422 protein-coding genes, 1 tRNA gene and 4 pseudogenes (1 of these 427 only partly in view) are annotated in these 461,373 nt (G+C 61.9%); 239 read left to right on the top strand and 188 right to left on the bottom strand.

All coding sequences use genetic code 11. The features are described from left to right. The 7 genes in view from NCR98_RS29060 to NCR98_RS29030 are tightly spaced (at most 59 nt apart) and all read right to left on the bottom strand, a layout consistent with a single transcriptional unit that may run on beyond the window. Positions 1-270: the beginning of a GntR family transcriptional regulator gene (locus NCR98_RS29060; RefSeq protein WP_244831019.1), read on the bottom strand. The gene continues 429 nt to the left of window position 1, outside the view; the window shows 270 of its 699 coding nt (coding positions 1-270); it begins with the start codon at positions 268-270; its stop codon lies off the left edge, out of view. A 59-nt stretch (positions 271-329) separates the two neighbouring features. Continuing rightward, complete coding sequence (locus NCR98_RS29055; RefSeq protein ID WP_250528087.1) at positions 330-1,565, bottom strand: metal-dependent hydrolase family protein; 1,236 nt, start codon at positions 1,563-1,565, stop codon at positions 330-332. A gap of 16 nt (positions 1,566-1,581) precedes the next feature. Continuing rightward, positions 1,582-2,580, bottom strand: coding sequence for a 4-hydroxyproline epimerase (locus tag NCR98_RS29050; protein ID WP_250469111.1), 999 nt, complete (start codon positions 2,578-2,580; stop codon positions 1,582-1,584). A 13-nt stretch (positions 2,581-2,593) separates the two neighbouring features. Further along, the gene (locus tag NCR98_RS29045; RefSeq protein ID WP_250469109.1) at positions 2,594-3,496 is read right to left on the bottom strand and encodes a dihydrodipicolinate synthase family protein; all 903 of its coding nucleotides are present in this window, start codon (positions 3,494-3,496) and stop codon (positions 2,594-2,596) included. A 21-nt stretch (positions 3,497-3,517) separates the two neighbouring features. Continuing rightward, positions 3,518-4,771 carry an NAD(P)/FAD-dependent oxidoreductase gene (locus NCR98_RS29040; RefSeq protein WP_244829785.1) on the bottom strand — a complete coding sequence of 418 codons (1,254 nt, stop codon included), beginning with the start codon at positions 4,769-4,771 and terminating at the stop codon, positions 3,518-3,520. Then, positions 4,768-5,835, bottom strand: a complete 1,068-nt coding sequence (locus NCR98_RS29035; protein ID WP_250528086.1) for a proline racemase family protein — start codon at positions 5,833-5,835, stop codon at positions 4,768-4,770. The genes NCR98_RS29040 and NCR98_RS29035 overlap by 4 nt, the downstream gene beginning before the upstream one ends. 10 nt (positions 5,836-5,845) lie before the next feature. Beyond that, the gene (locus tag NCR98_RS29030; protein WP_244829790.1) at positions 5,846-7,159 is read right to left on the bottom strand and encodes an MFS transporter; all 1,314 of its coding nucleotides are present in this window, start codon (positions 7,157-7,159) and stop codon (positions 5,846-5,848) included. 278 nt (positions 7,160-7,437) lie between these two features. Between NCR98_RS29030 and NCR98_RS29025 the strand changes: the two genes are divergently transcribed. The 7 genes from NCR98_RS29025 (at position 7,438) to NCR98_RS28995 (ending at position 13,182) form a co-directional block, all read left to right on the top strand. Further along, positions 7,438-8,529 carry a toxic anion resistance protein gene (locus tag NCR98_RS29025; RefSeq protein ID WP_250528085.1) on the top strand — a complete coding sequence of 364 codons (1,092 nt, stop codon included), beginning with the start codon at positions 7,438-7,440 and terminating at the stop codon, positions 8,527-8,529. A 14-nt stretch (positions 8,530-8,543) separates the two neighbouring features. Continuing rightward, positions 8,544-9,305: a VWA domain-containing protein gene (locus NCR98_RS29020; protein WP_250528084.1), complete on the top strand. Its 762-nt coding sequence runs from the start codon at positions 8,544-8,546 to the stop codon at positions 9,303-9,305. 37 nt (positions 9,306-9,342) lie between these two features. Beyond that, positions 9,343-10,368 carry a DUF475 domain-containing protein gene (locus tag NCR98_RS29015; RefSeq protein ID WP_250528083.1) on the top strand — a complete coding sequence of 342 codons (1,026 nt, stop codon included), beginning with the start codon at positions 9,343-9,345 and terminating at the stop codon, positions 10,366-10,368. A gap of 68 nt (positions 10,369-10,436) precedes the next feature. Further along, on the top strand, positions 10,437-11,102 hold the full coding sequence (locus NCR98_RS29010; RefSeq protein ID WP_244831020.1) for a TerD family protein: 666 nt from the start codon (positions 10,437-10,439) through the stop codon (positions 11,100-11,102). A 45-nt stretch (positions 11,103-11,147) separates the two neighbouring features. Next, positions 11,148-12,017, top strand: coding sequence for a hypothetical protein (locus NCR98_RS29005; protein WP_250528082.1), 870 nt, complete (start codon positions 11,148-11,150; stop codon positions 12,015-12,017). Between the two features lie 28 nt (positions 12,018-12,045). Then, entirely contained in the window at positions 12,046-12,690 is a 645-nt protein-coding gene (locus NCR98_RS29000; RefSeq protein ID WP_250528081.1) for an HAD-IB family hydrolase, read from the top strand. 150 nt (positions 12,691-12,840) lie between these two features. Continuing rightward, positions 12,841-13,182 carry a zinc ribbon domain-containing protein YjdM gene (locus tag NCR98_RS28995; protein ID WP_250528080.1) on the top strand — a complete coding sequence of 114 codons (342 nt, stop codon included), beginning with the start codon at positions 12,841-12,843 and terminating at the stop codon, positions 13,180-13,182. A 27-nt stretch (positions 13,183-13,209) separates the two neighbouring features. Here NCR98_RS28995 and NCR98_RS28990 read toward each other — a convergent pair whose 3' ends face one another. Continuing rightward, entirely contained in the window at positions 13,210-13,992 is a 783-nt protein-coding gene (locus NCR98_RS28990; RefSeq protein WP_244829804.1) for a phosphatase PAP2 family protein, read from the bottom strand. Between the two features lie 221 nt (positions 13,993-14,213). Between NCR98_RS28990 and fae the strand changes: the two genes are divergently transcribed. From fae to NCR98_RS28970, 4 genes are all read left to right on the top strand, one after another. After that, positions 14,214-14,726: a formaldehyde-activating enzyme gene (gene fae / locus NCR98_RS28985; protein ID WP_244829806.1), complete on the top strand. Its 513-nt coding sequence runs from the start codon at positions 14,214-14,216 to the stop codon at positions 14,724-14,726. Between the two features lie 10 nt (positions 14,727-14,736). Next, positions 14,737-15,774, top strand: a complete 1,038-nt coding sequence (locus NCR98_RS28980) for an aldo/keto reductase (RefSeq protein ID WP_250528079.1) — start codon at positions 14,737-14,739, stop codon at positions 15,772-15,774. Further along, positions 15,771-17,210 (top strand): NAD-dependent succinate-semialdehyde dehydrogenase, encoded by a 1,440-nt coding sequence (locus NCR98_RS28975; RefSeq protein ID WP_250528078.1) that lies wholly within the window; start codon positions 15,771-15,773, stop codon positions 17,208-17,210. Before NCR98_RS28980 ends, NCR98_RS28975 begins: the two co-directional genes overlap by 4 nt. A gap of 99 nt (positions 17,211-17,309) precedes the next feature. Next, positions 17,310-18,668, top strand: a complete 1,359-nt coding sequence (locus NCR98_RS28970; RefSeq protein WP_250528116.1) for an MFS transporter — start codon at positions 17,310-17,312, stop codon at positions 18,666-18,668. A gap of 6 nt (positions 18,669-18,674) precedes the next feature. On the opposite strand, the gene NCR98_RS28965 is transcribed toward NCR98_RS28970, so the two are convergent. The 6 genes from NCR98_RS28965 to aldA all read right to left on the bottom strand — a co-directional run bounded on the left by NCR98_RS28965 (position 18,675) and on the right by aldA (position 26,687). Continuing rightward, positions 18,675-19,565 carry a LysR substrate-binding domain-containing protein gene (locus NCR98_RS28965; RefSeq protein WP_250528077.1) on the bottom strand — a complete coding sequence of 297 codons (891 nt, stop codon included), beginning with the start codon at positions 19,563-19,565 and terminating at the stop codon, positions 18,675-18,677. A 310-nt stretch (positions 19,566-19,875) separates the two neighbouring features. Next, positions 19,876-20,793 carry a LysR substrate-binding domain-containing protein gene (locus tag NCR98_RS28960; protein WP_244829810.1) on the bottom strand — a complete coding sequence of 306 codons (918 nt, stop codon included), beginning with the start codon at positions 20,791-20,793 and terminating at the stop codon, positions 19,876-19,878. A 156-nt stretch (positions 20,794-20,949) separates the two neighbouring features. Further along, positions 20,950-22,608: a GMC family oxidoreductase gene (locus tag NCR98_RS28955; RefSeq protein WP_250528076.1), complete on the bottom strand. Its 1,659-nt coding sequence runs from the start codon at positions 22,606-22,608 to the stop codon at positions 20,950-20,952. 21 nt (positions 22,609-22,629) lie between these two features. Next, positions 22,630-23,847, bottom strand: a complete 1,218-nt coding sequence (locus NCR98_RS28950; RefSeq protein ID WP_244829812.1) for a mandelate racemase/muconate lactonizing enzyme family protein — start codon at positions 23,845-23,847, stop codon at positions 22,630-22,632. Next, positions 23,844-25,154 carry an MFS transporter gene (locus NCR98_RS28945; RefSeq protein ID WP_250469082.1) on the bottom strand — a complete coding sequence of 437 codons (1,311 nt, stop codon included), beginning with the start codon at positions 25,152-25,154 and terminating at the stop codon, positions 23,844-23,846. Before NCR98_RS28945 ends, NCR98_RS28950 begins: the two co-directional genes overlap by 4 nt. Before the next feature lie 108 nt (positions 25,155-25,262). Next, the gene (gene aldA / locus NCR98_RS28940) at positions 25,263-26,687 is read right to left on the bottom strand and encodes an aldehyde dehydrogenase (protein WP_250528075.1); all 1,425 of its coding nucleotides are present in this window, start codon (positions 26,685-26,687) and stop codon (positions 25,263-25,265) included. Positions 26,688-26,695: 8 nt separating this feature from the next. Between aldA and NCR98_RS28935 the strand changes: the two genes are divergently transcribed. Continuing rightward, positions 26,696-26,920 (top strand): hypothetical protein, encoded by a 225-nt coding sequence (locus NCR98_RS28935; protein ID WP_250469080.1) that lies wholly within the window; start codon positions 26,696-26,698, stop codon positions 26,918-26,920. Positions 26,921-26,988: 68 nt separating this feature from the next. Further along, the gene (locus tag NCR98_RS28930; RefSeq protein ID WP_250528074.1) at positions 26,989-28,134 is read left to right on the top strand and encodes a porin; all 1,146 of its coding nucleotides are present in this window, start codon (positions 26,989-26,991) and stop codon (positions 28,132-28,134) included. Positions 28,135-28,203: 69 nt separating this feature from the next. Here NCR98_RS28930 and NCR98_RS28925 read toward each other — a convergent pair whose 3' ends face one another. Continuing rightward, the gene (locus tag NCR98_RS28925; RefSeq protein WP_250528073.1) at positions 28,204-30,006 is read right to left on the bottom strand and encodes a ShlB/FhaC/HecB family hemolysin secretion/activation protein; all 1,803 of its coding nucleotides are present in this window, start codon (positions 30,004-30,006) and stop codon (positions 28,204-28,206) included. A 279-nt stretch (positions 30,007-30,285) separates the two neighbouring features. On the opposite strand from NCR98_RS28925, the gene NCR98_RS28920 reads away from it, so the two are divergent. Further along, positions 30,286-31,644: an MFS transporter gene (locus NCR98_RS28920; RefSeq protein WP_244829817.1), complete on the top strand. Its 1,359-nt coding sequence runs from the start codon at positions 30,286-30,288 to the stop codon at positions 31,642-31,644. 9 nt (positions 31,645-31,653) lie between these two features. Here the strand turns inward: NCR98_RS28920 and NCR98_RS28915 are convergent, their stop codons facing one another. Continuing rightward, positions 31,654-32,400, bottom strand: a complete 747-nt coding sequence (locus NCR98_RS28915) for an Lnb N-terminal periplasmic domain-containing protein (RefSeq protein WP_250494416.1) — start codon at positions 32,398-32,400, stop codon at positions 31,654-31,656. A gap of 398 nt (positions 32,401-32,798) precedes the next feature. Here NCR98_RS28915 and NCR98_RS28910 point away from each other — a divergent pair, with 398 nt between their 5' ends. Further along, complete coding sequence (locus NCR98_RS28910) at positions 32,799-35,189, top strand: ATP-binding protein (RefSeq protein ID WP_250528072.1); 2,391 nt, start codon at positions 32,799-32,801, stop codon at positions 35,187-35,189. Between the two features lie 92 nt (positions 35,190-35,281). On the opposite strand, the gene NCR98_RS28905 is transcribed toward NCR98_RS28910, so the two are convergent. The 3 genes from NCR98_RS28905 to NCR98_RS28895 all read right to left on the bottom strand — a co-directional run bounded on the left by NCR98_RS28905 (position 35,282) and on the right by NCR98_RS28895 (position 39,056). Continuing rightward, entirely contained in the window at positions 35,282-36,436 is a 1,155-nt protein-coding gene (locus NCR98_RS28905; protein ID WP_250469075.1) for a porin, read from the bottom strand. Between the two features lie 515 nt (positions 36,437-36,951). After that, positions 36,952-38,748 (bottom strand): RecQ family ATP-dependent DNA helicase, encoded by a 1,797-nt coding sequence (locus NCR98_RS28900; RefSeq protein WP_250528071.1) that lies wholly within the window; start codon positions 38,746-38,748, stop codon positions 36,952-36,954. 20 nt (positions 38,749-38,768) lie between these two features. Beyond that, positions 38,769-39,056, bottom strand: coding sequence for a hypothetical protein (locus NCR98_RS28895; protein WP_244829822.1), 288 nt, complete (start codon positions 39,054-39,056; stop codon positions 38,769-38,771). A gap of 349 nt (positions 39,057-39,405) precedes the next feature. Here NCR98_RS28895 and NCR98_RS28890 point away from each other — a divergent pair, with 349 nt between their 5' ends. Next, a complete protein-coding gene (locus tag NCR98_RS28890; protein WP_244829823.1) occupies positions 39,406-39,720 on the top strand; it encodes a hypothetical protein in 315 nt (104 codons plus the stop codon). 25 nt (positions 39,721-39,745) lie between these two features. Here NCR98_RS28890 and NCR98_RS28885 read toward each other — a convergent pair whose 3' ends face one another. Next, on the bottom strand, positions 39,746-40,135 hold the full coding sequence (locus tag NCR98_RS28885) for a hypothetical protein (protein ID WP_250528070.1): 390 nt from the start codon (positions 40,133-40,135) through the stop codon (positions 39,746-39,748). A 295-nt stretch (positions 40,136-40,430) separates the two neighbouring features. On the opposite strand from NCR98_RS28885, the gene NCR98_RS28880 reads away from it, so the two are divergent. Continuing rightward, complete coding sequence (locus NCR98_RS28880; protein WP_250528069.1) at positions 40,431-41,447, top strand: alpha/beta hydrolase; 1,017 nt, start codon at positions 40,431-40,433, stop codon at positions 41,445-41,447. Positions 41,448-41,459: 12 nt separating this feature from the next. On the opposite strand, the gene NCR98_RS28875 is transcribed toward NCR98_RS28880, so the two are convergent. Further along, positions 41,460-41,750 (bottom strand): hypothetical protein, encoded by a 291-nt coding sequence (locus NCR98_RS28875; protein WP_250528068.1) that lies wholly within the window; start codon positions 41,748-41,750, stop codon positions 41,460-41,462. A 397-nt stretch (positions 41,751-42,147) separates the two neighbouring features. Here NCR98_RS28875 and NCR98_RS28870 point away from each other — a divergent pair, with 397 nt between their 5' ends. Beyond that, positions 42,148-42,591: an SET domain-containing protein gene (locus NCR98_RS28870; RefSeq protein ID WP_250469065.1), complete on the top strand. Its 444-nt coding sequence runs from the start codon at positions 42,148-42,150 to the stop codon at positions 42,589-42,591. A gap of 23 nt (positions 42,592-42,614) precedes the next feature. Here NCR98_RS28870 and NCR98_RS28865 read toward each other — a convergent pair whose 3' ends face one another. After that, positions 42,615-43,376 (bottom strand): SDR family NAD(P)-dependent oxidoreductase, encoded by a 762-nt coding sequence (locus NCR98_RS28865; protein ID WP_244829828.1) that lies wholly within the window; start codon positions 43,374-43,376, stop codon positions 42,615-42,617. 125 nt (positions 43,377-43,501) lie between these two features. On the opposite strand from NCR98_RS28865, the gene NCR98_RS28860 reads away from it, so the two are divergent. The 10 genes from NCR98_RS28860 (at position 43,502) to NCR98_RS28815 (ending at position 53,275) form a co-directional block, all read left to right on the top strand. Further along, a complete protein-coding gene (locus NCR98_RS28860) occupies positions 43,502-44,410 on the top strand; it encodes a LysR family transcriptional regulator (RefSeq protein ID WP_250528067.1) in 909 nt (302 codons plus the stop codon). 188 nt (positions 44,411-44,598) lie between these two features. Beyond that, the gene (locus tag NCR98_RS28855) at positions 44,599-45,213 is read left to right on the top strand and encodes a sigma-70 family RNA polymerase sigma factor (RefSeq protein ID WP_244829830.1); all 615 of its coding nucleotides are present in this window, start codon (positions 44,599-44,601) and stop codon (positions 45,211-45,213) included. Beyond that, positions 45,210-45,938, top strand: coding sequence for an anti-sigma factor (locus NCR98_RS28850; RefSeq protein WP_244829831.1), 729 nt, complete (start codon positions 45,210-45,212; stop codon positions 45,936-45,938). Before NCR98_RS28855 ends, NCR98_RS28850 begins: the two co-directional genes overlap by 4 nt. 234 nt (positions 45,939-46,172) lie before the next feature. Then, a complete protein-coding gene (locus tag NCR98_RS28845) occupies positions 46,173-46,961 on the top strand; it encodes a DUF1295 domain-containing protein (protein WP_250528066.1) in 789 nt (262 codons plus the stop codon). A 16-nt stretch (positions 46,962-46,977) separates the two neighbouring features. Next, positions 46,978-48,120 (top strand): SAM-dependent methyltransferase, encoded by a 1,143-nt coding sequence (locus NCR98_RS28840; RefSeq protein WP_250528065.1) that lies wholly within the window; start codon positions 46,978-46,980, stop codon positions 48,118-48,120. Continuing rightward, a complete protein-coding gene (locus tag NCR98_RS28835) occupies positions 48,117-48,716 on the top strand; it encodes a lipocalin family protein (RefSeq protein WP_244829834.1) in 600 nt (199 codons plus the stop codon). The genes NCR98_RS28840 and NCR98_RS28835 overlap by 4 nt, the downstream gene beginning before the upstream one ends. A 112-nt stretch (positions 48,717-48,828) precedes the next feature. Further along, complete coding sequence (locus NCR98_RS28830) at positions 48,829-50,130, top strand: NAD(P)/FAD-dependent oxidoreductase (RefSeq protein WP_250528064.1); 1,302 nt, start codon at positions 48,829-48,831, stop codon at positions 50,128-50,130. Continuing rightward, positions 50,115-50,924, top strand: coding sequence for a DUF1365 domain-containing protein (locus NCR98_RS28825; RefSeq protein ID WP_250528063.1), 810 nt, complete (start codon positions 50,115-50,117; stop codon positions 50,922-50,924). The genes NCR98_RS28830 and NCR98_RS28825 overlap by 16 nt, the downstream gene beginning before the upstream one ends. Positions 50,925-50,942: 18 nt before the next feature. Further along, the gene (locus tag NCR98_RS28820; RefSeq protein WP_250528062.1) at positions 50,943-52,145 is read left to right on the top strand and encodes an SAM-dependent methyltransferase; all 1,203 of its coding nucleotides are present in this window, start codon (positions 50,943-50,945) and stop codon (positions 52,143-52,145) included. 86 nt (positions 52,146-52,231) lie between these two features. Further along, on the top strand, positions 52,232-53,275 hold the full coding sequence (locus tag NCR98_RS28815) for a sensor domain-containing diguanylate cyclase (RefSeq protein WP_250528061.1): 1,044 nt from the start codon (positions 52,232-52,234) through the stop codon (positions 53,273-53,275). Between the two features lie 64 nt (positions 53,276-53,339). Here NCR98_RS28815 and NCR98_RS28810 read toward each other — a convergent pair whose 3' ends face one another. The 8 genes and pseudogenes from NCR98_RS28810 to NCR98_RS28775 all read right to left on the bottom strand — a co-directional run bounded on the left by NCR98_RS28810 (position 53,340) and on the right by NCR98_RS28775 (position 63,477). Next, positions 53,340-54,941: a tetratricopeptide repeat-containing glycosyltransferase family protein gene (locus tag NCR98_RS28810; RefSeq protein ID WP_250528060.1), complete on the bottom strand. Its 1,602-nt coding sequence runs from the start codon at positions 54,939-54,941 to the stop codon at positions 53,340-53,342. A 156-nt stretch (positions 54,942-55,097) separates the two neighbouring features. Beyond that, positions 55,098-55,886, bottom strand: coding sequence for an SDR family oxidoreductase (locus NCR98_RS28805; protein WP_250528059.1), 789 nt, complete (start codon positions 55,884-55,886; stop codon positions 55,098-55,100). Between the two features lie 48 nt (positions 55,887-55,934). Continuing rightward, positions 55,935-56,729: an amidohydrolase family protein gene (locus NCR98_RS28800; protein WP_250528058.1), complete on the bottom strand. Its 795-nt coding sequence runs from the start codon at positions 56,727-56,729 to the stop codon at positions 55,935-55,937. Beyond that, entirely contained in the window at positions 56,726-57,751 is a 1,026-nt protein-coding gene (locus NCR98_RS28795) for a hydroxyacid dehydrogenase (protein WP_250528057.1), read from the bottom strand. Before NCR98_RS28795 ends, NCR98_RS28800 begins: the two co-directional genes overlap by 4 nt. Positions 57,752-57,771: 20 nt before the next feature. Continuing rightward, on the bottom strand, positions 57,772-58,824 hold the full coding sequence (locus NCR98_RS28790; protein WP_244829842.1) for a LacI family DNA-binding transcriptional regulator: 1,053 nt from the start codon (positions 58,822-58,824) through the stop codon (positions 57,772-57,774). A gap of 32 nt (positions 58,825-58,856) precedes the next feature. Then, a complete protein-coding gene (locus NCR98_RS28785; protein WP_250528056.1) occupies positions 58,857-60,755 on the bottom strand; it encodes a TRAP transporter large permease in 1,899 nt (632 codons plus the stop codon). Positions 60,756-60,760: 5 nt separating this feature from the next. After that, positions 60,761-61,792, bottom strand: a complete 1,032-nt coding sequence (locus NCR98_RS28780) for a TRAP transporter substrate-binding protein (RefSeq protein WP_250469012.1) — start codon at positions 61,790-61,792, stop codon at positions 60,761-60,763. Between the two features lie 138 nt (positions 61,793-61,930). Further along, positions 61,931-63,477, bottom strand: a pseudogene (locus NCR98_RS28775) (MFS transporter). A gap of 113 nt (positions 63,478-63,590) precedes the next feature. Between NCR98_RS28775 and NCR98_RS28770 the strand changes: the two are divergent. From NCR98_RS28770 to NCR98_RS28740, 7 genes are all read left to right on the top strand, one after another. Beyond that, entirely contained in the window at positions 63,591-64,463 is an 873-nt protein-coding gene (locus tag NCR98_RS28770) for a LysR substrate-binding domain-containing protein (protein ID WP_250528055.1), read from the top strand. Between the two features lie 234 nt (positions 64,464-64,697). Next, positions 64,698-64,934: a type II toxin-antitoxin system VapB family antitoxin gene (vapB, locus tag NCR98_RS28765; protein WP_244829847.1), complete on the top strand. Its 237-nt coding sequence runs from the start codon at positions 64,698-64,700 to the stop codon at positions 64,932-64,934. Next, complete coding sequence (locus NCR98_RS28760) at positions 64,934-65,341, top strand: type II toxin-antitoxin system VapC family toxin (RefSeq protein WP_244829848.1); 408 nt, start codon at positions 64,934-64,936, stop codon at positions 65,339-65,341. The genes vapB and NCR98_RS28760 overlap by 1 nt, the downstream gene beginning before the upstream one ends. Before the next feature lie 95 nt (positions 65,342-65,436). Next, positions 65,437-65,607 carry a hypothetical protein gene (locus tag NCR98_RS28755; RefSeq protein WP_244829849.1) on the top strand — a complete coding sequence of 57 codons (171 nt, stop codon included), beginning with the start codon at positions 65,437-65,439 and terminating at the stop codon, positions 65,605-65,607. 221 nt (positions 65,608-65,828) lie between these two features. Next, on the top strand, positions 65,829-66,623 hold the full coding sequence (locus tag NCR98_RS28750; RefSeq protein WP_250528054.1) for a hypothetical protein: 795 nt from the start codon (positions 65,829-65,831) through the stop codon (positions 66,621-66,623). 209 nt (positions 66,624-66,832) lie between these two features. Beyond that, a complete protein-coding gene (locus tag NCR98_RS28745; protein ID WP_244829851.1) occupies positions 66,833-68,098 on the top strand; it encodes a PQQ-dependent sugar dehydrogenase in 1,266 nt (421 codons plus the stop codon). Between the two features lie 35 nt (positions 68,099-68,133). Continuing rightward, positions 68,134-68,412 (top strand): c-type cytochrome, encoded by a 279-nt coding sequence (locus NCR98_RS28740; protein WP_350029324.1) that lies wholly within the window; start codon positions 68,134-68,136, stop codon positions 68,410-68,412. A gap of 510 nt (positions 68,413-68,922) precedes the next feature. On the opposite strand, the gene NCR98_RS28735 is transcribed toward NCR98_RS28740, so the two are convergent. The 3 genes from NCR98_RS28735 to NCR98_RS28725 form a co-directional block, all read right to left on the bottom strand. Beyond that, positions 68,923-69,108: a hypothetical protein gene (locus NCR98_RS28735; protein WP_250510881.1), complete on the bottom strand. Its 186-nt coding sequence runs from the start codon at positions 69,106-69,108 to the stop codon at positions 68,923-68,925. Between the two features lie 153 nt (positions 69,109-69,261). Beyond that, positions 69,262-69,942, bottom strand: a complete 681-nt coding sequence (locus NCR98_RS28730) for a glutathione S-transferase family protein (protein ID WP_250494395.1) — start codon at positions 69,940-69,942, stop codon at positions 69,262-69,264. A 4-nt stretch (positions 69,943-69,946) separates the two neighbouring features. Beyond that, entirely contained in the window at positions 69,947-70,732 is a 786-nt protein-coding gene (locus tag NCR98_RS28725) for an enoyl-CoA hydratase/isomerase family protein (protein ID WP_502799820.1), read from the bottom strand. A 304-nt stretch (positions 70,733-71,036) separates the two neighbouring features. On the opposite strand from NCR98_RS28725, the gene modA reads away from it, so the two are divergent. From modA to modC, 3 genes are read left to right on the top strand one after another with little or no spacing between them, the layout of a single operon-like run. Next, entirely contained in the window at positions 71,037-71,792 is a 756-nt protein-coding gene (modA, locus tag NCR98_RS28720) for a molybdate ABC transporter substrate-binding protein (RefSeq protein ID WP_250510878.1), read from the top strand. 9 nt (positions 71,793-71,801) lie between these two features. After that, positions 71,802-72,482 carry a molybdate ABC transporter permease subunit gene (modB, locus tag NCR98_RS28715; RefSeq protein WP_250510877.1) on the top strand — a complete coding sequence of 227 codons (681 nt, stop codon included), beginning with the start codon at positions 71,802-71,804 and terminating at the stop codon, positions 72,480-72,482. Further along, complete coding sequence (gene modC, locus NCR98_RS28710) at positions 72,475-73,587, top strand: molybdenum ABC transporter ATP-binding protein (RefSeq protein ID WP_250528052.1); 1,113 nt, start codon at positions 72,475-72,477, stop codon at positions 73,585-73,587. Before modB ends, modC begins: the two co-directional genes overlap by 8 nt. On the opposite strand, the gene NCR98_RS28705 is transcribed toward modC, so the two are convergent. Then, on the bottom strand, positions 73,509-74,171 hold the full coding sequence (locus NCR98_RS28705) for an NUDIX domain-containing protein (protein ID WP_244829859.1): 663 nt from the start codon (positions 74,169-74,171) through the stop codon (positions 73,509-73,511). The genes modC and NCR98_RS28705 overlap by 79 nt on opposite strands. An 80-nt stretch (positions 74,172-74,251) precedes the next feature. Between NCR98_RS28705 and NCR98_RS28700 the strand changes: the two genes are divergently transcribed. From NCR98_RS28700 to NCR98_RS28690, 3 genes are all read left to right on the top strand, one after another. Beyond that, positions 74,252-75,007, top strand: coding sequence for a DeoR/GlpR family DNA-binding transcription regulator (locus tag NCR98_RS28700; RefSeq protein WP_244829860.1), 756 nt, complete (start codon positions 74,252-74,254; stop codon positions 75,005-75,007). A gap of 172 nt (positions 75,008-75,179) precedes the next feature. After that, positions 75,180-75,530, top strand: coding sequence for a hypothetical protein (locus NCR98_RS28695; RefSeq protein ID WP_244829861.1), 351 nt, complete (start codon positions 75,180-75,182; stop codon positions 75,528-75,530). A 16-nt stretch (positions 75,531-75,546) separates the two neighbouring features. Beyond that, entirely contained in the window at positions 75,547-76,071 is a 525-nt protein-coding gene (locus tag NCR98_RS28690) for a YMGG-like glycine zipper-containing protein (RefSeq protein WP_244829862.1), read from the top strand. A 60-nt stretch (positions 76,072-76,131) separates the two neighbouring features. Here the strand turns inward: NCR98_RS28690 and NCR98_RS28685 are convergent, their stop codons facing one another. The 7 genes from NCR98_RS28685 to NCR98_RS28655 form a co-directional block, all read right to left on the bottom strand. Continuing rightward, entirely contained in the window at positions 76,132-76,962 is an 831-nt protein-coding gene (locus NCR98_RS28685) for a hypothetical protein (protein WP_244829863.1), read from the bottom strand. Between the two features lie 29 nt (positions 76,963-76,991). Continuing rightward, positions 76,992-77,741: a lipoyl protein ligase domain-containing protein gene (locus NCR98_RS28680; protein WP_250528051.1), complete on the bottom strand. Its 750-nt coding sequence runs from the start codon at positions 77,739-77,741 to the stop codon at positions 76,992-76,994. 114 nt (positions 77,742-77,855) lie between these two features. Further along, positions 77,856-78,983: an acetoin dehydrogenase dihydrolipoyllysine-residue acetyltransferase subunit gene (locus NCR98_RS28675; RefSeq protein ID WP_250528050.1), complete on the bottom strand. Its 1,128-nt coding sequence runs from the start codon at positions 78,981-78,983 to the stop codon at positions 77,856-77,858. After that, a complete protein-coding gene (locus tag NCR98_RS28670; protein ID WP_250528049.1) occupies positions 78,983-79,999 on the bottom strand; it encodes an alpha-ketoacid dehydrogenase subunit beta in 1,017 nt (338 codons plus the stop codon). The genes NCR98_RS28675 and NCR98_RS28670 overlap by 1 nt, the downstream gene beginning before the upstream one ends. A 35-nt stretch (positions 80,000-80,034) precedes the next feature. Next, a complete protein-coding gene (locus NCR98_RS28665) occupies positions 80,035-81,039 on the bottom strand; it encodes a thiamine pyrophosphate-dependent dehydrogenase E1 component subunit alpha (RefSeq protein WP_244829867.1) in 1,005 nt (334 codons plus the stop codon). 20 nt (positions 81,040-81,059) lie between these two features. After that, the gene (locus tag NCR98_RS28660; protein WP_250510872.1) at positions 81,060-82,124 is read right to left on the bottom strand and encodes an ATP-NAD kinase family protein; all 1,065 of its coding nucleotides are present in this window, start codon (positions 82,122-82,124) and stop codon (positions 81,060-81,062) included. 226 nt (positions 82,125-82,350) lie between these two features. Next, positions 82,351-84,354, bottom strand: a complete 2,004-nt coding sequence (locus NCR98_RS28655; protein WP_250528048.1) for a sigma-54-dependent Fis family transcriptional regulator — start codon at positions 84,352-84,354, stop codon at positions 82,351-82,353. 198 nt (positions 84,355-84,552) lie between these two features. Between NCR98_RS28655 and NCR98_RS28650 the strand changes: the two genes are divergently transcribed. Then, positions 84,553-84,783 (top strand): hypothetical protein, encoded by a 231-nt coding sequence (locus tag NCR98_RS28650; protein ID WP_244829870.1) that lies wholly within the window; start codon positions 84,553-84,555, stop codon positions 84,781-84,783. An 18-nt stretch (positions 84,784-84,801) separates the two neighbouring features. Here the strand turns inward: NCR98_RS28650 and NCR98_RS28645 are convergent, their stop codons facing one another. After that, entirely contained in the window at positions 84,802-85,569 is a 768-nt protein-coding gene (locus tag NCR98_RS28645; protein ID WP_244829871.1) for an SDR family oxidoreductase, read from the bottom strand. A gap of 122 nt (positions 85,570-85,691) precedes the next feature. Continuing rightward, complete coding sequence (locus NCR98_RS28640; RefSeq protein WP_250494383.1) at positions 85,692-86,189, bottom strand: hypothetical protein; 498 nt, start codon at positions 86,187-86,189, stop codon at positions 85,692-85,694. Positions 86,190-86,590: 401 nt separating this feature from the next. On the opposite strand from NCR98_RS28640, the gene NCR98_RS28635 reads away from it, so the two are divergent. Both NCR98_RS28635 and NCR98_RS28630 read left to right on the top strand, forming a co-directional pair. Then, positions 86,591-87,295 (top strand): glutathione S-transferase N-terminal domain-containing protein, encoded by a 705-nt coding sequence (locus tag NCR98_RS28635; protein WP_250528047.1) that lies wholly within the window; start codon positions 86,591-86,593, stop codon positions 87,293-87,295. A 292-nt stretch (positions 87,296-87,587) separates the two neighbouring features. Next, entirely contained in the window at positions 87,588-87,941 is a 354-nt protein-coding gene (locus NCR98_RS28630; RefSeq protein WP_250528046.1) for a hypothetical protein, read from the top strand. Between the two features lie 75 nt (positions 87,942-88,016). Here the strand turns inward: NCR98_RS28630 and rpoD are convergent, their stop codons facing one another. From rpoD to NCR98_RS28605, 5 genes are all read right to left on the bottom strand, one after another. Beyond that, positions 88,017-90,020, bottom strand: coding sequence for an RNA polymerase sigma factor RpoD (rpoD, locus tag NCR98_RS28625; RefSeq protein WP_250528045.1), 2,004 nt, complete (start codon positions 90,018-90,020; stop codon positions 88,017-88,019). A gap of 229 nt (positions 90,021-90,249) precedes the next feature. After that, entirely contained in the window at positions 90,250-91,596 is a 1,347-nt protein-coding gene (locus tag NCR98_RS28620) for a replication protein O (RefSeq protein WP_250528044.1), read from the bottom strand. A gap of 316 nt (positions 91,597-91,912) precedes the next feature. After that, entirely contained in the window at positions 91,913-92,884 is a 972-nt protein-coding gene (locus NCR98_RS28615) for a ParB/RepB/Spo0J family partition protein (RefSeq protein WP_250528043.1), read from the bottom strand. Continuing rightward, the gene (locus NCR98_RS28610; RefSeq protein ID WP_309848244.1) at positions 92,885-94,063 is read right to left on the bottom strand and encodes a ParA family protein; all 1,179 of its coding nucleotides are present in this window, start codon (positions 94,061-94,063) and stop codon (positions 92,885-92,887) included. It abuts the gene before it with no gap. Positions 94,064-94,237: 174 nt separating this feature from the next. Further along, positions 94,238-96,196, bottom strand: a complete 1,959-nt coding sequence (locus tag NCR98_RS28605; protein ID WP_250528042.1) for a site-specific integrase — start codon at positions 96,194-96,196, stop codon at positions 94,238-94,240. 211 nt (positions 96,197-96,407) lie between these two features. On the opposite strand from NCR98_RS28605, the gene NCR98_RS28600 reads away from it, so the two are divergent. The 6 genes from NCR98_RS28600 (at position 96,408) to NCR98_RS28575 (ending at position 106,361) form a co-directional block, all read left to right on the top strand. After that, positions 96,408-97,751 (top strand): Nramp family divalent metal transporter, encoded by a 1,344-nt coding sequence (locus tag NCR98_RS28600; RefSeq protein ID WP_250528041.1) that lies wholly within the window; start codon positions 96,408-96,410, stop codon positions 97,749-97,751. Between the two features lie 273 nt (positions 97,752-98,024). After that, a complete protein-coding gene (locus NCR98_RS28595; RefSeq protein ID WP_250528040.1) occupies positions 98,025-101,657 on the top strand; it encodes an autotransporter outer membrane beta-barrel domain-containing protein in 3,633 nt (1,210 codons plus the stop codon). An 80-nt stretch (positions 101,658-101,737) separates the two neighbouring features. Next, entirely contained in the window at positions 101,738-104,053 is a 2,316-nt protein-coding gene (locus NCR98_RS28590) for a cytochrome P450/oxidoreductase (protein ID WP_250528039.1), read from the top strand. An 846-nt stretch (positions 104,054-104,899) separates the two neighbouring features. Continuing rightward, entirely contained in the window at positions 104,900-105,643 is a 744-nt protein-coding gene (gene phbB, locus NCR98_RS28585; protein WP_250528038.1) for an acetoacetyl-CoA reductase, read from the top strand. Positions 105,644-105,722: 79 nt separating this feature from the next. Further along, positions 105,723-105,941, top strand: coding sequence for a hypothetical protein (locus tag NCR98_RS28580; RefSeq protein WP_244829883.1), 219 nt, complete (start codon positions 105,723-105,725; stop codon positions 105,939-105,941). Between the two features lie 93 nt (positions 105,942-106,034). Next, on the top strand, positions 106,035-106,361 hold the full coding sequence (locus tag NCR98_RS28575; RefSeq protein ID WP_244829884.1) for a hypothetical protein: 327 nt from the start codon (positions 106,035-106,037) through the stop codon (positions 106,359-106,361). Positions 106,362-106,398: 37 nt separating this feature from the next. On the opposite strand, the gene NCR98_RS28570 is transcribed toward NCR98_RS28575, so the two are convergent. Then, entirely contained in the window at positions 106,399-106,698 is a 300-nt protein-coding gene (locus NCR98_RS28570) for a DUF4148 domain-containing protein (RefSeq protein ID WP_244829885.1), read from the bottom strand. Between the two features lie 438 nt (positions 106,699-107,136). On the opposite strand from NCR98_RS28570, the gene NCR98_RS28565 reads away from it, so the two are divergent. After that, positions 107,137-110,622, top strand: a complete 3,486-nt coding sequence (locus tag NCR98_RS28565) for a response regulator (RefSeq protein WP_250528037.1) — start codon at positions 107,137-107,139, stop codon at positions 110,620-110,622. Positions 110,623-110,628: 6 nt separating this feature from the next. On the opposite strand, the gene lpdA is transcribed toward NCR98_RS28565, so the two are convergent. Both lpdA and NCR98_RS28555 read right to left on the bottom strand, forming a co-directional pair. Then, positions 110,629-112,038 (bottom strand): dihydrolipoyl dehydrogenase, encoded by a 1,410-nt coding sequence (gene lpdA / locus NCR98_RS28560; RefSeq protein WP_250494676.1) that lies wholly within the window; start codon positions 112,036-112,038, stop codon positions 110,629-110,631. Between the two features lie 183 nt (positions 112,039-112,221). Beyond that, positions 112,222-112,440: pseudogene (locus tag NCR98_RS28555) on the bottom strand (biotin/lipoyl-containing protein); the annotation flags it as partial. 248 nt (positions 112,441-112,688) lie between these two features. Here NCR98_RS28555 and NCR98_RS28550 point away from each other — a divergent pair. Then, on the top strand, positions 112,689-114,020 hold the full coding sequence (locus NCR98_RS28550; protein ID WP_250528036.1) for a DUF2325 domain-containing protein: 1,332 nt from the start codon (positions 112,689-112,691) through the stop codon (positions 114,018-114,020). Here NCR98_RS28550 and NCR98_RS28545 read toward each other — a convergent pair. The 3 genes from NCR98_RS28545 to NCR98_RS28535 are packed head-to-tail and all read right to left on the bottom strand — an operon-like array spanning position 114,017 to position 115,472. Beyond that, a complete protein-coding gene (locus NCR98_RS28545) occupies positions 114,017-114,406 on the bottom strand; it encodes a winged helix-turn-helix domain-containing protein (protein WP_244829888.1) in 390 nt (129 codons plus the stop codon). The two genes, NCR98_RS28550 and NCR98_RS28545, sit on opposite strands and share 4 nt — an antisense overlap. 35 nt (positions 114,407-114,441) lie before the next feature. Continuing rightward, positions 114,442-114,990: a nitrogen fixation protein NifQ gene (locus NCR98_RS28540; protein ID WP_250510841.1), complete on the bottom strand. Its 549-nt coding sequence runs from the start codon at positions 114,988-114,990 to the stop codon at positions 114,442-114,444. Continuing rightward, positions 114,987-115,472, bottom strand: coding sequence for a molybdopterin-dependent oxidoreductase (locus tag NCR98_RS28535; RefSeq protein WP_250468894.1), 486 nt, complete (start codon positions 115,470-115,472; stop codon positions 114,987-114,989). The genes NCR98_RS28540 and NCR98_RS28535 overlap by 4 nt, the downstream gene beginning before the upstream one ends. Before the next feature lie 136 nt (positions 115,473-115,608). On the opposite strand from NCR98_RS28535, the gene NCR98_RS28530 reads away from it, so the two are divergent. Further along, positions 115,609-116,526, top strand: a complete 918-nt coding sequence (locus NCR98_RS28530) for an NHL repeat-containing protein (RefSeq protein WP_250528035.1) — start codon at positions 115,609-115,611, stop codon at positions 116,524-116,526. Between the two features lie 75 nt (positions 116,527-116,601). Here NCR98_RS28530 and NCR98_RS28525 read toward each other — a convergent pair whose 3' ends face one another. The 4 genes from NCR98_RS28525 to NCR98_RS28510 all read right to left on the bottom strand — a co-directional run bounded on the left by NCR98_RS28525 (position 116,602) and on the right by NCR98_RS28510 (position 121,459). Beyond that, entirely contained in the window at positions 116,602-117,552 is a 951-nt protein-coding gene (locus tag NCR98_RS28525) for an ABC transporter substrate-binding protein (protein WP_244829892.1), read from the bottom strand. A gap of 80 nt (positions 117,553-117,632) precedes the next feature. Then, on the bottom strand, positions 117,633-118,649 hold the full coding sequence (locus NCR98_RS28520; RefSeq protein ID WP_244829893.1) for an ABC transporter permease subunit: 1,017 nt from the start codon (positions 118,647-118,649) through the stop codon (positions 117,633-117,635). A gap of 19 nt (positions 118,650-118,668) precedes the next feature. Then, positions 118,669-120,228 (bottom strand): sugar ABC transporter ATP-binding protein, encoded by a 1,560-nt coding sequence (locus NCR98_RS28515; protein ID WP_250528034.1) that lies wholly within the window; start codon positions 120,226-120,228, stop codon positions 118,669-118,671. Beyond that, positions 120,218-121,459: an ROK family transcriptional regulator gene (locus NCR98_RS28510; protein WP_250494370.1), complete on the bottom strand. Its 1,242-nt coding sequence runs from the start codon at positions 121,457-121,459 to the stop codon at positions 120,218-120,220. Before NCR98_RS28510 ends, NCR98_RS28515 begins: the two co-directional genes overlap by 11 nt. A gap of 328 nt (positions 121,460-121,787) precedes the next feature. On the opposite strand from NCR98_RS28510, the gene msrC reads away from it, so the two are divergent. Together msrC and NCR98_RS28500 are read left to right on the top strand one after the other, a co-directional pair. Continuing rightward, positions 121,788-122,294 (top strand): free L-methionine (R)-S-oxide reductase MsrC, encoded by a 507-nt coding sequence (msrC, locus tag NCR98_RS28505; protein WP_250510838.1) that lies wholly within the window; start codon positions 121,788-121,790, stop codon positions 122,292-122,294. A 310-nt stretch (positions 122,295-122,604) separates the two neighbouring features. Next, positions 122,605-123,582, top strand: coding sequence for a substrate-binding domain-containing protein (locus NCR98_RS28500; protein ID WP_250528033.1), 978 nt, complete (start codon positions 122,605-122,607; stop codon positions 123,580-123,582). Between the two features lie 85 nt (positions 123,583-123,667). Here NCR98_RS28500 and NCR98_RS28495 read toward each other — a convergent pair whose 3' ends face one another. Then, the gene (locus NCR98_RS28495) at positions 123,668-124,855 is read right to left on the bottom strand and encodes a fumarylacetoacetate hydrolase family protein (RefSeq protein WP_250468881.1); all 1,188 of its coding nucleotides are present in this window, start codon (positions 124,853-124,855) and stop codon (positions 123,668-123,670) included. Between the two features lie 147 nt (positions 124,856-125,002). Between NCR98_RS28495 and NCR98_RS28490 the strand changes: the two genes are divergently transcribed. After that, on the top strand, positions 125,003-125,749 hold the full coding sequence (locus tag NCR98_RS28490; RefSeq protein WP_250528032.1) for an IclR family transcriptional regulator: 747 nt from the start codon (positions 125,003-125,005) through the stop codon (positions 125,747-125,749). Here the strand turns inward: NCR98_RS28490 and NCR98_RS28485 are convergent. Continuing rightward, positions 125,716-126,249, bottom strand: coding sequence for a universal stress protein (locus tag NCR98_RS28485; RefSeq protein ID WP_250528031.1), 534 nt, complete (start codon positions 126,247-126,249; stop codon positions 125,716-125,718). The genes NCR98_RS28490 and NCR98_RS28485 overlap by 34 nt on opposite strands. A 339-nt stretch (positions 126,250-126,588) precedes the next feature. Between NCR98_RS28485 and NCR98_RS28480 the strand changes: the two genes are divergently transcribed. From NCR98_RS28480 to NCR98_RS28470, 3 genes are read left to right on the top strand one after another with little or no spacing between them, the layout of a single operon-like run. Continuing rightward, entirely contained in the window at positions 126,589-127,767 is a 1,179-nt protein-coding gene (locus tag NCR98_RS28480; RefSeq protein WP_250528030.1) for an HlyD family secretion protein, read from the top strand. 10 nt (positions 127,768-127,777) lie between these two features. After that, on the top strand, positions 127,778-129,361 hold the full coding sequence (locus NCR98_RS28475; protein WP_250528029.1) for a DHA2 family efflux MFS transporter permease subunit: 1,584 nt from the start codon (positions 127,778-127,780) through the stop codon (positions 129,359-129,361). Beyond that, complete coding sequence (locus NCR98_RS28470) at positions 129,345-130,919, top strand: efflux transporter outer membrane subunit (RefSeq protein WP_250528028.1); 1,575 nt, start codon at positions 129,345-129,347, stop codon at positions 130,917-130,919. The genes NCR98_RS28475 and NCR98_RS28470 overlap by 17 nt, the downstream gene beginning before the upstream one ends. Before the next feature lie 10 nt (positions 130,920-130,929). Here the strand turns inward: NCR98_RS28470 and NCR98_RS28465 are convergent, their stop codons facing one another. Then, positions 130,930-131,172 carry a hypothetical protein gene (locus tag NCR98_RS28465; RefSeq protein ID WP_250528027.1) on the bottom strand — a complete coding sequence of 81 codons (243 nt, stop codon included), beginning with the start codon at positions 131,170-131,172 and terminating at the stop codon, positions 130,930-130,932. Between the two features lie 228 nt (positions 131,173-131,400). Here NCR98_RS28465 and NCR98_RS28460 point away from each other — a divergent pair, with 228 nt between their 5' ends. Then, positions 131,401-131,838: a response regulator gene (locus NCR98_RS28460; RefSeq protein WP_250510830.1), complete on the top strand. Its 438-nt coding sequence runs from the start codon at positions 131,401-131,403 to the stop codon at positions 131,836-131,838. A 6-nt stretch (positions 131,839-131,844) separates the two neighbouring features. Here NCR98_RS28460 and NCR98_RS28455 read toward each other — a convergent pair whose 3' ends face one another. The 3 genes from NCR98_RS28455 to NCR98_RS28445 form a co-directional block, all read right to left on the bottom strand. Continuing rightward, complete coding sequence (locus tag NCR98_RS28455; protein ID WP_244829906.1) at positions 131,845-132,255, bottom strand: hypothetical protein; 411 nt, start codon at positions 132,253-132,255, stop codon at positions 131,845-131,847. Positions 132,256-132,433: 178 nt separating this feature from the next. Further along, positions 132,434-132,844 carry a hypothetical protein gene (locus NCR98_RS28450; RefSeq protein WP_250468861.1) on the bottom strand — a complete coding sequence of 137 codons (411 nt, stop codon included), beginning with the start codon at positions 132,842-132,844 and terminating at the stop codon, positions 132,434-132,436. Positions 132,845-133,385: 541 nt separating this feature from the next. Continuing rightward, on the bottom strand, positions 133,386-133,778 hold the full coding sequence (locus tag NCR98_RS28445; RefSeq protein WP_244829908.1) for a hypothetical protein: 393 nt from the start codon (positions 133,776-133,778) through the stop codon (positions 133,386-133,388). Positions 133,779-134,280: 502 nt separating this feature from the next. Between NCR98_RS28445 and NCR98_RS28440 the strand changes: the two genes are divergently transcribed. Both NCR98_RS28440 and NCR98_RS28435 read left to right on the top strand, forming a co-directional pair. Next, positions 134,281-135,618, top strand: a complete 1,338-nt coding sequence (locus NCR98_RS28440) for an AarF/UbiB family protein (RefSeq protein WP_250494359.1) — start codon at positions 134,281-134,283, stop codon at positions 135,616-135,618. A gap of 417 nt (positions 135,619-136,035) precedes the next feature. Continuing rightward, complete coding sequence (locus NCR98_RS28435; RefSeq protein ID WP_250528026.1) at positions 136,036-141,063, top strand: autotransporter outer membrane beta-barrel domain-containing protein; 5,028 nt, start codon at positions 136,036-136,038, stop codon at positions 141,061-141,063. An 11-nt stretch (positions 141,064-141,074) separates the two neighbouring features. Here the strand turns inward: NCR98_RS28435 and NCR98_RS28430 are convergent, their stop codons facing one another. The 8 genes from NCR98_RS28430 to cyoA form a co-directional block, all read right to left on the bottom strand. Next, positions 141,075-141,884 (bottom strand): IclR family transcriptional regulator, encoded by an 810-nt coding sequence (locus NCR98_RS28430; protein ID WP_250528025.1) that lies wholly within the window; start codon positions 141,882-141,884, stop codon positions 141,075-141,077. Positions 141,885-141,951: 67 nt separating this feature from the next. After that, entirely contained in the window at positions 141,952-142,680 is a 729-nt protein-coding gene (locus NCR98_RS28425) for an SDR family NAD(P)-dependent oxidoreductase (protein ID WP_250528024.1), read from the bottom strand. A gap of 15 nt (positions 142,681-142,695) precedes the next feature. Next, a complete protein-coding gene (locus NCR98_RS28420) occupies positions 142,696-143,997 on the bottom strand; it encodes an MFS transporter (RefSeq protein ID WP_250528023.1) in 1,302 nt (433 codons plus the stop codon). A 109-nt stretch (positions 143,998-144,106) separates the two neighbouring features. Beyond that, on the bottom strand, positions 144,107-144,634 hold the full coding sequence (locus NCR98_RS28415; RefSeq protein WP_244829914.1) for a 2,4'-dihydroxyacetophenone dioxygenase family protein: 528 nt from the start codon (positions 144,632-144,634) through the stop codon (positions 144,107-144,109). Between the two features lie 189 nt (positions 144,635-144,823). After that, positions 144,824-145,156, bottom strand: a complete 333-nt coding sequence (gene cyoD / locus NCR98_RS28410; RefSeq protein WP_250468828.1) for a cytochrome o ubiquinol oxidase subunit IV — start codon at positions 145,154-145,156, stop codon at positions 144,824-144,826. Beyond that, positions 145,156-145,764, bottom strand: coding sequence for a cytochrome o ubiquinol oxidase subunit III (gene cyoC / locus NCR98_RS28405; protein WP_244829916.1), 609 nt, complete (start codon positions 145,762-145,764; stop codon positions 145,156-145,158). Before cyoC ends, cyoD begins: the two co-directional genes overlap by 1 nt. Further along, a complete protein-coding gene (gene cyoB / locus NCR98_RS28400; RefSeq protein WP_250528022.1) occupies positions 145,765-147,780 on the bottom strand; it encodes a cytochrome o ubiquinol oxidase subunit I in 2,016 nt (671 codons plus the stop codon). Between the two features lie 3 nt (positions 147,781-147,783). Continuing rightward, on the bottom strand, positions 147,784-148,668 hold the full coding sequence (cyoA, locus tag NCR98_RS28395; protein ID WP_244829918.1) for a ubiquinol oxidase subunit II: 885 nt from the start codon (positions 148,666-148,668) through the stop codon (positions 147,784-147,786). 556 nt (positions 148,669-149,224) lie between these two features. On the opposite strand from cyoA, the gene NCR98_RS28390 reads away from it, so the two are divergent. The 3 genes from NCR98_RS28390 (at position 149,225) to NCR98_RS28380 (ending at position 151,308) form a co-directional block, all read left to right on the top strand. Next, complete coding sequence (locus NCR98_RS28390) at positions 149,225-150,430, top strand: NAD(P)H-dependent flavin oxidoreductase (protein WP_250528021.1); 1,206 nt, start codon at positions 149,225-149,227, stop codon at positions 150,428-150,430. 116 nt (positions 150,431-150,546) lie between these two features. Further along, positions 150,547-150,759, top strand: coding sequence for a DUF3079 domain-containing protein (locus NCR98_RS28385; RefSeq protein ID WP_244829920.1), 213 nt, complete (start codon positions 150,547-150,549; stop codon positions 150,757-150,759). Between the two features lie 117 nt (positions 150,760-150,876). Next, positions 150,877-151,308: a hypothetical protein gene (locus NCR98_RS28380; protein ID WP_244829921.1), complete on the top strand. Its 432-nt coding sequence runs from the start codon at positions 150,877-150,879 to the stop codon at positions 151,306-151,308. Between the two features lie 30 nt (positions 151,309-151,338). On the opposite strand, the gene NCR98_RS28375 is transcribed toward NCR98_RS28380, so the two are convergent. Beyond that, positions 151,339-151,641, bottom strand: a complete 303-nt coding sequence (locus NCR98_RS28375) for a hypothetical protein (protein WP_244829922.1) — start codon at positions 151,639-151,641, stop codon at positions 151,339-151,341. Positions 151,642-151,781: 140 nt separating this feature from the next. Here NCR98_RS28375 and NCR98_RS28370 point away from each other — a divergent pair, with 140 nt between their 5' ends. Further along, positions 151,782-152,102 (top strand): HNH endonuclease, encoded by a 321-nt coding sequence (locus NCR98_RS28370; protein ID WP_244829923.1) that lies wholly within the window; start codon positions 151,782-151,784, stop codon positions 152,100-152,102. Positions 152,103-152,119: 17 nt separating this feature from the next. On the opposite strand, the gene NCR98_RS28365 is transcribed toward NCR98_RS28370, so the two are convergent. Continuing rightward, entirely contained in the window at positions 152,120-152,398 is a 279-nt protein-coding gene (locus tag NCR98_RS28365; RefSeq protein WP_244829924.1) for a hypothetical protein, read from the bottom strand. Between the two features lie 412 nt (positions 152,399-152,810). Here NCR98_RS28365 and NCR98_RS28360 point away from each other — a divergent pair, with 412 nt between their 5' ends. Beyond that, on the top strand, positions 152,811-153,869 hold the full coding sequence (locus NCR98_RS28360; RefSeq protein ID WP_244829925.1) for an NAD(P)-dependent alcohol dehydrogenase: 1,059 nt from the start codon (positions 152,811-152,813) through the stop codon (positions 153,867-153,869). 57 nt (positions 153,870-153,926) lie between these two features. On the opposite strand, the gene tssE is transcribed toward NCR98_RS28360, so the two are convergent. From tssE to tssK, 6 genes are all read right to left on the bottom strand, one after another. Continuing rightward, positions 153,927-154,352 (bottom strand): type VI secretion system baseplate subunit TssE, encoded by a 426-nt coding sequence (tssE, locus tag NCR98_RS28355; protein WP_250469499.1) that lies wholly within the window; start codon positions 154,350-154,352, stop codon positions 153,927-153,929. A gap of 10 nt (positions 154,353-154,362) precedes the next feature. Then, a complete protein-coding gene (gene tssH / locus NCR98_RS28350; protein WP_250528020.1) occupies positions 154,363-157,038 on the bottom strand; it encodes a type VI secretion system ATPase TssH in 2,676 nt (891 codons plus the stop codon). Positions 157,039-157,157: 119 nt separating this feature from the next. Beyond that, on the bottom strand, positions 157,158-157,643 hold the full coding sequence (locus NCR98_RS28345) for an Hcp family type VI secretion system effector (RefSeq protein WP_244829927.1): 486 nt from the start codon (positions 157,641-157,643) through the stop codon (positions 157,158-157,160). Positions 157,644-157,736: 93 nt separating this feature from the next. Continuing rightward, positions 157,737-159,410 carry an OmpA family protein gene (locus tag NCR98_RS28340; RefSeq protein ID WP_250528115.1) on the bottom strand — a complete coding sequence of 558 codons (1,674 nt, stop codon included), beginning with the start codon at positions 159,408-159,410 and terminating at the stop codon, positions 157,737-157,739. Between the two features lie 5 nt (positions 159,411-159,415). Beyond that, positions 159,416-160,144, bottom strand: coding sequence for a DotU family type IV/VI secretion system protein (locus tag NCR98_RS28335; RefSeq protein ID WP_250494349.1), 729 nt, complete (start codon positions 160,142-160,144; stop codon positions 159,416-159,418). Next, on the bottom strand, positions 160,141-161,493 hold the full coding sequence (gene tssK, locus NCR98_RS28330; RefSeq protein ID WP_250528019.1) for a type VI secretion system baseplate subunit TssK: 1,353 nt from the start codon (positions 161,491-161,493) through the stop codon (positions 160,141-160,143). The genes NCR98_RS28335 and tssK overlap by 4 nt, the downstream gene beginning before the upstream one ends. A 528-nt stretch (positions 161,494-162,021) precedes the next feature. Between tssK and tssB the strand changes: the two genes are divergently transcribed. From tssB to NCR98_RS28225, 21 genes are all read left to right on the top strand, one after another. Further along, entirely contained in the window at positions 162,022-162,534 is a 513-nt protein-coding gene (gene tssB, locus NCR98_RS28325; RefSeq protein ID WP_244829930.1) for a type VI secretion system contractile sheath small subunit, read from the top strand. A gap of 46 nt (positions 162,535-162,580) precedes the next feature. Beyond that, entirely contained in the window at positions 162,581-164,134 is a 1,554-nt protein-coding gene (gene tssC, locus NCR98_RS28320; RefSeq protein WP_250528018.1) for a type VI secretion system contractile sheath large subunit, read from the top strand. Positions 164,135-164,243: 109 nt separating this feature from the next. Then, the gene (locus NCR98_RS28315; RefSeq protein ID WP_250528017.1) at positions 164,244-166,586 is read left to right on the top strand and encodes a type VI secretion system Vgr family protein; all 2,343 of its coding nucleotides are present in this window, start codon (positions 164,244-164,246) and stop codon (positions 166,584-166,586) included. A 257-nt stretch (positions 166,587-166,843) separates the two neighbouring features. Next, the gene (locus NCR98_RS28310; protein WP_250528016.1) at positions 166,844-168,991 is read left to right on the top strand and encodes a hypothetical protein; all 2,148 of its coding nucleotides are present in this window, start codon (positions 166,844-166,846) and stop codon (positions 168,989-168,991) included. Positions 168,992-169,463: 472 nt separating this feature from the next. After that, positions 169,464-170,426, top strand: coding sequence for a hypothetical protein (locus tag NCR98_RS28305; protein WP_250528015.1), 963 nt, complete (start codon positions 169,464-169,466; stop codon positions 170,424-170,426). Between the two features lie 255 nt (positions 170,427-170,681). Beyond that, positions 170,682-171,038, top strand: coding sequence for a hypothetical protein (locus tag NCR98_RS28300; RefSeq protein WP_250528014.1), 357 nt, complete (start codon positions 170,682-170,684; stop codon positions 171,036-171,038). Next, complete coding sequence (locus NCR98_RS28295; protein ID WP_250528013.1) at positions 171,032-172,048, top strand: hypothetical protein; 1,017 nt, start codon at positions 171,032-171,034, stop codon at positions 172,046-172,048. Before NCR98_RS28300 ends, NCR98_RS28295 begins: the two co-directional genes overlap by 7 nt. A 184-nt stretch (positions 172,049-172,232) precedes the next feature. After that, on the top strand, positions 172,233-172,712 hold the full coding sequence (locus tag NCR98_RS28290; protein WP_250528012.1) for a hypothetical protein: 480 nt from the start codon (positions 172,233-172,235) through the stop codon (positions 172,710-172,712). Between the two features lie 428 nt (positions 172,713-173,140). Continuing rightward, positions 173,141-173,905, top strand: a complete 765-nt coding sequence (locus tag NCR98_RS28285; protein WP_250528011.1) for a tetratricopeptide repeat protein — start codon at positions 173,141-173,143, stop codon at positions 173,903-173,905. A 458-nt stretch (positions 173,906-174,363) separates the two neighbouring features. Beyond that, the gene (locus NCR98_RS28280; protein WP_250528010.1) at positions 174,364-174,621 is read left to right on the top strand and encodes a PAAR domain-containing protein; all 258 of its coding nucleotides are present in this window, start codon (positions 174,364-174,366) and stop codon (positions 174,619-174,621) included. Between the two features lie 3 nt (positions 174,622-174,624). Beyond that, a complete protein-coding gene (locus NCR98_RS28275; RefSeq protein ID WP_250528009.1) occupies positions 174,625-175,860 on the top strand; it encodes a KPHS_23130 family T6SS system protein in 1,236 nt (411 codons plus the stop codon). Positions 175,861-177,040: 1,180 nt separating this feature from the next. After that, positions 177,041-179,377 (top strand): ImcF-related family protein, encoded by a 2,337-nt coding sequence (locus NCR98_RS28270; RefSeq protein ID WP_284503974.1) that lies wholly within the window; start codon positions 177,041-177,043, stop codon positions 179,375-179,377. Next, positions 179,377-180,957, top strand: coding sequence for a type VI secretion system protein TssA (tssA, locus tag NCR98_RS28265; RefSeq protein WP_250528007.1), 1,581 nt, complete (start codon positions 179,377-179,379; stop codon positions 180,955-180,957). Before NCR98_RS28270 ends, tssA begins: the two co-directional genes overlap by 1 nt. An 8-nt stretch (positions 180,958-180,965) precedes the next feature. Beyond that, positions 180,966-182,813: a type VI secretion system baseplate subunit TssF gene (gene tssF, locus NCR98_RS28260; RefSeq protein WP_250528006.1), complete on the top strand. Its 1,848-nt coding sequence runs from the start codon at positions 180,966-180,968 to the stop codon at positions 182,811-182,813. Continuing rightward, on the top strand, positions 182,777-183,919 hold the full coding sequence (gene tssG / locus NCR98_RS28255) for a type VI secretion system baseplate subunit TssG (RefSeq protein ID WP_250528005.1): 1,143 nt from the start codon (positions 182,777-182,779) through the stop codon (positions 183,917-183,919). The genes tssF and tssG overlap by 37 nt, the downstream gene beginning before the upstream one ends. A 21-nt stretch (positions 183,920-183,940) precedes the next feature. Then, on the top strand, positions 183,941-184,471 hold the full coding sequence (gene tssJ, locus NCR98_RS28250; protein ID WP_250528004.1) for a type VI secretion system lipoprotein TssJ: 531 nt from the start codon (positions 183,941-183,943) through the stop codon (positions 184,469-184,471). A gap of 466 nt (positions 184,472-184,937) precedes the next feature. Further along, positions 184,938-186,137, top strand: a complete 1,200-nt coding sequence (wecB, locus tag NCR98_RS28245; protein ID WP_244829942.1) for a non-hydrolyzing UDP-N-acetylglucosamine 2-epimerase — start codon at positions 184,938-184,940, stop codon at positions 186,135-186,137. A 192-nt stretch (positions 186,138-186,329) separates the two neighbouring features. Then, positions 186,330-188,555: a cellulose biosynthesis cyclic di-GMP-binding regulatory protein BcsB gene (locus NCR98_RS28240; protein WP_250528003.1), complete on the top strand. Its 2,226-nt coding sequence runs from the start codon at positions 186,330-186,332 to the stop codon at positions 188,553-188,555. Next, entirely contained in the window at positions 188,552-190,732 is a 2,181-nt protein-coding gene (locus tag NCR98_RS28235; RefSeq protein WP_244829944.1) for a glycosyl transferase family protein, read from the top strand. The genes NCR98_RS28240 and NCR98_RS28235 overlap by 4 nt, the downstream gene beginning before the upstream one ends. Positions 190,733-190,863: 131 nt before the next feature. Beyond that, positions 190,864-193,797, top strand: a complete 2,934-nt coding sequence (locus NCR98_RS28230) for an NfrA family protein (protein WP_250528002.1) — start codon at positions 190,864-190,866, stop codon at positions 193,795-193,797. A 44-nt stretch (positions 193,798-193,841) separates the two neighbouring features. Further along, positions 193,842-194,894 (top strand): alpha-amylase family protein, encoded by a 1,053-nt coding sequence (locus NCR98_RS28225; protein WP_350029531.1) that lies wholly within the window; start codon positions 193,842-193,844, stop codon positions 194,892-194,894. Between the two features lie 3 nt (positions 194,895-194,897). On the opposite strand, the gene NCR98_RS28220 is transcribed toward NCR98_RS28225, so the two are convergent. After that, the gene (locus NCR98_RS28220; RefSeq protein ID WP_250528001.1) at positions 194,898-196,289 is read right to left on the bottom strand and encodes an aminotransferase-like domain-containing protein; all 1,392 of its coding nucleotides are present in this window, start codon (positions 196,287-196,289) and stop codon (positions 194,898-194,900) included. A gap of 18 nt (positions 196,290-196,307) precedes the next feature. Between NCR98_RS28220 and NCR98_RS28215 the strand changes: the two genes are divergently transcribed. The 9 genes from NCR98_RS28215 (at position 196,308) to NCR98_RS28175 (ending at position 203,496) form a co-directional block, all read left to right on the top strand. Beyond that, entirely contained in the window at positions 196,308-196,505 is a 198-nt protein-coding gene (locus NCR98_RS28215; RefSeq protein WP_250528000.1) for a hypothetical protein, read from the top strand. Between the two features lie 154 nt (positions 196,506-196,659). Continuing rightward, positions 196,660-197,142, top strand: a complete 483-nt coding sequence (locus tag NCR98_RS28210; protein ID WP_244829948.1) for an MSMEG_0572/Sll0783 family nitrogen starvation response protein — start codon at positions 196,660-196,662, stop codon at positions 197,140-197,142. A gap of 5 nt (positions 197,143-197,147) precedes the next feature. Continuing rightward, positions 197,148-198,152, top strand: a complete 1,005-nt coding sequence (locus NCR98_RS28205) for a Nit6803 family nitrilase (RefSeq protein ID WP_244829949.1) — start codon at positions 197,148-197,150, stop codon at positions 198,150-198,152. Next, positions 198,145-199,215: an MSMEG_0568 family radical SAM protein gene (locus NCR98_RS28200; RefSeq protein WP_370652265.1), complete on the top strand. Its 1,071-nt coding sequence runs from the start codon at positions 198,145-198,147 to the stop codon at positions 199,213-199,215. Before NCR98_RS28205 ends, NCR98_RS28200 begins: the two co-directional genes overlap by 8 nt. A 2-nt stretch (positions 199,216-199,217) precedes the next feature. After that, positions 199,218-199,769, top strand: coding sequence for an MSMEG_0567/Sll0786 family nitrogen starvation N-acetyltransferase (locus tag NCR98_RS28195; protein ID WP_244829951.1), 552 nt, complete (start codon positions 199,218-199,220; stop codon positions 199,767-199,769). Beyond that, the gene (locus NCR98_RS28190; RefSeq protein ID WP_250527999.1) at positions 199,766-200,737 is read left to right on the top strand and encodes a sll0787 family AIR synthase-like protein; all 972 of its coding nucleotides are present in this window, start codon (positions 199,766-199,768) and stop codon (positions 200,735-200,737) included. The genes NCR98_RS28195 and NCR98_RS28190 overlap by 4 nt, the downstream gene beginning before the upstream one ends. Beyond that, positions 200,734-201,891 (top strand): MSMEG_0565 family glycosyltransferase, encoded by a 1,158-nt coding sequence (locus tag NCR98_RS28185; RefSeq protein WP_250527998.1) that lies wholly within the window; start codon positions 200,734-200,736, stop codon positions 201,889-201,891. Before NCR98_RS28190 ends, NCR98_RS28185 begins: the two co-directional genes overlap by 4 nt. 12 nt (positions 201,892-201,903) lie before the next feature. Continuing rightward, positions 201,904-202,188: an MSMEG_0570 family nitrogen starvation response protein gene (locus NCR98_RS28180; RefSeq protein WP_244829954.1), complete on the top strand. Its 285-nt coding sequence runs from the start codon at positions 201,904-201,906 to the stop codon at positions 202,186-202,188. Positions 202,189-202,215: 27 nt separating this feature from the next. After that, positions 202,216-203,496: an MSMEG_0569 family flavin-dependent oxidoreductase gene (locus tag NCR98_RS28175; protein WP_250468701.1), complete on the top strand. Its 1,281-nt coding sequence runs from the start codon at positions 202,216-202,218 to the stop codon at positions 203,494-203,496. 63 nt (positions 203,497-203,559) lie between these two features. On the opposite strand, the gene NCR98_RS28170 is transcribed toward NCR98_RS28175, so the two are convergent. Beyond that, positions 203,560-203,841 (bottom strand): hypothetical protein, encoded by a 282-nt coding sequence (locus tag NCR98_RS28170; RefSeq protein WP_250510803.1) that lies wholly within the window; start codon positions 203,839-203,841, stop codon positions 203,560-203,562. A 159-nt stretch (positions 203,842-204,000) separates the two neighbouring features. Between NCR98_RS28170 and NCR98_RS28165 the strand changes: the two genes are divergently transcribed. Beyond that, positions 204,001-204,639: a TetR/AcrR family transcriptional regulator gene (locus tag NCR98_RS28165; RefSeq protein WP_250527997.1), complete on the top strand. Its 639-nt coding sequence runs from the start codon at positions 204,001-204,003 to the stop codon at positions 204,637-204,639. After that, on the top strand, positions 204,636-205,454 hold the full coding sequence (locus tag NCR98_RS28160; RefSeq protein ID WP_244829958.1) for a helix-turn-helix transcriptional regulator: 819 nt from the start codon (positions 204,636-204,638) through the stop codon (positions 205,452-205,454). Before NCR98_RS28165 ends, NCR98_RS28160 begins: the two co-directional genes overlap by 4 nt. Positions 205,455-205,466: 12 nt before the next feature. On the opposite strand, the gene NCR98_RS28155 is transcribed toward NCR98_RS28160, so the two are convergent. Further along, positions 205,467-205,910, bottom strand: a complete 444-nt coding sequence (locus NCR98_RS28155; protein ID WP_250527996.1) for a DUF2000 domain-containing protein — start codon at positions 205,908-205,910, stop codon at positions 205,467-205,469. A 277-nt stretch (positions 205,911-206,187) separates the two neighbouring features. Between NCR98_RS28155 and NCR98_RS28150 the strand changes: the two genes are divergently transcribed. The 6 genes from NCR98_RS28150 (at position 206,188) to NCR98_RS28125 (ending at position 211,190) form a co-directional block, all read left to right on the top strand. Then, entirely contained in the window at positions 206,188-206,958 is a 771-nt protein-coding gene (locus NCR98_RS28150; protein ID WP_250468695.1) for a flagellar brake protein, read from the top strand. Positions 206,959-207,034: 76 nt separating this feature from the next. Beyond that, entirely contained in the window at positions 207,035-207,376 is a 342-nt protein-coding gene (locus NCR98_RS28145) for a hypothetical protein (RefSeq protein ID WP_244829961.1), read from the top strand. A 54-nt stretch (positions 207,377-207,430) separates the two neighbouring features. Beyond that, positions 207,431-207,904, top strand: a complete 474-nt coding sequence (locus tag NCR98_RS28140; RefSeq protein WP_250494231.1) for a hypothetical protein — start codon at positions 207,431-207,433, stop codon at positions 207,902-207,904. 6 nt (positions 207,905-207,910) lie between these two features. Next, positions 207,911-208,576 carry a MarC family protein gene (locus tag NCR98_RS28135; RefSeq protein ID WP_244829963.1) on the top strand — a complete coding sequence of 222 codons (666 nt, stop codon included), beginning with the start codon at positions 207,911-207,913 and terminating at the stop codon, positions 208,574-208,576. Between the two features lie 120 nt (positions 208,577-208,696). Further along, positions 208,697-210,451, top strand: a complete 1,755-nt coding sequence (gene araD, locus NCR98_RS28130; RefSeq protein WP_250527995.1) for an L-arabinonate dehydratase — start codon at positions 208,697-208,699, stop codon at positions 210,449-210,451. A 4-nt stretch (positions 210,452-210,455) separates the two neighbouring features. Then, entirely contained in the window at positions 210,456-211,190 is a 735-nt protein-coding gene (locus tag NCR98_RS28125; protein WP_250527994.1) for a ribonuclease activity regulator RraA, read from the top strand. 3 nt (positions 211,191-211,193) lie between these two features. Here NCR98_RS28125 and nudC read toward each other — a convergent pair whose 3' ends face one another. Further along, entirely contained in the window at positions 211,194-212,120 is a 927-nt protein-coding gene (gene nudC, locus NCR98_RS28120; RefSeq protein ID WP_250510798.1) for an NAD(+) diphosphatase, read from the bottom strand. 215 nt (positions 212,121-212,335) lie between these two features. On the opposite strand from nudC, the gene NCR98_RS28115 reads away from it, so the two are divergent. Further along, the gene (locus tag NCR98_RS28115) at positions 212,336-212,668 is read left to right on the top strand and encodes a hypothetical protein (protein WP_244829967.1); all 333 of its coding nucleotides are present in this window, start codon (positions 212,336-212,338) and stop codon (positions 212,666-212,668) included. A gap of 27 nt (positions 212,669-212,695) precedes the next feature. On the opposite strand, the gene NCR98_RS28110 is transcribed toward NCR98_RS28115, so the two are convergent. Beyond that, positions 212,696-213,193, bottom strand: coding sequence for a response regulator (locus tag NCR98_RS28110; protein ID WP_250468672.1), 498 nt, complete (start codon positions 213,191-213,193; stop codon positions 212,696-212,698). A gap of 201 nt (positions 213,194-213,394) precedes the next feature. Between NCR98_RS28110 and NCR98_RS28105 the strand changes: the two genes are divergently transcribed. Beyond that, a complete protein-coding gene (locus NCR98_RS28105) occupies positions 213,395-214,054 on the top strand; it encodes a glutathione S-transferase family protein (RefSeq protein ID WP_250527993.1) in 660 nt (219 codons plus the stop codon). Between the two features lie 23 nt (positions 214,055-214,077). Then, positions 214,078-214,788, top strand: coding sequence for a DUF899 family protein (locus NCR98_RS28100; RefSeq protein WP_250494226.1), 711 nt, complete (start codon positions 214,078-214,080; stop codon positions 214,786-214,788). A 79-nt stretch (positions 214,789-214,867) separates the two neighbouring features. Here NCR98_RS28100 and NCR98_RS28095 read toward each other — a convergent pair whose 3' ends face one another. Further along, complete coding sequence (locus tag NCR98_RS28095) at positions 214,868-216,007, bottom strand: acyltransferase family protein (RefSeq protein ID WP_250527992.1); 1,140 nt, start codon at positions 216,005-216,007, stop codon at positions 214,868-214,870. Positions 216,008-216,069: 62 nt separating this feature from the next. Here NCR98_RS28095 and NCR98_RS28090 point away from each other — a divergent pair, with 62 nt between their 5' ends. Both NCR98_RS28090 and NCR98_RS28085 read left to right on the top strand, forming a co-directional pair. Further along, on the top strand, positions 216,070-217,386 hold the full coding sequence (locus NCR98_RS28090) for an acyltransferase family protein (protein WP_250527991.1): 1,317 nt from the start codon (positions 216,070-216,072) through the stop codon (positions 217,384-217,386). A 415-nt stretch (positions 217,387-217,801) separates the two neighbouring features. Beyond that, a complete protein-coding gene (locus NCR98_RS28085) occupies positions 217,802-218,659 on the top strand; it encodes a DUF6566 family protein (RefSeq protein ID WP_250527990.1) in 858 nt (285 codons plus the stop codon). 57 nt (positions 218,660-218,716) lie between these two features. Here the strand turns inward: NCR98_RS28085 and NCR98_RS28080 are convergent, their stop codons facing one another. Beyond that, positions 218,717-220,222, bottom strand: a complete 1,506-nt coding sequence (locus NCR98_RS28080) for a mannose-1-phosphate guanylyltransferase/mannose-6-phosphate isomerase (protein WP_244829974.1) — start codon at positions 220,220-220,222, stop codon at positions 218,717-218,719. A 384-nt stretch (positions 220,223-220,606) separates the two neighbouring features. On the opposite strand from NCR98_RS28080, the gene NCR98_RS28075 reads away from it, so the two are divergent. From NCR98_RS28075 to NCR98_RS28030, 10 genes are read left to right on the top strand one after another with little or no spacing between them, the layout of a single operon-like run. Next, on the top strand, positions 220,607-221,998 hold the full coding sequence (locus NCR98_RS28075; RefSeq protein ID WP_244829975.1) for an undecaprenyl-phosphate glucose phosphotransferase: 1,392 nt from the start codon (positions 220,607-220,609) through the stop codon (positions 221,996-221,998). Between the two features lie 56 nt (positions 221,999-222,054). Then, positions 222,055-223,452, top strand: a complete 1,398-nt coding sequence (locus tag NCR98_RS28070) for a UDP-glucose dehydrogenase family protein (protein WP_250527989.1) — start codon at positions 222,055-222,057, stop codon at positions 223,450-223,452. Between the two features lie 9 nt (positions 223,453-223,461). Continuing rightward, complete coding sequence (locus NCR98_RS28065) at positions 223,462-223,905, top strand: low molecular weight protein-tyrosine-phosphatase (RefSeq protein WP_250468652.1); 444 nt, start codon at positions 223,462-223,464, stop codon at positions 223,903-223,905. Further along, positions 223,884-225,080, top strand: a complete 1,197-nt coding sequence (locus NCR98_RS28060; protein WP_502799817.1) for a polysaccharide biosynthesis/export family protein — start codon at positions 223,884-223,886, stop codon at positions 225,078-225,080. Before NCR98_RS28065 ends, NCR98_RS28060 begins: the two co-directional genes overlap by 22 nt. A 32-nt stretch (positions 225,081-225,112) precedes the next feature. Continuing rightward, the gene (locus tag NCR98_RS28055) at positions 225,113-227,344 is read left to right on the top strand and encodes a polysaccharide biosynthesis tyrosine autokinase (protein WP_502799819.1); all 2,232 of its coding nucleotides are present in this window, start codon (positions 225,113-225,115) and stop codon (positions 227,342-227,344) included. Positions 227,345-227,373: 29 nt separating this feature from the next. Further along, positions 227,374-228,345, top strand: coding sequence for a glycosyltransferase family 2 protein (locus NCR98_RS28050; protein WP_250528112.1), 972 nt, complete (start codon positions 227,374-227,376; stop codon positions 228,343-228,345). Beyond that, positions 228,342-229,469 (top strand): glycosyltransferase, encoded by a 1,128-nt coding sequence (locus NCR98_RS28045; RefSeq protein ID WP_250527988.1) that lies wholly within the window; start codon positions 228,342-228,344, stop codon positions 229,467-229,469. Before NCR98_RS28050 ends, NCR98_RS28045 begins: the two co-directional genes overlap by 4 nt. A 4-nt stretch (positions 229,470-229,473) precedes the next feature. Beyond that, positions 229,474-230,988: a glucose-6-phosphate isomerase gene (locus tag NCR98_RS28040; RefSeq protein WP_250510790.1), complete on the top strand. Its 1,515-nt coding sequence runs from the start codon at positions 229,474-229,476 to the stop codon at positions 230,986-230,988. Continuing rightward, a complete protein-coding gene (locus NCR98_RS28035; RefSeq protein WP_250527987.1) occupies positions 230,985-232,163 on the top strand; it encodes a glycosyltransferase family 4 protein in 1,179 nt (392 codons plus the stop codon). Before NCR98_RS28040 ends, NCR98_RS28035 begins: the two co-directional genes overlap by 4 nt. Before the next feature lie 60 nt (positions 232,164-232,223). Continuing rightward, on the top strand, positions 232,224-233,390 hold the full coding sequence (locus tag NCR98_RS28030; RefSeq protein WP_250527986.1) for a glycosyltransferase family 4 protein: 1,167 nt from the start codon (positions 232,224-232,226) through the stop codon (positions 233,388-233,390). A gap of 63 nt (positions 233,391-233,453) precedes the next feature. Here NCR98_RS28030 and NCR98_RS28025 read toward each other — a convergent pair whose 3' ends face one another. After that, a complete protein-coding gene (locus NCR98_RS28025; RefSeq protein WP_250527985.1) occupies positions 233,454-234,371 on the bottom strand; it encodes a GDP-mannose 4,6-dehydratase in 918 nt (305 codons plus the stop codon). A gap of 6 nt (positions 234,372-234,377) precedes the next feature. After that, positions 234,378-235,421 (bottom strand): GDP-mannose 4,6-dehydratase, encoded by a 1,044-nt coding sequence (gmd, locus tag NCR98_RS28020; RefSeq protein ID WP_244829983.1) that lies wholly within the window; start codon positions 235,419-235,421, stop codon positions 234,378-234,380. Between the two features lie 281 nt (positions 235,422-235,702). On the opposite strand from gmd, the gene NCR98_RS28015 reads away from it, so the two are divergent. Genes NCR98_RS28015 through NCR98_RS28005 form a run of 3 tightly spaced genes read left to right on the top strand, consistent with a single transcriptional unit; the run spans position 235,703 to position 241,887 of the window. Further along, on the top strand, positions 235,703-237,898 hold the full coding sequence (locus NCR98_RS28015) for an NHL repeat-containing protein (RefSeq protein ID WP_502799816.1): 2,196 nt from the start codon (positions 235,703-235,705) through the stop codon (positions 237,896-237,898). 15 nt (positions 237,899-237,913) lie between these two features. Next, a complete protein-coding gene (locus tag NCR98_RS28010) occupies positions 237,914-239,425 on the top strand; it encodes an oligosaccharide flippase family protein (RefSeq protein WP_250527984.1) in 1,512 nt (503 codons plus the stop codon). A 23-nt stretch (positions 239,426-239,448) separates the two neighbouring features. Next, on the top strand, positions 239,449-241,887 hold the full coding sequence (locus NCR98_RS28005) for a glycosyltransferase family 4 protein (RefSeq protein WP_502799818.1): 2,439 nt from the start codon (positions 239,449-239,451) through the stop codon (positions 241,885-241,887). 57 nt (positions 241,888-241,944) lie between these two features. On the opposite strand, the gene NCR98_RS28000 is transcribed toward NCR98_RS28005, so the two are convergent. Beyond that, positions 241,945-243,081: an acyltransferase family protein gene (locus NCR98_RS28000; protein ID WP_250528110.1), complete on the bottom strand. Its 1,137-nt coding sequence runs from the start codon at positions 243,079-243,081 to the stop codon at positions 241,945-241,947. Between the two features lie 217 nt (positions 243,082-243,298). On the opposite strand from NCR98_RS28000, the gene NCR98_RS27995 reads away from it, so the two are divergent. The 4 genes from NCR98_RS27995 (at position 243,299) to NCR98_RS27980 (ending at position 246,282) form a co-directional block, all read left to right on the top strand. Then, positions 243,299-243,451, top strand: coding sequence for a hypothetical protein (locus tag NCR98_RS27995; RefSeq protein ID WP_244829986.1), 153 nt, complete (start codon positions 243,299-243,301; stop codon positions 243,449-243,451). Between the two features lie 100 nt (positions 243,452-243,551). Then, the gene (galU, locus tag NCR98_RS27990) at positions 243,552-244,484 is read left to right on the top strand and encodes a UTP--glucose-1-phosphate uridylyltransferase GalU (RefSeq protein WP_244829987.1); all 933 of its coding nucleotides are present in this window, start codon (positions 243,552-243,554) and stop codon (positions 244,482-244,484) included. Positions 244,485-244,640: 156 nt separating this feature from the next. Further along, positions 244,641-245,171, top strand: a complete 531-nt coding sequence (locus NCR98_RS27985; protein ID WP_250527982.1) for a septal ring lytic transglycosylase RlpA family protein — start codon at positions 244,641-244,643, stop codon at positions 245,169-245,171. Between the two features lie 49 nt (positions 245,172-245,220). After that, entirely contained in the window at positions 245,221-246,282 is a 1,062-nt protein-coding gene (locus NCR98_RS27980) for a phytoene/squalene synthase family protein (RefSeq protein WP_250527981.1), read from the top strand. Here NCR98_RS27980 and NCR98_RS27975 read toward each other — a convergent pair. After that, on the bottom strand, positions 246,260-247,111 hold the full coding sequence (locus NCR98_RS27975) for a LysR substrate-binding domain-containing protein (RefSeq protein WP_250527980.1): 852 nt from the start codon (positions 247,109-247,111) through the stop codon (positions 246,260-246,262). The genes NCR98_RS27980 and NCR98_RS27975 overlap by 23 nt on opposite strands. A gap of 106 nt (positions 247,112-247,217) precedes the next feature. Between NCR98_RS27975 and NCR98_RS27970 the strand changes: the two genes are divergently transcribed. The 3 genes from NCR98_RS27970 to NCR98_RS27960 all read left to right on the top strand — a co-directional run bounded on the left by NCR98_RS27970 (position 247,218) and on the right by NCR98_RS27960 (position 249,788). Continuing rightward, positions 247,218-248,087 carry an alpha/beta fold hydrolase gene (locus NCR98_RS27970; RefSeq protein ID WP_250527979.1) on the top strand — a complete coding sequence of 290 codons (870 nt, stop codon included), beginning with the start codon at positions 247,218-247,220 and terminating at the stop codon, positions 248,085-248,087. A gap of 198 nt (positions 248,088-248,285) precedes the next feature. Continuing rightward, complete coding sequence (locus NCR98_RS27965) at positions 248,286-248,702, top strand: hypothetical protein (RefSeq protein ID WP_250468617.1); 417 nt, start codon at positions 248,286-248,288, stop codon at positions 248,700-248,702. Positions 248,703-248,891: 189 nt separating this feature from the next. Further along, positions 248,892-249,788, top strand: a complete 897-nt coding sequence (locus NCR98_RS27960) for a fructose bisphosphate aldolase (RefSeq protein ID WP_244829993.1) — start codon at positions 248,892-248,894, stop codon at positions 249,786-249,788. Positions 249,789-249,833: 45 nt separating this feature from the next. On the opposite strand, the gene NCR98_RS27955 is transcribed toward NCR98_RS27960, so the two are convergent. After that, positions 249,834-251,072 carry an NAD(P)/FAD-dependent oxidoreductase gene (locus tag NCR98_RS27955; protein ID WP_250468615.1) on the bottom strand — a complete coding sequence of 413 codons (1,239 nt, stop codon included), beginning with the start codon at positions 251,070-251,072 and terminating at the stop codon, positions 249,834-249,836. Positions 251,073-251,352: 280 nt separating this feature from the next. Here NCR98_RS27955 and NCR98_RS27950 point away from each other — a divergent pair, with 280 nt between their 5' ends. Continuing rightward, entirely contained in the window at positions 251,353-251,652 is a 300-nt protein-coding gene (locus NCR98_RS27950) for a DUF4148 domain-containing protein (protein ID WP_244829995.1), read from the top strand. An 82-nt stretch (positions 251,653-251,734) separates the two neighbouring features. Here NCR98_RS27950 and NCR98_RS27945 read toward each other — a convergent pair whose 3' ends face one another. Further along, on the bottom strand, positions 251,735-252,676 hold the full coding sequence (locus NCR98_RS27945) for a LysR family transcriptional regulator (protein ID WP_250527978.1): 942 nt from the start codon (positions 252,674-252,676) through the stop codon (positions 251,735-251,737). Positions 252,677-252,784: 108 nt separating this feature from the next. On the opposite strand from NCR98_RS27945, the gene NCR98_RS27940 reads away from it, so the two are divergent. The 9 genes from NCR98_RS27940 to NCR98_RS27900 all read left to right on the top strand — a co-directional run bounded on the left by NCR98_RS27940 (position 252,785) and on the right by NCR98_RS27900 (position 264,100). Continuing rightward, positions 252,785-254,296: a CoA-acylating methylmalonate-semialdehyde dehydrogenase gene (locus tag NCR98_RS27940; RefSeq protein ID WP_250527977.1), complete on the top strand. Its 1,512-nt coding sequence runs from the start codon at positions 252,785-252,787 to the stop codon at positions 254,294-254,296. 137 nt (positions 254,297-254,433) lie between these two features. Continuing rightward, positions 254,434-255,525, top strand: coding sequence for an NAD(P)H-dependent flavin oxidoreductase (locus NCR98_RS27935; protein ID WP_250527976.1), 1,092 nt, complete (start codon positions 254,434-254,436; stop codon positions 255,523-255,525). A gap of 148 nt (positions 255,526-255,673) precedes the next feature. After that, on the top strand, positions 255,674-256,609 hold the full coding sequence (locus NCR98_RS27930) for a TauD/TfdA dioxygenase family protein (protein WP_250510778.1): 936 nt from the start codon (positions 255,674-255,676) through the stop codon (positions 256,607-256,609). A 64-nt stretch (positions 256,610-256,673) separates the two neighbouring features. Beyond that, positions 256,674-257,735: an ABC transporter substrate-binding protein gene (locus NCR98_RS27925; protein ID WP_244830000.1), complete on the top strand. Its 1,062-nt coding sequence runs from the start codon at positions 256,674-256,676 to the stop codon at positions 257,733-257,735. A gap of 29 nt (positions 257,736-257,764) precedes the next feature. After that, positions 257,765-258,595 carry an ABC transporter permease gene (locus NCR98_RS27920; RefSeq protein ID WP_250468606.1) on the top strand — a complete coding sequence of 277 codons (831 nt, stop codon included), beginning with the start codon at positions 257,765-257,767 and terminating at the stop codon, positions 258,593-258,595. Positions 258,596-258,604: 9 nt separating this feature from the next. After that, positions 258,605-259,396: an ABC transporter permease gene (locus NCR98_RS27915; RefSeq protein ID WP_250527975.1), complete on the top strand. Its 792-nt coding sequence runs from the start codon at positions 258,605-258,607 to the stop codon at positions 259,394-259,396. Between the two features lie 20 nt (positions 259,397-259,416). After that, positions 259,417-260,184 carry an ABC transporter ATP-binding protein gene (locus NCR98_RS27910; RefSeq protein ID WP_250469491.1) on the top strand — a complete coding sequence of 256 codons (768 nt, stop codon included), beginning with the start codon at positions 259,417-259,419 and terminating at the stop codon, positions 260,182-260,184. A 386-nt stretch (positions 260,185-260,570) separates the two neighbouring features. Continuing rightward, a complete protein-coding gene (locus NCR98_RS27905) occupies positions 260,571-263,711 on the top strand; it encodes a CheR family methyltransferase (protein WP_250527974.1) in 3,141 nt (1,046 codons plus the stop codon). 11 nt (positions 263,712-263,722) lie between these two features. Continuing rightward, on the top strand, positions 263,723-264,100 hold the full coding sequence (locus NCR98_RS27900) for a response regulator (RefSeq protein ID WP_250468600.1): 378 nt from the start codon (positions 263,723-263,725) through the stop codon (positions 264,098-264,100). Between the two features lie 10 nt (positions 264,101-264,110). On the opposite strand, the gene NCR98_RS27895 is transcribed toward NCR98_RS27900, so the two are convergent. From NCR98_RS27895 to NCR98_RS27885, 3 genes are all read right to left on the bottom strand, one after another. Next, positions 264,111-264,875, bottom strand: a complete 765-nt coding sequence (locus tag NCR98_RS27895; protein ID WP_250468598.1) for an enoyl-CoA hydratase — start codon at positions 264,873-264,875, stop codon at positions 264,111-264,113. Further along, positions 264,872-266,047 (bottom strand): CaiB/BaiF CoA transferase family protein, encoded by a 1,176-nt coding sequence (locus tag NCR98_RS27890; protein ID WP_250527973.1) that lies wholly within the window; start codon positions 266,045-266,047, stop codon positions 264,872-264,874. Before NCR98_RS27890 ends, NCR98_RS27895 begins: the two co-directional genes overlap by 4 nt. Before the next feature lie 146 nt (positions 266,048-266,193). After that, positions 266,194-267,084: a LysR family transcriptional regulator gene (locus NCR98_RS27885; protein WP_250527972.1), complete on the bottom strand. Its 891-nt coding sequence runs from the start codon at positions 267,082-267,084 to the stop codon at positions 266,194-266,196. A gap of 238 nt (positions 267,085-267,322) precedes the next feature. Between NCR98_RS27885 and kdgT the strand changes: the two genes are divergently transcribed. Further along, positions 267,323-268,339 (top strand): 2-keto-3-deoxygluconate transporter, encoded by a 1,017-nt coding sequence (gene kdgT / locus NCR98_RS27880; protein ID WP_244830008.1) that lies wholly within the window; start codon positions 267,323-267,325, stop codon positions 268,337-268,339. 21 nt (positions 268,340-268,360) lie between these two features. Here kdgT and NCR98_RS27875 read toward each other — a convergent pair whose 3' ends face one another. The 4 genes from NCR98_RS27875 to NCR98_RS27860 all read right to left on the bottom strand — a co-directional run bounded on the left by NCR98_RS27875 (position 268,361) and on the right by NCR98_RS27860 (position 270,714). Next, positions 268,361-268,594: a hypothetical protein gene (locus NCR98_RS27875; protein WP_244830009.1), complete on the bottom strand. Its 234-nt coding sequence runs from the start codon at positions 268,592-268,594 to the stop codon at positions 268,361-268,363. A gap of 122 nt (positions 268,595-268,716) precedes the next feature. Continuing rightward, positions 268,717-268,935 (bottom strand): hypothetical protein, encoded by a 219-nt coding sequence (locus NCR98_RS27870; RefSeq protein WP_244830010.1) that lies wholly within the window; start codon positions 268,933-268,935, stop codon positions 268,717-268,719. A 358-nt stretch (positions 268,936-269,293) separates the two neighbouring features. After that, entirely contained in the window at positions 269,294-269,980 is a 687-nt protein-coding gene (locus NCR98_RS27865; protein ID WP_250527971.1) for a type 1 glutamine amidotransferase domain-containing protein, read from the bottom strand. A 128-nt stretch (positions 269,981-270,108) separates the two neighbouring features. Further along, positions 270,109-270,714: a TetR/AcrR family transcriptional regulator gene (locus tag NCR98_RS27860; protein WP_250510771.1), complete on the bottom strand. Its 606-nt coding sequence runs from the start codon at positions 270,712-270,714 to the stop codon at positions 270,109-270,111. Positions 270,715-270,965: 251 nt separating this feature from the next. Between NCR98_RS27860 and flgM the strand changes: the two genes are divergently transcribed. Beyond that, complete coding sequence (flgM, locus tag NCR98_RS27855; RefSeq protein ID WP_244830013.1) at positions 270,966-271,271, top strand: flagellar biosynthesis anti-sigma factor FlgM; 306 nt, start codon at positions 270,966-270,968, stop codon at positions 271,269-271,271. 351 nt (positions 271,272-271,622) lie between these two features. On the opposite strand, the gene NCR98_RS27850 is transcribed toward flgM, so the two are convergent. Together NCR98_RS27850 and gcvA are read right to left on the bottom strand one after the other, a co-directional pair. After that, positions 271,623-272,399 carry an EAL domain-containing protein gene (locus tag NCR98_RS27850; RefSeq protein ID WP_250527970.1) on the bottom strand — a complete coding sequence of 259 codons (777 nt, stop codon included), beginning with the start codon at positions 272,397-272,399 and terminating at the stop codon, positions 271,623-271,625. 89 nt (positions 272,400-272,488) lie between these two features. Then, complete coding sequence (gene gcvA / locus NCR98_RS27845) at positions 272,489-273,421, bottom strand: transcriptional regulator GcvA (RefSeq protein ID WP_250527969.1); 933 nt, start codon at positions 273,419-273,421, stop codon at positions 272,489-272,491. A gap of 108 nt (positions 273,422-273,529) precedes the next feature. Here gcvA and NCR98_RS27840 point away from each other — a divergent pair, with 108 nt between their 5' ends. The 7 genes from NCR98_RS27840 to NCR98_RS27810 all read left to right on the top strand — a co-directional run bounded on the left by NCR98_RS27840 (position 273,530) and on the right by NCR98_RS27810 (position 280,530). After that, positions 273,530-274,735 (top strand): MFS transporter, encoded by a 1,206-nt coding sequence (locus NCR98_RS27840; protein WP_250527968.1) that lies wholly within the window; start codon positions 273,530-273,532, stop codon positions 274,733-274,735. Positions 274,736-275,039: 304 nt separating this feature from the next. Beyond that, positions 275,040-276,341: a gallate dioxygenase gene (locus tag NCR98_RS27835; protein WP_250510767.1), complete on the top strand. Its 1,302-nt coding sequence runs from the start codon at positions 275,040-275,042 to the stop codon at positions 276,339-276,341. A gap of 30 nt (positions 276,342-276,371) precedes the next feature. Further along, complete coding sequence (locus NCR98_RS27830; protein WP_250468578.1) at positions 276,372-277,724, top strand: MFS transporter; 1,353 nt, start codon at positions 276,372-276,374, stop codon at positions 277,722-277,724. Positions 277,725-277,738: 14 nt separating this feature from the next. Further along, positions 277,739-278,764: an amidohydrolase family protein gene (locus tag NCR98_RS27825; protein WP_244830019.1), complete on the top strand. Its 1,026-nt coding sequence runs from the start codon at positions 277,739-277,741 to the stop codon at positions 278,762-278,764. Positions 278,765-278,766: 2 nt separating this feature from the next. Next, the gene (gene ligK / locus NCR98_RS27820) at positions 278,767-279,450 is read left to right on the top strand and encodes a 4-carboxy-4-hydroxy-2-oxoadipate aldolase/oxaloacetate decarboxylase (protein ID WP_244830020.1); all 684 of its coding nucleotides are present in this window, start codon (positions 278,767-278,769) and stop codon (positions 279,448-279,450) included. A gap of 1 nt (position 279,451) precedes the next feature. After that, positions 279,452-280,144 (top strand): substrate-binding domain-containing protein, encoded by a 693-nt coding sequence (locus NCR98_RS27815; RefSeq protein ID WP_250527967.1) that lies wholly within the window; start codon positions 279,452-279,454, stop codon positions 280,142-280,144. Next, entirely contained in the window at positions 280,141-280,530 is a 390-nt protein-coding gene (locus tag NCR98_RS27810) for a hypothetical protein (RefSeq protein ID WP_250527966.1), read from the top strand. Before NCR98_RS27815 ends, NCR98_RS27810 begins: the two co-directional genes overlap by 4 nt. A gap of 28 nt (positions 280,531-280,558) precedes the next feature. Here the strand turns inward: NCR98_RS27810 and NCR98_RS27805 are convergent, their stop codons facing one another. From NCR98_RS27805 to NCR98_RS27785, 5 genes are read right to left on the bottom strand one after another with little or no spacing between them, the layout of a single operon-like run. After that, positions 280,559-281,479, bottom strand: coding sequence for a dihydrodipicolinate synthase family protein (locus NCR98_RS27805; protein WP_250527965.1), 921 nt, complete (start codon positions 281,477-281,479; stop codon positions 280,559-280,561). A gap of 19 nt (positions 281,480-281,498) precedes the next feature. Beyond that, the gene (locus NCR98_RS27800) at positions 281,499-282,455 is read right to left on the bottom strand and encodes an amidohydrolase family protein (protein WP_250527964.1); all 957 of its coding nucleotides are present in this window, start codon (positions 282,453-282,455) and stop codon (positions 281,499-281,501) included. A gap of 6 nt (positions 282,456-282,461) precedes the next feature. Next, positions 282,462-283,463, bottom strand: a complete 1,002-nt coding sequence (locus tag NCR98_RS27795; protein WP_244830026.1) for a 4-hydroxythreonine-4-phosphate dehydrogenase PdxA — start codon at positions 283,461-283,463, stop codon at positions 282,462-282,464. Positions 283,464-283,485: 22 nt separating this feature from the next. Then, positions 283,486-284,772 (bottom strand): MFS transporter, encoded by a 1,287-nt coding sequence (locus NCR98_RS27790; protein WP_244830027.1) that lies wholly within the window; start codon positions 284,770-284,772, stop codon positions 283,486-283,488. Between the two features lie 53 nt (positions 284,773-284,825). Next, positions 284,826-286,001: an L-rhamnonate dehydratase gene (locus tag NCR98_RS27785; protein ID WP_244830028.1), complete on the bottom strand. Its 1,176-nt coding sequence runs from the start codon at positions 285,999-286,001 to the stop codon at positions 284,826-284,828. A 169-nt stretch (positions 286,002-286,170) separates the two neighbouring features. Between NCR98_RS27785 and NCR98_RS27780 the strand changes: the two genes are divergently transcribed. Further along, on the top strand, positions 286,171-287,094 hold the full coding sequence (locus tag NCR98_RS27780; protein ID WP_250527963.1) for a LysR family transcriptional regulator: 924 nt from the start codon (positions 286,171-286,173) through the stop codon (positions 287,092-287,094). Positions 287,095-287,152: 58 nt separating this feature from the next. Here the strand turns inward: NCR98_RS27780 and NCR98_RS27775 are convergent, their stop codons facing one another. From NCR98_RS27775 to NCR98_RS27760, 4 genes are all read right to left on the bottom strand, one after another. Further along, on the bottom strand, positions 287,153-288,469 hold the full coding sequence (locus NCR98_RS27775; protein ID WP_250527962.1) for an MFS transporter: 1,317 nt from the start codon (positions 288,467-288,469) through the stop codon (positions 287,153-287,155). Positions 288,470-288,694: 225 nt separating this feature from the next. Then, a complete protein-coding gene (locus tag NCR98_RS27770; protein ID WP_284503442.1) occupies positions 288,695-290,251 on the bottom strand; it encodes a methyl-accepting chemotaxis protein in 1,557 nt (518 codons plus the stop codon). 190 nt (positions 290,252-290,441) lie between these two features. After that, positions 290,442-291,416 carry a glycosyltransferase family 2 protein gene (locus NCR98_RS27765; protein WP_250527961.1) on the bottom strand — a complete coding sequence of 325 codons (975 nt, stop codon included), beginning with the start codon at positions 291,414-291,416 and terminating at the stop codon, positions 290,442-290,444. 229 nt (positions 291,417-291,645) lie between these two features. Continuing rightward, entirely contained in the window at positions 291,646-292,407 is a 762-nt protein-coding gene (locus NCR98_RS27760; protein ID WP_250527960.1) for a DUF899 domain-containing protein, read from the bottom strand. 101 nt (positions 292,408-292,508) lie between these two features. On the opposite strand from NCR98_RS27760, the gene NCR98_RS27755 reads away from it, so the two are divergent. The 5 genes from NCR98_RS27755 to NCR98_RS27735 all read left to right on the top strand — a co-directional run bounded on the left by NCR98_RS27755 (position 292,509) and on the right by NCR98_RS27735 (position 299,372). Then, positions 292,509-293,729: a helix-turn-helix domain-containing protein gene (locus NCR98_RS27755; protein WP_250527959.1), complete on the top strand. Its 1,221-nt coding sequence runs from the start codon at positions 292,509-292,511 to the stop codon at positions 293,727-293,729. A gap of 41 nt (positions 293,730-293,770) precedes the next feature. Next, complete coding sequence (locus tag NCR98_RS27750; RefSeq protein WP_250527958.1) at positions 293,771-294,409, top strand: Vgb family protein; 639 nt, start codon at positions 293,771-293,773, stop codon at positions 294,407-294,409. A gap of 161 nt (positions 294,410-294,570) precedes the next feature. Then, entirely contained in the window at positions 294,571-296,688 is a 2,118-nt protein-coding gene (locus tag NCR98_RS27745; protein ID WP_250527957.1) for a hybrid sensor histidine kinase/response regulator, read from the top strand. Positions 296,689-296,829: 141 nt separating this feature from the next. Then, positions 296,830-299,064, top strand: a complete 2,235-nt coding sequence (locus NCR98_RS27740; protein WP_250527956.1) for a putative bifunctional diguanylate cyclase/phosphodiesterase — start codon at positions 296,830-296,832, stop codon at positions 299,062-299,064. Positions 299,065-299,153: 89 nt separating this feature from the next. Beyond that, positions 299,154-299,372, top strand: coding sequence for a hypothetical protein (locus NCR98_RS27735; RefSeq protein WP_250527955.1), 219 nt, complete (start codon positions 299,154-299,156; stop codon positions 299,370-299,372). Positions 299,373-299,448: 76 nt separating this feature from the next. On the opposite strand, the gene NCR98_RS27730 is transcribed toward NCR98_RS27735, so the two are convergent. Continuing rightward, positions 299,449-299,525, bottom strand: a tRNA-Val gene (locus tag NCR98_RS27730). A gap of 180 nt (positions 299,526-299,705) precedes the next feature. Here NCR98_RS27730 and NCR98_RS27725 point away from each other — a divergent pair. From NCR98_RS27725 to NCR98_RS27710, 4 genes are all read left to right on the top strand, one after another. Further along, positions 299,706-300,104: a VOC family protein gene (locus NCR98_RS27725; protein ID WP_244830045.1), complete on the top strand. Its 399-nt coding sequence runs from the start codon at positions 299,706-299,708 to the stop codon at positions 300,102-300,104. 62 nt (positions 300,105-300,166) lie between these two features. Then, the gene (locus NCR98_RS27720) at positions 300,167-300,814 is read left to right on the top strand and encodes a twin-arginine translocation signal domain-containing protein (RefSeq protein WP_244830046.1); all 648 of its coding nucleotides are present in this window, start codon (positions 300,167-300,169) and stop codon (positions 300,812-300,814) included. A gap of 81 nt (positions 300,815-300,895) precedes the next feature. After that, positions 300,896-302,479: a GMC family oxidoreductase gene (locus NCR98_RS27715; RefSeq protein WP_250510757.1), complete on the top strand. Its 1,584-nt coding sequence runs from the start codon at positions 300,896-300,898 to the stop codon at positions 302,477-302,479. A 99-nt stretch (positions 302,480-302,578) separates the two neighbouring features. Continuing rightward, on the top strand, positions 302,579-302,926 hold the full coding sequence (locus tag NCR98_RS27710; RefSeq protein ID WP_250468531.1) for a ribbon-helix-helix domain-containing protein: 348 nt from the start codon (positions 302,579-302,581) through the stop codon (positions 302,924-302,926). 39 nt (positions 302,927-302,965) lie between these two features. Here NCR98_RS27710 and NCR98_RS27705 read toward each other — a convergent pair whose 3' ends face one another. After that, entirely contained in the window at positions 302,966-303,166 is a 201-nt protein-coding gene (locus tag NCR98_RS27705; RefSeq protein WP_244830052.1) for a hypothetical protein, read from the bottom strand. A 352-nt stretch (positions 303,167-303,518) separates the two neighbouring features. On the opposite strand from NCR98_RS27705, the gene NCR98_RS27700 reads away from it, so the two are divergent. From NCR98_RS27700 to NCR98_RS27680, 5 genes are all read left to right on the top strand, one after another. Then, a complete protein-coding gene (locus NCR98_RS27700; RefSeq protein ID WP_250527954.1) occupies positions 303,519-304,136 on the top strand; it encodes a CsgE family curli-type amyloid fiber assembly protein in 618 nt (205 codons plus the stop codon). A gap of 33 nt (positions 304,137-304,169) precedes the next feature. Continuing rightward, positions 304,170-304,610, top strand: coding sequence for a curli assembly protein CsgF (locus NCR98_RS27695; protein ID WP_250468527.1), 441 nt, complete (start codon positions 304,170-304,172; stop codon positions 304,608-304,610). Between the two features lie 14 nt (positions 304,611-304,624). Next, positions 304,625-305,563, top strand: a complete 939-nt coding sequence (locus NCR98_RS27690; RefSeq protein ID WP_244830057.1) for a CsgG/HfaB family protein — start codon at positions 304,625-304,627, stop codon at positions 305,561-305,563. Between the two features lie 24 nt (positions 305,564-305,587). Then, positions 305,588-306,118, top strand: coding sequence for a hypothetical protein (locus tag NCR98_RS27685; RefSeq protein ID WP_250527953.1), 531 nt, complete (start codon positions 305,588-305,590; stop codon positions 306,116-306,118). Between the two features lie 166 nt (positions 306,119-306,284). Further along, positions 306,285-307,556: a hypothetical protein gene (locus NCR98_RS27680; RefSeq protein WP_250527952.1), complete on the top strand. Its 1,272-nt coding sequence runs from the start codon at positions 306,285-306,287 to the stop codon at positions 307,554-307,556. Between the two features lie 76 nt (positions 307,557-307,632). Here the strand turns inward: NCR98_RS27680 and NCR98_RS27675 are convergent, their stop codons facing one another. Both NCR98_RS27675 and NCR98_RS27670 read right to left on the bottom strand, forming a co-directional pair. Next, positions 307,633-309,690 (bottom strand): glycoside hydrolase family 28 protein, encoded by a 2,058-nt coding sequence (locus NCR98_RS27675; RefSeq protein ID WP_250527951.1) that lies wholly within the window; start codon positions 309,688-309,690, stop codon positions 307,633-307,635. A gap of 268 nt (positions 309,691-309,958) precedes the next feature. Beyond that, complete coding sequence (locus NCR98_RS27670; protein ID WP_244830063.1) at positions 309,959-310,594, bottom strand: TetR/AcrR family transcriptional regulator; 636 nt, start codon at positions 310,592-310,594, stop codon at positions 309,959-309,961. 151 nt (positions 310,595-310,745) lie between these two features. Between NCR98_RS27670 and NCR98_RS27665 the strand changes: the two genes are divergently transcribed. Further along, a complete protein-coding gene (locus NCR98_RS27665; protein WP_255784700.1) occupies positions 310,746-311,864 on the top strand; it encodes a porin in 1,119 nt (372 codons plus the stop codon). A gap of 1 nt (position 311,865) precedes the next feature. Here NCR98_RS27665 and NCR98_RS27660 read toward each other — a convergent pair whose 3' ends face one another. Next, positions 311,866-312,612, bottom strand: a complete 747-nt coding sequence (locus NCR98_RS27660; protein WP_250527950.1) for an SDR family oxidoreductase — start codon at positions 312,610-312,612, stop codon at positions 311,866-311,868. Positions 312,613-312,717: 105 nt separating this feature from the next. Here NCR98_RS27660 and pdxR point away from each other — a divergent pair, with 105 nt between their 5' ends. Next, positions 312,718-314,166: a MocR-like pyridoxine biosynthesis transcription factor PdxR gene (pdxR, locus tag NCR98_RS27655; RefSeq protein WP_250527949.1), complete on the top strand. Its 1,449-nt coding sequence runs from the start codon at positions 312,718-312,720 to the stop codon at positions 314,164-314,166. A gap of 18 nt (positions 314,167-314,184) precedes the next feature. On the opposite strand, the gene NCR98_RS27650 is transcribed toward pdxR, so the two are convergent. The 6 genes from NCR98_RS27650 to NCR98_RS27625 all read right to left on the bottom strand — a co-directional run bounded on the left by NCR98_RS27650 (position 314,185) and on the right by NCR98_RS27625 (position 318,950). After that, entirely contained in the window at positions 314,185-314,802 is a 618-nt protein-coding gene (locus NCR98_RS27650; RefSeq protein ID WP_250527948.1) for an FMN-dependent NADH-azoreductase, read from the bottom strand. After that, positions 314,799-315,257 carry a GNAT family N-acetyltransferase gene (locus tag NCR98_RS27645; RefSeq protein ID WP_250527947.1) on the bottom strand — a complete coding sequence of 153 codons (459 nt, stop codon included), beginning with the start codon at positions 315,255-315,257 and terminating at the stop codon, positions 314,799-314,801. The genes NCR98_RS27650 and NCR98_RS27645 overlap by 4 nt, the downstream gene beginning before the upstream one ends. Positions 315,258-315,349: 92 nt before the next feature. Then, on the bottom strand, positions 315,350-316,201 hold the full coding sequence (locus tag NCR98_RS27640) for a sugar phosphate isomerase/epimerase family protein (protein WP_250527946.1): 852 nt from the start codon (positions 316,199-316,201) through the stop codon (positions 315,350-315,352). A gap of 4 nt (positions 316,202-316,205) precedes the next feature. After that, entirely contained in the window at positions 316,206-317,369 is a 1,164-nt protein-coding gene (locus tag NCR98_RS27635; RefSeq protein WP_250527945.1) for a dihydrodipicolinate synthase family protein, read from the bottom strand. Between the two features lie 8 nt (positions 317,370-317,377). Next, positions 317,378-318,157, bottom strand: coding sequence for a 3-ketoacyl-ACP reductase (locus NCR98_RS27630; RefSeq protein WP_250527944.1), 780 nt, complete (start codon positions 318,155-318,157; stop codon positions 317,378-317,380). Positions 318,158-318,284: 127 nt separating this feature from the next. Then, positions 318,285-318,950, bottom strand: a complete 666-nt coding sequence (locus NCR98_RS27625) for a TetR/AcrR family transcriptional regulator (RefSeq protein ID WP_244830074.1) — start codon at positions 318,948-318,950, stop codon at positions 318,285-318,287. Positions 318,951-319,146: 196 nt separating this feature from the next. Between NCR98_RS27625 and NCR98_RS27620 the strand changes: the two genes are divergently transcribed. The 5 genes from NCR98_RS27620 (at position 319,147) to NCR98_RS27600 (ending at position 323,755) form a co-directional block, all read left to right on the top strand. Continuing rightward, positions 319,147-320,667, top strand: coding sequence for an acyl CoA:acetate/3-ketoacid CoA transferase (locus NCR98_RS27620; protein WP_250527943.1), 1,521 nt, complete (start codon positions 319,147-319,149; stop codon positions 320,665-320,667). A 26-nt stretch (positions 320,668-320,693) separates the two neighbouring features. Continuing rightward, entirely contained in the window at positions 320,694-321,464 is a 771-nt protein-coding gene (locus NCR98_RS27615; protein ID WP_250527942.1) for an enoyl-CoA hydratase/isomerase family protein, read from the top strand. 71 nt (positions 321,465-321,535) lie between these two features. Next, a complete protein-coding gene (locus NCR98_RS27610) occupies positions 321,536-322,834 on the top strand; it encodes an MFS transporter (RefSeq protein WP_250527941.1) in 1,299 nt (432 codons plus the stop codon). Positions 322,835-322,882: 48 nt separating this feature from the next. Continuing rightward, on the top strand, positions 322,883-323,377 hold the full coding sequence (locus NCR98_RS27605; RefSeq protein ID WP_250527940.1) for an MOSC domain-containing protein: 495 nt from the start codon (positions 322,883-322,885) through the stop codon (positions 323,375-323,377). 45 nt (positions 323,378-323,422) lie between these two features. Further along, entirely contained in the window at positions 323,423-323,755 is a 333-nt protein-coding gene (locus NCR98_RS27600) for a DUF2322 family protein (RefSeq protein WP_250527939.1), read from the top strand. A 59-nt stretch (positions 323,756-323,814) separates the two neighbouring features. Here the strand turns inward: NCR98_RS27600 and NCR98_RS27595 are convergent, their stop codons facing one another. Together NCR98_RS27595 and kdgD are read right to left on the bottom strand one after the other, a co-directional pair. Continuing rightward, positions 323,815-325,167 carry an MFS transporter gene (locus NCR98_RS27595; protein ID WP_250527938.1) on the bottom strand — a complete coding sequence of 451 codons (1,353 nt, stop codon included), beginning with the start codon at positions 325,165-325,167 and terminating at the stop codon, positions 323,815-323,817. A gap of 90 nt (positions 325,168-325,257) precedes the next feature. Next, a complete protein-coding gene (gene kdgD, locus NCR98_RS27590) occupies positions 325,258-326,175 on the bottom strand; it encodes a 5-dehydro-4-deoxyglucarate dehydratase (protein WP_244830083.1) in 918 nt (305 codons plus the stop codon). 194 nt (positions 326,176-326,369) lie between these two features. Here kdgD and garD point away from each other — a divergent pair, with 194 nt between their 5' ends. The 4 genes from garD (at position 326,370) to NCR98_RS27570 (ending at position 332,598) form a co-directional block, all read left to right on the top strand. After that, the gene (garD, locus tag NCR98_RS27585; protein ID WP_244830086.1) at positions 326,370-327,962 is read left to right on the top strand and encodes a galactarate dehydratase; all 1,593 of its coding nucleotides are present in this window, start codon (positions 326,370-326,372) and stop codon (positions 327,960-327,962) included. Between the two features lie 174 nt (positions 327,963-328,136). Then, positions 328,137-328,838 carry an ABC transporter ATP-binding protein gene (locus NCR98_RS27580; protein ID WP_244830087.1) on the top strand — a complete coding sequence of 234 codons (702 nt, stop codon included), beginning with the start codon at positions 328,137-328,139 and terminating at the stop codon, positions 328,836-328,838. After that, a complete protein-coding gene (locus NCR98_RS27575) occupies positions 328,835-331,426 on the top strand; it encodes an FtsX-like permease family protein (protein ID WP_250527937.1) in 2,592 nt (863 codons plus the stop codon). The genes NCR98_RS27580 and NCR98_RS27575 overlap by 4 nt, the downstream gene beginning before the upstream one ends. Continuing rightward, positions 331,426-332,598: a lipocalin-like domain-containing protein gene (locus tag NCR98_RS27570; RefSeq protein ID WP_250527936.1), complete on the top strand. Its 1,173-nt coding sequence runs from the start codon at positions 331,426-331,428 to the stop codon at positions 332,596-332,598. Before NCR98_RS27575 ends, NCR98_RS27570 begins: the two co-directional genes overlap by 1 nt. A gap of 6 nt (positions 332,599-332,604) precedes the next feature. Here the strand turns inward: NCR98_RS27570 and NCR98_RS27565 are convergent, their stop codons facing one another. Both NCR98_RS27565 and bluB read right to left on the bottom strand, forming a co-directional pair. Beyond that, positions 332,605-333,309: a DUF4148 domain-containing protein gene (locus NCR98_RS27565; RefSeq protein ID WP_250527935.1), complete on the bottom strand. Its 705-nt coding sequence runs from the start codon at positions 333,307-333,309 to the stop codon at positions 332,605-332,607. Positions 333,310-333,507: 198 nt separating this feature from the next. Beyond that, positions 333,508-334,164 carry a 5,6-dimethylbenzimidazole synthase gene (bluB, locus tag NCR98_RS27560; RefSeq protein ID WP_250527934.1) on the bottom strand — a complete coding sequence of 219 codons (657 nt, stop codon included), beginning with the start codon at positions 334,162-334,164 and terminating at the stop codon, positions 333,508-333,510. Between the two features lie 248 nt (positions 334,165-334,412). Between bluB and NCR98_RS27555 the strand changes: the two genes are divergently transcribed. From NCR98_RS27555 to NCR98_RS27545, 3 genes are all read left to right on the top strand, one after another. Continuing rightward, the gene (locus tag NCR98_RS27555) at positions 334,413-335,636 is read left to right on the top strand and encodes a PepSY-associated TM helix domain-containing protein (protein ID WP_250527933.1); all 1,224 of its coding nucleotides are present in this window, start codon (positions 334,413-334,415) and stop codon (positions 335,634-335,636) included. Between the two features lie 172 nt (positions 335,637-335,808). Then, entirely contained in the window at positions 335,809-336,222 is a 414-nt protein-coding gene (locus NCR98_RS27550) for a DUF1801 domain-containing protein (protein WP_250527932.1), read from the top strand. Between the two features lie 113 nt (positions 336,223-336,335). Further along, a complete protein-coding gene (locus NCR98_RS27545; RefSeq protein ID WP_250468455.1) occupies positions 336,336-337,199 on the top strand; it encodes an NmrA family NAD(P)-binding protein in 864 nt (287 codons plus the stop codon). Between the two features lie 4 nt (positions 337,200-337,203). On the opposite strand, the gene NCR98_RS27540 is transcribed toward NCR98_RS27545, so the two are convergent. The 3 genes from NCR98_RS27540 to NCR98_RS27530 form a co-directional block, all read right to left on the bottom strand. Then, positions 337,204-337,581, bottom strand: a complete 378-nt coding sequence (locus NCR98_RS27540; protein WP_250468453.1) for a DUF1090 domain-containing protein — start codon at positions 337,579-337,581, stop codon at positions 337,204-337,206. A gap of 183 nt (positions 337,582-337,764) precedes the next feature. Beyond that, positions 337,765-338,406 carry a DUF1109 domain-containing protein gene (locus tag NCR98_RS27535; protein WP_250527931.1) on the bottom strand — a complete coding sequence of 214 codons (642 nt, stop codon included), beginning with the start codon at positions 338,404-338,406 and terminating at the stop codon, positions 337,765-337,767. Next, a complete protein-coding gene (locus NCR98_RS27530; RefSeq protein WP_250469490.1) occupies positions 338,403-338,948 on the bottom strand; it encodes a sigma-70 family RNA polymerase sigma factor in 546 nt (181 codons plus the stop codon). The genes NCR98_RS27535 and NCR98_RS27530 overlap by 4 nt, the downstream gene beginning before the upstream one ends. 322 nt (positions 338,949-339,270) lie before the next feature. Here NCR98_RS27530 and NCR98_RS27525 point away from each other — a divergent pair, with 322 nt between their 5' ends. The 3 genes from NCR98_RS27525 (at position 339,271) to NCR98_RS27515 (ending at position 340,985) form a co-directional block, all read left to right on the top strand. Beyond that, positions 339,271-339,885, top strand: coding sequence for a cytochrome b/b6 domain-containing protein (locus NCR98_RS27525; protein WP_250527930.1), 615 nt, complete (start codon positions 339,271-339,273; stop codon positions 339,883-339,885). Positions 339,886-339,904: 19 nt separating this feature from the next. Then, a complete protein-coding gene (locus NCR98_RS27520; RefSeq protein WP_250527929.1) occupies positions 339,905-340,681 on the top strand; it encodes a molybdopterin-dependent oxidoreductase in 777 nt (258 codons plus the stop codon). A 70-nt stretch (positions 340,682-340,751) separates the two neighbouring features. After that, positions 340,752-340,985 carry a pentapeptide MXKDX repeat protein gene (locus NCR98_RS27515; protein ID WP_250527928.1) on the top strand — a complete coding sequence of 78 codons (234 nt, stop codon included), beginning with the start codon at positions 340,752-340,754 and terminating at the stop codon, positions 340,983-340,985. Between the two features lie 94 nt (positions 340,986-341,079). Here the strand turns inward: NCR98_RS27515 and NCR98_RS27510 are convergent, their stop codons facing one another. Beyond that, complete coding sequence (locus tag NCR98_RS27510; protein ID WP_250527927.1) at positions 341,080-342,192, bottom strand: MBL fold metallo-hydrolase; 1,113 nt, start codon at positions 342,190-342,192, stop codon at positions 341,080-341,082. A 95-nt stretch (positions 342,193-342,287) separates the two neighbouring features. Here NCR98_RS27510 and NCR98_RS27505 point away from each other — a divergent pair, with 95 nt between their 5' ends. Next, positions 342,288-342,926 (top strand): TetR/AcrR family transcriptional regulator, encoded by a 639-nt coding sequence (locus tag NCR98_RS27505; RefSeq protein ID WP_250468447.1) that lies wholly within the window; start codon positions 342,288-342,290, stop codon positions 342,924-342,926. A gap of 34 nt (positions 342,927-342,960) precedes the next feature. Then, on the top strand, positions 342,961-343,701 hold the full coding sequence (locus NCR98_RS27500; protein WP_250527926.1) for a beta-ketoacyl-ACP reductase: 741 nt from the start codon (positions 342,961-342,963) through the stop codon (positions 343,699-343,701). Positions 343,702-343,711: 10 nt separating this feature from the next. Here NCR98_RS27500 and NCR98_RS27495 read toward each other — a convergent pair whose 3' ends face one another. Together NCR98_RS27495 and NCR98_RS27490 are read right to left on the bottom strand one after the other, a co-directional pair. After that, positions 343,712-345,121, bottom strand: coding sequence for an HdeD family acid-resistance protein (locus tag NCR98_RS27495; RefSeq protein ID WP_244830110.1), 1,410 nt, complete (start codon positions 345,119-345,121; stop codon positions 343,712-343,714). Between the two features lie 113 nt (positions 345,122-345,234). After that, the gene (locus NCR98_RS27490; protein ID WP_250527925.1) at positions 345,235-346,107 is read right to left on the bottom strand and encodes a GNAT family N-acetyltransferase; all 873 of its coding nucleotides are present in this window, start codon (positions 346,105-346,107) and stop codon (positions 345,235-345,237) included. A gap of 237 nt (positions 346,108-346,344) precedes the next feature. On the opposite strand from NCR98_RS27490, the gene NCR98_RS27485 reads away from it, so the two are divergent. The 12 genes from NCR98_RS27485 to NCR98_RS27435 all read left to right on the top strand — a co-directional run bounded on the left by NCR98_RS27485 (position 346,345) and on the right by NCR98_RS27435 (position 358,842). After that, positions 346,345-347,823, top strand: a complete 1,479-nt coding sequence (locus NCR98_RS27485) for an aldehyde dehydrogenase family protein (protein ID WP_250527924.1) — start codon at positions 346,345-346,347, stop codon at positions 347,821-347,823. Between the two features lie 70 nt (positions 347,824-347,893). Further along, complete coding sequence (locus NCR98_RS33405) at positions 347,894-348,025, top strand: hypothetical protein (RefSeq protein ID WP_255784709.1); 132 nt, start codon at positions 347,894-347,896, stop codon at positions 348,023-348,025. Then, positions 348,022-348,690: a haloacid dehalogenase type II gene (locus NCR98_RS27480; protein WP_250468443.1), complete on the top strand. Its 669-nt coding sequence runs from the start codon at positions 348,022-348,024 to the stop codon at positions 348,688-348,690. The genes NCR98_RS33405 and NCR98_RS27480 overlap by 4 nt, the downstream gene beginning before the upstream one ends. A gap of 22 nt (positions 348,691-348,712) precedes the next feature. Beyond that, positions 348,713-349,987, top strand: coding sequence for an NAD(P)/FAD-dependent oxidoreductase (locus NCR98_RS27475; RefSeq protein ID WP_250527923.1), 1,275 nt, complete (start codon positions 348,713-348,715; stop codon positions 349,985-349,987). Between the two features lie 86 nt (positions 349,988-350,073). After that, a complete protein-coding gene (locus tag NCR98_RS27470; RefSeq protein WP_244830115.1) occupies positions 350,074-351,690 on the top strand; it encodes an ABC transporter substrate-binding protein in 1,617 nt (538 codons plus the stop codon). A gap of 75 nt (positions 351,691-351,765) precedes the next feature. Next, complete coding sequence (locus tag NCR98_RS27465; RefSeq protein ID WP_250527922.1) at positions 351,766-352,722, top strand: ABC transporter permease; 957 nt, start codon at positions 351,766-351,768, stop codon at positions 352,720-352,722. Further along, positions 352,719-353,663 (top strand): ABC transporter permease, encoded by a 945-nt coding sequence (locus NCR98_RS27460; RefSeq protein ID WP_250527921.1) that lies wholly within the window; start codon positions 352,719-352,721, stop codon positions 353,661-353,663. The genes NCR98_RS27465 and NCR98_RS27460 overlap by 4 nt, the downstream gene beginning before the upstream one ends. Then, positions 353,660-355,507, top strand: a complete 1,848-nt coding sequence (locus tag NCR98_RS27455; RefSeq protein ID WP_250527920.1) for an ABC transporter ATP-binding protein — start codon at positions 353,660-353,662, stop codon at positions 355,505-355,507. Before NCR98_RS27460 ends, NCR98_RS27455 begins: the two co-directional genes overlap by 4 nt. Next, a complete protein-coding gene (locus NCR98_RS27450) occupies positions 355,504-355,824 on the top strand; it encodes a (2Fe-2S)-binding protein (RefSeq protein ID WP_244830119.1) in 321 nt (106 codons plus the stop codon). Before NCR98_RS27455 ends, NCR98_RS27450 begins: the two co-directional genes overlap by 4 nt. After that, on the top strand, positions 355,803-357,221 hold the full coding sequence (locus tag NCR98_RS27445) for an NAD(P)/FAD-dependent oxidoreductase (protein ID WP_250527919.1): 1,419 nt from the start codon (positions 355,803-355,805) through the stop codon (positions 357,219-357,221). The genes NCR98_RS27450 and NCR98_RS27445 overlap by 22 nt, the downstream gene beginning before the upstream one ends. Then, positions 357,218-358,387, top strand: coding sequence for an NAD(P)/FAD-dependent oxidoreductase (locus NCR98_RS27440; protein WP_244830121.1), 1,170 nt, complete (start codon positions 357,218-357,220; stop codon positions 358,385-358,387). Before NCR98_RS27445 ends, NCR98_RS27440 begins: the two co-directional genes overlap by 4 nt. Then, positions 358,384-358,842, top strand: coding sequence for a helix-turn-helix domain-containing protein (locus NCR98_RS27435; protein WP_250527918.1), 459 nt, complete (start codon positions 358,384-358,386; stop codon positions 358,840-358,842). Before NCR98_RS27440 ends, NCR98_RS27435 begins: the two co-directional genes overlap by 4 nt. Here NCR98_RS27435 and NCR98_RS27430 read toward each other — a convergent pair. Beyond that, positions 358,756-359,727, bottom strand: coding sequence for a LysR family transcriptional regulator (locus tag NCR98_RS27430; protein WP_250494137.1), 972 nt, complete (start codon positions 359,725-359,727; stop codon positions 358,756-358,758). The genes NCR98_RS27435 and NCR98_RS27430 overlap by 87 nt on opposite strands. A gap of 103 nt (positions 359,728-359,830) precedes the next feature. Here NCR98_RS27430 and NCR98_RS27425 point away from each other — a divergent pair, with 103 nt between their 5' ends. The 6 genes from NCR98_RS27425 to NCR98_RS27400 all read left to right on the top strand — a co-directional run bounded on the left by NCR98_RS27425 (position 359,831) and on the right by NCR98_RS27400 (position 366,165). Next, complete coding sequence (locus NCR98_RS27425; RefSeq protein ID WP_250468435.1) at positions 359,831-360,907, top strand: ABC transporter ATP-binding protein; 1,077 nt, start codon at positions 359,831-359,833, stop codon at positions 360,905-360,907. A gap of 81 nt (positions 360,908-360,988) precedes the next feature. Continuing rightward, entirely contained in the window at positions 360,989-361,702 is a 714-nt protein-coding gene (locus tag NCR98_RS27420) for an HAD-IA family hydrolase (RefSeq protein WP_250468434.1), read from the top strand. Positions 361,703-361,704: 2 nt separating this feature from the next. After that, on the top strand, positions 361,705-363,015 hold the full coding sequence (locus tag NCR98_RS27415) for an NAD(P)/FAD-dependent oxidoreductase (protein ID WP_250527917.1): 1,311 nt from the start codon (positions 361,705-361,707) through the stop codon (positions 363,013-363,015). Between the two features lie 38 nt (positions 363,016-363,053). Further along, positions 363,054-363,923, top strand: coding sequence for an ABC transporter permease (locus NCR98_RS27410; RefSeq protein WP_370652234.1), 870 nt, complete (start codon positions 363,054-363,056; stop codon positions 363,921-363,923). Further along, entirely contained in the window at positions 363,920-364,714 is a 795-nt protein-coding gene (locus tag NCR98_RS27405) for an ABC transporter permease (RefSeq protein ID WP_250468432.1), read from the top strand. The genes NCR98_RS27410 and NCR98_RS27405 overlap by 4 nt, the downstream gene beginning before the upstream one ends. Before the next feature lie 23 nt (positions 364,715-364,737). Continuing rightward, a complete protein-coding gene (locus NCR98_RS27400; protein WP_250527916.1) occupies positions 364,738-366,165 on the top strand; it encodes an aldehyde dehydrogenase family protein in 1,428 nt (475 codons plus the stop codon). A gap of 56 nt (positions 366,166-366,221) precedes the next feature. Here NCR98_RS27400 and NCR98_RS27395 read toward each other — a convergent pair whose 3' ends face one another. The 10 genes from NCR98_RS27395 to NCR98_RS27350 form a co-directional block, all read right to left on the bottom strand. Next, on the bottom strand, positions 366,222-367,964 hold the full coding sequence (locus NCR98_RS27395) for a GMC family oxidoreductase (protein WP_250528109.1): 1,743 nt from the start codon (positions 367,962-367,964) through the stop codon (positions 366,222-366,224). 23 nt (positions 367,965-367,987) lie between these two features. Continuing rightward, positions 367,988-369,004, bottom strand: coding sequence for an ABC transporter substrate-binding protein (locus NCR98_RS27390; RefSeq protein WP_244830130.1), 1,017 nt, complete (start codon positions 369,002-369,004; stop codon positions 367,988-367,990). Between the two features lie 243 nt (positions 369,005-369,247). Next, the gene (locus NCR98_RS27385; RefSeq protein ID WP_250510718.1) at positions 369,248-369,595 is read right to left on the bottom strand and encodes a cupin domain-containing protein; all 348 of its coding nucleotides are present in this window, start codon (positions 369,593-369,595) and stop codon (positions 369,248-369,250) included. Positions 369,596-369,620: 25 nt separating this feature from the next. Continuing rightward, on the bottom strand, positions 369,621-370,598 hold the full coding sequence (locus tag NCR98_RS27380; RefSeq protein ID WP_250527915.1) for a M14 family metallopeptidase: 978 nt from the start codon (positions 370,596-370,598) through the stop codon (positions 369,621-369,623). Beyond that, the gene (locus NCR98_RS27375; RefSeq protein ID WP_250527914.1) at positions 370,595-372,061 is read right to left on the bottom strand and encodes an NAD-dependent succinate-semialdehyde dehydrogenase; all 1,467 of its coding nucleotides are present in this window, start codon (positions 372,059-372,061) and stop codon (positions 370,595-370,597) included. Before NCR98_RS27375 ends, NCR98_RS27380 begins: the two co-directional genes overlap by 4 nt. Positions 372,062-372,071: 10 nt before the next feature. Further along, positions 372,072-373,151 (bottom strand): tartrate dehydrogenase, encoded by a 1,080-nt coding sequence (locus tag NCR98_RS27370; RefSeq protein WP_244830134.1) that lies wholly within the window; start codon positions 373,149-373,151, stop codon positions 372,072-372,074. 133 nt (positions 373,152-373,284) lie between these two features. Beyond that, positions 373,285-373,782, bottom strand: coding sequence for an Lrp/AsnC family transcriptional regulator (locus tag NCR98_RS27365; RefSeq protein ID WP_244830135.1), 498 nt, complete (start codon positions 373,780-373,782; stop codon positions 373,285-373,287). Between the two features lie 45 nt (positions 373,783-373,827). Next, a complete protein-coding gene (locus NCR98_RS27360; RefSeq protein WP_250468427.1) occupies positions 373,828-375,258 on the bottom strand; it encodes an aspartate aminotransferase family protein in 1,431 nt (476 codons plus the stop codon). Between the two features lie 139 nt (positions 375,259-375,397). Then, positions 375,398-376,324 (bottom strand): 2-hydroxyacid dehydrogenase, encoded by a 927-nt coding sequence (locus NCR98_RS27355; protein WP_250494130.1) that lies wholly within the window; start codon positions 376,322-376,324, stop codon positions 375,398-375,400. A gap of 5 nt (positions 376,325-376,329) precedes the next feature. Beyond that, a complete protein-coding gene (locus NCR98_RS27350; protein WP_250527913.1) occupies positions 376,330-377,205 on the bottom strand; it encodes a GNAT family N-acetyltransferase in 876 nt (291 codons plus the stop codon). Positions 377,206-377,405: 200 nt separating this feature from the next. Between NCR98_RS27350 and NCR98_RS27345 the strand changes: the two genes are divergently transcribed. Together NCR98_RS27345 and NCR98_RS27340 are read left to right on the top strand one after the other, a co-directional pair. Continuing rightward, a complete protein-coding gene (locus tag NCR98_RS27345; protein WP_244830139.1) occupies positions 377,406-379,220 on the top strand; it encodes a DNA-binding protein in 1,815 nt (604 codons plus the stop codon). A gap of 169 nt (positions 379,221-379,389) precedes the next feature. Continuing rightward, positions 379,390-380,412 (top strand): polysaccharide deacetylase family protein, encoded by a 1,023-nt coding sequence (locus NCR98_RS27340; RefSeq protein ID WP_250527912.1) that lies wholly within the window; start codon positions 379,390-379,392, stop codon positions 380,410-380,412. On the opposite strand, the gene NCR98_RS27335 is transcribed toward NCR98_RS27340, so the two are convergent. Continuing rightward, a complete protein-coding gene (locus NCR98_RS27335) occupies positions 380,413-381,537 on the bottom strand; it encodes an MraY family glycosyltransferase (protein WP_250494127.1) in 1,125 nt (374 codons plus the stop codon). A 643-nt stretch (positions 381,538-382,180) separates the two neighbouring features. Here NCR98_RS27335 and NCR98_RS27330 point away from each other — a divergent pair. Both NCR98_RS27330 and NCR98_RS27325 read left to right on the top strand, forming a co-directional pair. Next, positions 382,181-383,251 carry a glycoside hydrolase family protein gene (locus NCR98_RS27330; protein WP_250527911.1) on the top strand — a complete coding sequence of 357 codons (1,071 nt, stop codon included), beginning with the start codon at positions 382,181-382,183 and terminating at the stop codon, positions 383,249-383,251. Positions 383,252-383,356: 105 nt separating this feature from the next. Further along, the gene (locus NCR98_RS27325; RefSeq protein ID WP_250527910.1) at positions 383,357-384,439 is read left to right on the top strand and encodes an EpsG family protein; all 1,083 of its coding nucleotides are present in this window, start codon (positions 383,357-383,359) and stop codon (positions 384,437-384,439) included. 42 nt (positions 384,440-384,481) lie between these two features. Here NCR98_RS27325 and NCR98_RS27320 read toward each other — a convergent pair whose 3' ends face one another. Beyond that, on the bottom strand, positions 384,482-385,444 hold the full coding sequence (locus NCR98_RS27320; protein ID WP_244830144.1) for a GNAT family N-acetyltransferase: 963 nt from the start codon (positions 385,442-385,444) through the stop codon (positions 384,482-384,484). A 966-nt stretch (positions 385,445-386,410) separates the two neighbouring features. Here NCR98_RS27320 and NCR98_RS27315 point away from each other — a divergent pair. From NCR98_RS27315 to NCR98_RS27305, 3 genes are all read left to right on the top strand, one after another. Beyond that, positions 386,411-387,115, top strand: coding sequence for a GNAT family N-acetyltransferase (locus NCR98_RS27315; RefSeq protein WP_250527909.1), 705 nt, complete (start codon positions 386,411-386,413; stop codon positions 387,113-387,115). Positions 387,116-387,730: 615 nt separating this feature from the next. Beyond that, positions 387,731-388,882, top strand: a complete 1,152-nt coding sequence (locus tag NCR98_RS27310) for a glycoside hydrolase family protein (RefSeq protein ID WP_250468417.1) — start codon at positions 387,731-387,733, stop codon at positions 388,880-388,882. Between the two features lie 215 nt (positions 388,883-389,097). Then, complete coding sequence (locus NCR98_RS27305; protein WP_250494122.1) at positions 389,098-389,307, top strand: hypothetical protein; 210 nt, start codon at positions 389,098-389,100, stop codon at positions 389,305-389,307. Between the two features lie 31 nt (positions 389,308-389,338). Here the strand turns inward: NCR98_RS27305 and NCR98_RS27300 are convergent, their stop codons facing one another. From NCR98_RS27300 to NCR98_RS27245, 12 genes are all read right to left on the bottom strand, one after another. Further along, positions 389,339-390,559 carry a glycosyltransferase gene (locus NCR98_RS27300; protein ID WP_250527908.1) on the bottom strand — a complete coding sequence of 407 codons (1,221 nt, stop codon included), beginning with the start codon at positions 390,557-390,559 and terminating at the stop codon, positions 389,339-389,341. Then, complete coding sequence (locus tag NCR98_RS27295) at positions 390,556-391,737, bottom strand: glycosyltransferase family 4 protein (protein WP_250527907.1); 1,182 nt, start codon at positions 391,735-391,737, stop codon at positions 390,556-390,558. The genes NCR98_RS27300 and NCR98_RS27295 overlap by 4 nt, the downstream gene beginning before the upstream one ends. A gap of 17 nt (positions 391,738-391,754) precedes the next feature. Further along, on the bottom strand, positions 391,755-392,933 hold the full coding sequence (locus tag NCR98_RS27290) for a glycosyltransferase family 4 protein (protein ID WP_250527906.1): 1,179 nt from the start codon (positions 392,931-392,933) through the stop codon (positions 391,755-391,757). Then, entirely contained in the window at positions 392,930-394,267 is a 1,338-nt protein-coding gene (gene murJ / locus NCR98_RS27285) for a murein biosynthesis integral membrane protein MurJ (protein WP_250527905.1), read from the bottom strand. Before murJ ends, NCR98_RS27290 begins: the two co-directional genes overlap by 4 nt. Positions 394,268-394,310: 43 nt before the next feature. Beyond that, a complete protein-coding gene (locus NCR98_RS27280; RefSeq protein WP_250527904.1) occupies positions 394,311-395,396 on the bottom strand; it encodes an SDR family oxidoreductase in 1,086 nt (361 codons plus the stop codon). 18 nt (positions 395,397-395,414) lie between these two features. Further along, the gene (gene tviB / locus NCR98_RS27275) at positions 395,415-396,692 is read right to left on the bottom strand and encodes a Vi polysaccharide biosynthesis UDP-N-acetylglucosamine C-6 dehydrogenase TviB (RefSeq protein ID WP_250527903.1); all 1,278 of its coding nucleotides are present in this window, start codon (positions 396,690-396,692) and stop codon (positions 395,415-395,417) included. Positions 396,693-396,772: 80 nt separating this feature from the next. Then, positions 396,773-399,019, bottom strand: a complete 2,247-nt coding sequence (locus NCR98_RS27270; protein ID WP_250468410.1) for a polysaccharide biosynthesis tyrosine autokinase — start codon at positions 399,017-399,019, stop codon at positions 396,773-396,775. 506 nt (positions 399,020-399,525) lie between these two features. Further along, positions 399,526-401,004 carry an efflux transporter outer membrane subunit gene (locus tag NCR98_RS27265; RefSeq protein WP_284503970.1) on the bottom strand — a complete coding sequence of 493 codons (1,479 nt, stop codon included), beginning with the start codon at positions 401,002-401,004 and terminating at the stop codon, positions 399,526-399,528. Positions 401,005-401,021: 17 nt separating this feature from the next. Continuing rightward, a complete protein-coding gene (locus NCR98_RS27260) occupies positions 401,022-402,008 on the bottom strand; it encodes an efflux RND transporter periplasmic adaptor subunit (RefSeq protein ID WP_250494116.1) in 987 nt (328 codons plus the stop codon). Continuing rightward, complete coding sequence (locus NCR98_RS27255) at positions 402,005-402,214, bottom strand: DUF1656 domain-containing protein (RefSeq protein WP_244830156.1); 210 nt, start codon at positions 402,212-402,214, stop codon at positions 402,005-402,007. The genes NCR98_RS27260 and NCR98_RS27255 overlap by 4 nt, the downstream gene beginning before the upstream one ends. Positions 402,215-402,248: 34 nt before the next feature. Continuing rightward, positions 402,249-404,351, bottom strand: a complete 2,103-nt coding sequence (locus tag NCR98_RS27250; protein WP_250527902.1) for an FUSC family protein — start codon at positions 404,349-404,351, stop codon at positions 402,249-402,251. After that, positions 404,348-404,827 (bottom strand): MarR family winged helix-turn-helix transcriptional regulator, encoded by a 480-nt coding sequence (locus NCR98_RS27245; RefSeq protein ID WP_244830158.1) that lies wholly within the window; start codon positions 404,825-404,827, stop codon positions 404,348-404,350. Before NCR98_RS27245 ends, NCR98_RS27250 begins: the two co-directional genes overlap by 4 nt. A gap of 106 nt (positions 404,828-404,933) precedes the next feature. Here NCR98_RS27245 and NCR98_RS27240 point away from each other — a divergent pair, with 106 nt between their 5' ends. From NCR98_RS27240 to NCR98_RS27210, 7 genes are all read left to right on the top strand, one after another. Then, complete coding sequence (locus tag NCR98_RS27240) at positions 404,934-405,695, top strand: YoaK family protein (RefSeq protein WP_250468407.1); 762 nt, start codon at positions 404,934-404,936, stop codon at positions 405,693-405,695. 23 nt (positions 405,696-405,718) lie between these two features. Further along, positions 405,719-406,894 (top strand): class C beta-lactamase, encoded by a 1,176-nt coding sequence (gene ampC / locus NCR98_RS27235; RefSeq protein ID WP_284503438.1) that lies wholly within the window; start codon positions 405,719-405,721, stop codon positions 406,892-406,894. Positions 406,895-407,370: 476 nt separating this feature from the next. Continuing rightward, on the top strand, positions 407,371-408,456 hold the full coding sequence (locus tag NCR98_RS27230; protein WP_250494111.1) for a linear amide C-N hydrolase: 1,086 nt from the start codon (positions 407,371-407,373) through the stop codon (positions 408,454-408,456). An 82-nt stretch (positions 408,457-408,538) separates the two neighbouring features. Continuing rightward, the gene (locus NCR98_RS27225; RefSeq protein ID WP_250528107.1) at positions 408,539-409,243 is read left to right on the top strand and encodes a DUF3348 domain-containing protein; all 705 of its coding nucleotides are present in this window, start codon (positions 408,539-408,541) and stop codon (positions 409,241-409,243) included. Positions 409,244-409,252: 9 nt separating this feature from the next. Beyond that, positions 409,253-411,532, top strand: a complete 2,280-nt coding sequence (locus NCR98_RS27220; RefSeq protein ID WP_250527901.1) for a DUF802 domain-containing protein — start codon at positions 409,253-409,255, stop codon at positions 411,530-411,532. Further along, on the top strand, positions 411,529-412,170 hold the full coding sequence (locus NCR98_RS27215) for an OmpA family protein (protein ID WP_244830162.1): 642 nt from the start codon (positions 411,529-411,531) through the stop codon (positions 412,168-412,170). The genes NCR98_RS27220 and NCR98_RS27215 overlap by 4 nt, the downstream gene beginning before the upstream one ends. After that, positions 412,167-412,724, top strand: coding sequence for a DUF2894 domain-containing protein (locus NCR98_RS27210; protein WP_250527900.1), 558 nt, complete (start codon positions 412,167-412,169; stop codon positions 412,722-412,724). Before NCR98_RS27215 ends, NCR98_RS27210 begins: the two co-directional genes overlap by 4 nt. Before the next feature lie 25 nt (positions 412,725-412,749). On the opposite strand, the gene NCR98_RS27205 is transcribed toward NCR98_RS27210, so the two are convergent. From NCR98_RS27205 to NCR98_RS27160, 10 genes are all read right to left on the bottom strand, one after another. Next, positions 412,750-413,751 (bottom strand): transketolase family protein, encoded by a 1,002-nt coding sequence (locus tag NCR98_RS27205; protein ID WP_250527899.1) that lies wholly within the window; start codon positions 413,749-413,751, stop codon positions 412,750-412,752. Next, entirely contained in the window at positions 413,748-414,590 is an 843-nt protein-coding gene (locus NCR98_RS27200) for a transketolase (RefSeq protein WP_244830165.1), read from the bottom strand. Before NCR98_RS27200 ends, NCR98_RS27205 begins: the two co-directional genes overlap by 4 nt. A gap of 24 nt (positions 414,591-414,614) precedes the next feature. After that, positions 414,615-415,943: an MFS transporter gene (locus NCR98_RS27195; protein WP_250494103.1), complete on the bottom strand. Its 1,329-nt coding sequence runs from the start codon at positions 415,941-415,943 to the stop codon at positions 414,615-414,617. 88 nt (positions 415,944-416,031) lie between these two features. Continuing rightward, positions 416,032-416,781, bottom strand: coding sequence for an SDR family NAD(P)-dependent oxidoreductase (locus NCR98_RS27190; protein ID WP_244830167.1), 750 nt, complete (start codon positions 416,779-416,781; stop codon positions 416,032-416,034). 135 nt (positions 416,782-416,916) lie between these two features. Beyond that, positions 416,917-417,813, bottom strand: coding sequence for a LysR substrate-binding domain-containing protein (locus tag NCR98_RS27185; protein WP_250527898.1), 897 nt, complete (start codon positions 417,811-417,813; stop codon positions 416,917-416,919). Positions 417,814-417,962: 149 nt separating this feature from the next. Further along, positions 417,963-418,550 carry a peroxidase-related enzyme gene (locus NCR98_RS27180; RefSeq protein WP_250527897.1) on the bottom strand — a complete coding sequence of 196 codons (588 nt, stop codon included), beginning with the start codon at positions 418,548-418,550 and terminating at the stop codon, positions 417,963-417,965. 19 nt (positions 418,551-418,569) lie between these two features. Further along, positions 418,570-421,179 carry a PAS domain-containing hybrid sensor histidine kinase/response regulator gene (locus NCR98_RS27175; RefSeq protein ID WP_250468400.1) on the bottom strand — a complete coding sequence of 870 codons (2,610 nt, stop codon included), beginning with the start codon at positions 421,177-421,179 and terminating at the stop codon, positions 418,570-418,572. Between the two features lie 221 nt (positions 421,180-421,400). Continuing rightward, entirely contained in the window at positions 421,401-421,577 is a 177-nt protein-coding gene (locus NCR98_RS27170) for a hypothetical protein (RefSeq protein WP_244830173.1), read from the bottom strand. 62 nt (positions 421,578-421,639) lie between these two features. Next, the gene (locus NCR98_RS27165) at positions 421,640-422,470 is read right to left on the bottom strand and encodes a siderophore-interacting protein (RefSeq protein ID WP_250527896.1); all 831 of its coding nucleotides are present in this window, start codon (positions 422,468-422,470) and stop codon (positions 421,640-421,642) included. Between the two features lie 14 nt (positions 422,471-422,484). Then, positions 422,485-423,246, bottom strand: coding sequence for a PadR family transcriptional regulator (locus NCR98_RS27160; protein WP_250527895.1), 762 nt, complete (start codon positions 423,244-423,246; stop codon positions 422,485-422,487). 150 nt (positions 423,247-423,396) lie between these two features. Between NCR98_RS27160 and NCR98_RS27155 the strand changes: the two genes are divergently transcribed. Beyond that, positions 423,397-423,978 carry a flavin reductase family protein gene (locus NCR98_RS27155; RefSeq protein WP_250527894.1) on the top strand — a complete coding sequence of 194 codons (582 nt, stop codon included), beginning with the start codon at positions 423,397-423,399 and terminating at the stop codon, positions 423,976-423,978. A 312-nt stretch (positions 423,979-424,290) separates the two neighbouring features. Then, entirely contained in the window at positions 424,291-425,043 is a 753-nt protein-coding gene (locus NCR98_RS27150; RefSeq protein ID WP_250527893.1) for a hypothetical protein, read from the top strand. Positions 425,044-425,137: 94 nt separating this feature from the next. Here NCR98_RS27150 and NCR98_RS27145 read toward each other — a convergent pair whose 3' ends face one another. Genes NCR98_RS27145 through NCR98_RS27135 form a run of 3 tightly spaced genes read right to left on the bottom strand, consistent with a single transcriptional unit; the run spans position 425,138 to position 427,582 of the window. Further along, positions 425,138-426,481 carry an ATP-binding protein gene (locus NCR98_RS27145; RefSeq protein WP_250527892.1) on the bottom strand — a complete coding sequence of 448 codons (1,344 nt, stop codon included), beginning with the start codon at positions 426,479-426,481 and terminating at the stop codon, positions 425,138-425,140. Beyond that, entirely contained in the window at positions 426,478-427,218 is a 741-nt protein-coding gene (locus NCR98_RS27140) for a response regulator (protein WP_250468395.1), read from the bottom strand. Before NCR98_RS27140 ends, NCR98_RS27145 begins: the two co-directional genes overlap by 4 nt. Before the next feature lie 7 nt (positions 427,219-427,225). After that, complete coding sequence (locus NCR98_RS27135; RefSeq protein WP_250527891.1) at positions 427,226-427,582, bottom strand: hypothetical protein; 357 nt, start codon at positions 427,580-427,582, stop codon at positions 427,226-427,228. A gap of 36 nt (positions 427,583-427,618) precedes the next feature. Between NCR98_RS27135 and NCR98_RS27130 the strand changes: the two genes are divergently transcribed. The 3 genes from NCR98_RS27130 to NCR98_RS27120 are packed head-to-tail and all read left to right on the top strand — an operon-like array spanning position 427,619 to position 428,572. Then, entirely contained in the window at positions 427,619-427,807 is a 189-nt protein-coding gene (locus NCR98_RS27130; protein WP_250527890.1) for a DUF4148 domain-containing protein, read from the top strand. Positions 427,808-427,846: 39 nt separating this feature from the next. Then, positions 427,847-428,119: a hypothetical protein gene (locus NCR98_RS27125; RefSeq protein ID WP_250527889.1), complete on the top strand. Its 273-nt coding sequence runs from the start codon at positions 427,847-427,849 to the stop codon at positions 428,117-428,119. 36 nt (positions 428,120-428,155) lie between these two features. Beyond that, entirely contained in the window at positions 428,156-428,572 is a 417-nt protein-coding gene (locus NCR98_RS27120; protein ID WP_250494097.1) for an organic hydroperoxide resistance protein, read from the top strand. Positions 428,573-428,671: 99 nt separating this feature from the next. On the opposite strand, the gene NCR98_RS27115 is transcribed toward NCR98_RS27120, so the two are convergent. The 3 genes from NCR98_RS27115 to NCR98_RS27105 all read right to left on the bottom strand — a co-directional run bounded on the left by NCR98_RS27115 (position 428,672) and on the right by NCR98_RS27105 (position 430,801). Further along, entirely contained in the window at positions 428,672-429,295 is a 624-nt protein-coding gene (locus NCR98_RS27115) for a superoxide dismutase (protein WP_250468391.1), read from the bottom strand. A gap of 30 nt (positions 429,296-429,325) precedes the next feature. Beyond that, the gene (locus NCR98_RS27110; RefSeq protein ID WP_250527888.1) at positions 429,326-429,817 is read right to left on the bottom strand and encodes a DUF2753 family protein; all 492 of its coding nucleotides are present in this window, start codon (positions 429,815-429,817) and stop codon (positions 429,326-429,328) included. A 255-nt stretch (positions 429,818-430,072) separates the two neighbouring features. After that, complete coding sequence (locus tag NCR98_RS27105) at positions 430,073-430,801, bottom strand: haloacid dehalogenase type II (protein WP_250527887.1); 729 nt, start codon at positions 430,799-430,801, stop codon at positions 430,073-430,075. A gap of 93 nt (positions 430,802-430,894) precedes the next feature. On the opposite strand from NCR98_RS27105, the pseudogene NCR98_RS27100 reads away from it, so the two are divergent. The 3 genes and pseudogenes from NCR98_RS27100 to NCR98_RS27090 form a co-directional block, all read left to right on the top strand. Further along, a pseudogene (locus NCR98_RS27100) lies at positions 430,895-431,080 on the top strand (helix-turn-helix domain-containing protein); the annotation flags it as partial. A gap of 372 nt (positions 431,081-431,452) precedes the next feature. After that, entirely contained in the window at positions 431,453-432,085 is a 633-nt protein-coding gene (locus tag NCR98_RS27095; RefSeq protein ID WP_404989408.1) for a TetR/AcrR family transcriptional regulator, read from the top strand. 188 nt (positions 432,086-432,273) lie between these two features. Further along, on the top strand, positions 432,274-432,681 hold the full coding sequence (locus NCR98_RS27090; protein WP_244830187.1) for a VOC family protein: 408 nt from the start codon (positions 432,274-432,276) through the stop codon (positions 432,679-432,681). Positions 432,682-432,770: 89 nt separating this feature from the next. Here the strand turns inward: NCR98_RS27090 and NCR98_RS27085 are convergent, their stop codons facing one another. Next, positions 432,771-433,193: an RcnB family protein gene (locus NCR98_RS27085; protein ID WP_250527886.1), complete on the bottom strand. Its 423-nt coding sequence runs from the start codon at positions 433,191-433,193 to the stop codon at positions 432,771-432,773. Positions 433,194-433,468: 275 nt separating this feature from the next. Between NCR98_RS27085 and NCR98_RS27080 the strand changes: the two genes are divergently transcribed. From NCR98_RS27080 to NCR98_RS27070, 3 genes are all read left to right on the top strand, one after another. Beyond that, a complete protein-coding gene (locus tag NCR98_RS27080) occupies positions 433,469-434,983 on the top strand; it encodes a xylulokinase (RefSeq protein ID WP_250527885.1) in 1,515 nt (504 codons plus the stop codon). Beyond that, on the top strand, positions 434,980-435,645 hold the full coding sequence (locus NCR98_RS27075) for an HAD family hydrolase (RefSeq protein ID WP_250527884.1): 666 nt from the start codon (positions 434,980-434,982) through the stop codon (positions 435,643-435,645). Before NCR98_RS27080 ends, NCR98_RS27075 begins: the two co-directional genes overlap by 4 nt. Before the next feature lie 201 nt (positions 435,646-435,846). Next, entirely contained in the window at positions 435,847-436,104 is a 258-nt protein-coding gene (locus NCR98_RS27070; RefSeq protein WP_250494088.1) for a hypothetical protein, read from the top strand. Between the two features lie 19 nt (positions 436,105-436,123). Here NCR98_RS27070 and NCR98_RS27065 read toward each other — a convergent pair whose 3' ends face one another. After that, positions 436,124-437,293, bottom strand: a complete 1,170-nt coding sequence (locus NCR98_RS27065) for a zinc-dependent alcohol dehydrogenase (protein ID WP_250468385.1) — start codon at positions 437,291-437,293, stop codon at positions 436,124-436,126. Positions 437,294-437,335: 42 nt separating this feature from the next. Further along, on the bottom strand, positions 437,336-437,539 hold the full coding sequence (locus NCR98_RS27060; protein WP_250510684.1) for a CsbD family protein: 204 nt from the start codon (positions 437,537-437,539) through the stop codon (positions 437,336-437,338). A 266-nt stretch (positions 437,540-437,805) separates the two neighbouring features. On the opposite strand from NCR98_RS27060, the gene NCR98_RS27055 reads away from it, so the two are divergent. Next, positions 437,806-437,994, top strand: a complete 189-nt coding sequence (locus tag NCR98_RS27055; RefSeq protein ID WP_250468384.1) for a hypothetical protein — start codon at positions 437,806-437,808, stop codon at positions 437,992-437,994. Positions 437,995-438,052: 58 nt separating this feature from the next. Here NCR98_RS27055 and NCR98_RS27050 read toward each other — a convergent pair whose 3' ends face one another. From NCR98_RS27050 to NCR98_RS27025, 6 genes are all read right to left on the bottom strand, one after another. Continuing rightward, complete coding sequence (locus tag NCR98_RS27050; protein ID WP_250527883.1) at positions 438,053-438,880, bottom strand: ABC transporter permease; 828 nt, start codon at positions 438,878-438,880, stop codon at positions 438,053-438,055. A gap of 19 nt (positions 438,881-438,899) precedes the next feature. Then, complete coding sequence (locus NCR98_RS27045; RefSeq protein ID WP_250527882.1) at positions 438,900-440,153, bottom strand: ABC transporter permease; 1,254 nt, start codon at positions 440,151-440,153, stop codon at positions 438,900-438,902. Between the two features lie 77 nt (positions 440,154-440,230). Then, positions 440,231-441,277 carry an ABC transporter substrate-binding protein gene (locus tag NCR98_RS27040; protein ID WP_244830197.1) on the bottom strand — a complete coding sequence of 349 codons (1,047 nt, stop codon included), beginning with the start codon at positions 441,275-441,277 and terminating at the stop codon, positions 440,231-440,233. A 1-nt stretch (position 441,278) separates the two neighbouring features. Next, the gene (locus tag NCR98_RS27035; protein WP_244830198.1) at positions 441,279-442,460 is read right to left on the bottom strand and encodes an ABC transporter ATP-binding protein; all 1,182 of its coding nucleotides are present in this window, start codon (positions 442,458-442,460) and stop codon (positions 441,279-441,281) included. A 29-nt stretch (positions 442,461-442,489) separates the two neighbouring features. Beyond that, positions 442,490-443,638, bottom strand: coding sequence for an SRPBCC family protein (locus NCR98_RS27030; protein WP_250527881.1), 1,149 nt, complete (start codon positions 443,636-443,638; stop codon positions 442,490-442,492). A gap of 166 nt (positions 443,639-443,804) precedes the next feature. Beyond that, positions 443,805-444,731, bottom strand: coding sequence for a LysR family transcriptional regulator (locus NCR98_RS27025; RefSeq protein WP_250527880.1), 927 nt, complete (start codon positions 444,729-444,731; stop codon positions 443,805-443,807). A 234-nt stretch (positions 444,732-444,965) separates the two neighbouring features. On the opposite strand from NCR98_RS27025, the gene NCR98_RS27020 reads away from it, so the two are divergent. From NCR98_RS27020 to NCR98_RS27000, 5 genes are all read left to right on the top strand, one after another. After that, positions 444,966-446,297, top strand: a complete 1,332-nt coding sequence (locus NCR98_RS27020) for a flavin-containing monooxygenase (protein ID WP_250527879.1) — start codon at positions 444,966-444,968, stop codon at positions 446,295-446,297. A 57-nt stretch (positions 446,298-446,354) separates the two neighbouring features. Continuing rightward, positions 446,355-446,786 carry a RidA family protein gene (locus tag NCR98_RS27015; protein ID WP_244830202.1) on the top strand — a complete coding sequence of 144 codons (432 nt, stop codon included), beginning with the start codon at positions 446,355-446,357 and terminating at the stop codon, positions 446,784-446,786. 15 nt (positions 446,787-446,801) lie between these two features. Next, positions 446,802-447,479, top strand: coding sequence for a DUF1028 domain-containing protein (locus tag NCR98_RS27010; protein WP_250527878.1), 678 nt, complete (start codon positions 446,802-446,804; stop codon positions 447,477-447,479). Further along, the gene (argE, locus tag NCR98_RS27005; protein ID WP_250527877.1) at positions 447,472-448,635 is read left to right on the top strand and encodes an acetylornithine deacetylase; all 1,164 of its coding nucleotides are present in this window, start codon (positions 447,472-447,474) and stop codon (positions 448,633-448,635) included. The genes NCR98_RS27010 and argE overlap by 8 nt, the downstream gene beginning before the upstream one ends. Positions 448,636-448,743: 108 nt before the next feature. Continuing rightward, complete coding sequence (locus NCR98_RS27000; RefSeq protein WP_250468377.1) at positions 448,744-450,180, top strand: purine-cytosine permease family protein; 1,437 nt, start codon at positions 448,744-448,746, stop codon at positions 450,178-450,180. A gap of 56 nt (positions 450,181-450,236) precedes the next feature. Here NCR98_RS27000 and hpxZ read toward each other — a convergent pair whose 3' ends face one another. From hpxZ to NCR98_RS26975, 5 genes are read right to left on the bottom strand one after another with little or no spacing between them, the layout of a single operon-like run. Then, the gene (gene hpxZ, locus NCR98_RS26995) at positions 450,237-450,614 is read right to left on the bottom strand and encodes an oxalurate catabolism protein HpxZ (RefSeq protein ID WP_250527876.1); all 378 of its coding nucleotides are present in this window, start codon (positions 450,612-450,614) and stop codon (positions 450,237-450,239) included. Further along, positions 450,611-452,014 carry an AtzE family amidohydrolase gene (locus tag NCR98_RS26990; protein ID WP_250527875.1) on the bottom strand — a complete coding sequence of 468 codons (1,404 nt, stop codon included), beginning with the start codon at positions 452,012-452,014 and terminating at the stop codon, positions 450,611-450,613. Before NCR98_RS26990 ends, hpxZ begins: the two co-directional genes overlap by 4 nt. Next, positions 452,011-452,208: an AtzG-like protein gene (locus tag NCR98_RS26985; protein ID WP_250468374.1), complete on the bottom strand. Its 198-nt coding sequence runs from the start codon at positions 452,206-452,208 to the stop codon at positions 452,011-452,013. Before NCR98_RS26985 ends, NCR98_RS26990 begins: the two co-directional genes overlap by 4 nt. A 50-nt stretch (positions 452,209-452,258) precedes the next feature. After that, positions 452,259-453,392 (bottom strand): amidase, encoded by a 1,134-nt coding sequence (locus NCR98_RS26980; RefSeq protein ID WP_250527874.1) that lies wholly within the window; start codon positions 453,390-453,392, stop codon positions 452,259-452,261. Next, positions 453,389-454,192 carry a cysteine hydrolase family protein gene (locus tag NCR98_RS26975; protein ID WP_250528106.1) on the bottom strand — a complete coding sequence of 268 codons (804 nt, stop codon included), beginning with the start codon at positions 454,190-454,192 and terminating at the stop codon, positions 453,389-453,391. The genes NCR98_RS26980 and NCR98_RS26975 overlap by 4 nt, the downstream gene beginning before the upstream one ends. A 175-nt stretch (positions 454,193-454,367) precedes the next feature. Between NCR98_RS26975 and NCR98_RS26970 the strand changes: the two genes are divergently transcribed. The 6 genes from NCR98_RS26970 (at position 454,368) to NCR98_RS26945 (ending at position 460,156) form a co-directional block, all read left to right on the top strand. Further along, positions 454,368-455,375 carry a BMP family protein gene (locus NCR98_RS26970; protein WP_404989399.1) on the top strand — a complete coding sequence of 336 codons (1,008 nt, stop codon included), beginning with the start codon at positions 454,368-454,370 and terminating at the stop codon, positions 455,373-455,375. Beyond that, positions 455,372-456,943 carry an ABC transporter ATP-binding protein gene (locus NCR98_RS26965; protein WP_250527873.1) on the top strand — a complete coding sequence of 524 codons (1,572 nt, stop codon included), beginning with the start codon at positions 455,372-455,374 and terminating at the stop codon, positions 456,941-456,943. The genes NCR98_RS26970 and NCR98_RS26965 overlap by 4 nt, the downstream gene beginning before the upstream one ends. Continuing rightward, positions 456,940-458,046 (top strand): ABC transporter permease, encoded by a 1,107-nt coding sequence (locus tag NCR98_RS26960; protein WP_502799812.1) that lies wholly within the window; start codon positions 456,940-456,942, stop codon positions 458,044-458,046. The genes NCR98_RS26965 and NCR98_RS26960 overlap by 4 nt, the downstream gene beginning before the upstream one ends. Further along, on the top strand, positions 458,043-458,960 hold the full coding sequence (locus tag NCR98_RS26955; RefSeq protein WP_250527872.1) for an ABC transporter permease: 918 nt from the start codon (positions 458,043-458,045) through the stop codon (positions 458,958-458,960). Before NCR98_RS26960 ends, NCR98_RS26955 begins: the two co-directional genes overlap by 4 nt. Before the next feature lie 41 nt (positions 458,961-459,001). Then, positions 459,002-459,706, top strand: coding sequence for a TetR family transcriptional regulator (locus NCR98_RS26950; protein ID WP_250527871.1), 705 nt, complete (start codon positions 459,002-459,004; stop codon positions 459,704-459,706). Between the two features lie 174 nt (positions 459,707-459,880). Then, entirely contained in the window at positions 459,881-460,156 is a 276-nt protein-coding gene (locus NCR98_RS26945; protein ID WP_244831042.1) for a YlcI/YnfO family protein, read from the top strand. 29 nt (positions 460,157-460,185) lie between these two features. Here the strand turns inward: NCR98_RS26945 and NCR98_RS26940 are convergent, their stop codons facing one another. After that, a complete protein-coding gene (locus tag NCR98_RS26940) occupies positions 460,186-461,076 on the bottom strand; it encodes a LysR family transcriptional regulator (RefSeq protein ID WP_250527870.1) in 891 nt (296 codons plus the stop codon). A gap of 219 nt (positions 461,077-461,295) precedes the next feature. On the opposite strand from NCR98_RS26940, the pseudogene NCR98_RS26935 reads away from it, so the two are divergent. Beyond that, positions 461,296-461,373: pseudogene (locus NCR98_RS26935) on the top strand (succinate dehydrogenase, cytochrome b556 subunit); the annotation flags it as partial.

Raw genomic sequence — 461,373 nt, 5'->3', positions numbered from 1 at the left:
CAACTCCGCCACGTACGCGCCTTTGTGCGGCACGTTGGTCAAAAGGCCCTCACCCGTCAGACGCGTGATCGCTTCACGAATCGGCACGCGGCTCACGCCGAGCTCATCCGCGAGCGCTTCCTGCCGCAGCGCTTCTCCGGGCGCGAGATCGCCGCTCAGAATACGCTGCCGGATAGCGGTCGTGACGAGTTCGACCGTGGTCGTGCGCACGATCTTGCGGGTGGCGTCGCTCGCGGCGGCGGGTCTTGATTTCGGCGCGGCCAATGGCATGGCGTGGGTCTTCTTGGTTTCTGCTGCGGACATTCGGCGCGGGAATCGTAGCACGCGGCCTAGAGCAGGTTCTCGCGCACCCACGCGCCGTTTTTCATCACGCCGGAGACGCGCTCCCCTTGCCCCGTCAAGACGCGAATGTCCTTGAGCGGATCGCCGTCGACGACGAGCAAATCCGCATACGCGCCCGCCGCGATCACGCCGAGCTTGCCCTGCATGTTGAGGATGTCCGCGCCCACGGCAGTGGCCTGGCGAATGGCTTCGAACGAGCCGACGATATCCGCGCGTATCGACAGTTCGTCGCTCTGATACTCGTGCATCTCGCCCAACAGATCCGTGCCGAGGCCCATTTTCACGCCGCGCTCGTGCAGCAGTTCGAGCGCCTTCAACCCTTGCACGCGCACCGCTTCGTTCTTTTTGAGCGACAAGGCCGAAATGCCGATCTGCGCGCCGACGCGGTTCATCGCGTCATAGACGACGAGCGTCGGCACCGCGAACGCGCCGTGTTCGGCCATGACATCGGCGGCTTCTTCATCGATGAGATTGCCGTGCTCGATGGTCCGCACTCCGAGCTTCACCACGCGCGCGATGGCTTTCGGCGTGTACGCATGCGCCATCACGTAGGTCTGATGCGACGCGGCTTCCTCGACGGCGGCCTTCACTTCATCGACGGAGAATTGCAGATTGCCGATAGGGTCCGTCGGCGACGCCACGCCACCCGACGCCATGATCTTGATGTGATGCGCCCCGGCGCGCATCTCTTCGCGCACGGCCTTGCGCATGGCATCGACGCCATCGACCACGCGGCCGATCGCGCCCATGTTGCGGCTGCAGCCGCACGGGTCCGGGTCGGAGTTGTCGAAGCGCTCGCGGAAGTCTCCATGACCGCCGGTTTGCGACAGCGCCTTGCCCGCGACGAACAAGCGCGGTCCCGCGATCACGTCTTCCTCGATTGCACGCGACAACGCGTAATCCGCGCCGCCCGCGTCGCGCACGGAGGTGAAGCCGCGATTCAACATGCCCGCGAGAATGGGCACGGCGCGCAGCACGGCGAACGTGTTCGGCAAACGGCTGTTGTTGCCGAGATGCGCGACCGATGCAATGACATGCACATGGCAATCGATCAGGCCGGGCATCACCGTCTTGCCGCCGACATCGATCACTTGCGCGCCGCTCGCCTCTACCGGCTCGCGCGTGACTTCGCGGATGGTGTGGCCATCGATCACGACGGAATAGCGGCCGTCGTCGCGTTCGTGCTCGGCGTCCAGCACGCGTGCGTTCTTAAGAATCAGCATGACGTTATGCTCCTTTTCACTTCAGCAGGAATCCGTGGGCCAGGGGATCGCGGTCATCGACGAAGAGAGTGTTGTGGCCCGTGATGCGCGCCCAGCCTTCGATGGTCGGCACGATCGCGTCGTACTCGCCGACTCGCGCGGCCGATACCGGCACGCCTTCGAACAGCGTCCCGATGATGCTTTCATGCACGAAACGCTCGCCTATCTTCAAGCGCCCTTTCGCGACGAGTTGCGCCATGCGCGCCGAGGTTCCGGTGCCGCACGGCGAACGGTCGATGGCCTTGTCGCCATAGAACACCGCGTTGCGCGCGCTCGCGCCTTCGACTGTCGGCGCACCGGTCCACATGACGTGGCTGAGGCCGCGAATCTGCTCGCTTTCCGGGTGCACGAAGCTGTACTTCTCGTTGGCCTTCTGCCGCAGCAGCGGGCTCAGGCGCTGAATGTCCGATGGCTTGAGCGCGTGCAGACCTTCGAAATTGCGCTGCGGCTCGACGATCGCATAAAAATTGCCGCCATAAGCGACATCGAAACGAATCTCGCCTAAGCCTTCCACTTCGACGGAGAGGTCCTGCGAATGCAGATACGAAGGCACGTTGACGAGTTGCACCGAATCCACGTGTTCGCCGTTGACGCGATAACGCGCGATGACTACGCCCGCTGGCGTATCGAGCCGCAAGACGCCCGGCTCGCGCGGCCGCACGAGACCGTTTTCGATCGCCGTCGTCACCGTGCCGATGGTGCCGTGTCCGCACATCGGCAGACAGCCGCTGACTTCGATGAAGAGAATGGCGAGATCGCAGTCGTCGCGCGTCGGCGGATAGAGAATGCTGCCCGACATGACTTCGTGGCCGCGCGGCTCGAACATGAGCGCGGTGCGAATCCAGTCGAACTCGCGCAGAAAATGCGCGCGCCGCTCGATCATGTTCGCGCCGGCAAGCGGCGGCGCGCCGCCCGCGACGACGCGCACGGGGTTGCCGCACGTATGACCGTCGATACAGAAGAACGTGGACTTCACATTAGTGCTCCGTTCATTGAGCGAGCGCACGCACGTTGGCGAGCGCCTTCTCGACGATCGCGATCGTGCGCTGCCGCTCCTCGCCTTCGAGCACGAGACGCGGCGCCTTCACGTATTCCGGATAACCCGCCGTGATGTTTTCGGCGAGCTTGATGTATTGCACGAGTTTCACGTGCGTGTCCAGATGGAACAGGTCGATCAATGCCCGATACAGCGCACGCGCCTTGTCGTATTCGCCATTCACGGCGAGCTTGAGCAGTTCGACGGATTCGCGCGGCACCGCGTTGGCCATGCCCGATACCCAGCCCTTGACGCCGAGCGCGACCGATTCCAGCACGAGATCGTCCACGCCGCAGAACACGGTGAAGCGGTCGCCGAAGCGCGCATAGAGATCGGTGACGCGTGTCGTATCGTAGGTTTCTTCCTTGATCGCGACGACGTTGGCTTCGTCCTTCAGTTGTTCGAGCAAGTCGGGCCGCATGTCCACGCCATAACCGCGCGGATTGTTGTAGATCATGAGGCCGAGCTTCGTCGAGCGCGCAATCGACCGATAGTATTCGACGGTTTCTCTATCGTCCGAGCGATAAGTGAGGCCGGGAAACACCATCAGGCCCTGCACGCCGATGGCTTCCGCATCCTTTGCGAACTGCATGGCGTTGGCCGTGTTCAGTTCGGCGAGACCGGAGATCACGGGCACGCGGCCGTTCACCGTTTCGACCGCGAGCTTGAGCACCGTGCGCTTTTCCTCGGGCGTGAGTTGCGCGTTCTCGCCGACCATGCCCATCATCACGACGCCGCCTACGCCGTTGTCGAGCAGACGATTCAGCCCGCTCACGATGGCGTCCTGATCGAGCGCGCCGGTAGCGGTGAGTTTGGTCGTGACCGCGGGGAAAACGCCTTGCCAGTTGACTTGCATCTCTTCTCTCCTGTCGTTTGGTCAGTGCTGAAAACGTGCGATGGAATAAGGTTCGAGGGGCACGCGCGGCATGCGCTCGCCGAGCACATCGGCGACGAGCGCGGCCGTGGTCGCCGATTGCGTCAGACCGAGATGGCCGTGTCCGAACGCATAGACCACGGACGGCGCGCGTGGCGAGACGCCGATTACCGGCAGCGAATCCGGCGTGGACGGGCGATGCCCCATCCAGTTGACCGCATCCGTTTCGTCGATGTCGGGCAGAAAGCGCCGGCCGAGCGCGAGCAACGCCTCGCTGCGCCGATAGTTCGGCGGCGCGGCGAGCCCCGCGAATTCCGCCGCCCCGCCGATGCGCAAACCGATATCCAGCGGCGTCGCGACGAACTTGCGTTCCGCGAAGATCACTTCGCGCGACAACGCAATGCCGTGCCTGGGCAGCGTCGCGTTATAGCCGCGTTCGCTGTCGAGCAACACGCGGTCGCCGACAGACTTCGCAAGCGTCGCCGACCACGCGCCCGCCGCCACGACGATGCGGCGGCCGAAGACGCGGGCGCCGTCGTCGAGCAGAACGCCGTCGGCGGGTTCGAGCGCACGCGCGACGCCGGTCACGAAGCGCGCCCCCAACGCCATCACGCGTTCGCGCAGCAAGGTCACGAGCCGGCGCGGATCGCCGATATGCGACCAGTCGTCGAGAAACACGCCATGCCGGAACACCGGCGCAAGCGCTGGCTCGGCGGCGCGTACTTCGTCCTGATTCAGCGTATGCCAGCGCACGCCAAGTTCGCGCTTGAGCGCCCATTCGGGCTGATCGGCGGCGAAGGCCGCATCGGTCTCATAGACGGTAAGCGCGCCGCGTCGATACAGCATCGCGGTGGCGCCGATATCGTCGAACATCGGCAAGATGTCTTCGTATACGCGATTGTTGAGCCGCGAAAGCGCACGCGAGATGGCGTCGAACCGCGCGGGTTCCGCCGCGCGCCGAAACGCCATGAACCACGGCAGCGCGCTTGGCACGTGTTTCCAGTCGAGCGCGAGGGGCCCGAGCGGGTCCATTAGCCACTTGGCCGCTTGCGTGAACATGCCGTGCACGGCAATCGGCGTGTTCTCCGACACGGCGATACCGCCCGCGTTGCCGTGCGACGTGCGGTCGCCTTCGAAGTCGCGATCGATCAACGTCACGCTCGCGCCTTCGCAGAGCAGCGCCCACGCGCACGACAAACCAACGACGCCCGCGCCGACCACGATTACATCCGCTATTTCCTGCCGCGGCTGGCTCATGGCTTCGCGCGCGATTTGATGAGCTTGTCGTCGACGGCTTCGAGCCACGTGTCCGACAACGTGAAGCCCGTCTGATAGCGGTCGGTCGGATCGACGCCCACTTGCGAGATCGCGCTGATCCACGCCTGTCCCGCGACCACGGGCACGACTGCGGGCACATCGCCGAGTTGCGTCAGCGAATCGATACGGCTTTCGAAGCGCGAGCCGATGATCGATTCATGCACGAAGCGCTCGCCCGCTTCGATCAGCCCTTTCGCGTGCATCACCGCGAGCCGCGCCGATGTGCCGGTGCCGCATGGCGAGCGGTCGCAGCGTCCGGGAGAGACGATCACGGTATTGCGCGAGGTCAGGACGCCGTTTTCGCGCCGCAAGGGCATGACGAATTCGGTCTGCGTGATGCCCTTGATGTTCGGGTTCAGCGGATGCGGCGACGGCAATTGCTCGGCCGCGTCGGCCTTGATCGTTTGCCCGAGCTCGCATAGTTGGCGCGCTTCGTCGGGCGTGATGGCAAAGCCGAGCTTTTGCGCATCGACGATGACATAGGTCATGCCGCCGTAGCCGACATCGACTGTCAGCGTGCCGACGCCTTCGACCTCGATCGTCTTGTCCAGATGGTTCGCGAAGGCCGGTTGATTGGTGAACTCGACTTGCGTCACCTTGCCGTTTTCGCAGCGGCAGCGCACGTGAATGAGACCGGCGGGCGCTTCGAGCACGAGTTCGGTGACGGGCTCGGTCATCGGCAGGATGCCGGTTTCGAGCAGCACGGTGGCCACGCAGATCGTGTTGGAACCGGACATCGCCGGATATTCGGTCGATTCCGCGATCACGTAGCCCATCTGCGCGCGCGGATCGGTCGGCGGCAATAGAAAGTTCACGCTCTGGTTGGCCGAACCGCGCGGCTCGAAGATGCAGATGCGGCGCAGGTCGTCGCGCACTTCTTCGAGATGCATCATCTTGTCGAACATGGTGGCGCCGGGCACGTCGAAGACGCCGCCCGTCACCACGTTGCCCACTTCGCCTTCGGCGTGGCAATTGACTACCGTGAGAGTTCTGCTCCAGCGCATGCGAAAGTCCTCATTGCAACGGTTGATGCGCCGTTTCCCGGATCGTCGCGACCGTGATCGTCGAGAGCAGCGCCGCGAGCATGACGAAGTACGCAGGCGAGACGGGCGAACCGGTGGCCTTGATGAGCGAGATCGAAATGACCGGCGCGAAGCCGCCGAACACCGCATTGGCGATGCCGTAGCCGATCGACATCCATGTCGTGCGGATCTTCGTCGGAAAGAGTTCGGAGAGCACGGCGGGGCCGACGCCCGAGAAGATGCCGATCAACACGCCGCCCAGCACCTGCACGAGACCGACGACCAGCGCGGACTTGTATTCGAGCATCAAGTGAAAAATCGGATAAGGCAGGATCAGGAACGCGACGCAGCCGATAGCGTAGATCGGTTTGCGTCCGACGCGGTCCGACAACGCGCCCCAAAACGGAATGGATGCCGTCATCACGAAGAGCCCCGCCGTATTGAGCCAGAGCGCCGCCGACGAACTCATGCCCGCGTACTTCTGCGTGAACGACGGCAAATAGTTGAGCAACGTGTAGAGCGAGACCGTCCAAACGATCACGAGCCCGCAAGCTTGCAAGCCGAGCAGCGCGGGCGCGCGATGCGGCGGCGGCGCGACATCGCTTGCCTGCGCGAAAGCGGGCGTCTCTTCGCTGCGTTTGCGGATGATCCAGCCGATCGGCCCGATCACCACCGCGCCGATGATGAACGGCACGCGCCAGCCCCAGTCGAGCATGGCTTGCGAGGACAGCGTCGAGGTCATCAACGCGGCCGCGCCGGAGCCGAGCAGCGTGCCGCCTAGCGTGCTGCATTGCTGGAAGCTGCCGTAGAAGCCGCGGCGGTTTTGCGGCGCCCATTCGACCAGAAACGCGACCGCGTTACCAAGCTCGCCGCCGACCGAAAGGCCTTGCAGCATGCGCGCGGCGATGAGCAGGATCGGCGCGTAGATGCCGATCGACGCATACGAAGGGATCAGCGCCATGAAGAGCGTGGCGGCGGCCATGAGCGGCATGACGAAGGTGAGCGTCCACTTACGGCCTTTTTTGTCGCCGAGCCATCCGAAGATGATCGCGCCGAGCGGACGCGCCGCGAAGCCGAGACCAAACGCGCCGAACGTGCCGAGCATGGCGGCGAACTCGTCGCCGGCCGGAAACATGACCTTGGCGATGACGGTGGCGAGAAACGCGTACGTCCCGAAGTCGAACCATTCGAGCACGTTGCCGACGACAGCGGCGGTGACGGCGCGACTGGTTTGCGTTCTGGATGGTGCTCGGGCGGTGTCGCTTGTGGCGTATGCGCCAGCGACGGTCTGCGCTTGGTCGGTCATGGTGGCTCCCGGGGCGGTCGGTTCGAAGGCGAAACGGGATGCGGCTGAGGGGCATTCTGAACCAGAAAGTTTTATGAATCAAGGATTTTGGATCCAATATAAAAGAACGATCGATCCTTTAACGCCAGCGCGCTCGCCCATTCCGCAGGCATATCTGATTCAAAGTGTTGCTGCGGCTTGCGGAACCTTTACTTCGCGCGTCCAATGCCCGGGGTTGCCGGGGGCGTTCATCGACAAACCATAGCTTGGCATTACTTAGAATAACGAGATAGAGAAAAATGAAACCCATTTTTGGGGATGGCAACGCGAAGCCTTTTCACCTCGCGACAGACGACACGCGCGGCGATGCATCGCCGTCATCGACGCCGGTCCTGCGTGACGCGGCCAAAACGGTTCGCGAAGCCTCGGCCGAACTACTCACGGACGATCAGATCGACCAGCTTGGCGCCACGGCCGGCGAGCGCGTCGCCAGCCTTTCGCAGCGTCTTCTGTCCGAGGCGCGTGCCTCCGACGCCGATCACTTTGGCGAGTTGCTCAACAACCTGATCGTGACCGCCAAGGGCCTCGACCCTGCTTCCATCCAAAAACGCGGCCTGGCCGGGAAACTAGTGTCGATGTTCAGATCGACCCGGGAACAGTTGCTCGCCCAGTTCGATTCAGTGGAGAAGCGCATCGGTACGCTCGTCGTCGAACTGGAGGCCACGGCGAGCCGGCAGAACCGCGATATCGCGGAACTGGATCAGATGTACGCGGACAACTACGAAACGTTCCGCCAGTTCGAAGCGGCCAAGGCGCATGGCGAGGCTTCGCTCGAGTCGTACCGCGTGGCGCTTGCGCAAGAGCCTCAAGCCGGCGACGCGTTCGCCGCGCAACGCATGATGGACACGCGTCGCCGCACAAACGCACTGGCGCAAAAAATCGACGACTTGAGCCGCGCCATGCTGATGGCCGAACAACTCGCGCCGCAGATCCGCATGGAGCAGGATCACAAGCGAACGCTCATCTCCAAGTTCGGCACGGCGAAAACCGTGTTGATTCCCGCGTGGACCAACGCGTTCTCGCTCTACATCAAGCAACTGAGTTCGAAGAAGGCGGCCGACCTCGCGAACGCCACGTTCGATGCCGCCGACATGGCGCTACGCGCGCAGGCCGACCAACTGCATGCCAACGCCGGCGCGGTGACGAGACTGGCGGAGCGTCCCGTCATCGCGACCGAAACCTTCGAATACACGCAGCAGAAGTTGTTCGCCGCGCTCGACGAAATGGCAAAGATCATCGACGAAGGCCAACGCAAACGCAAAGCCGACGAACCGCGGCTGCGCAAGCTCGAGCAGGATCTCATCGCCCGGTTCAACGACCGTAACCACTAAAAGAAAAAACTCGCATGTCCATCATCAACCTCAATAAGCCGGCCCTCGCTGCGCGCGCCGACAGCGTTTCGATCATCCTGAGCAAGCGTAGCCTGCCGCGTCCGCCCATCGTGCGAGTAGCGGCGGCGCTGGACATCTCGGGTTCAGCGAAGGGTCTGTACGAATCCGGGATCATCCAGGAAACGCATGACCGCATGCTTGGCATCGCCATGAAGTTCGATGACAACGGCGAAATCGATACTTGGACCTTCACTGACACCTTCGACCGCCTGCCAACGGCGACGCCCGAAAACTATGGCGCCTATATCACCGAAGAGGTGATGAAGAATGCGTCGGTGCGCAAGTGGGGCGCGACGGAATACGCGCCTGTGATGACGGATATCGTCAATTTCTTCTTCGCGGCGGCAGCGCCCGATGCGAACGACAAGCCTGGCTTTTTCCGCCGGCTATTCGGCGCGCCGCAGAACGACGTCACCGTCGCGAATGCCGCACCCGCCAACAACATGCCCGTGTGGGTCCTGTTCGTGACGGATGGACAGAACCCTGCTTTCGACCGCGCGCGCGTCTGGAAGCTGCTGCGCGAGACGCAGAAGTTCCCGATCTACTGGTCGCTCATCGGCGTGGGTAACCCCGACGAATTCGCCTTCCTCGAAGAAGTCGCCGAGCAATTGCCGAATGCAGGCTTCCTGCATCTCGAATCGCTCGACATCTCCGATCAGGCGATCTACGAGCAACTCATTACCGAGGAATTCTGTGACTGGGTGCGCGGCAAGTAAGCGATTCATCCCGGCCATTTTTTCTCTTGAGCAATACATGATCAAGCAATTCAAAATCCCGTTCGCGTTGACGTTCATCGCGCTCGTGCTCGCATTCCTGATCGGCGGCGTGAAGGACATGATCCTCGTGGCCGTGCTGTGCGTGCTCGAAATCTCCCTCTCACTCGATAACGCCGTGGCCAACGCGGCCGTCCTGCGCAACTGGTCGGACAAGTGGCGCGACCGTTTCATGACGTTCGGCCTGCCGGTCGCCGTGATCGGCATGCGGCTGCTGTTTCCGCTGCTGATCGTCGCGGTGGCGGGCGGCATTGGCTTGTGGCAGGCCGCCAGGCTCGCGCTCGAAGCGCCGGATCAGTACGCCGCCATTCTGACTTCGGCGCATCACGAAGTCTCGGCATTCGGCGGCGCGTTTCTCTTGATGGTGTTCTTCGGCTTCATGTTCAACGCCGACAAGGAAGAACATTGGATCGAGGTCATCGAGAAGCCCTTCGCGCGACTGGGCCGCCTCTCTGCGATTGAAGTGGCGCTGACGCTCGGCATCATCGCGCTCGTTTCCACCCAGTTGCCGGACGGCGAGCGCGCATCGTTTCTGCTGGCGGGCGGCGGCGGCGTCATCGCCTTCATCGTCGCGCATGGCGTCGGCGATCTGGTCGGCGGCGACGCGACCGGCGAACGGATCGTGCGCGAAGGCGTCGCGGGTTTCATGTACCTCGAAGTACTCGATTCGTCGTTCAGCTTCGACGGCGTGATCGGCGCATTCGCCCTGACCAACAACATCTTCCTGATTGCGCTCGGACTCGGCGTGGGCGCGGCTTATATCCGTCAGATGACGCTGATCCTGCTCAAGAAAGGAACGCTTGCGCAATATCGCTTTCTGGAACACGGCGCGTTCTGGGCGATCGGCGCGCTTGCGGCAATCATGCTGTGCGTCAACGTCGACGTTCCGGAAGTAGTCACGGGGCTAATCGGCGCATGCACGATCGGCGTTGCGGTCGTCAGTTCGATCATCGTGCAACGTCGCGAAGTCACGCGCGACGCGACTTCCGACAACCCTGCTTCCTGATCCGGACGCGCCGCCCGGAATCGCGGCGCGATCCAAAACCTTCAAACGAGAGCAAGTAATCCATGTCAATGATCAATCTGTCCAAAGGCGGCCGGATCAATCTGTCGAAAGAAGCGCCGCACGCAAGCAAGTTCCGCATCGGCCTGGGGTGGGACGCCAATGCCACCGATACCGGCGACAACTTCGACCTCGACGTCTCCGTGTTCCTGTGCAAATACGACGAACAGAGCAATCCGAAGCTCTTGTCGCAGAAGCACTTCATCTTCTACAACACGGAAATTCGCACGCTCGACCGCGAAACCACGTTTTTCCAGCCCGGCGACGAATGGCCACGAAAGGGCATGTCGTCGTCCGAGTGTCTCGGCGTCGTGCACAGCGGCGACAATCAAACCGGTAGCGGCGGTGGCGACGACGAAGTCATCTTCATCGACAGCAAAAAACTCGACGCTGCGGTAGACGAAATTTCGGTCGTCGTGACGATCGATCGCGCAGCGGAGCGCAAGCAGAACTTCGGACAGGTTCGCAACAGCTACATCGAAATCTCCGAGGAAGATACCGGCAAGGTGCTCGCCCGTTATCCGCTCGAAGAAGATTTCTCGCTGGAAACCGCCGTGCAGGTGGGAAGCTTCTATCGTCGCGACGGACAGTTCATGTTCAAGGCGGTCGGCATGGGCTACAACCGTGGGCTCGCGGATTTCGTCGCCGCTTATGGCGGCCGCGTCGACCGCGCCTGAAACGGAGATCTGTCATGGCGTGGCGTTACCGGCAAGAGTATGCGAATGTCTAGTGAACCCGGACCGCTGAGCTTCCCGGACACACCGGGCAGGTTGCAAGTCGACGATTCCCGAGCCGACCGCAGTCCCGATGCGCGCAGCAACGTCGTCCGTGAGCCATCCGTGCGCCCGCTTTTTGTGTCGCGCGAGGAGCGCGCCGCGAGCGCACCGCAAAGCTTGAGCGAGCCGGGAAAGACGCTCTTCGGAGACGCTGGCCATCCGTTGCTAAACCAGTGTTTCGAGTGCGCGCGCCAACAGTTTCCCGCCCTGTATCCTCGACAGCAGGCACGCATCGAACGCGCGATTCGCCGGCTCGTACCGCCACGGCTCGAACACATCGTCGTCATGGCCGAAGCGCCGTTGCATGCATGCGGCGAGGCTGTCGAAACGTTCACCCGCATGATGCGCGACTTCGCTGAACTGGATGGCTCCGGCCTGATGCGCGACCTGCTCGAGCGTGCTGCACATAGACCCGGTCTGATCGACCGCCTGACAGGCCGATACCTGGGCACGGAAACGCCGGAACTGGATTTTCGCGGCCTCCTGACCACGCTCAAGACTTCGTTGCACTCGTTTCCGGCGCGCGTGAAGTCGTCGCGGCAACACATCGCGGAAGCACGCGACGGTCTGGCTATCGGTCTTGCCGCCTTGAGCGCCGTCGCCGATTTGCCGGAGCCCTGGGACACCGCGAGCGCCGCGCGCGCATTGCTCGATCGCCGCGCGATGGTGCGTCAGGCGTTTCAGCAACTCGAACTGTTGTCCCTGCAAGTCGATGCGTTCGAAACCGATATTGTCGATCTGCTTGCGCGCGCCGATCAACTGATGAACGTGACCCTCCCCGCCGCGCTGGCTGCGCGGTCGCAGCCCAAGCGCTGAGAAACGAGCGTTTTACATGGAGCCTTCGATGTTCAAGCAACACCGCACCGTCGCCGCATTCGATTTCGACGGCACCATTACCACCGGCGACAGCCTCAAGGCTTTCGTGCTGCACACCGTCGGGCCGATTCGTTTCGCCACATCGGCCATATGGGCGGCGCCGGCGCTGGCAGGCATGGCAATAGGCCGATGCGACCGCGGAACCGCGAAGGCCGAATATTTGAAGTACGCTCTGAAACACGTTTCGCGCGATGCGCTACAACTCGCTGCCCAAAGCTTCTGTGCCACGCGCCTGCCGGCCATGATCCGGCCGGAGATGATCGACCGCGTGCGGCAACATCAGGCGCTTGGGCACGAGGTGGTGATCGTGAGCGCGTCGCCTTCTCTGTATCTTCGTCTCTGGGCGCAGACCATTGGAATCGGCACGGTGCTGTCGACCGAACTGGAATTGACGGAATCGGGATACGCGGGCCGGTTCATCGGCGCCAATTGCTGGGGGCCGGAGAAAGTCGAGCGTCTGAAGGCATGGTGGGGCGCATATCGCCCAATGACCTTGTATGCCTATGGCGACAGCGCGGGCGACAAGGAGATGGCCGAAGCCGCCGACGTTCCATGGATTCGCGGATGCGGCGCCTTGCCGACCTTGCCAGCCCTGAGCGATACTCATTATTAAGACAGCGCGGGAATCGGCAGGCGATCTTCGACCGCTATACTTCGTCCCGCTTATTCGTTCCGCTTTTTCGTCCCGCTTTTTCGTCTCGCTTTTTCGTTCCGCTTATTCGTTCCGCTTTCCGCACCACCTATTCGCATCGAAGGACCCCGCATGACCGCCCTGCCCCCGTGCCCCCAATGCCATTCCGAATTCACCTACGAAGACGGCAAGCTCTTCATTTGCCCCGAATGCGCGCATGAATGGTCGGCCGATGAATCTCCCGCCGCCGAAGCCGAAACGAAGGTTTATTGCGATTCGGCGGGCAACATTTTGCAAGACGGCGACACCGTCACCATCATCAAGGATCTCAAGCTGAAGGGCTCGTCCGGCGTACTCAAGATGGGTACGAAGGTCAAGAACATCCGCCTTGTCGATAACGATCACGATATCGATTGCAAGATCGACGGCTTCGGCGCCATGAGTCTCAAGTCCGAATTCGTCAAGAAGATCTGAGCGCGCACGTCGTGGACGAGGTGCGCCTTACCTCGTCCGCATGCCGCTAGCCGGCACGCGGCGCGCCAACTCCGCCAGGCCGATACAAAACGCGAGCCACGCGCCGCCCGAGGCGAATCCGCCCGCGACATCCGTCAGAAAATGCACGCCGATCACCACGCGGCTCGTGCCGATCAGCAGCACTAGAAGACAGGTCGAAGCGACGATGAGGGCATCGCCGCCGCGCGAGGCGACGCGCATCAGCACATAGGCGCACATGCCGTAGCAGACCATCGATCCGAACGAATGGCCGCTCGGAAACGAATAGCTCTCGGGCAACGGCACGAGCGCGCCGATGGGCCGCTCGCGATGCATCGACAGCTTGAGCACGCGATTGAGCAGACCGCCCAGGCTCGTCGTCGCGATCAGAAAGAGCGCCAGTCCGAAGTGCCGCTTCCACGCCAGCGCCACGCAGACGAGCGCGCACAACAACGCCAGGAACAGCGGATCGCCAAGATGCGTCAAGCGCGCGAAGCTCTGCGCGGCCAGCGGCGGCACGCCTTTGCGAATGCTATCGAGCAGAAGCTGATCGGCGCTCGAAAACGCCTCGCCGCGCTCGACGCGCGTCGCGATTGCCGCGAACACCATTACGCCGCATGCAAGCGGAACCAGCGCCGCGAACACGACGAGCGTCCTCTGCGTGGGCGGTTCGCGCGTGTCGAGCAAGCGCACGAACGCGCTCCAGGCGAGCGCCGCGCCAAGCGGCGCCGCCACGAGCACGAACGCGATGACCCACAACGCGTGAGCTTCTGCTAAGCCTGCATAGTCCATCGATCGACAACCTCCGTTTGATTCGACTTGGCTAGACGTTTCTACCATGCCTGCCGCCGATGGAAATTAGGACGGACTAAGTCGAGCTTCGGATTCGCCCTACGGGTACTCCCGGAGTTGATTGAATCTCACACCCACGCTGACAAATCGTCGATTCCTCATCGCGCGACGCCCGCCGCAAAATCGCTTCATCCTCAACGTAACGCAAAGGATTGGAGTCCATGCGAAAGAATCTGTATATCGGCGAAGGCTTCGAGGGACCGGGCGTGAATCTCGCCCATATCAACGTGCTGGTCGGTCCGCGCGACGGTCCCGCCGGTCAGGCCTTCGCCACCGCGCTCGCGACGCCATCGGCCGGGCACGCGCCCTTCGTCGTGATCGCACGGCCCGGCGTGCCGACCAAGCCGCTCACGCTCTACGTGAACAAGGCGCCGATCGACGGCGACTTCCACGGCAACGCGACCTGGGGCGCATCGCAGGCCGGCATAGCGAAAGCCGTGGCCGAAGCGCTCGAACAAGGCACGCTGCCGCCCGAGGCGGAGAACGAGTGGGTGGTCGTATCGGCGAACTGGGTGAATCCCAAGACCGACGATCTCGACGCCGTCTTCGAGAACAACTATCGCGCGTGCAGGAACGCAATCGTCGCGGCCATGGAAGGCCTGCCGTATCGACATGCCGTGTTCGAGGCGGCGCGCGATGTCTCGAACCCGTTCTACACGCCGAAGAAGCGCTGAGGAGACGACCATGGAATACGTACGTCTCGGCCAGTCCGGACTCAAGGTTTCGCGCTTGTGTCTCGGCACCATGAACATGGGCACGCCGCAATGGAAGCCCTGGATTTTCGATGAAGCGCAAAGCGAGCCGATCGTGCGCCATGCGCTCGATGCGGGCGTGAACTTCATCGATCTCGCCGATTTTTATTCGACCGGCGTCGGCGAGGAAGTGGTCGGCCGCATCCTGAAGCGGCTCGTGCGGCGCGAGGATATCGTCGTCACCACGAAGGTGGGCTACGACATGGCGAGCACGCCGAACGCGGGCGGCCATTCGCGCAAGCACGTGATGGACGGCATCGACGCGTCGCTCAAGCGTCTCGACATGGACTACGTCGACATTTACATGCTGCATTTTTTCGACGTGAACACGCCCGTCGAAGAAACCCTGGCCGCGCTCGACGATATCGTGCGCGCGGGCAAGGCGCGCTATATCGGCGTTTCGACGATGTACACCTGGCAGTTCGCCAAGATCGTGCAGGCGTGCGAACGCCACGGCTGGCACAAGCCGATCAACATGCAATTGCAGTTGAACGCCGCGTATCGCGAGGAAGAGCGCGAGATGATTCCGTATTGCATCGATCAGGGCGTCGGCGTGTCGGTGTTCAGTCCGCTCGCGCGCGGCCTGCTGACGAACGACGCCGGCTCGAATCGCAATCAGACCGACTTCTTCACCGCGCAAATGTATGGCGATGCCGCTTCGCGCAGCGTCGCGGCATCCGTGGCGCGAGTGGCGACGCGACGCGGCGTGACATCCGCGCAGATTGCGCAGGCATGGGTGCTGAACCGTCCGGGTGTGTCGAGCATGCTGGTTGGGGCGGATTCGGCCGCGCAGTTCGACAGCGCGCTCGCCGCGCTCGACACGCGTCTCAGCGACGACGAAATGCACGAACTCGACCGCAACTACACACCGTGCGATCTCATCAACGATTACACGGCGGGACGGCGTATCGCCCGCGAAGCGCGTGAGGCGCGCGGCGCATTCGACGAACTCATGGAGCGCGCGGCATGAGCGACCTTTTACGATCCGGCCATTACATCGACGGCGCGTGGCGCGTAAGCGCAAGCACGTATGCCGTGCGCAACCCAGCGACGGGCGAAGTCATCGCGAACGTGGCGCGCGGCGGCAGCGCGGAGACATCGCTTGCAATCGATGCCGCGAGCAACGCGCTGCCCGCGTGGCGCGCGCTTACGGCAAAGGAACGCGCCGCCCGCGTCAAGCGTTGGGGCGAACTCATGCTCGCCAACCGCGACGCGCTCGCCGCCCTGCTCACGCGCGAGCAAGGCAAACCGCTTGCCGAAGCGCTCGGCGAAGTGGCCTACGCCGCGAGCTTCCTCGAATGGTTCGCGGAAGAAGCGAAGCGCAGCTACGGCGACGTGATCCCGAGCCCGAAGCCGCATTCGCAGATCATCGTCACGCGCGAGCCAGTCGGCGTGGTCGCGGCCATCACGCCGTGGAACTTCCCGCTCGCGATGATCACGCGCAAAGCCGGCCCCGCGATTGCGGTCGGTTGCACGATGGTGCTGAAGCCATCGGAGGAGACGCCGTTATCGGCCTTCGCGCTGGCGGTGCTGGCGGAAGAGGCGGGCATTCCGGCCGGCGTGTTCAACATCGTATCGGGCGATGCGGTGGCTATCGGCGAGACGCTCACGGCGTCGCCGCACGTGCGCAAGCTCTCGTTCACCGGCTCGACGCGCGTCGGCAAACTGCTCGCGAAGCAATCCGCGGATACGCTCAAGAAGCTTTCGCTGGAACTCGGCGGCAACGCGCCCTTCATCGTGTTCGACGACGCCGATATCGACGCCGCCGTGCAAGGCGCGATGGCATCGAAGTTCCGCAACACGGGGCAGACGTGCGTGTGCGTGAATCGCTTCTACGTGCAGGACGGCGTCTACGATGCCTTCACGCAAGCCCTGACGCGCGCCGTGCACGCCTTGCGAGCGGGCAACGGTCTCGAAGGCGCGTTCGATCAAGGTCCGCTCATCAACGAGGCGGCGCTCGAGAAAGTGAAGACCCATGTCGCGGATGCCGTGCAAAAAGGCGCCAAGGTGCTGACAGGCGGCAAAGCGCATGCATTGGGCGGCACGTTTTACGAGCCGACCGTGCTCGCCGATGCCATACCTTCGATGCTGATCGCCGAGGAGGAAACCTTCGGCCCGGTCGCGGCGTGTTTCCGCTTCGCGACCGAGGAAGAAGTCGTCGCGCTTGCGAACGACACGCCCTACGGCCTGTCGGCCTATTTCTACACGCGCGATCTGGGCCGCGCGTGGCGTGTCACTCAGGCGCTGGAAAGCGGCATGGTCGGCATCAACGAGGGAATCATCTCGACGGAAGTCGCGCCGTTCGGCGGCGTGAAGCAGTCGGGGCTCGGCCGTGAAGGTTCGAAGTACGGGCTCGATGAATACGTCGAACTCAAATACATGATGATGGCGGGGCTTGGCCGCTGAATCAGCTTCTGTCGGCGCCGCGCGCACCCATAACCACAAGCACGCACCAGCACGCGCGCGGCAATTCATGCAGTGGAGGAGACACCCTTGGATACTCGAATCGTCACTCCCGATGCGCTCGATGCGCATCTCGCCTCGTCGCCTGGCGCCGGCCGCGTCACGCTCGACGACGTTCCGCTCAACCGCTTTCATATCAAGATCGCGGGGCTGACGTTCGGCGCGCATTTCACGGAAGGTTATGCGCTTGGCACCATCGGTTACGCGCTGGCGTCGATGAACCGGCAGGTTCCGCTCGATGCGTTCTGGATGGGCATGCTCGGCTCGTCCGCGCTGATCGGCATCTTCTTCGGCAGCCTCGTATTCGGCTGGCTGTCCGACCGGCTCGGGCGGCAGAAGATTTTTCTGCTGAGCTTCATCATCATCACGGCGGCGGCGTTCGCGCAGTTTTATGCGACCACGCCCGCGATGCTCGTTGCGTTGCGCGTGTTGATCGGCTTCGGCATGGGCGGCGACTTCGCGGTCGGTCACGCGATTCTCGCGGAGTTTTCGCCGCGCAAGCATCGCGGCACCCTGCTCGGCTCGTTCAGCGTGATCTGGACCATCGGCTACGTGATTGCGAACGTGCTCGGCATGCATTACGCCAATGCCTCGCCGGACGCCTGGCGCTGGCTGCTCGCCTCGGCTGGCATTCCGGCGTTTCTCGTACTCGTGTTGCGTATCGGCACGCCAGAGTCGCCACGCTGGCTGCTCGGCCGCGGTCGTGGCGATGAAGCGCGGCGTATCGTGCGCAAGCACTTCGGCCCGAACGTGACGCTCGACGCCGACGCCGGCGAACACTTCGCTCCGCCCGGCGGCTTCGCGCGGCTCTTCAAGCCGGATCTGATCCGCCGCACCATCTTCAATTGCGCGTTCTTCGTGTGCCTCGTGATCCCGTATTTCGCGATCTACACATTCCTGCCGAGCATCCTCAAGGCGATCGATCTGAACGAGGGCTCGGGCGCGGATCTGCTGCTCAACGGCGTGCTCGTGATAGGCGCGTTGCTCGGCATCTGGCTGACGATCAAGCTCTCGCGGCGCGCGTTCCTGATCGGCTCGTTCGCGGTGACGTGCGTGTCGCTGCTGGCGCTTGCGGTGCTGCCATCGTCGGCGTCGCTCTGGATGATCGCGGCGTTCGCGCTTTTCACACTGACCATGTCCGCGTTTTCAAACCTGGTCGGCGTGTTTCCGCCCGAGTGCTTTCCGACCGAGGCGCGCGCGTGCGGCGTCGGACTGGCGATTGCATGCAGCCGCCTTGGCTCGGCTATCGGCACGTTTCTGTTGCCACTGGGCATTGCGGGCGTCGGCGTCAAGGTAACGATGCTCGCGCTCGCCGCGGTGCTGTTCATCGGGATGCTGGTTTCGATTGCATGGGCGCCGGAAACGAAGCATCTGACGTTGAACGAGGCGAGTGGCAACTGAACTGCTTCAAGGCTGCGCTGCGTTCGCGTTTGTCACCCCTTCGCCACGCAGCCACTCCGCGAACGCCTGCACATGATCCTGCGCGGCAGCCGACGGCCCGATGTCCAGCCAGTATCCATAAGGCCCCGTGGATTCCACCGGCGACAGTTGCGCAAGCGTGCCGTCGTGCAACTCGTCCGCGATCATGTTGCGGTCCACCACCGCGAGGCCGGTTCCGGCTAGCGCGGCGCGAATCGCCTGATCGAGTGTCGAGAACTCGACGCCGTTTTCCGCGAAACCGCGCGACAGGCTCGCGGCATCGAGCCAGTTCGGCCAAAGCGTGAGGCGCGCGTCGTTGTGCAGAACGTGCAGCGCGGGCAGGCGTTCCAGCAGCGCCACGACGTCCTGGCCCGCATACTTCGACGCGCCGACGAGCACATGCCGCTCGATGAACAGCAACGCCGACCGATGATCCGCCCGCGCCTCGTGCCCGAAGCGGATCGTGCATTGAAACTCGCCCGTGGCGTCGGTGCGCACCGAGAGGTCGATGTCGGGCACCGCGTCCATCAGCGAACCGAGACGTGGCGACAGCCAGCGCGATGCGAACGTCGGCGGCGCGCTCACCGTGAGCCGCTTGCGTTCGCTCTTCGGAGAAATCGAGAGCTTGCGGGTCGTGCGTTCAATGGAATCGAACGCCTCGGAGACGCACGCGAGCAACTCCGTCCCTTGCGCGGTCAGGCGTATGCCTTTGTGATCGCGGTCGAAAAGCCGCGCGCCGAGCGCGTCTTCGAGCAGACGAATCTGGCGGCTGACCGCGCCTGGCGTCACGCACAACGCGGCGGCGGATTTGTTGAAGCTCATGTGGCGCGCGCTTTCTTCGAAGAAGCGTAGCGCGGTGAGTGAGGGCAGGCGGCGCATGGTGTCTCGCTAGATTGGTTTTTTCCCTATGGTAACGAGTCGACAGGCGGTTGCGTCCGGCCTTCGCGGCTCAAACCTCAAGGTCGCCGCAGCCTGAGCGCTACAAAAATCTGCATGAGCCTGTTTTGTAGCCTTCAGGCCGCGAATCGTGCGCAACGCCGACCGCCACTCGAAGAACATCGCGCTGTTCTAGTTCACACTCGGCGATGCGGCAATCACGCCCGCCTACAACATCTGACGATGCAGGCTTACAACCCGCCGGGGTTATCCGTGGACGGACGCAAGAGCTCGGCGCCCGGCGACTCGTGACTCATCTTGCCGCCCGCATCCGCGCAAAGCATCGCTGCTGCTCGTCGACCTGTCCGCGCAGCCACTCGCGAAACATCGCGACATGCGGAGCATCGTCCTGTCCAGCGCGCGTCACGAGCCAGTACGACTGATGCCCGTCCACTTCGACATCCAGTAGCGGCACGAGCGCGCCGCGCGCAAGCTCCGGCGCGATCATGTGACGATCCGCGATGGTGACGCCAATGCCATCCACCGCCGCATGGATCGAATGATCGAGCAGGTCGAATTCGTAGCCGTCGTGGGTATCGACATCGTCGATGCCCGCCGCGTTCAGCCAGTGTTGCCAAGTGAGATAGCGCTGATCGTTGCTTGCGAGCACATGCAGCAAGGTGAACGCATTCAGGTCCACCGAGGTCGTCGCGCGCTCGCCCAGCAATTCGGGCGAGCACACGGCGATATGCCGCTCGTTCATCAGCAATTGATTGTCGAGCCCGGCCCATTCGCCGTTGCCGAAGCGAATGGCGCAATCGAGCGCGCCGGATTCGACGAGCTCGTCGGTGCGGCGCGTGGTCAGGGTGACTTCGACTTCAGGCGCGGCAGCACGAAGGGATGGCAGGCGCGGCATGAGCCAGCGGCTCGCGAAGGTCGGCGGCACGTTGATGCGCAAGCGCTTGAGATGCGTCTTCTCCTGAATGCTGCGCACCGTCAGCTCGATGCGATCGAACGACATCTTGAGCGCCTGCAGCAGCAGGCGCCCCGTGGCCGACAACTCCAGATGATGATGACGGCGCAGCAGCAAGGCTTCGCCGAGTTGCGTTTCGAGTTGGCGGACCTGACGGCTCACCGCGCTTTGCGTGACATGCAGCACTTCCGCCGCACGCGTGAAACTGCCGGTGTGGCCAGCCACTTCGAAAGCCCTGAGCGCGTTCAGGGCGGGCATCTTCCGCTTCAAAACTGTCTCCTGTCTCGTCTGACGTGCGCGCATTTAACACGCGCTTCACGCCAGTCGTGCCGCTCTTTGACAGCATTTTACGAATCGAGTCAATTTATGCCGGTTATCCGACCGGCGGCGGCGCGCAACCTAGACCCGCTTCGTTCATGCGGCGACGGGAAGTTCGAGCGGCTTCAACGCCTCGACCACCCCACGACGCGAATCTTCGAGAATCATGTCCGCGCCCTTCTCGGCGACCATCATCGTCGGCGCGTTGAGGTTGCCGGAGGTGATGTTCGGGAACACCGATGCATCGACGATGCGCAAACCATCGATGCCATGCACGCGCAGACGCTCGTCGACCACGGAGGTGCGCGCGTCCGGACCCATCGCGCAGGAACCGCACAGGTGATAGATCGAGCCGGACTGGTCGCGAAAATACGCGAGCATGTCTTCGTCGCTCTTCACGCCCGGTCCCGGCGAGATTTCCTCGGCCGTGACCTGGCGCAGCGCCTTCGTGCCCATGATGCGGCGAATGAGCTTGCTGCCCTGAATGACTTCGCGGATATCCTTCGCCGTCGTCAGCGCGTTGATGCGGATCTTCGCCGCATCCTCGACCTTCGCCGACGCAATTTCCACCGAACCGCGGCTCGTCGGGCGACACGGATTGAAGCACAGCAAAAAGCCCGAGTACGGTTCCGGTTCGAGTTGCGCCTTGCTGCTCTTCGGAATGCGGTACGACAGCGGGTTGAAGTAGAGCTGCAGGTTTGGCTCCAGCTCGTCGTCGGCGCCCTTGAAGAAGCCGCCCGCCTGGTTCACGCTCATGGCGAGCGGTCCCTTGCGCGTCATCAGATATTGCAGCGCCACCTTCGCCTTGCCGATGAGCGAACCCAACTGGTCGTTCAGCGTCTTTACCGTCGCGCGATAGTAAAAGCTCACGCACAGATGGTCCTGCAGATTCTTGCCGACCGCCGGCAGCTCATGCACGAGCGTCACGCCATGCTTCGCGAGTAACTCCGCTTCGCCGATACCGGAGAGTTGCATGAGCTTCGGTGTATCGACGGCACCCGCCGAGAGAATCACTTCGCGCTTCGCCCGGAGCTGCAAGTCCTGGCCATTACGCGAGGCGAGCACGCCCATGGCGCGCGCGCCGTCGAACAACACGCGGCGCACCGTCACGTTGCGCTCGATCTTCAGATTGCCGCGCTCCATCACCGGATGCAGATACTCGAAGCTGCTCGACGAACGCTGACCGTCGCGCGTGTTGACATCGTAGATGCCCGCGCCTTCGTACTTCGGGCCGTTGAAGTCGTCGGTGCGCGGAAAGCCCGCTTCTTCCGCAGCTTGCAGAAAGTCCTGGCAGATCGGATGCGCGTCGTCCTTCATCGGCGAAACGCGGATCTTGCCGTTCGCGCCGTGATACTCCGTGTTGCCAAGCGGATGCGATTCCACGCGACGGAAATACGGCAGCACGTCCTTGAAGCTCCAGCCGCGATTGCCCGCTTTCGCCCAGTCGTCGAAATCGTGCGGCTGGCCGCGCACGTAGATCATCGCGTTGATGGAGCCGGAGCCGCCCTGCACCTTGCCGCGCGGGCAATACAGCTTGCGGTCGTTCAGCTGCGCTTCCGGCTCGCTGTAGTACATCCAGTTGTATTCGGGGTTGTAGTAGGTCTTGGTGAAGCCGACCGGGACCTTGAACCAGAACGACGCGTCCTCGCCGCCCGCTTCGAGCAGCAGGACCGAATACTGTCCCGACTCCGTCAGACGGTTGGCGAGAATGCAGCCCGCCGAACCCGCGCCCACGATGATGTAATCGAATTCCATGCTTGAGTATTCCGGTGAGTGTCAGCCTTTGGCAGGCGCGAGGTCTTTCACGTCGAAAGGCCGGGGTGTCATCTGCAGATGCAGACGGTCGCCGGTATAAGGCGTATGCGCGCGCACCACGTCCATGTTCAGTTCGACGCCAAGACCCGGCTCGTTCGACGGAATGATGTAGCCGTCTTCCCAGCGAATCGGCGTCTTCAGCACTTCGGCGTGAAAACCGTCCCACGTGCCGATGCTTTCCTGAATCAGGAAGTTCGGCGAGCACGCCGCGATCTGCACGCTGGCCGCCGCGCCGACAGGCCCGTTGTACAGATGCGGCGCGATCTGCGCGTAATGCACTTCGGCGAGACTCGCGATCTTCTTCGCTTCGAGTAGCCCGCCCACGCGTCCGACGTTGAATTGCAGAATCGATGCGGCGCGCGCTTCGAGCAGCTTGAAGAACTCGTACTTCGTGGTCAGACGCTCGCCCGCCGCAATCGGAATGCTCGTCTTCGCGGCGACTTGCGCCATCGCGTCTTCCTGTCCCGGCGGAACGGGCTCCTCGAACCACAGCGGATCGAACTTTTCGAGGCGTTGCGCGAGGCGGATCGCCGACGATGGCACCATCTGTCCGTGCGTGCCGAACAGCAGATCGGCCTTGCTGCCAACCGCTTCACGCACCTTGCGGCAGAAGGTTTCGCAGCGGTCCATGACTTCGAGCGAAATCTGGTGGCCGGAATACGCCGTGTACGGGCCTGCCGGATCGAACTTCACCGCCGTGAAACCGAGTTCGACGTTGTGCGCGGCACATTCCGCCGCGAGGTCCGGGTCGTCGTAGTCGTATTCGCCACGACTGTTCTTCGGATAAAGATACGTGTAGGAACGCAGACGCTCGTGCACGCGGCCGCCGAGCAGTTCGTACACGGGCTTGCCCGCCGCCTTGCCGATGATGTCCCAGCACGCCATTTCAAGGCCGCTTACGACGCCCATCATGGTGAGGTCGGGGCGTTGCGTGAAGCCGCTCGAAAAGGCTTCGCGATAGAAGCGCTCGACATGATGCGGATCGTGGCCGAGCAGATAGCGTTCGAATACATCTTCGATGATCGGCGTCATCGCCTTCGGATGAAACGTGGCCGAGTAAATCTCGCCGACGCCCTCGATGCCGCAATCCGTGCGCAGTTTCACGAAGATCCAGTACATGCCACCGACATGCGGCGGCGGCACGGCGACGATATGAGTTTCCAGTGCGGCGATTTTCATTGCTGCGATTCCTTGCGTTCCATGCGTTTGAGCCGATGCTTGAAGACGAGCGCGGCGACACCGCCGAGCGCGGCCATCACGGCGACATAGCCGAAGTACATTTGATAGCCGAGCACGCCGGGATAGTTCTGCGTCAGATGCCCGTTGACGAGCGGCAGGAATGCGTCCGGCGAGTAGCCAATCACCGAGATGAGGCCGATGGCGAGACCGCTCGTCTCGGCCGGCACCTTGCAGTCGTCGAGCAGGGACCAGTAGAGACCGCGAATGGCATAGGTCATCACGCCGATGAACAGCACGACCACGGCGATCAGCACGTGACTCGAAATGCCCGGCGCGACGATCAGCACGACAAGCGATAGCGCGGCTGCGAAGAGGGCGAACACGAGCACGGAAGACTTCGAGAAGCGGTCGCCGAGAAAGCCGCCGCCGATGCCGCCGATAGGACGCATCCACAGCTTGAGCGTGGTGATGAAACCCGCCGCGACCACGGAAAGGCCAATCTCCTTCTCATGCAGATACGCCGAGAAGCTGTACGTCGCCCAGAACACCTGATAGCCGCAGAACACGATGGCCGCGAGCAGCCACAATTGCGGATTCTTCAGCAGCAGGGCGAGGTCGCGCAGCACGTTGCTCTTGCGCTTCGCCACGGCGGTGGCGCCCGCGTCGGGATCGCGAACCAGCCCGAGCACCACGCCAAGCAGGATGCACAGAAACGCGTACATATAGACCACGAGCTTGAAACCCGCCGCGGTGGAGTCGCCGCGCGTGTGCGTCACATAGGCGAAGACCGAAATCGCGATGGTCGCGAGCAGCGCTTCGATCAAGCCGCGACCGCCATCGAGAAAGCCGAAGAAGCGGCCTTGCTCGTCGGCGGCGGCGATCATCTGCACGCGCTTGATGATGGCGGCCCAGAACGTGAGGCCGGTCGTCAAACCCCAGCAGCCGAAGATCACGATCAGCGAGGCGAACGAAGGCGCCGTCGAATACCACAGCCCGAGCGCGCCGGTCGCGATCAACGAAAAACAGATGAGCACGCGCGGCGCGACGCGGTCCGCAAGCCAGCCGCTTGGCAAATAGCAGATCAGGAAGATCGTGCCGAGCGCGGAGTAGAGATAGCCGAGTTGCTCTTCGGTGATGCGGAAGACTTCGAGCATCGTCGGCTGATAGACCTGCCGCAAATACAGAATTGGATAGATCGCGCCGGCGGCGACCACGAGCAGCGCGAGTTGCAGATAGCGGTCGGCGCGCGCGCTTTTGAGCGGCAGCGCAGCCGCGCCCTGGCTGGTTTGAGCGGGATTCGATGACACGGGAGGCTCCTCGATGAACCGCGGGCGCAAAGCCCGCAGCCTTCATATATTTTTGTGTGAGTTGGAAAAGGAAAACGGCGGCGTCCTCGCGAGAAGACACAGCCGGGGTCAGTACTTCATGACGACGAGACGCGTCTGCGTGAATTCGAGCATGCCGTGCTTGCCGTCGTCACCGCCGATGCCGGAGCGTTTCCAGCCCGCGTGGAAGCCTTGATACGGATCGGCCGGCGTGCGGTTGATATAAAGCTCGCCCGCTTCGATGGAGTTGGCGACCTTCATCGCCGTGCGATAGTTTTCGGTGTAAAGCACGGACGAAAGACCGAATTGATGATCGTTCGCCATCGCGATGGCTTCATCGAGCGTGCCGTAGCGCACGACGGCGAGCACCGGCCCGAAGGTTTCTTCCTGCACGATCTCCATGTCCTGACGGCAGTTGGACAAGAGCGTCGGCGGATAGAAAAAGCCCTTGCGCTTCGGCACTTCGCCGCCGGTTTCGAGCACAGCGCCTGCCTCGACCGCGCGCATCACCATGGCGTGAATGCCTTTGCGCGATGCCTCGTTGACGAGCGGCCCCATGAAGCTCGCGTCTTCGAAACGGTCGCCGATCTGCTTGGCCAGCATCTGCTCCTTGAGCAGGCGAACGAATTCATCATGGATGCTCGCGTGCGCATAAACGCGCTCGATGGCCGTGCAAATCTGACCGCCATGCGTGAGCTTCGAGGCGACGAGTTCGCGCGCGGCCTTCTGCAAGTCGGCATCCGGCTCGATGATCGCGGGCGTCTTGCCGCCCAGTTCCAGCGAAGGCTTCGCAATATTTGCCTTGCAGTAATCGAGCACCTTGCGGCCCGCGGAAACGCTGCCCGTCAGCGTGATCATGCCGACGGCCGGATGCGTGCAGACGGCTTCGGCGGTGGCGTGATCCATCGCCAGGATATTGACGACGCCCGGCGGCAATGCAGCGCGTTCGACGGCGCGCGCCAATTCGAACGCGGACAGCGGCGTGTTGTTGCTCGGGCGCACGACCACCGTATTGCCCGCGATCAACGCCGGCGCAACCTTGCGCAGCAGCGTGTAGATGGGGAAATTGAAGGGAATCAGGCAGGCGACGACGCCTATCGGCTCGCGATGCAGCACGAGGTTTTCGTCGGGCGTATCGCTCGGAATGACTTCGCCTTCGATGCGCCGCGCCCATTCGCTGTGATAGCGCGTGATCTGAGCGGCGTAGATGGCTTCGTTGGTGGCGTCCGTCAGGCTCTTGCCCGACTCGGAGGCGAGCGCCGCGCCGATATCGGCGGAGGCTTCGACGATGGCGTCCGCGAGACGCTGCATGTGCACCGCGCGCTCGGCGGCGGGCATCACGCGCCAGCGCTTTTGCGCGGTGGCGGCGAATTCAACGGCTTGCAGCGCCTCTTCGCGCGTTGCGTTGTGCACGTGGCCGAGCACTTCTTCGGTAGCCGGATTGACGACGGCGGTGCGTTGATCGCTTGCGGGCGCGATGAAACATCCGTTCACGAAATTGCGTTCTGACTTCATGTTTCTCGATGATTCCTGGTTCGATGACGGGCGACGGCGGCCGCAGCGGAAAAACCAGCGCCGCTGATGTCGCGGCTGCCTCTTACGACTTTCGGCCCATTTTTCCGCGCTTCGCGCTGCAGCGACAAGCGAAGAATTTGCTGGCAGAACATTCAAAAAACTCACGTTCGATGTTCGGCGAAATCCCTTTGCAAGCGCGCGTCGATCACGCACAATCCGTCGCTCATCGTTAGCCATCCTTGGCGTTTTCGCGTGAGCGATGCCGACGTCATCGGATAAAACAAGAAAACTTGAGACTTTCATGAGAATTAAAGCCATTCTGTTCGCAGCGGTCTGCTGCCTGTCTTCCTCCGTCTTTGCAGCGAGCAGCGTCACGCTGTATGGCGTGCTCGACGAAGGCCTCGACTACACGAGCAACGTCGGCGGAAATCACGCCTACGAATTGACGAGCGGTTATGCGTCGGGCAGCCGCTGGGGCTTGCGCGGGGTCGAAGATCTCGGCGGCGCGACTCAGGCCGTGTATCAACTGGAAAGCGGTTTGAACCTGAGCAACGGCGCGGCGGGTCAGGGTGGCCGCATGTTCGGCCGTCAGGCTTTCGTGGGCGTGCAGAACGAACGCTTCGGTTCGGTGACGCTTGGGCGTCAGTACGATTCCGTCGTCGATTACCTTGCGCCGACCACCGCCAACGGCAACTTCGCGGGCTATCTGTTCGCGCATCCGTTCGACAACGACAACACGGACAACTCGTTTCGCGTGAACAACGCGGTGAAGTATGCGAGTCCGTCTTTCGGCGGCTTCAAGTTCGGCGGCTTGTATGGCTTAAGCAACAGCACGGGTTTCGCGGACAACCGCTTGTATAGCGTCGGCGCTTCGTATGCGAATGGCGGCTTGCTGGCCGGCGCGGCATATATGCGCGCGGACGGCGTCGGCGCGGGTGGCATTGGCGCCATCGCGGCCAACGATGCGAGCTTCGTCGCGAGACGCATGCAGGTCTACGGCGCGGGCGTAAACTACTCGTTCGGCCCCGCAACGGCAGGCTTCGCCTATACGAATTCGAGTTATCGCGATCCGTCGACCAATGGCTATATAGGCGGCACGCTCGTGGCAGCAGGCAACACGCTCAACGCCGTCAAGTATCAGAACTTCGAAGTGAACGGCAAGTACCAGTTCACGCCGGCGTTCTTCATCGGCGCGCAGTATGTGTATTCCATCGAGACGTACGACGCGGCTTCAGGCACGGTCAAGCCGAAGATTCATTCGTTCGGCTTGATGGCGGATTACTTCCTGTCCAAGCGCACGGACGTCTATGTGCAAGGCGCCTATCAGAAAATCCACGGGCCTTCGACGGATTCGGTGCTGGACAACGCGTATATTCCGGGCGCGCAGCAAGTGTCGTCGAATTCGAATCAGTTCGTCGCGCGAGTGGCTTTGCGGCACGCGTTCTGATCTAGCTGACATTGAGTTCGTGGTGCGGAAGGCCGGACGCTCGTTCGGCCTTTTTCTTGGGCGTGAAGCTCAACTCCCGATCACCACCGAAATCTCCCCCAACGGCGCCTTCGAGGCATTCGGCACGACTGCCCTGAGCGGGAACCCGAGCGTTCCCCTGAACGTGACGAAGCGGCTCATCTGAAAACGCACACCGCCGCCGATGCTCGCAAGCGATGCATTGTTGACCTCGCCCGCTTCGGGGATGCGGTTCCACACGTGCCCTGCATCGAAAAACACAAACGGCTGCATCGCCGCGAAGCCGAACGTGATGGCCGGCGAGCGCAACTCCGTCTGCACGTTCCAGCCGCGATCGCCTTGCGCCGCGTACGGGTCGTAGCCGCGCACGGTCGAGTCGCCGCCAATCCCGAGTTCCTCGCTCGGCAAAAGCGTGTTGTTGGTCCACTGCACGAGCCCGCGCGCAGATACCGAAAAGCCCGTCGCACCCAGCGGCGTATCGCGTTGCGCGGACAGTTGAAGATACTGATAGCGCGGCTTCGCGCCGAGACGCGCGGTATCGAAGGCGTCGCTGTTGTTGCTGCCGTCGAGATAGCCGGGGCTCGCGTAGAGCGATGCATTCAGATGCGTGTCGCCGGATGCGTCGCTCTTCGTCAGATCGTAGGCAAGCACGAACTGATGGACGTGCGTATTGGCATTGAACACCTGAAAGCCGCCGAATTCGAGGTCGTTGTTCGAGCGCTTGAAGTCGTAGCCGAGTTGCAGTTGCTGCTGCCACGCACCCGCCTTGTCGAGCGGCGGAAGACGCCAGTCGTAGCGAAAACTGAGCTGCGCGCTCGTGCCCGTCTGTCCGTAACTGTCCGGCAAGCGTGGCGTACTTTGCGCATACACCCCGAACAGTTCGATACGGTCGAGCCACGGCAGCGGCGCAATCAGGTTGAACGAATGCGCGACGAAGCGCGCCCGGTTGGGCCGCCCTTCGATATCCGGATTACCCGAAATGAGGTCGTTGCTCGCCGTCGCCTGATAGCCGATGCGCGCATCCGTGCCGAACAGATTGCCATAGTCGAAACCCGCAAGCAGGCGGTCGCGGCCCAGGTCCGGCACGCCGTCGTTGTTGTAGCCGCCGTAGACGCGCAACGGCAGCCGGTCTTCGGTCTGCAGGACGACATCGGTGGTATTCGCGGCGGCGCCCGGCGCATAGATCACGTCGACACGGCGATACGGGTTCGAATTCAGGAGCGCGAGGCCCGCGGCGACATCGGCTTCGCGGATCGGCTCGCCAGCGGGCAGCGGCATCTCGCGGGCGAGGAGCGCATCGGAGAAATAGCGATTGCCTTGAGGGAGCACGCGCCCCGCGCGAAACTCGGCAATCGCAATGCGCACCACGCCGTCGCTCACGTCCTGCTCGGGCACGTAGACATCGACGAGCGGCAGGCCCGCCTCGCGATAACGCTGCACGACGGCGCGGCGAATTTCGGCCAGACGCGCGAAGGTGAGCGGATGGGCGAGATCGGCCGCGAAGGTATCGAGGAAAGCGGAATCGAGCAGCGGCGCGCCACTGGCCGTGATCGCAGCGCTCTGCGTGCCTTGCGTGCCTTGCGTGCTGGCGGAACCGGCCGCGCCGTCCGAGCGCACGAAAGCGATGCCGCGTAAATCCGCGATCGCTACGGCCTGCGACGCATCGCCGGATTCGGCGGGCGGCTGCGGTGCACGCGGACGCTCGGCGGCGGGCGGGGCAATCGGCGCGACGTCTTTATACGACTGCGCGTGCGCTGCATCGGTATAAGCGGCGGCATAAACAGCGGCATGAGCGGCGGCAATGCAGCACGCGAGCCGCGTGAACCGCACGCTCCCCTTCGATGCCCGCGTCATGCGCTACCGGCGCGCCGATGCGCGGGCCAACCACGGCGAATATCGAACGTCTGTCGCAAAGGCGCTCCTCGTCTCAATGTCCGCATCGTCACGCGGCGGCCTGACATCGTACTCGCTAATGGCGTGACCGTGAGCGCGCGAGGCGAAGCTCGAAAGCGCCACGATGTCGGTGTCGATCACGAATTGGTCGCACACGTGCTCAGGCGCCGTTCCGGTTTCAGGTAGCATCGGGTGCGAACGCGCCTCGACCAAGGGCCGTTCCGAACGCAAACGAGTGTCATGACAAAAATAGCAGACGAAACGCCGCAGTTTTCCGATCAGACACAGAGCGAGACAACGCCGGAGTCCTCATCCATCGCACGGACCGGACCGCTCACCGAAGCCAAGCTCTTCGGCCGTCAGACACCGCCTTCGGGCGGCGACCCGCTTCCGCCGCCACCGCCCGGCGGCGCGGGCAGCAGTTATCGCGCGCTCGCGGGCCTGTTGTGCGGCTATGCGCTGCTCGTCGCGGGAAACGGACTCTTCCAGACGCTGATACCGCTGCGCATCCTGCAGGCGGGTTATCCGACGCTCGTGATCGGCCTCATTCAGTCGTGTTATTACCTGGGCTTCATTCTCGGCGCGGTGGTGAACCGGCGGCTCATCGACCGGATCGGGCAGCATCGGACATTCGTGGCTTTTTCAGCGGCCGCGTCGATTCTCGCGCTGGCGTTCGGCGCGAGCGAGTCGCCGTGGCTCCTCGCGCTCGTGCGTATTCTCACGGGCGTCGCGTTCATGGGGCTTTATACGTCCATCGAGAGCTGGCTCAACGGCACGGTGGAGAACGAGCGGCGCGGCCAGGTCTTCGGCTCGTATGCAGCCATCAACTATCTCGCGGTCGGCACCGGGCAGTTCTTGCTGAATGTCGGCGCGGGCACGGGTGCGCAGCAATTCTCCATCGCCGCCGCGCTGTTCGCCGCCGCCGTGCTGCCCGTGACCTTGCTGGAAGGCTGGCCCGTCAAGGTCGCCGATGAAAACCTCGACCGCGTGCCCGCCCGAACCTGGCGCGAGAGCCTGCGCGAGATGATGGCCGCGACGCCGCTCGCGGTTCCGGGCTGCATTCTCGCGGGCTTTCTCTACAGCGCGTTCTATTCGATGACGCCGGTCTATCTTCAACGCTCCGGCTTTTCGACGAGCGAACTCGCGACCTTCATGGGCGTGGCGCTGATCGGCGCACTCCTGCCGCAATGGCCGATGGGCCGTCTCTCCGACAAGGTGGACAGGCGGCGTCTCGTGTTCTACACGGCATCGATTTCGGCGACCTTGAGCTTCGTGCTGCTGTGCTTCGATTTTCGCGCGGTGGTGTGGTGCGGCACGCTGGCGTATGTCGCGGTGACGTTCACGCAATACGGGCTCATCGTTTCGCACGTGCATGATAGAACGGAGGCGCATTTGCGCGTCGCCATCTCGGCGACCTTGCTCGTGCTGTTCTCGCTCGGCGGCATGACCGGTCCGGCGCTGGCTTCGCTATTGATGACCGTCTTCGGTCCGCGCGGACTCTTTCTCTTCAACGGGCTGTCGTGCGTGTTGCTCGCGCTTTGCGCACGCCGGGCGCTTCATGCCGGTTCCGGCAGCGTCGCCGCGAGAACGGCCGGCTGACCCAAGCACTCAATGAGCGCGCCGGATCGCCGCCGAAAAGTCTTCGTCGATCAGCGCGCCTTCCGGCCGCACAATGAGACTGCGCCGCTTGAGTTCATCGAACGTCGAGGTGTTGTCGAGCAGGCCCATGCGATAGGTGTAGTCGTCGGCGTGGCCGCTTAGCAGCACCTTCCAGCTATAACGAAGATGCGGCGCGACCGTTCGCGCGTGATGCAGGATATTGCTCGTGCAGTTGTTGAAGAGCGTGTGATAGAACTCGGCGCGTTCGTTCAGGTCGTTCACGCGCTGCATGTAGTCTTTGAACAGCGCGCGCACGGTGGCGGCCGTGACCTGCGCGCGATACAGCGACACGCGTTCGCGCCGTATATCGGTACGCACGCCGATCAGATCGCGCTCGTCGGCCACGACATAGATCAGATCGTAATGCTTGAAGAAGCCGCGCCACGTCGAATAATGCTGCCCTTGCCGACGGCGCGTTTCGATGGAGATGGAGAGATAACGGCCATCGTCGAAACCGAAGCTTACGAACACATGTGCAATGGATTCATGCGTCCAGCGCGACACCACGAGATCGACCGTCTGTAGTCGCGAGATCTCATAGATGGCGTCGAAATAGGCGGGCGTGGCTTCGTCCCGCGTTCGGTAGACAAAGTTGCGGACATTGCGAATACGCACTTGGTCGCCGCACCACATGGCGGACGCGGTCCGTGCATATTCCTCCACCCAAGGCGCGCTCTTTTCCGTGCCGGATTTCACGGTCGGACTCCATGAAAGGCTCGTGACCAACTGCCACTGTACCGCGAGACTTCGTGCGACTCGAAGCGCGGAACGATTCATGCGAAAGCGCCGGTATGCCCGAATATCCGCATGAATGCGCCGGTCTGAAAACAAGGATTGCGATGCCCGCTTACAATTGCTTCATCAGCCAGGATGCGCCGCCCGGAGTAGAAATGACCGGCCGTGCCGCATCGACATGCAGAAAAAAATCCGGCTCGAGGACCGGCGTGCGAACCGTAAATCGTCTTCGACCATCGTGTTAGGGCCGCACGAAGCCCGCGACCCGATCGTCGTCTTAATGCGTCTGCTGCCTGGAAGCTTGCGGCCATTGGACAAACCGGCGTGCCTTTGCGCCGCCGAAACGCCTTATCGAGACAATGACGGACAACTCCTCCACCGCACACAGCAGTGAATTCAATGCGCCCGATGCATCGGCGTATGCCGAATGCGCGCGCGAGCCCATTCACGTTCCCGGCGGCATCCAGCCGCACGGTCTTCTCTTGAGCATCGACGCACAAGGCACGATCTTGCAAGTGAGTGGCAATGTCGCGCAACTCACGTCGATCGCGCCCGAGCGTTGCCTCGGCGAACCGCTGTCGTTCGTCATCGGCGATGAAGCCAGCCGCCGCGCCGTCGCCGAATTGGGAAGGCTTACGCGCGATGGCGCGACGATCCACACGGGCAATGTCGTCATCGATCATTGGAGCCAAAGCGGCCCGTTCGCGCTCGTCGTGCATCGGCATGAAGGCTTGCTCTTCGTTGAACTGGAACCCGCGCAACATACCGCCGAAGTGTTTTCGAGCATGTATCCGCTCGTGCGCTCCTTCGTCACCGAAGTGCAGTCCATGCGCACGGTCGAGCAGCTTTGCCAGTTCGCGGCGACGGAGATTGCGCGCATTACCGGTTTCGGGCGCACGCTCGTCTATCAATTCGACGAAGCCGGCAACGGCCACGTGCTCGCCGAAGCCATCGAGCCGGGCTATCAGTCATACCTGAACCAGTATTTCCCCGCGTCCGATATTCCCGCCCAGGCGCGCGAACTCTACAAGCGCAATCGCATCCGCCTGATTTCGAACGCCGATTACGAAGCCGCGCCGCTCGTGCCCGCGCTGCATCCGCAGACTGGCCGGCCGACCGATCTCACCTACGCGTCCTTGCGCAGCGTCTCGCCCGTCCATCTGCAATATATGCGCAACATGGGCACGCTTGCCTCGATGTCGATGTCCATCGTCGTCGACGACACGCTCTGGGGATTGATCTCCTGTCATCACGCGACGCCGCGCCTGCCGCCCTTCGAAGTACGCACGGCTTGCGAGCATGTCGCGCAGATCGTCTCGCTGCAGATCGAGGCGCGTGAAACACAAAACGAAGCCCATTACCGGCTCGAACTGCGCCGCATGCTTTCGAAGCTGCTTTCGTCGATGGCCAATACCGACAGCTTCGTCGAAGCCCTGGTCAACGACTCGAACGACCTGCTCGGCTTGACGCGGGCATCGGGCGCGGCGGTGATCTTCGAGGGGCGCACGTCGCTCATCGGCGTGACGCCGAGCGAGCACGACGTGACAGCGCTTGTCGACTGGCTCGATCAGCAAAGCGAGGACGTGGTGCTGTCGGATCGCGCATCGGCGGATTGTCCCGTGCTGCCAGATTCGCCGAATGTCGCGGGTTTTCTCGCGGTATCGATCTCGAAGATCTATCGCAATTACGTGATCTGGTTTCGCCGCGAGGTGGTGCAGACCATCGAATGGGCAGGCGATCCGCGCGCGAAGCTAACGGGGCTTTCTTCTTCGCTCTCGCCGCGCGTGAGCTTCGAAACGTGGACCGACGAGGTGCGCAATCGCTCCTTGCCGTGGCGCACCGCCGAGCGCGAGATTGCGCTGGAGTTCCGCGCGGCCGTGCTCGGCATCGTGCTGCGGCGTGCGGAAGAGATCGCGCAACTGGCGACCGAACTCGGCCGCGCAAATCACGAACTGGAAGGCTTTTCGTACACGGTGTCGCACGATCTGCGAGCGCCGTTGCGGCATATCGTGGGCTTTGCGGATCTGCTCAAGCAGATGGACGGCCAGAAACTGTCGGAGCGTGGGCGCGGCTATCTGGAGCGTATCGTGACATCGGCGCGCTTCGGCGGGCGTCTCGTCGACGACCTGCTTTCCTTCGCGCAACTCGGCCGCGCGGCGTTGCGGCCGCATAAGGTCGATATGCATGCGCTCGTGCATACGGTCATCCAGACCGACATCGACGAGGAAACGTCAGCGCGTGTGCACTGGAAGGTGGATGCGCTGCCGCCCACCGAAGCGGATCACGTCTTTTTGCATGTGGCGTTGAACAACATCATCGCCAATGCGGTCAAGTTCAGCGGCGCGCGCGAGCAACCGGTCATCGAAATCGGCTCGCGGGAAGGCACGGGCGAACTCGCGGGCTACACGGTGTACTTCGTGCGCGACAACGGCGTGGGCTTCGACATGCGCTACGTGGACAAGCTCTTCGGCGTGTTCCAGCGGCTGCACGTCGATGAAAAATTCGATGGCACGGGAATCGGACTTGCGAACGTGCGGCGGATCATCGAGCGTCATGGGGGCAAGGTCTGGGGCGAAGGCCAGCCGGATCATGGCGCGACGTTCTTCATTGCGTTGCCTAAGCAGTATCGGCCGGAAAGCGGCGTGCGGCGCGATACGGCGGCTTCGGCGCTGGCGCGGCTGGCAGCGGGAACGGGCGGCGCGGCGCAGGATTTCGAACAGCTCGTCAAGCGCTCGGAAGAGAAGAAATAAGCGCTTCGTTGTTTAAGCAAAAGGGGCTGCGATCATGAGATCGCAGCCCCTTTTTATCGCGTGATGCTAGGGCAACAACGAAGCACGCACGCTTAGAAGCGGTGACGCAAGCCGACCGCCGCCGCCACCTGATTCTGCGTCGTCGAAGGCGACAGCGTGTTGATCATCGCGACATTGGCGCCTGCATTGCCAAGCTCGCCCGAAGCATGCTGATACACGCCTTCGACGTACACATCCGTGCGACGCGAGAGCGAGTAATCCGCCTTGAGCGACACCGTATGCCACTTCGGATCGCCCGAGCCGTTTGCGCCGTTGATCTTGCCGTCGGTGTACGCGTAGGACGCGTCGAGATCGAGCGCAGGCGTCAACGCATAGCGGCCGTTCAGTTCGAAGTTGTTCATATGCAGGTTCGTGCCGCCCGGCAACGCGAACGTGGAGCCGCCTTGCGACGCCGCGATCAGGTTGTCGTAATGCGTATTCGTCCACACGAAGCCGACGGTCGCCGGGCCATAAGCGTAATTCAAGCCTGCGCCGAAGGTGCGTTGCTGATCGGCGGTCAGATTGTTGTTGCTGCCTTGACCCGCCGCTACCGCGCCGCCCGTATTGCCCGTGCGCGAGTTATTGATTTGCAGGTAAGACGCCGCAAAGTTCAACGGACCCGTGCTGTACGAAGCACCCGCACTCCATGCGCGATTGTTCGAGAACTGGCCGGCGTCATTGCTAAAGCCATACAAGCCGCCGAACTTGAAGCCGCCGTAGTTGGCGCTTTGATACTTCACTGCATTCTTGATCGAAAACGAGTTGTCGAGGTTGTCGTTATCGAACGGATGCGCCGTCAGGTTATTGCCATAGCCGCCGCCCGGCTCCGACAAGGGCGCGAGGTAATCGACCATGGAGTCGTATTGGCGACCGAGCGTGATCGTGCCGTACTGGTCATGTTGCAAGCCGACATACGCCTGACGACTGAACATGGAGTTGCTTTCGCTATAGCTGCCGTTGTTGAGGTTAAAGCCGCTTTCCAACTTGAAAAGCGCGTGCATTCCGCCGCCCAGATCTTCAGACCCGCGCAAACCGAAATACGTGTCCGATACCGAACCACTGCCTTGCTGCCAGTTACTGTGTCCCGCGGAGTTGTTGGTGTAGACGAGGCCCGCGTCGAGCGTGCCGTACAAGGTGACGCTGCTTTGCGCCTGAGCCGTGGCGGCGAATGTGCCAAGAACGCCTGCGATGAGAAGAGTTTTTTTCATGGTTCTCTAAGTGCCCTGCTAAGTGTTCATGTTCAAGACCAGGCTTCTTCAAGATCAGGCTACCGCGCAAGCAGAAGCTCGCTCCTCAAGAAACTTGAGGGACACTATATGTGAGCACTTCGTTTATTCCGCTGCGGTCGCCAGGAAACAATATTTTGCTAAAACCGCACTAAGCTAAGTGGACGCTTCATATCCCTTTAAGCTCAGACGTTTAGGTCTCTTGGCGAGTAATACAGACGAGGTTTCGTGTTGTGCATGAACGACGGCATTCCACCGATCCACGCAAGAGCCATTTGCGAGACATGCGGTTTGTTGTTGGCGATCGGGTTGTTACGCTTCGTCATGTCCTGAGGAACTCCGAATTGCAGTCCAGGGACAGGGGCGGCTTTGCGAGAGGAAGCCGCCCTTTTACGCTTTGATTGCGCTTGATTGTCAAGCGTCGCTAAACGCGCTTTCATGACTTAAAGCGCTTAAGCCGCACGCTTGGGAAATGCTAAGAAAACGCTAAAAAAAACTTAAGAAGCGCGCTTGACGAATTGCGCGACGAACGTGCGCGTCGAGTCATCGGCGAAGCGGACGGCAACGCTTTCACCGCTCATCATTTCCACCGTGCCCACGCCATAGCGACGCACGCGAACACGATCGCCCGCTTCGAAAGTCTTTAGTTTGCCCAGCGGCTTCGACGCTTCATCGACGCGTGCGTGCTCACGTTCTTCACGCGCGCTTACGCTGATCTCCGGCGGATGCAGGCAATTATCGCAAGCACCGCATGTCTTGCCGCCGAGCTCGTCCTCCGGCGATCGATAATTCATCTCCGCCTGACGCAGAAGCTCATGCGACTTTGCATCGTCGATATCGGCAGCGAAATAGTCGAGCACGATGCGCCAGCGGCATTGCGCGCTCTGCACGTACGTGATCATTCGTTCCAGCACCGCGCGGTCACGCTCCGCTCTCGCGGTGTACGCGCCCGCTGCTTGATCGAGATGCGCGAAGGCCGCGCCATCGTCGATGAGTTTCATGCCGCCGCGCTGCGTGCGCCGCGTCATGCCGAGTTCGTTCAACAATGTTGCCGCCACGCGCAATTTGTTCGCACCGATATTCGGCATCGCTTCCTGCAAGCGTTCAAGCGGCTTCTGCAGCGTGTGGCCAGCGTCTTCCTTGGCGAGCTTGCATACGGTTTCGGCCACGAGTCGAATAGTCTCCGCACTCGGATAGCGGCCACCGAGAAAGAACTGCTGAACCTGCTTGTCCTTCATCTCGAAGAGCAGAATGCAATCCGCAGGCTCGCCATCACGGCCCGCGCGGCCTGCTTCCTGATAGTACGCATCGAGGCTGCCGGGCATCTGCGCATGCAGCACGAAGCGAATGTCCGGCTTGTCGATCCCCATGCCGAATGCATTGGTCGCCACCATCACGCGCACGCGATCTTCCATGAAAGCGTCCTGCGCTTCCGAACGTACACTCGCCGCAAGCTTGCCGTGATAACGCTCGGCCTCGACGCCGGCATCGACGAGCGCGGCATGCAGCGCCTCGCACTCGGCCACCGTCGAGCAATACACAATGCCGCTGCCTTGCATTGCGCTCACGCGTTCGATTGCACGCGCGCGTTTCTCCTCGGGATTCGTCAACTGCTCGACGGAGAAATGCAGGTTCTCGCGATACACGCCCGTATGGATCACGTTTGCGTGGCGCATCTGCAATTCACGCACGATGTCCGTGACGACCGCGGGCGTCGCGGTTGCCGTCAGCGCGAGCACCGGCGGTCGGCCCAGCGTCTTGACCGCATGAATGAGTTCGACGTACGCGGGACGGAAGTCGTGTCCCCACTGCGAAATGCAATGCGCTTCGTCGATCACCACGAGCGGAACTTCAGGCATGCCGTCAGCAAGAAGTGTTGCGTTGAACTCGGCATCGACGAGACGCTCGGGCGTGACGAACAGTATGCGAACCGCATGATCGGCGATAGCCTGCATTGCTTCGCGCGCTTCACTTGCCTTGAGCGTGCTATTCAGAACCCTCGTCGCCACGCCCGCTTCCGCGAGCTTGGCAGCCTGATCGCGCATCAACGATATGAGCGGCGATACGACGATCGTCATGCCCTCGAATTGCAGCGCCGGCAGTTGATAGCAAAGCGATTTGCCGGCGCCTGTTGGCATGACGGCGAGCGTATCGGCGCCGTCGAGCACGCTTCGAATGACCTCTTCCTGACCCGGCCGCAGGTGCGGAAATCCGAATACCTTGAGTAGTGCCTTTTCCAGTTCGGCGTCGAGCGGTCGCGACGAACGGCTCTTGCGTGTGCGGCTATCGTTCATAAGTCGGAGATGGCGAGGGCTTAGTCTTTCCAGTCTTTTCTTTTCGAATCGGCCTTGCCCGAGCCACTGCTCTTGGCGTTCTTCTGTTTCACGCGTTCCTCTTCGGTACGCGCGAGCGTCGTGGGATCGGTGCCCGCCTTGCCTGCGGCGCCCGCGCCGCCTGCCGTGCCAGCCGACTTGCCGGATGCGCCAGTGCCCGATTGCGTGTTGCCCGGCACGGTGCTTTCTTCAGCGTGCGCCGCGATGGAGCCGATGAGTCCGGTCAACGCAACGGCGCAGCACAGGATGGAAGACGCTGTCTTTTTCATTGTCGATACCTCGATGGAGGCTTGCGCTTATGCAGGAGTTGCCGCGCTGCCTTCGAACAGCATCAAAGCAATCAGCAGACCCAGCACCGCTTGCTTGAAGAAAGCGCCAAGGCAATGAAGAAATGTCCCGTTGATTCTTCCGTGCTTTGCATGCGTTCCATGCCTCGAACGGTCGTTCGGAGAAAAATCAGGGAAAACCCGCTCGATGCCAAAAGGTGCGGAAACGAGACCAGATAAGCCTCACCGCAAGCTGGTTTTCAATTGGAAACAATTTCGAAGAAGGTAAAGCGAACCATCGGAACGTCAATTGCTCAGATGTTTACTTTACGATTCGAGCAGGAAAAGGACTATGAAGAAGGGCATCGATGCCGCCATCCCCGAGTTTCGACAGCGCCGAACCGCGCAACTCGCGGAAAGCGAACTCAGGCATCTGGAATTGATTCTCGCAAGCTATGCCGGGCCGCCCGACGTGGCGCCGGGACGCTTTCCGACCGGATATTGGGACAAACGCATCGCCCAGCTCGATGCCGACTACGATCTCGTCCCGTCGCAGTGCCATCGCGTCGCCTCGCTGCAACGCAAGCTTGCTCTTTTGGATAACGCGCTCGACTCCGCGTACCCCGAGTCGCATGAGGACGCTCAGAACCGGCGTGCAGCCGCCTGAGTTTGGTCCGTTCCAGGCCCAAAGACTACTTCGCTCGCCGGATGGCCATACGCGCCACATCCGCCGCGAGATCCGCGCAAAGCTCGGCCCACTTGCCGAGCAGCGATGAATCGTTAGTCAGGAAATACGGCGAGCCGGCCCAGACCGGGCCGTTTTCATCGTCGTAAGCCACTTCGAAGATTCGCAGGTCTTCGTCATCGCCTTTGCCCATTGCGACGAGTTCGGCAAACGAGTGAACGTGTTTGAGCGCGACATCGTACACGCCGATGCCGCGCAAGACCGCCATCACCGTCTTGCCGATTCGCCATGCCGCTTCGCGGCTGTCCGCCATGACGAAGGCCACGCCTTCCACGGGCGTTTCGAGTGTGATCCGGAAAAGCCGGGTCCTGCATTCGTTGCTGAGTTGGGTATTCATGGTCCGCAAGCTGGCGCGCCGCTTTGGCTCTACTCCAATCGAAGAAAGAGCCGCCGCGAGGCACGCGTGTGTCGTGGAGGCGATCGGCGCCTGAGGCACTGTCGCGTGTTTGTCGACCCCTTAGAGCCACACGATAAGCCGTTGTTCCCGAGTGAAAGCCATTCGTCTGCGCGTAGTGTGCACCACGCGCCGGGGGACCGCGTGAAGCGGTTTGTAATTGCGCCGGTGCGCGACGTGGAAGCATCTAGAATGAGGAACGATCCATCCCGCGTGCCCACCGAAAAAGGCGCCATCCATGACCGATCATCCCCACGCAGCCGACACACAGCGCCAGTTGCAAACCTGCATCTCGGTACGCGACATCGGCAGCTTCTTCGTCGGCGGCGAGATGCTTACGCTAAGCGGCATGCCGCATCGCGACCGCGTCAGCACGAACCAGGGCGCGGTGCATCCTGTCGATCAGAATGGCGAGATCATCGCGGGACAGATGTACGTGCAATACATCAGGCTCGAACGTCCCACCGGACGATGGCCGCTCTTGCTCTGGCATGGCGGCGGCATGAGCGGCGTCAACTGGGAGACCACGCCCGACGGCCGTCCCGGCTGGCAGATGTTCTTCCTGCGCTCGGGTCTGGATGTGTATGTCTCCGATGCGGTCGAACGCGGACGCGCGTCGTGGGCGCCGTATCCCGAGGTATTCGCCGAAGCGCCCTACTTTCGCACGGCGCGCGAGGCGTGGGAAGAAACCTTCCGCTTCGGCCTGGCGGGCTCGTGGCATCCGGATGAAGCGGCAAGACGCTCGCACGAAGGCATGCGCTTTCCTGTCGGGCGGATGGAAACCTTCATGCATCAGTTCGTGCCGCGCTGGGCGACCAACAATGCCCGCACGCAACATGCTTACGACGCGCTCATCGCGAGCCTCGACACCAGCATCATCCTCACGCATAGTCAGGGGGGCAACTTCGGGCTGACGGCCGCGCTCAATGCGCCGGAACGCGTGAAGGCGGTGATCTCGCTGGAGCCATCCGGCGCGCCGTCCCCTGACGATCACGACGCCGCTCTTCTGCGCGATGTGCCGCATCTCTTCCTTTGGGGCGACTATCTCGATCAGCATTCGTTTTGGGTCGATTCGGTGCCGAACGTCCGGCGCTGGCATGACGCGCTGGCCGCGGCGGGCACGGATGTCGAATGGATCGATCTGCCCGCGCGCGGCATTACCGGCAACTCTCACGCGCTCATGGCCGACGACAACAGCGACGCCATCGCTGCGATCGTGCTCGAATGGCTGCGCAAGCACAGCCTCGCGGCCTGAGCATATGCGTCCTTACGATCCCGTTATGCCGTTCGCCGGGTTCGCATGTCCCATGATCGCCGCGATATTGCCGATGGCCGGTTGCACATAAACGGGCGGCGGTGCATCGAGCGGCAGCGGCGCGGGGCCGGAGTACATTGCGTGCGGGTAGACCGGCAGCGGCGGCGCGCTCTGCGCATTGGAAGCCACGGGAAACACGGGCCCGCCCACGATACCCACGCCAATGAACGGATGTGCCTCTGCCGCCGTCATGCAAGCGGCGCTCAAGGCCAGTGCCAGCGTGATGTTTTTGATCGTCTTCATGTTCGTCTCCTGTTGTTTCCGGTTCGTCGATGAAGCCATTCTGCGAGCCGAAAATGAGAGAAGAATGAGGACGTAGTGCAAGTCAGAAGAGTTCGGTATCCATCGGCAGCAGGTTGATCCACTTGACGGCGGTGCGCCGCTCGACGCCATCGTCGTGAATGGAGCGAATCATGACGCGTTCGCCGCGAGCCTCTCCCAACACTTCGACGATACGGTTACGATAGCGCGCGAGCGTGCCTCTGAGTGGCTTGCGTCTCTTGCGCCTGCGGGTTAAAACAGCGTGCATGGGCGTGACAGCGATTTATGACGGCATCATCATAACCATCGCCGCGCACAGGCTCAAACAAATCTCCCGTCTTCGAGCGAATTCAAGCAAACCCAAGCGAGCCGCCACACCATGCGACGAATCACAGTACGAACTTCTCCCGTCCATGGCCGGGGCGTTTTCGCCCTCGCCGATCTACCCACCGGCGCGCTGCTGCTCGAATACAAGGGGCAGCGGCTGACGTGGAAGCAGGCGCAACGCAGCCATGAACGCTCGACCGCCGAGGACGGTCACACCTTCTTCTTCGGTCTCGACGATGGCAGCGTGATCGACGGCGCACGCGGCGGCAACTCCGCACGCTGGCTCAATCACAGTTGCGCGCCGAACTGCGAAGCCGAGCAGGACGGCGAGCGCGTCTTCATCTTCGCCATCCAGCCCATTCGAAAGGGCGATGAGCTCTTCATCGATTACCGCCTGACGGTGGAAGGACGGCGCACGGCGGCAATGAAGCGGCTTTATGCATGCCGATGTCAGGCATCGGGCTGTCGGGGAACGATGTTGTCGGCGGGAAGGTAGTGCCTCGCCGACAACGTCGACGCTTAGATTTGCGCCATCCCTCCATCGACGAACAACTCGGCCCCGTTCACGAAGCTTGCGTCAGCGGATGCAAGAAACACCACCGCGCGTCCGATCTCACGCGGCTCGCCCAGTCGCGCGAGCGGCACCGACGAAGCCAGATGCGCATACAACCCTTCCTGCTGACCTTCGGGCACGATGCCCGCAAGCCCCGGCGTGCGCACCGGGCCCGGGCTCACCACGTTCACGCGAATGCCGCGATCCTTCAAATCCAGAATCCATGAGCGCGCGAAGTTACGCACCGCCGCCTTGCTCGCGCTGTAGACGCTGAAATTTTCCGTGCCTTGAATTCCAGTGGTCGAGGCCATCAGGACGACCGAGCCGCCATCCACGAGCAAGGGCAAGCTCTTCTGCACCGTGAACACGAGCCCCTTCACGTTGGTTCCGAAAATGCGGTCGAAGTGCTCCTCGTCGATCTGCGAAAGCGGCACCATGTCGCCACCGCCTGCATTCGCCACGACGATATCGAGCCGCCCCGCACGCTCGCGAATCTCGCTGAAGACGCGGTCGAGATCGTCGAGCTTCGATACATCCGCGCGAATGCCCGTCGCGCCCGCCCCAATGGCCGCGACCGCCGCATCCAGTTCCGCCTGACGACGGCCTGTGATGAACACCGTCGCACCTTCCGCCGCCAGTTCCTGCGCCGACGCGAGACCAATGCCGCTCGATCCGCCCGTCACCAGTGCAATCTTGTTTGCCAGCTTGCCTTGCGTTTCTTGAGTCATGATGTTCTCCGATTCGATCAGTTAAGCCGGCGTCGTCGCCAGCGCATGAACGTCACTGTACAAACAATGGATTGTTGAATAAAGTCGTCGAACGCGATTACTTTATCCACCTGCGTAGATAATCAATGGACCAGATTCTTGCCATCCGGGTGTTCGCGCGCGTCGTCGAAACCGGATCGTTCACGCGCGCCGCCGGCTCGCTCGACATGCCGCTTGCAACCGTGAGCAAGCTCGTCGGTTCGCTCGAAAAGCATCTCGGCATGAAGCTGCTGCAGCGTACGACGCGTCAAGTCTCCGTTACACCGGAAGGCAATGCGTACTATGAACGCACCACGCGCCTTCTGCACGAACTCGAAGATATCGACGCGAGCTTCAGCGCCGCGCAGAAGCGGCCACGCGGACGGTTGCGGATCGACATCGGTTCGTCCACGGCGAGTTGCGTGCTCATTCCGGCGCTGCCCGAATTCACCGCGCAATATCCGGAGATCAACATCGGGCTCGGCGTGAGCGACCGTCAGGTCGACCTGATCGGCGACAACGTCGACTGTGTGATTCGCGGCGGCCGGGCAGACGAACCATCGCTCGTTGCCCGGCCGCTCGGACGCGCGCGCTTCGTCACGTGCGCCACGCCCGGCTACATCGAACGATACGGCAAGCCGCGGCATCCGTCCGATCTGGAGAAAGCACATCGCGTGGTGAACTACATGTCGGCACGATCGGGCCGCGTCGTGCCCATGCGCTTCGAAAAGGGTGCGACGAAGGTCGTCGTGGACGGCGTGCAGAACCGCTACATGGGCGTGAACGAAAGTACGGCGCACTTCGCGGCGGGGCTGGCGGGACTCGGCGTCATTCAGACGTTCGCCTATGCGGCCAATGCCGCGATCGCGCGCGGCGAACTCGTGCCGCTGCTGCAAGGCTGGCAGCCGGCGCCTTATCCGTTCTTTCTCGTCTATCCGCCCGACCGGCATATGAGCCAGCGGTTGCGCGTGTTTATCGACTGGGCGATGGCGCGCTTTTCCGAGGCGTTCGAATAGCCGCGGCTTGCATCCCGTGCGCGTTGTGATCCGTATCTTCCCTGAGAATACGAACGGGATGCCGGAAGGACACGGACATGACGAGGCTTCTTTATAGCGCCCTGGCGACAGATTGCTTGCAGCGCGCCGGCACGGTGATATATTTCGGCAGGACCTCACCCCCGAGCGCGGCTCGACCCATTCTGCCCATGACGGACACTACCTCCGGCAGCACCGGCAATTACTCCGACCGAAACGACGGCAGCGACACCGACGCCGGCCTGTTGCGGCGCGAGCGCCTGAACGACATGCTCGTGCGCGTCGCGAAGGGAGACCAGAAAGCGTTCGCGGAGTTATACCGCGTGACCTCGTCGCGCGTTTTCGGCGTGATCTTGCGGATGATGCACGACCGAGGCGAAGCCGAGGACATCCTGCAAGAGGTCTACGCCGCCGCCTGGCGTCGCGCCGATTCCTTCGATCCCGAACGCGGCAGCGCCATCACCTGGCTCATTACGCTCGGGCGCAATCGCACCATCGACCGCATGCGTCAGCGCCGCGAGGAATTGCTCGGCGACGACGAAACCCCCGAAATCGCCGACGATGCCCCGACGCCCGCCGCCGCGGCCGAATCGAGCGAAGAGCGGCGGCGGCTCGAACAATGTCTCGACCGTCTGGAGCCGCAGCAAGGCCGCGCGGTGCGCGAAGCGTTCTTCACGGGCGCGACGTATAACGAGCTGGCGCAACGTCTGGCAGTGCCGCTCGGCACCATGAAGAGCTGGATTCGCCGAAGCCTCATGCAACTCAGGACGTGCCTCGAACAATGAACACGCCCGCCCAAAACGAAGACGATCTGCGCTGCGCCGAGTACGCGCTCGGCGTGCTCGACCTGCAGGAGCGCCGCGCGCTGGAAACGGACGTGACGCGCAATCCCGGTCTGCAACGCACGCTGGATGACTGGCACGAGCGGCTCGCTCCGCTCGCGCAGGACATCGCGCCGGTGACACCGCCCGCACGCATCTGGACGCGAATCCAGCGCGATCTCGGCTTCCTGCCGGAAGGCTCGGTGGCCAAGAAGAGCGGCTGGTGGAACAGCCTCGATCTGTGGCGCTGGCTAGCCGTCGGCGCGAGCGCCGTCGCGCTGGTGCTGGTCGCGGTGAATCTCACGCGCGCGCCGCAAGCGCCGCCGCAGCCAACCGTCGCTCAGGCGCCGCAATACATGGTGGCGACCATCGCGCAGAAGGACGGCGTCGCGCACTGGACCGCAACCGTCGATGTCTCGCGTTCGCGCATGGTGGTCGTACCGGCGGTGCAATCGGTCATCGCGGCGGATCGCGCGACCGAGCTCTGGCTGATCCCGCCGGATGCGAAGCCGATCGCGCTAGGCGTATTCCCGTCGAACACGCCTGCGACCATGAACCTTCCGCCCGAGATCATGGCGCTGCTGAGCAACAAGGCGGTGCTGGCGGTGTCGGTGGAACCGCCGGGCGGATCGCCGACCGGTGCGCCGACCGGTCCCGTGATCGGCACGGGCGAGATTCGCGGCACGTAACGCGCTACGTTACATAGGCGGTGCGCTTGCATTCTTTGCAGCGCACCGTTTGCGCTTCGCGATCGAAAGTAGTCGTCGCGCCGCCTAACAAGCCTGCTTCACCGGTGATCCGACGAACCAACGCCCACGCCGACGTCGAGTTTTCGTTCGCCGTCGACAAGACGCGCTCTAACTGCATCCATCCCAAACCGGCATCCGTATTGCTCTATCGAACGCATGTTCGTGGAGCTTCGCATGCCCGTTGTCGTCTCCTTCCTGATTGCCTTCGCCGGCCTCGTGCTAATCTTCAGCGCCGTATGGCTCTGGCAATTGCGCTCGAAAAACGCCGGCATGATCGATCCGATCTGGGCGGCATCGCTCGCACTCGTCGCGCTGTTTATCGCGGTGGCCGGGACTGGCGCGTCCATCAATCGTCTATGCGTCGCGGCTAGCGGATGCGTCTGGGGCGCGCGCCTTGCCTTGCATCTGTGGCGGCGCAATCACGGCAAACCCGAAGACCCGCGTTATCACGCGTTTCGTGAACGCTGGGGCGCGGCAGCGGCGCGCAACATGTTCTGGTTCTTCCAGTTGCAGGTGCTCATCTCCATCTTGCTCGCGCTCGCGTTCTTCGTGCCCGCATATTCGGTCGAGCCCGCGCATCCGGTGGCTATCGCGGCGGCGGTCGTGGTGTGGATCATCGCCGTGGCAGGCGAAGCGCTGGCCGACCGCCAGTTGAAGCGCTTTGCCGCCGACCCATCGCATCACGGCAAGGTGTGCCGCGACGGCCTCTGGCGTTACTCGCGTCATCCCAACTATTTCTTCGAGTGCGTGCACTGGGTTGCCTACACGGTGCTGTCGATCGGCCTGCCGTGGAGCTGGCTCACCATCGCGCCGCCGCTGTTGATGGCGTGGCTCCTTATCAAGGTGTCGGGCATTCCGCTGCTCGAAGCGCGGCTTGCCGAAACGCGCGACGGTTATCGCGACTACATGCGCACGACCAGCGTGCTGGTGCCGTGGCCGCCGAAGCCGCCCGTGCATTCATAACCCGAGGATTTTGCCGATGAACGCATCGACACGACAGGCCAGCCCGCTCGACAATTCGAATCCCCCGTTGGACGAAAGCTGGATAATTCGCCTCTGCGAACGCGGCTGGCTTCCCGACACGCTGGTGCGCGCCGGCATGCGCGCTTTCATCCGCCAGCGTCTGCGCGACGAACACGCGGGCGACGGCGAGCGCCGCACGCAAGCGCTCGATACGCTGCTGGCCGATTTGCGCACGAGCCCCATTGCCATCGAAACGCAAGCTGCCAACACACAGCATTACGAGTTGCCGGGCGCGTTCTTCGAAGCTCATCTCGGGCCGCGCCTCAAATATTCGTGTGGCTATTTTCCGAGCGGCCAGGAAACGCTCGCACAAAGCGAGATCGCGATGCTCGAAAGCTATGCCGAACGCGCGCAACTCGCCGATGGCCAGCGCATTCTCGATCTCGGCTGCGGCTGGGGCTCGCTCGCGTTGTGGCTTGCCGAGCGTTACCCGAATGCGCGCATCGTCGCGTTGTCGAATTCGCATGGGCAGCGCGCGTTCATCGAGGCTCGCGCGGCCCAGCGCGGTCTCACGAACCTGCTGGTCACGACCGGCAATATCGTCGATTTCGACTTCCCCGCCGATGGCGACGCCGTCGCGTTCGACCGCATCCTGTCGGTCGAAATGTTCGAGCACATGAAGAATTACGGCCTGCTGCTCGAAAAGATTGCGCGCTGGCTCGCCGACGACGGCAAGCTCTTCGTGCATATCTTCGCGCATCGCACGCTCGCTTATCACTTCTCCTCGCGCGACAGTTCGGACTGGATGTCGCGCTATTTCTTCACCGGCGGAACCATGCCGTCCGCCGCGCTGCTGCTCAACTTCCAGGACGATTTGTGCGTGACGCGCCAATGGTGGGTCAACGGCTCGCACTACGCGCGCACGGCCGATCTCTGGCTCGCCGCGCTCGACGCGGCGCGCGCTCGCGTCATGCCGATGCTTCAGAACACTTATGGCGACGACGCCGCACTCTGGCTGCAACGCTGGCGCATGTTTTATATGGCAGTGTCCGAACTGTTCGGTTATGCGTCCGGTAGTGAGTGGGGCGTCGCGCACTACCTGTTCGAGAAGCGGCTGAACACTCGGCCGAACACTCTTCAGTCAAAGGTCATCTCATGAAACGCGCACTCATTGCCGCGCTCGCTGGCGCGGGCATCATCCTGCTGGTTGCAAGCTGCTCGAATGGTCCGCCGAATCCGAACCCGCGCGCCGAACAGCCTTTGCAAAGCGTGCCTGTCGATCTGCCGCGCTATATGGGACGCTGGTTCGTGATCGCGAATATCCCCTACTTCGCCGAACGCGATTTCGTCGCGAGTCATGTCATGTGGACCTTGCGCGACGACGGCAAGATCGTCGACGAGTTCTTCGGCCGCAAGAAGGGCTTCGACGCGCCCGAAACGCATCATCAGTTTCTCGATTCGGTGAAGCCCGGCAGCGGCGGCGGCGAATGGAGCGTGCGCATCTTCTGGCCGATCCACGTGACGCAGATGACGCTTTATGTCGATCCGGATTATCGCTACACCATTCTCGGCTATCCCAACAAGAAGCTCGGCTGGATCTTCTCGCGCGAGCCGACCATGAACGACGAGACGTATCGCTCGCTCCTCGCGCGTCTGGACGCAATGGGATACGACACGACGCAGTTCCGGCGCGTGCCGCAAAGCCCCGAGCAGATCGGACAGCCAGGCTTTCAGAGTCCCGGACAGGGCGACTGAAAACCTTTGCATGCCATTTGCATCCGGCGGGCGCGCCGCATCGTATTGATTTGCGACGACACGTTTGACCGCTGCCCGCAATGGCCCACTCGGCGCGAGGAGACCTCTCGACATGAACCGAAGAGCACCAGGACAAGGTCAGCGCATCGCCGTGGTCGGCGCGGGAATCGCCGGACTGGCGAGCGCGTGGCTGCTCGCGCGCAAGCATCGCGTGACGTTGTTCGAATCCGCGGATTATCTCGGCGGCCATACCCACACCGTGGACGTGGAACTGGATGGCAAACGGCATCCCGTGGATACCGGCTTTCTCGTCTTCAACGAGCGCACGTATCCGAACCTGATCGCGATGCTCGCCGAACTCGGCGTGGCGACGCATCAAAGCGACATGTCGTTTTCCGTGTCGCTCGATGGCGGGCGGCTCGAATGGGCCGGCACGAGTCTGAACACGGTCTTCGCGCAGCGGCGCAATCTGTTTTCGCCCGCGTTCATCGGCATGTTGCGCGACATTCTGCGCTTCAATGCATCGGCGCAGCAGCATTTGGAGCGTGCAACGCTCAACCGGTGTTCCGTCGGCGAGTTGCTGCTCGAAGGCGGTTATGGCGCACCGTTTCAGCGTCACTATCTTCTGCCGATGGCCGCCGCGATCTGGTCGAGCGCCGCCAGCGACATCCTGCGTTTTCCCGCCGCGACCTTTCTGCGCTTCTGTCTCAATCACGCGCTCTTGCAAGTCAACAATCGGCCGCGGTGGCGCACCGTGACGGGCGGCGGACGCGAGTATGTGCGGCGCATCGCGGCAACGCTCGACGATGTGCGCATCGGCACGCCCGTGCGCGGTATCCGTCGCGATGACGAAGGCGTCGTCGTCATGACCGATGACGCCAGACCCGAGCGTTTCGATGCTCTCGTCCTCGCCACCCACGCGCCAACGAGCCTGCATCTGCTCGACGACGCTTCGGCCAGCGAGCGCACATTGCTTTCTGCCGTGCGCTATCAGCGCAATCTCGCCGTGCTGCATACGGATCGCGCGTTGCTGCCGCGCCGCCGCCGCGTGTGGTCGGCGTGGAACTATCTCGGCGCGCGCGCGTGGGCGGGCCACGGTGAGGCTGAACCGGTGTGCGTGAGCTATCTGCTCAATCAGCTTCAACCGCTGCCGTTCGAGACACCGGTGATCGTGACGCTCAATCCTGTCGATGAACCCGCGCCCGGCAGCGAACTCGGCCGCTACGAATACGAGCATCCGCTGCTCGATCTCGCCGCCGTGGATGCACAGCAGCGCCTGCCCGAGATTCAGGGCGTGCACAACACCTGGTTCGCGGGCGCGTGGACGGGATACGGCTTTCACGAGGACGGCCTGAAGTCGGCGTTGAGGATTGCGCGGGACTTTGGCGTGGAACCGGAATGGGCGCGCTTGTGAAGGTCGCGCGCGGCCACGGCGAGGCAGCACGTTTGCTCACGGGCCGCGTGATGCACGAGCGCCTGCGGCCGGTGCATCATCGCTTCGAGTATCCGGTTTGTTTTGTCTCTTGCGACCTCGCGCGCCTTGGCGAAGTGAAGCGTGCGTGGTTCGGCATCGACCAGGTTCGGCCGTTCGCGTTTTTTCAGCGCGACTTCGGTCCGCGCGATGGCAGCGATCTGCAAACCTGGATGCGCGCCCGCCTCGCCGATGCTGCGATTCCCGCCGATGGCGAAATCCGGCTGCTCTCCATTCCGCGCGTCTTCGGCCATGCTTTCAATCCCGTGAGCTTCTGGTTCTGCCATGACCGCGCGGGCAACTTGCGCGCGCTGTACGCGGACGTGCGCAACACCTTCGGCGAGCATCGCGGCTATCTCTTGAGTGCGCCCGACCACGCGCCTATCGTCGATGACACCGAGCTCGCCTGCCGCAAGACGCTGCACGTATCCCCTTTCTGCGACGTCGATGGCGACTATGCCTTTCGCGTGCGGCGGCATGGCGACCGGCTGTCGGTCGCGATCGACTATCGCGACCGCGACGGGCTATTGATTCGCACGGCAATCGGCCTGAAGGCGCGGCCGCTAACCGGCCCGCTTGCCTTGCGCACGCTATTGAGCCAGCCGCTGCTGGCTGTCGCCGTCGTCGCGCGCATTTACTGGCAGGCGCTTCGGCTCTGGATCAAGCGCGTGCCGTTCCACGGCAGACATCCGCCATCGGCCGAGGACCCGAACGCGATGAAAGAACGGACCGAATAACAAAACACAAGGCTAGACATGAATCTTTTGCGGACGATTTCCGCGCAGGCGGGCATGCCGCTTTCGGCGCGGCTTTTCATGGGCCTCCTCAAACGCATACGCGTGGGTCATCTCGTGCTCGTCACGCCCGACGGCGACCGCTGTGTGTTCGGCGATGCCCTGCAGCAGCCCGCGGCCACGCTGCACCTACACGACTGGCGCGCGTGCCGGGCCGTTCTCCGTTCAGGCGATATCGGCTTTGCGCAGGCGTATCGCGATCACTGGCTCGATACGCCCGATCCCGCCGCGGTATTGCGGCTCGCGATGCGCAATCAGAAGGTCGTCGAGCGCACCGTGAACGGTGGCTGGATCGCGCAGTGCGTGCATAACGTCAGGCATCGACTGCGGCCCAACACGCGCGCCGGCAGCCGTCGCAATATCCACGCGCATTACGACATCGGCAACGACTTTTACGCGCTCTGGCTCGACCCCACGTGGACCTATTCGAGCGCGTGGTTCGACGGCGACGCGAGCCTCTCGCTCGAAGCGGCGCAGGAACGCAAGTACCGGCGCATCGTCGAGACGCTCGGCTTGCGCGCGGGCATGCGCGTGCTCGAGATTGGCTGCGGCTGGGGCGGTTTCGCGCGGCATGCGGCGCGCGAGGGCATTCGCGTACATGGCGTGACGATATCGGCGGCGCAGCATGCGTTCGCGCGCGAACGCATGGAACGCGAGGGTTTGAGCGAACTCGTCGATATCGAGCTACGCGATTATCGCGATCTGCGTGAGCAATACGACGCCATCGTGTCGATCGAAATGTTCGAGGCGGTCGGCGAGCGCTTCTGGCCCACGTACTTCCGCACGCTGCGCCGCTGTCTCGCGCCGGACGCGCAGGCGCTGGTGCAGTCGATCACGATCGAGGATGCGCGTTTTCTGGCGTATCGCGCGTCGAGCGATTTCATCCGCGAGCAGATTTTCCCTGGCGGCATGTTGCCGAGCCCCGAGCGCTTCGTGCAGGCGGCGCAGAAAGCGGGGATGAACGCGGCGCCGTCGCTTGCGTTCGGCGCGGACTATGCGCGCACGCTGCATCACTGGCGCGCCGCTTTCGAAGCGCGGCTCGACGCAGTGCGTGCGCTTGGTTTCGACGATGCGTTCATTCGCACGTGGCGGCTGTATCTGGCTTTTTGCGAGGCGGGCTTTGGTGAAGGGCGGATCGATGTGATGCATTTCGTGGTGCGGTAAGGCTTCGGGACAGGGCGGAACGAATGCGTTAAAGACGTGCGCTTAACGGCCGTAAACACGCGCAACGAACCATTCCGACCGACACGATGAGCCAAGACCCATTTGAAAGCCCGCTCAAGGCTGAATTCCTGCGCCACGAAGACACGCTCGCGCCAGCCGAACGCGCGCTCGGCGAAGACGATCACGCGGTCTATCGAACGCTGCTCGAATCGACCAAGGCGATTCCGTGGAAGATCGATTGGGCCACCATGCAGTTCGCGTATATCGGACCGCAGATCGAGGCGTTGCTGGGCTGGGCGCCATCGTCGTGGAAGGACGTCGACGACTGGGCCGCGCGCATGCATCCCGACGATCGCGAGGCGGTCGTGAGCTTCTGCGTGGCGCAGTCGCAGGCGGGCACGGATCACGAAGCGGACTATCGCGCGTTGACCAAGGATGGCGGCTATGTCTGGCTGCGCGATGTCGTGCATGTGGTGCGCAACGACGCAGGCGGCGTGGATTCGCTGATCGGCTTCATGTTCGACATCAGCGAACGCAAGCGCACCGAGGAAGAACTTGCGCGCCTGCATAAGGAACTGGAACATCTGTCGCTGAGCGACGGCCTCACGGGCGTCGGCAATCGCCGCATGTTCGACAACGTGATGCAGCGCGAATGGCAGGCCGCGAAGGAGTCGGGCAAACCGTTGTCGCTCGTGATGGTGGATATCGACTTCTTCAAGTCCTTCAACGATTACTACGGCCATCTGCAAGGCGACGAATGCCTGAAGCGCGTTGCCCGCGTGCTCGCCGAGGCGGCCGGGCCACGGCATTTTCTCGGCCGTTTCGGCGGTGAGGAGTTCGTGCTCGTGCTCGCGGATACCGACGCCGAAGCGGTCATGCGTATTGCCGAGCGCTGCCGGGAATTGATCGCGGATGAAGACATCGCGCATCTGCGCTCGCCGCACAATCAGCGCGTGACGGCAAGTTTCGGCGTGGGCACCGTCGTGCCGACCGATAGCATCGATCCGACGACGTTCATCAATCTGACCGATGCGCAGCTTTATCAGGCGAAGGAACACGGGCGCAATCGCATCGCGTCCGTGGATCGGGCGGGGATTCGTGGGGAGGCGTTCAGGTTGCAGTCGCGATGAGGTGTAACACTGCCTCTCGACACAGTAAAGGATTTCGAACGCCTCAACGCGAAGTTGGAAACCCTTACCCGCTCAAGCCACTGCAAAATGCTGTCAGCCGCTCTTTTACTCTAGCGATCACCTCATCCCAGTCGCGGCGTGTCTTTTGCGTGAAAACGCGCGCCGAGGCGTACCACGGCGAGTCTTCGCGATCGAGCAGCCAGCGCCAGTCGCCGTCGAATCGCGACAGTATCCACACCGGCTTGCCGAGCGCGCCAGCCAAGTGCGCAACCGAGGTATCCACGGTGATGACGAGATCCAGATTCTCGATGATCGCGGCCGTGTCGAGAAAATCGGTAACATTGCTCATAAGGTCGAGAGGTCGAACGGCTTCGGGAATCTCGGCGAGCTGTCTTTCTTCTCCGCCTTTCTGGAGACTGAAAAACGTACACTGCGAAATACGAAGAAGAGGAAGAAGTTGTTGGAGGCGCACGGAACGGCGAACGTTGTCGCGTAACTCGGGCGGAAGCACCGACGAAGGGTTGCCAAGATCGTTTGAACCGCTCCAAGCAAGCCCGATCTTGTATCTGCCATTCGTTAATGACACGTTGATCCGCTGTTTCCAAAACTGCACATTCTCTTCAGGGACGTCGATGTAGCGTCCGTTCGAATGCAGCATGTCCAGTGTGATGCCGAGCCTATGAGGCAGACTCATCATGTAGCACCAGAAATCGCATCCGGACAGTTCTTGCGGATGACTGACATCGCTCACGGCATCCACGCCATCGACGAGAGAAAACAGGCGCATGAGCGCGGCGTCGCACACCACGGTCAGTTTGGAGACTCCAAGCCGTCGAAGTAACGGCACGAAGCGAATGCACTGGATTGCATCGCCTAACCCTTGCTCAGGCGCGATGACGAGCGACTTGCCCTCCAGTGATTCTCCTCGCCACATCGCAATCGGAATCCTCGACGCTTGTACGTAGGGAAATACCGCGCCAGCCGCTTCCCACTCCGGCGACTCCTCATAACGAGACTCGAAATTCATCAGTCCGTCTTTATATTTTCCGTCTCTCAGCAACGTCAGGCCGAGCATCAAGCGGGCACGCACGCTGCCCGGGCGCAACGCGAGCGACTGTCTGGCGGCAGCTTCAGCCTCAGGCAGGCGATTCAGCGCATACAGTACGAGTCCGAGCGAGATGTTCGCCTCAAAAGAGGCCGGGTTCAACGACAACGCTTGACGCAGTTCGGCCTCGGCTTCATCGCATCTTCCTAACAAACGGAGCACGTCTCCAAGCAACTCGTGAGCATCGACCGAGTGAGGAAGCCCGGCGATAGCCACCCGCAGAAGCGCTTCGCTTTCCACGACACGACCCGAACTCTTGGTCAAAGCACCTAACACGAGGCTTGCTTCGGCGTAGCCCGGTCGAAGCTCGAGCGCGCGACGAAATGCCGACTCTGCTTCTTCGTTGCGCTTTTCGTCGAGTAGTACAAGGCCCAAATTAAACGCTATATCCGGTGAATTTGGATTCAGGGCTGAAGCTTTTCGAAGCAGCGCTTCGGATTCCGATGTTTGGCCCAATCGGCGAAGCACTAGGGCAAGGTTGTTATGGGCGGCTGGCGAGTTCGGAGCTTGGTTAAGCTTCTGACGGAGTAGTTCTGCTTGCTTTTGAAGATCGTCCATCATTGCGTGTTGCGTCGTTCTCAGGTAGTTCAGTTGCTAAAACTGTCGCTGCACCGGCCCTTGGGTTTCAAAAACGGGCGGCTTGGCGAATATTGGTTCGCCGTGGTTGCGTAGCTTCGGACACTCGACGCAGAAAGGATAGGGCAGCGACAAAATTCTTCAAGCGGTTGTCGAGAGGAGGCGATTGATGAAGCGCACATGCGCCAGATCATTGGCTGCAGAGTACAGAGCCGGACGATTGAGCGTGCTCAAACCCGCCCCCGCCACCGGAATCGCCGCGCCCGTGATCGAGCGTGCATCGTCCGACAAGAGAAACGCGATCACCGCGCCGAGTTCCTCCGGCTGCACCCAGCGCGAGAAATCCGCCGATGGCATATCGGCGCGATTCTGTGCGGTATCGATAATCGAAGGCAGGATCGCGTTCACGGTAATGGCTCGATCCTTGAGCTCTTCGGCAAGCGCTTCGGTCAGACGCAGAAGCGCCGCCTTCGAAGCCGCATAAGCGCCCATCCCCGCTCCCGCTTTCAACGCCGCCAGCGCGCCCACGTTGACGATACGCCCGCCGCCCTCGCGCATGAACCCGAGGGCCGCCTTCGATGCGTTGAGCGCCGTCTTCACGTTCACATCGAACATGAGGTTCCATGTGTCCACGCTGCCATCCGCGATGGTTTCCCAGCGAAACGCGCCCGCCACGTTCACCAGCGCCTGCACGCCGCCGAGCTGTTGCGCAATCGCGTCGAACGCGGCTTGCGCGGCTTGTGCATCCGACAAATCGGCGCCCGTGACGATGAACGGTTCCGCAAGCGGCGCGGGCAACGGGTCGTGCCGCGCGTCCTTGCCGATGAGCGCGATGCGTGCCCCGCGCTCGGCCAGCACGCGCGCGGTCGCAAGCCCCAGACTGCCGAAGCCGCCAGTGATGACAACGGTCTTTCGTTCGAGTGTGTTCATCGCGTGCTCCTTGAGCCGTGGCTGTTCAAGCATAGGATGGAACAGGCTTCAGAATTCGTAAAGCTCGGCGGGGTTATCGACGAGGATTTTGCCGCGCGTGGATTCATCGGGCATGCAATGAGAAAACCAGTCGAGCAGGCTCGCGTTATCCGGAACCGGCTGCACGTTCGGATGCGGCCAGTTCGACGCCCACACGCCGCGCTGCGGATAGCGCGCGGCCAGCGTGCGCACGATCGGCGCGATGTCGTCGTATTCCGGCGCACCGCTGCGTGAACTCTCGTAAGGCGCCGAGAGCTTGATCCAGCAGCGCGGTCCGTCGAGCAGGCGGCATAGGGACGCGAAGCCATAGCTTGCAGGCGTGACCGGCCCCTGAAACTTGCCGATATGATCGATCACGAGCTTCGACGGCAAACGCGCGAGCAGCGCCTCGTGTTGCGGCAGCGTGTGTCCGTCGAGCTGAAGATCGATGTTCCAGCCAAGCGGCGCGATACGTGCCGACATCGCCTCGATGCTGTCCCACGCAAGCAGCCCGCCAGGAAACATCATGTAGCGCACGCCGCGTATGCCGGCTTCGTGCAGGCGTTGCAATTCGGCATCGTCGACGTCGGGCGGAACGACCGCGATGCCGCGTGCGCCCTCGCCCAGTTGTTCGATGGCCGCGAGCGTGCAGCGATTGTCGAAGCCGTAGCCGGTCGGCTGCACGACGATCGCACGCGACAAGCCCAACGCGCGCTGTACTTCGCGATAAGCCGATGCAGGCGCCGATTGCGGCCGGAACGTCGCGCTCGGTGCAAGCGGGTAAGCGTCGTCGTAGACGTGGAGGTGGCAATCGCAGGCGTTCATCGCGCGTCGCTCGAAATGGCGTCGACTTTCGGCGCTTCACGCTGCGCGAGCCTGAACGCATGCCGTGGATTGACCGCGCCCATCGGCATGCGCCCTTGAAACAGCGCTTCGGTTTGCGCGACGGTTTCCATCGACTGATGCTCGATCGCAGCCGGCGTGAGGCCGCCGACATGCGGCGTCGCGATCACACGTTCGTGCGCGCACAGCGCCGGCGAAGGCATCTGGTCCGGCGCGCGCCCCACGTCGAGCGCCGCGCCCGCAAGACGGCCGCTTTGCAGCGCGGCCAGCAAGGCATTGTCGTCGACGAGTTCGCCGCGCGCCGCATTGATGAAATACGCGTCCGGCTTCATCGTCGCGAAGGCTTGCGCGTTCATCAGATTGCGCGTCGCATCGTTCGCGGGCGCGAGGCACACCACGAAGTCGGCGGCGGCGAGCAAGGCCGGAAGATCGCTCTGACTCAGGCGAGCATCGTCGATCTTCGCGTGCGGATCGGACACGACCACGCGCATGCCGAACGCCAGCGCAAGTTCGCACAGATAGCGCGAGATCTGCCCGTAGCCGATCACTCCGAGCACGCTGCCGCGCAACTCGCGACCCATCTTCGGCGCCAGCATCTCTCCGCGACGGTATGCCGACGCATAAGCCGTGGTGGCGCGGCCCAGATCGATCATCGCGCCGATTACCCATTCCGATACCGCCGGCATGAAGCCCGCGCTCGCCTGCGTGACGAGCACGCCATGATCGCTGGCGGCATCGACATCGACGGTACGGATATCCACCGCGCAGCGCACGAACGCGGCAAGCCGCGGCAAGGCTGCGAACAGTTCGCGTGGCGCGGGGGTCTGCCGGTAGCCGATGATCACGTCGGCATCGCGCGCGGCCGCGATGAGTTCGGCGGTCGTGAGTTCGCGGTCTTCCGTGTTGTAGGTCGCATCGGCGATGGCGTCGAGCGCCGCGCTTGCGCGTGCGCCGAAATAGTGTTCCAGCATGTGCCGGGGATGACTCACGAAAACCTTGTTCATGTCTCGGTCCTGAAGGGCTTCTACGTTGCTTTTGCGGCAGGCGGCGCCACGGATTCGCGCTCGACGAGCGTGATGTCGGTGAATAGCGCCTGCGCGGAATCGATTACAGCGTCGTCTTGCTGACGCATCACGCGCTCGACCATGGCCGCGGCCATCGCAGGAACGGGCAGTTGCACGGTCGTGAGCGCGGGGTTCGAGATAGCGGCGAGAAAGTGCCCGTCCATGCCGACCACGGACATATCGTCCGGTACGCGCAAGCCCGATTCGCGCAGACCCGCCATCAGACCGAGCGCCATCAGGTCGTTGACCGCGACGATTCCGGTCGGCCGCGCGGCGTCTTCCGAGAGTTGGCGTGCGAGCGCGCGACCGTTTTCCGCGATCATCGAGTCGCCGTATTCGTTCACCGGGCCGCTGTCGAGCACGCGCGCGCCGTGGCCGAGGCCCGCTTCCTCGGCGGCGGCGAGAAAGCCGCGAATCTTGTCGCGCCGGCTCAGCGTCATGCCGGCGAGCGTCGCATAACCGAGCCGTGTGTGACCATGCGCGATGAGATGCCGCGTCGCGAGCCGCGCCGCCTCGAAATTATCCGGCGTGACGTGATCGATGCGCGTGGTCTCGCCTTCGGTCGCGCGCCGGTCGTAACTCACGACGACCATGCCGCGCTCGGCCGCGGTTTCCAGATGGCGCTCATCCGCGAGCGATGAGATCACGATCACGCGCCGCACGCCGTGCGAGAGCAAATCTTCGAAAAACGACGCTTCCTTCGCCGGGTCGCGATACGTATTGCCGATCAGCACGCGATAACCGTAGCGCTCTTGCGCGTAAGTCTCGACCTCGCGAGCGATATAGCCGTACATCGGATTGGCGATGGACGGCACGAGCAAGCCGACGAGCGGCGTCTGACCGGTCTTCAGCTGGCGCGCAAGCGTGCTCGGACGGTATTGCAGCGCGGTCATCGCGGCCTGCACGCGCGCGAGCGTTTCCTGACGCATCTGGTCGGTGCGGCCGTTGAGCACGTTGGAAACCGTGCTTACGGATACACCAGCGTGGCGGGCCACGTCCTGAATGGTGCTCATGAAAGTTCTTGTTTCGGACTTCGGACAACAGGCTACAGGCCGAGCCGGGTCGGCAGCCACAGAGAAAACGATGGCACCAGAATGAGTACCACGAGCGCGGCGCACAGCACCACCAGATATTTGACCATCGGTTTCGCGACGGCCTTCATTTCCGTGCCGGTGATCGCGCAGGTCGCGAAAAGCCCCAAGCCGACGGGCGGCGCGAACAGACCGAGCCCCATCGCCACGACGATCACCGTGCCGAAGTGCAGCGGGTTGATGCCGAGCTGCGTGGCGATCGGCGTGAGAAGCGGTCCAAAGATGATAAGCGCGGGTGCGCCTTCCAGCACCGCGCCGAATACGATCATGATGAGCACGGACAGCAGCAGGAACATCGTCGGCCCGTATTGATGCGCGAAGTTGATCATGGCATCGGAGACGAGCGCGGGAATCTGCTCGATGGTGAGCGCGAACGACACGCTCGACGCCGCCGCCACGATGAACAGGATGCTGCTTGCCATCGACGCCGAACGCACGAACACGCGCGCCACCTTGCGCGGCGTGAGTTCGCGAAACGCGAGCCAGCCGACCACGAGCGCATAGACCACGGCGAACGCCGACACTTCCGTCGATGTCGCGATACCGGAGGTCACGCCCTTGCCGATCATCGCGATCATCACGAGCGCGACGAACGCGCCGCCAATCAGCGGCAGAAACGCACGCGGGTTCTTGAGCGCATCGGCCACGTTGATACGACGCCCGAAGATCACCGCGACAACGGCAAGCGCGAGCGCCAGCACCGCCGCCGGGACCACGCCCGCGAGAAACAGCCCCGCGATGGAAATGTTCGCGACGAAGCCCATGATGATCATGTTCACGCACGGCGGAATGGTCTCGGCCATCACCGCGCTGCACGCGAGGAGCGCCGCCGCTTCGTTCGGGTCCTGCTTGCTCTGACGCACGGCCGGCATGACCACGCCGCCGACCGCCGCGATATCCGCGAGCTTCGAGCCGGAGACGCCTGAGAAGAACGCCGTCGCCATGATGGTGATGAGACCGAGCCCGCCGCGCACGCGACCGAAAATACGCAGCAGGAGTTCGATCAGCCGCGACGACATGCCGTTGGTTTCCATCAGCAAGCCCGCAAGCACGAAGAACGGAATGGCGAGCAGCACGAAGTGGTCGGCGCCGGCCATCACCTGTTGCGAGTAGACGAGGATCGGCAGGGTCGGCTCGGCGAGAAAATACAGCAGCGCGGAGAACGCGAGCACGAAGCCGATGGGCACGCCGAGCACGAGTCCGCCGACGAAACCGGCCGCGAGCAGAATGCCCGGCTTGATCGCGTGATCGGGCATGAGCGCGTTCCAGCCGAACAGCGCCGCCGCGACCACGACGCAACCGATGAGCGCGCCGAACACCGTCTTGCGCGGCCCGTTCAATGCATTGGCGAGCGCGAACACCGCCATGAACACACTGCCCGCGACGAGCGGATACACGTTGATCCACGCGGGCAGGCCGCTTGGCGTCATCTGGCCGTAGGAATCGACGAGCAAGAGGCACGACGAGAAGCACAGATTGGCCGCCACGCCCGCGATGATCCAGTGCCCGGCCTGAATCAGCGCCGGTTGCCAGCGTGCGGGCAGCGCCGCGCGAAACAGATCGACGCCGACATGCTGACTGCGCGCAAGCACGGTCGCGGCGCCGAAGAAGACCAGCACGATCATCAACGCGCGCGCGATCTCCTCGGCCCAATCGACTGGATCGTGCAGAAAGTAGCGATAGATGACGGAGACGAACACCACGATCACATCGGCCGCGAGCACGGCGGCGCAAATGTATTCGATCCAGCGCATGACGACGGCGAGCGCGCGCGTGAGCGCGGTCTTCTGGCCGAAGCCGGGCGCGGCCGCAAGCTGCGCTTCGGGGCCGGGCGTCGCGGAGAAAGAGGTCATGGCGTTCAGCCTCGTGCGGCGGCGATGGCCGGAAAAAGCGGCGCGGTCGCGGGATACTGTTTCGCGAAATTCGCGTACAACTGCGTCTGCATTTCGTGACGCGCGGTCTCGCGGTCCGCGGGCGACATCGGGAAGAAAGTCATGCCGCGCTGCTTCAGTTCCTGCTCGGCGCGCGCCGCCGTCTGCACGGCTACCGTGCGTTGCTTCGCCGTCGCATCCTGCGCGGCCTTCTGGAAGGCCGGCCGAAGATTCGCGGGAATCTTGTCGAGCGAGCGGCGGCCCATCACGACGACGAGCGGGCTGAACACGTGCTGCGTCTGCCAGCACGACTTCACCACTTCGTCGTATTTGCTCGCGAGCACGGTCGCGCAGTCGTGTTCGAAGCCGTCGACGACACCGGTTTGCGCCGCCATGTACAACTCGCCGATGGGAATGGGCGTCGGCACCGCGCCCATCAGCTTGAACGTGTCCATGAAAGCGGGCGTGGGCAGCACGCGCAGTTTCACGCCCTTGATCTCCGCGAGCGAGTGCGCGGGCTTCTTCGTGAACACGTTGCGGCCGCCGAACGAATAGCCCCACGTGATGACCGAGCAACCCGCGCGCTTTTGCAGCAGGCTGTCGAAGCTCTGGCCGACGCTGCCGTCCATCGCGCGGCCGACGTGATCGAAGTTATCGAAGACGTAACCCAGATCGAGCATGCCGAGTTCGGGCAGAACCGTTGCCCAGATGGACGAGCCCGTCACCATCATGTCGACCGCGCCGACCTTCACTTGCTGAACGACGTCGCTTTCCTTGCCGAGCTGATTGTTCGGAAAATAGTCGATGCGAATCTGCTCGCCCACGCTCGCCTTCAGGTTTTCAGCCAGGTACTGATACCAGACGTAGTGCGCGGCGTTTTGATTCGCGGGCATCGACGACGAAAGCCGCAGCGCGACCGGCGCCTGCGCGCGTGCGAGCGACGGCAACGCACCGCCCGCCACCGCGAGCGAGGCTGCCGAGGCGGTTTGAAGGAAGCGTCGCCGGGATGTCGATTGCATGTCTTGTCTCCTGAGAGCCGCGGATCGCAGTGCGCCGGTTGCGGCTGTATCGATTTAGTGTATCGATACAGTAAACGGCGGGCGGATCTTCACCCATAGGGGTTATCCCGTTGATTCTGCCGCGCACCGGATGGTTCTCTACGCGTCGACTCGCACAGCGCTAGCCCGCTCGCTGCGTCCGGCAAGCACCCACACCGCCGACGCCACGAGCAACGCACTCACGCCCGCCACACCTAACGCAGCCGCGAAGCCGCTCGCGAAACTCGCACGTGCGATCGCAACGACAGCCGCGTTGCCGCCCGCGCCCGCGTGTGCCAGATCGCCCGCAAGCACGCGCGAGAGAGGAAGGTTTCATCGAACGTGTGCATGAGGGCAGGGAAACCGCTTGCATGCAGATCGAGCGCGCTTTTCGTGCGCGCCGCGAGCACCGCGCCGAGCACGCCCACCGACGTGACGATGGCCGTAAAGCGCGTCGTCGTGCTGATACCCGACGCCATGCCCGTGCGATGCGCCGGCACACACGCCATGATCGCCTTCTGCGTGTCGCCGTTGAGGATGCCCGCGCCGAGTCCGGTGACGATCATCGAGACCGCGATGAGCCCGTAATACGACATCGACGCGAACCACGCCGTCAGCAGATTGCCCACGCCGATGGTCGCAAGCCCGAGCGTGAGCAGCGCCATTGCAGGCACGCGCTTGCCGAGCGCCGCGCCGAGATGCGGCCCGGCGATCATCGCGAGCGCGAACGGCAACATGCCGACGCCCGCGCGCACCGCGGTCAAGCCGAACGCGTTTTGCAGATAAAGCGGCAGGAACGTCATCATGACTTGCGCGCAGGCCGCGTAGCCGAACATGGCGAGCACGGCGGCGACGAAGCGCGGTTCGCGAAACAGCGAGAGATCGATCATCGGATGCGCGCGCGAGCGTTGCACGCGCACGAACAAGACCAAGAGCGCCGCGCACGCGGCAAGGCGCGCTTCGGTACGCCAGCTCGTCCAGCCATCGGCCTGACCGCCGATCAGCGCCCAGATGCCGAGCGAAAGCGACGCGGCAAAGATCGCGCTGCCGAGCAGGTCGAGCGATCCCGCATGCGGATTACGCGACTCGCGCATGCCGCGCCACGCGCACCAGGCGAGCAGCGCGCAGATCGGCAGGTTCATGAGGAAGATCCAACGCCAGCCGAACCATTGCGTGATCGCGCCGCCGACGAGTGGCGCGACGGTCGTCGAAATACCCATGCAGGTGCCCCAGATCGCCCATGCACGAGCGCGCGCCGCGCCTTCGTGGAAGGTGTTGGCGATGATCGCGAGCGCGGACGTGAGCAGCATTGCCGCGCCGACGCCCTTCGCCGCGCGCGCCAGATTCAGCGCGAACGCGGAAGGCGCGAGGCCACAGCCGAGCGAGGCCAGCGCGAACGCCGCGAGCCCGGCGATCAGCATCTTCTTTCTGCCGATGCGGTCGGCGAGCGCGCCCGCCGGCAGCAGACACGCGGCGAACGCGACCATGTAGGCGCTCACGACCCATTCGACATCGGCGAAACCGGCGTGGAAATCGCGCGCGATGGATGGCAGCGCCACGGCGACGACGTTGGTATCGAGCGTGATCAGCGCGCAGGTCGCCGATGCGGTGAGAAGCACGAAGCGCGCGGCGGACCGGTTCGGCGAGACATCGGCGGTGTCGGACATGGCGGGCGAATGTTGACGATGAAGCTATCGATGCTAGTGAGATCGCTCTTGTCTGTCATTGACATAAAATCGCTTAATTATTGACGTATTCGACAATACGAAGCGAGGCTCTCATGCCAGTGGAATTGCGCCATGTGCGCTGCTTTTTGAGCGTCGCGCGGCATCTGCACTTCACGCGTGCCGCCGATGAACTCGGCATTGCGCCGCCCGCGCTCACGCGACAAATTCAGGAAGCGGAGCGGCTCCTTGGCGTGCGGCTTTTTCAGCGCACGAAGCGCTCGGTGGCGCTGACCGCGGCGGGCGAGGCGTATCTCGTCGAGGCATCGAGCGCGCTCGATCATCTCGCGCGCGGGGCCGAGCGCGCGGCGCTGGCGGAGCGCGGCGAGCTGGGCAGGATCGTGATCGGCTACGTCGGTTCGGCGGTTTATTCGGGCGTGCTGCAGACACACGTGCGCGGCTTTCGTGCGCGCTATCCGCAGGTTGCCATCGGTATCCGCGAGATCGTCATGCGCGAGGCGGGCGCACTGCTCATCGACGGTCATATCGATATCGCTTACGTGCGGCCGCCCGTGCCGTATCCGGATGGCGTCGAGGTGCGCACGGTGCGTCGCGATGCGTTCATCGTCGCGCTACCGGCCGATTCTCCGCTGACGCAATCGGAAACCATCACGCCCGCGCAGCTGCGTGGTCAGTCGTTCGTGTTGCCGGAGCAGGAGTCCGGCACGCTCGAGGTTGGAAGACGCGGGCGCTTCGAGCCGCAAATCGCCGGACAGCCGGGCACGCTGTCGGATGTGCTCGCGCATGTGTCGCTCGGCGGCGATGTGGCGGTCGTGCCACGATCGCTCGCGCAATGCGTGACGGTGCCGGGCGTTGAGTATCGCGAGATCGCGGGAAAGCCGGTGCCTTCGGAAGTCGCGGTGGTGTATCGGCGGTTCGAGAAAGGGGCGGCGGTAAAGGGGTTTTTGGAAATGGCTTCGAAGGCGTGAAGCGAATTTCCGGTTGCGTTGTTGGCTTTGCTTGGATGATCGATACATATCAATGGGATTGGCCGATCGGGTTACTTTTCTGATTGCGTCGGTTGGTGCACGATAAGACGCATGAGCAAAAACCTTTCCGCGCTTTGTTCGATTTCCTTTGACTTCAAGAACGCCGCCATGCAATCAACCGTTCCTTCGATCCGTCTGGTACAGTACACACGTATGTACACACACGGTGTCAACGTGGCTATTACCCGAATCTTTCGCAATGGCAACTCGCAGGCCATTCGCATTCCCGCCGATATCGCGTTTCCCGAAACGGAAACGGAAGTCGAGATTGAACGCGTGGGCGACGAATTGCGGATTCGCCGCCTGCGCCGCCCGCTTGCCGGCGCGCTCGACTGTTTCGGGCGTTTTGGCGCCGACTTCATGTCGGAGGGGCGTGGCGATCAGACGCAAGACAAACGGGACGCGCTCTGATGCCCAAGTACTTGTTCGATACGAATATGTGTATCTACCTAATGAAGAATCAGCCCGAACAGGTGGCGCGGCGTTTCGCGCAGCTCTTTGTCGGCGACGTCGTCATGTCATCGATTACGTTCGCGGAGCTGGCATACGGCGCAAGCACGAGTGCGCGACCCAGGCGCGAGCGGAACAATCTCGCTGCGCTCGTGAAACTGATCGAAGTCGCGCCTTTCGACGAGGCAGCGGCAAGCGCTTATGGCCCGATCCGCGCGGCCACGCGAGAGCGCAAGCACGACGCACTCGACAAGCTGATCGCGGCCCATGCGGTTGCGCTCGGCGTACCGGTCGTGACCAACAACGTGAGGGATTTCACTCACTATCCAGGCGTCAAGATCGAAAACTGGCTCGACGGTCCCGCTTGAGATCCGCGTCCTGACGCAAGAGCCTTGCGGCCTCACGCTTTCCTAACTCTTCGCGCCCAGACTTCCCCTCACACGCTGCATGACAGGAGGGGAAAATGAAGATCGAACCGACACCCATCGCAGGTGCATCGCTCGTCGACATCGACATCGGGCGCGACGCACCCGTGATCGATACCGCGCCCACCTTGCCCGACACGCAAGCGACGGCCATGTCTTACGAAGCGCTGCTGCCCTATCTGCTGTTGCCGATCGCAGGCGCTTACTAAGCGAACAAGCCATGTTCGAACGAGACGGCGTCACTTACGTGTTTCACCACGTCTGCATTCCGATCGCATCGCCATGAAGCCGTCGTAAAGACGCTGAACGAGGAAGACTCGGCGCGCCGCACGGTCGTGCATCGCGCTTGACCTGTGCTTTTTCAGCGCCTATACAGGACGTTCACCGCGCGCATCGCACGATGCCGCCTCGATCGAGACCGGAGTCCAGAGTGACGATAACCACAAGATTCAAGCCGCCAGTCCCGCTGACTTTCACATTGCCGCTCGCCCTGAGTCTCGCGCTCGCGGCCTGCGCAACCGACTCTTCCGCTCCGCCACCGCCCGGCACCGTCACGACGACGCTGCCATCGGGCGGCGTCTACAAAGGGACAATCGACAACGGTCAGGCCGATGCCACGCTGCTCGTGCTCTTCGATGGCTCGGCGTATCTCTTCTACGGCACTCCGAACGACACGCGCGGCACGAACCTGTCGGGCGTCGCCATCGCCACGGGCGGCACGCAGACGAGCGACGGCAAGTTCGCGAGCACCTCGGCGTTCGACTATCGCGTGGGCCGGGCGCCCGCCACCGCCGCCAACTTCAGCGCAAACTTCGCGCAAGCGCCGGCCGTAAGCGGCACGGTCGCAAGCAAGAACGGCGGCGCGAACCTCTCCTTCAACGTGAACGCCGCGCCGATGCTCGACACCGGACCGAGCCTCGCCAACGCAGGCGGCCTTTACAGCGGCCGCGGAATGTCGCTCGGAGGCGCGACGACCACGCGCATCACCGTCGCCGCCGATGGCTACGCCGCCGGCACGACGAGTGCCGGTTGCATCTTCAAGGGAACGGTGGCGCCGCGTCCGGGCGCGAACGCCTACGACGTCTCGGTGACGTTCGGCCCCGCGCCCTGTCCGCTGCCCGACGCGACCGTCAAGGGCGCCGCCGTGCTCGACGGCCCGCGCCTGCTGGTCGCGCTGCCGAGCCCCGACCGCGCCAACGTCTTTCTCTTCGATGGCAGGAAATAGCTGCCGACGCTTTTTATCGGCGCGTGAAAAAAACCGGCTCGCTGCTTGCAGCGGGCGATTCGTATTCTAAGATTGTTGCTACCGTAGGCAGCGGCGTCGTGATACGCGTGCTTGGTCGAGGTTCGCGTGACGCCGTCTCCTTCGGCGAGAGTCATCAGTCGTGTTGTTCAGTGAGGTTCAATAAGCCGTAACAACAAGGAGACAACCAGATGAACGCAACGCTCAAGCTTTTGCCGTTGGCGGTCGGCGCCATGCTCGCCTGCCTGCCGTATGCGAACGCCGCGCAAGACAATCTCAATTCGCTGTCCAACTTCAAGCAGACCGGCACGAGTCAGGCCGAAAAGGTGCCGCAAGGCGGTCAGACCGCCGACGCGCTGCGCGAAAATCTCAAGCAGATCAAACTGCCGCCAGGCTTCAAGATCGACCTGTATGCAATCGTGCCGGAAGCGCGGCACATGGCTATCGAGCCTTCGACGGGCGTGGTGTTCGTCGGCACGCGCAAGAATCGCGTATGGCAGGTGACGGATCGAACCAAAAGGCGCGTCGCGGATGACGTCGTTCAATTCGCCTCGTCGGTCACGTTCAAGGTGCCGAACGGCGTCTGCTTCTCGCCGGATGGCGTGCTTTACGTGGTCGAGCAGAATCGCGTGCTTGGTTTCCCGGCGGCACAGTTCTTCGGCGACGGCGGGCCGGACGTGGCCGCGGCGGTCGTCGTGCCGCAAGGCAAGCTGATCCCGGCGACGTTCGAGAGCTTCAATCACGGCGCGCGCGCGTGCCGTATCGGGCCTGACAAGAAGCTATACATCGCGCTCGGCCAGCCGTGGAACGTGCCGCCGAAAGACAAACTCGCCGATATCGATAAGAACGGGCTCGCGGGCATCATCCGTCTGGATCAAGACGGCAAGAACCGCGAAACCTACGCGCACGGCGTGCGTAATTCGGTCGGCCTCGACTTCAATCCGAAGGACAAGACGCTCTGGTTCACCGACAACCAGGTCGACGGCATGGGCGACGACATTCCTCCGGGCGAACTGAACCGCGCGACCAAGGCGGGCGAGAACTTCGGCTTCCCGTGGTACGGCGGCGGCAAGGTGCGGACCGTCGACTACAAGGATCAGAATCCGCCGGCGAACCTGGTGTATCCGCAAGTCGAATTCGCGGCGCACGCGGCCGACCTCGGCATGTCGTTCTATAACGCTAAGACGTTCCCGGACAAGTACCAGGGCGGCATCTTCGTCGCGGAACACGGTTCGTGGAATCGAACGAAGCCCATCGGCGCACGCATCATGTACGTGCCCGTCAAGGACGACGGCACGGCGGGCGAACCGGAAGTCTTCGCGGATGGCTGGCTCACTTCGAGCGGCGAGTACATGGGACGCCCGGTCGATGTCCAGGTATTGCAGGACGGCTCGCTGCTGGTATCCGACGACTATGCTGGCGCCATCTATCGTATTTCGTATTCGGGGTCGAAGTGATGCGGCCGGCGCAGACAGCCGTGGTGGCAAGCCTGATGCTGGCGATATCCAGCGTCGCGCTCGCAGCGGGCGATATCAAGGCGGGGCGCGCGAAGGCGGCACAGTGTCAGGCGTGCCACGGGCTCGACGGCATGTCGAAGCTGCCGGAAGCGCCCAACCTCGCGGGGCAGACGGAGGAGTATCTCGTGAAGGCGCTGACCGACTTTCACACGGGCGCGCGCCAGAACGAAATGATGTCGATGGTCGCGAAACCCTTGTCCGAGGCGGATATCGCCAATCTCGCGGCGTACTACCACAGTCTCGGCAAGCAATGACCGAAGCAGACTTGCTTGACGATGGCCCTCCCCAGCGCAAATTTTTTGGTTTGACGCTTGACTTGGATGGGTAAGGGTTTATACTAAGCCTTGTCTCCTCCATGTCTCAACCGATATGGATTCAAGCCCGCTCAATGCAGCGGGCTTTTTTTTCGCCCGCTTGCGGCGCTTACGCACGTCTCACCACCGAAGCGCACCCCCGCGCGCCTCGTTCCCCGCATTGACTGTTGGTCTCCCCTGCGCTTTTCCGCGCGGTGAATTTTCGTTCGTATCGAACATCGAACCTATTGGCCCCGCTCGCCTGGACGCCTTCGCGTCTCATCGTATGTGGTCTCCCCAGCGCTCCCCGTGCGCCGGTTGGGGTTTTCGTTTCCAGGCGCCCCCGGCCCTGGTTGTCCACAGATCTTCTGCACAAGCCTGTGGATATCGTTATGGAAATCAGTGCAACGTGTTGATTCCAAACCGCTAACCGTGAGCGCCTTTGCATCGCGCGGCGCGCCTCGATTAGTGTCAGTCTGCGTCTGTCACGCACGACGCCAGCATCGTCGTCATGCGATTCAATTCGCTGCTGAAGAAAGTGTGCGGCGCGGTCGCTACGCTGAGTTCGTCGGCGGCCGAGCGCGGCATCGCGAATACAATCGTGCCCGTTGCCACGAGCGCGACGATCATCGATAAGAGCCAGGAGAAGACGTACATCGCCAGTTACCTCGTCTGTCTGATTTGCGCTCGCAAACGTGAGCGCCTGATGAGCAGATTAAGGTTCGATGGCGTTCTGCACAGCCCCGCGGATGGGGGGACGTGAAGGAGGGACGACGTGCGCCCGCCTTCACGCGTCGAGCCGGAAGGCTGTTAGCGCGAGCCGAACGGCCGCATATCCGGCGATGGATCGGGCGACACGCCCTGCGCGACAGCCGCGTCGCTTTGCGCGCGCATGGCTCGCTGGAAACCATCGCGTTCGCGCAATCGGGACCAATAGCGGGCGATCGGCTCCGCGAAGCGTTCGTGCAAACCGATATGCTCCGCGAGCATCAACGCATAACCAACCGAGATATCCGCGGCCGTGAACCGCCCCGCGCACAAAAAAGCCTCGCGCTCCAGCAGCGGCACGAGCGTGCGCAGACGCGCATGAAACCACTTCGCGTAATCCTCGGCGACTTGCGGCTGCCGGCGCTCGGGCGGCTCCAGATGCGTGTAACGCAAGACGAGCGTCTGTGGAAACGTGAGCGTCGCCTCGCCGAAGTGCAGGAAGTTGAGATAGCGGCCGAAGTCCGCTTCGTGCGAAGCGACATCCAGCGCGCCGGGCGAATAACGCGCCGCAAGATACTGACAAATCGCAGCCGATTCGGTCATGAAAAGCGCGTCGTCATTGAAGGCCGGAATCGTACCGAGCGGGTTCACTTGCATGAACTCGCGCGCCACCACACGCGGCGGAAACGGCAGCATCTTCAGTTGGTACGGCACGCCGATTTCCTCGAGCGCCCAAAGCGGCCGGAACGACCGCGCGCTCACGCAATGATGCAGCGTGATCATCGCGTCACCCGAGCCATGACGGCTTGCGCTTTTCGAGGAAGCTCTGCACGCCCTCGCGCCCTTCGTCCGATGCCCGAATGCGCGCGATGCGTTCGGCCGTATCGGAGATCAACGAATCGTCGATGACCTTGCCCGCGAGTTCCGACACCAGCCGCTTGCACTCGCCCACGGCGTTCGGGCTGTTGGACGCGATGCCGTTCGCCATTGCATCGACGGTTCGGTCGAGCTCGCCGCTCGTCGTCAGTTGATGCACGAAGCCGATACGCAGCGCTTCCGTCGCATCGAAACGCTCGGCCGTCACGAAGTAGCGATGCGCGGCGCGCGCGCCCATCGCGCGAATGACGTAAGGCGCGATGGTCGCGGGCATGAGCCCGAGCTTCGCCTCCGATAGGCAGAAGTTCGCGCTGTCCGCGCTCACCGCGATATCGCACGCGGCGACGAGGCCCATGCCGCCCGCGTAGGCATCGCCCTGCACGCTGGCGATCACCGGCTTCGCGCTCGTGTAGATGGTGTTGAGCATGGTCGCAAGCCCGAGCGCGTCCGCGCGGTTTTCCGCCTCCGAATAACCGGCCATGCGCTTCATATAGTTGAGGTCGGCGCCCGCGCAAAAGGCCGGGCCGTTCGCCGCGAGCACGATGACGCGCACGCTCGTGTCGTCGTTGAGCGCGCGAAAGGCGGCAGTCAGTTCGACGATGGTCGCGTCGTCGAAGGCGTTGCGTACATCGGCGCGATCCAGCGTCACGCGGGCGACGTGTCCCGTCACCGAGAGCTTGATGCGTTGCAGATTCATGGCGTCGGACATGTCCTTGTCTCCTTATGCTTGCCGCCGAAAGTTGAGCCGTGCTCAGTTCCAGGCGGATCATTTGCAAAGTTTCGGCGAACATCGCGGCGGCGGTCAATCGATTTTCATGAGTCTCACTCACACGAAATCATCCGAGGAGACCCATACTCGTCATGTGACGCAGCGAGCATGCCCGAACGCAATATAGTCGTATATATTACGGTGCTCGCCGGATTCCATGACCGCGCGAAGATCCAAGACCAGCATCGCGCAATCCGGTGCAGCCAATAAAACAGAACCCAAGGAGCTTTACGTGAAGACTCGTTTGTTGCGCACTTTGCTTTCGTTGGCGGTGGGCTTCGCCGCTTCGTCGGCGTTTGCAGGCGAAGTGCAGATTGCCGTGGCGGCCAATTTCACGGCGCCCGTGCAGGCCATTGCAGCGGACTTCGAAAAGGATACCGGCAACAAGGTCGTCGCTTCGTTCGGCGCGACGGGTCAGTTCTATGCGCAGATCAAGAACGGCGCGCCCTTCGAAGTATTCCTCGCCGCCGACGACACCACGCCCGCCAAACTCGAAAGCGAAGGCATGACGGTGCCGGGAAGCCGCTTCACTTACGCGACCGGGGCGCTCGCGTTGTGGTCGGCGAAGGAAGGTTACGTCGACGACAAAGGCGAAGTGCTGAAGAAGAACCAGTTCACGCACCTGGCGATCGCCAATCCGAAAGCCGCGCCGTACGGACTTGCCGCCACGCAGACGCTCGACAAGCTCGGGCTCACGCAGGCGGTGGCATCGAAGATCGTCGAAGGGCAGAGCATCTCGCAAGCGCAGCAGTTCATCGCGACGGGCAATGCCGAACTCGGCTTCGTCGCACTCTCGCAAATCTACAAGAACGGCAAGATCACGAGCGGTTCGGCGTGGATCGTGCCGGAATCGCTGCACGAGCCGATCAAGCAAGACGCGGTCATTCTCAACAAGGGCAAGGACAATCCGGTCGCGAAGCAGTTCGAGGATTACCTCAAGGGACCGAAGGCCGCCGAGGTGATCCGCTCGTTCGGCTATCAGCTCTGATTGTTCGCGATGCCGCTCGATAGCGCCGATCTCCAGGCCATCACGCTGACGCTCGAACTGGCGTCGCTGGCGACGGCGCTTCTGCTCGTCATCGGCACGCCTGTCGCGTGGTGGCTATCGCGCACGCGCTCGCGAGCAAAGGGTGTCGTCGGCGCGGTGGTGGCGTTGCCGCTCGTGCTGCCGCCTACCGTCATCGGCTTTTATCTGCTCGTGCTGATGGGGCCGAACGGTTACGTCGGCAAGCTCACTCAGGCGTCGGGCATCGGCCTCTTGCCCTTCACGTTCGCGGGGCTCGTAATCGGCTCGGTCATCTATTCGATGCCGTTCGTCGTGCAGCCACTGCAGAACGCGTTCGAAGCCATCGGCAGCCGTCCGCTCGAAGCCGCCGCGACCTTGCGCGCGGGACCGTGGGACACGTTTTTCACTGTCGTGTTGCCGCTTGCGCGGCCGGGCATCATCACCGCGACGATCCTCGGTTTTGCGCACACCGTCGGCGAATTCGGCGTCGTGCTGATGATAGGCGGCAATATTCCCGGGCGCACGCGCGTGGTCTCCGTGCAGATCTTCGATCACGTCGAAGCGCTCGAATACGCGCAGGCGCACTGGCTCGCGGGCGGCATGGTGCTGTTCTCGTTCATCGTGCTGTTGCTGCTCTATTCGAGCCGTCGATCGGCGGCGGTGCATGCCTGAAATCTCATCGACCGGTCAGGCCATCGAGGCGCGCTTTCTCGTCGAACAAGGCCGCTTCACGCTCGATGTCGATCTGCGCTTGCCGGGACGCGGCGTGACCGCGCTCTTCGGCCATTCGGGTTCCGGCAAGACCACGCTGCTGCGCTGTCTCGCGGGACTCGCACGGCCGCGCGCGGGAAGGCTCGTCGTCAATGGCGAACTGTGGCTCGATACCGACCGCAACGTTTTTCTGCCGACGCACAAGCGTCCGCTCGGCTACGTTTTTCAGGAAGCCAGTCTCTTTGCGCATTTGAGCGTGCGCAAGAATCTTCGCTATGGGTTCGATCGCGTGGCGGCACGCGAGCGACGCGTCGACCTGGAACAGGCGGCGGAACTGCTTGGCATCGGGCATCTGCTGGAGCGCGATCCGGGCGGATTGTCGGGCGGCGAACGCCAGCGCGTGGGCATTGCGCGGGCGCTGTTGACGAGTCCGCGTCTCTTGCTTCTCGACGAACCGCTCGCCGCGCTCGATCAAAAGCGCAAGCTCGAAATCCTGCCGTATCTCGAACGTCTGCACGACGAACTCGATATCCCCGTGCTGTACGTGACCCACGCGCCCGAGGAAGTCGCGCGCCTCGCGGATCACCTCGTTCTGCTCGAAGCCGGCCGCGCGCTGGCGAGCGGCGCAATTGCCGATACGCTCGCGCGGCTCGATCTGCCGCTCGCGCTCGCCGACGATGCATCGGTGGTGCTGGAAGGCATCGTCGCCGATCACGATGCGCGTTATGGTTTGCTGTCGCTCGCGCTGCCGGGCGGCCGCGCCTCGCTCACCGTCGTGCATGCGCCAGTCGAACGAGGCCGCGCGATGCGTGTCGCCGTGAAAGCGCGCGACGTAAGCCTGATCGCCGGCAATGAACCGCACACGTCGAGCAGCGTTCTCAATCTGCTGCCCGCAGTCGTGTTCGACATCGCCGACGATGCGGACCCCGCGCAAGTCGTCGTGCGCCTCGACGTGGACGGCTCGCCGCTCCTCGCGCGCATCACGCGTTATTCGCTGGACCGGCTAGGAATTGTCGCGGGCGTGCGGGTCTGGGCGCAGGTAAAGGCCGTCTCGCTGCTCGCCTGATCGCGGCGCTCTTTCAGCGCGGCATATTGCAGCAGCATGATGGTCTTGCCGTCGGCGATTTCTCCGCTGTCGATCATGGCCAGCGCTTTCTCCAACGGCACCTCGATCACTTCGATTTCCTCGCCTTCGTCCTCCACACCGCCGCCGTCACTGACGCGCATGGAGCCGTCGTATTCGCCGAGATAAAAGTAGAGTTTCTCCGTCACCGATCCGGGGCTCATGAACGCCTCGAAAATCTTTTCGACGTGCTGCACGCGATACCCGGTTTCCTCCTCGACTTCGGCGCGGATGCGTTCTTCCGGCGTCGAGTTGTCGAGCAGGCCACCAGGCGCTTCGATCAACATGCCGTCGTGGCCGTTGACGAAAGCCGGCATGCGAAATTGGCGCGTCAGGAGCACGTGGCCGTTATGCCGGTTACGCAGCAAGATGGTCGCGCCGTTGCCGCGATCGTAGGTCTCACGGCTCTGACGCTGCCACGTGCCGTCGCGGCGCAGAAAGTCGAAAGTCACCTTTCTCAGCACGTACCAGTCGTCGGATAAAACAGCGGTATCGAGCACGCGTACTCGTTCCTTGGTCTCAGTCATTGCAGTCTTCCATGGCGTGGTGGTGGCTTCCATGGTAACGTGCAGTTTCGTGCAATTACAAGCAAATTCGTGCAACGATCATGCTCACGAGTCAACGCAAGAAAACAATCCTCGACGCCCTCGCGCGCGACGGTCAGGTGCTCGCCAGCGAGTTGAGCGCGAGCTTCGGCGTGTCGGAAGACACGGTGCGCCGCGATCTACGCGAGTTGGCTGCGGAAGGTCTGCTGCAACGCGTGCACGGCGGCGCCCTGCCCGCTTCTCCGGCCGTGGCGCCGTTTGCGCGTCGGCAGGAAATGGAATCGGAGGCGAAGCGCCGTATCGCGCGGCGCGCCGTCGAGATGATCGAACCGGGGCAAATCGTGATAGTCGATGGCGGCACGACTTCGGCCTTGCTCGTGCAGCAACTTCCCGCAAGCCTCGCGGTTACGATAGTCACGCATAGTCCGAGCGTGGCCGTCGCGCTCGCCGAACACGCGACGGTGGAAGTCGTGCTGATCGGCGGCAAGCTTTTCAAGCATTCCATCGTCACGGTCGGCGCGGCGGCCGTCGAAGCGATGTCGCATATCCACGCCGATCTGTATTTCATGGGCGTCACGGGCGTTCATCCCACTGCCGGGCTGACCACGGGCGATTTCGAGGAAGCGCATATCAAGCGCGCGCTCGCGGCGCGCGCGGCGGAGACCGTCGTGCTCGCGTCTGCCGCCAAGCTCAACGCGGCATCGCCATACCGTATCGGCGATATCGAGCTTGCGCAGACGGTCATCGTCGAAAGTGCGACGGATGCACGTCTCACCGATCCCATCGAACAAGCAGGCGTAACCATCCTTCGCGCCTGATCGATGCCGCAACTTGTTACGGGGTAACGCGCCGAAAGAATCATCGGGAGAGCCGTAATTGAATTTCCTCCGCAACTGGAATAGCGTAGAAAAATACGCCAAACGCGGTCCGGGCAGGAATTCTCCATGCTGTACGGGTAACGGGTCAGGCGATAATTTTTGGAGAAATGTCGTGAATCGCGTGAAGGCTCTCATCGCGTTGTCGGCGCTTGCCGCGGCGGGTTTCGCCGCCACGGCGCACGCGGGCGGTCACGTCGGCGTGTTTATCGGCGGGCCGCTGTACTACCCGTATCCGGTGGCGCCCGTGCCGTACTACTATGCGCCGCCGCAGGTCATCGTTCCGGCGCCCGCCGCGCCGACCACTTATGTCGAGCAAGGCCAGCCCGACCAATCACAGGCTCAGGCTCAGTCGGGCGGCACCTGGTATTACTGCGAGGGATCGCGCACGTACTACCCGTATGTCAAGCAGTGTCCCGGTGGATGGCGCGAAGTTCCGGCGCAACCCCCGCCGCCATCGAATTGAATCGAAGCTGGCTTTTATGAATACTCGCAGGCTCGTTATTTTTCTCGCGCTCTCAGGCTTGGGTCTGTCCGCGTGCACGGTCATGCCGACCGGACCCAGCGTGATGGCGCTGCCCGGCACCGGCAAGACCTTCGACCAGTTCCGCGCGGACGACGCATCGTGCCGTCAGTTCGCGTTTCAGCAAACGGGCGGCGTCACCGCAGATCAGGCTGCGACGAACAGCGCGGTGGGGAGCGCCGTGGTTGGGACCGCCATCGGCGCGGCAGCGGGCGCGGCGTTCGGCGGCGGCACGGGTGCGGCTATCGGCGCGGGCGCGGGATTGTTGACCGGCAGCGCGGTCGGCATGGGCGCGGCGCAAACGTCGGGCTACGGCGTGCAGCGCCGCTACGACTACGCGTATCTGCAGTGCATGTACGCAGCGGGCGATCGTGTTCCGGTCGCAGGTCCGTTGCGCACGGCGCCACCGAACGGCGCGGCGTATTACGCGCCGCCACCGCCACCTCCGCCGGGCATGCCACCGCCTCCTCCGCCTTCGAGCTGACATCGACACGCGCCGCTTGAGCCTTCCTCAGCGGCGCTTTTTTTACGAAGGCATCGCAGCTCAGAGACGCGGTTTCCATTGATCATCGTCGGGGCGCGCCAGTGCCGGTGCCACGATTCCCGGCGCCACGAGCAGTCCGGTCACCCAGCCGATATAAAACCGCAGATCGCTGAAGAACTCGGCTGTGTCGTAAAGGCGAAACGACTGCACGTGCGCGAGCCATAGCACGCATTGCACCGCGCCCGAGAGCACGAGCCACGCAAGCGCGATCACCGCGAGTGCCCGTGCGCAGCGGCGAAACGTGTCCGCATCCCACTGTTCGCGCACGATGATGCATCCCGAGATCAGCACGAGAATCGCCGGAATCACGCTCGTGACCAGCACGTGCGTCTGCCATTCGAAGAGCACGCCGGTCAGGTAGCTGAAGATCACGGCGAGCCCGGCTGCGGTCCACATCATCCAGACTGCCCCGCGCGCCGACATCCACGCAATCGTGATGACGAACGGGATCGCCGCCCATTGCAGCGCCTGTCCCACCGCCTTCGCGAGGTTCTCGCTGGCCTGTTCGTTCGAATGGCTCGCCGCTACATACACGGTGATCGCTTCGTGCACGCACACCGCGACGACCGCGAAGCTCAACGCTTCGCACGCGGCGAAGGCGGGCGATTTCTCCGCGCGATGCACGTGTCCCTGCAACCCGCGCAAGCGCTCCAGCAGCGGCTCGACGAAGAACGCGAGAATCGCGCCGATGAGCAACGCGGCGGCGGCATCCCTGAAGGAGAAATGTCCGAAGAGCGAGAACAGCCCTTGCCAGAGAAACTCGGGCGCGGCGGCGCACACCGCCACCCACAGCGCAAAAAAGAAACCGTTCGAAGCGAGTCTGAACGGCATGATGACCTCGATGGTCGATGAGCGCTGCGTTAGAGAGGAGCTTGCGGCAAATCGGCGGCCACGACGCGCGCCGCGATGGCATTTCGCACGCGCTCGCGCAGCCCGGGCGGCATGCCGAAACCTTCGTAGGCGAGCGCTTGCGCCACGGTCACGACCTTCATCTCTTCATAGCGCCGCCCGCTGCCGATGAGCGCCTCGAACGCATTGGCGCGCTCGTTGATCTCGATGGGATCGGCATCCACGAGCAGAACGGCGTGAGCCAGCACGGCATGGCGCGGTTGCTCGTCGAGGGACGACGACACGCGCCGCCAGTATTGCGCCGTGCCGGCGATCTTGCGCGCATCGTGGCCGGGACCCCAGGCGAGATTGAAGCGGCCATCGCAGAACGAACCTTCTACCGCTTGCCAGTGCGTGAGCACGCCGAGGGTGTTGAGCGCATCCGCGATGATGCCGCACAGATGCAGATAGACCGGCTCGGCAAGCGCGCCCATCGGCGCGTGCACGGGATACGCGAGACTCAGATTGAGAATGCCGGGACCTTGTGGAACCAGCCCGCCGCCCGACAAACGCAGCCAGACGGGACAGCCGCGTCGCGCGAATTCATCGCGAGCATCGGCCAAAGGCGCATAACGCTGATAACTGCGCGGCACGATCAGCGAGCGCGGCGCTTCCCACAGATGCGCCACCGCATCGCCCGCTTTCGCGCGGTCGAGCAGCGCTTCCTCGGCTTGCAGCGGATTCCCGGGCAGCGTTTCGAAATCGAGCAATTCGAAGGGCATGGAGTGGATGTCAGGACGCGCGGTGACAGCGACATCGCACATAGTAGCGAAGAAGCGGGCGCGCGGCTGAGAACGCGCCGCCGCGACGGCGCGTTGCCTCGATCCTGCGCGCGATCAGACGCCCTTGCCCACATGCTCCTTCAACAACGCGTTGACCTCGTTGGCCTTCTCCATCTGGCTCATGTGCCCGGCATCGTCGAATACGCGCACGGTCGCATGCTTCGGCGCGTTTTCGGCATGCGCCGCCGGGATGATCTGGTCTTTCGCGCCCCAGATCACGAGCACCGGCTTGCCGCTTTCCGCAAGCTTTCTTCCGGGCTGACCGCTCTGGCTGCCACCGCCGAAGAGCGCGCCACCGAGCGCAGTCAGTGCTTCGCTCACGCCATCCAGACGCTTGTACTTGAGCAAGTCGTCGAGCATTTGGCGGCTGACGAGCTCCGGGTTGGCGAACAGCAGCTCGACCACCGGCTTCAGTTCGCGACGCGATTGCGCGCTCACGAAACCCTCGGTGTACGCGTTGTTCACTTCATCGCCGAAACCGGAGGGCGACACGAGCGCGACCGATTGCACGCGCGCGGGCGCATCGACGGCGAGTTGCGCGGCGATGCCGCCGCCCATGGAGTGCCCGACGAGATGCGCCTTTTCGATATTCACCGCGTCCATGAAGTGCGCGACGAAGCGCGCGAGATCGGCGAGCGTCGTGCCCGGCACCTTGGGCGTCGATTGCCCGTGGCCCGGCAAATCGAGCGCGAACACGCGATTGTGTTCGGCGAGCGCGTCGAGATTGAAGAGCCAGTTGTCGAGATCGCCGCCAAAACCGTGGATGAACAGCACCGCGGACTTGCCCGCATCGTCGCCGCCGCGCGCGGCATAGCGCACGCGAATGCCGTCGACATCGACGAAGTGATACGCCGACGCCGCTTCGTCGCCCTCGCCTTCCTCGTCCGGCGGCGTTTCGTAGGACGACACGTAGGCGTCGATATCGGCGTCGCTGACCTCGGCCGGCGCGAGCACGCCGAGGAGCGCTTTCACCGGCAGCGTGTCGCCCGCCGACGCAACCCTGCGGCGCAACGTACCCGCGTCGGGCGCTTCCACCGCGTTGGCGATCTTGTCGGTTTCGACATCGAGAATCGGCATGCCGACGGCGATCTGCGCGCCCTCTTCCACGAGCCACTCGTTTACCGTGCCTTCCTTCATCGACAAGCCCCATTTGGGCATGACGATCGGTGTGATTGCGGGCATCAGTGCTTTCCTCCTTTCATCGTTTTACGCGCGGCATCGGCGATTTGCGCGGCGCTCGGAATGTACAGATCTTCGAGCGTCGGCGAGAACGGCACGGGGGTGTGCGGCGGCGCGACCATTTCGATGGCTGCTTTCAGCGCGCCGAACGCTCGCTGCGCGACTTGCGCCGAGATATCCGTGGCGATGTTGCAGCGCGGACTCGCTTCGTCGACGACGACGAGTCTTCCCGTGTTCTCGACCGTTTCGAGCACGGTGTCCATATCGAGCGGCGACAGCGAGCGCAGATCGACGATCTCGCATTCGATGCCTTCCTTCGCGAGCGTCGCGGCCGCCTCCAGCGCGCGGTGCACCATCAACCCGTAAGTGACGATGGACACGTCCTTGCCGTCGCGCACGATGTTGGCCTCGCCGAACGGAATGGCATACGAGTTCTCGGGCACTTCGCCTTCGAAACCGTAGAGGTTCTTGTGTTCGCAGAAGATGACCGGGTCGTTGTCGCGAATCGCCTGAATCAAGAGGCCCTTGGTGTCGTAAGGCGTGGACGGACAGACGACCTTGAGACCGGGAATATGCGTGAAAAGCGGCGTCAGCATCTGGCTGTGCTGCGCGGCCGCGCGAAAGCCCGCGCCGACCATCGCGCGAATCACGACGGGCGTTTCGGCCTTGCCGCCAAACATGTAGCGGAACTTGGCGGCCTGATTGAAGATCTGGTCGAAACACACGCCCATGAAGTCGATGAACATCAATTCCGCGATCGGCCGCATGCCGCACGCCGCCGCGCCGATTGCCGCGCCCACGTAAGCCGATTCGGAGAGCGGCGTGTCGAGCAGCCGGTCGCCGTGCTTGGCGTACAGTCCTTTCGTGACGCCCAGCACGCCGCCCCACGCGTCTTTCTCGCCGTCCGCGCCGGCGCCGCCGACGATATCCTCGCCAAGCAGAATCACGCTCGGATCGCCGGTCATTTCCTGGTCGATGGCTTCGTTGATCGCCATCTTCATGCTCAGTTTTCGGGCCATGATGATTTGTCTCGCTAAGTGTTTTGAATGGGCGATCAATACTTCACGTACACGTCGGTGAGCAGGTCGGCCGCGGCCGGCAGTGGCGCGTCCTTCGCTTCCTGCACGGCGCGGTCGATCAGCGCGGCGACTTCGCGGTCGATGGCATCGAGTTCGCCGGGAGAGATCACGTCGGCTTGCGTCACGGCATGCGCGAACTTCTTCAGGCAATCCTTGTTCGAGCGGATATCGTCGAGTTCGCCGGGCGCGCGGTACGTCTGCGCATCGCCTTCGAAGTGGCCGTAGAAGCGGATCATCTTGCATTCGAGCAGCGCCGGGCCGCCGCCTTCACGCGCTCGGCGGATCACTTCGCCCGCTGCTTCGTGCACCGCGAAGAAGTCGGTGCCATCCACCGTCACGCCGGGAATGCCGAAGCCCGCCGCGCGATCCACGTAGCTATCCACCGCCGTGCCATAATCGCGCGCGGTCGATTCCGCGTAGCCGTTGTTCTCGATCACGAAGATCACCGGCAGATTCCACACCGCCGCGAGATTCAGGCTTTCGAGAAAGGTGCCCTGGTTCGACGCGCCATCGCCCGCGAAGGTGATGCCCACCTCGCCCTTGCCGCGAAACTTCGCCGCGAGCGCCGCGCCGCAGATCAATGGCGCGCCCGCACCGAGAATGCCGTTCGCGCCCATCATCCCTTTGGACAGGTCGGCGATATGCATGGAGCCGCCCTTGCCGTTGCACGAGCCGCCCTTTCTGCCGTAGATCTCTTTCATCATGGCGACGGGATCGACGCCTTTCGCGATGCAGTGCCCATGTCCGCGATGCGTGCTCGCAATGCGGTCGCCGTCGTTCAGGTGATGCATGATGCCGACGCCCGCCGCTTCTTCGCCCGCATAGAGATGGACGAAACCGGGGATGTCGCCGCGACCGAAATCGACGTGCAGACGCTCTTCGAAATCGCGGATCGTGCGCATCTTGCGGTAGACACTCAGCAGTTCTTCCTTCGATAACGGCAAGCCTCCCGCATGCTGCGGGGTTTGCGACGATGTCATGTCTGTCTCCTTCGATCGGGTTAAACGACGGTGCTGGCAGTGTTGCCGGATAAGCGCATGAGTCCGGCGCGCGCGGCATAGCGCATGCACGCGGCGACATCGATGCTGCGAAACGCGTTCTCACGCAAGGTGATGGTCACTTCGTCGCCGGGGCCGAAAGCAAGCTCGCGCTCGCCGTCCAGCGCGACGATGCCCGCGGGCTGCTTGACGCGTTGCGGCACGCCATCGGCCAGGCGCTGCCAGCTTGCGATCGGCACGCGCTCCATCAAGCCCGGCGCAATAGGCGCGCAAAGTTCGAATTCGCCCTTGCCCGTTGCGGCCAGTTCGACGGCGAGGCCGCCCGGCTCGTGACGGCCGATTGGTTCGAGCAAGCCCGCGATGGCCGACATGCCGATGGCCTGCGGATCGGCATAAGACACGTAGACGGCCGCGAGCGTGTCGATCTTCCAGAGCGCGCGTGCGCCGACGAATTTTTCGTGCGAGATGACGGCATCGACGAGCGCGATGTCATGGCGCACGGCGCCGTTCTGATCGCGTATGTCGATGTCGAGGCGCTTGTTCGACATGAGCGCCTGCGCGGCCGGAATGCGGCCGGTGGCATAAAGACCCGTGGCGAGCCCGGAGATGGTCGGCTCGCGCATTTCCGGGTAGGCGTTGTTCGTGCCCGTCGATAAACCCGCGAGCGGCACCGCGCCGCACTCGCGCACCACCGCGCGATGCGTGCCGTCGCCGCCCAGCACGATGAGCGCCGCCGCGCGCGCGTCCTGCATCAAGCGCGCCGCGCGAAAGGTGTCGTCGACCCGCGCGGTCACAGGCATATCGAGGAATTCGACGCTCGCGAGATCCGCGTCGTGCCCGTGCTTGCGCGCGAGATGACGCGCGAGCATGACCTTGAGCCCTTCGCGATCCGGCATCATCAGGACGCGCTCGACGCCGCACGCCGCAAGCGACGACAAGAGCCGCAGCACGATATTCACGCGATCCGCGAGTTGCAGGCTGTTCGCGTTGGCGATCACGCGCCGGATGTCGCGCGCCGAAACCGGATTGGCGATGATGCCGACGAGCGGCTCGACGCTGTCACGCATGCTGGTGTCTCCGTTGACCCTGGCCGAAAGAAAGACGCTTCGTCGGGCGTTGGAATGGTTGTGAGGCGAGTAAAGGCAAGCGCTATGCCAATTGGAATAGCGAGGGATTACCCGGAAATAACGGGTGTTTTACGAGAGGTAGTGCACGTTGCACGCGTGCCGCCGTGACAGGTGTCACAGCGGCAGGTGTCTCATGGAGTACAGGCGTATCGCGAAATGCGGATGCTCAACGTTCGCCCGCGTCACGTTGATTCGGCGAACGAATGCCATAGCGCGCCATGCGCCGATACAGCGTCATGCGGCTCACGCCGATCTGCCGCGCCACGGCGCTCAGGTTCCAGCTCGCCGCGCGCAGATACTGCATCAGCAACATGCCCTCGGGCGGCAGGCGATGTGTATCGAACGCTTCGTCGGCCAGATGTGCATGCGGCGGTTGCGGCGCTGCGTCGCGCGCGGTGGATTCGACGAATCCATCCGGCAGATCGTCGACCTCGATCACGCCATCCGCGCACACCGCGCGCGCGTAGCGCAGCACGTTGTTGAGCTCGCGCAAATTTCCCGGCCACTCATGCCGATGCAAACAAACCCGCGCCGCCGGCGACAACGCAACGGGACCATGCGCGGTATCGGCATCGAGGAACTTGCGGATCAGCCAGTCGAGATCGGATCGTTCGCGCAGCGGCGGCAACGCGAAGCGCGCGCCGTTCAGACGGTAGTACAGGTCTTCGCGAAAGCGGCCGTCCTGCATCAGCGCGTCGAGCGAATGATGCGTCGCGGAAATCACGCGCACGTCCACGGAAACCGGACGCGACGCGCCTATCGCCAGAACTTCGCCTTCGGCCAGCACGCGCAAGAGACGAGATTGCAACTCACGCGGCATGTCGCCGATTTCATCGAGGAAAAGCGTGCCGCCATCGGCTTCCTGAATCAGGCCGCGCTTTGCTTTTGGACCCGCGCCGGAAAAGCTGTTCGGCAGATGCCCGAACAATTCGCTTTCGATGAGCGTCTCCGGTATCGCCGCGCAGTTCACCGCGACGAATGGACCCGCGCGCCGCGCACTCGCGCGATGCAGCGCCTTCGCGAAGAATTCCTTGCCGCTGCCGGTTTCGCCGTTCACGAGCAGATTGATCGGCGAATCGACGAGTTTGGCGGCGCGTTCGAGTTGCCGCGCAAGCGCGGGATCGCCGCCGCCGAGGGCGGCCAGCGGCGCGGGAATGCCGGGCGCGCCTGCGGATTTTTCTTGCGTCGATGGCGCGAAACATGGCGCGGGCGGCATCACGCTCAGATATAGCAGCGCGCCGCTGCGCGCAAGCGGCAGCGCGCGCAGTTCGCTCGGCCGCGAATAGACGAAACGGCTCAAATCTTCCAGACGCGCTTCGAAGAGCGCATCGAAACGCATGCCGATAAGCGACGCCGCCGTTTCTCCCGGCGCGATAGGCTTCCCGATCTCGGCCGCCAGCATTTCGTGCGCGCGCCGGTTATGTCCGACGATGCGCCCGCCCTCATCGAGCGCGATCAGATATTCAGGATCGACATCGACGAATTCGGGCGATGTGTTGAGCTTGAGAATCCAGTCCTGCCTATGCGTGCGCAGAAAAATCGCGTTCTCGATATGCCGCACGTAGATGCGCACGAGTTGCAGCGCGAGGTTCTGGCTGTCGCGCGCTTGCGGTGAAGTCAGCGCGGAGATGTCGAGGATCGCGGTGAGCGCGCCGCGCGAATCGAAGAGCGGCGCGGCCGTGCAAGTGAGCGGGATATGCGTGGCGTCGAAGTGATCGATCTGATGCACGGTCAGCGCCTGCCCCGTCGCGAGCGCAGTGCCGACCGCACACGTGCCCGCGCCGTCCTCGCTCCATTCCGCGCCGAGATAGAGCCCGGCACGACGCAAGGCCGTATCGGTGTTCGCGTCGCCAATGTAATCGACCGTCACGCCGAGCGCGTCCGTCAGCAGCACGACGTAACCCATTCCCGCGACCTGCTCGTGAAGTGTTTCCAGTCCATGTCGAGCGATGCGCGCGAAATCGTCGATCCGTTGCTGATGCTCGCGCAAGCGCGTCTGCGTCAGGATGCGCGCTTCCTGCATGCGCGACGGATCGAGCCCGTATTGATGAACGCAACGACGCCATGAAGTCTGAATAATGCTTTCCTGCGTGCGCGCAGGCGCCAGAACCTGCGCGCGCGTCGTCGCCGCGACGACTGCCTCGATGTGCTCGCGTTGCCGCATGTCCATGCGTGCTCTCCTGGGTGTCTCGTGCCCGGACGCTCGTTGGCTGGCGTCTTTTGTCGCTCGCGCACGGTCGTGCGACCGCGGGTAAACCGCTCCGCGCGCGGCGTCGTTCAGGCCATATGATGCTCGAATCGGCAGGACGCGTCATGCGGCGCACTGGTTGCGCCGCAGCAATCAACGTGGAAAAACAGGAGACGAGCGATGGCAAAAATCGCCTACGAAGACTTCGAGCGGCAAGTCGTGCAGCATCACCTGATCAAAGGCAACGTGTATGAGAACGGCGCGACGCTGGTCGAGCGCGCGAACCGGTGGATCGAGGAAAACGGTGTGGATGTACTGAACGTCGAGAGCCTCTCGACGTTCGGCGCGGGCGACGATACCAGCGTCAGCCATTGGTACTCGGGCATTCGCGTCTGGTATCGCACCACATGAAAGGCGCGTTCGACTGAATCAGCCGCGACCGACGAACGGCATCTTGGTCGCCATCACGGTATGGAACAGTACGTTGGCTTCGAGCGGCAGATTCGCCATGTAAAGCACCGACTGGCCGACGATCTTCACGTCCATCATCGGTTCGATGGCGGTCTCGCCGTTCGCCTGCGGCACGCCGCGCGACATGCGCTCGGACAGATCCGTCAGTGCGTTGCCGACGTCCACTTGACCGACCGCGATGTCGTACTTGCGGCCATCGAGCGATGCGGATTTCGTCAGTCCACCGACCGCGTGCTTGGTCGCCGTATAGGCGGCCGAATTCGGACGCGGCGCGCTCGCCGAAATGGAACCGTTGTTGATGATGCGGCCGCCTCGCGGTGTTTGTGCGCGCATCGTCCGGAACGCCTGTTGCAGGCAATAGAACATGCCGTTCAGATTGACGTTCACCACGCCTTGCCATTGCTCGGGCGTCCATTCCTCGAACGGTCCCGGCGGATTGCTCACGCCCGCGTTGTTGAACAGCAAATCGACGCGTCCGAAGCGCTCGACTGCCGCCGCAAAGAGCTTTTCGACCGATTGCGGATCGGAGACATCCGTCGGAACGGCAAGCGCGCGTTCGCTTGCGTCGGCTTCGCCGATGACCGCTTCGAGCGGCGCCGCGCGTCGGCCCGCGAGCACGACCGACCAGCCGTCGCCGAGTAGAGCAAGCGCCGCCGCACGGCCGATGCCGCTCCCTGCTCCGGTGACGATGGCAATGCGCTTCTGCTGATTCACTGCGTCGGACATGTCGGCGTTCTCCTGTTGTGGTGCGCGCGCACCCTTGTGAGTGCATCGCGCGATTGGAAGAACATTATCGACGAATGCGGAGACAAGCGCGGCGCTTTTCAGCGAGCGCTTTCAAAGACGTTTCAACGATTACTCGATGCTTCCGTCGCCACCGTGCGCGCGGTGTTGCGCATGTTGCTGCCATCGCAGAAGACGACGGTCATCATCATCGGCACGACTTCATGGACGATTGCGTTGCTGCCGGATTCGCGCACGCGATCCTCGACCGTATCTTTCGCGCCGAGCACGACGACGCCGTAAGCCGAGTCGTTGATCGGACGGCCGTTGCCCTGCTTGAACATGGCATCGCCCTGTTCGTAGCCGAGCACGGCATATACGCGAAACCCGTAGGCCGTGAGTTCGCTGCCTTGAGTCGGCTTGAACGCGTTGACCGAGTTGGCTTCGACGCGCATCGGCGCGGCGTCGATCGAGCGGTCGTCGCGCAGTGGTGCGATGAAGCGATGCGCGCTGGATTGGCAGTCGAGCTGGCTTTCGAGCGGACGGGCAGTCGAGAGGCCGGGTATCAGCGCGCCGGCGAGAGCGGCAAGGACGGTAAGCGTCGCGAAAGGGACGGTTTTCATGGCAGCAGCAATTCAACGGTTGAGTTGATCGACACGACATGGACTACGTTTTGTGTAATGCAATAAGCAAGCCAATTTTTTAGTTCGTCTTTGTTTGCGGTTGCCTGGGCGGTGAGTCGTGACGGTGGTGTGCGCTAACTGCTTGTCTTCGCTGTGGTTTTTACAATTGCGCGTGTAGTTGATTCGTGCGGTTTTGTAAGCGCGATTGAATTGCTTCGATACCCGATGTGTTTGGGTTTGGACGACAAAGTTGCATGTGCAACGACAGTCGGCCCGAGTGCGCGTCGGCGAAACAACGGGACCTTTGGATAGAAGTAATTGCAAGCGCCCAGGCCCGCTAATGATGCGAGCTGTTGATTACCATCGGCTATATTGAGCAATTCTTTTCTTCTGAAACCAGCATGACTTCTTTAGTTGATTTTCCGATCACCCAGAAGTGGCCAGCACAACACCCCGAACGCATTCAGCTTTACTCGCTACCGACGCCCAATGGCGTGAAGGTGTCGATCATGCTGGAAGAGACAGGGCTGCCTTACGAGCCGCATCTCGTGCGATTCGATACCAACGATCAAATGTCGCCCGAATTCCTGTCGTTGAATCCGAACAATAAGATTCCCGCGATCATCGATCCGAACGGTCCGAACGGCAAACCGCTGCCGCTTTTCGAATCCGGGGCGATTCTGCTTTATCTCGCCGATAAAAGCGGCCAATTCGTTCCGGCAGACCCGGCGCGACGCTACGAAGCCATTCAATGGCTGATGTTCCAGATGGGCGGTGTCGGCCCGATGTTCGGTCAGGTCGGATTCTTCAATAAATTTGCCGGCAAGGAATACGAGGACAAGCGTCCGCGCGATCGCTACGTCGCCGAAGCGAAACGCCTGCTCGCAGTCCTCGACAAACACCTCGCCGGCCGCGACTGGATTTCGGGGAATGATTACAGCATCGCCGATATCGCGACGTTTCCGTGGATTCGCAATCTAGTCGGATTTTATGAAGCACGCGATCTCGTCGGTTTCGACGATTTTGCGAACGTAAAGCGCGTGCTCGATGTGTTCCTCGCGCGTCCGGCGGTTCAACGTGGACTAGAGATTCCGAAGCGCGTGTGATCGTTGGATTTTTGCTTGATCAACCGTCGCTGACGATATTGCCGAAATCGTGCGGAAACGGTTAAGGGCGAACGCGCGTGCCAGTCGCAGCTTTTTGACACGTTAGACGCGTTCGCTGGGACAGGTCCACAATGTGGGGCATCGCGCGAAAATCAGACGTCGGGTTAAAAGCGTTTTGCATCAACAGTTTGCACCGACGTTGCTCAGGTTATCCACAAGCTTGCCCAGTGCGGATGTGGATAAAAAGCGAAGCGCGCCTTTTCAATGCGACCGTTTCGGGAGCCGGCAACCCATGAATGTTATTTTCTGTTCCCAAACCGCGACGCGGCCCGGCCGCCGATTCGCCGTTGCCGTGCTTGCGTTGATTTGCGTGGTCGCTCATGCGGAAACGCAGTGTCCGGGTTACGTCGAAACCGGCGCCGGCAGCGCGTTCGATCTGGCTGGCATCATCAAGGACACCGGGTCGCCGCAACTTGCGCTGGATCGGGTGCGCAAAGCGGTATCAAAAATCGATGCGGGCGGCGGCTGCTCGATATTCGCCAACACTCGTGCGTGTGAGGAAACGCTCAACCTTGCGCATAAGGCAATCGACGCGTTGCAGACGTGTTCATCGACGTCGGCGCCGAAAGGCACATCGCACGGTTGAGAAAATCGCGGACGAAAAAAAACGCGCCGCCAAAACTGGCGGCGCGTTTCGATGCCTCAACAGCCCTTAAAACGATCAGCGATCCAAGAAAGGACGCAGCTTGTCCGCGCGGCTCGGATGCATGAGCTTGCGCATTGCCTTGCTTTCAATCTGGCGAATACGCTCGCGCGTCACATCGAACTGCTTGCCCAATTCTTCGAGCGTGTAGTCGGACGCCGTATCGATACCAAAGCGCATGCGCAGAACTTTCGCTTCACGCGGCGAAAGCGCATTGAGCGCATCGTCGATTGCGGCGCGCATATTCGCGTGCACGGCCGCATCCGCCGGCGATGCCGCGCCTTGGTCCTCGATCATGTCACCGAGCGTCGCGTCGGCATCTTCACCGACCGGCGTTTCGAGCGACACAGGTTGCTTCGCAATCTTCAGGATGCCGCGAATCTTCTCTTCCGGCATTTCCATGCGTTCCGCGAGCACCGACGGATGCGCTTCCTGTCCCGTCTGCTGCAGGATTTCACGCGAAATGCGGTTCAGCTTGTTGATCGTTTCGATCATGTGAACCGGCACGCGAATCGTGCGCGCCTGATCGGCAAGCGAACGCGTCACAGCCTGACGAACCCACCAGGTTGCGTACGTCGAAAACTTCCAGCCACGACGATATTCGAACTTGTCCACTGCCTTCATCAAGCCGATATTGCCTTCCTGAATCAAGTCGAGAAACTGCATGCCGCGGTTGACGTACTTCTTCGCAATCGAAATCACGAGACGCAGATTTGCCTCGATCATTTCACGCTTGGCCTGACGCATCTTCAACTCGGCAGCCGTCATCTGACGATTGATCTGCTTGAGCTGCTTGAGCGGCAAGGCAACACGCGCTTCGATGTCGATGAGCTTTTGCTGTTCGGCCTGAATGGCCGGCAAACTGCGCTCGAGCGACGCGCCGTATTGACGCGAAGCCGCCGCAGTGCGCGCCGTCCATTCGAGATCGGTCTCGTTGCCCGGGAACGATTCGACGAACTTGTCGCGCGGCATGCCGCAACGATCTACCGCGATTTGCAGCACGCGACGCTCGATCTCGCGAACTTGCACAACCTGCTGCTGGACGTCCGCGCACAAACGGTCGATGGTCTTCGCCGTGAAGCGAATGGAACCGAGCTCGCGTTGAATCTCCGCGCGTGCCCGTTCAACGGCCTTCGAAGCTGCGGCGCCTGAACTCTTCGGACTGCTTGCTTGCTCGGCAAGCTCGCTCACGCGCGCGAAAACTTCCAGGCAATCCGCTTTGAGTTGCTTCAAACGCGCTTCATTCGATGCAGCGGAATCGCCGCCTTCGAGGTCGTCTTCGGAGACTTCATCGTCGCCGGATTCTTCGGTGTCCGTATCAATCTCGGAAGTGTCCGATGTATCGGATGCCGAAATATCTTCTTCTACCGTATCGTCTTCCTTCAGACCGTCGACGAGTTCGTCGATCTTGATCTCGCCCGATTCGACCTGCGCCGCGTCCGCAAGAATAGTGGCGACCGTGGACGGGCACGCAGCGATGGCCTGAATCATTTCATGCAAGCCATCTTCAATGCGCTTCGCAATGGCGATTTCGCCAGCGCGCGTCAACAGTTCGGTTGCGCCCATTTCACGCATATACATGCGAACGGGGTCCGTCGTGCGGCCGAACTCGGAATCGACGGTTTGCAGCGCGTTCTCGGCTTCTTCTTCCGACTGTTCATCGGCGACGACAGCAGGCGCGTTATCGCTCAAGAGCAGCGTTTCAGCATCGGGCGCTTGCTCATACACCGCGACGCCCATGTCGTTGAACGTGCTGACGATGGTTTCCATCGCCGCCGTTTGCGCGAAGTTGTCCGGCAAGTGGTCATTGATTTCGGCGTGGGTCAAATACCCCCGTTCCTTGCCCAACTGAATGAGCGCGCGCATTTGGCGTTGACGCTCCTCTTCCTGCTCCGCCGTCGTGGGGACATCGGGCTGCATCGTGCCGGTCTGGCCCTTACCCTTCCCTGCCCGTCGACCCGCGGACCTGCGCGCCGGCGCGACAATATCCAGCTCCGAATCTTCCCGATCAAAACTTGCCATACTTTCTCCTCGACAGGTTTGCTCGACGATGACAGGTCCGTGCGCGAGCAAAAAGGCTCGCTGACTTTGGTAAGCATTCGGCGCACGCTTTTCGTTGCCGAGACTGCTGACTCTATATGGACGGGTGGCTGAAAATCGCTTCGAGCAAAATGCACAGTCCCGTCTAGTTCGACGTACTGCACCTTCCATTCGCCCTAGCGGGCGGAACCTTAGACTATATCAGCATTCGTTACGATGTGGGCTGTTTTTTCAATATGCCAGCTCGGGCTCTAACATAGCCAGAGTCGGCGAGAAGGCTCGAGATTCCCGTATGCGCTGGCACTTGTTCGATGCTCGCCTTTTTGCTGACGGAGGCACTGTCCAACACGCTTGGCACTCCATTAGGCCCGCCGGCCTGTTTCGCAAGTATGAGCAGTTTCAGCGCTTTCAAGCGCGACTGCGCAGTGTGTGAGCATGTCGACGTCTTTAGTTCATGTGTGGCATCGATTTGAGGTTTGGAGCGCGATCCTTGCGCTGGCGGCGCATCAGATTTGTGCGGAACGATCTTCCCGGCTTTGATGGCCGCGAGGAAGTCGGTCGCCCAGGCGCCTGCCCTAGTGCGGGGGTGTCGCTCGTCGCGATGATGCGTCGTGACGGATTTCGCGTCCTCAGAAACGAGGAATGTTCTTGCTCCGTCATGGCTCACAAAAGATCGACCGGCAAGCTCGGCAGAGGCTCTTTGCAGTTCGATGTCGCGAGCTATTTGAGTTTGCGTCTCAACGTTTCCTTCGTGAATGGTCCGCACGCGGTATGCAAAGTCGACGGGGGCACGAAGTAGTGCCCGAAGATAGCTGATCGGATGCTTCGCCCGTTGGAGGTGTTTCCAGGAGGCTTCGACTACATCGGACAGACGCTTTGCGTGTTCAGACGCTTCGCGCATGAGCCGGAAGATCAGGAAATGACGAAAGCCCAGACCGCGCAGGCGTTCGAGGTCCGCGGGGAGCTTTCCTGGTTGTCTCTTTTGATTAGTAGGGTATAGATCCTTATATATAGCGCCGTCTGCCACCGTGGCAGACGGCGAGGTCAAAGAAGAAGGTTGCTCGCGGTTTAATTTCGGTTCGTTTGAATTTTGAGGTTGAGTTGTCGTATCGCTACCTGGCTCAACAAGACCTAGGAGGGTAACGACCTTTGGTGTGAGATGTAGGTAGGCACGTCCGAACAGCCCAGCGGCGCCGTAGCGAGTCTGCGGAGGGCGTGTAATTAAGGCTTCCTTCTCCAAATCCTCAAGGCTTCGATAGAACGTACGCATAGACTGCATTGCGCGGCCGGTTAGCAATTCACGGCGGGCGAAGATTGCCGCGTAGGGACGACGTGCGTCGACAGTGCGAGCCAGAGCGGCGAGTAGGGCACGAGCGCGGGCAGGCAGTGCGGCGAGATGATTCGCTCGGTGAGCGGCTCGAAAGATGACCCAGGGAAGATTGGATCGATCGCAAGCGTAATCATCGAGCGCTTGTTGGTCCGCAAAGTTCTCGGATGATTCGTGGTTTTCGAGGCGAGAAAGGTCCTCGCCTGCAACGGAAAGTTGCGCGATATGCATGTCAAGTACATCCATTTTTGGAAATGGAGGACAAACGCTTGACTGCCGATCGCGATCCGCTAAACTTCGATCTGTGTACTTCGTGACCCGATTGGCGTCGGGAAGCGGACCGGGCGAGCAGCAGTTGAGCCCGAATTCAAAAGCCTTCGGTTGGCGCCGAAGGCTTTTGTCTTTCTAACGCAAATTACTTACATCGTTGCCTCGCGTTTCTATTTTTCAAGTGATTGATTATTATAGAGTTTCTAGTAGGCTCATCGGTTGGCGCCATCTGGGCTACAAGTAACTCATTGATTTAAAAGTAAAATCTTCTAGAGCCTCAGTTTCTTTCGCTTTCGGTCAACGTCTTGTTGATGAAGTCTGCAATTCGTTGCCCCCATTGCTCGGCGTCACCTGCGTCGTTCTCGAAGAATCGAACTCCGACTACGCCGTTCCTCGTTGAGACCTCGCAGACCTTTCTCCGTCCCGCGCGAACGACAGTAGTACTAGGCGCGACCGCCTTAGGCTTCTCCGCCGCCAGCGCCACTGCTTTGTCTTGCGTGAAATTTTCGTCATCAATCAATCGGCGAATTGCTTCAACGACTTTTTCCGCTTTGCCTGCCTCAGTTAAAGCGGCGAGCTTTTGTGCAGCATTGCTGCCAAGTCTTTCGGGCTTTTCCGCAAGCGCCGCTTTTGCAGCCTCTGGCAAAGCGTCGAATGAAAAAATGCGGGTAACATGGCTTTTGCTGAGTCCCGCGCTCTCCGAAATTTCGGTGCGCGAAAGCCCGCTCAACTCCTGCAGGCGTTTGAAATTCCAATACTTCTCGAAGTCAGTCAGAGAAGGTGAAAGCAGGTTCGAGAAGAACGCCGCAAATTCAATTTCACCTTCTTCGATTGACGCCACGTTCGCGCGGATAGTGTTGCGACCTAGTTCGCGATATGCGGCCACACGGTTGTGACCAGCCACGATTTCATAACGCCCATCGGTAAGCGTGCGCACCAAAATTGGCGTCGCTAGAGCGTGCTGGGAAAGGTTGCTCTTCAATTCCTGGAACTGTTCGCTGGTCAGCTTCCGCCGACGCCCGCTGACCTCGATCAGCGCGTCGAGCGGTACTTCCAAGGCGGCCCGCTCTTCGAGTTGCGTTTCCAATTCTTTGATGCGCGCCTGCGCCGTGTTGATGCGATGCTGCGCGTCCATCAACCTTCCGGGTGACGTCCGCGCCTCCGTGCTCGTGACACGCGGCTGATTTGGCTCGGCCGGCTTGGTTCCAATGTTTGCGGTCTTTGCCAGCAGTCTGTCGCCGATACCCATTTAAGCCTCCGATTGATTCCAGGCGCGGACGAACTGCGCGTCGAGATGTTCGGCGAGCCGATCGAGCGGCTCTTTGAACCGGTTGTACGCGGCAGTGCTTCCGTCGGGCTTCGACAAGTCATAGACCGTGGACAGCTGAGCAGAAGCGCCCTTCGGTACCGTCGACTCGGGAATCTCAAACGGAAGGACGCGATCGCCATAAGCTTTCTGAAGCCAGCCGCGCACGACGCGCGACACATCGTCGGACTTTGCCTTGGTCAGAATCACATTGACGAAGTCGAAGCGCTTCTGTTCGAGCACGCCGGGCAGTTTCTTCGCGATGTCCGCGAACAGATGCCAGAATTGAGTCGAGCTGGCAAAGTCAAGTGCCTCGGGCGGGCAGGGCAGCAAGATTGCGTCGGAAGCGAGCAGGGCGTTGATCGTGAGGTAACTAAGCGCAGGCGGCGTGTCGATAACAACGGCGTCATACTCCGCCGTTAGCGGCAACAGGCCTTTGCGCAAAATCTCCCAAAACTCGAACGTGCTGTCGTTGAGAACCTTGGCCGGAATCTCGAACTCGGCGTCAAACAAGGACGATGACGCCGGGACGAGATCCAGGTTGTGCCAATAGGTCTCCTGCACCGCGTAGTGCAGCGTTTGCTGATCGCCGTATATAAGTGGAAGGAGCGTCTGATCGTCGGAGATCTCTGCATCCGGTGCCCAGCCGCAAAGCTGCGTAGTCGTGCCTTGCGGGTCGCAATCGATTACCAGCACGCGCCGCCCGAGCAGAGTGAGCGCCTGGGCGGCAGATACTGCGGTAGTGGTTTTCGCAACACCACCTTTGAAGTTCGCGACAGTAACGATACGTCCGCGTTTACCCTCGGGTCTTCGCGCTCGCTCCTTGGTCGCCCGAATCCACGTCAACGTTTCTTCAAGCGTGAACTCCTTGCTCCGGCCGGCGCCTTTCGACGTTCCAGCGGGAAGTTCACCCTTGGTCGTGAGGTACTGAAACCGCTGCTTATCGACTCCGCAAAGCGAGGCCACCTGAGCACTCGTGAAAGTCGGCGCGCTTTTGCGGGGATACGGCTCCAGCATTGCGTCGCGGATCTGATTAAGAATGTCAGTGGCTTGGGCGGCCACTCCCAAGAGCGTCTCGATTGAGACGGATTGATCGACTTCGGGAAGCCGAGCGCTTAGCATTGAATTCGCGGTCACTGGCGGGCCTGAGTAAGCTATAGATTCTTCGGTTTGTGGAAAACATGCTGCAAACCGAAGAATAAACGGCCAACCGGTAAACCTCAAGTAAACTCTGAAGTTGTTTTATCGCGAAATCGGGCGTTTTTACAACACGACGTTTACTTGACGGGCAGCGAATCAGTCGACAAGGGCCCTTTGAGCGGTGAATATTGCCCTCCGAATCAATCGTTCGACGCCTAGTAGTTTGGACGAGTCCTGATTTTCCAGGTAAACCTTCGTCGTCGAAAGTTTCGAATGACCCAAGTTAGCGCTGACCTCCGGTAACGCAGCGCCGTGCGTGAGCGCATGAACGGAGTGCGTGTGTCGAATCCAATGAGTGCTGGCCTGTGCGAGGCGCTTGCCGGAGCCGGGAACATAACCCTCGGCGAGAGCGGCCGCATTTGCGAACACCCGCTTGAACAGTTTGCCGATGCCATCCGGCCCAAGTGCATTGCCGCCGCGAGTCTGCGCGAGAATCGGCGTGCCTTCTGGACAGGCCAAGGGATCAGACAAACCGCGAAGCGCCAGATTTTCGATCAGCGTTTCCGCAACGGCCGGCGGCAAAAACATTGTTCTTGGTTCGCCGCGCTGACGCGCGACGCTTACTCGCCAGATCGGACCGGCAACGCCGGAAAGCCGTCCGACCGATAGCGCGTCCGTGGTCGCTGCGGCTAGTTCTCCCCGACGCATGCCGGTGGCATACGCCAAAAGCAGCGCCAAGCGGTCACGATGCTCGGCGAAACCATAGACATCGCGCGATACCGACTGCAGCACAATCTGCCACTGATCCGTATCGAGTGAGCGGTCCACGGCGTCGAAGACCGGCGGCTCGGCCACACGCGTCTGTGCAATAAATGGGTTTGTCGCCAGATACCCCTGCGCCTCTAGCCACGCGCCCATCGCGCTTAAAATTGCGCGCGCGGATTCCCGGCTTCGATCAGAAAGTGGCCCGGCAAAAGGCCGCCAGCTCGAAAGGCATCGATCGACGCGACCTTTTGCCACCCAGCGCGCGGAAGGCTGCGGATTCGGTAAAAAAGCCGTGATGTACTCGTTGCAGTCGGCCTCGTCTAAAGACGACATCGGCTTGTGTTTTTCCACCAAGGCCCAGAGCAGCAACCGTTCTGCTTCCCGGCGATAAGCCCTTTGCGTGTGCGCGCTGGCCGTTCGCGCGGCGAGCCACGCGTGGATTGCCTGCAGATCCGTGCCAAATTCTGACGGCCGCCGATTCGTCCCCTTCGATCCATCGAGCGCCGCAGGAACTCGCAGCGCTTCGAGCGGGACAATCCGAAGCGTCTCGTCCCGCGACCCAGTCCATTCCGAACCTCGTGCCAATGCGTCACTCGGCCAATCGCGCCGCGGCACAAGAGCCAACGGTGAAAAAGTATGGCGAAGCGCGTGCGCATGAAGCTGCAACCAGTCCACGATTCGCTGCGCGCCTTTCGGCCCGAGTCGCGGAACCACTGTGTACCAGCGGTGGCGCCGGGTTTCGATCAGCGAAACGACGTCCGCGACGGTGGAAAGCCCAGCCGCTGCGAGCCGCGCGGTCACAGCCGGTTCGAACCAGCCATCCAGTGGATGATCCTGCCGTGGCTCTTGCGCGAGACTTGCCTCCATTCGCGATAGCGCGTCGGTCTGCCGCCGTCGCAGCCGGAGATTACGAGAAGCCCGCCGATCCAGCGCCGGTGTGGCTCCGGGCGGATATTCTTCCTCGTAGAGCGCCAGTAATTCGGCTTCGCTATAGACGCCGTCGGGGTCGATCCGCTCACGGTATTCATCGAGCGATGGCGTGTCCTGCGATTGTGGCGGCTCGAAAAGCGGGATACTACCCGGCCGCAACCGTAAGAGGTAAGCGGCGTCGGTATCGTGCGCGCGTCGGGCCAGCACGGAAAGCGTGTCGCGCAACGTGACGATAAGCCGACGCGTGGTACGGACATCCGTACCGGCATCGCCATAAGACGCGTGAAGTCGTGCCTCGGAGACGCCATCTAAATAGCCGCGATACAGCGCAAAGTGTTGGCGAGTCAGGCGGCGCGTGGGCGAAAAGCGGGGCGTGTCCGCAGCCGGATTGGTTATACTCGCCGGGTTAGCTGTTGCCATCCTGCTTGATTTCCCTTTGTATTCAACTATTTGCGGGAAGGTTATCAACCAGCTTCGAATTTGACAAGTAAAATCGCACAGTCTGATAAGTGGATTTATCAGACTGTGCGATTCGAAGGCCGACGTCGAACGAACCGTCAGCTTGAATGTTCAATTCGCAAAGCGCATATTTCCAGCACGTTCATAGCGGACTTTCAGGAGAGACGTGCCGATGCGCGAATCCAGACGCCCCGAGTTGAAGCAATCGGGAGAGGACGACGCTCCCCGCCCGAGTCTTCCGGAGGTCTTCGCGTCGGTGCGCGTGCCGGTGGGCGGATGGTGGTTCAGGCGCTTTCTCGCTTTCGCCGGGCCAGGCTACATGATCTCGGTCGGCTATATGGATCCGGGCAACTGGGCGACGGACATCGCGGGGGGATCGCGCTTCGGCTATACACTGCTCGCCGTCATCCTTCTTTCCAATCTGATGGCGATTCTTCTGCAATCGCTTGCCGTGCGCCTCGGCGTCGCGACCGGCCGCGATCTAGCGCAGGCGTGCCGCGATCATTATTCGAAACCGGTGAATCTCGCACTTTGGCTCGCCTGTGAGGCGGCGATCATCGCGTGCGATCTGGCCGAAGTCATCGGCACGGCCATCGCGTTGAAGTTGCTGTTCGGTATTCCGTTGATCGCCGGTGCGCTCGTCACCGCGCTCGATGCTTTCCTGCTGCTCTTCCTGATCAACAAGGGTTTTCGCCTGCTCGAAGCGTTCGTCATCGTGTTGCTCGTCGTGATAGCAGGCTGCTTTGCCTTGCAGATCGCCGCAGCCGCGCCACCTTGGGGCGAGGTCATGCGCGGCTTCGTGCCATCGACGGAAATCGTGACGAATCGCGAAATGCTGTACGTGGCCATTGGCATCCTCGGCGCGACGGTCATGCCGCACAACCTGTATCTGCATTCTTCGGTGGTGCAGACGCGCGCGTTCGGCGATTCGATTCCCGCCCGCCGCGAGGCAATCCGTTTCGCGACCATCGACAGCACGATCGCGCTGACCCTCGCGCTCTTCGTCAACGCGGCGATCCTGATCGTGGCCGCCGCCGTGTTCCACGCGAAGGGCCATTTCGAAGTCGTCGAGATCGAGGAAGCGTTCCGGCTCTTGTCGCCGCTTTTGGGTTTCGGCATTGCATCGACCTTGTTCGCGGTCGCGCTTCTCGCGTCGGGCCTGAACTCGACCGTCACCGCGACGCTCGCCGGCCAAATCGTCATGGAAGGTTTTCTGCGACTGCGCATTCCGAACTGGGCGCGACGGCTTATCACGCGAGGTCTTGCTATCGTGCCGGTCGTTGTCGTTACTGCGCTATATGGAGAGAAGGGCACGACGCATCTGCTCGTCCTGAGTCAGGTGATCCTGTCGATGCAATTGCCTTTTGCCGTCATCCCGCTCGTCCGATTCGTTTCGGACCGACGCAAATTGGGTGTCTTCGTCGTTTCGCGCTGGACCGCCGCGCTGGCGTGGCTGGTTGCGGCGGTGATCGTCGTGCTCAACGTGAAACTGCTCGTCGATACCTTCTTCGTTTGAACGCGCCACGTCCTCTATATAGATAGAACGGCCGAGTAGTCGAAATGGCTTAAGGACGGAGTGATGGCACAAAGCCTTCCAACGACCATCCATCAAAGACGAAGTCCCTGAAAACGCCGACGCGATAGATTCTTCAGCATGCTTTGCTTAAATGAAACCCGTGCACTAACCTGACCTTTGCACCGTGGTAGCAGGTGAGTCGGTCGTTGGCGTGCGTGCAACTCTCCGCATCCACGCCAGGAAAAACGAAACAGTCGGGGCGTCGGAAAAAACATGAACTGCTTGAGGCCCGCTGTTCACCTGACGCCGCTCGTTCGAGGGTTATCGCTCGCGTTCGGTGTCTTTTGTCTTTCGCGCGCGCTGCCGGCTCTGGGCGCATGTGACAACAACGCACCGCAATCCGGCGAGACGGCTACGTGCGATACCCGCGTGCCCAATCCCTCGACCTCGCCGGTCATCGCGGTTTCAGGCAGCGTCAACGTAACGATCGAAGTGTTGCCCGGCGCCGAACTCGATGTCGGTAGCAACAGCGGCATCCTCATCCGCGACACGAGCCTCGCAAGCAACGGCGGCACGCTGCGGATCAACGCTGGCGGCGCCAATGCCATGACAAGTCAAGGCATTGGCGCCGGACGAAATACGCTGCTGAACGGCGGCGCCGTCTTTACCACCGGCTCGGGCGCAGCGGGCATCTTCAACTCCGCTGCCGCGGTCACGATCCACAACGAATCGACGGGCGTCATCCGCACGAACGGTGCGAACGCCGCAGCGATGATCGACTCTCAAAGTTCGGGCAGCGGCACGCTGATCAATGACGGAGGCGTCGCCACGAGCGGCGCGAACTCGTACGGCATGGCCGCCGTGACGCATGGCGATTCCCTCGTGAACAACGGCACGATCACGACGACCGGTGCATTGGCGCACGGCGTCTTTGTCAACGCCAGTGCGGGCGGCAACGTCATCACGAACAATGGCGCGATCGACGTGTCGGGCGATGGCGCGCATGGCATCGCTTCGCTCGATGCCTCGCCAGGCGCAATCGCCAACACCGGCACGATCACCGCGCGCGGCGCTGGCGGAACGGGCGCCTCCATCACCGGGCGCGTGTCCTTCGTGAATGCGGCGGGCGCGAGCATCGTGAGTCAGCAGGCAAGCGGGATCGCAGCGAACGGCGGCGGCACGCTCGACAACGCCGGCTCGATTCAAGGCGCGACCGGCGTGACGATTGCCAACGGAGCCGAGACGATCAGCAACTCCGGGACGATTCGCGGCGACACCGGTGAGGCCGTCGTGGCGAACGGGCGCATCAACGTGTCGATCAGCAATACGGGCGTGATTGCCGGAAGCGCGGGCGTTGCCGTGCGCACCGATACCGGAAGCGACACGTTCAACATGAACGGCGGAACGGTCACGGGACAGGTCCGCCAGGGCGATGGCATCGACGCCTTCACGATGACGGCGGGCCAGCTCGATTCGCTCGATCAAGGCGATGGACGCGACACGCTCACGATGTCCGGAGGACGCATCGTCGGCGTGTTCGCGAATGGCGATGTTGCGCAAAACACGGGCGGGCGCATCGGCACAGCGGACCTGAACATCGGCAACAACGTCTTCACGATGTCCGGCGGACAAATCGACGGCAACGTCACCGCCGCCCAGAACGACGACACTTTCTCGCTTTCGGGCGGGACGATTGGCGGACGGGTCGATCTCGGCAGCGGCACGAACAAGCTGACCATCACGGGCGGCACGATCGGTCAGGGCGTGACGACGACGAGCGGAGCGGACACGCTCGCCTGGAGCGGCGGCGCGATTAGCGGGCCGGTGTCGCTCGGCGCGGGCAACGACACTGCCACGATTCGCAATCTGACCGATGCGACATTCGCCGCGACGACGCGCATCGACGGCGGCGCGGGCATCGACGCTTTGACATTCGACAATTCGCAAGTGAGCGGGCTGAACCGCTTCGTCGGTTGGGAGACGATTACTGCATCGAATGCAACGCAACTCACGTTCGATGCAAACGGCCTGACGCTCGGCGATACCACGACCGGCGCCGGATTACTCGATCTCGATGCGACGAGCACGATTTTGGCGGGCGGCATCGGGCGCGTGGCGCTCCAGCCCGCCGTCGCCGGACAACTCGTTACGCTGAACAACGCGGGAACGATCGACCTGACGAACGGCGGCGCGAGTACGAGCGATGCGTTCGTCGTGAATGGCAACTACACGGGCAACAACGGCCGGCTGCTGGTGCAGAGCGTCGTAGGCGCGGACGGCGCGCCGAGCGACAGACTCGTGGTTGCGCAAGGCGTGGGCGCCGGGACGACTTCGATTGGCGTAACTAACGTCGGCGGCGCTGGCGGGCTCACGGCGAACGACGGGATTCAGGTCGTGCAGGCAACCAACGGCGCGACGACATCGGCGGGCGCGTTCACGCTGGCGCATCCGGTAGCGGCGGGCGCTTTCCAGTATTACCTGTTCAAGGGCGGTGTCAGTGACGGAACGGCCGACAACTGGTATCTGCGGTCGAGCGTGCCTCCGGCTCCGGTTACGCCCGCGACACCGACACCGACACCGGCACCGGCACCGACACCGACACCGACACCGACACCGACACCGACACCGACACCGACACCGACACCGACACCAACGCCAACGCCAACGCCGACGCCGACGCCGACGCCAACGCCAACGCCAACGCCAACGCCAACGCCAACGCCAACGCCAACGCCAACGCCAGCGCCATCGCCATCGCCATCGCCATCGCCATCGCCAACGCCAACGCCAACACCAACGCCAACACCAACGCCAACACCAACGCCAACGCCAACGCCGACACCGACACCGACACCGACACCGACACCGACACCAAACCCACCGACTCCAACCGCCGCCGCCGGAACACCACCGCTTCCGCCGCCGCCACCGCCAGGCGCGGCTCCGACGCCGCTTTATCGAACCGAAGTGCCCGTCTACACCGAAGTGCCGATCATCATGCGCGAACTGGCGATCCAGCAAATCGGCACATTCCACGAACGTCAGGGCGAGCAGTCATTGCTAGGCGAAACCGGCGCGCTGCCCGCCGCATGGGCGCGCGTCTGGGGCGGCCACGCGACGCTGCGCAACAACGGCGCGGCGGACCCGGAATTCAGCGGTGGAATCGGTGGCGCGCAAGTTGGACACGATGTGTACGCCGATGCCAGCTCCACCGGTCATCGCAATCACTATGGCTTTTTCCTCGGCTTCGCGCGCGCAAGCGGCGACGTCAGCGGCTTCGCGCTCGGCTTCCCCAACTCAGCCGTGGGCCATCTCTCGGTCGATGCCTACAGCGCCGGCCTCTACTGGACGCACATCGGCCCCGGCGGCTGGTACACGGATGCCGTCGTGCTCGGCAGCACGCTCACCGCCGATCCGGTATCGAACCGCGGCGTCGGCGCCAGCACACACGGCACGACATTCGCCGCATCGTTCGAAGCAGGGCTGCCCATCGCGCTGCCCGCGGGCCTCGGCATCGAGCCGCAAGTGCAACTGATCTGGCAGCACGCGAGTCTCGACGATATCGATGACGGCATCTCGCACGTATCGTTCGATGAAGCGAGCGGTCTGATCGGGCGGCTCGGCCTACGTTTGTTCGGCAACTTCGATGCGGCCGGGACTTCGTGGCAGCCTTATTTGCGCGCGAACCTCTGGCGCTACTTCGGCGCCACCGATACCGTGACCTTCGCCGCATCGACCGTGATTCCGACGAGCGTATCCGCCACGACCGCGCAACTCGGTGCGGGTATCGTCGCGAAGGTGAGCGCACGCGGCAGCGCGTTCGCCAACGTGAATTACACGACGAATATCGGCGGCGCGCGTCGCAGCGCGATCGAAGGCGGTCTCGGCGTGCGGTGGAAGTGGTGAGCGCTCGTTGAAACCTGTTCGCTCGCGTGACTCCATGCATACTATTGGAGACTAAAAGAGCACGAACACAGGAGACGAAGATGAGCAGCGCGCCGCAATGCCCCCTGCACGACGATGCCTCTCTCGCCCCGAACGGCTGCCCTGTCAGCTCGCGCGCGGCCAGTTTCGATCCCTTCGGCGACGGCTATCAGCAAGATCCGCCCGAATATGTTCGCTGGGCGCGCGAGCAGGAGCCCGTCTTTTATAGTCCGAAGCTCGGCTACTGGGTCGTCACGCGCTACGACGACATCAAGGCGATCTTCCGCGACAACCTCACGTTCAGTCCGTCGATCGCGCTCGAAAAGATCACGCCCACGGGTCCCGAAGCCAACGCCGTCCTCGCGTCCTACGGGTTTGCGCTCAACCGCACGCTCGTCAACGAAGACGAGCCCGCGCACATGCCGCGCCGCCGCGCGCTGATGGAGCCCTTCACGCCCGACGAGCTCGCGCATCACGCGCCGATGGTCCGCGCACTCTCGCGCAGCTACGTCGATCGCTTTATCGACGATGGCCGCGCCGATCTCGTCGATCAGATGCTCTGGGAAGTGCCGCTCACCGTCGCGCTGCATTTTCTCGGCGTGCCCGAGGAAGACATGGACACGTTGCGCCGCTACTCGATCGCGCATACGGTCAATACATGGGGCCGTCCGAAGCCCGAAGAGCAGGTCGCCGTGGCGCACGCGGTCGGCAATTTTTGGCAGTACGCGGGCAAGGTGCTCGACAAGATGCGCGAAGATCCGTCCGGTCCCGGCTGGATGCAGTACGGCATCCGCAAGCAAAAGGAGCAGCCCGAGGTCGTCACCGACTCCTATCTGCATTCGATGATGATGGCGGGTATCGTCGCCGCGCACGAAACCACCGCAAACGCGACCGCCAACGCCATGAAGCTGCTGCTGCAACATCCCGACGCGTGGTGCGACATCTGCGACGACCCGAGCCTCATTCCGAACGCGGTCGAGGAATGCTTGCGCCACAACGGTTCGGTCGCGGCGTGGCGGCGGCTCGCGACGAAGGACGTGGTCATCGGCGGCATCGCGATTCCGGCGGGCTCGAAGCTGTTGATCGTGACCTCATCGGCGAATCACGATCAGCATCAGTTCGCCGACGCCGACCTCTTCGACATCCGCCGCGAAAACGCCAGCGATCAACTGACTTTCGGCTACGGCGCGCATCAATGCATGGGCAAGAATCTCGCGCGCATGGAGATGCAGATTTTCCTCGACGAACTCACGCGCCGTTTGCCGCACATGAAGCTCGCGGAGCAGCGCTTTACCTACGTGCCGAACACATCGTTTCGCGGACCCGAGCACGTGTTCGTGGAATGGGACCCGGCGATGAACCCGGAGCGCGCGGACGCGTCGGTGCGCGATGCGCGCGAAGTGGTGCGGATCGGCGAGCCGTCGGCGCATGCGGTGAGCCGGCCGGTGATCGTCGAAAGCGTAAAGGCGTGCGCGGATCGCGTCGTGCGCGTGCGTCTCGCTTCCGCCGATGGCCGCGCGCTGCCGCGCTGGACGGCGGGTTCGCATATCGATGTCGTCTGCGGCGACACGGGACTATCGCGGCAGTATTCGCTGTGCGACGACCCGGACGAGCGCGGCGTGTTCGAGATCGCCGTGCTGCGCGAGACGGAGAGTCGCGGCGGCTCGGCATGGGTGCACGGCAATGTGAAGCCCGGCGCGCATTGGCGCATTCGCGGGCCGCGCAATCACTTCCGGCTCGACGAGACCGCTGACAGGCTCGTGCTGATAGCGGGCGGTATCGGCATTACGCCGATCGGTGCGATGGCGCGGCGCGCGCGCGCCGTTGGCATCGAATACGAAGTGCACTACAGCGGCCGCTCGCGCGCGTCGATGGCGTTCGTCGATGAACTCACCGCGCTTCATGGCGACCGTCTGCGTGTGTATGTGTCGGCGGAAGGCGAGCGCATCGACTTCGCGTCGCTGCACGTCGATGGCGGCACGCAAGTCTACGCATGCGGTCCCGCGCGCATGCTCGATGCGCTCGCCGCAGTCAGCGACGCATGGCCGGAAGACGCGCTCACCACGGAACATTTCGAATCGACACTCAGTGCACTCGATCCTGGCAGCGAGCACGCGTTCGAAGTGGAACTGAAGGACTCCGGCTTCACGCTGACGGTTGGAGCGGGGGAAACTTTGCTTGCGACACTGAGGCGCGCAAACGTCGATGTGCAAAGCGATTGCGAAGAAGGTTTATGCGGCTCTTGCGAAGTGCGCGTGCTCGACGGAGAAATCGATCATCGCGATGTGGTCCTGACTAGAGCAGAGCGGCAATCGAATCGCCGCATGATGACATGCTGCTCACGCGCGAAAGGACCGCGGCTCGTTTTGGAGCTTTGATAATCGGCTGGGGCGAACTTTCTGTGCGGCGCTCGAGCGCATTCAAAAGGTCGTTCATACGCCCGATCCTTATCAATCGTAAAGCCGATTAACCCGAAGGTGAAATGTTGATATTCCGCTCCGTCATCGTTCGTATAAGTTTTTGGAATGTTTTGTGATAACCAAAGCATATTTGTAACGATCCAAATAGTGAATTGTGATCACGCGTCTTATCTGCAGATTGCCCGTCCTTATACGGACGGGTTAATGTCATGCAAGATTTCGACTGAATAAGATGATTAATGAACGGCCGTGCCGTCCTTTAGACAATGCATCTGCTGCAATTCAAAGGACTTTTTTACTCCAACTAGGGTTATTACCTAGTAATATGTAATTTATTGTCCACCTTTGTCGTTTAAAATCAGTCTCAATTGGTGCGACGCACAAGCACCATTCATCGAACAACTTCACGTCTCCGTTTGCGCATTCGCACGATATCCGTGCGACGGAGTCGCTCGCTCGCGATTCTTGCACAGTCGGAGGTACGCGAGGGCAAACGCTGAACCTGAGAGATTTTCAATAAGGTCCATTAAAAGGACCACTCGATTTTTGCAAGCTAGTTGGTGCACCGTTTGGTGCAAAACTTCCTTAATCGACATTACTGAATTTGTCGTTGCGTCGACTGAATGCATAGGCGCGGCGTGCTAAAGGCTGCCACGCCGCCAACTGGAGGACGCTTTCCGAACATTTCGGGCAGGCATGCTTTTGCCTGACATCTTCGCGCCGCGAGACTGCAAACCAAAAGTGCGGCGCGAGAAGCAGTTGAACATCATCAATCTGAGAGAAACGTAACGAGGGCTATCATCAATGACCAAGCGAATTGCAGTGGTAACGGGCGGCATGGGCGGACTGGGCGAAGCCATCAGTATCAAATTGCACGATGCGGGTTTCGCTGTCGTCGTGACGCATTCGCCGGGAAACGCGTTGGCGTCCGAGTGGCTCGCGAACATGGATCGTCAGGGCCGCGCCTTTCGCGCCTACGAAGTGGATGTCGCCGATTACGATTCCAGCCAGCACTGCGTCGCGCAAATCCAGCATGAAGTCGGTCCCGTCGATATCCTCGTGAATAATGCGGGCATCACGCAGGACACGACTTTCAAGAAAATGAGCAAGGTGAACTGGGATTCCGTCCTGCGCACGAACCTCGATTCCGTCTTCAATATGACGAAGCCGGTTTGCGAGGAGATGGTCTCGCGCGGCTGGGGCCGCATCGTCAATATTTCGTCGGTCAATGGATCGAAGGGGCAAGTCGGGCAGACCAATTATTCGGCGGCGAAGGCGGGCATGCATGGCTTCACCAAGTCGCTCGCGCTCGAAGTGGCGAAAAAGGGCGTGACGGTCAACACGATCTCGCCGGGCTATCTCGCCACCAAGATGGTGACCGCGATTCCGCAAGACATTCTCGACTCGAAGATCCTTCCGCAGATTCCAGCCGGGCGACTTGGCAAGCCGGAAGAAGTCGCGGCGCTCGTCGCGTTCCTGTGCTCGGAAGACGCAGGCTTCGTGACCGGCTCGAATATCGCCATCAACGGCGGCCAGCACATGCATTGATGAGCAAGGAGCGACGCGTCATGCGTTCAATCGCGCGTGGCGCGTCGATGACGTCCGACATGTCGATACGGGTGAGTCCATGAACCAACTCAGCGCGGATGCCGCCGTCTACAACATCGGTCATCTCGATTCCGCGATCGAGCATCTCGAACAGGTGCTGAATCTCGAAGGCGCGAATTCGCTTTTTTCGAAAACTTACTGGCGCAACCGCGTCGTGCAGGCGCTATCGACGCCGGGACTTGCGCCGAGTCAGCATACGCGGCTTCAGCGGCTGCTCGATCGCATCGCGCAATCCTGAAGCGCAGGCGCTGTGTTTCCTCTGACCCGTGAAGAAAATCGCGGGCGCTTGTAATATGCGGGCCGTACAACAATCACGGCTCATTTCAAGCGTATGTCTTTACCATTCTTCACACTCGCGCGTCTGTGCGGCGCGCTCGCGTTCGCTCTTTCACTCACCGCGTGCGGTACCACGAGCGAAGTCACGGCCGGCTCGCAGCCAGATGTCTACACCGTGACCGGCAAGGCGACCGGCACTCGCATGTCCTGGTCGACCGCGCGCAGTGCCGCAATGGACGCCGCCAACGACTACTGCAAGCAACGCGATCAACGCGTGTCGATCCGATCCGAAGCGACGAGCGGCATACGCTCGCTCGAAGAACAGACTTCGACGGTATCGTTCAGTTGCGTGGCGCGCGCGGAGCAAGCAGCGCGCGATTAAACTCCCGCACCCGAAGGCGCGGGAGCTTCACAGCGACTTACTGGCTTGCGCCTTGTCCGATGCCCGCTTTCTTCTGAGCGTTCTGGACGTCTTGCGGATACGTGGAATCATCGCGCTTCGCGGGGTTGTAGCCCGCGTCTTCGAGCTTCTTCAGCTCGGCATTCTTCTTCGCGCGTGCCTGCTTGCGGGCGGCTTTACGTTGCGCCTTGGTCGACGGTGCGGCTTGAGTCGCGTCCGTCGTGCTGCTGGTCTGAGCAAAAGACAGCGGCGCGACGGAAACACCGAATGCAGCCACGATGACGGAAACGACGAGCTTACTGGCAAGCGTTGCTTTCATATCCTCTCCAAAAGTCGATTGATTCGTGCGGCCGGGACCGGCCGCCGAGGTCGGTTATAAGCACAGTCACAATCAGAAGCACCAGCGAACAGCCAAAGCCAAGCGACCGGCGTGCGCTCACCATTTTGGATTGCGCCGCCCGCCGCTGCCGTGCATTGTAAGGTGGTCCGCGCAATTGTTCAGCAAAGTGAAAGAGCGCGAACGGACGTGCCGGTTTGGGCAACGTCGCGGGTCGAAAGGCATGTTCGTATTGGGCGATGCGATCAAGCGCCAATCAAGCGCCTTCAAGCGCCGTCAAGCGTTTCCACGCGCCGACCGGTTATGATTCGCACCGGCCTGATTTGAAAAAAATCTTCACATGCGCGTCGGCCGAAGCGCGCAAATACGTGCGCCGCGTACCGAGCGTCATTCACGAAACCATATCCATCGGAGTTGTCCATGCCATTGCGGTCCGGTGTCGATGAAACCACGTTTCGTCGCATTCTCTTGCGAAATATCGCGCTGCCGTTGGGGACGGGCATCGTCACCGCGGTCGCGTTCGTCGCTCTAGTGTTGTATCTGCTCTCAGGCATCGACTGGGTCGAGCACTCGGAACGCGTGATCGGCAATACGCAGGAAATCGGGCGGCTCGTCGGCGAGAAGGAAAGCGCGGTACGCGGCTATCTGCTCACCGGCGACGAGAGCTTCCTCGCGCCTTACGAGACCGCCAAACCCAAGCTCACCGCCGATATCGATACGCTCGCCGCGCTCGTCTCGGACAACACGCCGCAAGTGGACCGCATGATCCGCATCCGCGCGTTGCAGACACAATGGGACAAGGTCGCCGATGCCGTGATCGCCGAGCGTCGCGCCAACGGCAATGCGCTCGCGCAGATGCGTGCCGGAGGCGGTGCGGCGGAACGCGCCGAGACGGTGCGCGAGCTGGACGCGTTTCTCAACATCGAGCAGACGCTGCGGATTCAGCGCGTGGAGTCGGCGAAGGAACTGACGACCATCACCGTCATCGTGTTTCTCGTGTTGAGCCTGTCGCTTTCAGTGATTCTGGCGGTCTTCGGCCGCCGCGAACTCTTGCAGCTTTCGAACGCGTATGGCCTGGCACTCAGCGAACACGAGAAGCAGACGCGCGCGTTGCAGGAGCAGGCGTGGCTGCGCGAGGGACAGACGCTGCTCGCGGCGCAGGTGATCGGCAGGCAGTCGCTCGACCAGTTGTGCCAGACGGTGCTCGACTTTCTGGCCGACTACCTCAAGGTATCGATAGGCGCGTTCTACGTCGTCGATGTCGACGGCGCGCTCCGGCGCACCGCGAGCTTCGGCTTCGATCCGGACAGCGAGACGTCGCCGCAGACGCTCGCGGGCGTGAAGAGTCTCGTCGGGCAGGCCGTGCATTCGAAGCGCCTGACGAACGTGGACGAAGTGCCGGCCGGCTATTGGAAGGTCACCTCTTCGCTCGGCTCGGCCACGCCGACGAGCCTCGTCGTCGTCCCGATCGAAAACGAGGGCGAGGCAAACGGCGCCATCGAACTCGGCGCGATGCACGCGCTCACGGAACGCGAGCGCCAGTTCATGTTGTCGGTGGCGGGGAATATCGGCGACTTCGTGGAGGCGGCGCAATATCGCGAGCGCTTGCAGCAAGTTCTCGAAGAGACGCAGCAGTTGAACGAAGAGTTGCAGACGCAACAGGAAGAACTGCGCACGACCAACGAGGAACTGGAGCAACAGACCAATGCGCTGTCGCAGGCGCAGGTGTATCTCGCGAACCAGAAGGCCGAGCTCGAACAGACCAACGATCAACTCGCGGAACAGGCGCGCGTGCTCGACGAACGCAACGCGGCGCTGAACTCGGCGCAGGAAGTGCTGGAGCAGCGCGCCGAGGCCTTGCAGCGCGCAAGCCGCTACAAGTCCGAGTTCCTGGCGAACATGTCGCACGAGTTGCGCACGCCGCTCAATAGCTCGCTGATTCTCGCGAGACTGCTCTCGGAGAACAAGCACGGCAATCTCACGCAGGATCAGATCAAGTACGCGCAGACGATCTATTCGGCAGGCAACGATCTGCTCAATCTGATCAACGACATTCTCGACTTGTCGAAGGTGGAAGCGGGCAAGCTCGATCTGCACATCGAGCATGTGCCCGTGCAGCGCATCGTGGATACGCTTTCGCGCACCTTCGAGCCGCTCGCGCGTCAGAAGAAGCTGAAGCTCGAACTGCGCAACGAGATCGAGCAATATCCGACGCTCACGACCGACTTCCGCCGGCTCGAGCAGATACTCAAGAACCTGCTCGCCAACGCGGTGAAGTTCACCGACTCGGGCACGGTCTCGCTCACGCTGAAGAACGCGGGCAAGGACGCGGTGCAGTTCGTCGTGACGGATACGGGCATCGGCATTGCGCCGGATCAGCAGGAAGCGATTTTCGAAGCGTTCCAGCAAGCCGATGGCACCACGAGCCGTCACTACGGCGGCACGGGTCTGGGCTTGTCGATCTCGCGCAGTCTCGCGCATCTGCTCGGCGGGTCGATTGCGTTGCAGAGCACGCCGGGCGTGGGCAGCACCTTTACGCTCACGATGCCGGTCGTCTATGACGCCCTCACGCCGCCCGTGCAAAACGCGCTCGAACTCGTGGCGCCTGTGCCTGCACCCGCGCCCGTTTCGGCGGAGACGCCTAGTGCGCCACTCGATGACGTGGCCGCGTTGGTTACATCGACGCCCGTGATCGACGACGACCGGCTCGACGCCGCAGCCGCCGGCCGGCGCCTGGTGCTCGTCATCGAAGACGAAGCGAGCTTCGCCCAAGTGCTGCTCGATCTGGCCCACGAGCTGGGTTATCGCTGCATCGTGAGCGGCACGGCGGGCGAAGCGCTGCGGCTGGCGCAAGAACGTTCGCCGAGCGCGATTCTGCTCGATATCGGCTTGCCGGATCGCTCGGGGCTCGTCGTTCTGCAAGAGTTGAAGGCGAACCCGAAGACGCGGCATATTCCCGTGCATGTCGTGTCGGCGTCGGACAGAAGCGAGGCCGCGCTGCACCTCGGCGCGATCGGCCACGCGGTCAAGCCGACCACGCGCGAACAACTCATGGGCATCTTCCAGCGGCTCGCCGACAAGAGCAGTCAGAAGATCAAGCGCGTGCTGCTGGTCGAGGACGATGCGCGGCAGCGGCAAAGCATCGTCGAGCTCATCAGCGATCAGGACGTGGAAATCACGCCTGTCGAGTTCGGCAAGGACGCGCTGAAGTTGCTGAAGACGACCATCTTCGACTGCATGATCATCGACCTGAAGCTGCCCGACATGCAGGGTGGCGATCTGCTGCGGCAGATGGCGTCGACGGATGCCTTGTCGTTTCCGCCGGTGATCGTCTACACGGGCCGCAATCTGACTCACGACGAAGAAGCGGAACTCATGCGTTATTCGCAGTCGATCATCATCAAGGGTGCGCGTTCGCCGGAACGTCTGCTCGATGAAGTCACGCTGTTCCTGCACAAGGTCGAATCCGACCTGTCGGCGGATCGCCAGGCGATGCTGCACGTCTCGCGTTCGCGCGACCGCGTGCTCGACGGACGCCGCGTGCTGCTGGTGGACGACGACATCCGCAACATCTTTTCGTTATCGAGCGCGCTGGAGCATCAGGGTTTGAAAGTGGCGATCGGCCGCAATGGTTTCGAAGCCATCGAGGCGCTCGACCGGCACGCGGACATCGACGTCGTACTGATGGACGTGATGATGCCCGGCATGGATGGACTGGAAGCGACGCGACGCATCCGCGAAGATGCGCGCTTCAAGAAGCTCCCGATCATCGCGATCACCGCGAAGGCGATGAAGGACGATCAGGAGCAATGCCTCGCCGCGGGCGCGAGCGATTATCTGGCGAAGCCGATCGATGTGGATCGGCTGTATTCGCTATTGCGGGTGTGGATGCCGCGGCGAGTCTGAGCGGCTCTAGATGTTGAGCGCGCGCTTGTTCACCGCAAGCGCCGCTTCCCGCATCACCTCCGACAGCGACGGATGCGGGTGCGAGATCATGCCGATGTCTTCCGACGCCGCCTTGAACTCCATCGCCACCACGGCTTCGGCAATCAGATCCGACGCGTTTGCCGAGACGATATGCACGCCGAGAATCTCGTCGGTCTTCGCATCGGCGATCACCTTGATGAAGCCGTCCGTTTCACCAATGCCCATCGCGCGGCCGTTGGCCATCATCGGGAACTGGCCGGCCTTGAACTCGCGGCCCTCGGCCTTCAGCGCCTGCTCGGTCTGACCGACCCATGCAATCTCCGGATGCGTGTAGATCACCCAAGGAATGCAGTTGTAATCGATGTGCGGCTTCTGACCGTTGATGATCTCCGCCACCAGCACGCCTTCGTCCTCGGCCTTGTGCGCAAGCATGGGGCCGCGCACGACGTCGCCAATGGCATAGACGTTCGGCACCTTGGTCGCGCAATGGCCATCGACGGGGATGAAGCCGCGCTCATCGGCGGCGAGCCCGATCGAGTCGAGACCAAGATTGGCCGTATTCGGCACGCGGCCGATGGAGACGATCAGACGGTCCGCATCCAGCGTCGCCGCGTTGCCGTCCTTGTCCTTGTAAGACACGGAGACGCCCGCGTCGCTCGTCTTTACGCTGTCGATCTTCACGCCGAGGTGGATCGTCAATCCCTGTTTCTTGAATTGCTTGGCGGCTTCCTTTTGCAGCGCGGTGTCGGTCGAGCCTAGGAAGTCCGGCAGCGCTTCGAGTATGGTCACTTCCGCGCCGAGCCGCCGCCACACCGAACCGAGTTCCAGACCGATCACGCCTGCGCCGATCACGGCGAGCTTTTTCGGCACGGAATCGAAGGCGAGCGCGCCTTCGTTGTCGGAGACGATGCGGTTATCCACGGGCACGTTCGGCAAATGACGCGCCTTCGACCCCGTCGCGATGATCACGTATTTCGCCGTATGGCTGCCGTCCTTGTCGCCGCCGCTCACTTCAATAGTGAAGTTGCCGCCAGCCTTGCCCGCGAGCTTGCCGTGGCCCTTGAGCCAGGTGACCTTGTTCTTGCGGAAAAGGAACTCGACGCCGCCCGTGATCTTCTCGACGATCGCTTCCTTGCGGCCGATCAGCTTGGTCAGATCCAAACTCACGTTCTCGACGTTCACGCCGTGATCGCCCAAATGCAGTCGCGCATTCTCGAATTCTTCCGACGATGCGAGCAGCGCCTTCGACGGAATGCAGCCGACGTTCAGGCACGTGCCGCCGAGCTTCGGCTTGCCGGCCGGGTTGATCCACTCTTCGACGCACGCGACCGAATAGCCGAGTTGCGCGGCGCGGATCGCGGCGATATAGCCGCCGGGACCGGAGCCAATCACGATGACGTCGTAGTCGGCTTTCTCGCTGGATTCCGCTTGAGGCGCGGGCGCGGGCGCGGGCGCCGCGGCAGCGGCCGGTTGTTCGGCGGCGGGCTTTTCAGGCGCGGCGGCCGGCTTCTCGGCAGCCGGAGCCGGCGCCGGAGCGGGCGCTGCTGCGGCCTTTCCTTCCGTATCGATGGCGGCGAGGATTTCATCCGCGTGGACGATATCGCCTTCCTTCTTGAGAAGTTCGCCCAGCACGCCGGACGACGGCGCGGGAACTTCCAGCACGACTTTGTCGGTTTCCAGTTCGACGAGGATTTCGTCTTGCGTCACCGGGTCGCCCGCTTTCTTTTTCCAGGGCAACAGCGTTGCCTCGGTGACGGACTCGGAAAGCTGCGGAACCTTGACTTCAACCCTTGCCATTCAGATTCTCCTTGTGAGCATGCTTGTGCGATGGAAACCGTGCGGCGGCGAAGGGCGGGGCGCTTGCCTCCGTTTGCATCTGTTTGCATCCGTTTTGTCCGTCCCGGCCGCGCAGAAGCCACAGGATACGCCGTGTGCGGCACGCTCGCCGCACTGCCGCTTGCCGGACGGCCCTCGCTATATTCGGTGGTATATTGCGAAAACAGACGCGGACCGACCATTCCCGCCCGATCGAACATGAGGTGATCATGCAGGCCCCTCCGTTTCCACTTGCCCGCCCGACTCGCACCGGCATGCACGCGCACACGTCCGACGCATGTTGCGAGCCGCAGCCGCAACGAGTCGCGGCCGTGGCTGCCGACGCGCGCGGCGCGAGGAAGCGCGTGCGGCTCTCCGAGCTGGATTCGCATCTGCATTGCTCGATTATCGGTACTTGTCTCTCCACCAACGAGTTGCGCAAGCTGGTGCCGAAGTTCACGAACCTGGATCGTCATCACGCGAGCGATCTCGACATTCACCACGCGGCGGTCGAACTGGCGATTGCGGGCGGCGCGGGCGCGAAGGCGCTCAACAAGGCGCTCGACGAACGTTATTCAGGCGCGCTCCGCCGTTTCGATGCCGCGCGCAGCAGCGACGCACTCCTCGACCTTTGGTCCGATGCGCTCAAGTCCGGCGACATCCCGCCCGCCTACTGGGCGCTGATGACGCATCCGCACGCGAATATCGAAGTGCGGCAGTCGGCGTTTGGCGAGCTGCACATGCTCTCGCATCTCGTGGGCGCGGCGAATCGCGCGGATATCCGGCGTCTCGTGGCGCTCGAAAAAGAGAACGCGGAGCTGCGCGACAAGATCGAACGGCAGCAGGCGCGTCTGCTGGAAGTGAGCGGCGAGCGCGACGCGTCGCTGCGCCAGTTGAGCGAGTTCGCGGCGCAAGGCGAACGCAAGCCGGAGACGGACCCGAGCGAACTCGAGGAAGAAGTGCGACGCCTGCGCGAAAAGGCCGAGGAAGGCGAGCGCCGTCTCGCGCTGCATACGAGCCGTCGCGAAGCCGCGGAACGGCGCGCGCAGCAGGAAGAGGGCGAAGCCGAGACGCTGCGCGCGCGGCTCGCCGAGGCACAAGCGCTATTGAAAGTCGTGCAGGCGGAATGCGCGGCGCTGGAACGCGCGACGCTCGATAACGCCGAAGCGTCCGACACGCGTCAGCGCGCCTTCGACTGGGTGAACGGCAAACGCATCGTCTATGTGGGCGGCAGACCGAACTCGAACGCCGTGTTGAAGTCGCTCGTCGAAGCGGCAGGCGGCGCGCTCACCGTGCACGATGGCGGTATCGAGGATCGCAAGGGATTGCTCGCCGCCGCGCTGCCGAACGCGGACGTGGTGCTGTTTCCGGTGGACTGCATCGACCATGATTCGATGAACACGTTGAAGCGCGTCTGCGACCGTCACGGCGTGGACTACGCGCCGTTGCGCACGGCGAGCGTGGCGAGTTTCGTGGAATTCGTCGCGCGGCTGGATGTCGACGAGCGCGTGAGCCGCACGAGCGCGCCGCCGCGTTCGGTGTTCTGCCTGCGCCACGGTTAGGACTTGAGGAGCTTCGTCAGTGCGCCGATGTGTCCGGCGCACGCAGCGTGCGCTTCGGTTTCGATATCGCGGTAAAGCTGCACGATGCGTTCGCCCACGGGCGTCAACACGCAGCCGCCGCCGCTCTGGCCGCCTTGCTCCGAGACGGTCGCGGGCGACTTCAGCGAGCGGTTCAATTCGTCGATGAGCAGCCACGCGCGCCGATACGACATGCCGAGACTACGCGCCGCCGCCGAGATCGAACCGTGTTCGCGCACGGCTTCGAGAAGCACCACTTTGCCCGGCCCGAGCGCGATTGCTTCACCTTTGCGGATGCGCATGCGAAAGCGCACTTCGACGGCTTCTTGGGCCGTCGCCGCAGGTTTCGTTTTGAGGGATGTGGCCATGCCCGAGAGAATACACGAACGAGACCCTCCGAACGCTACTGGCGAAACGGATAGCAGAAGCGGTAATCCTCGCAACCCGGACAGCCCGGCGCGCAGGTCGGCGCAACGCCGTTTGCGCTCGCCACCTCGTACGCGAGGAACTTCTTCCAGCGCATTTCGTCGACGTTGCGCGCGGCGAGCGCGGGGTAATGGCGTTCGAGCATGGCGCTGACATCGGCGCGGCCATCGAGTCCGAGATCGCGCCATAAATGGTCGGGACGCAGGCACGCCGTGGCGATGATCATCGCGAGACAATGCGCGTCGTCGGGAGAATGCGTCAGCGTCACGTCATGGCGCATCAGAAGCGCATGAAGATCGTGTACGAACACGCGGTGCGGCGTCCACGGCGGCGTATGATCGCCGTCGATCGTCTGCGTGAAATGGCGCGTGGTCAGGGCATCGAGTTCCGGCTTGTTGAGACCGAGCAGCGATACATCGCCGGCTTCCATGCGCGCGCCGATCAACCGCGCGAACAACACCGTATCGGGCACGGCTGCATGGGCCGCGCGAGCGAGAAGGGCGCGCGCCGCCGCGTTCACGTTCATGGCGAGTGGCCGCTGCCGAGCACGTGGGCATCCACGCGTACCAGCCGCTTCAGGTGGCGCGGCGCGTGCACCGTATCCGCGCCGGACACCAGCACCGGCAGGCCATCTTCGACGCCGAGTTCGCGATCCGCACACGCATACGCCACGATCACTTGCTCGCCCACGGGCGTGTTGAAAAGCTCATGCCAGGAAAACGTCACCGCATAGCCATCGTGCGCATGCGCGAGAAACACGGTGCGCTTGAAATCCGTGCTGCCGGGACGGCGCACGCCAGCGGCGTCGAGCAGCACGCGCAACTGCACGCCCTGATATCGTTCCACTGGTCGAATATAACGGCCGGTCGAAAAGCAGACGAGATCGAAGGGATCGATGCTCGCGCTCGCAAACTCGCGCAAGGCGGCGACATCGAGCACGAGCGGACGTTCGACCGCGCCGCCAATCTGAACGACAGGTGAAAGGCTGAGCGAATGCGCGTGATTCATGGCGATGACCGGGCAGATGCGATGTATCGCTGAATATATTACGGCAGATTGTACGATGCCATGCCTTTCGCGGCATGATGATCATGGATGCGGCATTATTCACAACTATCGTTTTCCGGCCAACGGGAGAGCCTTCATGAGCCGTCGTCCTGCGTGGATCGCGATTTTGGCGCTCGTCACCGCCGCATGCACTTCGGGCGGAGGCTCGGTCAGCGCGCCGCAGACGGTCCAGCTTTCCGGCTCGCCGAACGGCGTCGCGGTGCGCGCGTCGGATGGCGCGGTGTTCGTCACCGACGACAAGACCAACAGCATCGTGATGACCTCGAATCTCGACGCTGCATCGCCCGACTTTTCGCTCTACGCGCGCATTCCCGCGCAGGAAGGCGAGCGCGGCGCGCTCAGTCAGATTGCGTTTGCGCCGAACGGACATCTGCTCGTCGAGCGCTTCGGCTTCGGCAAGAACAGCGCGGTGTTCGACATCGCCGCGAGCGGACAAGTCGCACTTGCCGCCGATGCAAACCCGTCGCGACGCCGCCTCGGGCTCGTCGTGCTGGACAGCGGCACGTTTTTGTCGAGCTGGTTCGGCAAGGAAGGCGATGCGCCGTCGATGGGCGGCGTTAGCCTGATCACGCGCGGCGCGACGCCGGGCAGCGTGACCGAGCGCGATCTCGTCATCGGCCTGAAGAAGCCGGTGGGCCTCGCGGTCGTCGGCGACACGCTGTTCATCAGCGATCAGGCGGCGAACCGCATCTTCAAGGTCGATCTGCAGGACGCGCGCACGGCGGGCGGCCCGGTGCAGGCCACCAATGTGTTCGCCACCGTCGATGCGCCCGACCTCATGGCCGCATCGCCCGATGGCACGCTCTACACGAAATGCGGCGCGCACGCGTTGTGCAGTGTGTCGAAGCGCGGTACGGCGGCGGTCATCGCCAGCGACTTCGACGCGCCTCGCGGCGTGGCCGTCGATGTCGCGCGCAAGCGGCTGATCGCGGTGGATCGCGCGGGTGCGTCGTCGGGCAAGACGAGCGCGCTGCGCGTGTTGCCGATCAGATGAGCGAGCCCAAGGTCGACCCAAAAAAAGAAGGCGACGCATTCGCCGCCTTCTTTCGCGCCTACGTCACGTGAAACCTCAACGCGGCGACGACCAGCCCTTGTAATTCGCCACGTTTTCGCGCGTGACGAGCGTCGACGGCATGAGGATCATCGTGCTGCTTGGCTTCTTGCCGTTCATCAAGTCGTAACCGACGCTCACCGCCTGCTGCGCCATCGACCACGGGTCCTGACTTGCGGAAGCCTGAATCTGCGTATCGGTCTTGAGCGCGTTTTCGATATCCGGCGCGCCATCCACCGACGTGATCACGATATTGTTGCGACGCAGTTGCTTCGCCGCGAGATCGCTGCCGATGGCTTGCGGATCGTTGATCGCGAAGAGGCCGTCGAGCTTCGGAAACCGCGTGAGATAACCTTGCATCGCGTTCATGCCGCCTTCGCGCGAACCTTTCGCGTCCTGGTCGTCGGATAGCACCTTGATGCCCGGATTCTTCGCCAGTTCCGCCTTGCAACCCTTCACGCGATCCGTCACGGCCGAAACCTGCGGCCCGTTCTCGATCACCACGTTGCCCTTGCCGTTGAGCTTCTTCGCGAGGAAATCGCACGCGAGTTCGCCCGCCTGCACGTTGTTGGTCTGCACGGTGGCGTCCGTTCCGGCAGCGGCCACGTCGACCGCGACCACCACGATGCCCGCCGCCTTCGCCTTCTTCACGGCGGGTTCGATCGCCTTCGGGTCGACCGCGTTGAGCAGGATCATGTCGACGTGCGCGGAGATGAAGTTGTCGATCTGCGTGAACTGCTTGTTCATGTCGTAATCCGACGATACCGCCGTGACCTTGACGCTCGGATTGATCTGCTTGGCCTTGGCTTCCGCGCCGCGCGAGATGGTCACGAAGTACGGATTGCCGAGCGAGCCGACCGTGATGCCGACCGACTTCAGTTGCTTGTCGGCGGCCTGCGCGGCGGGCAGCGCCGCGCAAAAACCGACTGCGAGTGCGACGCTGGCGAAAAGCTTGTTGTGTTTGCGCATGTTGTTGTCTCCAGTGGGTCCATTCGAGTTGGACGGGCGCAGGCGGACCTGCATGCGCCCGGTGTTTTCAAAGCGAAACTTCAGGTTCGGGCCGAACCGCGCTGGCGGTAACGGTCGAGCGCCACCGCGCCGATGATGACGAGCCCCTTGATGATGTACTGCCAGATATCCGACACGCCGAGCAGCACGAGTCCATTCGACAGCACGGCGATGATCAGCGCCCCGACCAGCGTCCCGACGATCGACCCCACGCCGCCCACGAAACTCGTGCCGCCGAGAATGACCGCGGCGATGGCATCGAGTTCATACGATTGGCCGAGTTGCAGACCGTTCGCCGCATAGAGCCGCGCCGCCGACATCACCGCGCCGAGACCGGCGAGCAGTCCCGACATCGCGTAGACGAAAAGCTGGATGCCCCACACCTTGATACCCGAGAGCCGCGCCGCCTCCGGATTGCCGCCGACCGAATAGATGCGCAGGCCGAGCACCGTGCGGCGCAGAATGAACCACGAAATGGCGACGACCGCAAGTGCGATGATCACGAGCCACGGCACGCCGAGCACCGTGTCGTTGCCGATGAACGCGAACGAAAGTTGCGGGTTGAAGATGGTCGTATCGTTACCGATGAGCCGCGCAATGCCGCGCACCGCCGTGAGCGAACCGAGCGTCACGATGAACGGCGGCAGTTTGAGCAGCGAGATCAGCAGCCCGTTGACCACGCCGAAGCCGAGACCGACGGCAAGCGCGGCCGGAATGCCGAGCCAGCCGAGATGCGGCAGGTTCGACGCAAGCAGCGCGGTGACGGCCGCCGCGGACAGGATCGAGCCGACCGACAAGTCGATGCCGCCCGTGAGAATGACGAAGGTCATGCCCGCCGCGAGCACGATGTTGATCGACGCCTGCTGCGTGACGATCGACATGTTCTGCAGGCTGAAGAAGCCGTCGGTGACGATGCCGAAGCCGATGCACAGCAGAATCAGCACCGGCAACATGCCGGCGGTGCGCATCAGGACCTGCATGCGCTCGCGATGTTCGATGCGCGTCTGCCGTTCCGCCGCGCCTGGCCCGACGTTGTCCTGCTTGGTGGTGTTAGCCATGTCTCTCTCCAATGTGCTTTTATGCGGCCTGATCGAGCTTGACCTTCGAGCCCGTCGCCAGTTCGATGATCCCTTCCTGCGAAATCGGCTTGCCGGAATGTCCGCCGAGTTCGCCCGCTATCAGGCCTTCGCGCATGACGAGCACGCGGTCGGCCACGCCGATCACTTCCGGCAACTCGCTCGAAATAACGATGAGGCCGACGCCCGAGCGCGCCAGTTCGTTGATGATTCGATAAATCTCCGACTTCGCGCCGATGTCGACACCGCGCGTCGGTTCATCAAGGATCAGCACGTGCGGCCGCGTTTCGAGCAGACGCGATAGCAGCACCTTCTGCTGATTGCCGCCCGATAACGCGCCCGCGTTCACCCGCATGTTCGGCACGCGGATGGTGAGTGCGGCGATTGCCTCGCGCGCGCGGTTGTTGCCGTGCGCGATGTCCATCACGCCCATCTTGGAATCGCGTCCGGCGACCGCGACGTTGATGTTGTCGCGCACGCTCATGTCGAGAAACAAGCCCTGACCCTTGCGGTCTTCGGTGAGATAGACGAGGCCGGCGTCGATGGCATCGCGCGGCGTGCGCACCTTGAGCGGCTTGCCGTGCATCAGGATGTCGCCGCGCGTGCGTTCCTCCGCGCCGAAGATGAGGCGCGCGAGTTCCGTGCGTCCCGCGCCGACGAGTCCCGCGATGCCGAGCACTTCGCCCGCGTGCAGTTCGAGACTGCAGCCGCGCACGCGGCGGTCGTCGGCGATATCGCGCACCGACAGCACGATCTTGCCGGGATCGTAAGGCGCGTGTTCCTTCTTGTAGAAGCCAGAGATGTCGCGGCCCACCATCATCTTCACGAGGCTTTCGGCGGAGAGTTCGTCGCGCTTGAGCGTGCCGACGTAGCTGCCGTCGCGCAGCACGGAAACGCGATCCGACAGCTCGTAAATCTCCGCCATGCGATGGCTGATGTAGATGATCGCGATGCCTTCCGCGCGCAATGTGCGCACGAGGTCGAACAGCCGGTCCGTTTCGCGCGATGAGAGCGGCGTGGTCGGCTCGTCCATCACGAGGATGCGCGCGTGGGCGTGCACGGCGCGCGCGATTTCCACGAGCTGCCGTTCCGCGATGGAAAGATCGCCGACGAGCGTATGCGGCTTGAACGATGCGCCCAGCCGCTTCAATACGTCCACGCAGCCGCGCTCCATGCCGGCGCGATCCACGACGGACCACGGACCTCGGCCCTTGCGCAGTTCGCGGCCCGCGTAGATGTTCTCGGCCACCGAAAGATTGGGCGCGAGACTCAGTTCCTGATAAATCACGGCGACGCCGAGCGCACGCGCCGCGAGCGGACCGTCGATGACGACCGGCTTGCCATCGATGAGAATTTGCCCGCCTGCATCGGCCTGATACGCGCCCGACAGGATTTTCATGAGCGTGGATTTGCCCGCGCCGTTTTCGCCCATCAGCGAATGCACTTCGCCCGGAAAGACCGAAAGACGCACGTCGTTCAGCGCGCGCACGCCCGGAAACGTCTTGCTGATGCCGCGCATTTCCAGAAGCGACGTACGTGGGTCCGCGGTGTCATGCGGCATGGTTCACCTCTTGCGTTTTGATGCCCGCGTGGCGAAAGCCGGCGCGCGGGGAGAAGTTGTAGAACATGGGCAACGTGGCGGCGCCGATCGCGCCCGCATCCGGGCCGAAGGTGCCGCGCACGAGCGCGGGCGTGCCGCGTGCCTCGGGCGCGTTGGCGGTCATCGTGGTCCGGAGGCGCGCGACGAGCCGGTCGAGCAGGCCGCCGTCGATGTCGGAATCGATCACGACCATCGGCACGTCGAGCACGCACAAGGTTGCGCGCAACGCGGGCGCGAGGGCTTCGATGCAGTCCTCGATCCATTCGTCGACGGCGGGCAGGCGTTGTTCGATGCACGCCTGCAAGTCGACGCGGTTGTCCGCCGCCGCGCCGCTGTAGTGCAGATGCCGCACGAGCGCATTGAGCGAGGCGCGCGACAGCAAAATGTCCCACTGCCCAGCGGGTTGCGGGGCGGAGGGCAGGCGGCTTGGCGGCACGGGAATCACGCCGATATCGCCCGCGTTGCCGGATGCGCCGCGCAGACAATCGCCGTCGATGGCAATGCCGCCGCCGATCGCCGATCCCAGGAACAGGTAGATGAAGTCGTCGCACGTGCGGCCGTGACCGTAGAACAGTTCTGCGGTGGCGGCGGCGTTGCCGTCGTTTTCGCTGAAGACGGGCAAGTTGAGCGCGCGCGATAGGGCGTCGGGAAAATCGGTTTCGTCCCAGGCGCGGAAGTTTTCGGCGGGCAGGCCGAGTTCGCGCAGCCAGCTGCCGAGATTGAACGGCTGCGCGATGCCGATGCCCGCGAGCCGTTCACGTTCGGACGCGCTAAGCAGCGCGAGCATCCGTTCGACATCGCGCCGCACGATTTCGAGCACGACCGACGGATGCGGCAGCACCATGTCGATGGCGCTGCGCCCGAGCACGTCGCCCGCGAAATTGACGAGCACCGTCTCGATGCCGGTGCGGTCCAGCCGCACGCCGATACCGAATGCGCCGCGCGGATCGAGCCGGATGAGCGCGGCCGGCTGACCGCGCTGGCCTTCGATCCGGCGTCCGGTGTACTCGATGAGCCCGGCCTTGCCGAGCGATTCGATGATGCTGCCAACCGCCGTGCTCGTCAGATTCGCGTGACGCGCGAGATCGGCCTTCGATGCGGGCTCGGTGCGCCGGAGCGCCTGCAACAGCAGGCGTTCGTTGTAGCGCCGGACGTTCGCGGAGTTGCTGCCTCTGCCGCTTGCTGGTTTCACGCGCCTGTCTCCTGTCGAGTCAGCGCATGAAGCGCCGCTCGTTGTCTCGTGTCGCCCTCATGCGGGGCATTAATTAAATCAAGTTGATTTATTTAAAGACGGCAGCGCGTTTTTGTAAAGAGAGGGAATTCCCCAAGCCTGCTTTTAAGCAGCGAATGAAAACCATCCGTGGCATGCAATGCAAGCAACGCTCCCGACAAATGTGCGCCTTTCACACTAGGCGATAGACCCTTCAGTTCCAAGTTTCGGGCGTCCGTGCCTTTGCCTGCGTGGCGATGAGCGTTGTGCTATCGTCGGCGACACTTTTCGACATTGCGGTTGCGCCATCATGTTTTCGATCTCTCAGTCGGCCCACGCGAGTAAAACTGCCCAGTACGACGATCTGCTTCAACAGGTGCGCTCGCTGCTGGCGGACGAAAGCGATTTCATCGCCAACGCGGCGAACTTTTCGGCGCTGGTTTTTCACTCGCTGCCTGATCTGAACTGGGCGGGCTTTTATCTTTTCGACGGCGCCGAGCTCGTCGTCGGGCCGTTTCAAGGCAAGCCGGCGTGCGTGCGAATTGCGCTTGGACGCGGCGTGTGCGGCACGGCGGCACGCGATCGGCGCACGCAAGTCGTGCCGGACGTCGAGGCGTTTCCGGGTCATATCGCGTGCGACTCGGCGTCGCGTTCGGAGATCGTCGTGCCGCTCGTCGATGCCGCTGGCGCTCTGATCGGCGTATGGGATGTAGATAGCCCGATTCCCGGCCGCTTCGACGATGAAGACGCCACGGGCATGGAAGCGCTGTGCACGGCGTTCGTAGCGATTGCGTGGAGCAAGCGCGCGAAGGGTTGATGGCCGTTTCTTTGATGCGCGCGGTTTTGCAATCGGCGCGGTATGCGCTTGCAGTTTCCGTTTAGCTCGACGCGAGACACGCTCTCGGTCGAGATCACGCGGTAGTTTGCTGGACGCTTGCGGCTCTACTCCGCTCAACGCATCTCACGCAGTGGGAGCGATCACGCAATAGTTCGCTGGCCGTGCGCGTCATCACTCCGCTCAACGCAATCCATCCGTCGAACGTCGCCACGCGGTAGTTCGCTGCGTTTCGGCAAGCGTCTTCCCCGCCTGCGGCTACAATGGGGCGACCCTAACGCCCTCCATTCCGATGCCGAGCCTTGCCCGCCGCCGTCTGCTTGCCGCGTGCGCCCTGAGCGCGAGCGGCCTGGTACGTGTTCGCGATGCGCGCGCCGCCGATGGCCGCGCTACCATCGCGCTCGTGATGAAGTCGGTGAACGATCCTTTCGTCGTGTCCATGATCGACGGCGCAAACAACTACCAGCGCCATTTCGCGTCGCAACTGGATCTGATCGCGCGCGGCACGCAGGGCGACAACGACGTCGCCGCGCAAATTCAAATCGTCGAGTCTTTGATCGATGCGAAGGTCCAGGCCATCGTGATCGCGCCGACGGACTCGAAAGCGCTGCTTCCCTCGGCCACGAAGGCGATACGCGCGGGCATCATCGTGATCGCCATCGACAACGCATTCGACGACGACGCCGACGACCCGGCGTTCACCATTCCCTTCGTTGGTCCGGACAGCCGCCGGGGCGCGCGGCTCGTCGGCAATTATCTCGGCTCGAAGCTGAAAGCAGGCGATGAAGTCGGCATCATCGGAGGACCGGCGAACGACCGCAACGCGCAGCAGCGCGCCATCGGCTTCAGGGATGCGATGAACGTGGCGAACGTGCGCGTCGCGGCCGCCGACGCGGGCGACTGGAGTCTCGCGAGCGGCAAGTCCATTGCGCTGCAGATGCTCTACACGCGCCCGACCTTGCGCGGCATGTTGTGCGCGAACGATACCCTCGCGATGGGCGCGATCGATGCCATTCGCATCGCCGGGAAAAAAGGCCGCGTGCTGGTCACGGGCTATAACAACATCGACGCCGTGCAACCGATGCTGGAAGACGGGCGCCTGCTTGCGACGGTCGAGCAGTTCGGTGCGCGTCAGGCGGTATTCGGCGTGGATGTCGCGGTGAAGGCGCTACTGGAGAAACGGCGACAGCGGGATTTGTCGCCGTACATGGAGACGCCGGTGCAGGTGGTGGCGAAGGGGATGAAGCGCCCGCCGAGGCTGGGCGCGTGATCGTAATGCCTGCTGTCGCTCGATGACCTGCGCGTCGCCAGATGGGCCATGCGCGCAGGCTGAAGTTCAGGCGATCCTCTAACGCTCAACCCGCCGCCCCGCCCAACAACCCACGCGCCGCCAGACTCCGATACAACGCGCGCACCCCAAACGTCCAGGGCTCGACTTCCGTCGAAAGCTGCACCGTGTTCACGAGTGCGCCCAGACTCGGCGTGGCAATCGTCACCACGTCGCCGAGATGATGCGTAAAGCCGCCGCCCGGCGTGTCGCGGTCCTTGATCGGCGAAAACATCGTCCCGAGGAACAGCATGAAGCCGTCCGGGTATTGGTGATGCGCGCCATGCGTCTGCTTGACGAGGTCGGCGGGATCGCGGCTGATCTCGCTCATATGGCTCACGCCTTCGAGCACGAAATCGTCGTCCGCGCCTTCGATGCGCAGCGACAAAGTCGTGCCGCGCACCGTGTCCAACGTGAAGCGCTCGTCGAACAGGCGCACGAACGGGCCGATCGCGCACGAAGCGTTATTGTCCTTCGCCTTGCCGAGCAACAACGCGCTACGGCCTTCGATATCGCGCAGATTCACGTCGTTGCCAAGCGTGGCGCCAACGATCTCTCCGCGCGCGTTCACCGCCAGCACGATCTCCGGCTCCGGGTTGTTCCATTGCGATGTCGGATAAAGCCCCACGTCCGCGCCAAAGCCCACCGACGACATCGGCTGCGACTTCGAAAACACTTCCGCGTCCGGCCCAATGCCGACTTCCATGTATTGAGACCACGCGCCGCGCCGCTCCAGCTCCGCCTTCAACTTGGCCGCGCTCTCCGAGCCGGGCTTGATCTTCGAAAGATCCGCGCCGATCAACTTGTTGATGGTCTCGCGAACTTCCTTCGCCTTCGTCGCATCGCCGCCCGCCTGCTCCTCGATCACGCGTTCCAGCAAGCTCACCGCAAAAGTGACGCCGCACGCCTTCACCGCCTGCACGTCGCAGGGCGCGAGCAGGCGTGGACTGTCGGTTGCGGCATCGAGCGTGGCTTGCAGCAAATCTTCCACGGTGCCGAGGCGTTCGCCTTCAGCCGTGCGCGCGATGTTCACGGCGTCGGGATTGTCGAAGAGATCGGCTGTGGTCGGCGCGGCGCGCGTGATGTCGAACACTTCGCCCCGGCGCACGGCAACGACCGCCGGGCCGTTCACCGGCGCGGGACGCCATACGCGGCCGATCAGCAAGGCATCGGCAAAGTCTTCGGGCAGATACGCGGAAAGGGAAACGGGCTGCATGAGTGGGATCACCGTGCACGGGAAAAGGGAAAACGATCGTAGCCCGCACGTGCGTTAGTGTCCATTGGGTTGCATGTTTATCCAACCTGTTGGAATATGCGCGGTCTCAATCTCGCTTCCGGTTCAGTAGGAACCGCGACCATCGACATGGATAAAGCCTACGACGTGCCCGCGCTGCGCCGCGCGAACGACATTCTTCAGACGCTCGCCGACGCCGCCAAGCCCGTGCGCGCCGCCACGCTCGCCGAGACCACCGGGTTGTCGCGCAGCACGCTCTATTTGCTGCTGGAGACGCTTGCGCGCATGCAGTGGGTCGAGAAGCGCGACGATGGCTACGTGGTCGGCGTCGGCCTGTTCGAGCTCGGCAACGCGTACGTGCGTCACGACAAGCTGCAGGCGGCGTTTCGCGAGGGCGCGGGCGCGTTCATCAACATGCATAACGAGGTCGTGCAGCTTGCCGTGCTGGATGGCGTGCAGGTCGTGTATGTCGCGCGCGAGGACGCGCATCGGCCGGTGCGGCTCGTATCGGATCTCGGTTCGCGGCTGCCCGCGCATTGCTGCGCGCTCGGCAAGGCGCTGCTGGCCGGTCTCACAGACGATGCCATCAGCGAACGCCTGCCCGAGCGTCTCGAAGCGGTAACGCCGCGCACCATCACGCGGCGCGCGGCGCTGTTGCGCGAGCTCGCGTCCATTCGCACGAGCGGTCTCGCGCTCGAACGCGAGGAAGTGACGGAAGGGCTTGCGTGTTTCGCGGCTTATGTCGGCATGACGCCGGCGGGCAAGCGCGTGGCGGTATCGACGAGCGTGCCCATCGGAAGGCTCGATGCAAAGCGCGAAAAGCAGATTTCGATGGGCATCGTTCAGCTTGCGGCGTTGTTGCGCGGGGCGCTGTGAGCTTGTGTGAAGCGCGCTTCGATCGCCTGCATTTCGCCCGTATCGAACACGTGCCCGACGCCATGCGATGCAATCAGAACGTCGCATGCCGTATGCGTGCAGATCACGTCGCGCATGCGCGCTTCGCCGAACCTCCAGCCGGTTTCCGCTTCGCCGCCTAATACGATGAGGTCCGCGCCGATCTCGCTTGCAACATCGACAATTGCCTCGCCGACGCTCACGCCATGCGGCGGCAGCGTGATGCTACGCGCGACGCCATCGATGCCCGCGCGCTCGATCATCCGGGCGCTATAGCGCGTGACGGCGCGCGCGTGATCGTCGATGACCGCGGCGGTCTCCGTGAAATTGCACTCGGCGGTGACGACGGCCCACCACGGCGTCTGATCGACCACATGCAGCGCGGTGAGGCGCGCGTTGCAGTCGCGGGCGCGCGAGATGGCAGTGGTCAGGGCGCTTTCGCTGAGGCTCGTGCTGACCGCGACGAGAATGTGCTTGTACATGATGGCCTCCGTTGCAGGGTTTCGATTCGATGAAACGCATGATCGGCGCACAAAGTTAGGAGCGAATGAGCGGCGTGGAAACTTCTACAACGCGCATTTAAAAGCTTCCGGCCGTCGCACTTACGCGGCAAGCGCAAATTCATGCCAACCCGCCCGCACGTTCGCGCCAAGCGGACAAATGCCATCGCGGAACACGATTTGCTTGCTGCCTGCCCTCGGATGATTCCGCACGGGCGCCCCGCACACGCGGCGTCGATTGCGCGTGGTCCATCCGCAGGTCCAGAACCCGAGGTTCCACCCGGCGCATCGTCCGGGTTTCAACCTGACAAGTGAGCGGCGATGCCAGATCAACACGACTCCGAAGCCCAAGACGACGACCGCGACGACGACCGCAAGCGCGACGACGAAGGCGAGAAAGAAAAAGACAGCAAGGAAAGCAAGGACGGTAAAGACGGTAAAGACGATAAGGGCGAAAAGAAGGGGCCTGGCAAGAAACCCCTGATCATCCTTGGCGTCGTCGTGGTCGTGCTGGCTATCGGCGCCTTCGTCTGGTGGTTCATGACGCGCAACGAGATCAGCACCGACGACGCCTACACCGATGGCGACGCCGTGACCATCGCGCCGAAGGTATCGGGCTATGTCGTGACGATGAACATCGACGACAACCGCTTCGTGCATAAGGACGATCTGCTCATCAAGATCGATCCGCGCGACTATCAGGCGCAACTCGATCAAGCCAACGCGCAGCTCGGGCTTGCCCAGGCGCAGTTGCATGCGCAGGAAACGCAGCTCGAAGTGGCGCGTGTGCAGTATCCGGCGCAGCTCGCGCAGGCACAGGCGCAGGAGCAGAACGCGCGGGCGAATCTCGCGCAGGCGAGCGCGGCGTATCAGCGTCAGCAATCAGTCGATATCCGCGCGACGTCGCAGCAAAACATCGATACCGCGACCGCGCAGCAAAAGAGCGCTGCGGCGAACGTCGCGCAGGCGCGTGCGCAAGTGCGCACGGCGAGCCTCGTGCCGCAACAAATAGCCACCGTGATCGCGGCCGTCGAAGAGAAGCGCCAGCAAGTGCGTCAGGCACAGGCGCAAGTCGAAGCCGCGCAACTGAATCTCTCGTACACGGAACTGCGCGCGCCCGCCGACGGCTGGATCACGCGGCGCAACGTGCAATACGGCACCTTCCTGCAAGCTGGAACGTCGATTCTCACGCTCGTCACCACGCGCGTCTGGGTCACGGCGAACTTCAAGGAGTCGCAACTCGACCGCATGCGTCCCGGCGACAAGGTGAAGCTCGAAGTCGATGCCTATCCGGGCCTCGACCTGCACGGTCACGTCGACAGCGTTCAACTCGGCAGCGGCTCGCGTTTCTCCGCGTTCCCGGCGGAGAACGCCACGGGCAACTTCGTGAAGATCGTGCAGCGCGTGCCCGTGAAAATCGTCATCGACGATGGCATGAAGCCGGGCACGTCGCTGCCGCTCGGTCTGTCGGTCGTGCCGACCGTGATGCTCACGCACTGAGAACCGAGCCATGAGCGATACCGCCTCGCACGATCACAGCAACTGGAAGCCGAAGTCGAACCCGTGGTTGATCGCCGTCGTGGTGACGCTCGCGGCATTCATGGAAGTGCTCGATACGACCATCGTCAACGTCGCGCTGCCGCACATCTCCGGCACCATGTCCGCGAGCTACGACGAAGCCACGTGGACGCTCACGTCCTATCTCGTCGCGAACGGCATCGTGCTGCCGCTGTCCGCCTACTTCTCGAAGATCCTCGGGCGCAAGCGCTACTTCCTGATCTGCATCGCGGCGTTTACCGTGTGTTCGTTTCTGTGCGGCATCGCGACGAATCTCGGGCAGCTCATCATCTTCCGCATTCTGCAGGGCTTTTTCGGCGGCGGTTTGCAGCCGAGCCAGCAGTCGATCATTCTCGATACCTTCCCGCCCGAGCAGCGCGGCCGCGCGTTTTCGATCTCGGCGGTGGCGATCGTCGTGGCGCCCGTTCTCGGGCCGACGCTCGGCGGCTGGATCACCGACAACTTCACCTGGCGCTGGGTCTTTCTGCTCAACGTGCCGGTTGGCGTGCTGACGACCATCGCGGTGATGCAGTTCGTCGAAGATCCGCCGTGGGAAAAGAAGCAGAGCCACAAGGACGTGGGTATCGACGGCGTGGGCATCGGCCTGATCGCGCTCGGACTCGGCTGTCTGCAAGTGTTTCTCGATCGCGGCGAGGACGACGACTGGTTCCATTCGAACTTCATCATCACGTTCGCGGTGCTGGCGGCGGTCGGCATCGTCGGTGCGACATTCTGGCTGTTGTATGCGAAGCGACCCGTGGTCGATCTGCGCGTGCTCAAAGACCGCAACTTCGCGCTGGGGTCGGCGGCCATCGTCGGCTTCGCGTCGGTGCTGTACGGCAGCGCGGTGCTGATACCGCAACTCGCGCAGCAGCAGCTCGGTTACACGGCCACGCTTGCCGGTCTCGTGCTGTCGCCGGGCGCGTTGCTGATCGTGTTCCTGATACCAGTCGTCAGCAAGCTGATGAGCTACGTGCAGACGCGTTATCTGGTCGGCTTCGGCTTCTTTCTGATGGGCGTCGCGCTGCTCTACTCGCATCGACTGGTGCCGAACATCGATTATAGAACGTTGACGATGATGCGCAGCGCGCAGTCGGCCGCCATCGGTTTTCTGTTCGTGCCGGTGACGACGCTCGCCTATCTCTCGCTGCCGAAGTCGATGAACAACGACGCCTCCGCGCTCTTCACCATGTTTCGCAACGTGGCGGGTTCCATCGGCATCTCGCTTGCGACCGCGATGATCCGCGAGCGCACGCAGGCGAACATGGCGCATATGGTCGAGCATCTGACGCCGCTCAACCAGCCGTACAACGACGCGGTGCAGCGCATTGCGCGCACGCTGATGGACACGGGCCAGACCATGTCGCAGGCGATGACGGCCGCCACGGGTCAAATGTACAAGACGCTCGTTTCGCAAGCGACGATCCTCGCCTATCTCGATGTCTTCGCCGCATGCGCGATCTTTTCGTTCATGTTCATTCCGCTCACGTTTTTCTTCTCGCCGGTGAAAGCTGCTGGCGGTGCGGGAGGCCATTGAGATGAAGCCGCGTCTTTCCATTCTGATGCTCGCCTTGCTGACGAGCGCGTGTACTGTCGGACCCGATTACAAGGCGCCGAGCGCCGATGTCCCCGAGGTCTGGAGCGACACGCAGCGCTCGCAGAATCCGCAGAACGATCCGCGCGTGCCGCATGCGGATGCGCCATCGGTCGTGCAGACTGCCGCCGATCCCGATCCGCGCTGGTGGAAGCAGTTCAACGATCCGATGCTCGACTCGCTGATCGACCGCGCGGCGGCGGGCAACCTGAACTTGCAGCAAGCCGTGTTGCGGATAGCGCAGGCGCGCGAACAGAGCGTGTCGGCAGCGGCGCAGGGTTTGCCGCAGGTCAACGCGAGCGCCAGCGTGATGCGCGAGCAGCTCGGGCTCAAGGGCATCCTCCAGTCGCAAGGCGTCTATAACCAGATCGATCAGCTTGGCGCGCAAGGCGCGACGCTGCGTCAGGGTCTCGATTCGGCCACCGGGCCGGCGACGATCTATCAAGATGGCTTCGATGCATCGTGGGAACTCGATCTCTTCGGGCGCGTGCGGCGTTCGGTGGAATCCGCCAATGCGCAGGCCGAGGCAGAGATGGAAAGCCGCAACGACGCGCTCGTCTCGCTCGAATCGGAAGTGGCGCGCACGTATGCGCAGTTGCGCGGCGCACAGTCCATCAAGCAAATCACGCTCGCCGAGATCGACGCGGAGCAGCAAATTCTCGATCTCACGCGCGAGCAGGCGCGCGTGGGCCTGACGAGCCAGCAGGACGTGCAAAGCGCGAGTGCGCAAGTCGGCACGCTGCAGGCGCAACTGCCGACGCTCGACGCGCAAATCGCGCAGGCGCTGAATGGGCTCGCCGTGCTGATAGGCAGTCCGCCCGGTTCGCTCGATGCCGAGTTGTCCGATGCGCGCGCCGTGCCGCCCGTTCCGCCGATGGTGCCGATCGGGCTTCCCTCGACGCTCGCGCGGCGTCGCCCCGACATCCGTCGCGCCGAAGCGCAGTTGCATGCCGCGACCGCGGAAGTGGGCGTGGCCGTCGCGCAGTTGTACCCGGATATCTCGCTGACGGGTCAGGTCGGCACGCGCGCGTTGAAGGCGAACTATCTTGCACGCTGGTCGAGTCTGTTCTGGTCGGTCGGGCCGAGTATCTCGCTGCCGATCTTCGAAGGCGGGGCGCTGCGCGCCAACATACGCATTTCGAAAGCCGAGGCCGCGCAAGCGGGGCTGGCTTATCGGCAGACCGTGCTCAATGCGTTGCAGGACGTGGATAACGCGCTGGTTTCGTATCGCACGGAACAGGACCGGCGTGCGGCGCTCGTGCGGACTGTCGATGCCAATGAGATCAGCCTGCAACTCGCGACCGATGCTTATCGCAAGGGCATCACCGCATTCGTTACGGTGCTCGACGCGGAGCGTCAGCTTGCGCAGACCCGTGAGCAGCTTGCGCAATCGACGGTGAATGTGACGACCGATCTCATCGCGGTCTATAAGTCACTGGGCGGCGGATGGCAGGACGACGATCCGAACGTGGCCCAGGCGCAGAAGGACGCACGTTCGTAACGCGCAAGGCTTAGCGTCGACGTTTCTTCCATGCGTAATCGGCGGGTGGATCGGCGGCTCCGGCTTTGCCAACGGACTGCGGATTCTCGCTGCACAAAGTAACGAACGCGATGTCCTCGCCTTGCGCCTGTCGGCGGCGAAGTGCTTCGGCGTATTGCAGCGCATCCGCGAGCGCGGTGGGATCGAACCTTCGGTGTTCGGCCTGGGGCGTTGCCTCGTTCAATGTGCCGCTCAGCCAGTAGACGACGAACATCGTGTGAACCTCGGGTTGTGCGGCGACGTCATCGACGCGCCAATGTCGGGAGCGAAGGCGTCACGGCGGTGCAAAAAACGCTCGACGTGTCGCCTGACGGCGGGTGTCATGGGCATCGGGTATTCCCCGAGTGTAATCGCCGTGAGCCATATGCTGCCTGAGGACAGCCAATTGCTCCAAACAGGGAACGCGGGTTGCTTTCGTCCTTGCTTCCCTGAGGGCAACGACATGCAACGACTTGACCGTCTCATCGATGAAGCCGTTTGGCAGATGCCTGAACGCTCGGCCGACAGCGGCGAACCACGCGTGCTGATTGCCGACGACGACATGAACGCGACACGCGCCATTTGTCTCGCGCTCGAGGACGCCGATTTGACCGTGCGCGCCGCCCATACTGGGCTCGACGCCGTGACGGCCGTGCGCAAGTGGCGTCCTGGCGTGGTGCTGCTCGATCTGATGATGCCGCTCGGCGATGGCTGGGAAGTCGCCGAAGTCATCCGCGCCGCCGATCCCGCCATGCTGCTGATTGCGCACACGAGCCGCACGAGCCTGGAAGATCAAACGCGCGCGCGGCTGAAGGGCTTCAATGGATACTTCGTCAAGCCGACCGAACTCGACCGGCTGATCGCCGTGCTGCATGAGTATTATTCGATGCGCCAGGCATGAGCCTCTTCAATGCTCCAGAACCGTGTTGCGCAGAGCGTCCTGCCGCAGGCGCTTCGTTGCAATGCCCGAAGATTTGATCGGCCGTTCCACGGTCTCGGTCTGACGCGCCGGCAAGGTCCGTTGCAATCCCGCGCTATACCCTTTTCTGAAGGCACGGCGGTACGTCCTGCGATACGCTTCATCGGATGAAAACTCGCCTGCGTGGTCGCCGAGCGCAGCGGTCAGCGCGAGTTGCTCGTGCGTGAGCGTGCGCAAAAGCGCCATGAGCGACCGCTGTGTGGAACTGTCGGCGGCCGCGACGCTATCGGCGAGCGCGGCAATGGCCTGCGCGATATGGTTGCAGCGCTGTTCTATCGATTCCGAATGGCCGATGACGGGATGCCCGTCATTGTCGACCGTGACCTTTACTTCATCCATCGTTTGTTCCTTTACCTTGAAACTCGGGCTGAGCACGCCGATGCAGTGCGACGCGGCATGCCGTTCGAGCACGGCAAGGAAGCATTCCTCAAGGGTGATCGACTGCCGCGGGCGAGCGCGCGAGTGTGCCCGAGTTGCCCCTGCGCCGCAACCTGACGCTGTCGAGGCTCGCGGCGACTCACAGGTTCGCGCTCTTGCGCTGCAATCCATCGAGTTCGATGCTCAGTCTGTCGATGTCGCGCTGCACATGCTGCTTGAGCACGTCTTCCCAGTACTGACAATAGCCGGCCCAGAAGGGCATCTGGGTTTTGGCGCAGGCATCCGCCGGGAGCGGATGCGGTAACAGACGGCTCAGACGTCCGATTTCCTCATGCTTCCAGCGAAGCAGCGTGCGTCTCGAACCGCGTTGCGGCGGACACAATTCGTCCATGCGCGCCACCGCGAACCACAGACCTTCGGCGGGACGCGAGGCCATCTTGGTGAGGATGGATGTGTTGGGACGCGGCCCATGGTCGTGACAGATTACGGCACCGATCTGCCCGAGGATATACATGGCTTGCTCGACTGGTTGTTCGGCCTGGTTCTGCATGGCGCCTCTGTCTTTTGTGCGGATGGGAATGATATTGCTGGCGCTCAAAAGTGCCTCTCAGCATGATTTTTCGATGAAGTACGCGGCTTCGTCGTTCTTTATATTGCTAACGTGTTGCTAGCAGGGATTACGATACCGTATCGAAATTTATGTGCAGCATGTGCCGACAAAATAATACAAAGTAACGGTGCGCTGAAAACGGACGCGAAAATGAAAAAAGCCCCTGCTGGCTTAGGGCAGGGGCTCGGGTACTGCTGACTTTCTCGTACTGCGTTTTGCTACGGGTGCTGCTTTGCTTCTGATACTGCTTCACTTTCTCGTACGGCGGATACTGCGGGTGCTTCAGATGCTACTGGTACTGCGTTGCTACAGTTACTGCTCACTTCTCGTACTGCTGCTGCTTTACTTCCGACACTACTCGACTACCGCGTACTGCGGATGCGACCGGTGCTTCAAAATGCTAGTACCGGTTCACATCCGATGCCACCTCAACTGCTTCAACGATCCATCCTTCCATTTGCAACAGGACAACACTGCCTTATTAATGCCGAACTTCTTCGAAAGCCGGCATTGAAATGTGCGGGTAGTCCGTCGATTCGACCGGCGGCGGTTCAGCGATTTCCGCTTGTTGCTGACGACTGCGATGCTCGAGCGCCGCATTCACGCCCTTCTCGTAATAAACCTGCGCCGTGTGTTTTTCGAGCGCCTCGACGAGCGGCATTTGTTCTTCCGCAAGCGAGTGCATGAGATGCAGAAGATCGCGCTGCATGACGTCCGAAAACATTGCGAATTGCTCGTAGGCACCGGGCGCGGCAATCATCTCGACCAGCGATGCAAGCAAACGCACGCGGCTCTTGCAGTGCTCGCTGATAGGTGTCGAATGGGAAACAATCGTGTTGCCTTGCGCATCTACCGTGACTTGAGGGGCTTTCATCGCTGACCTTGTTTGCTTGGGATGAGTGTCATTAAACTCGATCGGGCTTAAGAATCTAATGAGACACATCCGAGTATCCGAATCGCTCGATGCAACGGAGCGAATTGTCGAAAGAGCGGGTGAAACATGCGCGATCCGGCTTCGACCAACGGACTGCTCATGATGTCGCCGTCGCTTCGACGCGTTCGACGCGTTCGACGAGGTTCGCGAATCCCTCGTACTAAATAAAATTAGCACATGAAAAACGGGACGGTAAGAAGCTGGCCATCGACTTTCGAGGCGACTAGCAACAAAGCCAAGCACACGCACGGCTGGCTGAAACGTGTTACACATGGAAGACAAAACGCGTTTCAAAAGCCTGCACCGAGGCATGTCTATTGCACGTTTGCGAACTTAAACCTTACTCAGCGAGCCCGACTCTGCCATGCGACGACTCGCCACCCTTTGGCGCCTAGGCCGTGCATTCATACGGGAAAGTCACCATAGCGAGGATGGTGCCTCGATGCAGCGCGTCGCCCGCTTCTTCGCGCTACATGGAGCGCGTGCCGCGCCGCTCGCGTCGAGCTTGCCCGTGCTGCGGCAGTTGCCGCGCGTCCTGAACGCGACGTCCGGCGCGCTCGCACGTCATCCCGCGCTGGCGGAAACGGCGGTGCGCGTTGCGCTGACCGAAATGGACGGGCTTTTCACGCCGTACGATGCCACGCAGTTCCGCGATGTGTCCGCCGCCGCTCTTCGCGCGCAAGGTGTTGCGCTGACGCAGGTGAGCGCCGCGCCGCTGCGCTCGGGCATCGCGGAGCAGACGCATGCGGCGCGCATCGGCGAAATGGCAGTGCGCGTCACGCTCCTGCGTCCGGATGCACGCCAGGAACTCGCGGATGATCTCGATCTCGCGCTCGCCGCCGCGCGTTTTGCGGAACGCCGTTCGGCCAAGGCGCGCGACATGCATCCGTCCGAATGGGTGCGTCGCGTCACCGAAACCGTCGACGCAATGATCGACCTACGCCAGCGCGCCGCCGACCAGAGCTTTTTGCGCTACCGGTTGCGTGACGATAACCGGCTCGCCGTGCCGGAAGTGCTCTGGGACTTTTGCAACGACGCCGTTCTGACCACGCGTTCCATCGCGACCATTTCTCTTTCGGACGCGCAAGCGCTCGCGCGTCACGGACTGGATCAGGCCGATCTCATTGCGACCCTCATCGAAGCGTTCTTCGAAATGGCGCTCGGCGCGGGCCTCTATCACGCCGGACTCGATGCCGCCGGCGCACGGGTGAGCATCGACACCGACACATTCGGCCAGATCGTCCTCGAAGCCGACAATCCGACGATGTTCTTCGCCGCGCACGAACGCGAGTTCATCGTCGGCGTGTCGGATGCGCTATTGCAGGGCGATCACAAGGCGGCTGCGCGCGTGCATCTGGAGCACGGACGGCCGGACACTCACTCCATCCATCACGAAGTACGTGTCGAGGCCACGTATCGGCGCGAGGCGGAACGTTTCTCCACGAAGCACACGCGGCATGGTGTGGGCGTGGCACATTTATTCGATGCCATCGGCAAGGCGCCCGTCGAGCACATGTACAGCGCGGCGCACGGGCGCATCGCTTCGCGGGCGATGCTGCTGTCGCGCACGATGGAAGCGGTCGAGCACATGGCGCATGACGTTGCGCCCGACATCGACGTGTGGAAGATCGCGCGCAAGGTCATCGCTCGGCTGGCGCGCGATCAGTTCGGCTGCCATAGTCTCGCGACGCGGCTCGCGCACGAAGCCACTCATTGGCCGCATATGCTGCCGCGTTTGCCCCGGCTTATCGCGCAGCGGGCGGGTGCGGAGCAGCGGTGAGCGAAGCAATCCGCGTGGCGATGCGCGGGCCACGCTGACGGTCATGCGCAGGCTCGCGCGCATCGGCACGGTGTCGCTTTTCATCGAAACGGGCGGAGTGATTCGATCTACAGGCGTTCCGAGTCTGCATGGCAGACATGACATCGAACGGTAAGACGTCTGCGATCGTTAACAAAATAAGCGAAGCTAATTTCATAAGTGATCCTAGGTAACGAGAATTTTATGGGGAACTGTGTCCTAGAATGACACGTGTTGCTTACACCCCGGTAAAGCACCGGAGATTCGTAACGATAAGCCGAAGTATTACTTGAACAAACGCCGGCATGAATACGATGCACCGGGGCGAGGCCGATTCGCATGAAAACACGTCGCGCTCGAACACGTCATTGCGCATCGTTCAACACGAGACTGCGTCCATTGGCGGCCGCCGCCCTGATTGGGTTCGCGGCGCCCTCCCAAGCGGGACAGGTTGCGTCGAGCACGACGGGCGCTGTCTTATCGAATGACAGCTCTTATGTGGTTCCTCCGGGCACGACTATCACAACGCAGTCCGAGAACGCAATCGATGTCACGGCCATCGCGCCTGTCACGTTCAACAACGCGGGAGTCATCGTCAGTGCGGTCGACAACCAGGCGGCCGCGATCAAATTCTATGTGCCCGCAACGCTCACCAATAACGCGGGCGGCGCGCTGCTCGGCAATACGTTCGGCGTGCTTTTCGACGGCGGCGGAAATTCCAACGATCTGATCAACCGTGGCGACATAAGCGCACGAACCAGTCACGGTGTCGCGTATATCGAGGCGTCGGGTGGGACGTTCGACAACTTCGGCACGATCAATGGCGCGGTCGCCGGGCCCATCAAGCAAACGCCCAATGGCGTCTATATCGGCTCGACCGGAACGGTGATCATCAACAATCACGTGAAGGCATCGATTGCTTCCGGCGTGGGCGATGCGACCTATGGCGACGGAATATTCGTCGAGACAGGCTCGGTCGTCATCAACAACGACGGATCGATAACCGGTTATCAGGCTGGCGTGGTCAACACCGGAACGCTTCCAATGTCGGTCGTGAACAGCTCGACCGGAAGCATCCAGAGCACCGTTGGCGCAGGTGTTCAACTTCAACAGGACAGCACACTCGTCAATAACGGCAAAATCGCGAGTGCGGGATCGGCGGCGATTCTTCTCGTCGGTTCGAACAATCGCGTGACGCTGGGAACGGGGTCGTCGCTGCAAGGCGCGAATGACAATATCCTCGACATCGAAGGATTGGGAAACACGCTCGCGTTGACCGGCTCGGCCGTGCAGTCCGGGAACATCGCGACGGGCCGCGGGCCGGGATTGAGCCAGCTCACCTCCGGCGTGAAGAGCGTCTGGACGCTGACCGGCAACATCGCGATAGGTGGCACGACGCCGGACGCGCTCAACGTGATCGGCGATCTGACGCTCGGCGGCACGCTCACGCAGCACGGCGGGGCAAGCACGGTGCAGAACAGCGGCACCCTCACCATCGGTACTGGCAGCGCGGGCGGCTCGCTCGACGGCGACGTGGTGAACAACGGCATGCTGCGCTTCAATCGCAATACCGTGGCGACATTCGCGGGGCAGATCGTCGGCAACGGCACGCTTATTCAGGCTGGCAGTGGCGCCACTCACCTGACGAAAGCCGGCTCTAGCCAAGGCACGGTCGTTGTCGAAGCAGGCACGCTCGGCTTCGACCATCCGGGTGCCTTCAACGCCGGCGTATACACCACGCGCGTCGGTGGGACGACAAGCATCTCGGACAAGTCGAGTCTGCAAATCGCCACGAACTTCACGCAGGAAGTAGGCTCGGCGCTGAACGTGGGCATAGGAAAGGTGCAGCCGATCATCACGGCCAGCACGGCGACACTCAGGGGCGCGCTGACCGTGAGCGGTTTCGGAGCCGACGCGCCCAATACGGCCAGCGCGCTTACGAGCACGCAATTCAACATCATTCGGACGACAGGCGGGATCTCGGGCGATTTCGCCAGCGTCGGCTTCTCGGGCACGCAAGGCCCCGCCGATTACCTGACGCTCACCGGCGCGAAAAGCCCCGATGGCCTGAACTATAACGTTGGCTTCGGCCTGACGTGGCGCGCACCGGCCGCTATCGCCAACGGCACCTTCACTCTCGCCGATGCCGCGAGTACCTTCAACCTCGACGTGCCGCTGGCTGACCGGGTCGGTGTCTTCGCGAGCGGCTGGGACGGCCGCACCTTGACGAAGACAGGTCCGGGCCTGTTGATCGTATCGGCGCCGCTAATCCACACCCGCGGCACGCTGATCGACGGCGGCACGCTGAGAACCGATGTGACGGACTCGCTCGCGACCAGCAGCAATGTCAACATCGCGAGCGGCGCCACGCTCGACATGAACGGCTTCGCGCAGCAAATCAACCAGTTGAGCGGCGCGGGCGCAGTCGCGCTCGGCGGTGCGGCACTCACCGCCGTCAATCTCGCCGATACCGCTTTCAGCGGCACGATCGGCGGTAGCGGAAGCGTGGTGAAAACCGGCCCGGCGACCCTGAGCCTAAGTGGCGCGAGCACGTATAGCGGCGGCACGACCATCGCTACGGGCAAGCTGATCGCGGCAACCGGGACCGCACTCGGCGCAGGCGCGGTGACGAATAACGCCATCCTGCAACTGGATTTCGCCAACGACGCCCTGATGCTCAACACACTGAGCGGCTCAGGCGCGCTCTTGAAGACGGGCGTCGGCGCGGCGAATCTCGCCGCCTCCGGTTCGACGCAAGGCGCGGTCAGCGTCGAAGCCGGCACATTACGGCTTTTGCAAACGGGCGCGTTCACGACTGCGGCCGACTGGACGACCGCGTCCGGCGCGACCACCGCGCTGTCGAGCCGCAGCCAGCTCGAAGTTGGCCGCGCCTTCACCATGACCGGCACACTGTCCAGCATCGCGGGGGTTGCCGAACCGGTGATCTCGGCCAGCACGGCATCGATCGGTCCTGGCGCGATCTTCAACCTCGCGGGTTACACGGCAGCGCCCGCGACGAGCGCCGCGCAACTGGCAGCGGGCGCATTCACGGAAATCCACGCGACCACGCCCGGCGGGCTTAGTGGAACGTTCGCATCGACGCGCATCGGCGGCACGGCCAGTTCCGTCGATTTCCTGACGCTCTCGTCCGCTTATACTGCCCAGACCTACAACGTGGGCGTCGGGCTCACGTGGTATGCCGCGCACGGGACGACGCCCGCGACGGCCAACGGCGTCTTCACGCTCGTGCAACCCGGCGATTCGTTCGACATGGACGTCGTTCTTGCCAATGAGACGGCCAATCAGACGACGGGCTGGGACGGCAAGACGCTCACCAAGGCAGGCGCGGGCACGTTGCAATTGTCAAAGGCGAACACGTACACCGGCGCGACGCTGATCGAAGGCGGGACGCTGCAAGCCGGAGCGGAGAATGTCATCGCGCCGAGTTCGCGCGTGATGTTGTCGCCGGGCACGACATTCGATTTGAACGGTTTCAATCAGCAGGTCACGAGCCTCGCAGGCGCGGGCAACGTCTCGCTCGGCACGGCAACGCTCACGGCAAATTACAGTACGAACACCGTGTTCGACGGTGTCATCAGCGGCTCGGGCGGCTTTACGAAAACCGGCGCCGGCCGGTTGATTCTGAGCGCGGACCACACTTACACGGCGTCGACCACCATTGACGCAGGCGTGCTGCAGCTCGGCACGGGCGGCGCGTCGGGCAGCGTCGCGGGCGATATTGTCAACAACGGCGCGCTGGTGTTCAATCGCAGCGATCGCTACGTCTATGGCCACTCGATCAGCGGAACCGGCGCGTTGACGCAGCAAGGTTCTGGCGCGCTATTGCTGCCGGGCAGCCAGACATACAGCGGGACCACTCAAGTGAACTCGGGCGCGCTCATCCTGACCGACAACGCGCAATTGCCGAACACGCCGCAAGTATCGGTGGCGCAGGGCGCGACATTCGGCGGTTATGGCGGCGTGGGCGGCGCGGTGGTGAACAACGGATTGCTCGCGGTCGCGGATGCCGCGCCCGGTTTCGCGAATGCCGCGGCTGGCGCGTTCAGTATCGGCGGCACGTTGACGAACAACGGCGAAATCCGCATGAGCAGCCCGACGCCCACGAGTACGTTGACGGTCGCGGGCAACTACATCGGCAACAATGGATTGCTGACGTTGAGCACGGCGCTGGGCAGCGACGATTCCGCGACAGATCGCCTTATCGTGCATGGCGACAGTGCCGGTCAGACCGCCGTGAAAGTGCGGAACGCAGGCGGCGCGGGGGCGATAACGAGCAACGGAATCCGCATCGTTCAGGTGGATGGTCAGTCGAACGGCCAGTTCACGCTCGATGGCCGCGTCGTCGCGGGTCCATACGAATACAACCTGTACAAAGGCGGCGCGAGCACACCCGTCGATGGCAACTGGTATTTGCGAACCTTGACGGACGGACCGTCGCCTACACCGACACCCGCGCCACGACCCGAACCGGGCGGCTATCTTGGCAATCAGGCAGCGGCGCGCGACATGTTCGTCATGACCTTGCACGACCGCGCGGGCTTCCCCGATCCCTTCGCCGTGGACGGCATGAGCGGCAACGAATCGACGGCCTGGGTGCGCACTCGCGCCGCGCACACCGACGGCAACGCGGCCGGCGGGCGGCTTGCCGAATCCACCGACACCGCGCTCTTTCAGGCGGGCATCGACTTGCTGCATCGCGTGTCGAACGCGCAGCATTGGCAGGCGGGCATCATGGCGGGTTATGGTTCGTCGACGACCGATGCCACCGCGCGTAACAATCCCGCCACCGCGCGAGGCAATGTGAACGGCGCGAGCGCCGGCGTCTACGCGACCTGGCGCGCGAATGCGCTTTCGCCTGTCGGACCTTACGTGGATACATGGCTGCAATATGCGCACTTCGACAACACGGTCAAGGGCACGCAACTGAATGGCGAGAGCTACGCGAGCCATACGTGGGGCGGATCGGTCGAAGGCGGATGGGCGTTCGCGGTAGGTCAGACGTCGAGCGGCCCGGTGCTGATCGAGCCGCAAGCGCAAGTCATCTATTCGAACTATGCCGCCGACGATCACGTGGAGTCTGGCGGCACGATCGTCCATGGCGGCAATATCAATGCACTGACGACGCGCGTGGGCATGCGCGTTTTTCACGCGCCGGGATCGGCCGCGGCGCCGGGCTGGCTGCCGTATCTGGAAGTCAACTGGTGGCACGACACGAGCGGCAATTCCATCGCCTTCAATCAGATCGTGGTGTCGCAGGACGGCCCGAGAAATCGCCTCGAAGTAAAGGTCGGCGCGCAGGCGCAACTCGCGCGGAACTGGCGTCTGTGGGGCAACCTGGGCTACCAGCAAGGCGACGGCGGTTATCGCAGCTATCAGGGTTTGCTGGGCGCGCGGTACATCTGGTGAGCACGCGCGCGTCAGCGCGTACCCGGACTCATGCGCTCCCCGATCGCGCGGCACGCGGCCTTGAGCGGTTCGATATAAGTTTCGACAGGCGTCGCGCTCTTTCTGAACAGCGGAATGCTCACGCTTACGCAGCCGACAGTCGTGCCGTTCGCCCCGACGATCGCGCTGCCATAACAAAAAATCTGCGCTTCGTTTTCCTCGCGGTCTTCCGCATAGCCGCGCGCGTGGCAGGCATCGAGTTCCGCATCGAGCGCGCGACGCTCGGTGATCGTATTCGACGTAAAGCGCTCGAACGCCATGCCTTGCAACAACGCATCGCGCTCGGCACGACCGAGCGTCGACAGATACGCCTTGCCCACCGAACTCGAATAGAGCGTGACACGCGTGCCGATGCGCGAAGCCATGCGCACCGCATGAGGACTTTCGAGCTTTTCGATATACACCATCTCCGCGCCGCTGCGCACGGCGAGATGCACGGTTTCCTGCGTACTGTCGCGCAGAGCCTGCAACGCGTCGGTGGCGGCGATGCGCAGATCGGAGCGCTCCCAGCTTCGGCTCGCAAGCGACATCAGACGCGGGCCGAGCGCATAACTTCCACCACGTGCGCTCTCGACCGCGAGCCCTTCGGCAATTAGCGCGCCGACGATGCGATACACCGTCGGACGCGGATAACCCGATCCCGCCGTGAGGCTGGCGACGGTCGGCGGTTCATCGGCATCGGCGATGAGTTGCAGCACCACCATGAACTTCGAGAACGCGGCGGTGCCGTTGGCTTTCGCCGCGTCGAAGGAGGAGGAAGAGGAGTCGGAAGCTGCGGACATTTTGGAAACCTGAGTGCGACGGCGCGCCGAGTATATCGGCACGCCGCGTGATCCGTCGATTGGCGCGTCAGGCGATCAGATAGCCGCCATCAACCGGCACGACCGTTCCCGTCATGAACGACGCCGCCGGCGACGCCAGAAACGCCACCACGCGCGCGACATCCTCCGGCAAGCCCCAGCGCTTCATGGGCGTGCGCTCGAGAATGGCTTGCGAGCGGCCGTCGTCCTCCTGCAGCGCCTGCGTAAGCGGCGTGGCAATCCAGCCGGGCGCGACCGCGTTCACGCGAATGCCTTCCGCCGCGTAAGCAATCGCGAGCGACTTCGTCAACTGCGCGACGCCGCCCTTGCTCGCGCTGTACGCGGGCACGAGACCGCCGCCGAAGAACGTCAGCATCGACGCCGTGTTGACGATCGATCCCCGGCTTTTCGCGAGTAACGGTCGCGCCGCCGAGCACATCCGCATGGTGCCGTTGAGATTCACGGCGATCACGCGCTCGAAGGTTTCGATGTCGTGCTCGTCGCCACGCTTGATCATGCCCGCGCAGTTGACGAGCACGTCGAGCGAATTGAGACGCGCGAAAAGATCGGCGGTGCTGGCGGCATCGGCAACATCGAGCGCGGCGACTTCGATTTCCGCGCCGAGCGCGTCCTTCTGGGCTGCCGTCGGCGCGATACCCGCCGCGATGACGCGCGCGCCGAGCGTCGCGAATTCCTGCGCGATGCCCGCGCCGATACCTTGCGTGCCGCCCGTCACGACGACGGTCTTGCCTTTGTACAGATCAGGTTGAAAGGTCATGAGTAGCTTGAATGGTCAGACGACGGGAACGGCGGCGGCTTTCGCCTCGGAATCCTGAATCGGCGAGCGCACGACGAACATGTACACGAGCGCGGCGGCGAACGCCACGCCCGCGCTGATCAGGAACGCGTTGACGAACGAATGCGTCTTGTCGACCACGAGCCCGGTAATGAACGGCGCGAACGAACCGCCGAAGTAACCGCCGAAGTTCTGGATGCTCCCGAGCGAGGCCACCATATGACGCGGAGCCGCGACCGAGACGAGCGCCCACGCCGCGCCGCTCGCCATGTTGACGAAGAACATTGCCGCCGACAAATACACGATAGCGAGCGTGAGATTCGGCGTGAACGCGGCCGGCACCGTGAAGAGCGCGCCGCCGATGAGACCCGAGCAGATCGGCCACTTGCGGCTGCGAATGGGTGCGACGCCGCGCGCCATCAGACCATCGGCGATAAAGCCCGACGACAGCATGCCGAGCGTGCCGGCAAGATAGGGGATGGTCACGACCCAGCCGGTCTTCGCAATCGTCAGATGACGCTCGTGTTCGAGATACGCCGGCAGCCACGTGAGATACAGCCACACCATGTAGATCACGCCCATGAAGCCGAAGATCATGCCCCAGGTCGTCGCCTTGCCGAAGAGACCGCGCCATTCCGCGAAGGTCATATTGCGTTCGGCGCGCTGTGCGGGTTCGCCTTCGGTCAGATGCGCGACTTCCTGCGCATCGAGCGTGATGTCCTTGCGGTTCCGATACACCACATACCAGCCCACCGACACCATGATGCCGAGTACGCCCATGATGACGAACATGTTGCGCCAGCCGAAGTTGAGCAGCAACACGGTGAGAATGGGCGGAGCGAGCGCCGGGCCAATGGTCGACGACGTCACGAAGATGCCGGTCGGCTTGCCGCGTTCGCGCTGCGCGAACCATTCGCTGACGACCTTGGCGCCCGCCGGAAATTGAGGCGCCTCGCCGATACCGAGTGCGATGCGGGCCGCGAGAAACTGATGCAGCGTCGTGACGAGGCCGCCGAACAACTGCGCCACCGACCACACGAACATGCCGAGCCCGAGCATGATGCGCGCGCCGAAGCGATCGAGCATCACGCCGATGGGCAACTGCGAAAACGCGTACGCGAACGAGAATGCTGAGAGCAGCAAGCCCATCTGCGATGCGGACAGGCCCAGCTCCTGTGTGACCGAATGATTCGCGATGGAAAGCGTGCTGCGGTCGAGATAGTTCACGATTCCGGCAAGCGTCAGGAACGTGAGCGCGACCCACTGTATGCGCTTCAGGCGCGGCGATTTACTCTGCATGTTGTCTCCTCCGAGAGCCTTGTTTTTATGCTTCGGTTCGGTTGGCAAAAGGTGTTGCGGGAATTGCGTTGCTTCAGACTGTGCTTCAAGCCGTTGCATCGAGCGTTATTCAGCGAATGAACTGATCGGCGAAATCCGCGCCCAGTCCAACGGCTTCGTAATGCTTGCGGCACATGTCCACCTTCGTGAACACGTCTTCATAACCGGTGTAGTTGCCGTACGGATCGCAATAGAACATCACGCCGTTCACCTGAAAGTAGGTGATCATTTCCTCGACGTCTTCGGGCACGTAAAGCGTGTGCGTTTCGCCGGGCGGCTCGAATACGTAGCTGCCTTCTGTTGCAACCCAGTCATGCTCCAGATAACGCCAGCGCCCCTTGAGCACCATGCCATGCACGGCTTGCGGATGACGGTGACGCGACAGCACGCCCGACTTGCGCACGCGCAGCAGGTTCATCCAGTAACCGGTCGACACATTGAGGCACAGCGGACGAAACCAGACGTTCTCGGCTTGCGGGACCCACTCGCGCTCGTCGGTTGGAATCGCGTGACTCACGACGATTTCCTTCTGCGCTTCCTTGGGATTGGGATACTGATACGGCGTGAGGGCATCCGCCGAATTCTTGGGCGCGGGCATTCGCGTCTCCTTGTCCATATTGTGGATGGTTAAACCAAATTATGGACAGATATTCACGCGGCTGCGATTAATTGTCAAGATTCATCACGCGCTTAAGAATAGGGATTCGCACCGACGAAAAAAAAGCGGACCTGCGAGGCAGGTCCGCTTTGACGCAGCAATACGGTTCCTTGGGAAGGACCGATGGGCTTAACGCGCCATCATCAGCATGTGGACGTTATGCATGACCCATACCGTTCCGACGACAACGACGAGCGACATCAGAATCGTATAGGCGAACGACAAGGCGTGCCAGCGCTGCCCCTTCGATGCGTTCACGTGCAGGAAGAAAACCACGTGGACGATCATCTGCACGGCGGCCAGCACTGCAAGCGCCGTGATCGCGCGCTCGCCGCTGAACGTGCCCGACATCACGAGCCAGAACGACGCCAAGGTCAGCACGACCGCCAGCACGAAGCCGATCAGATAGCCACGCACGCTGACATGCGGGATATCGCCATGTGTTGAATGCGTATGTGCCATTAGACGAGGCTCGCAAGGTAGACGAAGGAGAACACGCAAATCCAGACGATGTCCAGGAAGTGCCAGAAAAGGCTCAGACAGGCGAGCCGGCGCAGTTCGCGTTCGCCCATGCCCGGCTTGGCGATCATCTGCACCGCAAGCACGATCAGCCAGATCATGCCGAGGGTGACGTGCAGACCATGCGTGCCGACGAGCGTGAAGAACGACGACCAGAACGCGCTGCGCTGAGGGCTGGCGCCTTCGGCGATCAGATGCGCGAACTCGTGCAGTTCCAGCCACAGGAAGCCCGCGCCCAGCAGAAACGTGACGATGAGCCACGCGAGCACGGCACCCGTCTTCTTGCGTTGCGCAAAAATCATCGCAAAGCCGAACGTCAGACTGCTCGTGAGCAGCAGCGCGGTTTCGATCGCGACATCGTTGAGATTGAAGAGATCCTTTGCCGTCGGGCCGCCCGCGAACTGATGCCCCATCATCGCGAAGGTCGCGAAAAGGGAGGCGAACAGCACGCAGTCGGTCATCAGGTAGGCCCAGAAGCCGAACACGGAATGCGACGAGTGTTCGTGCTCATGGTCATGCGCGTGATGCGCGGATAGTGTCGATTGCGACATTTACAGCACCTCCAGTTCCAGGTCGCGCGCGACGCCGGTCTTTGCAGGCGACTTCGGCGGACGGTTCCGCTCTTCGGTCGCCTTGACGGTCGCGGCGGGGATCATGTAGCCAGCGTTCGCACGGAAGCTGTAGCCGATGACGGTCGCGGCAATGCCGACCAGACCGACGATAGCCATCCACCAGATATGCCAAATGGCGGCAAAGCCGAGCACCAGCGCGAACACGCCGATGACAAGACCCGCGCTCGTGTTCGACGGCATGTGGATGGCGCGGTACGGTCCCTGATCGGCCATGCTGCGGCCGGTTTCCTTCATGTCGGCGAACTCGTCGAGTTCACGCACGGCTGGAATATGCGCGAAGTTGTAGACCGGCGGCGGCGAGCTGATCGCCCATTCGAGCGTGCGGCCGTTCCACGGGTCGCCCGTGACATCGCGATACGCCGGCTGGTTGCGGCGAATCACGCTGACTACGATCTGCGCGACCTGGAAGGCCACGCCCAACGCGATGATGCCGACGCCCGCAGCCGCGACCATCAGATACGGCTGCCATGCGGGGTTGTCGTAATGGTTGATACGGCGCGTCATGCCCATGAAGCCGAGGATGTAGATGGGCACGAACGCCACGAAGAAGCCCACGAACCAGCAAATGAAGGCGTTGCGGCCGAGCTTTTCGTCCAGCTTGAAGCCGAACACTTTGGGCCACCAGTACTGCACGCCGGCAAAGTAGCCGAACACCACGCCGCCGATGATCGCGTTATGGAAGTGCGCGATCAGGAAGAGGCTGTTGTGCAGCACGAAGTCCGCGCCGGGAATGGCCAGCATGACTCCCGTCATGCCGCCGAGCGTGAACGTGATGATGAAGCCGATGGTCCACAACACGGGCGTCGTGAACTGGATGCGGCCACGGTACATCGTGAACAGCCAGTTGAAGATCTTCACGCCGGTCGGGATGGAGATGATCATCGTCATGATGCCGAAGAAGGCATTGACGTTGGCGCCCGAACCCATGGTGAAGAAGTGGTGCAGCCACACGAGGAACGACAGCACCATGATGCAGCACGTCGCGTAGACCATCGTCTTGTAGCCGAACAGCGGCTTCTTCGAGAACGTCGAGACCACTTCCGAATAAATGCCGAAAGCCGGCAGAATCAGAATGTAGACCTCGGGGTGTCCCCAAGCCCAGATCAGGTTCAGATACACCATCGGGTTGCCGCCGCCGTCGTTCGTGAAGAAGTGCATGCCGAGGTAGCGGTCGAGACCGAGCAGCGCGAGCGCGACGGTCAGGATCGGGAACGTCGCCATGATCAGCACGTTCGAGCAGAACGCCGTCCATGTGAACACCGGCAGCTTCATCCACGTCATGCCGGGTGCGCGCATCTTCACGATGGTGACGAAGAAGTTCACGCCCGTCAGCAACGTGCCGACGCCGGAAATCTGCAAGGCCCAGATGTAGTAATCGACCCCGACGCCCGGACTGAATTGCGTCTCGGAGAGCGGCGGATACGCGAGCCAGCCCGTCTTCGAAAACTCGCCGATGAAGAGCGAGAGATTGATCAGGACGGCGGCCACGGCCGTCATCCAGAACGACAGCGAGTTGATGAACGGAAACGCCACGTCGCGCGCGCCGATCTGCAAAGGCACCACGAGGTTGAAGAATGCGACCAGCAGCGCCATGGCCATGAAGAAGATCATGATGGTGCCGTGGGCCGAGAAAATCTGGTCGTAGTGATGCGGCGGGAAGATGCCGGGATTATTCAGCGCGATGGCTTGCTGCACGCGCATCATGATGGCGTCCGCGAAGCCGCGCACCAGCATGAGTCCCGCCACGACGAGATACATGACGCCAATGCGCTTGTGATCCGTCGACGTCAGGTACTCGTTCCAGAGCCAGGCCCATTTGCCGAACTTAGTGAGAAGGGCGGCCGCACCGATCACCATGATCGCCATGAGGACCGTCGCCCCCATGATGATGGGTTCGTGGTACGGGATCGCCTCGAGCGTTAATTTGCCAAACATGGCTTACCCCTTGGTTACGCAGTTTTCGCCGTTGACATCGAAACGGCCGTTGTTGTACTTGCCGACGATGTTGTTGAAGAGCTTGGGATCGACGGTGGAAAAGTACTTCACCGGATCTTTCTCGCTCGGTTTCGCGACGCCGGCGTAGACGTCCATGTCCAGACGCGCGGGCGCGGTCTTGACCTTCTTCTGCCATGCATCGAAATCGGCGGAAGACATGGCGAGCGCGCGGAACTTCATGTCGGAGAAGCCTTGACCGCTGTAGTTCGCGGAGATGCCCGCATAGTCGCCCACGTGATCCGCTTGCAGATGCAGCTTCGTCTGCATGCCGGCCATTGCGTAGATCTGGCCGCCGAGTTGCGGGATGAAGAACGAGTTCATCACCGAATCCGACGTGATGCGGAAGTTCACCGGCGTGCCAACGGGAATGGCCAACTGGTTCACCGACGCAATGCCGAGATCCGGATAGATGAAGAGCCACTTCCAGTCGAGCGCGACGACTTCTACGTTGATCGGCTTGACATCCGATTGAAGCGGCTTGTACGGATCGAGTTCATGCGTGGTTTTCCACGTCAAAATGCCGAGGTACAGGATGATGACAGCGGGAATCGCCCAGACGACGATTTCGATTGCCGTGGAGTGCGTCCATTTGGGCGCGTAGGTAGCGTTCTTATTCGACGCGCGATAGCGCCACGCGAAGAACAGGGTCATCAAAATGACCGGGATGACGACGAGAAGCATGGTGTAAGTCGAAAGAGCGATCAACGAAGCTTCCGCTTTGCCGATGCTGCCCTTCGAGTCCAACACTTCCAGCTTGCATCCCGAGAGACAGAGACTGGCCACCCCCGCTAACAGTGGCGCTGCTAAACGTTTGGTTTTCTCATTCATTGCATTCGCTGGTTTCTTTGATCGAAGCGTTCTGAAAGAACGCCGTGCACGGCGTTGCGCCGCGCCACGATGATGCCATGCAGCATTGAGCACGAAAACGCTAATCTATGGAAAAGCGTTTCAATTGATGTGCGTGCGACGCTGTGTCACGCGAACGCTTATTGCCCGCTTAATTTGTGACGAATTTATATGTCTTGAAGGCTTGATTTTTCGCAAGCGAAGCGCTTGTTTTAGCGGCTTTTATTGTTTTGGAGCGGTCTTGTCCAAGGCCTAAGCAAAACGAATTAACCAGACGGTGTGCCATGCTGACAGACGATTGGCAATCGTGTGTCAAATCATGTTGCAAGAGGTGATGGTACCGGTTGGGATGAGTAGAAAAGCGGTCTCGCAAGACGCGCAACCTCGCGCATACCCGATCCAAAGAAAGGCCTCGTGTGACATTCGTCAATATCAGCGCGTGACATGCGATTGTCGAGCGAGAAAGCTGCCCATACCATCGGGTGCAAGCGCAGGTGGAATCGAATCACGCAGCGCATTTCATTCGGGCAGTCCAATCATGAATCGACATCAAGCTGAAAACGGCGCGTCGCGCGCTTCCTCACATTTGTTTGCACCGCTCGTCATTCGCGGTCGCACGCTCTTGCCTATCGTGCAGGGCGGCATGGGCGTTGGGGTGTCGGCGCATCGGCTGGCGGGCAGCGTCGCGCGAGAGGGCGCGCTCGGCACGATCGCGAGCATCGACCTGCGGCATCATCATGAGGATCTTCTCGCCATGTGCCGCACCGATCCGTCGCGCGATACGCTCGAACGCGTCAATCTCATCGCGCTGGAACGCGAGATTCAGGCCGCGCGTGAACTGTCGCAAGGGCGCGGCATGATCGCAGTCAACGTCATGAAAGCCGTGCGCGCGCACGCCGACTACGTGCGCGTCGCGTGCGAGCAAGGCGCGGGCGCAATCGTCATGGGCGCGGGCTTGCCGCTCGACCTGCCCGATCTCACGCAAGGCCACGACATTGCGCTCATTCCCATACTTTCGGACAGTCGCGGCGTCGCGCTCGTGCTGAAGAAGTGGATGAAGAAAGGCCGCCTGCCCGACGCGATCGTGATCGAACATCCCGCGCATGCGGGCGGACATCTCGGCGTCAACGACGTCGCCGACATGCACAACGAGCGCTTCGGCTTCGAACGTGTACTCGGCGAATTGCAGACCGTGTTCGAATCGCTCGGGCTGAACCGAGGCGACGTGCCGGTGATCGTCGCGGGCGGCATCAACAGTCACGAAGCGGTGAGCAAGTGGCTGGCGGCGGGCGCGAATGGCGTGCAGATTGGAACGCCCTTTGCCGTCACCAAGGAAGGCGACGCGCATCCCGAGTTCAAGCGCGTGCTCACCGAAGCGACGCCGGAAGACATCGTGGAGTTCATTAGCGTGACGGGTTTGCCCGCGCGTGCGGTCAAGACGCCGTGGCTCATGCGCTATTTGCGCAACGAGGAGCGCATCCGCACGAAGATCGGCGCGCGCGAGCAGACATGTCCGTCGGCGCTCGAATGTTTGAGCGCATGCGGTTTGCGTGATGGCATCGAGAAGTTCGGGCACTTCTGTATCGATACCCGGCTCGCGGCGGCTTTGCGTGGCGATGTCAACAACGGCCTCTTCTTCCGTGGACGTGAAACCTTGCCATTCGGTCCGGCCATTCGCAGCGTGCGCGACTTGATCGAGCTTCTTCTGACCGGAGCGACGAAGCCGGTACTGAGCCTCCGATAAATTCCGCCGAAACGATGTTCTTCGCGCCGCGCAACGAAGCTCGGCCCTGCTCCTATTGATGCGCGCGAGGCTTTCGACCTAACCTGCGTGACCATTGCAACAGGAGCATGTCGACCATGGCGAAGCGATTTCCCCTTCACCCCAGCCACCCGGAGCGTAACTGCTGGGGCTGCGACCACTACTGCTCCGAGAAAGCGATGCGCTGCGGCAATGGCTCGAATCGCACGCAGCATCCGGCGGAATTGCTCGGAGAAGACTGGTACGAGTTCGGCGATTGGGATCTCTGCGTGCTCGAAAACGCTACTTCCGTCGCGCCATCCGCCAAGTAACGCGTTCTCGAAATAGATCAATCGACGCTGCGACCAGCGCTTTAGAACTAATCCGAACCTCAGGCGCAGGCTGCATCCCTAGAATTCGGGCATCTCATAAACACAGCGATGCCCGACATGTCCACGAAGCTCGAATTCGAATCTCCCGAAGGCCGTCTTTCCCTGTCTATCGACGATGTCGAATTCATGGCTTACGGTGCCGGTGAACTCGCCATGCGCTCGATGCGCGAGCTCGTCGAACGCATGCGCCGCATGGGGCTTGGCGCAATTGCCGAAGCACATGCACGCGTGCAGGCGCAGAGCAAGGTGACGATCATGGAATTGCGCGAGATGCGCGAGGACGCGGAAGCCATCCTTCTGCTGGGAAGCCAGGGTGAGACGATAGACGACACCATCACGCCGCGGCTCGACGCATTGCGTCAAACGATCGCGCAGACGCAGGTGGACATGCGTGCAAGCGTGGACCGTCTCGCGGCGCTCGCCGTCTCGTGCCACGAAGCGCTGATGCGTATTCCCGGCTACCGTCCGCCCTCGGGACCGCGCGGCTGAGCCGATCTTATCGAAAGTCTGTCGCGAAGCTCAACTGCCTGAATACTTCCGCAACAGCGCATTCACGTCGATGCGCTGACCTTGCAGCAGCATGATGCGCGCATGCAGCACGAGGTTTTCGAGCACGAGCAGCGCGGTGGTGAGCATGTAGGTGAGGCTGACATCGCCGGGATTGAGGCCGCTGTCTTGCAGACCGCGATGCCGTTCCAGAAGCGAAGTCAACACGAGACGGCGCAGTTCCGGTTCGCCGAACGGCAGGTCGCCGTAATCGACCGGATCTTCTTGTTCCAGTTCTTCGAGCAGGCCGGCCAATTCGTTGATGGTCACTTCCATGGCTTCTCCGACGTCGACTTGCGTGAGCGGTGAGCTAGCAGTTCCATGGTGCCACGTCCGGCCAGAAAACAAAACAGCCTCGGCGTACACTCGAAACGATCAGTTCCAACGCAACGACGCAGCGCCAGAAAAGGAGCCGAATGGCAAAGCCCGCGCCCGAACCGTGGTATCGGCCGTTACCGGAAGAAACGTGCGCGCTATGCGGGCGACCCGTGCCCGCGTCCGAGCGCGACCTGCATCATCTCGTGCCGAAGTCGCAGGGCGGACGGCAGACAGCGGTGCTGCATCGCATCTGTCATCGGCAACTGCATGCGCTCTTTACCGAGAAGGAACTCGCGCAACGATTCGCTACCATCGACGCGCTCATGCAGGACGAAGCAGTGCGCAGCTTCGTCGACTGGGTGCGCACCAAGCCGAATAGTTTTTATCAGCGCACCCGACGCTCGGCGCGCAAGCGGTGACGCGGACCGCGTCTGCGTCATTGCGCCATCGAGACATCCGCGCGCAGCGCCGACATCCCGAAGCGCTGCATGATGTAACTCTCGACGACGAGTTGCAGGTCACGCTCGCGCGGCCGCGTGCCCCAGCGGCTGTTCCCCGCCACCGATGCGATGGTGAACCACGAATGCGGCGGAAATAGTTCCACGCGCAATAGCCCGCGCTCCAGTATTCTCAACCGCCCCGTGTCGACGTGAAACTCGGCGCTTATCGTGCCGCTCTGCGTGTCGATGCTCGCTGTTACCGCCTTCGAATTCATGGTCTCGCTCTCGTGTGATATCGATTCGATGCCGACGCCCCGACGTCAGCTACTCCGTTGCTTCGGAAGCGCCCCGAACGTTCCTTGGCTTCCGCGCTTACCCAAACCTTAGATCTGCAACTTTTGCACGCATAGTCCCGCTTGCGCGGGGAGACGGACGGGGGAGGTCCCCATCGGTCGTGCAGAAAGATGCTTATAGGCATACAGTACTGAAGTTGCGATTTGCCGCCGAAACATCGGCGCGATCGGCAAGATCACCGCAACGCGTGTGCGAGAGCGCGGCGAACGTTCGCTGTCGCACATAAAAAAACGATGCGCGCTCTCGCGCGCACTTCCGTTTCGACCGTGTCCCCGAGGTGTCTCAAGGACGCGGTTCCTGTCATAAGCCTGGAACTCAAGAGGGAAAACAATCATGCGCAAGGCGTATTCCTATGCAGCATCCGCCGCCGACAAACCGCTCGGCCCGCTTGAAATCGAGCGTCGCGATGTCGGCCCGAACGATGTCCGCATCGACGTGCTGTTTTGCGGCGTCTGCCACTCGGACCTGCACATGGCGCGCAACGAGTGGGGCGGCACGAACTATCCGGTCGTGCCGGGCCATGAGATTGTCGGGCGCGTGGCGGAAGTCGGCGCCGAGGTGACGAAGTTCAAGGTGGGCGATCTGGCGGGCGTCGGCTGCATGGTCGATTCTTGCCGCGTGTGCCCGTCTTGCAAGGAAGGCGAGGAGCAGTTCTGCGAGAGCCCGGAAAGCTTCGTGCAGACGTACAACTCGCCCGACAAGAAGTCGGGCGGCGTGACGTACGGCGGCTATTCGACCTCGATGGTCGTCGACGAAGCCTTCACGTTGAAGGTGCCTGACAACCTCGACCCGGCGGCCGTCGCACCGTTGCTGTGCGCGGGCATCACCACGTACTCGCCGTTACGTCACTGGAACGTGCAGCCGGGCGACAAGGTGGGCGTCGTCGGACTGGGCGGCTTGGGCCATATGGGCGTGAAGCTGGCGGCGGCGATGGGCGCGCATGTCGTCTTGTTCACGACATCACCGGGCAAGATCGAGGATGCGAAGCGTCTCGGCGCGAACGAGGTGGTGATCTCGAAAGACCCGGAGCAGATGGCGGCGCACGCCAACAGCTTCGATTTCATTTTGAACACGGTGGCGGCATCGCACGATCTCGACCAGTTCATGGTCTTGCTCAAGCGTGATGGCACGATGACGCTGGTTGGCGTGCCGGAGCATCCGCATCCTTCGCCGGCTGTGTTCAACCTGATCTTCAAGCGCCGGTCGATTGCGGGTTCGCTGATCGGCGGTATTGCGGAGACGCAGGAGATGCTGGATTTCTGCGGCAAGCACGGGATCACGTCCGACATCGAGATGATTCGCATGGATCAGATCAACGACGCGTACGAGCGTATGTTGAAGAGCGATGTGAAGTATCGGTTCGTGGTGGATATGGGGACGTTGGCGCAGTAGGGGTGTTAGTTGGTGAGGTAACGGAGAGCCCGCGTGAGCGGGCTTGTTCCGTGGTGTTTAGCGACCTTCGCGAACGCGACGTTCCAGGCGGAATATGCCCGGCGGAACGAAGTACGTGCCAAAGCGCACGAGCCCCGTCTTTTTCAAATGACAGGTCATCTCGAAGCTCACCTGCAAGCCGGGGTCGTCGTTTTGCAAGATGCCGATATCGATAGAGCGAATCCGCGGCTCATACTTCAAAAGCGTTGCTTCCATTTGCTGCTTGAGCGCGTGTGACGAGCCGGGCAACTCCTTGTAAACATTGGTCAGATCCGGCAGACCGTAGTCTGGTAGATGCTTCAGTGCGCCCGCACGCGTATTGAGAATACGCCGCACGTTTTGCTGCACGCTCAAGGCTTCGAGCGTGCGGTCGTCGAAATGGTCGATCGACTCCCCGTCAATCTGACCGAGGAGCATGTCGTAGAGCGATGGGCCGGCCGCCATGACGCAGCGCTCAGCCGTGTGCAGCGACAACTTCGCCGCGATCGACGAATTCAATCGTCAGATTGCCTTCTTCCGAACTTGCAAGGCGAACCTCGGCCGGCGTCGTGCCGGTGGCCATACGTGTCAGAAGTTCGCGCGAAACGGTCGGCAGGATGCGCTGATCGAGGAACGTGTCGACATTTCGCGCGCCGGATTCGCGGGCGAGGCACAGTTCTGCGAGCGAGGCGATGAGCGTGTCGTCGCAAACGAGATTGACGTCATGCTGCTTTTGCAAGCGGTCCGAAATCTTGCCGAGTTTCAGCCGAACGATCTGCGCCAGAGCGTCGGCGGCCAATGGCCGGTAGACGAGCGTCTGGAAGCGCGCGAGCAACGCAGGTTGAAAATGCTTGACGAGCGGCTCGTGGATCGCATCGAGGAGCGCCGCCTGGGCAATGTCCGGATTGTCCGTCGTCACTTCGTCGATCTGCGCGCTGCCAAGATTCGACGTCATCAAAATCACGCAGTTGCGGAAGTCGATTTCGCGACCTTCGCCATCGCGCATGGTGCCGCGGTCGAACACCTGATAGAAGATATCGAGCACGTCGCGATGCGCCTTCTCCACTTCATCGAGCAATACGACGCTATAAGGGCGTTGCCGCACCGCTTCGGTGAGAATACCGCCGCGTCCGTAACCGACGTAACCTGGTGGCGAACCCTTCAGCTGCGAGACCGTGTGCGCCTCCTGATACTCCGACATATTGATCGTCGTAAGGGCGGCCTCGCCGCCAAAGAGGACATCGGCAAGCGCGAGCGCGGTTTCGGTCTTGCCGACACCCGAAGGTCCTGTCAGCAGGAACACGCCGAGCGGCGCGTGCTCGCTCTTGAGTCCCGCCTTCGCCGTGCGCAGGCTTTGCGCGAGTGTGCCGAGCGCGTCGTTTTGCGCAACCACGCGTGCGGCCATGCGCTCCTCCAGCGCGAGCAGGCTCAGAAGCTCGTCTTCGACCAGACTGCCCACCGGCACGCCTGTCCACTCCGCGACGACGCGGGCAATGGCTTGGGCGTCGACATCGGCGAAGATGAGCGGAGTCTTGCCTTGCGCGTCGGCGAGCGCGTGGCGGGCTTGCGACAAGGCATCGGCATGCGGCTTAGTGCTGCCGTCGCCCCGCTGTTTCAGCAGACTCTGCACGAGCGTCAGTTCTCGTTCATAACGCGCTTGCAGGTCACTCGCTTCTTGCTTCGCGTGCATGATCGATACATCGAGTGCCGCGCGACGGGCCGCCACGTCGGCAACACCGGCGCGCTCGTCGGCATCGAGCGTCGCGCACTCGAGTTCCAGCGCAGCCACTGCCGCTCGTGCGCGTTGCAGTTCGGCTGGCGGCGAATCGAGTCCCATGCGAACTCGTGCGGCTGCGGTGTCGATGAGATCGACGGCCTTGTCCGGCAACTGCCGCGACGGAATGTAACGGCGCGACAGCTTGACGGCGGCGACGAGTGCCTCGTCGCGAATATGCACGTGGTGATGCCGTGCGTAACGCGTGGCAAGGCCGCGCAACATGAGACATGCGGCATCGTCGCCGGGTTCTTCGACCTTGACGAGCTGGAAGCGCCTTTCGAGCGCTTCATCGCGTTCGAAATACTCCTTGTATTCGGCCCAGGTCGTTGCTGCAATCGTGCGCAGTTCGCCACGCGCGAGCGCCGGCTTGAGCAGGTTCGCGGCGTCCGATCCGCCTGCTGAATTGCCCGCGCCGATCAATGTATGCGCTTCGTCGATGAACAGTAGAACCGGCGTGCTCGATGCGCGCACTTCGTCGATCACGTTCTTCAGACGCTGCTCGAATTCGCCCTTCACGCCAGCGCCCGCCTGCAGCAGGCCGAGGTCGAGCGTGAGAATGCGTACGTCGCGCAGGATTGCGGGCAAGCTGCCGTCGATGACACGCAGGGCCAGCCCTTCGACGATCGCGGTCTTGCCTACGCCCGGATCGCCGACGAGGATCGGGTTGTTCTTGCGACGGCGCACGAGCACGTCGATCATTTGTTGAATCTCGCGTTCCCGTCCGAACACGGGGTCGATCTCGCCACGGCGGGCCTTTTCTGTCAGATCGATAGCAAAGCGCGCAAGGGCTTCGCCTTCGGTCGAGCGTGGCGGCGCGGGTGTAGCAGATGGCAGATTTTCTTCGGATGCCGACGCTGCCTGTTCGCGCGCCTCGTCTTCCGCTTCCGGTTCCTCGACGCGGTTTTCGCACGACAAACGGCCAAGACGCGGCAGCAACCGCTCGATCTGCATGCTGGACAGCGACAGCAGCGGCCAAGCGTCTTTCGTACGCAGCACGTGCGGCGCGTCGATGATCGCCCGCAGCAAGTGCGCCGAGCGAATCTTGCCGTCGATATCCTCGCGTGACGCCAGGGTCCACGCGTCTTGCAGCACGCTCGCGAGCTGAATTGAAATCGAAGGCATGCCCCGCAGATTGCGTGGCAGCCGATCGATGGCCGCGAGCAGTGCGTTCCACACCGCATCGACATCGATATCGTAGTGTTTGAGGATCGCCGGAATGTCCCCGTCATCGGCCTCGATCAGCTTCAAAAGCCAGTGCTCGACCGTGATTTCGTCGGATAGACGCGTTTGGCAAAGGCTCGCGGCCGCTTCAAGCGTACGTGAGCAGTGCGGGTTGAGCCGGCGAAGCAATTGCGTGGAATCTCGGGATGTCATAACGGGAAAGCGAAGAAAACCGAAGGAGGCGAAATATGAAAAATCGCCGGCCCATTCGATATGGACCGGCGACGGACCCGATCAGCGGATCAGATCCGTTTGCAACTCAAGCGCCTGAATTACGAGCGCTCGTTCCACGTGTCAGCGTGAATGATGTTGCCGTCCTTGTACGCCCACGTGATTTTCTCGTAGCGCAGTTCCACCTGTTCGAGGTGGTTGTGCTTTTCGTAGTCGGGAACCTTGATGTCGTGCATCTTCGGTCGCACAGCGACGACCTTGACGTTCTCGAGCTTGGTGTTGAAGTATTCCTTCTCCTTGCCCGCGTCGTCGATCTTGTACCACTTCATCTCGACCGACTTCAGCGTCTGACCGCTCGTCACAGCCTTGTACAGATAAGGCGTCGACGCGTCCGTTTCCTTCGTGAAGGTGATCGGCGCGTGCACGCGCGTGCCGGTCAGCTTGCCGGTGTTGCCGTCGGTCGGGATGTGGATGCCGTGATCGAAAGCGACGACTTCGACGCTGCCTTCACGATCTTGCACGGTAACGGAACCCTTGATGTCGGCGCCACCGTCATCCTTGAGCCACATGTATGCGGGAATTGCCATTTACTGCTCCTTCTTAGTACAACAAAACGTGCCCAGGAAAGCATTCTCCCGGGCCTCAAGATCCCAAAGCCGTAGCCCCGGGGATTCTAAAATCTACTTGTTCGTATCAGGCACAAGCGTAATTTCCACGCGTCGATTCTTCGCACGCCCTTCTGGCGTGTTGTTATCGGCAATCGGGCGCGTGTCGCCGTATCCTTGCGTAGCGAACTGCGTGGCGGAGATACCCGACGCGTCGATTAACCAGTCACGTAACGCCGCTGCACGCGCCATGGAAAGTGTCAGGTTGCTACGCGGATTGCCTGCGTTATCCGTGTGTCCCGCGACCAGAACACGCTTGTCCGGATGCGCCTTGATCATCTCCACGGCGTCGACCAATGCCCGATTCGAACCAGGCTTAAGCATTGCCTTGCCGCTATCGAACAACGACATACTGTCGAGTGTCACGACCGCAGGCGGCGGTTCAGGTGGCTGATATGCGGCGATCGCGGTATTGAGCGAAGGCATGAGCGGCGCACCGTGATATTCGCCGAGCGACAGCCGCAATGGGACACCCGAACGCCCGTAACGATCGAGTTCGTCGCGATCCGCGATAAGCGCGTGCAGCGCGTCGCGGCGACCGGCATCTTGCTCGGGCGCGATGCCCGCATAGCGCTCCATATGTCCGCCGACGCGTGTCAGCAACGCGGCGTTGTTCCGGCCTGCGCCCCAGAATGCGGTGGCCAGCGCGAGCGCGCACATTGCGCCGACATGCGCGAGTGCTACGTGGCGCGGCGACGCTCGCACGCGCTGCGACATAGCCGCGATCAACGGCTGTGGCAGAGGCCACGGCGCAGGCGAGCCCGCGACGACCGCCGGTATAACGCGCGTCTGCATCTGGACGTCGCGCTCCCACGGTTTATCGGCATTGCTTGCGGGACCGCAGTCGATCCACCCGGCGCCGTGAAGCGCCCACGGGGCTGCCGGCTGACGGGAATCGGCTAGTGTGTCGAATATCACGCGCTGGGTCCATCCGATAATCGAAGCCAGTCCGGCAACGCTTGCGGCAGCATATGGGTCTGTTGCGTGCCGGCGTGCATCCGTTTCGGAACTCTCGATTACCGCATCGAAGCGCTTCATGTCGGTGAGCGGCGTTCCGCTTGAGATCCCGTGCCACTGCGCGGCGGCGAGCGCATCGGTCGGCGCGTTTCTGACCAGCCGTTGATACACGGCGACATAGCCGGGCAACGGTGCACCGATCACGCGAGAGGCATCGGCGACTGCCTGACGGACGATCCGCAGCGACTGTGAGAGCGCGTCAGCGTCGGCATGCAGCGCAGGCGCCACGCTTAGCACGACGCCGTCAGGTGCGTGACCGTCGCGCCATTGCCGCATGGCGAGCGCGAGGCGCGGCAGATCCTGGATACGATCCGCGCGTACCCAGATGGCTCCCTCTCCGACATGAACAAGGCGTGCCCTGCCGCTCTCATGATTGAAGATCGATGGCAGGGCGTCACCCGTCACCAGGACGAGCGGCATGCGCGTGCGAAGCCTGACTGGTACCTCCGCCGTGGCGGAGCCAAGCGCCGTCAAAACGTGTTCACTGGCCTGACGTGCTCGTGTCTGTTGATGCGTGCGCAAACCGATGGCGAGTAGTGCCGCCAGCACGACGACGGCAGTCAATGACCAGGCGAGCGTCGTCGTCACCGGCATGACGAGCCAAAGCACGGCGAGCATCAGCGCTGCGGCGATACCGACTACTGTGCGAAAGGGATACCCCAGCCGTTGCATTGAATTCACCGCTTGATGCCCGACGGAATCGTGCTAACCAGTTGCGCATCGAGCGCCACGTGCCACGCAAACCAGACAGCCAACGCGACTACGGCGCACAATCCGGCGATACCCCAAGGCGACAGGCGCTGAAACCAACTACCGAGGCGGCGTCCGCCATGTTCGATAAGAAACACAGGCTGTTGCGACGGGCGCAACTGCTCAATTTGCGCATTGAGGCTAGTAATGAGCGCGTTGCGTTTTGTCTCGTCCTCTAACGCATAACGACCCCGAAAGCCAAGACCGAGGATTGCTGCATAGCATTCGAGCAAGTCGACACTCGGCGCCGCTTCGCGCATGCGAATTGCCATTCGCTCGAATACGTATTCGCCAGCGTTATGGTGCTGCAGACGCTCGACTTGAATGGGTTCCGCGATCCACTTGTTCTTATTCACAGGATCGAGATGACGCAAGGCGGTTTCGTCAAGCAGTGCGCAAAGCGCGACGATTGCGTCGTCGCCTACGTCGTGCGAATACCCATGCTGCGTAAGCGCCGTCTCAAACGCTTCGACAAGTTCCTTGCAACGGTGGCGCAGCACGTCGAAGTCACTGGCTTTGCCACCGGCCGATAGTGTGGTAACGAGAAGAGCGGACGCGCGTAGCAAGCCTGTCAGACCCGCAGCCGGCTCGATGGTCGGCTTCGTCGACCGAAGCAACATGTCGCCGCGCGCCGGCGAAAAAGTAAGCGTCGTCATGCGCGTAGCACCGCGTAGAGTTCAAGCGCCGCATCCGGCACGGATGAGGGCAAGTAGATCTGGCACGCGCGGGCAGCCAGCAATCGGGCGTGCGCGGGGCTCGCGGCGTCCAGCGCGAAATAGTGATTGTCGAGACGGACCGGAATAGCCGACGGCACCCGTTGCACAGGCTTGAGTGCGATGCCCGCAAGCGCGGAATTGACGATGTGTTCGACATCGTCGGGCGCGCCGATCTTGCACAAGCGCGGGATGCGTTCGACGAGTTCGAACGCCGGGAGTGATGAGTTCACGGACAGATACCAGTCCGCTGCATCCGATGCGATACGTTCGTCCATAATCTTGCCTGACCATGTCGTCGCATTGTCACGAGACAGCCCGATCGACACCACGCGCGACGGGATGATTGCATCGAGCAATTGGCGAATCAACGCTTCCAGCTCCGTGAAGACTTCATCGGCGCGTGCGTGATCGTAGAGAGGGATGTCGGTAAGCTGAGATCCGGTCGAAAACGTCATCAGCGCGCTCGCTAGTTCGGCGATGATCGCGTACAGCCGCTCAGGAGGCTGATTTGGATTCGATGCAAGAAAGCGCAGCTTCGGCCACGCTGCATGCATGCAATGCAGCAGCCAGAACAGCTGTACGTCGGCCACGCCGTACTCCGTCACATGATCGACCCGCTCACTACGACGCGCACCAAGTGCGAGACTTTTTGCCAGCAGAATGTCGGTCAGGCGATTGATGCGCTCCATGTGCAGAGCATGAGCGCCCAACGTCAGACACGGTGGCACGTATTGCGAGACTAGCTGAAACTGTCCGCTGGTTGAACGCGACAGGCGTGCGATGGCGCATACCGTGTCGTCGGCGTGTGGTTCGAAGTCGAACAGCAGCCTAAGGGCATGGCGTTCGGCCGCGATCTCCGCTTCATCCGAGCCATTGAGATCGACGACTTTCACGAACTCACGATAGGAGCGGCGCGGACGAGTCAACGCTGTCTCATCCATGCGGCAGTTGCTGCCGTTTGCATCGGGAAGCGCGAGCGCGGCCAGCACAGTAACGCTTTGCCGATTAGCACCGACGCCTTCGAGCAGATCGCGCGCCGGAGGCAGCGCCTGAGCAAGCGTCGTGTCGATGGGAGTGCCATCCGGAAAACGCAACTTGAGTCGAGTCAGTTTGAATCGCCCGGACGCGAGCGCGTCTTCATCTACCTCGACGGCCAGGGTGCCCCATGGTTGAGCCAGCGCGGCCGTCGCGACTTGCCTCAAGGCGAACTCGTTCCAACGGTCCTGTTGCTGAAAATGCTGTTGCGTGAGGATCAGGCCTTCATGCCAAAGCGGTTTTTCGATCCGCATGTCTTTCTTCTCTAGCTATTGTTGCCATCAGTTGAGAATTCTATCTCTCACCACTTAGTTCGTATAGCTGATAACTAAAACGAAGCGACGAATCATATCTGCTAACGAGGACATTCTGTGTACCGTTTCGCCGGAGACGCGAAACATTTATTTCGAGATATGAAGCGCGTCCAGTGCGCGACGTGGAAATTGTCAAATGGTGTTGCATTTGAGTTGAGGGACCGACGAATCTCAGCTTCGGTCGATTTACACGAGTAGTACTAAGTCTTTGAAGGGACAAAGATTAAGGCCTTGCATAAAGCTTCGTTGCCTAACTATTAGTCACGCCGTACGATCATTGGCAGTTGATGTGGAACCTGTTCTAATAGTGCCCCAATGAGAATCACAATCAAGTGAACAGATCCATGAGCGTGCTCGAGAGTCGCGCCTTCAAGTAGTGCGGCTCGTTGTCGCAACGAATCTTCTTCGAGAGGTTCCTGCGTGTTCGCAGATCGAGTGGCGCTTATGGCTAATCAATAAGGACTATTTATGGACAGCTTCCAGCGCGAAATCCCGAAGAGCCGGGTTTCGATCACCCTCGACCTGCATACCGGCGGCGCGCAAAAGAAAATTGAGTTGCCGCTGAAGCTACTCGTTGCAGGCGATTTCAGCGCGGGGCGAGAGCAAGCGCCGCTCGCCGAACGAAAGAAAGTCAACATCGACAAGAACAACTTCGACGCGGTGCTTGCTGATTACGCGCCAGACCTCAAGTTCGGTGCGGACAATACGCTCGCGAACGACGGCTCTGAGTTGCCGGTGAACCTGTCGTTCCGTTCGATGAAGGACTTCGAGCCGGAACAGGTGGCGCGTCAGATTCCGGAACTTCAGGCACTTCTGGCCGTGCGCAATCTGCTGCGCGATCTGAAGTCGAATTTGTTGGACAACAGCACCTTCCGCCGCGAGTTCGAAAAGATTCTGAAGAACAAGGAAATGTCGGACAAGCTGCGCGGCGAACTATCGCAAATCGCCACGGCTGCCACGCAGCCCGAAGGCAACGCTTAACGCGCCCTCGGCACCTCTCGAAAAGCACCGTAGACAGGACAAGAAAATGAGCAAGAATCCCGCACGCCAGAGCGCCGCGGCAGAGACCGTTGTGCTTGACGCACCTCGTGATGCGCATGGCGAGAGCGTCTATGCATCGCTTTGCGACAAGATCAATCTTACGCCGGTTGCGCAGGCTCGGCCGCTGGAAGCGTTTCGTGACAACGACACATTGTCGGAAGCGTCTGCCGACGAACGTCTCGCACGCGGCATGGGCGCGTTCCTCGAACTCGTGGCGCAAAGCAGCAAGCCGGTGGATCGCCTGGACAAGTCGCTGCTAGATTTCTTCATCGGTCAGCTCGACCGTCAGATCAGCAAGCAGCTCGACGCAGTGATGCACAACCCCGAGTTCCAGGCGCTCGAAGGCCGCTGGCGCGGTCTGAAGATGCTCGTGAGCCGAACGGACTTTCGGAAGAATGCCCGTATCGAGGTGCTGGACGTGTCGAAGGACGCGCTTAGCCGCGACTTCGAGGACGCGCCGGAGCTGATCCAGAGCGGCCTGTATCGACTGACGTACATCGAAGAATACGACACGCCGGGTGGCCAGCCTATCAGCGCGATGGTCAGCGACTTCGAATTCGCCAACTCGCCGGTGGACGTCGCGCTTCTGCGCAATATCTCGAAGGTCGCGGCAGCGGCTCATATGCCTTTCATCGGCTCGGTTGGCGCGCAGTTCTTCGGCAAGAAGTCGATGGAAGAAGTCGCGGCTATCCAGGACATCGGAAACTTCTTTGATCGCGCTGAATACGTGAAATGGAAGAGCTTCCGCGACACCGATGACTCGCGCTATGTGGGTCTGGTCATGCCGCGCGTGCTTGGCCGTTTGCCGTACGGCAAGGACACCACGCCCGTCCGCGCATTCAACTATGAAGAGCAGGTCAAGGGTCCTGACCATGACCGTTATCTGTGGGTTAATGCGTCGTTTGCGTTTGCGGCGAACATGACGCGTAGCTTCGTGAACAACGGTTGGTGTGTGCAGATTCGTGGTCCGCAAGCGGGCGGAAAGGTGGAAGATCTGCCGGTTCATCTGTATGACCTTGGCACCGGTGTGCAGCCGAAGATCCCGACCGAAGTGCTGATTCCCGAAACGCGCGAATTCGAATTCGCCAACCTCGGGTTCATTCCCTTGTCGTTCTATAAGAACCACGACTTTGCGTGCTTCTTCTCGGCTAACTCGGCACAGAAGCCGGCGCTTTACGAAACAAAGGAAGCCACCGCGAATAGTCGCATTAACTCGCGCTTGCCATACATCTTCCTGCTCTCGCGGATTGCGCATTATCTGAAGCTGATTCAGCGCGAAAACATCGGTACGACCAAGGATCGTCGTCTTCTCGAGCTCGAGCTGAACAACTGGATCAAGAGTCTCGTCACCGAAATGAAGGACCCCGGCGACGAGTTGCAAGCGTCGCATCCGTTGCGCGAGGCGAAGGTGATGGTCGAGGATATCGAAGACAATCCCGGCTTCTTCCGCATCAAGCTCTTTATCGTGCCGCACTTCCAGGTGGAGGGCATGGATATTGGGTTGTCGCTGGTTTCGCAGATGCCTAAGGCGAAGAGTTGATTTGACGTGCTTACGCGGTAGTTTTTAGCGTGAATTGCCGAGGCGGTTTTGATTTTAATTGCCTCGGCGTCGTTTAACGACGTGGCGTTCGTTCCGTAGAGGTTTAAGAATGTCGATGGTCTTGCCGTCTCAGGCGTACGTGTTGACGATAGCGCCGCACCCTGCGCCGATTTCCGTCCTTAAATTTAGCGCTCAAAGCGCTATCAGCGAGCTATACCGCTGCCAGATTGAATTCACGAGTCCTTCGGCCGAAATACGGATGAATCAAGTCGTGGGGCGACCTGCCCGATTCTCGATCGAACCGATCGATCCGGATATGGCGCGCCTTCAGCGAATGTTCGGCGACCGTGCGAAGGAATTCAGCACCATGGCGCCGGCCTATACGACGCACGGCATTATCACGCGCTTTGAACAGCTTGGCACATCGGCGGATGAAACGCGCTATCGCGTCGTACTTGAACCGAAGATTTCAGACCTTGCTCGCGGGCTTAAGAGTCGGCTCTTTCAGAAGCAGTCCGTCGTGGAAATCATAACGGATACCCTGCGCCATTATGGCTACCGTCTGGGTGTCGACTTCGATTTTTTCAGGCTACGCAGTACGTACAAGCGTCACGAATACATCACGCAGTATTACGAGACAACTTTTGCGTTCATTCAGCGCCTCTGTGCGGAAGCCGGAATGTGGTTCCGTTTTGAACAAAAACGGGATAGGTCGGTCATCATCTTCGGCGACGATCTGGACGCCTATGCGCGCAAGCAGCGCGTCGTTCCATATCGGACGCATGCGGGGCTGGAGAGCGCGGGTTCCGAATCCATCCGCACGCTCAGGCTCATCACGCAGCGAGTCCCGGAAGCGGTGCAGCTTAACGATTATAACCATCGTCAGGCGGATGTGAATCTGCTGATTCAAGAGAACGCCGCGCGCGGTGACGAGACGACGAACGCGGTGGACAGTCGTTGGGGCGAGCATTACGAGACGCTGGATGAGGGGCAGCAGATTGCGAAACTGCGACACGAGGCGCATCTTGCCACGCAGGTCAGCTATCGAGGGAGGGGAAATCCGTTTTCTCTCGAAGTAGGCGAGGTAATGCGGCTCGACGTAAATCCCCAAGATGCGCAACACGGTTTGTTTATTACGTCGGTGCGTTGTGGCGGTGGTCGCGGTGCGTCGTACTGGAATGCCTTCACGGCGATTCCGTCGGATCGAGTTTGGCGAACGAGTGTCGACTCCGTCAAGCGACCGAAGATCGAGGGCATTCTTCCAGCCCGAGTCGATTCCCCGGGAAAATATAAATATGCGTATCTGACAGAGAAGGGCGAGTACGTCGTCAAGATGCCGTTCGACTTGGATGCATGGAGTCCAGGCGGAGCGAGCAGGCCGGTGCGCATGGCCAAGCCATATAGCGGTGGAGATTACGGTCATCACTTTCCGTTGATCGACGGGACAGAAATAGCGCTGGATTTCACTGCTGGCGATCCGAATCGGCCGGTCATCATTGGCGCGATGCACGACAGCCTGCATCCTGACTTAGTCAATAACCTCAATCACACGCGCAACTTGATTCGCACGGCAGCGAACAATGAAATGCGCATGGAGGATCGCGAGGGCCTCGAACATATCCACTTGACCACGCCGCTTCAGACTTCCGAGCTGAATCTGGGGCATATGGTCGATCAGGATCGCAAGGAGCGAGGTAAAGGTGCGGAGGTGCGCACGGATGAGCATGTGGCCATAAGAGGCGGGAAGGGCGTCTTGTTGTCCGCAGAGGCTCAGCCCAATGCGACGGGTCAGCAGCTAGCCATGCAGGATGCTGACACTACTCTGGACCAAGCGAAGACTCTCTTGCGCTCGCTCAACGATTCGGCCGCAGCGGCTAAGGCGTGGCTCGCCGAAGTCGATCAGCAGCGCACGCTCGTCGAAGAGAAGCTGACGAAGCTAGGGAAACCAGTGCTCGTTGCGACCGCGCCGGACGGGCTTGGCATTGCAAGCGGACAGCAATTGCAGGTCGCATCGCGCAAACAAATGTTTGTGACATCGGGCGAAGGGATCGACTTTGGCGCGTTGAAGCGGATCACAGCATCGGCTGGAGAGGCAATCTCGCTTTTTGCGGCAAAACTTGGCATTCGCTTCTTCGCTGCGAGCGGCAAGGTGCAGATTCAGGCACAGGGTGACGCGATGGAATTGCTCGCGTTGAAAGGAATGTTAATCAGCTCGTCGGATGCCGATGTGACAATCACCGGAAAGAGAGGCGTGACCATTGGTGATGGCTCCGGTGCTTATATCAAGCTGTCTGGTGGAAAGATCACATTGGGCAGTCCTTCTTGCGAGATCGAGTTGAAAGGGAATCTTCTCGTTGGCGACGCTGACGGGGGAAGCTTCACTTTTCCGGCGTGGTCTGGCACGCCTGTGCAAGACGTTAAGAACCCGATCTCTTTCGGCTTTTCTGAGTAAGCATCGATATGGCAAATTCATCAAGAGCGGCACAACCGGCCTCTGCGCCTGCGCCTGCGTCCGCACCTGCTTCTGCACCTCGCGCCGCCTCAAGCGCTCCGGCGAACGCTCCTGCTGCAAGAGCGCCGAGCGCTCCACGCTCCGCGCCGCCTGATACCAAGGTCAAACAAATATCGTTTGGGTTCCCTTTTTTGAAGAAGGGACAACGCCCTGCAGACGCGGCGGCAAAGTTCACTGACGAGCACGAGATCTATCAAATGCTCGCCAATAAGGAACCGTCAGGGAGCTATCTCGTAAGCAAGAGCGGAATGTGGCATGGCGGGATACACATCACGGATACGGGCGCGGGTACGCAGCTGGATCTCAACCAAGGGGTTCGATGCATCGCGGATGGCCATGTCATCGCCTACCGCGTCAATCGCGCTTATCCGGTCAGCCAGGTTCCGGCTTCCAGCAATCAGCCGGCCTCTCAGGCCTTATACAGCACCGGGTTTGCCTTGGTGCGGCATACGATGGAGTTCCCAAAGGGAAAGACCTTCACGTTCTATAGCGTGTACATGCACCTTCAGGCTTACGACGACTACGAACGGGATGTGGGGAAAAGCAAACCGTCGTACTGGTCTACGCAATTCAAGGTGACCGAGCACGCTCGGGATAAACCTGAGGTCAGTAGAACTGGGTCGGCTGCTGACCCGGGTCAGCAGGGTTTGACAGTACGCGCGACGCCGCGAGGAGGCCAACGAGGAGGTCATGCCATGGCCATACTCCCGCAGGGCGCATGCGTCAGTATCGGAGAACAACAGCACGGCTGGGGAAAGATCACCGACGTACATGGCGCGCAGTTGTATGCACCGCAAGCGGGTGGGGTTCCGCCGTCAACAGCCGTGGGCGGATGGATTTTTCTTGGCAACGAAAACGGCGGTCCGCTGGTACAAGCGTTCATGCCCGACGACACCTTCGATCGCGTCGTGGTTACTGCGTCGACCTTGGATAGCGCGGGCGACTCGAGTGCTCAAGGTATTCCCATCAAGGCTGGTGACTTGATTGGCCATCTGGGACGTTACGACTCGCTGAACGCAGGTTCGTCGGCCACGCGCATGGCACACATCGAGGCGTTTTGCGACGACAGCGTGCAAACGTTCATCGACCAGTCCCGAACGTGGATCGGAGCGCATGGCGCGCATAAGGACGACTGGACTCCGCTGGGCTTGTCTGCAGAACCGACGATCTTGCGTATCGACACCCAAACGAAGCTATTCCACGATGCCGAGCGCGAAGGTGCGAGCGCACCCATGACCGGAGTTGTGCAGCGTTGGTCGCTCGGGGAACTCGCACGTGACAGAAATAAGCAGCATGTGGAACAGAACGCTGATCGCACCGGACGCAAGGTGAACTGGTGGCGTGTCGGAAGTGCGGATCCACGGGGGCAAGCCATAGAAGGATGGGTGCGGGAGGAGGCGTTCGCGGGCGGTAGGGTGACGCGTGAATTTGCTCAGACGTGGGTGGACTTTTCTTGCATCGACGATGCGCACGACCCCGCGCACTCAATGTTTGCGACTACGCAAGCTTGGGTGGATTATGCCGGTCATGCGAACGTGCCAGACGCGAAATCCCTGACTAAGCTGAGTCCAATGATGAGGACCATCTACCGTGTGTTGTTTCCACAGGGAGATGGGAGTGGCGCTGCGGACGATATGTGCGTGTCTTATGCGGGGGAGTCGGGGCACTATCCGTGGTTGATGCAGCGGGCCTCGCGGTTAATTGTGAAGCACGAGAGTGAGTGGGCGAATCCGGATAAGTGGAAGCAGCTCTATGCGGAGATCGAAAGGGTCGCGGGACGGACACCGCAGTATGACGAAGAACAGAAGCGAATTGAGAAGCTCGTTTGGTGGGATGAGGTGAAGGCAAAAGTCCCAGGCTTTCCTGGGTCAGATGTGTTTCATATCAATCCGATTGGGTTGGTGGCGAATTTTGAAGCGTCAAACGGTTGTTCATGTGGCTGCTGTTATGTCGACAAATTCAAAGTTTCGCGGTGGTCTGGTCAGACCGTGCACTACGGACCCGTCTATTGGGGGGGAGTAAGCTTAGAAGCATCGCCCGCGATGCGGTGCCTTCTTTCCAATGGGCAGATGACGCAAAGCGAACACAGAATTTTAGTGGCTATGTCTAAAAACGAAGGGAAGATGGATTCGGTTCAAGCGTACGATAGCGAGATCTTCACCGCCGGAGCTTGTCAAAAAACCGTAAATATCCGGGGGGCTGGGGAATTTCCAATTCAAGTTGCCGAATTTAAACAAGAAAACGGGGCCGCTTATAAACGCTTATTCGCCGATTGCGGTTGGAGCGTTGAAGATACTGGATCCAAATCGCCCATTGCCACTATGTTTATAGTGATGAATCTTTAACCGGCGGCACGCCTATTACCGGACGGGAACTTTATAGCCTCGTTAGGACTGGCTGTAACGCGAAAGCCTTTGGTCATGTCGTATCTAATAAGCCGTTAGCATCCATCGTAAATGCAGTGATTGATAACGAATTCCAGGAGAAACAAGTAAAGGATTTCGTGCGCCGACTTAGGTTAGTAATTTCTATAATTCCTACGGGGTTCACTTCTACAATTGGAGACTTTTGTCGAAACGATCTAGGGCGGGCGTTAGCCTTAGACCAACATGTAAATCGGCCTGGCAATGTTGCCGACGATTTTGGAAGGGCTCTGACTGACTTCTTTCATGCTAATCCATCGGTTGCGAACGATCCCGCGAAGTGGGGTGCGCAGCATACGGCACACGAGGCAGCGTTGACTGCGGCTTACGCCGCACGAAGGCGAATGAATGACAACAATACTCGTTACGCATCATTAAGTGGAGCGCTGTCCCAATGAGATTAAGTACTCACTCTTTCTTGGTCTTATTGTTCGTTTCATGCGCATTATTTGTGACGCGTAGTTTCGCAAATGTTAGCGCAGACGTCACCGCCCAATTGCCAGGTGGTCAAGTGTTGCAATTTAGCGATCATCTATCCGGTACTAATGAGCTACGTTTTGGATCAGGGTGGGCGCGCGCCCGGCTCAAACTGAAAACAGGCGACTGGCTGCGGTTCCTTCCAGACGAATCGTTAAGCATCAATGGCGGCGTTGTCTTCAATGGCGTAAGCGGTCGAAGCTCATCTTTTAGCGGGCGTTATTTGGTGCTCCCACTAGTTAGACAGGGAATGCTCGAAAGTGCAGGCAAGGAGCCACGTATAGTGGGAAATCAATATTGCCCCGTCGTAGACACGTCTACCGGATGCATGATTAGCTTCGAAACTGGAGCTATCTGCTCGGGAGCCTGGTCGCAGCAAAAAGACGCTTGGATTGAGCAGGGGCGCGACCGTTCGGGCGAGATGTTGCAGGGGCAGGAAGATCTTGCTAATCAACTATGGACCGATTTTCGAAAATCACCAAAATCAGGAACATTGCGCGATCGCGTGGTCGATGCATTGGGTATCGAGAATTTAATCTCGTGTGACTCCCCCAGTAATGATAATCGACACACTTACATGCAGATAGCCGCAGCACTCAGACGCGAGGGTGCAGCGTCTGATGCAAGGTACATTGAAAATAAGCTTGCTAAAGTATCGAATGAAAGAGAAAGTAAGTTAGCTCTTGATACCAGGGTCCGGATCAAATCTTGGCTGTATGATTCTCCTGACGCATTAGCAAGAACAACCGCATATCTAGTTCCGGGCGACAGGGTAAAAGTGCTCGGGGTTAGCAAAGACGGATGGGTTAAGACAGAATACACACAGGCTAATGGCAAAAAAATAAAAAAATGGATACTTACGTCAACTCTCGACGAATGAGAATTTGAAGGGAAGTCTTCTTTAGGATGGTAAATTCGCGTTTATAATTTTCTCTTAATTTTTTGGAACTCGTAGCGCAATTCCAATCCTCCAAATTGCAAAAGGACAGTAATTGGAAGATTAAACCCAACCCGAACGGCGAAAGTGACGTGGTCCCAGCAGGCAAGCGCTTAGGCACCCCCGAAAGCGGAGATTCCCCTTGCACCCAGAGCGCCGCTCGTCCTGTAGGTGCTCGCACTGTACATTGGCGCAACCGTGGCGCCTTCTTTGTGGCGAAAAAGCCATAAGACAGAGACGGTCCGGTTATGGCTCTGCGCCGTCGGTTATGTTCAAGTGACCTGGGCGAATAATTACAGCGCCATAGGTCAGTCACTTGGCATTGATTTAGTTAATGATCCGGATCGAATGTTAGAGCCCGAGGTCGCAGCCTGGGCGACAGTGTATGGAATGGAAACTGGGCTTTTCACTGGAAAGAAACTGTCAAACTATATCAACGACGAACCCGTGGACTTCGTGAACGCACGGAAGATTATCAATGGCTTAGATAAAGCCGAAACGATCGCAGGATTCGCCATTCACTTTAAGTCAATACTGGAACTGTCGAAATGTTAAAGCTTTTGTGCCTGTTTTTGTTTGCTAATTTTTATTCTCCGCTAATATCGGCGCAAACTTTTGACTTATCCGACCAAAAGGCAAGTAACACCTTGCAGCTTAAAATCGAGCGAGAAGGCGAAAGAAATGTTGTTCAGTTGTACAACGGTGATATGCCGCTAAAGCGTTACGAAAATCTTCTGGAAAGCCAGTCTACGCTGGATTCCAACTTGGTGCACCTTGTCGGCGGAGGCGTAGCGTTAGAGATTAATTCTGAAGGCTCGCGGAGAAAGTATCACGTGATAGTGCCAATTGACGTGAGTGGCGGCGCCTTATACACAGATTGTGCGTTTAAAAGCGTCTACGACGCAGTAGATCAATCTAGACTAGTGGGGACCCTCTGCAAGAAGACTCCTTTGGAAAAGTTCGTCGTAGATGAAACTGTGAACGACGTTGGACTGCTTTCATTCGTCGACGACAATTCGACGAGCCAAGTTACTCGAGCTGATGGGTGTACGCAGGCTAAAAGCCTCAAATTTGCGCACCATAGCATTTTTCTATGTAGCCGCAACGATCCCGAATCAGGCAGTCGATCAATTCACATAACCGACGCCGAGGGCAAATCATTAATATCCCTCGTGGGGTTCGATTTTATTCCGGGACCGGGTGATCGATTTGCTCTAGTTGCGAACGCTGAGGCTCATGCCATCGTCTTTCGTGGCAGACTCTCTTGCCTGGCCAGGTCCAAACCAAAATGCGAGCCGCAGAAAGGGCGCTCGCTTATCGGGGGTAAATATAGATTTAATTATTCGATTTCGGTCGAAGATCTGTGTTTAGAGGGGGCTTATACGTATTCGAACGCATCCGCTGCGATGAGGCTGAATGGGTCGAACTCAAGACATGAAACCTATCTGCTTGAAACAGACAAAGGCGCGAATGTGACCGGCTTGTTCATCCTAAAAGCCTTGAAGCCAAAATTGATCGGCGAGTGGATTTCCGTACCTCCAAAAGCGCCTCTTACTGTGGATTAACCTAAAGAATAATCATTCTATTAGGATTTTGATCTTACAAAGATGGTAGCCGTAGGATGGCGTGTAATATTACTGCGTTATAAAAAAAGTTCGTGCATTGCCTTAGGGCTTGAATTGTGAATTAACTAACCAAGACTGGCTCATAGGCTGAGTCGCTACAATCTAACGATCGCGTGTAAACAAAATGCTCAGCTTCCAAAAGATTATGATTGCGCTCGCGATCAGCTCCAGTACATTAAATGTTGCACACGCAGAACTGACGCTTTGTAAGGATTTTGAGGAAGTGTATTTCAGTTGTCATGCCAGCGGAAAAATAATTTCTCTTTGTGCATCTGGTAATATCTCGCCGAACAACGGCTATGTACAATATCGCATCGGAACGAAAGAGAAGATCGAACTTCAATATCCAGAACAGAGCCTTCCGCCACATAATAGATTCAGTATCAGTGATGTTTCCGCAGCCAATGCAAGCTCAACACACATTAAGTTTCGACGCGGTGCGTATAACTACGTAGTGTACGCAAGCGCACTCGGCGGAGTTTATGTGAAACGAGGCGACAAACTTTTATCAAACAGAGTCTGTGAGCCAGGAATTTATCAAAGGTTCAATTCGCGAACTTTTAGAGGCATCGGGACGGTGGCGCCGATTGATGGCATCGACTAACGGAAGACTGTAGCTAATACCGCAAAAAGCAGTGTTATGGCGGACTACTACTTAGAGTGGGTAGAGTACCACGCAGACTTTTGCATCGGAAGCCACAAAATAGCGGCATGTTTGCCGCGATGTTATCAACGCGGTCAAGGAGATGTCAGCTATCTAAAGGATTTTCGCAAACGGTGTAAGTTTATTGAAGATCGCGCGATGCCATAGATTTCATCTTTTGCTTTGACGCATGTCAGAGCGAGAGTTTCGTAGAACCGATAGGATAGTCTCGTCATTCTATAAAATAAGGGCGCAGAGAATTGACATCTGTGAAGTGGAGAGAAGCAACCTGCGAGTGCTTGATTTTCGTTATTTTAATTTCGGTCATAGATTTGCCGGCTTACGCGCGCGAAAACGTACTTCGAGACGATTTCGAGAGGATTGGCGTTGTGAGTACATTGACATCTAAAAACGATCACGACAAGCTAAAAATCAGCTATCGTGCGACAGATGGGACTGTCCATTTATATAATGTGGATAAATTCGATTCATGTAGCTCGATGGCAGTTTACAAGGTTCCAAGTGCGTATTCCATAGCCATTGACGGCAGCTGTTCGAGTCAAGGGGGACAGATTTTTACGAACATTTATGAATGGGATAGTTCGTTTGGGAATTGGTGCTTACGACGAGAAGTAACAGGAGAAAAGCCCTACCTAAACTCTGGCGAAGTAGCCTCAAAAGAATATGTTGCGCGTGTCGAAGGCTGCTTTGCGCCAGGCGATCTCAGACCTCCTCGATATACGCCTTCAACCCAGTCGAGGAAAGCGGTGATTTCGCAGCTTCGTTATTTTCGGACCATTATAAAAGATGAGGCGGCTATTAAAGAATTCATCAGATTATTTCCGTTTTATAGCGTTGCAGAGCTAGTGCCGTATATTGATGTAAATACTGTGCAGGAAATAAATGATATCGCTTTCTATCTTTCAAAGTATGATCGATCTTACGAGGCAATACCGTTGCTAGAGCACATAGTGAGAGAATTCCCGGAACGATTTGTTGCCAAGCTTAACCTCGCTGACGCCTACTGGACGAACGGATTTGAGAGTAAGGCCATACCGCTTTATGTGGCTTACGAGGCCAAAATGAACTCACTCGGCTTAACCAAGAACATTCCATCGCGAGTAAAGAATCGACAGGCTGCAAAGGAAAATTAGACTTATGCACGCCGGATTGAATGTTGAGGCTTGAGTCGCAACTTAGGCAACGGTGTTTAGGAGATGTCCATCACATCTTTGACGAATACGCTGAGTATGCAAGCCATGAAAAATTTCGATAATTAAGTCAAATTGGTGATTCTTAAAATGGTGTTTCCGCATAGGTCTCTGTTTTTTTTGGAGCTCGTAACGGAGGTCCAATTCTCCGAATCGCAAAAGGGCCGCTAATTGGAAGACAAGATCAACTAGAACGGCGAATTGCACGCGCCTGCAAGGCGAAGCTGGACCGCAATGGGTGATGACCGCACCAGCGCCGTGTACGACGAGTCGCTACGGGTGGTTCCTTATCTGCAAAACCAAGCGTGACGTGGTCCCAGCAGGGCAAGCGCTTAGGCACCCAAAGCCCAAGCTTCTAGATTGAACCGATTTCCGTTGGCGCGAAGCAAAACAAAACCATCATGAAAAACCTAGCATACGAAGGCGATGTAACCAGCCACGGCGGCAGGATCCTCAGCGGCTCCAACCGCATTAAAGTCAAAGGTCGACGTGCTGCCCGCATCGGAGACTTTGTCTCTTGCCCAATCCATGGCGACAACCGGATCGTCGAAGGAAGCAAGCGGATAAAAGATGGCATCGCCTCACTCTCCCGTGATGGAGACCACACGGAATGTGGCGCGTACTTGATTGCATCCCCGCTCGGTGCTTCCGTCGAGTAGACGATGCCAATCGATTTCGAAAGAATTCCACCGAAAGCGGCGGTTCCGCTTGCACCTAGAGGGTCGCTCGTCCTTTGGGGTTCGTTGTTGGTGCTTGCACTGTGCATTGGCGCAACCATGGTGATTTCTCTTTGGCGAGAGAGCCATAAGACAGATACGGCCTGGTTCTGGCTCTGCGCCGTCGGATACCCCGTTCTGATTTGGGCCTTCTTGCTCTTTTCGACTTTGGCATACAGTTCCGCGGCGCGAGCATCAGCGCTTGCCAATAATCGAGTTAGCGAAGATGCAGAAGCAGCATGTCACGCTGCCGCCAGTAAGCCATTGACCGTTTATGGCTATTCCTGGCACTACTCTTCGGACAAGAAGGAAAACAGTCTCCAGAGCATCGTCGATGGAAAAGTTCGTTCAGAGTTGCGTCTGAGCGCTGCCGAGAGAGATAGAGAAGTCTTGGCGCGCTGGATAGACGTGCCCGGCGAGCCTTTTTATCCGAGCAACGAACTGGGGGAGCACACTCGTCATCTGGCTGTGTGCGAATGGCTGATCGACCAAATACTCAGCGATCTAGAGTTGCCGTTGTCAGCTTTACCGGGAAAAAGCACGCTTCACGTACATCTCTGCTTGCACGCCAATCTCAAGACGCAGCCTGTGATTGATCGAATTTGCGCGTTGCTGAAAAAGCTTGGAAAGTTCGATCTCCGGATCAGTTGCGAAGACGTTTTTGCGCTCTTCACCACCGACGCGTGGCTGGATCAGAAAGACGAAAATACCTTTCATCTCGTCATTGCAATCGAACTTCGCAATGCCATAAGCAACGTGCTCGGCGGGGGAGTCGCCGAAGTAGGGGTTGCCGTGTTGCTTGGCTATGTCTCCAAGCCTGAGGCTGGCGGTCAGCCGGCAGTGCACCTGCACCGGCCGGTCAAATCAGGCGTCGATAAGATCGCGGACGCGATTGGCCTTGCAAGCCGTTGGTCCGGGGCAAGTGTGCAGGAATTGAGCGCTGTCTGGATTGCTGGTTTGCAAGAAGATGATGTGGGCCTTGTTCGTCGGTCAGCGAAGCTCGATGAGCAAACCCAATTGATCTCGATCGAGTCGTCGATCGGCGACTGCTCGGCTGCTAGCGGTTGGCTCGCGCTTGCGCTAGCTGCAGCAAGCGCAGGCGCGAGCCCCAACCCTCAATTGATTTTGGCACGGGAAGACGACGAAATGACCGCTCTGGTTTGCAGGAAAGAACGTGACTAAACAAAGAGAAAGACCGCTGGCGCTCTTAATTGCTATCGCTATTTTCATCGTCTATCTGGCATTGGCGGTTGGCTTGGCGGTAAAGGGCCCAAGCATTGGTTTGTCAGGAGACAAGCTGCTCATCGTTGAACTTTCGTTGTTTTGTGTGCTCTTGATATTGATTTTGCTGAGCAAGTTCTTCGAGGCAATCTTGCTGTTGATTGCATCGCTAAGGGCCACACGATGGTTCATGCGGTACGACGCGGAAAAAGGTAGTCCACCCGGTGGCACGGCTGACAACTTGCGCTCGCAAGACTCGGCCGGCCGCGCGAAGGCATTACAGACCGCGCTCGTTCATCGCTTCGGGTTGAGGTGGAGACACCGGGCTCGGTGGATACTCGTAGCCGGCGAGCGCTCGGTCGTGGATCGCATCGCGCCAGGACTTTCCATCAGCGGTTGGCAAATGATTCAAGGCGCCGTGTTGCTCCATGGATGCCATGACGACGGTCAACCCGACGTGGAATGGTTAAAAAAACTTCGGCGGTTACGTCGTCACCGCCCTGTGGACGCAGTGGTTGCTTGCACTGAAGTGCTCGGCCCGGCAAGGACGCCCTTCGATGCAGAGGGCATGGCGCAGCGCCTCGTGCTTCAGGCTCGAACGTTGTGCTGGTCGGCGCCTGTCTATCTTGTCGATGCCGTCAGGTGTACCGGGAATATTTCCGCGTACGACGCATCGATTGGCGTGACGTGGTCGGATCGTCGCTCGAACTCGGCAGAACTTGAAACCACTCTAACGAATCTCGCCGGCAGTCTTGCAGGCAACGGGGTTGCACGCCTTGCTCGCGACCCGCTCGATCGGGCTGCGGCGGAGATGTCGCAACACATAGAGCGGTTTCGTGCCGCGTTACGTGTCCTCCTCGAAACGGTTGGAACGTCGGGATTCTGGCGCAGTGATGTACACGGTTTGCTGTTTGCCCCGATTTGTGTTGAACAGGTCGAGGACGCAGATCGCGAAGTGAGCGAACAAGCTTTTGCATTGCCGTCTTATGACGCTCTTTGGAAATCCGTCTTAACGCACAGTCGCGCTATCCATGGCCGCCGTGTGGGCGTGTCGTTATCGAGCGCGGCGGCATATGGCGTCATCGTTGTCCTGGGCATATTTGTCGCTGGCACGTTGCTTTCAGGCTTCGTCAATCGCTCAATGGTCCGAACTGATGCAGGCACGCTGGAAAGTCTGTCATCCGCGAAAGATCCCGCGCAACGACTGCAGGCGTTAAACGCGCTCGACAAACAACTCGACACGCTCGAAATCCGCAGCAAGGAAGGCGCGCCGCTTTACACCCGCTTCGGTCTGAACCACGACGCCGCCCTATACCAGCGCCTCTGGCCGGCTTACCTCAACGCCGCCTCACGCGTCCTGATCGTTCCCATCAAAGCCAAACTCGAAAACCGCCTGAGCCAACTTGCCTCGCTATCGGATGCCGAAATCGCCAGTGGCGGCAACGCACAAGTTCAGGCAGCCTATGACACGCTCAGAACATATCTCATGCTCGCCAACCCCGAGCACGCCGACGCAACCTTCCTTACGACGCAGCTACTCGCCACCAACGAACCCGCGCGCCAGCAAAATGCGACGCTCACGCAAGGCGCGTGGGAGGACCTGCGCCAGCACGCAATTGCATTCTATGCAAGCCACTTAAAGCACGGGGCGTCGCCGGCCTTGACGCCCGACGCGGCACTGATAGCGTCGGCGCGTCAGACGATCATCGGCGTGCGCGGAATCCAGAATTCGACGGATGCGATCTACCAGCAGATCATCGATGAAACCAAGCCCAAATATCCGCCGCTGACATTGGCCGGCATCCTCGGGGATCATCCTAGTCGCGGCCTCTTCGGCACGAGCGCCACGGTCCCGGGCGTTTTCACGCGCGCCGCTTGGGAAGAACGCATTCCCAAAGCGATCGACGAGGCGAGCGAACATCACACCGTCGCAGGCGATTGGGTGCTCTCAGACGCGAAAGCCGACAATACATCGCCGTCGGCGCTGAAGGCCGAACTTCGCCAACGCTACTTCGACGACTACTTCCGCGCCTGGGCGCAATTTCTCAACGGTATTCGCTGGCAGGATGCATCGTCGCTTTCCGGCACGGTCGATCAACTGACACTGCTCGGCGACCCGCAACGCTCGCCGCTCGTCGCGTTGATGGACGCAATCGTCTATCAGGCCGGCGCGGGTGCATCGACGCAAACGTTGTCGGACAGTCTGATCACGAAGGCGCAGCAACTCGTGGGCGCCGATGAGAAAGACCCATCGAAGCGCGCTCAAGCTAGAAACACCCCGCTCGCCGAAGCATTCGGCCCCGTCCTGCGCCTGACCGGAAGCGATCTCGGGGCCGCTGCGTCCGCGAATGGGAAAGGCGTGCCGCAACCTGTCGGCGACCTCAGTCTGCCGCGCTATCTCGAACGCGTCACCGCCATGCGCCTGAGAACGCAGCAGATGATGTCCAGTCCCGACCCGGACGCCATGTCGCGCGCCGCGGCGCAAGCGATGCTGCAAGGAAAGACTTCGGATATTGCTGACAGCCGCGACTACGCAAGCCGTGTGTCCGCGAGCCTCGGCGAGCGCTGGGCCGGTTTCGGCAAACTCTTTGAAGCTCCCTTCGACCAGACGTGGCAGGTTGTCGTGCGCCCCGCGTCCGCAAGTCTGAATGACATCTGGCGCACGGCCATTCTCGCGGACTGGAATCGCAACTTCGCATCCCGCTATCCGTTCGCGGATTCTGACAACGATGCATCGTTGCCCGATCTTGCGCGCTTCCTGCGGCTCGACAATGGCGTGATTGCGCAGTTCGTCGCGACGCAACTTGCAGGCATCATCGAACGGCAGGGCGATCACTGGGTCGCGGCGCAGGGCGCGAATCAGGGCGCGCTTACGCTCGATCCCGCGTTCCTTATCGCGCTCAACAAGCTCACGCGCGTCTCGACCGTGATGTTTCCATCCGGCGATGCACACGTCCGCTTCGATCTCCGTGGTGTGCCAACTCCCGGCGTCACCGAGATGACGTTCGTGCTTGCGGGCCGCACGTTCAAGTACTTCAATCAGCAAGAAGAATGGATGCCCTTCGAATGGCCGGGCCAGTCGCTGGAGAACGTCACGCATCTGGAATGGGAAACGGCGCAAGGCGGCCTGCGCTCGGCCCTCGATGCCCAAGGCCGTTTCGGCGTGATACGCCTGCTCGAGCGTGCGAAGGTTACGCAACAGGACAGCGCGCGCTACTTGCTTTCCTGGACACCCGATCAAAGTCAGGCGCTACCGCTTTCGGTGCAGATGCGCGCGGAAGGCGGCGCGGGTCCGCTCGATGTGCTTGTGTTACGACACTTCGCTTTGCCGGAGCGCGTCTTCCTGGTCAATAACCCCGCGAAGACGAAGGCGACGTCGGCGGCCTCGAACCCTCCGCCGCTGCCTCCCGGAGCGTTCACTGCGGCGAATCAGTTGGGCATTCCCTTGCCGCAAGGCGCAACCATAGAGATGCATTGATGTTTGCTGGTCTTTTTAAAACGCTTTTCCCTTCGCGCGATGCTGCCCAATTTGCTCGCGCTCGCCTCGACACTTGGGAGGCTTGGCTCGCGCCGCTTCCCGGAGATGCAGGCGTCGGTCGAGATCCCGGTTACGAAGACGCCTTTTTCAGCTTGAAGGATGAAGCAGGAAAACTTTCGGGCATCGACGATTCGTTGATTGTCCGCTCGTGCGAGCAAATCACGAAAGAAGTCGGCAAGGATCTGCGTGTCGCGGGCCATTACGCTTTTGCGCGATTGCGTCAGGACGGACCTGAAGGCTTCGTCGATGGTCTCGAACTCGCTGCTGCCATGATCGACCGCTTCGGCGATGCCATCTTGCCTTTGCGTCCCGAAGCCAGGAAGGGCGCGCTCGAAATGCTCGCTACGACACGCACGCTGGACTTGCTCGACAGCCGGGACGCTTTCGATCCTGGTGATGTGGAACGCGCGGTCGCCGCGCTCGATGCGATCGTCGGAAAGACACTCACATGGCCGGAAGCGGCGCGGCCCAACTTGCAGATGCTCGCCTCTCGCTTCCAACGCAAGGACGACGGCATACAAAGCGCCGAGCCGAGCACGACCGCGCCGATTCCGTCGGCTCCGGCGCTTGCCGGTAGCGCCCCGATCGCATCGCAGCGCGAATTGCTCGATCAGGCTCGCACCATGGCAGCATGGTTGCGCGATCAGGAAAACGGCTATCTGCCTTCTGCGCGACTCGTGCGCAGTATCCGTTGGGATACGCTTCACGAAGTTCCGCCCGCGGATGCCGGCGCTCGAACCCGCCTCGCCGCGCCACGCGGCGAATTGCGTCAGCAGTTCAAGCGCCTCGTGCTGCAAAAGCAGTGGAACGAGTTGCTGGAACGCGTCGAAGCGGCGTTCATGGAAGGGGTCAATCACCTCTGGTTCGATCTGCAACATTTTCAGCACGTTGCGCTCGATAACGTAGGCACGCCTTATGATGCATGGCGCGATTTGCTGCGCGCGGATTTCGCGCTCTTTCTCGAACGTCTTCCCGGCATCGAGCGGCTTGCCTTCACTGACGGTACACCTTTCGCCGATGATGTCACGCTCGAGTGGATCGCGCGTCACGCCGTCGTGCGCGATCTTGACGCAGGCGAGAGTATCGCGGCGTTGCCGGTGTCGGCAAATGCCGCGGAAGGTGCGGCCGGAGACTGGCCCGAGATCGAAGCACAGGCGCGTGATTTGTCCGCGCGCGATGGTATTGAAGCTGCATTTATCTGGCTCGATGCGCTGCCGGGCATGAAGACAGACAAGCATCGCTATCTGCAGCGCCTGATGATGGCGCGTCTGGCCGAGCAGGCCGGCCGCGCGGATACCGCACTCTCACTTCTCGCGGAACTCGATGCCGCCACGCGCACCTTGCCTCTCGCACGCTGGGAGCCGGCGCTCGCTTTTGAGGTCAAGCAGCAATTGATGCGTGCATTGAAGACGATGAGCGTCCGCAAGGACGCCGACAAGACAACGCTGACCAACCGTATCGGCGAACTGCGTAGTGAACTGATCGTGCTGGACCCGGCGCGTGCGCTCACGCTGTCATGAAAACATAGATGAACGACGAATCGACACAAGACCCCAATCAGGACCTCTCGCGCGGCGATCCGGTCCTGCGCTACTACGAAGCAGAAATGCGTTATCTGCGCGAGTCTGGGCGCGAGTTCGCACGGGCGCATCCTGATCGCGCGCGCATGCTCAATCTCGATCGCGTGGGTGATCGCGACCCCTACGTCGAACGTCTTTATGAAGGTTTTGCGTTTCTCACGGGCCGGCTTCGGCAGAAACTCGACGACGAACTGCCGGAGCTGACAGAAGGCATCGTAAGCCTGCTCTGGCCGCACTACTTGCGGATGATCCCATCGCTGTCCGTCGTGGAACTCTTGCCGCAAGGCGAGCGGATGCAGAAAACCGCATACGTCCCGGCAGGCGTCGCGGTGCGCTCCGCGCCGATTTCCGTGCCGACGGATTCAGGCACAACCGCTGCGCCTCGGACGGTGCAATGCCTCTACCGCACGACGCAGCCCGTCGCCATGCAGCCGTTGCGCCTCTTGCAGGCAGGCCCCGCGGTGCGGCACGACGGCCGTTCGGTCATTCGGATAGCCTTTGAACTGGATAACTCGGCGCGCCGCACGGAAACCGATCTCTCGCGCCTGCGACTACACCTGAGCGCGGATCAGCCGACGGCATTTGCCATGCACCTTGCGCTGACCCGTCAGGTCGACGCCATCGAATGGCGCATCCCGGAGGTTCGTAACGGCGAGGCCCTGCCGTGCAAAGGCGTGAGCATCGAACCAGCAGGGTTCTCTCCTGAAGAACGGTTGTGGCCTAAGTCGGATGCTGCATGTTCGGGCTATCAGCTGCTGCTCGAATATTTCACGTTCCGCGAGAAGTTTCTGTTCGTCGATCTTTGCGGGCTCGACATCGACATGCTTCCGGTGGGCGCGACGCGCTTCGAGTTCGAAATTGTGTTGAAGCACGCATATCCGTCGGATCAGCGTTTTAACAAAGACAATTTGCGTCTCTTTTGCACGCCGGTCATCAACCTGTTCAGCCTCGACGCCGAGCCGGTGGTAATCAATCATCACGAGACGGAGTATCGCGTGGTGCCCGCGGGGCATCAGGGCGGGCACGTCGAAACCTATTCGGTCGATGCCGCCGAATCTTTCGATCACGAAACCGCCGAGCGCTTCGAATATGTTCCCTTCGCGACGTTTCGACATCGCGGAGGCATGTTGCGGCACGAGTCGCCCGAACGATACTTCCATACGCGCGTGCGGCCGGGTATGGACGGTCTACACGAGACGTGGGTGATTCTTGGCGGACATGCATGGGATTCGATGCAGACGCTGCCAGAGGAAAGCATATCGCTACGCGTGACCGGCACCAACGGAATGTTGCCGCGTAAGGGTTTGCGCGAAGCGCGCATCGACGAGCTCGCGCTCAGCACGCCAAACGTGGGCGGCGTGCGTAATCTCGTCGCGCCGACGCTGCCGCTTTATCCGCCCACCGGCGACCGGTTTCAGTGGCGCGTGTTGTCACATCTCGCGCCGAATTTTCTATCGATGCTCAACGCCGAGGTCTTGCGCGGCGCGCTCGCACTTTATGACTGGACCAACGACGAACTCAACCGGCGGCGGCTCGCCGGCATTCTGCACGTCTCGGAGCAACTGCTGGAGGAGATTTCCGGCGGCGCTGTGGAGCGCGGCGTGCTGATCGAAGTGACGCTCGACTCGCAGGCGTTCTCGGGCGAAGGCGACGTGATGCTGTTCGCCGAACTGCTGCATCGCTTCTTCGAACTGTATGCGGAAATCAATCTCTTCACGAAGCTCGCCATCGTGAGTCTGCCGTCGCAGGCTCGCATCGAATGGCCGCGCAGCAAGACGCGGCGTGCTCCGCTATGACGGCGCGCGATCTATCGGGGGTCGAACCGTTCGTCGCCGCGTTGCTCGCGCGCGCGCCACGAATGAGCTTCATGCAACTGTGCCGTCTTTTTGAGGCGAGCGAGCCGAACAGGCCGGGTTTCGGCGAGCGTGATACGCCCGAACACGAACCCGTGCGCTTCAGGCCGCGCCCGCGTATGGGCTTTCCCGCAGGCGAAATGGCGAGTATCGAATACGCGGACGAGGGCGATGCCCTGCTTGCGCCTACCGTGCGCACTACGTTCATGGGTCTGTACGGCGTCGATGCGACGATGCCGACGCATTATCTCGACGATATCGTCCAGCGCGAGGAGGGGCACGAAGCAGTCGAAGCGTTTCTCGACCAATTCAATCATCGGCTGGCGACGCTGCTTTATCGGACGTGGAAGAAGTATCGCTATCCGGAAAGTTTTTGCCACGGCGGTACGGACCAGCACTCGCAAAAGCTTTTGTGTCTCGCTGGTTTCGGCTGGGGCAACAAGCCCGCGCGCGCCGGTTTGCCAGATTCGCGCATGCTCGCCTTGCTAAGTCTGATGGTTCAACGTACTCGCACGCCGGAGGGTCTGGCTGGCGTCATTGCGCTTGGTGCGCCCGGCGTGGAGGTCAGGGTCGATGAGTTCTGGCCGGTTGCGAAGCGCACGGAACAGGGTTCGCCGCTAAGCGCGAAAGACGTGGGTGCCGCAAGCGCCGGCAGCAAGCGACGTGGCCTCGGCGGAGGTTATGTGCTCGGCAAGCGAATTACCTATCGAAGCCGTGCGGTGCGTGTGACGATGCGTCCGCGCGACGCCGAGCAGGCCAACGATCTCCTGCCCGGTGGTTGGCTGCATCGCGATCTGATGGCACTGGTGCGTCTCTATATCGGCGTCAAGGCCGATGTGCATTTGCGCGTGCAGATGTCCTCGCGTTTCGTTCCGACACCGGCGGTTGGTGTCCTGCTGGGGGCGCGCGCCCCGCGGCTCGGCTGGACCGTGGTGCTGCCCTCCGAGGCGGAACGCGACATCGAGATATCGCTCGGTGTGTGCGAGGCGCTTCCTGCTCCCGGCATCAATCCTTATCTCAAGCCACATGTCAGCCCGCACGCGGCGTGACTTCAATAGCAGAAGGCAATCATGTTGAAACGATTTAGCGCAGCAAGCGTCGCCGCGACGCTGCTGCTTTCCGGATGCGGCGCTTGGCAAACCGTTTCCGATACCTCGGTCGACGCTTATAACGCAGTCTTCCACAAGCGGGTGAAAGTGCTCGACGTGGATCTGACCGCGCGCGCCGGGCTGAATCAGGACGCGGCGGGTCGTTCGACTTCAGTGGCGGTACGCATTTATCAACTGAAGGACCGCAAGCTATTCGACAGCGCGGCCTATGGCGATCTCATTCGTGACGACAAAACCATGCTCGCGCAGGATCTCCAGGCAAGCCTAGGCGTGGTGGTCAACCCAGCTGCATCGGCGAGTCTTTCACAGCCATTGGAAAAGGAAACGGCATACATAGCGATCGCCGCTTTCTATCGCGATCCGCCTGCGAACGGAAGCTGGAAGCAGGTCGTCGAGGCGAAGAAGCTGTCCGCCGATGCTCCGCTCAAACTCGGGCTATCCGATCGGCAAGTAACGGAGCTCACCGATACTAAGGCAAGCGGCACAAAATAGACTTGCGCACCGGGGCACTGATTCAGTTCGACGGACATTTCGCTCGCGAACCGCGTTCCTCACTACGGACAACGTCCGCCCGCTATCCATGCTCACGGGAGTCTGCATGGCGGGCTGCGCAGCGAATGATAGAAGACGGCTGTGTCGCGGCAATGGCATTCGCTCCCAGGCAAGGGCCCGACGTCCCTCGCTCTCGACGCTCATGGGAAATCCATGAGTTCGGTACTACTGGATATCGACTTGGATTGATCGTATAAAACGGCCGTGCGCATGCGGCGGCTGCGCGCTTCGAAGTGTGGGAAAAAACTAACCGTTCCGGTAAAAACCACCGTCCATGCCTTGACAAAACATGGCCACGCAAGGGCAGAATGCTCTGGTTAGACTTTTTTACACTTTAGTTGGCAGAAGGTTTCTAAACGTCTGAATACAATCGAAATTGTTAAAGATTGTGTAGCCGTCGGGACCAATGACAACGAAGCGAACAACGATACTGTCCATTTTTGGGACGCGCCCCGAAGCCATCAAGATGGCGCCGCTAGTCAAGGCGCTGGAAGCGGAGCCGGGCGTTCGGTCCATTGTGTGCGTAACCGGTCAGCATCGCTCGATGCTGCAACAGGCGCTGGATCTCTTCGATATCGCTCCGCAGTACGACCTCGCGGTCATGTCCGAGAACCAGAGTTTGAACGGGCTGGCCGCGCGGCTGATCGGCGCGATCGATAACGTCATCGAAGAAGAAAAGCCGTGCCGCATTCTCGTGCACGGCGACACCACCACGGCAACGGCAGGCGCGCTCGCGGCGTTTCATCGGCGCGTGCCGGTGGCGCACGTCGAAGCAGGCTTGCGTACCGGCGACATGACGCGGCCCTGGCCGGAAGAAATGAACCGCCGCGTGGTCGATGTCATGAGCGACCTCATGTTCGTGCCGACGCAGCGCTCGGAACAGAACATCGCGCGCGAGACGCTGCAAGGCCGCTCGATCATCACGGGCAACACGGTGATCGACGCGCTTTTGTCAGTGACGAAGCGCATCGACTCGAACGCCACGCTGCGAGCCTCGCTCGATGCTCGCTTCCCGTATCTCGACGATTCGAAGCAACTCGTGCTCGTGACCGGTCATCGGCGCGAAAGCTTCGGCCAGGGTCTGCGCGATATCTGCGCGGCGCTCGGCGAGATCGCCCGGCGTGACGATGTTCAGATCGTCTATCCGGTGCATCTGAATCCGAACGTGCAGGCCACGGTGATCAGCGCGCTCGGCGCCTCGCCGAACGTGTTCCTCATCCAGCCGCAGAACTACATGGGCTTCGTGCGTCTCCTGCAGCGCGCGTCCATCGTATTGACTGACTCTGGCGGCGTGCAGGAAGAAGCGCCCGCGCTCGGCAAGCCGGTGCTCGTGATGCGCGATGTCACCGAGCGCCCCGAAGCCGTGCAGGCCGGCACCGCGCGGCTCGTCGGCACGGATCGCCATGCAATCGTTTGCGCTGTGTCGCTGCTTCTCGACGATGAAAGCGCCCGCGCCGCCTTCGCCCGCAGCGTGAACCCTTATGGCGACGGCCATGCCTCGTCGCGCATCGTCTCAGCGTTGCTGGACCGTCCTTTCGAGGAGTTTCGCCCCGACTTGCGCGTGTCCGAGGAGCAGCATCGTCTGATGCGCGCGGCGGTTGCGTAGTGCGGCAGTGCGCGCATCGCGCGAAGCGCCGCAAGGCCGCGAAGCGAACGATGCGGATATCGAACGAAATAACTGCCAGCTTGGGCGTTGCACCAAAAAGACCATCGCAATCTCGCGCGTTCGCGCTCTCGAGCCTCTTCGGGCGACAGAGCGGCTGTGCGTGAGAATGCGCCAAAATTCGAGCCATTCGCCTTGATCAACGACATCATCAAACCGCGCCGATTGCGCGTCGCACTCGCTTTGACCGCTGCATGGGCGGCCTTTTTCATGGCGCTTCCGTGCGCGGCGCTCGCCGCCGCCGGCGATCTTGCAAGCACGTTCGCGCATCTCGGGCTCAACGGCCGCGAAGCGCGCACGGTGACATTACGCGAGCTAGGGCTCTTGCAAGACGTCACGCTGAGCGCACCCGACACGCGCCAGGAGTTCTATCTCCCCGTTCCCGCCGATGTCCCGCTCAGCGACGCCACGCTGCAACTCGACGGCGGTTACGTACGCGGCGACGGCGGACGCGTGACGATGCTGCTCTCGCTCGACGGCTCGCCCGTGCTCTCGCGCGCCTTCACGCAGGACGCGGGCAACGTTGCGGTGAACATCGGCGTGGACGGCGCGCCGCGTTCGGCCGGTTTCGTGCGGCTCGGGCTCGGCTTCGCCTCGGTAATCAATCAGAACGTGTGTACGGACCAGACCGCGATCGGCAACGTGCTGCGCGTGCGTCCGGAAACGCGTCTGACCTTCAGCTTCGATCCCGCCGATATTCGCGATCTGCGCACGGCGTGGAGCGCGCTGCCTTACGCGCCGGTGCTCGCGGTGTCGTCGCCAAAACTCGCCAGCGACGCCTTCGACACGGCCTGGCGCACCGATGCGCTCCTGCAACGCGACGGCAAGCGCCCGCTCGTGCAGGCGCTGCCAGCCGTGGGCGATACGGCCGACCTGACCGGCATCGACGTGCCCGCGGCTTTGCGCGCGATTCCCGCGTTCAGCGCGCTGGCCTCGGGCGGCAAGCATGCAATAAGCGATGACGCCGAACTCGGCGCGCTCGTCGCGCTCGGAGCGCGCGCGGCGTTCGGTCCGGACGTGATCGTGGCGGATGACGGCATGAGAAAGCGCATCGTCGGCGCGCTCGATTCGTTGCGCGCGCAAGTCGCCACCGCTTCCCCCGATGCCGTGCCCGCCTTCGACGAATGGCGCGCCCGCACGATGAATACGCTGACAGCGCCGCTCGCGCCGGGCGAGGTGCGCATTGCGCATGTCGGCGGACGCGCGGTGATCGTGGTCGGCGACACGCGCGGCATCGGCGCGCTGGCGGCAAGCTGGCGGCCCATCGATGTATCGAACCGGCTGATCGTGCATTCGATCGATGCCGACCAGCGCGTGCGCGGCGACAACATCGCGCTTTCGGAGCTCGGCGGCGATCCGCGCAGCATCGACGTGCAGACCAACGCGTCGTGGTCCGCGCGCTTCGACCTCGCCGCGGCTTCGGGCAACGGCCGTCTGCCGCAGAACGTGGTGCTCGACCTCGCGGCATCGCCGACACTCTCCAACGGCGGCGCGACCGCCACGGTGTATTTCAACGACGTGATGATCGGCGCGCGCCTCTTGAACGTGGATGGCGTGCGTCAACGCATCGTCGTGCCGATTCCGCGCTATGCGCTTGCACGCACCAACGAATTGCGCGTGAGCTTTCGCCGTCAACCGGATGCGGGCTGTCAGGCGCGCCAGGCCTATCCGGTCGCCGTGTTGCCGACGAGCCATCTGCAACTCGGCAACTCCACGCTCGACAACACCTTCGCGGGCATGGCGGCGCGCTTTGCATCGGCGGCGACGGTTTACGTGCCGCACGCCTGGCTCGACGATGCGTTGAACAGCGTGCCGCGTCTCGCTTATCTGACAGGCGCGGCGGGCGTCGCTCCCGTGCAGGCGAAGTTCGCCGTGAGCGAGTCGGGCGCGACCGTGCATCCGGATGGCGCGTTCCTCGCCGCCGATGTCCCGCTTGCCGACGAGCACAATCCCGCCGTCTATTCGGCCGACAGGCTTTCGCTGAAGTCCGCTTCGGGCGACATGCTGCTCGACATGTCGGGCCTTTCGCGTGTCGCGGTGGTGAGCGTGGCGAGCTCAAACGGGCAAAGCGGCGTGGTGTATCGCTCGGCGGGCGCCATGCCCGTACTCAGCGACAAGCTGCAACTCTCGCGCGGCGACATTGCCGTGGTGGACGGCAGCGGCGTCCTCAAGCAGTTCGATACCGTGAATCCCGACGAACTCGTCGATGAACCGGCGGGCAGCTCCGACTGGATCACGCGGCACTGGGCGCGCTGGGGCATTCCGGCCGTGCTCGTGGTGTTGTTGCTGGTGCTGATCGCGCTGGCGGGTCAGGCGCGCCGCAGGCATCTGCGCCGGCAGAAGAAGGACAACGGCGCGTGATCCTGGAAACGATCAGGTGGTACGGCCAGATACTCGTCGCCGAGTACTACCAGACACTTGAATACGTCGCGGCGGTGGTGGCGACGATCATCCTGCTGTCGAGTCTCGATGATCTCTTCATCGATATCTGGTTCTGGACCCGCAAGTTCTGGCGGCGCGTGACGGTGGAACGCCGTTACGCGCCGCTCACCGTCGAGCAGCTTTACGCGCGCGACGAGCAGCCGATCGCCATCATGGTGCCCGCCTGGCAGGAGCACGATGTCATCGCGCCGATGATCGAAGACCTCGTGCGCGTGCTCGATTACCGCAGCTATACGATTTTCGTCGGCACCTATCAGAACGATCCGGCGACGATCCGCGAAGTGGAGCGCATGCGGCATCGCTACAAGCATTTGCATCGCGTGGAAGTGCCGCACGACGGGCCGACCTGCAAGGCCGACTGTCTCAACTGGCTCGTGCAGGCGATTCTGCGCTATGAGTTCGAGGCGGGCGTGGAGTTCGCGGGGATCGTCATGCACGATAGCGAAGACGTGCTGCATCCCATCGAACTCAAGTTCTTCAACTATTTGCTGCCGCGTAAAGACATGATTCAGTTGCCGGTGGCATCGCTCGAACGCAACTGGTTCGAACTGGTCGCGGGCACGTACATGGACGAGTTCGCGGAATGGCACGCAAAGGATCTGGTCGTGCGCGAAAGTCTCGCGGGTGCGGTGCCCTCCGCCGGCGTGGGCACGTGCTTCTCGCGCCGCGCGATGCTCGCGCTCGTTCGGCAGACCGAGAGTCAGCCGTTCAATACCGAGAGCCTCACCGAAGACTACGATATCGGCGCGCGCATTCTCAAGATGGGCATGCAGTCCATCTTTCCGCTGTTTCCGGTGCAGTTCACGTCGCGCCGCAAGGTGTGGTTCGGCCTGGGTCCCGAGCGCGAGATCACGACCACCATGCCGCTATGCGTGCGCGAATTTTTCCCCGACACGTTTCGCACAGCGTACCGGCAGCGGGCGCGCTGGACGCTCGGCATCGGCTTGCAAGGTTGGGCGCTGACAGGCTGGAGCGGCACGCTCGCCAACCGCTATCTCTTGCTGCGCGACCGCAAGGGCGTGGTGACGGCGTTCGTCGGCATGCTGGCCTATCTGCTTGCCGTGCAGTTCATGCTGTTCGCGAGCGCTTCGTACTTCGGCTTCACGAATGATTTCTTTCCGTCACCGTTCATCGATTCCGGCTGGCTGCAGGCGCTGCTCGCCGCGAACTTCGTCGCGCTCTTGCTGCGCGTCACGCAGCGCATCATCTTCACGACGCGGCTTTACGGCTGGGAGCACGGCATTCTGGCGGTGCCGCGCATGGTGATCGGCAACGTGGTCAACTTCATGGCGGTGTCGCGCGCGTGGCGCCTTTTTATCGTGCATGTGGTGACGGGAAGGCGGCTCGCGTGGGACAAGACGATGCACGATTTCCCGAGCGTGGATGGCTTGCGCAGCACGCGTCAGGACCTCGGCGACTTGCTGGTGTCGTGGCAGGCGATCGACCCCGAACGGCTCGAACAGGCGAAGCAGACGGACCATGCGCGCGAAGCGCCGCTCGGACGCGTGCTCGTCACGCGCGGCTGGCTCGACGAGGAGACGCTCGCGGAAGCAATCGCGTTTCAGGCGGACTTGCCGCGTGGAAGGTTCGACGTGGCTCGCATGCAGAACGAGCCGGGCGTCGCGGTGCCGCCGGAAACGCTCGTGCGCCTGCGCGCCATGCCCCAGGGCGCCGACGCGAACGGCAACGCGATCTTCGTGAGCGCCAGTCTGCTCGATGACGCGGCGCTCGCCGAATTGCGCGAAGCGACCGGCTGCGCGGTATCGATCAACGTGGTGCGCGAAAGCGAGATCGCGGCAGGCTTGCGGATGTTGCGCGATGTGGGCGTGTCGGCGCTTTCCGGCGACGAGCAGACGGCCGCGAAGGCGGTGAACGACGAGGCTGCGCGCGGCGTGCCCTTGCTTGGCGACATCATGATCGAGATGGGCCTCGTCACGCGCCGCGCGTTCGAAACGGCGTTGCAGAATTATCGGCCGGAGCGGCATGGACGTATCGGCGATTACATGGTCGCCGAACGCGTGATTACGAGCGAAGCGCTCGCTTCGGCGGTGGGCGAGCAACGGCGCCGGTATGCGAAGCGGGCGGGTGGGCAATGAAGCGCTATCGTGCGCGCCTGCGTGGCGAAGAATCGGCTTTGCGGGAAAGAATCGATTTGGTTGCGAGAAAGCATGGGGCTCGATTGCACACCGGAACGATGCCCGATCGTCAGGTGCCGAACGCGCGCCGGATGACGCCGCCGGCAACGCGCGCGACATCCCGCGTCGCTCGCGTCATGTTCTGGACCGCCGCGATGATGTGCGCGAGCGGTCACGCACACGCCGATGAAACCTTGCCCTTGCAATTGAGCGGCGCGCCGTATCGCATTGCGCGCGACGCTTATGCGGCGTTCGGCGAACATCGATATGCCGATGCCACCGCGTCGGCGCGCGAGGCGATTCGGCAGCGGCCGGACGTCGTGGGTTTGCGCGTGCTGCTGGCCAATTCGCTGGCGGCGCGTGGCCGTCTGAAAGAAGCGAGCCACGAACTGTCCGATGCGATCGCGCAACTCGGACCCGTGCCCGCATTGATTTCGCGCCGCCGGCAGATCGATACGTCGATCGCGGGCGGTGGCGAAGGGCATCCGGGCGGTGGCGGCGCCGGCGATCTGCAAGGTCCGGCGCTCGTGGCCGCGCGCGCGGCGTATCGCGATTTCGGCAAGAAGGATTACGCGGCGGCCGTGCGCGAGAGCCGTGAAGCCGTGCGTCTCGCGCCGCAAGTCGAGCGCTTGCGCTATCTGCTCGTCGATTCGCTCGCCGCTTCCGGCGACGATCCCGCCGCTTACGCCGCCGCCGACGATGCCGCGCGTCGCTTCGGCGAGAACAACGAATTGCGCACGCGGCGGCGTTATATCGGCGATCGGCTGGCGCCGGTGGAATCGAAGGCGGCGTATGCGGCGCGTGCGAATGGCGATTTCGTCGAAGCGGAAAGCCATGCGCGCAAGGCGGTGGCGTTCGCGCCGTCGCGGATGGAGTTTCGCACGCAGTTGCTCGAAACCCTCTTCGCGCGTGGCGATCTGGCGGGCGTGGAAGCGGCGGCGAGCGATTGCATCGCTATCGATCGCAACGACGCGCTCTGGTGGACCTTGCGCGGTTATGCGCGTGCGGCGCGCGGCGCGAATGCGGACGCGGATTTCGCGCACGCGTTGGCGGTGGCGCCGGAGTCGCTGTCGCAGGCGGGGGATACGCGGGCGAACGTTGGGGCGCAGGCGGATGATGAGAACGATGGTGGCGCGATGAGCGTTGCTTCGTCGGCATTGCGGAATCAGCGCCAAAGTGACGCTGCCAGTGCAAAGACAAGCGCCGACCCCTCAGACCCAAGCAGCGCGATGCTCGCTGGTTCGGCGGCAGTGCGCCATCGACCACGCGGCAGCGAAGCTACGGATGCAAACGTGAACGCCGACACGCAAGGCAGCGCCATGCGCGCCGACCCCACGGGCATCGAACTGGAACGCGTGTTGATCGCCGAAGGCGACGCGCGCCGCGCCGAAGCCGCGGCTTCCGGCGAAAACGTGATGTTCGACGAAGCCGATGCGCGCCGCGCCAATCCGTCGATTGCGGGCGTAACGCAGTCGCGCGGCAACCAAGCCACGAACGACGTGGCCTCGACGAGCGGCCAAGCCGCTTCCGCAGCCGAACGTCGATACCGCGATGCCCGTGTGGCACGCACGATCATCGCCGATGTGCGGCTCGCGCAGAACCGTCCGCAAGCCGCGCTCGACGCGCTGCCGTACGTATCGCAACGAAACGCCGCCGCGCTCGACGATTCCGACGCAGCCATCGCTTTACGCCGTCAGCGCGCAAAGACGATGCTGCAAATGGCCGCCGCCGCGCAGAACGACATCGACCCGCGTGCGCGGCCGACCTTCGATTGCCGCGAAGACCGCTACGGCGCATCGTGCGATGTCTACGCCCACGACCCCGCGCTCGCCGACACGCGCGCCGCACGCTTGGCCGAACGCGATGGCGAGCATGGCGAGGCCATCGACCACTGGCGCAATGCAGTCGCCGCCGTACCCGACGATCCGCAATTGCGCATCGCGCTGATCGATGCGCTCGCGGCGGCGGGAAAAACGCGCGAGGCATCGAAGGAAGCGCGCGCGGCCATCGACGCCAATCTGCTCGATTCGATGAGCGACCTGCAGGCGGCCTTCATCGCGTCGCGGGCGGGCGAGCGGCAGCTTGCGCTGGACCGTTTTGCACGCGCTGAACGAAGCGGGACATTGCCACCGGGCGCGCAAGCCGATGCGGGTTATGCCGCGCTTTCGATGCATCGCAACGAGGAAGGCGCGCGCTATCTCGAACGCGCGATGGATCGCACCGCGAGCGCGCCTCACGCAGACGACGCGCTCCCGCCGCAAGCCGTGTACGACGCGCGCGCGGCCCACGCCGAAGCCACCCGCGACTGGGGCTTCAGCATGAACGTGAACTATCGCGGCAGCGGCGCGCAGCAGGGCTTTGCGTTCAACCCGACGCCCGGCCTGTCGAGCAACTGGCAAGCGGGCGCGGAGGCGTACTGGCGCCCGTTCGGCAGCCTCGGCGACCGCATGTTCGAAGTCTATGCGCGCGGTTACGAGAACTTCGGCGTGCAGGGTAGCGGACCGTCGGGGGCATCGACGTTGCAGGCCGCGTTGGGTGCGCGCGTGAAGCCGTTTGCATCGGTGAATGCGATCTTCGCCATCGAAAAGATCTTGCCGATAGGCTCGGACGTGCGCTCCGACTGGCTCGCGCGCGCGGCCTATTCGACCGGTTTCGGGGACACGCGCCGCCTCGACGTGCCGAGTTGGTGGACCGGCACGTTCTACGGCGAGGCGGGCCATTACCTTGTGAATCCGTCGACGTATGCGACCGCGAACGCGCGGCTCGGACGCACGTATCGTATCGATTCGATCAGCCCGCGCCTCACCGTGTTTCCGCATGCGGTGGTCGGCGTGGACTACGATTCTGCAATCGATCGCAGCGTGCCGGTGGGCATCGGCGCGGGCGTGGCGGCGCGTTACTGGTTCCGTGGCGATGGTTACGATACGACGCGCTCGTTCGTCGATATATCGGTGCAATATCGCGTGCGCGTGGCGGGCGACGATCGCGCGAAGGGCGTGTTCTTCGGTGCGGTATTCTCGTACTGATGGCGCTCATGCTGCCGATGGGTTGGATGCAGTGCAGGTCTTGCATGTACGAGGTTTATGACATGTTCGCGGGTCATGCGTTTGCACGGCGATTACGCGCTTCGTTGTTCGCGGGGCGCAGTGCGCGCGGCGCTCGGTCGCTTGCTTCGTCGCGTGTAAGTGCGGGCGGCGGCGTCGATCAGTCGCCTGGATTGGGCTCGCAGGCAGATGCAACCGCAAGCGCGTTGCCCGCGCGGACTTCGCGCGCCGTTATCCGTGTGATGACGACGGCGTGCGTGTTCGCATCGATATGCTTCGCGAGCGCGGCGCCGGCGCAACCGCCGCGCATCGTCTCCGGCATCGTCTGGCAGCCGGACAACACGTATTACGATCCGCACGGCGACTGGGACAAGCTCGGCGCGCACGAACTGATCGTCCAATGGACGGCGGTCGATGGCATCTCCTTCGTGCCCGGCGCGGGCTTTCGGCCGGCGCCGCGCATGCCGGACTGGGAGCGCATTGGACGTGAGCCTTGGGCACGCGATGTGATCATCGGCTTGTCGGGACGTTTCAGCGAAGCGGTGGCGCGTGCGAATGCCGCGCAGCTTTCCATCGAGTCGATGCGTCTGGCGGATGTCGTCTTGCCGGTGCACGTGACGGGCTACTACTTTCCCGTCGAGATCGATCCGACCTGGCAGGATGCGAGCGCGCTGCGCACATTGCTCGATGCGTTGCCCCGGCCGCTCTGGATCAGCGTCTACGATCGCGCGAACGTGGGTGGGAATGCGATCGCCGAATGGCTCGATGGCTGGCTGCCGCGCGATGTCGGTGTGCTCTTGCAGGACGGATGCGGCGTCTATGCGCGCGAACCGCGAGTCGCGCGGCAATATGCGGATCAGCTTGCGGCGCGCCTGGGGCGCCATCGCGTGAGAATAATCGCGGAGGCGTTTCGACCGAATGTCGGTGGCGGATTTCGCTCCGCAACGGTCGATGAACTGAAGCCGCAGATCGATGCTTATCGCGGATATAAAACCTATCTTTTCGATGGGCCGCATTATGTGTCGAACGAGCTCGTCAAAGATCTGCTCGATGCCTATTCAATCAACAGAGCGCAGTGAACGTCAAAGCATCGGCATATGCAAATGATGCGGATCGGCCAGCATATCGGCCACCCGCTTCAAAGCCTCCCTGCAATCCTCGCGATTCTGCGGTCCACCCAGACACAAGCGCAACGCATTAGGCGGATTGCCATCCGTTGAAAACGCCGCGCCCGCAACGGCTCCGATCCCCTGATTACGCAACTGCAACGCCAATTCCGAAGCGCTCCAGTCACACAAGTCGGGCACGGGCAACCAGAGATGAAAGCCATGCGGATGCGCGCTAAACGGAAAGTCGCGCAACGCCTGCGCCGCAATCGCCTGCCGCGCGATCGATTCCTCGCGCATGGCATCGAGCACGTCGGCGGCGGTGCCGTCGTTGATCCAGTGCGTCGCCAGCAGCACCGTATATGGGCTCGGCATCACTGTCGTCGCGCGCAACGCGCCAGCGATACGCTGCGTCTGCCGTGGCGTCGGCGCCTTGAGATACGCCACGCGCAAGCCCGCACCGAAGGTCTTCGATAAGCCCGTGACGTGATAAGTCAGCTCGGGCGCGAGCGCGGCAAGCGGCGCGGGCGCATCGAGCGGCAACATGCCGTACGGTTCATCCTCGATGATCGGCACGTTATAGCGCATGGCGACATCCGCCAATGCCTCGCGTCGTTGCGCGCTGATGGTCAACGTACTCGGGTTCTGCAAGGTCGGATTGCAGTAGAAGCCGCCTGGCTTCTCCGTCTTGCAAAGCGCTTCGAACGCATGCGGCAGCGGCCCCTCGTCGTCGCGCGGCAACGCCTGCAAGCGAACCCCGAGTTGCGATGCGATAGCCTTGATGCCAGGATACGCCAGCGTATCGAGACAGATCATCTCGCCCGGCCGCGCAAGCTGCGAAACAAGCGCCACCAACGCGCTATGAATGCCGGGACAGACGAGCACCGTATCGTCCTCGCAATCGGGCAGTCGCATACGCAGCCACGCACGGCCCGCCGCGCGATCCGCCGCCGTCCCGCCGAAGTCCTGATAGCGCAACAACTGCCACGGGTCCGCACTCTGCATCAGACTGGCCGCCGATGCCCGCAAGCGCGCCGTCAACCCAGGCGGCTCGGGCGGCATGTTCATCGACATCTCGACGCTGCTGCCGCCCGCCAGCGGCAAGGTCTGCGTTCGGCCGCGCACGAAGGTGCCGCTGCCCGCGCGCAGATCCAGCAAGCCGCGTTTGCGTGCTTCCGCATAAGCGCGCGCGACGGTCGTGTAGTTGAGGTTCAGGACGTCGGCGAGATCGCGCAGTCCCGGCAGACGATCGCGCGGACGCAAGCGGCCGCTCGCGAGATCTTCCTCGATGAGATCGGGAATCGTCAGATAAGCAGGCTTGCGGCTCTCTTCGAGCTTCCTGATCCAGTGATGCGCGGGCTGATTCATAGGCGCGATCTCCCTTGTGTGCATGCGATCAGCCAAGCATGCCGCATCAAAAAAGATCGCATAAGCCTGGGCAACTTGATTGCATTGATCGCATCGATGCACGGCTTCGGTGTCGCGCGCACCAGCGCCATGCGCGTCTGCGCCGAATTCGTGCGCGCGATCTTCATTGATTGCATCGACAAAACGTCGCGAAGCGTTACCCATCATGGCGCGTGAAAATTTTTTCGGCGCGCATCGCCGCAGCGCTTTTTATTGATCGCGAAGTGATTGCATTTCGCGGGCCAATCATTGGCATATCCGTTGCGTTTGTAGGCTCGCCGTCGCGACAACTCGATGCGCGCCATATCAGACACCACCATCGGAGAATGCCATGCCCGCAGTCACGCAACCGCTTCACAAGAACGGCGATTATCTGGTCGACTACGAAGAGAAGGTCTTCGAGGATGTCAAAGCCGAGCCCGGCGAAAAAGCGCTCGTCACGTTTCATACGGTCGCGTTCGAAGGCTCGATCGGCTTCGTGAATCTGCTGCAGGCGACGCGTCTGCAACGCAAGGGTTTCGATACTTCCGTGCTGCTCTACGGCCCCGGCGTCACGCTCGGTCTGCAACGCGGCTTCCCCACGCTTGGCGACGAAGCCTTCCCCGGTCATCTCAACTTCAACAAGCAACTACAGAAGTTCATGGCCGAAGGCGGCAAGGTCTATGCATGCCGCTTCGCGTTGCAAGCGCTGTATGGGCACGGCGAAGCGTCGTTGATCGAAGGCATCCGGCCGATCAGTCCGCTCGATGTGCTCGACATCCAGCTACTCCATCGCAAGGATAACGCGCTCATCATCCATACGTGGACCGTCTGACGATCATGGCCGCACAGAGCGCAAAACGCATCGTCCGCGCGGCGGCCGTGCAGATCACGCCCGACTTCGAGCGGCCCGACGGCACGCTCGACAAGGTGTGCACGGCTATCGACGAAGCCGCCGCGAAAGGCGTGCAGCTGATCGTGTTCCCCGAAACCTTCGTGCCGTACTACCCGTACTTCTCGTTCGTGCGCGCGCCGGTTGCCATGGGCGCCGATCACATGAAGCTCTACGAACAGGCGGTCGTGGTGCCGGGACCTGTCACGCATGCGGTCGCCGAACGCGCGCGGCTCGGCAATATCGTGGTCGTGCTCGGCGTGAACGAACGCGATCACGGCAGTCTGTATAACGCGCAACTCATCTTCGATACCGACGGCAAGCTGTTGCTCAAGCGCCGCAAGATCACGCCGACGTATCACGAACGCATGGTCTGGGGACAGGGCGATGCAGCGGGTCTCAAGGTCGTGGATACGAGCATTGGACGTGTCGGTGCGCTTGCTTGCTGGGAGCACTACAACCCGCTCGCGCGCTATGCGTTGATGACCCAGCACGAAGAGATCCACTGCAGTCAGTTTCCCGGTTCGCTCGTCGGGCCGATCTTCGCGGATCAGATCGAAGTGACGATCCGTCATCACGCGCTGGAGTCCGGCTGCTTCGTCGTCAATGCGACGGGCTGGCTCACCGAGGCGCAGATCGAAGCCATCACGCCCGATCCGAATCTGCAGCGCGCGCTGCGTGGCGGCTGCAACACCGCGATCGTTTCGCCCGAAGGCCAGCACGTGGTCGAGCCATTGCGCGAAGGCGAGGGCATGGTCATCGCCGATTTGGACATGTCGCTCATCACCAAGCGCAAACGCATGATGGATTCGGTCGGCCATTACGCGCGACCCGAGTTGCTGAGTCTTGCGATCAACGACCGTCCCGCCATGCCCGTCATGCCATTCACCGGAGCCTCATACGATGAGCGCCAGAGAGAACCTGCCAGCGTCGAGCCGGCAATTGATGACTGAGCTTCAGTCGGCGGGCCTGCGGCTCGTCGATCCGCGCGCCGGCGTTTCGAGCCGGCGCGGCGGCGCGGGGCCATCGGATCACAAGGCCGTCACCGTGGATGGCGTGACGATCATGGTGCCCGTGCATACGAGCACCGCGTGGAACTCGCCCTTCGTCGCGGGCGAAGCGGACGCGAACGGCACGAGCGCGCTGATGCGCAATGCGATCCCTATCGCGAGCATCAGCTTCCCGAAAGCGCCGCGTTTCTATGCGATGCAGACGCTCGACGGCGTGCCGTACTCGCACATCGCCACCTTGCACAGCAAGGACGTGCTCGCGACGACGGTGCTGCAAACCTGCATCCGCTATGAAAGCCGCCGCAAGTCGTGCAAGTTCTGCGCGATCGGGCAATCGCTCGCGGCGGGGCGCACCATCGCGCACAAGACGCCCGAGCAGCTTGCCGAAGTGGCGCGCGCGGCGGTTCTGCTCGATGGCGTGAAGCATATGGTCCTCACGACCGGCACGCCGCCCACGCCGGATCGCGGCGCAAAAGTGCTGTGCGACAGCGCGTTCGCCATCAAGGCCGCCGTCGATCTGCCGATTCAGGCGCAGTGCGAACCGCCCGATGACGACCGCTGGTTCGAGCGCATGAAGGCAAGCGGCATCGATACGCTCGGCATGCATCTCGAAGCGGTGACGCCCGCCGTGCGCGATCGCATCATGCCGGGCAAGGCCAGCGTGCCGATGTCGCGTTACATGGAAGCGTTCAAGGCAGCCGTCGCCGTCTTCGGACGCGGACAGGTCAGCACGTACATTCTCGCCGGCCTCGGCGATAGCGCGCAGTCGATCATCGACATGTCGCGCGAGTTGATTGCGCTCGGCGTGTATCCGTTCGTCGTGCCGTTCGTGCCGATCAGCGGCACGCCGCTCGAAGACCATCCCGCGCCGGAGCCGGAATTCATGCGTTCGGTGCTCGCGCCCATCGGCTCGATGCTCGCCGAAGCACAGATGCGCTCGACCGATATCAAGGCCGGCTGCGGCAAGTGCGGCGCGTGTTCGTCGCTTTCATCGTACGAGGTGTGATCATGTTCGTCGAAGCCGATGTGCCCGATCTCGATTACTCGCCGGTCGAATATCGCGTGAAGTGGGCGACGCTGTCGTGGGAAGCGAGCGAAGCCTACAAGCTGCGGCGCGCGGTGTTCTGCATGGAGCAAGGAATATTCATCGGCGATGACCGCGACGCTATCGACGAACGCGCGCAACTGCTCGTCGCGCTGAGTTGCGTGGCGGGCATGCCGGAACAGGTCGTCGGCACGGTGCGCATCCACGAGGAAGAGCCCGGCGTGTGGTTCGGCTCGCGTCTTGCCGTGCACGCTGCGTTTCGCTCGCACGCGAAGATCGGCGCGACCTTGATCCGGCTTGCGGTATCGAGCGCGCATGCGTTGGGCTGCGAGACGTTTCTCGCGCACGTGCAGTCGCAGAACGCGCCGCTCTTTGCGCGCCTGCGCTGGGATTCGCTGAAGGAGGAAGCCATTTTCGGGCGCCCGCATCATCTGATGCAGGCGCAACTCGATGCGTATCCGCCGTGCGTCACGCCGCAAAGCGGCTTCGTCGCGCTGGCGCGCAAGCCGTCATGAGCACGTTGTCCGCACTGGTCGAGCGTTTGCGCGAGAGCCGCGGCTTTCGCCACAAGCGCGATATCGCGGATGTCGTGAGCCGCTTGCCCGACAACCGTCTCGATCTTTCGCAAGCGGTTGCAATCGGCGACGACTGCGCGGCTATTCGCGATGGCGACGGCTTTCTGCTCTTCGCCATCGAAGGCATGGTCAGTGACTTCGTGCGCGCCATGCCGTGGTTCGCGGGCTATAGCGCGGTCATGGTCAACGTGAGCGATATCTACGCGATGGGCGGCCGCCCGCTCGCCGTAGTCGATGCGTTATGGAACGCGAACATCGAGGACGCCTCCGAAGTGCTCGCGGGCATGACGGCCGCATCGGCGACGTACGGCGTGCCTGTCGTCGGTGGACATAGCAACGTGCAGAGCGACGGCGCGCAACTCGCGATGGCCATTCTCGGCCGCGCCCGCAAGCTCTTGACGAGTTTCGATGCACGACCCGGCGACGCGCTTCTGATGGCCGTCGATCTGCGCGGCAAGTATGAAGACCCGTATCCGTTCTGGAATGCGTCGACCGATGCGCCGCAAGGCCGTGCGCGCGACGACTTCGAGATACTGCCCGCGCTCGCTGAAGACGGACTCTGCGATGCGGCGAAGGACATCAGCATGGCGGGCGCGCTCGGCACCGCGCTCATGCTGCTCGAATGTTCGAAGGCGGGCGCTCGTATCGATCTCGATGCCATCCCGCGTCCCGCTGACGCCGACCTCGAACGCTGGCTCACCGCCTTTCCGAGCTTCGGCTTCGTGCTGTCGGTGCGCCCCGAACATGTCGATGCCGTGCGCGCGCGTTTCGAAGCCCGTTCGCTGGCGTGCGCCGCGATCGGCTCGGTGGATGCGTCGCGCGAAGTGGTCGTCGAACGTGGCGGGGAAAGCGCGCTGTTATGGAATCTGCGCGAAGAAGGCTTCATTTGCGCGAGGAGCGCGACATGATGCGCATAGGCTTGCTCACGCATTCGGTGAATCCGCGCGGGGGTGTCGTGCATAGCCTCGAACTCGCGCGTGCGCTCCACGAAAGCGGCCACCTCGTGACGATCTTTGCGCCCGCGCGTGAAGGCGAATCCATGTTCCGCGCATCGCCGTGCCGCGTGGTGCTGGCGCGCGTGGCCGGAACGCGCGATGGTCTCGCCGCAATGGTCGATGAGCGCATCCGCGCGCTGAAACATGCGCTGATCGAAGAAGGCGCGGAGAGCTTCGATGTTCTCCATGCGCAAGACAGCATTGGCGGCAATGCGCTCGCCGAGCTTAAAGCGGAAGGCTGCATCAAGGGATTCGTGCGTACCGTTCATCATCTCGACAATTTCGACGATGCGCGTCTTTCGCACTGGCAACGTCGCGCGTGGCAAGACGCCGACGCCGTGCTCTGCGTCAGCGATGCATGGACGCGCACGATGTACGACACGCATGGCGTGCATGCGCGCACGGTGAGAAACGGCATCGACAGAACGCGTTATGCGGCGCGCGCGGACCGACAGCGCGACGAGTTACGCAAGCGCTTCGCGATAGGCGCGGGGCCGGTCGTGCTGGCTGTGGGCGGCATAGAGGCGCGCAAGAACACGCTCATGCTGCTCGAAGCGTTTGCGCTGCTGCGTGCGCAACGGCCATCGGCGCAACTGGTGCTTGCCGGCGGCGCGAGCCTGCTCGACCACGACGCCTACACGCGCCGCTTTCTTGCGCGTGCAGCCGAGCTCCGCCTCGATCACACGCAAGTGATCCTTACCGGTCCCTTGCCCGACGATCAGATGCCCGCGCTGTTCAGCATCGCCGATGTCGTCGCCATGATCTCGCTACGCGAAGGCTTCGGCCTGGTCGTACTCGAAGCGCTGGCGAGCGCCAAACCCGTCATGGTCTCGCATATCGAACCCTTCACCGACTATCTCGACGATCGAACCTGCATCTTTACCGATCCACATGACGCCGCTTCGATTGCCAAGGCGCTTGCAAAAGCAATGGACGGTGCACACGACATCGATTTCGATCAAGCCGTGCCGGCCTTGCTCGACCGCTACACATGGCAGGCGAGCGCTGCGCATCATCTCGACATCTACGGCAAGTGGCTGCAAAGCCTGCCGCTCACGACCGTCTAAAGGAACGCCACCATGCCTGTCATGCACTTTCGAATTCGCTGGCCCGATGGCGTCGAAGCGAACTGTTATTCGCCGTCCACGGTTGTCGGCGAATTCTTCACACCGGGCAGCACCTATCCCGTCGATGACTTCGTCGCGCGCTCACGCGAGGCGCTGACGATAGGCTCCGAGCGCGTGCGCGAGAAGTACGGCTTCGCGTGCTCGGCCGCGATGGATCAACTCGCGCAGATCGAAGCCGACGCGGGCCGCTTCGATGCAAGACCCGGCGCGCTCGTCACCGTGCTCGCGCTCGATTGAAGTCCTTGGATCAAAGGGAATCGGAACATGTCGAACGTCACTTCCACAGAGACGCACTACAGCGTGATCGTCGTTGGCGGCGGGCAAGCCGGGCTGTCGGTCAGCTACTTTCTGCAGCAGGCGAACATCGATCATCTCGTGATCGAGAAAGCGACCGTCACGCATACCTGGCGCACGCAGCGCTGGGATACCTTCTGCCTCGTCACGCCGAACTGGCAATGCGCGTTGCCGGGCTACCCGTACACTGGCGCGGACCCGCATGGCTTCATGAAGAAGGATGAGATCATCGACTATCTCGATGGCTTCATCGCGAAGGTCAATGCGCCCGTGCTCGAGCAGACCGCCGTGTTACGCGTGCAACGTGATGCAGCGGGCCGCTATGCCGTGAAGACCACGCAGGGCGAGTTCACGGCGGATCAGATCGTGGTGGCATCGGGCGGCTATCACACGCCTATCGTCCCGCGCATGGCCGAACGCTTGCCGCAGGAGATCGCGCAGGTGCAGTCGTCGGAATATCGCAATGCGGATCAGTTGCCACCGGGCGCGGTGCTCGTCGTCGGATCGGGCCAGTCGGGCGCGCAGATCGCGGAGGACTTGCATCTCTCGGGACGCAAGGTGCATCTCGCCGTGGGCGAAGCGCCGCGTTGCGCGCGGTTTTATCGCGGACGCGACGTGGTCGACTGGCTCGCGGACATGCGCTACTACGAAATGCCGGTGACGGATCATCCGTTGCGCGAAGGCGTGCGCGACAACACCAATCACTACGTGACGGGCCGCGACGGCGGCCGCGATATCGACCTGCGCCGCTTTGCACAGGAAGGCATGGAATTGTTCGGGCGGCTGCAGGATCTCCGCGATGGCAAGCTGCGTTTTGCGCCCAACCTGCGCGCGAATCTCGACGAAGCCGACGATATCTACAACCGCATCAACATGAGTATCGATGGCTTCATCGACAAGCATGGCATCGACGCGCCCGCAGGCGAACGCTACGAACCCGTGTGGCAGCCGCAAGACGAGCGCACCGAGCTTGCGTTGACGGACAGCGGGATCACGTCGGTGGTGTGGTGCATCGGCTTCACGCCGGACTTCAGCTGGCTCGATGCGCCGGTCTTCAACGGACGCGGCTACCCGACGCACCGGCGCGGCGTGACAGCCACGCCCGGCATCTACTTCGTGGGCTTGCCGTGGTTGCATACATGGGGCTCGGGCCGCTTTTCGGGCGTCGCGCGCGACGCGCAATTTATCGTCGATGCGATCTGTGCCGAACGGGCCGCCACGGTCGATCAGATATCGATCGCGTGCGCCTGATGCTCGACGCGAGTGAAACGGCCCGCGCTAAAACGAACAACGAAGCGGGCCTTGGCCACACATTTACTTCACCGATGCAGCGCTATTGAGCTGTGCATAGTCGGCGGGCATGGCGCCGGACGTCAGCACGGTGGCAGGCAGATGCTGCGTGTCTTCCGCCGATACGGCGCCGACGAACTTCCAGCCGGCCGGCATCTTCACGAACGTGTAGCCCGTGGGTTGATCCACGAACACCGAATAAACCGGACTCGCTTGCGACACGACAGGCGCGGCGGTTTGCGCAAACGAAACCAGCGGCGCGGCCAGAACGAACGCGGCGGCCAAGGCGGTAATAGATGATTTCATGTTGATGCTCCAGAAAGCTGAATTGTGTAATGATCGACACACATATTAAAACACTGGTCCGTGCAAAGGTCCAGATATTTTGTTACGATCAACACAGAATTCAGAATTCCATGGAACGCACCAATCGCGTGCCACGTCGTTCATAAAAATGGAGACGACATGACGCTGCATCGAGATGAAGTCTTGGAGACGGTTCACAAGACGCGTGGCCGACCGCGCGCCTTCGACCGCGACGCCGCCCTCAGGCGCGCGATGGAAGTGTTCTGGGCCAAGGGTTTCGACACCTGTTCCATGGCCGATCTCGTCGATGCCATGGGCATCAACTCGCCGAGCCTTTATGCCGCGTTCGGCAGTAAGGAAGACTTGTACCGCGAGGCGATCGCGCTCTATTCCGCCGCGGAAGGTGGCGCGGCGGTGCGCCAGTTGCGCGCGCACGAGTCCGCGCGCGACGGTTTGCGCGCCATGTTCCGCACGAGCATCGAGCTTTTCACGAGCGGGACGGGGTCACGCGGCTGCATGATCTTTCTGGGCGGCATGTCGGTGGCGCCGGAGCACGGCGAGTTGCGCGACGAGTTGCGCAAGATTCGCCGTCAGGTGGCAAGCGCCATCGCCGCGCGGCTCAACGATGCGCGCAAACACGGCGAGCTCCATGCCAACGCGGATATCCATGCGCTCGCTGCGCTTTGCATGACGCTCTTCGCGGGCTTGTCCATCGAGGCGCAGGATGGCGTGCGTCGCAACGCGCTGTACGCCGCGGTCGATCAGTTCATCGCGAGCTTGCCGTTCGAATCGAAATGAAAGCGCCGCTCAAGGCCGACACGCACATCTGGCGCGCGCCGGAACTCGGCGCGGAACTGCTGCGCGGCCGCTTTGCCGATTTCTCCTACGACGTCCATGCGCACGACACCGCCTGTTTCGCGCTGCTGACGGGCGGCGCCATCCGCATCCGCATGCGCGGCACGGAGTTCGTGGCGCGACGTGGCGACCTCTACGCCATCGACGCCGATGAACCGCACGCGGGCTGGCCCGTCGACGAAGCCGGCTGGACGCAGCGCACACTCTATGTCGATGTCGCGCATCTGCGTGCGCTCGCGGGCGACGAACGTATGCGCGGCGGAGGGCTGATCGGCCCGATCATTCGCGATCCGGCGTTGTGCGCGGCGCTTCACGATGTGCACCGGTCATCGGAAGAGCAGGGACCGTCGCTGTATCGCGACGAGCGGTATTTGCAGTTCGCGGCGCGTCTCACCGGCCGGCATATGACGGATCGCACGAAGGACGCAAAAGCGCCGCGCGAACCGCGCGCCGTGGCGGCCGCGCGCGGGTTTATCGACGAACGTCTGGGCGAGCAGGTGCATCTGGAAGATATCGCGGAGGCGGCGAATTTGCCGCCCTATCGCTTGTTTCGCGCCTTCAGTCGTGAAACCGGCATGACGCCGCACGAGTATCAGCGGCAGGCGCGCGTGCGCGTCGCCATGGCGTTGATCCGCGATGGCGGCGCGTTGAGCGATATCGCGGCCGCGACCGGTTTCGCGGATCAGGCGCATCTCACGCGCACTTTCCGCCGCATGCTTGGTGTCACGCCAGGCGCATACAAGACGGCGACGCGTTGAATCGAAGCAAGTTTATTTAAGCAGGCCGAGATTCGCGACCGCTTTGCTGACGGGCTTCTTGTCGCCGATCAGTGCGAGACCGACATAGCGCAAGGCCTCGGTTTCCACGCTGGCGACGGCATCGCGGAAGGCGTCGTAATCGGTCGTTTGCTGGCCTTGCACGGGAAACGTCACGACATCGCACGATGCGGCCGCGGCCTTCGCGCGCAACGCCGATAACGTGTCCTGATCTGCCGCCAGGACTGCAATGCCGATGGGAATCAGCCCCGGATGCGCGTGCCCGGAGGCATCGACGAGCGGCGCGCCGACGAGCGACGGATGCCGCTGCCCCACCGTCAGCGCCAGCACCGCCGCCGCGTTCGCCGCCCGGCCGGTTGGCAGTTCGCTATCCACCACGATCACGCAGCGTTGCGGCCGCGCGCTTGGTTCATGTTGTTCTGGTGATGCGCTCGTCATAAGGGCTGTCCGTTTCGGTTCGAAGTGACCCATTGTGAAAGCGCTGGCGGCTCGTCGTCTTGAATCCTGTTGCACGCATGTTGCAACGCTGGCGCGTCGGCGCAGGCATTCTGAAAGCCTCGAACCCTTTCCTGCCGGGCAAAACGCTGAAATAACACGAAAACCTAGTCGTAACCCGCGTTATGAAGCGTTTGCTTTTCGTGCAAACTGCGCATATTCGAGACGTAGCTCGCATTGTTCGTCGCTCCTGCTGGAAACCTCAATCGACCCGACCGCCATGCTCGCTGAAACGCAGTCGCAGACTGCCCCGCCCATTACCGACATCGAACAACTCGCGGAAGACTACGCGCGCTTTGCCCGCCGTACGCCTTCCGAAATGGGCATTTGTCTGCGTTCGCTCCTGCAGCGGCGCGACATGCTGACAGTGGCGAGCGCGCACGGCCAGATCGTCACGCAACTGCTGGAAGTGGACCCGCGCGAAGGGCGTATCGTGTTCGACTGGGGCGGCGTGGAGTCGGACAATCGCGCGTTGCTCGCAGCGCCGCAGTTGTACTTCAAGGGCGCGCCGGAAGGCGTACGCGTCGAGTTCACGACGGGCCCGGCGCAAGCGGTGAGCTTCGAGGGACGACAAGCGTTCGAAGTATCGTTCCCGGAAGCCGTCTATCACGTGCAGCGCCGCGAGTACTTCCGCGTGCCGGCGCCCATCCTCGATCCCTTCTTCGCCAAGGGCACTTATCCGGACGGTGACCCGTTCCACTGCGAAGTGCACGACATTTCGCTTGGCGGCGTCGCGCTGCGCATGGATACGCCGCGCCTCGCGGAAACGGAGATCGGCACGCTCTTCACCGATGTCCTTTTGAACCTCGGTGCGGGCGGCTCGCTTTCGGTGGATCTCGCGCTCGTCTCGCCGCGCAGTATCACGACGCCGCGTGGCGACGTGCGCTATGTCGTCGGCTTTCGCTTCACGCGGCTTTCGGGCTCGGCGGAAAGCGTGTTGCAGCGACTCATCACGCGCATCGAGGCGAAGCGGCGCAGCCTGTCGGCGTGAGCGCGGACAGAGGAAACGAGACGCGTGGAGTAGAATTCGGGCCTCATTCCAGCAGTTAAGACGAAGCATGTTGACTATGTTGCCCAGAGCCTGGCGCGGAGAAGAACGCTTCTGGAAAGTCTGGTGGCTACTGGGTCTGCCCTTGCATCTCGCATGGTGGGCGCTCTATCTCTACCTTCTGTCGAGCGGCCTCGCTCCCGAAACGTTCCTGTTGCTCACCATCTGGTTCTGGCCCGGCACGCTCGCGTTATTCGCGGCGGGTTCGGTACTCTATCTGGCGTGGTGCGCGGTGGCGTGGCGTTGTTCCGGCAATGTCGATAACCGCTTCTGGACGATCCTCGCGCGCGTGCTGATCGGCGTGGGGCTGGGCTCGTTTCTGACCGAATGGCTGTTGATTCTCGGCGCGCCGCTCGCCTGAGTGCGACGCCTGGCGCGATGCTTCGCGGTTTCTTTTGACACGGAGTGCCTTTGCATGCCGCTTCGATCGATGTTCCGTTTCCTGAGCGCTTGCTGCGCCGCCGCCGCGTTGTGCGGCGCGCTGCCACCGGCGGCCAACGCGCAGACCGATCAGGATGTCGATGCCCGCATCGACACGCTCTTCGGCGCCCACGAGACATATCGCGCGTTCTTCGACAAGCTCAAGCAGGCCGTCGCGGCCGGCGACAAGAACGCGGTCGCGGGCATGATCCACTATCCGATCGCGGTGCATCGCAACAGCAATGGCGACAACGCCTTGCTGCGTAACAAGCGCGAGTTCGTGGCGGCCTACGCGGGTATCTTCACGCCAGAACTCGTCGATACCGTCGCGCATCAGCAATACGCCAAGCTCTTCGTGCGCGATCAAGGCGCGATGATCGGCGACGGCGAAATCTGGTTCAGCGGCGTGTGCCGTGACGACGCCTGCAAGGACTCGGACGTTCGGATCACGGCGTTCAATCTGGAGTGAGCGGACATGTTCACGGAGTTCGCGAAGACCGTGCTCGTGATCGTCGCGGGCCTTTTTCCGATCATCAATCCGCCCGCGGTCGCACTCGTCGTGCTGAGCATGCTGCCGCATCTGGCCGATGCCGAACGCAGCGAACTCGCGCGGCGCATCTGCATCAATAGCTTCGCCATCCTGGTCGTGTCGCTGCTGGTCGGTGCTTATGTGCTCAACTTCTTCGGCATCTCCATTCCGGTGCTGCGCGTGGCGGGCGGTATCGTCGTGGCCATGGCGGGGTGGGGATTGCTCCAGGCGCCCGACGACGACACAACGACCGAACCCGCGCCCACGCCGCGTAGCGGTGCTTCGCTGCGCGCCAAGGCGTTCTATCCGCTGACTTTGCCGATCACCGTCGGACCGGGTGCCATCGCTGTCGCCATCGCGCTCGGAACCGGGTCGCCGCGTGAAGGGTTGCAGCCGGTGCATCTGATCGGCGTGATCGTCGGTCTCGTGCTCGTGTGCGCGAGCATCTACTTGTGCGTGCGCTTTGCCGGGCATCTGGAACGGCTGCTCGGCACGGTCGGCACGCAGGTCGCCATGCGGCTTTTCGCGTTCGTCATCTTCTGCATCGGCGTGCAGATTCTCTGGCTCGGGCTCTCCGATCTCATCGCGTCGGTGCGGCTCAGTATCAAATGAATCGTAAACCCTAGGCGACGCGTCTTCGATGCGAGCGCTAGGATGCGGTTCGATTCTATGGTAGCGATACCATCGCACTGAAAGACCGGACGACGATCCGGCCGCACAAGGAGACACGGTTTGACCTCATCCCGCAAGACGCCCGAACAGTTGCGCAGCCACCGCTGGTACGGCGTGAACGACCTGCGCTCCTTCGGTCACCGTTCGCGCACGGCGCAGATGGGCTATCACTCGTCCGATTACATGGGCAAGCCGGTCATCGCCATTGTGAATACATGGAGCGAGATCAATTCGTGCCACACGCACTTCAAGCAGCGCGTCGAGGAAGTGAAGCGGGGCGTCTGGCAGGCGGGCGGCTTTCCCGTCGAAATGCCGGTGATGACGCTCGCCGAGCCGTTCCAGAAGCCGACGACCATGCTCTACCGCAATTTTCTCGCGATGGAAGTCGAGGAACTGCTGCGGTCATATCCGTTCGATGGGTGCGTGCTCATGGGCGGCTGCGACAAGACCACGCCTGGCCTGCTGATGGGCGCGATCAGCATGAATCTGCCTTCCATCTTCCTGCCCGCCGGCCCGATGCTGCGCGGCAACTGGAACGGCCGCACGCTCGGCAGCGGGTCGGACACGTGGAAGTACTGGGCCGAACTGCGCGCGGGCAAAATCACGGAAGACGAGTGGAAGGGCGTGGAGAGCGGCATTGCGCGCTCGCCGGGCCATTGCATGACGATGGGCACCGCCTCGACCATGACGAGCGCCGCCGAAGCGCTCGGCCTCACGCTGCCGGGCTTCGCTTCGATCCCCGCCGTGGATTCGCGGCACGCGCAGTTCGCATCGCTGACGGGGCAACGCATCGTCGAAATGGTGTGGACCGATCTCAAGCCGCTCGACATCCTCACGCCGAAGTCGTTCGACAACGCCATCACCACCGTGCTCGCGATGTCCGGCTCGACCAACGCCATCGTGCATCTCGTGGCCGTCGCGCGCCGCGCGGGCGTGCCGCTTACGACCGCGCGTTTCGATGAGTTGTCGCGCATCACGCCCGTCATCGCGAATCTGCGTCCGGCCGGCAAATATCTGATGGAGGACTTCTTCTATGCAGGCGGCCTGCGCGCGCTGCTCGCGGAACTCGGCGATCTAATCGATGGCTCGCAACTAACTGTCAATGCCGCGACCCTCGGCGAAAATATTCAGGGTGCCGAAATTTTCGACGATGACGTCATTCGCCGGCGAAGCAACCCGCTCGTGCCGAACGATGGCCTCGCCGTGCTAACCGGCAACCTTGCGCCCGATGGCGCCGTCATCAAGCCGGCTGCGATGGAAGCGCATCTGTTGCGGCATCGCGGCCCGGCGGTCGTGTTCAGGGATTACGCCGACATGGCCGCGCGCATCGACGATGAAGCACTCGACATCACCGCCGATTCCGTGATCGTACTGCAGCACGCAGGACCGGTCGGCGCGCCCGGCATGCCGGAGTGGGGCCAGTTGCCGATTCCGCAAAAGCTCCTCAAGCAAGGCGTGCGCGACATGGTACGCATCTCGGATGCGCGCATGAGCGGCACGAGCTACGGCGCGTGCGTGCTGCACGTGGCGCCGGAATCGTTCGTCGGCGGACCGCTTGCGCTGGTCGAGGATGGCGATGTCATCGAACTCGACGTGCACGCGCGCAAGCTTCATCTCGACGTAAGCGACGCGGAACTCGCCGCGCGCAAGGCGGCGTGGGTCAAGCCGAAACGCCCGTTCGAGCGCGGCTTTGGCGTGATGCATCAACTGCACGTCACCCAGGCGAACAAGGGTTGCGACTTCGACTTTCTCGAAGAACCCTTGGCCGATGACTCTGCTGAAATGAAATCGCACGACGATCCGGAAATTCACTGACACCATGACCATTCAAGACATCGACGTCGCCGACGAAACCATCGAGCAACTGCGCCACGTCAGCACCGCGACGCTCACCACGCAGCTTTTCAAGCGCGGCTTGCGCAACGTGTTTCTGCAAGGCGTCGCGCCGCTCGTCAAGCCCGCTAATGGTGCGCCGAACCTCGTCGGCCCCGCGTTCACGTTGCGCAATATTCCGGCGCGTGAGGATATCGATCACGTCGGCGTGTTTCAGGACCCCGATCATCCGCAGCGCAAGGCCGTCGAAACGGCACCGCCTGGCAGCGTGCTCGTGCAGGATTGCCGCGGCGACCGCACGGTGGCGTCGACGGGATCGATATTGACCACGCGTCTCAAGGTGCGCGGCGTCGCGGGCATGGTCTCGGACGGTTGCGTGCGCGACAGCGGCACGATCGGCGATATCGGCTTGCCGTTGTTCTGCGCGGGCGCGAGCGCGCCGCTCAATCTCGCGAAGCATCACGCGGTCGATATGAACGTGCCGATTGCATGCGGCGGCGTGGCGGTGTATCCGGGCGATATCGTCGTCGGCGACGTGGATGGCGTCGTCATCGTGCCGCGTCACATGGCGTCCGAGGTCGCAAGGGACGCGGCCGAGCAGGAGTTGCTGGAAGAGTTCATCGCGAAGCGCGTGGCGGACGGCGCGATCTTGCGCGGCATGTATCCGCCGAACGAAGAAACGCTCGCCGCCTACGCGCAATGGCGCAAGACACGCGGCTGATTTTTATTCTTCCGCGAACGCCTTCAGCAAATGATGCGCGATGGCAAACGGCTTCGGCGCGGACAAGCCTTGCGCGTGGGAGCCATCGAGCATCGACGCTACTTCCTCGCGTGAGAACCAGCGCGCATCTTCGAGCTCGTTGTAGTCGATCGTGATGTCGGTTTCGACCGCGCGTGCGAAGCAGCCGATCATCAGCGACGATGGAAACGGCCACGGTTGCGAAGCGTAGTAGCGCACGTCGGCCGAGCGGATGCCCGCTTCCTCCAGCACTTCCCGGTAAACCGCATGCTCGAACGTCTCGCCCGGCTCGACGAAGCCCGCAAGCGCCGAGTACATGCCGGGCGCGAACTGCTTTTGCCGCCCGAGCAGGCAGCGCTCGCCATCGGTGACGAGCATGATGACGACCGGATCGACGCGCGGAAAATGCTGTGCGTGGCAGTTCGGACAAAGGCGTCGCCAGCCCGCGCCGGCGGCATCCGTGGCGTGGCCGCAGTTCGCGCAGAAGCGGTGCCGCCGATGCCAGTCGAGCATCGAACGCGCTTCGCCGAGCGCACTGACGAGCGACGGTTCGACAAGACCTTGCATTGCGATGGGCCGCAACTCCACCGCTTCGACGGGCGACGCGTCGAGCGCATTCGCAATACTCTCGGCGCTGCCTTCGAGGGCGTGCGCGAAGAGCGCGCGGCCATCCGCTTCGCGACCGAGCAGCACGGTTTGCAGCGGCGCGCCGAATTTCGCGGCTTCGTCTGCATCGAACAAAGGATCGTGACCGTGCGCGCGCTTGAAGAGCGGCACATCGTTCACGAAGAGCAGAAAGCGCGTGGACGTCTGATCGCGCAGACCGGCGACGAAGCTGTCGTCGTCGCGCTTTTCGGAGACGCGGTCGAGCGGAGCAAGCGTGAAACCGATGGCGTGGGGCGGCGTGGGCATGGTGTTTTTATCGATGAGCGGGATGCGTGTCATCCGCGCGGACTGGGGATATTCGTTCAGTCGAACATCGTAGCGAAGTTGGCGGGTTCTTGCTGATGGGCAATTGCTTGACGGCAGGCTTACAGTTATCGCGCGGTTTTAGGATTTATCCCGTGGCGGCCGCCAAGCCCAGACTCCTAGAGTTCAGCTCCAACTCAACTAAAAGGGGAAGACTCATGGAGCCAAACATATCCGTGTCGATCGACGAGAAAGGGCAGCCCGTCATCACGCACGGCATGCCGCTTGCCGATTACTGCGTGCAGCGCGCGCAGACGTTGCGCGCGATGGTCCAGGTGGTATGCGGCGCGAAGCGGCCAGGAGAGGACGCGGGCGTCGTGTCCGCCGCGCTCATCAAGCCTTTGATGCAGTTGATCCGCACACAGGTCGACGAGCTCGAACCGCTTTTCAGGGCGCTCGATCAGCGCGCGTACGAGAAGGGTTTCGATGACGGCAAGGAAGTCGGATACCCCAGGCGCGCGCTGGTGGAACTGGACAAACAGAAGGTCTAGCAATGGCGCGGGGCACGCGCCCCGCGTTCAACTTGCGACTGTTTTGACGGACACGCGCACGTCGCGATACGACGGATTGATATCGAAGCTGCGCGCGGTGTTGCAGTACGCCGCGATACGGCGGGAAACAATGCCCGTTGCCCCTGACAACGCGCGCTGACAAACGCGCTCCATTTCGCGCAACTCGTCGCACTTGCTGACGATACCCGCCGCGCCCGCCTCTTGCATCGCGAAGAGCGTACTCGGCTCGGTTTCCTGCGTAAAAGCAACCACGGGTACATCGGGGAAACGCTCGCGCACCATGCGCAGCAGCGGAAACTCGCCGCCTGGCGCGCCTTCGAACGCACAATCCATCACGATGAGATCGCCGCCCGTCCTTTCGAGCTTCGTGAACAACTGCGCGGCGTTGCGCGCCGTTGCCGCCACCCGATAACGCCCGCGCGCCTCGAACCAACTTTGCAGGCCCAGCAGCACGACGGGCTGGTCGTCCGCTATCACGATATTTATCTTATAGATGGGCGTCATGCAGAGTTTCGCGGGTTTCGCTGGTGCTTCGGGTCTCGCACCTTAACAAAGGACGGCACGTCAGCGCTGCATCGCACAACAAAATTTTTTTAATTCCGCATGATCCGCTGTCGATTTTCAACGTGGCCGCGCGTCGTGCAGATAAAGGCCAAAGTCGCGACGGTTTTTTGCTTCTTTCGGCTTATTACAGGAGGTTTATCGATGAGTCTGATTCTGTACGCGCATCCGTTTTCCTCGTATTGTCAGAAGGTGCTGACCGCGCTGTACGAGAACGCGACGCCGTTCGAATGGCGCGCGCTTTCGCCGCAAACGCCCGAAGCGATGCAGGAACTGACGGAGTTGTGGCCGATAAAGCGCTTTCCCGTGCTCGTCGACAACGGCCGTTCCGTGATCGAGGCGAGCGTGATCATCGAGTATCTCGGGTTGTTTCATCCCGGCCCGGCGCGCTTGATTCCGGAAGATCCGCGCGCCGCGCTGGAAGTGCGCTTTCTCGACCGCTTCTTTGACAACTACGTGTCCACGCCGCAGCAGAAGATCGTGTTCGATTGCATGCGCGCGGATGGCGAGCACGACCCGCACGGTGTCGCGGATGCCCGCGCGATGCTCGACACGTCCTACGCCTGGCTCGACCGCCTGATGGCCACGCGCGAATGGGCGGCGGGCGATGCCTTCACTCTCGCCGATTGCGGCGCGGCGCCGTTTCTGTTTTACGCGGACTGGACGCATCGCATCGATGAGCGGTACGCGAACGTCGTCGCGTATCGAAAGCGTTTGCTCGCGCGGCCTTCGTTCGCGCGTGCGGTGGATGAAGCGCGGCCGTATCGCGCGTTCTTTCCGCCGGGCGCGCCGGATCGCGATTAAGCCTTCATGACAGGAGACGAAACATGAATACGCTCGTTCCCGCAGCAGAACTGGCCCAACGCGCCACCATGACTTTTCCGAACGAAAGCGCGGAGTATCGGCAGGCGCGTATTGCGTTGCTTGCCGAGGAAATCGAATTGAGGCGACATATCGAGCGGGTTGCGGAGATGCGGCGCGCGCTGCCGCCTGGCGGTATCGTCAAGGGCGATTATCACTTCGATGGCGAGCGCGGCGCGGTCGATATCGACGGGCTCTTCGGCGACAAGAACACGCTCGTCACGTATAGCTACATGTTCGGGCCGGAGCGCAAGCGGCCGTGCCCGATGTGTACGTCGCTGCTATCGGCGTGGGAAGGGGAGGCGGCGGACATTGGACAGCGCGTGGCGCTGGCGGTCATCGCGCGCTCGCCGCTCGAACGGCTGGTCGCGTTCAAGCAAGAGCGCGGCTGGCGCGATCTCGCCTTGTTCTCGGATACGAATGGCAATTTCAGCCGCGATTATCACGGCGTTTCGAAAGACGGCGGCGACGAACCGGCAATCAATGTCTTCACGCGGCGCGACGGCGTGATTCGCCATTTCTGGAGCGGCGAGATGGATTTCGCCACGGCCGATCCCGGCGAGGACCCGCGCGGCGCGCCCGATCCAATGCCGCTCTGGACCGTGCTCGACATGACGCCGGAAGGGCGCGGAACGGACTGGTATCCGAAGCTGGAGTATGGGGCGAAGAGTGAGTAAGGTGCTTAACCATCGCAATTGCAAGCACCTGCAAGTACGCGTCAGCGACACGCCGCACACGGTCAATGGCGCATGCAAACTACTTCGGCCCCTGCGTGCCGAGCGCATCGCCATGCGTCATGCCGGCCTGCCGGCTTCTGCCCACCCACGCCGCGAAGCGATCCTTGATGCGCAGGAACGGCACTTCGACCAGAAAGTAGCTCAAACTCGCGGCGACGAGCGCACCGATTACGCAGCCCGGAAAGCCGAATGCAACCGGCGAATGCGAATGCATGAATAGCTGCTGCCATAAGTAAAGGCTGAACGAGATCGTGCCGACATAAACGAACGGCGCGGTACGCAGCAAGCGCGAGAACCAAAAGCCCTTTTGCGATACCAACACGATGATGACGAAGCCGACCATCGCGGCTTCGAGCGTCGTGCCATAGGTGGCGCGCCATAAGCCGCCGAGTTTGTCCTGCACGGGAGGCACGACGAACATCAGAAGCGCGATCAGCACGCTGGGAATGACCGAGCCTAACGGCAGCGACGCGACCTTTTGCGCGAGACGGTCCTTATTCATCGCGACATAGCAGCCGATGAGAATTGGATCGATACCGGTATGCAGCATCATGCTGAGTTGCCCGCGAAGGCTCGGCGCCGCAAAATAAGTGGCTATTCTCACGAGTGGCACGAAGAAGATCAATCCGATGAGTACACGTTGATTGCCGCGCTTCAGGATGTAAAAGAGAAGCGGCGGCCAAAACCAGTAAAACTGCTCTTCGAGCGCGAGCGTCCAGAAGTGCCCGAGATACCAAGCGCCTTCGACGTGAGCCGCGTTCACGTTCGCAAGGCCCGCGACGCCGGCATAGTTCCAGAGATGCAATGCAGCCAAAGCAACTTGCCGATGATCGACATCGACGAGACCGGCAGCCGCTAGCATCGACACGATCATGAGATAGATATAGAACGCGGGCCAGATGCGCAGCGCGCGCTTTGCGTAAAAAGGCATGAGGCCAATAGTGCCGGTTGCTTGCCACTCGGCTTGCAGAATGCCTGTAATCAAAAAACCGCTCAGCACGAAGAACATCAGCACGCCGAGCCTGCCATCCGATATCAGGCGCAGCGGCGCATAGACGCCTTTGAAACCGCCATCGCTCATATGCTGCGCGTGTCCGATGACGACCATCATCACCGCAATACAGCGCAAGCCTGTCAGCTCTTGCACATGCTTCTTCATCGATATTCCTTAAGGAAGTCATGATCGGCGGCTAGTCGTTTAGTCGCACGCGCTCGAGCTCGATGGTCGGTCTAAAAAATTGGCAAGAAATAGCGCGGCTTGTTAGGAAATATTTCCGGTGCACGGTAGCGGCAGCTTTAGCGGCTTCAGCCCAAGGCTCAAGCACACAAGAAAAGTACAAAGGGATTTTTTTATTTTTATCCCTTCTATTCTTAAGCTGCCACCTATCTACCAGACAAGATCGTGCAAAGATGAACAAGAAAATTCGCGGCTTCGACGGCCTGCGCGGCATCGCCGTGTTCCTGGTGTTTCTTCATCACAAGGCAATGGCCGAAGGAACCGGCTTGGGCCATCTGGGCGTATGGATATTTTTTGCGCTAAGCGGATTTTTGATCACCGACATATTGACGACACAGCGACGGTATATCGATGCAGGCACGAGTACGTTCGGCGCGGAGTTGAAACGCTTTCTGTATCGGCGGACGTTGCGCATTTTCCCGATCTACTATCTGCTGCTCGCCACGCTCGCGGTGCTGATGACCATGGGTTTCGCCGGCCCCGAGTTGGCGGGCGGCATGCCGTATCACTTCGTCTATTTGTCGAACTTCTGGATTGCGGATGTGCTGCACGCGTGGCCGGGCCGTTATTCACACTTATGGAGCCTCTCGATCGAGGAGCAGTTTTATATCGTCTTCGCGCCGCTGTTGCTTGGCCTTCGGGCAGATTGGCACGGGCGCATATGCTGGCTGGTGCTTGCGCTTGGCGTGGGCTCGCTCTTTACCATGAAGGCGCTGCACGACTCACCGATTGCGATTTACACGCATCCGCTAACCAATTTTTGGTTGCTTGCGCTTGGCGGTATAGGCGCCGCGTTCGTCAAGCGCAGTCGCTTGCGCGCGCCGCTTTACGCGGTCGTCATTCTCTCTACCGTGATCGCGCTCTTGTGTTTTCAGGAACCCGAGTGGGAGCGCTTGGCCAATCCCTATTCATACACCGCGCTGTATGTTCTCTATGGCGCATGTATCGCAATGCTCGTTTGCGCGATAGCATGTAGCGCAAGCGGTCCGCTCTTACGTGTGCTTGAGTGGGCGCCATTGGCGGCGCTAGGAAAGATTAGCTATGGATTTTATCTTTACCACGGCTTCATTCCCGACTTCTACAAGAGCGCGAGCGTCAAGGCGCTGTTTGGCGCGTCGGGTGTTCCATGGTGGGCGCGTGTTCTTTGCGTACTTGCGTCGTTTGCGCTGACGTGGATTTTGGCGCGGCTTTCGTGGCGTTTTATCGAAGCACCGATTTTACGGCTCAAGAATCGGCGCTTTACGCGGTTGTCAGTGCAAGGTCCGGCCAATGCCGAATTAAGCGGCGGCGAAGCACGCTGAAGCACTTGAGCACCAAGGTTTTTTAGCGCTTCACAAAGATTATTTTTTGCGCTAAAGAATGCCGTCCTGCCGCGCTAGCCCATGCTTTAGGCCTTAGCGAAAAAACTGCTAAGTCTCGCTCAAAAAGTCTTGTGTTGTCATATTCGGACAAACCATAGTAATGGTATGCTTCGTGCACATATTCTTCATACACGAGCTGGACTACGCGTCGTGCGCCGGTTTGGTTAAATTGCTGCACCAAGAGCGAAAACCGAATCGGACGAATGCACCATTTTGTTGTTCGAGCAAACGTTTGCGAGTACCTCGAGATCCTTCGTTCGCGTGCTGACAAAGCCGGGGTTTGTGCTTCGTCGTCAGTGCTTGACCAGTACGCAGACCGATATCCGCAGCGCAGTCGACTGCATGGAGCAAAGCAATGTTTTTTAGCGAACTCAGCAATGAAGAGTGGGTATTGGTCTCCCAAATCATAGGAGAGAGCGAAGTCCGCGAGCATAGGCGCGGGCGTCCCAAAGCTCATCCACGCACAGTAGTCAATGCCGTGTTGTGGATTCTCACCACAGGCGAAACCTGGTCCAGATTGCCAAGCCATTACCCAACGGTTCCAACCTGCCGGCGCCGTTTCGTCGAATGGCAACTGAACGGCATTCTCATCGAGATCGTCAAGGTACTGGCGAACGCGGGCCGTTCTTTCGCCTATGTACCGCGTCAGCCGGTCACCGAAGCGGCGCCGCGTCCTGCGCCCGTGGCGTACGAATGTGACCGTCTGCGCGGTGTGTTTTGGCAGAACCCGGAGTCGTGGCAAACGCCGGGCGCCTTGCCGTTCAACAGTCTCGCGAGCACGCCACGGCGTCTGCCGGAAGCGCGCGACGTGGCGCAAGCCAATGCGTCCGTGCTGACGGTCAGGCGCATGCGCGCATCGCGTCCCGCGCGGCCGTACGAGGCGCCGTTGCCCTTCGAACCGGCATGTCCGCCTGTCGTCGATGCGCGCGGCTACAACATCTATCCCATCGCGCGGCCGGTGTCCGGCAACATGTTTCGCGGCTGGGCGGAAATCGTGAAAGACGGGCGGCGTATCGAGCGTTCCGGTTTGATCGGGCCGCGCTTCGCTTCGTCGGATGAAGCGCGCACGTATGCGCTCGAATGGGCGCGGCGCTGGATCGCGGCCGAAGCCACGCGCGGCGATACACCCGATGAAGCGGACATGGAGTCCGCTCAAGTCATGCAGCCCGAAGAGCGACCGGTCGAGCGCATGACGCTCGAGATGCGCGACTAAAAATGCGAACGCGCGGACCAGCTTCTCAAGGCTGGCCCGCGCGCTCTTGCTTAAAGCTTAATTTCTGCCGTACGTATCTTCGAATCGCACGATGTCGTCTTCGCCGAGATAAGTCCCCGACTGCACCTCGATGATTTCAAGCGGCATCTTCCCCGGATTTTCCAGCCTGTGTTGAATACCGATAGGGATATACGTCGACTCGTTCTCGGCCAGAATGAACGTTTCCGTTCCCCGTGTGACGAGCGCCGTTCCCCGCACCACGACCCAATGCTCCGCGCGATGATGATGCATCTGCAATGAGAGGCGCGCGCCCGGTTTGACGACAATGCGCTTGACCTGGAAGCGGTCGCCCTGATCGACCGAATCGTAATGTCCCCACGGCCGGTGCACCTTGCGATGATCCGCAGCCTCCGTGCCGCGCTCGGACTTGATGCGCCCGACGATTGCCTTAACGTCTTGCGCGCAAGATTTATCGGCAACGAGGATTGCATCGGCTGTTTCGACCACCACGAGATTTTGCGTACCCACGCACGCAATCAGCCGCCCTTCGGAATGCGCATAAGTCGATGAAGCGCCCTGGAACATCACGCGTCCGCGCGCGACATTCGAGGAATCGTCCTTAGGCAATATGTTCCAGATCGCATCCCATGAGCCGACATCGGACCAGCCTGCGTCGAGCGGCACGACAGCACCCGTGAAGGCCTCCGTGGCGCGTTCACCCGCAAGTTGCTCCATCACCGCATAGTCGATCGAATCCGACGGCGACGCCGCGAACGAATCGCGATCCAGCCGGAAGAACTCGCCATCGTCGCTGCCTTTATCGAATGCCGCGACGCACGCTGCATGAATAGCCGGCTGATAGTGTTCGATAGCTGCAACCCAAGTCGATGCGCGCACGATGAAAATGCCGGCATTCCAGCCATATTCGCCCGATTCTAGATACTGACGCGCGAGTTCGAGATGCGGCTTTTCGACGAAGCGCTCCAGCTTCCACGCGCCGCACGGCAGAGCTTCACCGCTCTTGATGTAGCCGTAGCCCGTTTCCGCATGCGAAGGCACGACACTCAAGGTGACGATCGCCCCTTGCTCCGCGCATTGCGCGCCGGTCGCAATCGCTCGATGAAACTCGTCCTGATTTGCAACCACATGATCGGCGGGCATGACGACGAGCACTGCATCTTCGCCTGCGCGTAACGCGTGAATGGCCGCTGCAGTCAGCGCGGGCGCCGTGTTGCGCGGCACGGGTTCGAGCACGAGCCGCGCGCGCCGGCCTTGGCCGCGCAGTTGTTCAGCCGTCGTGAAGCGATGCTCCTCATTGCACACGATGATGGCATCCGCCACGCGCAACGTCTTCTCCGCGGACACCGAGCCAAGACCATCGAGCCGATTGGCAGTGGCCTGCAGCAACGACTGCTCGCCAATGAGACCGATGAGCTGCTTGGGAAAATGTTCGCGCGACATTGGCCAAAGACGCGTGCCCGAACCACCTGCAAGGATCACGGGTTGAATGGCTAGGCGCGTGTCTGCGGCGACCGTGGCGAGCACGGTATCTGAAGCGTTCATGAAAAGCCTCCTGGCGTTGATCGCCTAATTCGGTAAGGCAATTTTTAGCACGCAGCAAAAGAGACGTTAAAACAAAAAAATCATGACGCGGCGCTGCATTTATTCATTGAAAGCAACCGCGACTGTCATGCGTTCGAGTGCCCGAATATTTTTCGCTAAGCGAGCCGATGCCTGCAAAGCCCCGTCCAGCAAGGGGGTCTTGAGCAAATAATTCTAAAAAAATCAGGCTGAACACGCAGACATATTTTCGCGGTTGCGGCGCCTTAATTATTCCGATTCCATATGCCTGAACAGCGGATGGACAAGAGCACTCAAGCAATTTGCTGGCGACTCCATCCGCGACAAGACGAATATGCGGGCGATCTTTCTTCCAGGGGTAAAGCGATGCTGAGCGTGCTATCGAGAGTCGTCGACATTGCCATGGCGGTGCTGGGCGCAGCGCTCGGCGCGTCGCTCTATGCGGGCGCTTTCGTATGGGTCGACGACGTGGAAGGCACCATGCTCGCGTTTTCATGCGTGCTGATGGTGATGACGTTTCCGTCTCTCGGCATCTATCAATCATGGCGCGGCAAGCCGTTCTATGACCTGCTGCTGCGCGTGATCGCGGCGTGGATTCTGGTCGAAAGCGCGGGCGTGCTGCTCACCTTCAGCATTCATCGCGCGGAGTCGCTGTCGCGCTTGTGGCTGATTTACTGGGCTGCGTCGACCATTGGTTTGTTGATCGTCACCAAGACTGTGATTTATACCGCGCTCAGATTTATCCGCCGCGAAGGCTTCAATCAGAAGACGGTGGCTATCGTCGGCTCGGCGCCTTATGCAAAGTTCCTGATTGGCCAGATGCGCAATCGTCCCGAAGCGGGCTTTAGCCCCGTGCTCGTCTTCGACTTGCAACTCGACGCAAACGATTCACCCATGCAAGGCGATGCCTTCAAGGGCGTGCCTATCGAACGCGATCTCGCGGAATTGACCAAGCGTGTGCGCGGCCGTGCGATTCGCGAACTATGGCTTGCCTTGCCGATTTCCGAAGAGCAGACCATTCACCGCCTCGTGAACGAGTTTCGCGACGACTTCGTGAACGTGCGCTTCATTCCGGATGTCCGCAGCCTCTCGTTCTTCAGCAACGCGGTGGTGGATTTGCTCGGCGTGCCCGCGATCAACCTGGCGGCATCGCCGATCACGGATGTGAAAGTGCTTCCCAAGCTCGTCTTCGATCGCGTCTTCGCCGCTCTGGTGCTGCTTGGCATGGCGCCGTTGCTCGCGGTGATCGCGTTGATGGTGAAGCTCTCGTCGCCTGGACCGGTGTTTTTTAAGCAAAAGCGCAAGGGGATCGACGGATACGAGTTCGAGATCTACAAGTTTCGTTCGATGAAGGTACACACCGAAGCGAGCGGGCAAATAACGCAAGCGCGTCGCGGCGACAAGCGCGTGACGAAGGTCGGGGCGTTCCTGCGGCGCACGAGTCTGGATGAGCTTCCGCAGTTCATCAACGTGCTGCGCGGCGAGATGTCGGTGGTTGGGCCGCGGCCGCACGCGCTCGAACACGACGATATCTACAAGGACCTCGTCAAAGGCTACATGCATCGCTACCGCATCAAGCCGGGCATCACGGGGTGGGCGCAAGTGAACGGCTATCGCGGCGAGACGGATCGCATCGAAAAGATGTCGGGACGCGTGAAGCTGGATCTCTATTACATGCAGCACTGGACCTTCGGACTCGACATGAAGATCGTCGCGCTGACGCTGTGGAAGGGCTTTGCAGGCGCAAACGCGTATTGATCGGCGGACAAAGTAGTTAGCGATGCAACGATATTTTCACTACCTGGAGCAGGACCATGAAACTGACGATCATCGGCAGCGGCTACGTGGGGCTCGTAACCGGCGCATGCCTCGCGGACATCGGCAATGAAGTACTGTGTCTCGACGTCGATCGACGCAAGATCGCCATTCTCAACAGCGGCGGAATTCCGATCCACGAGCCGGGACTCAAGGAAGTGATCGATCGCAATCGCGAAGCCGGGCGGCTCTCGTTTTCGTCAAATGTGCAGCAGGCGGTCGAACATGGCGAGATGCTGTTTATCGCGGTGGGTACGCCATCCGACGAAGACGGCTCCGCCGATTTGCAATACGTGCTCGGCGCCGCGCGCGATATCGGCCGCTATATGAATGGCTTCAAGGTCGTCGTCGATAAGTCCACCGTTCCGGTTGGCACCGCTCGACGCGTGAAGGCTGCGATAGAAACCGAGTTGGCCGGACGCGGCGTCGATCACATGTTCTCGGTGGTCTCGAACCCCGAGTTCCTCAAGGAAGGCGCGGCGATAGAAGACTTCACGCGGCCCGACCGCATCGTGATTGGTTGCGACGACGACGTGCCCGGCGAGCGCGCCCGCGATCGCATGAAGCGCCTCTATGCGCCATTCAACCGCAATCACGAACGCACGCTCTACATGGACGTGCAGTCGGCGGAATTCACGAAGTATGCGGCCAACGCAATGCTCGCCACGCGCATCTCTTTCATGAACGAGCTCGCGAATTTCGCGGACCGTGTGGGCGCCGATATCGAAGCGGTGCGGCGCGGCATCGGTTCGGACCCGCGTATCGGTTACGACTTTCTCTATGCGGGCTGCGGCTATGGCGGTTCGTGCTTTCCGAAGGACGTGCGTTCGCTGATCCAGACCGCGACGGAATTCGGCCATGAAATGAGCATTCTCAAGGCGGTCTCGAACGTCAATGAGGCGCAGAAAGATACGCTCACGCGCAAGATCGTCGAACGTTTCGGCGACGATCTCACGGGACGCACCATCGCGCTTTGGGGACTTGCGTTCAAGCCCAATACCGACGACATGCGCGATGCGCCGAGCCGCGTGCTGGCCGCTACATTGCTCGAACGCGGCGCATCCATCGTGGCTTACGATCCCGTCGCCGTGGATGAGGCGCGCCGCGTCTTTGCCATCGACCTGCACGACAAGCCCGATGCGCTCGGACGTCTCACGTATGCGAACAATCACAAGCAAGCGCTCGACGGCGCGGATGCACTCGTGATCGTCACCGAATGGAAAGTCTTCAAGAGCCCCGATTTCGACGCGATCAAGCGGCGTCTCAAGACACCCGTGATCTTCGATGGCCGCAATCTTTACGAGCCGGAAACCCTCCAGGAAATGGGTATCGAGTATCACGCGATCGGGCGCGGCGTGCGCCACGTCGAACGTGACGTGACGGCGAGCGTGGCCTAGAGCGCGCGCATGTTCGGAAGCGTATTGATCGTCTGTCACGCCAACATCTGCAGAAGCCCCGCCGCCGAAGCGCTCTTTCGTGCGCATCTCGCGCGGCGCGGTGGCCGTCCGATCGAGTTTCGTTCGGCGGGTCTCTATGCGCATGAAGGCGACGACATCGACCCGACCATGCAGCGTCTGCTCGCCGAACTGGGGCTGGATTCGTCGGGGCATCGCTCGCGCCGCTTCAATCGTCAAATGGCGCGCGAAGCCGAATTGATCCTCGTGCCCGAGCGCAAACAGATCGATGCAATTTCACGACTCGCGCCCACGACGCGCGGCAAGGTGCATCTCTTAGGCAAGTGGGAAGACTCGGAGGTGACAGACCCGTATGGCGGCCATGAAGCCGCTTATCGGGAGAGTGTCGGACTCATCGAACGTCTGGTCCTTGGATGGCTAAACAAAATATGCTGATTTCGCGCTTGTCTAAGTACTCGATTTTGCTGACGACCTTTTTGTCGGCCTTGATTGCCGGATGTGCCGCCACACCGGGAAACTTCCTGAACACATCGCGTCTGCAGGACAACGACCCCACGCCGACCGCGACCTATCCCGTGCGTCTGATCACGGCGCAAGTCGTCGCAGAGGAAATGGCCGCGCCTGAAGTCGCGCAACCCTTGCCGCCCGCGCGCTTCGCCGACGAATCGCAATACGTTTATCGCGTGGCGCCGCAGGACATTCTAGGCGTAACGCTCTGGGATCACCCCGAACTGACGACGCCGCAAGGCAGCACCCTGTCGATGGGCGGCAACACCACGCAAACCGTCGCGGGCGCGCTGGCGCAGCCTTATACGCAGGCTTTGCCGGGACAGGCCGACCCATACGGTCAGACGGTCTCCGCGGACGGCTACATCTTCTTTCCGTTCATCGGCAAGACGCGTGTGGCGGGCAAGACCGTCGGCGAGATTCGCGACGAACTTGCGGCCAAGCTCTCGCCGTATATCAAGAACCCGCAGCTCGATGTGCGCGTGCTGGCCTATCGCAGTCAAAAGATCGCGGTGACGGGCGAAGTGAAGACGCCGGGTCCGCTCGCCGTGAGCGATGTACCGCTCACGCTCGTCGATGCCATCACGCGTTCTGGCGGCACGACGACAGAAGCCGACCTGCAGCGCGTGCGCCTCACGCGCGGCGGCAAGCTCTATGTACTCGATGCAAACGGCATGCTCGATCGCGGCGATGTCTCGCAGAACGTCATGCTGCAATCGGGCGACATCCTCAACATCCCGGACCGCTACGACAGCCGCATCTTCGTGATGGGTGAAGTGAAGACGCCGATGCCGGTGAACATGGTGCGCGGCCGTGCATCGATTGCGGATGCGCTCACGCAAGCGGGCGGCGTGCTCGATACCGACGCCAACGTGCGCCAGATTTATGTCGTGCGCGGCGTGCGTGCGAATCCTTCGCAGCCGGACATCTATCGCCTGGACATGTCGCAACCGGATTCGCTCTTGCTGTCGACGCAGTTTCAGCTTCGTCCGCAAGACGTGGTCTATGTGGGAACGGCTGGCGCGGTGCAGTTCAATCGCCTGATCAATCAGGTGCTGCCGACGCTGCAGACGATCTTCTACCTGAAGCAACTGACGCGCTGAGCGTTTCAACCATTACCCGTGGCGGGAGTCGAATCGTGGATATGCAAGCTCATCCTTATTTGCAAAAGCCGGACGAAGAGGACGTGGTCCTCGGCAATCTGATCCAGGCCGTGATCGACGATATCTGGTGGCTGATCGGCGTCGCTGCTTTCGTCATCGCGGCGGCGGCCGTGTACTGCTATCTCGCGCGGTCCATCTACTCCGCCGACGCGCACGTGCGCGTCGAGACCAACGACAACACGTCGCAAGCGCTGACGCAGACGCAGACGGGTCAGGCCATCAACAGCGGGTCGAGCGCGCTGCCGACGGATGCGGAAATAGAGATCATCAAGAGCCGTGGCGTGGTCGCGCCGGTGGTCGATCAATGCAAGCTGAACTTCGCGGTATCGCCCATGACGATGCCGTTTTTCGGCAGCATCGCGGCGCGGTTCGCGACGCCCGGCCAGCCCGCGAAACCTTGGTTCGGCATGACGAAATATGCGTGGGGCGGCGAGGTGATCGACGTCGATTCCGTCGATGTCGAGCCGCGCTACGAAGGCAAGGACCTGATCCTCACCGCACTCGGCGATGAACGTTTTTCGCTCGTCGATCCGGACGGTCATGCGCTCTTGCAAGGCAGGGCCGGCGCAAGCGCAAGCGGCAATGGCGTGACGCTGCTGGTGACGAAGCTCGTGGCGCGCCCCGGCACGCAGTTCAAGGTAATGCGCGCGAACGACCTGAGCGCCATCGGCGCGTTTCAATCGGGTATCACGGTGACGGAGCAAGGCAAGCAGACCGGCGTGATTCAGATATCGCTCGAGAATCAGAATCCGGACAAGGCGGCGGAAATCGCCAATGCGCTTGCGCAGTCTTATCTGCGTCAGCATATCGAGAGTAAGCAGGCCGACGCCAGCAAGATGCTCGAATTCTTGCGCAGCGAAGAGCCGCGTCTGAAGTCCGATCTTCAGCGCGCGGAAGCGGCTTTGACGGAGTATCAAAGGCAAGCGGGCGTCATCAACGCAAGCGACGAAGCCAAGGTCTATCTCGAAGGCAGCATCAACTATGAAGCGCAGATTTCCGCGCTACGTTTGCAGATTTCGTCGCTTGAGCAGCGTTATGGTAACGCGCATCCCGCGTTGCAGACCGCGCGCGATCAGCTCTCGCAACTCGAAGTGCAACGCGAACGTTATGCATCGCGCTTTCGCGATCTGCCGCAATCCGAAGTGAAGGCGGTCGCCTTGCAGCGCGATGCAAAAGTGGCCGAAGACATCTACGTGCTGCTGCTCAATCGCGTGCAGGAATTGTCCGTGCAGCGCGCGGGAACGGGCGGCAACGTGCATATCGTGGATGCCGCGCTGCGTCCGGGCGATCCGGTCAAGCCGAAGAAAGTGCTCATCATGTCGGCGGCCGTGATTCTCGGCTTGATCCTCGGCACGGGTTTCGTGTTTGCGCGGCGCGCGATCTTCAAGGGCATCGACGATCCGGAAAGACTCGAACGTGTCGCTGCATTGCCTATCTTCGGCCTCGTGCCGCAAAGCGCGGAACAGATCAAGTTCGATACCGACGCGCGCCGCTATCAGAACCGTGGCGATCGACTGCGCGAGACGCCGATCCTCGCGACCATGCGTCCGAACGATGTCACCGTCGAGATCATGCGCAGCCTGCGCACGTCGATTCAATTCGCGTTGATGGAATCGCGCAATCGCGTCGTCATGTTCACGGGGCCAGCAGCAGGCGTCGGCAAGAGCTTTCTGGCGGTGAATCTTGCCGTGCTGCTCGCGGCGACCGGCAAGAAAGTCTTGCTGATCGACGCCGACATGCGACGCGGCAAGCTCGAACGTTCCTTCGACGGCGAACGCGTGCCGGGTCTTGCCGAGCTGCTTGCGGGGAACATCGGGCTCGAAGAAGCAATACGCACGACGCGCATTCCATCGCTTGGGTTTCTTGCCGCGGGCAAGCGTCCGGAGAATCCTTCGGAGCTATTGATGTCGCCGCGTCTTCAGCAGTATCTCGATGGCCTGAGCCGCGCGTACGACGCAATCATCGTCGATACGCCGCCGGTGCTCGCAGTCACGGATGCGCTGATCGTCGGCAAGCTCGCGGGCGCCAACTTCCTCGTGCTGCGCTCCGGCGCACATAACGAAGCGGAGATCAGCGAAGCCACGCGCCGTTTGCGCACGGCGGGCATCGCGGTGCAGGGCGCGATTCTCAATGGCACGCCATTGCGGGCACGCGGCTACGGGCGCTCGCATTACGCGAGCACGGAAGAATATTTGAGCGCATGAAGTCGATTCGAGAGGAACGAGCCATGACTCTGAAAGTTTCCGTGGTGGTGCCGACTTATCGGCGCCCGGCGGACCTTAAGCGCTGTCTTGCCGCATTGCGCGCGCAGACGCATTTGCCCGATGAAGTGCTGGTCATTGCGCGTCCGGAAGACGATGCGACCGCGCGACGTCTCGCCATCGAGATGAAAAGCGCGAACGGCTTTACGTTGCGCGTGATCGATACCGGCGCGGGTGGCCAGGTCGCCGCACTCAATCGCGGGCTGGAGGCCGCGCAGGGCGACATCATCGCCATCACGGACGACGATGCGGCGCCGCGCCCCGACTGGACCGCGCGCATCGTCACGGCATTCGCGCGCGATACGCGGCTCGGCGCAATCGGCGGACGCGACTGGGTCCACGAGAAAGGCCGCGTGCTGGATACGTCGCGCGAGGAGGTGGGCGTGATCCGGCGCACGGGGCGCATTGTCGGCAATCATCATCTCGGCGTGGGCGCGGCGCGCCGTGTTCGCATGCTGAAGGGTGCGAACATGAGCTATCGGCGCGTGGCCGTGGCGATGCTGCGCTTCGATACACGTTTGCGCGGCGCGGGCGCGCAAGTGCATAACGACATGGCCTTCAGCATGAGCGTGGAGCGCGCGGGATGGCATGTGATGTACGACCCGCTGATCGCGGTGGATCACTTCCCGGCAGAACGTTTCGACGATGATCGCCGCGACGCGCAAACGCTCAACGCATTAAAGGACGCGGCCTACAACTTCCACCTGATCCTGAGCGAACAACTGGCATCGTTCGATCGCGAGGTCGCGTGGCTTTGGTATGCGTTGATCGGTACGCGCGTGTATCCGGGTGCGCTGCACGCGCTTGCTGCCGCGCGTTTCGGATTGCCGCGCGCATGGCAACGCTGGCGCGCGGTCCGACGAGGCGCATATGAAGCGCGCCGCGATGCACGACATTCGCGCGATGACGCCACGCAATCCATTCATGCCGCGAGGACGCTATGACTCACGTGCACGTGCATCTCTTTCATGGCGCGGACCCACGGCACTACCGTTCCGGCGACAAGATCGGCTGCCTCTACGGCTATCACCATGCCGAATCGCCGGAGTTCGTGCTTTCCTATTCACGCGATGCCGCCGAAGGTAAGCCGATGCGCATCTTGCGGCGCGCGCTGAAGGCGATCGTAGGGTTCGACTTCATTCATACGTGGCGCAATCGCGATGACATCTTGTCCTCGGATGTCGTATGGACGCATACGGAGCACGAGCATCTTTCGGTCGCGCTGTTGCTGCTTCTCAAAGGCCGGCGCAAGGAATCGCCAGGCTCGCCGCTCTTGCTCGCGCAGTCGATCTGGTTGCTCGACAAGTGGGCGGGTTATGGCGCGTTACGTCGCTGGGTGTATCGCAAGCTGATCGACCGGGCCGATATTCTCACCACGCATTCCAGCGTGAATGCAGCGCTGGTGCGCAAATACTTCGACCGTGAAGCGACCCAAGTCTTCTATGGTCTGAACATGCAGGACTTCACGGTGCAAGAGCCGCGCGAATGGACGCCGCACGCGCCGGTGCGCATCGGCGCAATTGGCAATGACCGTGACCGCGACTGGCCGACGCTTGCCGCCGCGTTTCGCAACGACGCGCGCTATGAAGTGCGAATTGCAACGCGTCGCCGGGTGCCGGCGGCCTTGCGTGCGTCGAATGTTCATGTGGCGCCTGCAATCGGTCTCAAGGCCGCGCGCGAGGTCTACGATTGGGCCGACGTGATCGTCGTGCCATTGCGCGCGAATACGCATGCCTCGGGGCTGACGGTGCTGCTCGAAGCCATCGCGCTTGGCAAGCCCGTGATCGTCACCGATGTCGGTGGCCTGCGCGACTACTTCGGCGCAGGACATGTCGCCTATGTGCCCGCGCACGATTCCGCCGCCATGCGCCGCGCGCTCGATGAAATGCGCTCGAACCCGGCGCTTGCGCTTCATCGCGCACAAGCGGCGCTGCGGCATTTCATCGAGCAGGACTACACCACGCGGGAATTCGCGCTGCAGCACGTGAGGATTACGCGTGAGGCGCTGCGTCCTTCGTTCGGACGCAACATGCATACGCGTTCACAACCGACGCACCGCACGAGTTGATGCGATGACCGCACCCACGCTTCCTCATTCCCCACGCGCCCCACGCGATCTCGCCGGTCGCATCGGCAAGGTCAGCGAGGACTCGACGCACACGCGCAAGGGCGCACCGGAGTGGACCGCGCAAGCCATCGTCTGGGGCTTGACGACGCTGCTCGTGCTCGCCAAGCAAGGCACCGTGCTCACGCTCGCCTTCCCGTTGATGGCCACGCTTGCAGCGCTATGGCTCTACTTCAAGAGTCCTGCGCGTTATGTGGGCTTCATGTGGTGGGTCTGGTTTCTGAGCCCCGAAGTGCGGCGTCTCGCGGACTGGGGCAAGGGCGGCTTCACGCCGACGAGTCTCATTCAGATTGCGCCACTCGTCGTCACGATGATCTGCGGCATCACGCTCTTGCGGCAATATCGCGTGCTTGCGCAACGGCGCGGCCTGCCGGTGCTGCTGATGCTGCTCGGTATCGCGTATGCGTATCTCATCGGGGTGGCTGCGAGCGGGCCGATGGCCGCCACTTACGACCTCGCCAACTGGCTTTATCCGGTGCTGATCGGCTTTCACATTCTCGTGAATGCGCACGAGTATCCGACGTATCGCAAGGTCATGCTCGATACGTTCGTGTGGGGCCTCTTCATCATGGGCGCATACGGCATCGTGCAATTCTTCGTCATGCCGCCGTGGGACGCCATGTGGATGATCGGCTCGCAGATGAACTCGCAAGGCGAGCCGGTGCCGCTCGGCGTGCGTGTATTCAGCACGATGAACTCGTCAGGGCCGTTTGCGCTCGTGGTCATGGCCGCGCTGACCTTCGTGATGGCGGGCACGCAGCGCGTCAAATGGATCGCGGGCGGTCTCGGCTTCGTATCGTTCGGTCTTTCGCTCGTGCGCTCGGCGTGGGGCGGATGGATCATCTCGATGGTGTTGCAGCTCATCAAGGCAAGCAACCGCGTGCGCTTGCGGATACTGCTTGGCGCCATCGTGCTCGTCGGAATCTCGATCCCTTTGATGACCGTCGGCCCGATTGCCGACCGTCTGGGCACGCGTCTGCAGACCATGACCAACCTGAGCGACGACAGCAGCTACGCCGCACGCAACGAGTTCTATGCGAACTTCATGGTCACCGCCTTCACCGATGTCACCGGCGAAGGTTTTGGCGCTACCGGAACCTCGACGAAACTCGCGAGCGCAAACGGTGATCTTGGCAAATACGGCAGCTTCGATAGCGGTCTCATGAACGTGCCGTTCGTGCTCGGCTGGCCCGGAGGATTGATGTATGTCGCGGGCGTGGGCCTCTTGCTCGTGCGTGCATTACGCGCTTCATTTTCCCTGCGCGACGACAAGTTCGCGCAAGCGTGCCTGAGTCTTTCATTTTCGATGGTCGGCATTCTCGTGTTCGCGAACACCTTCGTCAGCACGGGCGGATCGTTGCTGTTCATGAGCCTCTTTTCGATCATCGCCGCGCGCCATCATGCCAAGCTCACGCGCCGGCGCGCCACGTTTTCTCCTTCCATCACGAGGTCAAGCCGATGAAGATCGCGATCGTCACGCACGTCGTGCGTCATAACGACGGCCAGGGGCGCGTCAACTACGAGATTGCACGCGCGGCGCTCGCGGAAGGGCATGACGTGACGCTGATTGCGTCGCATGTTGCGCCCGAACTGCTGCAAAACCCGCGATTGCGCTGGGTGCGCGTGACAGCGGGCCGCTACTGGCCGACGCGGCTGCTCAAGCAACAGGTCTTCGCCATCAAGAGCGCCTGGTGGTTGCGCACGCATCGCGATGAATACGATGTCCTGCACGTGAATGGCTTCATCACGTGGGCAAGGGCCGACGTGAACACCGCGCACTTCGTCCATGGCGGCTGGACGCGTAGCCCGTATTATCCGTTTCGCTTGAGCGGAGGTGTCTGGTCGGCGTATCAGGTGATCTATAGCCGCATGAATGCGTGGCTCGAAGGATGGGCTTATCGACGCTCGCGTGTGATCGCGGCGGTATCGGAGAAAGTGGCCGAGGAGATACGCGCGGGCGGTATAGAACGAAATCGTGTCGAAGTGGTTTATAACGGCGTGGACACGGCCGCGTTCTCGCATGCGAGCAAGAACCGCGCGATGTTCAGTCTCCCCGATGACGCATGCCTGTTGCTCTTCGTCGGCGACTTGCGCACGCCGCGCAAAAACCTTCAAACGGTGCTGCAAGCGCTGGTGGGTCTGCCGAGTAGCGTGCAGCTCGTCGTGGCGGGTTATCTGCCGGGCAGTCCTTATCCGGAGCAGGCGCGCATTCTCGGCATTGCGGACCGCGTGCATTTTCTCGGGCTCGTCAAGGACATGCCGACCTTGATGCATTCCGTCGATGTCTTCGTGTTTCCCTCGCGTTACGAAGCCATGAGTCTTTCGCTGCTCGAAGCGCTTGCAGCGGGTCTTCCCGTGGTGACGGCGCAAACGGCGGGTGGCGCGGAGATCATAGGCGACACTTGCGGCATCGTGCTCGACGATCCCGACGATGAACTGGCACTCGCACGCGCCATCGATACGTTGGCGCATTCGCCCGCACGTCGCGCCGAAATGGGCGAAGCGGCGACGCAACTCGCGACCAATTTCAACTGGGCGCGCATGGCGCGTCGTTACCTCGACCTTTATCGCAGCTTCGCGCAGCGTGAGCGTTCACCCGCCCCGCTTGCTGCAACCTCCGCGCAAACAGGCGTCTGACCGCTCAACCCGAGATTATCCCGAGCTTATCCCGAGACTAACCCGACCTTGGACCCACACATGAGCACGCACACTATCAAGTCCCTGCAAATCGGTATGCATTGGTTCCCCGAGCGCGCGGGCGGACTCGATCGCATGTATTACACGCTGGTCGGTGCGCTGCCTGCGGCGGGCGTCGATGTGCGCGGCGTGGTCGCGGGCTCGCCTCGCGTGGCTGTCGATACGGGCGGCGCGATTCGCGGCTTCGGTCCCGCCGCGCAGTCGTTGCCGCGACGCCTGATGAATGCACGCAACGCATTGCGCGATACCTTGAAGAGTGAGCGTCCCGATGTCGTCTCCTCGCACTTCGCGCTTTATACGTTTCCTGGTCTCGATGTGACGCGCGGCATCGCGCAGGTATCGCATTTTCAGGGGCCTTGGGCGGATGAGAGTCATGTGGAAGGCGCAGACTCGTTCGGGCAGCGCGCGAAATTCATGCTGGAGCGGCGCGTGTATGCGCGTTCCTCGCGGCTGATCGTCTTGTCGGAAGCGTTCGGGCAGATTTTGAGCACGCGCTATGGCGTGCCGGAAGAGCGCATTCGCGTGGTGCCGGGCTGCGTGGACGTTGCGCAATTCGACCTGAAGATGACGCGCACCGAAGCGCGCAGGCGTCTGCAATTGCCAGTGGGAAGACCGATCGTGCTCGCGGTGCGGCGGCTCGTGCGGCGCATGGGACTCGAATCGCTGATCGACGCGATGACGCGCGTGAAAGCGAAGATCCCCGATGTGCTACTGCTGATCGCGGGCAAAGGCCGGCTTGCGGACGAGTTGCAGCAGCGTATCGATGCAGCGGGCTTGCAGGATAACGTGCGCCTGCTCGGCTTCGTGCCCGATGAGCAGCTCGCCGCGCTTTATCGTTCCGCCGATGTGAGTATCGTGCCGACAGTCGCGCTGGAAGGTTTCGGCTTGATTACCGTGGAATCGCTGGCTTCGGGAACGCCGGTGCTGGTTACGCCGGTTGGTGGCTTGCCAGAAGCGGTACGTGGACTATCGGAGGACCTCGTGCTGGCATCGACCGGCGCGGATGCTATCGCCGATGGACTGATTGCCGCGTTCGATGGATCGCTCGATCTCCCGAACGAGGCGGATTGCAGGCGTTACGCGTGGGAACATTTCGATCGCGGCGTGATTGCGCGGCGCGTGGCTGCGGTTTATGAGGAAGCGATTGAAGCGGGACCGGTGCATTGAAAAACGATAAAGCGCTTCCGCGGATAACCGCCGAAGCGCTTTTAATCGACGCTCAAGCGCAAATCAGACCGCTACTCGCGCGCTCATATACTCGTACATCCACTCCAACGTGCGATCGATCGGTGTAGCCGGCACTTGCCCGATCACCCGCCGCAACTTGCGATTGGACCCGACGAGCCGCGCGATCTCATTGCGTCTCAAGAAACGCGGATCGACGAATACATCGATCTTGTAGCCGGCTATGCGCGCAAGCATTTCAAGCACCTCGCCAAGCGAATGACTACGCCCGGAGCAGATATTGAACGTCTCACCCGCAGGCGCCGCTTCGAGCAATTTCGCATAGGCGGCCACCACGTCCCGTACATCGGAGAAGTCGCGCGACACATTCAGATTGCCGAGCGAGATGCGCGCTTCATGCCGTGCGTAGTGCCCGACGATCTTCGGCAACACATAGTCTTCGCTTTGCCCCACGCCCGTATAGTTGAACGGCCGCACGAAGAAGATCGGCAACCGGTCCATCCATAGCCGCGATGCCTGTTCCATAGCGAGCTTGCTGACCGCATAGTCGTTGGCGGGCTTGATATCGACATCTTCATCGATCACTTCCACCACTGCGTTGCCATACACATTGGCCGTGCTTGCAAGCAAGACCGCGCGCGGCTTGCGGTCGAGCGTGGCGAGCGCGGCAAGCAGGTTACGCGTGCCGACGATATTCACGAGATAAGTCGTGCTCGGCGTGTTGCCCGTGACATGCGCCGCGCCCGCCAGGTGCACGACGACATCGGGCCGCGCGTCGGCGACGAATGACTTGAGGGCGTCAGCGTCGAGCAGATCGACGGGCAGGCCGACGACATTGGGGACATCGGCTTCCGGCGAAGCGGACGTGGTGCCCCAGACGTCGTAGCCTGCGTTCATCAAATGCGCCGCCATGTGGCGGCCCGTGAAGCCGGAGAGCCCGGTTATGAGTGCGCGACGAGGCATGGGCGTTCAGAAGGTAGGCTGCAATTCGTTACGCTTCAGGTCCGCTTCCACCATCATCTGGCAGAGCGCTTCGAGCGTGGTCGTGGGATGCCAGCCCAGCTTTTCGCGTGCCTTGTCCGCGCTGCCAATCAACAAATCCACTTCCGCCGGACGATAAAACTTCGGGTTCACGCGCACCAGCGTGCGTCCCGTCGATATGTCGATACCGCGTTCGCGCTCGCCTTTACCGGCCCATTCAAGTTGATAACCCGCTGCGGCAAATGCCATGCGCACGAAGTCGCGTACCGTCTCCGTGCGATTGGTGGCGAGCACATAAGTATCGGGCTCGCTCGCCTGCAGCATGCGCCACATGCCTTCCACGTATTCGGCGGCAAAGCCCCAGTCGCGCTTTGCGTCGAGATTGCCAAGCTCGAGCAACTCCTCCTTGCCGAGCTTTATTTTTGCAACCGTATCCGTGATCTTGCGCGTGACGAATTCACGGCCACGCAACGGCGATTCGTGATTGAACAAGATGCCGCTGCATCCGAAGATGTTGTACGACTCGCGATAATTGATCGTCGTCCAATGAGCGAACAGCTTGGCCACACCATATGGGCTACGCGGATAAAAGGGCGTCTCCTCCGATTGCGGAATCGCCTGCACCTTGCCGAACATCTCCGATGTCGATGCCTGGTAATAGCGGATCGTCGGATCGATCACGCGCACGGCTTCGAGCAGATTGAGTGCGCCTAAGCCCGTGACGCCCGCGGTCGTCGAAGGCTGATCGAAGGAGACGCCCACGAAGCTTTGCGCCGCGAGGTTATAGAGCTCGCTTGCTTCGGCGGATTCGAGCAGACGCAGGTTCGAACCGAGATCGGTCAGATCGTGCTCAACCAGCTTGAGCTTCGGATGCCGGTCTATACCGAGTTCCGCGATACGCCAGAAATTCACCGAGCTCGTGCGCCGATACGTACCGACCACTTCGTACCCCTTGTCGAGCAGCAGCTTGGCAAGATACGCGCCGTCCTGCCCCGATACTCCGGTGATGATCGCCTTGTTCTGCGTGGCCATGGTGTTACCTCGTCGGTGATGTCATGAGGCGATTCTAGGCAAAAGAAATCGGAAAAAAACCTTTAGCAATTTTTAATGAGCGCGCCATTCGGCGCTTAGGAAAAGACGTTTCTTAAGCCATGCGAATGCCATTTAGCAGACGAATATTTTTCGTTTTTTTAGCTTTATTTGGCCTCTAACCTGCAAAGCGTCGGACCGCGACTCTTCTCGTTGATGCGACCAGACGACGTCCCGATGCATCGAGCGCACCCGGCGTGCACGCAGTTTTATCGGAGGCCCCGTTGCGGCGTAATTCGTTCTTCACTTCCGTTTGCAGGCTGATCTGTTTGCCGCTCGCGTGCGTGGCGAGTGGCGCATTCGCGACGCCGCCCGTGCTCGATGCAAAGACATCGTGGATAGGCAATACGTCGGGCTTTGGCGATGGCACATGGACGCAGATCAACATCACGGCGATTGCCGTTGCGCCCGATGGCCGCGTGTTCACCAATGCGCCGTGGGACGAAAGCGGCGCGGAAGCGAGCGTGTATCGCGATGGCCGCATGTCGAGTTACGCCGGCGGCACGCATGGATGGGGCGCTTCCGGCGGCAATGCCGTTGCAGTGAATTCGCGCTATGTATTTGTCGCCGTCGGCGTAGGTAACGAACAAGGCCGGCTCGTCAAGCAAGGCGTGTGGCCGCCTGCGGGCAAGCAGTGGTGGGGCGTATCGCGTCGCGATATCAACGACGTCAAGCGTCCCGTGCCTTTCGGTGCGAGTGCATTGGACGAAAAGGACCCGCGCGCCACGCTGGCGCGCAGCTTCCTCACGATCAACGAGTCGAACGACGCACGACAGGACGTAAGCGGTCTTGCTGCAAGCGAAACAAGGCTTTATGTGGCGAACACCGCGCTGAATCGCATCGAAGTCTATGACGCGCAGTCGATGCAAAAAGAAGCGCAATGGAGCGCGCCGCAGCCGGGGAAAATCGCGCTGTCGGCGGATGGTTCCTTATGGGCGATCGTGGAGAGCAACGACGATCATCCGCGCATCGCGCATTACGCCGCATCGGGCGCGTTATTGGACGATGCGCCGCGCTTGAATGCCGATAGCAGCGCGGTGGATATCGCCATCGACAGAGAAGGGCGTCTGCTTGTAGCCGATAACGGGCCGCGTCAGCAAGTGTTGTTCTTTTTGCGCAAGGCGAATGCTTATCTCGAAGCTGGCGCGTTGGGCGAGCGCGGCGGCATCTTCTCCGGCGTTGCGGGAACGCCGGGCCCGCGTCGCTTCAATGGCCTGACAGGCGTGGGTGTCGACGCCGCTGGCAACGTCTATGTGTCGACGAACGGAATAGGGCCACGCACGGGTTCGACGGGCGCCGGTCTTGGCGCGACGCTGGAAAGCTATGCCGCCAATGGCGCGTTGCGTTGGCAGACGCAAGGGCTTCTTTTCGTCGATGGCGCGTGGATCGATCCGGGCCGCCCCAATAGCGTCTTTACCGGCAACAAGCGGTTCGAGCTGGATCTGTCAAAGCCTGCGGGACAGGACTGGAAATACGCGGGCTTTCTGTCGGGCCGCTTCAAGTATCCCGACGATCCGGTGTTCCACGTCGATCAATGGCCGGGCATGCCTATCGCAAGAAAACTCGATGGCCGCACGTTCCTGTATCTGACCGACATGTATGCGGATCACATGAAGATCTATCGCTTCGATGCGAAGCATGACGGCGAGCTGGCGATTCCATCGGGCTTTATCGCGGGAAGACCACGCCCCGTGCAGAACGTGCCGAACCGCCCCGAAGGCGGCGAGTGGATTTGGCGCGATAGCAATGGCAACGGCCGCTTCGACGAAAGCGAATTCAAGCGCAATCCGGGCACTGCGCGCATGACGGGCGGCTGGGGCTGGTGGGTCGATATCAAAGGCGACATCTGGCGCACGAGCGACGTGAAGGGCATTTATCGCCTGCGCTATGGCGGCCTCGACAAGCAAGGCAATCCTGTCTACGACTACGAAAACATCAAGACGTACCCCGTTCCCGCGCCGTTCACCGAATTGCGCCGCGCGATCTACGACGCGGCAAGCGACACGCTCTATGTCACCGGTTATACAGCGGACGCGCCTTACGACAAGCGCTATTGGAAAGAGGTCGGCAAGCGCCTCGTGCGCTACGACCAATGGTCCGACGGCCCGCATCAACGCTATGCAATCGACTTGCCGTGGGATACGCAGAAGAAGCCGCTATCGACCGTGATTGGTGTGACCGTCGAAGGGCAATACGTGTTCGCGGTCGAGCCTGTTGGCGACGTGCACGTGTTCGACAAGGACTCCGGCAAAGAGGTAGGCGTAATCAAGCCGGGGGCGGAAGTCGGTCATGCGTCGGGCTGGGTGGACGTACCCAATGGCGTGAGCGCCTATAAGCGCGGCGATGGCGAGTACCTGGTGTTCGTCGAGGAAGACGCACGAGGCAAGGTGATGATGTACCGCTGGAAACCCGGCACATGAAGTCGCGAGGAACCGATGGAAAAGAGCATGGTCAGGAACGTCGGCATCAACTTCGTCGGGTTGATCCTGCCGACATTCGTATCGCTTGCAACGGTACCTGCCTATATCCACCTCGTAGGCGTGGAGCGTTATGGCGTGATCAGTCTCGTATGGACGCTGATCGGCTACTTCGGGATTCTCGATCTCGGCATGAGCATGGCCGCGCAACATCAGATAGCGAAAGCGCATGCGGCCGGGGATATGGCACAGCGCGCGCAGGTCTTCTGGAGCGCGGTGTGGCTCAACTTCGCGACGGGCGTGGCAGGCGGCCTCGCCATCTACTTCGGCGCGTTTCTCTATACGGCGTATGTGGCGCACTCCGCACCGGCCTTGCAGCATGAGGTTTATCGCGCGTTGCCGTTTCTCGCGCTCGCCATTCCCATTGCCAATGTGTCGTGGGTTTTTGCTGGCGCGATCAACGCGATGGAACGCTTCGGCATCTATAACGCCAATCAGACCTTCGGCACTTTCCTGTTCCAGTTGCTGCCGCTCGGTGCTGCGTGGTTCATCGCGGCCAATCTGCAAACGGTGCTAGCTGCCGCGGTCGTCGCGAGATTGCTTGCGGCCATTCTGCTTGGAAGAGCGAGTCTGAAGCTGCTGGCGATACGCCGCATCGATTGGCCGAAGCGTGCCGTTATGGGCGGGCTCTTTCGCTTCGGCGGCTGGATGCTGGTCTCAACGATGACCTCCATGCTCACCGATTCGCTCGATCGCGTTCTGCTCGGCGCGCATCTCGGCGCGCGTTTCGTCACGTATTACACGGTGCCGCAGAACCTCGTCACGCGTCTCAACATGCTGCCCAACGCGATGGTGCGCACGCTGTTTCCGCGCCTTTCATCGATCGATCGCAGCGACGCCGGCAAGATGGCCGCGACATCGCTCGAATTCCTCAATGGCGTATTTACGCCGCTTGCGATCTTCGCGATGCTCGTGCTCGAACCGTTCCTGCATGTGTGGATCGGCGCTGATCTCGCCATCGCAAGCGCACCGGTAGGCCGCATTCTCGTGATCGGCGTATGGCTCGTCGGTCAGGCGAGCGTCACGCGCATCCTCATTCAGTCGCAGATCAACCCCGCTTCGGCTGCACGTGCAGGACTTTTCCAGTTGCCGTTCTTCGTGGCGCTCCTATGGTTCGGCATTCAACGATACGGGCCGGTTGGCGCCGCAAGCGTGGTTGCCCTGCGAGCGCTTGCGGACTACGCGGTGCTGTTGTGGCTGACCCGTGTGCGCGCTACCCCAATTGCGCTCGACATGCTTGCCCATCTCGCGTTTCTGCTCGCGGGGCTGGTGCTTGGCTATCTGATCGATGCCATGGCGCATCCGCTCTATGCAATATCCGCTGCCGCCTTGCTCGCACTCGTCGATGCGGGATGGTCCGTGGTGACGCGGCCGGCCTTGCGTGCGCTTTTGCTTGCAGTGCTACGCAAGGCCGGCGCGCGTTTTGGAAGACGCAATCATTTACCGTTGAAGGCGAGGAGTGACGCATGAAAACAAATATCGAAGACGCGTTCATGGGGACCGCGAAAGCGCGTCATTTCCTGCACGAGCCGGCGCCAGCCATGACGCCGGTGCCGCGTCGCGAGCGCAGTATCGCGCGTGCGAACGGTGTACCGCGTATCGCTATCGTGCATGACTGGCTCGTGACCTACGCTGGCGCGGAGCGTGTGCTGGAACAGATGATCGCGTGCTTTCCGGACGCGGATATTTTTAGCGTCGTCGACTTCCTCGAAGACAGAGGGTTCTTGCGCGGCAAGCAGGCGAAGACCTCGTTCATCCAGAAGCTGCCATTCGCGAAGAAGCGCTATCGCGCATATTTGCCGCTCATGCCGCTCGCGATAGAACAGCTTGACGTGTCCGGCTACGACCTCATTCTGTCGAGCAGCCATGCGGTAGCGAAGGGTGTGTTGACAGGACCCGATCAGGTGCACGTCAGTTACGTGCATTCGCCCATACGCTACGCATGGGACCTGCAACATCAGTATCTCAAGCAGTCGAATCTCACTGCGGGCATGAAGTCGCTGATCGCACGCATGGCGCTGCATTACATGCGCAGCTGGGACATACGTACCTCGAATTCGGTGAATCATTTCATCGCTAATTCGGCTTTCATTGCGCGGCGAATCCACAAGGTTTATCGGCGTTCGTCGCAAGTGATCTTTCCTCCTGTCGATGTCGCCGCGTTCAACGTGTGCGAGGAAAAGGACGATTTTTATTTAACGGCGTCGCGCATGGTGCCGTATAAGAAGATCGATCTGATCGTCGAGGCGTTCGCGCAGATGCCTGAGCGCAAGCTCGTCGTGATCGGCGAGGGCCCGGACATGGCGAAGATCCGTGCGAAGGCTACGCCCAACGTGCGCATCATGGGGTATCAGCCGTTCTCCGTGCTGCACGAAAAGATGCGCCGCGCGAAAGCGTTCGTCTTCGCGGCGGAAGAAGACTTCGGCATCTCGGTGGTCGAAGCGCAAGCGTGCGGCACGCCAGTGATTGCCTACGGCAAGGGCGGCGCATTGGAAACCGTGCGCGATGCGTCGGAGGCCGAGCCCACGGGCATGTTCTTTCAAGAGCAGTCGGCGGACGCCATCGTGGATGCTGTCGAGGCCTTCGAAGACGGCACGGTGACGTTCAAGCCAGCCGACTGTCGCAAGAACGCAGAGCGCTTTTCCAACGCGCGTTTCAGGGAACAGTTCCATGCGCATGTCGCACGCGTGGCGCCGCGCTTCGTTCTTCCTCCGCTGCCGGCAGAGCCAGAGGTTCAGGTCGAAGAAAAGAGCGATTTGCGCGTGCTTGCCGTGGATCAAAGCGGCTCGCTCGGCGGCGCGGAACTCTCCATGCTCGAAGTGGTGAAGAACATGCGTGGCGACGTGCAGACGGTTCTCTTCGACGATGGTCCGTTTCGCATTGCGCTGGAAGCGGTGGGCATCAAGGTAGACGTGCTCGACGGCAAAGCGCTCGGCAATGTTCGCAAGGACGGCATGACGCGTCCCGGCGCGGGCGTGGTGGGCGGCGTCGTCAAGCTCCTGCGCGGCACGCTCGAAAAGTCGCGCAATGCCGATGTCATCTACGTCAACACGCAGCGCGCGATGGTGATCGGCGCCATCGCCGGCCTGATCTCGCGGCGCCCCGTGGTGTGGCATCTGCGCGATATCGTGAGCGAGGACCACTTCGGGCGCACGCAGCTTTCCATCATCAAGTGGTGCACCAAGCTCATGCTCGAGCATGTCATCGCCAATTCGACGGCATCGGCGGCCGCGGTCACGGCGCTCACGCGTTTGCGCGAGGAGCGGCTCGATGTCGTGTTCAACGGCATATCGGCGGAGCCTTTCACTAGCATCGAAACGGTGGCGCAGCATGAGTTGCGAGCACGGTTCGGCTTGCCGCAAGATGCGTTTCTCGTCGGATGCTTTAGCCGTCTTGCACGCTGGAAGGGTCAGCATGTACTGCTCGAAGCGTTGCGCGAATGCACGGACATGCATGCCGTTCTGGTTGGCGCGGCGCTTTTTGGAGAACACGAGTACGAGGCCGAGCTGCGTGCTTTCGTACTCGAACACGGGCTTGCGGACCGCGTGCATTTTCTCGGCTTTCAGGATGACATTGCCGCGTGCATGAAAGCGGTCGATGTGGTCACGCATACGTCGATCATGCCGGAGCCGTTTGGCCGCGTGATCATCGAAGGCATGTTGTCGAAACGGCCCGTTGTTGCGACGCGTGCGGGCGGCGTGACGGATATCGTCGACGATGGCGAGAACGGCCTGCTCTGCGCTCCCGGCGATGCCGCCGAACTGGCGCGCATACTGGATCGCCTCAAGGACGATTCACCGCTTCGCGACCGTCTGACCGAAAGCGGCTTCGTACACGCAACGAAAAGATTCGGGACCGAGCGATATGTCGAGAGCGTCGAGAGAATCCTTGGAGACGTGGCGGCGAAGGCGAAGAAGCGCGAGCGTAGCTGAGGTACTCGAACTTCGATTAAGCCGCCTTTCGAGGCGGCTTTTTTTATTGGCGCTTTATCAACGCGCAATGCGAACGCGTGTCTTCGCAGGTTTCAATCTTGCGGCCCAGGCCATGGCGGGTCGCTCGACAAGCGCATAGAACGCTGCGGCAACCACAACTGCAATGGCGGTAAAAGCAAACGAGGCCCAGATGCCCGTTTGCAAGACCGAATGAAAAAGCACGGACCCAAGCAGCACGAAAATGGGCAGATGCACGACGTAAAGCGAGAAGCTGAACTCGCCGAGCACGGAAAACACGCGCACTGGGCCGCCTTCACGCATGGGCCGATCTAGCGCGCCAAACAAATAAACGGCAAAGGCCAGCGCCCAAAGCTGAAACGCCAGATATTGCGCAAGCCCGAAGGCAGCGCATCCGCATAGCGCGATGCCACCCGCCACGACTCCCGAGCGCCTCGGTGAGCGCACGTTGCGCGCTTTCGCTTCGGCGATCCATGCTCCAAGCATCCATGAAAGCCAGTAGGACGTGAAGATCACGATCTGCTGGCGCTCGAAGACGAGCGCCGACACGATGTTGACGACAGCGACAAGGCCGACGACCGCCGGCATTCCGATTCGCCTCCGCAATGCAATCACGAGCGGATATACGAGGTAGAACTGCACCTCGACGGAGAGCGTCCATAAGGCGCCATTGGAGCCGAACGTCTTGCCCGCGATTCCCTGCAAGGAAAAGAGATTGACGAGGAAAGCATGAAGATCGAAGGGATTGATCTTGCGGCTGACCGGATCAAAGCCGACGCTAAGCGAATCCAGCACGAACGTCAGTACCAGCGCGGCAATCAGAACCGGATAGATCCGCACGAAGCGCCGTAGCAGAAAATTCAAGCCGTCGAACGGCGCGCGCGGGTCGGCATTCAGGCGCCGCGCCATCGCGCGATGAATGCAATAGCCGCTGATGATGAAGAAAATCGGCACACCGGCCGATCCCCAGGCGACAGGGAACGTGAGGTAACTGACGACCGCGTTGAGGTCGAACGCGGGCGAGGCGCGATGAAACTGCTGCATGCCGACCCACGTAACCTGCCTGCAATGAAAGTACGCGACCAGCAACGCGGCGACACCACGCCATGCGTTGATCGCGACGTCTTTATCGTCGGCGATAGCGTTCGAATTGCGCGCGGAAGTGCGCAGCGCCATGTCGCTTTCGTCGAAGGCCGGGGAGTCGCTCATCGCTAAACCTTAAGGAGCCGAAGGGATCGGCCCATGTTAGAGCAGCAAGAAATCCGTGCCTAAGCAAAAAATTCGGCGCATTTCTTAAGAAAACAGGCAGCGTAACGGCTTAAAGCGGGCGAATTATTTATCGATTTTTTTCTGCTACGGTGAGCCCTCATCTACAGGCGAATGGGTGTCGATCATGGATATGCATGCAGTCGCCGGCATAGCCGTGCTGCTGGTACTCGTGGCGGCGTCTGCGTACCGCGACGCGTTGCGCAACGACCCTCTCGATCCCTTCCGCAAGAAGGGCTCCAACAATGCGCAGGCATCGCAGATGGAGGAAGCGGAGTAACGCGCGCAACGCCAAAAGCCTGCCGCAAGTGCGGGCGAATTCACAAGAAAAACAGCGCGGGGACAACATCAATTTCCGGTTTCGATCTGGAGGAGCAGTCATGCTTAAAGTGACCAAGGCCGTATTTCCAGTCGCAGGTCTCGGCACACGTTTTTTGCCAGCCACCAAGGCGAGTCCGAAGGAAATGCTGCCAGTGGTCGATAAGCCGCTCATTCAATACGCGGTGGAAGAAGCCATTGCTGCGGGCATGACGGAGATGATCTTCGTCACGGGTCGGGGCAAGCGCGCAATCGAGGATCACTTCGACAAATCATATGAGCTCGAAGCGGAACTGGAAGCGCGCAACAAGGCGGTTCTGCTCGATGCGGTACGCAGCATCAAGCCCGCCAACGTGGATTGTTTCTACGTGCGCCAGCCGGCCGCGCTGGGCTTGGGTCATGCGGTGCTATGCGCGGAACGGCTCGTCGGCGGTGAACCATTCGCCGTCATTCTGGCCGACGATCTGCTGCACGGCGCCGAGCCTGTCATGAAGCAACTCGTCGATGTATTCGACCACTATCACAGCTCGGTGATCGGTGTGGAACGCATCGCGCGCGAGGAAAGCGCATCGTATGGAGTGATCGAAGGCCGCGAATGGGAAGAGGACGTCATCAAGTTGTCGGGTGTCGTCGAGAAGCCGCAGCCCGCGCTTGCGCCTTCCAATCTCGGCGTGGTCGGGCGTTACGTGCTGATGCCGAGCATCTTCGATCATCTGCGCAAGACGAAGCCCAACGCGGGCGGCGAGATTCAGCTAACCGATGCTATCGGCTCCTTGCTCGCGGTCGAACAGGTGCTGGCGTATCGCTACTACGGCACGCGTTTCGACTGCGGCAGCAAGCTCGGGTATCTCAAGGCGACGGTACAACTGGCCTTGCAACATCCTGAAGTGCGCGGAGACTTTGAGGCGTATCTGCGTGCGGCGGTATGGGCGCTCATGCCGCAAACAAAGGACGAACCGATGACGCATGCGGAATCGCTACAGGATTCGCTGTGATTGGAAATAGTTCGAATGACGAATCATGATCATCGTAAGGCAAACGTAGTCCTGTAAAGAAGCGTCATATCCAAGGAAGGCAGGTCAACGCTAAAAAGCAGAGGGCGTTAAGGGCGATCCGATCCACGAATCGGTAACTCATGGAGTAGATCGCCCATGCAGGTCCGCGCATTTCATGCGCGCCGGCTATTGGCCTGGATCGTGTCCATCGGCGCTTGCGTGTTGCTGTGCGGATGGACTTCACATCGGCCAGTCAAGCCAGCACGCAAGCATCATGCTTTACACAAGGCCGTGTCGCACACGAAGCATGTGCACGCCAAGAAGGCATATGCCTTCCAGATCGGCATGGCCAGCTATTACGCCGACGCTTTCCAAGGCCGCCCCACCGCGAGCGGCGAGGCTTACGACATGAACGCGCTCACGGCCGCGCATCTCACGCTGCCGCTCGGCACTTACGTGCGCGTCAGCAATGCCGCGAAGACGCGGTCGGTCGTCGTGCGCATCAACGACCGCGGCCCCTACCAGAAGGGCCGCGTGATCGATCTTTCGTTTGCGGCGGCGGTATTGCTCGGCCTGCAACACGCGGGCACGGCGCAAGTGGTGATCGAGCGTGTATCGGCGCATGATGCCGTCGCCATTCCCGTGCATCATCGCGCAAAGAGGCGAAGGCACAAGCGGCACCGTTGAGCCGGATACAATGCGCTCTCGCCTGCTTGAGCGCTCTCTGATCCCACTCATGAATCAATCGACCCGGGCAGTCCTCCTCGGCCCGCTTCTCAAGAGCGTTTCGCGCTCGTTCTATCTGACGCTGCGGATTCTTCCGGCGGGCATGCGCGACCCCGTCGCGCTGGCGTATCTGCTTGCGCGCGCCGCCGATACCATCGCGGATACGTCGCTCATCGCGCCGCAACTTCGTCTGGAATTGCTGCTGTCGTTGCGCGCGCAAGTCAACGGCGCACCGGACGATGGCGCGCTGGCCCGCATAGCCGGCGAAGTAGCGGGCCAGCAAGCGCAAGCGGATGAACGCGCGCTGCTCGAATCGCTCGGCGGAGCGCTTGCCATCCTGCCGCAATTGAGCAAGGCCGACCGCGATGCCGTGCGCGATATCGTGACCACGCTCACAACGGGCATGGAGTTCGATCTGCGCACGTTCCCGGATGAAACCTCGGGCGAGATCGCGGCGCTCGGTGAATTCGACGAACTGGACCGCTACACCTATCTCGTCGCGGGCTGCGTGGGCGAGTTCTGGACGAAGATGACCTACGCGCATATGCCGGGCACGCTCAAGGCCGCGCCGGATGTCATGCTTGCGCGCGGCGTGCGCTTCGGCAAGGCGCTGCAGATGACCAACGTGCTGCGCGATTGCGCGCGCGATCTGCGTATCGGGCGTTGCTATCTGCCTTCGTCGATGCTGGCGCGTCATGGCATCGCGCCACGAGAACTGCTCGCGCCCGATGCATCCGATAAAGCGCGTCCCGTGCAGGACGAGCTGTTGCAAACCACCATCGCGCTCTATGGCGACGCGCTGGCCTACACGATGGCGATTCCATCGAGCGCCATTCGGCTACGGCTCGCGTGCCTGTGGCCGATCATGATCGGGCTGGAAACGCTGGTGCTGCTGGCGCGTAACGACGCATGGCTCGCGTCGGAGCGCATTACCAAGGTGCGCCGCAACGATGTCTATCGCATCATGGCGGCGTCGATGCCGCTGGTTGCATCGAATGGGCTTCTGAAGGTGTGGGCCGAACGCAGGATCAGCGACATCCAAGCCGCACTCAACGGCGCAGCTCGGCCATGATGCGTTCGGCCAGGAAGTCGCAAGGCGGCCGTTTGGATGCCGCGCTGCGCGCCAGCACCACTTCGAGCGCGGCGATTTCCGGCAGCCCTTGCGCCTGACCGAGTAGCGTGAAATGCGCGGGGACAGCGCACTTGGCAAGCGGCGTGACGGCAAGACCGGCTTCGGCCATCGTCAGAAGACCGAGCAGACTCGGGCTCTCGTACGACGTGCGATAGCCGATACGCGCGCGTTCCAGGCTGCGTATGGCGTTCTCGCGCGCCACGCTGCCCGGCAGGAACACGGCAATGGGCAAGGGACGTTCGCGCCAGATTTCCGTGGCCCCGGGCGCGGCGGCCCAGACCATCGGCTCGTGACGCAGGAATTCGCCGCTCAGACCTTTCACGCGCGTGGCGCAGACCAGATCGACCGAGCCGTCTTTCAGCATCGGCGCAAGCGCCACGCTCGGCAAGCCGACCACCTGAATCTCGACCTTGGGAAAGGTCGCCGAAAACTTCTTGAGGATGGGCGGAAACAGCGACGACGCGTAGTCGTCCGGTACGCCGATCACCACGCGCCCCGTCACGTCCGGCCGCACGACGGCGGCCCATGCTTCATCGCGCAAGGCGAGCATGCGGCGCGCGTAGGTCAGTAACACTTCGCCGTCTTGCGTGGGCGTCACGCTGCGCGGTTTGCGCACGAATAGCGCCTTGCCAAGCGCGGTCTCGAGCGTCTTGATCTGCATGCTGACGGCCGATTGCGAGCGATGCACGAGTTCCGCCGCGCGGCTGATGCTGCCCGTGTCCGCGACGGCGACGATCATGGAAAGGACATCGAGGTCGAGTGCTTTCATGCCTGTGTATGACGACTTGGTATCAGAAAATCTGAACGATGTTATCAATATTATGCGATTTTCTTTTAAATTGGCGGACGGCATAGTGCGGGAAAGGAGCGAACCAATGAACGCCCGTACCGATCCCGCCGTACTGTCCGCCTTGCAAGCCTTGCCCGAAGCGTCTTTCGCGACGACCGCGTCCGGCATTTCCGTGCCTTACGTGGATTGCGGCGAAGGCGAGCCGCTCCTGTTCGTGCATGGTTCGCTCTGCGATTACCGCTACTGGAGCGCGCAGATTCTGCCGCTTGCCAGGCAGTTTCGTTGCATCGCGCCGAGTCTCAGCCACTACTGGCCCGCCGTCGATGCCTTCGTGCAGGGCGAATTCAGCTGGGAAGCGCATGTCGCGGAGATGGCGGAATTCATCGAGGCGCTCGACATCGCACCCGTGCATCTGGTCGGGCATTCGCGCGGCGGGTGCGTCGCGTTTCATCTCGCAAGGGAATATCCGCGTCTCGTGAAGACGCTCACGCTCGCGGACCCGGGCGGACCGCTCCAGGTTTCGCCGCAGCCTGCGGCCGCCAGCTTGCCGCCCGCGACCAACGCGTTGCGCACGCGCGTGGCGGAACTCATCGAAATGGGCGAAATCGAGCCGGGGCTGGAACTGTTCGTCGACTCGGTCAGCATGCCGGGCTCCTGGCAAAAGAGCACGCCGGCTTTTCGACGGATGGCGATAGACAACGCGCTTACGGTGCCGAAGCAACTTCGCGATCCCTTGCCCGCTTATACCCGCGACGCCGCGCGCGATATCAAGTGCCGCACTTTGCTGATAGACGGACAAAAGAGCCCGCGCATGTTCCGCAATAACGTCGACAAGCTGGCGGAATGGATTGAATTCGCGGATCGGCAAACTATTGCCGGGGCATCGCACGGAATGAACGTGGCAAGCCCGGCCGCATTCAATCGTGCTGTACAGGCGTTTGCCGGTGCCTGGTAATTTCCTTAGCGATTCTTTAGCAAGAACGCTCGTTCGCTCGAAAGTCACGCTTAAGAATATCTTTGGCCATTGCTAAGGAAGTAATGGAAGGCAAGCTTTTATCGTCCGACTTTTTGTCTGCTTGTTGTGGCGGGACAACGCAAACGCGCGGGTCTCGGGCTAACATCATTGCCACCTCATCGCCAAGAAGAGGCCAATGTGAGTACGGGCCAAGACGATCTCGAAGTATGGAAGCGCCAGCGCACCCAGCAATTGGCGTTCGAACTGGCCGATAGCGGTCAATACGAGAATTTCGCCGATATCGCTTATGCGCTGCAATTCGAGCGCGGTCTCGCGACGGCGCAAGCACTCATCGAAAATCCGGAAATGCGTCGCTTGCTCAACGTGCATTGCGCAAATGCGCGTGAAGCGCTCTTGAACGTCAAAGCGCCAGCGCCTGAAAAAATACAGGCGCAATCTCAGCCGGTTTTAGAAACGCCCGAATTACCCACCCTCGAAATCATGGCGGCGCAAGGCGCGCCATCGTTCCTGCGCCGCGCTGCATTCATGCTCGGGCGAAGCGCACGCGCGGTCGAACCCGTGAACGCCGGGGACTTCAACTCCGCTGCGCCTTGAGCAGATCGAGCCGCAAAAGCCCTGCCGCGTCGCCCTTTCTCTCCTCGATTTGAGTGTGTGGCAGGGGAAATGGCGGATATGCACAGTCAAGTCGCGCCTCAAAACCATTACACTTACCGTAGTGGAACCAGAAGCCCGGGCCGTGCTCGCGCGCGTTCCGGTGTTTGAACTTTGAGGAGGGAAATGTTCGTGGCTAACGAAAAGATGCTGTCGCAAATGGCGGAGAAGCAAGGTTTTATCGCCGCCTTGGATCAAAGCGGCGGTTCGACGCCGGGCGCGCTCAAGCAGTACGGCATTGCAGAAGACGCCTACAACGGCGACGCCGAGATGTTCAAGCTGATGCATGAAATGCGCGTGCGCATCATCACCGCGCCGTCATTCACGGGAGAAAAGGTCATTGGCGCCATTCTCTTCGAAGCCACCATGGACGGTCAGGCAAATGGCAAGTCCGTGCCTGCGTTCCTGTGGGAAGACCGTGGCGTGGTGCCGTTCCTCAAGGTCGACAAGGGCCTCGAAGCGGAAGCCGACGGCGTTCAGGTCATGAAGCCGAACCCCGGCCTCGACGCGCTGCTGGAACGCGCCGTCAAGCTCGGCATCTTCGGCACGAAGATGCGTTCGGTCATCAAGGACGCGAACGAAAAGGGCATCGCCGCAGTCGTGAAGCAGCAATTCGAAGTGGGCAATCAGATCATCGGACACGGTCTCGTGCCCATTCTCGAACCCGAAGTGTCCATCAAGAGCACGGACAAGAAGGGTGCGGAAAAGATTCTGCGCGACGAATTGCTGAAAGGTCTCGACGCGCTGCCGGAATCCAGTCAGGTGATGATTAAGCTGACCATCCCCGATGAAGTGGACTTCTACGCGCCGCTGATCGAGCATCCGCGTGTCGTGCGCGTGGTGGCGCTTTCGGGCGGCTATACGCGCACCGACGCATGCCAGCGTCTGGCGAAGAACCACGGCATGATCGCGAGCTTCTCGCGCGCGCTTATCAACGAACTGAAGAAGTCGATGAGCGACGAAGAGTTCAACGCGACGCTCGGCGAGTCCATCGACGAGATCTACGAAGCATCGGTCGACAAGGTTTGACGCTTCAGTGGCGATGAGGCGTGCTGTCTGCCCTCATCGCCACGATCATGAATCGGCGCGTGTCGTCGATGGCGGCGTCTGCACGATAGGCGCGGCAGCCCGGAACAACTCTTCGCGGCAGCCGCTCCTCGGCGGATAGATCCGCTCCCCGTTGATCGTGCGCTTGGTCGCCTTGGCGGCCTCGCCTTCCGACACCAGCTTGCGTTCCCATCCCTCCGTATAGACCGCGCCCCACGGGCCCAGGTCGCAGACCGTCGTGTACCAGTCGATCTGCAACGGCAGCATCTCTTCTCCGTATAAATCGCAGACGGCGTTATTGCCGGCGTAGCGGCCCATCGGCCGGCCATGCTGACACGACATGACCGAAGGCCGTTTGCCGTCGATCAGCACGCGTGCGCAATCGCCCGCCGCAAATACGCCGGGAACGCCCGTGACGCGGAGATAGGCATCGACGGGCACGCGGCCCATGGAATCGAGTCCGACGGGAAGCTGGCTCGCTAATGCGTTGGCGCGCATGCCGCCGCACCAGACCACGGTGCATGCCTGGATGTAATCGGCATTGACGCCGTCCGAAAGCGAAGCGCCGTGTCCGTCGAGTTCTTCCAGCGATACGCCTGGCCTAAGCTCGACGTCGAGCGAGGTCATGGCCTGAACGACGACGCTTTGCGCGCCGCCCATCGATTGCGCGATTTTCGGCGACCGATCCGCGAGCACCACGCGCACCTTGTCGCGATCCGCTTCGCCCACGATCTCACGCAGGCGGCCGGGCAATTCCGCCGCGAGTTCGATTCCCGTGAGGCCTGCGCCGATCACGACAGCCGTATAGCGTCCGGGCGAGTCGGGCAATGCGGGCAAGGTGGACAGATGCGCCTGGAGCTTGCAGGCGCCCGCATAGGTATCGACGTCGAACGAGTGGCGATCCAGCCCGGGAATTTCCGGGCGTACCAGTTCGCTGCCTACCGCGAGAATGAGCCGGTCGTATTCCAGCGAACCTTCTCCGTCTTCCCGCGTGAACATGACGCGCCGATTCGCGCTATCGACCGTGTGCGCGGTCGCCTGGACGAAGCGCACGCCGGTCGGACCGAACACGCCGTCGAGCGGCACGAGCGTGGGATCGAGCGGTTGCTCGTAGTTGCGCACGCGCACGCTGTGATAAGGCTGCGGATTGAGGACGACCACTTCGGCCTGATCCGCTGGTTGCTGCAATTCATCGAGTTTGCGCGCGGCGGCGAGCGCGCTCCATAGTCCGGCAAAACCCGCCCCAACGACCACGATTCGCTTCAAGGCATTGCCTCCTTTGCAAACCGAACGTTCGATCCATTTGGCATGATGTGTCGTGGACAACGTCCTGCTTACTTTATAGGCGATGCGCTAAGCAATTTCCCGTCGATGCTAAAGAACTGGAGTTTTCAGGCCTGGATTAGTCGCGATTTCACCAAAACTGATTTCGTGGATTAAGTATTTACCCTTAGCGAAGCACTCACTAAACTCTCTTCAACGGTCGCACACGAGCAAATGCCAAGTGAGCGACAGCCCCAAAAACCTAAGCTGGAGGGTATCAATCATGAACAAGCTCATTGGAATCGCAGCAGTTGCCATCGCTTTCGCCGCACCGGTTGCTTCTTTCGCACAATCGAACCAACCGCTTACGCGCGCTGAAGTTCGCGAACAGATCGTTCAGTTGGAAAAGGCCGGTTATAACCCCGGCTTCGTGAGCGACTCGCACTATCCGTCGGACATTCAAGCTGCTGAAGCGCGCGTTGCGGGTCAAGGCAACTCGTTTGGCGGTGCGACTGAAGGCTCGGCGCAAGCCGGCTCGCGTGCGGTGCAAGCCGACGTGTTCCCGACGTTTGCGCATCACTAAGCAACAGGTAGTCTCGTTATAAAGAAAGCGCTCGCAATTGCGGGCGCTTTTTCTTTGGCTAGAGCAAGCGCTAATGAAAACGCTAAAGCGGAAAGCCGCCCGCAAAGGTCTCGCGCAAATAGCCGATGAAAAGCGCGACCGCACGCGGCACATGAGGCGCATAAGGACGCACGACATAAAGCTGATCGGCGAATGTGTCCACGCAGCGCCAGTCCGGCAGCAACACCACAAGCTTTCCCGCCTGCACCGCGGCTTGCGCGCTGAAGTCGGGCAACAGCGCGATACCCAGATCGTCGAGCGCGGCATCGCGCAGCACTTCGCTATTGTTCGCGGAGAATGGCCCGTTGACCGCAAGCGTATGAGGCCCGGCCGCCGTCTTGCGCGCGCCCTTACGCACGAACGACCACACGCCCGATGTCTGCGCGCGCGGATAAAACAGGCAGTCGTGCACCGCGAGATCGGCGGGCGTTGCGGGCATGCCGCGCCGTTTGAGATATGCATGTGTCGCCACGATCACCGAATGGGTATCGCACAACTTCCACGCGACATGCGTTTCCGGCGCTTGCGCGCTGTGCCGGATGGCGAGATCGAAGCCCTCCGTCGCAATGGAACTCAACCTGTCCGATGCTTCCAGTTGCACCCGCACTTCCGGATGCGCATGCAGAAAGCCCGCTAAACGCGGCACCAATTGCTGACGCGCGAACGCCATTGGCGCGGTGACGCGGATCAAGCCGCGCGCCACGCCCGCCATTTCCCTCACGCTCGAAAAGCTCGCGGCGATATGCTCGTACTGCGTGCGTGTATCGTCGACGAGGCGCCGTCCTGCCTCCGTGAAGCGCACGCTGCGCGTGGTGCGCGTGACGAGCGGCACGCCTGCCGCGCGCTCCAGTTCGGCGATACGCTGACTCATTGCGGCTTTGCTCACGTTGAGCCGCGCCGCCGCCGCCGTGTAGCTGCCCTGCTCGGCGAGCACCGTGAGCCAATGCAGATGCGTCCAGAGCCCTTCGACTTTTTGTGCGTCCATGCGCGGGGATTGTTTGCCGTTATGAACAATGAGTTCAATCATAACGCGTTCGCGGCGCACGATTCCGTCCTACACTCTTGGCATTGACACTTCTGGACAGGAGACGAAATGCAAGCGTATAACGACACCGCCGACGTGGTTCACTTCATTCATGGCGAACGCGTGAATGGCTCGGGCGCCCGCTCGCAGCCCATTTTCAATCCCGCGACGGGCGAGCGTCCGCGCAAGCTCGTGCTCGGCGAAGTCGCCGATGTCGATGCCGCCGTCGAGAGCGCGAAAGCCGCGTTCCCCGCATGGCGCGATACGCCGCCCATTCGGCGCGCGCGCGTCATGCTGAAGTTCCTCGAACTCATGAACCTGCGTCGCGATGAACTCGCGGCGATCATCACCGCCGAGCACGGCAAGGTCTTTACCGACGCGCAAGGCGAAGTGTCGCGCGGTATCGACGTGATCGAATTCGCCTGCGGCATTCCGCAATTGCTGAAGGGCGATTACACCGAACAAGTCTCCACCGGCATGGATAACTGGACGACGCGTCAGCCGCTCGGCGTCGTCGCGGGCATCACGCCGTTCAACTTCCCTTGCATGGTGCCGTGCTGGATGTTCCCCGTGGCCATTGCAAGCGGCAACGCGTTCATCCTGAAGCCGAGCGAGCGCGATCCGTCCGCGTCGCTTTTCATGGCTAATCTGCTGAAGGAAGCGGGTCTGCCGGACGGCATTTTCAACGTGGTGCAAGGCGACAAGGTCGTGGTCGATGCATTGCTCGAACATCCCGATGTGCGCGCGATCAGCTTTGTCGGTTCGACGCCTATCGCCAACTATATCTACGAGACCGGCGCGAAGCACGGCAAGCGTGTGCAGGCGCTCGGCGGCGCGAAGAATCACATGGTCGTGATGCCGGATGCCGATCTCGATCAGGCTATCGATGCGCTCATCGGCGCGGGCTATGGTTCGGCGGGCGAGCGCTGCATGGCGGTATCGGTCGCGGTGCTGGTGGGCGACGTGGCGGACAAGATCGTGCCGCGCCTCGCCGAACGTGCGCAGCAGCTCATCATCAAGAACGGCATGGAGCTGGATGCCGAAATGGGGCCGATCGTCACGCGCGCCGCGCTGGAACGTATCGAAGGTTATATCGCGCTGGGCGTGGATGAAGGCGCGAAACTCGTCGTCGATGGACGCGGCCACAAGGTTCCCGGTCACGAAGACGGCTTCTTCACGGGCGGCACGCTGTTCGACCATGTGACGCCGAACATGCGCATCTACAAGGAAGAAATCTTCGGGCCGGTGCTTTCATGCGTGCGCGTGAAGGACTTCGGCGAAGCCGTGGAACTCGTCAATGCGCACGAGTTCGGCAACGGCGTCGCCTGCTACACGCGCGATGGTCACGTTGCGCGCGAGTTCGGCCGACGCATCGAAGTGGGCATGGTCGGCATCAACGTACCCATTCCCGTTCCGATGGCATGGCATGGCTTCGGCGGCTGGAAGCGCAGTCTCTTCGGCGACATGCACGCTTATGGCGAAGAAGGCGTGCGCTTCTATACGAAGCAAAAGTCCATCATGCAACGCTGGCCGGAAAGCACGGAAAAGGGCGCGGAATTCGTGATGCCGACCGCGAAGTAAGGCATACGCAGCACAGGTAGTCGTCGCCCGCTTGGCTTCCGTGCAGGAAGGAGCGGGCGATTTGTCATCTGGCCTTGCAGCCTTGCGTGCGGTTTCATCGTCGAGAAGCTCGAGGCCACTATCGAGAGGACATGGTCATGAGCAGGAGCAACGCTTTATTGCCGTTACTCGGCATCAACAAGCCCATCATTCAAGCGCCGATGGCCGGTGTCACGACGCCTGCTCTCGCGGCGGCGGTATCGAATGCGGGCGGACTGGGGTCGCTCGGCGTGGGCGCGATGAACGCCGAAGCGGCGCGCAAGGTCATTCGCGAGACGCGCGCGCTGACCGACAAGCCGTTCAACGTCAACGTGTTCTGTCATAGCCCGGCTAAAGCCGACGCCGCTCTGGAAAGCACGTGGATCGAATGGCTCGCGCCCGTCTTCGCGCGATACGGCGCCACGCCGCCCGCGCGGCTCAGCGAAATCTACACGAGCTTTGTCGTCGATGAAGCCATGCTCAAGGTCTTCGTCGAAGAAAAGCCGGCTATCGTGAGCTTTCACTTCGGCCTGCCTTCGAAGGACTATATCGATGCCCTCCGTAACGCGGGCATCAAACTGATTGCATCTGCAACTAATGTGAGTGAAGCGGAGCAAATCGCAAAAGCGGGTATCGATGCGATCGTCGCGCAAGGCATCGAAGCAGGCGGGCATCGCGGTATCTTCGACGGCGAAGCCGACGACGATTATCTTGGCACCTTCGCGCTCACGCGTTTGCTCGTGCGCAAGTTCGACGTACCGGTGATCGCGGCGGGCGGCATCATGGATGGCGCGGGAATCGCCGCCGCGCTCGCGCTCGGCGCGCAGGCGGCGCAGCTTGGCACGGCTTTCGTTCCGACCACCGAGTCCGCAATCGATGCTGGATATCGTCGCGCGCTTCTGAGCGATGCCGCGAATCGCACCACGCTTACCGCCGCCATATCGGGCCGCCCGGCGCGCAGTCTCGTCAACAAGTTCACGGAACTCGGGCGCGAGGCAAACGCACCGAACAACCCCGCGTATCCCGTGACTTACGACGCGGGCAAGGCGCTGCATGCGGCGGCCAAGGCACGAGGCGAGTTCGGCTATGGCGCGCAATGGGGCGGGCAGGCGGCCGCACTCGCGCGCGAAATGTCCGCCGCGGAATTGATGGCGCGGCTCGAAGCGGAACTCGATGAAACGATCGAATCCTTACAGCGTTATTCGCGTTGAATAGCGGATTCGAGCAAGGCGTCATCACCTCGGCGCTGTAAAGCTTAGTCGAAACGCTTCGTTGGTCGGATGGGCAGTCGATGCTTCAATGTTTCGGTCGCGTTCTTTCGCGGCTTGCCCACGATATCCGAAACCAACGGAGCAACCGATGTCCGATTCCGCTACGCTCGACCACGATTCCGTCCGTCAGCCCGCCGCCACGCAGGAGCCTTTCCAGGTCCGTCCCATAGGCGGCCGCATTGGCGCCGAAGTGCGCGGCGTGACGCTCTCAGGCGATCTCGACGATACCGCCATCACTCGCATCAACGACGCGCTGCTCAAGCACAAGGTGCTGTTCTTTCGCGGCCAGTCGCATCTGGACGACGCTTCGCAGGAAGCGTTCGCCGCGCGTTTTGGCGACACCGTGGCGCATCCCACGGTGCCTTCGAAGGAAGGCACGAGCCGTCTGCTTGAACTCGATTCGAAGCACGGCACGCGCGCCAATTCATGGCATACGGATGTCACTTTCGTCGATGCCTATCCGAAGATTTCCATCCTGCGCGGCGTGGTGATCCCGCCCGCCGGCGGCGATACCGTGTGGGGCAACACCGCCGCCGCCTACAGCAACCTGCCGCAGCCCTTGCGCGATCTCGCCGACAACCTCTGGGCGTTGCATTCGAACGCCTACGACTACGCAGCCACGCGCAACGCGCCCGACACCGAGACGGAGCGCGAGTACCGCAAGCAGTTCACCTCCACGCTCTACGAGACGGAACATCCCGTGGTGCGCGTGCATCCGGAAACGGGTGAACGCACGCTCGTGCTGGGTCACTTCGTGCAGCGCTTCGTCGGGCTGTCGCAGCGCGATTCGGACCGACTGCTCGAAATCTTCCACGATCACATTCAGCGCCTCGAGAACACGGTGCGCTGGCGCTGGACCCAAGGCGATGTCGCGATCTGGGACAACCGCGCGACGCAGCACTACGCGGTGGCGGATTACGGCGATGACCACCGCGTCGTGCGTCGCGCGACCGTTCACGGCGACGTGCCCGTTTCCATCGACGGCAGAAAGAGCCGCACCGTCAAGCGCGAAGCACGCGCCTGAATGCCCTCACTGGCGATGACGCGGGTCATCGCCAGTCGATCATCGAATAACGCCGAAGGACAAGATGACAACGAGATTCGCGCGCTTCGCGGGCGCTCTTTTGTGCGCCGCATTCGTTTCCATCTCGCACGCCGCGGCGCCGGAAACGGTGCGCATCGGCGTCGCGCAGCAGGGCGCGGGCGACCCGCCCACGTTCGGCGGCTCGCCTGCCGCCACCGCGCAATTGCAGCATCGTGTCGAGGATGCATTGCAGGGCGATCACATCAAGGTCGAGTGGATCTTCTTCAAGGGCGCGGGTCCGGCCGTGAACGAGGCGCTCGCCAACAAGCAGATCGACTTCGCGTATCAGGGTGACTTGCCCGCCGTGCTCGGACGCGCGAACGGCCTGAAGACGCACTTGCTGCTCGAATCGAATGTGCGCGCGGGCGTGTATGTCGCGGTGCCGCCGGACTCCGACATCAAGTCGGTGAAAGACCTCAAGGGCAAGCGCGTGGCGATTTTTCGGGGCACGAATCTGCAGCTCGTCGCGGATAACGTGCTCAAGGAAAACGGCCTGACCGAACGCGATCTGCGCGTCATCAATCTCGATACGGCCGCGGCGCAGGCAGCGCTTGCGTCGAAGGGCGTCGATGCCGTGTTTCTCGACTACTCGCTTTTCAAGTTGCAACGCCAGGGTCTCGCGAAGATCGTTTATGCGTCGCGCGATGGCGGCATGCAACTGACGCGGCAAGCGCATCTGCTCGTACTCGACGACTTCGAAAGCGCGCATCCCGACGTGGTGCAAAAGGTCGTGACTTCGGTGGTGCAGGCCGCGCAATGGTCGTCCGACGAAGGCAATCGCAATGCGCTCTTCACGTTGTGGTCGAAGAGCGGCGTGCCGTCGGAGTCGTGGGCATCGGAGTATGCGAATCAGCCTTTGAAGGACCGCAATTCGCCGCTCATCGATCCATTTGTGCAGGCACGCTATCAGTCCGTCGCCGATGACGCCTTGCGGCTGAACCTCATTCGCCAACCTGTCAGCGTGAACGGCTGGTTCGAGCCGAAGTATCTCGATCAGGCGCTCAAGTCGCTCAAGCTCGAAAGCTACTGGCCGCGCTTCGATGCGTCGGGCAAGCCGGTCGCCTGACCCGCTTCTTTCTCAACGGAGAACTTCCGATGGCGAATGCTCTCTCGCGTGTGCTGGTGCCGGCGGCACGCCGCAACGCTTCGGTCGCGCGCGCATCCGGCGGCACGGCGCGTTCGCTTGGCTGGGCCGTATTGCCGTGGCTTCTGCCGCTCGCCTGCGCGTTGCTATGGGTTATAGGCTCGCGTTTTGGATGGATCTCCGCGCAGGTTCTGCCGCCGCCCTCGCTGGTCTTCGATACCCTTACCGCGCTCATCAAGAGCGGCGAACTATGGATGCACTTGGGCGCGAGCATGTCGCGCGCGGCTGTCGGCTTTGGCGGCGGCGTGGTGCTCGGCATTCTGCTAGGCGGCGTGCTCGGCCTGTCGCGCACGGTCGAGGCGTATGTGCTGCCGAGCTTCAACGCGATCGTGCAGGTGCCCGTGCTCGGCTGGCTGCCGTTTCTGATGATCGTGGTGGGCATCGGTGAGCCGTTGAAGTATCTGCTCATCGGTCATGCCGCGCTCGTGCCGGTGACCCTGAGCACCTTGCAGGGCTTTCGCAGCACGCCGCCCGAGTTGCGTGAGGTCGCGGCGGTGTATCGCTATACGCGCTGGCAAACCATTTTGCGTGTGGTCTTGCCCTCGTCGGTGCCGATGATCGGCACGGGCATTCGCCTCGCCTTCACCAAAGCATGGCTGACGCTCGTGGTCGTGGAACTCGTGGCATCGTCGGAAGGGCTCGGCTATCTGATCGTGTACGGACGTCAGCTCTTTCAGCTCGATCTGGTGCTGGCTTCGGTCTTGATCGTGGGCGCGGTCGGCTATGTCGCCGATCGCTTGTTGACCGCGCTCGAGCGCAAGTTGCAGCGCGGCGCGGTCTAGGAGCGGACGATGTCATCGATAGAACTCGAAGCAGTCCCGCGTGTCGCCTTGCCGAGGCGCTGGCGCGGCTTCGTGCTGCCGCTCGCGGCGCTGGCGATATGGTGGCTCGTATCGCGCGATGCCAAGCCCGCCCACGGCATGATGGTGTCGCCCGCGCAAGTGCTGCATGTCGCGTGGGAACAGTTGCGTAGCGGCGCGCTGGCGCGTGCGTTGTCGGCGTCGCTTGCGCGGGAGTTGACGGGCTTTGCGATCGGCACTTCGCTCGGGCTCGCGCTCGGCGCGTTGCTGGGTGTGTCGAAGCTCGCGAATCGCGCCATTGCGCCGAGCTTCAACACTTTCAAGCAAGTGTCGCTGTTCGCGTGGATTCCGCTCATCTCCGTGTGGTTCGGTCTCGGCGATGTCGCGAAGGTCGTGTTCCTGTCGCTCGCCGCGCTGGTTCCGGTCGTGATGCATACGAGCGACGGCATCCGCGCCGTGCCGCCGCGTTTTCTCGAAGTGGCGCGCGCATATCGCTACGGCAAGTTGCAGACGCTCGCGTTCGTGGTGCTGCCGGCCGCGCTGCCTTCGATCTTCACGGGCATCTATCTCGCGCTCATCTATTCGTGGCTCGCGACGCTCGGCGCGGAGTATCTGCTCGTCGCGGGAAGCGGGATCGGCAATACGCTCGTGGATGGCAGCGAACAGTTTCGGATGGATCTCGTCGTATTTGGCGTGATCGTCGTGGGAATAACGGGGTGGGCGCTCAACGCGCTCGCGCGTGCGGTGCAGCGGCGCTGGTTCAGCGAAGCGCGCGCGGCTTGAGGAGAATGACGATGGCAGCGATACCAACGATGGCAACGGACACGAGCGGCCTCGCGCTGCGGCGGGTGAGCAAGCGTTATGAAGGCGATGCAGGTGCGCCCGTGCTGGATCGTATCGACCTCTCGATCCGAAGCGGCGAGTTCGTGAGTATCGTCGGGGCGAGCGGTTGCGGGAAGTCGACGCTCTTGCGGTTGATCGCAGGCCTCGATGCGTCGTACGAAGGCGAGATCGAATTCGGTGGCGAGCGCGTGGTCTCGACGGATCTTTCGCGCGGCATCGTGTTTCAAGATCATCGTCTGTTTCCATGGCTGAACGTCGAACAGAACGTCGCGGTGGCCTTGCGCAACGCGCCTTTGAGCAAGCACGAGAAAGCGCGTGCGGTAGCCGAGCATGTGGCGCTCGTCGGCCTCGAGGGGTGCGAGGGACAGTATCCGCATCAGCTCTCGGGCGGCATGGCGCAGCGTGTCGCCATTGCGCGAGGGCTCGTCAACCGGCCGCGTTTGCTCTTGCTCGATGAACCGTTCGGCGCACTCGATGCGCTCACGCGCGCACGGCTCCAGGACGAACTGCAACGCATCTGGGCGCAGGAGCGCATCACGATGGTCCTCGTCACGCATGACGTCGAGGAGGCGGTGCTGCTCTCGGATCGCATCGTAGTGATGGAAGCGCGTCCGGGACGTATCGGCGAAATCGTCGATGTCGACCTGCCGCGTCCGCGCAAGCGCGGCAGTCTCGATGTCGTCGCGCTCAGGGACGGTATTCTCGAAGGGTTCTTTCACGAAGCGTAGAAGTACTGCCAGACAGCGCTCGTCGCCATCGCCATCGCCGTGAAATAAAAATCGAACGGATTCGACGGCCAGTCAAGGCTTATATTCGTGAAGCGGCCCGCGCGGGCCGTTTATGTTCAACACTCTGGCTGACCGCTCGCGTCACGCCATACGTGTCTGCCCGCCTTGCATGCACGCTTCGACGCCCGTTGCGCGCGCGGTAATATAGACTGATACCTTTGTTCTTCGAGGCGGTCCATGACCAGCAAGCACGCAATCGACGTCCGTCTTACGGAACATCTCGCGGTTTTCGTCAGGGCGCGCTCAGGCCTTGCTCGCGAAGCCGGACTTCTCCCGGAGGCAAGGCGCCTGGACCACAGCGACAATGCGCCGATGCGGGAGAAGTCATGACACCGGCAACCGACTTCCCCATTGTCGGCGTCGGCGCGTCCGCTGGCGGCGTCGAGGCGCTCGAAGGCTTCTTTCGCGGCATGCCGGAAAAGCCAGGCCTCGCTTGCGTGATCATCACGCACCTGAGTCCGGACCGTATCAGCTTGTTGCCGGAGATTGTTTCGCGTTTTACGCCAATGCAGGTACACGCGATTGCCGAAGGCGAGCCGATCGAGATCGATAGCGTCTATCTCTTGCCGCGCGATGCCATCGTCAGCGTCTCGAACCGAACCTTGCACGTGCAGTCACTGGACAAGCCGCGTCGCGAGCGCAAGCCGATCGACCATTTTCTGAGCACGCTCGCGCTCGATATCGGCGAACTGTCGGCAGGCGTCATTCTCTCGGGCGGCGATTCGGACGGCACGCTCGGCATCAAGGCCATCAAGGAGCGGGGCGGACTGACGCTCGCACAGGTTGCGGACGGCTTCGGACCGCATCACCCGGACATGCCCAATAGCGCCATTGCCACTGGCCTGGTCGATTTCGCCGTGCCGGTCGACCAAATGGGCGCGAAGCTCGCGAGCTTTGCCGCGGGCGCCTTCAGGCTCGATTCCGTCGTGGAAGAGCCCGAAGTCGAAGCCGCCGCGAAAGCATTCGACGAGGCGCGAGAAGCCATTTACGGCATCTTGCGCGATAACGTCGGACACGACTTCAGCGGCTACAAGGTCAAGACTTTTTCGCGGCGGGTGCAGCGGCGCATGCAGGTCCGGGCGATGGCAACTCCGGAGAGTTATGTAGCGCGGCTCGCGGCCGATCCGCAGGAAGTGACGGCACTGTTTCGCGATCTCTTGATCAACGTCACGAGCTTTTTCCGCGATGAGCACGCGTTCGAGAGTCTCGCCACACTCGTCCTGCCGAAGCTTTTCGAAGGCCGCACCGCCGAGGATGTCGTGCGTGTCTGGGTGCCGGGCTGCGCCACGGGCGAGGAAGTGTATTCCATCGCCATGCTGATGTCCGAACAGATCGCAGGTGTCGAGAAGGCGCCGCGCATCCAGATCTTCGCCACCGATATCGACGACGGAGCGCTCACGGTGGCGCGTGCGGCGCGCTATCCGCTGGCGTTGCTCGACAATGTATCGCAAGAGCGGCGCGACCGTTTCTTCGTGCCGGACGGCAGCAGCTTCGTGGTGGCCAAGGAAGTGCGCGAACTGTGCATCTTTTCACCGCACAGCGTCATTCGCGATCCGCCTTTCTCACGCATCGATCTCGTGTCGTGCCGCAATCTCCTCATCTACTTCGGCATCGAGGTCCAGAATCAGGTCATTCCGACCTTCCACTATGCGCTGCGCCCGGACGGTTTTCTGTTCCTCGGCCCGTCGGAGAACGTGAGCCAGTTCGACGAGTTGTTCGTTCCGCTCGACAAGAAGCATAGGCTTTTCAAGCGCCGCGCCGATGTCGTGTCGCAAGTGCGTCTGCCGCTCGCGGTATCCGCGCTGACTATCGGCCATCTGTCCGCGTTGACGCCAAGCCGTCCGCCCCTGGGCGGCGCTGCGCTGCGCCTTGCTGTCGACGGTCATATGATCGACCGCTTCACACCGCCGCACGTGCTCGTGACGCGCGATGGCGATGTCGTCTACTACTCGGGCCGCACCGGCAAATATCTCGAGGCAGCGCCCGGCATGCCGACGCGCCAGCTATTCGCAATGGCGCGCAAGGGGCTGGGCCTCGACTTGCGCTCGGTGTTTCGCGAAGCGGTCGACTCGGGCCGCACGATCGCGCGAGAGGGGGTGGTGGTCGAGGGCGAGGACGGCCGTGTACAGGTGATCAATCTGACCATCGAGCCGCTCGTCCAGCAAGCGCCGGGTGAGCGCATGTATCTCGTCGTGTTCCAGGACCAAGGGCCCGTGCTCACGCGCGAAGAGGCGCTTGCGCGCGCCGAGGCCATGCACGACGGCACCGCGGAGCAAATCGAAAAGGAACTACGGGATACCCGTGAGCGCCTGCAATCGATGATAGAGGAATACGAGACCGCGCTCGAAGAACTCAAGTCGTCGAACGAAGAGTTGGTTTCGGTCAACGAGGAACTGCAATCGTCGAACGAAGAGCTGGAGGCGTCCAAGGAAGAGCTCGTCTCGCTCAACGAGGAGCTGCACACCGTCAATCTGGAACTGAATGGCAAGATCGACGCGCTCGACCGCTCGAACAGCGATCTTCACAACCTGTTCGAAAGCACGTCGGTCGCCACCGTGTTTCTCGACCGGCAATTTTCCATTCGCTCGTTTACCCCGGCAATGGCCGATATCTTCCATATCCGTCCGGTCGATCGCGGGCGTCCCATTTCGGAGCTCGTCAGCCGTCTCGACCTTCCGGGGCTGGAAGAAGGCATCCGTGAGGTATTCAGGAGTCAGGAAGCACGCGAACAGCAGGTCAGCAGCAAGGATGGGCTGAATCATTTCCTCGTGCGTCTCGCACCTTATCTCAACGGCGATCGCAAGATCGACGGTGTGGTCATTGCTTTCGTCGATATCACGGGAATGGTTCATGCTGAAGGTAGGCAGGACGTTTTGATTGCGGAACTGCAACACAGAACGCGAAATCTTTTATCCGTGATTCAGTCGATCGCGCAACAGACGCTCTTGGGCGACGAAGCGCTCGACACGTTCACGAGTCGCCTCGCCGCGCTTGGCAGGCTGCAGGGCTTGATCGGCGAAGCGAACGGGCATCTGATCAATTTGGGTGACATCGTTCGCCTTGAATTCGAGGCGCTCGGTGTCGGCAGCAGCGACAGGGTCTCGGTGAGTGGACCGGTCGTGCCGCTTGGCTTTCGCAACGTTCAGACGATCGCGCTCGTGCTTCACGAACTCGCGACCAACGCGCTCAAGTACGGCGCATTGAAGCATAAAGGCGCACGGCTCGTCGTCAGCTGGATTGTCGAGAAAAGAGAGTCCGGGCCGGAATGGCTCGTTCTGGACTGGATCGAAAGCGGTGTGCGCATCACGCCCGAGGACAAGAAAATCGGCTTCGGCCGGCAACTCATCGAGAAAGCGCTTCGTTTCACGCTACACGCTCGCACCGAGCTCGACTTCAACTGGGATGGGGTTTCGTGTCATATCGAGATCCCGCTGCGACCAGCGCATATGCACGGCAGCAGTCCCTAGGGGGTCCGAAAATGGCAGTAGTCGGGACACCGCTCGAAGGTTTGAGCATCTTGGTCGTGGAAGACGATTACCTGGTGGCGCTCGCGCTGTCCGCGTTGCTCGAAATTGCAGGGGCAATCGTCGTCGGGCCGGTGGCGTGGGCGCAGGACGCGCTGGCGCTTCTAGACGACGACGAACATTACATCGACGTTGCTATTCTCGACATCGACCTCAACGGCGAGAAGTCATACGCCGTAGCAGATGAACTGACGCTGCGTGAGATCCGCTTCATCTTTGCAACCGGGTACGGTGTCGATTCGATCGATATCGCCTACCGGCATCATCCGCGTTGTCAAAAACCCTTCGATCATCAAACGCTCTTCAACACGCTCGCACTGAGCGGGCGTTGAAGAATCGCGCTCACCGTTTCGGCTTGCCCGAAGTGAATGCTGTCACCGCATCACGAAAAGCCGCGCTTCCATAGACTTCCTCGATGATGTCTTCGTCCGCGAAGCTCTGGTCGATCACGATGCGCCGTAGGCTCTCCTTTACCGCCTTCTGCGTGATTGGCGACAACGCCATGAGCCGCTCGGCAAGCGCATGCGCGCTGGCATCGAGCGCGTCTTTCGTCACCACCGAATATACGTAGCCGCACGCCAGGACCTCGTTCGCTGCGAGAAAGTCGGCGAGCATCAGCATGCGCTTGACGCGCGGCACGCCGAAAGCCGCATGTAGCCGCGCGATATTGCGCGACGAAAGCGTGTTCGAGAGCGTCTTGGCAATCGGTGCGCCGAACCGGGAGTTTTCGCTGCACACGCGAAAGTCGCAGGCCGTGGCGAGCGCGAGACCACCGCCGACCGCCCAGCCATCGATCACGGCGAGCGTGGGAAGCGCGATGCGCTCGACTGTATCGATCACGCGCTCGACCAGCGCTTCGTAGGCCACGCCATCGTGTCCGCCGCGAAAGTCCTTGAAGTACTCGATATCCGTTCCCGCGATAAACGACTTGCCGCCCGCGCCGCGAAAGAGAATGCAGCGCACGTCTTTATTGCGCTGGCATTCGTCGATACGCGCGAGCAGCGCTTCGTACATGGGAATCGACATGGCGTTGTGACGCTCGGGCCGGTCGATGACGATCTCCGCCGCGCCCGATGCATGCAGCGTAAGCCGGACATGTTCGCTCATGGCTTCATTCCACTGGTTCCGTTGATCTCCGCGAAGATCTCTTCGTTATGTTCGCCGAGCAGGGGCGGATGGCGGCGCACGGTCTGCGGCGTCCCGAGCAGCTTGACCGGAAAGCCGATGTTCTTCACCTTGCCTTCGTGCGGATGATCGATTTCCATTGCCATGCGGCGATGCGTGGCATGTTCGCTCTCGAATGCTTCCGGATAAGTCAGGATAGGGCCGGCTGGAATGCCGGCCGCGAGCAGGGTATCGACCCATTCCGCGCTGTCGCGCTTGGCGAACTCCTCTTCGAGCACTTGGATCATGGCCTCGCGGTTTTTCAGGCGCAGCGAGACGTTCGCATAGTCGGCGTGGTCGATCAGATCGGGCCGCTTTAACAACCCGCACAGCTTCGTCCACAGCTTCTGGTTAGTCGCGCCCATCACGAAGTAGCCATCGCGCGCCTTCACGGCCTGATACGGCGCGCTCATCTTGTTGCTGGTGCCAAGCGGTGTCGGCGGCACGCCCGTGCCCCAGTATTCCGACATGTCCCAGATCGAGAAGGCCATGACGGAATCGAAGAGAGAAGCGTCGATATGCTGACCGACGCCCGATTTTTGCGCGCCGATATAAGCCGACAACAGCCCCGACACCGCAAAGAGCGCGCAGCCGATATCCGCCACCGGCACGCCCGCCTTGACCGGCTTGCCGCCGGGATATCCCGTCACGCTCATGACGCCGGACATGGCCTGAGCCATCAGATCGAAGCCGGGCCGCGTGGACCACGGGCCGCTTTGCCCGAAGCCCGAGATGCTCACATAAACGATCTTCGGGTTGATCTCCCGGATCGACTCGTAATCGATACGAAGCCGCTGCACCACGCCTGGCCGATAGTTCTCGACGATCACATCGGCAGTCTTCGCGAGCTTGTAGAAGAGCTCGCGGCCTTCGTCGCTCTTCAGGTCCAGCGTCACCGAACGCTTGTTGCGGTTCATGTTGAGAAAGCCCATGCTGTCGGGCCCTTTCATCTTGAAGCCCATCGCGCCGCGCGTCTGATCGCCTTCGGGCGGTTCCACCTTGATGACATCCGCGCCCATGTCGGCGAGCAGCATGCAGGCGAACGGTCCTGCCATGACCTGGCTTACGTCGAGCACGCGGATTCCGTCCAGGGGGAGAGGTTTTGTCTGGGTCATGTCGATTGGTTCGGTGGAGAAGGGCTTCGACCTGCGGCGCGGGTCATGCCTTCACTTTCGACCACCGCTTGCAATGCCGCAAGGCTTGCGCGGGCAAGGCTGGCTTCGCAATTCGCGAAAGCCTCGAGCGTGCTTCCTCGTTCAGACTAGTCGCGTTCGTCGAGCAGCTCGGCCACGACGCGTTGAAGTGTCTGTTCCTGAGCGTGACCTTCGACGCAAGAAAGCACGTAGCTGCGCTTATGCCAGTCGCCTGCAATCTCCTGCGACGCAATCGCGCGTTCCGGGTGAAAGCTGCGCAGCACAGCCGCGGGCATGAGGCCGACGCCCAAGCCCTGACGCACCATCACGAGCATGGTGTCGAAGCCGCTCACGGCGTAATTGTTCGCGAAGAGTCGTCCCCGGCTCTGATGTGCGCGTTGCAGCGCGGACAGAATGGCGGAGCCTTTGCCGAGACTGATCACGGGCAAGTCCATGATCTCGTCGATACCGAGCGGCGCATCGTCGAACTGAAAATGTTCGGTGCTATACACGAGTTCGAGCCGGTCTTCGCGATACGGCACGCGGTCGAGGTCGAGAAAGCCGCTCTTCTTTTCGTAGATGCCGATATCGATGACCTTGTCGCGCAACAACTGCTGAACGATCTTGCTGTTCTCCTCTTGAACCATGAGCGAGATGCTGGGATGCTTGCGCTGAATCCCGGCGATGGCGCCCGCCAGAAACTGCATGACCACCGCCTTCGGCGCACCGATGATGATGCGCCCGTGGCGCCCTTCCTTGAGCGCGCGCGCATCGCCTTCGAGACGGTCGATCAGATTGTCGATCTGGCGGATGTAGAGCAGCAGCTTCGCGCCCGGCTCGGTAAGCTGCACACCGTGCGGAACGCGCGTGAAGAGCTTCGCGCCGAGTTGCGCTTCGAGGTCCGATACGCGCCGCGAGGCGGCGGCCACCGCGAGACTGAGCTTGTCCGCGGCGCGCGAGATGCTGCCTTCGTCCGCGATGGCGAGAACCAGACGGATGGTGGTCGTATCGAATTTCACTAAGGCTCCGTTTTGTCGTGCTCGCGAATGTGAAGTGTCCGCGAAGGCCCACCGGACAGGCAAACCCGGTAACTCTGCCCGCGCACGGGTAAACGATTAACCCGCCTCCCGGCTTTGCATTCAGCGAATATAAAACAGCGATGCTATATTGCGCCGAACCGATGCGGCCGAGCTTAAAGCGGCGCATTGCACTGGGTAGACAGCCCGCCATCCGGACGCCAAAGTCCACGGAGGAGACATGAATATAAAGAAAGCGATTGACCGCATTCCAGGCGGTCTCATGCTCGTGCCCTTGCTGCTCGGCGCCTGCGTCCATACTTTCGCGCCGGGCGCGGGCAAGTACTTCGGCTCGTTCACGAACGGGTTGATCACGGGCACCGTGCCGATTCTCGCGGTGTGGTTCTTCTGCATGGGCGCGACCATCGACCTGCGCGCGACCGGCACCGTGCTGCGCAAGTCGGGCACCTTGCTCGTGACCAAGATGGCGGTTGCGTGGATCGCGACCATCGTCGCCGCGCACTTCATTCCCATCGATGGCGTCAAGGCCGGTCTCTTCGCGGGCCTGTCCGTGCTCGCCATCACCACGTCGATGGACATGACCAACGGCGGACTCTACGCCGCCGTGATGCAGCAGTACGGCAGCCGCGAGGAAGCGGGCGCGTTCGTGCTGATGTCGGTGGAATCCGGGCCGCTCGTCAGCATGCTGATTCTTGGCGCGACGGGCGTCGCGTTCTTCGAGCCACGCCTTTTCGTCGGCGCGGTGCTGCCGTTTCTGATTGGCTTCGCGCTCGGCAATTTGGACAGCGACCTGCGCGAACTGTTCGGCCGCTGCGTGCATCCGCTGATCCCGTTCTTCGGCTTCGCGCTCGGCAATGGCATCGACCTGCACGTGATCGCGACGAGCGGCTTGCCGGGGGTTGCGCTTGGGTTGGGCGTGATCGTCGTGACGGGCATTCCGCTGATTCTCGCGGATCGCTGGATTGCGGGCGGCAATGGCGCGGCGGGACTCGCGGCTTCATCGACCGCGGGCGCGGCGGTGGCGAATCCGGCGATCATCGGCGAGATGATTCCGCGCTTCAAGCCGCTCGTGCCGGCGGCCACCGCGATGGTCGCGACCGCCTGTCTCGTGACGGCCATTCTCGTGCCAATTCTGACCGCGCTCTGGGTGCGCCGGCATCGGGCGCGTCATGGCCTTGAAGAACAACGTGTGGAAGAACCGGTGCGGCCGCTCGGCGAGCGCGACGTGCACGTGTGATTTCGTGCGGCCGACGAGCCGTCAGGATGGCTCGTCGCTCACGAACAGCATCGAGATATAAAGAATGGTCGAAACGGCGATAAGGCCAACGCCCGTGAACACCTTGGTGCGATTGAATTCGAGCCCGCCGTCGATGGCGATACCAATGCCGAGCACCGAGCCGAGCGTCCCGAAGGCCGCGAGCGCGACATGCGCCTTGCTCAAAAAGAGACGCCGGCGTTTTCTGCCGGCTTCGCTGAAGGGTCCTCGTCGCATCGCTTCTCCATCGGCCATGTAGCCGCGCCGTTATTCGCGTTCCGGATGAAGCAGCAATATCACAAAAATAAAACGTGCTTCGCGAAAGAAAATCGGCGAAGCACGTTCGTATCGACGATGCGTCACTCGACGCTTTCCCAGTGCTCCGGCTCGCCCTTGTCCGTGATACGCACCTTCGCCAGCAAGGGCGTATAGCCGCGCAGCCTGATTTCGCTGACCGCGAGCTTTTCCGAACTGAACACCTGCTCGGTGATCTTCGTGCCGTCGGGATACTCGAGTGTGTATCCATCGATCGGGCCCCATCGGCCCTTGGGCAAGGGTTCAACGTAGATTTGCATCATGATGACTCCGGCGTTGTAGGAAGCGTCGGGCAAGCGCCGTGACTGCGGCTGCCTCTTATATAAGAGCGTAGCCCTTAAGCGTGGCGCTGCATCGAGGAAAATGACGGCTAAATTTGCGCGTTGAATCAGAGGGTTGGAGAGAAAATTCCGCGATGAGAAACGCACCGGGGCTATGTGCAACGCGTGCATGCTGCCACGCAGCAGGATTTCTCACGACACGCGGGCTGGTTTCGTGATGTGGGATCGACGAGCTCACGCGCCCGGCGATTTGCCTATGCATCGCAAGTCCTGGCACGAGCGTGGGTTCCATGGCGCGCGGCCGCCCAATGGCCGCGCGCGCCGGTAACGTCAACGTCGGTTATTGCGCGAGCGCCGGGTGCTTCATCAACGTCGCCGCAGCGGACGACGATGAAGCCGGGTTCTGCCCGGTAATCAAAAGGCCATCGGTGACGACATAAGGTGCCCAGTCTTCGAGCTTCGAATAGATGCCGCCCTTCGCCTTGAGTTCGTCTTCAACGAGGAACGGCACGACATCGGTCAGTCCGACCGCGGCTTCCTCGGAGTTGGTGAAGCCCGTGACTCGTTTGCCTTCGACAAGCGGTGCGCCCTCCGGCGTGCGGACATGGCGCAGCACGCCAGGTGCGTGGCAGACCAGCGCGACAGGCTTGCCAGCGGCCAAGAAGGCTTCGATCAGGGCGATCGAGTTTTTGTCTTCGGCCAGGTCCCAGAGCGGACCATGACCGCCCGGATAAAACACGGTATCGAAATCGGCTTGCGAGACGAGATCGAGCTTTACCGTGCTGGCAAGCTGCGCGGTAGCCTGCGAATCGGCTTCGAAACGATGTGTCATCTCGGTCTGATTGGCCGGCTCGTTGCTCTTCGGGTCGAGCGGCGGCTGACCACCTTTAGGCGATGCCAGCACGATTTCCGCGCCCGCATCCTTGAAGGCGTAGTAGGGTGCGGCCAGCTCTTCGAGCCAGAAACCCGTCTTGCGGCCCGTGTTGCCGAGTTGGTCATGCGAGGTCAGAACCATGAGCACTTTCATGTTGCATCTCCGTGGGTGAATAAGGCGAAACCGTAAAGAAGGTTGATGGGGTTAGTAGACCAGTCGTCTAGTAAATGCTTCAAAAAGAGCACCTCTAAGGAAGTGCTGGCACCTTGCTCCCTGCTTCGTCAGGGAGCAAGTCGCAAGATCCGCTGCGTTGTCGTCGTCGCCACTTCAAACGGCTGCGTGTTGCGAACAATCTTCACCATGATGCTGGCGCCGAGCCACAGTTGATACAAGCTCTGCGCAACGCTTTGCGGATCACTTTCGATCGAAAGCGAGCCTTCCGCCACACCGATTTCGATTGCACTTGCAAGACGGCGAACGATCCCTGCCGTGCCGCGCTTCAACGTGGCGCGCATGGCCTCCGACATGTCTGCCACTTCGGCGCCGAGCTTGACCGCGAGACATTTGCCCTGGCAATCGAAGAAGGACTGGGTTTCTTGCCAGATGCTCCAGTAGTTCGTCAGCCGCTGCGCCATGCTCAGTCCGGGCTGCGCTAGCGTCTGGTCGAGGTCGTTCAGATAGTCCTCGAAATAGCTTTCCAGGAGCGCCACGCCGAACGCATCCTTGGAGCCAAAATAATGATAGAACGAGCCCTTCGGCACGCCGGCTTCCGTGAGAATCTCATTCAGGCCGACGGCGGAAAAGCCTTTGGCGCCGATCAACCGTTGACCAACGGCAATAATGTTTTCGCGGACGTCGACGGTTTCTGATGTGTTTGCGGTAGGCATGGGTGGACTTTAGCTTGAAGTAGACCAGTCGTCTAGTACTTTCGGAAATTTCTTGCCCCTCACGGACGCCAGGTCCGGTCTATGTGCGATTCCTCACACTTTGTTTCAATTTGTTGCAAATACACGGGAGGCTTAGTGGCTAAGGCTTTGCGGGCTGGACGAGGTTGCGAGGGTGTCGGCAGGCCGCCGGGCTTGGTAAAGATTTCAAGCCCCAATCCGTTAAAGAACTCAACAGACAAGGAGCCAAAGCCATGAAGATCGAATCGAACAACACGCCCGCCGCACTCCAATCCGACACCTTTCGCGTAGCAAGCAAACGCGATGTGCAGGCTACGGGCGGCGTGCAGCAAACCAGCGCGACCAACGCAACCAGCTCGAAAGTGACGTTGTCCTCGTTGTCGTCGATGCAAGTCACGGGCGGCGCGGACATCGACACGGCGAAGGTCGAATCGATCAAGGCGGCTCTGCGTGATGGAACCTACAAGATCGACTCGGGCAAGATTGCGAGCGGCATGTTGAGCACCGCAGGCGATTTGCTCAAGACGACGATGCGTTGATGGGTGGTTGAGCGGGAATGGAGCGCGGACGGCGTAGCGCAAAGCGTCGGGGGACAAAACCAAATGCCCCGTTCAAATGGCATGGCCGATTCTGCAGATTCGTAGTCGAGCGGACCGACGCGTAGCGAGCCCGACACCAATCACTCGCCTGGCGGCCCATACATCTTCGGATTTCTGTGCGGCGCCTCGACACGCTCCGAATTTGAATGATCAGTCGATGCCGGAGCTTGGGTGGCCGACCCTTCGGCTCCAACGCTATTCTCCGGCGATGCCGGCGCACCAGGCACCGCGCATCCCGCCAAAACGATTAGCAACGTCCCAAGCGCGGCTTTCAACATTTTGCACCCGGCATTAACGCACATTGGCAATCGCGGGCATCTCTTTGAACGAGGGCTTGGCGAACAAATAGCCTTGCATCAGGCTCACGCCGGCTGCTTCCAGAAAATCGCGCTCGCCTTGCGTCTCGATGCCTTCCGCGATCACGCGAATTCCCAGATCACTGCAAATCTTCAAGACCCCGGCAACGATCCGCTGACGCACGGTGTCGGTGTCGATGTCGCGCACCAATGCCATGTCGAGCTTGATCAAGTCCGGCTGAAAGTCGGCGAGCAGTGTGAGCCCTGAATAACCCGCGCCGAAATCGTCGATCGCGGTCTGAAAGCCGAACGATTTATACGCGCGGAAAATCTGCACCAGATGCGAGCGGCTAATGATGTTTTCACCTTCGATGGTTTCAAAGATGATCTTATTCACCGGGAAGCCGTGTTTTTCGGCGGCCTCGAAGGTACTGCGAATGCATGCCGCAGGCTGATAAACCGCGTTCGGCATGAAGTTGATCGACAGAAAGCTGTCCATCCCCATGCTTGCCGCCTGCTCGATTGCAGTCGTGCGGCAACGCTGATCGAAGTTATAACGGTTCGAGTCGTCGACCTGCGACAACACCGAACCCGCCGATTCGCCATTCGGCCCGCGTACGAGCGCCTCGTAGGCATAGGGACTGCCCGACTGCACGTCGACGATAGGCTGAAACGCAAAGGCCATTTCGATCTGCGCCACTTCGGGGCTATTGCAGCCACCGCAGCGAACGGGGCCGTTCGCCGGCTGTCCCGCCTCGTGAATTTTGATCATGTTTCGTTCGTCTGAAAAGTTGGTCTTTGAAGCGACCGCTTGCCATCGCGCGCCGGCCTTCAATATATCGGACGATGGGACGCGCTTCTTTAACTTCCGGCACCTCCCGCGCTCGCCATGATCCACTTCTCGAAGGAAACCACGGCGTCATCCCCGACGCGGTCTGCGTTGATCACCAGTGTGTAATCGGGCGCGCGCCACGCCGGCGCCGCGATCGGGCATACGAGTCGGCCTTCGGCGATATCGCGTCCGATCAGCGGCAACGACGCGAGCGCCACGCCGAGCCCCTCCGCTGCAGCAGCGAGTTGAAGATACGTGTGCTCGAACTCGACATGCCGGGCCGCGCGCAAGTCCGCCGCGCCCGCCTGCTTGAGCCACGACGACCAACTCGTGCGCGTGCTGGCGGAATGCAGCAGCGCGTGATGACGCAGATCCGCGACGCTTGCTATGGGACGCTGACGCAGCAGCGCGGGGCTGCACACCGGCAAGCGCACATCGGCCATCAACGAGCGCGATACGACGCCCGCGCCTTGTTCGTGACCCGAGCGTATGCCGATATCGAAGGCATCGCCGATATACCGCAACTTGCGCGACGTGGTGGACAACCTGATGTCGATATCGGGAAAGCGCGCCTGAAAGTCGGCGAGACGCGGCAGCAGCCAGCACAACGCGAAGCTTGCCAGCGCGTTCACGCGCACGATGCCGGACACGCGGCGCGTGAATTCATCGTGCCTGAGGCGCGCTGCCCCGCGTGTGAGACGTTCGAACGCGCTGCTCACGTCGTTGAGGAGCGCCGCGCCTTCATCGGTAAGCTGAACGCCGCGCGCGCGCCGCTCGAACAACGGCACGCCGAACCAGTCTTCGAGCAGCCGTATTTGCTTGCCGACCGCCCAATGAGTGACATGCAGGTCGGCCGCCGCCGCGGCGAAGCTTCCATGCCGGGCGACCGCTTCGAAATTGCGCAACGCATTGAGCGGCGGCAGCCTGTCCCGGTCCTGCGCCAGATTTGCTGGTTCGTCCATGGCGTGACTTTATCTCTCCATTGACGCGATCTTACGTCAATTGAAGGCGCCTTCCTCGAGTCATAAAATTGTCTTTTAGGCCTCGTCACGCCGTCGTCCGGGACACTCATGCGCTTTATTCCGTTTTCCTTGCCGTCTCTGCTTAAAACCGACCGGACCGCGCTTCTACCTTCGCGCGTGCTTTGGCTGTCCTGCGTCGCACACGCGCTGCACGACGGTTACACGGACATGATCTACGCGTTGCTGCCGGTGTGGCAGGCGGACTTCGGTCTGGGGTATGGCGCGCTCGCCATGCTGCGCGGCGTCTATGCCGGAACCATGGCGAGTCTCCAGATACCGGCCGGGCGTCTGGCGCAAAGGCTTGGCAGCCGGGCGACGCTTGCGCTCGGCACGTTGCTCGCAGCCGGTGGCTACGCGCTCGCGGGTATGTCGGGAAGCCTGCTCGGTTTGTGCGTGGCGTTGGCGGTATCGGGAAGCGGGTCGAGCACGCAGCATCCCATTGCATCGGGCGCGGTGTCGCGCGTCTATGGCCGCCGCGCGCGCGGCCCCTTGAGCGTCTACAACTTCTCCGGCGATCTCGGCAAATCGGCATTGCCGGCCGCAATCTCTCTTCTCGTTACGCTGATGCCCTGGCGTCACGCGCTCTGGATCATGTCGGTCCTGGGTTGCGTCGTCGCTGTATCCATTGCACTTTTCTTCCCTGTCGTACCGAGAAGCACGCCGGCCGCCGATGCGCAATCAATCGGCAACCGCGGCGGCTCAGGACGAGGTTTTTCGATGCTGCTCTCGATAGGCGTGCTCGACACCAGCGTCCGCATGGGCCTGCTGACGTTCCTGCCGTTCTTGCTGAAAGAGAAGGGCATCTCTCAACCGATGCTGGGCACGGCGCTCGCGCTGGTTTTCATCGGCGGCGCGGCCGGCAAGTTCGCCTGCGGCTGGCTCGGCGCGCGGCTGGGCGTGATCGGCACCGTGCTCGCAACCGAGGGCGGCACGGCGGCCTGCATCGTCGCGGTGATGCTCTGCCCGCTGAGCGTCGCGATGGTCTTGTTGCCGCTCCTCGGCGTGATGCTCAATGGCACCTCGTCCGTGCTCTACGGCACCGTGCCGGAACTGGCGCCACTCGACGGAGCCGAGCGGGCCTTTGCGCTTTTCTATACCGGCACCATTGCGTCGGGCGCGATCTCGCCGGTTATCTACGGTTTCCTCGGCGACCGGATCGGCGTGCACGGCGCCACGCTTGCCACGGCTCTCACGGCCATCGCCATTTTCCCGCTGGCCATCGCACTGCGCTCGCGCCTCGCGCACGAGGCCTAGATCGCGCATGTCCGTGCCGATCCGTCCGCGAACATGCGGGCGGTCGGGCGACCTTGCGTCTTCCTTCTTCGCGCATCAGTTTTATTTATCGGACGCCGCATCACGCAGCCAGCCGATCGCTCGCCCAACCCCAGCAAGCAAAGGCATCGAACGTCGTCGGACGTATCGAATCGCGCCCATCTTCATGGTTTACGCGTAGTTTCCGGCGCTGCCGCCAGCCGCTATCTTCCATTCAGTTTTCCGCACCAGACACCGCTGCCGATGGACGCGTAACGCGTCGCCCGGCACCCGAAGGAGCATCACCATGGCTCGCATCATCGGCGGCATTGCTGCCTCGCATACCCCGACCATCGGTTTCGCGTTTGACAAGAACAAGCGTGACGACCCGGTCTGGGCTCCCATCTTCGAAAACTTCGCGCCGCTCGCCACATGGCTCGAAGAGAAGCGCCCCGATGTGGTCGTGACGATCTACAACGACCACATCACGTCGTTCTTTTTCGATCACTACTCGGCTTTCGCGCTCGGCGTCGGTCCGGAATGGCGCGTCGCGGACGAGGGCGGCGGCGCGCGCGATCTGCCGCCGATCAAGGGGCATCCCGCGCTCGCGGCGCACATCGGCAACTCGCTCATGACCGACGAGTTCGATATGTCGTTCTTCCAGAACAAGCCGCTCGATCACGGCTGTTTCTCGCCGCTCTCGATGCTTACCCCGCACAAGCCCGACTGGCCGATGCAGCTGATTCCGCTGCAAATGGGCGTGCTGCAACTGCCCGTGCCGAGCGCGCGGCGTTTCTACAAGCTCGGTCAGGCGCTGCGCCGCGCCATCGAAAGTTATCCGGAAGACCTCAAGGTCGCGATCATCGCGACGGGCGGCCTGTCGCATCAGGTTCACGGCGAACGCGCGGGCTTCAACAACACGGAATGGGATCACCGCTTCCTCGATCTCTTCGAGCGCGACCCCGAGCAACTCGCCGACATGACGCTGGCCGAATACGCGGAACTCGGCGGCTTCGAAGGCGCTGAAGTGATCATGTGGCTGACCATGCGCGGCGCGCTGTCGAACAACGTCGTGTGCAAGCACCGCAGCTACTACCTTCCGTCGATGGCCGGTATCGCGACCGCCATCTACGAAGGCGAGGACAGCGAGACGAAGCCCGCGATACTCGAACGTCATCGCCAGAAGATGGCCGTGCAACTCACCGATGTCGAGAAGCTGCAAGGCACGTATCCGTTCAGCATCGAAACGGCGGTGCGGGCTTATCGCATCAACGATTATCTGCATCGCATGGTCGAGCCCGCGCATCGCGAGGCGTTCAAGGCCGACGAGGAGGCGAGCTACGAAGCAGCGGGTCTGAGCGAACAGGAGCGCGATCTTCTGCGCCGCCGCGACTGGCGCGGTCTTCTTCACTACGGCGTGATCTTTTTCATGCTCGAAAAGCTGGGCGCGGTGACGGGCATTTCTAACCTGCATATCTATGCGGCGATGCGCGGCGAAACGCTCGAGGAATTCCAGAAGACGCGCAATGCGCCCGGCGCGCTCTACTCGGTGGCGGGCAAGGGCGCGGGCAATCTCGCCTGGGACAAAGAAGAGAAGAACAAGGCTTGACGGCCAAAACGATGCAACACGGAGACGAACATGAACAGCGGTAAAACCATCGACATCAAGGGCTTCATCGACGCGCGGCCCATCTCGGCGTACCAGTGGTTGCTGGTCGCGCTGTGCTTTCTCGTCGTCGCGGCCGACGGCATGGACGTCGCCATCATGGGTTTCGTGGCGCCCTCGATCATCGGCGACTGGCACATCTCGCGGCCCGCGTTCGGACTCGTGATGAGCGCCGCGCCCATCGGACTCGTGATCGGCGCGTTGACGGCGGGACCGGCTTCGGACCGCATCGGCCGCAAGTGGGTGCTGATCACCTCGGTGTTCCTGTTCGGCGTCTTTACCATCGCGACGGCGTTCACCAATTCGCCCTCGTCGATGGCGCTCCTGCGCTTGCTGACCGGCATCGGTCTTGGCGCGGCCATGCCCAACACCACGACGCTGCTCTCCGAATACGCGCCGCAGCGCAAGCGCTCGCTGCTCATCACCATCATGTTCACGGGCTTCAACCTCGGCTCCGCGCTGATCGGCTTCGTCGCCGGCTGGCTGATTCCCGAGCACGGCTGGCGCTCGGTGCTGATCTTCGGCGGCGCGTTGCCGCTCGTGTTGATTCCGCTGCAAATCTGGCTGCTGCCCGAATCGGCGCGCCTCATGTCGGTGCGCGGCGCGACCTCGCAACGGATCGGCGCGGTGCTCGGACGTGTCTGCGGCGAGCGCTTCAAGGGCGATGAAGTCTTCGTATCGACGGAACCGCCGCTGCCGACCAAGAAGCCTATCGGCGTGCTGTTCTCGCAAGGCTATGGTTTCATGACCGCCGCGTTGTGGGTCACGTACTTCATGGGCCTGCTCGTGATCTATCTGCTGACCGGCTGGCTGCCCACCTTGATGAAGGATGCGGGTCTCACGGTTTCCGCCGCCGCCAACATCACGGCGATGTTCCAGATCGGCGGCACCATCGGCGCGATCATCGTCGGCTTCATCATGGACAAGACGCGGCCCGCGCCCGTCATCAGCGCGGCGTATCTCGGCGGCGCGGTGTGCGTGCTGGGGCTTGCGTGGATCGGCGCGTTGTCGTCGTCGCTCGCCGTGCTCGTGTTCGCCGCGGGCTTTTGCATGAGCGGCGCGCAGACCGGCCTCAACGCCTTCGCGCCGGGACGCTATCCGACCGTGGCGCGCGCCACCGGCGTGAGCTGGATGCTCGGCATGGGACGCTTCGGCAGCATCTTCGGTTCGGCCATCGGCGGCGCGCTGCTCGGTCTTGGCTGGCAATTCGGCGCGATCCTCGCGATGCTCGCCGTGCCTGCCACGCTTGCCGCCGTCGCCATCCTCGTCGCGCAGAAAACGCGCGCCGGCGAACCCGCGCCGCAAACGAACGCCGCTGCACACTAGTTTCTGGAGCAAGGATGATCATCGACATTCACGGCCACTACACCACCGCGCCCAAGGCGCTGGAAGCGTGGCGCAACCGGCAGATCGCCGGCATCAACAATCCTTCGGAGAGGCCGGCGGTTTCCGAACTGCGTATCAGCGACGACGAATTGCGCGAGTCGATCGAGAGCAATCAGCTTCGCCTGATGCGCGAACGCGGGCTCGACCTCACCATCTTCAGTCCGCGTGCGAGTTTCATGGCGCATCATATCGGCGACTTCGACGTGTCGAGCACATGGGCCGCGATCTGCAACGAGCTGTGCTTTCGCGTGAGCGAGTTGTTCCCCGATCACTTCGTCCCCGCCGCGATGCTGCCGCAAAGCCCTGGCGTCGATGTGGCGACGTGCATTCCCGAACTCGTGAAGTGCGTCGAGCAATACGGCAATGTCGCCATCAATCTGAACCCGGACCCGTCCGGCGGTCACTGGACGAGCCCGCCGCTGTCCCATCGTTATTGGTATCCCATCTACGAAAAGATGGTCGAGTACGATATTCCCGCGATGGTCCACGTGAGCACGAGTTGCAACGCGTGCTTTCACACGACCGGCGCGCATTATCTGAACGCGGACACGACCGCCTTCATGCAGTGCCTGACCTCGGACCTGTTCCGCGACTTTCCGAGCCTGCGTTTCGTGATTCCGCATGGCGGCGGCGCGGTGCCTTATCACTGGGGTCGTTTTCGCGGGCTGGCGCAGGAACTGAAAAAGCCGCTGCTCGAAGACCATTTGCTGAAGAACATTTTTTTCGATACCTGCGTGTATCACCAGCCGGGCATCGACCTGCTGACGCGCGTGATTCCCGTCGACAACATCCTCTTTGCGAGCGAGATGATAGGCGCGGTGCGCGGCATCGACCCGCAAACGGGACAGTATTTCGACGATACGAAGCGCTATGTCGAAGCCGCGCAGATCGAACCCGAAGCGCGCTACAAGATCTACGAAGGCAACGCGCGACGTGTGTATCCGCGCCTCGATACGGCGCTCAAGTCAAAGGGACGTTGAACATGGTCGAACTCGGAGTGGTTTATCGCAACATCGATCGCGCGGACGCAGAGGCCGCGACGAAACTCGGCGCGCTCGGCTCGGCGACCGTGCATGAAGCCATGGGGCGCGTCGGTCTGTTGAAGCCGTACATGCGGCCCATCTATGCGGGCGCTCAGGTGAGCGGCACGGCGGTGACGGTCCTTCTGCAACCCGGCGACAACTGGATGCTGCACGTCGCCGCCGAACAGATTCAGCCCGGCGATATCGTCGTGGCCGCCTGCACCACCGACAACACCGACGGCTTCTTCGGCGACCTGCTCGCGACGAGTTTCAAGGCGCGCGGTGCGCGTGCGCTCGTCATCGACGGCGGCGTGCGCGACGTGCGTGTGCTGACCGAAATGAACTTTCCCGTGTGGAGCCGCGCGATCTCGTCGAAGGGAACGGTCAAGGCGACGCTCGGCTCGGTCAACATTCCGGTGGTCTGCGCGGGCGCGTGGGTTACTCCCGGCGATGTGATCGTCGCCGACGACGATGGCGTGGTCGTGGTACCGGCAGCATCGGCGAGACAGGTGCTCGACAAGGCGAGCGCGCGCGAAGCGCTGGAAGAAGAGAAGCGCGACAAGCTCGCGAGCGGCGTGCTGGGTCTCGACATGTACAACATGCGCGAGCCGCTGCAACGCGCGGGCTTGCGCTACATCGACTGATATGGCAACGACGATCACCGGCATCTCGTCGATGGCGACGAAGCATCTGCTCGTCGATCTCACCCATGCTTATGCAAGCGCATTCGCGCAGCCGGTCGCGATCGAATCGACGGGCGGCGTGGCGGCGTTGCGGCGTATCGAGGAAGGCGAGGCGTTCGATATCGTCGTGCTGGCCGCGAACGCCATCGAGCGTCTTGCCGAAGCGGGACGTATCGATCCGGCGAGCCGCGTGGATATCGCGCGTTCGGGCGTGGCCGTCGCGGTGAAGGCGGGCGCGCCGCATCCTTCCATCGACGACGAAAGCGCCGTGCGTCACGCAGTGTTGGCCGCGCGCAGTATCGGCTATTCGACCGGGCCGAGCGGCGCGTATCTCATGCGGCTGTTCGAGCGCTGGGGCGTGCTTCAGGAGGTGTCGTCGCGTATCGTGCAGGCGCCGCCCGGCGTGGCCGTGGGCGGACTTATCGCGCAAGGAGAAGTGGAGCTGGGCTTTCAGCAGACGAGCGAGCTGATCGGCGTCGCGGGCATCGACGTAGTGGGTCCGTTGCCTGCGGACATTCAGACGCTCACGGTATTTCAGGGCGCCGTGTGCACGGCCGCGCGCGAACCCGTGCTCGCGCGCTCCCTTCTTGCTTACCTGAGTTCTCCGGAAGCCGGCGCTGTCATGCAACGTCATGGCATGGAAGCCGTTCGATGAGCACGCGCTTGAGCGAACGATGCAGACTTGCACTCTTCCGCCTGGCGTTGTCGGCACCAGGCGGCGTCACTTTGTTTCTGATGGCCGATGGACGAGAGAGCGCCTTGCGCATCGCGCGCGCGGCCGTCTCCATTCTTCGCGATGTGCCGGTGCATGAAGTGCGCGTACGCGAATCGCTGTCGTTTCGCGAGCTGCTTCGCGCGGGCGTCAGCGACGACCCCGATCTGCGCGTGTTCGAAGCATCGTCGAAAGACGGCAAGGTGCAAGCCTGGATCGAGCCGCCGATCTTCTTTACCGACGACGCCACCTTGCTCGGGAAGTGGGCCGAGCTGCATGCGGATCTCGCGACGGAGACCGCACGGCAGGTCATTGACCGCGCAAAGTAGGGGAGGACTTCAGGCCATTAAAGCGGCGTCAGTGCCCCCAGCGCAGCACCAGCGGGTCGAGCTTTCGCGCCACCTTGAGCAAGCCTTCGCGCACTTTAGGATGCATCGGCGCAAGCGGATGCCTCACCGCGTCCGAGCCGATCACGCCGCCTTCCTTCATCAGCGTCTTGCATGCGGCAAGCCCACACTGGCGGTTCTCGTAATTGATGAGCGGAAGCCATTGCTGATACAACTCGGCGGCTTCGTCGGTGTTGCCGGCAGCGTAGGCATCGACGATCTTGCGGATGCCGTCGGGATAGCCGCCGCCCGTCATCGCGCCGGTCGCGCCTGCATCGAAATCGGGGATCAGCGTGATCGCTTCTTCGCCATCCCACGGGCCGACGATGGCATCGCCGCCGAGTTCGATCAGCTCGCGCAGCTTCGACGCAGCCTGCGCCGTTTCGATCTTGAAGTACGACACGTTTTCGACTTCACGCGCGAGCTTCGCGAGAAAGGGCGCGGACAGCGGCGTGCCCGCGACGGGCGCATCCTGAATCATGATCGGAATGTCGATGGCGTCCGACACCTTCGCGAAGAAATCCTGAATGCCGCGCTCGCTCACGCGGATAGTCGCGCCGTGATAAGGCGGCATGACCATGACCATGGCCGCGCCCGCGTCCTGCGCCGCGCGGCTGCGTTCGGCGCAAACGCGCGAGCTGAAATGCGTCGTCGTGACGATCACCGGCACGCGGCCCGCGACATGTTCCAGCACGGTGCGCTGCACGGCATCGCGCTCTGCGTCCGTCAGCGCGAACTGCTCCGAGAAGTTCGCGAGAATGCACAAGCCGTTCGAACCGGCATCGATCATGAAGTCGATGGCGCGCTTCTGGCCTTCGAGATCGAGCTTGCCTGCGTCGTCGAAGATGGTAGGCGCGACGGGGAACACGCCGCGATAAAGGGGAGCTGCCATTGATTGTTGTCTCCTGGATTTAGATGCGATAGAGGGCGCTGGCATTGTCGTGGAAAAGGGCCAGTCTTTCCGCGGGCGTTCGGTGCGCGACCATCGCCTTGAAGCCGCCGAAAAGATTGTCCAGCGAAACGACAAGGCTATCCACCGGAAAATTACTCGCGAACATGCAGCGCTCGACGCCGAAGCTCGCGATGGCCTCGCAGACCACCGGCCCGTTGCGCTCCACGCTCCAGTTTATCCCCGCTTCGCCGATGCCGGATATCTTGAGCCACACGTTGGGCCAGCGCGCGAGCGTATCGAGCGCGGCGCGCCATGCGCGCAACGCCTCCTCGCTGCGATCGGCCGGTAAGCCCGTGTGATTCACGATGATCTTCACATCGGGAAAGTCGCGCGCAAGTTCGGCCGCTTCCGCGAAATGCCACCACGGAGCCTGCAGTTCGAACATCAGATCATATGCCGCGAGCAGCGCGTAACCACGCCGCCATCGTTCGCAGCGCATGGAACCCGCTGCCGAGAAATCCGCGCGATGCTCCGCGCGCGGCACGGTCTTGGGCTTATGACGCACGCTGCGCACGAGCGGCAAACCACGATATCCATCAAGCACCGCGCGCACGTCTTCGCGATCCAGCCAGATTTGCCCGGCCATTGCATTGGGCAGGCCGGTGCGCGCGTTGAGCGCGCTCGCCCAGCGCGCTTCGCCGAGCGGATCGCGCGCGTCCCATTCGCCTTCCATCATCACCGTCTTGACCACGCGATGACTCGCCGCCTGCGCAAAGTAATCGTCGGGCAGGAAGTCATGGCAGATGGCCGCGTAATCGCCATAACGGAACGGAATGCGCGGCAGATCGCGCAGCCACGGATGATAGTTGTTCGCGAGGTCCCAGAAATGATGATGCGCATCGACGACAGGCAGGTCGGCATCGTCGCCGCTTTGCAGGAAGCGCTCGCGCAAGGCATCGATATGGGCGTGCATCATGGGCTCTTAGCTCACGCGGTCTTGTGCCATGCGCACGAGAATATCAAATGCCTTCTGTGTAGCGCCAACATCGGCGGAACCCTTGCCGTGGATATCGAACGCGGTGCCGTGCGCGGGCGTCGCGATGGGCACAGGCAAGCCGCCGTGCACCGTGACGCCGCGCCAGAAGCCCATGAGCTTCATCGCGATCTGGCCTTGGTCGTGATACATGGTGACGACGCCATCGAAGACCTTTTGGTCGCGTGCACGCACGAAGATGGTGTCGGCGGGAAAGGGGCCTTGCGCATCGTAACCGAGCGCGCGTGCATGCTCCACGGCCGGCGTGATGACATCGATCTCTTCGCGGCCGAATGCGCCGTTGTCGCCGTTGTGCGGATTGAAGCCGCAGACCGCGATACGAGGCGCCGCGATGCCCGCGCGTTTGAGTCCGTCGTGAATCAACTGCACCGCGCCGACTATGCGTTCGTCAGAAAGCCGCGCGCTCACGTCCTTCAATGCAATGTGGGACGTGACGCGCGAGGTCCACAGTTCATCGAGCACGTTGAATTCGCAAAATGCGCCGGCATAGTCGAGCTGATGCGCGAACCATTCCATCTCGTCGTTCGTGTCCATGCCCGCCATGTGCAGCGAGGTCTTGTTGACGGGCGCGAACAACATGGCGTTGGTGCGGTTCGCGCGCGTCAGTTGCAGGGCTTGTTTGAACGCTTCCAGGCTGTAGCGTCCGCCGCGTTCCGTGGATACGGCGGGCTCGTAAGGCGCGTCGTCGGGCAGGCGGAAGTCGATGAGCGAAGGCACGTCGGTATCGCGCGCGGCGGCGGCTTCATCGTTCACCACGGTGTAATCGAAACGTTGCCGCGCGATCTCCATGCCGCGATCGAGTTCGCGCCGGTCGCCGATGATGAGCAGATCGGCACGCTTGCGATTTTCCGGCCGTGCAACGAGACGCGCGATGAGTTCGGGGCCGATGCCGGCGGGGTCGCCGAGAAGGACAGCAATGCGAGGTTTCATGACGGATCAACCTTTGAGTTTTTTAGCGGGTACGGCGCAGATCGATGGCGATCGAGCCGAAGATATACACCAGCGCGCAGGCACTGTAGAAATGCAGCACCGTATCGAACGAACCGGTTCGCTGCAGGATGAAACCGGTGATGAGCGGAATCGAGATGCCGCCGACGCTGCCCGCGCAGTTCATGCATGCACCGAGCAGACCGACGCGCCCCGGCGTCGCGAGCAACGAAGGCAGGCTCCAGTAGAGACTACCCCACATCAGCAAGAACGACGCTGCGCACAGCACCGCGACCGCACTCACCGGCGACTGAATGGTCGGCAGCGCGGCGAATACGGCAAGCGTCGTGATGCCCGACAGCGCGATCATGCTTTTGACCACCTTGCCGCGCGAGAAGCCGTGCGTGCAAAGTGCATCGCAGAGAAAGCCGCCCGACAGCGAGCCCAAAGCGCCGGAAAAGAAGATGAAGAACGTGGCCGCGCCGATCTGCGAAAGACTCAAGCCGCGTGCTTGCGTCAGATAGCTCGGTCCCCACGTGATGAGCCCGAAGAAGATCATCGCCCAGCTCATGCGGCCTACGCACATGGCGATGGTCGAGCGCAGCGGCAAGGGTTCCTCGGCGATGACGCTCGCGGCGACCGGGGCCGCGCCGTCACGAATTCGCGCGAGTTCCGCGCCATTCACGAAGGGATGCTTCGCGGGATCGTCGCGCAGATAACGCCATGCGAGCCAGCCCGCCGCGATGGTCGCGATGCCCGCCACGACGAACGCCATGCGCCACGAGCCGAACGCGAGGATGAGATTGGAGATTGCAAGCCCGCCGATGGCCGCGCCCAATGGCGAGCCCGCATCCATCAATACGGCGCCGCGACCGCGCTCTTTCTTCGAGAGCCACAATGCATTGAGCTTGCTGCCGGCGGGAAAGAGCGGTGCTTCGGCGCCGCCCAGACCCACACGCAGGAACAGCATCGACAGACCGCCGCCGGCAGCGCCCATCAAGGTCTGGAAAATGCCCCACAACACCGTCGCGCCCGCGATGATCTTGCGCGGACCGTAGCGGTCGATGAGCCATCCGCCCGGTATCTGCAACAGCGCATACGACCAGAAGAAGCTCGACAGGATCAGCCCCTGCATGGCGGGCGAGAGCGCGTATTCCTTGGCGATGGTGGGCATCGCGATGGAAAGCGAGATGCGATCGACGAGATTGATCAGTGTGATGAGAAACACCACGCCAAAGATGCGCCAGCGCACGCTCGTCGCGCGCTCCGACGTAACCGCGTCGAGCGCGGGCGCTTCTATTCTGCTTTCCATTGCGTGTCTCCAATCCTTGATGTCGAGGGCTGCATTGGCCCATCGTTCATGCGTTATTCGATGATGTTGAAGTCATCCAGATACTTGTCCGAGAGCGTGATGCCGAGGCCCGGCGTTTCATCGGAGAGTTGCAGATAGCCGTTCTCCGGTTGCGGTTCACCGTCGAAGATGTAGTAGAAAAGCTCGTTGCCCACTTCCACGTCGTAGACCGGGAAGAACTCGGACATGGGGCTCGCCACGCTCGACATGGTGAGGTGATAGTTGTGCATCTGTCCGGCATGCGGAATGACCGGCACGGACCACGCCTCGGCCATTGCGTTGATCTTGCGCGCCGCCGTGATGCCGCCCACGCGATTCGTGTCGTACTGAATGACGTCCACGGCGCGGCGTTCGAGCAGGTCCTTGAAGCCGTAGATGGTGAACTCGTGTTCGCCGCCCGAGATCGGGATGACGTTCATCTTCTTCAGTTCCTGATAGCCCTCGATATCGTCGCCGATGACCGGTTCTTCCAGCCAGCGCGGATTGAATTCGGCCAGGCGCGGCAACATTCTGCGTGCGTATTCGAGCGTCCAGCCCATATAGCATTCGACCATGATGTCGATGTCGTCGCCCGCGAGTTCACGCAAGAGACGCAACTGTTCGACGTTCTTCGCCATGCCGCTTGGGCCGTCTTTCGGGCCGTAGCCGAAGCGCATCTTCATTGCGGTGAAGCCGTCGTCGAGATAGCTCTTTGCTTCGGCGAGAAACACGTCGCGGTCGTCGTTGTTGTAGAGCTTCGAGGCATAGCACCAGATCTTTTCCTTGGTACGTCCGCCGAGCAGTTTGAAGACGGGCTTCTTCACCGCCTTGCCCATGATGTCCCACAAGGCGATATCGACAGCCGAGATCGCCGCCATGCCAATACCCTTGCGCCCCCAGGCAAGCGTGCGCCGATACATCTTCTGCCAGATGTATTCGTGATCGAACGGGTCTTCGCCAATGGCGATAGGCGCGAGATATTCGTCGACGATCTGCTTGGCCACGCGCGGCGCAAGCGCGCAATTGCCGATGCCGATGGTGCCGTCGTCGCACTCCACTTCGACCACGAGCCATTGGTGAAAGCGGAACGAGCCCATGGCGTCGCCGCGTTCGTAGAGAATGTCCACGGCATTCGTGCAGAAGTGCGCTTGCGGCGGCACGACCTTGCCTTTCCATTCGAATACGCGTGCACGGATATGCTTGATCTTCATCGCGAATGTCTCCTTCTTGTTTGATGGAAGGCCGCGCGAGGAAGGGTTTGCGCGGCTGTTTCGGGTGACGCTAGTGTGCGAAACTGCGCGATAACTGACTATTGAATAATTTGCATCGGGTTATTTCCTGCGGTTATCGCGGGAAAGCGCTCACAGGGTTATCGCCGACATGATTGCGCCTGCCAATACCATCCGCAAACGCCTGCGCTTGCGTCATCTTCAACTGATGATGGCGCTCTCTGAAACAGAGTCTCTGCGCAGCGCCGCCGACGAACTCGCCATGACGCAGCCCGCCGCGACCAAGGCGTTGAAGGAACTGGAGGAGACCATGGGCGCGTCGCTGTTCGTGCGGCATGCGCGCGGCATGCAGGCCACGGTATATGGCGAAGCGGTCATGCGTTATGCGCGCGTGGTGTTCGAAGACCTCGACGAGTTGCGCGAAGAACTCGCGGCCATCGAAGCGGGGGATATCGGCAAAGTGCGGATTGGCGCGGTCATGGCGCCCGCGCCCGAGCTGTTGACGAAAGTGATCGTACAGTTGAAGGACGCGCATCCGCGTCTGCATATCACCGTGCAGATCGATACCAGCGATGTGCTCGTGCAAGCCTTGCAGCAGGACCAACTGGATATCGTGGTCGGGCGCATTCCCTACGGGTTTCCCGCCAACGACTTGAGTTTCGAAACGCTTGCCGAAGAGGCATTGGCGATTGTCGCGCGGCCCGGGCATCCAGTGTTCGAATCGACCGGACGCCCGAAACTGGATGAGCTCGCGGGGTATGCGTGGATCGTGCAGCCGCATCCGAGCCCGATGCGCGAGATCATCGATCAGACTTTCAGGGAGTCACGCGTCGCACCGCCGGTAAGCACCGTCGAGACGTCTTCCATTCTCACGACGCTTTCGCTGTTGCGCGATTCGGATATGTTGGCGGTGCTGCCGAGTTCGGTTGCCGATTACTACGCTTCGCTCGACACCATCGGTTCCATTGCCACGCCGTTGCGTGGACGGCTCGCGCCTTATGGGTTGATCCTGCGCAGTAACCGGCGCATCAGTCCGGCTACGCAACTGGTCATCGAGGCGATTCGGGCAGCCTAGTTAGGGCGACGGCGCGGCCGCGTCATGCGTGTCGAGCGCGAGACGCCGTCGCCGTCCGTCATCGGCGATCCGCGAATGCCAGTTTCCCTTCGGCATCGCGCAACGAGGAATCGGCATCGTTCGCCGGATCGAGTTCGATATCGGGTCGCATGAAGAACGTCATCACGATACCCACCGCAAGCAGTCCCAGCGAGCCGCCGAACGGCAAGGTCCAGCTTCCGGTGCGGTCCACGATGAAGCCGAACACGATCGGCGAGAAGATGCCCGCAATGGCCGATCCCGCATTGACGAGCCCGCTCGCAATCCCGACGTGCTTGGGCGTGATGTCCATCGGCACGGCCCAGATGGGACCGATGGTCATTTCGAGGAAGAAGAACGACAGACTCATGCAGCCTGCCATGACGGGCAAGGACTTCACCACCATGACGGGCGCGAGAAAGATCAACGCGCCGAGAAATGCGACGATGATCATGTTGCGCCGCGCGGCGACCACGTTGCCGGTGCGTTTGAGAATACGGTCGGAGATCACGCCGCCCGCCGTATTACCCACGACGCCCGAGAGAAACACGCCCGCTGAAAAAAGCGCCGAGCTCTTGAGATCGAGGCCGCGTCCGTGCATGAAGAACGTCGGCAGCCACGTGAAGAAGAGCCAGCCTGTCCAGCCGTAGCAGAAGTAGACCATCATGGTCGGCCCGATGCGCTTGATGAGACGTCCCCACGGCGTCGGCTCGCGGGTCTTCTCCACGGCCGCCTTATTCTCGGGCGGCAGCTCGGCGATCTCCTCGGCCGTGATGTGTCGATGCTTGCGCGGGTTATCGGCGAAGTACCACGCGTAGACCAGCACCCAGACCGCGGTCAGCGCGCCCACCAGAATGAACGATGCACGCCACGACGCGAAGGCGACGAGAATCGCGATCAGCGGCGGCGTCAGCGCATTGCCCAGGCGCGAGAACGAATGCGTGAGCCCTTGCACGAAGCCGCGCTTTTGCGCCGGATACCAGTTGACTAGCGCGCGGGCCTGCGCCGGAAGCGCCGCGCCCTCGCCGACACCGAGCAGCATGCGCGCGCAGAAGAGCGATACGACGCCGCCCGCGAAGCCCGTCGCGACCGTGGCGACGATCCAGATCGACGCGCACAGCACCAGCGTGGTCTTCGCGCCGAAGCGATCGCTCACCCATCCGCCGATTACCTGGCAGATCGCATAGGTGTAGGCGAAGGCGCCGAACACGAAGCCGATATCGGTATTGCTCAGATGAAGATCATCGCGAATCAGGCCTGCCGCGGCGGACAGGTTGACGCGATCGAGATACATGATGAAAGACATCGCGCACATGAGCGCGAGGACCGACCGGGTGACCTTGGGTCGATGGAACATAGCGTGTCTCCTCCGAGGCTTGTGCGCTTCATGCGCGCTCTTATCGAGGGCGAATCGTGTATCGATCCGACGTCCGAAGTCTGGAGAAAACAGCGATAGCCGTCTATTGAATTTGCCTTATGAGGCGATTACCACAGGTTATGTCCTTGAAAGCGGCTTCGAAAAAATGCAGCGGCCCGCGCTTCCTTGAGAAGACGCGGGCCGTCAGGGTGAACCAGTAGACGATCAAGCGGCGATGCGTGCGCCTTCGTCATGAAGACGGAAGATTTCGACTGCGGTACGCAACGCGCCCGCCTGATCTTCGAGCGACTGCGCCGCTGCCGCCGCTTCCTCGACGAGCGCCGCGTTCTGCTGCGTCACTTCGTCCATTTGCGTCACGGCGCGCGCCACTTGTTCGATACCGCTCGATTGTTCTTCTGATGCCGCCGCGATCTCGCCCATGATGTCGGTCACGCGCTGCACGGCGTTGCTGATGTCGTTCATCGTGCGGCCGGCTTCATCGACGAGCGCCGCGCCGGATTGCACGCGTTCGACGGAGGTATCGATCAGTTCCTTGATCTCCTTCGCCGCCGCCGACGAGCGTTGCGCGAGCGAGCGCACTTCGCCTGCCACGACCGCGAAGCCGCGTCCTTCTTCACCTGCACGCGCCGCTTCCACGGCTGCGTTGAGCGCGAGAATGTTGGTCTGGAACGCGATGCCTTCGATGATCGCGATGATGTCCGCGATCTTCGTCGAGCTCTGGTTGATCTCGCCCATCGTGGTCACCACTTGCGACACCACATGGCTGCCCTTGCCCGCGATCTCCGATGCATTGGCAGCCAGCACGCTCGCCTGGCGCGCGTTGTCGGCGTTCTGTTTGACCGTGCCCGTGAGCTCATCCATGCTCGACGCGGTTTCCTGCAATGCCGACGCCTGTTCCTCGGTGCGCGAGGACAAGTCCACGTTGCCCGCCGCAATCTGCTTGGTCGCGGATGCAATCGATTCGCTACCCGAGCGCACCGAACGCACGGTTTCGACGAGGCTCGCCTGCATGGTCGAAAGCCCGCGCAGCAACTGGCCCATTTCGTCGTTCGAGGTGATGCGCACATCGCGGCGCAGGTCGCCTGCGGCAATGGCGCCGAACTGTTCGAGCGCGGCGTCGAGCGGGCGCGCAATGCGCTGGCGCAGCGAGAACCACGAATACGACGATGCAGCGAGCCCGATCACGATCGCGATGATCGACACCATGCGGAACATGGCGAAGGTCGCCTGGCTCGCGTCGTAGTCGCTTTGCGCCTGGTCGAACTGCAGCTTGCGCAACTCGACGCCGGTCTTCGCGAAGTCGTTGAACGCGGCCTGCATCGTGGCGGCGTCGGCGGTGACTTTCGCCTGGTCCTTCGCGCGCACGTCGGCATAGCCTTCGTCGAGCAGCTTCTGCATTTGCAGACGCTGCTCGTTGAATTTGTCCGCAAGCTGCTTTTCGCCGGGAGCCTGGGGCAGGGCGGCGTACTTCGTCCATGCGTCGTCGGAAGTCTTGCGCATCAGCGCGCCCCGGCCGATGGCCTCGTCCGCCGCGTTCGTGCCGATGTTCAGCGCCGCGCGATCGAAGCTCAGACGTTCGCGCGCCATGAACATTTCCGCATTGCCGACCGACACCGCGCTCGGCATTTCATTCGTGAAGAGGTCGTGGGTCGTCTCGTTGGACTTGCTCATGCCGACGAGTCCGACCAGCCCGATGCCGATGAGCAGCATGCTCAGCAGAGTCATGGCGAGGGCGAGGCGGCCCTTGATTGTGGAAAACATATTCGTCCCAAAGGTGGCTGCATCTTGTTCGCGCGCCGGCACGCGAGGATGCTCTCGCCTGCCACGCGGCCAGTGAAATGTCACCGGCCGCCTGTATAACGACCGCAACGCGATGGCCTTTAGGGAAACGGTTACCGATAACTGCGCGGCTTTGAGATCGACCGTGCGAAAACCTCGGACATTCAGCGCATCAGGGAAAACGCGGCGTGCCTGAACGCTGCCGGCTACGCATGGCGACGAGCGCGCGCACGATCAGCAAGAGGTGATAGTAGAGCCTGAGACTTGCGCCATACGTGTAGGCATCGGGATGTTCGAAGGCGACGCGCAGCGCGGCGAGCGGCGCATCGTGCCGCGCGTGCAGCGAAACGACGATCGGCGCCAACCGGCGCAACGCGATGCCGCGCGCCGCTTCGAGCGATGGATCGAGCGTCATCGCCGAAACGAACTGGTAGGCGCTAAACGCTGCCGCGCTGACCGAACCGCGCGTGCTGCGCGACACGGAAGCCGTCGTCTTGCGATAGTACGAAACGTATTCGTGCAGATAGCAGACATGCTTGGCCGCCAGACACAACTGCGCGCCGAACACGTAATCGCAGCACGCGCCGACTTCCTCGCGATACCCCACTGCCCGCACGAGCGCCGCGAGCGCCATCCAGCCATTGTTGGGGAACATTTGCACAAGACCGGTTCGTCCTGGCAGCGGCTGCATGCCTTGCGAGCGCGGTTTTCGATGGAACGCCGCATTGAGCGCCGCGCTTTTGTGGACATCGACGCGACCTTCGGGATCGACCTCGTATTGATCGCCGAACGCGACCTGCAGATGCGGATACGTCGCCCAAAGCGCCGCGAGCCGCGCGACGGCGTCGTGCACGAGATAGTCGTCGTCGTGGATCAGCATGACGAGCGCGCCCGTCGCACGCTCGAAGAGGCTCGACACATTGCGTGCTTGCCCGAGCGGCACGTCGTTGCGTACATATCGCACGCGCGCGTCGTGCGCGTAGCACGCGGTGATGAGCTGCTGCGTGAGATCGTCACGCGAGTCGTCCCCGATCAATATTTCGATGTGCGGATACTTCTGCGCGAGGCAGGAGTCGAGGCACTGTACGATCAGTTCGGGTCGGTTGCAGGTGGGCAGGCAAATGGAGACCGTCAGCGCGTTTTTCATCTTCTTCTCGCTTCGTCGTTTGTTTATATCGGCGATTTTCAGCGGCCGCTTCACAATGCGAAATCTTTCGCGTCGTTAGCAAGGTAGAAGAAAGAGGAAGAAAAATAATCCGAAAAAAATGGGTAATTAATACGGCGTTTGCGGCGGGATTCGTACGCCATACCGGTTTACGCGATTCGCGCGATTTATGCGTGCATCGCTCTGCCTAACCGGCGCGATGCCCGCGCAGTCAGTCCGGATATTCGTCGTGACGCTTCCACCAGTTGCCGGTTTCGTTGCGGCCTTTCGGCGCGCGATCGAGCCACTGATACATGCCCCAGAGACTGTCGAGACCTCGCGAGTAGGCCGAGTACGTGTGATAGACGTCGCCGTCCTGCATCGCGAAGACGCTCAAGCCTGGTCTGTCGAGCGAATACGCGGGCGCGGTCGTGCCGACATCGGCGGCGCCTTGCTTGACGGTTTCGGGCGGGTCTTTCTGATCCATCGCGTGGCGATTCTTCGCATAGTTATATTCGATGCTGCCGTCGCGCTGCTGCTCTTCGGTGAACGACACGTTGAAGTCGAAGTTGAAGTCGCCATCGTGCGCGGAGGCCCATGGGAAGTGCCATCCCATGCGCTTCTTGTAGGCCGCGAGCTTCTCGATGGGCGCGCGGGACACGCACCACAGCGCGACATCGTGATGCGCGAGATGAATGGCGAAACCGTCGAAGCCATCCGCGATCGCGGAGCAAGACGGGCAGCCCGCCTTCCAGTCCGGCCCGAACATGAAGTGATAAACGAGCAACTGCGAGCGGCCGCCGAATAGGTCAGCCAGCGTGGCGCTTCCTGTTTCCGTATCGAAGCGATAAGTCTTGTCGATGCGAACCCACGGCAACGCCTGACGTGCCGCGGCGAGTTCATCGCTTTGCCGGGTGAGTTCCTTTTCGCGCGAAAGAAGGCTCAAGCGTGCGGCCAGCCAGTCGTCGCGCGTTCCTGTCGTATGACTCGTCATCGTGCTTGTCTCCCGAGTGAGGTTTCGAAATGCACGGTGTTAGATTAGTACCGGACGCACAGCTGAGGGGAGTGACAATTGTGGCGGGAATTTGAGGCGACATGGATTCACTGATCAACGCGGCGGCGCGCGCGCTCGCGGGCGGCGACCCCCTTGGCGCGCTCAATCGTGTTGCATTGCGCGACGACGCCGCCGCGCTCGCACTGCGTGGCATCGCCATGGCGCAGCTCGGCGAGTTCGCGCGCGCTAAGACCTTGCTGCGCAGCGCGGCGCGTCGATTCGGCGCGAAGGAAGCGGTTGCGCGTTCGCGATGCGTGGTCGCCGAAGCGGAGATCGCGTTGGCATCGCGCGATCTTGCGTGGCCGCAGAAAGCGCTCGATGCCGCGCGCGTCACGCTCGAAGCGCATGGCGACCACGTCAACGCGGTCCATGCGCGCATTTTGGCGGTGCGCAGGCTCGCGTTGCTCGGCCGGTTGGACGATGCTCGGCTCTTGCTCGCATCGCTCGACGCGGTAAGTCTTCCACCGGCATCGGAGGCCGCGCGCGAACTCATTGCGGCGGCAATCTCGATACGGCGTGTGGAAACGCAGTCTGCGCGCGAAGCGTTGACGCGCGCGAGAGAGGCGGCGCATCGGTCGGGTATCGCCGCGCTCGAAGCCGAAGCGGAAAGCGCGTCGAGCGTGCTCGATGCGCCAGCGGCCAGACGTATCGCACAAGGCGAAGCGCGGCTCCTGCGGCTCGATGAAGTGGAGGCGCTGTTTGCATCGGCTGCGTTCATCGTGGATGCGTGTCGCAATGTCGTGCGCGAAGGCGGCGTCACCATTGCGCTCGCCACGCGTCCGGTGCTTTTCACGCTGGCGCGCGCGCTTGCCGAAGCATGGCCGGACGACGTGCCGCGCGACACGCTCATCGTGCGGGCGTTTCGCATGAAGCATGCGGACGACACGCATCGGGCGCGCTTGCGGGTCGAGATCGGGCGCTTGAGGACGATGCTGCAATCGCTCGCAACGGTGAGCGCGACGCCGCGCGGCTTCACGCTGACGCCGCGTCGGGCAGATGAAGTCGTCGTTCTGGCGCAGCCGACGGAAGACGCCTACGCGACGCTGCTGGCCGTTCTCGCCGATGGTCAAACGTGGTCCAGTTCGGCGCTTGCATTAGCGCTTGGATCGAGCCAGCGCACGGTACAGCGTGGGCTTACGACGCTCGCGGCGGCGGGCAAGGTTCAGGCATACGGACAAGGACGCGCGCGCCGCTGGATGACCGCACCCCTGCCCGGTTTCACGACGGCCTTGTTACTCCCCGCTGGTTTGGCCTACGACTAGCATGAAGTCTCGATCAACCAGTGAGCAAAGAGGAAGGCGACATGAAACGCGCAAAGGCGGAGATCATCCGCGAATACGGACCTTTTCCCGAAGTGGAAGGCGTGCACGGCGTGAGCTGGGACGGACAGCAAGTCTGGTTCGCCTCGGGCGATGCCCTCAACGCGCTCGACCCCGAAAGCGGCAAGACCCGACGCAAGCTCGCGGTCGCGGCGCACGCGGGCACGGCCTTCGATGGCGAGCATCTGTATCAGATTGCCGAGGACCGCATTCAAAAGGTCGATCCAAAAACCGGCGAGGTCGTCTCGACCATTCCCGCTCCCGGCGGTGGCGCCGATTCCGGTCTCGCGTGGGCGGAAGGCACGCTCTGGGTCGGACAATATCGCGAGCGCAAGATTCATCAAGTCGATCCGGGCGATGGCAAAATTCTACGCACCATCGATTCCGATCGCTTCGTCACGGGCGTCACCTGGGTCGATGGCGAACTCTGGCACGCCACGTGGGAAAGCGACGCGAGCGAACTGCGACGCATCGACCCGGCCACCGGCGAAGTCTTCGAGCGGCTCGACATGCCGGAAGGCGTGGGCGTCTCGGGACTCGAATCGGACGGCTGCGAGCGCTTTTTTTGCGGCGGCGGGCGCACAGGCAAGATAAGAGCCGTGAAAAAGCCGAAGCCAGAATGATGCACCGGCGCTGTGCCGAAACCGTCAAGCCTCGAGTCGAAGACCAGGCATCCCCCTTGCGAACACGCTACTCCGACATTTCGCGCGCCGCGAATTAGCTTTACTCTGTCGGATTGGTGCGCGCCCTTCGCGCATCGTTCAAAGGAAAAGGATTCCCCGATTTGGATTCGACTTTTTTCGGTCGCCCTCAACTCGATTCATGGGTCGGCGAAACGGCGCGCTTCATACGCGATTTCGACTGGCGCAAAACGCCGTTGGGCCCGATCAACGACTGGCCGCCGGTCTTGCGGTCGGTCGTGCAGGTCATGCTGCCCAACGCATTGCCGATGGCCCTGCTTTGGGGCGACGAAGGCACGCTCGTCTACAACGAAGCCTATGCGAAGTTCTCGGGTGTGCGGCATCCGGGCATCCTCGGCATGGCTATCGAGAAGGCATGGCCCGAGGCGGCGGATTTCAACCGTAACGTGATCGATTCGGGCATGCGCGGCGAGTCGCTGACTTACCGCGACACGCGCTTCGTGCTGGCGCGCGAGCACGATCCCGTCGAAACATGGCTCGATCTGCACTACAGCCCGGTTGCATCGGATGAAGGCGTGCCGGTGGGCGTGCTTGCAGTCGTCGTCGAGACGACCGAGCGCGTGCTGCTCGAACGCAATCGCAGTGCGGCCGAAGCGGCGTTTCGCGGAACCAACGAGCGGCTGCAACTCGCGTTGAATTCGGGCGCCGTGCGCGGCACCTTCGTATGGGAAATCACGCAAAACCGCGTGAAGGGCGACGAACGTTTCGCGCGCACTTTCCTCTTCTCGCTTCAGGAAGTGGAAACCGGCTTGCCGATCGAGGCGGCGCTCGAGATCATCCATCCGGACGACCGCGGACGCGTGACTTCGCTGATCGCCGCGACCTTGCGCGATGGCGCGCCGTATCGCGCCGAATATCGCATCCGCACGCCGGACGAGGGCTGGATCTGGATTCTCGCGTCCGGCCGCTGCGAATACGACGAAGCCGGAGCGCCGCAGCGGTTTCCCGGCGTGATCGTCGATATCAACGACCGCAAGATCGCCGAAGAAAGCCTCAAGGAACTGACGCGCGGTCTCGAAGACAAGATTTCCGAAGCCGTTGCGGCGCGCACCGCGGTCGAGGCGCAATTGCGTCAAAGCCTGAAGATGGAAGCGCTCGGCGCGATGACGGGCGGGGTCGCGCACGACTTCAACAACACGCTGCAGGCCATCAGCGGCAATTTGCAATTGATGCAGTATCTGCCGCCGACCGACCCGCGCGTGCCCGAACGCGTTCAGGCTGCGCTGGACGCCGTGCAGCGCGGCGCGACGCTCGCCTCGCAACTGCTGTCGTTTGCGCGGCGGCAGCCGCTCTCGCCGGTGGTCATCAATCCGCAGCGGCTTTTTGCCGAGTTGCGCGAACTTCTGCAGCACGCGGTGGGCGCGTCGGTGGTGATCGGCGCCGCGTTGCCGGAACAGGCGTGGAATTTCTGCGTCGACCGCAATCAGCTGGAGAACGCGCTGCTCAATCTCGCGATCAACGCGCGCGACGCCATTAGCGGCGATGGCCGGCTCACGCTCACGTGTTCGAACGAGTCGCTGGATCACGCCGCGTGTGAGGGCAACGACCTGCGTCCCGGCGAGTACGTGCGTCTTTCCGTATCCGATACGGGCACGGGCATGCCGCCCGATGTCCTCGAACGCGCCTTCGAGCCATTCTTCACCACCAAGCCGGAAGGACACGGGACGGGGCTCGGCTTGTCGATGGTGTTCGGCTTCGTCAAGCAGTCGGGCGGCCATATCCATGTGTCGAGCACGGTGGATGTCGGCACGACGGTGGAGATCTACTTTCCGCGCAGTTACGACGACGAGACCTCGTCGGCCGAAGCGGGCAGCATTCCCACGCACACGGGCAGCGCAACCGTGCTCGTCGTCGACGATGACGTCGCCGTGCTCTCCTCGACGGTCGCGATTCTCGAAGCCATGCATTACACCGTGCTCAAGGCCGCAAGCGGCGACGCGGCGATGAGCGTGCTGGAAAGCGGAATCGGCGTGGACGTGATCCTGACCGACGTGGTGATGCCGGGCAAGGTGAAATGCGCCGATCTCGCCGAATGGGCGTTCGCCCAGCCGCAGCCGGTGCCGGTGATCTACGCGTCCGGCTATACCCGCGACATCATCTCGCGCGACGGCGTGCTGCGACCCAACGTGACGCTGCTGAACAAGCCTTATCGGGCGGAGCAACTGGCGAAGGAAATTGCGTCGGTGTTGAAACGCGAGTGAGCGCGCTTTCCATCCCATCTAAAGTATTTACCGATCCCGCCGTTATGCATCAGTAAGATAAACCAAAAGCAACAGCAACAGCGGACGGGGTCGAAGGTGCAGGGCAGAGCGTCTGATTTTCTCGGGATCATCGGCGAAAGCGTGGCCGGCGAATCTCACTATGTCGAATGCACACGGCGCCTGGACGGCTTTGGAGCCGCGTTCTTCGGCGTCTTGCTGGTCGCCGCGGTGACGCCTTTCATTCCGCTGCCGTGGAACCTGCTGCTCGCGGCCATCGCCATCGCGGCGGTCGCCGTGATCCAGCAGATGCAGCGCGCGCACCGGCAGATCTTCGTCGCGCGTCAGCTCTCGAATGGTCTTCTCTCCATCGCGGACGACTGCATCAAGCTTTTGAGTCCGGAAGGCAAGGTCGTCTGCATCTCCGAAGTCGGCCAGCGCCTGATCGAAGCGCGCGCCGCCGACGATGTCGTCGGCATCGACTGGCTCGCGCTCTGGGACGGCCCCGACGCGCGCCGCGCTTTCGAACGCGCCAAGGCCGGCGAATCCACGTCCTTTACCGGCGCGTGCTGCACCATGCGCGGCAATCTGCGCTGGTGGACTTCCACTTTCGCGCCGGTCTACGGCGAGTTCGGCAAGCTGATAGCGGTACTTTGCAAGTCGCGCGACATCACGGCGGAGCGCACGCTCATTGATGAGTTGCGGGGCAAGGCGCGCGTGCAGAAGGACATGGAAGATCACGTCGATGCCGTGTTCTGGACCGCGAGCCACGACTTCCGCGAACTGCTGCATGTGAGTTCGGCATTCGAGCGCATGTGGGAAATGCCCGTGTCCGCGCTCGAAGCGGACGAGACCGCATGGTCGCAGCGCGTACATCCCGAGGATATCGCCGGGCTGCGCACGCAGATGCGCGCCGCCGTCAACACGGCCATGCCCGCGCAAAGCTATTTCCGTTTGCGCTTGCCAGAGGAACGCACGCGCTGGGTTCGCGCGGATATCTATCCCGTCAGCGAAGACGGCGCGGTGTCGCGCGTGGTGAGCGTTTGCGTCGATGCCACCGAGGAGCGCAACCGGCTTCAGCAATTGCATCGCCTGGCGAACATCGACAGCCTCACGGGTCTTCATAATCGCAACGCGATCGTCGAGGCGCTCGACGCGCGCTGCGCATCGGGCGAGCCGTTCGCTTATCTCTTCGTCGATATCGACCGCTTCAAGTCCATCAACGACACCGCCGGCCACACCGCCGGCGACACCGTGCTCAAAGCCCTGGCCTCGCGCATTCAGGAAGCGCTGCCGCCCGATGCAATCGTCGCGCGGCCGGGCGGCGACGAGTTCACCGTGATCCTGCCGGGCGCGTTCGATCACGAACAAATCGCGCGGGCGTGCCGACGGCTTGCCATTGCGTGTCATCGCCCGATAGCGATGGATTGCAAGAGCATCGCGATGACCTGTTCGATCGGCGTGGCGCTCTTTCCCGAGCACGGCAGTTCGCCCGAGTCGCTCTTCATCAGCGCCGACATGGCCATGTACGCGGCCAAACGCGCGGGCCGCAACACGTTCCGCGTGTTCGGCGAGCGCGAGAAGGACGAACTGGCGCGTGCGCATCTCGAATCCGAACTGTTGAACGCGATTCGCCAGAACCAGTTCCTGCTGCATTTTCAGCCGCAATATCGCGTGGATTCCGGCACGCTCGTGGGCGTGGAAGCGCTGTTGCGCTGGAATCATCCGCTGCTCGGTCTGCTCGGTCCGGGCGCGTTCGTGCCGATGCTCGAAGAGAGCGGCTTGATCGTCGAAGCGGGGCACTGGATCATTCGCGAAGCCGTGCAGGCGGCGTCCCGACTCTCGCATGCAATGCCCGCCGTGCATTCGATGGCGGTGAACGTATCGCCGAAACAGTTCCGCGATCCGCGTCTCGTCTCCGTGCTTAGGCACGCGATCAAGCGATGCTGTATCGACCCGAACAACGTCACGCTGGAAATTACGGAGTCGGCGCTGATCGAAAACGTCGACGATGCACAGGACGTGCTGTCGAAAGTGCGCGAGATGGGCGTGCGGATTGCCATCGACGATTTCGGCACCGGCTATTCGAGTCTCAACTATCTAACGCGTTTCAGGCCCGACGTGCTGAAGCTCGACAAGTCTTTCGTCGATAACATCGCCACCGACGAGATGATGCGCATCGTGGTGGAAGGCGTGATCGAGCTCGCGCATAAGCTCGGTGTGACGGTCGTCGCGGAAGGCGTGGAAACGGCAGAGCAGCTGGACTGTCTGCGCGAGGCGGGTTGCGACAAGGTGCAGGGCTATTTGCTGAGCCGGCCGGTCCCGCTCGACTCGCTGCTCAAGACAGTCACGAAAGTGCAGCGGCTGGCAGCGGGCTGACGCTGCGGCCTGCTTGTCGGCACGGCTCGCAGGCGGGTATACAATCGACTTGTTTATCTGTCGCGCGTTCGAATGCGCCTGCCGCCATCATGGAAACTCCATCGACCAAGGAAACGCCCAAGAAGCGGATGTCTCCCGTCATGCTCAACGTGCTGACCGCGCTCGTTGGCATCGTCACGCTTGGCGTGGGTATCGGCTGGCTGATCTATAGCTGGGTCGTGGATCTGGAAGTGCCTTACTTCGCCATTCCGCTCGTGCTCACCGTGCCGGTGATCGCCGCTGTCGCGTTCCGTAACTGCTGGGACTGAAAACACTCGATCTGATCGACAAAAAAAACGCCGCGTTCTTATACGCGGCGTTTTTTTCTTGATGCAATGCATTCGTTGGTAGGCTCGATTGGATTCGAACCAACGACCCCCACCATGTCAAGGTGGTGCTCTAACCAACTGAGCTACGAGCCTGTGGAGCGGCGGATTATAGAGAGCGGCATCGCAATGCACAAGAGCGCACGCAAAAATTTTTGCGGCGGCGCGGCAGGCTTTCAATTCGCCTCTCAGGGCAAGTCCCGAGTCGGCTATTTAGCCGGGCATTACCTTGACCCCAAGCGTCTCCCTAAACTTGCGTCACAAGGAGGAGACGCCATGTCAAAGCTGATCCACACGATGATTCGTGTGCAGGACCTCGACCGCTCGCTGCGCTTTTACCAGAACGCGCTGAATCTCGAGACGGCGCACCGGCTGGACTTCCCGGACTTCACGCTCGTCTATTTGCGTAACGACGAAACCGACGCTGAAATCGAACTCACGTGGAACAAGGGACGCGCCGAGCCCTACACCCATGGCGATGGCTACGGACACGTCGCCGTGAGTGTCGCGGATGCCAAGGCCGAGCGTGAGCGTCTCATCGAACTGGGCATGACGCCCAACGACCTGCGCGAATTCCGCGACGACGACGGCGCGCTCATCGCCCGTTACTTCTTCATTCAGGACCCGGACGGATACAAGATCGAAGTGCTGGAGCGGCACGGCCATTATCAGTAACACGATTTCGAGCAGCGCATACACATAAATAAGCTGTTGCAGTACCCCACAAGGAGATAGACATGCGAGACACGATCATTCCGATCGTCGCGCCGCGGCGGGCGGGCGACGTCATCGAGGCGGGCGTGCGGCACTCGGAAACGCAAGCCGCGCCGCCTAAAATTGCGTTGACACGACGCGAATTCCTGCGCGGTTCGGGCGTGCTGGTCGGCACGCTCGCCGTAACCTCGGTGTTCGCGAGCCTGGCGCCAAGCCGCGTGTGGGCGCTCGAACTGCAAGGGTTCGACACGCATCAGGGCGAAGTGTTGCTTGCGTTCACGCGCCAGGTGTTTCCGCATCCCACGCTGGACAACGCCGTGTATGCGCTCGTCGTCAAAGACCTCGACGCGAAGGCCAAGGCCGATCCGGCCGTGCGTCAACAACTCGCCGATGGCATCGGCAAGCTCGATGCCGGCGCCGGTTCCGACTGGACCAAACGCGCCGCGGCGGACCAGGCAAAGGATGTCGCGGCGCTTGCCGGCACACCGTTCTTCGAAACCATTCGCAGCACCGCGGTCGTCTCGCTCTACAGCAACGCGATGGCGTATGCGCACTTCGGTTATGGGGCATCGAAGGGAGACGGAGGCTATCTCTATCAGGGCTTCAACAATCTGTCATGGCTGCCGGACCCGCCGGTCGCCGCAAGCGGACCGATTCCGAAAGACGGCTGATTGCGCGCGGATCGAAACGACATCGGGCGAGCAGGCAGCAGCGCCGACTCTCGCGATACAGCGGACACAGCGGAGACAGACATGTACGCAGGCAACAAGGTGCAGTTCAAGCAGAGCGACGACCATGTGGTCGTCATCATCGGTTCCGGCGCGGGCGGCGGGACGCTCGCCAACGAACTTGCGCAGAAAGGGATCGACGTGGTGGTGTTGGAAGCGGGCGGCTCGCATACGCAAAGCGATTTTTCGACGGAGGAATGGAACGCGTTTCAAATGCTGTCGTGGCTCGACAAGCGCACGACGTCCGGGTCGTGGCGCGTGGCGAAGGACTTCCCGAATCTGCCCGCATGGATCTGCAAGACGGTGGGCGGCACCACCGTGCACTGGGCGGGCGCGAGCCTGCGCATCCAGCCGTGGGAGTTCAAGGCGAAGTCCACGTATGGCGATATCAAGGACGCGAACCTGCTCGACTGGCCCGTCACGCGCGACGAGCTGAACCCGTACTACGACCGCGCAGAGAAGAAGCTGGGTGTCACGCGCACCAACGGTTTCCCCGGACTGCCCGGCAACAACAACTTCAAGGTGATGTCGGCGGGCGCGGAGAAGGTCGGATACAAGGAATGCAACACCGGCCACATGGCGATCAACAGCACCGTGCGCGACGACCGCGCGCATTGCTTCCAGCGTGGCTTCTGCTTTCAAGGCTGCCGCATGGGCGCGAAGTGGTCGACGCTCTATACCGAACTGCCGCGCGCGCAGGCCACGGGGCACATGGAGTTGCGCACGCAGGCGCACGTGGTGCGCATTGAACACGATGCGCGCGGCAAGGCGAGCGGCGTCGTCTACTACGACGCGAGCGGCAAGCTGCAACGTCAGAAAGCGCGCGTCGTCGCGGTGGCGGGCAATTCCATCGAGACGCCGCGCCTCTTGCTGAACTCGCAATCGAGCAAGTTTCCGGACGGGCTCGCGAACGGCTCGGGACAGGTGGGCCGCAACTATATGCGCCACACGACGGGTTCGGTCTACGGCGTGTTCGAAGACAAGGTCGAGATGTTCAAGGGCACGACGATGGCGGGCATCATCGAGGATGAAGCCGTGTTCGATCCCAAGCGCGGTTTCGCGGGTGGCTACCATCTGGAAACGGTGTCGCTCGGTCTGCCGTTTTATGCTGCTTTCGTGGATCCGGGCGCGTGGGGTCCGAGCTTCGCGCAGACCATGGATCAGTACGCTTACACAGCCGGCATGTGGATCGTCGGCGAGGACATGCCGCGCGAGACGAATCGCGTGACGCTCAATTCGGACGTGAAGGATCAATACGGCCAGCCGGTGGCGAACGTCCATTTCGACGATCATCCGAACGACCAAGCAATGCGCGAGCATGCCTACAAGCAGGGCAGCGCCGTGTACGAAGCGGCCGGCGCGAAGATGACGTATCGCGTGCCGCCGTATCCATCGACGCACAATCTCGGCACGGCCCGCATGAGCGCGCGCGCCGAGGACGGCGTGTGCAACAAGCATGGCCAGACCCACGAGGTTGCGAACCTGTATATCTCCGACGGCAGCCAGTTCACGACGGGCGCGGCGGAAAATCCGACGCTCACCATCGTGACGCTCGCGATCCGGCAGGCGGATTACATCGCGGGACAGATGAACGCGCGCCGCGTTTGAATGGATGCACTAATGCCTGCCATGCTTCCGGGTCCGACTCGATTGCTGGACGAGTCGCCCGGGAGTAGGGTTGACCGGCAATCACGGGAGGGCTTTCTCATGTGCGGGGTCTATATCAACGCCGATCCGATTCTGTATGAATCGCGCACGCGCTCGCTGCGCATTCACGGAGTGATCACCACGGTCAGGCTGGAGAATCTGTTCTGGGATGTGCTGCAGGAAATCGCGGAGCGCGAAAATCTGACGACGAGTCAGTTCGCGGTGAAGCTCTACGACGAGTTGATCGCATTGCGTGGCGAGATGCCAACCAACTTCGCCTCGTTCTTGCGCGTGTGCTGCCTGCGGTATCTGTCGATTCGCGAAGCGAAGAAGGCGCCAGCCGAAAGCGAAGCGCGCGTGGGCAATGCGTTGAATGATTCGGGGTTGAGGGTGTTGAAGGCGCGGTAGCGGCTAGCGCCGCCGCCAGTCCAGACAGCGCTGAACCCTTCAATTACAAGTCCCATCGATATACTCGAACCCCGAAGCGATCGCAAACCTGATCGCTTCTTCCACGCAATCGAATTCCCCCGGCAGTTGCACCGAACGCTCGCGGCCGTCCACGTCCTGAATGCGCGCCATCGCGGCAAACGCATCTCCATGCCGGACTGCCGCCGGCGTGACCAACATATCTCTGTAGCTGAAAACCATCGTTATCTCTTGTCGCAATCAATTCTGTCAGCGGCGCTGCCTGTGGAAAACCCTAATTCGGCACGCTCTGCACCGATTAACGGCATCGGCAAACGTTTCTTTACAGTGATTTTCAACTGGCTTTGAGTGGCCTTTCCAACACGATTTCATTTCTTGCGACTTTCCTCAGTCGAATGTGGCGACGACAACATAAAAGCCGTCGCGTCTCGATCAGAATCGGTTCCGTCTTACGAATAAAAACAAACGCTTCAAGGCAGCACCATAGCGGCCAGAGGCTTACGGGGAAGTCATGCAGCGAGATAAAAACAATTCGCTCGAGAAGGGTTTTAAAACCCTCCGGCGAACGACCGCAGTGTGCATCACGTTTTGGGGAAGTATCACGGGCGCTCACGCGCAGGACGCGGAAGCGCCGGCCATCGCCACGCATGTGACGAGCTCGGCGCAAGCTCAGCCGCTCATTTCGCTGCCGAGCACGCCGACGCCCAGCCCGCTGAACCGCGGCACCGCGCTGCCCGCCGCCAATGGCGCGCCTCTCAGCTCGCGCGGCACGGTGAACGGTTCGTCATCGCTCGACAAGGGCGATACCCTCGCCGATACCCCGCGTGCCCGCGGCGCCGACGTCAACGGTCAGAAGCCGCTCGACGATGCGCTCGGCGGCGTCGTCACCACCGACACCGTGACGCTCGCCGGCCAGGACTTCTACAACTGGTTCGCGCAGGCATGGGGCGCGATTCCCCTCTCCGAGCGCTACATCGTCTCGGTGCACGAGCGGCCCTCGGCGCGCTACGGCAGCCTCGTGTGGGTCGAGTTCGGGCAACGCCGCGTGTTCCAGGCGTTCCTGCCGATCGCTCGCTCCAATGTGAAGCCGGTGGCGGAAAACGCGGCGCAGATCGCGTTTCAGAACGTCATGCAGGCCGACATATCGCGCCTCTTGTTCCGCGACGCCGACATGGCGACGGACGAACTCTAAAAAAAGCAACACGGCCAATTACGGGGATTCACGATGAAGATCACTGCGCCCGCAAAACGCGCGATGCTCGCCTGCGCGCTCTCGACGACGCTCGCCGCCGCACACGCCACCTCGCTCGTCTATGAACCGGTCAATCCGAACTTCGGCGGCAATCCGCTGAACGGCACGAACCTGCTCAACGAAGCGAACGCCCAGAACAAGTACAAGGACCCGTCGCTGTCGGATCTCGGCACGAGCAGCCAGTCCACGCTCGACCAGTTCAACACGCAACTTCAGCAGGCGATCCTGTCGCGCGTCGCATCGTCGATTTCGAGCTCGATCGTCGGCACCGACGGCACCTTGCATCCGGGCACGATCAATACGGGCAACTTCTCGATTGCGATCACGCAAGTCACGGGCGGCAATCTGCAAGTGACGACCACGGACAAGACCACGGGCGCATCGACGACCTTCGTCGTTGGCAACGGACAGTGAGCTCGAACATCGTCATGAATAAGAACAACTTCAAATTTTCCGCGATGCGCGCCGCGCTCGGCGCCGCCGTCATCGGCTCGATGCTGCTCACCGGTTGCGTCACCGCGCCGATGCCCTCGGCGGGAAACGCAACCCTCACGCCGCCGACGCGCGTGACCCGCGATCTCACGCATCTGCCACCGCCGAAGGGACGCATCGTCGCGGCCGTGTATGGCTTTCGCGATCTGACGGGCCAATACAAGCCGTCGCCGGATAGTTCGTTTTCCTCGCAAGTGACGCAAGGCGGCGCGTCGTTCCTCGTGAAAGCCATGCGCGATTCGGGCTGGTTCACGCCGGTCGAACGCGAGAATCTCCAGGACCTGCTCACCGAACGCAAGATCATGCGGGCGCTCGAAACGCCCGACGACAAGAACCGCGCGATTCCGCAGATCGGATCGCTGGCGCCGGCGAGCATCGTGCTGGAAGGCGGCATCGTCGGCTACGACTCGAACATTCGCACGGGCGGCGCGGGCGTCGCGTATCTGGGGATTTCGGCGTCGCAGCAGTATCGCGTGGATCAGGTGACGGTGAACCTGCGTGCCGTGGATATTCGCAACGGCACCATTCTCAACAGCGTCTCGACCACCAAAACTATCTATTCGATTCAGGTCGATACGGGCGTGTACCGCTTCATCGGCTTCAAGGATCTGTTGCAGGCCGAACTCGGCATGACGCGCAACGAGCCGCAACAGTTGTGCGTGAACGAAGCGATCGAATCGGCGCTCGTGCATCTGATCGTGCAAGGCGTGGCCAATCAGTCGTGGTCGCTCAAGGACACGAAGGACTGGTATGACCCGACCATGCAGCGCTACTTGCAGGAAAACCAGGGCTATGCCGCGACGATGGAGCAGATCAATCCCGCGTATAGCCCCGAGAAGATCGATCCGCCGAGCGCATCGGCGGCCAAGAGTTAAGGCACATTGATGGAGGAGACTGAAATGAAGTCAATGCGTTCCTTGACACGCGCCCCGAAAATCGCGCTGCTCGCGGCGTGCGGCGCGGTCGTGAGTGCATCGCTCGCGGTGTTCGCGGCGGACCTCTCGCCGATCTCGGACTTCGGTCCTTCGGAGCCGGGCTTCGGCGGGCAGACGGCGCGTGTCAATCAGGCGGGCGCGGGCAATCGCATCGTCGGCCTGCAGGCAGGACAGAACGTGCTGCTCGCCAATCAGGCGGGCGTGGCGAACGCCGCCGCGACGGCGCAGGCAGGCAACGACAACTGGACGGCGCTTTCGCAGTCGGGCAGCGGCAACCAGTACGCCGGTTATCAGGCCGGAACGAACAACCGCTCGGTCACGGTGCAGAGCGGCAGCGGTAATGCAGCAGCGGTCACGCAGATCGGTTCCTCGATGTCTTCGCAGGTGACGCAGTACGGCGCCGGCAACGAGGTTTCCATCCTGCAAAGCCGCAACGGCGCAGGCATGTCTGTGACGCAGACGGGCGGCGCGAGGGCTTCGGTCCTCATGAAGTAGGTGCCTGAACGCCATGGTCGAGTGCCAGGGTGAGAGGAGACCGCGGTAACGCAGTAAGGTGTGATGCAGGAGAGTAGGTGGAGTCGTGGCGGCTGACGGTAGGGGCCGTCAGCCCTTAGGGTGACTAATCGAAGTACTCAAAATATCAAATCAACGAGGCATAAAAATGAAAGTCAAGGCATCTATCATCGCTATGGGTCTGGCAGCACTGGCATCGACGGCAGCTTTCGCCGACAACTCGTCGGTAGGCGAAAAAGCCTTCGTGACGCAGATCGGCGCCGGCAACACGGCTACCGTGACGCAGACGGCATCGAGCAACGACACGGTCAATGTTCTGCAAAGCGCGAACAACGCGCAAGCTACTGTCACGTCGTCGAACGGCTCGAACAACGACACCGACATCAAGCAACTGAGCGGCGCGGCGAACTCGAAGCTCGGCGCGACGGTCACGCAAGACGGCGCACACAGCGAAACCACCCGCATCTCGCAGAACGGCACGAACTCGACGGCCAATGTAACGCAAACCAACGCGTCGCAAGACAAGGACACCGTCAACCAATACGGCGCCAACAGCAAGTCGACGATCTCACAAACGGGCGGCGGCTCGAACACCGTCACCATCAATCAAGGTTCGACGCTTGGCAAGATCGACGGCGGCGAAGCCACCGTGACGCAGTCGGCCACGATCGGCAACACGGTGAAGATTTCGCAAGACCGTGACCACGGCAAGGCCGTGGTGCAAACCACGGGCGGCGGCTACAACGACACGACCGTGACGCAAACGGGCGGCGTGACCGACACGTCGGTTCAGCAAAACAACGAATACGCCGACACGGTCAAGATCACGCAGAACGGCGCGGAAATCGCCAACGTCTCGTCGACCAACGGTGGCAACAACCACACGACCATCGACCAGAGCGGCGCCAGCCTGCCGAACCTCGCAAGCGTGCATCAGATCAACGCGCAAAACGAGACGACCAACATCGTTCAGTCGGGCGCCGCGTTCAACACCGCTTACGTCGATCAACTGTACGCTTCGAACGACCACGCGACCGTCGTCCAGACCGGCAGCAACAACACGGCTTCGGTTGCACAGCGCTTCGGCGGCGGCAACACGGCAAGCTCGCTGCAACTCGGCTCGTCGAACAAGGCCGATCTGACGCAGGACAGCGCGGGTGAATCGAACATCGTGTCATCGCAAATCGGCGATCTGAACACGGCGAAGGCTTCGCAGTCGGGCTCGTATGAAGACTTGCTGCTGACGCAAGCGGGCTTCGGCAACGTCGCGACCTCGTCGCAAACGGGCGCCAACAACGTCGGCGTGATCACGCAGATTGGCCTGGGCAACAACGCATCGGTGACGCAAGCTGGCTACGGCAACACGGCTGTCGTGACGCAAACGGGCACGGGCAACAAGGCGACCATCGCACAGAAGTAAGCATCGCGGTTCTTGCAGTACCTTGCGGGCGGCTCATGCGGGAGCCGCCCGTTTTTTATTTGCGTGTCTTATTGCGTTACGCGCCTTGCCCCGGGAAAGGCACGAAGGCGGCGCTGCAATCGACCGGGCCTGACGTGCCCGTGTTGGTCGAACGCGTGACCGTCACGCTGCCGGCGGTCTGAAAGGGCAGATTCGTTCCATCCGCGCCAATGGCGATAAGCGCATCCGACACGGCGAAGCCAGCCGGCGCCATATCCGCGATAACGTTGTTGAGCGAAATCACGAGCGGATTCACGACCGGCGGATTCGGCACACCCGCCGTGCCGCCGGACCATCCGGAGCCTTGCATGATGGGACTTGCCGAATTGAAGCCCTGAAACGTATAGCTCGATGCATTCACGATACGCACGCCATCGAGCGCGATGCCCTGCATGTTCGGATAAAGGCCGCCATTCTTCGTCGCGCTGTAATACGGCGAGAAGATGAGTGCCTGCGGGTTGCCGTCCGGCGACGACGAAGGCGTGCGGATGCAAATGTTCGAATAGCGGATGTTCGAGATCAGTCCGCTGCGGCTCCAGTCCGACTTGATGCGCAGGCCGTTGTCCGCGCCGTCGATCGCGAGATCGTAGACATTGACGTTGCTCACGCTCGGCAAGACGCCGTTGACCGCGACGACATCCGGATTGGCCGCGCCGTTGTCGGTGCCAGCGGTTTCGCTGCCGATCGACATGCCGTGGCCTTCGTAGAAGTGACTATGCGCAACGGTGAGGTTATAGGTCCGGCCGTTGACCGTGCCCGTGCCGCCCTTGATCGCCATGTTGTCGTCGCCGGTGCGGATGAACGAATAGGCGATCAGGATGTTGCTCGCGTCCCCCGCGAGCCTGCCGGGATTGCCCGCATTGCTCGTGATGACGCCCGAACTGCCGGGATCGATGCCGTCGGTGTTCTTCGCGGTGGCGGGGCTATACGGCATGCCGAGATAGTTCGTCATGGCTTCATAGGCGGCCGTCGGCGTGTAGATCTTGACGGCCCATGCCGTGAAGCCGTCGATGCCGCTCGGCACCACATGGAACTTCGGCGCATTCTGCAACGTCACGCGGTACAACGTGAAATTGCGCCCGTTGCTGATCTGGACGAGGCGCGGATTGTTCTGCGCCTGATTCAGCACCTTGTTGGCCTTCCAGCCGATGTCCCACCAGCTCATGGTGGTGCCGTCGGGGCGTTTGAGCAGATTCGGGTCGTTCGGCACGCTGCTCACGAGGGGACTGCCGCCGCGCCCGTCGATGACACCGTCGCCCATCACCGCGACATTGGCGACCTTGCTCGCGTTGATGAGCGCGAGACAGCCGTTGTCGCTCGCGGTGATGACGCCGCAACTCGCCGTCCCCTTGGTCTTGTCGTACTGACGTGGGTCGCGCGACGCGAAGAGCGTGACGCCCTGATCGATCCACAAGGTGATGCCGGTCGGCATGGTCAGCGCGCCTGCGAGAAACGCGTTCGCGCCGCCCGATCCGGCCATCAGATGCACGGCCTTGTTGGTCGCGAGACTCGTGCTCGACTTGTTCGCGCAGTCGTTGAGCGCGGCCTGAATGCGCGCGGTGTCGGGCGCAGTGTCGGTGGCGTCGGCGCTATCGGGCAGGAGGCCGTTTGGCAGCGCGGAGAGCGTGGCGGGCAGTTCCTTGCAGACTTGCGCGGCGGTGGGCAACGACGGTTCGGGCGGCAATGCGGCGTCGTAGAGCGTCGTGCCGACCTTGAAGCCTGCGGGCGGCGTGACGACGGCCGAGTCACTGGCGGGCGCGGCATCGGACGCGGTTTGCGCAGGCGTGGCGTCGGAGGCGGTTGGCGCCGGTGTAGCGGTCGATGCAGGAATAGCTGCCGATGCAGGCGCAGCGGACGAACCCGCTGAAGCCGCTGAAGCCGCTGAAGCCGCTGAAGCCGCTGAAGCCGCTGAAGCCGCCGAAGCAGCCGGTGCTTCGCCGTTATTCTCGACCGCCGCGTTTGTCGGCGTGGACGAAGAGCCGCCGCAAGCGCCGAGCGCGAAAGCCGTCGTAACCGATAAAAGCCACGCGGCCGCGATCCGCGACGGACTGCTCTTGGTTTCTCTCTTTGAACTGCTGTGGATGCAATTTCTCATGCTTGGGTCAAAGCCTCGTTGTTTGAATACGTCATCCGAGGGAGAACGCTGCCTGATGTCATCCGATAAGGCGGCGCAATCTTCTCATGTGGTCGTACAACTTCGAGGAGAATCTTAGCGATCCGAATCAAGAGAGATACTTGGGTTTGTCCCTTAAGCCATTTATAAGAAAAACATAAGAATCGCCGGCGAACTTGTCTTCGAAATCGCCGGTTGAATCGGTTTCAACGTAAGCGCGTCCTGGCTGGCGGGTACGGAGAAGACCCCGTCAACTGCTAGAAGGCATTAAAAACCGGTCGACGATATCCACGATCTGCGCGCGCTTGGCCACGAGAAACGCTTCGGCTTTCATGTCGATATCGAACAGCGTGCCGAAGGTGTGCTGATTCGCGATGCAGAAAAAAGCCAGGCTGCTGATGGTCATGTGCACGTCCTTCGCGCTGACATCGCGGCGAAATACGCCTTGCTCGCGGCCGCGTTCGAGGATGGCGTCGAGCAGGCGAATGATGCCCTGATTGCTCTCGCGCACTACGCCCGATTTCGCGAGGAATGCGCCGCCTTCTATGTTCTCGCTTGCCACGAGCCGCACGAAGCTCGGATGGCTCACGTAATAATCGAACGTGAAGGCGCAGATTTGCGCGAGCGCTTCGCGTGGCGGCATGTTGGCGTCGCCGAGCGCTTCTTCCTCGCGACGGATGCGCTGATACGCCGCTTCGAGCGTCGCGATATACAGTTTCTCTTTTGAATCGAAGTAATAAAAGACGAGCCGCTTGGTGAGTCCGACGCTTTGCGCGACGTCTTCCACGCGCGTGGAGGCGAAACCGTTTTGAGCGAACGCTTCGGCGGCGGCTTCGAGCAAGGCCGCTTTCGTGCGTTCGGCGTCGCGTTGTTTAGGCTTGATCATGCGGCGAGGCTTCGAGTCGGTGAGAGACGCGATTGTATGCTTAACATGTTCCGTCGCCGTCATTCGTGAAGACTTCGCGAGTTGGTGCTATGTTGCTGCCGGAGATACTTCCGTCAATAAGATTGCGCCAGTCAAAGGAGTGCAACACATCATGAGACATCGTTTGATCAAAGCGGCAAGTATCCTGTTTTTATCGACAGGTTTTGCGTCGGGCGCGTATGCGCAATCCACGGTCACCATGTATGGCCGTCTCGATGGCGGCATCGAATATCTGAACCACGTGGCGAACGGTCAAGGCGGCACGTCCTCGCGCTGGAGCGCCGAAGGCGGCGACTGGGGCACGAGCATGTTCGGGCTGAAAGGTATCGAAAATCTGGGCGGCGGCACGTCGGCCATCTTCACGCTCGAAACCGCCTTGCAGATCATGAACGGCACAACGGGCGGCGGACGCATGTGGTCGCGGCGCGCTTATGTGGGGCTGACTTCGAAAGAGTGGGGGCAATTGCAGGCCGGCCGTAATCTTTTCATCGATAGCGACGGCGTCTGGGAATTCGATCCCTTCGTGCAGCAGGCGGTGTCGTCGGCATCGCTCGTGAGAGGACGCAACTGGCAGCAAAGCAGCAATAACGTCGAATATCACAGCCCGGTGTTTCATGGCCTCGACGTGCAGGGGCAGTATGCGTTCGGCAATCAGCCGGGCGCGTTCAACAAGGGCGCGACGGGCGAGTTCGGCCGCTCGGACGGCATCATGCTTACCTATCATTCGTCGATGCTCGACGTGCGCGGCATCTACGACGAACTGCGCAGCGTGGATGGCCGGCTCGACAACATCTTCCAGGCGTCGCGCGAATACTTTGTCGGTGCAAACGTGAAGGTCGACAAGTTCAAGCTGCAGGCCGCGTACACGCACTACGCCGCGCCGGATTCGCCCGCAGGCGTGGCGGATAGCGCCGATCACTACTGGCTCGGCGCGACTTACCAATGGACGCCGCAATGGGCCGTGACGGCCGCGGGCTTTTACATTCACGTGGGCGACGGCACGGGCGATACGGCGCACGATCCAGCCAGTCACGCGACGCTCTATGCGCTCGGCACGACCTACAACTTCACCAAGCGCACGTTCGTCTATGGCACGGTAGCCTACGTGCGCAACAGCGCGAACGGCACGTTTTCGGTGTTCGCCACGCCGCGCGACACGACGCCCAGCACGAGCCCGCTCGCGGGAGAATCGCAAACGGGTGCGTATGTCGGCCTGATGCACATCTTCTGATTCAGGCTTCGCGGCGCAACCAGTCTGCAAGACGCGTGCGACCCAGACGCGCATCGGCGAGCGGCACGAGCGAATTTTCTTCGAGCGTGCCGCCGAAGTACGTGGCGTTTGTATCGACGACGACATTGCGCGTGTCATTCACCGCCTGCAAATAGCGCGATATCAATTCGTTCATGGGCGCGCGCTCCGGTCCGGCTATATCGAGCACGCCATTCAGCGGCGCGGTCAGCGCGATATCCGCGACGATGGCGGCCACGTCGTCCGCTGCAATCGGCTGAAATCGATGCGGCGAGAGACGCGTTTGGTCATCGCTCGTACAGACATCGGCGATGCCTTGCAGAAACTCGAAGAACTGCGTCGCGCGTACGATGGTGTAAGGCAAACCCGATTCGCGAATCAGCTTTTCCTGCTCGTCCTTTGCGCGAAAATAGCCGTTGTCCGGCATGCGATCCGTGCCGACAATCGACAACGCCACATGATGTTTCACGCCCGTGGCGTGCCCGGCTTCGATCAGGTTCATGGTCGACGTGCGGAAGAACGCCATCACGTCATCGGGCGCCCAAGAAGGCGCGTTCGTTACGTCGATGACCGTATGCGCGCCCGTCAACGCTTCCTTCAAGCCTTCGCCCGTGACGGCATTCACACCGCTGCGCGACGATGCGGCCAGTACATCGTGACCCTGTGCGCGCAGAATGGCGACTGCCTTCGCACCGATGAGTCCCGTTCCGCCAATAACGACAATCTTCATGTCCAGCCTCTTCAAGTGGATGAATGGTTGAAGCCATTGTGCAAGAATGATGGCTCACCCAAAAGGGACAAGATTCGCAAGATTGACTAGGCCATAGGATGCGTCATGGCGTGGAACATGGAAATCGACCGGCGCGAGGAATTGCCGATCTATCTGCAGATTTGCGAGCGATTCAAGTCGGCTATCGCGGCGGGGCATTTGCGGCCCGGCGACCGCGTGCCCGCCTTGCGCGGCCTGGCGACGCAGCTCAACACCGCGCGCGGCACGGTGGAGTTGGCCTACGGCATCCTCGTCAACGAAGGCTATCTGCACATGCGCGGCGCGGCGGGTACGTTCGTATCGTCGTCGTTGCCTCCGTCGGCGACCGCCGCGCGATCGCGCAAGAGCCGTGACCGCGCGCTTGCGCCCGCGCAGCCTCCGCGTGCGGATGACATCGGCAACGACGCGAAGCCGCTACGCCCCGGCCTGCCCGCGCTCGATGCCTTTCCGCGCAAGGTCTGGAGCAGGCTCGTGGCGTATCGCGCGAGAAGCGGCGATGTCGCCGCGCTCACCTATCCGGAACCAGCGGGCTATGGACCGTTGCGCGAGCACATTGCAACGTATGTCGGCTTGTCGCGCGGTGTGGAATGCTCGCCGGAACAGGTGTTCGTGACCAACGGCTATCGCGCGACGCTCGAACTCATCTTGCGCGGCCTCGCTCGACCGGGCGACAGCGCGTGGTTCGAGGAACCGGGCTATCTGCTCGCGCGTAACTTTCTCATCGAAGCGGGACTGCGGCTCGTGCCGGTCCGGGTCGATGACGAAGGTCTCGATGTCGAACGCGGCGTGGCGCTCGCGCCGGATGCGCGCTTTGCGTTCGTCACGCCGTCGCATCAGAGTCCGCTTGGCGTCACGCTTTCGCTCGCGCGGCGCATGAAGCTGCTCGACTGGGCGAATCGCGCGGGAAGCTGGATCGTGGAAGATGATTACGACAGCGAGTTTCGCTACGTCGGGCGTCCGTTGCCGGCGTTGAAGAGCCTCGACCGGGATGATCGCGTGATTTATTGCGGCACCTTCAGCAAGGTGCTGTTTCCCGGCTTGCGGCTTTCGTATGTGGTGGTGCCCGAGCGGGCCGTCGCGCGCTTCGGGCAATTGACGAGGAGCACCAACGCGGGCTCGCCGTATCTATTGCAGGCGGCCGTGGCGGACTTTATCGCGCAAGGGCATTTCGCGCGGCATCTCAAGCGCATGCGTGCGTTGTACGACGAGCGTCGCACCTTGCTTGCCGATGCGCTCGTGCAGGCGTTCGGGGCGAGGCTGAGCGTGGAGTTGCCCGCTGGCGGCATGCATCTGGTGGCCATCTTCAATGCGGGCCGCGACGGTCCCGTGGATGATCTCGCTGTCGCCGCGCGCGCCCGCGAGGCAGGGTTCGCGGTGATCGGTTTATCAGCGTGGTATCTGGGCAAACGCACGAAGCGCACGTTGAGTGGCCTCGTGCTCGGCTTTGCCAATGTCGGCACCGCAGCGGAAGCGTCGCGTCTTGCGCGCATGCTGAGGCGCGCGTTCGATGGCTAAAGCGCGATTAAAGCGCGATTAGAGCGCGACGGAATCGCTCGAAGCGAAGAGCGCATGATGCGCGAGCCTGGCGCGTGCAACACGCAATGCGTCCTCCACTGCGGCGTCTGCCATGACGAGCCCCTGCAGCAATAAAAACTGCACGCTGTGAATGCCGATGGAACCCAGCGCATATCGCAGATACGGCGTCAGAAAGTCCGGCTGACGCGCGCGTTCCCCTGTATGAAAACCGCCGGACCCGACGATCACGAACGTGGGCCGGTCGCGCATCAAGCCGATCTTGCCTTCGGGCGTGGCCGCGAACGTGCGATGAATGCGCAACACATAGTCGATCCATAGTTTCAACGCGGCGGGAACGGTGAAGTTATGCATCGGCGTGTTGATGATTAGCGCATCGGTCGCTTCTATCTCGCCGACCAGCGTTTCGGAGAGATCGAACGCGCTGGCATCGGGCGTGCGCGAGGTAACGTTGCCGGCATAATCGCGTGTGATGGGCGCAAGCGGATGCGCCGTCAGATCGCGTTCGATCACTTCGACGATATTGGCGCTGCGCAGACGCTCGATCATCTCCATGGCGAGTCGATGGCCGTGGCTGTTCTCGCCATGCGGGCTGGCGTTGAGCAGAAGAAGTCTCATCGCGTCTGCTCCGTCGTGTCGTTCAGCGTCTCGACGAAATGCATGCCTCGCGCGAGCAAGCCATTGCGGTAGTAGAAGCGCTGCGCGAGCGCCATATGCAGGCCTGTGTCGAGCACGAAGCGGGCGCAATCGTATTCGCGCGCGATGTTGCGCACGGCATCGAGCAGGCTTGCGCCGATGCCGCTACGTTGCAACTCGTTCGTGACGACGAGATCGTCCACGTAGACGAAGCGTCCATAGATCAGATTCATCTGCGTGCGATAACCCGCGAGTCCGAGGACCGTGTCCGCGTCGGACGCGGCGATCAAACGGTAGCCTTGTTCATGCTGTGCTCGCAGTTGCGTGCAGAAAGCCGTGGCATCCGTCAGATGCGGACGCAGTTGTTTCATTACCGAGAAAGCGCGCGTCCAGTCGGCGGGCGTATCGAGATGGCGTATGACGATCCTTGGGTTCATGCGTGTTTCTCCTTGAGGCATGAACCGTACGATACATTCTCGATGACCCAGCGACGAGAGCCAAGAAAGCGCAAACCAACTAGGCCAAGATTTCAGCACACACTCGGCAGACGCTGCGCGCAAATGTCGAGCACATCGGCGGGATCGCGGCGCCACCAGTTGTCCTTCGAAAAAATCTCCACTTCGATCAAACCGTCATAGCCCGCCCGTTCGACCGCGGCCCGCAGCGCCGCGAGTTCGATCACGCCGTCGCCCATCATGCCGCGATCGAGCAACATGTCGCGCGTGTCGCGCAGCCAGTCGCATACGTGAAACGCACGAATCCTCTTGTCGCTTCCCGCCGCGCCTATCGATTCGACGAGCGCCGGGTCCCACCAGCAATGGTAGGCATCGACAGCGATGCCGAGAAAGCCATCCGCATGAGGATCGATGTCCGTGCATATCGCCAGCGCTTGCGCGATCGTGTTGATGGCCGAACGTTCTGCCGCGTACATGGGATGCAGCGGTTCGAGCGCGAGCGGCACGCCGCAGTCACGCGCGGTTTCATGCAATAAGCCGATGCCTTCCGCTATCTGCTCGCGCGCGCCGCGCAGGTCGCGACTGTCATCGGGCAGCGCGCCCACGACCATGACAAAGGCGCGTGCGTCGAGAATCGCTGCATCGCGCAGAGCCGCGCGGTTCGCTGCAATGTTCGCGTCGAACCCAGCACGCGTCGTCGCCGGAATGTAAGTCGAGCGGCAATAGCCCGTCACCGTGAGTCCGTGCGTGCGAATCTGCCGTGCAATCTGCTTGACATCTGCTTGTTCCACCTCATGCCGCCACGGCGCAATGCCGCCGAATCCCGCACGCGCGATACGGTCGATGGTCACGTCGAGCGGCTCGCGATGGCCAAGCGTCGCCGTGTTGATCGAGCATAGATCGAGTCTTCCTTGCAGGCTGCGCATGATGTCAGGCGCCGCAACCGAGGGCCGATAAAACCGCGCGCGCTCGCACAGTCGCTTGCTCGGGATCGCGCAGTAGGCCGGCGCGATCGGCAAGACGCAATACATCCGCGAGATACACGGGCGGCCGCATGCCGTGATGCCCGCCGAGCATGAAGAAGTGATCCTGAAAGCCGTTCAGATACGCGAGAAACACGACGCCCGTCTTGTAATACTGCGTCGGCGCACGAAAAACATGGCGCGATAGCGGCACGGTCGGCGCGAGCAACGCGTGATAACGCGCGTGATCGTTGACGGCGAGCGCGGCGAGCGCCTGCGATGCGGCGGGCGCAATGGCATCGAAAATGCCGAGCAGCGCATGCGAATGCCCGACCTCGTCGCCTTCTATCAGACCAGGATAGTTGAAGTCGTCGCCGGTGTACATCTTCACGTCATGCGGAAGGCGGCGCCGAAACGCGATCTCCTTCGCGTCGTCGAGCAGCGAAATCTTGATGCCGTCGATCTTCGCCGCGTTCTCGCCGATGATGTCAAGACACGTTCGCGCCGCGCTCTCGTAGTCTGGCGCGCCCCAGTAGCCCGCAAGTTCCCGGTCGAACATGTCGCCGAGCCAGTGCAGGATGACGGGCTCGTTGCACATCGACAGGACTTCACGATAGACGCGCCGGTAATCGTCGCCATTTCGCGCCACCCGTGCGAGCGCGCGGCTTGCCATCAGGATGACGCGGCCGCCTGCGTGCTGGATGGCTTCGAGTTGTTCGGCGTAGGCGCGGATCACGTCGTCGCAAGAGCCGACTGTATGCGGCGCGACGTGGTCGGTGCCGCAGCCCGAAGCGATCGAAGCGCCGGGCATGTCACGCGTATCCGCTATCGTGCGCGTGATCAGCTCGAGCGCGCTCTTCCACGGCAGGCCCATGCCGCGCTGCGCGGTGTCCATCGCTTCGGCGATACCGAGCCCTTGCCCGATCAGATAGCGCCGATACTCGAGCGTGCGCGCCCAGTCGATCGCAACGGGTTCGTGAAGCTCGCCGCTCTTGCGTGGATCGGCGACGACATGCGCCGCCGAGTACGCGATGCGATTGAACGGCGCATCGGGTTGGCGCGGCACGAGCGGCGTGCCAATCAGACGATAGGTTTCCAGTGTGCCGCGTTCGGTCGGAAGCGTGATCTGCATGCGTATGCTCAGTATTTGTGAACGAGAAGACCGCCGTCGATGCGAATCGGCTGGCCGATGCTGTAGGGCAAGCCGCCCGTGGCGAGCGTGCGCACGGCGGAAGCCACTTCTTGCGGCGTGCCCCAGCGCTTGATCGCGGTGAGACCGTGTTCCATTTGCACGTCATAGCGCGCTTTCGAGGGCGCCGTCATCTCGGTTTCGATGAAACCCGGCTGCACTTCGTAGACGCCCACGCCGAAGTCCGCGAGCCGTAGCGAGAAGAGCGTCGTTGCCATGGAGAGACCGGCCTTGGACACGCAATACTCGCCGCGCTGCACGGAGGCCGCGACGGCATTCGACGAAGTGATGGTGATGATCGAAGGTGGATAGTTCGCCCCAGGCGCAGCGGTAGTGCGTGCGATGCGCCGCCCGAACGCCTGCATCAGAAAGAACGTGCCGCGCGTGTTCACCTGGAGGCACCGGTCGTAACTTTCCGGCGATACATCGAGCAAATCGCCGCGCGACATCACCGAGACGCCCGCATTGTTGACGAGACACGTCACCGGTCCCAGACGTTCTTCGATTGCGCCGAACAGGCTGTCGTGTTGCGCGATGTCGGCGAGATCGGAGAGTTGCACCGCGCATCGTGCGCCGCGTGTGGTGACGGCGTCGCGGGCATCGTCGAGTTCGGCGGATGCGGCGATATCCGTGATGGCGATATCGAAACCGGCGCTTGCGAGTTCCAGCGCGATCGCGCGGCCAATGCCGCGACGCGCGCCGGTGACGAGCGCAACGGGACGTTCGTTCATTGCCCTTTCCCTCCATGATTTTTAAGTAACGATACGGTTCGTTATTTATAAAATCAAGCACTATCGAGCCGAAGAGGGTTTTTACCTAGCAGGAGAGCGGCGGCAGAGAAAGGCCGCCGAAATGCGGTCAGCGCGGACGCAGCAGGCTGAGCACGGTATCGATATTGAATTCGAGGCGTTCGCGCAGCGCCTCTTTCGAGACGAAATCGAAGCCGAAGATCACTTCGCCGGTGAAGCGATTGGTCAGGTAGTAGTAGCCGATGGCCGCGAGCGTCAGATGCAACTGGCGCGCGTCGATGCCGCTGCGGAAGTCGCCGGCCGCGACGCCACGGTCGAGAATCGACTGCAGCATGTCGATGAAACCGCCGTGCAGTTCGCGAAAACGCAGCGACTTCTTCACATGCCGCGCGCGATGCAGATTCTCGCTATTCACGAGCGCCATGAACTCGGGATGCTTGAGGTAATACTCCCAGGTGAACGTCATGAGCGCGCGGATGGCCTCGGCGGGCGGCAAGTGGCCGAGTTCCAGCTTGCGCTCCGCGTCGCGAATATCGGACCACGCGTCTTCCAGCACCGCCTGAAAGAGTTCGTCCTTGCCCTTGAAGTATTCGTAGATCATGCGCTTGTTGACGCCCGCCTTCTCGGCGATCGAATCGATGCGCGCGCCACCCAGCCCGACTTTCGCGAATTCCGCCTTGGCCGCGGCCAGGATCTTCGTCTGCGTCTGGATTGGATCGCGCGTGCGTTTGGTTTTCTTCGGCGCGTCCGGCGCTTCGGCGGTCGTTATCGGCATTGCCCCGTCTCATTCGTGTTCGAAGCCTGAACGTTAGCCGACGCCGCCGGCACTGGCAATGCGCGCACTGTCGTCGTGATCATCGTAAACCCCACTTTGTTCATCGAGCGCTTGAAGCCGATTCAAGCGTGTGCCAACATCTTCTTTAAGTAACGAACCAGTTCGTTTTTAGTGAATTAGAGCGAGGTAATTCAAATTGGATAAATGGACCCACGCCGAGGCCGTCGCGAACGCGATCCCCGACGGCGCGACGATTGCAATCACCGGTTCCGGCGGCGGCTTGCTGGAACCGGACGCCGTGCTCGCCGCCATCGAAACGCGTTTTCTGACGACGGGGCATCCATGTGACTTGACGGTGGTTCACGCGCTCGGCGTCGGCGACGGGCGCGGCAGCGGTCTGGGCCGTTTTGCGCACGAAGGCATGGTCAGGCGCGTGATCGGCGGACATTGGGTCTGGTCGCCGGCCATGCAGCAACTCGCCGAGAGCGGCCGTATCGAGGCGTACAGCTTTCCGGGGGGCGTGATTGCCACGCTGTTTCGCGAGATCGGGGCGAAGCGTCCTGGCGTGCTGACGCGCGTCGGCTTGCGCACGTTCGTCGATCCGCGCTTCGGCGGCGGCAAGCTCAACGATCAAACGCATGAGGATCTCGTCGAACTCGTGACGCTGGGCGGCGAAGAGTATTTGCGCTACAAGCCGTTTCGCATCGACTGGGCCATCGTCATGGCGTCTTCCGCCGATGATAGCGGCAACCTCACCACGCGCCACGAACCCGCCGACCTCGATATCTACGCGGTCGCGCTCGCCGCGCACAACAGCGGCGGCACGGTCGTCGCGCAGGTGAAGACGCGTTCGCAAGACTACGTGCCCGCGCGGCTCGTGCGCGTTCCCGGCGTGATGGTCGACCGGATCGTCGAGACGCCCGCGCAACGTCAATGTGCGATCAGCGACTACGACGCGGCGTTGAGCGGCGAAGCGCTCTTGGAAGCGCACTCTTCGAACGATGAGGCGGCTTATCCCGAAGGCATGCGCCTGATCGTCGCCGAACGCGCGGCACGGGAACTTGGCGTGGACCAGTCGGTGAACTTCGGCTTCGGCTTTCCGGGCGCGATTCCCGCCGTGCTCGCAAGACAGGGGCGCGCCAACGACTACTGGGGATCGGTGGAGCAGGGCGTGCATCGCGGCGTAATGCTCGACGGCGCCATGTTCGGCACGGCGCGAAATGCCGATGCCATCCTCCCGAGCGTCGATCAATTCGACTTTTATAGCGGCGGCGGTATCGACGTGACCTTCCTCGGCATGGGCGAGTTCGACGAAGAAGGCAACGTCAACGTGTCGAAGCTCGGCAGCACGGTGGTCGGCCCGGGCGGATTCATGGACATTGCACAGGGCGCGAAGAAGATCGTCTTCTGCGGCGCATTCGAGGCGAAAGGTCTGGAAGTGAAGCAGCACGCCGACAGCCTCGAAATAGTCACGCCCGGTTCGGTGCCCAAGGCCGTGAAGCGCGTGCGCCATGTCACGTTCAGCGGCGTGCAGGCGCGTCTCGAAGGCAAGGAAGTCCTCTACGTGACCGAGCGCGCCGTGTTCCGGCTCGATGCGCTCGGCGTGCGGCTCATCGAAGTGGCGAAGGGTATTGACGTGCGCCGCGACGTGCTCGCGCGCATGGTGTTCGAGCCGCTCGTCGACGAGCATTTGCTCGAAGTGGAGTCGGCCGCATGACAACGAATCGGAACGAGGAGACAGGCATGCAATCGGAATCCGGCATTCGCTTCGCCGTCGAGGGCGGCATCGCGGTCATCACGCTCGAACGCGTGGCCCGTCATAACGCGCTGACGCTTCACATGCTCGACGATATCGCGCGCGCCGTGAAAGAAGTCGAGCGCAACGATGACGTGCGCGTCTTGCGCTTCGAAACCGCGAGTCCGCGCTTCTTTTCGAGCGGCGCGGATATCAACGAGTGGGGCGACATCGATCCTCAGAAGATGGGCACGCGCTTCATACGCGAGGGAAATCGCGTGTTTCGTGGCATCGCGGAACTGGATACTCCGACCATCGCGGTGCTCTCGGCCAGTGCGCTTGGCGGCGGACTGGAACTCGCGCTTGCATGCGATCTGCGCTATGCGAGCGTCGATGCGAAGCTCGGTTTTCCCGAGGCCTCCGTCGGCGCGATTCCCGGCTGGATGGGCTGCGCGCGTCTCGCGGAACTCGTGGGCGCGGTACGCACGCGTGAACTGATTCTGCTCGGCGAACCTATCGATGCCGCGCGCGCGGTGGCATGGGGAATCGTCAACGAAGCCTTGCCCGCGGATACCTTGCGCGTACGTGTCGATGCCGTGAGCGCGTTGCTCGTCGGCCGGTCGCGGACCTCGCTGTCGGTTGGAAAGCGGCTGCTTCGACTAGTCGAAACAGGCCAGGCAGAAATCGCGCACGAACTGGCGGCTTCGGTATGCAAGGCATCGCCGGATGCGCTCGAAGGAGTGGCGGCTTTTCGCGAGAAACGCAACGCGAGATTTTGATGCCTCTCGGCGCAGTCATCGTGGGCCAGATAATTACTTAGTAAACCGTATGAAGTGGAGAGAGACAAGACATGGACCGTTCCAGTTACCGCTGGCGCATCTGCGCGCTGCTGTTTTTTGCGACCACCATCAACTATTTGGACCGGCAAGTGCTCGGTCTGCTCAAACCCGCGCTCGCGGTGCAGTTCAGTTGGACGGAGACGCAATATAGCTACATCGTCGTCATTTTCACCGCTTGCTATGCAGTGGGCATGCTGCTGTCGGGAAAGCTCGTCGATCGCGTCGGCGTGAAAATTGGCTATGGCGTGTGCGTGTTGTTGTGGAGCATCGCGGCGTGCGGACACGCGCTCGTGCGCAGCACCTTCGGCTTCGGCGTGATGCGAGCCTTGCTCGGCTTGTCGGAATCGGGCAGCTTTCCATGCGCGGTAAAGAGCGTATCCGAATGGTTCCCGCGCAAGGAACAGGCGTTCGCGGTCGGCATCCTGACTTCGGGCACGAGCATCGGCGCGGTGGTGGCGCCGGCGACCGTGCCTTGGCTCGCGGCCGTGTACGGATGGGAAGCGGCTTTCTTCGTCACCGGCCTGACCGGTTTCGTGTGGCTCGGCTTCTGGTACTTCATGTATCAGGCGCCTTTGAAACACAAGAAGGTGTCGCGGGAAGAACTTCGCCTGATCGACGATGGCGCTTCCACCAACGCCGCGCCGCAACCGCGCATCAGCTGGTTCGCGCTCTTGAAGTTGCGGCCGACATGGGCGTTCTTCGTCGGTAAATTGCTGACGGATCCCATCTGGTGGTTCATGCTGTTCTGGCTGCCGTCGTACTTCAATTCGCGCTTCAATCTCGACTTGAAGAACCTCGGGCTGCCGCTCGTGATCGTGTATGTCGCGACGTCCATCGGCAGCGTGGGTGGCGGGTGGATATCGTCGAAACTGATTGCGCGCGGCTGGAGCGTTTCGAAGGCGCGTGGCACGACCATGTTCGGCCTCGCGCTGCTCGTCACGCCAATTGCATTCGCGCCGTGGATCGACAACATGTGGGCGATGGTCGCTTTGCTCAGTCTCGCGGCGGCGGCGCACCAGGGCTGGTCGGCGAATCTTTTCACTACCGCGTCCGACATGTTTCCGAAGCAACTGGTCGGCTCCGTGGTCGGCATTGGCGGATTGGCGGGTGCCTTGGGTGCGACGCTCTTTCCGCTTTTCGTCGGCGCGGTGCTCGACCACTTCAAGTTGCTCGGCAACATCGGCGCGGGTTACAACGTCATCTTCGTGATCTGCGGCAGCGCTTATCTCATTGCGTGGCTCTTGATGCGCGTGATTCGCGCGTCCAGGACGGTGACCGATGTCGACGGCCTGCAGGCCGACGCGAGTTAAAGGCAAACGATAGAATCGTACGTATCGCCGTGCGCTTCTATTGTCCTCATGCCGCTCAATCCTGCTTCGCCGCTCGCCCGTCTCATGCTCGCGCCCGTGCTGCCCGGCGGAATAGTATGGATAGGCTTGCGCACGGCGCGGCGCGCGCCCATGCAACAGGTCGAGAGTACGACGGCGCTGACAGGTGGCGGCCTTGACGGCGACCACTACAGCCGCAAGCAGGGCAACCGGCAAGTGACGCTGATACAGCTCGAAAGCATGCGTGCCATAGCGAGCCATCTTGGCCGCGACGAAGTCTCGCCATTCGATCTGCGACGCAATATCGTCACGTCGGGCATCAATCTGCATGCGCTGAAGGACCGTCGGTTTCGTATCGGCGATGCGGTGCTCGAAGCGAGCGGCGAATGTCATCCCTGTTCGCGGATGGAAGAGACTTTCGGCGTCGGCGGCTATAACGCCGTGCGCGGCTTCGGCGGAATCACGGCACGCGTGATCGAAGGCGGAGAGATCGCGCTTGTCGATGTGATCGTGCCTTTGACGTAAGATAGCGCGCTTCCGAACGTCCATTATCGAACAGGAGCGTCAAGCGTGATCGAGCCGAAGAGCGTATTCAAGGACAACCTGGCGCAATTGCCGGGCATCGATGGTATCGGGCGTATCGATCTGATCGATAGCCGAGGCGCGGTGGTGTCGAGCATCGAAAACAAGCCGGGCAAGCAGGGCTCGCTCGCGGTGTATCGCTATCTCAAGCAGGCCTTCGGCACGCTCGATGTCGAGGCCGCCGAGTATGGCCTCGCTCTTTTCGCCGAACATACGACCGATGCGCGCAGCCGTCCGGGCGCGCATCCGAATGTGGATCGGCTGGTCGAGATTGCAAATGGCGGCGAACCGTTGCGTATCGAAGTGATCGCCGCGGAATGAGAAGAAGCGGCCACGAAGGCCGCTTTCATCGACTTAAGCCGACACATCGAGCTGACACATCAAACCGGCCTTAACTCCACCCGCTTGATGTCCTTGACGATCACGAGATAGGCAAACACCGTGATCAGCGCATTGACGCCGACGAACGCCAGCGCGCCGTTGAACGAGCCGGTCCGCGCGAGGATATAGCCGATCACGATCGGCGTGACGATGCCCGCCGCATTGCCGAACATATTGAAGATCGAACCCGACAAGCCGATGGCTTCCTTCGGCGCCGTATCCGCGACCACCGCCCAGCCCAACGCACCTATGCCCTTGCCGAAGAACGCGAGCGACATCAACGCCACGACGAGCCAGTCCGCATCCACGTAGTTGCAGCCGATGATGCACGACGACAGCAACATGCCGGCGACGATCGGCAGCTTGCGCGCGAACGTGACCGAACGCCCGTGGCGGATCAGCGAGTCGGACAGCACGCCGCCCAGCACGCCGCCGAGAAAGCCGCAGATTGCAGGCAGCGAGGCGATCAGGCCCGCTTGCAGAATCGTCATGTGACGCGCCTGCACGAGATAGATGGGAAACCACGTCAGGAAGAAGTACGTCAGCACGTTGATGCAGAACTGCGCGAGATACACGCCGAGCAGCATGCGGTTCGTGAGCAACTGGCGCACGGCGCTCCAGCCCAAAGCGTTGCCACCGTTGCCGCCGACGCGCCCACGCCGATGCCCGCGCACGAGGCCGCCGCCTTCCTCGATGTAATCGAGTTCCTGCTTGTTGATGCCCGGATGATCGGCGGGATTCTTCATGACAGCGAGCCATGTCAGCGCAAGCAGCAAGCCGGCGATACCCATGACGATATACACGTGATGCCAGCCGAAAGCGTGCGTGAGCCAGGCCATCAACGGCGTGAACACGACAGCGGCGAAATACTGCGCCGCATTGAAAATGGCCGATGCCGTGCCGCGTTCGCTGGTCGGAAACCAGCTTGCGACCACTTTGGCGTTGGCGGGGAAGGCGGGCGCTTCGGCCGCGCCCATCATGAAGCGCAGCACGAACAACGCGGTCACGGCGGTGGCGGCGCTGCCGAGCAGGCCGATCGAGCTTTGCAGCAGCGTAAACAGCGACCACAGAAAGATACTTGCCGCATACACGCGCCGCGCGCCGAAGCGGTCGAGCAGCCAGCCTGCGGGAAGCTGCGAGAGCACATACGCCCAACTGAAGGCCGAGAAGATATACCCCATGCGGATGGCGTCGAAACCGAACTCGGCGCGCATTGCGGAGCCGGTGACCGACAAGGTCGCGCGATCCGCATAGTTGAAGGTCGTGATCACGAAGATCAGCAACAGAATCACGTAACGCACTTTCGTGCGCTTCATGGCGTCGGCCGGAGCAGCAGCGCGGCTCATCGACATGGCAAACACCTTTTGGTTACGGAAAAAAAAACGCGCGGCGCTCGTTGATGACGGCGCCGCGCGTTTTTGTGTCTCCTGCCTGTCGTACTCTTACTGTGCGCCGAGCTTCTTGATCAGCACGTCGAGCTGGGCGACTTCTTCCTCGGTCAGGTCGGTGAGCGGTGCGCGCACCGGGCCCGCGTCGTGACCGACCAGCTTCGCGCCCGCCTTGACGATGCTCACCGCATAGCCCGCACGGCGATTGCGGATGGCAAGGTACGGCAGGAAGAAGTCGTCGATCAGCTTGCCGACGGTTTCGTGGTCGTCCGCCGCGATGGCGCGATAGAAGTCCATCGCGGTCTTCGGAATGAAGTTGAACACGGCCGACGAATACACCGGCACGCCGAGCGCCTTGTAGGCGGCGGCGTAGACTTCCGCGGTCGGCAGGCCGCCGAGGTACGAGAAGCGGTCGCCCAGACGGCGGCGGATGGTGACCATGGGCTCGATCTCGCCCACGCCGTCCTTGAAGCCGATCAGGTTCGGGCAGCGGTCGGCCAGACGTTCGAGCATGTCGGCGTTGAGCTTGGAGTTGGCGCGGTTATAGATGATGACGCCCATCTTCGGCACGGCCTTGCAGACTTCTTCGGCGTGAGCCGCGATACCTTCTTGCGACGCTTCGGTCAGATAATGCGGCATCAGCAAAATGCCCTGCGCGCCGTTCTTCTCGGCTTCCTGCGCAAACGCGATGGCCGTGCGCGTCGGGCCGCCCGCGCCGGCGAGAATGGGCACCTTGCCACGGCACACTTCGGTGGCCGTCTTCACGATCTGCGAATATTCGGGTTGCGTCAGCGAAAAGAACTCACCCGTGCCGCCCGCCACGAACAGCGCCGATGCGCCGTAGGGCGCGAGCCATTCGAGGCGTTCGGCGTAAGTATCCGCGCGGAAATTGCCTTGGCTGTCGAAGTCGGTCACGGGAAAAGAAAGCAGGCCTTCGGAAACGATTTGCTTGAGTTCTTGCGGTGTCGTCATGGTGTTATCTCGGTGGGCAGCGTCCGGCGGTTGCAGCGCTTATAGGTCATCGTACAACATGGGGTGACGTCGTACAACCAAAAGTGAACGAATTCGCCGCTATTCGGGGTAAACACCGACCAAAAGACAGCGGCTATGTTGTAGGATGACATAACTCTAGCCGGCAGAAGTTTTCGCGCCAAGGATCATCAAGAATGAATCAGTCCCCGCTCTATATTCGCGTGCACCCGGACGATAACGTCGCGATCGTCGTCAACGACGGCGGTCTGGGCGAAGGCGCCACGTTCGCCGACGGCCTCGTGCTGCGCGAGCGCGTGCCGCAAGGCCACAAGGTCGCGCTGGCCGATCTGCAGGAAGGCGACGCGGTCATCCGCTATAACGTCGTGATCGGCTATGCGAACAAGCCGCTGCCAAAGGGAAGCTGGATCAACGAGCACGTGCTGCGCATGCCCACGCCGCCCGAGTTGCACGATCTGCCGATCGCGACCATCAAGGCGCCGGACAACTCGCCGCTCGAAGGCTTCACGTTCGAGGGATATCGCAATGCGGACGGCTCGGTCGGCTCGCGCAACATCCTCGCCATCACGACGACCGTGCAATGCGTGGCCGACGTCGTGCAGCACGCGGTGACGCGCATCAAGACGGAACTGCTGCCGCAATACCCCAATGTCGACGACGTCGTGAGCCTCGGCCATACGTACGGCTGCGGCGTCGCCATCGACGCGCCCGACGCCATGGTGCCTATCCGCACGGTGCGCAATATCGCGCTGAATCCGAACTTCGGCGGCGAAGTGATGATGGTGAGTCTCGGCTGCGAGAAGCTGCAGCCCGAGCGCCTGATGCCGCCTGGCACCATTCCTATCGCGGCGGCATCGGTGGAAGTGGACGACGTTGCCGATATCGGCGATCTCACGGCGGACGAGAACGGCGGCGCGGTCGTGCTGCAGGACGAATCGCATGTCGGCTTCGAGTCGATGATCGATTCCATCATGCGCATGGCCGACTCGCACCTGAAACGCCTCAACAATCGTCGCCGCGAGACGTGTCCGGCGGCGGACCTCGTGATCGGCGTGCAGTGCGGCGGCAGCGACGCCTTCTCCGGTCTGACGGCGAATCCGGCCGTCGGTTTCGCGACCGACCTGCTGGTGCGTGCAGGCGCGACCGTCATGTTCTCGGAAGTCACCGAAGTGCGCGATGGCGTCGCCCAGTTGACGGCGCGCGCCGCGAACGGCGAAGTGGCGGCGGCAATCATCCGCGAGATGCAGTGGTACGACGATTATCTGAAGCGCGGCGGCGCGGATCGCAGCGCGAACACCACGCCGGGCAACAAGAAGGGCGGGCTATCGAATATCGTCGAGAAGGCGATGGGGTCCATCGTCAAGTCGGGTAGCTCGACCATTTCGGGCGTGCTTTCGCCGGGCGAAAAGGTCAAGCAGAAGGGCTTGATCTACGCGGCGACGCCCGCGAGCGACTTCATCTGCGGCACGCTGCAACTGGCTGCGGGTATCAACCTGCATGTGTTCACCACCGGACGCGGCACGCCGTACAGCCTGGCCGAAGTACCGGTCATCAAGGTCGCGACGCGTTCGGATCTGGCGCGGCGCTGGCACGATCTGATGGATATCAACGCGGGCACCATCGCGACGGGCGAAGCGACGATTGCGGACGTGGGCTGGGAGTTGTTCCGTCTCATGCTCGATGTCGCGAGCGGAAAGAAGCAGACGCGCGCCGAGAAACTGAAGCTGCATAACGCGCTGGTTCTGTTCAATCCGGCGCCGGTGACCTGATTTTTTATCGCTGTTCGCTGGAACGATGCGCCCCGTCACCGGCATGGCTGGTGAACGGGGCGCAGTGGTTTGTGGTGGTGAGCGCGTCGAGGCGAGCGCTGCCGTCGCTGCTTGCCGCGATGGCTCCGGGTACACTACTTGCCCCTTGAAACGACCGTCCCACGCCTGGCCCTCATGCCCTCCATCGCTCCCGCACTCGAATGCCGCCGCCTCAGCAAGTCCTACGGCAACGGCCGCATCGTGCTCGCGGGCCTCGACTTCATCCTCGAATCGGGCGAGTTCGTCGCGATCATGGGCGACTCGGGCGTCGGCAAGTCCACTTTGCTGAATCTGATCGCCGGTCTCGATACCGCCGACAGCGGCGACGTACTGATCGATGGCGCGCCGATGTCTACCCAAAGCGACGATGCCGCCACGCGCACGCGCCGCGAGAAGCTCGGCTTCGTCTTTCAGGCGTTTCACGTGCTGCCGCATCTCACGCTCGCGCAAAACGTCGCAGTGCCGCTGCTGCTCAACGCCATGCCGCCCGCGCCCGCGAACGCGATGCTCGCCGCTGTCGGTCTCGCGGGCCGCGACGATGATTTGCCGCGACAGTTGTCCGGCGGCGAGTTGCAGCGCGTGGCGATTGCGCGCGCGTTGGTGCATCGGCCGCGCCTCATTCTCGCCGATGAACCCACCGGCAATCTCGATCCGCAAACGGCGCACGAAATCCTCGCGCTCTTGCGCCACGAAACGAAATCGACGGGCGCCGCGACCATCATGGTCACGCATTCCGAAGCGGCCGCCGCGGTTGCCGATCGCGTGCTCGTGCTCGCGGACGGCACCTTGCACGAGGCGGAATCGCTCGCGGCGTTCAACGCAGCGCGCGTCCAATGACGGCGCTCGCCGCCGCGCCCCGCACGCTCACGCGCTGGTTGCTCGGCGCGCAATGGCGCAGTCATCGCGGCCGCGCGCTGGTCGCCATACTCACTATCGCGCTTGGCGTCGGGCTCGGCTACGCGGTGCAACTCATCAACAGCGCCGCGTTCAACGAGTTTTCCGCCGCCGCGCGCAGTCTGTCCGGCCAGGCGGACTTGCAGGCACGCGGCGCACAGCCGTTCGTCGATGAAAACATCTATCCGCAACTCGCCGCGCACGAAGGCGTGGTCATGGCGAGTCCCGTGCTCGAAGTCGATGCCGCCGTGCCCGGCCGCGATGCGCCGCTCAAGGTGCTTGGCATCGATGTGTTCCGCGCCAAGCGCGTCGCGCCGGACCTCACGGGCGTGCCGTCCGCCGACGCGCCGTTCGACGTGCTGTCGGGCGATGCCATCTTTCTGTCGACCGCCGCATTGCAATGGCTCGGCGCGCGCGCCGGTGGCAAGGTTGCGTTGTTGAGCGGGACCGAGAAGGTGCCGTTGCGGGTGGCGGGCGGAATCGCGCGGGCATTGCCGGGACAGCGCATCGCGGTGATGGACATTGCGGCGGTGCAGACGCGCTTCCATATGACGGGCAAGCTGTCGCGCGTCGATCTGCAACTCGCGCGCGGTGTCGATCGCGACGCCTTCCAGCGCGAGCTGCAGCAGTCGCTCGGAGCGCGTTTTGTCGTCGGACAGACGCGCGATGTCGAAAGCCGCACCGACCGGCTTTCGCGCGCGTATCGCATCAACATGAACGTGCTGGCGCTCGTCGCGCTTTTTACCGGCGCGTTTCTGGTGTTTTCGACGCAAGCGGCGGGCGTCGTGCGCCGCCGCGCGCAATTCGCGATGTTGCGCGTGCTCGGCATGACGCGCAGGCAACTCGTGCGGCAGATCATGCTCGAAGGCGCATTGCTGGGCGTGGTGGGCGCGATCATCGGCATTGCGCTGGGTTATGCGGTGGCGGCGGTGGCGCTGCGCTTTTTCGGCAGCGATCTGGGCGGCGGCTACTTTCCGGGCGTGCAGCCGCGAGTCGGTTTCGAACCGCTTGCGACGGCCATCTTTCTTGCGCTCGGGATTGGCGTGGCGCTGGCGGGGACGCTCGTTCCCGCGCTCGAAGCGGCGCGCGCGCGGCCCGCGCCCGCGCTCAAGGCGGGCAGCGAGGAAGCCGCGCTCACGCCGCTGCGCAAGCCGTGGCCGGCGTTGATCTGTCTTGCGCTCGGCGTGGTGCTGACGCAAGTGCCGCCTGTCTTCGATGCCCCCATCGCCGGTTATCTCGCCGTCGCGTTTCTGCTCGTCGGTGGCATCGCGCTCATGCCGCGTCTGACGGCCATCGTGTTTCGTGCGGCGAGCGTCGGGTATGCATCGCGAAAGAATAAGGCGCCGCGCGCGCGCGGCACGATCGCCACGCGCGCGCGCAGCACGATCGCCACGCTCGCGCTCGCGCGGCTTGCGAATGCGCCCGGTCAAGCGTCGATTGCCATGGGCGGCGTGCTGTCGAGCTTCACGCTGATCGTCGCGATGGCGATCATGGTGGCGAGCTTTCGCGTGTCGGTGGAAAACTGGCTCATGCATCTGCTCTCCGCCGATCTCTACGTGCGCATGGCGTCGAGCGGCGATACGGGCGGCTTGCGTCCGGCCGAGCAGGCGCAACTCGCGGCGACGAAGGGCATCGAACACACGGCGTTTTTGCGCACCTCGCAGGTGACGCTCGATTCGGCGAAGCCGCCTATCGTGCTGATCGCACGCGAAATCGATGCCGCCGATCCGGGCGCCACGTTGCAGATGACGGGTTCCGTGCTGCCGCCTTCGTCGTGGCAACCGAACGAGACGCCGGTATGGGCGTCGGAGGCGACGGTCGATCTTTATGGCTATCGGGTCGGCGAGCGCATTGCGTTGCCGGTCGGCGCGGCGAAGGAGCGCTTCGTCATCGCGGGCATCTGGCGCGACTACGTGCGGCAGACGGGCGCGTTGCAGATCCGGCTCGCCGATTACCGCCGCGTCACGGGCGACACCACCGCGACCGACGCCGGCATCACGCTGTCGAAGGGCGTGCCGGCCGCACAGGTGATCGACGCGGTAAAGCGCTTGCCGTTCGGCGCCGCGCTCGAATTTTCGCAGCCGGGCGACATCCGCGCGCGCACGCTCACCATCTTCGACCGGAGTTTCGCGGTGACTTATTTGCTGGAAGGCGTGGCTATCGTGATCGGCCTGTTCGGCGTGGGCGCGACGTTTTCGGTGCAGACACTTGCGCGCGCTCGCGAGTTTGGCATGTTGCGGCATGTCGGCGTCACGCGTGGGCAGATCCTGGCGCTGCTTGCAAGCGAAGGTGGCTTGCTTACCTTGCTCGGTATTGCGATGGGTTGCGTGCTTGGGTTCGCGATCAGTTTGATCCTCGTGTTCATCGTCAATCCGCAGTCGTTTCACTGGACGATGTCACTGCATGTGCCCTGGTCGATGATCGCGATCATCGGCTGCGTGATGCTCGCTTCTTCATGCGCGACGGCAGTGCTGGCGGGAAGACGCGCGGTGTCCATCGATGCCGTGCGCGCGGTGCGGGAGGATTGGTGATGCGTGCGTCTTTGCTTTCGACGATGATGCTTTTGGCGACCGTCGCCGGCGCGGCAGATGCGGCGAATGCGGCGAATGCGGCGAATGCGGCAAGCACCACGGAGACGTCCGACACAGCCAGCGCCGCTGACCGGCAATTCGCATCCGTCAGCCCCGGCCACTCCATCCAATGGCCCCAAGACACCGGCTCCCACCCCGCTTACCGCACCGAATGGTGGTACGCAACCGGCTGGCTCGAAACACCCGATCACAAGCCGATGGGTTTCCAAATCACCTTCTTCCGTTCGAAGACAGGCAAGGGCGAGCCAACGAGTGCTTTCGATCCATCGCAACTCATCATCGCGCATGCCGCTCTGAGCGATCCCGCGCACGGCCGCCTCGTGCACGATCAGAACGTCGCGCGACAAGGCTTCGATCTCGCCTACGCGAAAAACGGCAACACCGACGTCAAGCTCGATTCATGGCGCATGACGCGCGCAGCGGACGGCCGCTACACCGTCAGCGCCGATGCCGCCGGCTTCGCATTGCATCTCGTCTTCGCGCCGACGCAGCCGCCGATGCTGCAAGGCGATGCGGGCTACTCGCAGAAGGGCCCGCTTCCCGCGCAGGCGAGCTACTACTACAGCGAGCCGCAATTGAGCGTGAGCGGAAGCGTCACGCGGCCGTCGGCATCCGAGAAAAAAGGCGATACGGTCGCCGTCACCGGCAAGGCCTGGCTCGATCACGAATGGTCGAGCACGCTGCTTTCGTCGGATGCATCCGGCTGGGACTGGCTCGGCGCGAATCTCGACGACGGCTCCGCACTCATGGCCTTCAAGGTGCGCAGCCGCGACGGCCACGCGATCTGGGCGCATGCCGCATTACGCGATGCCGCCGGACACGCGACGCAATACGGCCCCGCCGATGTCGACTTCACGCCGCAACGTCAATGGCGCTCGCCGCGCACGGGCACGACGTATCCGGTGGCGATGAAGGTGCGCGTTGGCGCGCTGCAATGGCAGCTCGCACCGCTCATCGACGATCAGGAACTCGACTCGCGCGATTCCACCGGCGCGCTTTACTGGGAGGGCGCGGTAACGCTGACAGGGACGGGTTCCGCGCCCGCTCAACGGGGGCGCGGCTATCTCGAACTGACGGGTTATGCGAAGGCCATCGAAGTCGAAAAGCGCTGACGCCGGTTAGGGCGCCGTCGCGCTCGGCGTGCCGCCGGGACCGTAAGGATCGGGATTGCCGAAGCGAGGCAAGTTGCCGTTCATGCGCGCCCGGCGCAACTCGTCCTGCACTTCGGCGCGCGTTTTCGGCGCCTGAGTCGATACGACGTAAGCCGGCGCCGCGTTAGCAACCGGGCTTGGTTTCGCGGCTACTGGGATGGGCGCATCCGTGGCCGGAGCGCGCGCGGGTTTATCGAGCGTATTCGCGGCCGCGGATTCGAGCGGCGCGCGTTGCACGGGCGGCACAGGCGCGCGCACCGCCGCGGCTTCAAGCGGCGCCACGCGGGTTTGCGCGACGGCATGGTTACCGCGATGCTTTTCGCGCGCAGTCTTTCTGGTTTCCAATGTCCGCTTCTGTGCGCGATGCACGCGCGCCGGTTCTGCCTGTGCAACCGGCCTGGGCGCGGGTTCATCGCGTGTAATTTCGGCTGCGGTTGCCGTTGCGGTCGCGGTTTCGGGACGCGCATCGGCGACGGCTACGACAGGCGCCTTTGCAGGCTCCGGCGCTTCCTCGCGCACGCTGCCGCGCACGACTGCGCCGCGGTCGCGCGACATCATGTTCGTCCTGTCGTCGCTGCGTCGGTCCTGCTTGGGCAGCAGGTTGACGGCCAGCAAGGACAGCACGATGACACCCGCGCCAATAAACGTAATGCGGTCTGCGTAGCGGAGCATGAGAGCGTGATCCTCCTTGAATCGTCTGGCGAATATGGCGGACAGCGTGCATCGGACCACCGCGTATCAGATTGGTACGCGCGATGCCGTCCGACGGATGCGCCAATCGTTCGCCAATCGCCGCCAAACTCACTCGATTGATGTGAAGGATCACCGCGCCGCCGCGTCACTTGTAGTGCGCAACGCGCGGTCCAGGCATCAGCTTTGATCCGATGCCGCCGGCCAGCGGTTCTCGAACACGCATTCCTCGCGGGTACGGCGCTTGGCCCAGCCTTCGGTTTCGAGCATGGGTTCGTCGTAAAAGCGCTCGACATGTCCCATGCAGAGAATCGCGACTGGCTGCGCGCCTTCCGGCATGCCGAGCAGGTCGGCGACGTCGTCGGGATCGAAGATGGAAACCCATCCCATGCCGATGCCTTCCACGCGCGCCGCAAGCCACATGTTCTGGATGGCGCACGCCACCGACGCGAGATCCATCTGCGGCAAGGTGCGCCGGCCGAAGACGTGCGCCTCGCGTCCGTCCATGAGCGCCATCACGATGATTTCCGCGCACTCGCGCATGCCTTCCACCTTGAGTGCCATGAAAGCGTCGCGACGCTCGCCGAGGGCATCGGCGGTGGCGACACGTTCCCGTTCGACGATAGCGTGAAGCGCTTCGCGCGTTGCATCGCATGTGATGCGCAGCATGCGCCAAGGCTGCATGAAGCCGACGCTCGGCGCACACAGCGCGGCATCGACGATACGCTTCAACGCGTCTTGCGCGACCGGTTCGCGCGTGAAATGGCGCATGTCGCGCCGTTCGTGGATTGCGCGATAAACGGCATCGCGCGCGGCTTCGTCGAAAGGCTCGTTCATTGAGAAATGCGCTGGAAAGTGGGTTCGTGCTGCGCGGATTCTAGTTCATGCGGGTGCGCTCGCGCTGTTGGTGCTGCGTAGCCGATGTCCCCATCAAGTGCAAACAAGCCCATGCTGAATGCAACAACAGCTTACAAAAACCTTGATCGATACCCTCGGCGACCCGTAGAATGCGAACCATTCTTATTTGACGAGCGTCGCTGGCATGTTGGCAATTGCGTTGAATGATCTTCCGAAGGCGTGCTGACGTGCGGCCCGTTCTGGTTCGGCTCCATCGATGGCTCGGCGTCGCGACAGCGCTCTTCTTGTTCGTGTCCGGTCTCACGGGCGCGGTGATCGCGTGGGATCACGAAATCGACGCGTGGCTCAATCCGGCGTTGTTTTACGCGCGCACGGAAGGCGCCGCGTTGCCGGCGCTCGAACTCGCGCATAAGGTCGAAGCCGCCGATCCGCGCGTTCAGGTGACGTATCTGCAACTCGGCGCCGAACCCGGCCACACGCTGCAGATGCTCGTCACGCCGCGCACGAACCCGGCAACGGGTGCGCCATTCGATGTCGATTACAGTCAGGTCGCGGTCGATCCGGCAACGGGCGTCATTCAGGGCAAGCGGCTGTGGGGCACGGTGTCGCTGGCGCGTATCGATCTGATGCCGTTCCTCTACAAACTGCATTACACGCTGCATCTGCCGGTGCTCGGCGGCATCGATACGGGAACGTGGCTGCTCGGCATCGTCGGGATTTTGTGGTTCTTCGACAGCGGCATCGCGCTCGTGCTGTCGTTTCCGAGCGTCAAGGCATGGCGCAAGTCCTTCGCGTTTCGCTTTAGGCGCGGCGGTTATGCGCTCACGTTCGATCTGCATCGGTCGGGCGGCGTCTGGATCTGGGGCTTGCTGCTGATGGTCGCCATTACTTCGATATCGATGAATCTCGGCGATCCGGTCGTGCGTCCGCTCGTCTCGCGCCTCTCGCCGCTCGCGCCGACCATGTTCGATAACCCGGAACTCACGCGCGCGGCGCCCAAGGGCAGCACGGCGTTGCCGGCCGAAAGCGTCCTCGCGAACGCCGTCGCGGATGCAAAGCGCCTCGATATCGCCGCACCGCCCGGCGCGCTGTATTACCTTCCGGCGATGCAAGCTTACGGCGTCGGCTTCTTCGCTTCGGGCAACGATCACGGCGACGGCGGTCTCGGCAACGCCTGGCTTTACTACAACGGCTACACCGGCAAGCTCGCCGGATCGTCGATTCCTGGACGCGGGTCGGCCGGCGACATCTTCATGCAGGCGCAGTTTCCCTTGCATTCGGGACGCATCATTGGCGTGACCGGACGTGTGCTCATCAGCTGCGTCGGCGTCATGGTGGCGATTCTCAGCGCGACTGGCCTGATGATCTGGCTGCGCAAACGCACGGCGCGCTCGCGTTCGGCGGCGTCGGCACGCGAACGCGTCGCACGCGGCCAGTCGGTTTCGTCCTGATTTGCTGGGCGGCATCGGCGGGTGCTTCGTGCATGACCTGAGAGTGGAAGACGCCTCTGCGAGTCGAAAGACCGCCGAGGCGTTTTTTTGTGGCGCGTGCGCGGATTCGCGGGACGGCGAGACCCTGTGCAGTACCATCACTCGGTGCATGAAAAGAAGACATGGAGCACTCATGAATGCATCGGAACAGATCGACGAATTGATCGCGGGAATCACCGACTGGCGCGGCGAGACGTTCGCGGACATTCGCCGCGTGGTTCTCTCGGCGGACCCGCGCATCATCGAGGAATGGAAGTGGATGGGCAGCCCGGTCTGGTCGTGCGACGGCATGATCGCGGTGGCCAACGCGCACAAGGGCAAGGTGAAGCTGACCTTCGCGCACGGCGCGGGTATTGCCGATCCGGACCAGCTCTTCAATGCGGGCCTCGAAGGAAACGCGCGACGCGCCATCGACTATCTTGAAGGCGACAAGGTCGATGTCCGCGCTTTGAAGGCGCTCGTGCGCGCGGCTATCGCTTATAACCAGACCAAGCTCAAGAAGAACGCGCCTGCGCGCAAGCGGGTGAAGGCGGGTAGCGAAGGCTGAACGGCGGACATAACGCGGCGTCATCAATCCAATAACCTCAAAGCCATTTTTCGCATCGAACGCGCGCTCTACCATTCGACTCATCGTTTCATAACGAACACGGAGAGTCGATCATGTACGTCATCACGGGAATCAGCGGAAAGGTAGGCGGCGCGCTCGCCAAGGCATTGCTCGACGCGGGTCAGACGGTCCGCGCGGTCGTGCGCGATGCGAAGAAAGGCGACGCGTGGAAGGCGCGCGGCTGCGAGGTGGCGCTCGCCGACATGACGGATGCGCGAGCGCTCGCGCATGCGTTCGAAGGCGCGACGGGCGTGTTCATTCTTCCGCCCTCGGATTTCGATCCGGCGCCCGGCTTTGCGAGCGCGCGCGAAGTGATCGATGCGATCGTCGCCGCTATCGCGCTTGCGAAGCCGAAAAAGATCGTTTGTCTGTCGACCATCGGTGCGCAGGCGAAAGAAAGCAATCTGCTCTCGCAACGCACGCTGATGGAAGAAGCGTTGAGCAAACAGGAGATTCCCGTGACCTTTCTGCGTCCGGGCTGGTTCATGGAAAACAGCGAATGGGACGTCGATACGGCGCGCGCCGAGGGCATCGTCCATTCGTTCCTGCAGCCGCTCGATCGCGCCATCCCGATGATCGCCACGGAAGACGTCGGCCGCACCGCCGCCGCCTTGCTCCAAGAGGAATGGAGTGGTGTGCGGTATGTCGAACTCGAAGGCCCGCAACGCGTCAGCCCAAACGATATCGCAGCGGCGTTCGCGCAGACGCTCGGTAAGCCGGTGCGCGCGCAAGCCGTGCCGCGCGAACAGTGGGAAGCGTTATTCGTGAGTCAGGGCATGCGGCATCCCACGCCGCGCATGCGCATGCTCGACGGCTTCAACGAAGGCTGGATCGACTTCGAAGGCCCGGTGGAGCGTGTCCGCAAGGGCTCGGTCTCGCTGCTGGCGGTGATCGGGAAACTCGTTTCCTCGCGCTAAGGTTTCAAGGCGCCGCTTCGGTCTGCGCACGCGCGAGTTCCGCGTGCGCTTCATCCACCTTGCGCTGGCGCTCCGCGATCTTCTTCGCGCTCTTGCCTTCGGTCTTCGCTTTCTGCAGATCGTGCTCGCGTTCGGCGAGCTTCTTTTGCGCGGATGCGACCTTGCGCTGGCTCTCGTTGCGTAAGGACGCTTCCGTGCAATTGGCGTTCAGTTTGCCTAGTGCAGTTTCCAGGCCATCGATACGACTCGCATTGCCATGCGCACGCGCATAGGTAATTTCCTCTTCGATCGAGGCGCGCTTCGAGTCGCAACTGGTCTGTGCGGAACAGAAAAGCGGCATGGCCGCCATTGCCAGACATGCCGCCTTGAACGCCGTTTTCATAGTCGATCCTCGCGATGAATGGTCCGTCAGCATAGCGCAAAGCGCTTGACCCATTTGCCTGCTTGCGCCAACTTGCCGGTTGCGGATCTTTCGATCGAAACGAAAGATGGCTTGGAGTGACCGGCGCTTCATTCACGCACGCGCGAAAGCACGGCGAGCGCGGCGAGCAAGCCCGACGTCTTATCACCAACGCAGCAAGCGCGGCCCGAGCCATGCGCCGATAGCGGCAGGCATGAGCATGCCGATGGCATACCACACGCTCCAGAACGCGGGGCTCATCTCCGGGCAATGCAGGCAATACGCCAGCGTGGCGAGCGAGCTTGCGAGTAAGCCCGCGACCGCGCCAGCGAGCCGCAAACGTGTGGGTGCAAGCCCTTTGACGGCCCAAAACACGGCCGAAAACGTCGGCAACGATAGCAGCGTGATATTGAACGGACAACTGCGCCACGAATGCCCAAGAACGAGCGGCGCGCGGTCCACGGGAAGCGCGGCCGCGAGGACGAACGCCCCGGCAACCCACACGACGACGAAAGGCAGCACCACGAGCGCCCACGCATGACCCGCGCGCGCACCCGGCCTGCCGAGCCGCGTCACGGCGAGCAACGCGCCGATGCCGACGCACGAGGGAAATGCGATCTTCGCCCAGAACATCGCGGTGCCCGCGACGCTGCGCAAGTCGGGCCGCATTCCATAGACCATCAGCATCAACACGACGGAGCCGAGCACACCGAGCGGCAACGCCTCGCCGAAGCGTCGTGCAATGGCCGCGCGATCGACGCGCGTTGCGCCATTCGAGAGGAGATCGATCAGGTCATCGGTTTTCATCGGATACCCCGGATGCGCGCGGCAAGCGCCTTCAGGCCGCGATGCACGCCCACCTTCACCGCCGACTCGGACAGCCCCGTGATGCGCGCCGTTTCGGTGACGGAAAGGCCTTCGAGCTTGACATGAACGATAGGCAAGCGCTGCTTGTCAGGAAGATGTTCGAGCAACTTGCCGATGTCGTGACGCGCGCGCGCGGGTTCGTCGTCGCTGAGCGCGAAGAGGTCGGTATGGTCGTCGAGCGGGTCGTTCAGCGATTCGTGACGCGAGCGCGAGCGGAAGAAGTCGGTCAGCTTGTAGCGGGCAATGGCATGCACCCACGCCGTGAGCGGTTCGTCCGGCCGATACGTATGCCGCGCATTGTGCACGGCGAGCAGGATTTCCTGCACGAGGTCTTCGACATCTTCGCGATGCTGCGGAATACGTTTGCGCAGATAAGCCCGCAAATGCCGCGTCAGCGCCTGCAGGAATTCGCGGTAGGCAGTCTGCTCGCCGTCCAGGCCGAGCACGAACAGAGCCTTCAGGCGGTGTTCCGCGTCATGCAAGATGGGTCCTGTGTTGACGAGGCGACGAATGGGCGATTCCGCATTGCGCTGCGTGGCCGCGCGGTCACGTTCACGTTCTGGATCGGTCGATCCAGAATAGCCGAAGCCAAGATGCGTCGCAACATTGGCGCTGATTGCGTGCAACGTGCCGTCGGTGTTCATCGTCATCGTCGTGTAGTGGAAGGGTCGACCTGGGTAGTTCGTTGCAAAGCGTCCCGTGGTTACAGTTTCTTTGCATCGATAAAAATAAGGCGTCGCTGTAACCGGCGGCGCGTTGGCGGCGAATTACTCGGAACACAACCGCGTGGCGCCCCGAACGATCATGCAAACCACTCTTGTCGATCAGCCTTCTGAACTCGTGCATCCGCTCTGGCTGCGCGTCTCGCACTGGCTCAATGCCTTTGCCGCTTTCATCATGCTGTTCTCGGGATGGCGCATCTACGACGCATCGCCCGTCTTTCTCGGCTTCGTCATTCCGCCATCGATCACCCTTGGCGGCTGGCTCGGTGGCGCGTTGCAATGGCATTTCGCGGCAATGTGGCTGCTGTTCTTCAACGGCATCTTCTATCTGATACTCAATCTCGCGAGCGGCCGTTTCCTCGCCAGGTTCTTCCCAGTGTCGCCACGCGCCGTATGGCGTGACCTGGTCGCGGCGCTTACCGGCAAGCTCTCGCATGGCGACTTGCGCCAGTACAACGCGGTGCAGAAGCTCGCGTATCTCGTCGTCGTGATCGATCTGATGGTGCTCGTGCTCTCAGGGCTCGCGATATGGAAGTCGGTGCAGTTTCCGCTGCTGCGCGAACTCATGGGCGGCTATGACCGGGCGCGCGTCGTCCATTTCTGCGCGATGGCGGTGATGGCGGCGTTCATCGTCGTCCATGTGGCGATGGTCGCACTCGTGCCGCGTTCGCTTCTGACCATGCTGCGCGGCCGTTGAACCGATACGAGACTCCACGATGAAATTCAAGGACAGAAGCATCATGACGCTCGATCGCGCATCGATTCTCGCGGATGCGCGGCGCGAACTCGATATGCCGTCGCGGCGTCTTTTCGGCAAGCGCCTGTTGTCGCTCGGCGGACTGGCGATGCTCACCGGCTGCTCGATCACCGACGACGACTCGGTGAACACATTTTTGACTGCGGTATCGCGGCTCAACGACCGCGTGCAAGGCGCGCTATTCGATCCCGCGCGGCTCGCACCGACCTACACGGAAGCGCAAATCACGCGGCCGTTTCCATTTAACGCGTTCTACGGAATCGACGACGTACCGAGCGTGAATGGCAGCGACTATCGGCTGAAGGTGAGCGGGCTCGTGGCGGGGCAGCGCGTATGGACCTTGCCGCAGCTTTACGCGCTGCCGCATGCCGAACAGATCACGCGTCATATCTGCGTGGAAGGCTGGAGCGCCGTAGGACGTTGGGGCGGCACGCCGTTCTCGGAGTTCCTGCGTCGCGCCGGCGCGGATACGACGGCGAAGTACGTCGGTTTTCGTTGCGCGGACGACTACTACGAGAGCATCGACATGCCGACGGCGCTGCATCCGCAGACACTGCTCACTTTCGATTACGACGGCGAACGCTTGCCGGCGAAATACGGTTATCCGATGAAGCTTCGCATGCCGACCAAGCTCGGCTACAAGAACCCGAAGCATATCGTCGAGATCTTCGTCACGAACACGTATCCCGGCGGCTATTGGGTCGACCAGGGCTACAACTGGTTCGGCGGTTCATGATCGCCGCTCGTTGAAATCCGGCTTTGGCCGGAGCAGAAGACTCAACCTCACTCACTCAAGGAGAAGTAGCATGAAGCAATTGATGACGGCAGTTCTCACCGCGGTCCTTGCAATCGGCACGACGGCCGCCTACGCGCAGGCAAGCGATACGATGGCGCAGGGCTCGATGAGCAAGGACAGCATGTCTCACGATTCCATGAGCAAGGACGCGATGTCGCATGACTCGATGGGCAAGGGCGACAAGATGAAGAAGCACGACAAGATGAGCAAGGATCACGCGGCTTCGGGCGCGATGGCGCAGTAAGCGCAAAGGCCGGGAGTGATATCCCGGCCTTATTCCTTTTAGGACAGATGCGCTTCAACGCCATGCGAAGCGACAACCGCTGCGGCAACGAGCATCACGAAGACTCACGTCCCGCGCACCACCGCCATCCTGTCTTCACCGTCTCGACTTCCGGCACTTCGCGCCACCACTTATCACCGCGATGCGGCTCGACCAGATTCAGCCGCTCGCCCATGCGCGGCGTCGCCAGCGCGATACCCCGTGCAAGCGCGAGCCCAGTCACGCGCTCGAACGGTTCCTGCCAGCGATGCATCGCCAGATCGAACGTGCCGTTGTGAATGGGCACGAGCCAGCGGCCGCGCAAGTCCACGTGCGCCTGGACGGTCTCCTCGGGCTGCATGTGCACGTAGGGCCACTGCGCGTCGTAGGCGCCGGTTTCGATGAACGCGACATCGAACGGTCCGAGCCGCTCGCCGATGGTCCGAAATCCTTCGAAATAGCCGGTATCGCCGCTAAAGAACACGCGCAAGGCGTCATCGACGATCACCCACGACGCCCACAACGTGCTGTTGCCATCGAAGAGACTGCGGCCGGAAAAGTGCTGAGCGGGCGTCGCGGTGAATGCGAGGCCGTCTAGCTCCACGCTTTGCCACCAGTCGAGCTGGCGCACCTTGCTCGCGTCGATGCCCCATTCGATCAGCCTGTCGCCCACGCCGAGCGGCGTCAGAAACACGTCCGTCGTCGCGGCGAGCGCAAGCACGGTCTCGCGGTCGAGATGGTCGTAGTGATCGTGTGAAAGGATCACGCCGCGCAACGGCGGCAGGTCGGCAAGCGCGATGGGCGGCGCATGAAAACGCTTCGGCCCGACATTGCGGAACGGCGATGCGCGCTCGCCGAACACCGGATCGGTCAGCCAGAACTCGCCGCGCAGTTTGAAGAGCAGCGTGGAGTGGCCGAGGCGAAAGAGGCTGCGGTCCGGCGCGGCATCGAGTTGCGCGCGCGTCAGTGTCAGCACGGCCGGCGGCTCTACGGGCGCGGTGCCGCGCGGCTTGTTGACGATCATGTTCCACATGATGCGCAAGGTCTTGCCCATGCCCTCGGCCGGACGCGGCTTGACATTGCGAAAGCGCTCGCCGTCGTGCTGCGGCGACGTATGCGACAGTTCGCGTCCGCGCCTGGCTGCGGTGAGTCCGAGCGCGCGGCTGATCGAGGCGGTAATCGACGTCATGGCAAATGGCATCCGGTTGGTGCAGCAGGAAAGTAGACTGCCCAGTGTAGTTTATTTCCGAGATGAAAGTAAACCGCTCAGTGTAAAATTGCCTGATGGAATCGAACGCTGACCAACCTCGTCTGACCGACCGCAAACGCGCCGCCATCGTGAGCGCGGCGGTTGAGGAATTCATCGCCTCGGGTTATGACGCCACGAGCATGGACCGCATCGCGGCGCGCGCGGGGGTATCGAAGAGAACGGTGTACAACCATTTCGACGGCAAGGACGCGCTGTTCGCGGCGATCCTCCATCAGTTGTGGACCGCAAGCCAGTCCGACGACGCTCCTGCCTACGACCCTCGATCGCCGTTGCGTGCGCAGTTGCTCGACCTGCTTGCGCGCAAGTTGAATCTTTTGAACGACGCCGCGTTTTTATCGCTTGCGCGAGTGGCGATTGCGGAGGGCATTCATTCGCCCGAGCGCGCGCGCGAGATGGTCGGCAAGCTTGGCGAGCGCGAAGAAGACTTGACGCGATGGATACGCGCCGCCGCCGCCGATGGCCGCCTGAATGTGGCGTCGGACCCGGCGTTCGCGGCGCAGCAGTTGCATGGCATCGTCAAGGGATTCGCGTTCTGGCCGCAGGTCACGATGGGTCAATCGCCCTTGTCCAAGCGCGAGCAGAAGCGGGTGGCGGAAGCGGCGGTGGATCTCTTTCTGGCGGGGTATGGCGTGCCCGATTCATCGTCGAAATAACTTCAATTTTTCCCTTAAAACAAGGTTCGAACGAATGAGACTGAAAGGAAAAGTAGCGATCATCACGGGCGCGGTGCAGGGCATCGGCGCGGCCACGGCACTCAAGTTCGCGCAGGAAGGCGCGATCGTCGCGGCATGTGACCGCAACGCGGAAGCGCTGGGAGCGGTGGTCGAAGCGTGTCGGCAAGCGGGCGCCGAAGCGAGCGCATTTTGCGTCGATATGTCGGATCGCGAGCGCGTCGACGAGATGGTGGCGACGGTGCGCGACCGCTATAAGCGCATCGACGTGCTCGTGAACAATGCGGGCATCACGCGTGACGCACGCCTGCAGAAAATGACGCTCAAGCAATTCGACGATGTCATCGACGTAAATCTGCGCGCCGTCTTTCACGCGAGCCAGGCCGTGGTCGATGGCATGATCGCGCAAGGTTCGGGCGTGATCCTGAATGCGAGTTCGGTGGTCGGCATCTACGGCAATTTCGGGCAGACCAATTACGCGGCGGCCAAGTTCGGCGTGATCGGTTTCACGAAAACGTGGAGCCGTGAACTCGGGCCGAAGGGCATCCGCGTGAATGCGGTTGCACCCGGTTTCGTCGATACCCCGATTCTCGCGACCATCCCCGCCGAAGTGCTAGAAAAGATGCGCGCCAATGTGCCGCTCGGCCGTCTCGGCAAGCCCGAGGAAGTCGCGAATGTCTATGCGTTCCTCGCAAGCGACGAAGCCAGTTACGTCAACGGCGCGGTGATCGAGGTAGCGGGCGGCATGACGCTTTGAAGGTTGGCGTTCAGCCCGGTTCCTTCACTTGCCCGGCTTGCGCGGCGGCGTCTTGCGCCGCCTCTTCTTCCGCACGCCAGCGCTGACGCGATCGATACATCGTCGCCAGCGCAATGCGCGCCATCTTCACCCAGCCCGAACGGCGCGGATCGGCCAACATGCTGAGCGCGCGCGCGTAGTCGAGCGTCAGGCCCGGCGTCCACGCCATGGTCGCCGCGCGCTTGCGCACTTGCGCCGCCACCCATAGCTCGGGCGTCGTCATGATGCGCACGAGCGGATTCCACCCGCCGCGCTTGCCCCACACACGCGCCGATGCGCCTTCGATGGCCGCTTCGAGCGCGCGTGCCACGGTGCTCGAACAGTTGCGATACGTGAGGTTGTAGGTCGTATCGCGCTGATATTCCTGCCAGAAGCGCGCGAGCCTTTCAGGATCGTAATTGCGGATGCGTACCTGTTGCGTCGACGGGCACCATGCTTTCGATTCGGTCGCGTAGTCGGGTTGAAACATGCCGGGCACATCGTTATCGCGGGTCGCACGCAAGAGGCGCGAGAACTCGTCCGGCGAGCGGTCTATCTCCACCGCCGGATACAGGCTGATATACACGCCCTCGGGCGTTTCGAGCGCGGCATGGCCGGTCGAGATGGTGCCGTTGCGGTCGACGGCGGCAATGTACCGGTCGATGATCAACTGCCTGCGCGGCTGCATCTTCGCGGTGCCGACCGGCGTCCATACATGCACGGTCAAGGCGGCTTCGTCGGGTCCGGGAGGGCCGTCCCAGACGACGCCCGCGACCGGCGTGCGTGCCGCCTGCACGGACGCCTGCGATGCAGCTGCGGCGGCCGCGGCGTCATCGGCTGCGGGGTTGCGCGCGAGACGCCGCACGCGCGAGGCGAGCAGCAGCATGTTCCATCCACCGAAGAAAAGGCCAAACGCCACGCAATAAGCCACCGTGCCCGCGTAGTAATCCGGATACGGCTGGTAGAAGAAAATGGCGATGGCGATCTCGAACACGCCGCCTGCCATCGCGAGCTTCCAGCGGCGATAGCGGACCACGCGCGCGGAGACGATCTGCAACGCGCCATCCACGAGAAAGAGCGTGCCGAAGATGAGCGACAGCACGAAGTTGCCGCGCTCGCCGCCGATCAGCACGAGCAGCGCCGACAAAGAGAACGCCGCGCTCTTCACATAGCGCAGCGTGCGTTGCCCGCCCATGCCGGTCCACGCAACCGCAAGCGTGGCGAGTCCTTCGAGCAGCAAGGCGAGCGCGAACGGGATGATGGGAAAGTACAGCGAGCCGTCGAGGGCATCGACGAAAATGACTCCGCCCAGCGCGATGCTCAGAAAGCCGAGCACCATGACTTCGCGCCAGCGCGTGCGCAGATAGTCCACGCCGAGAAGAATCATCACGAGACGAACCATGTCGAAGCTCCGTCGAACTGTTCGGTGCGTGGAGTGCGTCCATTCGCAAACGACGCGGCCACTCACTATATAAAGCATCGGACGGGGAAGCGGCAAGCTCGCGATGACAAGCCCTAACCTAACGCCTGACTGGCGATGGCGTATTCCATCGATGTGGCATCGACGGGCAAGGGACCATTGCGCACCACGCGCTCGATGCTGTCGACATGCGGCAAGCCGAGGCCTTCGAGCCATGTCGAAAGTCCGAGCCTCGCGGGGGTATCGACACGTACGAACATACCTGCATGCAGCGCGAGCCAATAACTGATGAGCGCTTTCGCGCGGCTTTCATTCGGCGAGTCGGGCGCGACCACCGGGCCGATCACATGACCGTCGCCGAAGCGCCGGAACAATGCGAAGCCGAGCAACTCGCCGTCGCGATCGAGCGCGATACCGCTTGCGACATCCAGCAATTGCGGCAGCACGGCGCTGCGATCCAGCCCGCTTGCACGCGAGGCGAGATCGACCAGACGCGGCGTGTCGTTCGCGCCGATGGGCCGCAGCCGCTCGCCCGGCGGCAGCGAAACGAGCGGCGGCTGAAACGCCGCGCCCTGATGCTGATGGATGGTGCCGGTCTTCTCGAAGCCGAGCGTTTCGCATAGCGCGAGCCCGGAACCGATCGCATGCATGACGACCGTGCGCGCGCCGAGTTCCCGTATGTGCCGCTCGATCAGCTCACGGCCGATGCCGAGTTGCTGATGCTCCGGCGACACGATGAACATGCCGATGGACGCGGCCTCCACACCGAACTTCCACGCGAGCGCCGTACCGACCACCGCGCCGGAAGCGTCGACGGCGGCGATGCCGCTGCTGGTCCGCGCGGCAAATCGCCAGTCGTCCGGGCGATGCCGCCACCGGACGGCGCTCGACAACGCGTGTCCTGCCGCGATGTCGTCGGGCGTGAAAGCGCGATATCGAATCGCCTCGTGCTGATTAGAGTCGGGCACGCCGGCCTCCTGGTTCTGAGCGTTCTGTAGACGGTTATCGCGACTGTGACACCGCACAACGCGCATGACTAGGACGATCTTCCTATCAAGCGTTGCGCTTTTGATGCAATGCAAAACCACGGGTTACGCGTGCAAGAACGCGCCCGATATGCCGATTGCGCAATTTTGTCAGCGAATTATGCCGGGCCTTCGGACCTAAGATTTCATACGACATCAACGCATACAAGGCCCAAGCACATGGACCGTTTCGATCCCGCCGTCATTGCCGTGCCGCGCGGCCACTTCATCGGTGGCGAGTTCGTCGATGCAGGCACCACGCGCATCGACGTCACGCGGCCTTCGGATGGCGTCGTGTACGCATCCATTCCAGTCGCCGATGCGGCCATGATCGACCACGCCGTGCAGAACGCCTACACCGCGTGGCGCACGAGCGGTTGGGCAAGCTGCGCGCCGCGCGAGCGGGCCCGCGTGCTGCGCCGTTTCGCGGATCTCGTTGCCGCCGACGCCGCCACGCTCGCGCCGCTCGAAGCGCTCGGCTCCACGCGTCCCGTGCGCGATGCATTCAACTGGGACGTGCCGTTCACCGCCGAAGGCATCCGCTTCTACGCGGAACTCGCCGACAAGATCGGCGGTGAGGTCGCGGCGACGGATCATCGGCATCTCGGCATGACCATGACCGAGCCGTATGGCGTGATCGGCGCCATCGCACCGTGGAATTTTCCGCTGGTGATGGCGTCGTGGAAGATCGCACCGGCGCTCGCGGCCGGTAACGCGGTGGTCCTCAAGCCTTCGGAGATGACGCCGTTTTCGGTGCTGCGTCTCGCCCGGCTCGCGCTCGAAGCAGGCGTGCCGCCGGGCATCTTCAATGTCGTTCAGGGCGATGGCCGCACGACCGGCGACGCGCTCGTGCGTCATCCGCGCATCGCCAAGGTGACGTTCACGGGTTCGACACGCACGGGCGCCGCGATCATGGCCGCCTGCGCCGAGACCGGCACCAAGCCCGTGACGCTGGAATTGGGCGGCAAGAGTCCGCAGATCGTCTTCGCGGATGCCCCGCGTATCGATGAAGTCGCGCGGCGTATCGCCGGTGCGATCGCCGGCAACGCGGGCCAGGTATGCGTCGCGGGATCGCGGCTCCTGGTCGAGCGTTCGATCGCGGATGAACTCGCCGATCGCATTGCACATGTATTCGGCGAACTGCATGCCGGACCGACCTGGGCCGCCGACACCACCTTGCCGCCGATCATCTCCGAGCCGCAAGCCGCGCGTATCGAAGCGATCGTACAACGCAGCGTCGCGAGCGGCGCCGCGCTGCGCTGCGGCGGAGAACGCCCGCATGCCGCGACGCCCGGACCGTTCTATGCGCCGACGCTTCTGACCGGCGTGACACAGGAAACGGAAGCCGTGCGCCACGAAATCTTCGGCCCGGTGCTGACCTTGCAGGCCTTCGACAGCGAAGAGGAAGCGCTCGCACTCGCCGCTCACCCCGACTATGGCCTCGCCGCCGGCGTGCACACGGCAGACCTCGGCCGCGCGCTGCGCATGGTGCGCGGCATCGAGGCGGGCACGGTGTGGGTCAACCGCTACGGCCGCACCAGCGACTTCGTGATTCCCACCGGCGGCTACAAGGGTTCGGGCATCGGCAAGGACCTCGGGCGGCAAGCCTTCGAAGCCAATTTGCGCATCAAGAGCGTGCTGATCGACATCGGTCAATGAACGATCGATCGTGCGTCGGAAACGCGCCGCATAAGCTGCTGCGGACATGCCTCGAAACGAGTTGTTTTGCATGGTCGAAGCACCCGCATTCAACGACATCAGTATTTTTGCCCTGATTAAATTTTCTTCAGGAAATGCGTTTTTCCTGGCCCTCGCCCCTGAACCCTGCGCGGTTCATTACCCGATAGGACTGACACCATGATCGATTTCGAGCCTAAGTACATCACCTTCGACTGCTACGGCACGCTGACGAAGTTCCGCATGGCCGATATGGCCCGCGAGATGTACGGCGACCGTCTGAAGGGCGCCGAGCTTGAAAAGTTCGTCGCATTCTTTTCCGGATACCGCCGCGACGAAGTGCTCGGCGCGTGGAAGCCGTATCGCGATGTCATCGTCAATGCCGTGCGCCGTGCGTGCCAGCGCATGAACGTCGAGTTCAACGAAGCCGAAGCCGAAAAGTACTACCTCGCCGTGCCGAGCTGGGGCCCGCATCCGGACGTCCCGGAAGGTCTGTCGCGTCTCGCTTCGAAGTACAAGCTCGTGATTCTCTCCAACGCATCGAATGACCAGATTCAAAGCAACGTCGACAAGCTCGGCGCGCCGTTCCATCGCGTGTTCACGGCACAGCAGGCGCAGTCGTACAAGCCGCGCATGCAAGGCTTCGAGTACATGTTCGACCAGCTCGACTGCAACCCCGAAGACGTGCTGCACGTGTCGTCGAGCCTGCGCTACGACCTGATGACCGCGCACGACATGGGCGTGAAGCACAAGGCGTTCGTCAAGCGCGGCCACGAGCCGAGCACGCCGTACTACGAGTACTACGAAGTCGACACCATCGGCGATCTCGCCACCGAGCTCGGCCTGTAATCGTCATCCTCCGGACCCGCCGATGAAACTCGACTCCTACTGGCTCGATACCGCACCCGCCTTCACGGCGGCGCAGGAAGGCCCGGCCGATGGCCGGGTCGATGTGGCGGTGATCGGCGGCGGCTTCACCGGTCTGTCGGCGGCGCTGGCGCTTGCCAAACGCGGCGCGAGCGTCGCCGTGTTCGATGCGGGGAAAATGGGCGGCGGCGCTTCCGGGCGCAACGGCGGCCAGTGCAACACCGGCGTGGCGCAGGACTATGCGGCGTTGCGCTCGCAACTGGGCGTCGAGCGTGCGCAGGGCTGTTATCGCGCGTATGCTGCCGCCGTCGATACCGTCGAGCGTTTGATTCGCGAGGAAGGTATCGATTGCGATTATGTTTCGACGGGTAAGCTGAAGCTCGCGTCGAAGACGCATCATCTCGCGCACATCGAACGGACCGCCGAACTCATTCGCCGCGAAGTCGATCCCGATATCGACGTGCTGACTCGCGAACAGGTTCGCGGCGAAGTGCAGTCGGACAGTTTTCATGGCGGCTTGCTGCAACGTCATGGTGGCCAGATGCATATGGGCAAGTTCGCGGCGGGTCTTGCGAACGCCGCCGTGCGGCAAGGCGCGAAGCTTTTCGAACATGCGGAAGTGCGCGGCATCACGAAGGAAGACGGCGGGTTTCGAATCGATACGGCGCGCGGCGCGGTGAGCGCGAAGCAAGTGTTGATCGCGACCGGTCCTTCCAAGCACGGTCCGTTTTCATGGTACAGACGCAGGCTCGCGCCGGTGGGCTCGTTCATCATCGTGACCGCGCCGCTGCCGGCGGAAGAGCTCGCGCGCATCTTGCCCAAGCGCCGCTCCTACACCACGAGCCGCCTCATGCATAACTATTTTCGCGTGACGCCGGATGCGCGTTTGCTGTTCGGCGGACGCGCGCGCTTCACGGCATCCGAAAGACCTTCGGATGCGAAGAGCGGCCGCATCCTGCAGGACAACCTCGCGCAGATGTTCCCGAGTCTCGCGAGCGTGGGCATCGACTATTGCTGGGGCGGTCTCGTCGATATCACCGCGGACCGTCTGCCGCGCGCCGGGCAGCACGACGGCATCTACTTTTCGATGGGCTACAGCGGCCACGGCACGCAGATGTCCACGCACATGGGCCAGGTCATGGCCGACGTGATGAACGGCAAGGCCGACGCCAATCCGTGGCGCGATTTCGACTGGCCCGCCATTCCGGGTCACACGGGCAAGCCGTGGTTCCTGCCGTTGGTCGGTGCGTACTACTCGATCAAAGACGTTTTCTATTGAAGCATCGAAGCATCGAAGCAAATACAGCCAGCCGGAAACAACCGAGCCGGCGATTCATTCAGCCCCAATCTCACGCGGAGAAGTTCATGAGCATCGATCAATCGCCTGATGCAGTCGACCATGCCGGTATCCGGCTCGACGAACTGACGAAAAAAGGCGCGTCGCGCCGTAGCGTGCTGCGCGCGCTGACCGCGGGCGGCTTGCTGTCCGTCACCGGCACGGGCCTGCTCTCCGTGAGCGGCGCCGCGTTCGCGCAGGAAAAGCCGAAGCAGGGCGGACGGATTCGCGTGGCGACGCAATCGTCTTCGTCCGCCGATACGCTCGACCCCGCCAAGGGCGCGCTCGGCACCGACTACGTGCGCGGCTTCATGATCTACAACGGCCTGACCGAACTGGATTCGCATCTCGGCGCGCAGATGTCGCTGGCTGAATCGCTCGAAACGAAAGACGCGACCGTGTGGGTCGTGAAGCTCAGAAGCGGCGTGCAGTTTCACGACGGCAAGTCGCTCGCGCCGCAGGACGTGATCTATTCGCTGATGCGTCACAAGGATGCAGCGGTCGGCTCGAAGGCCAAGACCATTGCCGACCAGTTCAAGGACGTGAAGGCCACCGGCCCGAACGAAGTGACCATCACGCTCGCCGGCGCGAACGCCGACCTGCCCGTGATTCTCGCGGATTCGCACTTCCTCATCATCAAGGACGGCACCACCGACTTCAAGACGGCGATCGGCACGGGTCCGTTCAAGGTCAAGGAATTCACGCCAGGCGTGCGTACGGTCGGCGTGCGCAACGAGAAGTACTGGAAGCCGGGCCTGCCGCATCTGGACGAAGTGGAGCTGATCGGTATCGCCGATGAATCCGCGCGCGTCAACGCGCTTCTGTCCGGCGACGTGCAACTGATCAACGCGGTGAGCGCGCGCTCGACGGACCGCATCAAGGGCACGCAAGGCTTCAACGTGCTGGAAACGAAGACGGGTCAATACACCGACCTGATCGTGCGCGACGACGGCGGCATCACGGGCACGAGCGATTTCCGGCGCGGCATGATGCACTTGATGGATCGCGACCAGATTCGCCAGACCGTGTTTCGCGGCTATGGCGCAATCGGCAACGACCAGCCGATCGATCCGACCAACAAGTACTACATGGCCGGTCTGCCGCAACGCAAGTTCGATCCGGACAAGGCCAAGTTCTACTTCCAGAAGGCGAAGCTCGGCAGCGCGCCGGTGCAACTGTACGCATCGCCGGCGGCTGAGGGTTCGGTCGAAATGGCCGTGCTCTTGCAACAGGTCGCGCCGCAAGCGGGCCTGAATCTGCAAGTGGTGCGCGTGCCCGCCGACGGCTATTGGTCGAATCACTGGATGAAGCATCCGCTCGGCTACGGCAACATCAACGCACGCCCGAGCGCGGATGTGCTCTTCACGCAGTTCTTCAAGTCCGATGCACCGTGGAACGAAGCCAACTGGAAAAACCCGCAGTTCGACCAGATGCTGGTGGCCGCGCGCGGCGAGCCGGACGACGCCAAGCGCAAGAAGATCTACGGCGACATGCAGCAGCTCGTGCACGAGGACGGCGGCATCGGCATTCCGATGTTCCAGAGTTCCCTCGATGCCCACACCGCGAAGCTCAAGGGCCTCGGCTCGATTCCGCTCGCCGGTCTCGGCGGCTTCATGTTCGCGGAAAAGGTCTGGCTCACGGCGTAAAGCACGCTGCGTCTCAAGCGACATCGCGCGCCCTCAACGGACGGCGCGCGAACCTCAAACCGGAGGCGATATCCGATGAAAGTTCATGCGCAACGACTCGTCGCCACGCGCATCGGCCTCGCGTTGCTGACCTTGCTGATCGTCTCGGCGGTGGTGTTCGGCATCACGGGTCTCTTGCCCGGCGATGCCGCACAGCAGGCGCTCGGCCAGGCGGCCACGCCCGAGCAGGTCACGGCCCTGCGTCACGAGTACGGGCTCGATCAGCCCGCGCTGCAACGCTACGTGCAATGGCTCGCGCACGTGGTCTCGGGCAACTTCGGCACGTCGCTGTCGAACAATCTCCCGGTGAGTCAGCTGATCGCCTCGCGTCTGCCGAATTCGCTCGTGCTGGCCGGTTTGACCGCGCTGGTTTCGGTGCCGGTGGCGCTCTTCATCGGCATCGTATCGGCCATGTTTCGCGGCTCGCTGCTCGACCGCGCGCTCAACGTGCTGACGCTTTCGACCGTGGCCGTGCCCGAGTTTCTCGTCGCGACCATCGCCGTCCTGATCTTCGCGGTGAAGCTGCGCTGGCTGCCAGCGCTCTCGTATCTCTCGGATGTGTCGTCGTTCGGCGCGCTCTTGCGGGTCTACGCGATGCCGGTGATGACGCTCTGCTGCGTGATCGTCGCGCAAATGGCGCGCATGACGCGCGCGGCGGTGCTGGATCAGCTCAACGCGTCTTACGTGGAGATGGCGCGTCTAAAGGGCGCATCGCCGATGCGCGTGGTGTTGCGGCACGTCTTGCCCAATACCATCGGGCCGATTGCGAACGCGGTGGCGCTGAGTCTCTCGTATCTCTTCGGCGGCGTGGTGATCGTCGAATCGATTTTCAACTATCCCGGTCTTGCAAGCCTCATGGTCGATGCCGTCACCAACCGCGACATGCCGCTCGTGCAGGGCTGCGTCATGGTGTTCTGCGCGGCGTATCTCGCGCTCGTGCTGATTGCCGACCTGGCCCAGATCGTATCCAACCCGAGGCTGCGTCAACGATGAATCGTCCCTCGACACCTCACGTGCCACACGCCTCGCAGGTCATGTACGAGCCGGAGCCCGGAATACCGGACGTGGCCGAAGCGCCGGTCGTCGTGCAGAAGCGCGGCCCGTTGCGACGTCTCGCCGGACGCTTCTCGGTGCTCGGCTTGATCGGTCTTTTCATCGTCGTCTTCTGGCTCGCGATCGCGTTCCTGGCTCCGCTCGTCGCGCCGTACAAAGGCGGCGCGATGACTTCCATCGACATCTTCGGCAGCTATAGCGCGGCGCACTGGCTCGGCACCGATTATCTCGGCCGCGACATGCTCTCCCGCGTGCTGTACGGCACGCAGTACACGGTGGGCCTCGCGCTCGCGGCGACGCTGCTCGCGAGTTTCATCGGCACGTTCTTCGGTCTGATCGCGGCTGTGTCCGGCCGCTGGGTCGATGAAATCCTGAGCCGCTTCTTCGATGCGCTCATCTCCATTCCGAGCAAGGTGCTCGCGCTGGTGGTGATCGCCGCGTTCGGCTCGTCGATTCCCATGCTAACGATGGTCGCCGCGCTCGCCTACATTCCCGGCGCGTTCCGCATTTCGCGCTCGCTCGCGGTCAACATCATGACGCTCGAATACGTGCAGGTGGCAAGAGCGCGCGGCGAGAAGCTGTTCTATATCGCTCGCGTCGAAGTGCTGCCGAACATGATCCACCCGATGCTCGCCGACTTCGGTCTGCGCTTCGTGTTCATCGTGTTGCTGCTGTCGGGCCTGAGCTTTCTCGGCCTCGGTGTCCAGCCGCCGAACGCGGACTGGGGTTCGCTCGTGCGCGAGAACATCGGCGGTCTCGCGGAAGGCGCGCCGGCCGTGCTCATGCCGGCGGTCGCCATCGCCACGCTGACGGTCGGCGTGAATCTGCTCATCGACAGCCTGCGCCGCCACGGTGCGCGCGGCAACGGAGGCGCGCAATGACCACCAACATGATCGAAGTGAAAGGCCTGCGCGTGGTCGCGGGCGCGGCGCCGGACCCGGTCGTCGAGATCGTGAAAGGCGTGGACTTCGTCGTGAAGAAGGGCGAAGTGCTCGCGCTGATCGGCGAGTCGGGTTCGGGCAAGACGACGATTGCGCTGGCGCTGCTCGGCCATGCGCGCACCGGCTGCGCGATTGCGGGCGGTTCCGTCAAGATTGGCGACACCGAAGTGCTCGAGCTGAGTGAAAAGGGCCGTCGCGCGCTGCGCTCGCGCACGGTGGCTTATGTGGCGCAGAGCGCGTCGGCGGGATTCAATCCGGCACGCACGATCATGGATCAGGTGACCGAGCCCGCGTTGCTGCACAAACTCATGTCCGCCGCGGCGGCGCGCGAGAAGGCGGTCGCGTTGTTCCGCGCGCTCGCGTTGCCGAATCCGGAAAGCATTGGCGACCGGTATCCGCATCAGGTCTCGGGCGGGCAGTTGCAGCGGTTGATGGCCGCGATGGCGCTGATCACCGATCCCGCCGTCGTCGTGTTCGACGAACCGACCACCGCGCTCGATGTGACCACGCAGATCGAAGTCCTCGCCGCATTCAAGCGCGTGGTGCGCGAACTCGGCACGACGGCGGTGTACGTATCGCACGACCTGGCCGTGGTGGCGCAGATGGCGGACCGCATCGTCGTGCTGAACGGCGGACGCGTGCGCGAGAACGGCGCGACCGCGCAAGTGCTCGACGCTCCCGCCGACGATTACACGCGCCAGTTGCTCGGCGCGGTGCGCCGTCCCAATGCGCTGCTCGCCGAACTCTCGCCGTTCACCAGTCAGGGTGAAAAGCCGTTGCTGGAAATTCGCCGCCTGAGCGCGGGTTATGGCCGTGTCGATGCGAACGGCGTGCCCGCCGTGCGCGTGCTCGACGACGTGAGCCTGAAGATCGCGCGTGGCAGCACGCTCGGTGTGATCGGCGAATCGGGATCGGGCAAGACGACGCTTGCACGCGTGGTCGCGGGTCTTGTGGACCGGGCGCGCGGCGACGTGCTGCTCGACGGCAAGCCGCTGCCGGCCAAGCTCTCCGAACGTACGCTCGAACAATACCGGCGCGTGCAGATCGTGTTCCAGAACGCCGATACCGCGCTCAACCCGAGCCGTACCATCGCCGATATTCTCGCGCGGCCGATGAACTTCTATCACGGCCTGCGCGGTGCGGCGGCACGAAAGCGCATGCTGGAACTGCTCGATCTGGTGAAGCTGCCCGCAGCGATTGCGAAGCGCCAGCCGGGCGGTTTGTCGGGCGGACAGAAGCAGCGCGTGAATCTGGCGCGCGCGCTCGCCGCCGACCCCGCGCTCATTCTCTGCGACGAAGTCACGTCCGCGCTCGATACGGTGGTCGGCGCGGCCATTCTCGATCTGCTCGCGGAATTGCGCCGCGAACTCGGCGTCTCGCTCATGTTCATCAGCCACGACATCTCGACGGTGCGGGCCATCTGCGACGAAGTCATCGTGCTGTATGCGGGCCAGTGTGTCGAAGCGGGCCAGCGCGAGTCGCTTTTGCATCCGCCGTATCACCCGTACACGGGTCTGCTCGTCGATTCGGTGCCTGCGCTGCAACCGGGCTGGCTCGACGAGCGGCGCGCATCGACGCTGACTGCCTTGCCCGTGCTCGGCTCGGATAGCGACGTGGATGCGTTGTGCAGCTTCCGTGCGCGTTGCACGGTGCGCATCGACGGCAAGTGCAACGTGACACCGCCATCGGTCAAGACCTTGCCTTCGGGCGCCGCCATTCTGTGCCACCGCTCGGCCGACGACCTCACGCGCATGCAGACACAAGACAACGCGGTGGCTGCATGAACGCACGTTTCGTGAGAGTGGCGGAGACGGGGCGCAAAACGGTGACCATCGTTATCGACGGCAGCATCGCACAGGCCAAGGAAGGCGACACGCTGATGGTCGCGCTGCTGACGGCGCAAGACACCTTGCGCGATTCCGAGTTCGGCGATGGCCGCCGCGCCGGTTTCTGCCTGATGGGCGCGTGCCAGGATTGCTGGGTTTGGACCGCGAGCGGCGAACGCCTGCGCGCCTGCACGACGCCGGTTGAAGAAGGCATGTCGATCGTCACACGCATCGGTCAGACGAAGGAGGGTGTATGGCCGCGCGCGAGCGTTTGAAGGTCGTGGTCATCGGCGGCGGACCGGCGGGCGTGCGCGCAGCCGAAGCGCTCGTGCGCGCGGGCTTGCGTCCGACCGTGGTCGATGAAGGACGGCGCGACGGCGGGCAGATTTATCGGCGGCAGCCCGAGGGGTTTTCGCGCTCGTATGAAACGCTTTATGGCAGCGAAGCCGCCCGCGCTCAGTCGCTGCATCGCACGTTCGACGGCTTGCGCGCGCAGATCGACTATCTGCCCGAGACGCTCGTGTGGAACATCGAACCGAACGTGGTGCATATCGTCAGCGGCACGCGCTATCGCAAGCTCGACTTCGACGCGCTCATCGTGTGCAGCGGCGCCACCGACCGCCTCATGCCGGTGCCGGGCTGGCATCACGCAGGCACGTATAGCCTCGGCGGCGCGCAGGTCGCGCTGAAGTCGCAAGGCTGTGCAATCGGCGCGCGCACGGTGCTGATGGGCACGGGACCGCTGCTCTATCTTGTCGCCGCGCAATATGTCAAAGCAGGCGCGACGGTCGGTGCGGTGCTGGACACCTCGACGCTTGCACAACGCATTCGCGCGTTGCCGCAACTGCTCGCCATGCCATCGACGCTCGTCAAGGGCATCGGCTTGATGCGCGTATTGCGTCGCGCGGGCGTGGCGGTGCATCGCGGCATCACGCCGGTTGGCATCGGCGGGACGGCCGAACATGGCGTCACCGGCGTGCGCGTTGAAACGGCGAACGGCGCGCAACTCGATATTGCCTGCGATGCCGTCGCGCTCGGCTATCACCTCCGTCCCGAAACGCAGCTCGCCGATCTCGCGGGCTGCGAATTCGTCTTCGATCAGGCCGCCCGGCAATGGCTTGCTCGCATCGACGGCGATGGCCGCAGCAGCGTGCCCGGCGTCTATCTCGCGGGTGACGGCGCACGCGTGCGCGGCGCGGACGCCGCCGAGCGCTCCGGGCAACTCGCGGCGCTCGCCGCCTTGCACGATGCGGGGCTCGCGCCCGACAACGCGCGCGTCACGCAATTACGCGCCGAACTTGCGCGCTTCACGCGATTCGCCGCCGGCCTGCGGGCCGCTTTCCCGTGGCCCGCGCGCTTCGCTGCCGCGCTTCCGGACGAGGCGATCGTCTGCCGCTGTGAAGCCATCACCGCGGGCGAATTGCGTCGCGTGGTACGCGAAATGGGCGCGCGGGAAGCGAATCGCGCGAAGGCGTTTTCCCGCGTCGGCATGGGCCGCTGTCAGGGCCGATATTGCGCGCACGCGGGCGCGGAAGTCATCGCCGCCGAGGCGCGCGTGCCGCTCGAAGCGGTCGGACGTCTGCGCGGACAAGCGCCTGTCAAGCCGCTGCCGATGGCCGTGACGCCGCAGGACGAAGTGCATCGAGGAATCGAAAAGGAGCTGAGCGAATGAACGAGCGCGCCGATGTGATCGTGATCGGCGGCGGTATCGTCGGCACGACGACCGCATTTTTTTTGCGCCGCCGTAAGCGTTCCGTGATCGTGCTCGAACGCGGTCTCACCGGGCAGCAGGCAAGCGGCGTGAACTTCGGCGGCGTGCGTCGCCAGGGCCGCGCGCTTTCGCAACTGGCCATGTCCAATCGCGCCTTGCAGACCTGGAAACGCTCGCGGGAACTGCTCGGCGAAGATGTCGAATTCCTGCCTTCGGGCCATACGCGCGTCTGCTATCACGCGCACGACGCCGAGTATTTTCAGCGCTATGCCGATGAAGCGCGCGCCCACGGCCTCGATCTCGAAGTGCTCGAAGGCCGGGCGATGTTCGAGCGCTTCCCCTTCCTCGGCCGCGAAGTCCTTGCCGCATCCGTTTCGCCGCTCGATGGCCACGCCAATCCGCGACTCGCCGCGCCTGCGTTCGGGCGTGCGGCGGCGCGGCTCGGAGCGCGCATCGTCGAGAACACGGAAGTGGTGCGTATCGAGAAAGAAGCGGGCGGCTTCCGCGTGGAAAGCGCGGCGGGCGACATCTATCGCGCCGAACAAGTGCTGGTATGCGCGGGCGCGTGGGCCAATACCTTGTCGACGCAACTCGGCGAGCCTGTGCCGCTCGTCGCGCGCGGCCCGCAAATGGCTGTGACCGAACCCGTGCCGTATGTCTTCCAGCATTCGATGGGCGTCTACACGACGGTCAAGGCCGAGAGCGTGTACTTCCGCCAGATTCCGCGCGGCAATCTCGTGCTCGGCGGCGGCCCGCCCGGTCCCGCCGATATCGCCACGCGCCGCGCGGGCGTGCTGCCGGAAAACACCGTCGCGCAGATGGCGCAGTTTCGCCGCATGGTGCCAGCGCTCGGGCCCTTGCATGTGATTCGCGTCTGGAGCGGCGTCGAAAGCTATCTGCCGGATTCGGAACCGGTGATCGGCCCGAGTACGAAAGCCGATGGCCTCTTCTATGCGTTCGGTTTCAGCGGCTCGGGGTTTCAGATCGGGCCGGGCGTGGGCGAAACGCTCGCGGAACTGCTCGATACCGGCGCCACACCCATTCCTCTCGATTCGTTCTCCATTCAACGATTCCAGCGCGGCGCATCGGCACACGCGGAATCGGCCACGTCAGAGACTTCTTCATGAACCACGAGAGCCACGCGAACATCAAGCCCGCCGTGCTCGGCAACGCGCTCGCCTATATCGAAGCGAATTTCGACAAGACCGTGAGTCTTGCGCAGCTCGCCGATGTTTCGGCGTTGTCGGTGTCGCGCTTTGCGACCGTGTTTCGCGAGCAGATCGGGCTTTCGCCCTACAAGTATCTGTGCCGCGTGCGGGTGCGGCGTGCGCAGAGTCTGTTGCTCGCGGGCATGCCGGGATCGGTGGTGGCGACGGAAGTCGGCTTTTTCGATCAAAGCCATCTCGCGCGGCATTTCAAGCGCTTGTGCGGCATGACGCCGAGTACGTTCATCGAGCACGCACGCGAGCACGCACGCGACCATGCGGACACGCGTTCAGCCAAGCTCGATGCCGGTTGCCTTAAGGGCATCGCGAAGACCGAGCCGCGGATACTTGCTCTCGACGACGCGCATGTCGCCTAGCGTCTCCGCGATGAGCCAGTCGCGCACGTCGGCGACGATAGGCCGCAACGGCCGGTTCGGCGGCGTGACGAGGCAGCAGCGCCGGCTCGTCACGATGAGTTCCTGTTCCGCCGGTACGAGCGCGCCTTGCGCGAGCCAGTGAGACGCCACGTTGAGCCAGCCGAGCGCCATGCCTTGCCCGAGCAACGCGGCCTGCACGACGATGGCGTAGTCGTTGAAACTGAGCATGCCGGCGACATGCCGCTCTTGGTCGGCGAACGCATGAAAGCGCTCATGCCAGCCGCGTTCGCCGTCGTCCATGACGATCACCGTATCGCCATGCGCGCGGCCCGCTTCGGTACACGCGGTTTCGTGGTATCGCTCGTTCGATACCGGCAGCAGCGCTTCGGGCATGACCAGCACGGCGTTTTCGTCGATCTCTTCATCGTGAAGGAAGCGCATGCCGAGATCGACATCGACGAGCGGCCCGCCAATGCGCCCCGAAATCAGTTGAAAGCGCAGGTCCACCGAAGGAAACGCCTGATTGAGCCGGCTCATGCGCGGCATCAGCCAGTGCGTGGTGAAGGCGGTGGAAACCGACAGCGTGACCGACTCCACGCCGGTGGCGCGTGCCTCGATTTCGCGGATGGCGCTTTCTATGCCATTGAAGCCTTCCGATATCTTGCGATACAGAATGCGCCCGCTTTCCGTCAGTTCAATGCCGCCGCGCACGCGCTCGAAAAGCCGCACGCCGATATGGTCTTCCATGCGCGCGAGCATGCGGCTGACCGCAGGCTGACTCACGTAAAGTTCTTGCGCGGCACGCGTGAAATTACCGCAGCGCGCGGCCGCTTCGAAGACGAAGAGCGCGTTGGCGCTGGGCAGTTTCTTGCGAAGGTTTGGCATGACCTGATGTTATGCCCGATCCAACAATTTTGGAATTGCCGTCAAAAACATCGCGCCGTATATTTTTCTTAATCCTCAAGCCCGAAGACACGAGACGACACTCATGGATGCACGAGCGAAAACCGGCGTATCGATCAGGTCGGCAACCAAGCGCTACGGCGCGCTGGCCGCACTCGACGATGTTTCTCTCGACATCGCGCCGGGCGAATTCGTCTCGTTGCTCGGCCCGTCGGGTTCGGGCAAGACCACGCTGCTAGGCATTCTCGGCGGCTTCGTGCAGCCAACGTCCGGAAGCGTCTGGGTCGGCGAGCGCGACATTACATTTGCGCCGCCGCACAAGCGCGATATCGGCATCGTGTTCCAGAACTACGCGCTCTTTCCGCATATGACGGTGGGCGAGAACGTCGCGTTCTCGCTGCGTGCGCGACGCGAGCCGAAATCCACCTGGCCGAAGAAGGTCGCCGATGCCCTGGCGATGGTCGAACTCGCGGGCTACGAGAATCGCGGCATCGACCAGTTGTCGGGCGGGCAGAAGCAACGCGTGGCGCTCGCCCGCGCGATGGTCTTCGAGCCGCAACTGATCCTGATGGACGAGCCGCTCTCCGCGCTCGACAAGCAATTGCGCGAGACCATGCAGATCGAGCTGCGGCGGCTGCATCGGCGGCTTGGCGCGACGATTGTCAACGTGACGCACGATCAGCGCGAGGCGCTCACCATGAGCGACCGCGTGGCCGTGCTCAAAGACGGCAAGCTCGTGCAGATCGACACGCCCGAGCGTCTCTACGACCGTCCTTGCGATGCGTTCGTCGCGAGCTTCATCGGCGAGGCGACCTTGCTCGACGTGAGCCGCGCGGGCGACGACGCCGTGCGTCTCGGCAACACGGTCTTGCGCACGGCGCACCCGTTGCCGCGCGGTGAGAAGCTCTTGCTCGCGGTGCAGACGGAGAAGCTTTTCATCGCGCATGGCGACGCGCAAGCAAACGCCAACCGCTTTTCCTGTCGCGTGACCGAAGTGCTTTATCAGGGCGAAAGTCTGCGCGTGTTCGCGGTGCTCGCAGACGGCACGGCCATCAGCCTGAGACAGCCCGGCAGCTTCGAGGCGCGCCGCCGCATTCCCCAGCCGGGCGCCGAGATGATCGTGGCGCTCGATCCCGCGGACACCATCGTCGTGCCCGCATGAACGGTTTTTCATCGCCTGTGCACGGGCGATTCGACTGGCACATGTTGCCAACTCATACGCAACCCGCAAAAGGATGATGCAATGAATCTCACCGATTTCAAGGTCCTGACGTTCGATGTCGTCGGCACGCTGATCAACTTCGAAAAAGGCGTGCTCGATTCCGTGCGGCGTCTGGGCGGCCCGAAGGCAAAGGACCTGACCGATGACCAGATCTTCACGCCGTACATGGATGGCCGCGCGAAGTATCCGGGGCGTTCGAGCCATGAGATGGCCAACGTCTACCTGCATCTGGCGAAGGAACTCGGTTTGCCCGACGACGCTCAATCGGCTGCCGCGTTCCAGCGCGACGTGCTCGAATGGCCCGCCTTCGAAGATTCGGTTGCCGCATTGAAGCGCCTGCGCAAGCACTTCCGGCTCGTCGCGATGACCAACGCGGACCGCGTCGCGCTGTCGGCGTATGCGCATACGCTCGGCAATCCGTTCGACGATACCGTCTGCTGCGACGAAACCGGTGTCGCCAAGCCCGACCCGCAATTCTTCGCTTACAACCGTGGACGTCAGGCTGCGTTCGGCTACAAGTTCGACGAGATTCTGCATACGGCGCAGAGCCAGTATCACGACATCGGCGTCGCGACGAAGCTCGGTTATGCGACGTGCTGGATTGAACGCCGTCAAGGTCAGAAAGGCTTCGGCGCCACGCCCGTGCCGGAGAACGTGACGACGCCGACGTTCAAGTTCGCGACCCTCGGCGCGCTCGCCGATGCGGTCGAGGCCGAACTGCGCGCCGCCGCCTGATCATGCGCGCCCCGACGACGCCGCGTCCCGCGCCCGACTCGCTCTGGCGGGCGATGGCCGGCCCCGCTGCCGCCACGGCGCCCTTGGCTCGCGACCTCGATGTGGAAGTCGCGATCATCGGTGCGGGCTATTCGGGGCTGACGGCCGCCCATGCCTTGCAAAAGCGCGGCGTGGAGTGCGCCGTGCTCGATGCGAATCCGGTCGGATGGGGCGCAAGCGGTCGCAACGGCGGCGTGGTGTCGTCGAAATTCAGGCTGTCGTTTCCGTCGATTGCGAGCGCGCATGGCGTCGCTATGGCCAAGCGCATGCATCGGCTCGCGCACGAGGGCGTGCGCGCGGTGGAAGCGCTCATCGACGAATTCGGTTTGCAGGCCGCGCAATTCGAGCACACGGGCAGTCTGCGTTGCGCCCATACCGAGCGCGCTTTCGCCTCGATACGGGCGGAAGCCGAGTGGGTTCGCACGACACTCGGCGACACGACCATGAGCGTGCAGTCGCGCGCCGAAGTGGAACACGAGACGGGTTCGCGTGGTTTCGTGGGCGGCGTGTTGAGCGCGGACGCGGGCACCATCTTGCCGCTGGAATACGTGCGCGGCCTTGCCGACGGTCTGACTGCGCGCGGCGTGCCGATCTTCGAATCGACACCGGTGATCGACATGACGCGCGCGGACGATCGTCGCGTGATCCTGCGTGCGCCTGGCGGCACGGTGCGCGCGAAACAGGTGATCGTCGCGACCAACGCTTATTCGAATCTTTCCGATGCCACCGCCGCCTATCATCGCGAACTCGTGCCGTTTCGCAGCGCGATGATCGCGACCGCGAAACTCCCCGCCGACCTCGACGCGCAGATGATGATCAATCGCCGCAGCTACGCCGAAACGCGCCGCATGATGAAGTGGTTTCGCAAGGTGGATGGCCGCATGCTCTTCGGCGGACGCGATGCCTTCGGCAAGGAAGGCGAGCCAACCGGCTTCGATGCGTTGCAACGCGCGATGATCGCGCTGTTCCCGCAACTCAACGGCGTGCCGGTCGAGTACCGCTGGTCGGGTTATGTCGGCATGACCTTCAACGCGCTGCCGCATGTCGGCCGTAGCGACGACGCCACCACGTTCTGCCTCGGCTACAACGGCGCGGGGATTTCCATGGCGAGCCTCGTCGGGCAACATGCAGCGGCGCTCGCCCTCGGCGACAAGCCCGATCTCGCGCTGCTCGAGCAAGACGGCTTGCGGCCGGTGCCTTTTCATGCGCTGCGCGCGCCGGGCGTGAGGCTCGTCGCCGCGTGGTATCAGTTTCTCGACGCCGTGGGTGCATGATGACGATAGCCAAACGGATACTAGAGGATGCAACCCCGATGCATGCCGCCGCAACCGACCCCTCGGTGCGCCATCAACGACGCGAAGACCGCGCCATGCTGCTGCTCATGGCGCCCGCGTTGTTCGTGGTGATCGTGCTGCTGGTCGTGCCGCTCGCGTGGCTGTCGTGGCAGTCCATTTATCACGAAGGCGCGTTCACGCTCGTGAACTATCGGCGCGTTTTCACGGGCGCTTATCTCGACACCTTTCTGCTGACGTTCAAGCTGTCCATCATCGTGACGGGCGTGACGCTTTTGCTGGGATATCCGGTCGCATATTTCGCGGCATCGGTTTCGCCGCGATGGAGCGCGTTGATACTCGGCATGGTCATTCTGCCGTTCTGGACCAGCGTGCTCGTACGCACTTACGCATGGCTCGTGCTGTTGCAGCGCACGGGCCTCATCAACAAGGCGCTGCTCGGCATGGGGCTGATCGAGCGGCCCTTGCAGCTTTCGTATAACCAGTTCGGCACGATCATCGCGATGGTGCATATCCTCTTGCCTTTCATGGTGCTGCCGCTCTATTCGGCGATGCAGAAGATTCCGCCGAACCTGTCGCAAGCGGGCGCGAGTCTCGGCGGTTCGCCCTTGCATGTGTTCATGCGCGTGTTCTTGCCGCTCTCGATGGGCGGCGTGGTCGCGGGCGTGACACTCGTCTTCGTGCTGTGCCTGGGCTTCTACATCACGCCGGAACTCATGGGCGGCGGCAAGTCGATGATGGTCTCCATGATCGTCAGCCGTAATGTGGAGATCTACAACAGTTGGGGCGCGGCGAGTTCGGTGAGCGTGGTGCTGTTGCTGTGTGTCTTTGCAATCTTCTGGCTCGCGAGCCGCGTCATTCCGCTCGAAAAAACGCTGGGGGCGAAATGAAGAGACTGTCGCTCGGCCGGATCATACTCGGCGCATCGGTGCTGCTGATTCTCGTGTTCCTGATGGTGCCGGTGGTGATCGTCGTGCCGCTGTCGTTTTCGGATGCGCGCTTTCTGACCTTTCCGCCGCCCGCGTATTCGTTGCGCTGGTATCACGCGTTCTTCGACAACCCCGCGTGGATCGACGCAGCCAAGACGACGTTCGCCGCATCGACATGCGCGGCATTGATAGCGACGCCGCTCGGTATTGCGGCGGCCTATGGCATTCAGTACGGCTCGCACTGGTCGATGCGCTATCTGCGCACGCTCCTCATGTTGCCGATGATGGTACCGATCATCATCGTCGCGGTGGGCGTGTTCTTCGTGTTCACGCAAGCGGGATACGTGAATACGCTGGGCGGGCTCATCATCGCGGACACCATGCTGGGTCTGCCTTATGTGCTCATCTCGGTCGGCGCGGATCTGCGCAGCTTCGACCGCACGCAGGAAATGGTCGCGCGCAGTCTCGGCATGAACCGCTTTCGCAGTTTCATGGCGGTGACGCTGCCGCAGATTCGCGCGAGCGTGATCTCGGGCGCGGTGTTCGTCTTCATTCAGGCGCTCGATGAAACCGTCGTCGCGCTGTTCATTTCGGGCGGCAGCAACCAGACGCTCACGCGCCGCATGTTCGTCACCTTGCGCGACGAGATCGATCCGACCATCGCGGCCATCAGCACCATGCTCACGGCGATTACGTTGTGCCTCGTGATGATCGTCGTCGTGAGCCGGCGCTCGGCGGTGGCGCGCACTTAACGCTTATAGAAACGGATCAACGCATGTCACACTCATTGCAGTTCTACATCGATGGCGCGTGGGTCGAACCGGCCGGCACGCGACGTCTGCCCGTGATCGATCCCTGCACGGAAGAAGCGTTTGCAGAGATCGCACTCGGCGATGCGCGCGATGTCGATCGCGCGGTTGCAGCCGCGCGGCGTGCATTCGAAACGTACTCGCGGACACCGGTGTCAGAGCGCGTTGCGTTGCTCGAACGCATACTCGAAGCGTACCTTGCGCGTTACGACGAGATGGCCGAAGTCATCACGCGTGAAATCGGCGCGCCTTCCAAGTTATCGCATGCATGGCAGGCGTCGCTCGGCAAGCGGCATATCGAAGAGACCTTGCGCACGGTCGCGCGCTTTCAGTGGCAACGCAGGAAGGGCACGACGCTCATCAACCACGAACCGGTCGGCGTCGCTGCGCTCATCACGCCGTGGAACTGGCCGATCAACCAGATCGTCTGCAAGGTCGCGCCCGCGCTCGCTGCAGGTTGCACGGTGGTGCTCAAGCCAAGCGAAGTATCGCCGCTGAATGCGCTCTTGTTTGCCGAGATTCTCGATGCGGCAGGCGTGCCGCCGGGCGTGTTCAATCTCATCAATGGCGACGGTCCGACCGTGGGCGCGGCGCTGTCTTCGCATCCGGATGTGGACATGGTGTCGTTCACTGGCTCGACGCGCGCGGGAGTCGAGATTGCGAAGCTGGCCGCGCCGACCGTGAAGCGCGTGCATCAGGAGCTGGGCGGCAAGTCGGCGAACATCCTGCTTGACGATGTCGATCTGGAAGCGGCCGTGACGGCGGGCGTGAACTCGTGCTTCGGCAATAGCGGTCAGTCGTGCAATGCGCCCACGCGCATGCTCGTGCCTGCATCGCGTCATGCAGAGGCCGTGGAGATCGCGCGACGTGCGGCTTCGAAGCAGCGCGTCGGCCCCGCCGATGCGGACGGCACGACGATGGGCCCGGTCGTCAGCGACGTGCAGTTCACGCGCGTGCAGCGGTTGATTGGCATCGGCATCGAAGAAGGCGCGGAGTTGGTGGCTGGCGGTTTGGGGCGTCCGGACGGGTTGGAACGTGGTTACTACGTGAAGCCGACGGTGTTCGCTGGTGTCGATCCGTCGATGACAATTGCGCGCGAGGAAATCTTCGGGCCGGTGCTTGCGATCATGCCGTATCGCGATGACGAAGAAGCAATTGCGATTGCCAACGATACGTCGTTCGGGCTTGCGGCTTACGTGCAGTCTGGGGATAAGGAGCGGGCGCGGAAGGTGGCGCTACGCATGCGCGCGGGTAGCGTTTATGTGAACTATCCGGCGTGGGATGCGGGGTCGCCATTTGGCGGATATAAGCAGTCGGGGAATGGGCGCGAGTATGGGGAGTGGGGATTGGAGGCGTTTTTGGAGGTCAAGGGGATTGTGGGGTTTGGGGAGTAGTCAAGCGCACGCGCCTCGATTCGTAGCGCGCGTGACGCGACCGCCAATCTCACGCCCTACGATATCCGCTTCGACCCATACCCATTCACCACTCCGACCTCGCTCGCAAAGCGATTGGCGCTCGACTCCGCCCGCAGCATATCCGCCACGCGCTCGGTCATCATGATCGTCGGCACATTCGTATTGGCACAGGGTATCGAAGGCATCAGCGAGGCGTCGCATACATAAAGACCATCGACGCCATACACCGCGCCGCGCGCGTCAGTCACGGCGAGCGGATCGTTTTCAGCGCCCATGCGGCATGTGCCCGACGGATGCCACGTTCCGCCAACCGAACGCGTCACGAACCGCGTGAGCGCTTCGTCATCGTTCATCAAGTCGGCGATGCTCACGCCCTGCGTCACCACGCGTCGGATCAGCCATCCACGCAACGGTCCCGCAACATCCAGCAGCGCACTCAACGCGCCGCGCTGCAACGCGTTCCACATTCCCGGCACCGCGACCGCTGCGACGCGCGGCGAATAGCTCGACGGAAACACGATATCGCGATGCGCATCCATCGACGCCGCGTTAAGTGTTTGCGCGCCGAAGCGCAAGGCAAGCTTGAGCCGTTCGAGGTCGCGCGTATCGGAAAGCATGGCGAAATCGACCTTCGGTTCATCGAGTGGATTCGCCGATGCCAACGTCACCCGCCCGCGCGAATACGACTTGTTGACCCAGAAGAAGATCGTGCCGAGCCGATAACCCACCGAATGCCAGCCGGAACGCGAAAGAATCGCGCCGTGCATGTCGCCGGGCACGGTGTCATCGAGATGCGATGAGAAGCGCACGATCGCCTGCTCGTGATGCTCATCGGGATAAGGCGTGCGCGCCGAACGCGGCAAAAACGCGGACACCGCAATCGACGGATGCTCCATCAGATTGCCGCCCACGCCCGGCCGGTCCGCGCATACTTCGATGCCGAGCGCAGCCAACGCTTGCGCCGGCCCGATGCCGCTGCGCATGAGCAACGCGGGACTGTGTATCGCGCCCGCCGAGACGATCACGCGCCGCGCGTGCACATCTTCGTGCGTGCCATCCGGCCGCAGGATGCGCGCACCGATCGCGCGTTTGCCATCGAACAAAATGCGATCGACGACGAGACCCGTGCGGATCGATAGATTCACGCGTTTGCGCGTGGCATCGTCGAGATAACAGACGGACGTCGGAATACGTTCGCCCGCCGCGCTCACCGAGAGCGAGCCGATAAACGCGCCGTCTTGCCAGGGCCCGTTCTGATCGTCATGTAATGGATGGCCGCTCTTGCTAAGCGTATCCAGCACGGCGCGCACGAACGGCGAGATGCGCGCCCACTTCGGACGCTGAATGCGCAGCGGTCCGTCCGAGCCGTGATAGGGGCCGGCGAAGTCGCAATCGGTTTCGAGCTTGCGGAAGTAAGGCAGGCAGCTCTGCCAGTTCCAGCCATCGGCCCCGAGCGTGTCCCACTCGTCGTAATCGGCGGGCGCGCCGCGATTGGCCATCAGCGCGTTGATCGCGGAACCGCCGCCGAGAATGCGCGCTTGCTCATAACGTCGAACGGGCGCGAGCGCGCTCATGCGGGCCTTCAACTGCCGCCAGATGTTGTTCGTATCGAGATAAGCGCGCCCGGGATAGCGGCTGCGAACCGCGTCCGGCATGGTGCTCGCGGAGATGTCGCGGCCCGCCTCGACGAGGCATATGTGCCTGCCTGCGTCCTCCGACAGGCGCGCGGCCAGCACGCAGCCCGCCGAGCCGCCGCCGAGAATCAGATAATCGATCATGCCGGAACGCGCGCGCTGCACGCTCACTGCATGAACTTGAGCCACCGCGCCTTGGCCTGAATGCCCGGGTCCGATGCCCACCATTCTTCCTGCATCAGCGCTTGTTTCGCGGCATTGGCGGGTGAACTCGGCAGCTCGGACGCGCGCTTCTCGCTGATCTTGCCGGTCTTGAACGCGGCCGGATTGCCCGGACCGTAATCGATATACGTCGGCAGGTTCGCCTGCAATTCCGGCGAAAGCGCGGTATTGAGGAAGCGCACCGCATCGTTGAGGTTCGGCGCGTTCTTCAGGATGCACAACTGCGTGTTCTGCAGGATGCCGTCGTTGAAGGTGAAGTCCACGTCCGGATCGTCCTTGCGCACGGCGCTCGCGCGGCCGTTCCAGATCATCGTCATGTCGACTTCGCCGTCGTGCAGCAACTGCGCCGACTGGCCGCCCGAGGTCCACCATACCGTGATGTTCGGCTTGATCTCTTCGAGCTTCCTGAACGCGCGATCGACATCGAGCGGATAGAGCTTGTCGCGCGCCACGCCGTCCGCGAGCAAAGCGGCTTCGAGCACGGTCTGCGGGTCGTTGCGCAAGGCGCGCGTGCCGGGGAAACCCTTCACGTCCCAGAAGTCCTTCCAGCTTTGCGGCACCTTCTTGAGCGTTTTCTTGTTGTAGCCGATGACGGTCGAATAAAACTCGTACGCCGCCGAATAGGGCGTGCGGTATTGCTCGGGCATCGCGGCCGCGTTGGGGATCTTCGAGAAGTCGAGCTTTTCCAGCAAGCCTTCGCGCCCGCCGCGCAGACAGTTCGACGTCGGGGTATCGATCACGTCCCAGATCGGCTTGCCGGTAGCGGCTTGCGCTTTGACTTGCGGCCATGCATCCGGAATGCTGTCCTGCTTGATCGTGATGCCGAGTTCTTTTGCAGCGGGATCGAGAATCGCCTTGGTCTGCGCTTCCTGATAAGCGCCGCCTTGCGACACGAAAGTGATGCTGCCCGCGGCAAAAGCCGGTGCCGCGCCGCCCAGGGCCATGCCAAGCGCGAAAGTCATGGCAAGCGGGCGAAGCGTGAGACGGGAACAACTGAACCTTGCAATATTGATCACGGCGTTTCCTCGACAAGGTTGAAGCGAAGGACGTCTTGCAGGTCGCGCCGTCACTGCGGATGAGCATGTCATCGCGCAAGAACGACGCGGGTCTGAGCAAAAATATATTGGGTCAAATTCGCTGGAGCAACGCCGCAATTGTTGGAGGCTCCATGACCTTAGGTTATGCCCTGCAATTCAAGAAACGCTTCACTGGAAAATCACGTAGACCTTGCGCATGGTCTCCTCGACTTCCCATGTTCCTTCGGTGTTCGCCGCGAAAAACAGCGTGTCGCCGCCCGTGAAGTGCACGGTGTCTTCGCCATCGGGCGTGAAGCGTCCGCTTCCGGCAAGAAAGTGCATGACTTCCGCTTCCTTGACCGAGCGACGATACGTGCCCGGCGTGCATTCGAACACGCCGGTGTCGATGTTCTCGCTGCCCGGAATCACGCGCTGTACGCCCGAAACCCTGACTTGCGGTGTGCCCGGAAGGCCTGCCGTGCCCCAGTCTTCCAGGCCTTGTAGCCCGATGCTCTGCTTGATCTGCTGAACTTTCATATGGTCGTGTCTTGTCGATCGAATGTTATTGCGATGCAGCGATACGCTGTTCTATCTTCCCAAGCCTCACCACCGTCACGCCCGCGCGCAATTGGCGCAGCGAAGGCATGACGAGCATGCAATCGGCATAGGGCGTGCGGACCGCTTCGCCTTCGGACCAGCCGATCACGCTACCGGCTTCCGGAAAGACTTCGAGTCCGGTGTAGGCATCGGCGAAACGGAAGTCGAGGCTCTTTGCCACGACCGGTTCCGTCACGCGCACGATCAGCATTTCCGGCGGTGACGGCTTGATCCATCCAATGGGGAGATCGGCCTCATCGAGCACGTCGGCAAGGTGGAGGAAGCGCGCTGTGACGTCGCGCGCCACGTCCACCGCGCTTGCTTCCCAGTGCTGTCCGCATTCGATCAGTAGCGCGTTCTTCTCGCTGGCCGGATCGCCAAAGCCTTCGTAATCGCGCATGCGGCGGCCTTCCGGATGGCCTTCGTCGCAGATCACGGTCGCGGGCGTGCCGAGTTGCGCCGACAGCGCAATGCCTTTATCGAGCGGTCCCGCGACGATCAGCGGCGCGCTCTTCTCGTGCATCGAATGCAGGTCGAGCAGCAGATCCACCGTGTCGATGACCGGACGCATCGCGCGGGCGCGGCGCAGTTCGCTCGAATCGCGCGAGGTGTCGTCGAGCGTCTGCGCGGTCCACACGCGGTTGAAGTCCTGATCGACGAAGCGCGAGGCATCCGGCTTCGCGGCATCGAAGCGTCGATAGGCATCGACATTCGCAAACGCGAGCGTGAGCTTGCCGCGCCGCGGGCGCACTTTCGCGCGCAGGAGTTCATCGACTGCAATCGCGCCGCACACTTCGTTGCCGTGCGTGAGCGCGTTGATCATCACGTGAGGACCGGCCACGCCCGAATCGAAGGTATGCACATAAGGGATGCCGGTGTTGCCGGCCTCATGCGCGCCGATGTCGGGAAACGTGACCTGAATGGGATAAGCCGTCGCGTTCATTCGAGACCGCCCTGACAGAGATATTTGATCGACAGATAGTCGTCGAGGCCGTACTTCGAGCCTTCGCGGCCGTAGCCCGATTCCTTCACGCCGCCGAAAGGCGCGGCTTCGCTCGCGAGCGCGCCTTCGTTGATGCCGACGATGCCCGCTTCGAGCGCACGCGCCACGCGGTCGATGCGCTTCACGTCCTGGCTGTAGAAGTACGATGCGAGGCCGAAGGGCGTGTCGTTGGCGGCGCGAATGCCTTCGGCTTCGTCGTCGAAACGAAAGAGCGGCACGACAGGACCGAAGGTTTCCTCGCAGCTCAGTTGCATGTCGGGCGTGGCATCGGCGAGCACGGTTGGCGCGTAGTAGTTCGCCCCGAGTTCCGTGAGCCGCTTGCCGCCCGCGAGCACGCGTGCGCCGCGCGCGACGGCGTCATCGACATGGCGGGCGATCTTGTCGACCGCGCGCGAGTTGATCATCGGGCCGATCTGCGCTTTCGGGTCGGTCGCGGGCGCAACCTTCAATGCAGCGACGCGGTTACCGAGCAAGTCCGCGAAGCGCTCGTACACGCCGGACTGAACGAACACGCGATTCGGACACACGCAGGTCTGTCCGCCGTTACGGAATTTCGAGGCCATCAGGCCGGTCACCGCCGCGTCGAGATCGGCGTCATCGAACACGATGAAAGGCGCATTGCCGCCGAGTTCGAGCGAGAGCTTCTTCAGCGTATCCGCCGACTCGCGCGCGAGATACTTGCCGACAGGAGTCGAACCCGTGAAGGTGATTTTGCGTACGCGGCTGTCCTGAAGCCAGTCGGCGACCGCGGGCACCGCGCTCTCCCGCGACGAACTGATGAGATTCAACGCGCCCGCCGGCACGCCCGCCTCGTGCGCGAGCATGACGAGCGCAAGCGCGGTCAGCGGCGTGTCTTCGGCTGGCTTGCCGACGACCGTGCAGCCCGCCGCGAGCGCGGGCGCGATCTTGCGCGCAATCATCGCGAGCGGAAAGTTCCACGGCGTGATGGCCGCGACGATTCCCACCGGCTCCTTCACCGCGCTCATGCGCTTGCCGCGCTGCTGTTGCGGAATGATGTCGCCGTAAATGCGCGTGGCTTCGTCGGCGAACCACGCCACATAAGACGCGCCGTACAGCACTTCGCCGCGACCTTCGGCAAGCGGCTTGCCTTGTTCGAGCGAGATGAGTTCGCCGAGCGCGTCGGCATTCTCGACGATCAGCGCGTGCCAGCGGTGCAGCACCGCCGCGCGATCCTTCGGCAGCGTGTCACGCCAAGCGGGAAACGCGCGCGCGGCGGCATCGGTGGCGGCGCGGGCATCGGCGGCGCCGCTGTCGGCTACTTCGACGATGACTTCGCCCGTCGCCGGGTTCGTCACGGCAAAGCGCTTGCCGTCGGCGGCCGCCACCCATTTGCCATCGATGAAATTATCGGCGCGGATCAGATCGCTTAATGTAAGGCTCATGGTGGCTCCTTTAAAGCAGACGTTGCGCGACGGCTTGCCCGACTTGCGTCGTGTTCGCCTTCCCGCCCAGGTCGCCGGTGTGCGGGCCTTCCTTGAGCGTTGCCTCGATGGCGGCGAGGATCGCGTCGTGGGCCTCGCGCTCCTTGCCCGTGCCGTTGCCGAGGAAGTCGAGCATCATCGCGGCCGACCAGATCATGGCGATCGGGTTCGCAACGCCCTTGCCCGCGATATCGGGCGCCGATCCATGCACCGGCTCGAACAGCGACGGGAAGTTGCGCTCCGGATTCATGTTGGCCGAAGGCGCGATGCCGATGGTTCCGGTGCACGCCGGCCCGAGGTCCGAAAGAATGTCGCCGAAGAGATTGGTGGCGACGACCACATCGAAGCGATCCGGGCTCAAGACGAAGCGCGCGCACAGAATGTCGATATGCTGCTTGTCCCACTTGACGTCCGGATACTGCTCCGCGATCTCCGCGGCACGCGCATCCCACCACGGCATGCTGATCGAGATACCGTTGCTCTTGGTCGCCACCGTGATGGTCTTTTCGCGGCGTTGCGCGAGATCGAACGCGAACTTCAGCACGCGCTCCGCGCCCTTGCGCGTGAAGATGGAGGTCTGCGAGACGAACTCGCGTTCCGTGCCCTCGAACATCGCGCCGCCGACAGACGAATACTCGCCTTCGGTGTTTTCACGCACGATCATGAAGTCGATGTCGCCCGCCTTGCGATTCGCGAGCGGCGAGGGCACGCCTTCAAAAAGACGCGCGGGACGCAGGTTGATGTACTGGTCGAACTCGCGGCGAAACTTGAGCAGCGAACCCCACAGCGAAATATGATCGGGCACGGTCTGCGGCCAGCCCACCGCGCCGAACAGAATGGCGTCCGTGTCCTGCAGTTGCGCCTTCCAGTCGTCGGGCATCATCTGGCCGTGCGCCGCGTAGTAATCGCAGCTCGCCCATTCGATATGTTTGTATTCGAGCGCAATGTCAAAGCGCTTGCTCACGGCATCGAGCACGCGAATGGCTTCGGGCATCACTTCCTTGCCGATGCCATCGCCGGGAATAACCGCAATACGATATTTGCTGGACATGAGGATCTCCGCTTTCGTTTAGTCAGGAACCACGCGCGCGAGGGTCGTGCGCCGACCCGCCTGCGGCGCGAGCGTTCGAAGCTTCAATACAGGAAACAAGGATAACAACGCGCGTGAATGCGCGCTGCGGTGGTCAGTGCTGGCTTGGCGAGAAGAGCGTTTCGAGCGGGTAATGCGTTTTCGCGAACGCCGTCTTGATGATGACGTAGCTGAAGTACTTCTCGATGCCGATATCCCGCTCCAGCAGCCCTTCGACGATGTTTTGATAATGGCTCACGCTGCGCGTGACGAACTTCAGCAGATAGTCGTAGCCGCCGCTCGCCAGATGACATTCGACGATCTCGTCCACGTCTTTCACCGCATTCACGAACTTGATGAAGTCTTCGCGCCGGTGATCCGCCAGCGTGACTTCGGTGAAGACCACCTGAATGTCGCCGAGCTTCTCCAATTGAATCTGCGCGCCGTAGCCCACGATATAGCCCGCCTTTTCCAGACGCTTCACGCGAATCAGGCAAGGGCTTGGCGATAAGCCGACTGCATCGGCGAGTTCGACATTGGTGATGCGTCCGCGCTTTTGCAATTGCGAGAGGATGCGCAGGTCGATTCGGTCCAGCTTGCAGTCGGTGCTCATCGTGGGAGGCGGGGCGGGACATGTCGGAGAAGTCGGTCGATGGTATCACGCAGCCACGCGACGATTAAATCCCGTTGCACCGCCTGCCGCGCCGCCCAGCGCCGCGCGCACTTCCGCTTGTGCGAGGACGTCGTCGAGTGTCTTCGTGAGACGCTCGAACATCATGTCGAAATTGGCTTCCGTGTAGCACAACGCCGGTGCAAAGCCGAGGATGTTGTCGCCGAACGCGCGGAACACGAGGCCATTGCCGTAGGCGGCAGCGGCGATGCGGTCCGGCAGTTTGAGCGAGGCGTCGAAGCCGCGCTTGGTCTCTTTGTCGGCTACGAGTTCGAGCGCGCCGAGCAGACCGCGATGCCGCGAATGTCCGACGAGCGGATGCGCAAGCAGCGAATCGAGCCCTTCGGCAAAGCGCGGCGCCCGCGCCTGGCCGTTTGCGAGCAGTCCGCCTTCGTGATAAAGCCGCATGACTTCGAGACCGATCGCCGCGCTCACCGGATGCGCCGAATAAGTGTGACCGTGACCCACGGCCACGCCATTGTTCGTACCCGACGCGATGCCTTGATAGACGGCATCGGACATGAGGACGGCGCCCATCGGCGCGTAACCTGCCGTCAGGCCCTTGGCGACCGTCATCAAGTCCGGTTCCACGCCTTCGCCTTCGCACGCGAAGAGCGGGCCGGTGCGCCCGAAGCCGGTGATGACTTCATCGGCGACGAAGAGGATGTCCAGTTGGCGGCATGCTTCGCGCATGGCCTTGAGCCAGCCGACAGGCGGCACGATCACGCCGCCCGAACCTTGAATGGGCTCGCAGAAGAATGCGGCGACGTTCTCCGCGCCGAGCGCTTCCACCTTGGCCCGCAGCGCCGCCACCGACGCGGTGATGAGCGCGTTGTCGTCCGCGTAGTCGTTGCGATACGCATACGGCGAGGGAATGTGATGCTGCGTCGCGAGCGGCAGATCGAAGTTGCGATGGAACGCGGGCAGCGCGGTCAGCCCCGCACCAACCGACGACGATCCGTGATAGCCGCGTTCCAGCGCGATGAAGTGCTTCTTCGCCGGACGGCCGGTCGCGTTGTAGTAGTGCGTGATGAAGCGCAGCGCGGAATCGACCGCATCCGAGCCGCCGAGCGTGAAGTACACATGCGTAAGCGATGCCGGCGCGAGATCGACCAGCTTTTCGGCCAGTTCGATAGCCGGTTCGGAGCCGAAGTGGAAGTAGCCGGTGGCGTAAGGCAGACGCGCCATCTGTTTCGAGGCCGCCTCGACGATGCTCGCATGACCATAGCCCGTGTTCACGCACCAGAGGCCGGAGAACGCGTCTAGCAGTTCCTTGCCTTCGATATCGCGCAAGAAGACGCCGTCCGCCGAATCGAGCACGGTGACGCCGCGCGCTTCATGGGCGCGGTAGCTTGCGACTGGGTGAATCAGATGTTTGCGGTCGGATTCGACCAGGGCTTGCTTGGATTGATTCGACATGAGCGGGCTCTTCTCGGAAGTAAGCTGGACCGTTCCATACTATCGGGGGAGCGCCGTCGGGCGCATCGCCAAATAAATCGCGGAAAAGCAAATATGCGGCGTTTTGCGGGGCGTGCGCAGCATTTTGTGCTGAGGCGCCTCAGTAGCCCCGGCTGCGGTCTATCTGACCGATCATCGGCTGCCCTTCGCGATGCCGGCGCAAATTGTCGAGCACCACGTCCACCGCTGTTTCCGGCCGCGTCGCGCTCGCGATATGCGGCGTCAGACGCACGCGCGGATGCGTCCAGAACGGATGCGTGTCGGGCAAAGGCTCGGGATCGGTGACATCGAGAATGGCGGCGTGCAGATGGCCGCTATCGAGCGCATCGAGCAAATCGTCCTGATTCACTTGCGGACCGCGCCCGACGTTGATGAACGACGCGCCTGGCGGCAGCGCGGCGAACACGCGCTTATTCAGCAGGCCGCGCGTGGAATCGGTGAGCGGCAAGAGGCACACGAGCACATCGGTGCGGGCGAGGAAGGCATCGAGCGACTCGACACCCGCATGACATTCGATGCCTTCCAGTTCATGCGCCGAGCGGCTCCAGCCCGCGCACGCAAAGCCGAAACGGTGCAACTGTTTCAGCACGGCCGTGCCGAGCATGCCGAGGCCCAGCACGCCGACACGCCGCGTGGATGCCGCGCGCACCGGCATTGCACGCCATACGCGTTCGCGTTGCTGCGCCGCGTAGTCGAAGAGATCGCGATGCACGGTGAGCACCGCCTGCGTCACGTATTCGACCATGCCCTCGACGATGCCCGGCTCGACCATCCGCACTACGGCGATGCTGGACGGCACGGCGGACAGATCGAACTGGTCGATGCCCGCGCCCACCGAAAAGATCACTTCGAGATTCGGCAGCGCGCGCGTGAGGTCAGCGGGCGGTTGCCATGCGGCCAGATAGCGGATGGACGCGGCATCGCCGATATCCGGCCACAGGCGAAACGGTGTCTCGGGCGCCTTGCTGGCGAAAAGCTGCGCCCACTGTCTGCCGCGCTCGGGGTCGGCCTTATAGAGAAGAGCCATCGTATTCAACCCACTGCCTGATTGACGATGCCGAACTGGCCCACCGACGCGTCCGGCCGCGGCGCACCATTGCGCGCCATCTTGACGACCGCATCGACCTGCCTGAGTCCCAGTTCTTCGAGCCACGGCGTGAGGCCGCTGTCGCCCGGCGTATCCATGCGGGTAAAGGCGCCTTCGTTGGCGGCAAGCCAATGCGCAACCAGCGCCTGCGCGCGCTGCAACCGTTCCTGACCTTCGCCCGTGGCGATGACCGGACCGATGGCGTGGCCGCGCCCGAATGGCCGCATCAGCGCGAAGCCGACGATCTCGCCGCCGGATTCCAGCGCGACGCCTTGCGCCACGCCGAGCAGTTGCTGCAGAATCGCGCCGCGATCCACACCGGCCGCGCGCGATGCCAGTTCGGCGAGACGCGGCGTATCGGCGGATTCGAGCGGACGCAGGCTTTCACCGGCCTGCAGCAAAATGGCGGGTGCGCGAAAATCGGCCGATTGATGTTGATGCAAGGTGCCGATTGGCTCGAAACCGAGCTTGTCGTAGAGCGGCTGTCCGGCGGGCGTCGCGTGCAGGAGGGTGACGCGGGAGCCGAGCGCATCGAGCAGCAGTTCCATCAGCTTTCGCCCGATGCCGTGCCCTTGCCGGTCGGGCGCGACGATGACCATGCCGAGCGAGCCGGCATCCTCGCCGAACTTCCAGTAGAGGGCTGTGCCGACCACGCGCTCGCCTTCCTGCGCGACGAAGCCGGCGCCAGCGTCGAGAACGAAGCGCCAGTCGTCGGCGCGGTGCGGCCATTTCACTTGGACCGACAGCGCATGCGCGGCGTCGATGTCGCGGGCTTCGAAGGGTCGGTACAGAATGGTTGAGCGTATTTCGGCAACGGACACGGCGCACTCCAGGGACGGGGACGCATGCTACTTTGACAGCCACGAACGACCCGGGCTAGGACGATCCTGCTGCGCCGCGAGCGCGGCTTCGCGCGATGGCAGGCACCGCGCCGTGCACGGAAAATGACGGATCTCGCGGCGAACGTAGTAACGTTACGCCAGTCGATGTTTTATCAGGCAAATACAGTGTTGAGGGGCACATGTCAGAGTCAAGCACCATTACGGATCAACAGGTCGCATCGATCGCGCAACGGTTGAGCGGAGAAGGCCGCGAGTTGTCGCCATTGACCGTCTGGAACGAAATCCGCAGCGGCTCCATCATCGAGGTGGCAAACGCGTTGCAGCGCTGGAAAGCGGCACAGGAGCCGCAAGCCGCGCCCACACCCGTCGACGACGAAGCGAGCTTGCCGCAAGGCGTCGCCGAGACGCTTCTGAACGCGGCGCATCAGCTTTGGGCGGGCGCGCATCAACAGGCCGGGCAACGCTTCCAACCGCAATTACGCACGTTGGATCAGCGGCTTACGGCCACGCTCGCGGAACGCGACGAAGCGCTCGCCGGTTTCCAGCAGGCCGACGAGGAAGCCGGCCGCGAGCGCCAGCAGCGCAACAATCTGGCGCAGGCGTTACAGGCTTCGGAACAGACGGTCGAACATCTGCGCAGTGCGCTTGCCGATGTGAGCGCCCGCGCCGAGACCGCCGAACGGCGCGTCGAGGAACTGACGCAGCGGGAATCGATGGAGCAGGGCAGGCTTGCAGCGGCGATCGCCTCCTTCGAGGAAGCGCAGCGTTCGCAGGAAGCGTTGGCCGCGTCGATATCGGATAAGGATGACGAGCTCGCCCGAATTGCGCGGGAGCGGGACGAAGCGCGCCATGCGCATGAGGCGCTCACGGCATCCGTCGCGGCGAAGGACGACGAGATTGCGCGAATCGTCCGCGAACGGGACGACGCGTTGAACGCGGCGACAGTCGGCAAGCACGAGGAGATCGCGCGCATCGTCCAGGAGCACAACGATGCCTTGCACGCGGCCGTCTCGCAAAAGGACGAGGAGATCGCGCGCTTCGTGAGCGAGCGCGACGACGTGCGGCAGGCGCATGAAGCGCTAAGCGCGCATGTCGCGAGCAAGGACGACGAGATTGGCAGCCTCGTTCGACAACGCGACGAGGCGCGTCAAAGAGCCGAGGCGCTGCAGCATGAAAGTCAGGCGAAATCCGATGAAGCGCAACGCTACGCGCATGAAGCGGGCGTTACCGCCGAACGCGTGGCGGCGGTCGAGCAGCAAGCGAACGAGCGTTTTGCGCGTATCGCGGAACTCGAAGTCGAACTCGACGCGGCACGCGGTGCGCTAAACGAGTTGCAACAGGCTCACGCGGCCAAGCACGATGAAGCCACGGCGCAGTCCGGCGAGCTTCAGCGTGTCGCACGAGAACTCGAAGCGGCGCGTTCGCAGATCAGCGCGTTGAACGAGCAAAAGGACGCGGCAAGCGCCGACGCCGCCCAGCGCGCGCAAGATGCCGCCGCTGCTCGCGAGCGCGCGGAGAATGCCGAGCAGCAGGCGGCATTGCTGCAGGAGCGTTTGGCCGAACAGGAACAACGCGAAGCCGATGCAAGAAGCACTCACGCCTCGCAGCGCATGGAACTCGAGGCACGCGGCGTCGCGGTGGAAGGCGAGATCGCCGCTTTGCAACGGCAGATCACGACACAAGCCAAGGATCATACGAAGGCCTACGACAAGCTGCGCACGCAGGCCGAAGAATGGGTCAGTTATGCCAAGGACCTGAAGCAGCGGCTCGACGGCGCGAACGAGAAACTGCTCTTTATCGATGCACGCAGCACCGGCGAAGTCGCGCTCATGCGCCGGCTTGCGCTGGAACTCGAACGGCTCAAGCCGGACCATGAACTCGTGTTGCGTGAAGCGCAGCAAAGGGTGATCGGCGACAAGATGGTCCAGCAGCTTGCGCAGAAGGGCTATCGTTATGACCCGGCTACTTCGGCGATTTCGAAGATCGAAGAGTAGGCGTTAATCAAGCGGGACTAGAGTGAGAACGTCAAGCGGGCCATCGTCGATGGCCCGCTTCGTCTAAGTGCGGTAGCCCACCATCGTCGGCGGGGAAATCAGCGAACATGCGCATGCATCAAGCATCGTTCGCCTGATTCATTTCTCTTCCACGACGAAAAGCCGCTTCATGACATTCGACCATGGGGTGTTCACGGTCTCGCTTGACTTCGAATTGCTCTGGGGCGTGCGCGAGACGCGTACCATCGAGAGCTATGGTGCGAACTTGCGCGGCGTGCGCGAGGCCATTCCGCGCATGCTCGATGTCTTTGCCGCAAACGGCATTCATGCGACATGGGCCACGGTAGGCTTTCTTTTTCATCGCAATGCGGATGAACTTCGCGCGGCTTTACCGCCGCCTTCCCTGCGGCCGAATTACGTGCGCGCAGGCATTTCCCCTTATGAATATATCGATGCAGGCCAGGCGCTCGATCCGCTTTATCACTTCGCGCCCGAACTCGTCGAACGCATTGCGCAGCAGCCTGGTCAGGCTATCGGCACGCACACCTATTCGCATTACTACTGTCTAGAACAAGGTCAGGGCTTGCACGAATTCGAAGCGGATATCGAATGCGCCACGGAGGTTGCCAGGCGCGCAGGCTTGCGGTTGAAGAGCATCGTATTTCCGCGCAACCAGTGCAATGAAGACTACCTTGCGGCGCTCGCGCGGCATGGCATCGTGTGTTATCGCGGAACACAAGGCGGTCACGCTTATGCGGCCTCCGACAAGGCAGGGCAAGGCTATCTGCGCCGCGCAACGCGTTTGCTCGATGCTTATATGAACGTGTCCGGACACAATACCCATGCGCTCGAATCATGCTTCGAAAGCGCTCCTTTCAATTTTCCGGCAAGCAGTTTTCTTAGGCCTTATTCAAGCAAATGGGCAATGCTCGATGGCTTGCGCCTTGGACGAATAAAAAATGCCATGACCGATGCGGCGCTCAACAAGCGCCTTTATCACCTCTGGTGGCATCCGCATAACTTCGGCCGCAATACCGCGCAGAACATCGCGTTTCTTGAGCGCATTGCCGAGCACTATGTTCTGCTGCGCGAACGCCACGGCTTCGCTTCGCTCAACATGGAGGAGCTTAGCGAGCTGGCGGCCACGCGATTGGTCGATCAAACAAGCTTGCCTGCCGCCGAGCCTGCGTGATCAACGGCGGGTTTCGGAGGCGGTCGGAGCAATCGACGAATGCGCGGTGAGAAAACGCGGCGTCCTGAAACGCACGATGCTTGCATAGAACCATACGTAGACCGCGATGAACATCGCGCCGGTGACGAAAAGCGCAAGCGGCCGGTCCCAGAACACCGTTGCGGGCGCGACGCCCACCGCGCACAACACCCACAGATAAGGCGATGTGCGGCCATTGCGGCGCGCGCGCTGACGCACATCGCTATAGTCCGATCCTTTGAGTGCAATGCGCTTGTAGATGAGCGTGTGAAGGTGCACGCCATCTGGTTCGCTCACAGGTCGGCCGCGCACGAACTTGCGGCGATAGATCGAGAACACGGTTTCGAAGAGCGGATAGATGGCGACGACCGCCGCATACCACGCCGACACGGAAGGATGCCGCGCGATCAGCAGCACGAGCAATTCGGCCATGACGAAGCCGATAAAGTATGCACCGCCATCGCCCAGGAAAATGTGGGCGCCTGGATAATTCCATACGACGAAGCCAAGGATGGTGCCGATCATGGTCAACGCGACGCTCATGACCAGCCAGTCGCCGACTTGATGCGCGACGAAACCTATCGAAGCGAAGATCAGGATGGACGAGACCGATGCGAGGCCATTCATGCCGTCAATGAGATTGATTGCGTTCGTGAGCCCCGACACGGTCAGCACGGTGAGGCCGACCGCAAGCGGCATGAGTTGAAGCCCGTGATCGACCACCGGCAGATCCACGCGAACCAATACCGCATGCAACGCATAGACGCCACCGATCGACCCTGCCATGGCCGCGAGCAGACGCGCACGCGGGCTTACATGCTTGGTCAGGTCTTCGAGACAGCCGGCCAGGAACGGTAAAGCGGCGCACGCCAACAACAGCATCGACTCGCCTCGTGGATTCGCACCGAATAGGCCGCCCATCATGAACGTGATTGCCGTTCCGCCGACGATGGCCGCACCGCCCACGCGTGGCACGGGGACCGCATGATTCTTCTGCACTCCATTGAGGTCGGTGTCGAGTAAATGCGATCCCGCATGACTCGCATAACGCACGATCCAAAGAGTCAGACAAAACGAAGTCAGGCAACCGAGAGCGAGGTTTAGCATTGTCTTATGCTCGTCTTAAACGCGGACGGTCGTTAATTTCAGTGAGGACGAACTATCGTTCGGCGAGACCGAAGCATGCAGATAGTCCAGGAAGTAAGCGGCGCAACATCGACGAAACTGAAAAACGAACAGCAACGGAATGAGATGACAAGGCGGTACATCGCGCTTACGGCTAACGGCTATTTCATCAAGCCATTTGCTTTTTGCCGTATTTACTGATTAATTAGGGAAACCCCCATCATTAAATGCCTTTCGGAGTCCAAATATCATCTCGCGGAGTGCAGCGAAGTGAGCATCTTTTTTTGAAGATGAAATGTGGGCTAGACCGCGTATCGATTCAAATTTGCTAGCGCTTCGAAGACGACTTTTGTGCTCTAAGCATTGTTGAACATTATCGAGTCAAGCCTGTGGCAAAGCGTTAGCGAAATGCTGACACTGATCGTTGATACGAGCGAAGCAGCTTGGCTTTCAATTGGACTAGCAACGAATGAAATAGCGGTGGGCGTGACCCGCGTGCAAGGTCGTCGAAGATCTCTCGTCCGATGAAAACCTTTGGATTCGAGCGCTTCATTGGCCACTGCTGGACGCGCGTCAGGCGTGACAATAGACCTAAAGGTCTTCAGAGTCGAAGAAGTAAGTCGCGATGCGGGTCCATCCCGTGAATGCTTTGTTCAACGCGTTAAATCATTACGATATGCTCGATAGAAGAACTGCATTAAAGGTTTTTGCATCGTGCGCATTGGTGCAAACCCTTGCGCCGCATCGCGCGCATGCGCAAACAAATGATTCGACTGAGCTTATACGGGCAAGCATGTTCGGTGTGATAGGCGACGGTAAAAGCAATGACCGCGCGCGTCTTCAGGCCGCGATAGACAGTACCGTCGGCAAGACCTTGTTGATAGAAGGTCGGTGTCGAATGGATACGCGAGGTCTGGATCTGCACAGCAGTACGCATCTGCGTTTTGCGGATGGCGCATCGATCAAGCTGTTGCCTCACGACACGCCTTCTTATCAGATGATCCGTATCTGGGATGCGGATAACGTGCTGCTGGAAAATGCGACGCTGGATGGCAGCAAGGAGCTCAACGCAGCGCCGCCCGAAACACACGACGGTGGCTACGGTATGGGCATTTCCATCGCGGGGAGCACGAATGTCACGATAAACTCGGCCACGACGATCGGCTGTTGGGGCGATGGCCTTTATATCGCCAATAGTTATGAACGGGCGACGCGACGATCCCGCAATATTGTCGTCCGCGATCATCATGCGCGTGCGTGCCGGCGTCAGGGTGTGTCGCTCATCAGTGGAATGAACGTGCTGATCGAACGTGGTGTGTGGGAAGACATCGGTGGAACAGCGCCTTCGGCAGGCATCGATATCGAACCGAACTCCAATCGAGACGTGCTCGAAGACATTCGCATTGTCGATCCGCTTACGCGCCGATGCAGTATCGGCATTCTCGTTTATCTCGCGGAATTGCCCGGCCCCAAGCCTAAGACCGTAAGCATAGAAATAAGCGGACAGCGCGACGAATCTTCTTCCGACAATGCCTTTAGCGTATCCGGTCTCGACACTAAAGGATGGACGGTGAAAGGTAGCGTGACGAATGTCTCGCCGGTATGGGTGAATTCGCGGCTAGCCTCAGTCGAAAGCGTCGACTACGATAAGCGCGGGCCGGCTATCGTCGTGTCCGGGTTACGCCTCATCCGTTAAGCCACATGCTGTGCGACAACGTACAGACGGGTCGCATGTACTCACGACACCCTCAGCGGGTTGTCGCTAATATCATCAGAATCGCGCTAGCGAGGGAATTCCTAGATGAGAGCAAGAGCAATGGAAGCGCAAAGCGTTTCTCCTTCCCGTCCTCGCGCGCGTGCTCATTCCTATCTGGCGACGCCGAATGGCTTGCTGTTCATCATTCTCGCGCTCGTCGTCCTGTATGTGATGGCGACGGGCGTACGCAATGTGCCGACGTTGCTCGATCAGGACAATTACCTCGAATACTTCCGTAAGACTACGTGGGACTGGTTCCTCAATACTTACGAGGAACGCAAATCCACGGTTAGTTTCGTCATCAGCACGATCACCGAGGAATTCGGTTGGCGCGCTTGGGTCGTCGCTTTGAACGCATTGGGCTTTACACCCGATGCCGGTGTGCGACTCACGGTGGTGCTGCTCAACGCGCTGATCTTCATTGCGCTTCTGGAAGTACGCCGGCCATTGCTGGGTCTCGTGCTCTGGTGTGTCGTGCCGATGGCGCTCGCCACTGTCGGACTCTTTCAGATTCGCCAGGGGATGGCGTTCTCTATCGCCATGCTCGTGTCCTTGCGCTATCAAAGACCCGTAACGGGATGGCTGCTCGCAAGTTTTATTCACACCACGTTCGCGGTGCCCGCGCTCCTGCTTATCGCGATGCGTCCATGGGGCAATCGCAGATGGCTCGCGTTGGGAAGCGCTTCGGCGGTGGCGGTCGTGCTGGTTTCGTCGGCGGGCTTTCTCTTCAAGAACTTTGGCGGCCGTCGTATCGACGAATATGCGGGCTACCAGAACGATTTCACCATCAAACTGGTGATTCTCCTCGTAGTTTATATGACGGCGGCACTTGTCATGCTTTATACGGAATGGAAAACGAAGCAGGCGGGCAAGGCTCAGGCATGGCGCGACATCTGTTTCATGGACGTCGCGCTCGTGCTTTATCTGGTGCTTGCCTTCCTGCTGTTTCCCTTCGGCAAAGGGCGCGTATGGTATTGCGTGCCCTTGCTGCTGCCGTTTCTCGTCGGGCAGACGCGCTTCAAGAATCGCTTCGTATGCTGGTGGACCGTGGGAATATTGCTGGTGCTGACTGCGGAAATCATCAAGAGCTATTACGAGGGCGTGTACGCGTATTTCCTCGGCTTATGACCGCGCATGGCAAGCAATGGCGCGGTCATTCGCCTGCATGATTCACGTTTTATCGAGCGTTGCCTTGCGCAAGCGTCGCGCGCCAGTGCGGATTGCCATCTTCTCGCCTCTTAGTACGGTGCGCAGGGCGCCGTAATCCGCGCGCATGCGTTCAATTTCATAGCGCGTTACAAGGCGTCCTCCGAAGCCCGATAGAAAGTCGAGAATGGTAGCGGTGGAAATGCCGTCGAAATCGAAAATGAGTTTGCGTTCTCGCGCCACGCGCGCGCCTTCCCAAATCAGAAGACTTATTGCGCCGCCGTGTGCATCCGCCGCGCGCGATGACAGCAGGTAGTACACGGCACGCGTATCCCACACGAGTGCGGTCTCGGCGACGAGTTGGCCGTTCTCGTCGAATGCGCCAAGCATGACACCTGCATTGCGCTTGATGACTTCGCCGAGCACGCGGCGCATGATCTGCGAGCCGTACACGTTATTGCGTTTGCGCACGGCGAGGTTGGCGTCGTAGAAATCCGTGAAGGCGTCGGGGCTGTTTATTTCGCGCACGGTAAGCCGTTCGGTGGCGCGACGCAGCCAATTGCGTGTATTGCGCCGCAGCGCCGACCATGCCTCGGCTTCGCTTCGATCAGCCGGCAACTCGAGCGTATAGCCTATGGAGACATCGAAGCCATGCAGCGAAAATGCAATAGCTTCGGCTTGCGACATACGCGTGTCCATCAATTGATGAAAATGCGCACACGCCGGAATCTTCGAGACGAGCTGATTCGTGATGTCCATTCGATAACACCATTCGCGCTCGCCACTACCTAAACGTTGCGGTTTGATGACAGGGCCAAGCGTGCGCGTCAAAGGCGGCAGCACGGATATGCGCCAGATGCCTTTACGCTCGAACATATAAGGCATTTCCCCAATGACGACATCGCCCTGCTTTACTTCAGCAATGCCCCACTTACCGTCGGTCGCCGCTTCAAGCCACCAGGGCTCATGAAAGATGGAGCGCTCCACGATGCCTTCTGCTTTAGTGGTGCTCGAATCGTTCTTGACGTTTTCCCTGATTTTCTTTTTAACCGGTTTTGAACTTGGCTCGATAGGTGAAGAGCTTACTGAATAGCATTCGTTATCCATTGTCCCTCACAACTCGGTTCATGAAAGCCGTTCGCTTTGTGTGTATGCCGCTTTGATCATCCCGTTCGCCGCCAAAGATGGACGATTGCACCGGGCCGCCTCGCAGATGAAGCGCCGTGTTGCAGGCCGCTTGTCGCGGACCGGTGACAGCATGAGGATGTGCGTTCTATCGAGACGAAGTCGCGCCGTCTCCCGCGCGACCCTGTATAGGAACTTACTGGAGCGTAAAGACCAATCGCATGCACCACTGTACGCCATCGCACGTTGGGCAGTTTGCTATTCGATGCAAGATCTTGACTCGAACGAGAGCCAAGCTTGTGCTTAAGTGCGCGCTATGAGGGCACGCTTGTGCGGTTGCAGATCCATGATCAAGCGGACCTCGAATAACGATGCCGGAGCTGCCCGATGAATACGGCCAAATATGTGATCGATCTGATTAAAAGTCCTGACGAATTCGAAGCGCTGCATAAAGAATGGGATGAACTGTGGACGCTCGCCGACGGGCGGCATCATGAATCGTTTGCGGTCTGCTCATTGGTTTGGCGTCATGTCGCCAAACCTGCGGGACGGTCACTTTGCATCATTACTGCGCGGCGCGAGGAACGTATCGTCGCCATTTGGCCGCTCGTGCGTTCGCGCAATCGTCTCTGGAACGTGCTTCGGCCACTTAGCTCTGAATCGGCAGACTATACGACCGTGCTGACCGATCCCGCGTATGCATCGCCGGATCTGTCGCAATCGATCTGGCAGGCGGCGCGTGACCTAGGGAAGGGCGATATTGTTTTGCTTCCGTATGTCGATTGCAAAAGCGAGTTGTATCGGCTCGCTGCGGAGCATCCTGGGATCATGCTCGCCAAGGAACATCCCTATGCCGTGGCTAAACTTTCGGAAGTGAATTGTTGGGAAGAATTCGTCATTGGCTTGGGCAAGCTTTCGGGCAAGCGACCCGGCCAGTTGCGTGAACGACTCGAGCGCGAAGGCAAGTTCGAGGTGTGTATTCTCGGCCCGCACGACCGTGAAGAGAACGCGCGCATGGTCGACTGGATGCTGGCGAGAAAGCGCGAGTGGGGCGAACGCGTCGACAAGAAGGGCAGTTGGCTGTGGGAGGAAACCTTCCGCAATTATCTAATCGAGCTGCTGAATCATTGTCATCCCCTCGCATGTGCAAAGCTCATGGTCCTGAAACTCGATGGCGAGATTCTCGCCGTGAACATGATCGGTCTCGGCGCAAAGAGCATGATCGGTCTGATTGCGAGTTTCGATAAGCGCTTTGGGAAATTCGCACCCGGCGCGGTTTCAACCGAGGCATGGGTTCGGTGGGCAATCGAGCAGCGTCTGGATTTCGACCTCGGCATCGGCGCAGAAACGTTCAAGCCGTACTGGAGCCGGGGCAATACCGCAATGGTTTGCAGTCTGCAACTTGCGCAAACGAACTGGGGACGCGTGGCATTTGCCATTTCTGGCGCACAACGAATGCTTAAGAAAGCGAGCGTTAATATTTGGCGTTCGAACGTTCGGCCAGAAAAATCCTTGGGTAAAGAACAGGCGTAGAACGGCTCAGAAGCGAATCTATTCACAACTCAGCGCGGTTTGAGAATGACCGATTAAGCTTGTTTGATTCCGTGCGCTCAGCGTTGCGGGAAACAAGCTAAACACGAAAATCAGAGATTTTGTTGAAAGATCTCCAATCAGCTGATTAAAGAATTCAGGGAAAATTTCCTTCATTAATCTGATAAATAGCCGTTGTTTCACTGCGACAGAATTCGTTTTTCGCAATAAATTCGAGAATTGCTTATTCATCTGATTATATGCGCAATAGAAAAGCGCATTTCCCGCCTGACGTGCGATCGCGCGTTGCGTGAGCCAGAAAATTCGGCCCTGTCCCCGTTATACAGTTACAGATAGTTACGATTCGTCTCTATTCGTCATACAACGATCTGTATCATACGATCCGTATTCGGTATTTAATGCCTTATCGGGGGCGAACTTAATTTCGATAAAGGTAATTAATGCCGTTCCAACGAGTGCGCGAGTTTGCTGGTCCTTCCCAGGGCCATCCGAGTCGTGAAAATCCAATCCGAAAGCTGACACGGCGAATCTGTTCGTCAGACGCCCATTGATAACTTCGAGCTCATGTCCTTGAACAAAAAAACTCCTGTTACTCCAATGCCATTTGCTGATCAGATCGATCAAATCTTCACGCGTCGCAAGTTTCTCACTGCGGTGATGGCCAGCACCGGATCGCTCGCACTTTCCGCATGCGGTGGCGGCGGTGAAGGAGATGTCGCTGATTCCGTCTCCAAGCGCCGCCGCCGTGCGTCCGGCACCAGTTCCGCCTCAAGCACCCAAGCTGCTTCGACACCGGCGGTCGCTTCGTCGACGCAGGCCGCGACGACATCCGGCACGGTCACCGACACGTCCTTCGGCGTGAAGGGCGATGGCACTACCAACGACCGCGTCGCGCTTCAGAAAGCGATCGACGGTTCAGTCGGCAAGATTCTGCTGATCACCGGCAAGAGCCGTATCGATGCGGCCGGCCTCGACCTGCGCACGAACTCACACCTGCGTTTCGCAAGCGGCGCGTCGATCAAGCTGCTCGCGCACAACGTCGCCAGCTATCAAATCCTGCGCGTCTGGGATGCCCAGAACGTGCAGATTGAAAACGCCTCGCTCGACGGCAGCAAGGAACTCAACTCCGCGACCAACGATCCGAACGACGGCGGCCAGGGCATGGGCATCTCCATCGCGGGTTCGACCAACGTGACGATCACCTCGCCGACCACGATCAACTGCTGGGGCGACGGCATCTACATCGGCAACTCGTATCGCAGCCTGACGACGCCGAGCAACACGGTCAACATTACGAAGCACCACGCGACCGGTTGCCGCCGTCAGGGCGCAACGATCACGAGTGGCGCGAATATCACGTTCGATACGCCGACCTGGGAAAACATCGGCGGCACGTTGCCTTCGGCGGGCCTCGACATCGAACCCAACAACAACAACGCCGTGCTGCAGAACATCAAGATCATCAGCCCAACGACGAACAGCTGCCGCTATGGCATTCTGATTTATCTGGGCGCCTTGCCAGGTTCGGTGAACAAGGTAGTCTCGATCGATATCTCGAACCATCGCGACAACAACGCCAATCACGTCGCGTACGAAGTCGGTGGCCTTGCGCTAAACGGCCATTCGGTCACGGGTCATATCACGAGTGCGTCGCCGGTCTATATGCATTCAGCGCTCGGCTTTAGCAAGACCGATTGGGACAACGCCGGTCCGACGGTCGAAGTCACCAACATGGTCTACACGCGTTGAGCGTTTAGCGAGGCAACATGTCGAAAAGAGGGCGCGCGTTCAGCGCGCGCCCGGTGTCGGTGCTTGGCGCACCGATTTTTCTTTGCGCGGCGCTTTACCATGCCAGGCTTTTTAGACGGAGATGCCGAAAACGATTGGCATGGATGGTGCTCTAAGAAAGTATCGGGCGTCACGAAACGCCATCTCCGAAAACGCAGGAAAAGTCTGGAGATTCAATGGATCTCGCCATCATCATTGGCACGATCGCCTTCTTCGCTGTCGTCGCGCTTGCGTTGCTCGCGCTTGCCGACGTACTGCTGCCCTCGCGCCGCCGCCGGCGCGAGGAGCGAGGGCGCACGAGCATCTGGTCACGTTCGCATAAGGCGGGCGAGCTGAAGACTAAAGGCGCGGGCCATTCCGGGCCGGGTTCGGGACATCCGAAATGACGAAGCGTGTGCAAAATCTTCCGGTGCGCGGTTATTGACCGGAACCAATGTGTCGTTCATTCGCCGACACCTGTGCGACTGGCGCCGACGCTTCATCCACTGAGCCTCTTCGTTCGCTGATTCGCAAGTAGATGTCTTCATAGCGACGCCAGCTGGCTTCGATCGAAAAAACCCTGTCGATTCGCTCTCTTGCCGCCACGCCGAGCGCCGCGCGCTGCGTCCGCGGCAGCATCAACATGTCGACGAGTGCCTGCGCCAGTGCATCGGCATTTCGAGGCGGCACGACGGTTCCCGTTTCCCCGATGAGCCACGCGGTATCGCCGACGTCGGTCGCCACGCATGGCGTCTCGCATGCCATGGCTTCGCCGATGACGGTCGGCAATCCCTCGCTGCGTGACGAAAGACAGAAGACATCGAGCCCCGCCAATAGCGCTTCAGGATGCTTAAGCGGTCCAAGCAAGCGGCACGCATGTGCCACGCCTTCACTGCGAATGAGTTCGACGAGCTCGCGGTTGTCATCGTCGAGTCCATTGCCTGCCATCACGAAGCGGCACTGCGGCAAAGATTGCAGCACACGCCGCACTGCCGCGATGAAGTTGGGATAGTCCTTGACCGCGTGATACCGGCCCATGATGCCGACGACCGGCGCATCCGCAGCGAAGCCGTGGTTTTCGCGTAATGCCTTGTGAGACGCTGGCGCGGGCTTGAAGACATCGAGTTCGAAGCCGTTTGGAACCGCGATCATCTTCTTCGCGCAGTAACCGCCTTCAACATGCGCGCGCCGTGCAGCTTCGCCGCAGCAGATGATCGCATCGGGCACGTGGTTCGACAGCAGCGCGCATGCTCGCGTCACCCAGCGCGTCATGCGGCTGCTGCCGCTCGAACGAAGGTCCGTGTGATGAATGCCCCAGGCGAGCGGCAGCCGTTTCTTGCGCCATGCTCTCACGGCCGTGACCGCGAGTCCGCCCATCAGATCGCCGTGATAAAGCCAGGTCTGAACGACATCGGGTTCGAGTTCGTCAATCCAGCGCACGAGCTGCACTAACTTGCGCGGCTCCGGCAGACTCTTGCTCATGCCGAGTATGCGCACTTCGGCGCCCGCCTCACGAATGCGCGCCGCCAGCGTGTCTTCAGACGTCAGCGAGATGACCGCATGCTCGACGCCTTCGCCGCGCGATGCGCGAATCAGTCGATATAGCATCATCTCCGCGCCGTCCGCGGGCAATGCGGTGATGACATGAACGATCTTCAAGGCGTGATCTCGACGGATGCGGTCGCACTCGCCGTCGATGTCGCGGGCGCGAGCGCGCGATACACCGCAAGGGTCCTGTCGATGACGATCGCTTCATCGAATTCGCGCAGCGCCTTCTCGCGTGCGGCGAGTCCGAGCTTGCGCGCGAGCGGACGATCGTCGTCGAGCAGGCGGATGGCGTCGGCCAGCGCCGTTGCATTACGCACCGGCACCACGAGCCCGTCTTCGCCGTTGCGGCTCACCACTTCGCGGCAGCCGGGTGCATCGGTCGTGATGAGCGGCAATGCGCACGCGGCCGCTTCGATAAGGGACTTTGGCAAGCCTTCGCGATAACTCGGCAGCGCCATGACATCCGTTTCTGCAAACATACCCGGCATGTCGCTGACATGACCGCGCCATTCGACGAGGCCTTCCTTCACCCAGCCTTCTATCGTCGACTGTTCGATCGAAGCGGGATTGCCCGCGTCCGGCGTCCCCGCAAGAATGAAGCGGATGGTGCGTCCCTCGCGCTTGAGCACGCGCGCAGCCTCGATGAATTCGGCAATGCCCTTGTCCCACAGCATGCGTGCCGCAAGCAGCACGCGCAGCGGCGCGTGCGAAAGAGGCGCATCGGCGGGGGGTGCCGTGAAGCGCGCGCAATTCACGCCGGAGCCTTTGATGAGGTGGATGGCTTGTTCATTGGCAAGACGGGCGCTCTTGAACATCGCTACATCGTCCGGATTTTGCAGGATCAGCGCACAGTTCTCGCCGTCAAGAGCCAGACGCAGGACTTGGCGCACCACGGGCCGTAAAAAGCGCGCTTTCATGTCGCGGCTCGTGAAAACGTAACCCAACCCCGCCACCGAATTCACGCGAGCGGGCACGCCTGCGAGCCTCGCGGCAAGCGACCCATAGACCGCGCTCTTGATCGTGAAGCCATGCACGAGCGAAGCCTGTTCCGCGCGAAAGAAACGCGCGAGCCAGAGCACGAGATTCAGTTCGCGCAATGGATTGAGACTGCGCCGGACCATTGGCACCGCATGCCAGCGAAAGCCGAGTTCGATCAGGCGCGGTCCATATTCGCCGGGCGGCGAAAGCAATATGACTTCATGCCCGAGATCGCGAAGTCGGTTGGCAAGCGAAAGACGAAAGTTGTAGAGATACCAGTCGGTATTCGCAAAGAGAATGACCTTGTTCATCGCCTGCCTCTCAGGATCTAGTTCAACGTGCCGGGGCTCGATGCTTCTGCATGACGCAGGCCAGTATCCGTACCGGTCGATGTTTTCGTTTCGCTGATACCCACGCGCGCGAAGAGTTCGTCCCACGCACGCAGGATGGTGCTGACGGTATAGCGCGCGCGTACCGATTGCGCGCCCTTGACGGAGAGCGCTTTGCGCAAACCTTCATCGGCAAGCATGCGGCGCAATGCGTGCGCGAGCGCAATGGGATCGCCAGGTGGCACGAGCAAGGCGTCTTCGCCATCGCGCGTGATATCGCGTGGACCGCTCGGGCAGTCGACTGCCACTGCCGGCACGCCGAGCGCCATGCTCTCGGCCAGCGCAAGTCCAAAGCCTTCGAAGCGCGAGGACATGACGAAGGCCTGCGAGCGCAACACTTCGGTCCACGGCTTGTCGGTGACGCCAGGCATGAAGATGCGTCCGCTCATGCCGCGCTGCTGGATTCGCGATTGCAACGTCATGCGTTCCGCTCCTTCGCCCCAGATCCACACATCCCACTGTGGAAATTCATGGGCGATGGCCGCGAACGAATCGATCAATAAGCCATAGTTTTTTTGCGGATGCAGCCGTCCGAGCGAAACGAGCCGCATGCGTTCATCGGGGCTTGCCGTTGGCGCGGGCTGGTGGAACAGCTCGTCGGGCAGCGGGTTCGGCATGACCGCCGTGTGCTTGATGCCGGGCACCATCGCGTTGAACGGCCCAACGACGTTGTCGGTCAGTACCGTGACCGCGCGCGCATGCGGATAAGCAAGGCGCGTGGCGAACTTCCAGAACGGCGTGCGGCCATCGACGGAAGGATCGTTGTGTTCGCATGCAATGACCGGAACGCGCAGACCCGCGCAAGCGAGAATGCTCGCCACGTTCACGTTGGTGAGGAAGCTGATCACCACGTCCGGATCGGTCTCGCGTATCAGCTTGCGCAACGCCCGGTGCCGTTGCATGTAGCCAAAAACCTTATTGCGCGTGGGCGTGATCCGATCCGCAAGCTGAATGAAGCGCACCTTGTCGGACAGCGCATAGAAGCACGCGCGCTCGCGGCTATACGTGGCGACGAGCGTGACCTTGTCGCCGCGCTCGCTCCATGCATCCACGAGTGTGGCGGCCACGCGCTCGGCGCCGCCGCTGCCCATCGAGCTCACCAACAGCATGATGTTCATGCAGCCAATCCTCCGGTCGGTCGCAGCGGCGGGATGCGTCGCGTGAAGAGCATCGAGAGGCAAAAGACGGATGCCTGCATCACGCCGGTCGCGACGACCACGCCCGGCATGCCGATCCAGCGCGTGAGCAATGTGTTGGCTGCGACTTTGACGATAAACCCCAGTGCGGTAATGATGGCCATCTCCTTGTAACGTCCCTCGACCGACAACAGGTTCATCATCACGAGCGAGGCGAAGTAGAACGGCAACTGCACGAGCGAAAAGCGCATGAGTTCCGCGACCAGTTCCGTGTTCTGCGCGGTGAACGCGCCACGCTGAAAGAGCACACCGACCATCCACGGCGCAAGCGGGTATGCAATCGCCGCGCAGACGGTTCCCGCGCCGAGCATCAGAAGCGACCATTGGAACGCGGTATGACGCGCGCGCTTGTGATCGTCGCGGCCGAGAATGTCGGACAGCACCGGCAAGGTGCCCTGCGCAATGGCAAGCGCGCCCATGCTGATGATCAGACCGAACACGCGGTTCGCATAGCCAAGGGTCGCGACCGCGCCATCGCCCAGATGGGCGACGAAGTATTGATCGATCGCGGGTGTGCAGCACACCACCAGTTGACCGAGCATGAAGACGCGTACCGCGTGATAGACGGGCGGCCATTTGCGCGAGCGGAACGTGAAGCTCAAGCGCGCATAGTTGTTATCGACCTTGCCGCCGAGCGGCCTCAGCACCAGAACCAGCGCGACATATCCGAGTAACGTCCCGTACATGAGCGGCTGCATTGCGCTATTGCCGGTAAAGAACAGCACGAGCAGAAGCGTCATTACGGCAGGCAGACCGTCGAGCAAGGTCGCGATATGGCGCTCGCTCGATTGCAGACGCGTCGAGTAGGCCGTAACCATCATGATGAGCACGCCGATGGGCGCCATCACCATCATCATGTGATGCGCCATGTCCTGCGTCTCGACGGCGAGATTGCCCGCCATGAGCCGCAGAACGTATGGCCAGATCAGATACAGGATCGCGGTGAAACCGAGTCCCAACACGGCCGACCATGTAACGAGTTCGCTCAGAAATTGCGCTTCTTCGCTCGCGGATTGCTTGCGCAGATCGACGAATGCAGGCACGAGAACGATGGCGAAGATGGCGGAGCACGCCGACGGCAGCCACGAAACCAGCATGAGGGTGATCTGATAGGCATCGACCACGTTGCTGATGCCGTAGCGATATGCGATCACCATCTCCTTGAACGCGCCCGCGGAGCGCCCGATCAGCACGAACGCCGCCACTCTCGACATACCCCGCGCAGCGCGAAGATGGTCGGGATGAAGCTGCAGCAAGCGGTCTCTCAACGCGGCGAATTGTGATATCAACGCGGCGGCCTCACTTTCCGCTGGCCATGGCCGAGAGCGCGTCGACGCGGTTCGGCTCGTGGCCAGCACGTTCTGCCAGAAAGCGGATGTACCACGGCATCGCGCGCGCGAGTCCTTCCGCAAACGGCACCTTGCCGTCATAACCGAGCAGACGTTCGGCCTTGCCGACATCGGCTTGCGAATGACGGACATCGCCCGCTCGAAAAGGTCCAAACTGAGCATCGCGCTCGTAAGCGATGCCGTGCGCGGCGAGCAGACGCTTGAGTTCCGCGAAGAGTTGTCCGAGCGTCGTGCGATCGCCCACGGCGACGTTGTAGACCTGACCGCGGGCCGCGGCATCCGCCTTGGCCGCGAGCAGGTTCATCTGCACGACGTTATCGACGAAACAGAAATCGCGGCTCGTTTCACCGTCGCCGTTGATGGTCACGATCTCGTCGTTGATGAGCGCGGCCGTCCACTTCGGAATCACGGCGGCATAAGCGCCATCCGGGTCTTGACGCTTGCCGAAGACGTTGAAGTAGCGCAGGCCCGTCGCATTGAAGCCGTAAGCGCGCGCGAACACCGACGCATAGAGCTCGTTCGCATACTTCGTGACCGCGTAAGGCGAGAGCGGCTGGCCGATGCGATCTTCCACCTTCGGCAAGCCGGGATGATCGCCATATGTCGAACTCGATGCCGCATACGTGAAGCTCTGCACTTGCGCATCGCGCGCGGCGCACAGCACGTTCAGGAAGCCGCTCAAATTCGTTTCGTGCGTGGCGATGGGGTCGGCCACCGAGCGCGGCACCGAACCGAGCGCCGCTTCGTGCAGCACGTGATCCACGCCTTGCATGGCCGCCTGGCAATCGAGCAGATTGCGGATGTCGCCTTCGATGAAGCGAAAGCGCCGCCACTGCCTTTCATCGACGCTCTCGCGCACTTCGTCGAGATTGCGTTCGTGCCCGGTCGCGAAGTTATCGAGTCCGACCACGCGCTGATCGAGCGCGAGCAACGCTTCGAGCAAGTTGGAGCCGATGAAGCCGGCCACGCCCGTGATGAGCCATGTCTCCGGACGTGCGCGCAATTGTTCGCGCACGCTTTCGTATCGATCGTTCATTGTCATTTTATGCCTGCACTACAGGCGCAAGTCGCTTGCGTCGGCGGGAAGAACGTATTTCAGATCGTAGACGACGTGTTGCTCCTTGCCGTACGCATGCAGCGCGGCCGCACCCATTTCCGTGAATTGCCGGTGCGATACCGCCACGACGATCGCGTCGTACACGCCCTTGGCAGGCTCTTCCACGGGCTGGATGCCGTATTCGTGGAACGCGTCTTCGCGCGAGATCCACGGGTCGTAGACATCGACATTCGTGCCGTATTGCGTGAGTTCAGTGACGATGTCCACCACACGCGAGTTGCGCATGTCCGGACAGTTCTCCTTGAACGCAAGTCCCATGACGAGCACGCGCGCGCCGGGAATATAGATGCGCGCACGCGTCATCGCCTTGACGAGTTGCGAGACCGCATACGTGCCCATGCTGTCGTTCAGGCGCCGTCCGGCGAGAATGATTTCCGGGTTGTAGCCGATCGACTGCGCCATGTGCGTCAGGTAATACGGGTCCACGCCGATGCAGTGACCGCCCACGAGTCCGGGCCTGAAGTTCAGGAAGTTCCATTTCGTGCCGGCGGCGAGCAGCACGGCTTCGGTGTCGATACCCATCTTGTTGAAGATGATCGACAACTCGTTGACGAGCGCGATGTTCACGTCGCGCTGTGTGTTCTCGATTGCCTTTGCCGCTTCTGCCACGCGAATGCTCGCGGCCTTGTGCGTGCCGGCGGTGATGATCTGTCTGTACAGTTCATCTACCGCCTCGGCCACTTCGGGGGTGGACCCGGAAGTCACTTTCTTGATGTCCGGCAAGCGATGCAGCTTGTCGCCCGGGTTGATCCGCTCGGGGCTGTAGCCCGCGAAGAAATCGACATTGAAGCGCAAGCCCGACACGCGTTCGAGCACGGGCACGCACTCCTCCTCGGTCACGCCCGGATATACGGTCGATTCATAGATCACCACGTCGCCCGGTTTGAGCGCGCCGCCTATCGTTTCGCTTGCGCGCAGCAGCATGCCGAGGTCGGGGCGCTTGTGCCGGTCGATCGGCGTCGGCACCGTGGCGATGAACACGGTGCAATCCTTGAGCGCTTCGGGATCGTCGGTGAATGCAAGCGATTGCGCCGCATGCAGCTCGTCGTCGCCGACTTCCAGCGTGGCGTCGTGTCCTTCGCGCAACGAGTCGATGCGATGACGGTTCACGTCGAAGCCGACTACCGCGTGATGCTTGCTGAACTCCACCGCGAGGGGCAGGCCGACATAGCCCAGCCCGATGACGGCGATCTTCTGGTCCGTGAGCGAACGCATTGAGGTGTCTCCAGTCTCGAAGCAACGCAAGGTTGTGATTGGGTTACCGCATATCCGTTAAAGCCGGATGTCCTCTCGCTTCAGTCGGGCGCCGACTCGTAGTTATGCGCGACATAAGCGCTGCTGCCATAGCGCCCCGCGAGCGCGGTATTGGCGGTATGCAATGCGACGCTGTTGAGCAGCACGCCCGTCACGCGTGCGCCGGTTTGATTGAGGCGCTTGATCGATTCCTTGATTTCACCGACGCGCGTCTGCCCGTAAGACGAAACCAGAAAGATGCTGCCTGCGGCCGGCGCAATGGCGCCTGCATCGGATACGGCGAGCACGGCCGGCGCGTCGACCAGCACGATGTCGTAGGCCTTCGATGCCTCGTCGATCACTTCGCGATACTTCGCTCGCAGAAGCAGCTCGGCCGGCGTCGACGGATAAGGACCGCCTTGCAGCACATCGAGGTTCGGAAACACCTGGCGATTCACGGTGGCCTCGAGCGTGCGGTTGCCCGCCAGCATGTCGGCGAGACCCGGTCCCGGATCGAGCCCGAACTGCTTGTGCAGATAACCCTTGCGCAAGTCGGCGTCGATCAGGAGCACGCGCGTGCCGCCCGAAGCCAGCACGGTGGCGAGATTCGCCGAAAGGAACGACTTGCCCACGCCCGGCAGCGGCCCGGCGATCATCACGACGTTGTTGCGCGCGCCGACCAGCGTGAACTGCAACGCGGAGCGCAGGATGCGCAGCGCCTCCACGGTCGGGTCCTTCGGGAACTGCGCGGCGAGCACGGCCTGACGCGGCGCGGAACCACCGATGGCGGTCGTCAGCGCAGCTTGCCGCGCGCTCTTCGGAATGGTTGCGAATACGGAAAGGCCCGTCTCGATCTCGATCTCCTGCGTGTCCGTGACGCCACGGAAGACGCGATCCAGAAGCATCGCGAGCCCGATGCCGAAGAAGAGACCGAGCACGAGCGCGATGGCGAGCGCCAGTAGCTTGACTGGCTTGACCGGTTGTTCGGGCACGTCGGCGATATCGATCAGTTGCACCGATGCCGCCTTGCCCGCCTTGATGAGCATCATCTCTTCGATGTTGTTGCGCAGCGCCGTATAGAGATCGGTATTCACGCGCACGTTACGCAGGAGGCGCAGTGCGCCTTGCTCGGCCATCGGCATCGAGCGGGTGCGGTCGTTGAGTTTTTCGAGGAATTGCTGAGTCGCGGCGATCTGCCGGTCCACCGCGACCACACGCGGATGCGAAGGCGAGAAGGTCGTGGCGAGATCGTCGCGGGTATGGCGCAAGGCCAGCAGTTGCCCGTTGGCGTCGGCTGTCTGCTTGAGCAGCAGACGGTTGGCTTCGTCCGAATCGAGCAGCGAGTTGGCGTCGCGGTACGTGTTGTACGCGTTCTCCGCTTCTTCCATCTGTTGCTTGAGCACGGGCAACTGGCGCTGCAGATAAGTGAGCGAGTTCTCCGCGATCACCGCCTTGCGGTCGCCGTTGAGACGCACATACTGCCGCCCGATCTCGTTGATGGTCGCGGCCACTTGCACGGGATCGGCGCTTTCCAGCGTCGCCTTCAGCACGCTCGACTTGTTGCCTTGTTCGCTGATCTTGAGCTGGTTCTGAATCGCGTCGATGGTCAATTGACGCGAGTAATGATTGACGTTGAAGCCGGCGCCAGGATTGCCCTTGAGCGAAGAGACGAAAAGCCTGACCGGCCCCTTGGCGGTTTGCGCTTCCAGAATCTCGCCCACCTTGCCCGTCACGGGCGCGCCGAGCGCCGGGTGGCCGAGCGTGTATTCGCCATCGCTGCCGGCCGTGAGCAGGAAGTTCTGGCCTTCGAGCGAGCGCGGCACGTCGAAGTCCGTGACGCTGATGGATTCGTCGCCCCAGGTGTAATGGCCGAAGCCGAAGAGGCCCGGCTCGGATAGCGAGCCGTCGTGATGAACCAGACGGCTGCCGATGAAGGGCAGGCGCAACGGCCGCGCGCTGATATAGAGCTTGAGGGCGTCGACGGCGCGCGAGACGACGAGCTTCGAACCCAGCACCTGAATTTCGCCTTCAGCGGAAGAGCGGTCATCGAGAGTCGGCAACATATTGCTTAAAGGGTCGCCAGCGCGTGAATTGGAAACGTCCTTGTTGTCATCCACCTTGATGAGAATGGCGGATTGGAAAATCGGTGGACTTAGATAGGCATACGCGGCGCCAATCAATAGCGCGAGACAAACCACCGTGCTAATAAGAATGCGGTGGTTAATAATCGTATCAATCAGCGCAGCAAAAGGAATTTCGTCATCGGATTCAACGCCGGCTTCTTCAGACGATTTATCACTCGCAATCATGTGAGCAGATCCCGAATCTTATGGTTAATTCAAACGAGGCTTGAAGACGACATGCTGATAAAGGCCTGCCGAGCCGTCTCGCGAAGGTGCCGCCGATCGATATGGACCGTGAGAGAGGCGAGGATTGTGCGTGTCGCAACCGTATCAGCGGGTAGGTTGCCGGTATGCGCGGAAGCCCACATATCCAATCGTGGTGCATGCCAGCCTTCAAAAATTCATGCGGATTTCTGAAGGCGATTATCTGGCTTGGTGTTTCCCGGTGAATGGCTTGTGACAAGCCGGAGAAAATCAGTATTGGGATTTACACGTACAAGCCTGATTGCGTGATTATCTTCAGGCGAATTTATGAGGCTTTGATAAGCGTAATGACTTGTACAGATTTAATACGCTATACAAACCCGCGCTAATTTGTTTTTAATTAGGGAAAACCAGTGTCGGGAATAGCTGACTGCAAGTCGATGCGCTTGGGCATCGACCTGGTTCCAGTCGATGCCCAAGGAGCACGATTACTTACCCCCGGCCCCCACCGCCACTTCTTCATCGCGTTCCCATCCGCCGCCAAGCGCAAGAAACAGCGTGACCTGATCCTGCGCAACCTGCGCTTCGGCCGCCGCCACTTGCGCGGCGACGCTCGTCAAGGTGCGCGTGGCGTCGAGATCCGAGAGAAAGGATTCGCGTCCCGCCGAATACAGCCGATGCGTTTCATCGGCCGATTCGACCGCCGACTTGTACGCGGTGCGCAATGCGTCGGCGCGTGTGGTGTCGGACGCGTAGTTCGCAAGCGCGCTTTGCGTTTCGCGCAGCGCGTTGAGCACGACGCCGTCGAAATGCGCGAGCGCGCCGCCGGATGCCGCCTCGACCTGGCGCACGCGCGCACGCTGACCGTTGATCGGAAAGTTCCAGTTGATGAGCGGACCGAAAGCCCACCGGTTGGTCGAGGCGCCGAGCAAATCTTCGGCAACACCCACCGACCCGACCGATGCCCCGAAACTCACCGATGGATAAAGCGCCGCCGTCGCCACGCCGATACGCGCCGTCGATGCCGCCAGTTGCCGCTCCGCCTGCCGCACGTCGGGTCGGCGTCTGAGCAGCGCCGCGCCGTCGCCGACCGGAATCGGCTGCCGCACATGCGGCGCCTTCTTGCAGGCGAGCGTGGCACGCGGCAATTGCGCGGCAGGACGCGCGAGCAGCATGGCGAGCCGATACTGCGCCACGCGGCGACGCGCCACATAACGCGGGATGTCGGCGGCGAGCGTGTCGGACTGCGTCTGTCCGCGCGTGACTTCGGACTGATTGCCACGGCCTGCATCGCGCAGACGCTGCGATAGCGTCACACGCTGCTTCTGCAAGGACAGCGATCGTTGCGCGATGCCGAGCTCTTCGGCGGCCGCGCACGAATCGACATACGCGCGCACGACATCGGCGACCACGGTGATGCGCGCGAGATCGAGGGCGGCTTCGATGGCTTCGTCATCGGCATTGGCGGCTTCAACACCGCGCTTGAGCTTGCCGAAGAGATCGAATTCATAGGAGACGCTCAGGTCGAGCACGCCTTCATTGACGACCGGAAGCTTTTCGGTCAGCAGATACTGCTCCGCCGATTCCTGCGCGCGCTGAAACCCCACCGACGACTTGGACGAGAAGCCGCCTTGCTGATTGGCGAATTCCACTTCGGCGCGCGAACGCGCGAGATTCGCCGCCGCCACGCGCAGATCGGAATTCGAAAGCAGCGCTTCGTTGACGAGCTCGTCGAGCGCGGGATCGTCGTAGAGACGCCACCACTTCGCGGGCACCGTGCCTTGCGTGACGGGCGCTCGATCGGCTCCATCGAAGGCGGCATTCGCGTAGTCCCGGTTGACGACCGCGCCGTCGGGCAGCTTGTAATTCGGCCCGACGGTCATGCAGCCGGCAAGCGCGAGCGTCGAAGCAAGAAGCGTGAGGCCACAGCGCTTGAGCAGCTTGGGACGCTTGGGTCGCTTAGGCATCGAGATGACGCGGTGTTTCATTGCGAAGCACCCGAAGCACCCGAAGCACCCGAAGCCGCATGCGCCGCCACCGGCGATGCAGGCGCGGTGGCCTGAGCGGGCACGGTGTTCGAAGCGGGCCGCGCGCCGACCGTCGGGCCGATGCCGCGTACCGAAACCGTCGCCGTGCGTCCCGCGATCATGCGGAAATCGGCGGGAATCTCATCGAGCGTCACGCGCACGGGGATGCGCTGCGCGAGCCGCACCCAGCTGAACGCAGGGTTCACGTTCGGCAGAAGACTCGAGCTTTGCTGACGATCGCGATCCTCGATTGCCGCCACGATGCTCTGCACATGACCGCGCAGCAGATTCGGCTCGCCCATCACCTTGATATCCACCGGTTGGCCGATGTCGATGCCATGCAGCTTGGTTTCTTCGAAGTAGCCATCGACGCGGAAGGAGTTCATATCGACCACGGACAGCACGGCGCGGCCCGAGGCGACGTATTCGCCGACTTTCGGCGCGCGGTCGTTGAGATAACCGTCGACCGGGCTCAGCACTTCGGTGCGCTGCAGATTGAGCCGCGCGGTATCGATGGCGACGTCGGCATCCGCGAGCGCGGCAGCGGCCTGTTCGACGCGCGAATGCGTTTCTTCCACGACCTCGCGCGCGACGAGATTGCCGAGCGAGCGATTGCGCACGTCCTCGCGCTTCGCCTGATCGAGCGTGGCGCGGCGTTGTTGCGCGGCGGCTTGCGCGTTGCGCAGTGCGAGCGTGTAGCGCGCCTGATCGATCACGAAGAGCACGTCGCCGCGTTTGACTTGCTGGTTGTCGACGACCTTGACATCGGTGATGAGACCGGCCACGTCCGGCGCGACCTGAATGACGTCGGCGCGCACGTGGCCATCGCGCGTCCAGGGCGCGAACATGTAGTAATCGACCAGCTTCCACAGGACCGCGCCTGCAATTGCGACGACGATGAGCGTGAGCAGAATCTGCCCGACGGAGAACCAGGTTTTTTTCACGGGATGAGCCGATGCGAAACGACGACGACAAGCCCCAGCACCAAGACGTAGATGCCGAGATCGAAAACGGAGCGATGCCACACGAAACGATAGAAGCCCACGCGTGCGAGCACCGTGCGAATCACGAGGTTCACCAGATAAGCGATGAACATGAGCACGAGCACGGCGGGCACGAAGACGCCGAGAATATCGATTTCGCCGATCATGCGAGTCGATCCGAAGAGAGCGTTCGAGACGGCATCACGCGGGTTCCTGACGTTCGTTGGCGGGTTTATCGACAGCCGGCGGATGCAACGAAAGCCGGATGCCGACGAGCGCATGCAGCGTATCGCGCAACGAACGCTCGCCGCGCGACGCGACGGGCACGGCTTCTTCCGCGACGCTGTTGGCCGCCACGACTTGCCGCGCGGCGGCGTCGATGGTCTGAATGAGCGTGCCCGGCACCGGCTGACGCGCGCGCCGTTCGATGCAATGCTGGAAATACTGGCGAACGCCGGCGAGCACATCGTCGATGGACGATTGCACTTCCACCGACATCTTGCGGCGCGCGCGGCGCAGATCCAGCGCGTTGAGCGCCACGCGAAAATCGCGAAAACTTTCGATGGACGGATGCCGGTGCGCATCCGTTGCGGCGAGACGCGGCAGCACCTGCATCAGCCGGTCGAGCATGCGCGAGTAGAAGTTGCGCTGGTCGTGAAAGGCTTCGGGCAAGGTGCTCCTGACGATATCGCGCCACGCCGAGCGCGTGAGCCGCGCGACGGCCAGTTCCGCGCCGAAGGGCCGCGTCACGCGCGTCCAGACGAAGGCGAACAGAAGTCCCGCGACGCCTGCCAGATTGCTGTTGAGAAACACGAAGAAGTCCGCTTCGTAGGCGCTTTGGATGCTGATGAAGGTCGCCGTGTTGACGGCCACGAGCATGGTGACGAGATTGAAGCGCGGCCTTGGAATCAGCGTGCCGATGATCAGGAACGGTATCGCGAAGATCAACACGAGCATGGCGAAGTCGTGCACGTGCGGCAGCACCGCGAACACATAAAGACCGGCCAGCACCACGCTCATGCAGGTGGCGAGAAAGAACGCGAACACTTGGGGCGCGGGTTCGTCGAGCGCCGCGAAGAAGCAGCAGGCGACAGCGGCGAGCGTCACGGCGCCGGCTCCGTCGTTCCAGCCTGATTCGATCCACAAGCCGCACGCGACGATGATCGCGCTGACCGCCACGCCCGTCGAGAAGAGCATCATGCCGCGATCGAAGAAGCGCGCGGTGCCGCCAAGACGCCAGTGACGAAAGCGCGGTTGCCATTCGTGAGTGTCGTTCAGGATGGCGAGGCGCAAACTGCGGATGTCCTGCCATACGTCGATGACTTGCGTGAGCCGCCAGAGCGCGCTGGAGAGCAGTGCGCCGTTCTCGCTCGCAAGTCCTTCGGCGGATGGCCGCATGGCTTCGGCGCGGGCACGCAGCGCATCCGGCGTGCGCGCGAAGGCTTCGACGGCGGTCGGCTCGGCGGAATCGGGCATGGGCGCGGCGACCCACGCAGCCACGTCTTGCAGCAGCGCCTGCAACTCCGGCGTGCCCGCGCCACGTTTATCGATCAGTTCGATGAGCGGGTCGGCCATCGACGAGATCAGCGGCAAGAAAATCTGCATGCGTCCTTGCAAGGCGCGCGCGCGGCTCACGATATCCGGCCGCGTATGGTCGTAGGTCAACTGGCTCAACAGCACTTCGAGGCCGTTCACCGTAGCGGCGAGCCGTTGCCGCGCCGCCGAGATGGCCGCCCCCGCGAGCCGCCCGGAGAGCGATTCGCTCGCGTAGAACGCGGCGTCGCGAAACCACGCGTCGGTGCGCTCGACGAGCGTCGGCGCGAGCCGGCTCGGAAACACCACGGAGCCGACGATGCTCGCCACCACGATGCCGAGCAGAATCTCTTCGGTGCGCGAGATCGCGAGATCGAACACGGTGGCCGGGTTCAACACGGAAGGCAGCGCGATCAGCGGCAGCGTATAGCCCGCGAGCAGGAACACGTAGCTGCGCGCGGTGCGGTCGAACATGGAGAGAAAGAGCAGGGAGCCCGTCCATAGCGCGACGATCACGCTGAACAGAAACGGCGACTCGACGAACGGCGGCACGATCAGCACCGCGCCCGCCGCGCCGATAGCCGTGCCGAGCGCGCGATACAAAGCCTTCGAGCGCGTCGCGCCGACGAACGGGTTCGAGACGATATAGACCGTGGCCATTGCCCAGTACGGGCGCGGCAGTTCGAGCGCGAGGCCGATATAAAGCGCGATCATCGCGGCGGCGAAGGTCTTGCCGGAGAAGAGCCACTCGCGCGCGGACGGGAAGTTCATGGCGTGCGCGCTCCGCTCTTGCCGTCATCGCGTGCGGGCACGGTGTCGAGCGTGGCGCTGAACGCGTTGAGCACGCGCAGCGTGGTTTCGAGGTCCTCGCGGCTCACGCCCTTGAGCAGCCGCGCGCGCAGCGACATCAGGCGCTCTTCCATGCGCGCGGTGACGGCGCGGCCTTCGTCGGTGAGTGTGATGGTCTTGGCGCGCTTGTCTTCGGGGTCTTCGTCGCGCCGCACGAGTCCGGCCGCGCATAGCTGGTCGAGCAGACGCACGAGCGACGGTCCCTCGATACCGACATGCTCCGCGAGCGTCACTTGCCGCACGCTCTCGCCGAGCCGGTTGGCCGTGAGCAGCGGAACCGCGCACGCTTCAGAGACGCCATAGGACGCGAGCACGCCATGACTCGTACGCCGCCAGCGCCGCGCGGCAAGTACGAGTGTGCTGCTGACGGAGCGGCGCAGAAGGTCGAGATGGCTCATGGGGCGCGATTATATCGGCAGTTTTATTCGTTAGCGTCCTATCGATCAAAAATATCGCGGCACGCTCGTGTTATCTTTTTTGTCTCTTCATCGCGCGGGAAACGTCATGCCGATCGCCTATCTCCGGGGCCTGACTTCGCCCAGCCGCACGCAGTCGGCCAACCGCCGCCTCGGTTGCGCGCTGGCCTTCGTGGCGGGCGCGGCCAATGCGGGCGGCTTTCTCGCCGTGGGTCAATACACCTCGCACATGTCGGGGCTGGTGTCGTCGATCGCGGATAATTTCGTGCTCGGGCAAGCGGCGCTCGTGTTCTCGGCGATGAGCGCGGTGCTCGCGTTCGTCGCGGGAGCCGCGACTTCCGCGTTGCTCATCAACTGGGGACGCCAGCGCGCGGCGCATAGCGTGTTCGCGGTTCCGCTCGTCCTCGAAGCCTGCCTGTTGCTGGTGTTCGGCGTGCTCGGCGCGAATCTGGAGGCGCATCGTTTCTGGGACGTGCCGATGACCGTCATGCTGCTGTGCTTCGTGATGGGCCTGCAGAACGCGATGATCACCAAGATATCGAAAGCCGAGATTCGCACGACGCATGTGACGGGGCTCGTCACGGATATCGGCATAGAGCTGGGCAAGAGTCTGTATTGGAACCGGCGCGTCGGGCGCGACGACGAGCGCTATGTGTGCGCCAATCATGCGCGGCTCGCGCTCTTGAGTTCGCTTTTCGCGATGTTCATCGCGGGCGGCTTCGCAGGCGCGGTAGGCTTCGCGCATCTCGGGTTCATCGCGACCGTACCGCTTGCGGCCTTGCTGCTGCTCTTTGCGGCGGTGCCGGTGATGGACGATTTATCCGCTGGCCTGAGACGGGCGCGGAAGTAGTCACACTAAAACGGAGACGTTGCATGATCAGGATCGGGACGTTGAGCCTTTTGGCAACGGCCATTTTTTCCATCGGCGCGAGCCAAGCGGCGAATGCGGCGGCGGCGAGCGACAAGGCCATCAGGCAGACGGTCGATCGCACCATCGAGCCCTTGATGGCGCGCAATGGCATTGCGGGCATGGCGGTGGGGATCGTACTCGATGGCAAGACGCATATCTATAACTATGGCGTGGCGTCGAAGGAAGGCGCGAGGCCCGTCACGCGCGATACCTTGTTCGAACTGGGATCGGTGAGCAAGACGTTCACGGCGACGCTCGCTTCCTATGCCGAAGTGACCGGCCATCTTTCTCTCGACGATCACGTGAGCCGCTTCGTGCCGTCGCTGCGCGGCAGCCGTTTCGGCGACGACGTGACGCTCGTCGAACTCGGCACGCACACGCCGGGCGGCTTGCCGCTGCAAGTCCCCGACGACATTCACGACAACGCGCAACTGATCAAGTATTTCGAGGCGTGGAAACCTTCGTGCGAGCCGGGCACGTGCCGCACGTATGCGAATCCGGGTATCGGCATGCTGGGGTTCATCGCGGCGAAGAGCATGAATGCCGATTTCGATCAGCTCATGCAGCAGCGCATTTTTCCGGCGCTGGGATTGAAGAACACGTTCATCGACGTGCCGCCTTCGCGCAAGCACGATTACGCGCAAGGTTATGCGAAGGACGGCGCGCCCATTCGCATGGCGCCGGGCGTGTTGTCGTCCGAGGCTTATGGCGTGAAGTCGACTGCTGGCGACATGACGCGCTTCTTGCTGGCCAACATGAACGAAGCAGGACGTATCGATGCAAAGCTGCAACGCGCGATCGTCGCCACGCATACGGGCTACTTTCAAACCGGGCCGATGACGCAGGATTTGATCTGGGAGCAGTATCCGTATCCGGTCGAACTGCAGGCGTTGCTCGACGGCAATTCATCTTCGATGGCGCTGGAAGCGCATCCCGCCACGCGCCTCGACCCGCCGATGAAACCGCGTCAGGACGTGTGGATCAACAAGACGGGTTCGACCAACGGCTTTGGTGCTTATCTGGCATTCGTGCCGGAAGAGGACGTGGGCATCGTGTTTCTGGCGAACAAGAACTTCCCTATTCCGGAACGCGTCGCGGCGGCGCATGCGATCGTCAAGGCGCTGGATACCGTGAAGTAGGTTACAGATGCGCTGCATCGCGAGAAGCGCATCGACGTCCATAAAGGCGCGTGGGTTGAGCCGATACCCACGCGCTCAGAACATCACCGTCACGATTACCGTATCGCTATGACTGCCTGGCGGCCGGGTCGGTTGCGAAGTCGATATTCGACGCCGCAATTATTTCTTCGAACATGCGTGTGATTGAAAGCGGGCCTGTTACTCTGCCGCTCCTGCTCACTTGACGACGTGCGGGAAAAAATCCTGAAGCTATTGATTCATTGTATTTGTTTAGGTAATTTTCACCGGTTGGTTAAGCTGGCTCACCTTTGGCGCCGATGTTCGGCGCGCTTGGCATTTCGTCTTTACAAACGCTGGGAATTCCCCTATTTCTGAAGACGGCGCGGCGTCACCTCTAGAAACGCGCCGCCGTTCATCGCGCGAAAGGGTTTCGCCGTCCTCATTCAGAATTCGAAACGATAAACGGAACTGTTGCCATGACCCGAGGATTCACCCGGAAGCTCGTCTGTCTCTTTGCACTTGCTTGGTTGTCCACCTCGCTTGCTCTCGCCTGTACGCGCGCGCTGTATGTCGGCGACAAACTCACCATCACGGGCCGCACGATGGACTGGTCCGAAGACATGCGGTCCAACCTTTGGGTGATGCCTGCCGGCATCGAGCGCGATGGCAACGCCGGCGAGCGTTCCACCAAATGGAAAGCGAAGTACGGGAGCGTGGTGGTATCGGGCTACGACATCGGCACCGTGGATGGCATGAACGAACGCGGACTCGTCGCGAATGCGCTTTATCTCGCCGAGAGCGACTACGGCAAACCCGACCCGAAACGCGATCCGCTCTCCATCAGCCTGTGGGCCCAGTACGCGCTCGACAATTTCGCGACGGTCGCGCAAGCGGTCTATGTGCTGAGCCGCGAGCCGTTTCAGATCATCGCGCCGCCTTTGCCGGACGGCAAGCCGCTCACCATCCATCTGGCGCTCTCGGACGCGCGCGGCGACTCCGCGATCTTCGAGTACATCAAGGGCAAACTGATCATCCATCAAAGCAAGCAGTACAAGGTGGTGACGAATTCACCGGCGTATGAAGACCAGCTCGCCATCGACGCATACTGGAAAGGCGTCAGCGGCACGGCGTTCCTGCCGGGCACGAACCGCGCGGCGGACCGCTTCGTGCGCGCGTCGTTCCTCATGAATTCGATCCCCAAGCAGGCCGACCCGAACTACATGGCGGGCGTGCCGCAGAAGTCGTATCCGTTCCAGGCGGCGGCAAGTGTGATGAGCGTGATGCGTTCGGTGAGCGTGCCGCTCGGCATTCGCTCCGACAACATGCCGAATCTCTCGTCGACGATTTGGCGCACGGTGTCCGACCAGACCAACCTCGTCTATTACTTCGATTCGGCCACGCGCCCGGACACGTTCTGGGTGTCTCTGAGCAAGGTCGATCTGCGCCCGGGCGCGCCGGTGAGGAAGCTGACCATCGACGCGGGCCAAGTGTTCTCGGGCGAGACGGCGGATAAATTCGTGACGACGCCGTCGTTCACCTTCCTGCCCGCGAAAGCGCAGTGACGCCCGTGCGGCGTCCCTCCATCTCAAAATCGAGGCCGGCGCTGCGTCAGCGGTTAAAATAGTCAGCTTTTGCCCTGGTCATATCGTGCAAGCCCAGACGCGCACGGCGCTCAGCGGCCCGGCGCTCGTGCGTCTGCTGGCACGCATCGCCAACCTCGATGTTCACGAACCCGCCGCATCGCTTTCGGACCGCCTGAGCCAATGGCTCGGCTGGACCGATGCGATCGCGCTTTCGACCGCGCTCGCCGATGCGCCGCCGGTGCCTCTCGTGCCAATGCACTCAGGTGCGCACGCGCTGGAAGAAGCCTGCATGCGCATGCGCGCGTCGCTGGTGAATGCCGTCGCGGGCGGCGTGAAGCCTACACCCGGACGGCATCGCGCACGCGTGCCGACGCCACCTCCGGACGATCTTTCGCTCGACTTTGCGGCGTTCCGCCAGCGCTATGTGTCCTTGCAGCAGACCATGGAAACCGACATCGGCCTGTTGCGCGGCCGCTTGCGCGCGGCGCTTGCGGCGCAATCGCCCGATCTGGCGCGGCTCGCCGCCGTCGATGCCGTCATGGAACAGGCGTTGAGCGCACGCGAACGCAGCCTGCTCGCGCACGTGCCCGTGTTGCTCGGCAAGTATTTCGAGCGCATGAAGCGCGCAGCCGCGGACCAAGCCGCACCCGTGTCGAACGCCTGGCTCGATGCCTTTCGCGACGACATGCGCCACGTCTCGCTCGCCGAACTCGAAGTCCGTTTTCAACCGGTCGAAGGGCTGCTTGCCGCCCTTCGAACCCGCTAAAGCCACGCCATGCCTCGCTATATCCTGAATGTCGCCGTCTTTCTCGCTGGTCTTGCCGCCGTTTGCGGAATCGCCATTGGCTATGTCGGCTCGAATGCGCTCGCGTTTTGCGTCACGCTCCTGATCGGCGCGTGCTACCTCGCGGGCGCCGCCGAACTGCAGCGCTATCAGCAAACCACCTATGCATTCGCGCATGCGCTGCGGCAACTCGCCGTCACGCCGAAGAGCCTTGCCGTCTGGCTCGAAAGCCTGCCCGTGGGTCTGCGCAATGCGGTGCGCTTGCGGGTCGAAGGCGAGCGCGCCGCGTTGCCGGCGCCTGTGCTTGCGCCATATCTCGTCGGGTTGCTCGTGTTGCTCGGCATGCTCGGCACGCTGCTCGGCATGGTCGTGACGCTGCGCGGCACCGGCGCGGCGCTGGAAAGCGCGACCGATCTTTCGGCGATCCGCTCGTCGCTCGCGGCGCCGGTCACGGGCCTGAGTTTCGCGTTCGGCACATCGATCGCGGGTGTCGCGACATCGGCCATGCTTGGCCTGCTTTCAGCGCTGTGCCGCCGCGAACGGCTCGACGCCGTGCAGACGCTCGACCTCAAGATTGCGACGACACTGCGCGTATTTACAGAGACGCATCGGCGCGAGGAAGGCCTGAAGCTGATGCAACGGCAGGCCGAACTCATGCCGAAGCTGGTCGATCGCCTGCAAGCGATGATGCACGCCATCGAACAGCAGAGCATCGCGGCAAACGAGCGGCAACTGACCAATCAGGATGCGTTTCATGCCAAAACCGAGACTTCGTATCGGCGGCTGGCGGCATCGGTGGAACAGTCGTTGAAGCAGAGCGTCGCCGACAGCGCGCGCGCTGCGAGCAGCGCGCTGCAACCGATCATGCAATCCGCCATGGACGGCATCGCGGGCGAGACGGCAGCCTTGCACGGCAAGATCGAACAGGCCGTGGCGCGGCAGCTGGATGGCTTGTCGAGCGGCTTCGAGGCTTCGTCGGCGAAAATCGCGGGCATCTGGCAAGACTCGCTCGATAAACATCGGCAGTCGAACGAAGCGCTCGTCACGCGCATGGGCACGTCGCTCGACGGCTTCGCGCAAGGCTTCGAAACGCGCTCGGCCGCGTTGCTCGAAGGCGTATCGGCGCGCATGGAACGCATCACGAGCGGCTTCACGACTTCGGTGACGGAGATCGCGGAGCACTGGAACCAGTCGCTCGCCGGGCATCGAAAGTCGAACGAGGCGTTGATAACGGGAACGCGCGCCGCGCTCGATGGTCTTGCCGAAACGTTCGAGCAACGCGCGTCCGGTTTGATCGATGGCGTCGCCGCGCGGCTCGACCACACGTCATCCACGCTCGCAGAAACGTGGAGCGAAGCGCTCACGCAACAGACGCGCACCGGCGAGCATCTCGCCGCGCAACACGAGCAGGCGTTGCTTAACGCGACGGCGAGTTTCCAGGAACACGCCGCTTCGCTGCTGCTCGCCGTCGATCGATCGCACGCCGGTTTGCGCGACGAGATCGCATCGAACAGCGAAGCGCGCCTGAACGCCTGGACCGATGCGCTCGCCACGCTCGCCGCCAACCAGCGAGAACAATGGCAAGAGACGAGCGCGTTCGCCGCCGAGCGTCAACAGAACATCTGCGACACGCTCGCGCGCACCGCGAGCGAGATGGCCGCCGATGCCGAGAAGCGCGCGAGCGGCACCATCGCGAAGATCGAAGGACTGGTCGCGGCGGCGTCGGAAGCGCCGAAGCTCGCCGCCGATGTGATTGCGCAGATGCGCGAGAAACTCAGCGAATCCATGGTCCACGACAACGCCATGCTGGACGAGCGCACGCGCTTGCTCGCCACGCTCGAAACCTTGCTCGATGCGGTGAATCACACGTCGAACGAACAGCGTGTGGCCGTCGATGCGCTCGTCGCTTCGTCATCGGACCTGCTCGCGCGCGTCGGCACGCAGTTCACCGACAAGGTCGAGGCAGAGACCCTCAAACTCGAAGCGGTCGCGGCGCAAGTCACGAGCGGCGCGCTCGAAGTCGCGAGTCTCGGCGATGCGCTCGGCGGCGCCGTGCAGTCTTTCGGCGCATCGAACGAACTGCTCGTCGCGCATCTCAAGAGCATCGAGGCCGCGCTCGACAAGTCGCTTGCGCGCAGCGACGAACAGCTTGCCTATTACGTGGCGCAGGCGCGTGAGGTGATCGATCTGAGCACGCTTTCGCAGAAGCAGATCGTCGAAGACCTGCAGCGTATCGCGGGGCAGCGCGCCGCCGGAGCGAAGGCCGCATGAACGAGGAGATCGATGGCGGCGTGGAGGCCGCCGCGCCCATCTGGGCTGCGTTCGCCGATCTCATGTCGGTACTGCTGGGCGCGTTCGTGCTGATCCTGGTCGGCGTCATTGGCGTGCAGTTGCAACTGTCGACGCGGCTGGAAAACGAAGTCAAGCAGCGGCAGATGGAAACGCAGCGCCGCAAGACGCTGGAGCAGGCGCTGGCTGGCCCGCTCGCGTCGGGGCGCGTGACGCTGGTGAACGGGCGCATCGGCATTAGCGGCAGCGTGTTGTTTGCGTTGAATTCCGATCAGTTGCAGCCGCAAGGGCGTGATGTGCTCAAGAGCCTTGCAGGACCGCTTTCCGCCTATCTCGGTTCGCACGAAGAGATTCTGATGGTGAGCGGTTTCGCCGACGATCAGCAGGTGCACGAAGGCAATCGCCGCTTCGCCGACAACTGGGAACTCTCGGCCAAACGCGCCTTGACGGTGACGCGCGCGCTGATCGACGCGGGTGTGCCATCGTCGTCCGTATTCGCGGCGGCGTTCGGCTCCGAGCAGCCGATCAGTTCCAATGCCGACGATCTGGGTCGCGCGAAGAATCGTCGAGTCGAGATTTCAGCGGTGCCGCGGCCGACCAACGGTGGAGTAAAGCGGTGACTGAGCGCTCGCAAGCACGCGCAATGCTCGATGAATGGCGCGTTCAGGGCGATGATCGCGTGAGTCCGCTGCGCTTCGCGTTCATCGATTCGCTCGAACGGAGAGCGGGCGCGCAGCGTGGCGAGGCGCGTCGTTTGCTCGATGCACGCTTGCAGACCTTGCTCCATGACTACGCGCGAGAAGTCGAACTTGCCGCGCCTGTCGAGCCGTCACGAAAGGCTGAAAACACGCCGCTCGCCGTGCTGGTCGCCGACATGAATGCGCGCGTGGCGCAAGCCTCACAGAGCGAATTGCTCGAATACTTCCGCGAAGTGTGGGCCCGACTCAGCGCCGAGCAGCGCCTCAACGAGTCTCTCGCGCGGGTGCCGAAAAACGCGGGTCCGCTCAATTCGAGCAGTCTGGTGCATCGTTCGCTTGCATTGATGCGCGAAGTTTCACCCGCTTATTTGCAGCACTTTCTTGCGTATCTGGACGGGCTTTCGTGGATGGAAGAAATGGCGGGCGATGCACCCGCCGTCAAGAAACCCATGCGGGGCAAGGCGGCTCGCGGTTGAGCCGCGCCCGCCCGCATTCGTGCCGTTAGCCCAACCATCCTTTGATGGTTTCGCTCATCACGCTGGTGGAAATGCCATAACGGTCATGCAAGGTCGGTAACGCGCCGGCATCCAGAAACGCATCGGGCAGGGCGATCTGCTTGAACGGCGGCGCGACGCCAGCGTTCAGCAACGCGGCAGCGACACCTTCGCCAAGCCCTCCGATCACCGTGTGATTCTCGGCCACGACCACGAGCCGTCCCGAACGCCGCGCTTCGCGCACGATGGTCTCGGTGTCGAGCGGCTTGATGGTCGGCACATGCAGCACCGCGACATCCACGTTGTCGGCCTCGAGCGCCTTCGCGGTTTCCAGCGCGCGCATGGTCATGATCCCGGACGAGATCATCAGCACGTCGGCGCCATCGCGCAGAAGCTTCGCCTTGCCGAGTTCGAACTGATAGTCGTATTCGTCGAGCACGGCGGGCACGTTGCCGCGCAACAGGCGCGCATACACCGGCCCTTTGTGCGCGGCGATGGCGGGCACCATCTGCTCGATATCGAGCGCGTCGCACGGATCGATCACGGTCATGTTGGGCATGGCGCGCATCAACGCGAGGTCTTCGGCGGCCTGATGGCTCGGACCGTAGCCCGTGGTGAGCCCCGGCAATGCGCAGACGATCTTCACATCGAGATTGTCTTCGGCGATAGTCTGGTGGATGAAGTCATACGCGCGCCGCGTCGCGAATACGGCATAGGTCGTGACGAACGGCTGCGCGCCTTCATGCGCGAAGCCGGATGCCGCGCCCATCAGCAACTGCTCGGCCATGCCCATCTGGTAGAAGCGCTCGGGAAACTCCTTCGCGAAGATATGCAGGTCAGTGTACTTGCCGAGGTCGGCCGTCATGCCGATCACATTGCTCTTGGTGCGTGCAAGTTCCACCAGCGCGTGTCCGAAAGGCGCCGAGCGCGTGAGCTGTCCTTCGCTCGCGATGGACGCGATCATCGCCGATGTCTTCAGGCGCGGCTTTTGTGTCAGCGTGTCGCTCATGCTTGTCTCCCTTGTTCAAGTGCCTGCAGCGCCAGTTGCCATTCGTCGGCATCGACACGGATGAAGTGGTTCTTTTCGCGCTCTTCGAGAAACGGCACGCCGCAGCCCATGCGCGTATCGCACACGATGATGCGCGGCTTCGCTTCCTTCAAATTGCGCGCGTTATCGAACGCTTGTTTGACGGCGTCGATGTCGTTGCCAGTCACGCGCTGCACATACCAGCCGAACGCTTCGAGCTTCGGCACGAGCGGCTCGAACGCCATGATCTGCGTCGAGGGTCCGTCCGCCTGTTGATTGTTCACGTCGATCATGGCGATGAGGTTGTCGAGCTTCCAGTGCGATGCCGACATCAGCCCTTCCCAGATCGCGCCTTCGTCCAATTCGCCATCGGAAAAGAGCGTGTAGACAAAAGACTTCGATCCTTTACGCTTGAGACCGAGGCAACGGCCGACCGCGATCGTGAGCCCTTGTCCGAGCGAGCCGCCCGACATTTCCATGCCTGGCGTATAGCTCGCCATGCCGGACATGGGCAGACGGCTGTCGTCGCTGCCGTAGGTCTCGAGTTCCGCTTGCGGCAGGATGCCCGCTTCGAAGAGCGCAGCGTACAGCGCGATTGCATAGTGACCGTTGGACAAGAGGAAGCGGTCGCGCTCTTCCCATTCGGGATCTTCGGGGCGATAGTTCATCGCGCCGAAGTAAGCGACGGCCAGCACGTCGGCGATATCGAGCGCCTGGCCGATATACCCTTGACCTTGCACTTCGCCCATCAACAACGCATTGCGGCGGATACGGTAGGCACGCTCGGCGAGCGTGACCTCTTCGATGACTGCACTACTCATGATGTTTGTCTCCTTGAAAAATCTTTAGCGGTTCACGGTCTTGGCGGGCACGAGAAAGACCAGCGCCGCGCCCACGACGATTGCAATCGAGATGAAGATGAGACCGGCCGTCGATTTGCCCGTGAAGTCATTCAGCCAGCCGACGATGGTCGGAGAAAAGAAGCCCGCGAGATTGGCGAAGCAGTTGACCGCGGCAATGCCCGCCGCCGCCGACATGCCACCCAGCACGGCCGTTGGCAACGACCAGAATTGCGCCGATGAACTCAGGATGCCTGCCGCCGCCACGCTCACACAGATGATCGACGCGCTCACGCTGCCAAGCGTCGGCAAGGTGGCGAACGCCGCTGCGGCGATGAGCATGGGAATGGCCAGATGCAGGCGCCGCTCGCGGCGTTTGTCGGCGCTCGAACCGATGAGCGGCAGCGCGATGATGGCGCACAGATACGGAATCGCGGTGAAGATGCCGACCCACAGCGGGTCCGCCACGCCGGCACGTCGCACGATGGTCGGCAGCCAGAACGTGAGCCCATACTGTCCGAGCACGACGCAGAAGTAGATCGATGCCATCAGCCACAAGCGACGGTCGCCGATGAACGCGCGAATCGATACGTGCTGCACGGTCTGCGCATTGTCCTTTTCGACGTTGCGGGCGAGCAGGGCTTTCTCCGCATCCGTGAGCCACTTGGCTTGCGCAATGCTGTTGTCGAGATAGAAAAGGATCGCGACGCCGAGAAAGAGCGAAGGCAACGCTTCGAGCATGAAGAGCCACTTCCATCCGGCAAGTCCGTGCGCACCGGCAAGCGCATGCATGATCCAGCCGGAGAGCGGACCGCCGACCATGCCCGCGAGCGGAATGGCCATGAAGAACAGCGACAATGCCTTGGCGCGCCGCGCAGCGGGAAACCAGTACGTGAGATAGAGAATCACGCCCGGCGCGAAGCCCGCCTCGGCGACACCGAGCAGAAAGCGCAGGACATAGAACATCGTCGGCGACTTGACGAACACGAAGCTCGCCGAGATCACCGCCCACGTGAGCATGATGCGCGCAAGCCAGTTGCGCGCGCCGACTCGATGAAGAACGAGATTGCTCGGTACCTCGAAGAGGAAGTAACCAAGGAAGAAGATGCCTGCGCCCACGCCGTAGATGGTTTCGCTGAAGCGCAGGTCATTGAGCATCTGCAATTTGGCGAAGCCGACGTTCACGCGATCCAGATACGCGCCGAGATAGCACAGCATCAGAAAGGGGATGAGTCGCCGTCCGACCTTGGCGTAAGTCTGCGCTTCGAAGCTCGTGGAATCGGCAGGCGAAGCAAATTCGGCCGTGGCGGCCGGCGCGGAATATTTCGGTTTCATGCTTGTCTCCAATGGACCGGAAAAGCGCCTGCGCGTTGATCCGGTCACGTGCCCCGGTTGGTCCGGGTGCGTATCTGAGGTCGAATGCTTAGTGAATCAGCATGCCGCCGTTCACGTCGAGTGTGACTCCGGTAAGGTAGGAAGAGAGGCCGCTCGTGAGAAAGAGGCAGGCGTTGGCGATATCGGCGGCGTCGCCCAGACGTCCGAGCGGAATGCCCTTGATGATGTCCGTGCGCATTTCAGGTGTGAGTTTGTCGCCCGTGATGTCGGTCTGGATCAGGCCCGGCGTGATGGAGTTCACGCGGATGTGGTCGGGGCCGAGTTCGCGCGCCATCGCGCGGGCAAGACCGAGCACGCCCGCTTTGGCCGCGCTGTAATGCGGGCCGCCGAAGATGCCGCCGCCGCGTTGCGCGGAGACCGAAGACATGCAGACGATCGAGCCTTGCTGCTGCTTCTTCATCTGCGGAATCACGGCTTGCGACATATAGAGCGTGCCGCGCAAATTCACGCCGATGACCGCATCGAAATTGTCCGCGCTGATTTCCAGCGTCTTGATCGGTTGCGTGATGCCCGCGTTGTTGATGAGCGCATCGATACGCCCGTATTTCTCGATGGCCGCGTTGGCGGCATCGACGCAGGCGGCTTTGTCGGTGACGTCGCAGGCAAGACCGAGATGGCCGTCGCCGAGATCGCTCGCGGCGCTTTCGGCATCGGCCTGACGCAGATCGAGAATGACGATGCGCGCGCCTTCTGCCGCGAGCGCCCTGGCCGTTGCCTTGCCGATCCCGCGCGCCGAAGCCGCGCCCGTGACGATCACTACCTGGTTGTCGAGCAGCATGTTTGTCTCCGTTGGTTGTCTGGTGTGGATGCAGTGTCTTCGCGTTCCACATGACGATCAACGGAGTTTGTCTCAGCTATTGCTGAGAAATTTTCAGGTGTTCGCGGCGCCTTTCACTACGGGCCTTGAGGGCTGTCACCGTCTCTCACGGCCTCGTTCAATCTCCTGGTCCATCCACGCGAGAAACTTCGCGACGCGCGGCAGGTCCGCGTTCTGACTGGGGTATACCAGATGATGCGCGCCGACTTCGACGGCATACTCGCGCCCGAATACCGGCACGAGCGAACCGCGTTCGAGATGCACGGAGGCGAGCATGGTGCTTTCGAGCGCGATGCCATGACCGAGCGCGGCGGCTTCGAGCGACATGTAGGAGCGATCGAAGGAGAAATCGAACGCCTTGCGCCGCGTTGCCACGCCGAACTTGCCGAACCACTGCTGCCATTGTACGAGCGGCGACTCGGAGAAGATCAGCCTGTGTTCGATCAGAGCGTCGGGCGATGCCACCGGATAGCGTTCCAGATACGCGGGAGATGCAAGCGGCGCAATGGTTTCGTGACGCAGGGTTCTGACTTCGATATCGGTCCAGTGCCCGTAGCCGTGACGGACATCGACATCGTAAAAACCCGAGGTAAAGGACACGTTTTCATAGGAGCACGCGAGGTTCATCTGGATATCGCCATTCGCCTCCTGGAACGCGGCGAGGCGCGGCAAGAGCCACATGAGGCCGAAGCTCGGACTCGAATGAATGCGTAGTATCTCGACCGATGTTTCGCTCGATGCCCGCTCGGTTGCGCGGTTGAGTTCGGCGAGCGCGCCGGTGACATCGGCAAGATATTGCGTGCCGGTGGGCGTGAGAACGAGGCCGCGTCCGAGCCGCGTGAAAAGCGCGCGGCCCACGATGCTCTCTAGATTCGCGAGCTGATGACTGACCGCGGAGGGCGTGAGGCCGAGTTCATCGGCGGCGCGGTTGACGCTCTTGGTGCGGGCGACGCTTTCGAACGCGATGATCGACTTCAGGGGAGGAAGGCGCATGGATGCGAGCGTGGAGTTGTCGAGGAGCGGGGCGGTGAAGTTTAGCTCGATTCGTGGGGCATACGCAGTGCAATGGACTCGCAAAGCACAGCCATTTCAGCGCCGCGGGAAGACTTGCGAAACGAATGCTTCCTTCTCTCGACAGGCCGCTAACCGCGCTCCCTACCCACCCGTCCCATCAGATAAAACTCCTCGTTCGGCCGCATGGAGATCACGTTCGCCATGCGGTTCGACAACCCGAAAAACGCCGTGATCGCCGCGATATCCCACGCGTCTTCATCGCTGAAACCGTGTTCGCGCAGCGTGGCAAAGTCTCTATCCTCCACCGTGCCTGAGGCCTGGCAGACCTTCAACGCGAAATCGAGCATGGCCTTTTGACGCGGCGTGATGTCCGCCTTGCGATGATTCACCGCGACCTGATCCGCCACCAGCGCATTCTTCTCGTAGATGCGCAGAATCGCGCCATGCGCGACCACGCAGTAAAGGCAATCGTTCACCGCGCTCGTCGCCACCACGATCATCTCGCGCTCGCCCTTGGTCAGCCCGCCGTCCTTCAGCATCAGCGCATCGTGATACGCGAAGAACGCACGAAACTCGTCGGGCCTGTGCGCAAGCGTCAGGAACACATTCGGCACGAAGCCGGCCTTCTCCTGCACTTCGAGAATGCGCGCACGGATATCGTCCGGCCACGCTTGCGGATCGGGAACGGGGTAGCGGCTGATGGGACGCGTGGTCATCGTTTCTCCGGTCATGGCTTCATCGCGCGACGGTCAGCGACGAAAGCAGCTTCAATAAACTATCCACGTTGACGGGCTTGACGAAGTGATAATCGAAACCCGCTGACTGCGCGCGCAAGCGATCCTCCGCTTGCCCGTAGCCGGTAATTGCGATCAGCATGGGCGCACGTTCGCCCTTGCGCCGCAAGCGCCGCGCCAGTTCGTATCCGTCGATATCCGGCAGGCCGATGTCGAGCAGCGCGACATCCGGATGAAACGGCGGCGCGGCATCGAGCGCTTCGGCCGACGAATACGCCACGCGTGCCTTGTGTCCTTCCGATTCGCACAGCATGGCGAGCGAATCGGCGGCATCGCGATTGTCATCGACCACGAGTATGCGCAACGAAGCATTCGCTTTCGGCGCTTCGGTATCCGACAACGCGCGCGCGGAATGCCGCTCATGATGATGAAGCCGCGGCAGCCGCACCGTAACCGTCGTGCCGAGTCCCGGTCCCGGACTTTGTACGGTGATGGTTCCCTTGTGCATCTCCACGAGCTTCTTCACGAGCGAAAGGCCGATGCCAAGCCCGCCATTCGAGCGGTCCAGCGTGCGCTCGCCCTGCGAGAACAGCTCGAAAACCTTGGGCAGAAGGTCCGCCGAAATGCCCGTGCCGCTATCCGCGATGACGATCGAAACCCACTGTGCATCCGCCTGAACACTCACCGAAATGCGTCCCTGCTCGGGCGTGTACTTGCTCGCGTTATTGAGCACGTTGACGAGGATTTGCGAGAGCCGCGTGACATCGCCGCAGACCCAGGTGGTGGCATCGGGGACATCGACGGCAATATGCTGCGAGCGCGCCTCGACCATGCCGGCAATCGCCTCGACCGCGTGATACACCGCCGTGCCCACGAGTATCGGTTCCACTTGCAGCGCAATGCGCCCCTGCGTGATGCGCGACACTTCGAGCAGGTCATCGACGATACGCGTCATGTGTTCCACTTGTCTGCGCATGAGGTCGATCATCTCGCGCGTTTGCGCCTCGACGTCGTGATCCTTTTGCACGAGGGCAATCGCCGTGCGCAGCGGCGCGAGCGGATTGCGCAATTCATGCGCGAGCATTGCGAGAAACTCGTCCTTGCGACGGCCGGCCTCGCGCAACATGAGTTCCATGTGCTTGCGTTCGGTGATGTCGATCACGCTGCCGATGATGCGCAACGGCACGCCGTCCTTGCTGCGCTGAAGCAGGGCGCTGCCCTGCATCCACTGTTCCCCGTGCATCGTCTGCACACGAAACTCGAACTGGCTGCCCGGATCTTCGCCGGATGCCACGCGCCGCACGTAATGGTCGAGCGTCGCGGCATCGTCGGGATGCACGCGGGCGAGCGCCGCGTCATACGTGATCGTGTCGTTCACCTGCCATTCGCCGCCGGTTTCGAAAAGGAGCGTCCAGGTTTCGAGTTCGAGCGATACGATATGAATCTTGGCCGCCTGCATCGCCACCGTAAGACGCAGGCTGCGCGCTTCGATGGCGGCCTGCGCCTCGTATTGTGGCGTGACGTCGGTGGTCGTGCCGAACCATTCCTGCAGGGCGCCCTGATGATCGTAAAGCGGCGCGGCATGCGCCTGCACGATGCGGTAGGTGCCATCGCGTCTGAACATGCGGAACGTGAGCGTGAGCGCGTTGCCTTGTCGCACGGCGTCGAGCCACGTGCTGCGCGTGCGCTCGCGGTCGTCGGGATGCACGAAGTCGAGCCAGCCGAAGCCCATCAGACGATCGGGCGGCGCGCCCGTGAACTTCTCCCAGTCGCCGCCGGAGGGGCGAATAGCGCCGTTGGCATCGGCGGACCAGACGAGCGCATCCGTCGATTCGACGAGCGCCCGATATCGTCGCTCGGAACGGCTCAGACGCTCTTCGTCCGCGCGCTGTTCGCTTATATCGAAGCTCACGCCGTAGACGCGCGTCAGCACGCCATGCCGGTCGAACTCGGGATGCCCGCGCATGCGCAGCCAGCGATGCTCGGATTGATCGCCATCGAGCATGAAATCGAACTCGAACGGACCGCCGTCGCGCAGTGCTTCGGTGAGCATGCGCTGGAACGGCTCGCGATATTCCGGCGCAACGCGATCCCACACTTCCGAGAGCATGACGGCCTCGGTGCCCGGCGGAAACGAATACAGCGCGGCGAGTTGCGCGGTCATGCGCACCACGCGCGTTTTCATGTCCCATTCCCACGCGCCCATGCGCGCGCCCGCGAACGCAGCCTGCAAACGCCGTTCGCTTGCTTCGTACAAGGCCCATGCATGCCGCGATTCGTGAATGTCGATGGCCACGCCGACCGTATCGCCGAACTCGCCTTCGTCGTCGCGACGCGCCTGTAAGTGAAGCGTATGCCAACGGTAAGCGCCGTCCGCGCGCAAGAGACGCACATCGACATTGCGCAGCAGCGTGCCGTCGCGCATTTGACGGAGCGCATCGAGCACGGGCGGGATGTCGTCGGGATGAACGAAGGCGTCCCAGTGACGGCCTTCGAGTTCCGGCATGGCAATGCCGAGATACCGGCAAGCCCACGGATTGGCGTAGCGGATAGTGCCGTCTCGCGCCGCACGCCAGACGAAGGACGGCAGGAAATGAGCAGGATCGTGCATGGGCGTCTTTGCTTCGAATCACCGGCAAGACGCGTTGCCTGGTGCGATATATGGTTGTGAGCTAGGGGTCGTACCAATAGCTTAGGGATACCATACATCAAAGCGCGGCAACATCGGCGCTTCCGAGCAAGTTCAACACTCGGTAGAGCGTGTGATTCGGTACAAAGTGCGCTGCGAACGCCCGTTCGCGGCGCTATGTACTCTGCACTTCGTTAAGAGAACTAGCCTGCTTCGCCTACGTCTTTCGGATCGGGCAGCTTGCCTCCTTCGCTGCCCTTGGCGGGTTCTGGCTCGTTCTTTAGTTCACTTTTCTGCTCATCGGAAAGACGCCGGTCAGCCACGTTCGGATCTTCGCTCGTCTGCTTTGGCGGCGTCTGTCGTTCGTTTTGCTCGCTCATGTGCGCTCCACGCGTTGGGTTCGATGGAGCATATTGCACGCGGCGTGCCCAGGCTTCTAGCGTTACTCGTCGATGGTCCCGTGCACGCCTTGCTCGCCATGCTTCCAGTAAGCCGAAGCCCGAATGCGCCGCTTGTCGAGACCGCGTTCGTTGCACAGCAACTGGCGCACTGCGCGCATGAGCGTGGCTTCGCCGGCGGCCCAGACGTATCCGTCGCCTTCGGGCAGATACGTGTAGCGCAAGGCGTGCAAGAGCGCGGCATGTGCATCGTCGCTGTCGCTGCGATAAATCCACTGCGCGAAGAGATCGGCACGCGTGTCGAGTTCGATATGCGCCGCTGGGTCCGCCGCCTGAATCAGCGTGGCCACGCGTGTACCGGCAGGCAATTCTTCGAGCCGCCGCGCGATGGCGGGCAGGGCGGTTTCATCGCCGATCAAGAGATGCCAGTCGAATTGCGCGGGAATGACGAACGAGCCACGCGGCCCGCCGATGCCGAGGTACTGCCCTGGCTTGGCTTGTGCCGCCCACGCGGTGGCCGGCCCGGCTTCGTGCATGGCGAACTCGAGGTCGAGCTCGCGCGCGGCGCGATCGAAGCGGCGCGGCGTGAAATCCCGCGCGACGGGGCGCGGCTTGTCCGGATCGAACACTGGACCATTCGGGCCTGCTTGCGGCACTACGGGCTTGTCCTCGCCCGGCAGCGGGAAAAACACCTTGACGTGGTCGTCGAACGAGGCGCTTTCGAAGTCGGCGAGATCGTCGCCTCGAAGCGTCACGCGCACCAAATGCGGGTTGAGCGTGGCAACCTGCGTGACTTGCAGCAATCGAAACTTGAGCGCATGCCGCACGCGCGTGACTTCCAGTTCGGGACGGTGTTGCAGTGCGGATTCTGTCATCGTGTGTCGCTCCTTTACGCCTGCTTGGGCGCGGGATTCTGTTCGATCTCGGCGGTCGCGCGCGCCAGAATTTCGGCGATACGGCGTTGCTCGTCCGGCGATACATCGGTGCGCAAGACCAGCGCGCGTTTCAGCGCTCGGCGCGCGGCGATCAGCTCGGGCGTCCAGCCGTTGTCGGCGGCGGTATCGTCGCTTTCCTCGCCGGCATAGGCGCGGCGCACGAGGTCCATCTTGCGGGCAAAGTGCGTGAGCTTCGCGAGCATCAGGTCGATGCGTTCGCGGTTCGCTGCCAGATAGTCGCGGCCCGCGTCGGACAGCGCGTAGCGCTTGCGGTTGCCTTCCACTTCGACAGTCGCGTAGCCGATTTCTTCCAGGTATGTCAGCGCCGGATAGACCATGCCGGGGCTCGGGGCATAGAAACCGTTCGAACGGTCTTCGAGCGCCTTGATGAGTTCGTAACCGTGACGCGGCGCCTCGGCCAGCATGGCGAGCAGCAGCAGTTGCAGGTCGTCCGAGGAGAACTTGCGGCCGCGCGGCATGCCGTCTTCGCCGCCTAAGCCACCGCGTCCGCCACGGCCACCGAAGCCGCCGCCGAAGCCGCCGCCGAAGCGGTCGTCTCCGCCGCCACCTCCGCGTCCGTGCCGGCCGATCAGCCCCAGGCGGGAGAAGGCGAAACGCTCGACCCACTCGGGCGCGTTGCGAATGTCGAAGGGAAAATCGAAGCCAGCCGCGCGAGAACCCGCGTCGCGCCCGCGATGAAAACATTTGGATCGCATGAGATCACTCCTTAGATATCGTAAAACATATCTAAAGATATATATCGTAAGAGCGTCTGTCAAGCGACTATTTCAGGATGAGCAGCCGTCCGGCGATGCCACCTACAATCCTTCGATATTCACCCCTACCTAATCACGCAGGAAACTCAGATGACTCACTTCCGCTCCGTCGCCCTTGAACACGCAAGCCGGTTGATCAATCACGGACCCACCGTGCTCGTCACGAGCGTTCATGGCGAACGTCGCGACGTGATGGCCGCGGCCTGGTCGATGCCAGTCGAATTCACGCCGCCGCGCATCGCCGTGGTCATCGACAAGAGCACTTACACGCGTGAACTCGCGATGGCGAGCGGCGTGTTCGGCGTCGTCATTCCGGGCGCGGCGGCTATCGACTTGACGTTTGCGGTCGGCTCGACGAGCGGACGCGAGATCGACAAGTTCAAGACTTTCGGGATCGAGACGATAAAAGGACCAGTGCTCGGTCTTCCGTTGATCGAGACGAACTGTGCGGCTTGGCTGGAATGCCGGCTCATCAGCGAGCCGCATACCGAAGACGCCTATGACACGTGCTTCGCCGAAGTCGTGTCCGCTGCGGCCGACGAACGCATTTTCTCTAACGGTCATTGGAACGTGGATGACTCCAATGCGTCGCTGCATACCATCCATCATCTTGGCGCGGGCAAGTTCGTGCGCGGCTCATCCATGCAGCAAGCCAAGCCGCTCACGCGATAAAACTTGCCGCTTGTCGAGGCTGTCGTCGGTCGATCTGACGCGGCCTTGTACGCCTTTAGAGCGCATGTTCTAAGCGTGATTTAAAAGGTCTAAAGAATCTCTTTTCCCGGTCGTTAAGCAGTCGACGAACGCGAGGCACCGATGGTGCACTTGCGTCGCAAATAACAAGCACGCGATCCGTCACATGAACTCGGACGTGTGCGATAGGTGGGTGAGGACAGGTTTCATACAGTCACGGGCTTGCTGCGAAAGCGGCGCGCCGGTGTGACTGCCATGAAGGCCGCTCGCACCATCCGGGGAAAGGGGTGTGGTATGAAACAACGGTTTTCGGGTTTGCGATTCGTCGTTTATCTCGTGGGCTTCACGGGGCTACTGTGGCTGAGACTTTTGATCTCACCCGATGGCAAAAGCGGCGTGTTGGCCTTCTTCGCGTGCGTGGCCTCGCTCGCGGCGGCTTATCTGGTTTATTACGCGGCGTCGGAGGGTTACTTTCGCAACCTTGCCGGTGGCGTGGTGGTTTATCTTGCCATCGCGGCAGTGGTCGTGGCGTGTCCGCCATTCGTCTTGCTGCTTGCGTTCTGGTCGGTGACGAGCCTCTTCAAGCAACGCCGCGCGCTGCTCATGCATGCGCTTGCAAGCGTCACATTGTTCCTGCTCATCTTTCCGATGCCGCTCGCCGAGCGCCTTGGCATGCCTGAACTTGCGGGTGCGCCAGCGGGTCTCGCGTATTTGGTGTTTTCGCTCGCGTGGTCGGCTGTGGCGGCGCGCAGTCCGTTGAAGATCGGCCTCTTCAAGTTCGCGACGATGCTTGTGGCCCTGCCGCTCATTGGTACTTTCGTGTCGCTGGTTGGCGGCGGGATGCTGAATCGTCCGGAGCGGCGTGTGCGTAATTCGCTGGCACGTTCGCGACGGGCGATGCAGTTGGCTTTGCCTGCGCCCGAGGCTACAGCGGCTTCTTCCGCCTCGCGTGTGGCTTCGACCGATGCCGGATTGGCGTTGCCTGCCGCCTTGATCGCGGGGATCGCGGCTGAGGTGCTGATGCCGGTGGCTGTCGCGGCTGAGTAGGAGAGGTGTTTCGCCGATATGCTTGGTGGATGAGCGTATCGGCGGGGATGTTGGAGGCAGCTTGTCGGCACGCGGAAGGCAAAGCCGCAGCCCACTAAGCCTTCACCACCAACCTAGCCTCCAACCCACCCCCCTCACGCTCATGCAGCGTGAGCGTCGCATCCATCGCAAGCGTCAATTGACGCGCAATCGCGAGCCCCAGGCCGGTCCCTCCGGTCTGCCGGTTACGCGATCCTTCCAGCCGCACGAACGGCTCGAACACCGCTTCCAGCGACTCGGCCGGAATACCCGGTCCGCGATCCAGCACCACGATCGAAGCGCCTCCGTCCGGCAGTCCGCCGATCTCGATCTCCGCTGCTCCGGCGAACTTGAGCGCGTTATCCACGAGATTGCCGACGATCCGTCGCAACGCCTGCGGCCGCGTCACCATCGTGCCGCCGATACTTCCCTTGAGCGACACGACCTTGCCCGCATCGAGATAATCGTTGAGAAGGCTCTCGAACAGCGCGTCCGAATCGACACGGAGCGGCGCCTCGGTCGTGCCGTGCAACGTCCGTGCATAAGTCACGCCTTCCTTCACGAGCGTTTCCATCTCCTGCAAATCCTGCTGTAACCTGAGACCGGCAGGATTTTCATCCATCGTGTCGACGCGCAATCGCATGCGCGTAATCGGCGTCTGCAAGTCATGCGTGATGGCCGCGAGTATCTGCATGCGCTGGGTCATGTACATCGAGACGCGGTCTTGCATTGCGTTGAATGCCTTGGCCGCGCGCGTTACTTCGTCCGGACCGTGCTCGGGCAGACGCGTGGCCTTGAGGTCCGGACCGAGCGTGTCCGCGGCTTCGGCCAATTGCTTGAGCGGGCGCGTCGCGATACGCACCGCGAGCCAGCAACATGCCGCGAGCAGCACGAGTTGTCCTGCAAGCACGAGCGGCAGCCACGCGGACAGCGGCGTGCCGACCATCGGATGCATGTCGATGGTGAGCGGGCTGCCATCGGTGAGACGCAAGTGAACCTGCATGCGTTCGGCATCGCCGGGAACGGCATTGACCGTCAGCGGATAACGCTTGCCGATGCCATCCGCAATCGACTTCGCAAAGCGCTCGGAAAGCGCGGCATCGAGCGGCGTGCCGCTTTCGCCCGGCCCGAGGATGAATTGATAGCTGCGGCGCGCCAGTCGCGGCAGCCACTCGGCGCGTTCGGCGGGCGGCAGATGATCGAGCAGCGCCACGGAACTCGTCACCTCGCGCTCGACGTAGCCGACCATCACGTTGGTCATCGACTGATCGCGCTCGGTCATCGTGATCCAGAACGACAGCGTCTGCGCAAGCGCGATACCCACGAACAGAATCACCGCGAGCCGCGCGAACAGCGTGCGCGGCCAGGGCAAAAACCGTGGCGGATGCGCGGGCGATGTCGTTGCACCGAGCGCGCTCATGACGATGCATCCAGCGGCGTGACCGCAGCGGAAAACACGTAGCCTTCGCTGCGCAACGTCTTGATGTAGCGCGGCTCGCGCGCCTCGTCTCGCAGACGCTGACGCAAACGGCTCACCAGCAGATCGATGGAGCGGTCGAAGGCATCGGCCTGACGGCCTTGCGTCAGGTTGAGCAATTGATCGCGCGTAAGCACGCGTTGCGGATTGTCGAGGAACACGCGCAGCAGGCGATATTCCGCGCCCGACAGCGCCACCATGGTGCCTTCTGCATCGAGCAGATGGCGCGCGGTGGTGTCGAGCCGCCAGTCGCCGAAGCCCAGCATTTGCGCCGATTCGGTCACTTCCATTCCCGGCGGCAACATGCGTGTGCGACGCAGCACGGACCGAATGCGCGCGAGCAGTTCGCGCACGGCGAAGGGCTTGGGCAGGTAGTCGTCCGCGCCCATTTCGAGGCCGAGAATGCGGTCGGCTTCCTCGTTGCGCGCGGTGAGCATAAGCACGGGCACCGCGCGGAACTTGCTCGCGCGCAATTCGCGGCACAACACGAGGCCGTCCTCGCCGGGCAGCATCAGGTCGAGCACGATCAAATCCGGCGCGCCTTGTTCGAGCGCCGCGCGCATCTGGCGTCCGTTGGCTGCGAGCGAAACGCGCATGCCATTCTTTTCGAGGTAGGTCGCGAGCAACTCGCGGATACCGCGATCGTCATCGACGATCAGCACATGGTCGGTCGTTTCCATCGATAGCTCACGGCTTCTTGCGCTTGATCTGCACGCGGCCCGTGGCTATTGAGAGGCACTGCGCCGGACGGGCCAGTTCGGTTGCGATACCGCCGAATAAAAACGCTGCGACGGCGAAGAACTGCTTCATTTCAATCTCCCGCGTGATCGCTGTGTCTGCGTTATAGCGCAAAACGCGAGCGGTTTTGTATCGCAGTGTATCCGGACTTTCTCGCGACACATGCGGATTCACTCGCCGGTCTTGAACGGCGCTTCGTATCGCAATGTATCCGCGCTGCCTTCGATACAAAACATTGCTCACGCAACACACAGCGGATACGTCCGAACGTTTTAATGCTTCAACGACGGCGTTGGCGGATTTCAAGCGTCGCCTCTCACCCACCAGTTAAGGAGTAGCACCATGAAGATTTCTATCTTTGCTTTCGCTCTCGTTGCAAGCGCCATGACGGGCATTGCTCACGCGGAGGTCCACGCCACGTCGACGCAACCGCAGGTCGGCAAGACACGCGCGCAATTGAAGCACGAACTCGTGCAAGCGCAAAAGAACGGGCAGATCGCGGCGCTCGCGAATCTGTATCGCGGTAGCTGATCGGCACGCATTGTCTCAATCCATTTCGTGAGGTTCACCATGTTCAAGAAGCTCTTCACCGCTGCAGTCGTCGTTGCTAGCGCCACTGCCGCAGGCTCCGTTTTCGCAAGCAGCGGATACGGTCCCGCGCCGCACGGTGACACGTCGGCCGGCGTGCGCGCATCGCAACGCGCTCAGCGTGTGCAGTCCATCAACGATAGCGGCATGCAGGACTTTGGCGGCATGCGCGATGTCCAGACGCAATCTGGCAGCGCATCGACGATCACGACTTTCCCGACGAGCGGCACGGGTTCGCTCTTCGCGCACCACTAACGCCTTGATCAACGCCTACCGAAGGAGATGAACACCATGACGCAACTCAACAAGCTTCTCTACACCGGCAAGACACACGTGACCGGAGGCCGCGATGGCGCGGCGTGCAGTTCCGACGACCGGCTGAATGTCAGGCTCACGCCGCCCGGCGCGCCTGGCGCGGGGACCAATCCCGAGCAATTGCTCGCAGCGGGATGGTCCGCATGCTTCATCGGCGCGATGGGCAAGGCGGCCGCGAAACTGCAAGTGAAGTTGCCGGCCAATACCGCCGTCGATGCAGAGATCGATCTGGGTATGAATGGCGATGCGTACTTGCTGCGCGCGCGCCTGAACGTGAGCTTGCCGGGCATCGAACGTGATGCGGCGCAGGCGATCGTCGAGGGCGCGCATCGAACCTGTCCGTATTCGAAGGCGACGCGCGGGAATATCGATGTGACCATTACGGTAGTTTGAAGCCGCAAAAACTAAGCGCAGCCATGCAAAGTGCACTGGCTGCGCTTCTTTCTGCTGGCCGTTCAAAGCGGGAAAGCTCCCGCTCGCGATACTCGAGACTTACTTCTTCGCTTCGGCAAAGCGCCGCGCGACTTCCTTCCAGTCGATCACATTGAAGAATGCGGCGATGTATTCGGGCCGGCGATTCTCATACTTCAGATAATAGGCGTGCTCCCATACATCGAGACCGAGAACCGGCGTATTGCCCGAGCCGATTCCCGACATCAACGGGTTGTCCTGATTGCCCGTGCTTTCGACCGCGAGTTTGCCCTGCGGTGTCACGCTGAGCCACGCCCAGCCGCTGCCAAAGCGCGTGAGTGCGGCCTTGGTGAAAGCTTCCTTGAAGGCATCGAAGCCGCCGAGGTCGGTATCGATAGCTTGGGCCACTTCGCCTTCCGGCTTGCCGCCGCCTTGCGGAGACATGATGGTCCAGAAGAGGCTATGGTTCGCGTGGCCGCCGCCGTTATTGCGCACCGGGGTGCGGACCGCTTCGGGCAGTTTGTCGATCTGCGTGATCAGTTGCTCGACCGGCAAGTCCTTGTGCTCCGAACTCTCCAGCGCGGCATTCAGATTATTCACATAGGTCTGATGATGCTTCGTGTAATGCACTTCCATCGTGCGCGCGTCGATGTTCGGCTCGAGTGCATCGTAAGCGTAGGGCAGGGGAGGCAGGGAATAAGCCATTGCGAATCTCCTTTTTGACGATGAGAGGAATCAATGCCGGGCCGGGCCGCTGGCGGAAAGCGCCAGACTGGCGTTTTCGATGGTCCGGGCAATGAGGGAATGCGGCCCATGACGGGCGACGTGGCGGATCAGCGCCACGTGTGTTTCGCGGCTGTGACGCAAGGCGGCTTGCCGGATCGTGACCGGCCGCTCTGCGCTTACGGACAGCGCCAGAAGTGCTTCGTGCGCCTCGCAGCGCAACTGCGCGGCGGCGTCCTGATTGCCTTGTTCTGCGTAGTGATCGGCGAGGTTGTGATGCGAGACGACGAGCGCCGCGATACAGTCCTCGCCGCGTCCGGGCGGCGGTGCTTCGATGAGTCGACGCGCGATCTCAAGTGCGTGCTCGAAGGTCGAGCGTGCTGCCGTGGTCTGTTGTTCCGCTGCGGCTTTGATCGCTTGCCGCATGAGTGCTTCCCACACGGGAAGACTCGGGCTGTCTTGTGCCGATATGTCCACGGCTTCGAATTCGATTCGTTCGTGCATGGCGTAGGCTCCAGTTCCTGCGCCCTTTGCGTCGACGAAAAGCCTGCGTACTCGGGACAAACAATGATAACCAGTATCGAGGGAGTCTGCACGCGGGGGCTAAACCTCGCGTAAAGCGAAAGCTTGCACGGTTGCCATGCGCGGATCATAGAGCAACTAACCGTCTTCCTCCTGACCGTCGACGAATTGGCCCACCAGTAGTCTATTAGCGACTCCGCTTGCCAACATGATTTCCAAATAAAGACAGTGGCATGGTCAAGCCGTATCACTCGATGCATCCCGATGCGCCTGCGCAAACTCCGCCATGCTCTTGAACCGAAAGTCGATGCGAGGTTGCGCGCCTGGGTCCATCGTTGCGCCGAAGCCCAGCTGCCCGTGCCGTCGATAAATCCAGCATGACGTCAGCCCGATTTCGTTCGCGGGCTTGTGATCGTGAAACAGGCTTTCCGCGACGTGAAGAATCTGCTCCTTGCGAATGCCTCGGCTTGCAAGCTTCTCCAGCAAATACTCGAAGTTACGTTGTGATGGCTTGTATGCGCCGACATCCTCGGCGGTGACGATGCCGTCGAATTCCACCTGCAACTTCGCGTTGCTGAACGCAAAGCTTTCGTTATCGACGTTCGAGAGAATCACAAGCTTGAAATGCTGCTTCAGATAACAAAGCGCTTCGGCGGAATCCGCAAACGCAGGCCAGTTGCGGATGGACCGACCATACGCGACGCATTCTTCCTGCGTGTAAGAGAGTCTCCATTCCTCGGCGAGCCGCTTGTAAACGATAGCCAGCACCTCCTGATAGCGCTTGCCTGGCGTGTAGTGCTGCTGCGAAGACTCGTGACGCGCATGCGCTTCGAGTACCTGATCGCGCGTGGGCGGCGGAACCGCGCGTTCGAGCAATGGCCGCAAGCCTTCGAGAATGCCGGTTTCCCAGTCGATCAAGGTTCCGTAGCAGTCGAAGGTGAGCGTATCGAAATCGGTGAGATTCACTGCGGCTCCTTTTTGGCGTTGGTAACGAACACCCGGTATCTTGCCGCAGATTATAATATGAGCAAATCACTCATTTTAGAACGATAAGGCCGCATGATGGCGCAAGCTCGCAACGCTCCCCGGCAGGACCGTTCGATAAGGACTATCGATTCCATCGTGGATGCCGCCGCGCGCCTGCTCGGTGAACGCGGCCAGCTTCTGACGACGAATGCGGTCGCAAAAGCGGCGGGCGTGAGCATCGGTTCGCTGTATCGATACTTTCCAGACAAGGGCGCGTTGATCGACGCCGTCCGCCAGCGTCATCGCAATGATCTGCTTCCCGTGCTGCAAGTTGGACGTGGGCAAGTCGCCGCGTTCGTCGACGGGATGATCGAGGTGCATCGCCGCAATCCTGCCGCGCAGCGTGTGCTGCTCGAAGAGGGACGCTGCGAAGCCGAATGCAGACGAGCGTACGAAGCGCTCTTCGCGGCCTTGACGCGATGCTCCGCGGAGCACAGGCGCATTGGCGCTGAAGTGTTTGCGGGCGCGGTGGGCGGCGCGCTTGAGGAGGCGGCGCGCAACGAACGCTTGGCATCACCCGTGTTTCGATGGGAACTGATCGCGCTCGTCGAGGCTTACACGAGCAAGCCGCGCCCTGCAAAAGCAGTCACGATCGAGCGCGCACCGCAAACGTCGCGAGCAAACAAGCGTCAGCCGCGTGCCCATTTGCGCCTGCGTAAATCGCCGACGCAGCCGCGCTCGTCGGAGACTGTCGCCGCCATCGTGGAAGCCGCGGCTCAAGTGCTCGAAAGCGAAGGCTTCGAAGGCTTCAATACGAATGCAGTCGCCGCGCGTGCCGGCGTGAGCATCGGCTCGCTGTATCAGTACTTCCCGGGCAAGGACGCGCTGACCGTTGCGCTCATCCATCGTGAGACGCAACGCTTCTACGATGACGCAGCCATCGCGCTGGATAAGCGAAGCGGCAAGGCGGCGCTCGAATATTTGATCGGCGCGTCGGTGCGTCAGCAACTCGAGCGTCCGATGCTCGCGCGTCTGCTCGATATCGAGGAGAGCCGTCCGGCCTTGCGCGATGAGCTTGCCAAGGTGGACCTCGCGGGGCTGTTTGCTGCAATCGTAGCGAGAGCGGCTCCGAAGCATCCGCAACCGGAAATAGCGGCAGGCGACCTGTCGGCGATTATCCGAGGCATGACCGACGCGGCGGGCGAACGCGGGGAACGCGACCTCGAACGTCTGCAACGGCGCGTTCGCGCGGCGGTTTTCGGGTATCTCGCGCGCGAGAGCTGAACATGCGAATGTGAGCAAGCGCAAAGCAAGCACGGGCGTGCCAAGCCGCGACGAACCGCGCCATGCGGACTTCACGCCGCGCGCGTGGAGGCGCTCGATGCGAGTTGTCCAATGTGAGCTTTTACTTTTATTCTGACGTCGTCGAGCGAAACGGCATGGGCCTTCGCCATTAACAGATGAGAGCGACGATGACAGAAACCATCAAGAGCATGAAGCTCAACCACCTGAGCTTTCCTTCACGCGATACTGCTGCAACCGCGAAGTTCTTCGAGCACTATCTGGGCTTCACCGTCTCAGGAAGCTGGGACAAGTCGTACATTTTGAAGCGTCCGGGCTTCGACGTGGTAATCGATCATGTCGAAAGCGATGACGTCACGTGGCCCCGGAATTTCCACGCGGGCTTCGAACTGCCCACTGTCGATGCGTTGCAGGAACTCTATGATCGCTTCAAGCAAGAGGGTGTTCAGATGGAAACGGCGGTCTTCAACAATGGCCGTGGCTCGCGCTTCTTTTGCCGCGCGCCGGGCGGTGTGATGTTCGAGTTGAATACGCGTTCGGACGCCGCACCGGAGTTTCGCGGCACGTTCGACGAGTAAGCATCGAGCGTAGATTGCAAAAGCCGCATTGCCCCGGAAAGGCAATGCGGCTTGTGTCGTTTCGCGAGACGCCTCGCGGCGTAGTCGAGTTACTGCGAAAGCACGACTTGCGCGATGATCCCCGAAGCAACGGCGACGAGCAGATAGTCGCCACCCACGCCTACCCACTGATAGCCGCGCGGCGGCTGACGCAGGCCGTGTTCATGGTAGTTATCGACGACGTATTGATGGTCACGATAGTCTTGCGACAGATGCTGACCTTTCTGCCAGTCTGAATGGCGCGGGCCGTTGTCCGCATGCTCGGGCGGGCGCGGTGCGTCATGTCCGTAATTAGCAGGGCCGTGTCCTGGTTGGCCAGGACCGCCATGATTTTGCGGGCCGCCGTGCTTTTGTCCCGGACCGCCACCGTGGTTCTGATCCGGACCGCCGGGGCCTTGCTGCGCAAAGGAAGCGCCGGCGGCAAGACTCAAGGTCGCGCACAACAGCGCGGCAACGATTCGATTCTGCTTCATGTTGATTCTCCAATCGAGTGAGTGGTTCGCGTGCATCGCCTGATGCGTGCGCTGCGAATCGATGAGCGGACTTTACTCAAAGCCGAAAGAAAACGGGGTGAGCAGATGTAAGCGTCGCTTACGTATGATTACGGCGAGGGGGAGCAGACACGCGAAGGAAACAGATCGAGGCAATTACCGCCTGGCCGGGTACTTCGACATCTGTCGGTACACTTGGAAGGCAGGCCGCGTGGACTGCATGACCAGCAATGAGGCTGTCCAACGGATGGAGCGACATGCAGACCTATTATCTTGCCATCGATGTCGGGACGGGCAGCGTGCGAGCCGCACTCGTCGATGCGCGTGGCGTGGTGCGCAGCATCGCCGCACACGAGCACGAGCAAATCGTGCCGCGTTACGGCTGGTCTGAGCAACGCCCAGCGGACTGGTGGGAAGGCGCCGCGCGCTCGATACGCGAAGTGCTCGACGACGTTCCGGATGCAGCTTCCCATGTCGTCGCGATATGCGCATGCGGCCAGATGCACGGCACGGTGCTGATCGACGCCGATGGTCAACTCACACGCGATACCGCGCCGCTCTGGAACGACAAGCGCACCTTCGCACAGGTCGCGGCGTTTTGCGCGCGCCACGCAAGCGCCTCGTATCTCGCGAAGACCGCGAACCCCGCGACGCCCGCGTGGCCCGGTTTCAAGCTGCAATGGATCAAGGAGCACGACCCGTCGGCTTATGAACGCGCGAGCACGGTGTTCATGCCGAAGGACTATGTGAACTTCAAACTCACGGGCGAACGTGCGTGCGACTGGAGCGATGCATCGACGAGCTTCATGATGGACCCTCGCACGCGCGAGTGGTCGCAAGACATGCTGACCTTGCTCGGGCTCGATGCCGCGAAGCTCGCGCCGATTCGTGCGCCGCTCGACATACTCGGCGGCGTGACGCACGAAGCGGCCGCCGCAACCGGTTTGCGCGCGGGTACGCCGGTGCTGGTTGGCGGCGCGGATTATCCGGTGTCCGTGCTCGGCTCGGGCGTGTTCGAGCCGGGGCTGGCATCGGATATCACGGGCACATCGTCGATCATCACGATCATCGCCGACACACCGATGCTGCATCCCGAAGTGTCGAATCTGGCGACTTGCGAAGGGCTGTGGGGACGCTTCATGTTGCTCGATTCGGGCGGCGATGCCATGCGCTGGGCGCGTCGCGCGTTCCATGAAAACGCGCTGTCCTACGACGATGTCGCTGCCAAGGCCGCAAGCGCGCCGGTGGGTTCGGAAGGTTTGTTCTTTCTGCCGTATCTCACAGGCGAGCGTCTCGGCGAGCACGCTAATTCGCGTGCACAGTTCTTCGGTATTGCGGCGAGTCACGGGCTCGCCCATCTACATCGCGCGGTGCTCGAAGGCGTTGCATTTGGCGTGCGTCGGCATATCGCGCTCATCAAGCCCGAAGGCGTGGGTATCGAGCGGCTCGTTGCGGCAAGCGGCGGCGCGAAGGCGTCGCTTTGGCTCGATATCAAGGCCAGCATGTACCGCACGCCCATTCTCGTGCCGGCGCAAGTGGAATGCGGCGTGATAGGCTGCGCCATTCTTGCTGCAACCGCGCATGGCCAGTTTGCACGTCTCGCCGACGCCGTGCGCGCCTTCGTGCAGTTCGAGCGCGAAGTGCAGCCCGACCCGCGTGCGAGCGATACCTATGACCGCATGATGCCGATTTTCGAGCGCCTTTATGTGCACTCGCAGCAGTTTTACGACGATCTCGACCGACTCTTTCCAGACAACCCAACCTCTACATGACGAATCAGACTTCCTCCATCAAGGCTGTCCTTTGGGACATGGACGGCACGCTCGCCGAAAGCGAACCGCTTCATTTGAGCACGCTGGTTGCGGTGCTTGCGCATCACGGCATCGAAGCGGGCGACGAATTGCATCCGCTGATCTTCGGTAAGACAGGGCGCGAAGTGCACGCGCTGTGTAGCGAACGCTTTGGCATCGAGACGGACTTCGCGGACTGGTCCGCGTTTCGCGCACGGCATTATCTCGAAGGCGCGCCTCGGCTCGTGCCGCGTCCTGGCGCGCTCGAGGTGTATCGCGCGGTGAAGCGGGCGGGCATAACGCAAGGAATCGTGTCCAATTCGTCGCGCATGTTGCTTGAAGCGAACTTGCGAGCACTGGGCATCGAGGAACCGCAACTCGTGAGCGTCAGTGTGAACGACGTGCGCAACGGCAAGCCGAGCGCCGAGCCGTACGAACGCGCGGCGTGGCTCATGCGTCTTGAGCCGGAGGAAGTGGTCGTCGTGGAAGACAGTCCCACTGGGGCGCGCGCCGCGATCGCGGCGAACATGCGCGTGCTGGCCTGGCCTTTCGACGATGCTGGCGCCGCGCTTTTTTCAAACGATGCGCAAATCGTCCGCTCCGCCGAGGAGCTTGCCAAGGCGCTGGGCGTAAATCTGGCCTAAGCAAGAAGGTGCCGGTGTTTTCAGGTGCGCCGCTTGCTAAAGCGAGATGGCAATCGGTGCATGCCTTCATTAAGCGAGCATGATTCTATGCAAAGCACGCGCTTAATGACGCGCTAATATGAATGGCTGCACATGGAACGTGCTTCGTTCGCATAAGGCGCCGCGCGCTGCGAACGGACGCTCGGAAAAGAAGGAGACACCATGCTTACGCTCTATCATCGAGGTGTAGCGCTACAGCCGTCCGCAGGTCGAAGCGGCAAGCTGTTCGTATCGCGCGTATCGATTCTGGAAGAAGACGGCGAGGAGACGGTACTGCGCGAGTTGGGCGCATTTCCCAGCCGCGACGCGGCGCTGCAGTTTGCACTGACATGCGGCACCGCTTTCGTCGATGGTGAACCACTGCCTGTTGCGCCACAATCCGTCGTGCGTGACGAGGAATCGAAAAACGCCGGTCTTTGAAGACCGGCGTTTTTTTGCTTCAGGGTGTGAGTACCACCTTGATGCAACCGTCCTCCTTGTCGCGGAAGGTCTTGTACATTTCCGGTCCTTCCGCAAGCGAGACGCGGTGCGTGATGACGAACGAGGGGTCGATCTGACCTTCCTGAATGCGGCTGAGCAGGTCGTCGGTCCAGCGAGCCACGTGCGTCTGACCCATGCGCCAGGTGAGGCCCTTGTTCATCGAGGCGCCAAAGGGAATCTTGTCGATCAGTCCGCCATAGACGCCCGGTACCGACAGAATGCCTGCGGGACGGCACACGTAGATCATCTCGCGCAACACGTGCGGCCGGTCCGACTCGAGCATGACCGCCTGCTTGGCGCGATCGTAAAGCGAGTCGAACGAGCCCGTGGCGTGCGACTCCATGCCAACAGCATCGATACACTTTTCCGGGCCCTTGCCTTGCGTGAGGTCGGCAAGGCGCTCGACCACGCTCTCTTCCTTGAAGTTGATGGTGGTGGCGCCAGTGACGCGCGCCATTGCAAGGCGTTCAGGCACGCAGTCGATTACGACGACATGCTTTGCACCAAGCAGAAACGCGCTGCGAATCGCCATTTGTCCCACCGGTCCCGCGCCCCAGATCGCCACGGTGTCCGTTGGCTCGATATCGCAGTTGATCGCCGCTTGCCAGCCTGTCGGGAAGATGTCGCCGAGGAAAAGCACTTGTTCGTCTGAAAGGCCATCGGGAATCTTCACGTGCGTTTTATCGGCGAAAGGTATGCGTACGTACTCGGCCTGGCCGCCGGCATAGCCGCCCGTCAAATGCGTGTAGCCAAAGAGACCCGCCGTGGTGTGTCCGAAAACCTTGTCGGCCGTGCTCTTGTTGCGATTACTGCGCTCGCACACGGAGAAATTGCCGCGCTTGCATTGATCGCATTCGCCGCAAAAGATGGTGAACGGTACGACTATGCGGTCGCCGACCTTGAGCGCAGCGTTTTCGGCGCCGACTTCGACCACTTCGCCCATGAACTCGTGGCCCATGATGTCGCCGGATTCCATGCCCGGCATGAATCCATCGAACAGATGCAGGTCCGAGCCGCAGATGGCGCAACTCGACACCTTGATGATCGCGTCGCGCGGATGTTCGATCTGCGGGTCCGGTACCGTGTCGTAGCGAATGTCCTTCTTGCCGTGCCAGGTAAGCGCTTTCATTGGAAGTATCCTTGTCCTTGAGAGTGAACTGTCGACGAAGCCTTACTTGTTGGTTGGCTCGCCGGGATCTTCGATGCCCTTTTCCATATTGTCCTTCTGGTCACCGTAGTCCTTTTGATTCGCACCGTTCGTTATCTCGACGTCACCCTTCAGCTTGCGATCTTCGTTGCCGGTGAGTGTGCCGATGGCCGTGTCGGTCCAGCCCTTTATTTGTTCCTTGATGCCTTCTTTCTGATCCTTGTTCATTGCGTTCTCCGTGCCATGTATCGGAAGCCTAAGAGTCTCTTGCGCCAATCGTTGGCGTCGATACAGGTCAGCAACGCGTGTGCCTTCGCGCGTGTATACATTGCGCGAGCGCTCCGGCCGACATGCGGCACTACGATTGCTGCGAGAAAGAAGTGCGCTTCATGGTTCGACATCGCGCATCGAATCCACGCCTGATCTGTGCGTCCGGATGTGATTCGTCTGTTTATCCATCCGATCACTTAAACGCAACTATCAGGAGCAACAAGATGAACACGCCCGCCGAAACCCCCATGACCGATGATCCGAAAAGCGACGACGAAGTCGAATCCGGCACGGACGATGCGCTCACCACGGATGTATCGGAAACCGACGACGAAGGAACGACTGTCCGCGAAGCGGAAGTAGACCCGGACGATCTGACGGAGATCGAGCCGGAAGGAGACGATAAGTCTTGATGTAAAGCGTTGTGAGCGGCGCGGTCCGAATGGCCCGCGCCGCTTATTGTGTGTCTGATCAGCCGAGCGCCTGACTGGCCGTCGCCGCACGTCCGCGCAGCCAATTGATGCTCGCAAAAAGCAGCACGGCGAAGACGATCAGCATGGTCGCGACCGCGAGTATGGAAGGGTCGATCGAATCGCGGATGCCGCTCCACATCTGACGCGGTACGGTCTTCTGATCCGGCCCGCCGATGAATAGAATCACGATGACTTCATCGAATGAAGTGGCAAAGGCAAACACGCTGCCTGTGGCGACTGCAGGCATGATCAGCGGTAACGTCACACGCCTGAACGTGATCCATGGCGCCGCGCCAAGACCGGACGCCGCACGCAGCAGGCTCTGATCGAACGACAGCAGCGAAGCCGTCACGGTGATGACCACGAATGGCGTACCAAGCGCCGCATGCGCGAGCACGACACCCGGATACGAGTTGACGAGACCGAGCGGCGCGAAGATTAGATAGAAGCCCGCAGCCACGACGACGATGGGTACGATCATCGGTGAAATGATGATGGGCATGATGAGCGAGCGCCACGGAAATTGCGCGCGGCTCAGGCCCAGCGCGGCCAGCGTGCCGAGACAGGTCGCGATCAACGTCGACGCCGCGCCAATGCCGATGCTGTTCAATAGCGAGCGCTGCCAGTCCGCGCTCGTCAACGCCTGCTCGTACCAGCGCATTGAAAAGCCCTGCATCGGATATGAAAAGTACGAACCCGAATTGAACGAGAGCGGAATGATCGCGAGTATGGGCGCGATCAGAAAGAACAGGACGATCGCCGTATGCACGCGCACCCAGCGATTCGCCACGCGTTCGGTCAGCACGGTATTGCGTTGATCTTGCATGTCGTCGAGTCCGTGTCGTTCAACCGAAACGCAGCCGGTCGATGCCGACTATGCGGTTGAAGAGGAAATAGAAGACCGCCGTGAAGATCACGAGGTACGCCGACAGCGCGCCCGCGAGTCCCCAGTTGAGCTGCGTGTTGGTCTGAATGGCGATGAGCTGGCTGATCATTTCATCGCCCGCGCCGCCGAGTAGCGCAGGCGTGATGTAGTAGCCGAGCGCGAGCACGAACACGAGGAAGCATCCTGCGCCCACGCCCGGCAGAGTCTGCGGCACATAGACCCGCATGAACGCAGTGAACGGATGCGCGCCCAGCGACTTCGCTGCACGCATATAAACGGGCGATACGCTTTTCATCACCGAGAAGATGGCGAGGATCATATAAGGCAGCAGCACGTGCGTCATGCCGATCAGCACGCCCGCGCGATTGAAGATGAGTGGCACGGGATGCGACGCAAGGCCCAGCCCCATGAGCAGGCTGTTGATGACGCCGCCCGGTTGCAGCAGCACATACCAGGCGGTCGTGCGCACGAGAAGCGAGGTCCAGAACGGCACGATCACAAACAGCATGAGACGGTTGCTGCTCTTAGCGGGCAGATTGGCGAGCAACCACGCAACGGGGTAACCGAGCACGAGACACATGAGCGTGACGGTTGCGCTGATGGAGATGGTACGCACGAACGCCTCGCGAAACACCGATGAATCGGCCGGCATGGACGCTATCTTGCCTTGCGGTGTCACTTGCGCATCGACCGCTGCGAGCAGATAGTCGGGCGTGGGCGATGCCGCGGCGCGTTTGAGCAAGCGCCAGATTTCCGGTGAGTTCCAGCGCTCGTCGGTTTCGATGAGCGCGGGTTTCCATGCGGGTGGTTCATCGGCGGGCAGGCTGCGCGCGGTACGCATCAACAGGCTGCGAAACTCCGCTTGCGCGAAGTTCAGACGGCGCGCCACGGTGCCGAGCTGGCCGCTTTGCTGGGCTTCCTTGAGGCCGGCGGCCAGCAATGCGAAGGTGCGTTCGTCGGGCACGCCGTGGCCGTCCCACGCATCGAGCGCGCGCGTGAGGGCGGGCATGCTGTCGGGGACTTCGCGATTCTGCACGCTGCGCGCGAGCAGTAGCGCAATCGGCGCGATAAAGGTGGACAACAGAAACACGATCAACGGCAACGCAAGCAACAGCGCTTGCAACGATGCACGGCGACGCGCCTTCTGATAAGACGCGTGGCCGTCGGCGCTTCTAGGAGAGCCCGATGGCGCGGCCTTTGCGGATACGGACATGTTGGTGGTCGCGGTCAAGTCGGGCTCTCTTCGGATCATGTTTCGCGTGAAGCGGACAGCGTCGATACCTTGCTGTCTTACTGCGTCAGCCACACCTGAAAGCGCTTGTTGATCTGATCGGCATTGTCGGCCCAGAAATTCGCGTTGATCTGCACAGCGCGCTTGAAGTTGGCAGGCGAGGTCGGCAGGTCGGCAAGACGCTGCTTGTCCACCAGTTCTATAGCGTCCTTGCGCGGCGGCGCATAAGCGATGTACTTCGTAAGATCCGCATACGCCTTCGGCTGCGATGCCGAGATGATGAACTTGGCCGCCGTGTTTGCGTTCTTCGCGCCCGTCGGAATGCCCCACCATTCGAAGTCGTACACCTGCGCGTCCCACACGGCCTTGAAGGGCTTGTTGTCCTTCTTCGCTGCATCGTCGATACGGCCGTTATAGACCTGTGTCATCGCCACTGCGCCGTCGGCGAGCAACTGCGGCGCCTGCGCACCCGACTCCCACCACACGATGTTCTTCTTGATGGTGTCGAGCTTCTTGAATGCGCGATCCACGCCAGCTGGCGTGCCAAGCACCTTATAGACATCCTTGGGATCGACGCCGTCGGCGATCAACGCCCATTCCATCGTCACCTTTGGCGACTTGCGCAGGCCGCGCTTGCCGGGAAACTTCTGCAAGTCGAAGAAGTCGTTGACGCTGGTCGGCGCGGTCTTCAACTTGCTCGCATCGTAGGCGTAGACGGTGGACCACACCATGCTCGCCACTGCGCAATCGAGGATGGAGCCGGGAATGAAGTCGCTCGTCTTGCCGAGCGTCTTCTTGTCGAACTTCATGAGAAGACCTTCGTCGCAAGCGGTGATCGCGTCGTTGGTTTCGAGGTCGATCAGGTCCCACGTCGTGTTCTTCGCCTGTTCCATCGCGGAGAGCTTGGCCAAGCCGCCATCATACGATTCCGTCGAGAAGCCAACGCCCGTGGCTTGCGTAAAGGGCTCGAAATAAGCCTTCTTCGCAGCGGCTTCATAAGCGCCGCCGAACGTCACGACCGAAAGTGTCTCTGCAGCCTGAACGGTGATGCTGGAAAACGCGCATAACGCGAGTGCCGCGCATTGAGTTTTGATAAAAGTGCGCATGTCAGTTGGCTCCTGCTGTAGCGGGCGTGGTGATTGAAGTTGACGACGGTGTGGAAGAAAGAGGTGTGGACACGCTTCTGGACGCGCTCATCGCAAGTATCTTGCAGTCGTCGTGGCGCCAGGCGACATCGACCGTGCTGCCATCCGCGGGCAAGGCGTGACGCTGAGTGTTCGGCAGCTTGACCACGAGGTTGTCGCGCGTGCCGAGCTTCAGGTGCACGCGATGATGATCGCCGCAATACACGAGTTCTTCGACTCGGGCGCGCACCACGTTGCTGTGTTCGTCGACATGCGAACCTTCCGCGCTCGGAATGTGGGCGCGTTCGGGGCGCAGCGCGAGCATGGCTTCGTCGCCTTCGGTGAGGCCGGGTTCGCATCGTCCACGAATGATGTTGCCGTCCGCGAGGGCCAGGGTCGCCCATTCGTCGCTCGTACTGGCCACGCGGCCAATGAGGCCGTTGTTCTCGCCCACGAAGTTCGCGACGAAAGCGTTCTGCGCGTTCTCATAGAGTTCGCCGGGCGTGGCGGCTTGCTGAATACGGCCATCGGAAAATACGGCGACGCGGTCCGACATGGTCAGCGCTTCGGCCTGATCGTGCGTGACATAGACAATGGTGAGCGACAACTCGCGATGCAGCCGCATGATCTCGTATTGCATGGTTTCGCGCAGACGCTTGTCGAGTGCGCCGAGCGGTTCGTCCATGAGCACGACGCTCGGTTCGAAGACGAGTGCGCGCGCGAGCGCCACGCGCTGTTGCTGCCCACCGGAAAGCTGCGAAGGACGCCGGTTCGCGAGATGCGGCAGTTCGATCATTTCGAGCGCGCGCTTGACACGCGCCTTCTGATCGGCGCGGCTTACGTGGCGCACGGAAAGCGGGAACGCGACGTTCTCTGCAATCGTCAGATGCGGAAACAGCGCGTAGTTCTGAAACACCATGCCGATATCGCGCAGATGCGGCGGCTTGTCGTCGAGACGTTTGCCATCGAGACGAATCTCGCCTTGCGTGGGAGATTCAAATCCCGCGAGCATCATGAGCGTGGTCGTTTTGCCTGAGCCCGATGGCCCGAGCAGCGACAGGAATTCTCCCTTGCGCACGTCGAGATTCAAGTCTTCGACGACATAATGCACGCCGTCATAAGACTTGCTCACGCCCGTGAACGAGATGAAGGAAGCGTCAGGCATCGTTCGGTCCTGTCCGTTTGCAGTGATGTTCAATGCGCGCCAACCTTGCTGGCGAGATAGCGCGCGAAGTCATAGTTGGGCCGTTCGAGATGGCTGAGATGACCGGGCTTTGCAAGCGGCGCACGTACGCCACGAAAAACCGCTTCGACGCCGCGCTTGTCTTCCGCGTTGACTTCATCGAGCAAGGTCTTGAGCGAGGCCATATGCGCATTCGCTTCTGGGTCGGCGATGAACTCGGGCGCAAGACCGCCGCCGAAACGAATATGCACGCGGCCAACGCCTTGCGGTTGCAGCACGAGATACCAGAAGTAGCCAGGTGTGAGCGTGACGAGATGCGTCGGATAGATCGCCAGCAGCGCCGTGGTCTTGCGCCAGTGTCCCGTAAGCCGCGTGTTGTCCGGATGCGCGTTACCAATGGGCAGAGACGCTTCCTTCGTGATCCAGTGGTAATTGAATGCGGGAAAGCCGGGTGGGCATTCCATCTCTTCAAGACGTGAATGCGGTCCTACTGTCGCGCGATGCAGCATGGGCAGGTGATAGCTCTCCATGAAGTTTTCAGCGAGGATCTTCCAGTTGGTGTCCCACACGTGCTCTTCATAGAAAGTTTCGATGTAGTGTTCCATGCCGTAGGCATCGATGAGCCCGCTCAAATCGGCAAGCTGTTCACTGACCGGCCGCGCTTGATCGTCGAGCGTTACATAGATCCAGCCTTGCCATTCTTCACACCGCACGGCGGGCAACTTATAGCTTTCCTTGCAGAAGCCTTCTTGACGGTCCATCAGGGGTGCGCCCTGCAACGCCCCATCCAGCGAATAATTCCATGCATGATATGGACACACGATCCTGCGCACGTTGCCGCGCCCTTCGAGCAGAACCGACATGCGATGCAGGCAGACGTTGGACATCGCCTTCAGTTGCATCTGCTCATCGCGCAACACCACGATGGGCTGTGCGCCAATGCGCGCCGTCAGGTAGTCGCCCGGCATCTTCAAGGCGCTTGCGCGGCCAACGCATTGCCATTCGCGTTCGAAGATGTCGCGCTCTTCGAGCGACAAAAAATCGGCGGAGGTGTAGACGCCAGGCGGCATGGCATGCGCGTCGTTGAACGATCGTTCGCAACCGGCGCGCAACTCGTCGACGAGTGCCGTGATCGGGATCGTTCTTGCCTGGCTGGTCATGAAAGACTCCTTGAATCTATTTCCTTATAAGCGCGCCAGCGTAGAGTCGGCAAGGCATTGCGCTCGCATGGCAACGAATTTATCAAGCCAAATTACCAGCCAAAATATTGTTTTCGGATACAAAGCAGAGCTTTTGCCTATGTAGCGTTCCTGGCTTTGGCGTTTCTTAGGCGTCTAGATGCAGCCGCCGGATATAGTTCTCACAAAACGATGCGAAGCGTTGCACCACTTGGCGCGGCTTCATGGTGCGCGATTGCGCAATGCCTAGCGTCGTTGCATTGACGTTGTCCTTGAAACGCTTAATCACGAAGTCTTCACCATCTACGGTGCGATTCGATTTGAGCGGAAAATTGAGGATGCTATAGCCTAAGCCGTTAGCCACCATGCCGCGCACGACTTCAGGCTGCGACGACCGAAATGCGGGAACCGGCCGGTTGCCGACGGCATCGAAAAGGGCCGCGAAATACTCGCGACTATGCGGTAAATCCAGCATCACGTAAGGCTCCGCTTCGAGATCCGCTAATGAGACCTTGCGCGCGCGGGCTAGCCGGTGCGTCTTCGGCAAGATGACATAAGGCGGCAGAGAAAGCAGTGGCGTAAACGCGATGTCCTCGGTCAAATCCAGGCTATAGGTCAGCGCAATATCGAGCGAGCCGTCGTGCAAGCCTCTTAGCAGGCCATCCTGATGCGCCTCGACGGTCTTAAAGGAGATCCCTGCATGCTCGCCGGTAAAGCGGCTTATGAGCCCCGGCATGAGCGGCGGCGCAAGTGAAACGAGGCAGCCGAGCGCGATCGAGCCCGTCATGCCGCCATCCATTTCCTTAGCGGCCATTTGCAATTCTTCGGCTATTTTTAGCAGGTTGCGCGCTTGCCCCAGAAGGTCTCGGCCTGCTTGCGTAAGCGACAATCCCGCCGCGTGATGCCGTATGAAAAGCTGCACGCCAAACGATATTTCGAGGTCCGCGAGCGCGGTCGAGATCGACGGCTGCGATATGTGCAGGCGCCGCGCGGCGGCTGTAAAAGACAGCACTTCCGCCGTCACGACGAAGTAGCGCAATTGCCGAAGCGAGTAGCGCAAAGGGTGGTTTTCCATCGGAAACGCTCCGCCTCTAAACGGTTGATCGGCCGAATTGTGGCTTCGCCAAAAAGGATTGCATAGCCAAAACCGATGCTAAGCATTTTTTAAATATATTTTTAGAATTCTGCGCTCAAGCGTAAATTTGGGCTTCATTGGCAGCACGCCAGCCACGCACGACTGCACGTATCTCAAGGACGCTGACTTCGCCGGACACATCCGCGAAGTAAAGCCATATCGAAGGACATAGCCATGACAGTGGAAATAACCTCAATCGACACGCTCGTCGTTGGCGCCGGTCAGGCCGGCGTGGCGATGAGCGAGCATCTGAGCAAGCTCGGCGTGCCGCACCTCGTTCTTGAACGCGACCGCATTGCGGAACGCTGGCGCACGGGACGTTGGGACTCGCTCGTGGCGAACGGTCCGGCGTGGCACGATCGTTTCCCCAATCTCGAGTTCGATGAAGTCGATCCCGATGGCTTTGCCAATAAAGATCAGGTCGCTGATTACTTCGTCACCTACGCCGAAAAGTTCGATGCACCCATTCGCACGGGCGTCGAAGTCAAGAAGGTGGTTCGCAATGTCGGGCGGCAAGGCTTCACCGTCGAAACATCGGAAGGCGTGATCGAAGCGAGCCGCGTGGTCGTCGCTACTGGTCCGTTCCAGAAGCCGGTCATCCCGGCTATCGCCCCGAGGGACAAGCGTCTTACGCAGCTTCATTCGGCTGATTATCGGAATCCTGAGCAATTGCCGGAAGGCGCGGTGCTCGTGGTCGGCGCGGGATCGTCGGGCGTGCAGATTGCGGATGAACTGATGCGCGCCGGTAGGAAGGTGTATTTGTCGGTCGGCCCGCATGACCGTCCGCCGCGCGCGTATCGTGGCCGTGATTTTTGCTGGTGGCTGGGCGTGCTAGGCGAATGGGATGCGGAAGTCATGCGGCCGGGCAAGGAGCACGTCACGATTGCAGTGAGTGGCGCGCGTGGCGGGCAAACAGTCGATTTCCGCCGTCTCGCGCATCAGGGCATGAACCTCGTCGGTCTCACGAAGTCATTTGAGAATGGCATTGCAACGTTTCAGCCAGACCTCGCGACCAACATCAACAACGGCGACGACAACTACTTGTCTTTGCTGAGCGCCGCAGACGCGTATGTGGCGCGCAATGGTATCGATCTGCCGGACGAGCCCGAGGCACGCATCATTCCGTCCGATCCGGAATGCATGAAGCAACCTGTTCTCGAACTGAACCTTGCCGATGCTGGCGTGAGTTCGATCATCTGGGCAACCGGCTACGCCGTCGATTTCAGCTGGCTCGATGTCAACGCCTTCGACGATAAAGGCAAGCCCAAGCATCAGCGAGGCGTTTCCAAGGAGCCCGGCGTTTATTTCCTTGGCTTGCCCTGGCTTTCGCGGCGCGGCTCCGCTTTCATCTGGGGCGTCTGGCACGATGCAAAACATATTGCCGATCATATCGTCACGCAGCGCAAGTATCTCGCGTATCACGATGCGTCGCGCCGTCATGCCGGCCAAGCCGCGACTTTCAGCGATCCGCGCGTGCACAAGGTCAGCGAGATGGGCGTGAACTGACGATCGCCCAAGACGCCGCATTCACTATTCAATCATTCTCAGCTTCGAGGTGCATCGATGAGCCAACCCACGCATACGCGTATCCGCATGTTCAACACGAAGGATACGTACCCGAACCAGACGCTCGATAACGATCTTTGCCAGGCCGTGCGCGCCGGCAACACGGTCTATGTGCGTGGTCAGGTGGGAACGGATTTCGAAGGCAATCTGGTGGGTCTCGGCGATGCACGCGCGCAAGCCGAGCAGGCGATGAAGAATCTCAAGCAGTTGCTCGAAGAGGCGGGCAGCGACATGAGCCATATCGTCAAGACGACCACGTATCTGATCGATCCGCGTTATCGCGAGCCGGTGTATCAGGAAGTCGGCAAGTGGCTCAAGGGCGTGTTTCCCATTTCGACGGGGCTGGTGGTGAGCGCGTTGGGACAGCCGGAATGGCTGATGGAAATCGATGTGATCGCAGTCATTCCTGAAGGCTGGAAGCCCGCCTAAGTCGAGGAGCCTTGCATGACATTCTCCGTGATCGGACGTTGCCAGGAAACCGGCCAGCTTGGCATTGCAATCAGTTCGTCGAGTATCGCCGTGGGCGCGCGATGTCCGTGGGCACGCGGCGGCGTGGGCGCGGTGGCCACGCAAAACGTGACTTTGCCCGCACTTGGGCCGCAGATTCTCGACCTCATCGACACTGCGCAACTCGATCCTCAGGCGGCGCTCGACCGTGCGCTTGATGCGAACGCGTACAGCGAATATCGGCAAGTAACGGTCATCGACGCTCATGGCCGCACCGCGTTTTTTAGCGGCAAGGAAGCGCTTGGCCTGCATCACGCGGTGGCTGGAGATCAATGCGTCGCCGCAGGCAACATGCTTGCGAGCCTCGGCGTGATCGAAGCCATGATTCCCGCGTTCGAAAACACCAAAGGCATGCTGGCGGATCGTTTGCTCGCAGCGATGCGGGCGGCGATGACCGCAGGCGGCGAAGCCGGGCCGGTGCATTCCGCGGCGCTCAAGATCGTAAGCGATCTGAGTTGGCCTATCGTCGATCTGCGCGTCGATTGGGCCGACGCCGACCCCATCGGCCAGCTCGATGGTCTGTGGCAGGCTTACCGGCCGCAAATGCAGGACTACGTGACCCGTGCGCTGAACCCGACAGCGGCGCCTAGCTATGGGGTGCCGGGCAATGAGTGAGATGTCGAGCCGCGACGTGCTCGAACGGCTGATCGGCTTTGCAACCGTCAGCCGTGATTCGAACCTGGAACTCATCGAGTTCGTTCGCGACACCCTTGCGAATCTCGGCGTCGAGAGCGAACTGTTTTATAACGCCGAGCGAACGAAGGCGAATCTGTTTGCGACGATCGGTCCGCGTGACAGGGGCGGCATCGTGCTATCCGGTCATACCGATGTCGTGCCCGTCGATGGCCAAGCCTGGACGCTCGATCCCTTTCGGCTTACCGAGAAGGAAGGGCGCTTATATGGCCGTGGCACGGCGGATATGAAGGGTTTTATCGCCTCGGTGCTGGCGTCGGTGCCCACGTTTCTTAAGAAATCGCTAGTCATGCCCGTACACCTTGCCTTCTCTTACGACGAGGAAGTCGGTTGCCTTGGGGTGCGGCCCATGTTGGAGCAACTGGCAAGGCGCCCACAGAAGCCCGTTTTGTGCCTGATCGGAGAGCCTACCGAACTGAAGCCCGTGCTCGGTCATAAAGGCAAGCTCGCCATGCGCTGCCAGGTGAAGGGCGCGGCTTGTCACTCGGCTTACGCACCCTACGGCGTGAACGCCATAGCGTATGCAGCACGTCTTATCGGCAAGCTGGATGATATTGGCGAGCAGCTGGCACAGCCCGAGCACCATGATGCACTCTTCGATCCACCCTATTCGACCGTGCAAGCAGGCGTCATCAAAGGTGGGCGTGCGCTCAATATCGTGCCGGCGGAATGCGAATTCGATTTCGAAGTGCGTGCGCTTCCCGGCTTCGACGCGCATGAGGTGGCGGATGAATTGCAAAGCTTTGCCGAAGCCGAATTACTTCCGAAGATGCGCGCGGTGAAAGCGGACACGGACATTCGCTTCGAATCCTTGAGCGCCTATCCGGGCTTGGCCACACCACCAGACAGCGAAGCAGCGCGCCTGCTGACGCTTCTTAGTGGCTCGAACGAGTTTGGCACGGTAGCGTTCGGCACCGAAGGCGGACTCTTCAATCAAGCGGGCATCCCAACCGTGGTGTGCGGACCGGGAAGCATGGATCAAGGGCACAAGCCCGACGAGTTCGTGAGCGTCGAGCAACTCGACGCCTGCGACGCCATGCTCGCGCGTCTTGCGGATTATCTAGCAACCGCTTCCTGACACGCGCCATGGCGCGTTCGAGAGCCCCAAGACTTTCGACGGGCTCCGCGGTGCGCATGGTCTTTCAAATCGACTCGCGCATGCGCAAAATCAATAAAGGAGACGACTTTGAATACGTCGGATAGCAACACTTCATCGTTCATCGAGAAGCATACGATCGGCTATGTGCCGCCGGAGGATCGGCATGGCAAGGTGCGCGATCTATTCACGCTCTGGTTCGGCGGAAACATTGCGCCATTGCCTATCGTGACGGGCGCGCTTGGCGTGCAGATATTCCATTTGAACTTGCTGTGGGGAATCGTCGCGATCATCGTCGGTCAGGCAGTGGGCGGCGTGTTGATGGCGCTGCATTCGGCGCAAGGGCCACAGATGGGTATCCCGCAGATGATTCAGAGCCGCGCGCAGTTCGGATCATGGGGCGCGTTGCTCGTTACGGTGATTGCGGGCGTGATGTACGTGGGCTTCTTTGCATCGAATATCGTGCTCGCGGGCAAGTCGTTGCATGGCATCGAAACATCGATATCGGTGCCAGTCGGGATCGTCATCGGTGCGGTGGGCTCGGGGTTGATCGGGATCATTGGCTATCGATTCATTCATATACTCAACCGAATCGGTACGTGGGTGCTGGGCATCGGTATCTTCGTGGGCTTTGCATACATCTTCACGCATATCGCGACGGCCGATTTCTTCACGCGCGGCGGCTTCAATTTCGCGGGCTGGCTGGCTACCGTTTCCTTGTCCGCGCTATGGCAGATTGCGTTTGCACCTTATGTTTCCGACTACTCGCGCTATTTGCCGAGCAATGTGCGTGTAGCGTCGACGTTTTGGGCGACGTATCTGGGCTGCACCATTGGCTCCTCGCTTGCGTTTGCCTTCGGTGCGGTCGCCGCGCTTGCCGTCGCGCCCGGCGCCGATACCATGGACGCCGTCAAGACTGCGACCGGCCCCCTCGGCTTGCCCATGCTCGTCTTGTTTCTGCTTAGCGTGATCAGTCATAACGCGCTCAATCTCTATGGCGCGGTGCTCGCCACGATTACTTCGTTGCAGACGTTTGCTTATCGCTGGATTCCCACGGCCAAAGCGCGCGCCGTGCTTTCAGTCGCGATTCTGCTTGCCTGCTGCTATGGAGCGATTGGCGCATCGACCAACTTCGTGGGAAATCTCGTCGATCTGGTGCTTGCCTTGCTCGTGGTGCTCGTGCCCTGGACCGCGATCAACCTGATCGACTTCTATGTCATCCATAAAGGGAAGTACGATATTCAATCGATCTTCGAAGCCGATGGCGGCATTTATGGGCGCTTCAATCCGCAGGCTTTGATCGCTTACGCAATCGGCATCATCGTGCAGATTCCGTTCATGAATACGCCGATGTACGCCGGTCCCGTGCCGAAGTATCTCGATGGCGCGGATCTGTCGTGGGTCATTGGCCTGCTGCTGACTTCGCCGCTTTATTACTGGCTGGCTTCGCGGGATTCGGGCTATCGGCGCAGACAAGAGGGCGCGTTGACGATGCGGCAAGCGCGCACAGGTCCCGGATACGAGTGATGATGCCTGGCGTCGCGGCGATCCGTCTGCATGAGGATCGCCGCTCGCGGTCGCGTTTAGGTCATCCAGCTGACATGCGCGCTGACGACCTTCCATCCATCCTCGAAGCGTATCCACGTCTGACTTTGTCGGCCTATACGCGCGTCGCCTTCCCTCCGGAATTCGATATTTGCAACGGCCATCGAATCTCCATAGGTCGTCACCATTCGTGCCGTCACCTCGCGCGCTAAACCTGTCCCGGACCGTGCTGCACGAAACTCGCGTATGGCGTCGTAGCCGTAGAGATTTTCCGTCGCCCCATAGCGCACCGTTAGCGACGAATTAAAAAACAGGTCATCCAGCATCGCGACGTCATTGCTAGTCAGGGCCCGTTCATACGCGTCGAACACCGCATTCACTTCCTCGAGAACATCCGGTCGATTGATCTCGTTCACGCTTTCTCCTCGGCAAAACGCGGTGTCGCACAACCCGCTACGCCAGCTTGCTCCAGACGCCGGGCGGCTTCGAATGCCAGGTCTTCGCGCCACGGCGCGGCAATCAACTGAACTCCCATCGGCAAGCCGGCTTCCGTTCGCATAGGCGCGGTCACAACGGGCAACCCAAGGCACGAGATGGGTTGCGTCAACATGCCGAGGCTGGCTCGCACTGCCATTCGCTCACCGCGGACCTCCATGAACTCGTCGCCGATGCGCGGCGCCACGACTGGCGTCGCTGGCGCGATCAAGACTTCGTAGCGCTCGAAGAGTTCCAGCACGCGTCGCCGCAACGAAGCGCGGACGCGTTGCGCCTGAATGAACCATGCGGCAGGCAGCAACGCACCAGCGATCAAGCGGTCGCGCGACAAAGGCTCACGCTCGTCGTAGTGCGCGCGAAGGTCCTTCATATGCAATTGGCCGCCCTCGGCAGCGGTGATGAGAAACGCTGCACCACGCGCCGCATCGGCATCCGGATACTCGACGGTATCCGTCGCATCGAGCGCGGCCAACGCAGTGAGCGATGCGTTGCGCGCATCGTCGTTTGCGTAGTCGTCGAAATAGCCCGTCAGACGTGCAACGCGCAAGGTTCCGCTCATCGCACGCGCGGGTTCGAATTCACGCTGCGCGCAAGCCATATCGAGTGGATCGGCAAACTGTAGCGCCTCATAGACAGCGCCGAGGTCTTCGACACTGCGCGCGAATGCGCCCATATGATCCAGACTCGCGACGAACGGATACGTTCCGCGCCGCGACAAGCGTCCATAGGTCGGCTTCACGCCGAACACGCCGCACAGCGAGGCAGGCACGCGCACTGACCCATTCGTATCGCTTCCGAGAGTGAGCGGCACGAAGCCCGCCGCGACCGCCGCGGCGCTGCCGCCCGACGATCCACCCGCCGAGCGTTTCAGGTCGTGCGGATTGCGGCACGGTCCCGCGTGACTGTTCTCGGTGGTGAAACCGTAGGCGAACTCGTCCATGTTGAGCGCGCCGACCATGATTGCGCCATGATTGGTGAGTCGTGCAACGATCGTTGCATCCGCAGCGGCGGGCGCGGCATTGGCGAGCACGCGCGATCCCGCGATCGTCGTGACGCCCGCGATGTCGAACAGGTTCTTCGCCGCAAAGGGAACGCCTGCGAGCGGTGGCAAAGCAGCGCCGCTCGCGCGCCTTGCATCGAGGGCAGTGGCTTCATCGAGTGCGCGTTCGCGCGTGATCGTGGTGAAGGCGTTGATCTGCGCGTTAAACGTGTCGATGCGAGCGAGCGTTGTTTCGATCAATTCGCGCGCACTGAATGCACCTTCGGCATAGGCGCGTGCAATGGCAACTGCGCCAGCAGGGAATGCGTCGTTGATGGTCATGGGCGATACACCGGCGCAGGTTCGTCCTGGGCATCGACGGGATAGGCGAGTACCGGTGCCGCAAGTTGCGCGATGCGCGCGAATTGCGCCTTGACACGCGCGGCGGTGTCATCCGTTAGATGAGGGAAGTGCAGCCGAAGTGCGGCGTCGGCATAAGCGTCGAGCGTTCCATCGATTTCCGGTGGCATGTTCATGGTTCTCATTCGATGTTGAAAGCGATGATGAGTAGACAAGGTCGTCTACCTCATTCGATTTTGGAAAACAGACTTCGCGCCCGCGCAATCAAGGCACGGTCGCTGTTACGCGGACCGATCAAGGACAACGCGAGCGGGCCGGTCGATTCGTTCGCAATGGGTATGGTCACTTGCGGCAGTCCGGCAAATGCCGCGATGGCGTTGAAGGTCAAGGCATCGCGATAGAACGCGCCGATACGCTCCGACGTTTCATTCTGGCGCAAAAGCGAGACGGGCGTAGTTGGCAGCACAATCCAGGCATCGGCGACGATATGCGCAATACGTGCCGCATATTCCTCACGTAAAGCGTGGCACCGATTCACCTCCGCGTCGTCGATCGACTTGAGCCGCGCGAAGCGTGGCGCGATGTTCGCTCCGAAGCGCGGCGTATGCGTGTCGATCCATGAACCAAGAGACGCACGTATCGCGTCGTCCTGCAACTGCTGATAGACATGCAGCCAGTCCGAGCCCTCGCCCGCGAAGAGTTCGATCTCGGCGGATGCGGGTGCAAATTCGCGCAGACGCGCGGAACCGTGCGCGTCGAATGCTTCCTTGCAGCGCACGAGACGCGTGGGAGCATCGTGGGAAGCGACCTCATCGAGGAGCACGTCGGCAACGCGCGCAAGCACATCACCCGAGCGCGCGAACCATCCGACCGTGTCGAAGCATGATGCAAACGGCAGCACGCCATCGAGCGATACCGCGTCGTGCGTTGGCCGTATGCCCCAGAGTCCGCAGAACGCGGCAGGCACACGCACCGAGCCGCCGGTGTCGGTGCCGAGTGCGAAATCGACACTGCCGCTCGCAACCGCCGATGCCGATCCGCTCGACGATCCACCCGGCAACGCATGCGGCCAACGCGGATTGAGCGGCGTGCCATAGTGTTCGTTCGCGCCTTCGAGGCTGTAGGCGAGTTCATCGGTGATGGTCTTGCCATCCACGGATGCGCCCGCCGCTAACAGCTTCGCCACGCACGGCGCATGACATTGCGCGGCATCGTGCGTGGCAAACCAATCGGGATTGCCACCGCCCGTCGTCACGCCCGCGATATCGATCAAATCCTTCACCGCAAAACGCAAGCCATCGAGCGCGCCGCTGCCGGTTGCATTCACGCGAATACGCGGACCGGGAACGAAAGCGTTCATGCGGCCGCGCTGTTCAATGCGTCGGCGAATTGCAACGAATCCGCGACGAAGCCATAGCATTTCTTCACGTTCCAGATACTCGCTTCCGTGCAGAAGTCGGGCGATGAAGTCGCGCAACAATCGGTGAGCATCACGCAACCGTAGCCGAGAAAATTGGCATCGGTGAGTGTGTGCATCACGCATTGGTCCGTGTTCACGCCCGCGAAAAACACGGTACGTGTACCGAGATTACGCAGAATGCTGTCGAGCGGCGTGTCCCAGAAGCCGCTGATGCGGTACTTGTCCACGCAGATGTCTTGCGGTTCGATCTTCAGTTCATCGACCACGGCGGCTGCCCACGAATCTTTTTCAAGGACATGTGCGCCATGTTCAGGCAAGGCCTCGCCAAGCCCGATGCCCGTTCCCTTCGGCTTATACAGATGCAGTTGATTAGGCGGCATGTTGGCGAGATCGGGCCTATTGCCCCAATTCACCCAAATCACCGGCACGCCGCTTTCTCGCGCGATCGGCAGCAGGCGCTGCAATGGCGCTATTGGTGCACGGTCCGCACCGTAATCGCCCCCGATATGGTCGACCCACCCGCCTTTGGTGCAGAAGTCGTTCTGCATGTCGATGATCACGAGCGCTGTTTTCTCGATGTCGAAGCGCACTTTCTGCGGCTCAGCATCGAGTGTCGCGAGGCGCGGAACGGGCGTTGGCACGGCCATATCGACGAGCGTTTCCGTCGCTTGCCAGCGCGTCTGCGCGAATGCGCCGAGCAAGCCAGCGCCTGACGTGGCGGGGTTCGGGGCGTGGTCCATCGTGTTCTCCATCGTAAAGAGTTGAGGATGTTGCCGCAGGTCGCCGATGACACCGAACGCGACTGGCGCGAAGTATTCGTCATTCACGCGCGGGTTGAGCATGGCATTGAAGTTGCAATGTGCATTTCGCTCATGAATAACCTACTTACCGAAACTCAACGCAAAAGGAGTGCCAGTGATGTTCCGTTCGCAACAGCCTTCCATCCTGATGAAACGCGTCGTGGCCATTGCCGGCGTAGTTGCGCTCGGCGTGCCGGCGTTCTTTATCCGCCCTGCGCACGCGGCCGATGAAGCGATGCGCGTGGGCGTCCTGATCCCCGGTTCGAAATCCGACAAGGGCTGGATGGAGTCGGGGTATGAAGGCGTCGCGGCCGCGCAAAAGGAGTTCGGCCCGAAGCTGAAGACGCAGATCATCGAGAACATCAACTACGCGGACATGGAGCAGGCGCTCACGAATCTCGCGACGAAGAATCAGCTCGTGATCGGTATCGGCGGTCAGACGCAGGCTGCGGTACTCAAGGTCGCGAAGCGCTTTCCCAATGTGAAGTTCTCCATCGTCGGCGGCAACAAGGGCGAGAACATGCCGCCGAATGTCGCGGGCTATGACGTGAAGCAGGCCGAGATCGCTTATGTCGCGGGCGCGGCCGCAGCCATGCTGTCGAAGAACGGCGCGGTGAGTTATGTGGGCGGCATGGAAATTCCGTCGATCGTGAATGCGGGCAAGGAATTCGGCAACGGTGCGCGCTATATCAATCCGAAGGTCAAGTACTTCGAGGCTTATACCGGCGACTTCGACAACGTGGCGAAGGCGCGCGAAGCGACGGCAGCGGCCATCGCGCAGGGCGCGGACGTGCACTATCACATCCTGAATCTCGGCTTGCGCGGGCTCGAACAAGCGGCGAAGGAAAAAGACACGCACATCATCGGCAGCTATACGGACCGTTGCGGAAGCGATCCGCTTTACATCGCATACAGCATCACCGGCGTGGGCTATCAGGCGCAGTACGCCATCGAGCAACTGGAGAAGGGGCAATGGCAGCCGGGCTATAAAGCGTTCGGCCTTGCAATGGGGCCGAAAGCATCCGGCATGGTGATCTGCAAATCCACGCCCGCCATGGACGCCAAGATCAAGCAGATCGAAGACGATATCCAGAGCGGCAAGATCAAGGTTTCTGAAGGATGAGCACGCTGGCTTCCCCATCCGCCGATAGTTCGCCCATTCTCTCGCTGCAGGGAATCGGCAAACGCTTCGGCGCGTTCACGGCGCTCGACGACGTCTCGCTCGACCTGTGTCCCGGCGACGTGCATTGTTTGCTCGGCGAGAACGGCGCGGGCAAGTCGACGCTGTGCAATGTGATCTTCGGTGTGCATCAGCCGGACGCGGGTGCCATGCGCGTCAACGGCGCGCCGTATCGGCCGCGCAATCCGCGTGAAGCGCTCGCGAACGGTATCGCGATGGTGCATCAGCATTTCAGTCTCGTCGACGATGCCACCGTGCTCGACAACCTGCTGCTCGGTCAGGCGCGCGGCTGGCTCGACCGGCCAGCGGAAGCCACGCGCGTGCAAGACGTGTTGGCGAGCGTCGGTCTCGATCTTGCGCTCGACGCGAAGATCGCGGACTTGTCCGTCGGCGAACGTCAACGCGTCGAGATCGTCAAATGCCTGATGCGCGAGCCGCGTCTTCTGCTGCTCGATGAACCCACCGCCGTGCTCTTGCCCGCCGAGATCGATGCGTTGCTCGACACGTGCGAACGCGTGGCAAAACGCGGTTGCGCGGTAGTGCTCGTGACGCACAAGCTCAAGGAAATCGGCCGCATTGCGACACATGCGACCGTGCTGCAATCCGGACGCGTGGTCGCGCGTTCGTCGAATCCATCGAGGGATATCGACCGGCTCGTGCACGCGATGATCCATCGCGAAGACAGCGATGCCGCCGACGATCTCGCGACGCGTCTGTCACTCGTGCAAAGCGGCTCGCCGTACTCGCGACCGCTCGATGACGAAGTACTGCAACTCGACGGCCTGAGCGCTCGCGACGCGGAAGGCGTCACGCGTCTCGCGGACTGCACGCTCGTCGTGAATCGGGGCGAGATCGTCGGTATCGCGGGCGTGGAGGGCAACGGTCAAAGCGAACTCGGCGCGGTGCTCGCAGGCATGCTGAGCGCATCGTCGGGGCGCTTCTTTATCGCTGGCCGCGACATGACCAACGCCAGCCCGCGCGAACTCACGAAAGCGGGCGTCGGTATCGTGCCGGAAGATCGTCACGCGGTAGGCTGCGTCACCGGCATGAGTCTCACCGACAACCTCTTGCTCAATCATCTCGACCGCTATACGCGCGGTGGCTTTCTGCGCCGCCGCGCCATGCGCGATGCCGCGCTCGAACTCATGCAACGTTTCGACGTGCGTGCAAGCGGCCCCGATGCGTTGTTCGGCGGACTCTCCGGCGGCAATCAGCAGAAAGCCGTTCTTGCACGCGAACTCACGCTCGACCCTTTGCTGTTCCTGCTTGCGGCGCAGCCCACGCGCGGGCTCGATGTCGGCGCGGTGGCCGCCGTCTATGCGCATATTCGCGCGGCGCGCGATCGCGGCGTGGGCGTGCTGCTCATTTCCTCTGAACTCGACGAACTGATGAGCGTCGCCGATCGCATCGTCGTGCTGTATCGCGGTCGCATCATGGGCACTTGTACGCCCGATGCGAGCAATCGCGGTCGTATCGGCGCATGGATGGCGGGCTCGGGAGATAACGCATGAACGTCAACATGAAGCTGCATCGGCCCTTCGCGGCAACGTCCGGCGCGCGCCATGCGCCGCAATTACGCGTTGCGTTCGTGATCGCGGCGGCCGTGCTCTTTGCAATGCTCGCGGCGCTCGGCTTGATCGCGGTGATGGGCGTATCCATTGCCGATGCGCTCGCCGCGTTCGCAGATGGCGCGTGGGGCTCGCCCTATGCAATCGGGGCCTCCGTCAATCGCAGCCTCGCGTTCGCGCTCGTCGGCACGGGCTTTGTCATCGCAAACCGCGCGAAGCTGACCAACGTGGGCGGAGAAGGGCAACTGGCGATAGGCGGCATAGTTGCCACGGCGATGAGCCTCTACGGCGGATGCGCGCACTTGCCTTTCGGCCTCGCCTTCATCGTGCCGATGCTCACGGCGGCCGCCGCGGGTGCGGTATGGGGCGGCGTGCCCGGCGTGCTGAAAGCTAAAGCCGGTACCAACGAAGTCATCAGTACGCTGCTGCTTTCGTTCATCGCCGTGTGGCTGCTTTACTGGTGCGTGCAAAGCGATGCACTGTTGCGTCAACCAATGACGAGCGGCGCGACCTTGCCTGAATCGCTGGAAATTCCCGATGTAACCAAGCTGCCGGCCATCTTCATGGCAAGCGGCATGAACCTGAATATCGGCTTGCCGGTGACGCTCGTGCTGGCTGTTGCATCGGCCGTGATGCTCGCGCGCACGCGCTTCGGCCTGTCGTTGCGCGCAGCGGGGCTCAACGCCGTTGCCGCCAAGCGCGCGGGCTTGCCGATTACGTCATCGCTCGTCGGCGCGCTTGCGATCGCAGGCGCGTTCAGCGGACTCGCCGGCGCGTTGATGCTGCAAGGCGATCAATACTCGCTGAAGGCGGGCTTCTCGTCTGGCTACGGTTTCGATGGCCTCGTCGTCGGTTTGCTCGCGCGTGGTTCGATCACCGGCGTGTTCGCGGCGGCCTTGATCTTCGGCTTCTTGCGCTCGGTTGGCATCAACATGGAGATGGTCGCGCAAGTGCCTTCGGCGCTCGTGTTGATCGTGCAGGGCATCGTCACGATCGCTTTGGCAGGCGGCGCAATGTGGCTCGATAAAGGAGAAACTTCGCGATGAACCTCGAACTTCTCGCGGTCTTTGCCGGCGCATCCATTCGCCTGGCCGCGCCCATGTTGCTTGCTTCGACTGGCGAACTCATCAGCGAACGCGCAGGCGTGTTGAACATGAGCGTCGAAGGCATGATGCTGACGGGCGCGTTTCTCGGCGCGGTGTTTTCCTGGCTGACGGGGCATCCATCGCTCGGGCTTTTATGCGGCATGCTCGGCGTGATTCCGCTTGCCTTGCTGCAGGCGTTTCTGAGCGTGACCTTGCGCGCGAATCAGATCGTGACGGGCATCGGCATCAACATTCTCGCGCTTGGTGGCACGACGCTCGCATACCGGGCAGTTTTCGGCGAACGTTCCAGCGCGGTCATTCCCGGCCTCGCGCACTGGTCGCCGCCCGTGCTCGGCAAATTGCCGTTGATCGGCGAGCCGGTGTTCGGTCAGGTGTGGCTGCTGTATGCAGGGTTTGCCGGCTTGATCGCAACGTCAGTCATCATGCGCCGCACCGCGCTCGGCATTGCGCTGCATGCGACAGGCGTCGCGCCACGCGCCGTCGATCAATCGGGGCTGCCTGTCACGCGCATTCGTTATGGCGCGGTGGTGTACTCGGGCGTGATGTCGGCGGCAGCGGGCTGCTTCATCTCCATCGGCGACATACACACGTTCACGGAGAATATGACCAACGGTACGGGTTATCTGGCAATTGCCGCCATCATCTTCGGCAACTGGAAGATCGGCCGCACGGCGCTCGCGTGTCTCTTGTTCGGTGCCGCCACGGCCATGCAGTTTCAGCTCCCGATGTTCGGCCTGCACGTGCCCACCGCGTTGCTCATCATGTTGCCGTATTTGCTTGCGTTGATCGCGGTGGCGGGGCTCATCGGCAGACAGACCGCACCGCCCGCGCTCACGCTGCCGTTCAGACGTTAAAGGCGGGTAACATCGACATGTCCTTATCAACGACACGACTCATGGCCCCGCCCAAGCTGAAAAGCGCCTCGAAAGAAGATGCCGCGCCCACACGCCGCACGCAGCTCGCGGCGAAGACGAAGGAGCGCATCTTCAGGATCGCGATTCGCGAGTTCGCGGACAAGGGCTTTTCCGGTGCGCGCGTAGAGACCATCGCGAGCCGTTCGAAGGTCAACATCCGCATGATCTATCACTACTTCGGCGGCAAGGAAGCGCTTTATGTCGAAGTCCTGGAGCATGTACTCGCGCGCCTTCGCGAAGCCGAATTAGCTGTCACGCTCGACGCGCAAACCGTCGATCCCGCTGCGGGCATTTTGCAACTTTATGACTTCACCGAAGGCCATTTCGCGGCACACCCCGAGTTGCTGTGTCTGCTTTCATGGGAGAACCTGAATCGCGCGCGCTACATGAAGCGTTCGAAGGTCATTCCCGCAATGTCGTCGCCGGTGCTCGACATGCTGCGCACGCTGATCCGTCGTGGCGAGACGGCAGGGACGTTAAGACGCGGCATCGACCCGTTGCATCTCTATGTCACGCTGGTGAGTCTCGCGTATTTTCACAAATCGAACGCGTACACGCTGTCACGCATGTTCGATACCGAGATGCTCGCCGCATCGTGGCAATCCGCGCACAAGGATCAGGCGCATCAACTCGTGCGCGCGTTTCTCGCAAGAGAAGGTACGATGAAGCTCGCGGTGAATGCGTGATGCGGTGAATGCGTGTAGCGGTGAATGCGTGAATAAGCGTGCGATTCAAGCCGCGCGCAGGCATGTTTGCGAAGGCCGCAGCAAAGAAGCATTGCGATGCGCCGCCTCTTTGTGATAAAAGCCGAGCCACGCACGCGTCCGTTATCGACGCGGGACATGCATTGGGAGTCAAGGTTGAGAAGGTCCGCCGAAAACAAGTTGAAGGTCGTCGCGGTTCGTGTCGAGCCCGCGATCGAACAAAGATTACGCATACTGGCGGAAGCGACTGGGCGCAAGCAGTCGTTTTTTCTGCAGCAGATGATCGAAAGCGGCATCGCCGCAATGGAAGAGCGGTGGCTCTCGCCGCAAGTGCTCGAACAGGTCAGGAGCGGCGCGTTGCAGTCGTTGCAGCCATCGAGCGGTGCGACGTCGGATTTGTTCGGCGATTTGCACGACGCTCAGGCCGAATGAGCGGCTTCGCTCACGCGGAAGCGGCCACTCTAAACCTGAGCAAAACCCAGTGCCATATCGAGAAAGTTCGCGGTCTTGGCTTGCGTGGCTTCAATCCGCGATGCCAACGCAAGCCTGATCGATACGGCTTTGCCGGTCATGTCGGCATACACGACGCCTTCGACCTGTATCTGGCACACGGAAGCCGGCACGAGCGACACGCCGAACTCGGCTGCGACGAGGTTCACGACCGACGAAAGCTGCGGCGCCTGCTGGCCTGCAACGGGCTCGAAACCGGCCTCCCTGCATGCGCCGACGATCACATCGTGCAGCGTCGGACTCGCCACGCGCGGCAGCATGACGAAGGGATCTTCGGCTAGCGCTGACAATGCGATCTTCTTTTTCTTCGCCAGCCGATGCGTAACGGGCAGCACCACACGCATGGGCTCTACCGCGATGTGGTGAAACTCGACGCCCACGGGCGACTGGCTGCCGAGCCGCACGAACGCGACATCGACGGTGCCTGCATCGAGATAAGCCAGCAATTGGGCGGTGTTGCCTTCGGCCAACGTAAGCGTAACGTTAGGAAACGCCTGCCGATACGCGCGAATCAGTTGCGACACAACGGGATTGAACGCCGCGGAACCCGTGAAACCGATGTTGAGTTGCCCCATTTCACCGCGTCCCGCGCTTTGCGCGTTTTCCACGGCAATGCGCGTGTCGTTCAGGATGCGTCTGGCATCGGCCGCAAATGCTTCTCCGGCCTCGGTCAGCACCACGCCGTGCCCCGTGCGACGGAACAGACGCACGCCCATTTCGTCTTCTAGAGCGTGAATCTGCTGACTGAGCGGCGGCTGCCCGATGCCAAGCCGCTCCGCCGCGCGCGTCACGTTTAGCTCTTCGGCTACGGCCAGAAAATAACGAATATGGCGCAGTTCCATGCGATATCTGTTAAAGCTATTTCAGAAAGACGAGATAGATATTGGACAGTATAACAACGACGCGACAAAATAACGCTATCGCGCAGACCGCGCGCCTATAACTCTTCCTCCAATACACACGGCCGGTTTTCGACTGAGGCCGACGGGACGAGTCGCGCTCGACGAGCGTGCCGGCGACGTGCTGCGGTTGCTCAATCCAAAGTGAGAAGGGGTCTTCCCGTGGCTGAAGCCGTAAAAAAACCAAGGCCCGAGTTCCGGAACATCGGGCTTGGTCAACTCGCGAAGTATCGCTTGCCG

Origin of the sequence: Caballeronia sp. GAWG2-1 (assembly GCF_023631405.1) — a bacterium.
Lineage (GTDB): Bacteria > Pseudomonadota > Gammaproteobacteria > Burkholderiales > Burkholderiaceae > Caballeronia.
Note: the sequence above shows the minus strand (reverse complement) of the source record. Positions and strands in the feature narration are given on the sequence as shown.

Bases quoted from the DNA above. Each gene is read 5' to 3' on its own strand.
- NCR98_RS28115 (WP_244829967.1), top strand. From the start codon at position 212,336: ATGGAGCCAAACATATCCGTGTCGATCGACGAGAAAGGGCAGCCCGTC.
- NCR98_RS27870 (WP_244830010.1), bottom strand. From the start codon at position 268,935: ATGATGCAAATCTACGTTGAACCCTTGCCCAAGGGCCGATGGGGCCCG.
- NCR98_RS28820 (WP_250528062.1), top strand. From the start codon at position 50,943: ATGAATCTTTTGCGGACGATTTCCGCGCAGGCGGGCATGCCGCTTTCG.
- NCR98_RS27430 (WP_250494137.1), bottom strand. From the start codon at position 359,727: ATGCCAAACCTTCGCAAGAAACTGCCCAGCGCCAACGCGCTCTTCGTC.
- NCR98_RS28155 (WP_250527996.1), bottom strand. From the start codon at position 205,910: ATGACGAGCGCATCACCAGAACAACATGAACCAAGCGCGCGGCCGCAA.
- NCR98_RS29015 (WP_250528083.1), top strand. From the start codon at position 9,343: ATGATCAAGCAATTCAAAATCCCGTTCGCGTTGACGTTCATCGCGCTC.
- pdxR (WP_250527949.1), top strand. From the start codon at position 312,718: ATGGCGTGGAACATGGAAATCGACCGGCGCGAGGAATTGCCGATCTAT.
- NCR98_RS27310 (WP_250468417.1), top strand. From the start codon at position 387,731: ATGCCATTTGCTGATCAGATCGATCAAATCTTCACGCGTCGCAAGTTT.
- NCR98_RS28950 (WP_244829812.1), bottom strand. From the start codon at position 23,847: ATGAAAATCGCCGCACTGGAAACTCATATCGTCGCCGTGCCGCCGCCG.
- NCR98_RS28445 (WP_244829908.1), bottom strand. From the start codon at position 133,778: ATGAAAGCCCCTCAAGTCACGGTAGATGCGCAAGGCAACACGATTGTT.
- NCR98_RS27610 (WP_250527941.1), top strand. From the start codon at position 321,536: ATGGACCGTTCCAGTTACCGCTGGCGCATCTGCGCGCTGCTGTTTTTT.
- NCR98_RS28485 (WP_250528031.1), bottom strand. From the start codon at position 126,249: ATGTACAAGCACATTCTCGTCGCGGTCAGCACGAGCCTCAGCGAAAGC.
- NCR98_RS28845 (WP_250528066.1), top strand. From the start codon at position 46,173: ATGCCCGTTGTCGTCTCCTTCCTGATTGCCTTCGCCGGCCTCGTGCTA.
- tssC (WP_250528018.1), top strand. From the start codon at position 162,581: ATGAGCAAGAATCCCGCACGCCAGAGCGCCGCGGCAGAGACCGTTGTG.
- NCR98_RS27245 (WP_244830158.1), bottom strand. From the start codon at position 404,827: ATGAGCCATCTCGACCTTCTGCGCCGCTCCGTCAGCAGCACACTCGTA.
- NCR98_RS27865 (WP_250527971.1), bottom strand. From the start codon at position 269,980: ATGAAAGTGCTCATGGTTCTGACCTCGCATGACCAACTCGGCAACACG.
- NCR98_RS28530 (WP_250528035.1), top strand. From the start codon at position 115,609: ATGAGCCGTCGTCCTGCGTGGATCGCGATTTTGGCGCTCGTCACCGCC.
- NCR98_RS28295 (WP_250528013.1), top strand. From the start codon at position 171,032: ATGTTAAAGCTTTTGTGCCTGTTTTTGTTTGCTAATTTTTATTCTCCG.
- NCR98_RS27165 (WP_250527896.1), bottom strand. From the start codon at position 422,470: ATGACAGAATCCGCACTGCAACACCGTCCCGAACTGGAAGTCACGCGC.
- NCR98_RS28480 (WP_250528030.1), top strand. From the start codon at position 126,589: ATGCCAGATCAACACGACTCCGAAGCCCAAGACGACGACCGCGACGAC.
- NCR98_RS28135 (WP_244829963.1), top strand. From the start codon at position 207,911: ATGTTCACGGAGTTCGCGAAGACCGTGCTCGTGATCGTCGCGGGCCTT.
- NCR98_RS28635 (WP_250528047.1), top strand. From the start codon at position 86,591: ATGACTTCTTTAGTTGATTTTCCGATCACCCAGAAGTGGCCAGCACAA.
- NCR98_RS27570 (WP_250527936.1), top strand. From the start codon at position 331,426: ATGCGTGCGTCTTTGCTTTCGACGATGATGCTTTTGGCGACCGTCGCC.
- NCR98_RS27735 (WP_250527955.1), top strand. From the start codon at position 299,154: ATGGAAACTCCATCGACCAAGGAAACGCCCAAGAAGCGGATGTCTCCC.
- NCR98_RS27775 (WP_250527962.1), bottom strand. From the start codon at position 288,469: ATGTTCCATCGACCCAAGGTCACCCGGTCGGTCCTCGCGCTCATGTGC.
- NCR98_RS27485 (WP_250527924.1), top strand. From the start codon at position 346,345: ATGGACCGTTTCGATCCCGCCGTCATTGCCGTGCCGCGCGGCCACTTC.
- NCR98_RS27365 (WP_244830135.1), bottom strand. From the start codon at position 373,782: ATGAGCACCGACTGCAAGCTGGACCGAATCGACCTGCGCATCCTCTCG.
- NCR98_RS28850 (WP_244829831.1), top strand. From the start codon at position 45,210: ATGAACACGCCCGCCCAAAACGAAGACGATCTGCGCTGCGCCGAGTAC.
- rpoD (WP_250528045.1), bottom strand. From the start codon at position 90,020: ATGGCAAGTTTTGATCGGGAAGATTCGGAGCTGGATATTGTCGCGCCG.
- NCR98_RS27435 (WP_250527918.1), top strand. From the start codon at position 358,384: ATGAACCACGAGAGCCACGCGAACATCAAGCCCGCCGTGCTCGGCAAC.
- NCR98_RS26955 (WP_250527872.1), top strand. From the start codon at position 458,043: ATGAACCTCGAACTTCTCGCGGTCTTTGCCGGCGCATCCATTCGCCTG.
- NCR98_RS28420 (WP_250528023.1), bottom strand. From the start codon at position 143,997: ATGCAGAGTAAATCGCCGCGCCTGAAGCGCATACAGTGGGTCGCGCTC.
- gmd (WP_244829983.1), bottom strand. From the start codon at position 235,421: ATGGCCACGCAGAACAAGGCGATCATCACCGGAGTATCGGGGCAGGAC.
- NCR98_RS27465 (WP_250527922.1), top strand. From the start codon at position 351,766: ATGAAAGTTCATGCGCAACGACTCGTCGCCACGCGCATCGGCCTCGCG.
- NCR98_RS28315 (WP_250528017.1), top strand. From the start codon at position 164,244: ATGTCGATGGTCTTGCCGTCTCAGGCGTACGTGTTGACGATAGCGCCG.
- NCR98_RS28190 (WP_250527999.1), top strand. From the start codon at position 199,766: ATGAGCACGTTGTCCGCACTGGTCGAGCGTTTGCGCGAGAGCCGCGGC.
- NCR98_RS29045 (WP_250469109.1), bottom strand. From the start codon at position 3,496: ATGCAAGTCAACTGGCAAGGCGTTTTCCCCGCGGTCACGACCAAACTC.
- NCR98_RS28275 (WP_250528009.1), top strand. From the start codon at position 174,625: ATGCCAATCGATTTCGAAAGAATTCCACCGAAAGCGGCGGTTCCGCTT.
- NCR98_RS27035 (WP_244830198.1), bottom strand. From the start codon at position 442,460: ATGCCTGACGCTTCCTTCATCTCGTTCACGGGCGTGAGCAAGTCTTAT.
- NCR98_RS28170 (WP_250510803.1), bottom strand. From the start codon at position 203,841: ATGAAATCATCTATTACCGCCTTGGCCGCCGCGTTCGTTCTGGCCGCG.
- NCR98_RS27230 (WP_250494111.1), top strand. From the start codon at position 407,371: ATGACCCGAGGATTCACCCGGAAGCTCGTCTGTCTCTTTGCACTTGCT.
- NCR98_RS27640 (WP_250527946.1), bottom strand. From the start codon at position 316,201: ATGCGCAGCCTGCAAGGAAGACTCGATCTATGCTCGATCAACACGGCG.
- NCR98_RS27970 (WP_250527979.1), top strand. From the start codon at position 247,218: ATGAACGCCCGTACCGATCCCGCCGTACTGTCCGCCTTGCAAGCCTTG.
- NCR98_RS28060 (WP_502799817.1), top strand. From the start codon at position 223,884: ATGGCTAAACAAAATATGCTGATTTCGCGCTTGTCTAAGTACTCGATT.
- NCR98_RS27270 (WP_250468410.1), bottom strand. From the start codon at position 399,019: ATGATTGCGAGTGATAAATCGTCTGAAGAAGCCGGCGTTGAATCCGAT.
- NCR98_RS27685 (WP_250527953.1), top strand. From the start codon at position 305,588: ATGAAGTCAATGCGTTCCTTGACACGCGCCCCGAAAATCGCGCTGCTC.
- NCR98_RS28690 (WP_244829862.1), top strand. From the start codon at position 75,547: ATGAATACTCGCAGGCTCGTTATTTTTCTCGCGCTCTCAGGCTTGGGT.
- NCR98_RS28600 (WP_250528041.1), top strand. From the start codon at position 96,408: ATGCGCGAATCCAGACGCCCCGAGTTGAAGCAATCGGGAGAGGACGAC.
- NCR98_RS27765 (WP_250527961.1), bottom strand. From the start codon at position 291,416: ATGAAAAACGCGCTGACGGTCTCCATTTGCCTGCCCACCTGCAACCGA.
- NCR98_RS27625 (WP_244830074.1), bottom strand. From the start codon at position 318,950: ATGCCGATAACGACCGCCGAAGCGCCGGACGCGCCGAAGAAAACCAAA.
- NCR98_RS27510 (WP_250527927.1), bottom strand. From the start codon at position 342,192: ATGACGTCGATTACCGCCTCGATCAGCCGCGCGCTCGGACTCACCGCA.
- NCR98_RS27755 (WP_250527959.1), top strand. From the start codon at position 292,509: ATGGATTCACTGATCAACGCGGCGGCGCGCGCGCTCGCGGGCGGCGAC.
- NCR98_RS27800 (WP_250527964.1), bottom strand. From the start codon at position 282,455: ATGATGCACGCCCATATCGATGCCTTGCGCGAGCGCTTCCTGCAAAGC.
- galU (WP_244829987.1), top strand. From the start codon at position 243,552: ATGCTTAAAGTGACCAAGGCCGTATTTCCAGTCGCAGGTCTCGGCACA.
- NCR98_RS27930 (WP_250510778.1), top strand. From the start codon at position 255,674: ATGTCCGATTCCGCTACGCTCGACCACGATTCCGTCCGTCAGCCCGCC.
- NCR98_RS26990 (WP_250527875.1), bottom strand. From the start codon at position 452,014: ATGACCATCAACGACGCATTCCCTGCTGGCGCAGTTGCCATTGCACGC.
- NCR98_RS27405 (WP_250468432.1), top strand. From the start codon at position 363,920: ATGAAGAGACTGTCGCTCGGCCGGATCATACTCGGCGCATCGGTGCTG.
- NCR98_RS28180 (WP_244829954.1), top strand. From the start codon at position 201,904: ATGCCTGTCATGCACTTTCGAATTCGCTGGCCCGATGGCGTCGAAGCG.
- NCR98_RS29010 (WP_244831020.1), top strand. From the start codon at position 10,437: ATGATCAATCTGTCCAAAGGCGGCCGGATCAATCTGTCGAAAGAAGCG.
- NCR98_RS28920 (WP_244829817.1), top strand. From the start codon at position 30,286: ATGACAAAAATAGCAGACGAAACGCCGCAGTTTTCCGATCAGACACAG.
- NCR98_RS26950 (WP_250527871.1), top strand. From the start codon at position 459,002: ATGGCCCCGCCCAAGCTGAAAAGCGCCTCGAAAGAAGATGCCGCGCCC.
- NCR98_RS28345 (WP_244829927.1), bottom strand. From the start codon at position 157,643: ATGGCAATTCCCGCATACATGTGGCTCAAGGATGACGGTGGCGCCGAC.
- NCR98_RS27475 (WP_250527923.1), top strand. From the start codon at position 348,713: ATGAAACTCGACTCCTACTGGCTCGATACCGCACCCGCCTTCACGGCG.
- NCR98_RS28780 (WP_250469012.1), bottom strand. From the start codon at position 61,792: ATGCAATCGACATCCCGGCGACGCTTCCTTCAAACCGCCTCGGCAGCC.
- NCR98_RS27460 (WP_250527921.1), top strand. From the start codon at position 352,719: ATGAATCGTCCCTCGACACCTCACGTGCCACACGCCTCGCAGGTCATG.
- NCR98_RS27725 (WP_244830045.1), top strand. From the start codon at position 299,706: ATGTCAAAGCTGATCCACACGATGATTCGTGTGCAGGACCTCGACCGC.
- NCR98_RS27940 (WP_250527977.1), top strand. From the start codon at position 252,785: ATGCAAGCGTATAACGACACCGCCGACGTGGTTCACTTCATTCATGGC.
- NCR98_RS28385 (WP_244829920.1), top strand. From the start codon at position 150,547: ATGGCGAAGCGATTTCCCCTTCACCCCAGCCACCCGGAGCGTAACTGC.
- NCR98_RS27975 (WP_250527980.1), bottom strand. From the start codon at position 247,111: ATGAAAGCACTCGACCTCGATGTCCTTTCCATGATCGTCGCCGTCGCG.
- NCR98_RS27050 (WP_250527883.1), bottom strand. From the start codon at position 438,880: ATGCAAGATCAACGCAATACCGTGCTGACCGAACGCGTGGCGAATCGC.
- NCR98_RS27660 (WP_250527950.1), bottom strand. From the start codon at position 312,612: ATGAAGATTGTCGTTATTGGCGGAACGGGACTCATCGGTGCGAAGGCA.
- NCR98_RS27675 (WP_250527951.1), bottom strand. From the start codon at position 309,690: ATGAGAAATTGCATCCACAGCAGTTCAAAGAGAGAAACCAAGAGCAGT.
- NCR98_RS28000 (WP_250528110.1), bottom strand. From the start codon at position 243,081: ATGGCGCTGCGCACTTCCGCGCGCAATTCGAACGCTATCGCCGACGAT.
- cyoA (WP_244829918.1), bottom strand. From the start codon at position 148,668: ATGAATGAGAAAACCAAACGTTTAGCAGCGCCACTGTTAGCGGGGGTG.
- NCR98_RS27040 (WP_244830197.1), bottom strand. From the start codon at position 441,277: ATGCGCACTTTTATCAAAACTCAATGCGCGGCACTCGCGTTATGCGCG.
- NCR98_RS27410 (WP_370652234.1), top strand. From the start codon at position 363,054: ATGCATGCCGCCGCAACCGACCCCTCGGTGCGCCATCAACGACGCGAA.
- NCR98_RS27140 (WP_250468395.1), bottom strand. From the start codon at position 427,218: ATGGAAACGACCGACCATGTGCTGATCGTCGATGACGATCGCGGTATC.
- tssF (WP_250528006.1), top strand. From the start codon at position 180,966: ATGAACGACGAATCGACACAAGACCCCAATCAGGACCTCTCGCGCGGC.
- NCR98_RS27205 (WP_250527899.1), bottom strand. From the start codon at position 413,751: ATGAGCGACACGCTGACACAAAAGCCGCGCCTGAAGACATCGGCGATG.
- NCR98_RS27185 (WP_250527898.1), bottom strand. From the start codon at position 417,813: ATGCGCCTTCCTCCCCTGAAGTCGATCATCGCGTTCGAAAGCGTCGCC.
- NCR98_RS28210 (WP_244829948.1), top strand. From the start codon at position 196,660: ATGCCCGCAGTCACGCAACCGCTTCACAAGAACGGCGATTATCTGGTC.
- NCR98_RS27075 (WP_250527884.1), top strand. From the start codon at position 434,980: ATGACGAATCAGACTTCCTCCATCAAGGCTGTCCTTTGGGACATGGAC.
- NCR98_RS29040 (WP_244829785.1), bottom strand. From the start codon at position 4,771: ATGAGCCAGCCGCGGCAGGAAATAGCGGATGTAATCGTGGTCGGCGCG.
- NCR98_RS27175 (WP_250468400.1), bottom strand. From the start codon at position 421,179: ATGCACGATCCTGCTCATTTCCTGCCGTCCTTCGTCTGGCGTGCGGCG.
- NCR98_RS27565 (WP_250527935.1), bottom strand. From the start codon at position 333,309: ATGCTCCGCTACGCAGACCGCATTACGTTTATTGGCGCGGGTGTCATC.
- NCR98_RS27280 (WP_250527904.1), bottom strand. From the start codon at position 395,396: ATGAACGATCGATACGAAAGCGTGCGCGAACAATTGCGCGCACGTCCG.
- NCR98_RS28570 (WP_244829885.1), bottom strand. From the start codon at position 106,698: ATGAAAGCAACGCTTGCCAGTAAGCTCGTCGTTTCCGTCATCGTGGCT.
- NCR98_RS28160 (WP_244829958.1), top strand. From the start codon at position 204,636: ATGAAAGCGCCGCTCAAGGCCGACACGCACATCTGGCGCGCGCCGGAA.
- gcvA (WP_250527969.1), bottom strand. From the start codon at position 273,421: ATGGACGAACCAGCAAATCTGGCGCAGGACCGGGACAGGCTGCCGCCG.
- NCR98_RS27385 (WP_250510718.1), bottom strand. From the start codon at position 369,595: ATGAAAGTTCAGCAGATCAAGCAGAGCATCGGGCTACAAGGCCTGGAA.
- NCR98_RS27080 (WP_250527885.1), top strand. From the start codon at position 433,469: ATGCAGACCTATTATCTTGCCATCGATGTCGGGACGGGCAGCGTGCGA.
- NCR98_RS27380 (WP_250527915.1), bottom strand. From the start codon at position 370,598: ATGAACGCGACGGCTTATCCCATTCAGGTCACGTTTCCCGACATCGGC.
- NCR98_RS28010 (WP_250527984.1), top strand. From the start codon at position 237,914: ATGGAAAAGAGCATGGTCAGGAACGTCGGCATCAACTTCGTCGGGTTG.
- NCR98_RS28700 (WP_244829860.1), top strand. From the start codon at position 74,252: ATGCTCACGAGTCAACGCAAGAAAACAATCCTCGACGCCCTCGCGCGC.
- NCR98_RS28930 (WP_250528074.1), top strand. From the start codon at position 26,989: ATGAGAATTAAAGCCATTCTGTTCGCAGCGGTCTGCTGCCTGTCTTCC.
- NCR98_RS29025 (WP_250528085.1), top strand. From the start codon at position 7,438: ATGAAACCCATTTTTGGGGATGGCAACGCGAAGCCTTTTCACCTCGCG.
- NCR98_RS26960 (WP_502799812.1), top strand. From the start codon at position 456,940: ATGAACGTCAACATGAAGCTGCATCGGCCCTTCGCGGCAACGTCCGGC.
- NCR98_RS28340 (WP_250528115.1), bottom strand. From the start codon at position 159,410: ATGCAACGGCTGGGGTATCCCTTTCGCACAGTAGTCGGTATCGCCGCA.
- NCR98_RS28035 (WP_250527987.1), top strand. From the start codon at position 230,985: ATGAAGATCGCGATCGTCACGCACGTCGTGCGTCATAACGACGGCCAG.
- NCR98_RS27715 (WP_250510757.1), top strand. From the start codon at position 300,896: ATGTACGCAGGCAACAAGGTGCAGTTCAAGCAGAGCGACGACCATGTG.
- NCR98_RS27120 (WP_250494097.1), top strand. From the start codon at position 428,156: ATGACGCAACTCAACAAGCTTCTCTACACCGGCAAGACACACGTGACC.
- NCR98_RS28575 (WP_244829884.1), top strand. From the start codon at position 106,035: ATGTCTTTACCATTCTTCACACTCGCGCGTCTGTGCGGCGCGCTCGCG.
- NCR98_RS28630 (WP_250528046.1), top strand. From the start codon at position 87,588: ATGAATGTTATTTTCTGTTCCCAAACCGCGACGCGGCCCGGCCGCCGA.
- NCR98_RS27670 (WP_244830063.1), bottom strand. From the start codon at position 310,594: ATGATCAAGCCTAAACAACGCGACGCCGAACGCACGAAAGCGGCCTTG.
- NCR98_RS28605 (WP_250528042.1), bottom strand. From the start codon at position 96,196: ATGGCAACAGCTAACCCGGCGAGTATAACCAATCCGGCTGCGGACACG.
- NCR98_RS27305 (WP_250494122.1), top strand. From the start codon at position 389,098: ATGGATCTCGCCATCATCATTGGCACGATCGCCTTCTTCGCTGTCGTC.
- NCR98_RS28685 (WP_244829863.1), bottom strand. From the start codon at position 76,962: ATGCCGTTCAGACTCGCTTCGAACGGTTTCTTTTTTGCGCTGTGGGTG.
- NCR98_RS27535 (WP_250527931.1), bottom strand. From the start codon at position 338,406: ATGAAAACCGATGACCTGATCGATCTCCTCTCGAATGGCGCAACGCGC.
- NCR98_RS27480 (WP_250468443.1), top strand. From the start codon at position 348,022: ATGATCGATTTCGAGCCTAAGTACATCACCTTCGACTGCTACGGCACG.
- tssE (WP_250469499.1), bottom strand. From the start codon at position 154,352: ATGGCGGCCGGCCCATCGCTCTACGACATGCTCCTCGGTCAGATTGAC.
- NCR98_RS27240 (WP_250468407.1), top strand. From the start codon at position 404,934: ATGCCGATCGCCTATCTCCGGGGCCTGACTTCGCCCAGCCGCACGCAG.
- NCR98_RS29035 (WP_250528086.1), bottom strand. From the start codon at position 5,835: ATGCGCTGGAGCAGAACTCTCACGGTAGTCAATTGCCACGCCGAAGGC.
- argE (WP_250527877.1), top strand. From the start codon at position 447,472: ATGAGTGAGATGTCGAGCCGCGACGTGCTCGAACGGCTGATCGGCTTT.
- NCR98_RS26975 (WP_250528106.1), bottom strand. From the start codon at position 454,192: ATGGACCACGCCCCGAACCCCGCCACGTCAGGCGCTGGCTTGCTCGGC.
- NCR98_RS27545 (WP_250468455.1), top strand. From the start codon at position 336,336: ATGTACGTCATCACGGGAATCAGCGGAAAGGTAGGCGGCGCGCTCGCC.
- NCR98_RS28220 (WP_250528001.1), bottom strand. From the start codon at position 196,289: ATGAATCAGCCCGCGCATCACTGGATCAGGAAGCTCGAAGAGAGCCGC.
- aldA (WP_250528075.1), bottom strand. From the start codon at position 26,687: ATGAAGTCAGAACGCAATTTCGTGAACGGATGTTTCATCGCGCCCGCA.
- NCR98_RS27935 (WP_250527976.1), top strand. From the start codon at position 254,434: ATGAGCAGGAGCAACGCTTTATTGCCGTTACTCGGCATCAACAAGCCC.
- NCR98_RS27145 (WP_250527892.1), bottom strand. From the start codon at position 426,481: ATGAGCGCGCTCGGTGCAACGACATCGCCCGCGCATCCGCCACGGTTT.
- NCR98_RS28965 (WP_250528077.1), bottom strand. From the start codon at position 19,565: ATGCGCCGCCTGCCCTCACTCACCGCGCTACGCTTCTTCGAAGAAAGC.
- NCR98_RS28225 (WP_350029531.1), top strand. From the start codon at position 193,842: ATGTACGAGGTTTATGACATGTTCGCGGGTCATGCGTTTGCACGGCGA.
- NCR98_RS27500 (WP_250527926.1), top strand. From the start codon at position 342,961: ATGAGACTGAAAGGAAAAGTAGCGATCATCACGGGCGCGGTGCAGGGC.
- NCR98_RS28305 (WP_250528015.1), top strand. From the start codon at position 169,464: ATGAGATTAAGTACTCACTCTTTCTTGGTCTTATTGTTCGTTTCATGC.
- NCR98_RS28730 (WP_250494395.1), bottom strand. From the start codon at position 69,942: ATGATCACGCTGCATCATTGCGTGAGCGCGCGGTCGTTCCGGCCGCTT.
- cyoC (WP_244829916.1), bottom strand. From the start codon at position 145,764: ATGTCGCAATCGACACTATCCGCGCATCACGCGCATGACCATGAGCAC.
- NCR98_RS27695 (WP_250468527.1), top strand. From the start codon at position 304,170: ATGAAGATCACTGCGCCCGCAAAACGCGCGATGCTCGCCTGCGCGCTC.
- NCR98_RS27450 (WP_244830119.1), top strand. From the start codon at position 355,504: ATGAACGCACGTTTCGTGAGAGTGGCGGAGACGGGGCGCAAAACGGTG.
- NCR98_RS33405 (WP_255784709.1), top strand. From the start codon at position 347,894: ATGGTCGAAGCACCCGCATTCAACGACATCAGTATTTTTGCCCTGATT.
- NCR98_RS27400 (WP_250527916.1), top strand. From the start codon at position 364,738: ATGTCACACTCATTGCAGTTCTACATCGATGGCGCGTGGGTCGAACCG.
- NCR98_RS27070 (WP_250494088.1), top strand. From the start codon at position 435,847: ATGCTTACGCTCTATCATCGAGGTGTAGCGCTACAGCCGTCCGCAGGT.
- tviB (WP_250527903.1), bottom strand. From the start codon at position 396,692: ATGCGTTCGCTCACGGACCAGAAGATCGCCGTCATCGGGCTGGGCTAT.
- NCR98_RS28365 (WP_244829924.1), bottom strand. From the start codon at position 152,398: ATGAATTCGAAGGCGGTAACAGCGAGCATCGACACGCAGAGCGGCACG.
- NCR98_RS28230 (WP_250528002.1), top strand. From the start codon at position 190,864: ATGACGCCGCCGGCAACGCGCGCGACATCCCGCGTCGCTCGCGTCATG.
- NCR98_RS27680 (WP_250527952.1), top strand. From the start codon at position 306,285: ATGAAAGTCAAGGCATCTATCATCGCTATGGGTCTGGCAGCACTGGCA.
- NCR98_RS28795 (WP_250528057.1), bottom strand. From the start codon at position 57,751: ATGAACAAGGTTTTCGTGAGTCATCCCCGGCACATGCTGGAACACTAT.
- NCR98_RS28200 (WP_370652265.1), top strand. From the start codon at position 198,145: ATGACTGAGCTTCAGTCGGCGGGCCTGCGGCTCGTCGATCCGCGCGCC.
- NCR98_RS27645 (WP_250527947.1), bottom strand. From the start codon at position 315,257: ATGAACCCAAGGATCGTCATACGCCATCTCGATACGCCCGCCGACTGG.
- NCR98_RS27540 (WP_250468453.1), bottom strand. From the start codon at position 337,581: ATGAAAACGGCGTTCAAGGCGGCATGTCTGGCAATGGCGGCCATGCCG.
- NCR98_RS27980 (WP_250527981.1), top strand. From the start codon at position 245,221: ATGAATCAATCGACCCGGGCAGTCCTCCTCGGCCCGCTTCTCAAGAGC.
- NCR98_RS27020 (WP_250527879.1), top strand. From the start codon at position 444,966: ATGACAGTGGAAATAACCTCAATCGACACGCTCGTCGTTGGCGCCGGT.
- NCR98_RS28580 (WP_244829883.1), top strand. From the start codon at position 105,723: ATGAACCAACTCAGCGCGGATGCCGCCGTCTACAACATCGGTCATCTC.
- NCR98_RS27090 (WP_244830187.1), top strand. From the start codon at position 432,274: ATGACAGAAACCATCAAGAGCATGAAGCTCAACCACCTGAGCTTTCCT.
- NCR98_RS28075 (WP_244829975.1), top strand. From the start codon at position 220,607: ATGCTGAGCGTGCTATCGAGAGTCGTCGACATTGCCATGGCGGTGCTG.
- NCR98_RS27160 (WP_250527895.1), bottom strand. From the start codon at position 423,246: ATGCGATCCAAATGTTTTCATCGCGGGCGCGACGCGGGTTCTCGCGCG.
- NCR98_RS27445 (WP_250527919.1), top strand. From the start codon at position 355,803: ATGGCCGCGCGCGAGCGTTTGAAGGTCGTGGTCATCGGCGGCGGACCG.
- NCR98_RS28110 (WP_250468672.1), bottom strand. From the start codon at position 213,193: ATGACGCCCATCTATAAGATAAATATCGTGATAGCGGACGACCAGCCC.
- NCR98_RS28375 (WP_244829922.1), bottom strand. From the start codon at position 151,641: ATGGAAGTGACCATCAACGAATTGGCCGGCCTGCTCGAAGAACTGGAA.
- NCR98_RS28150 (WP_250468695.1), top strand. From the start codon at position 206,188: ATGCTCGCTGAAACGCAGTCGCAGACTGCCCCGCCCATTACCGACATC.
- kdgT (WP_244830008.1), top strand. From the start codon at position 267,323: ATGAATATAAAGAAAGCGATTGACCGCATTCCAGGCGGTCTCATGCTC.
- NCR98_RS28665 (WP_244829867.1), bottom strand. From the start codon at position 81,039: ATGACATCGTCGCAAACCCCGCAGCATGCGGGAGGCTTGCCGTTATCG.
- NCR98_RS28815 (WP_250528061.1), top strand. From the start codon at position 52,232: ATGAGCCAAGACCCATTTGAAAGCCCGCTCAAGGCTGAATTCCTGCGC.
- NCR98_RS28165 (WP_250527997.1), top strand. From the start codon at position 204,001: ATGACGCTGCATCGAGATGAAGTCTTGGAGACGGTTCACAAGACGCGT.
- NCR98_RS28195 (WP_244829951.1), top strand. From the start codon at position 199,218: ATGTTCGTCGAAGCCGATGTGCCCGATCTCGATTACTCGCCGGTCGAA.
- NCR98_RS28545 (WP_244829888.1), bottom strand. From the start codon at position 114,406: ATGGCCACATCCCTCAAAACGAAACCTGCGGCGACGGCCCAAGAAGCC.
- NCR98_RS28725 (WP_502799820.1), bottom strand. From the start codon at position 70,732: ATGAATCTGCAACGCATCAAGCTCTCGGTGACGGGACACGTCGCCCGC.
- NCR98_RS28475 (WP_250528029.1), top strand. From the start codon at position 127,778: ATGAGCGATACCGCCTCGCACGATCACAGCAACTGGAAGCCGAAGTCG.
- NCR98_RS28390 (WP_250528021.1), top strand. From the start codon at position 149,225: ATGAATCGACATCAAGCTGAAAACGGCGCGTCGCGCGCTTCCTCACAT.
- NCR98_RS28645 (WP_244829871.1), bottom strand. From the start codon at position 85,569: ATGTCCGACGCAGTGAATCAGCAGAAGCGCATTGCCATCGTCACCGGA.
- NCR98_RS27770 (WP_284503442.1), bottom strand. From the start codon at position 290,251: ATGTTTTCCACAATCAAGGGCCGCCTCGCCCTCGCCATGACTCTGCTG.
- NCR98_RS28870 (WP_250469065.1), top strand. From the start codon at position 42,148: ATGCGACGAATCACAGTACGAACTTCTCCCGTCCATGGCCGGGGCGTT.
- NCR98_RS27515 (WP_250527928.1), top strand. From the start codon at position 340,752: ATGAAGCAATTGATGACGGCAGTTCTCACCGCGGTCCTTGCAATCGGC.
- NCR98_RS28070 (WP_250527989.1), top strand. From the start codon at position 222,055: ATGAAACTGACGATCATCGGCAGCGGCTACGTGGGGCTCGTAACCGGC.
- NCR98_RS27830 (WP_250468578.1), top strand. From the start codon at position 276,372: ATGAACAGCGGTAAAACCATCGACATCAAGGGCTTCATCGACGCGCGG.
- NCR98_RS28095 (WP_250527992.1), bottom strand. From the start codon at position 216,007: ATGAAGAAGCATGTGCAAGAGCTGACAGGCTTGCGCTGTATTGCGGTG.
- NCR98_RS28455 (WP_244829906.1), bottom strand. From the start codon at position 132,255: ATGGATGAAGTAAAGGTCACGGTCGACAATGACGGGCATCCCGTCATC.
- NCR98_RS27325 (WP_250527910.1), top strand. From the start codon at position 383,357: ATGAGAGCAAGAGCAATGGAAGCGCAAAGCGTTTCTCCTTCCCGTCCT.
- NCR98_RS28025 (WP_250527985.1), bottom strand. From the start codon at position 234,371: ATGCCTCGTCGCGCACTCATAACCGGGCTCTCCGGCTTCACGGGCCGC.
- NCR98_RS28855 (WP_244829830.1), top strand. From the start codon at position 44,599: ATGACGGACACTACCTCCGGCAGCACCGGCAATTACTCCGACCGAAAC.
- NCR98_RS27995 (WP_244829986.1), top strand. From the start codon at position 243,299: ATGGATATGCATGCAGTCGCCGGCATAGCCGTGCTGCTGGTACTCGTG.
- NCR98_RS28660 (WP_250510872.1), bottom strand. From the start codon at position 82,124: ATGCGTGACAGCGTCGAGCCGCTCGTCGGCATCATCGCCAATCCGGTT.
- NCR98_RS27505 (WP_250468447.1), top strand. From the start codon at position 342,288: ATGGAATCGAACGCTGACCAACCTCGTCTGACCGACCGCAAACGCGCC.
- NCR98_RS27015 (WP_244830202.1), top strand. From the start codon at position 446,355: ATGAGCCAACCCACGCATACGCGTATCCGCATGTTCAACACGAAGGAT.
- NCR98_RS27825 (WP_244830019.1), top strand. From the start codon at position 277,739: ATGATCATCGACATTCACGGCCACTACACCACCGCGCCCAAGGCGCTG.
- NCR98_RS28760 (WP_244829848.1), top strand. From the start codon at position 64,934: ATGCCCAAGTACTTGTTCGATACGAATATGTGTATCTACCTAATGAAG.
- NCR98_RS27055 (WP_250468384.1), top strand. From the start codon at position 437,806: ATGAACACGCCCGCCGAAACCCCCATGACCGATGATCCGAAAAGCGAC.
- NCR98_RS28905 (WP_250469075.1), bottom strand. From the start codon at position 36,436: ATGAAAAAAACTCTTCTCATCGCAGGCGTTCTTGGCACATTCGCCGCC.
- tssH (WP_250528020.1), bottom strand. From the start codon at position 157,038: ATGACATCCCGAGATTCCACGCAATTGCTTCGCCGGCTCAACCCGCAC.
- NCR98_RS27760 (WP_250527960.1), bottom strand. From the start codon at position 292,407: ATGACGAGTCATACGACAGGAACGCGCGACGACTGGCTGGCCGCACGC.
- NCR98_RS27720 (WP_244830046.1), top strand. From the start codon at position 300,167: ATGCGAGACACGATCATTCCGATCGTCGCGCCGCGGCGGGCGGGCGAC.
- ligK (WP_244830020.1), top strand. From the start codon at position 278,767: ATGGTCGAACTCGGAGTGGTTTATCGCAACATCGATCGCGCGGACGCA.
- NCR98_RS27575 (WP_250527937.1), top strand. From the start codon at position 328,835: ATGACGGCGCTCGCCGCCGCGCCCCGCACGCTCACGCGCTGGTTGCTC.
- tssA (WP_250528007.1), top strand. From the start codon at position 179,377: ATGTTTGCTGGTCTTTTTAAAACGCTTTTCCCTTCGCGCGATGCTGCC.
- NCR98_RS28650 (WP_244829870.1), top strand. From the start codon at position 84,553: ATGGCAAAAATCGCCTACGAAGACTTCGAGCGGCAAGTCGTGCAGCAT.
- NCR98_RS28800 (WP_250528058.1), bottom strand. From the start codon at position 56,729: ATGAACGCCTGCGATTGCCACCTCCACGTCTACGACGACGCTTACCCG.
- NCR98_RS27425 (WP_250468435.1), top strand. From the start codon at position 359,831: ATGGATGCACGAGCGAAAACCGGCGTATCGATCAGGTCGGCAACCAAG.
- NCR98_RS28755 (WP_244829849.1), top strand. From the start codon at position 65,437: ATGAAGATCGAACCGACACCCATCGCAGGTGCATCGCTCGTCGACATC.
- NCR98_RS28810 (WP_250528060.1), bottom strand. From the start codon at position 54,941: ATGATGGACGATCTTCAAAAGCAAGCAGAACTACTCCGTCAGAAGCTT.
- NCR98_RS27390 (WP_244830130.1), bottom strand. From the start codon at position 369,004: ATGACTTTCGCGCTTGGCATGGCCCTGGGCGGCGCGGCACCGGCTTTT.
- NCR98_RS28595 (WP_250528040.1), top strand. From the start codon at position 98,025: ATGAACTGCTTGAGGCCCGCTGTTCACCTGACGCCGCTCGTTCGAGGG.
- NCR98_RS28460 (WP_250510830.1), top strand. From the start codon at position 131,401: ATGCAACGACTTGACCGTCTCATCGATGAAGCCGTTTGGCAGATGCCT.
- NCR98_RS27295 (WP_250527907.1), bottom strand. From the start codon at position 391,737: ATGAACAAGGTCATTCTCTTTGCGAATACCGACTGGTATCTCTACAAC.
- NCR98_RS26985 (WP_250468374.1), bottom strand. From the start codon at position 452,208: ATGAACATGCCACCGGAAATCGATGGAACGCTCGACGCTTATGCCGAC.
- bluB (WP_250527934.1), bottom strand. From the start codon at position 334,164: ATGAACGAGCCTTTCGACGAAGCCGCGCGCGATGCCGTTTATCGCGCA.
- NCR98_RS28370 (WP_244829923.1), top strand. From the start codon at position 151,782: ATGGCAAAGCCCGCGCCCGAACCGTGGTATCGGCCGTTACCGGAAGAA.
- NCR98_RS28310 (WP_250528016.1), top strand. From the start codon at position 166,844: ATGCTCGCCAATAAGGAACCGTCAGGGAGCTATCTCGTAAGCAAGAGC.
- NCR98_RS27190 (WP_244830167.1), bottom strand. From the start codon at position 416,781: ATGCTGCTCGACAACCAGGTAGTGATCGTCACGGGCGCGGCTTCGGCG.
- NCR98_RS27835 (WP_250510767.1), top strand. From the start codon at position 275,040: ATGGCTCGCATCATCGGCGGCATTGCTGCCTCGCATACCCCGACCATC.
- NCR98_RS27030 (WP_250527881.1), bottom strand. From the start codon at position 443,638: ATGACCAGCCAGGCAAGAACGATCCCGATCACGGCACTCGTCGACGAG.
- NCR98_RS27915 (WP_250527975.1), top strand. From the start codon at position 258,605: ATGTCATCGATAGAACTCGAAGCAGTCCCGCGTGTCGCCTTGCCGAGG.
- NCR98_RS28705 (WP_244829859.1), bottom strand. From the start codon at position 74,171: ATGACTGAGACCAAGGAACGAGTACGCGTGCTCGATACCGCTGTTTTA.
- NCR98_RS27665 (WP_255784700.1), top strand. From the start codon at position 310,746: ATGAGACATCGTTTGATCAAAGCGGCAAGTATCCTGTTTTTATCGACA.
- NCR98_RS28830 (WP_250528064.1), top strand. From the start codon at position 48,829: ATGAACCGAAGAGCACCAGGACAAGGTCAGCGCATCGCCGTGGTCGGC.
- NCR98_RS27180 (WP_250527897.1), bottom strand. From the start codon at position 418,550: ATGACCACGCGTCCCATCAGCCGCTACCCCGTTCCCGATCCGCAAGCG.
- NCR98_RS29055 (WP_250528087.1), bottom strand. From the start codon at position 1,565: ATGCTGATTCTTAAGAACGCACGCGTGCTGGACGCCGAGCACGAACGC.
- NCR98_RS28085 (WP_250527990.1), top strand. From the start codon at position 217,802: ATGTTTTTTAGCGAACTCAGCAATGAAGAGTGGGTATTGGTCTCCCAA.
- NCR98_RS28540 (WP_250510841.1), bottom strand. From the start codon at position 114,990: ATGAACGTGAACGCGGCGGCGCGCGCCCTTCTCGCTCGCGCGGCCCAT.
- NCR98_RS28205 (WP_244829949.1), top strand. From the start codon at position 197,148: ATGGCCGCACAGAGCGCAAAACGCATCGTCCGCGCGGCGGCCGTGCAG.
- NCR98_RS28415 (WP_244829914.1), bottom strand. From the start codon at position 144,634: ATGCCCGCGCCCAAGAATTCGGCGGATGCCCTCACGCCGTATCAGTAT.
- NCR98_RS28290 (WP_250528012.1), top strand. From the start codon at position 172,233: ATGCTCAGCTTCCAAAAGATTATGATTGCGCTCGCGATCAGCTCCAGT.
- NCR98_RS28490 (WP_250528032.1), top strand. From the start codon at position 125,003: ATGGATAAAGCCTACGACGTGCCCGCGCTGCGCCGCGCGAACGACATT.
- NCR98_RS28515 (WP_250528034.1), bottom strand. From the start codon at position 120,228: ATGCCGCATGACACCGCGGACCCACGTACGTCGCTTCTGGAAATGCGC.
- NCR98_RS28185 (WP_250527998.1), top strand. From the start codon at position 200,734: ATGATGCGCATAGGCTTGCTCACGCATTCGGTGAATCCGCGCGGGGGT.
- NCR98_RS28745 (WP_244829851.1), top strand. From the start codon at position 66,833: ATGAACGCAACGCTCAAGCTTTTGCCGTTGGCGGTCGGCGCCATGCTC.
- NCR98_RS28840 (WP_250528065.1), top strand. From the start codon at position 46,978: ATGAACGCATCGACACGACAGGCCAGCCCGCTCGACAATTCGAATCCC.
- NCR98_RS28090 (WP_250527991.1), top strand. From the start codon at position 216,070: ATGGTCGGTCTAAAAAATTGGCAAGAAATAGCGCGGCTTGTTAGGAAA.
- NCR98_RS27250 (WP_250527902.1), bottom strand. From the start codon at position 404,351: ATGAACTTCCCGTCCGCGCGCGAGTGGCTCTTCTCCGGCAAGACCTTC.
- NCR98_RS27315 (WP_250527909.1), top strand. From the start codon at position 386,411: ATGCTCGCCAAGGAACATCCCTATGCCGTGGCTAAACTTTCGGAAGTG.
- NCR98_RS27550 (WP_250527932.1), top strand. From the start codon at position 335,809: ATGAATGCATCGGAACAGATCGACGAATTGATCGCGGGAATCACCGAC.
- NCR98_RS28995 (WP_250528080.1), top strand. From the start codon at position 12,841: ATGACCGCCCTGCCCCCGTGCCCCCAATGCCATTCCGAATTCACCTAC.
- NCR98_RS27345 (WP_244830139.1), top strand. From the start codon at position 377,406: ATGTCAGAGTCAAGCACCATTACGGATCAACAGGTCGCATCGATCGCG.
- NCR98_RS27200 (WP_244830165.1), bottom strand. From the start codon at position 414,590: ATGAGTAGTGCAGTCATCGAAGAGGTCACGCTCGCCGAGCGTGCCTAC.
- NCR98_RS27890 (WP_250527973.1), bottom strand. From the start codon at position 266,047: ATGACCCAGACAAAACCTCTCCCCCTGGACGGAATCCGCGTGCTCGAC.
- NCR98_RS27155 (WP_250527894.1), top strand. From the start codon at position 423,397: ATGACTCACTTCCGCTCCGTCGCCCTTGAACACGCAAGCCGGTTGATC.
- NCR98_RS27150 (WP_250527893.1), top strand. From the start codon at position 424,291: ATGAAACAACGGTTTTCGGGTTTGCGATTCGTCGTTTATCTCGTGGGC.
- NCR98_RS28140 (WP_250494231.1), top strand. From the start codon at position 207,431: ATGCCGCTTCGATCGATGTTCCGTTTCCTGAGCGCTTGCTGCGCCGCC.
- cyoD (WP_250468828.1), bottom strand. From the start codon at position 145,156: ATGGCACATACGCATTCAACACATGGCGATATCCCGCATGTCAGCGTG.
- NCR98_RS28670 (WP_250528049.1), bottom strand. From the start codon at position 79,999: ATGGCCCGAAAACTGAGCATGAAGATGGCGATCAACGAAGCCATCGAC.
- cyoB (WP_250528022.1), bottom strand. From the start codon at position 147,780: ATGTTTGGCAAATTAACGCTCGAGGCGATCCCGTACCACGAACCCATC.
- NCR98_RS28975 (WP_250528078.1), top strand. From the start codon at position 15,771: ATGAGCGACCTTTTACGATCCGGCCATTACATCGACGGCGCGTGGCGC.
- NCR98_RS28550 (WP_250528036.1), top strand. From the start codon at position 112,689: ATGCAGGCCCCTCCGTTTCCACTTGCCCGCCCGACTCGCACCGGCATG.
- NCR98_RS28450 (WP_250468861.1), bottom strand. From the start codon at position 132,844: ATGCAGAACCAGGCCGAACAACCAGTCGAGCAAGCCATGTATATCCTC.
- NCR98_RS28590 (WP_250528039.1), top strand. From the start codon at position 101,738: ATGAGCAGCGCGCCGCAATGCCCCCTGCACGACGATGCCTCTCTCGCC.
- NCR98_RS27130 (WP_250527890.1), top strand. From the start codon at position 427,619: ATGAAGATTTCTATCTTTGCTTTCGCTCTCGTTGCAAGCGCCATGACG.
- kdgD (WP_244830083.1), bottom strand. From the start codon at position 326,175: ATGACGACACCGCAAGAACTCAAGCAAATCGTTTCCGAAGGCCTGCTT.
- NCR98_RS27950 (WP_244829995.1), top strand. From the start codon at position 251,353: ATGAACAAGCTCATTGGAATCGCAGCAGTTGCCATCGCTTTCGCCGCA.
- NCR98_RS27840 (WP_250527968.1), top strand. From the start codon at position 273,530: ATGCGCTTTATTCCGTTTTCCTTGCCGTCTCTGCTTAAAACCGACCGG.
- NCR98_RS27520 (WP_250527929.1), top strand. From the start codon at position 339,905: ATGAAATTCAAGGACAGAAGCATCATGACGCTCGATCGCGCATCGATT.
- modC (WP_250528052.1), top strand. From the start codon at position 72,475: ATGCCTGAAATCTCATCGACCGGTCAGGCCATCGAGGCGCGCTTTCTC.
- NCR98_RS27010 (WP_250527878.1), top strand. From the start codon at position 446,802: ATGACATTCTCCGTGATCGGACGTTGCCAGGAAACCGGCCAGCTTGGC.
- NCR98_RS27455 (WP_250527920.1), top strand. From the start codon at position 353,660: ATGACCACCAACATGATCGAAGTGAAAGGCCTGCGCGTGGTCGCGGGC.
- NCR98_RS27085 (WP_250527886.1), bottom strand. From the start codon at position 433,193: ATGAAGCAGAATCGAATCGTTGCCGCGCTGTTGTGCGCGACCTTGAGT.
- NCR98_RS28430 (WP_250528025.1), bottom strand. From the start codon at position 141,884: ATGTCCGCAGCTTCCGACTCCTCTTCCTCCTCCTTCGACGCGGCGAAA.
- NCR98_RS27810 (WP_250527966.1), top strand. From the start codon at position 280,141: ATGAGCACGCGCTTGAGCGAACGATGCAGACTTGCACTCTTCCGCCTG.
- NCR98_RS27710 (WP_250468531.1), top strand. From the start codon at position 302,579: ATGTGCGGGGTCTATATCAACGCCGATCCGATTCTGTATGAATCGCGC.
- NCR98_RS27785 (WP_244830028.1), bottom strand. From the start codon at position 286,001: ATGAAGATCAAGCATATCCGTGCACGCGTATTCGAATGGAAAGGCAAG.
- NCR98_RS26980 (WP_250527874.1), bottom strand. From the start codon at position 453,392: ATGAACGCTTTCGTTCCCGGTCCGCGTATTCGCGTGAATGCAACCGGC.
- NCR98_RS27470 (WP_244830115.1), top strand. From the start codon at position 350,074: ATGAGCATCGATCAATCGCCTGATGCAGTCGACCATGCCGGTATCCGG.
- NCR98_RS28465 (WP_250528027.1), bottom strand. From the start codon at position 131,172: ATGTTCGTCGTCTACTGGCTGAGCGGCACATTGAACGAGGCAACGCCC.
- NCR98_RS29020 (WP_250528084.1), top strand. From the start codon at position 8,544: ATGTCCATCATCAACCTCAATAAGCCGGCCCTCGCTGCGCGCGCCGAC.
- NCR98_RS27690 (WP_244830057.1), top strand. From the start codon at position 304,625: ATGAATAAGAACAACTTCAAATTTTCCGCGATGCGCGCCGCGCTCGGC.
- NCR98_RS27395 (WP_250528109.1), bottom strand. From the start codon at position 367,964: ATGATCGATTATCTGATTCTCGGCGGCGGCTCGGCGGGCTGCGTGCTG.
- NCR98_RS28955 (WP_250528076.1), bottom strand. From the start codon at position 22,608: ATGGAATTCGATTACATCATCGTGGGCGCGGGTTCGGCGGGCTGCATT.
- NCR98_RS27045 (WP_250527882.1), bottom strand. From the start codon at position 440,153: ATGTCCGTATCCGCAAAGGCCGCGCCATCGGGCTCTCCTAGAAGCGCC.
- NCR98_RS27255 (WP_244830156.1), bottom strand. From the start codon at position 402,214: ATGATCGGCGAAATCGATATTCTCGGCGTCTTCGTGCCCGCCGTGCTC.
- tssB (WP_244829930.1), top strand. From the start codon at position 162,022: ATGGACAGCTTCCAGCGCGAAATCCCGAAGAGCCGGGTTTCGATCACC.
- NCR98_RS27065 (WP_250468385.1), bottom strand. From the start codon at position 437,293: ATGAAAGCGCTTACCTGGCACGGCAAGAAGGACATTCGCTACGACACG.
- NCR98_RS27215 (WP_244830162.1), top strand. From the start codon at position 411,529: ATGAACGAGGAGATCGATGGCGGCGTGGAGGCCGCCGCGCCCATCTGG.
- NCR98_RS26940 (WP_250527870.1), bottom strand. From the start codon at position 461,076: ATGGAACTGCGCCATATTCGTTATTTTCTGGCCGTAGCCGAAGAGCTA.
- NCR98_RS28425 (WP_250528024.1), bottom strand. From the start codon at position 142,680: ATGACCTTTCAACCTGATCTGTACAAAGGCAAGACCGTCGTCGTGACG.
- modB (WP_250510877.1), top strand. From the start codon at position 71,802: ATGCCGCTCGATAGCGCCGATCTCCAGGCCATCACGCTGACGCTCGAA.
- NCR98_RS28065 (WP_250468652.1), top strand. From the start codon at position 223,462: ATGTTCGGAAGCGTATTGATCGTCTGTCACGCCAACATCTGCAGAAGC.
- NCR98_RS27330 (WP_250527911.1), top strand. From the start codon at position 382,181: ATGCGGGTCCATCCCGTGAATGCTTTGTTCAACGCGTTAAATCATTAC.
- NCR98_RS27795 (WP_244830026.1), bottom strand. From the start codon at position 283,463: ATGAAACCTCGCATTGCTGTCCTTCTCGGCGACCCCGCCGGCATCGGC.
- tssJ (WP_250528004.1), top strand. From the start codon at position 183,941: ATGTTGAAACGATTTAGCGCAGCAAGCGTCGCCGCGACGCTGCTGCTT.
- NCR98_RS28005 (WP_502799818.1), top strand. From the start codon at position 239,449: ATGGGGACCGCGAAAGCGCGTCATTTCCTGCACGAGCCGGCGCCAGCC.
- NCR98_RS27905 (WP_250527974.1), top strand. From the start codon at position 260,571: ATGACACCGGCAACCGACTTCCCCATTGTCGGCGTCGGCGCGTCCGCT.
- NCR98_RS27420 (WP_250468434.1), top strand. From the start codon at position 360,989: ATGAATCTCACCGATTTCAAGGTCCTGACGTTCGATGTCGTCGGCACG.
- NCR98_RS28885 (WP_250528070.1), bottom strand. From the start codon at position 40,135: ATGAATACCCAACTCAGCAACGAATGCAGGACCCGGCTTTTCCGGATC.
- NCR98_RS28835 (WP_244829834.1), top strand. From the start codon at position 48,117: ATGAAACGCGCACTCATTGCCGCGCTCGCTGGCGCGGGCATCATCCTG.
- tssG (WP_250528005.1), top strand. From the start codon at position 182,777: ATGGCCGCGCAGCAAGACGCGGCGTGCTCCGCTATGACGGCGCGCGAT.
- wecB (WP_244829942.1), top strand. From the start codon at position 184,938: ATGACAACGAAGCGAACAACGATACTGTCCATTTTTGGGACGCGCCCC.
- NCR98_RS27895 (WP_250468598.1), bottom strand. From the start codon at position 264,875: ATGAGCGAACATGTCCGGCTTACGCTGCATGCATCGGGCGCGGCGGAG.
- NCR98_RS27945 (WP_250527978.1), bottom strand. From the start codon at position 252,676: ATGGACGCACAAAAAGTCGAAGGGCTCTGGACGCATCTGCATTGGCTC.
- NCR98_RS27370 (WP_244830134.1), bottom strand. From the start codon at position 373,151: ATGTCCAGCAAATATCGTATTGCGGTTATTCCCGGCGATGGCATCGGC.
- NCR98_RS28980 (WP_250528079.1), top strand. From the start codon at position 14,737: ATGGAATACGTACGTCTCGGCCAGTCCGGACTCAAGGTTTCGCGCTTG.
- NCR98_RS27060 (WP_250510684.1), bottom strand. From the start codon at position 437,539: ATGAACAAGGATCAGAAAGAAGGCATCAAGGAACAAATAAAGGGCTGG.
- NCR98_RS27875 (WP_244830009.1), bottom strand. From the start codon at position 268,594: ATGCGACGAGGACCCTTCAGCGAAGCCGGCAGAAAACGCCGGCGTCTC.
- NCR98_RS27290 (WP_250527906.1), bottom strand. From the start codon at position 392,933: ATGAACATCATGCTGTTGGTGAGCTCGATGGGCAGCGGCGGCGCCGAG.
- NCR98_RS27115 (WP_250468391.1), bottom strand. From the start codon at position 429,295: ATGGCTTATTCCCTGCCTCCCCTGCCCTACGCTTACGATGCACTCGAG.
- NCR98_RS28360 (WP_244829925.1), top strand. From the start codon at position 152,811: ATGCGCAAGGCGTATTCCTATGCAGCATCCGCCGCCGACAAACCGCTC.
- tssK (WP_250528019.1), bottom strand. From the start codon at position 161,493: ATGCGGATCGAAAAACCGCTTTGGCATGAAGGCCTGATCCTCACGCAA.
- NCR98_RS28675 (WP_250528050.1), bottom strand. From the start codon at position 78,983: ATGCCCGCAATCACACCGATCGTCATGCCCAAATGGGGCTTGTCGATG.
- NCR98_RS27605 (WP_250527940.1), top strand. From the start codon at position 322,883: ATGCCGCTCAATCCTGCTTCGCCGCTCGCCCGTCTCATGCTCGCGCCC.
- NCR98_RS27525 (WP_250527930.1), top strand. From the start codon at position 339,271: ATGCAAACCACTCTTGTCGATCAGCCTTCTGAACTCGTGCATCCGCTC.
- NCR98_RS27025 (WP_250527880.1), bottom strand. From the start codon at position 444,731: ATGGAAAACCACCCTTTGCGCTACTCGCTTCGGCAATTGCGCTACTTC.
- NCR98_RS28880 (WP_250528069.1), top strand. From the start codon at position 40,431: ATGACCGATCATCCCCACGCAGCCGACACACAGCGCCAGTTGCAAACC.
- NCR98_RS27815 (WP_250527967.1), top strand. From the start codon at position 279,452: ATGGCAACGACGATCACCGGCATCTCGTCGATGGCGACGAAGCATCTG.
- NCR98_RS28535 (WP_250468894.1), bottom strand. From the start codon at position 115,472: ATGAATCACGCGCATTCGCTCAGCCTTTCACCTGTCGTTCAGATTGGC.
- NCR98_RS28825 (WP_250528063.1), top strand. From the start codon at position 50,115: ATGGGCGCGCTTGTGAAGGTCGCGCGCGGCCACGGCGAGGCAGCACGT.
- NCR98_RS29005 (WP_250528082.1), top strand. From the start codon at position 11,148: ATGTCTAGTGAACCCGGACCGCTGAGCTTCCCGGACACACCGGGCAGG.
- NCR98_RS27440 (WP_244830121.1), top strand. From the start codon at position 357,218: ATGAACGAGCGCGCCGATGTGATCGTGATCGGCGGCGGTATCGTCGGC.
- NCR98_RS27750 (WP_250527958.1), top strand. From the start codon at position 293,771: ATGAAACGCGCAAAGGCGGAGATCATCCGCGAATACGGACCTTTTCCC.
- NCR98_RS27790 (WP_244830027.1), bottom strand. From the start codon at position 284,772: ATGGAAAGCAGAATAGAAGCGCCCGCGCTCGACGCGGTTACGTCGGAG.
- NCR98_RS28175 (WP_250468701.1), top strand. From the start codon at position 202,216: ATGTCGAACGTCACTTCCACAGAGACGCACTACAGCGTGATCGTCGTT.
- NCR98_RS27195 (WP_250494103.1), bottom strand. From the start codon at position 415,943: ATGAAACCGAAATATTCCGCGCCGGCCGCCACGGCCGAATTTGCTTCG.
- NCR98_RS26965 (WP_250527873.1), top strand. From the start codon at position 455,372: ATGAGCACGCTGGCTTCCCCATCCGCCGATAGTTCGCCCATTCTCTCG.
- NCR98_RS28805 (WP_250528059.1), bottom strand. From the start codon at position 55,886: ATGAACACACTCGAACGAAAGACCGTTGTCATCACTGGCGGCTTCGGC.
- NCR98_RS28990 (WP_244829804.1), bottom strand. From the start codon at position 13,992: ATGGACTATGCAGGCTTAGCAGAAGCTCACGCGTTGTGGGTCATCGCG.
- NCR98_RS28680 (WP_250528051.1), bottom strand. From the start codon at position 77,741: ATGCCCTTCGAATTGCTCGATTTCGAAACGCTGCCCGGGAATCCGCTG.
- NCR98_RS27415 (WP_250527917.1), top strand. From the start codon at position 361,705: ATGCGCGCCCCGACGACGCCGCGTCCCGCGCCCGACTCGCTCTGGCGG.
- NCR98_RS28270 (WP_284503974.1), top strand. From the start codon at position 177,041: ATGGTCCGAACTGATGCAGGCACGCTGGAAAGTCTGTCATCCGCGAAA.
- NCR98_RS27360 (WP_250468427.1), bottom strand. From the start codon at position 375,258: ATGTCGAATCAATCCAAGCAAGCCCTGGTCGAATCCGACCGCAAACAT.
- NCR98_RS28900 (WP_250528071.1), bottom strand. From the start codon at position 38,748: ATGAACGATAGCCGCACACGCAAGAGCCGTTCGTCGCGACCGCTCGAC.
- NCR98_RS27110 (WP_250527888.1), bottom strand. From the start codon at position 429,817: ATGCACGAACGAATCGAATTCGAAGCCGTGGACATATCGGCACAAGAC.
- msrC (WP_250510838.1), top strand. From the start codon at position 121,788: ATGTTTTCGATCTCTCAGTCGGCCCACGCGAGTAAAACTGCCCAGTAC.
- NCR98_RS28525 (WP_244829892.1), bottom strand. From the start codon at position 117,552: ATGCGCAAACACAACAAGCTTTTCGCCAGCGTCGCACTCGCAGTCGGT.
- NCR98_RS27495 (WP_244830110.1), bottom strand. From the start codon at position 345,121: ATGGTTCGTCTCGTGATGATTCTTCTCGGCGTGGACTATCTGCGCACG.
- NCR98_RS27220 (WP_250527901.1), top strand. From the start codon at position 409,253: ATGCCTCGCTATATCCTGAATGTCGCCGTCTTTCTCGCTGGTCTTGCC.
- NCR98_RS27335 (WP_250494127.1), bottom strand. From the start codon at position 381,537: ATGCTAAACCTCGCTCTCGGTTGCCTGACTTCGTTTTGTCTGACTCTT.
- NCR98_RS28790 (WP_244829842.1), bottom strand. From the start codon at position 58,824: ATGAGCACCATTCAGGACGTGGCCCGCCACGCTGGTGTATCCGTAAGC.
- NCR98_RS28875 (WP_250528068.1), bottom strand. From the start codon at position 41,750: ATGAAGACGATCAAAAACATCACGCTGGCACTGGCCTTGAGCGCCGCT.
- NCR98_RS27125 (WP_250527889.1), top strand. From the start codon at position 427,847: ATGTTCAAGAAGCTCTTCACCGCTGCAGTCGTCGTTGCTAGCGCCACT.
- NCR98_RS28785 (WP_250528056.1), bottom strand. From the start codon at position 60,755: ATGACCTCTTTCTCCGCGACGCCCGGCCCCGAAGCGCAGCTTGCGGCC.
- flgM (WP_244830013.1), top strand. From the start codon at position 270,966: ATGAAGATCGAATCGAACAACACGCCCGCCGCACTCCAATCCGACACC.
- NCR98_RS27375 (WP_250527914.1), bottom strand. From the start codon at position 372,061: ATGAGCCTTACATTAAGCGATCTGATCCGCGCCGATAATTTCATCGAT.
- NCR98_RS28520 (WP_244829893.1), bottom strand. From the start codon at position 118,649: ATGGCTAACACCACCAAGCAGGACAACGTCGGGCCAGGCGCGGCGGAA.
- NCR98_RS28080 (WP_244829974.1), bottom strand. From the start codon at position 220,222: ATGAACGCTTCAGATACCGTGCTCGCCACGGTCGCCGCAGACACGCGC.
- NCR98_RS27170 (WP_244830173.1), bottom strand. From the start codon at position 421,577: ATGAGCGAGCAAAACGAACGACAGACGCCGCCAAAGCAGACGAGCGAA.
- NCR98_RS27805 (WP_250527965.1), bottom strand. From the start codon at position 281,479: ATGGCAGCTCCCCTTTATCGCGGCGTGTTCCCCGTCGCGCCTACCATC.
- NCR98_RS27900 (WP_250468600.1), top strand. From the start codon at position 263,723: ATGGCAGTAGTCGGGACACCGCTCGAAGGTTTGAGCATCTTGGTCGTG.
- NCR98_RS28565 (WP_250528037.1), top strand. From the start codon at position 107,137: ATGCCATTGCGGTCCGGTGTCGATGAAACCACGTTTCGTCGCATTCTC.
- NCR98_RS28045 (WP_250527988.1), top strand. From the start codon at position 228,342: ATGACTCACGTGCACGTGCATCTCTTTCATGGCGCGGACCCACGGCAC.
- NCR98_RS28890 (WP_244829823.1), top strand. From the start codon at position 39,406: ATGAAGAAGGGCATCGATGCCGCCATCCCCGAGTTTCGACAGCGCCGA.
- NCR98_RS27340 (WP_250527912.1), top strand. From the start codon at position 379,390: ATGACATTCGACCATGGGGTGTTCACGGTCTCGCTTGACTTCGAATTG.
- NCR98_RS28105 (WP_250527993.1), top strand. From the start codon at position 213,395: ATGAGTCTGATTCTGTACGCGCATCCGTTTTCCTCGTATTGTCAGAAG.
- nudC (WP_250510798.1), bottom strand. From the start codon at position 212,120: ATGCCCACGCCGCCCCACGCCATCGGTTTCACGCTTGCTCCGCTCGAC.
- NCR98_RS27355 (WP_250494130.1), bottom strand. From the start codon at position 376,324: ATGGCTCTTCTCTATAAGGCCGACCCCGAGCGCGGCAGACAGTGGGCG.
- NCR98_RS28910 (WP_250528072.1), top strand. From the start codon at position 32,799: ATGACGGACAACTCCTCCACCGCACACAGCAGTGAATTCAATGCGCCC.
- NCR98_RS27595 (WP_250527938.1), bottom strand. From the start codon at position 325,167: ATGTCGATGAGCCGCGCTGCTGCTCCGGCCGACGCCATGAAGCGCACG.
- NCR98_RS28500 (WP_250528033.1), top strand. From the start codon at position 122,605: ATGCCGAGCCTTGCCCGCCGCCGTCTGCTTGCCGCGTGCGCCCTGAGC.
- NCR98_RS28860 (WP_250528067.1), top strand. From the start codon at position 43,502: ATGGACCAGATTCTTGCCATCCGGGTGTTCGCGCGCGTCGTCGAAACC.
- NCR98_RS28620 (WP_250528044.1), bottom strand. From the start codon at position 91,596: ATGCATATCGCGCAACTTTCCGTTGCAGGCGAGGACCTTTCTCGCCTC.
- NCR98_RS28640 (WP_250494383.1), bottom strand. From the start codon at position 86,189: ATGAAAACCGTCCCTTTCGCGACGCTTACCGTCCTTGCCGCTCTCGCC.
- NCR98_RS28100 (WP_250494226.1), top strand. From the start codon at position 214,078: ATGAATACGCTCGTTCCCGCAGCAGAACTGGCCCAACGCGCCACCATG.
- NCR98_RS27925 (WP_244830000.1), top strand. From the start codon at position 256,674: ATGACAACGAGATTCGCGCGCTTCGCGGGCGCTCTTTTGTGCGCCGCA.
- NCR98_RS28440 (WP_250494359.1), top strand. From the start codon at position 134,281: ATGCAGCGCGTCGCCCGCTTCTTCGCGCTACATGGAGCGCGTGCCGCG.
- NCR98_RS28935 (WP_250469080.1), top strand. From the start codon at position 26,696: ATGATTCCTGGTTCGATGACGGGCGACGGCGGCCGCAGCGGAAAAACC.
- NCR98_RS28960 (WP_244829810.1), bottom strand. From the start codon at position 20,793: ATGCCCGCCCTGAACGCGCTCAGGGCTTTCGAAGTGGCTGGCCACACC.
- NCR98_RS28925 (WP_250528073.1), bottom strand. From the start codon at position 30,006: ATGACGCGGGCATCGAAGGGGAGCGTGCGGTTCACGCGGCTCGCGTGC.
- NCR98_RS28030 (WP_250527986.1), top strand. From the start codon at position 232,224: ATGAGCACGCACACTATCAAGTCCCTGCAAATCGGTATGCATTGGTTC.
- NCR98_RS27635 (WP_250527945.1), bottom strand. From the start codon at position 317,369: ATGCAGATCACGCTTCCGACCGAACGCGGCACACTGGAAACCTATCGT.
- NCR98_RS27650 (WP_250527948.1), bottom strand. From the start codon at position 314,802: ATGAGACTTCTTCTGCTCAACGCCAGCCCGCATGGCGAGAACAGCCAC.
- NCR98_RS28740 (WP_350029324.1), top strand. From the start codon at position 68,134: ATGCTGGCGATATCCAGCGTCGCGCTCGCAGCGGGCGATATCAAGGCG.
- NCR98_RS28610 (WP_309848244.1), bottom strand. From the start codon at position 94,063: ATGCTAAGCGCTCGGCTTCCCGAAGTCGATCAATCCGTCTCAATCGAG.
- NCR98_RS28280 (WP_250528010.1), top strand. From the start codon at position 174,364: ATGAAAAACCTAGCATACGAAGGCGATGTAACCAGCCACGGCGGCAGG.
- fae (WP_244829806.1), top strand. From the start codon at position 14,214: ATGCGAAAGAATCTGTATATCGGCGAAGGCTTCGAGGGACCGGGCGTG.
- NCR98_RS28770 (WP_250528055.1), top strand. From the start codon at position 63,591: ATGCCAGTGGAATTGCGCCATGTGCGCTGCTTTTTGAGCGTCGCGCGG.
- NCR98_RS27860 (WP_250510771.1), bottom strand. From the start codon at position 270,714: ATGCCTACCGCAAACACATCAGAAACCGTCGACGTCCGCGAAAACATT.
- NCR98_RS27615 (WP_250527942.1), top strand. From the start codon at position 320,694: ATGCAATCGGAATCCGGCATTCGCTTCGCCGTCGAGGGCGGCATCGCG.
- NCR98_RS28895 (WP_244829822.1), bottom strand. From the start codon at position 39,056: ATGAAAAAGACAGCGTCTTCCATCCTGTGCTGCGCCGTTGCGTTGACC.
- NCR98_RS28495 (WP_250468881.1), bottom strand. From the start codon at position 124,855: ATGCAGCCCGTTTCCCTTTCCGCGTATCTGCCCGAAGACTTTGCCGAT.
- NCR98_RS28615 (WP_250528043.1), bottom strand. From the start codon at position 92,884: ATGGGTATCGGCGACAGACTGCTGGCAAAGACCGCAAACATTGGAACC.
- NCR98_RS28865 (WP_244829828.1), bottom strand. From the start codon at position 43,376: ATGACTCAAGAAACGCAAGGCAAGCTGGCAAACAAGATTGCACTGGTG.
- NCR98_RS28145 (WP_244829961.1), top strand. From the start codon at position 207,035: ATGTTGCCCAGAGCCTGGCGCGGAGAAGAACGCTTCTGGAAAGTCTGG.
- NCR98_RS27580 (WP_244830087.1), top strand. From the start codon at position 328,137: ATGCCCTCCATCGCTCCCGCACTCGAATGCCGCCGCCTCAGCAAGTCC.
- garD (WP_244830086.1), top strand. From the start codon at position 326,370: ATGAATCAGTCCCCGCTCTATATTCGCGTGCACCCGGACGATAACGTC.
- NCR98_RS28655 (WP_250528048.1), bottom strand. From the start codon at position 84,354: ATGGACATGCGGCAACGCGAGCACATCGAGGCAGTCGTCGCGGCGACG.
- NCR98_RS27705 (WP_244830052.1), bottom strand. From the start codon at position 303,166: ATGGTTTTCAGCTACAGAGATATGTTGGTCACGCCGGCGGCAGTCCGG.
- NCR98_RS29030 (WP_244829790.1), bottom strand. From the start codon at position 7,159: ATGACCGACCAAGCGCAGACCGTCGCTGGCGCATACGCCACAAGCGAC.
- NCR98_RS27920 (WP_250468606.1), top strand. From the start codon at position 257,765: ATGGCGAATGCTCTCTCGCGTGTGCTGGTGCCGGCGGCACGCCGCAAC.
- ampC (WP_284503438.1), top strand. From the start codon at position 405,719: ATGATCAGGATCGGGACGTTGAGCCTTTTGGCAACGGCCATTTTTTCC.
- NCR98_RS27265 (WP_284503970.1), bottom strand. From the start codon at position 401,004: ATGCCTAAGCGACCCAAGCGTCCCAAGCTGCTCAAGCGCTGTGGCCTC.
- phbB (WP_250528038.1), top strand. From the start codon at position 104,900: ATGACCAAGCGAATTGCAGTGGTAACGGGCGGCATGGGCGGACTGGGC.
- NCR98_RS27985 (WP_250527982.1), top strand. From the start codon at position 244,641: ATGCAGGTCCGCGCATTTCATGCGCGCCGGCTATTGGCCTGGATCGTG.
- NCR98_RS28125 (WP_250527994.1), top strand. From the start codon at position 210,456: ATGACCATTCAAGACATCGACGTCGCCGACGAAACCATCGAGCAACTG.
- NCR98_RS28735 (WP_250510881.1), bottom strand. From the start codon at position 69,108: ATGTACGTCTTCTCCTGGCTCTTATCGATGATCGTCGCGCTCGTGGCA.
- NCR98_RS27780 (WP_250527963.1), top strand. From the start codon at position 286,171: ATGATTGCGCCTGCCAATACCATCCGCAAACGCCTGCGCTTGCGTCAT.
- NCR98_RS27850 (WP_250527970.1), bottom strand. From the start codon at position 272,399: ATGATCAAAATTCACGAGGCGGGACAGCCGGCGAACGGCCCCGTTCGC.
- NCR98_RS29000 (WP_250528081.1), top strand. From the start codon at position 12,046: ATGTTCAAGCAACACCGCACCGTCGCCGCATTCGATTTCGACGGCACC.
- NCR98_RS27630 (WP_250527944.1), bottom strand. From the start codon at position 318,157: ATGAACGAACGTCCCGTTGCGCTCGTCACCGGCGCGCGTCGCGGCATT.
- NCR98_RS28380 (WP_244829921.1), top strand. From the start codon at position 150,877: ATGTCCACGAAGCTCGAATTCGAATCTCCCGAAGGCCGTCTTTCCCTG.
- NCR98_RS28335 (WP_250494349.1), bottom strand. From the start codon at position 160,144: ATGACGACGCTTACTTTTTCGCCGGCGCGCGGCGACATGTTGCTTCGG.
- NCR98_RS28040 (WP_250510790.1), top strand. From the start codon at position 229,474: ATGACCGCACCCACGCTTCCTCATTCCCCACGCGCCCCACGCGATCTC.